The organism is Salinibaculum salinum (genome assembly GCF_037645885.1).
In the GTDB taxonomy this organism is placed as follows: Archaea; Halobacteriota; Halobacteria; order Halobacteriales; family Haloarculaceae; genus Salinibaculum; species Salinibaculum salinum.
Genome location: NZ_JBBENW010000002.1, coordinates 53,060 through 498,000, shown reverse-complemented (window position 1 = coordinate 498,000; position 444,941 = coordinate 53,060). Strand labels below are relative to the sequence as shown.

The window sequence follows — 444,941 nt, the reverse complement described above, 5'->3', positions numbered from 1 at the left end:
ACATTGCGCAGATGACAACGACTCAAACTCGTCGAACACGTGCGTGCACGACAAGAAGTCCGTAATCGGCATCATCCGTGTTCGCTACCGCCTACGTCACGCTCCTACTTCAACGTTCAAAGCTGAGCTAGGGACCCGCACTCATTCCAGACTATAGAGCTTCCACTCGTCGTTGTCTTTTCGAAGTGTGAGAGCGACCGTATTCGTTCGTTCCTGGCCGTCCCGTGAGAAGACGAGCGTCGCGTTTACGCTCGCCTGGCGGTCTGTCCGTTCAACAACGCTCGTGTCCTGTACGTCGACTGTCTGGCGTTCGAACACAGCCTGCTGTTCCTCTGTAATGGTCCCTTCTGGACTGTCCGGATGGATGAGACTGTTCGCTCGTTCGAAGTCTCCGTTGCTCGCAGCCGTGTAGAACTCTCGGACCAACTGCACCGCCCCATCCGCTGACGGTGTGTCGGTGACGGTCGGTGTTGCTGTCTGGGGTGTCTCTGTCGGCGTCGTCGTCTGGGTTGATGACGTCGCTTGATTCGGTGTCGCTTCCGCTGTAGGCGAGTCACTCGCTGTTGCTGGTGGTGTGTCTCCCTCATCGGGTACTTCCTCACTGCTCGAGGGACAGCCTGCAAGCGAGACTGTACCGACTGCACCGAGTGTGACGAGCAACGTTCGTCGTGTGAGTGATTCATCGTTCATTGTTAGAATTCCCGGTCAAAGGTGAGTGTCCGCGTTTCGTTTGCTGACTGCAACTCGACTGTGATTGTGACCGCGCCGTCGTTGTCCAGGATTGTCGTCGTCTGACTCCGGTCGAATTCGACCGTCTCTTCGAGCGTCACTGTCTCGCCTGCGTGCACATCGCCGATTGTCCGTTCGTTCTGCCAAACCGTCTCACTGCCAGTCGTGACTGTCATATCGGCAGTGAGGTCGTCGACCGATCTGTTCGTCGGGTTCTCGATCGCGTAGGAGACATCCCGACAGGTCAGGCCGCATTCGGTCACGTCAGTGATCCGCATTTCGACTGCCGACATCTCGACAGCGACAGTCTCCCCGGACTCTTCTTCGACTGAGATGGTTTTGCTGACGGTATCGCTCGCCCCGTCGTCGTCGGTGACCGTCAGTGCGACCGTGTGGTTCCCGGCAGTGTCGAAGTGGTGGTCGGTGAACCATCCGGAGCCGACGCCCCAGACCGTGTCAGCCGGCTGTTCCCCGTCGAAGGTCCACTGGTAGGACTGTATCTCCCCATCCGGATCTTCCGATTCGAACCCGTTGAACACCAGCCAGTCACCAGTCGTTGGGTTCTGTGGCACGTACGACAGCCGTGCAGTTGGCGCGGTGTTCTCCCCGGGTGTAACGGTCACGTTCACCGTATCGCTCACTGTGGCGCTCTCGGCGGAAACCTGTACTTCGATGGTAGTTGTTGTCTCTTCTGCGACGTTCGATGGGGCGTTGTAGGTTACTGACTGGCCGCTCCCGGACAGCGTTCCCTCACCGCTCGCGATCGACCACGAGTATGTCGGCTGCCTCTCATCGGTAGTGCGGACATCTCCAGTCAGCGACACGGACTCCCCTTCTGTCACAGTTTTATCCGGCCCTGCCACAACTGTCAGTGGCGGCGCTTTGGACTGGTCGGCCTGCCAGTCGAGGCGTGGATACTGCCCCGCTTGAGCGTCCCAGACGCCGTCGAATGTGAATCCGCTCAGATTCCCACGTGCGGCCGTCCCGGACAGCTGCCCGGTTGCTAGCCCAGTCCCACCAGCCGATGTCGATTGCCCAGTTGCATCTGTATCCCAGTAGGACTGCTCGGCCGTCGGCGTCGGCCAGCGCCCACTCTCAGGCTCGTTTCCGACGAGTCCACCGACCCGGCTTGAGCCAGTCACTGTCCCTGTCGCGTACGATTCACGGATCGAGCCACTGTTCACTCCAACGAGTCCACCAACACCGTAGCCGCCGTCGACGGTCGCCGTACTGTATGACTGCTCGACGCTACCCGTCATGTCGGTCGTGGCGCCAATATGTCCGACGAGACCGCCGAGATCGCTCCCGCCCTGTCCGTCGATAGCAGACACGGTACCGCTCACAGCAGACAGTCGGACGCTTCCACCGTATCCGACAAACCCGGCGAGGCCACCGACAGAGCTATCTCCCGTAACTGTGCCGGAGACCTCCGTTTTGTACACTTTGGCGTTACTGAAGCCGACAAGTCCACCGACGCTCTCGTCGCCGGTAACGGTCGTCTCTGTGAGCGTGACATTCTCGATCGTACTATCGCCCACCTGCTGGTAGCCGAATACCCCGACGTACTCCTCGTCCGGTCGGTCGATCGTCAGCCCTCGAATCGTGTGTCCGTTGCCGTCGAATGAGCCGCGGAATTGATTGCGGGTCGCCGACTCTCCGATGGGATCGAAGCCGGCACCGCCGTTCCACTCTTCGGTTTCGGTGGCGTCGATGTCGTCAGCGAGGACGTAGTGGGCTGTTGGATCGTCTTCCATCGCCTGCAACGCAGAGGCATTGGTGATGACGTACGGACTGGATGCGGTCCCGCTCCCGCTCAGATCCGTGGTGTCAATATCCTTCTCCGATGTAGCAAACACGTTTATCGGCACTGTCACCGACTCGTTCTCACTTGCCACCCGCGCGTCGTACGCACCGCGATCACTGTCATCCGTTGGGAGACTGAGGGTTACTCGTTTCGACTGGCGACTGTCGAGGCGAACCGTCGTCGATGTCTCGCCCAGACCGCTCACGTTCAGTGAAACGGGCTGAGTCGCAGCAGAGTACCCCTCGTTTTCGATGTCTGCGGTGACGTTGAGTTGCTCTCCGGGTTCGACCGGCCGATTCGTATCGTTGATTGCAACGGCGAACCGCGTCGAGTCCGGGAGGATGTATCCCTGTAATGTGGCCGCCTCATCCTGCTTTTCAGTACGCATCGTCGCCTGATACAGGTGTGCGTAGTCGGGATCGAACGACCCCGTCATAACCGGTAGAACCCGTTCAGTCGACTCACCGGCATCCAACTGTACCTGTGTTCGGGTCTGGCCGATCAGCTCTCCGTCTGTGCCTGCGCCGGCTCGAACCACAAGCGAGACGGTCTGATTGCCGGCGTAGGCATCAGTATTTGTGAGGGTAGTCACGACCCGCAGCGGTGCCCCCGACACGACGGAATGTTCCGGTTCGTCTTCCGTTGTGGAAGTCGTTGTCCCCTCAATCTCGACGGCGAAGTTTGGTGGATCCGAGGGTCTCACGCTGACCGGCACGGTTGTCGTCTCGTGCGCACTCGTCAGCGATGCCTCGTAGTCGCCGGTGTCTCCGGACTGGGTCTGTATCGAGAACGTCTCCCGAGTCCAGTCACCCGGTTGCAACTGGAGTGTCTTCGACTGGGTTCCCACTCCCGGTACAGTGAGTACAATATCATCTCTCGCCACCGTCTCGCCCGTGTTGTCAATACGAGCGGTGACATCCAGGCTGCCACCCGGTTTGACTGGTGTCTCCGCCTCGAGAATCTCGATTGCAAACTCGGGGTCCGTCGTGTCGGCGACAGTAACGGTTTCGACAGCTGTCCCGTTCGCGCCGTCTCCGTCAGTCACAGTTACTGTCACGGCCCGCTCCCCTGCGGTCTGATACGTATGGGTCACGCTCGGGCTGCTCGTCGTCTCTTCGACCTGTCCGTCTCCATCGAAGTCCCAGGCGTACTCCGCAATTGTTCCGTCTGGATCCTGCGAGGCACTGGCATCGAATGTGACTTCGTTCGTGGTTGCTGGGTTCTCGGGCTGATATTCGAAGGCCGCCGATGGTGCAGTACTGTCCCCGTCAACGGAGACGGTGTACTGTTTTACGTGCTCGGACTGCTGGTCCGTCGGTGCGTCCGAATTGAGCCGTGGCGCGGCGGTCCAGCCGCCATCCTGTGCGACGGATTTGACGTTAATCGTGAACTCACCGCTCCGTTTGGGCGTCACCTCTAGAGTCATCGTCTTCGTCTCCCCTTCAGCCCACCTGCCACCGACTTCGGCGAGCGGGTACGACGCGGTAACTTCGTCAGTACCATATACCGCACCAAGGTCCTCCCCCGGAGCGACCACTGTCGAGTATTCTTGATTCTCGAAATCAGTACTCTTGATCGAGACATCTCGGGCAGTGGCCGCATCCGGGAATGATACTGCAAGCGACTGGAACGGGGCGTCAACACCGTTGTTGGTCACTTCGACCGTCAGTTCCATGGGCTCACCGACCGTCGCTGACTCGGGCAGTGAAACGCTCGTAATTTCGGGCGTTGGAGACAGTTTCGGCGGGTCGCGGACTGCATCTGTGAGATTTGTGTACTCGTCCGCACCCGAATTGAGATACATCTGCGTCCAGTAGTAATCTGCAATCAGGTGCGTCTCGAACTCGTCAAACTCCGATTTGAACAGGTTGTAATCTCGCTCGTTTACTTCAAACGCCCCGGTATTCTCCTCTGCCAGGTCTTTGACGTTGGCACGATACGCCTGCTCCGTCTCGTAGAGCTCCCGCAACAGTTCCTCGCGGGTAGACACGTTCTCGCGCAGTTGGGCGTCTGTTTCTGCATTCCGAATATCCCTGGTATTTTGTTGTAGTTCACTCAGCTTGGTGTGGAATCTGTTGTAGCTCCCCTCTCCGTAACTGTTTGTGACGGTGAGCAGCCGACCCATCTTCCACTCAACAAAGGCGATGCCGCTCCAGACGCCAGTCTGTACGGCCGTCCAGGTCGTCGTCGCGGGTCCTCCTGCGATTCTACTCAACCCCTCGATTGCTGCCCCACGCTTCGTCGTCGGCACCGGATTCGCCGCCTCCGCTGCACGCCGCACGTTTTCGGCAGAATTACCCATCCAAAATTCCGCGTTGAAGAATCTCGTTTTGTACTCGGTGTAGGTCACGTCAAGCGACTCGATCCCTTGTCTCGCGAGTTCCTGTTCGGTGTAGTCCTCGGTCACTGGTTCGTATTGTACCGTTTTGGTCCATTTCGCCCGCAAGTCATCTTCAGTAAACACATCGCGATCAACCAATCTGACCGTGACTGTGACGGGGCCGCTCTCCTCTTCGATGTCCAGCCCATCGAGAGGGATCTCGTAGGTTCCCGAGGCCGTCCGCTCGACCACCTCGAGTGTTGTCTCGTTCCCGACAGTTACGTTGAACATCGGCTCGCCGCGTGTCTCAGCGTAGCCGAACTCGCTCACCCGCGTGTCGGCCTCGACCCTGATATCAAAGTTAGATGCTTTCCCGTCCCCGTCGTTGTCTGTCTCGTTGATAATCTCGGTATCGTCAATGCTGCCGTCTGCTGCAGCCACACCGACAGCTACCGACAGTCCCGTGAGAGCGATTGCAACAACGACAAGCAGAGAAGCGAGTGTTGATAGCGACCTCCTCTGTCGCCACGATACTTGCATGTTCCTGACAGATGGTGTGACTTACTTATCGCTTGTGCTCTGTTACGAACGATTTGCGTACCCAACTATCGGACAGTGGGCCGGTCAACCACCCACCCTACTTCGCTCACCCTGACGGGTTCGCTCGTTGAGGGTGGGGGTTGTCGGTAGAAAATATGATTATGTATCAAACGGGCTGAGTTACAAGAAGACCCGAGCCACGCGGAACGATCCGTTCAGGCGGAGTTTCTTGACGACGTGTCACCCAGAACCCCACTCCTCGTACTGGTTGCAGTGCTCGCATTCGACTTTGGTTTCCCACTCCTCACTGTGGTCGTGTTCCCACGGCGGCACGTTCTGAATAGATAGATCTTCGATACTGCCACATTCCGGGCACTGAGACCGGAGCATGCTGAGAGAAACCCGAGACAACGGCTTTGTTATGCACACTATACTGCCCGAAACGAACCACATTTTCAAATGACCGATGCCCACCCGACGAAGTACAAAACAACCACCAACCGACCACCTAGACCACATCCCGTTTCATTCACGAAACGCAGCATTACGTTCTCAGCAAACCAACGAGATACGCTGAAATGCACACGAAATTCCACGACAGAATCCGATGAAACCCACTCACACCGAATGCAACGAAACCCCTGGCAGCACCGAAAGCACACGCCGCAGTCCGGGCATCCCATCGCGCCACCAGACAACCACTGCCAACAGCGTAAGTCCGAGTTGCAACGCGAAAAACGGCGTCACCTCCATGGCCAGTATATGTGCCGCAAAGGACTGCTCAGTTCCGTAGGGAGGGGTCGTGAGCACCGGCCATAATAAAAAGTTCGCGTACGCAAAATCGCCACCGGCGAAGAGATGCACCATATCGCCGACAGTGTGGGATACCCACCCCACTCCAAGCGCTGCCAAGTAACGACGCCCACCGTACCCGACGACCCACCAGGCGACACCGAGGACCAGCGCCACAGTCAGCAGAGAATGGCCGAGCGATCGCCCGGTCGGAAGCACGGCGACCGACCACGCTAGCGGTTTATCAATCATGTCCGGCAGTTGCGTGCCGACCGCCAGCGCGAGCACGGCGAGTCCCTCCGGTGGACGACCACGAGAGCGGCGAACGAACATGGAGTACAGCAGATACCCGACAGCAGCGTGTCCCCAGGGCCACATTGCCCCATCGTTCGGTGCAGTGAGAGATAGGCCTTCGGTTGTCCGCTCGCACGCGACACCGGGCGCACGCTGCGACGCAATTCTTAACCCGGACCGCCGGCGACATGCACCCAATGGCCACCCGTCGTCGCCTCCAGTTCGTCCACGGACAGGTCGCCTGGATGCTAGCGACGCTCCTGCTGTTGGCACTGCTCGGTGCGTTCTCCCTGGAACTGTTTTTCGTCGTCTCCCTGATCGGCTTCCTCGTCGTGACCGAACTGACGGCCCCCTTCGCGGTCCGACCCCACTGGCGACGGCGGCTGAAGTGGTTCATTCTGCTTGGACTCGTTGGCTTTGCCTACATCGTCGTCAGGCGAATTCTGGCGATCCTCCCGCCGGGGGTGCTCTGACGGTGACCGACGAACGCGACCCCGATGACGTGATCCCCTGGTCGTATCCACGACTGCTGCTGTACGCGCTCGCCGGAACCCTCCTCATTTCACTGTTCGTTGCGGCCAGCACCTCCGGCGCGGCCTTCGGGACGTATAATCCGGGCTGGGACGGGGCCTCGCAACTCCGCGCCGAAGCCGACGCCGTCGACAGCGACACCACACTCGCTCGCAACGTGGACGCCTACGACAGCGTCCCCGCAAACGAGACGACGGCAGTCATCCTCTCGCCGGATAGCGCCTATGGGGACGACGCTGCGCGCGTCCGCGAGTTCGTCCGTGCGGGCGGCACGGCGGTTGTAGCAGAGGATTTCAACTCACACAGCAACGACCTGCTCGCGGCAGTCGGTGCGACTGCGCGAATCGATGGTCGCCTGCTCCGTGACGAACAGTCCAACTACCGCTCGCCGGCGATGCCCGTCGCGACGAACACCACCAATCACACGCTGGTTGACAGTGTTGACCGGTTGACGCTCAATCACGGAACGGTCATCGAGCCGAACAACGCTTCCGTGTTGGTCGCGTCGTCTGAGTTCGGCTATCTCGACGAGAACGGCAACGACGAACTTGACGACAACGAAACGCTAGCATCGTATCCGGTCGCGACGGTCGAATCCGTCGGCGAGGGACGCGTCGTCGTCGTCAGCGACCCGAGCCTCGCGATCAACGCCATGGTCGACCGGCCAGACAATCGAGCCTTTATCCAGTCGCTGTTTGCCGGACAGGAGCACGTCCTGCTTGATTACTCCCACGCCGAGCGATTGCCACCACTCGCGGTCGCCGCGTTGACAGTCAGAGATAGCCCTCTGTTGCAGGTGCTCGCAGGACTGGCTCTGATCACCGTTGCAGTGTCGTGGGTTCGTCGACCTGCTCTGCTGACGTGGCTTCGGTCGATTGTGAACGGGGATCGGAATCCAAACGGGCCACAACAGACTGGGACAACTGATATTGGCGAGCACGCCCTCGTCGACCATCTCCTCGACGACCATCCCGAGTGGTCCCGCGACCGCGCCGAGCGCGTGGTCCGTGCGACCCGACGGGAACCCGCCGACGAGTAGTGCCCCGACTGCGTTGCGGGGAACGAAAGTTAATTGTCAAGTGTGCTGGACTAGTGAGACAGGGAGCAGACGGACGAGCAGTTCGGTGACAGGAATCCGATCACCACACAACAGATGGAGCCAGACATTCCGCAACGCCCGCCGCTTGAAATCGTCGAACAGGGCCGCGTGTGGGTGCTCGAAGCGTACCAGCAAGGGACGCGGAAAGGGACGACGTATTCCACACACGACAGCCAGATCGACGCTGTGCGGGCTGCGAAGACGAAGATGGACGACGACCGACATCCGTGTACACTTCGGTGGGATTCGCCCCGTAGCGTCGGCAATCTGTACTGGAATCCCCTGTTCGAGCAACTCGTGGTCCGCTACGACGAGTTGCTCGATGCGTGGACTGTCGTCCCCGAGCGGGGGACGTGTGCCATCGAGATCGCGGACTCCCGGCGGGAGGCCTGCGAACGTGCCAGGCGGATTCAGCGCGAGTACAACTTCAAAAACCTGCACGCATACGACGCCACGGGTACCGAGTTTGAGGATCGAGACCATCGCTTCCTCCGGTATGATATCACGGCCTCCGGTGTCCGGTTCGACCACTCTGCCATCGAAGAACCAACAGGCACCTCCGACGAGGACACCGACAGTACGGCTGAGACCGACGAGGTTGCCGAGACGTACGTCGGCCCGACGAGTCCCGGCCAGCTCGGTGCCTCTATCCCCGATGTCACAAAAGTCGAGTTCGCAGATACCGACGGCATTCTCCACCAGTACGCGACGCCGTGGGGTGACGGAACGGACGCCGAGATTCTCGCAGTCTCGCGGAAATACGTCGATACCCCCGGTGTCGATGAATCGTTCGAGACGCGCCTCACACAGTGGCGCACCGCCGACGACCATCCCAACATTGCGACGATTCACGAGTCCGGACTCACCCCTGCGCAGTGGGTCGCGTACCGAGCCGGCGAATACACGCTCGCAGACACAGGCACCGATCTGCCGGTCGAAGCGCGCCTCTCGATACTCCGGCAGGTCGCCGACGCAGTCGACACCGTCGAAACTGTCAGCGCAGAATTGGTGTGCGGTCTCCACCCGGAGAAAATCCACGTCCAGAGTGCCGGAACCGGATCGGAATGGCGTGCGACCGTCACCAACTGGGGGCTCGAATGGGCGCTCCAGAACGCCGTTGGAACGCATCGTCCAACCCCGTTTACTGCGCCGGAACAGATCAACGGCCACCTCACTGCGACAACAGCAGTCTATCAGTTCGGAGCGCTGGCGTACTGGCTGCTCTGTGAGTCGCCACCGGTCAGTGACGACACCGATACTGCAACCGCCGTACAGGCGGGCGATATCCCACCAGCCAATCCGATCTCTGCCGTCGCTCGTGATACTGGTGCTGTCATCGACCGCGCTCTCGAGACTGACCCGGAAGACCGCTATCGCTCAGTCAGTGCCGTCTGTCGCAACCTTATCGGCCGTGCCTGACTCGATTGCAAACAGGACCACGTTTATATTCAGGAACCCGAAAGCTCAACCCATGACTACGCCCCAGGACGTCCACGATGCGCTGGTGGACGCCGTCGATCCCGTCTTGATTGGCAACCGGGATATCGTTGAGGAGTTGACGATAGCGTTACTGACGCGTGGACACGTCCTGCTGGAGGGGGTGCCGGGTGTCGCGAAGACGACCATCGCGGAGCTACTGGCAGCGGCGACGGGGTTGCAGTACAACCGCATTCAGATGACGCCCGACATCCTCCCTGCCGATATCACCGGAACGCACATCTACCGAGAGAAGACTGGCGAGTTCACACTCCAGAAGGGGCCGGTCTTCGCGAACCTGGTCGTCGCCGACGAAATCAACCGGGCAACGCCGAAGACGCAATCGGCACTGCTGGAAGCGATGCAGGAAAACGCAGTCACAATCGAGGGGGAAACCATCACACTGCCCGAACCGTTCATGGTCGTCGCCACGCAGAACCCCATCGAGATGGAGGGGACACACCCGCTTCCAGAAGCCCAACGGGACCGATTTGCATTCAAGCTCGTCGTGGACCTGCCGAACGAGTCCAACGAGCTGGAACTGCTCGACAGGTTCGATAGCGATCCAGAACTCGGTCCCGATCGCGTCTCGAACGCTGTCTCTCGGGGGGATATCGTCGACGCGCGCGAATCCGTCGCAACGGTCCACGTCGAACAACCAGTCAAGCAGTACATCCGCGATCTGGTCCAGGCAACCCGTGACCACGCCGATGTCGCATACGGAGCGTCGCCCCGGGCGTCGCTGACGCTGCTCAACGGCTCGAAGGCGCTGGCCGCGATTTCCGGCCGCGACTACGTCACTCCCGACGACGTGAAAGCGCTGGTCGAACCCACCCTCGTCCATCGACTCGTTCTCTCGACTGATGCAGAACTGGCAGACGTAACAGCCCGGGAGATCGTCGACGAAATTACAAGCGCGGTACCGACGCCGGGGAGCCCGGATGCTGAAACCGACGCCGAGACCGTCACCAGCGACGGCGGACTGCCAACAGAATAGCACGACCGTGGAACAATCGTCAATCTGGCCCCACAGCGAGTCACCGTAGGGCTCTGTAATTCGCTCACTGTCACGCTTCTGAAGGCGTCTTGTAGCGGTGAAGTAGGTTTTGCGGAGGCAACGAACGCAACGAACGGCGTTGCCGTCGTCGGCCCACATCGGCGTCCAAGTACGCTAGCGCGGTTCGCAACTCCTTTGCCGAGGTAGCAACCCCGTCGCTGGCCATTATTTCGGTGATGAGCCGCACTGATGTCGCGTAGTGGGAGCTTGGCCATTATCGCCGGATGTCTGCTCCGTATTCCCAATCGAAGGTGTATGAGTTTGGGTAGACCTTCTCGCTGGCCCACAAATCCCCGGCCCTGTCCTCGACAAACTGGAACGCAATGTCTACGACACCTTCGGGTGGGTTGTAATATTCCACGTCGACGGCTTTCTTCGACTCGACAATCGGGGGTATATGGAAATGTTCGTATGAATTGTGCGGATTGTCATGTCGTCCCCATCGACACTCCCAGGTCACCCCGCTCCACTCCTCAATGTAGTGGAGATTCATATCACCGTTAAGCCGGATCTTGAGTTCTAACCGAACAGCTGATATCCATTGTGGATATCCAGCCGGTTTCAAATGCACTACCACCCTATCTTCCTTTCCCGTTGGAAACGGCACCACTGATTCGATGAACTGGTCAAGATTCGCCCATCGTTCCGCAAACGACCGCATCAACGTTTCGTCGAGATCGCGACCGTCAGCCATGTCAGATGTTGTGGAGAGTCTCGAGAGCAGTGTCAGTAGAAAACGATCGGGATTCCTTGCCAGTATCCCTGGCACCCACTGCGTCAAACCGATGGAGGTCGGTTAAGCGGCGACGAATGGTCGTCCAGGTGGCGAATTCCTCTTTCATTTCAGCCAGCTTCTCAGGATCATCAAACTGGTCGAACCACTCGAGTGAGACGAAATCGGGCGAGTCGACTCCAAACATCTGCTTGTACTCCTCGTCACGGGATTGATAGTCTGCAATCGCTCGATCAATGTCACCGTCGTAATCCGATATCAATTTTTCAGTCCGCAGTCGTCGGAAGTGTGTTTCATTTCGGCGGTATGTGAGGGGGGTGTCCGAGACTTTCGTTACCAAGCCCACTTCTTCGAATGTGTGGAGCTTATTTCGGGCAAATCGCTCAGAGAACTCCTCCCCGTCAGCGACATCAGAAACTCGTGTTGGCTCGTGAAGTGATACCACTGTCTCGAGGAATTTGTCGAGTTTACTCCGCTCATCTCGGGTCTCACGAGCTGCCTCTGCGAGACCCGCCATCGGATTTTCGGGGGTATTGTGCTCGGACATGGCTTCTCTACCTTGCCATAACTCGCCCTAGCGAATAAATGTTCGTCTTTTCTGCGTATATATTCTACCTTTCTCGACCCGAAAGATGTCCTTGACTCTCTTAACAACTCAGCAGGTAAACTACCCCACCCTACTCCTTCGGCGCATACGCGCCTCAGTCCTTGAGGGTGGGGCTTTGATGTGGACTCCCGGCAATCAGTCGCCAGCAATAGGCTGGTGACTCTCGCCGTTCAACGTCCCACCATTTATACGCACGTCTACTGGTGCGTCTCCGCTCCCCGACTTGGGCGAGGACCGGAGTCTATGTGTTCGCTTCCGAGCGTACCGCATCCCAATATTCTTTGCGCCGTTGTAGTCGGCGTTCACTTCGTACCCGCACTTCTGGCAACAGAAGCGTTCCCCGTGGCGGTTGTCTTTATGCGTGAACCCACAGTCCGTTCGAGAACAGCGTTGTGACGTGTGGTTCGGTTCGACCTGTTCCACGGAGATGTCGCGTTCAGGTGCCTTGTAGGAGACGTACTCGTACAGGCGTCGGAACGCCCAAACGTGGTGCCACTCTGCCTGCGGAAGCCGCTCGCGTATATCGGTCAAGTCCTCGAACACGATTACGTCGCAGTCGTGTTCGACGGCTTCCGTGACAATCTCGTTAGCGGCCGTGTGGATGTACTGTTTGCGCCACGCTTCTTCGCGCTTCCCGAGGCGGAGGAGAGCATTGTGCGCGGCTTGCGTCCCACGCTCTTGCATCTCTCCCCGTCGTTTCTCGAACTCACGGCACCAGTGGTCGTAGTCGTCTCCGTGCCAGAACCGCCCTGTGGAGGAAACGGCGAGGCTGTTGACGCCGAGGTCGATACCAAGGACTGTTTGGTGCTCGGTATCTTCCGAAACCTCGGATGAATCGCCGTCTCGATCAGAGTCATACTTTCGAGTTGTGATGTGGAAGTAGAACTCGTCGTCCACTGCGTCGTACTGGAGCGTACTCGCCCGGAACTCAAACTCCTCGGACAGCACGTACCGCTCATATGGCGTAGGACTGTCTGAGGGAAGTTCAAAGTCGCACTCGACACGCCCGTTGATAGTCGAGAGCGAGACTTTGTTCCGGTAGAACGTGGCGCTTCGTTTGTCGTAGAGCATACTCCACGATGTAAACTCCGGTTGACTCACTCGCTTCCCCTGTTTCCACCGTTCGACACATCCGGTGACGGCTTGGACAGCGCGGCGGATGGCTTCTTGGACGAGGTTCGCGGTAAGTTCGGTTTCCTCACGGAGCTCGTCGTACAGAGCGTTTCGTGCGGTTGTGTTGGCCGTGACGCAGTCGGTGTAGGAGTGGTCGGACCAACAGAACTCAGCAGCACGGTTGGCACAGTGAAGGAACTGTCGCGCGGATTCGTGGAGGTCATCGCGGCGCTCGTCGGGAACGACGAGTTTGACAGGTGCGGTACGCCGGACCTCCATATTTCAGATTGGTATCTAACGGTTCTTAAAGTCTTGGGGGTCGGGGTGCCGTAGTATGCCGGTTGTATCGCACCATGTCGGTTTCCTCTCCGGCCTACTCGCTCACTGCGCTCGCTCCTTGAGGCCGGAGGCTCCACCTTGACAGTGCTGAGTTATTCGTCGGTCTCCCACCGACAGGTCACGAGTGCGTCGGCGCGGTCATCCGTTTCCTGCGTTATCTCGAGACTGACTGCTCGACCGAGCGTCGCGGCAACACCGACAGCGAGAAACGACGGGATCGGATGGTCGAAGCCATCGACTGCGCCGTAGACGGGACCGTCGAGAGCGACCGAGAGTCGCCCTGGTTCCGTGTCAGCTCGCGCTTCGTCGACGATCTCGAACCCGTCGACGAGTGCGTCGGTGAGCTGTTCGGAGAGCGCGCCCGGGTCGCTTGCCGGCGCGTCGGACAGATCGCGCTTGAACTCCTGGAACAGCCCGCTCCCGGTCGGTTCTAGCACGACCCCGCGTCGCTGGTCATCCGTGACGACAAACATGCCGTCAAGCGCGTCTTCGTCGGGAAGGTCGTAGCTCTGATACTGGGGGACGAACAGCCGTGCCGTCTCCTCAGCAGGAACGTACACGTGTTCGGTTGTCAGTCCCAGATCAGCGATCAGCTGCGTCCCGGTCGTCGCGTACGCCTCGTAGATGCGTTCACCGACCGAGGCAGCGATGAACCGCTCAGGCGTGAGCGTCCGGACGAGGACAGCGGCGAACAGCCCAGTTCCAGACAATGCGAGCAACACGTCTCGGACGCCGGAGAAAAGCACTGCACCGAGCAGTGCTGCGAGTCCAAGTCCAGCGAGTCCGAGTGCTGTCTCGCGATGACGTGTCTGGCGTGCACGACGATACTCGGTCCGGAGCCGACGGTTCTCCTCGGTCAACACCTCGATCTGCGCTGCGAGTGCTTCGCGGTCAGCAGTCGTCTCTACCGCCTGCTCTTCGTCGGTCACATCGCTACTACTCACCGTGGACCACTTCCAGTTGCACGTACTCGTAGCGGTGAAGGAGATACGCAATCAGTCCACCGGTTCCGAGAAGGACGAGCGCCACTGCCCACAGCCGGTCCCACGCGGCCAGTGCCCCCCAGCCGACGAGTCCGATGATACTCCCGAACAATCCTACCGCCAACGCGGTACTTCGACGGTACGGGCTGCGCACACTCGGCTCGAACAGGAGTGCGACCAGTGCACTCTCGGCGAGGACGACCGGTCCCACCGGAATCGGCTCGGCGAGCGCGGCCACGAGCGTGACTTGTCCGACAGCGAATGCATACGGCACGGCAAGACGGGTGCGCACCACGAGAAGCGCAACACTCCCGGTTAGAGCCGCCAGGAGTTCGACTGTGCCGCCGCCGATTCCGACGACGCCAAGCGCGAGACAGGCAAGTCCCGTGAGCAGCCACCCAGCCAGTCCAACATCGCGGACACTCATCGTTGCTGCCCTCCGCGTGGCGCGGCGAGTAATGCCTCGATTCGTGCTTCGGGCGCCACCTCGTAGGCCTCAGCACGGGGCAGACCGGCCAACTCTCGTCGAAACGTCTCAAAGGTTACGTACCTGTCGTAGGCGGCCGACAGATCAGTAAATCCACCTTGTTCGAACAGAACAGATGGTGCGAGAAACGTGGCAACGCGGTTCTCACCGCGGGTCGCCACGTCGATTGCCTCTCGGATCTCTGTTGGCTGGTCGTCGTCGGTGAGAAGCATCGTCACGACCGTGCCCTGCATCTGGGCAATCTCAGTGCGAATGGTCTCGTATAACGGTCGTTCTTCGATTCGCCGGACGTACGGGTCGATATCAGCAAAGAACGGACGGAGCGAGCGCGCGAATGCCGAGTTGTCATCAGCAAGGAGGGCCGTATTGTTGGTTGCTGTCGCCGGGCTGCGGCGCTGGACTGTTGCTCCGGTTGGTGTTTGCAGTCGAGCCTGTCGTGCATTTCCAGGCTCAAGCGAAAAAAGCGTCTGTCGGATGCGAGCGTAGTGGTTCTCACCGGTTGCTGGTCGAAACCGATTCGTGATACCGTCGTCGCCGACCGTTAGCAGTCCAGTGGCTTGATCGCGGCGGCTGGCGGCTGCAAGGAACGCAAGCGCCGCTTGCCGAAGGTAGTCGAACGCCCGTTCACCGACAGGGCCCGTATCTACCGACGACCGGTGATCGACGACGAGTACTGTCCGACGGTCAGTATCGACTTCGAATTCGAGGACGTGGGGATCGCCCAGTCGGGCTGTCGCGTTCCAATCGATGCGGTCTGCGGAGTCGCCGGGCACGTACTCTCTGAGCTCTGCTGGATCGACGCCTTCCCCGTGTTGATCGGCACGAAATGCGCCGAACGCGCCGAGCTGTTCGCCCCCTTCGCCAACATGGAGGTCATCGGGCTGTCGCGGTTCGGCCGTCAGTGTCGGCCCGTCTCCGACATTCAGACTCGTTTGGAAGAATCCTGCTTGATCTTCGATAGTCACGGCTGCCGGTTCGAACCGGTGTTGCCCTGCAGTCGGTGCAGTCACGGTGTATGAAGTTTCCCCACTCGTACTGTCTGGGTCGAGCGTGACGGTTCTACCCGATGCGGACGGACCTGTTGTTCCGAGAGGTGGCGTCGTCTGAACGGCCATCGACAGTGTCGTCGGCACGTCACACGCGACGACCACTGACACGCCGGTTGACTCCTCGACGGTGACGTTATCACGCGCTATCGTATAGTCGATCGTCAGTCCCGCTGTCGTCTGGGTCACCGCGCGGACGAACTGCCACTGCTTGGCCAGTAGCCAGACGATGAGCCCCGCTGTCCCACCAAGCAACAACTGACTAGAGAGCGTGACCGCTAACAGCGCCAGCCCTGCCGCGAGAATCACAATCCCGTAGCCCTGGCGCGTCAATTCCATACTGGGAGCGTCGATAGCCCGACAATTGAAGCTACTGGAGTTGTTCGAGTCTCCCGAAGTCGAGGCGAAAAGACATTTTACCCCCGGACCCTCGGTTCCGACCGTGATAGTCTCGGGCCGCTCATTTGCACTCGTTTTCGCGGCAGTCCTCCTGGCTAGCGCACCGGTTGCTGGAACCGCCGGAGCAACTGTTATGAGCGACGAGGCGGCCACAGATGGACCCTTTGCACAGATAGAGACGCCGAGTGACAATGAAACGATACAGCACGAGGACCCCGACAGTGCTAACGAGGACGGTGACACGGATAGCGTCCGCGGCTGGCTCGAAAACAACTTAGATAGCCGTCTCTCTGAAAGTGCGATTCAAATCGATCAGGGTGAGTACGAACAGGGACGTGAGCTACTGGGAGATTCCTACGACGATACACTCGGTAAGTACGTTGAGGTGGCCGGGGAAACCGACGGCGGTGGTGACGACGAGACCTCGGAGCAGTTCCAGCAGGCCAAGGAGAACCAGCGAGAGCTCGCCTCGGATACCGAGGAGTACCGGGAGACGGTACGGGAGTACCGCGAGGCACGACAGAACGGGAACGAGACGCGAGCGCGCCGTCTCGCCCGGGATGCGAACCGACTCGCGACCAGTATCAATCAGACGATAACCGGTCTCAATCGAACGTACGGTACCGTTAGCAACCAAACGGGAGTTGACGTGACCGACACAGTCCAGGTTCTCGAAGATATCGAGCGGAACGTTACAACACAGCAGGCCGACATCAACGAGGACCTGTTCGAAGAAACAAACCTGACGGTGAGTGTCCGGGAGTCTAGCGTTTCCTTCGTGAATCCGGCTCGAGTGACCGGGCAAATTACTCTCGAAAACGGGACCGCGCTCGCACAGCGAACCGTCACCTTACAGATCGGCGGCCGAACTGTGCTCGCACAGACTGATACGGAAGGGCGATTTTCGGCGCGTTACCGGCCGACGGTCGTTCCGCTCGGTCCACAAAACCTGACAGTCACGTATTTGCCGACAAACGACTCGGTCTATCTTGCGTCGAGTGCCACGATTGCCGTCGATATCTCACAGACCGACCCCGACATCAGTCTGGATGATCCGCCACAGACCGTCAGCTTCGGCGGCTCCGTGTCGATCGCTGGAGCGGTAGCTGCTAACGGCACAGGTGGTCAGAACGTTCCTGTTAGCATTACACTCGACGGCGTTCGCCTCGATACAGTTCAGACAGCCAGAGACGGGACGTTTACCACAACCGTTCGGGTTCCTGCTGAAGTGCGGAGTGGATCACGAACGCTTCGTGCACGCGTTCCACTCGAAGGTAGAGCGCTCGCACCGGCGAACGTGACTCGACAGGTCACCGTCGAGCCAACAGCAACGTCGCTGACACTGGCCGGGGAGACGCAAGACGATGACTCGGTACGCGTCTCGGGACGACTGACAACCCAGGGTGGCACGCCAGTTGCCAACCAGCAGATTACACTCGCCGTTGGTGACGAGCGTCTCGGAATCGTACAAACGGGGGCTTCGGGTCAGTTCAACGAAACCGTGTCGATCCCCCAAGCGATCCGGTCTAACACAGAAGCCGATACTGCCACACTTGTCGCTTCGTACGCGACTACGGAGACGAACCTCGAATCAGCACAAGCGACGACAGCGATTCGAATCGTTCCGCTCCAGACGGGGGGCGACAGCGGGAACAATGGACTCTCGGGACTGTGGGCTATACTGGCAAATCCCATTTCGTGGGCGGTCGGTCTTGTTGCACTCGCGATTGCTGGCGTCGCTCTCGTGCGCGCTCGCCGAGACAGCGACACTGACGACGGGCAGTCCAGCGGCGACGAACCCACCGTTGTCGAGGGTGGACAGGACGAACCTGCGCCAGCGCCCGGAACCACCGAACAGTTACTCTCGACAGCGCGAGACCGACTGGAGGCAGGCAACCTCGATACAGCTGTCGAGACAGCGTACGCAGCAGTCCGGAGCCAATCGTCAGCAGTGATTGATATTCCCCCCGGCCAGACCCACTGGGAGTGGTACGCCGCCTGGAACACTGCCGACCTGAACAGCGAGACGCTAGACGCACTCCGAGAACTCACCGAACTCTACGAGCAGGCAGCCTTTGCTCCGGATTCGATCGACGACGAACGTGCGCGCCGTGCGCTCGCGCATGCCAACGAATTTCTGTCGGCCGGGATGACTGGTGGGGACTGAATACCGACTGGTTTTTGTTCTGGAACAAGTACCCACGGTCAATGGCCGACGCTCCCGACTGGTGGCTGCTTCTCCCACGACCGGTCCGACAGCTTCCGGCCGATCTCGCTGCCACGCTCGCACTCGTCGGTCTGACCGTTCTCGCCGTGTTCGTACCGGTCGTCAGTGAGACGCCACTACGGGTCGTTATCGGTCTCCCGTTCGTACTGTTCGTTCCCGGATACGCATTCATTGCGGCACTCTTCCCTGAAGCAGGGACGAAAATCACCGATGACGAGGCCGAGGAACACGGAGACGGCGAAATACGCGAGAGCGGCGGGATGCTGGACCGGGGCATTGACGGGATCGAGCGCGTTGCCCTCTCGTTCGGGTTGAGCATCGCCATCGTACCGCTGATCGGACTCATATTGAATTTTACGCCGTGGGGAATCCGACTGGTTCCAACTATGGTCGCCGTCAGTGGGTTTACTGTCGGTTGCGTGGCCGTTGCAGCCCGCCGACGACGGGCACTCCCGGAGGACGAACAGTTCCACGTTCCGTACCGGCAGTGGCTGGCAGAAGCGCGGGCGGAACTGTTCGAACCCGATGACCGCGTCAGTGCCGTGTTGAATGTGGTACTCGTCCTCAGCATCCTCCTTGCGGCGGCAAGTGTCACGTATGCCGTCGCCGTGCCGAAAGACGGCGAGTCGTTCACGGAATTTTACCTCCTGACCGAAAACGAGAGCGGTGACCTCGTTGCTGATGACTATCCCACGAACTTCACTGCCGGCGAATCGCGTCCGCTCACTGTCGGCATCGGGAACCAGGAGCACGAACAGACCGACTACACAGTGGTGGTCCAGCTCCAGCGGGTCGATCGCGAGCGTGTCGACAACCAGACGAGGGTATCGGTCGAGGAACGGCAGGAACTCGACCGAATGCAGGCGCAACTGGCACACAACGAAACGTGGCACCAACCCTACGAGGTGACGCCGCGGCTGACCGGCCAGGACCTCAGGCTGGTGTTTCTTCTCTACCGGGGCTCACCACCGGGAGAGCCCACGATCGAAAACGCGTATCGCGAAACCCATCTCTGGGTGAATGTGACGGAAGCGTCGTAGTCAGAGCAACTCTAGCGCGTTCCTGTGACTGCTAAACGAAAATTTCAACTTTTATCGACTTCCAGATGCCTGTAATGAGGAGAGTTCTGGGGCTTGCTTTGTTGGTCATATTGACGTTGCTAGCAGGGTGCAGTATGTTCGAAGAAGATTTATCGACTACTCCTGACGATATTGAACAGTCCCCGACACCAGCTTCGACCGTGACACCGACCATTAATACAACAACGACTTCACCAACGCCAACCGCCGAGACACCAACTCCATCCCCACAAAACGATCAAGCCAGTACGCACCCTCGGTTCAACAGCTCGATCCCCTCTGATGAAATCGTGTTATCAGTGCCAGATTTACCGTCAGGGTACTTTTTCGATGGTGAGACGCGGCACCAACGCGCCGACACAAGTGGTGAACGACAGGCGTTGATGGAGGAGCAAAACATCCTACTGACACATAGTCGAGCATTCATCACTGAAAACGAAAGCTTGCCAGCCTACATTTTCTCTTCAGTTTCGGTTTATGATGATACAACAGCGAGCACGAACTGGCTTGCCGCTCATCTGGATGGCCTCCGCAACGAATACGATGCGAGTGTCGAACGACAAAATGTCTCGTCTACAGTGCAGGTAACGGTAATTCGATTTGAGAACGATCAGGGTCTTCGGACAACTGCGTTCTACCGGCAACGTGGAAATCTCGTCTACTATACGGCAGTCACAGGCGAAAGCTACAACGAGACACTGACAGCAGAACTCTTTGTGACGATGTTGGCCGCAGCGGAATCATAACCAGGCGTGTTCCTACCACGAATGAGGCTTATTCTACGAGAGTACGCTTGTCCTCCAGAAGGTGGCTGAGCGTCTGTATCTGGTGATCAGTCTGAAGGTCTGCATTTATTTCATGGACGGCATCGAGGAACTCTTCGGCCGAGGATAGTATCCCGCGAGAGACAGTTTCACAATCGAGAGTGATCGTTCGCAGTTCCGGTGCTTTTTCAGGATCGCGTTGAGTTCTTTCTTCAGAGACAGGGCGACCAATCACAACATCCCCACTGGATTGGGGCTCAAAAGAAAGAAAGTCCATACTTTCTTTCTCTCTGATACATGTTTTTGTCTGCCCCGCAATATCCTCTAGAGCGTGTAGAGACGATATGAAAAAGAGCGTAGCATAATCAACAAATGGGTCAAAGTCATGTCGTTCGTTCTCTTTTTTAACGGAGACATGAATGGGTGTATAAGGATTTGCTGTGGGATCTTCCCCCTGCATTTCGGCACGGGTTTGAGCATCAATCTCAGCCGTAATTTTGAATTGTCTCATATGAGTGGTTCATTCATCTGCGGGTATTGTCTTCACTGCTGATCCGCTTGTGGGATAGGTACTAATAACTTCTCCGTCAGCGGGATCTACGACAACACGAACCCTGTCCACCCCGTCAACATCTACATCCCTCTCAAATATGAGTGAGCCATCAAATTCGACGGTATCTGGTTCTCTAAGAGACTTCTGCACCGTTTGTAATACTTCGGCTTCGGTCATCTTCTCGGGGACATCGACACCGTTTACTCTGTCACCAGTGGGGAAGGCAGTTCGATCCTTTGGAATATCACGCTGCGACATATATTTGGGAATATGCTTCCCTTTGAGCGTATCCCATTTCGTAGAACCTATCGAGACGCTACTTGCGACATCGTCCAGGGACTCGATACGATCTTGTTTTAATAATCTACTTTTATCGGCATCAGAGAGTCGGTTTGTGGGATCAGGAAGTTCAACCCTGTTACCGAGGAGTTTATTGACTGTGACAGTATCAGCGGCCCGACTCACAGCACGCGTCTTGTCCGAATCAGGGAGATTTTTCGCTTGGTCGAGAAGTTTGTTGAACTTCGAGCTAGTGGAGACGGCTTTCGACCCAAAGCTTGCTGCGCCGCCAGAGGCGACGGTTGTGACCAATAGGAAGCCACCATAGCCAGCATACCAGCTTTCGGCGTAGGTTGCATTTTGATCTGTCCCAGTTGGATAGGGATTCTGCGACCGTTGTTCACTCCGTATTTGCGCTGGCATCGAGGCAACCATCTCTGTTACCAGCGCAGGATCCTTTGTGATCTCCTTTGCCAGAGAGATCATTTGATAATAGTATTGCGGAGTGAAGAGATCCCTGAACCCATTAACTGTCTCTTTGCCACCGTAGTACACGCCATCGGTCATCCCCTGCATGTAGACGTCGCCGCTCTTTTCGACCGTCGCACCACGTTCACACAGATCACCAGACCGGTATGACGCGCATGGCCCACTCGTATAATAACTCCCGTCTTGGACGTAGAACTGGTCGCTCTCTCCGAGTGTTACCCCACTAGTCACTAGATTAGACTCCTCCACGTCGCCGTACATTTCGCCGTAGACCTGACTGGCATCATCATCAGTAAGATCTTCGACAATACCGGTGACGTACTCGTCAGCGCCGCTGGCCGCTTGATACCGGTCCTCTGGAACCGTCAGTTCGAGTTGTTCGGAGCCGCGTTCGTACGAGACAACTTGCCGAAGCAGAACCTCGTTGTTCTTCAGGACGCGAGTGTAAGTGCTAGCCGGTGTGGTGGTTGCCTGGAAGTACCCATTTTCACCAGTCAGAACTGGTTTCTGATTCCCGATCACCACTGAAACGTCATCAAGTGGCTCACCACCTGCCACGACTCGCCCTCTGACTTGTGTTTGCCGCGGTAACGTGATTGTGACCGATTGCGTCTGCTCGTCGGTCACCCTGACATCCTTGACTCCTTGGACGTCGTAGGTTTGACTGTCATACGAATATTCGAGCGATATTTTTCCGCTGCCTTCACAGTCGAAACAGAGGACCGAAGATTCGCTCGGTGCAATAGTGACTGTACCGTCTGAACCGGTCGTGTAGTCCTCTCCAAGGAGTGGTGAAACAGTTGCGCCGTCGACTGCCTCACCGGCGAACGTCTCAACTCTAACAGTCAGTCTCGAGGGCGAATCAGTTTGTTCGCTGACGTGGAACGAATCAACGACCGTTTTCTGCCCGAGTGGCTGTTCTTGCTCGTCCAACGGCTGGTCACGCCAGACTGTTGCTGTGACGTCGTAGGAGCCACTAACCCCGTTTTTTAGTGGCACTGCAAAATCGGTGGTCGAGTCGCTATTTGGCTCAATAGATATCGAGCGCTCGTACTCTTCTAGTGTGGCGTAGGATCTCCCATCAGGGCCCTGTATCGTGAGGCCGACTCTAACGGTCTGTGGACTTGTCCCAGTATTCGTTACTGTCACACTGGGTTCCACGCCTTCATCGGGTCCAATTTCGGCAGATTGGGTGTTGATCTGCTCGATTTGGACAGTATCCGTAGCAGACTCTTCGACCGTTACTGTCCAGACCTGCGGTTCGCTGGCGTTTTGCACCGAATTTAGTCCGATTGCGGACACACGGTACGTCCCCGGGGTGTTGAACCTACGAGTCCACGTGTCTTGTCCCGCTGATTCACTGACCTCGTGTACCTCTCGTGTTTCATTATCGACAGCCCACCGAACATGTCTAAGTGTCCTTTCGTCAGTACTGGCGGCCACTCTAAACGACAGAGACTCGCCTGGTTGTACCGTTACTTCAGGTTGCGTTTTCTCCCTTGAGAGGACTGGAGTTGCGGGTTGAGAAGATGTTTCGACCGTGATCGAGTCTGCGCCAGTTTCTGAGTCATAGCGCTCAGTTTTCTCTTCGCTCTTGAATATGCCAGTGCCAACACTATAGGTGCCGCCGGCAGCATCGGTTGGGATCTCCACAGCTAACGTAATCGTTCGCTCTTCATCTGGAGTGAGAGAGACTGTGGTCGCCTCTCCAGTTACCCAGTCGCCGTTTTGTAACTGTACACTCGCATCAGTGTAGAACTCGTGCGTTATGTCGCCAGTATTCTCGACAGTGGCCCCCACAGGAACCGTATCTCCAGGAGCATAGGTGCCGCTGTCTGCTGATGTCTGGGTAATGCGAGCATCAGTGGTCGATTTAACAACCTCGAACGAATCCAGATCGCCGCCCGAATCGTACTGCTCGGCTTTTTCACTGCTCTGGAAGATAGCTGCACCAGCACTGTAAACCCCCTCAGGGGCGTCCGTTGGAAGTTGAACGTCCAGGGTCGTAGTCTGGTCTTCACCCGGTTCGAGGGACAGCGTAGTTGTCTCACCGGTCACCCAGTCACCGTTCGGTAATTGGACACTTGCATCAGCGTAGAACTCGTGTGTCGTGTCGCCGGTGTTCTCGACAGTGATGTCGACGGGCACTGATTTGCCGGGTGCGTACGTGCCACCGACGGCGTTCGTGTCACTGATTTGTGCGTCTGTGGTCGGTTCAGCAACCTCGAAGGAGTCTATATCATTTCCGGATCCGTACTGGTCAGTCTTGTCGCCACCGTGGAAGACGGCAGCCCCAGCACTATAGGTCCCGTCGGGAGCATCAGTTGGAATCTGTACACCTAATGTCATAGTGCGCTCCTCTCCTGGCGAAAGTGACAGCGTAATATCTTCACCGGTCACCCAGTCACCGTTTGGTAATTCGATACTCGCATCAACGTAGAAGTCGTGAGTCGTCTCTCCGGTGTTTTCGACAGCGAGTTCAACAGGAACCGTCTCTCCTGGCGTATACGTCCCCTCAGAAGCGTCTGTATAGCTGATTTGTGCGTCGGTCGTCGGTTCCGTAACCTCAAACGCATCTAAATCGTTCCCGGATCCGTACTGATCGGTCTTTTTACTACTGTGGAACAGGGCTGCGCCAGCGCTATAGGTTCCCTCGGAAGCGTCGGTCGGGATTTGGACATCCAAGGTTACGGTTTCGTCTTCACCCGGTTCGAGGGATGGCGTAGTCGCCTCCCCAGTCACCCAGTCACCGTTTGGTAACTGGATACTTGCATCAGCGTAGAACTCGTGCGTCGTGTCCCCGGTGTTCTCAATTACAACTTCGATGGGGACTGTCTCACCGGGAGTATACGTCCCGCTGGAGGCGGTGGTCTGAGTGATTCGCGCGTCAGTAGTCGGTTCGGAAACCTCGAACGAATCTAAGTCGTCTCCCGACCCGTACTTGTCGTTCTTTTCACTGCTATGGAAGACAGCCGCGCCGGCGCTGTAGGTCCCGTCGGGAGCATCGGTTGGAACCTCTACGTCCAAAGTTACTGACTGTTCTTCTCCTGGGGAGAGGTACACTGTGGTGGCGTCGCCAGTCACCCAGTCATCGTTTGGCAATTCAATACTCGCATCGACGTAGAATTCGTGCGTTGTGTCGCCAGTGTTCTCGACAACGAGATCAACGGGGACCGAATCTCCGGGCGCATACGTGCCACTGGATACATCTGTATAGCTAATGCGCGCATCAGTTGTCGGTTCAGAAACCTCGAACGAATCCAAATCATTTCCGGAACCGTACTGGTCAGCCTGATCGCTACTGTGGAAAACAGCTGCTCCGGCACCGTAGACCCCTTCGGGAGCGTCGGACGGGATCTGCACACCTAGTGTTACAGTTCGGTCTTCGCCAGGCGACAGCGACAGGGAGGTGGCTTCGCCAGTGACCCAGTCACCATCCGGTAATTGAATACTGGCATCGGTATAGAAGTCGTGTGTGGTATCACCCGTATTTTCTACCGCCACATCAACTGGAACCGATTCGCCGGGTGTGTACGTCCCTCCGGAAGCAGTTACTTGCGTTATTTGCGCGTTAGTCGTGGGCTCGGAAACTTCGAACGAATCCAGATCGTCCCCTGACCCGTACTTGTTGTTCTTTTCGTCGCTGTCGAATACAGCCGAACCAGCACTGTAGATTCCCTCTGACGCGTCAGACGGGATTTGGACAGCCAAGGTTACAGTTTTGTCTTCACCCGGTTCGAGGGATGGCGTAGTCGCCTCCCCAGTCACCCAGTCGCCGTTTGGTAACTGGATACTTGCATCAGCGTAGAACTCGTGGGTCGTGTCCCCGGTGTTTTCCACAGTGACATCGATAGGCACTGTCTCACCGGGAGTATACGTCCCACTGGAAGCGGTAGTCTGAGTGATACGCGCATCGGTGGTTGGCTCAGAAACTTCGAACGAATCCAAATCGTCTCCTGACCCGTACTTCTCGTTCTTTTCACTGCTGTCGAAAACAGCTGCGCCAGCACCGTAGGTTCCCTCAGAAGCATCAGTCGGGATCTGAACATACAAGGTCGAAGACTGCTCTTCTCCGGGGGAGAGGTACGGTGTGGTGGCTTCGCCAGTCACCCAGTCACCGTTTGGTAACTGAATACTCGCGTCGACGTAGAATTCGTGCGTTGTGTCGCCAGTGTTCTCGACAGCGATGTCAACAGGGGCCGATTCCCCGGGCGCGTACGTGCCACTGGGCGCATCTGTATGGCTAATGCGTGCATCAGTGGTCGGCTCAGTAACTTCGAAGGAGTCCAGATCTTGTCCGTAATCAAATTGTTCCTCTTTAGTACTGCTGTAGAAGACCCCAGAGCCAGCACTGTAGGTCCCCTCAGGAGCATCGGTTGGGATTTCGACCGCCAACGTGACAGACTGCTGTTCACCCGGGGAGAGATAAAGGGTCGTGCCTTCCCCGGTCACCCAGTTTCCGTTGGGCCGCTGAAGACTCGCATCGACGTAGAAGTCGTGGGTTGTGTCCCCTGTGTTCTCGACTGTGACATCGACAGAAACTATCTCACCTGGCGTATACGTTCCACTTTCGGCTGTTGTATCTGTAATCTGCGCCTCAGCAGTTTGTGGCTGAACACCCGTGCGTCCGATCCCAAATTCGGCACCCGGAGTCTCGATGCTGCTACTCAATACCGCCGTTTCCCCAGCAGTCGGTTGTTGTGGAGGGTGGTATCCGGTATTTGCGGACGCAGCCGTCCCAACCGGGGCAGTGACAAGTAGAATAACGAATAAGAGAGGGAGTAATCTGTTTTCTGAGATTCGCTCCGATAACATGTTACTGGAACGTATTGAATGATGCAGTAAAGTTATTTTTGACTATGCAATATGTTCTCCTTACTAACAGCGAGTGTTGAATTGGTATTTTTCTGATATACTTTTGACTCTGTTACAAATACGGCAAAATTGCGCACTTTCAGATTTGGTTCGATATGTATTCTTCGCGAAGTCTAGAAGCCGTTATATATTGTTTGGGGGAAGGGTCAGCCTGCCACAGTCGTGTGGTTCCGTAGTCGGGTGTCAGGGCCCGGAGGAGTGAAACGCTATCGGTTCGGCCCGCGACTGGGACTAGATATTCCTGCTCTCGTCCACCCAGACATCGTTGTCGAGGACAATAGAGATATCATCCAGAACCGGCGATCCACCTCGGTTTTTCGGAATCGATAGTTGGTACTCCATCGTGTTCGTCAGGGAGACGAGATTCAGTTCCCACACGATGTCTGCCAGTGCGAGCGTTACGTCCCGAAACGGGGGCGACTCATCGAGCGTGATACAGTGCAAGATGCCGATTCCGTCCGTTTCGAGCATCGTGGATTTGAGTTCGTTCAGGACTTCGCGATAGGCGTCCTTGTTGTTCGTCTCCTCCAGCGGGTTGACTGGGTCGAGGACGACGTTTGCCTGCTGGTCGAGGTCCTGAAGGATTTCGTAGACGGTATCCAGAAGCGTGTCCCTGTTCACGAACGACGGCGTGTAACTCCGGGTGCCGGTGATCTGTCTCAGCAGTTCGTGGTCCATCATCTGAGCTGCCCCCGCGTACTCGACGAACACGTCGTCGGTCGACAACCGGTCGAGGTCGTTCTCGACGGCACTTGCTTCTCGGAGCGTCGTCAGGTACAACGTCGACCGCATCTCGATGAGTTCGTGAAGAATCGCTTCACTCTGCATCGTCGGCCCGGCGACGAGCGCGATGAGACTCCCCGGTTCGATGCCGCCGGACATGTGCCTGTCAATCGCATCGATACCCGTCGAGAGTCGCGACGAAGAACGTGACATTTACATATCCATTCTATCTAATGTGTAATGTAGTTGCCGGCAACTCAGAAAGAGGCTGCAGGATACACACTCTCCCGTCGGACCGTCCAGGAGTCTGGAGTTTGGATAGAAAGTGCGAGCGACGTAGCAGAATCCGACAGATGGTAAAGCCGGTATTTGTCCCAACGACAGCAATAAATACAGTTCGAAACACATATCAGACCAATAGAACATGGGCGGCGTGGACGGAATCAGTGGGGTTGACCTCTCGAAGAGAACGTACAAAGTCGAACAGAGTCTGGTTCGAAATCACTACCAGGTGTACGATGGGAACGGGGAGTTACTGCTGCGGGCCGACCGTGCGTTTCGGCCCCACCGAACAGTTCCGTTCGTCAATACTGACGGGAACGAGGTGTTCAGTGTCGAAGCCAACACCGTCGACGACGACTTCCGTATCGTTCCCGCAGGCAGCGAGAGGCCGCTCGCGATCCTCGAACGGGACACCGCACTGCTGCGACCGGCGTGGAACGTCCGCCACGGCAGCAGCGAACGCTTACTCGCGTCCATCGAATCGCGGGAACCGGTCGTCGAGTTCTTCCGCTACTACGTCCCGCTGATGGGCGTGTTACCGCACACCTACGTTATCGAGGACGCCGACGGCAGAGAAATCGGAACGCTGTCGGGCCAGTTGACACTCAGCGAAACCTACGAACTCGATATCGAGACGACTGAGCACATCGACCAGAAGAGAGTCGTCGCGGCAGCACTCAGCGTCGATGCGCTCGACATAAATTGACGGCTCCTAGTCGGCCAGTTTCGTATCCAGCCAGTGTTCGAGGAAAGATGAGAAGATACATCACAAAGAGATGTGACCACTCGGGGTGATGTCGCCCTCCAGCCGAGAGCTTTCGACGATCGACCTGGACGGAAACGAGTACACGGTCGAACAGTCCCTCATTCGCAACAAGTACGCCGCCTACGACGAGACCGGCGACCTCGTTCTCCGCGCGAAACAAAAGATGTTCAAAATGAAAGAGGAGTTCCCCTTCGTCGACCCCGACGGCAACGAGGTGTTCACGGTCAAAGCCGGTGGCATCATCGACGTTGCCGGGAACTACGCCATCGTCGACGCGGAGACGGGTGCGGAAATCGCGATTCTGGACAACGACTACTCCATCTTTCAGGACACCTGGAAGATTCGCGACAGCGAGACGGAGGCGAAACTCGCCGAGATCAACTCCCGCGGGGCACTCGTCACGATGACCCGGAACCTGCTCCCCTTCGGCGAAATCATCCCACACAAATACGAGATTACCGACCGGCACGGTGAGCACATCGGCAACATCGACGGGCAACTGTCGCTGCGGGACCGCTACGAGATTACGATCGACGACGCAAGCGACGTTCCCACAGACGCCGTCGTCGCCGCGGCGATGGTCATCGACGCGATTCAGGGGAACTAATATTGGGTCAGACCCGCTCGGGCAACCACCCTCCGCTCACCTCCACGTTCTGCCCGCTGACGTAGTCGCTACTCGATTCGAGGAAGAAGCGGACGGCCTGTTGCATGTCCTCGAACGACGCCGGGCGGCCACGCGGGAGTTCGTCGGGGAACACGTCGGAGTTCTCGACGACGTAGGGTGAGACGGCGTTGGCCGTGATGGCGGTATCCTGCGTATCGGCGGCGAGCATCCGTGTGAACATCAGGACGCTCGCCTTGGCAGCGAAATAGGGGAAGTTCTTCGCGCTGACTAGTCCCTTCTCGCTGGAGGCGTAGCCAACGTTGACGATGCGGCCGTAGGACGCCGCTCGCATCGGTGCGAGCGCGCGCTTCGAACAGAGGTACGTCCCGTCGAGGTTGGTCTCCATCACCGTCTTCCAGGTGTCGTACTCGATCTCTTCCCAGTGGCGCGGCGCGAAGGCACCGACGTTGTTCACGAGGATATCGACAGTGCCGAGGTCAGCCTCGATGGCGTCGAAGAGCCCATCGACATCGTCAGGATCGGTCACGTCCGCCTGGACCGTTGTCGCGCTGACGCCGTGTTCACGGGCGCTGTCGGCCACCTCTTGGGCAGCCTCGTCGCTGGTTCGGTAGTGGACCGCAACGTCTGCACCGTCTGCAGCCAGCGCCAGCAGGAGTTCGCGACCCACGCCTTTTGCGCTCCCGGTCACAACGGCGACACGGCCAGAGAGGTCGGGGGAAATCACAGCACCGACTACGACCGGACGGGGCTTGAAATCACGGGCACACGGTCCAGGGACCTACTCTCCATCGCGGGCGCGTCGCTTCCACTCGCGTTCCTGTCGGCGCTCGGTAACGTGACGACGGCCGTCGCCGATATCGTTTCGAACGCGTTCCTCGAAGGTTGTCAGCTCCGAGAGAAACCCGTCCTGGTAGCTCTCCAGGACATCGTACGACCAGCGGTCCTCGTCGATGACCCCGCGGGGCAGGTACTCGTCGCGCAGGGCGTCGGCCACGGCGGTGTGTCCACACGCGCGCAGTTTCTCCTCGGCCTCCGCAAGGTGATCCATCGCGTGTCCCGTCTTGTGGTGGAACTCGACGAGGTCGCCGTGGGCGCGGTGTAACCACTCCACACCCAGTTCGACGCTGTGCAATGCCTCTCGCTCCTCGGCACTCAACTCCGTCCGGTCGCTGTGCTCTCCCCCCGACATGCTAGTAAATAGCACACCACTCCTAGAAAGAGTTGTCGCCCGTGAAGTACCACGGGCACGGTGGCCCGTGGCTTCGCCGTGGTCTCTGGCGTGGAGCCAGCGAAACGACCGGTGGCGAATTTAATTCCGCCCGCACTCGTCTCTGGAGAGACTTGCGTGGAACCGGTAACACCCGAACACACCGGAAGTGCCACCGCAACAGAGGTCGTCTGTTGCTGCCGTGGCGGGTGTGTCCGTGGACGTCCGCCCCCTCACGTGGGCGCGACACAGGCCCGGCGCACCGCGTCTTACCCCGAAGTGGGTGCGCGGGTTTTGCGAGGCCGATAACGTGGGTTCCAAACTGGTGTAGGGCGTCCCAGTCCTTAAAAACAGGGACGCAGCCGAGCGTACGCGCTTCACCCCCGCCCACGGTGGGGCGGGGAACTCGAGCTGCTTTCCATTTAGAGCGCGTTCTCGACGGCACTGGCGACGCTCCGGGCTTTTTCAGCAAGCGGTGTCGGAATCAGCCCGTCGGCTTCGGCTGCATCGAGTTCGTCATCGTCGACGCGTTCGACGGTGCCGTCGGCGTGTTTCACCACGTCGACGTGGAGGTCGACGTATCGGACCGCGTCGGGAAACACTTCGACCGGTGTACAGACGTTGACGTACGTTCCGCGTTTCGTCCCGTCTTCACCGCGATAGACCGTCGGATACCACCACCGGCCTTCCTCGAATTTCGTGATAGCGACGTCGCCGGCCTGCCGGTCGACGCCGAGCGCGTCGTAGGTGCCACCCGGCGTCATCTCGCGGCGCAGTGTCAGCGAGCCATCACTTCCGTGACTGGTGACCTCGCCCGTCCCGAGCGTGTAGCACCGCCCGTCGGGCTTGCCGTGGGCGATACCGAGTTGGTCGCCTTCGACTGGCCCGAACTGTCGGGTAACAGCTTCAAAGGGGAAGTGCTGCTCACCGTCGCCACTCGCCGAGTCAGCACACACCGCCTCCACGAAGTCGACGGCCGCACTCGCCTCGCGGGCTGCTGCCTTCGTTCGGTGGTGGCCCGCCATCGTCGCAGTCACCTCGCGACGAACCTCGTCAAGCGCAAAGCGCGATTCCCGGCCGAACCACGCCCACCACGTCGCCTCGCCACCCCAGTAGCGATGGGGTGTGGCGTCGGCCGGGTCCGGGGCATCGGCGAACGCATCGTCGAGAGATGTCGCACGGTCGGCAAGCGTCGCGAGGGCGTCATCCAGCGCGTCGAGACTGGCGTCGTCGCTGGCCTGCCCCCAGTCGATGCCCCATCCCTCGGGCGGGTCAGTCGGTACGAGGTCGGCCAGTTCGGGGCCGCTGACACCTGCGGTCTTTCCCCGGACGAGCGACGCCAGTCCGGACTGAACGCGAATCGTGGTATCCAGCACCGGCCGGCTGTCACTCCAGGGTGGTCTCGGCTCTGTGACCTGTACCCGGAGCCGATCTCCTGCGTCGATGCGTCGCGCACTCCCGGAGTAGGGCAAGAACCCTTCGCCGTCTCCGACCGCGACGACGGCGCCGCTCCCCAGTGTCTCGGTGACTTCGCCGGCGTAGACGGCACCGCGGGGCAGGTCGGCCGCCCACGTGAGCGTATCCCGTCCGACCCCCCGAAGCTGGTCGACAATCGTCTCGACGCGTGCGCGCTCACCGACGACACCCACACCCTGCCGGTCGTCGGTGGTGGTCACCGTCGCCGCGGCTGGTTCGACCGGTAGCTCGGTATCGAACCGATCCCGAATCGGCGGTGACGCCTGCACCACGTCGTCGAGTAGTTGGGTCAGCGCCGTCGTGTAGATACCGCGGATACGGACAGTCATTGGTGGCGTTGGGGCCCCGACGCTCAAAGCTCCCCGGGGTTCGGGGCAAAGCGCACCCGGTCGTGGACCGTCGGCCCGAGCGTGAGCTCGACGACGATCGGTTCGTCACCCACCGTCTTCAGTATCCGTCCACCAGCAACCCACACACCCCACGAATCAAATCGGAGATAGCCTCGAATGTCCTCGCTGTGGGTAAACAGATCCAGAAAGTCGACGGCGTGTTCCTGAATTTCGCTGCGACTGTGCGCACGGACCATATCAGAGTAGACCGTCTCGCGGTCGAAGAATTCACGGAGGCGGTCGGCATCGCGCTTGGCGGCCGCGGCGACAGCGTCCGATACCGCTTCGATATCGTCGGTCGAGAGGCCAACATCGCGGAGCGCGGCCTGTTCGCGCTGGTCGAAGTGCATACCGACCGTTTGGGCCGGACGGAAAAAACGAGTCCGCTCTCTAGACGAATGCGTTCAGGATGAGGATGAACGCACCGAAGAGGGCACCGAACGCGACGATACTTTTCGGGTCGATGCGGATTGCGTTGCTGTCCTCGGCGTCGAAGTACCGGACCAGGCCGGCACTGGACATCAGTCCGCCGCCGTCACTGCTGCTCATACATACACGTGCGCCATCACCCGGCCTAAGCCTTTCGACCGAGTGCGCGCCGCTCGCGAAGTGGAAAACCCTTATCTTCGCCGCCGGAGTAGTTGTGCGAGAACGCATGACAGTCACGCTCAAGGACTTCTACGCAGACTGGTGTGGCCCCTGCAAAACGCAGGACCCGATTCTCGATGAGCTCGAGGAGGAGTACGAAAACGTCGAGTTCGAGAAGGTGAACGTCGACGAAGAACAGGACGTGGCCAACGAATATCAGGTTCGCTCGCTCCCCACGCTCATCATCGAAAACGACGACGGCATCGTCGAGCGGTTCGTCGGTGTCACGCAGGCCGAGGATATCGAGGCCGCATTCCAGCAGGCAGGGGCCTAGGACGACTACTTTTTGCTTCGTCGGGTGTTGCACCGCGGCGGAGCCGCGGGCACACCCTCCTTGCAAAAACATTGTGAAAAAGGCTGCTCGGGCTCGGTAGAGCCCTCGCAGGTGCTATCGGAGTTGTCTACTGCACAGCGACTGCGACCGCACAGCGGCCCTGCCCTTCCCCGTTATCGTGCGGCCGCGGCGACGTGCCGCGGCACGCACTCCCGGCCACAGCCCGGTCAGTCAAAGCAACGTTTCACTCTCCACAAAGCCCGTGGTACACTGCCCAGATAGTACAACTATGCTCCCAAAGCCGACTCGCCGTCGCCTGCTCATCGCACTCGGCGGCGTCGCAACGGCTGGTTGTACGACCAGCAGAAACAGTGGAGCGGACCCCACAGAGACGACAACCACAGACGAGTCAGAACTCCCAGAGGAGTGTCCGACGACTCAGAATCTCGGTGTCGAGTGGCCCAGCGAACTCGATTCCGAAACCGTCGAGTCGTTCGTCGAATCCTACGAGGCAACCTACTACCGCGAGAAAGTCGTCGGGTACGAATCCGAATCGATGGTCAATTCCTACGAACTTGGCGGACGGATAGCTGAGGGACCGACCGAGGTCGGTGACGGCTACACAGTGGAGTATGCCGGCGGTGGCGGTATCTACAGACCAACCCTCCGACTCATGGGAACCGTCACAGACCAACCCGAAAACGTCGATATCGTGTCTGCGAGCGACATCGACGACGAGACGCTGTCGAACCTACTCGCCAACGCCGCCGAAACAGGAGACGCGACGAGGCATATCGACGACCCTGGCGAGTCGGTCGACGAGTACATCGAGCTGCTTGCGTCGCTCTCGGCAGATTTCGAGGAACTCACTGAACCGAGCGACAGCGACACGCTGTACGTCGATGTCGACGGAACAATTGTCAAACTCACGGCACAGACAACCAACTTCCACGGCGACTACTCGTGGAACGCGTGGTACTACGTCGACGAGAACGTCGTCCGGCGCACTACCGAAGAGGAGACCGAGCCACAGGACGGCAAACTACTCGAATGTCGGTCCGAGCAGTGATTATTCGGCCAACAACGCTCGAAACACCGTCGCCTCGGCTTTTCGAAGGTGTTCGGCAGCCGTCGCCGTCGCACAGTCGAGTTTCTCGGCCACCTTCTCGATTGTCGACTCTCGGGGCACAGCGTAGTATCCGACGGCAATGGCAGTCTCGACGGCCTCGCGCTGGCGAGCCGAGAGTCGTCCGATGGCGCTATCTGGAGTGACCCGCTCGCCGCCGACGCGCTCGACGGTCACGTCGACACCTGGTGGCACCCCCTCGACGGCACCCTGAATGTCACTGTCGGTACCGACGAGCGTGAACGTACTGCTGCCGTCGTCGTGACAGACGACCGGTGGCACCGTCAGGAGCGTGCCGCGGGTGAAGTTCTCGAACAGCGCCCGGGAGGCCGGCCCCACCTCGCCAGAGAGAAAGCAGTAACACTCCTCGTCGGTCCGCGGGAGGAGTGCGTACTCCTCGACGGCATCGTCGTTGGCCAGCACAGCATCGAACTGCTGATAATCGCCGTAAAACCACAGCAGGAAACCCGTTGGCGGTTCGGAGACGTTCCAGTTGACGATGTGAACCCGAGAGAGTGACTCGGCCCCGCGTGTCATCCGCTCGTAGATAGGCGGCAGCGGAATGTCGTGGGGGTCCATCGTAATCCGGACACGCTTCATTGCTCGGCAGTTGGTTCACACGACAAAAAGTGATTTCGGGGCTACGACCCCAACATGACGACCAACGACAATCCCCCGAGTGCAAACCCCGGAACCATCACAAAGAGACCAAAGGCGAGATTCCCAGAGATGCCAATCGTGGTGAGCAGTCCAAACTCGGTTTCTGCGAGAACCATCGCGGGAACGCCGACGAGTGACCAGAGCAACACCACGACGACGCCCCACATGCGAAGCTGTCTGTCTGTCGACCGCTGTGCCTGTCTGGCAGTGTCGTATGCCATCTTGTGTAAACTACCCCACCCTACTCCCTCGGCGCATACGCGCCTCGGTCCTTGAGGGTGGGGCTTTGATGTGGACTCCCGGCAATCAGTCACCAGCAATAGGCCGGTGACTCTCGCCGTTCAACGTCCCACCATTCACACGCAGGTCTACTTCTGCGTCTCCGCTCCCCGACTTGGGCGAGGAACGGAGTCTGTGTGTCCGCTTTCGGGCGTACCGTAGCCCGATATTCTTCGCACCGTTGTAATCCGCGTTCACCTCGTAGCCACACTTCTGGCAACAGAAGTGTTCTCCGTGGCGGTTGTCCTCGTGCGTGAACCCACAATCCGTCCGAGAACAGCGTTGAGACGTGTGGTTCGGTTCGACTTGCTCCACGGAGATGCCCTGTTCGGGCGCTTTGTAGGAGACGTACTCGTAGAGGCGTCGGAACGCCCAAACGTGGTGCCACTTCGCCTGCGGAAGCCGCTCTCGAATATCGGTCAACTCCTCGAACACAATAACGTCGCAGTCGTGTTCGACAGCTTCCGCGACAAGTTCGTTAGCGACCGTGTGGATGTACTGTTTCCGCCACGCTTCTTCGCGCTTCCCGAGGCGAAGCAAGGCGTTGTGCGCGGCTTGTGTGCCGCGCTGTTGCATCTCACCACGCCGCTTCTCAAACTCACGGCACCAGTGGTCGTAGTCGTCTCCCTGCCAGAACGTACCGGTCGAGGAGACTGCCAACGAGTTGACGCCGAGGTCGATACCGAGGACCGTTTGGTCGGGGTGCCCGGTATCTTCCGAAACCTCTGCGTCACCGTCTATCCGCCGCGTCGAGAGTTGGATGTAGAACTCGTCGTCCACCGCGTCGTATCGAACCGTACTTTCGCGGAACTCGTAGTCCTCGGAGAGAACGTACCGCTCGTAGGGCGTCGGGCTGTCTGCCGGGAGAACGAACGATGGTTCTACCCGCCCCTCGACGGTTGCCAGCGACACCTTGTTGCGGTAGAAGGTCGCGCTCCGTGCGTCGTAGTCCATCGTTTCAGCGGTAAACGTCGGGCAAGAGACACGCTGCCCTTTCTTCCACCGTTCGACACACGCTTTGACGGCTTCGACGGCGCGTTTGATGGCGGCTTGGACGAGTTGTGCCTGTAGGTCTGTCTCCTCACGAAGTTCGGAGTAGAGTACGTCACGAACCTGTCTCTTGTTGGTTCTGCACTCGGTGTAGGTGGTGTCGGACCAACAGTAGTCGGCGGTTCGGTTCGCGCAATACAGGTACTGCTCGGCAGTTCGGTGGAGTGCATCACGTTGCTCGTCGGAAAGGTCGAGTTTCACGACGGCAGTTCGACGCACGTCCATAACTTCAGAGAGTCCCTGACGGTACTTATACATTCGGGAGTCAGTCGGTCGCAGTATGCCGGTTGTGTCGTACCATGTCGGTTTCCTCTCCGGCCTACTCACTCCCTTTGCTACGCTTCGGTCGCTCCTTGAGGCCGGAGGCTCCACCTCGAAAAACGCTGAATCGACCAGTAGAAATTGCGGTGGCGCAGCGCGCCTTCCCGCAATAGCGAGCTACCCAACAGTGGGAACAGTCAGAGCTGCCGTGTGATGCGGTGGCCGTGCGGGGCCGTGCGGTTGCGGCAGCCATTCCGATAGCATCTGCGAGCGCGCTACCGCGCGCGAGCAGCCTTTTTCACTATGTTTTTTCGCCGAGTGGTCCGGTGCGCGCTCGAAGAGCGCGCCCGAGACCCGACGGCGAAAAAAGTAGTCAATGGAACTTGACGCCCAGGTCGTGCATCCCCTCGTTGTTCGCGGCGAGGTTGATGAGCAGCGGCGTCATGGATTCGACTTCACTGGCGTTGGCGAGGTCACCGGCATCGAGGGCGCGAATGCCGTCGATACCTTCCGCGAGAGCGGTGACGGTGTCTTTGGCGTCCGCATCGTCGGAAACGATGGGAACGTCCCAGTCGAGGTCCGCATCGAGGTTGGCGAGCTTGCCCGCCGCGAGGTTGTGGAACGCACCGACGATGGGTACCTCGTCGGGAGCGGCCTTCGCGGCGAGAGCGGTGACGCTGCCGACACCCGGCGGGTTGTAGTGGACGCCGGATTCGTCGCGCTGCATCCCGACTGCAGGCGAGACAAGCACGGCGTCGCCGATCTCGTCGGCAACGTCGTCGATAGTATCCGAGAGATAGTAGGCGGGCACCGAGAGGACGATAACGTCGGCTTCGGCCGCGGCTTCGGGGTTGGCCAGGCCAGCGATGTCGACGTCCTCGTCCCGGCTGGCCAGTTCCGTTTCGTACTCGTCGGCTTTCGTCTCGGCTTTCTCGGCCTCGCGAGAGCCGATGATGATGTCGTGGTTCGTGTCGCGCGCCCAGCGAAGCGCGAGTCCCTGTCCGATGTCTCCAGTACCGCCGAGGAGTGCAATCTGCATACACGTAGGTTGGCCGAACGCCGAATAAACGTTGGCGTTCCGGTCAGTCCAACAGTTCGGAGAGGTCGTTGACCGAGTCGATGACGGCCGACGCGCTGGCCTGTTCGTACTTTTTCCGTCCGTGCGCGCCGGTGAGTCCGCCGGTGAGGACACCGACGCCGTGGTAGGTTCGATCGTCGACCTCGCCCGCGTTGACCGCCGTCCGAACGTCGTCGAGCGTGTCACCGACGAACGCGATGCTGTCGACGGACTGCGTCCGACTACCCGAGGAGCGCTGCTCCTCGCTGTCGGCATCGAAGCGCTCTGCCAGCGTCACCAGCGCGGCGGGGTCTGGCTTCCCGTCCTCCCAGTCGTCCATCGTAAAACGGTGGTCGTCGGGGACATCCAGCCCGACGCGCTCCAGCGCGATGTCGGCCTCGGCAGCGGGGCGGCCAGTGAGCACGCCGACGTGGAACCGCTCCTGGAGCGCGTCGATCGTTTCGGGGTCGACGATAACCGGCTCGTCGTGGATGAATCCCGGCGTGTCGAGGCTGGGTTCTCCGCCCTCGATGTCCCGGTAGAGGTCACTGCCGAGGTAGAGCTGCTGGAACACGTCGCGAAGTCGGTCGGTGTCCCACTCGGCGAACACTCGCTCGCGGTCGGCGGGGGTCAGTTCCTCGCTGACGACGGCACGGGCGGCGTCGAGACCGCCGCCCATCCCCTGAACCGCGTCGGTGAACTGCGACAGCGACCGGTCCATTCCCTCGCGGCGGGCGAGGAGATAGAGCGCGGCGGCGTACGTGAGCTCCCAGTCGTTGTTGAACCCCCCCGCGTCTTTGAACTGCTGGATATCAGCGCGGGCGATGGTCTCGCCGTAGACTCGCTCGACGGACTCGACGATTGCGCGGCGGTAGGAGTCGGCCACGTCAACGAGCACGCCGTCGACGTCCAGTACCACAGCATCGACGTTCATTATGGGTGGAGAAGACCCCGACGTTCAACTAATTTGCGAGAACCGTTTCCGCCAGTCACTGCTGGGCGTCGCTTTCGGCCGACGACCCGGTCGGTGTGACCGCGTTTCCACGATACGTGACGCGACTCGCGCCGTCGTCGCGGTCCAGTTCCTCCGGGTCGTCGCGAATTCGCCTCTCGATAAACGCGGCAGCATCGGCCAGCAACGAATCCGGTGCGCTCCGTTCGACCCAGCAGTGGTACGCTTTCCGTGGCGTTCGCAATTCGAGTCGGTTAGACAGCAGTCCCGAATGCGGCGAAACGGACGCAACAGCACGGTGTGGGACCGAGATGACCTCGTCGTCTGCCTCCTGCCCGACCAGACAGAGCGTCCGACGACCGGTCACGAGCACGACAGTCCCTCGCTTCTTGTCGGGAGTCGTCGTCCGCCGCTTGGTTCCCAGTCCGATGCCCTTCTTCTGGTTCGTCAGCACGTACGCCGGCGCTTCGCTCTCTTCGAGGTGCGCGACCGGTGGCTGACCGGAGAGTCGCCCCGACTGGAACTGGCGCTCCGTCCCCGCGAGAACGTCCGTCGTAACCGAGGGATGAGATGCCATCTGCGCCAGCAGGTTCGCACGCGTCTGTCCGGGTTGCTCAGTCATGCACCATCACAGTCGGCTTTAACCACATCTCCGCCCGTTGAGGACACAATCCATCGCTGTCAACGAGTAGATTTACACGAGTGCCATAAAATACGTTGTTGTCGTGCCAATATCTGCGAGAGCGGTGGGTTCCGCATTCGTCGAAGATGACTACGGTGTTTCGGTGGGGCGACTGTCGAACACAAAGAGCGTCTCTCCCGGAAGCGTCTCTCGACGGACGGGAATCGTCGGTGGGTCAGCGCCGAGCGTCGTAAACAGGAACGCGGCGTCAATCGCGCGAGCGAGGTCAGCAATCGGACGATGGAGTTCCGGCGGACAATTGAGCGCATAGATGGCGTCGGCGTCGGCGTAGACCGAGTGGTCGGGGTCGGTCACGTCGTCACAGACGAACGTCACACCATCGGGGACCGACCGCTCGGTGATGTCCGTCGCCGTGACAGTTACGCCAGCATCGGCGAGTGTGCCAGCGACAGCCGGTTGGTGGCCAACACCGACCTCGACGACAGTATCGAACGCAGCCAGTCGAGCAGCGATCGCGTCGATAGTAGCGTCCCGCACGCGAGATTTTTATGTGAGTCCCCCACATATGCGTTGGCATGCACGTCGACATCGTGCCGGTCGGCGAGGTCAACGCCGTCGTCAAGCGGGAAGCCTCCAACGGCCTCCGGACGGTGTACGACTGTGACGTGACCGTTCACGATCCACAGTCGATACCCTCGGGGTCGTACGACACCAGTCGGGAGCAGTACCGCGCAGAGGAATTTATCGACCTCGCAAAGCGAATCGGGAGTGGTGATAAAAACATCGCCATCACCCCGAAAGACCTGTTCTATCACCGGCGCAACTACGTCTTTGGCCTGGCCTATCTCGGCGGGAGTGGGTCGGTCATCTCCACGTATCGCCTGCACACCTCCTCCGACGGCGGCTTCTCGAACCGCTCGCCCGAAGACATCTTCTCGGACCGCGTCCGCAAAGAAGTGGTCCACGAGATCGGCCACACGCTCGGACTGGAACACTGCGACAACAAACGCTGTGTGATGAACTTCTCCCCGACCGTCCGCGAAGTCGATGTCAAAGAAGAGACGCTCTGTGGCTCCTGCCAACGAAACGTTCTCTGAGAGTCGTTTCTGCCCGACTGCGACATCAACATCCGGCCGCACTATTGCGGTTTTTGAAGTTCCAAACTAGTTGGGTAGACTACCTATATCCAATCGCTCCAAAGGTGTATTTGCACATGAGTCAGAGCCAATCACGCAGAACAGAAGAGCTCGCAGACGTCTTCGTCGCCGTCACCGGTGACGAGGAAATCACCGAACCGCAGGACGATGAAGGGGACAACCGCGAACTGCGCGGCGAGAGTCGAATCGACGAGGCTGTGGCGGACGGCCTGGACGAAGCAATCGAGGGAATGGAAGCCGACACCGGCGACCCCGGTGACGTCAGCGGAGGCTAACCACCCCCTCTCTCGGCGTCTCCGTCGTCCCGTTCGTCCCTCCCTCAAACGACCCGCCTGTTCTCGACGACGAGACCGATACCCGGCCGGATGGAGAAGGCGATGCTGTCGTCGACCTGCTGACCCATGCCGACGAACCGCCTGACGTCGATACTACGTCGGACACTCCTGCCCCCGGGCGTGACGGTCAACTCCAGTAGGACGTCAGCAATAGCACGGAACGGCTCCAGTGTCTCTGCCGCGAGACCGCTTGGATCGACGGTGAGAATAACCGTTCGCTCGCCGCGAGCGACGCGCCGGAAAAACGAGATGACCTGCTGGGCCGCCCGACGGCGGTCAGTCTGTTCGGCCAGCACGTCGAAGGTCGGGTCGTAGCGAAGAATATCGCCGAACGTATCGAGAATCGCCACGTCCATCTCCCACATCCGCCGGGACGAGGTCAACCGCGAGAGCAGTTGTGGCGGCTCGCCGTCGCTATCGAATCCGGAAAGGTCGCCGAAGAGATAGAGCAGCCGACGGTCGAGTATCGCTCCGGTCACGTCGTACGACAGCGACTGCATCTGGTCGAGAAAGGCGCTGACGGGTCGTTCCGTCGAGAGATACGTTACCTCGTGGGACTGCTCGGTGAGGCCGTAGGCAATCCGCCCGGCGAGCGTGCTCTTGCCCGTGCCGTACGGTCCCTCGACGAGAACGACGCTGCCCTTCGGGAGCCCACCACCGAAGGCTCGGTTGAGCTGGTCGTGGTGGGCCAGGCCGAGCGAGTAGAGGCGGCGCTGCCACGGCGTGGAACTCATCGGTCGATACTCGACCGCAGGCGGCAAGAAAGCTTGGGGGTCATCCGGTGAGCTGTTCGAGACGGTCGGTCGTCATCGCGTAGCACGTCCGGATGGGCCCGTCGAGCATCGCCTCCGAAGCACGGAAATGAATCGACCGCCCGGGCTGGATGAGCGCCTCCTCGGGTACGTCGACCGCCTCGGGGTGGCCCCGAACCAGTCTGGCGGGGATCTCCCACTCGAACTCACCATCGGCAGTCTCGACCAGCGGCGTCGTCGCCACCGCACGGTAGTGTTCGCGGTCGAGGTCGTTGTTTGCCATCACCAGCACGCACGCATCTTCGCGGACGTACCAGTGGACCGCTTCGTCCTCGGCCAACTCACCCGCAAAGAGCGCGTCGGGGAGCCGCGGCGGTGTCGGCATCGCGTCGGTCGGTTCAGTGTCGATATCCGCCGACGTGACCGCTGGCCGGTCGATACGCTCGATATCCTCGGGGTCCGACACCTCAGGTGTCGGCGACGGATGTTCCCACTCGCCACTCTCCTCGGCGACCGATTCGGGGTCCTCGTCCATCGTCTGTACGTTAGCCGACTGCGTAATAAGGGTAAGCTCTCTGGCCAGTCACTCCCGAACCGAGGAGTCATCACGGCGATTGGGTTCGCTACCGCCGCACCGCGACCGCAGCGATGGTGTCGAACAGTCGCACCCAACTCTCGTCAAGGAACAAAACGACGGACTCACGTCGGAGGTTTATATTGTGCCCGACACAACATACTATCATGAAGATACAAGACCTCGTTCAGACGGACGTGGTGACAGTCTACCTCGACGACAGCCTCCTCGATGTCGCCACGGTGTTGCGAGAAGAAAACGTCGGCAGTGCCGTCGTCCTCGATTCGCACGACAAACCACTCGGACTCGTCACCGACCGCGACCTCGTGGTCTACGGACAACACTTTGCCGACGAACTCGAAGACACCGCGGTCAACGAGGTGCTGTCGCTGACTGCGTTCACTGTCGATCTGGATACGGAACTCGATGAGCTCACCGCACAGATGCGCGACGAGAGCGTCCGACGCGTGCCAGTCACCGACAATGGCGAACTGCTCGGTATCGTCACACTCGACGATATCATCGTCCACCTGGCCGACAGACTGGACAGCCCGGAGCTCGAAGATCTGGCGGCAGTTATCGAAGCAGAATCACCGTCCCAGGAGCCCGAGACGGACACGGATACGGTATAGAACACCACACGGGTGCTATTTATTACAATAGCGCAGGTGAACGGTTCTCAGCCAGGAGGCGGAACTGGAGGAGGACCAGTGTCAGCCACTCGAATGTGAGAGTCACAGCTCCCGAACTGTGAGACGGCTGTTCACGAGTTCTGGAGAGCGATGTCCAGTTTCTCGGCGGCGTCGTCGATGACAGCTTCCTGATGGGGTTGCAGCCCTTGATAACCGAGTTCTGCGAAAATCGGCATGAACGGGTCTTCGATATCACTCCGCTCTCCACGTAGTTCCTCGATTATAGCAAGACCAGAAAACGGAGCGTATGCGGACGAATATCCGCCTTCGTGGACAGCAACGAGGCGACCGTCGCAGTGCTCGTCTGCAGCAGCCAGCAGTTGGCGGGTTAGCGTTCGATACCCCTCAGAATGGAGCATCATCCGACCCAGCGGGTCGATTGCGCCGCTATCGACGCCGGCCGCGAGATAGATGAGATCGGGGTCGAACTTGTCCAGTGCTGGTAACACGACCCGCTCGAAGGCTGTTTCGTACGCGCCAACGCCCGAACCAGGGGGTAGTGGAACGTTGAGATTGTACCCTCGACCGTCGCCCTCGCCAACCTCGTCAACGGCCCCCTCACCCGGCGGGAAGAAGTTGTCCTGGTGCAGGGAGATAGGGAGGACAGTGGGGTCGTCCCAGAACGCTTTCTGGGTGCCGTTTCCGTGGTGGACGTCGAAATCGACGACAGCGACACGCTCTATATCACGCTCTGACCGAGCGTGCATCGCTGCAAGAGCGATATTCCCGAAGATACAGAATCCTCGTCCGATGTCGCTCTCGGCGTGGTGACCCGGCGGTCGGACGAGCGCATACGCGTTGTCGACGTCCCCGTCGAGAACGGCATCGGTCGCCTCGATGACGCCACCGGCCGCCAGCCGAGCGATGTCGTAGCTGTCCGGACCAAAGGGCGTTAGGTCACCGGCGTCGCCTCCGGACTCTGCGCTCTGTTCGGCGATCTCGTCGACGTACTCGGGCGTGTGAAAACGGAGCAACTCCTCGAGGGTCGCCTGTCGCGGCTCGATCTCCTGAAGCGTGTCGAGAACGCCGCTGAAATCGAGCAGGTTGTGCAGTCGCCGCTTCGGTTCCGGATTCTCGACGTGCGTGTCGGGCTGGATAGGGCCACCCGCGGGCAAGAATGCCGCGGCACTCCCCGTATCGTGCCACATGTACCACTCGTCCCAGACGAATCCGGTCCTCATCTTCGGACCCCTCCCTGGCTAATTCGACGGAGTGAGTGTCTTATCGCGTTTGTTTCCGCCGCCTGTTGTGTGGTTGTCATACACAACCACAGTTGTTTCACTATGGTATAATATTTTGGCCAATTAAAGAGTATATAATTTAGCTGAGAGCGACTTCAAAGTCATAGGCTACGACAGGTGTGCCGAAACACCGACCGTACCACAGTGGCTAATCGAGAGAGGAACGACTGAATGTACAAGTCGGATGGTTCTCCGGAGAATAGTCCAGCAGCAGTTTCTCACAACCCGTAGTACGATGTTCGCTTATGGCGCGTAGTAGTACTCGCCCTTGTTTTTCTGTTCGCGATCGAGTTGACTGTCGGGTTTGTTGATGCGCGGCCGGGAGGTCCGCTCGTCCCGGCGGAAGGTGATGTCGAGATTCGAGAGGAACTCGTTCATCCCCTCGCGCATTCCCTGTGGCGGCGCGGCGTGGCCGTGCTCGGCGGGTTCGCCGTCGAAGACCAGCAGTCGGTCGGCGAGCAGGTCGATCATGTAGATGTCGTGGTCGATGACCAGCGCCGTCGCGTCGTGGTTCTCCGCGTAGCGACGGATGGCGCTCGTCGCCAGCACCCGCTGTTCCACGTCGAGGTGGGCAGAGGGTTCGTCCAGCAAGTAGAGGTCGGCGTCCTCGGAGAGACAGGCCGCGATGGCGACCCGCTGGCGCTCACCACCGGAGAGGTCGGTGAGGTTCTGCTCCATCACCGCGTCGAGCTGGAGCGGCTGGGCGATTTCGGTCGTCCAGTACGACGAGCCAAAGTCGCTCGTAATCGAAGAGAGGAAGGCGTCGACCCGCATCGGCTGGTCGATGTCGATGTACTGCGGTTTGTACGCGATGTCGAGGTCCGAATCCAGACTGCCTTTGTCAGAGTCGAGTTTGCCAGCGAGCAACTTCGCGAACGTCGACTTCCCGATACCGTTCGGGCCGACGACGCCCAGGACCTCGCTCTCGCGGATAGTCCCGGCCTCGACTTCGAGTGAGAACTCACCCTCGCCGTAGCTCTTGGTGAGTTCGGGGTACTCGATAACCACGTCGCCCGTCGAGATAGAGCGCGGGGCGTGTTCCTCGAACTCGATGTTCGTCTCCCGGATGCGCATGTTCTCGTTGTCGAGATACCCCGAGAGGTACTCGTTGATGCCGCCTTTGACCGATTTCGGGTCAGTGATGACACCGAAGGCCCCGGGCTGGCCGTAGGCGACGTGGATGGCGTCGGCGAGCAAGTCCAGAATTGCGAGGTCGTGTTCGACGACGAGCATCGAGCGGTCCTCCTCCTCGGCGAGTTCGCGGACGAGGCGCGCGGCGGTCATCCGCTGGCCGATGTCCAGATACGGCGTAATCTCGTCGAGGAAGTAGAAGTCGGCGTCGCGGGCGAGCGTCGCGGCGAGTGCGACCCGCTGGAGTTCCCCGCCAGAGAGCGTGTCAATGTGCTGGTCGACGACCGGTGCGATACCCAGCCGTTCGACGAGCGAGTCGAGAACGCCCCGCTCGTCGGTCTGCTCGAGCAACTGACTCGTCGGGCCGTCGAACTGGTCGGGAATCTGGTCGACGTACTGCGGTTTGCGTGCGACAGTCACGTCGCCATCGCGCATCGACTCGAGATACTCCTGCAGGGCGGTCCCGCGATAGGTGTCGAGAATCTCGTCCCAGTCGGGTTCGGTCCCGATCTGGCCGAGGTTGGGTGCGAGTTCGTCCGCGAGGATGCGGACGGCGGTGGTCTTCCCGATACCGTTCGGCCCCAAGATTCCGGTGACGCGACCCTCCTGTGGGGCGGGCAAGCCGTAGAGTGCGAAGGCGTTCTCGCCGTAGCGGTGAACCGGGTCGTCGTCGAGTTCCTGTGGCAGGTTGATGATTTCGATAGCGTCGAAGGGACACTTCTCGACGCAGATACCACAGGTTTCGCCGAGACAGATTTCCTCGGAAATCCACACCTGGTCGTCGCTGCCCTGGTGTGGTTCGTCCTCCTCGTAGTGTTCGTCGCGGGTGACGATACACTCCTTTCCGGTTCGGTTGGGCGGACAGAAGTTCGCACACTCGTAGCTGCAGCGGTCCGGTTGACAGCGGTCCAGGTCGACGACTGCGATACTATCGTCCGCCATTGTTATTGGAGTCCGCCAGTGGTCAGCAGTATGCCCCAGGTGATGAACCAGAGGACGAAGGTCATGAACCCGATGTAGAGGTGGTCTTTCGTGGAGAAGTCCGAAACGTCGACGCCGAGGACGCGCAACAGCGGAAGCTGGACGAGGAACGCCGCGCCGAAGAACAGCAGCCCGACGGTGTCCTCCGGTCCGCTCGCGACGAGGGCCGCCCCCACGCCGGCGAGCATGCCGAGGACCGTCGCGACGGTCGTGACGGTCACCCCCCGGAGGTGCGGGCTGAGTCCGTTGCCCGTTTCAGTAGCCATGTGCAACTCTGGACGACGCGGCGTAAAAAGGAGTTCGTTCGGGAGCGACGAGCGATTTATGTCGCGGCCGCCAATCGATGACAGCAATGGGAGACGACGGGTCCGGTTCGGAAGTCGACGATACGCTCGACACCGCAGAGTCGGCCGACGGGACGACGAACGGGACCGCTCCGTTCCTGTTCCTGCTCGGGCTGGTCGGCTTTCTGGGCTCGGTCGTGGCCTTTTTCGGGGATCTGTTGACCGGCTACGATATCCTCCGAAGCCTCCTCATCAACGCGGCGAGTGCGGCTCTGCTGGTCTGGTGGGCGGCGACGGACACGCTGACCGACCCCGAATCGAGCGTCGACTCTCGGGGTGGAGCCGCCGGGACCGGACTGCTCTTGCTGGGGCTGTATCTCGCGCTTGGTGCGGCTGTCGTCGGCGTGACGAGCCCGGTCCACGACCGCTTCGACATCGTGCCGTGGGCAGCAGGGCTCGGCATCCTGCTCGTCGTGGCGGGCTTTGTCGTGCTTCCCCGAAAGACGATACTGACTGCTGACGGCGACGACGAGTCAGCGACCACCACCGGAGAGGAACCGGACAGTTGAGCGGCGTTCAGTCCAATCCCTCAATCTTTATACAGCCGGCGACCCCACCATGAGTCGATGACAGATTCCGACGGGGAGGAGATTGCAGACCTTCCGCCGAGCGCGAAGCTCGTCTACAAGGTTCTCGAATACAACGGCCCGCTCACCCAGAAGGGTATCGTCGAGGAGTCGATGCTCTCTGCCCGGACAGTCCGCTACGCTCTCGAACGTCTCGACGAAGTCGGCGTTATCGAAGAGGACGTGTATTTCGCCGACGCGCGCCAGAATCTCTACGAGATTACCGACGAGGCCGCCGAAGCCGAACCCGCCGTCTCTGACTGACTGTTCTCATGCACGTTCAGGGTGTCGTCGAGGCCCACGACGGCCAGTCCTGGCTCGGCTACACCGACCTTCCACATCTCCCGCTCACTGCCTGCCCACCGGTCTTCGGCCAGCCGACGCCACCAGCGGGCGACGCTATCGCACCCGACCGCGGCATTCCCGACGAGTACAGCGACCTGCTGGGCCAGCGTTATTTCAAGGATTCCTCCTCGGTCTACGGCGACACCGGCCCCTGGCGACACGCCATCGGCGAGACGTGGGTGCGCGCTGAGGAACTCTCCGACAGCATCCGCGCCGACGAGCGCTGGTCGAGTGTCTGTGACGCGCTCGCGCCCGCCGAGGACGAGTACGGTCCTGCGAACGTGCGACTCGTCGTCTGGTTCGAAGACTAGTCGGTGAGATCCAGACACACCGACCGCACGTCAGGGCGTGCGCTTCCGAGAACGCTCACTCCGGGTGATACCGCTCACGGTGGACGACCTGCGATTCGCCGTCGACCGTCGTGGTGACGACGATTTCGTCGCCCTTCGGATCGATGCCGACGAAGACCCAGCTGTCGTCTGCAGAGGTTTCCAGCGCGACTTCCTCGCCGTGGACCGTCGATCTCGCCGTGACCTCCCGGCTGCCCTGGTTGCCGGTAAAGGTCACCCGCGCTCGCATCTCGCGCGGTGAGTCGTCGGGCGCTTCTTCGTAGGTGATTTCGTCGACGATTCGTTCGGACGGGGGATACTGCTCGCGGTGGACGACGCCGGATTGGCCGTCCACCGTCGCTGTGACGACGATCTCGTCGCCCTCCGGGTCGGGGTACACGTCGACGTAGGTCAACGTATCCGGCGTGTCCGAAGAGCGCGAAGAAGTGGCGGTTTTCGTCTCCACGGCCACGCTATCAGCAACGAGGGAATCGACGAAGTGGACCCGAGCGCGGTCCTCCTCGGTATCGAACGTAACGTCGTCGACGACCCGAGCCTCGAAGTGGGTCGGCTCGTCGCTGGCCGGTTGAACGTCCTGGGCGAGGATGACCCACTCGTCGTCGTGGGTGACGGTCACGACCAGGAATTCGGTTTCCTCCCCATCGGTAGTAGTGAACGTCGTGTCGACGACTGCCGTCTGTTCGCCGTCGAGTGCGTCTTCGACGGCCTCGCGCTCGATTTCATCGCTCAACCGCAAGAGCGGCGCCGTAAGAACCAGCTCGGGCGTCACCTCCAGAGAGCGGGTCTCCGTCTTGACGGAGTCGAGTTCGCTGTCCTGTGACAGCAGTTCGTCCGCCTCCTCGTCGCTGAGATTATCCGGATGGAACGGGTGAATCGGGTGGAAGTACTCCCGCATCGCGGGTGGGTCCTCGACGCGGACTTCGATCGACTCGCGGACCATTTCGGTGGGTGAACCGAGTTCGTCTCCGTCGTCGCCAGGTGTCGACTGGCTGTCGGGCGTGGAGGTCGGTGTCCCGTCATCACCTACTTGCGAGTCGATACAGCCGGCAAGAGTCGCGAGACCGGCGAGTGAGAGACCGCTGAGATAGCGGCGGCGTGTCGTGCGGGGAACCATTGCACTCACTCCTTCCGACGAACGTACCGTTAAACCGAAACGTCAGTTTCCATCGAGGCAACTCGGAGAAAGCTTTTTAACGGCGTATCATAGAACCGTTGCCAATTCCGTGCTGCTCATCCGTGAGTCTTCAATACAGGGTACCTATTTAGCACGGTCAATTCAGCGATAAGCGAGGATACAGATTGGTCGATACGGTGGGTTTAGTGAGCGGCCGATACAGTACCTACGACCCCCAAGAATATGCATTTCACTCACCCCATATTCTCAAACCAGTTATATGCATTCAGACTAAATTCTCAGATATGACTGACTTCTCAAAAGGACCAACGCCTCCAGAGGGATTGCCTGACCAACTCATTGCGGACTTAGCGGAGTTGACCCCTGACGAACTCCGCAAAACGATTATTCACGCCCAAGAACTGCTCCAGTTCCACGAGGAAACCGAATTCCCCATCGAGCCAGAGCCCGGCGACGATATCCTCCGCGTCACCGAACACGATGGGTACACGGAAGTCGTGAAGCAGGTCTACTGTCACGAGGGCTGTGACAACTGCCCCCACGGCCCTTTTCTCTACCACGTCACCGAAGAACCACATCCAGACGGCGGGACACGAACCCATTGGTCATTTATTGGTGAGGCAAAAGTTAACCAGGACTGACTGCCACTTCGACCCCATCGCTCCTGATTCGTACCGGGTCATCATGGGTTCAGGCCGGACATCGCAGCCCGGATGAAAACGAGCACTGGAATGATCTCCAGGCGCCCGATCCACATGTTGAGGATGAACATCCCCTCGGCCAGGGGCGACATCGTTGGCCCGGTAATTCCCGAGGACAGGCCGACATTACCCTGCGCGCTGGCGACTTCGAACAGTGCGTCAGCGTAGCCGAAGTCGGGTCCGGCGACGTTGATGAGAACGATACTGCTGGTGACGAGAATGAGCAGCCACAGGAGCGTGACAATCGCGGCTTCACTGAATTCGCGTTCCATCGCCTCACGGTCGAGCGTGCGGTCGCCGATGCGGGCGGTGACGACAGCGTTTTTCGGGAGAAACACCCGAGAGAACTGCCAAATAATGCCGCGGACGATTGTGTACCCGCGGATGATCTTGATACCGCCCACAGTCGATCCGGCAGCACCGCCGAGTACCATCGCTCCGACGACCATCACCTTTCCACCGGCGAGCCAGCGCCCGATTGGAGCCGACTGGAAGCCGGTGCAACTCAGCGCGCTGATCCACTGAAATGTCGAATCCCGAATTGCATCGAGTTGTGCTCCATCGAGGGACGGTATCGAGAATGGCAGGAACGACTGCGTCGCAAACGCATCAGGAGCTGCCGAGACGGACAACACGTTCTGAACTGAAAGGACGACGACGCCCGCTGCGAGGAGAATCAACAGCCATCGCGTCTGAAGATCCGACGCGAGTTCGCTCACCTTTCGGTCTCGAAGAATAATGTAGTGGATGGGGAACGCGATAGCACCCAAGATCATAATCGGGAGGAGAACGGTTTCAACCAGCGGGGAATTATACGTCGCAATGGAATTGTCGGTGACGGAGAACCCGCCGGTCGTGAGGCCGGTCATCGCGTGGTTGAGTGCCTGCCAGGCGACCTCCCACAGCGAGAGTGACTCGGCGTAGGCGCTGTCACTTGCGGAGATTGCACCGAACAGCAGGACGAACGCCAGGAGCGTGTAGCCGACGACGAGTTTCCAGACCGTCCGGACCGTCGAGACGACGCTCGGGTGGATTTTTTCCTCGCGCGCTTCGCTCTGATAGAGCGCGTAACTCCCGCTGCCGGGGCGGGAGAGAATCGAGACCGTCAGGACGATGACGCCGACGCCACCGACCCACTGGATGAACGACCGCCACCACTGCATCGTTCGCGGCAGGGACGGTTCGTGGATAGCCATCGTCAGGCCGCTCCCCGTCCAGCCACTCATACTCTCGAAAAAGGCGTGCAGCGGATCACGAAAGTACGCGAGACTGGACAGTGTCGTGGTGCCACCAACTTTGATCGGTTCCCACGCGCTCGTGTCTGCACCGGTGGGGACGAACGTATCCATGACGGCTGGTGGTGTCAACCAGGCAGTCAGGAGGAAGGGAAATGCGCTGAACGTGGCCACCATCAACCAGCCGCCAGCGGCGATGACCATCCCGTGTTTCATCTGCGGGGGTGGGGAATCGGCAAACGAGCGGTTGGCGAGGCCACCAACACCGGCAGTCACGCCACCTGCAATAAAAAAAGCGAGTGCAGCGTGATACTCCCGGAAGCCGAGCGCGATAACGGTCGTGATGGTCATCAGCCCAGCTTCCATCAACAGCAGCGAGCCGATGTCTCGCGCAATAATCCGCAAATCGGTCGGGAGTAGACCGCCGTTCCGTCGAGACATATCAGCTGTGATCCTCGGCGTGACCAAAAATGTCCGTCACTTCGGGTGTCGCTCCTTCACCTGAGTAGACTGTGAGGAGATCACCTGCCTCGATGCGCGTGTTTCCGCGTGGGGTTATTGGCTCACCTTTGCCGTTGCGTTCGATGGCGACAATCAGTGTTTCGCTGCCGATGAGTCCCTCTTTGTTGGCCTCTTGCAACGTTTTGCCCTTGATGGGTGCATTTTCTTTGACGGTGATTTCGAACACTTCTGCCTGTTCGCCAATACGCATGAAATCGACAATAGAGGGGCGCTTAACGGCCCGATAGAGGTATTCCGCGATAAGATGCTGTGGGTTTTGCATCGTGTTGACGCCGATCTGCCGGAAGACGCTCATGTGCTCGGGGTTGTGGACGACCGAGACGATATCCGGAACGTCGAGTTCCTGTGCCAGCAAACAGACCATGATGTTCGTCGCATCTTGGTCGGTGGTCGAGATGACGGCATCTGCGCGGTCGACTCCGGCATCCTCCAGGGTCTCTTTCGAGGTAGCGTCATCGTGGATAACCAAGCAATCGTATTGTCTCGACGCCCGCTCGGCCCGGTTCTCGTCGCGTTCGATGACGACCACTTCGTTGCCGCCGGCTGTTGCAATATCGATAAGTGGTGTCCCGATGTCACCAGCCCCAACGATGACGATATACATGTTTCCCAATGTTCAGAACGGATGATTGAAAGGCTACCGTTCTTGTTCTCTATCAGTAGACAGGAGGACAAGATCTCGGATTCAGTCAGTCAGCACAGGCGACACGTCCCAAAGAGTACACATTGATCTCGGCGCTGGTTCGTCTACGAAAATTAATGAGTGTTGGCGAAGGAGGGATAGCATACATGGGGTTACTCGATCTCATCCGCCACGCAGGTGATGGAAATGACGGTACCCTGCATGAGTGTCGGGATTGTGGTCTGACAGTCGATCCAGACGACGATGTGTGCCCTGAGTGCGCTTCGACTGAGATTGCGTGCTACACGTTTCAGTAAGACAGACAGCGCAGTCGCACGGGTTACGTTTTTGTATCCGTGCGAGGCAATGCAATGACCGGACAGTCTGCTTGAGTGATGAGTTTGAGCGAGCGGTCGCCAGAGAGAAACTGCAGGATTCGGTTTCCGCTGCGAGAGCGGTATGCGATGGCACTGGCATCAACCTCAGCAGCCACATCAAAAATCGCTCCGACAATATCCCGTGCGTATGCAGTGTGATCGTCGGCGGTGGGGAAGACAGTACGAACAGCGGCGTATGACTCTTCGGCCACTGTTTCGGATTGCTCAACTGGCGTTTTATCGGGCACGCCATCCCCCTTTTCAACGACGTGGAGGGCTGTTACGTGGTTGGGGTCATACGGTTTGAGTCCCTCTGCCGTCGTTCGGGCATCCTCTTCGTTTGCGACCGGCAGAAGAACATGTGTGAGGAGGTCACGTTCACTCGTACCGTTGTCACTTTCCATATTCGAAACCAGGTGCGCGCATGTGTTAATGATTGTCCAACCTACACTCCATTCGCTCACTAAGCATGCTCAATGAGCAACCGTCCTGACCGGGTAATCCAATCGACTATCGATAGAACGATGTTTCTCTGACGCGCTCTCGTGAATTAAATCGGCAGGAAACGCGCTACGACGGGACGACAGTAATCGTCCGCCCGTGGTCGATGGCCGACTCCAGTTCTTCTGCGATGGCACTGCCGCGGGAAACCTGAATCTCGCCACCTCGCGAGACGGTCGCGGTAAAGAGGTATTCGCCGTCGGCCTGCACCTCGACGGTGTCGCCGGCGTGGCCATCCATGGGCACGATAACGTGGCGACTCGTAATCTCGGGGACAACCGTCTTGCCCGCCATTCCAGCGCTCTGGCCGCCGCCGTCACCGCTGTTGCCGCCGCCGTGACTCTTCCCGCCGGGTTTCTCGGCGAAGGTCCGCACGTCGATGTTGATACCCAGGCGACTCTCCACGTCGGAGATGCGGCCGCCGCCCTTGCCGATGACCCCGGAGATGTCGCGTTCCTCGACCCAGACGATAGCGGTTTCGGGGTCCCGGAGTTCGACTTCGACGTGACCCTGCGCGATAGAGCGGATCTCCCGCTCGATTTCCTGTTTCGCGATGCGGTCGACGCCGCTGTCCGTGCCGGGACCGCCCTCCTCCTCGCCGATAGGGACGGTGACGACCTGTCGGTTGAACGTATAGATCTCGTAGGCCGGCTGGTCCGTCTCGAAGTCGGTAATCATGATGACCGGACGGGCGAGGTCCTCCTCCATCAGCCCCTCGGGCACCTTGACCTCGGTGTGGACGTCGTAGACCGTCTCGACTTTCCCGTCTTCGATGTAGACGACGGTGTCGACGACCTGCGGAATCAGGCCGAGTTCGACGCGCCCGATGAGTCGCTGGAGCGCGTCGATTCCCCTGGTGGCGTGGACGACCCCGACCATCCCGACGCCCGCCAGCCGCATGTCGGCAAAGACCTCGAAGTCGTCGGTCTTTCGGACCTCGTCGTAGATGGTGTAGTCCGGCCGGACCATCAGCAGCGAGTCGGCCGTCTTGGACATCTCGCCGCCGAGTGCGGTGTACTGCGTGATGTTCGGGCCGACCTGGAGGTCCCGCGGTTTTTCCATGGTCTTGACGGCGTAATCCGAATCGGCGAGGAACTCGGCGACTGCCTGTGCGAACGTCGACTTCCCCGCCCCGGGCGACCCGGAGATGAGGACGCCGCGCTGGCGTTCGAGTAGCCGGTCGCGGAGTTCGTCAGCGTGTTCGTAGTCGTCGAGGTCCGTCTTGACGATTGGCCGGACGGCCGTGATCTCCAGTCCGTCCGAGAAGGGCGGGCTGGCGATAGCGATTCGGTCCGTGCGGAACTGGATAATAGTCATCCCCGGTTCCGAGAGTTCGACGAAGCCGTCGGGGCTGGACTGGGCGGCCTCCTCGATGTCGGCGATGTACTCGCGCATTTCGCCCTCTGTGAGTGGCTCCTCGGCGACGGTCTGGTAGTGCATCTCACCGATGGCGCCGCGTTTTGCCATCGGGGCCATTCCAGTCTTGAGGTGGACACTCATCGTCTCGTCGTCGAAGAACTCCTCGATAGCGAGGTGGTCGACGTCGCGGCTGCTGGGTTCGACCTCGATGACTCGGATGCCTTTCGCACGGGCGACCTCCGCCTGCACGTCGTCGCTGGTCAGCAGGGTCGCGCCGCGGTCCTGTGCGATGTCGCGGATGAGCGCGTCGATTTCGCCTTCACCGGCCTCGCGCTTTTCGAGTGCGTCCGGCCGGCGGCCGACGTACTCCACGTCGATGGTCCCGTCTTCGTCGAGAGCGACCAGCCGCTGGAGTTCTTCGAGTCCCTCCCAGCCGGTCTGGCGGCCGTCATTTGCCTGTGATTCGAGTTCACCGACGACTGCTTCCGGCACGACGATAGTCCCCCCGGCGAAGCCGGTGCCGACCGCCTCTGAATCGGGGTCGGCGTCAGCCTCAATTTGCTCGGACACGCGGCCGTCGATGACCACGCTCGTGTCCGGTACGATTTCCATACCATCTCTTGGCTATGTCCACAGATAAGCGCCCTGATGCAATCCGGGAGACAGAAGGCTTATCGGCCTGGTGTCGGCATGCCCGCATGCATGTCCCCGCAACAGTCACCTCCAACACCCCTCCCGATTGCAGCGTACATCGAAGACGGTGCCCGAATCGGCGCTATCCTCTTCATCTGGGGCATCATCAGCGCGTTTTTCACCTACGGTGTCAGCGAAATCGGTGGCACCGGCAGCCTCTTCGAGACTATCGGCCCCGGCATCGGTGGTATCGTCGCTATCACTGGGCTGTTGAACGCCATTCTCTACGTCTGTTATCGCGCAATCGACTACTGGCGGGTCTGACGGTTTCGACGGAATTATGCGAGACAGTCCAGTCCGGACAGACATGTCTCTGACCGCCGCAGCGGCCGTCGGTGGGGCAATCGGTATCACCCACGCGCTGGAGGCCGATCACCTGGCCGCGATGGCGACGCTCGTCGACGAGAAACGAGCGGGACACATCGGCGCATCCTGGGGCATCGGGCACACTGCCCCCATTCTCATTCTCGGCCTCTGTTTCGTCGCGCTGGGCATCCAGTTGCCTGACCAAGTGACCACAGCCTTCGAAGTCGTCGTCGGTGTCGTTCTCGTCTACTACGGTGCTCGGCTGGTTGCCGACGCCGCCGGCGTGAGGCGGGAAACACACAGCCACGACGGCCCACTCCACCGCCACCTCCAGGTCGCCGGCCTCTCCCTGGGCCTGACTCACGGCCACCTCGATAACGAATCTGCGTTCGTCGGCGTCCTCCACGGACTCGCCGGCAGCGGTGGACTCGTCGTGGCGATGGCAGCCACTGCCGGCAGCCCGGACGCCGCACTGGCCTTCCTGCTCGCGTTCGGCCTGCTGACGACGATCACGATGACCGTCGTCGCCGCCGTCTGGGGTCGCACGCTCGGCACCGGCCTGACCCGCGTCCTGAAAGGCATCGGCGGCGTTCTCGGTGCAGCCATCGGTGCCGCGCTGGTCGCCGAAGTGCTCCTCGGGATTGCGCTCCTCCCCTGACTCACACTCGAACGGTCCCGTGAGCTAAAACTATCTGGCCGCTCACCGACCGATATGGACACGCGCGAACTCACCCGCCAGCTCGTCGCGATTCCCAGCCACGACGACGAACGGCGGGCCGGCGACCACATCGAAAACTGGCTCCGGAACCAGACCGACGCCAGCGTCGAGCGAGACGAGCACGGCAACGTCATCGCCCGTCGAAACACCGGCGCGGACACCTCACTAGCTCTTGTCGGCCACCACGACGTGGTGCCGCCGGACGATTCGCAGATTGCGGACGGCGAATATGTCCTCGAGGAACGGGACGGCCGCCTCTACGGCCGCGGGAGCGCGGACATGAAGGGAGCCGTCGCCGCGGCGATGGTCGCCTTCCGCGACGCGACCGACCTCGACTGCGAACTCGTCTTCGTCTCCTTCGTGGGTGAAGAACAGGGCGGCGTCGGTGCGCAGGCGGCAATCGAAGCGGAGTTCGCGCCGGACTACGCCATCGTCGGCGAGGGGTCGACCGGCTACTCCGCACCAGGGACGACTGACGTGGCTGTCGCCCACAAGGGACGCCGGGGGTCGACCATCACTGCGACCGGCAAAGCCGCCCACGCGAGCGAAGTCGAGGCGGGAGAGAACGCCATCTACCACGCCAGCGACGCTATCGACGTCGTTCGAGGACTCGATTTTCCGACGACAGACGTGCTCGATCACGACCTGTCGGGGAGCGTTGCCGTCACGGAAATCGAGGGCGGGTCGGCCTGGAACGTCATCCCCGAGGCGTGTTCGGTGACCGTCGACGAGCGGACGGTGCCGGGCGAGCGTGCGCCGCTGGAACGAGTCGAAGAGGTTACCGGCGTCTCGTGGTCCGTCGACCAGGACCTCCCGCCGATGGCGTGTGACGACGCCGACTTCGCAGCGCTGGTGGTCAGTGCCGCAGACCAGGCACAGAACGGAGAACCAGAGCAAGTGGTCAAGCCACACGCGACCGACGCGGGCTGGCTCGCACAGGCGGGCACGACCTGCATCGTCTGTGGCGCGGCCGAACCCGGCGAGGCCCATACCGCCGACGAGAGCGTCTCCTGGGACGTTGTCGAGCGCTGTGAGCGCATCTACCGAGTCGTCGCCGAGCAGTTCTGAACGCCGGAATCGGGCGTTTCGAATCCGGGTCGACGGGTTTCGGAGGTGGAGAGACAGGGAAATAAACCAGCGACCGCGATATCAAACAGCAGCCAACCCGGAACAGAACTGAGGTTCGAACTCGAACCACACCGTTTTATTTTTGGCCGGCCTAAATGGGACCATGTCGGAGACAGATTCTGAGGAAGAGCGCACAGTCATCAAGACAGGTCGAGATTTCGAACAGGAGTATCGGCTCTCGGCAGCCGAAGCCGGCGAGTTTCTCGTCGCCATCGGTGAACAGTTACAGGAAGGCGATGAGCTCACCATCGTCGAGGACGAGTGGGAACTCCCCTTCTCCTTCGGCGAACCCGTCGAATTAGAAGTGGAGTTCGAGGGCGTCGGGGAGCCAGAACTCGAAATCGAAGTCGAAATCCCCGGAAAGACCGACGAATCGGCGCCAAGCGTCGAGTAATCGGCCCCATCGTCGCCGGCAAACCCCGCCGCGACCCGCCATAGCTTCGTGATTTGTCACCAAATGTCAATATTCGTGACTTTTTTATAGAACCGCGCACAATCATCAAATGGATTCAGAGGTGACCAGCCATGGCACTCCCGCGAACACCAGCCAACTCGTGGTTGCAGAGCCTCGACTTCCCGAGCCAACTCCTCGAAACAGGCAGCAACGACTACGAACTGTACGAGGAAGACGACGAGTTCGTTCTCAGCGTCGAGATGCCGGGATTCGACCCGGAAGAGATCGCGGTGACGTGGGACGACGGCGTTCTCAACATCGCCGGCGAGCACGAAGACGAACGGCGCGGTGAGCGGAAGACCTACCACCGACGGTTCCGCTTCCCCAAGCAAATTGACGACGACGGCATCGGTGCCGAGTACAACAACGGCATCCTCGAAGTCCGCCTCCCCGTCGAGACCGGTGCGACGACCCGTGGCAAGGAAATCGAAGTGCAGTGAGTTCTCTCACTGTCAGCCAGGAATTCGACCCCTGATTTAATTTTTCGTGCGCCTGTACGATGCAACGATGAGTGCAGACACCTACGACGCATTTCTCGCACACGTCCAGAAACTCACCCACGTCGGCGACGCTGCCGGCGTCCTCGACTGGGACCAGCAGGTGATGATGCCCGACGGTGCGACACCCGCCCGCGCCAAGCAGAAGTCCGCCCTCTCCTCGCTGCGTCACGAACTCCTGACCGACGACGACCTCGCAGAGTATCTCGATACCCTCGAGAGCAGCGATCTCGACGGCGAGCAAGAAGCGGTCGTCCGGGAGATTCGCCGCCAGCACGAGCGCGCCGTGCGCGTTCCTGAAGAACTCGTCCAGCAGATTTCCGAAGCCTCCTCAAACGCCCTGCCCGTCTGGGAGCAGGCAAAAGAAGAAGACGACTTCTCGCAGTTCGAGGACGCACTCAGAGAACTGGTCGAACTGAAACGGGAATACGCCGAGGCTATCGATCCCGACCGGGACCCCTACGAGGTGCTCTTCGAGGAGTACGAGCCGTATCTGGGTATCGACACCGCCGAGCGAGTGCTGGAGCGACTGGGCGAGGAACTGCCGCCGCTCGTCGACGCTGTCGGCGAGAGCGACGTGACCATGGCCGATCCCTTCGACGGGAGCTACGACGAGAGCGACCAGGAGGCGCTGGTCAGAGACGCACTCGACGTGCTGGGGTACGACTGGGACCACGGCCGACTCGACACCTCCTCGCATCCCTTCACCAGTGGGACGCAGTTCGACGCCCGCATCACAACTCGCTTTTCGCCCGAGGACCCCATGGACGCGCTCGGATCGACCATCCACGAGTTCGGCCACGCGACCTACGTGCTGGGACTGCCCCGGGAGGAGTACGGGACGCCGCTGGGCGAGGACCGCGACCTGACGGTTCACGAATCCCAGTCCCGGCTCTGGGAGAACCACGTCGGCCGCACCGAACCGTTCTGGGAGTTGCTCGCACCAGCAGTCGAGAAGCGCCTCGGCGTCGACGCCGCGCCACGGGAACTCTACGAGGCCGCAAACGAGGTGTACGACGACAATCTGATTCGCGTGGAGGCGGACGAACTCACCTACCACATGCACATCCTGGTCCGGTTCGAGATCGAGCGGGACCTGATTCGGGGCGATTTGGACGTGAGCGACGTGCCTCAGGTGTGGAACGACAAGTACGAGGAGTATCTTGGCGTGCGCCCCGACACCGATGCCGAGGGGTGTCTGCAGGACATCCACTGGTGTCACGGTGCCTTCGGCTACTTCCCGACGTACACGCTCGGATCGGTCCTAGCCGCCCAGCTCGACGCCGCCGTCCGCGAGGACCTGCCACTCGACGACCAGATTCGAAACGGCGAGTTCGACCCGCTCCGGGAGTGGCTCCGAGAGCACGTCCACCAACACGGCTGCCGGCACACGACGCCGGAATTGATTCGGGACGCGACCGGCGAACAGTTCACCGCAGACTACTTCCTCGACTACGTCGACGAGAAGTACGGCTCGCTGTACGATATCTGACGTCGACACCCGTTCCAGAACGGTGCGTTGCACTGGCGGATTGTCGTGCTTTCGTACAGTATTCGGTGCAGAATACCTTACAGATTTGCCAATGATTTTTAAATAGTTGGCATCGATGCTAATCGTAGAAATGGCCATGGACGATGTAACTGCGAACGTCGGGGGCGACATCGACGAAGATGTCGACGTAGACATCGACGACGAAATCGAGGCGGACATCGACCGGAACGCGGGCTACGACCACGAGGCCGCGAGCGAGATTCAGACATCGATTGCCGAACTCGAAGGCTCCTCCGTGGAAATTGCCGAGCGCATCGATACGGTTCGGGAAGAGGCTGCGGAACAACACGATGCAGTCTCGGAGGTTTCCAACGAAATCTCGAACCTCTCAGCGTCGGTCGAGGAAATCGCGTCCTCGTCCGAAGAGGTCTCTGCGGCCGGGCAGAAGGCAAAGGACCTCGCAGAGGAGGGACAGGCCTCGGCCGGCGAGGTGAGCCAGGCAATGCAGGAGATTCAGAAGGCCGCCGACGATGTCGCCCAGGACGTGCGGACGATTCAACAGAGCATGCAGGAGATCGACGAAATCGTCGAGGTCATCAACGACATCGCAGACCAGACGAACATGCTGGCGCTGAACGCCTCCATCGAAGCTGCACGCGCCGGCGAAGCCGGAGAAGGCTTCGCCGTCGTCGCCGACGAGGTGAAATCCCTCGCCGAGGAGTCCCAGTCACACGCCAGCGAAATCGAACAGATGGTCAACGAGATTCAGGACGACACCGCCAGCGCGGTCGACAGTCTCGACCGGAACAACGAGCGCATCGAGCACGGGATCGAATCCGTCGACGAGGCGATGGGAATCCTCGAAGAGATTCACGAGGCTGTCGCAGAAGTCTCCGACGGCATCGCCGAAGTCGCCAGCGCCACCGATCAGCAGGCCGCCTCCACCGAAGAGGTCGCCAGCATGATCGACCAGACTGTGATGAACGCCGAGCAGATCGCCGAGGAGACGACCGAAATCGTCGAGGAAGCCAACAATCAGACCGACCAGATTACCGACATCAACACCGCCGTCGACGACCTCGTCGCCGACCTCCAGCGAAACGCCGCTACCGCGGACGACTGACCAGTCGGCTGCGTCCCCGGCCGACCATCGGCACCGCACGACTTTTTATCACTCCCCGCAAACGGGGGGCAATGAGCGACCCGAATCTCGACGCCGAGCAACTCGACCGCTACTCCCGGCACGTCATCATGGACGATGTCGGCCCGGCGGGACAGGCGGCGCTCCTCGACGCCAGTGTTCTCGTCGTCGGCGCGGGTGGGCTCGGGTCGCCGGTGCTTCAGTATCTCGCTGCCGCCGGCGTCGGCCGACTCGGCATCGCCGACGCAGACCAGGTCGAGCGGAGCAATCTCCAGCGGCAGGTGATTCACGGCGACAGCGATGTCGGGCGGCCGAAAGTCGACAGCGCCGCCGAGTTCGTCACCAACCTCAACCCCGACGTATCCGTCGACCGTCACGAACTCCGAGTCAGTGCCGAAAACGTCAGGAGTCTCGTCGCGGACTACGACGTCGTCGTCGACGCCTCCGACAACTTCCCGACCCGGTTCTTGCTCAACGACGCCTGCGTTCTCTCGGAGACACCCCTCTCACACGGCGCGATCTACCGGTTCGAGGGGCAAGCGACCACCATCACCGGCGGCCAGCCCTGCTATCGGTGTCTGTTTCCCGAAGCACCCCCAGAAGGTGCTGTTCCTAACTGCGCGACGGCAGGTGTCCTCGGCGTTCTCCCCGGTACCGTCGGCGCATTCCAGGCGACGGAGGTCGTCAAACTCATCATCGGCGAGGGCGAGACGCTCGACGGTCGCCTGCTGGTCTACGACGCCGCCGACATGACCACCGAAGAGGTCCCGATTCGGGCGAATCCCGACTGTCCGGTCTGTGGTGAGGAGTCCATCGAGTCCGTGGCCGAGGTGTCCTACGCCGACGGCTGTGCAGTGCCGGAATAGGACCGCACTTCGGTCGAGCGAGTAGCCGACGTGACATCGGCAGCGCTACGCAGTTTCCAGCGTCGACAGCGGCCGCACCGCGTCTGAAGGCGGTGTATCGAACCGTTCTGGATGGAGTATCCAGGCGAGGAATTCGAGCGTCTCGATCAGTCGCGGCCCCGGCCGGTTGACGTAGTGGTGACCGTCGACGACATACACCTCCCCGTGCTGGACCGCCGTCAGATCGTCCCATCCCTCCCGCTCGGTCACGTCAGTGAGGTTCTCGGTCGTCTGGTCGATGTCGAACCCGCACGGCGAGAGCGCGAGAACCTCGGGGTCGTAGGATCGAATCGTCTCCCACTCCCGTGGTCGCGAGCGTGCCCCCCGTTCGGCCAGTCCGTAGCGCCCGCCCGCGAGGTCGACCATCCCCGGAATCCAGTGTCCGGCGACCATCACGGGGTCGAGCCAGTCAAGTACGGCCGTTCGGGGCCGGTCCTCGGTCGCGCCTGCCGAGCGCTCGACGGCGTCGATACGGCGTTCCAAGTCGGCAACCAGTTCGACAGCCCGCTCGCTGCGCCCGAGTGCGTCGCCGATGCGTTCGATGTCGGCGATGATGTCCGCGAGGCTGTGTGGGTCCGTGGTCAGCACGGCGGCACCGAGTCCGAGGTCGTCGACAGCCTCACGGACCTGCACTTCGTCGACGGCACACACGTCACAGATGCCCTGCGAGATGACGAGGTCGGGGTCCAGCCTCGCCAGCGTCTCGCGGTCGATTTGATAGACGCCGCCCTCCTGTTCGGCGCGAGCGACCTGCTCGTTGATTTCGACACTACTGGCATCGGGGTCGATAGACGAGCGGTTGACCACCGGTTTCTCGTTGGCAGCAGGCGGATAGTCACATTCGTGAGAGACGCCGACGGGTTCGACGCCAAGCGCGTAGACGATTTCTGTCGCTGAGGGCAGCAACGAGACGACGTTCATACACACAGTTGGGATCGGAGGCCCAAAAACACGGCTCTGTCGAAACCCTTGCTGGGACACGTGGCAAACGAGTCCGCTCAGTCGCGATGGACGAGCCCCAACGTCACACCTCCGGCCCGTTGGACGGACTACGATGTCGGCTCACCGTACTGTAGCACGGTTCTCGGGGCACTGGTCGGGGCGGCGGTTCGCGCTCCGGCAACACGGACGCAATTCCGCGAACTCGGTCTCAACTGCGTCGTTCACGACTGGGAAGGGACACCCGTTCACACGATGGGCGTCCGCATCTCTGAGCGGAACGGACTGCTAGCACGGCGACATGGTCAGAGAATCGGTCAGTACGGGTGAAGCTGGTGTTTTCGCCTGTGTTACTAGCCATTTTAAATTAATAGTATAATTATGGTACGAGTGCATATATTTCGCTATATCCGCAATTTATGGTCGAAATGGCCCAGTTAGAAGCAGTGGGTAAACATAAGTACTCCCACACTATCAGAGAATCATGAGACGAACGACCATTTCGCGACGCCAGTTCGTGACTGGAGCGACTGCAGCAGCGGCTGCCCTTGCCGGATGTACCGGTAGCGAGACGGCAGACGGTGATAATCCCGGCGGCAGCAATTCCGGGGATGGGTCCGATAGCGAGTCGACGGCCACCCCGAGTACAACACAGGAGACTGTCACCGGTGAGAGCGGTTCGACGCCAGGAAACAGCCCGGACCCGGACTGTAGCCGGCTTATAGGCAATCCGGTTCCCTACGATGCCAGTGACACGTTGTTCGTTTTCTCGTTCGACTACATCGACAGCTGGGAGTTGGCTGATCCGCTCACCGGATCCGGGGGGCGAACACAGGGCATCACCAGCCCGATAGTGACCGTCGACGGCGAGCAGGAGAGCGCCGGAATACAGGTCATTCAGTCTACCGACGTACTCTCGGCGAGCGAGGTCGATGCGGAGATTGCTTCGGGAACCGAAGGCCAGTACGCCCGCTTCGAGGTTGTCGGCGAACAGGAGTTCGACGGGGAGACAGTTCGGGTCGTCGGCATCTCGGACTCCGACCCGTCTTTCTATCAGATGTGGCTTCCATACGGGCCTGCTGACCAACGTCAGTACTACTCGCTGACAATAAACACGCTGACCAGTATCCTCCGACTGAACGAGGACAACGAGAGCGTGACACTGTGTAACGATCCGGTGTACACGGCCGCCGAGACGGTGCGCGAGAGCCTGCGACCGAACCAGGACACGATAATCGAGGAGGTCTGAGTCCCGAATGTCCAACAGAGACAACGCACTCACGCGGCGTCGGTTCGTCCTCGGAACAGTTGGAGCGACGACGGCCCTAGCAGGCTGTTCGGGGGGCGACACGCCCGCCGACGGGGACGATACCGACCGAGCTAACACAGAGCCAACACCGACGGCGACACCGACCAGTGACGCCACAGCCACACAGACCCGCACACAAACAGCCGGTGACGAGACGACGCCTGACGGGTCTGACTCGGTCTGTGCGCCCCTGGCTGGGAGTCCGACCGCCTACGATGTCTCGGGGACACCGTACATCTTCGCGTTCGACTATCCCGAGACGTGGACCGTCGGGGAACCGATCCCGGGACAGAATGGGCGCTTCCAGCAGATAACCAGCCCGGCAGTAACCGTCGACGGCAATCCCAGAACGGCCACCATCAGGATTGGCCAGTCCTTGCCCAGCCTCTCGGCGAGCGAAGTCGAGGCCGAGAAAGACGAACAGATGACACGTGATGTCGACCGTCTCGCCGTCGTCGACGAGCAGACCTTCGACGGCGAGACGGTCGAAGTGCTCGGGTTTCCCGACGTCTCCCCGTCGAACTACCCCCCTGCGTACATACTTTACCTTCCGTATGGGTCAGGCGATAGCGACGAGTATTACAGGACGAGTATCGTGACGTACGCCGATATCTATGGCCTCGAGGACGAGGAGACCGACGCGTGTAACGGGCTCATACGGACGGCGACAGAGACGGTTCGCAACAGTCTTCGGCCGAATCCCGAGACAACCGTCGACGACGCCTGAACGGGGGAGTCGAACAGCCACTAACAGCGCTATAATTCGGATGCAATGGCTGTCCCGGGGTTCGGCTCGACAGCGGGGAATATCAGATTGGCGAGGTCGTCGAACAGCGACTCACAGTAGATGTCCACGTCACTGTCTTCGACCCCCGCAATGAAGCTGCTGCTGTAGCTGAACTGGAAGACGGTCTGGAAGTAGCGAATACCGTCGGCAGTCTCGTGGGGGAGCCAGAAGACACTGGTCAACCCCTCCGGGTACTCCGGCGTGCTGTAGACGTCTATCTCCTCCCCGGCATACTCTAGTGTTCTGATAACTTCGAACTCCTCGCTTCCACTGCGTGCCTCGATTTCCGCCGAGACCTCTTGCTCCAACTCCGCCGGCGTAATGGGCTCGAACCACTGACCGACGGTGAGAAACGTCTGGTACCGATTGTCGACGATCTCGCTGCGAACGATGACTGTGTATCGGTCGCTGCGTCGGTCCGGGCTCGAACCGCTTTCCGTCCAGGTGTCCGGATAGTCGAAGTCGAACACCAGCGGGGTGTCGCCTGTCCCGTACGACTGGAGTTCGGTGGAACCGAACTCGGCACAGGAGATGTCGTCTATCTGTTCACCTGCACCTGGACCCGTCGCGCCGGTGTCGTCGCCCGACGCATCGTCGCCTGGGTCGTCATCGCCTGCTGAAGTGTCGTCGCCTTCCGGGCCATTCTCGTCGGAACCAAGACAGCCGGCGAGTCCGGCAGTTGCCCCTGCCCCGGCGAGTGCCGCCAGGACACGCCGACGGCGTACCGGACGGTCTGGTCCCGTCATGGCTCTGCCCTCTCGGTTACGACACCGTCGAATACCGCAGAGTTGTACAGCAAGCGTTTCCGAATTTCTCCGTGCATCGAGACCCCTTTGTTGTATGATAACTTAAAATATAGTATGTATAAGATAGAGTATCATTCCTCATATCGGTCTGTTCAGTGAACAGGACTGTGTGCGATTCGAGCTGCCAGGTGACAATGTCGGAGAGTTTAACAGATGCTCGGCCCGCCGGCGGCGCCGAGGATGTTCTCAATCCACGGGGTCATATCACCACCGAGTGTGCCGATTACGATATCTTTCGCGATGTTGCAGGCGAGTGAAGCTGCACCCATCGCAACGGCGCGGTTGATGTGGTCGGCGTTCATGATGGCGATAGCGAGGCTCACCTGACCGTAGAGGCGTGCAAGTTCCTGCCCGTACGCAGCGACAACACCAAGCGCAAATCCGCCGGCGCCGGTCAGGGCGCCGCCTTTGGTCGCGGCCAGTGCCATGAGATTGATCATCGAGATGACCTGGCTCAGTTCATCAAGTAGCTTCTCGGTACGCGCCTGCGAGTAGCCACCGCCGGAGCCATCGTCGAGGACGCCCGCGATCGTCCCGGTGTCGACGTTGACAGTCCAGAACGCGAACGGGCCGTCGTCATCCGCGACGAGCGCGACCTCGTTCCCGCTTCGGGCCTCAACGACCCGGGCGTCGGCCGCTCGCTGCTCGTCGTCTTCCCAGGCGGCCGCGACCTCCCAGAATGGGACGAGAACGCGCCCGTCGAGGATGGAGACGGCGCTGTCGTCGTACAGTGCATCCTCGACGACAGCGACCCTCGCGGTTCGTTCGGCAGTCAGTCGGAACGCACGCTCGGGGTCGTCTGCGACAGTCCGGTACTTCGTCAGGTCGAGTGCGTCCGTGTGCTGGAGAATTTGGTCGGTGCCAAACTGCGGGCGCTGCTGGTGGAGAACGACGCGCAGGGTGTCCTGATAGGTGTGTGAATCGTCGGTGATGGCGTCCGGCATCGGCCCCTGCAGGAGCATCAATTCTGCCGGCGTGACCGTGAATCCAGCGTCGAGTGCGTCGCGTACCGCCTCGGCGTCCCCACTGTCGGCCGCCTCGTGGAGGCCGCGCACGGAGAGTTTGCTCGTCAGGATATCGTCCAGCCAGACGGATTCGGCAGTCGCTGCGGCCTCGAACGAGAGGATGTGCTCACCGAACAGCGCACCGGCGACGGCGTCCATATCGGCCTCGGAAACGGGTCGGTCGGCGTCACGAACCGGATCCCAGCCGGCCAGCGTTCGGGTTACCTCGCGATGGCCGATGCGAACGGTAAGCTGGAGGCTCGCGAACTCGTCGGGCAACACAGTCGACTCGGGGACGACGTACTCGGTGTCAGTCGACGCACCACCTTCTGGAACGGAGACGGTTGCGACACGCTCGTCGCCAGCGGCCCAGTCAGTCGGTGCAGTGTAGTCCAGCAGGTACGAGGGGAGGTCAGCCGCGGTGGCATCCACGAACTCGGTGACAGTCGCGACGGCATCGTCGTGGCCGTCGACCATGCGGTAGGTGCCGCCGGAGAGGTCGGCCATCTCACGGAGTGCGGATCTGTCGAGCCTGTCGACGTTCATCATCATGGCCGGCGGGCCTGCGCGGAGCGCCTCCGCGATACCGGGGGTGAGTTCGTCGCCAACGTCGCCGTCGGTCGCGTACACGACGAGGTTCGCGCCGCTCTCTGCGGCTTCGGCCAGATTCGTGTAGATGTCCGAGTTCGTCCACGTCTGCTCGATGCGAGCCCCCTCGTGGCCAGTCGTTATCGCGTCCCGGAGTCGCCCGACGAGGTCTTCCATCGCCTGGCCGGCGTATGCGCTCGGCATACTCCCCGACCTGTCGACGAGGAGTTGGACGCGCGGCGCACTCGTCGTCGCGGCGACGGAGATGCCCGCAGGTTCGTCGTCGACGACTTCGAAGGCTGCGGCCGGGAGTCCCTCGACAGCGTCGCCGGTCGAATCGTACGCTGTGACTCCGAGACGGACGTTCGGGTAGCGGGCAGTGTCTACGGTCGCCTCGACGGAGTCGACTACCACGGGGTCGACGGCAGCCGAGGGGTCGACGACCGGTCGGCCGTCCCGGTAAACGACGCCGTCGTCGTCGACGGTCAGCGCTGCACCCGAGCGCGTGACTGGGCCGCCCTGTACCGACAGGTCCTGTACGGTCTCGGCATCGGCGTGGGGGTCTGAGACCGTGAGCGCCGGAATGAACGTGTCGACGTCGGAGAAACGGACGTCGGGATTCTGGAACGGGTCGATTCCGGAGAGCATATCGACCCGTACCTGTCGACCAGGGAGATCGGCAGCGGACCACTCGCCGGTGACGAGTTCGCGGGGATTCCATCGGTCGTTGGCTGTGGCGGCCGAGAGCGCCACGCGAACACTCGGGTACGCGCCGCCGCCGGTGTCCTCCCAGATCTTCGGTGTCTCCCCAAGGCCGGAATCGGCGAGCGTCGCGTCGGGCAAAAACGGGTTCGCGTACGTCGTCTCGCCGTCGATATCGACGCGGACGATTGGAAGTTTCGCGAACCGGTCCCACCCGAAGTCGAATTGCTCGTCCACCGCACCAGCACCCGGGTACGCGTCGAGGATAGATTCGGCGAGCGCGGAGCTTTCCTCGCCGCCGACATCCAGCGCCCTGGGCGTCGCATCACCGCCGACGACGTCGCGGTAGCGTGCCGCCTCGTCCTCCGAGAGGTCCGGGTCGAACGCGCGGGTGGGTGGCGTAAACAGCATTTCTCGAACCTGTTCGGCTGTAAATCGTGGCCGGACGTCGACCACATCAGCCTCGTATCCGGCATCGGTGAACAGGTTGGCGAGCGTCTCCGCGATGTCCAGTGGCGTCCCGGTACCGCCACGGAGCGTCCCGCGTGGCCCCCAGCGCCGAGTCCGATTCGCGTACTCCATTTCCTCGTCGTGGGATGGGTCGACAGCGAGTTCGTCGCGGACGAACGCAAAGATGGCGTCGGCGTCACCCTCGGCGACGAGCGCAGCGGCCCGCGCCGGAAGGTGGTCGGGACTTGCCCGCATCGCGTCACGGACAGCCTCGAACGCATCGAACGCATCGTCTTCGTTCGGGTCGCTGACAGAGGGTGTCTTCTCACTGCTGCCCCCGCCTAGCAGTGCAAATCCGCCGGCCGCCCCAACACCGCCGAGCCCCAGCGCGGCGAGAATCGTTCGACGACTAATCCCATCATCGGGAGTGGTGTCATCAGCCGTCGAACTCACTGCACTGGTCTTCGTTTGCCCCGTCGAACCGCTTGCATCCATGCACACCCTACGTAAAGCCCTATAATGACTGCTATGACATCTCACCGACACAATACGGAGAGGCAGTCTACTCCGGTCTGGACAGAGCACATGTCAGCCGACTCAGCACACAGTGGGGTCTTCAGTCTCTTGGAGACGAGTCATCTGCACAGTGCGATTGCGTATCAGTCGCTCCACCAATCTGTGTGAATTCTCAGAGAGGCGTACCGAACGTACAGCACGTATTCATCACACATATTGGGTCTGGTCGTCGATAGCTTTCTGTGATGGATACCACCGTTGTCGTTCCAGCGTACAACGAAGGGGGTCGCATCGGCCAGACCGTGCAGCGACTCGTCCGGGAGTATCCGGTGGTGGTAGTAGACGACGGGTCAAGTGACCGTACTGGACCGGAAGCACGGGCTGCTGGAGCAACAGTGATTCGCAACCCGGAGAACGACGGGTACATCACCGCACTCAAACGCGGGTTTCGAGAGGCGTCATCCGATATCGTCGTCACGTTCGATGCCGATGGGGAACACCGTCCCGAGGATATCGAGAGACTCGTTCGACCCATCAAAGATGACAGGGTAGACGTCGTTCTCGGAGCCCGAACTACCATTCCCCGACCGTCCGAACGAATTTTAAACAGATTGACACAGTTGAAAGTGCCCGTGACAGATTCGGGAACGGGACTCCGTGCTCTTCGACGCGACCTCGCTGTAGACCTCGAACTCGAGACAGCGTGTACCTGTGGGACGTTCGTGCTAGAAGCAGCGGCAAAGGACGCCAGAATCGGGGAAGTTCCAATCGAGACACGCTCGGTCCAGAAGCCCAGAGGAATTGCTTGGCAGCACGGAACGCAATTATACCACGTTGTCCGGCATCTGCTACCACACTGCTGAATCCCGTGTTCAGCGGGAGACCTCTCGCGATGGGGGCGCATCGCCGACCGGTGGCGGCCAGTCTCAACAGATCGGCTTCGGGTCGAATCCCATCGCGTCCAGTCGCTCGGCGTAGTCGTCGTAGGCGGCGTCGATAACTGCGTTCGCGCTCGTCTCGGCGCGGTCCCAGTCGTCCCCGGTACAGAGTTCGTCGAGCGCGTCTGTCCCCGTCGCAAGCATCGTATCTGCTTCGGCTCGGAGGTCACGGAACAGGTCTGCGCGGCCCGAGTCGGCCTCGTTGACGAAGAAGCTCACTGCCTGCAGGAACAGGCGGTCGAGCACCAGCGGGAGGCCGATCGTGCCGGCGGCGACCCGTTCGATATCACCCGTCGCCTCGAGCGAGAGGAAGGGGGCGTCGAGGGCGGCAATCTCGTCGCCGTCGCCTTCCATCTCGGCCGTGACAGTGGCAACGGCCTCGTCGAGTCGCTCTGTCGTCGTTCGGAGCGTCTCGGCGGCCGTCTCGTCGGTCGCGTCGTCGGCCCAGTCGGCGAGTCCGTCCCGGGCAGTCTGGAGCGTCGCCGCGGCAGTGACGAGCACGGGGTCGGGTTCGAGGCGTGCCTCGGTCGCAGCGAGCAGCGACTTCTCGGAGCCGAGTCGGTCTAGTTCCGTCTCCATGCCTGTGCGCACGCTGTCGAGAAGAGCCGCGCCGTCCATGCGTGCACTTCGGCGGCGAGCATCTTAGTAGTGCGGTTGCCCGTAGTCTGGCCGGCCCGCCAGGCTGTCGATTTATGCCCGTCCTTCTCCTACCGTCAGTCATGACCGAAGACGGGGAGTATCCAGACCCACCAGCAGCTGTCCCGTCAGTCTCACCAGCCACCCTGAAGCGACGACTCGACCGTGGGGAGCCAGTCCGATTGCTCGACGTCCGCAACCGCGACGAAATCGAACAGTGGCACATCGACAGCCCTTCTGTCACCCGAACGGACATCCCCTACGCGAAGTTCATGCAGGCGAAAGTCCGGGACACCGTCGACGGCCTTGCCAGCGATATCGCCGGTGACGGACCAATTACAGTTGTCTGTGGCCGCGGGGAAGCCAGCGCCTTCGTCGCCGGACTGCTTTCGGAAGCCGGCATCGACGCACAGAATCTCTCCGGCGGAATGGACGAGTGGGCGCGCGTCTACGACGCCCACGACATCGCCACCGACGGCCCGACGGTTGTCCAGTACCAGCGCCCCTCCAGCGGCTGTCTGGCCTACGTGATACAGGACGGTGGGGAAGCGCTCGTCGTTGACCCGCTAGCGGCGTTTACCGACCGGTACGTCACCGATGCCGCCGAACGCGGTGTCGACATCGTCGCCGTCGTCGACACGCACGTCCACGCCGACCACGTCAGCGGCCTCCACGACCTCGCCGCCGAGACCGGTGCTCGCGCGATCGTCACCGATGGCGCACGGGACCGTGGCATTACGTACGACGTGGAGACGGTCGCTGACGGCGACACGCTCTCGGTCGGTGACGCAAGCGTCGAGGTCGTCGGGCTGCCCGGCCACACGACGGGCATGGCCGGACTGGTCGTGGGTGACGTACTACTTAGTGGTGACTCGCTCTTTCTCGATAGCGTCGCCCGCCCGGACCTGCAAGAAGAGGGAGACGTCGCAGCGATGGCCAGCGAGTTGTATCGGACGCTGACCGAGCGGCTAGCGCGGTTTGCTGACGAGACGATTCTCGCACCGGGCCACATCGACAGTCGATCGAGCGTCGCCGCGGACGGAAGCTACACTGCACGGCTTGGCGAAGTCCGTCAGCGAGTCACGGCGTTCGAGCAGACAGAAGCCGAGTCCGTCGAGCGGATGACCGGCGAGTTGCCGCCGGAACCAGCCAACGCCGAGCGAATCGTCGCGCTCAACCTCGGACGGGAGACGGCAGACAGCGAGGAAGCGTTCGAACTGGAACTCGGGCCGAACAACTGCGCGGCGAGTGCCGACTAGCGCCGGACGGCCTGAAAAACTGACGACAGCACCGGTTGGTATTTTAGTTCTGATTCGAAAGCGAACGGCCGCCCCACCGGTCCCCTTCAGGGAATACACCGGAGGACGGCCGAGTCACCTACGGAAGCTGAGGGGTGACGGTCACGCTGCCACGTCCCCAACACGGTGGGAGCCGCGTTCGGTCCGCGGCAACTGTATGTTGCGCTTCATCGAGTATAATTGTTTGTTTTTGCGCTAAAAGCAGCCACAGATTTTTTATTAGATAGAATAGCTCTAAAGATTGCAAGAAATGAAAAGCAGTGACTGTCCGCTCGAGACGACGGTGTGGCTTCCGGACCGAAAGCTCCCGGAGAGGGGGCTCGTACTCAGTACTTTTCGAGGTAGCGGTCGATTTCCCACTGGGAGACGTCGACGAGGTAGTCCTGGAACTCCTGGCGCTTCGCCTCGACGAACTTCTCGCTGACGTGCGGGCCGAGCGCGTCCATGATGACTTCGTCGCTTTCGAGTTCGTCGATGGCCTGCCCGAGGTTGCTCGGCAGGGTGTCGATGCCGTACTCGTCTCGTTTGGCCTCGTCGAACTCGTAGATGTTCTCGCGAACCGGGTCCGGACAGTCGAGGTCGTTCTCGATACCGTCCAGGCCGGCGTGAATCATCGCCGCGAAGGCCAGATACGGGTTACACGACGGGTCCGGCGAGCGCAGTTCGATCCGGCTCGCCGCAGGCGTTCGCGCGGCGGGTTTGCGGACGAGCGCCGAGCGGTTGACGTCTGACCACGCGACGTAGACCGGTGCCTCGTAGCCAGGAATCAGTCGCTTGTAGGAGTTGACCGTCGGGTTGGCGACCGCCGTAATCGCGGGCGCGTGTTCGAGGATGCCCGCGAGGAACTGCTTTGCGGTCTCGGAGAGGTTGAACTCGTCGTCGTCGTCGTGGAACGCGTTCGCGCCGTCGTCGGTGAACAGTGACAGGTGCGTGTGCATGCCCGAGCCGTTGATGCGCGGAATCGGTTTGGGCATGAACGTCGCGTGTAGGTCGTGCTGACCCGCGATGGCCCGGACGACCGCGCGGAACGTCGCGACGTTGTCGGCCGTAGTCAGGATGTCGTCGTATTTGAAGTCGATTTCGTGCTGGCTCTCGGCGACCTCGTGGTGACTGGCCTCGACCTCGAAGCCCATCTCTTCGAGTCCGTAGATGATGTCGCCACGGACGTCCTGTGCGAGGTCTTTCGGCGCGAGGTCGAAGTAGCCGCCCTTGTCCGCAAACTCGGTCGTCGCGTTGCCGTCTTCATCTTCTTCGAACAGGAAGAACTCGGGTTCCGGACCGGCGTTGACCGTGTATCCGAGGTCGTTCGCACGGGCCAGCGCGTTTTTCAGCACACCGCGCGGGTCGCCGACGAACGGCTGGCCACTCGAAGTATCGTGGACGTTACAGATGAGTCGGGCGCTCGTGACCTTCTCGCTGTTGCGCCACGGGAGAATGGCAAACGTCGACGGGTCGGGTTCCAGCCGCATGTCCGATTCCTGGATCCGGACGAACCCGTCGATGGAGGAGCCGTCGAAGTAAATTCCCTCGGTGAACGCCTTCTCGGCCTGCTCGGCCGGGATTGAGACGTTCTTGACCGTTCCCAGAATGTCCGTAAACTGCAGTCTGAGGAAATCTACATCTTTTTCCTCAATTTCGTCAAGAACGCCCTGTGCTTCATCAGAGAGGTTTGCTTCCGTCATTTTCTACACAGAGTAATGTGCAATACAGATATAAATAAGCTAGTGTTTTAATTGAATGTGTGGTAAAAATCCTAAAGTTGATCATATATCCAATCAAAGTCACCAGGAGTGGTTTTGGATGAGAATTCGTCCAGAAGTAGATGTATTCTCCGGCATATTGAACTAATTTCTCTTTGTAACGGGACGGCTTTGAGAGGTTTTTGCGCCGCAAGGGAACTAGAATTGAATGTTCGTCAACTCGAAGCAGCCGGGTCTCCGCCTCAGAAGGGAAAGCGGCGGCGGATCTTGTCGACAAAGCCAGGTTCGTCGGCGGTGTCGGCAGGACCGATGACGTGGTCTTCGGGGACGATAACAGTACGATTCTCGTCGTCGTCGACGGTAATGAGGTCGTCCGATTTGAGGTCGGCGAGGGCGTCCTCGAGGCGGTCGATGTCGACGTCGACGTGCGAGCGGAGTTCGAAGACAGTCATCCCCTCTTCCGCCCGGTCGGCGAGGGCATCGAGCACCGCGACCTCCGCCTCGTCGCGGTCGCGGTACTCCGGCTTCGCTTCCATATACGCGAGTAATACTGCCGTGAAACTTATACTGTCGGTCCAACCAAGCAGTACGCTTATGTGTGGCAGGCGGCCAGACTGTGACAATGAGTTTCAAGTGTTCGGTGTTCGGCCACCGATATGGCGACCCCGACGTCGAGCGGGAACGCGAGGAACAGGGGAGCGAGGTCGTCATCACTATCAAGGAAATCGAAACGTGCAAGCGGTGCGGGGAGACACGCGTCGTCTCCGAGAACAAGGAGGTAACGACCCTGGAGACGCCTTCCGATATCGTCGGCGACGACATCGCAGATGAGGAAGACGAGGTGGACGACGTGGCGACCGAGAGCGAGCCAGTCACCGAAGCCGAGCCGGACCCACCAGCCGAGCCGGACGTCGCCACCGAGCAGGCGGGCGACGACGCCGAACTTATCGACGAGACCGACGAGACGACGCCGGCCAGCCCGGAGCCGACTGGGCTCGACCAGCCGGACCTGGGGTCCGAGGAGGTCACCGACGAGACACCAGATGCCGACGAGGACGACGGGGTCATCCTCGACGCGTCCGACGACGGAGACGGCGAGGACGACGCGCGCGAACCGGGGCAGTGGCCCGACGAGCTCGACGAGGACGAAGACGACGAAGACGACTGGACGCCGGCGGCCGGGAACGACCTCCGCCCGGTCGAGGAGGAACAGCCGGACATCGAGCCGACGAACAGCGCCGTCACGGTCCCTGAAGGAGAGTTTTACTGCCCCGAGTGTGAGTTTACGACCGACGTGGAGTCGTCGTCGCTCCGAGCAGGGGATTTTTGTCCAGAGTGTCACCGCGGGTCGTTGACCCACCGATCCGAAGAGGCGTAAGTCGCCGCCAGCGGCCGGATTCCGGGTTTCCCTTTTTCACTGCAAGGCGCACGAAAAACGTAAGACGCCCCCTCGCAAATGCCCGTCCATGCGTGAGTACAAGATGCGACGCGGCGAGCACCTGGAAGACCGCGTCGAGGACATGGAGGCATTCATCACCGACTACTTTGGTGCACCGACAGACACCGAGGAGTACAAAGGAAGCGACCTCTACGTCGTCGAAGAGCCGGACAACCCTGTATTCAGCCGGATCGTCGCCGGTGCCGTCGAATACAGCGGCAAAAAGAACAAGCTCATCCTCGACATCGAAGAGCGCCCCGCCGAAGAAGTCATCGCCGAAGGTCACATCGACGCCGCCGAGGAAGCCGTCAGTCTCAAAAACGACTTTCTCGAAGAAGCCACCGGCCGCGACGCCAAGGCCCGTCGCGACTCGATGAAACGCGACGTGGAAGACGACGCGGACAAACCTGACAGCGTCTGAAGCGGCCGTATTTCCAGAGTTCTCGGTGCCTCGATAGAGGTAAGTTTCTCCGTGCCATATAATAACACACGCCTCCCGGAGGCGGTTCGAAATATCCGGGTGACCGAGACAGTCCACGTGGTGTGGTGCTGTCTTCCGTCGCACTCCCCGTGAGTGCAACGCGGCGCGAGCCCCGCGGAAGTGGGGGTGTCCGGTCCTCTGGGCAGGAGGTGGGCGCCCTGCTTTTCGCGGGTTACTCTACTAACCCGTAGCCGCGCTTGAACAGCCAGACGTCGACGGCGATGACGACGACGGTCAGTCCCGCGAGTGCCCCGAGTGCGAGATTGACGGGAACGTCCGAGTAGCCGAGGAAGCCGTAGCGGACGCCGTTGACCATGTGAACCATCGGATTCAGCAGCGAGATGGTCCGGTACGGTTCCGGCAGGGCGTCCAGCGCGTAGAAGACGCCGCCGAAGAAGACCAGCGGCCGGATAATGAACTGGTTGAGGACGGTGAGATAGTCGAAGTCACGCGACCACAGCCCGCCGACGATACCGAAGGCCGCAAAGAGCACGGCGATGAGCACCAGGAACGCCCCCAGATACACCGGATGGGCGACAGGCAGTGTCGTCCCCGTCACGAAGAGGAATCCGAGCCCGATACCGGCGATGATACTGCCGACGAGGACGCCACGCAGTGCCGAGGAGAGCAGATAAGCCGCGACCATCGAGCGATGGGAAAGCGGCGACGTGAGCACCGCCTCGATGTAGTCGTTCCAGCGACCGTGGAAAATCGAAAAGGAAGCGTTCTCGAAGGCGTTCGAGATCGTGCCGAGCACGATGAGTCCCGGGAGGATGAAGACGATGTACTGAAAGCCCGCAATCTGGTCGATGCGCCCGCCCAGGATGACGCCGAAGACGGCGAAGTAGAGGACGTTCGTGATCATCGGCGGGATGAACGTGTTTCGCGGGCGGCGAATGAACCGCAAAATCTCCCGCCGAAGGAGCGTCCGGAACCCACCGAATCCGCCCGTCCCACGATGTTTTCCCGTCGCAGTGGTCACGTCAGTGTCGGCGGTCGTTTCGCCGCTCGCACCGGTTTCCGTGGCGATACCCCCGTCAGTTCGAGAGTCGCCGACGGTCCGCGCAGTGTCCCCCGTCCGTGACTCGTCGGAGGTGGACTCGTCGCTCATTGTGTCACCGCCTCTTCCTGGCGTGTCATGTCGACGAAGACCTCTTCGAGCGACGCACGACGGATGTCGAGGTCAGTCACCTCGTAGCCCAGCCTGTCGAGTTCCCGGAACAGGTCCGGAATGACTGTCCCGCTCCCGCGAGCGGTCACGACGAGTCGACCGTCCTCCATCCGCGCGTCGACAATCCCGTCGTGGGCGAACTCCGGCGCGGTCGCCGGCGGGTCCGCGAGCCCGACGTCGATGGTGTCGGTGCCGCGGGCGGTCAGGTCGTCCGGCGACGCGACTTCGACTTTCCGTCCCCGGTCGACGATTGCCACGCGGTCACAGAGGCGCTCGGCCTCCTCGATGTAGTGAGTCGTCAGCAGGATGGTCGTCCCGCCGGCGTTCATGCGCTCGATGACCGACCACAGGTCCCGGCGAAGTTGGACGTCGACGCCAGCCGTCGGTTCGTCGAGGATGAGCAGGTCGGGGTCCGAGACGAGCGCACGGGCGAGCATGAACCGCCGTTTCATCCCGCCGGAGAGCCAGTCGAAGCGGGTGTCTGCCTTCTCGGCGATACCGACTGTTTCCAGTGCGTTCATCGCGCGCTCGCTGGCTTGCTCGGAACTGAACCCGTGGTAGCCGGCCTTGTGTTCGAGCACTTCGCGGATGGGGAAGAAGCGGTCGACGTTGTACTCCTGTGGAGCGAGGCCGATGCGATCACGAACTTCGCGGTACTCCTCTGTCACGTCGAAGCCGAAAACTTCGGCGCGGCCGCCGTCGAGTCGGGCCAGCCCCACCAGCGTGTTGATGAAGGTGGTCTTGCCCGCACCGTTGGGGCCGAGCAGGCCGAAAAACTCGCCGGCATCAACAGTAAAGGAGAGTCCATCGAGCGCCTGCACGTCGCCGTAGGACTTGCGGAGGTTGTCGGCGTCGATTGCCGCTGTCATTACTCGCTAGCAGCAGTCTCACGTGCAAAAGCGCGTCGTACTGGCGCGAAGACTCCCGACGCGTCGACAGCTTATCGGCCGAGCCGCTCGCGGCTGATTGCGACCCCAGCCGGCGTGATGAGCAGTTGGTCGTCGTCCTTCTGGACGATATCGCCCCCGACTTCGCGGGCGACCTGCTTGAGTTCGTCCGTGATGTGTTCCATCGTACGGTCGTTCGTCGAGTGGCGCGTGATGTCCGCGACCACAATGTCGCCGTCGTAGACGGCGTCCTTGATGTCGATAACGTCCGATTTGTCGCTGATGTTGGCGATGCGAACCTGTCGGCTGGCCTCGGTGTCCGCGACTTCGAGGTTACCGGCCTCCAGTTCGACGTAGTCCTCGGTCGCTCGGTTGCCACCGGAGTCGCCGAGAATCTTGCTCATCAATCCCATACAGTCTCTCCCGAGTGGCAGCGCTTTCAACTTTACGTCAGACGCAGTTGCCGGGTCAGACGCTGGACTGTCGCCGGGCGAGCACGAGTCCGACGAGCGACGCCACACCGGCAAATCCAGCAAGCGTCAGGAACAGGCCCGCAACGCTGCCGAACTGGAGGATGGCCCCGGCGATACCACCGCCGAGCGCGCCGACGCCGAAGACGCCGAGGTACGTAAAGCCGTACGAGAGGCCGCGCGTCCCCGAGGGGGTGTACTCCGCGACCGTCGCCTGATACAGTGGCTGAACAACAAAGAGGCCAGCGCCGAGAACCGAGCCGAGAACCAGGAGCGGTCCCAGCCCCATCTCGGAGACGGGAACGAAGAGGAGCGCGAGCACGGCGAGTCCAGCGAACGAACCGGCAATGCCGTACTCGACTGGAACCCGGTCAGACAGTTTGCCGCCGGCGTACTGACCGAGTGCGCCAATCAGGAGAAGCCCCGAATAGAAGTACGTCGCCGGTTCCAGTGTCTGGCCGCCCTCGGCCGGCACCGACAGGACCGAGCGGAGCGGTTCGGGCAGCAGTGAGCCGACCGGAACCGGGTCGAATCCTGGTAGTTCGCTCACCAGTTCCGGCATGAAGGTCAGGATCCCCCGGTAGTACAGCCCCGAGCACATCACGACGACGAACACCAGCGCGAACGTCCCGGCGAAGAGCCGTCTGGACTGGTTGAGGAACTCGGCCAGCGACTCGACGCCGGCGTCGGCCTTCGAGTCGCTACCATCTGCGTTCTCGTCTCCGCCGTCGGTAACGGGTTCGACGGCGGCCGTCTCGTCGAAGTCCGCGCGGGCGGCGTAGACGGCCGCGAGCAGCGCGGGTGCGCCGAGCACGAGCGCGACGGTCCGCCAGTCGACGAAAAGCAGTAGTATTGCGGCGGTCAGCGGTCCGAGCCCGATGCCGAGGTTGCCGGCGATGCCGTGGTAGGCCAGCCCGGTTCCGCGTTCGTCGACGCCCTTGCTGATGAGCGAGAGGCCGGCGGGGTGATAGACGCTGGCGGCGACGCCCCAGAGGATGAGCGCGAACGCGACAACGAGCATGTTCGGGGCCATCCCGAGCAGGAGGTAGGAGAGTCCCATGCCGGCCAGGCAAAACGAGATGAGCCGGCGGGAGCCGATTCGGTCGACGAGGACGCCACCGGGGAGCGCGCCGACGCCAAACAGGCCGTAGCTGACGGTGACGACGAGTCCGATGGTCGCGCTGGTGACCGGGAGCGTGGTGACGCCGAGCGAGATAGTCTCGAACTCGACGAGCCAACTCAGGATGAAGATAGGCACGGCCATCTCGTAGGTGTGGACGGCCGCGTGAGCGAGCATCACCAGTGCCGTAATCGCCCGGTCGTTCGCGTTCACAGTTCCGTATTCCTCCGAGTACTCCCTTCAGTCCGTCGGTTACACCGTGAGCTCGAACAGGTCGTCACCGACGTGGTGAATCGATTCGACGACGCGTCCCTCGGAGCCAACCATGTCATCGCCGTCGGTCAGCGCACGGCCGATAGCGAGGAACTTCCCGTGCCCCTCCTCATTGATGACAACCAAATCGCCCTCGCTGATGTCGTTGTCGGCCTCGACGATGCCGGGACGCATCACGTCCGCACCATCGGAGACGAACTGGATGGCACCGGCGTCGACGGTGACGATGTGCTTCTCGGGCGGGTGAGCGTTTGCGCCCTGAACGGTCACGAACGGTTCCTTCTCCGCGGCTTCGCCGCTCCGATCCGAGGCGCTTTGCGCCTCGCTGCCAGTATAGAACACGAACGGGTCCCCGTCGACGAGGACGATGTCCCAGTCGGTGTCTTCGAGTTCGACCTTTTCGAAGGAGTCGGCGTCCAGTTCGACGCCGAGGTTCGCTTCGAGTGCGTCGCGTATCTCGTCGATAGCGTCCGAGCGAAGGTGGTGACGCGACTTGACTTCCATGTGGCCCATCTCGCGTGCCCGGGGCATAAACGCCTCGCACCACGAGCGCGGAGCCACGGAAGTCTGACAGGTTTCCAAACACCCATAGTGTGGGGTGCCGTACCATCGTCTATGTGGCGCTCCCGGTCCGATGGGGACGTGACCTGCATCGCCTGCGGCGACGAAGTCCCACGGTCGAAGGCCCGCGAGTACGACAGATACGGCGATCGCTGGGGCAGTCGCGACCGCGAGTTCGAGTACCTCTGCAAGCCCTGTCACCGGGAGTGCTGTCACCAGCCCCGGAAGGGACTAGAGGAGACGCTCATCAAAGCCGACGCCGGTCACGTTTCTCGAGACACGTTCGTCGCACAGTTTCACGACATCGTCAGTGACGGCGCCGCCGACAGCGACTCACAACAGGAACGCGAGACAGAACGAGAGTGACAGAGACTTCGTGAAGTCGGTCCGCGTTGTCTCACGGGTCGCGTCACTCACCGCTCGTTTTCACGAGGACTCACTTCGTTTGTCTTCGCCTCCCCTGCTCGCGGCTCCAGTCGTCGCCGCTCGCAATAACGAGGTTCTTCCCTCCGGTCAGAACCTCGCACCCGACACCACTAACTACCGCCTCACCGTAGCCGGGGACATGACTGATTCAGAGCAGGCCGCCGCCGGCACGGCGGAGGCCCAGGGCCCCGTCGAAATCGACGAAGAGATGGCCCGCCACATCGAGAACAAGCGCGACGAGTTATTAGAGAAGTTCGACATCCCTGACGAGTTCCCGCCGGAGGTGCTGGAGGAAGCCGAAGAGCGCACGGAGGGCATCGAACAGCAGATTGCCGACGAAGTCGACGAGCGCGAGGACCTGCGCGAGATGACGACGTGGACGACAGACCCCGTCGACGCCCAGGACTTCGACGACGCAATCTCCGTCGAGGAGCACGACGACGAGTACGTCCTCTGGGTCCACATTGCCGACGTGACTCACTATGTAAATCCGGACACTGCGATGTGGGACGAGGCCGTCCGCCGCGCAAACACCGTCTATCTGCCGGCCTACACCATCCACATGCTCCCGCCGGTGCTAGCCGAGACGGTCTGCTCGCTGGTCCCCAACGAGGACCGCCTGGCCCACACCGTCGAGATGCACCTCGACAAGGAGAACCTCTCCTACGAGACCATCGACATCTACAAATCCGTCATCCGGAGCGACGCTCGCTTGACCTACACCGAAGCCGAGACGCTGCTCGACGACCCCTCGGCGGCCGACGACTACCTCGAAGACCAGTCAGTCGACCTCGCGGAGAAGACGGAACTCGTCTGGGACCTCGCCAACCGGATGCACGAACAGCGAAAGGCGGACGGCTCGCTCGTCCTCAACCCGAGCCGCGACCGCGCCCACACCATCATCGAGGAGTGCATGCTGAAAGCGAACAAGGCTGTCACGCACGAACTGATGTGGGACCGCGGCGTCGAGGCGATGTACCGCGTCCACCCACAGCCATCTCCCGAGGAGTGGAACGAAGCCCTCCAGGAGATTCAGGACCTCGATGGCGTCTCGATTCCGGGCAGCGGGTGGGACGACCCGCGCCAGGCAGTCAACGCGACGCTCGAAGAGGCACCCGGCCGCCAACTGGACAAGATCCAGTGGGCGGTGATGAAGGTGATGCCGCGGGCGAAGTACATGAACGACCCCTTCGGCGGCCACCACGCGCTGAACTTCGAGATTTACGGCCATTTCACCAGCCCGATTCGACGCCTGTCGGACCTCATCAATCACTGGATCGTCTACACGAACGACGTGCCGGAGGACCTCATCAAGCTCTGTGACCGCGCCAGCGACCGGCAGAAAGACGCCGAACAGTGCGAGCGCGAGTACAAGAACTTCCTCGAAGAGGTCGGCCTGGACCCCAGTGCGGTCAACAACCGCGGGATAGAAGTCATCGAGGAGGAGGAGGAGTAGATCGCGACCCCAATCAGGCCGATTCGACCGCTTCCATCAGCGAGAGGATGTTCGATTCCTCGCGTTCGTTGCCCTGCGGATAGCTGCCAAACGTGACAACGAAGTCGCTCCCGAGTTCGACGGCCTCGCTGACGTGGAGATAGATTTCGATTGGATTCCCCGAGAGCGCAGCGTCAGATGCGAACTTGACCTGCGTCGTCGTGTTCCCGTTGATCGTGACCTCGCTCTCGTCTCGCTCTTCGATGTTCGAGAACTCCTCGTAGGTGTCCTGCACCCGCTGTGCGAGTTCTCGTGCGGACATGTCCTCGATGGGGTTGAACGTCTCACCGAGCACCTCGGCCTGGGGCGTCGTCAAGGAGGTGAACACCGCAGCGCGTTGCTCACCAAGCGGGCCCAGGTCGATAGATTTCTCGTAGTTGGCCTGGACGTTCGTCGCCACGACTTCCCGAGTCTGGCCGCCGGCCGAGAGCTCTCGCCTGACTTCCATCTCCTCGTTACCCGTGAACTCGTACCCCGTCTCCTCGAGCACCGAGTCGGACACCGCCGACGCGCTCGCGCTGAACGTCGCCGGTTCGTTTCCGAGAATGAACCCACAGCCAGCTGTCGCCGCTGCCAGCGCTGTCCCTGCACTGGCGAGATAAGTTCGTCTGTCGACCATCGTGCCACAGAACGACGGTCGAGCTATAAGTGCTCTCTGGCCCCGTACCCTGGTTGCGATTCGTAGACATACCGGCTAGCGCGAGTGACGACGTCAATTCCTTCGAAGGTATCGGCTATACCCTGGCTTACATAGGGGAGTGTGCAGTATCTCGTGGTATGTCGTGGCACCTCACGCTCGACGAGGACACCTACGAGGCCGCCCGCGAGAACTTCGCGTGGGAGTTCCCCGAGCAGTACAACATCGCGTGGGACTGCCTGCGGAAACACGAGGACACTGACCACCCGGCGCTCCACCAGGCGTTCCCAGACGGCCGGCGCGAGACGTACACCTTCGAGGAACTGGACGACCTGTCGAATCAGGTCGCACACGCACTCGAAGCCCGCGGCGTCGGGCGCGGCGACCGCGTGGCCGTCGTCGTCCCCCAGAAGCCGGCGAATCCGCTGACGCATCTCGCCTGCTGGAAACTCGGCGCGATCTCGCTGCCGCTCTCGGTGCTCTTCGGTCCCGAGGCGCTTCGCTATCGGCTGCAAGACAGCGGTGCCCACGTCGTCGTCGCCGACGAATCGATGCTCGACACGATAGCAGCGGTCCGCGACGACTGTCCGGAACTTGAACACGTCGTCGCTGTCGACGCCGACAATCCTGGTGCGGACATCGAGCGGTTCGACGAGGTACGGGCAGGCCGGCCGGCCGACCACGCGATTGCCGACACCGACGAGACGACCCCCGCAATCATCATGTACACCAGCGGGTCGACCGGGCCGCCGAAGGGTGTCCTCCACGGCCACGGCGTCTGGGTTGGACACTGCCCAGCCTTCGATATGTACTTCGAACGGGACGTGTTCGACGGCGTGTTCTGGACGCCGGCAGACTGGGCGTGGATCGGTGCACTCGGCGACCTGGTCTTTCCGGCGTGGCACTACGGTCGCCCGGTGGTGGGGTACCCGATGGAAGGGTTCGACGCCGAGACGGCCTTCGAACTGTGCGAAGAGTTCGATGTGACGGACACCTTCCTGCCGCCGACGGCCATCCGGATGATGATGAGCGTCGACGATCCCGAGGAGCGATACGACCTCTCGCTGGCCGCAATCTGTTCGGGCGGGGAGCCACTGACGCCGGAGATTCTCGACTGGGCCGCCGAGGAACTCGCGGGGGTGGCGGTCAACGAACTCTACGGCCAGACCGAGGCGAACCTCCTCGTCACGAACTGCAGACAGTGGTTCCCGGCACAGGCCGGGAGCATGGGCAAGCCAGTGCCGGGCCACAAGGTCGCTGTCGTCGACCAGGAGACCGGTGAACGGATGGCCGACGACGAGGTCGGGATGATTGCCGTCCGGCACGGGTCGGACCCGGTCATCTTCCAGGAGTACTGGAACGAACCCGAAAAGACGGCAGCAGCGAGCGTCGAAGCCGCGGATGGTGGTTCGGACTGGCACCTGACCGGGGACCTGGGGTATCGCGACGACGAGGGCTATTTCTGGTTCAAAGCCCGCGACGACGACGTCATCATCACGGCGGGCTACCGGGTCGGCCCCGGCGAGGTCGAAAGCGCCATCCTCGAACATCCGGACGTCGAGCAGGTCGGTGTGGTCGGCATTCCCGACGACACTCGCGGCGAGATCATCAAGGCCTTCGTCCAGCCAGTCGCGGGCGTCACGGGTGACGATGCCCTTCGGGACGCGATTCGAGACCTGGTACGCGACCGACTGGCACAGTACGAGTACCCCAGAGAAATCGCCTTCGTCGACGAACTGCCGACGACGACCACCGGGAAGATCCAACGCCGGAAGCTCCGTGAGCGGCATAAATAAACCGAAAACCAAACTGTTGAGGGAGTTCGTCGGCACTTTTAAGCGTCGCAGGACCGTGTGTGGGAGTGTCTACAGTCCTGCATGATACAGCGCGACTCACTCGCTCGGCACACGCTCGACACCCTCCCGTTCAACATCGCGGTCATCGACGACGACGGGACGATTCTGTTCACCAATCAGGCGTGGGACGAGTTTGCCGGCGTCGGCCCCAACGAGCGCGGCGAACTGGTCGGTGTGAACTACTTCGAATCGATGGACACCGAGGGGGACGAGTACGCTGCGCGGGCACTCGACGGACTCATCGCAGTGAGCGACGGCGACAGGGAGGTGTTCACGCTGGAGTACCCCTGTCACTCGCCCAGTCAAAAGCGGTGGTTCCTGATGCGTGCGGCCCCGCTCCCGGACCACGACGAGGGGAGCGTCGTCGTCGCGCACATCGATATCACACAGCGGAAACTGGCGGAACTGCGTGCCCGCGACCAGCGACGTGAACTCGAACACCTCGTCTCCCGCATCGACGGCCTCATCCAGGACGTGATGGAGGCGGTGTTGCAGGCGAACAGCCGCGACGAAATCGAACAGACAGTCTGCGACCGTCTTTTCAGTGTCGACCCGTACGTCTGTGCGTGGGTCGGACAGGTCGACTTGCGGACCGACAGGTTCGTCCCGACGACGACCGCCTGCGAAGCCTACCCCGAGGACGTATCGCTTCCGCTGGACAGCGATGACCCCGCAGTCCGGGCTGCAGAGACGGGTGAAGCACGGATTATCCAGGATACAACCGAAGTGGACCTCTCGGAGGTGCACCGGACGACGCTGCTCGACGACCCCGGGGCGCTCGCCTGCTTCCCGCTGGTCTACGGCGACACCAAGTACGGCGTGCTGACCGTCGCCGCCACCGAAACCGACGCGTTCGACGAGCGGGAACTCGCGGTGTTGAACGTCCTCGCGCGGGCGGCTTCGACGGCCATCAACGCCGTCGAGGGACGGCGCATCCTGACGACCGACAGCGTCGTCGAGATGGAGGTGACGCTCGGCGACGAAGGACTGTTCTTTTCGGAGTTCGCGCGGGAGTTCGACTGCACGATGACCTACGAGGGGTCGCTGTACGAGGACGACGGTTCCGTGACGATGCTGTTTGTCGTCGATGGAGCGGACAGCGAACAGATCGTTTCAGCAGCGTCAGATCGGGGCGACATCCGGTCGGTGACGAACGTCAGTCAGGGCGAAGACGGGGGCGTCGTCGAATTCACCGTCGACGAACCGCCGGTCGTGTCGGCGCTGGCCGAACGCGGCGTCGAGACGACCAGCATCACCGCAAGCGGTAACGGGGTCCGCATCACGCTGGAGATGCCGGCGAGTGCGGATCCGCGTGCGGTCATCGAGCAGCTTACCGACCGGTATCCGTCGACGAATCTCGTTGCCCGTCACGAGCGCGAGCGCCGCGAGCAGACCAAGCAGGAACTCGTCGCGGATATCGAGGAACGGCTCACGTCGCGCCAGGAACTCGCGCTCCAGAAGGCCTACCTCGGGGGCTTTTTCGACTGGCCGCGGAACATCTCCGGCGAGGACCTGGCCGAGTCGATGGATATCTCGCCGTCGACGTACCACCAGCATCTCCGGGCCGCCGAGCGGAAGGTGTTGGCGTCGCTGTTTGACAGCGAGGTTTGACCAGAGGAAAAACCTCGTAATAGCGAGCGGCGACCATCGGGAGCCGCGAGCAGCGAGGTTTGACTAGAGCGAGAGCTTTGCTCTCGTATCAATTATCCGTCTCTATTGATACGGTTCTGCCAGAACACTCATCACGTCGGCTCTCTCTACAGGGAGTGTGTTCGACGTATCGAGAACCGACCGGCTCACCGGGATGGAGCGATGAGCGACGAACCGACGGGCTCGGACGTGCGAGACCTGTCGCGACGAGACCTGATGAAACTCGCAGCAGGAGCCGGGGCTATCGGCGTGAGTGGCGCAGTCGGGTGGGAACTCCTGCAGAGTGGCCCGGATGCAGCGACAGAGACGCTACCGCCCGATGAGACCCGGGAGCTAGCGGAGCTGTACGCGCCAGAGGTGTACTTCGACAGTCACGAGAAGTGGTACCCGACGGACCCGCGGCCGTACGAGAGCGAGCGCGACGGGGAGACGATCGTCGACGGCTTCACCGCGCTCAACGACTACACGGAAGCCGCCGAGAGCAGCGAGCAACCGCCGAACCCGACAGTGTTCTACAACGCGGTCGCCTACGAGGACTCACCGCTTGCAGTCGTCCAGTTCTGGATGTACGCAGCGTTCGACCAGTTCACGACGAACTTCCACTGGCACGACTGGGAAGTGCTCCACGTGTTTCACGACCGAGAGACGGAACGACCACAGCTGTACGTCGCCAGCGCGCACGGGCGGTCAGTGCCGAACAACGAGTTTCTGGACCCGGACCCGGAGATGCAGCCGCGCATTCTCACGGAGTTGGCCTCACACTCCAGTGGCCTCTCGCTCAACGAGCGCGCCGACAGTTTCCAGCGAATCACGCTCGACGACACCATCGCCGACATCACCAACCTTACCGTCAACGGGCTCGAATCCATCGGCGAACTCCCGATTGCCTACGGCCTTCCCCGTGACGAGTCGGTCAAACTGCCCTACGCGATACCAGAGCTCGACGGGTCGCCGGTGTACGAGGACGACCGTCTGCCCGCCGTCGGGCCGGACTCGCTCGTCGACGAGTCGCTGACTGTCAGCGACTACAGCGGGCTGGTCTCACCCCCCACTGAGTTACCCGAACGAGAGACAGGACATCTATTTTCCTTCGAGGGCAGTGGAGACGTGACGTACGAGTTGCTGCCAACGACGAAACTGGAGCACATCAGCGATTTCACCGGGCCACAGTTGAGCTTCGAGTTTGCCATCCCGAAGTTCGCCGAGGACCAGATTTCGAACCACATCACGACCGCCGGGACGCCGTGGAAGGACGACCGCTACGAGAATCCGGCGGCGAACATCACGGAGCCAGTTCATAGAGCAGAACTGGCCGACCGATACGACGCCATCGCGGAGCCGAGCGGTGCCAGCCGCCTCATCGCGGCCGTCGGGCAGACCGTCCAGGACACCGACGCACCCGACGGCGAAGGAGTTACGACCGAGGAACCACCCGTCGAAACGGTGGCGCTGGTCGAGAGCGAACCGACGGCAGTCCCCTCGTTCAAAGGAATCGTCGTCGCCCAGGGGCTGCCAGACGGGGACCACCGGCTGACGGTCAACGGTCCCGGCTACGCCCCACACAGCGAGCAGGTCACCGTCGAGCAGGACGGACCGCCGACAGTCGCGGGAGCCGACGGGACGATTGCGCTGCCGGCCAAAGAGAACGCGGTAAAGCTCGGCGTCGACACCGAGGGAACCGACGCGGACCTGGACTCACTGGCCGTCGAAGACGACTTCGGCGGTCGTCTCTACGACGCGCCGCTCGACGGCCCGGACGCGGTGTACGTCGACCGGAACGGGGCCTACACGACGGAGGTCGTCGACAGGGACGGCGAGCGGGGAGCCTTCCGCGTCAACCCAGGCGAGGAAGAGTCACGAACTATCGAGCGCCCGGACACTGGGAAGGCCTCACTGGCATCGTTCGTCGCCGACGTGTCCAGCGAGACAGTCAGCAGCATTCGCGAGGCCGCCGATATAGAAGGCGACAGCGACGACGATGACGATGACCGGCAGGGCGGTCAGCCAGATGCACCCGGCGTCACGGGACTCGCACGGGCGCTGGAGGCCGCAAGCGACGCGGCCGCGCGGGCCGCAGAGCACGCACAGAAAGGCGACGGGCGCGGGACCGACCAGCGACTCGAAACAGCGCGTGCGCGACTCGCAGACGCCGCCGAGCGACTCGCCGAGGCGCGCGGTGACCTCCCAGAGACGGTCGGCAACGCCGTCGAGAAGCGTCTCGAACAGGGCACGCGCCGTGCAGACCAGGCACGCGAATCCGGGAAGCTCTGAGACGAGGGGTGCAGTCGAAGTCGTTTAGCCCGTCACTGTCCCACAGCCAGGTATGAGCGCACGAGAGGAGTTCGACACCTGGGCGGCGGACGGCCGCGACAAGGGAATGGAGGACCGGCACTGGCACACCGCAAAGCACGCGCTGGCCCGAATGCCGGTCGAGGCAGGCGACACCGTCCTCGACCTGGGCACCGGGTCGGGCTACGTACTCCGGGCACTGCGGGAAACCGCCGACATCGGCCGTGGCTACGGCCTCGACGCCTCCCCGGAGATGCTACAGAACGCCCGGTCGTACACCGACGACCCCCAGATTGGATTGTTTCGGGGAGATTTCGACGCGCTGCCGTTTGCCACCGACAGCGTCGACCACGTCTTCTCGATGGAAGCGTTCTACTACGCGACTGCCCCCGGTCGCACGCTCGAAGAGATTCGGCGGATTCTCCGGCCCGGCGGGACCTTCTACTGTGCGGTGAACTACTACGAGGAAAGCGAGCACACCCACGAGTGGCAGGAGATGATTGCTATCGAGATGACGCTGTGGAATCGTGCGGAGTACCGCCAGGCGTTCCGCGACGCCGGGCTGGTCGTCGCCGAACAGGACGAGATTCCCGACCGCGAGGTGGAGATTCCGCCCGAAGACGAGTTCCCAACCGAGGACTGGGAAAGTCGGGAGGCGATGGTCGACCGCTACCGGACCCACGGGACGCTTCTCACGGTCGGTGTCGCGCCGGCGTAGAGATTGAAGAGGCTACTACACCGTGCGGTGGCCGGGAGGCCGTTTTATCGGCCGATTTGGGGAAGGGCAGGGCTGCCGTTGCTGTGCAGTGCGGTTGCGGTAGAAGCTACGATAGCACTGCGAGCGGCCGACCGGCCGCGAGCAGCCTTTTTCCCCAAGTTTTTGTGAGGAGGGTGCGCCCGCGCCGAAGGTGCGGTGCGACACCCGACGAAACAAAAAGTGGGTTACTATTTGCCGCGACCCTGCCCGCCGTGAACGCTCGGGCGGGTGTGCTCGGTGCCCTTGCCCTTGGAACCGAGTCCGCGGTTCTGCTTACCGGCGCTGGTGAGACCACGCAGCGCGCGGTTCTTGTGGGTGTCATCGCAGATCCAGTTGAGGTCGTCGTCGTTCTCGATAGCCGGGTGTTCCGGGTCCACGAGAATCACTTCGTGCCACTTCTGGCGACCGTCTTCTCCGACCCAGTAGCTGTTGAGCACGCGGAGGTTGGGGTAGACGCGTGCGCAGCGCTCTTCGGCGACGCGCTTGATGTCCTTCCGGCGGGTGATGCGGGTGACACCCTGGCGCTTGGAGCGCCGGCCGGCTTTGTGGCGCTGTTTGCGTGCGCTGCCTTTGCGGACGCTCACGCGGGCGACCACGATGCCCTGTTTTGCTTTGTAGCCCAGCGAGCGGGCTCGGTCCAGACGCGTCGGGTGGTCGATGCGCTCAACCGCACCCTCGTCGCGCCAGTCTTGCATTCGTTGCCACTGCAGTTCCGCCAGTTTGCCGTCGTCCGGGTCCTTCCAGGCGTCCCGGATGTGTGAGTAGAAGCTTTCTGCCATGTGTATCACCACGGGCGTTGCGTGGTTCAACTCCGCGCGGCGGTCCGTTGGACCTCGCTCGAAAGTCACATCCCGACCTGCACAGGCAGGTGCCCGCTGGTGCCCGTCGTCCAGCGAGATACCGGTTGTTCCCTGTCGGCGGTAAAAAGGACTTCGAACCAGCGGCGCAACCGGCGCGCGCCATCCCATACCCCGAACGATATTGCAGCGGCGACCGAGAGCGAGAACGTGAGCGACGTCACAGACGGCGAACAGTCTGCGGGAGACTTGGCGGCGAGCGACTGGACCGAGTGGAACAGCGTGTGGGCGCTCGCGGTCGTGTTCGGACTCGCCTCCGTCCCGTGGACCTACGCCTTCGTCGCCGGACTACAGATACCGCTGTGGCCCTCGTTTATCGCATCGGCGACCTTCTACGCCACCGACGACGACGGGCTCGTCGGCCTGAAACGCGGTTACGCGAGCAACCTCGCCGGCATCGTCTACGCCGCGGCGACACTCGCCATCGTCGAGGGGGTTCTCGGTGGCGGTGTCGTCGCGCTCAGCGTCGTCGTCGGCGCGTTCATGTTTCTCGCCAGCCTCCACGAGTTCGTCCCGCTGCTCTCCTTCACGCCGGGTGGCTTTTTCGGGTACGCGACGATGTTTAGCGTGAATGCAGCCGGCGAGACCGCCGTCGGCGTGACTGGCTTGCCGGGCGAGACGCTTGCGGCCGTCCTCTCGATGCTCCTCGGTGCCTGCATCGGTCTTGGGACAAAGCAACTGAGTGAGTGCCTTACCTGACGACCACTCTTTCCCAGCGAACCAGCCGCGTCGTGGAGGTGCGCTCGCCGTCCGCAGCGCGGACAGACGGTGCCGAGCACCTTAGTCGTCCCCGACCGCATCGCAGTCGTCGTTGCGTTCGACCCGAAACGCTCCCCCACAATCGCCACAGCGGTACTGGGCGGGGTCGGTAACGAGTTTCGACTGGCGATATCTGGCGAGTCGAGCGCCACAGTCGGTGCAGACCACCCACCACTCCGGCGGGACGAAGCGGTCACAGTGGACGTGGGTGTGCAGACGCTCGGCCAGTCGGCAGAAGCGCTCACCGTGGCTCGCGTCGCCGTGTTCGTTGAGCAGGTGAACGTGAATCAGTTCGTGGCGGATCGTCGCGGCCGTCGCCGCCCACCCCCGATTCGCGAAGTGAGCCCAGGTGAGTGTGACCGATACCGGGTCGCCGTCGCGGTACTTGACCGCCCCCGCACGGCGCTTGGCGCGGGTGCTCACCTCCCATGTGAGGTCGCTCACGCTGGCCGAGAGGTCGTACTCAGCAACCACCTCCCGGGCGTAGACGCGCGCGACTGCTAGAAATTCCTCGTGAGAACAACTCTCGTCGAGGGAATACCAGTCGACGTCGACGCGCGTTGGACCGTCACTGTCACCGTGTGAAGAGGCTGGCATCGAACGAACAGACGGTACTCACCCAACCTACTTGCCCGCTTCGCTGTATCGAGGGAGACAACCGAGTTACGAGCGATAGCGGACCTGCAACTGACCGGCATGTACGCAACACGCAGCTAGTCGCAGGTTGGGTATTTCTTAAGTTCCAGGCGCATCATGTTGATTCAATGAGTATCGATTCATGACTACCATCACCGAGACGACTTCCGTGCTGTACGTCGACGGGAATTCGGACCGCGCTGACACGGCCGCGATGAGTCTCGAACGCGCCGACGAACGGCTAACCGTTCAGACCGCGGCAGATGCCGGCACCGGGTTAGAGGTGCTGGGCGACGCCGACATCGACTGTGTCGTCTCTGCGTACGAACTGCCGGGACAGGACGGAATCGAGTTTCTCGAAGCGGTCCGCGAGGAGTACCCGGACCTCCCGTTTCTTCTCCGGACGGACGCCGGCTCCGAACGCGTTGCCAGCGCGGCTATCTCGGCGGGCGTCACCGACTACATCCGAACAAAGAGTGGTACCGCCCAATCCGACTCACTGGCAGACCGTATCCGTGACGCCGTCTCGACCCGGCAGTCAGCGGGTGACAGCGAGCGGGAGTCGCGTCTCGAAGAGACCACCGCCCGACTCGAAGCGCTCTTCGAGAACTCGCCGGACATGATCAACGTCCACGACGCAGACGGGAATATCATCGACCCGAATCGGCAACTCTGCGAGACAACGGGCTACAGCCGGGAGGAACTCACCGAGATGAAAGTGTGGGACTTGGACCAGACGGTCGACCCAGCGGATAGCACTGATATCTGGGAGCGGATGGAAACCGGCGCTCGACACAAGTTCGAGGGCGTCTATCGGCATCGGGACGGCTCCACGTTCCCGGTCGAAGTCCACATCAGACGGCTCGATCTGGAAGAGGGCGACCGATTCGTGGTCATCAGCAGAGACATCTCGGAACGGGAAAAACGCGCAGAAGAACTGCAACAGGAGCGCGACCGCTTTCGGGCAGTCTTCGAGAAGTCATTCGATTCGATGGTCATCGCCGACGACAACGGGGAGTACGTCGAGGTAAACGAGAGCGCGACCGAGCTGTTCGGTCTCGAGAAAGAGGAGTTGCTCGGACGGTCCATCGAAGAGTTCGTACCCGCTGACTTCGATTACGAGCAAGCGTGGGGGAACTTCCAGAAGTCAGAACAGGAACGGGGGACGTTCCCGCTGATACGGGCCGACGGAACAGAGCGAACTGTCGAGTACGCTGCGACGATGAACGTCACCCCCGGACAGCATCTCTCGGTGCTCCGGGATATCACCGACCGAGAGAAACGCGAGCGGGAACTCGAACGCCAGAACGAACGGCTCGAGGAGTTCGCCAGCGTCGTCTCCCACGACCTCCGGAATCCGTTGAACGTCGCTGCCGCACGGCTGGAACTCGCACAGGAGGAGTGCAACAGCGAACACCACGCAGCTATCGAGCGTGCACACGACCGGATGGAGGGGTTGATAGACGACCTCCTCACGCTGGCGCGCCACGGAAAGACGCCAGCCGATGTCAGTTCGGTCGATCTCACGGGACTCGTCGAGAGCTGCTGGCAGACCGTCGAGACGAACGACGCGACGCTCGTCACCGATGTCGACCGAACGATTCGCGCCGACGAGAACCGGCTCCGACAATTGTTCGAGAACCTCGTGCGCAACGCAATCGAGCACGGGGGCGAGGGCGTAACGGTCACCGTCGGGACACTGGACGACGGGTTCTACGTCGAGGATGACGGCCCCGGTATCCCGCCCGACGACTTCGACGACGTATTCGATACCGGGTATTCGACGAGTCAGGACGGTACCGGCTTTGGCTTGAGCATCGTAAAACAGATCGTCGAAGCCCACGAGTGGGAGATTCGCGTGACCGAGGGCTCCGAGGGCGGCGCACGGTTCGAGATTGTCGGCGTCGAATTCGAAACGGCGTAGGTCGAAGAGTGTCGCCAGACCGTGTCAAAGGGACACAGGGCCCACTCAGAACGTGATAACTTCGTAATCGTCGGCGACCAGCGAGCGGATGCTCGGGTGACCGTCGTGGTCGTCCAGCGTCACGACGCCGGCGTCGTCGACAGCGTCTTCGACACCGAACGCACCGGCACAGAAGTCACAGACGGACGTGTCATCGCGGACGGTCTGGTAGAGGTCGTGGTAGTCGCTGTTCTCGTCTTCGAGTTCCGGAATCCACTGCGTTCCGGCGCCGTCGAAGACGAGTTCGACGCTGTCACCGTCGGTCTCTGCGAATTCCTTGGCTGTTTCGAGACCGTTGACGAGACGGCCCGTGTCTGCGTGCGATTCTGTTCCTGCGAGAATGACGACTGCTGCGTTTACCATTGCAAACGAGCGGAGGGATTTCACGAACAAAACCCCGAGCGAACGCTCGGGTAACACGGTGACACGGGTGTAACTTGCCGTCGGACGGTCAGTGCTGGTGGTGGTGGCCGTCACCGCCGCGAGTGAACTGCCCCGAAAATGCCCGCTGGACGACTTCCGAGAGTGCGGGATGGATGTGGACCGAATTCCGAATGTCCCGAACTGTTCCAGAGCCCGACTTCATCGCGACGACGACTTCCTGAATCAGCGTCGAGGCGTCGGGACCGACGATATGACAGCCGAGTATCTCCCCCTGCGGGTCGACGAGCACCTTAACGAAGCCGTCGGCGTTCATCGCGTCACCACGAGCGGTATCCTCGTAGCTGTACGTGTTCGTCGCGTACTCGCGGTCCGCAGCGCGGAGTTCTTCCTCCCGAGCACCGACCCCCGCGACCTCGGGCGAGGCGAAAACGGCAAACGGCATCGCGCTGTAGTCGACCGGTTCGAGGTCGTCGCCGAAGATGTTCCGCGCTGCCGTCCTGGCCTCGTGGTTGGCGCTGTGTTTCAGCAGGTACTCGCCGACGATATCGCCCAGTGCCCAGACGCCGTCGGCGTCAGTCCGAAGGTATTCGTCGGTCTCGATGAACCCGCGGTCGTCGGTCTCGACATCCGTTACGTCGAGATTCAGCGTATCGGCGTTCGACTCCCGACCGGCGGCGACGAGTAACTCGTCACCGGCTGCAGTGACGGTGTCGGCGCCCGCAACGATTCCCGAGTCGTCGCCATACTCGTAGGGCCGGGCCTCCACGCTAATCTCGCCGTCCGCTTCGGTAACGGACGTGGCCGCGTGGCCGGTGTGGACGGTAAATCGATTGCGGTATCTGTCGGTGAACGCTTCGGCGACTTCCTCGTCGGCCTCGGGGAGGAGGTTCGGTCGCCGACCGACGATAGTCACGTCGCTCCCGAACGTCCCGAAGAAGTGGCCCAGTTCCGCGGCGATGTACCCCCCGCCGATGATGACAAGGCGGTCCGGCGGTGTTTCCAACTGGAGCGCCTCCGTGCTCGTCAGGTAATCGACCGAGTCAATGTCGTCGATTGGTGGAATCGACGGGCGCGACCCGACAGCAATGAGAATCGTCTCGGCGCGAAGGCGAGCACCGTCGTCGTCCCCGCCGGAGATCTCGACGGTCCGCTCGTCGACGAAACTGGCCTCGCCCTCGAAGAGGTCGTGACGCGACGACGACCGCAGGCCGTTCCGTATCGATTCGGCATCCTCGGACACTTCCTCGTTGACCGTGCGAACGATGTCGGCAAAATCCACGCCGTCGACCGTCACATCGATGTTGAACTCGTCGGCGCGTTCGACCGTTTCGAGCACGTCAGCGTGATACAGGAGGTGTTTCGACGGGATACAACCGCGGTTGAGACAGGTCCCGCCCAGCGGTCCCTTCTCGACGACGGCGACGGACTGACCCTGGTTCGCCGCGACGTTCGCGACGTCGAGGCCGGAGCCCGAGCCGATGACCAGAAAGTCGAATTCTTGCATACTGCCCTTTCGGTGCCAAGTCTAAAGAACGGTCAGTTACTCAGGAGTAAGGTCACTCGCGCGACTGGCTCTCAGTCACCAGTTCGTCGAGTTCGTTCGCCTGGCTGATTGCGTCGATGACCTTGCTCGCCAGCACCTCGATGTCGTCGGCGTAGGTCTGTGTCGTGTCGGTCATCGCGTCGACGCTCTCGGAGGTCTCGATTGCACTCGTCGCGATATCGTCCAGGTCGCCCACAGTCTCGGTTATCGACTCCGTCGCACTCGCGGTCTTGTCGTCGACGGACTCGATATGGTCGATCGTGTCGGCGGTCTCCTCGCGTACGTCCGCGACGATGGTCTCGATGCTCGCCGCCTGGTTCTGGGCCTGCTCTGCGAGACTCTTGACTTCGTCGGCGACGACCGCGAAGCCGTCGCCGTCTTCGCCGACGCGGGCCGCCTCGATGGATGCGTTGAGCGCGAGCATGTTCGTCTGCTCGGCGATATCGTTGATTGCGGCCGTAATCTCGTCTATCTCGGTCATGGTCTCGCGCAGCGCCTCCAGCTCCTCGCAGGCGACCGACGCGGCCTCGCGGGCCTCCGTCACTTCGCCGTGGGCTTCGTGGGCCGAGGACTGGGCCGTTTCGGCCAGCCGTGCCGTCTCCGAACTCGATTCGTTAGCCGTGGCGGCGTTTCGCGACAGCGACGCAATCGCATCGCTGGATTCGCTGAGCTCCGAACCGATGACCGAGAGCAGCCGGGAGTGCTCGCTCACAAGCGTGTCGAAGCGGTCGGTCGTACTGTCAGCCATCTGTTCGTTTCTGTCTCCGTTTTCGACTGGTTCGGTATTCATCTCGTATCACCTCGTCTGATTGCGCTGGCTCTCGAGTCGGGACTAGCAGGGTCTGGCCCGGGTAACGCACACCTCAGTCGCTCTTTTTGATACCGGCTGTGTCTGTCTACCAGTAATGTCCGACGACGAACACGCGTGCAAGTGCGGTGCAACGTTCGACACCCTCGACGAGTTGAAAGACCACGCCGAGGCGAACCACCCAGACCTCTACGAGGAGAAGTTCGAGTAGCGCCCGAGCGTCCGCGACCGACGGTTTCTCGCCGCGAACGACAGGACTTGAGCCCCATCACTCACACCTGCGCGTCCTCGAAGGCGTACTGAACGGCCTTGTTCAGCGTCGGGTGTGCGTGGATGATACCGGTCACGTCGTCGACGGTCCCGCCGGCCGACCGCATCGCGACGACCACCTCGTGAATCATCGTCGACGCCTCGTAGCCGAGCATGTGACAGCCGAGTATCTCGCCGTCGGGCGCGGCCAGGACCTTCACGAACCCGTGTTCGAGTTTCTTCGCCCGGCCCATCGGTGTCTCCGGAAGTGACTGCCGGCCGACGACGTACTCCGTGTCGCTGTCCCGGAGCTCCTGTTCGGTCTTGCCGACGCCGGACATCTGCGGTTCGGTGAAGATGGCGTGTGGCATCGCGGTGAAATCGGCCTCGCTGTTCCCGCCGTGGACGACGTTGTCGATAGTGACCTGCGTCTCGTAGTCTCCGGAGTGTTTGAACATCGCGTTGTCCGCGATATCGCCCTGTGCCCAGACGCCCTCGGCGTTCGTCTCGAGGCGGTCGTTGGTGACGATGAAACCCCTGTCGTCGGTTTCGATGCCGGCAGCCGCGACGTCGAGCGTGTCGGTGTTGGGGCGGCGACCCAGCGCGACGAGCAGTTCGTCGCCGGTGACGACCGCCTCCTCGCCGTCTTCGGTCTCGGCGTGGACGGCTATCTCGCCGTCGCGCTCTTCGACGGCCGTCGCACGGTAGCCGGTGTACACGTCGTGGCGCTCGGTCGCGATTTCGGTGAACGCCTCCGAGAGGTCGTCGTCCTCGCGGGGAACCAGCGTGTCCATCATCTCGACGATGGTCACGTCCGTCCCGAGCGCCTCGAAGAAGTAACCCAGTTCGACTGCAATGTACCCGCCGCCCATGACGACGAGGCTGTCGGGTTGCTCGCGGAGGTAGAGCGCCTCCTGACTGGTGAGGTAGTCCATCTCGTCGAGGCCGTCGATCGGCGGCACGAGCGGACGCGAACCCGCGGCGACGACAACCTTCTCGGCGCTGATTTGCTCGCCGTCGACCTCCACGGTCCGCTCATCGACGAAGACCGCCTCGTCCTTGTAGAGCGTGAGGTTCTCCTTCTCGCGGTAGCGCTCCTCCATCCCTTCGGCGATTGGGCCGAGCGTCTCGGCCATGTCGTCGATGACGCCGGCAAAATCGACATCGTTCAGCGTGGCGTCGACGTGGAACCGCTCGGCGTTGCGGACGTTGTCGGCGGCCACCGCCGCCTGGATGACCATCTTCGATGGGTTACAGCCTCGGTTCAGACAGGTTCCGCCCAGCGGCCCCTTCTCGACGAGCGCGGTGTCGAGGCCGGCGTCTGCCGCGGCCGCCGCGACGTTGTTCCCGGTGCCGCCGCCGACGACAAGGACGTCGTAGTGCGTCATCGGCTGTCCTCCTCGAGACCCCAGTCGACCATCGCCTCGATGACCGGCCCGAGCGTTTCGCCCCGCTCCGAGATGGCGTACTCCACGCGAACCGGCTGGTCGTCCAGTAGCTCCCGGGTGACAAGCCCCGCATCTTCGAGGTCGGAGAGGCTCTCCGAGAGCATCTTCGAAGAGATGCCGTCGGTCCGCTCTTTGAGCGCGCTGAATCCGAGTGGTCCGTCCTGAAAGAGATAGAACAGCAACACCGGGTGCCACTTGCGGCCCACGATGTCGCGCGTCGCGTGCAGTGCCGTCTCGGCGTCTGCGAACAGCGGTATCTCGACTGCTCGTTGCTCGTCCGTCCACGCAATTGTCGTGTGTTGTTCAGAGCTCATTGGCTATCTGAACGAACACAGTACACCCCTCTTAACGTAGCTCTGACTGGCAACCCCGTTCCACGTCCCCGACAGGTATTTATATGCGAATCAGTCGCCGTCCGGTTTCGCACCCTCGAACTGTTCCCAGAACACTGAATCGAGGCGTTCGTCGTGGTCGGCGTCGAGATAGTCCTGTTTCGTGAGGTTTGCCTGCTCGATGAGCGCGGCGGCCTCGCCGGCCCAGACGTAAAATCCAGTCAGCGTCTCCTTTCGCATCTCCTCCAAGTCGACGGAATGGAACACGGTGACGAAGCCGCCACCCTCGCGGTTGAGTTCCGATTTCGTCAGCAGCCCCAGGTCGACGAGCTTGTTGAGATACGACCGAACCGTGCTCTCGTCGTAGTCGAGTTGCGCCGCCACTTCCCCCGCTGAGAGTGGACCCTCACCGATGACGCAGAGACAGATGTCCAGTCCCGCTTTCGGGAGTCCGAACGCTTCCAGCAACACCTCTCGGAGGTCCGGTGGCTGGACGTCCATCGCCGCGTCAGTGACCCGTTCCATCGGTTCGCCGTGGCAGGTCATCCCACCCTCACAGTCCTGCATCGAGAGCACGACGTTCCGGCAGTCCGTACAGCGGTAGATAGCGTAGGGACGGTCAGACAGGTCCTCACCCCCGTGGTCGCTAGAACGGAACGCCGTCGTGTTGTCGCTGTTTTCTTTACTCATAGTTCGCTGCGCGTAGTTTCTCTCCGGCCCGCCTGCCTAAAGAAACTTCGTGCTGATGGACTCACTCGTCGTCGGTATCGACGATGACCGGCCCACACTCGATGTCGAGTTCGAGGAACTCGCGGCCAGTCACTGTCGGTCGATAGCCGTCCCCGACTGGGGCAAGAAACTCACACGACTCCAGCTCTGTCAGTCGGCCACTGACCGCAGTCGTTGCGCGTCCGAGTGTGTCCGCGACTGTCGCCGCGCTGACTGGCTCTCCGGTACTGTCGTAGCGGTCGACGACCGCTGCGAGCACCCGGCAGTTGGCTTCGTCCATCGGCCTCCCGTGACCATTTGCTGGTGACACGATACTCTCCTGTTGTTTACACCACGCCTGCCCCGAGAACGCCCCCGAGGACGGCCCCGTAAATCAGGTGAAAGAGCAGGAAGGCTCCGACCTGTTTCGGTTCCGGGTCCAGTGCGAGCACGACGTTCATCCAGAAGATTGCAGCCCCGACGAACAGGACGAAGCCGAACGCCAGACCGATGCCCAGCGCAGTCACGAGCGTTACGTCTCCGAAGCCGACAGCAGGTAACGCTACCGCCAGGATGACGCCGGCGACGACGCCGTAGAACATGTGCAGCGCCATCCCCTGCATCATGTACGATTCCGGTCCCTCGTCGCCGACGGACTTCGACCAGAACAGCGCCGTCGGTGGCGGGGAGTCGTCCCCCAGCGCCATCATGAAGATGGTCATCACGCTTGTCGCAACCAGTCCACCGACGAGTCCGCCGAGCAGTGTTATTTCGACCATGTGTCTCACCAGAGTCTCCCGGTCGCCCGAGTCTCTCTACAGCGTCCGACGCGGTGGCACGGATAACCGTTTGCTGAGCCGAGAGAAACGCGGTAACGAACTGGTAACTATCGGGGAGAGGGTGAGAGACGGGTAACCCGGTTACCCGGCCGTTGGCCGAGATTGATACTCCCGCCCACACGTCTGTAGACTATGCTATCAGAAGGGGCAGATGCGCCAGCCTTTCGACTCCCCGGGACGGACGACGCGAGCGACGACTTCCGGGAGCACAGCCTCGGCGACGCGCTCGGGTCGGGACCAGTGCTGTTGAACTTCTATCTCTTCGATTTCAACCCGCAGTGCACCGGTCACCTCTGCTCGCTCCACGATGCGGGATGGTTCGAGTTCGACGAGCGACTGACCGTCTTCGGTATCTCGACGGACCGCTCGTTCAGTCACTCGGCGTTCGCCAAACAGGAAGGGTTGCAGTTCCCGCTGCTCTCGGACAGCGACGGCACCGTCGCAGAGCAGTACGGCGTCCTCTACGACGAGTTTCAGGGACACAAGCGAATCGCCAAGCGCGCCGTGTTTCTCGTCGACACCGACGGCGTCGTTCAGTACGCCTGGAGCACCGATGACCCGACGGACCAGCCGGACTGGCAGGCCGTCCGCGACGCTGTCGACGCGCTCGAAGCGCCCGTCTGATGTTACCGTTCAACCAGTTCGACCAGATAGTCCCCACCGAACACACCGTCATAGAGGATGTCGAGGCGGTCGTAGACCACGCTCGGAATCGCGATATCAGCGAGCAACAGCGAACAGTTCACTCCCACGAGCCCGGTCTTGGGGAGTGCGAGCGTGACCACACGGTCGGCGTCGACGGCACGACCGGGTTCCTCGCCGGTCGTCGCGTCTCTGCCCGTGGGCACGTCGAGCGAAACGACGGTGGTTCGGTCGGGAATCGCCTCGACCAGTTCCGCCGCGGTGCCGCGGAGTGGTCCACCGAGACCGTAGCCGACCAGCGCGTCGACGACGAGACCACCAGTAGGGGGTTTCACCAGCGAACTCGCCAGCGAGACAGACCCCGCTGGACTGTTTCCACTCGGATTCGGTCTCGCGGTCGTAGAGAACGAGGTCGTTGTCGGCGAGTTTGCCCGACACGCCGAGCGTCAGCGTTTGACCGTCGACGGTCCGGTCGTAGACGACGGCGCTGGCACACAGCGGGCACCAGGTGATGGCAACGGGGTCGCCGTCAACCGTGTCGTTGACGACTTCGTGGTTCTGGAGAATCCGCGTCGGATAGGCGCGGGCGCTGGTTCCGACCTCGACGACGATGACCTCCTCGTCCGTCCTTCCCTCGAAGGAATGAGTGAACGACTGGCCGTCGATGCTCTGAATCGCGTCTTTCGGGAGCAGGTCGACGACTGTGTGGTCGGTCATACGGCAGGTACGGTCGGGGGCTGTGTATACCTGACTGAGACACAGGTGACCGCCAGCGCCGCCATCGCGGGTATACTGGGTTAACGTGACGTGACCGCGTTACGTGGTACTCAATCACATTCAATAATGGATTGTGTGACGCTGTCTCTATGGGCCCAGACAGACACGGAACAGTCAGCAACGCACCCCAGAGAGACAGTGGTGGGTGCTGATGGGAGAGCGTCCGCCCCGAGTCGAAGTGTATCTCCGGTCGCTGGCTCCGACCGACATCCGGGACACACAGGAGCGAATCGTCGATAGACTCCGGACACTCGACGACGAGGGCCGAATCGAGGGTGTCGATTACACGGTCTGCGGAGAGTGTGTCTGCCCCTCGCTGCAAACCGCCGAAACGGACATCGCGAAGCTGCTGCTTCGGAGATACGAGTCCTTCGAGGAGTGGGCCGACAGCAGCGACCGCGAACTCGTCGGGTTCGAGCAGCGGGACACCGAGTCGCTGCTGACCGGGACGAGTGTGACCGGTATCGTCTTTCCCCGCCTGACGCTCGCGGAGTTCCGAAGCGGAGCGGTCACGTTCGTCGCGCCCTCGACGAACGGGACCGAACAGACGAGTGTCAGCGACAGACTCGACGTGTACTGACCACCGCTGTGGACAGCACCAGTTGGTTACGTTGGCGTGAGATGCAGATTTAATAGGTCCTTACCCAGTACCGACCATGACCCGACTCGACCTGCTCGACATCGACGACATCCCCGAGGCGTATCACTACCTGTTCACCGACGACTACCTGGGAGACCGCCACATCTTCCGGGTGTGGGCGCACAACCCGGAGTTGCTCGAAGCGACGCTGGAGTATCTGAACACGCTGTACGACCAGCTCACGGCGCGGACGAAGGAACTGGTCATTCTCACCGTCGCTCGCACCCGCGGTGCTCGCTACGAGTGGCACCAGCACGTCGACATCGCCCGCGACAAGGGCGTGACAACCGACGAGATGCGGGCCATCGGTGGTGACGACCTCTCCCCGTTCCCCGGCGAGGAGTACGTCCTCCTGCAGTACGCGCGAGCGGTGGCGACCGGCAACGTGACCGACCAGATTCACCAGGCGCTGTGTTCGGCATACGACCCCGGTGAGGTGGTCGCTGTCGGCCTGATCTGTGATTTCTACGTCGGTCTCTGTAACTACGTCGCCGCCGTCGAGTTGCCCTTCGAAGGCGGGGAGTTCTGTGGCTGGACGCCCGACGACGAGACCATCGACGCGCTCTTTGAATGAAACGCACGACGACACTCGCCGCCGCAGTCGGTCTGGTCGCGCTCGTCGGGACAGTGGCAGCCGCCGAGAGTGGTGGCGCCACCCCGCCGACAGCGTTCACGATGGAGCGGTTCGTCGCCCACTGGTGGGTGTTTCCCGCCGCGATCGTCTTCTCGACTATCGCGCTCGCGTCGGGCGTCTCGGGAGCGCTGTTTTTCAGTCCCTTCTTCATGCTCGGTGTTGGGCTGGCCCCCGCACAGGCGATCGGCGCCGGCCTCCTGACGGAGGTGTTCGGGATGGGGAACGGACTGCGCTCCTATGTCAAGCAGGGCGTTGTCGACTACCAGACCGCCAAGTGGCTGCTCGCGGGTGCGGTCCCAGCCGTCATCGTCGGAGCCTTCGCCGCACACTACGTCGACCCGACGCTCCTCAAACTCCTCTTTGGCGCCGGACTGATTCTGCTGGGTGCCTTCCTCGTCTACTACGACCCCGCCGAGGAGTGCGAACCGGGTGAGTGCGAAAACGACTTCCTGAAGGAGAAAAACACCGGCCGCGGCACGAAGACCATCACGGCGACTGACGGCGAAACGTTCACGTACGACGTCTGCTGGCGGCCGCCCGGTGTCGGACTGTCGACGGCTGGCGGGTTCATCACCGGCCTTATCAGTGCTGGCCTGCCCGAAATCGTCACCACACAGCTCATCGTCCGGTGTCGACTCCCGCCACGGGTTGCCGTCGCCACGAGCGTCTTCACGCTCGGTATCGCCGCCGGAGCGGGCGCGCTCGTCCACGCACTCACCGCGACGCCGGTCTGGTACGTCGTCGCCTGGTCGATTCCGGGTGTCCTCATCGGCGGAACTATCGGCACTCGCGCCGGCAAGTACGTCCCCAGTGACCTGATGGAAATCGGGCTGGGCATCGTCTTCGGACTCGTCGGCGCACTCGTGCTCGGCGTCGAACTGCTGGCCTGAGTCGTATTCGAGACGCTGTTTTCGTGCGGGTCGGTTGTGACTCGCTCACTCGACGGTAGCCACGTTACCCTGACGTGAGATGTAGTTATCCGGACGTGGCACCGTGTGAGATTGTATGACAGACGACGAGTTCGAACTGAGTGCACCGGAACTGACCCGCGAGGACCTTCTCGTGCTGGAAAACGCCCGTTTTACCGAGGACAACGTGGCGCTCGTGACGGGCGCCGCGTCGGGCATCGGCCAGGCGACTGCCGTCGCGCTCGCCGCGAACGGTCTCACGGTCGTCGGAGCCGACATCGACGGGAACGGTCTCGCAGAGACGGTCGCTCGCACCGAGGAGTTCGACGTCCCTGGCCGATTTCACCCGGTCGAGACGGACCTGACAGACGACGGTGACGTCGACGCAGTCGTCGAGGCCGCCGCCACCGAGGGTGACCTGCGATACGTCGCCAACATCGCGGGAATGCAACACATCGACCCGATTGCGGAGTTCCCCATGGAAAAATACGAGCTCTTGACGGACATCATGCTCCGGTCGCCGTTTTACACCGCGAAGAAGGCCATCCCCCACATCAAGTCGACCGACGACGGGGTCGGTGCGATTGCCAACATGTCGTCGGTCCACGGTCACTACGCGACCCAGGCCAAGCCCGCCTACATCACGGCCAAACACGGCATCACGGGATTGACGCGGGCCATTGCCGCTGAGGGCGAGGGAACCCTCCGTGGATTTTCGGTCTCTGTCGGCTACGTCATGACGCCGCTGATGGTCGACCAGATTCAGGACACCGCCGAAGAACGCGGCATCTCCGAACAGGCGGTCGTCGAGGACGTCATGCTGGGACAGGCCCGCACAAAAGAGATGATGACCCCTGCCGATGTCGCGAACCTCTTTGTCTTCGGTTTCTCCGGTCACGCCGACCACCTCAACGGTGCCGACCTGCTCTTCGACGGCGGCTACACGCACACCTACGAGTAACTCATGAGTGAAACAACCAACGTCGCCATCGCCTGTCAGGGTGGCGGCAGCCACACCGCGTTCACCGCGGGCGTTCTGGAGAAACTGCTGGAAGAGTGTGACTGGGAAAGCGAGTACGAACTCGTCGGCATCAGCGGTACCTCTGGGGGGGGCGTTCAACGCTCTCGCGACCTGGTACGGCCTGGTGACTGGCGATACAGCCACGGCCGCAAATCTCCTGAATGCGGTCTGGGACGACCTCTCGGCCACGGAGTACAGCGATCGGATGCTGAACTCCTGGCTGATGAGTATCAACAAACTGGAGTCGAACGGGATGCCACTCCCCCAGCTCAGCCCCTACCAGGTTCCCGGCAAGGAAATCGGGAAAGACCGGATCCGAGAAGTCCTGGAGACACACATCGACTTCGAAGCCATCCCCGACCACTGCCAGGCCGGCGCGCCGGAGCTGGTGGTCGGCACCGTCAATATCAACGCGGGCGTCTTCGAGACGTTCGTCAACGAGGACGTGACTGTTGACGCCGTCCTGGCCTCTGCAGCCGTTCCCAACGTCTTCGAGGCCGTCAAGATCAACGGCCACTACCACTGGGACGGCCTGTTCTCCCAGAACCCACCCGTCGGCGACCTGATGAGCCAGCCGTCAGAGCGAAAACCCGACGAGCTCTGGATTATCCAGATCAACCCGCAGGAACTCGACAACGAACCAAAAAGCATCGAGGAGATTGCCGACCGGCGAAACGAACTCTCGGGGAACATCTCGCTGAATCAGGAACTGGGATTCATCGAACGCATCAACGAGTGGGTCGCGGACGGCAAACTCCCTGCCGACGAGTTCACGCAGACCGAGATTCACCGCATCGAGATGGGCGAACGGTTCCACTGCTCGACGAAACTCGACCGCGACCCCGACTTTCTTGCCGAACTGATGGGCCTCGGTCGCGACCGAGCAGGCGCGTTTCTCGACGATCGCTGACGCACGGCCGATTGTATATCGCTATATGAAGTTTATCGCGGAGACGGAGCAGGTACCCCCAAAGTGTGCCAAAAGGACCGAAAAGCGGCGCTATTCGGCGAATTCGTCGACAGAGTCGAACTCGTCGGCTGCGACCGCAGCAGCGAGGGCGTCGGTGTCGACGCTCTCGACGTGGTGGGGGTATTTGCGCTGGAAGTAGCCGACGATGTTCGTCACGTCGCGCGCGAGCAGTTCGTCGCTGTTCTCGTGGTCGGTCGGCACGGCCTGTGGCCAGTCGAAGACAGTCACGCCCTCGCTGTTGATGAAGACGTTGTACTCGCTCATGTCCGCGTGGACGAAGCCGGCGTCGTAGGCGGTAGCCACCTCGTCGAGAACCAGGTCGAGAATCGGTACGACCTGGGCGTCTTCGAGTTTCGCCCGGCCGAGTTCGACGCCGTCGATGCGCTCCATCACGACGGCGTGGCGGTTGTGGTCGATCGGCTGGGGAACCGAAACGTCCGGATAGAGCGTTTCGAGGGCCTCGTATTCGCGTTCAGCCGCCTTTCGGGCGGTGTACATCCAGGAGACATGTTCCTTGTCAGACGTGTACTCCCGTTCGCGGTTGACCTCACGGAAGTCGGTGTATCCCTCGCGGTGGAACTTCAGGGCAAGCGGTTTGTACGACCGAACTTCGTACACGTCACTCTCTTTGCCGACACCCAGCGGTGCGCCGACGCCCTCTATCGTCTCGCGTTCGGCGAAGGTGTGCAACGCGAGTGCGTCGTACCCCTCGAAGGTGAGCCGGTACCCCTCGTACTGAATCGTCTTCCGTTCGAGGAGGCCGCGGCGCTCACACCGGTCCAGCCGGTACTCGACCTCCTCGGGTGTCAGGTCGGCGAAATCGGGTAGTTTCGCCCCGTCGACCCACTTCGAGAAGCGCATCCCCTGTTCTAACCCCGAGAGCAGATAGAAATCCTCGGCCTCGAGCTCGGCCATCTCACTGGCCACGTTTTCGACCATTACCAGCCCGTAGCCGGTCGATTCCCAAAAGGGTAGCGCGTCGAAGGACAACACGTGGTAAAGTGCATATTGCGATACAGAATTTCGATCTGCGAGGACAACAGCAGCAACTGGAGTGGTGTTTTAACATGGAGAGAGCGTTAGGTACGGTAACTGCATGAGAGAGGGAATTCGCGCGGCTCGCGCGGTGGCAGGCACGAACGGGACGGAGGATAGACGAATCGTCACAGACGGGGGGAGAGCAGCCACCGAAGGCGAACTACCGACGGGTGAACGCGCACTTCAGAATCTCCACGAGGTCGCGTCCAGCACTGAGTACACCCAGACGGAGAAAATCGTTCGAATGCTCGATATCGGGCGCGAGCGGCTGGATGTCGATCTGGCATTTCTGACGGCAATCGACGACGAGACACAGGAGATAGTCGAATCAGTCGGTGACCACCCAAAACTCCAGCCGGGTTCGACGGCACCGCTGGAGGAAGCCTATTGCCGAAAAACGCTGAACCAGGAGACGCCGCTGGCCGTCGACAACGCGGTCGAGGAAGGGTGGGAGGACGACCCGGCCTACGAACGGTTCAGTCTGGGCTGTTATCTCGGCGCAGCCATCTACGTCGACGGCGACCAGTACGGGACGGTCTGTTTTGCGGACCACGAGCCACGGGGGCGGGACTTTACGCTCTCGGAAAAGACGTTCGTGGACCTGCTGACCGACTGGGTCAGCTACATCCTCGAACAGCAGGCCTACGAACGGGAGCGCCAGTCCCACCACGACCGGCTCTCGGGCCTGCTCGACACCACCCAGCAGCTGATGCAGGCCCGCGACCGCGAGGAAGTCGCCGAACTCGCGGCGAAGGCTGCTGCCGACGTACTCGGCTTCGATATCAACATGGTGCGAGTGTACGACGCCGACGCCGGGACGCTAATCCCGGCAGGCGCGACAGCGGCCATCAAAGACTACCTCGGCGATCGGCCGGTCTACGACGTGGGCGAGGGACTTCCTGGCGAGGTGTTTGCGACCGGCGAATCCCGTATTATCGACGACCTCCGGACGGTCGACGCGGACGTGGACTCCGACGAGATTCGCTCGGCGATGTACTATCCGATCGGCGTCCACGGCACGATTAGTGTCGGTGCAGTCGAGCCGGCAGCGTTCGACGAGACCGACGAACAGGTGCTCGCGCTGTTGGCAACGGCGGCCGCTGCGGCCTTCACTCGGGCGAAGCGCGAACGCGAAGTCCGGGAGGCCCGGGAGCACGTCGAAACCGTCCTCGAACGGGTCAACGGCCTCATCGAGAACACCATCGAAGTCCTGGTCGAAGCGACCACCCGGGACGAACTGGAGGCGGGCGTCGTCGAGCAACTCGCAGCGGCGGACCCGTACACGTTCGCGTGGGTTGGTCGACCTGACGTCGCGACGGACACCATCACCCCGGCAGCGTGGGACGGGACGGCAGCGCTGCCATTCGGGGACGTAACTTTCGAACTCACCGAGGACAGCATCGTCGGCAAAGCGTACGCGGCCGAGACGGCGCAGGTCAGACAGGACGTGAGAACCGACGAGCAGTGGACCGAACTCGTCGCTGACGCTTCGGCCCGGTCGATGATGGTCGTCCCGCTGGTGTACAAAGACACCAGCTACGGCGTCCTCGCGGTTCTGAGCAACGAGTCCGACGCCTTCGACGAACGCGAACAGGTCGTCCTCAGCGCGCTCGGGCGTGCGGTCGCGAACGCTATCAACGCAGTCGAGCGGGGTCGTATCCTCGATGCCGACAAAATCATCGAACTGGAGTTCGCCATCGACGACTCGGGTCTGCTCTTTAGCAGACTCTCGCGGGCCGCAGAGTGTACGCTGACGGTCGCCGGAACCGACTACCGGTCCGACGGGACGCTCCAGGTGTATCTCACCGCAGAGGGAGTCGACGGCGAAGAGCTAGCACAACTCGCCCGCGAAGACGAGGCAGTCAGCGAAGCGACGTGTATTGTCAACCACGACGACAGCTGTCTGGTGGAACTCATCGTCGAAGAGTCACTGGTTGCGACACTGACCGAGTACGGGGCAGTCCCGCGACACGTCGTCGCCAGCGAAGGGCAGGCACGATTTACCGTCGAATTGCCATACGAAGCAGAAGCCCGGGAGCTGTACGACCTCGTCGAACAGCAGTATCCGGGAACGGACCTCGTGGGCTATCACGAGCGCGAGCGACCGGTCCAGACGAGACAGGAGTTCCGCGCAGCGCTGGCCGACCGCTTTACTGACCGCCAGGAGACGGCACTTCGGACGGCGTTCCTCGGTGGTTTCTTCGAGTGGCCCCGTCAGATCGACGGGAACGAACTCGCCGAGGCGATGGACATCTCCCGACCGACCTACCACCAGCACCTCCGGGCGGCCCAGCAGAAAGTTCTCGAAGAGCTGTTCGACCCGGAGATGTAGCTCGAGAGGCGGTGAGAACCCCCGAATGCAGCGAGCGGACGCTGTCGATAGCCTCAATGGGACGCCGGCCTGATGTGGAGAAAGCGAACACATGGCACGACTCGAACGCCTCACCGTGTACCCGGTGAAGGGACTGTCCGGCAGCGACATCGAGAGCGCGACCGTCCTCGACGGTGGCACGCTCGCTTCCGACCGCGAATACGCACTCTTCGACGCAGACGGCGACGTGATAAACGGAAAGCGAACGGCTCGCGTTCACGAACTGACGACGGCGTTCGACCGAGCGACCGACGAGTTACGCGTCGAGACGCCGGCCGGCGAGTGCCAGCGCTTCGACCTCGACAGCGAGCGCGACCGGGCCGAGGCGTGGTTCGAGGAGTTTTTCGACACGGACCTGACGCTCCGGCGGGACGAGACGCTGGGATTCGTCGACCGACGGGATATGGGTCCGTCGGTCATCAGCACCGGAACCCTCCGGACCGTCGCCTCGTGGTTCGACAGGATGACCGTCGAAAGCGCGCGCCGCCGCCTCCGTGCGAACGTCGAGATTTCGGGCGTCCCAGCGTTCTGGGAGGACCGCTTCGTCGGCGACGACGCACCTACCTTCGACGTTGGCGGCGTTCGCTTCGAGGGTGTCACGCCGTGTGGCCGGTGTGTCGTCCCACAACGGGACCCCGACACTGGCGAATCGATTGCCAGGTTCCGTGAAACCTTCATCGAGAAGCGCCAGGAGACGTTCCCCGACTGGACCGACGAAGCCGCCTTCGACCACTACTACACCACGATGATCATCACACAGATCCCAGCGCCAGACCGCGGCAAGACGCTCCGAGTCGGCGACACCGTGGAGAGTGAGACATGACGGCAGCCGAAGCGGGTGACAGTCACGTGGATATCAACAGGTCCGCGACGACCTGATCACCCCCCGCGGACGGCCCACGATGAACTCGTCGAGAGAACGACTCTCTCCGGTCAGACCAACCACCAAGCCTCCGGGTACCATCGCGGAGATCTGCACAGAGCTGTGCGGTCCCGAGACATAACGTGAAAAACTATAGTCACGCAGTTTCGATATGGAATAGATGGTCCACCGCTGGCGGTGTCGTCACTGTGAATTTACTGTCTGGTCGGCGACTCAGGGAACGATAGCCGACGCTATCAAGTCTCACCTTCTGGAGCACCACCGGAACCAGCTCTCGAAGCCCGATTTCCGGACGACGTGGGAGTGTCCGTACTGCACCCGATCCGGCGAGAGTCACGACGAACAGGACGGGCTCAACCGGTTCAGAGAACATCTGTTCGAACACGGGAAGCCACTCATCGAGACGGACGTACACGTCGCAGAGGAGGTCAACGGGACCGGGAGCGTACTCGTTCGCTCACCACTGAATTCGACCGGGGCGGACAACGCACGCATGCACTTTCTCACACCCGGCGACATCGTCGTGTTCGTGACGACGACGCCCGGCGAGCGGATTCGACTGCTGAAAGACAAACTCCAGAAATGGCCGGCGTGGACGGTCATCCTGACGACCAAAGAGACGCCACTCGCCGGCGTCGACAATGTCGACTTATCGAGCGCACCCCTGGAAGTCGTTCGACTGGACAGGCGTCTGGGACTGTCTGACCTCGGCGAGACAGCGTCGCGCGTCCTCGATGAGCAGAAGCGAAAAAACGGCAAAGTATCGTTCGAATTCGACATCCTCTCAGAGATTATCGAGAAGTTCGAGACCCAGACAGTGTTCAAATTCCTGCATCTGCTCACGCGGCGACTTGCTGATGTCGGCGCACTCTCTCATTTCTACGTCAACCCGAGTGCGCAGTCGGCCTCGACGATAAACATATTAGAACAGTTGTTCGACATCTCAATTACGGCAAACGAGCAGACGTTCGTGACAAGCGCTCACGACGGCAGCCGCTGACGTGCCCGAGAGGAGGGAGTTGCTCACTGCTCCTCGGCGTCGCCGTGCTGTGTGCGCTTGCGTTCGGTGTAGTCGGCCGGATTACGGACGTACGTGTAGTCGACGGAGTTTGTCACCAGTTCCTTCGACAGCGAGCTCCCGATCTCTTCGAGTACTTCCGACGCCAGGTCGACGGCCTCGTCTGAGCCCTGCTCGTCTTGCACGTAAATGTGGAGTCGGCGTTCGAGTTCGTCGCTGTCGAGGGCAGCGAGACTTGCAGCAGCGAGCTTCGCGGTCTGTTCGTCCTCGTCGTCGAGGGCATCGATGAGACAGTCGTACACGTCGTCCCGGGTGTCGCTATCGGGGTCGGCAACGGTCCCAAGGAGCCACGTCGCGTTGCGCCGAATCTCCCAGCGCTGGCTCTCGGACATGACATCGAGCAGCGGCGGGACAACCGCCGCAGTATCGATGCGCTGGAGTTGCTCGGCGACAGTTCCCCGGACTTCCTTGCTTCGGTCCGGTGGTGCGTCGACGAACAGTTGGATGAGCGAGACGAGCGCCGTTCGCTGAATTGACTCGGCGTCGTCTTCGAGGGCTTTCAACAGGACGACGATCGGTTTGAAGCTCCCGAACTGTCCGAGTTCGTCGACGGCGATACGCCGGAGTTCCTCGTTGTCTGCACGAGCCAGCGGGATGAGCGGTTCGAGTGCAGACTGGGAACCGATACTGCCGAGCGCGTTGGCAGCCGCCTGTTGGACGATCGGGTTGCGGTCGTCCAGTCGATCCGCGAGTGCCGGGATACACCGGGAGTCACCGATGAGGCCGCAGGACCGGGCAGCCCGCTCACGGACCCGCGGCGCGGAGTCGTCCAGCGCGTCGAGCAAGTGCGGGACTGCGTTCTCGTCGCCCATCCGCCCCAGCGCCGCAGCCGCAACCATGCGAAACTCCGGATAGTCGGCGTCGAGCCAGCCGATCAAGGTCCGAGAGGTCACCCAGTCGGGCGCCTCTTCGGTGTCGAAGTCGGCCATCTCGTCTATCAGGTGGTCGAGTGCGGGCTGTCCGTACCGGTAGAGTGCGTCGATGGCGCGAGCGCGGACGCTCTCGTCGTCGTCCTCGGTCACGGTGTAGACGAGTGCACGGACGGCGTCCTCGTCGTCATCGTGTGTCGAAACGTCGGCCAAGTCACCGAGAACCTCGGCTGTTCGGCGGCGAATCTCCGGCTTGTCGCTCTGTCGGAGATACGAGATGAGCTTCTGTGTCTCGGAGTCGCGCGCGAGTTCGTAGAGAAACGTCGTCTCTCGTGCTGGCTGGTCGTCGAACATGATTCGTCGTGAGCAGGGGATGCTGGCGGGCGTGGGAGCGGATCGAGAGTTCCCCGCTGTCGAACTGTAACTGGACAGCCAACGTACATAAGTATGACTGCTGGCGCGCGGGCGTCACAGGTAGGAACATTTGTACCGGACGACACCGAATACAGAACCGATGGACGGGCCACTGTGGACGGAGGAACACGCGCCGGCGCTGTCAGAGTTGCCCCAACCCGAGGTCCGGGACCGATTCGAGCGGGCAATCCAAGAACCGATGAATCTCGTCGTCCACGGACCGAAAGGCAGTGGCAAGACCGCAGCGGTGCGCGCGCTCACGCGCGAGACACACGAGAAACCCGACGCCGACCGCGTCGAAATCAACGTCGCGGACTTCTTCGGCATGTCGAAGAAGGAACTCGCCGACGACCCCCGATTTGCACGCTTTATCGACGCGAAGCGCCGCCGAAACTCCTCGAAGGCCGACCTCATCAACCACGTGCTCAAGGAATCGGCGAGCTACTCACCAGTTTCGGGTGACTACAAGACCGTCGTCCTCGACAACGCCGAGGGGATGCGCGAGGACTTCCAGCAGGCGCTCCGACGGGTGATGGAGCAGTACTACGAGGCGACGCAGTTCGTCATCGTCACCCGCCAGCCCTCCTCGCTGATTCCCGCCATTCGCTCGCGGTGTTTCCCCATCCCGGTTCGCTCGCCGAGGCCAGAGGAGATCGTCGGCGTCCTCGAGCCCATCGTCGAGGCCGAGGGCGTCGACTACGACGCAGAGGGACTGGAGTACGTCGCCGGCGCGGCCGACGGCGACATCCGGGCCGCAATTCTGGGGGCCCAGACCACCGCCGAGCAGGCGGGCGAGATTACGATGAACACCGCCTACGAGACGCTCTCTGCGGTGGGCGTCGACGAGCGCGTCGGGGAGATGCTGACCGACGCCGAGGCCGGGGCGTTCACCGACGCCCGGTCGACGCTGGACGAACTCCTCGTCGACGAGGGATACAGCGGCACCGAAGTGCTGGACGACGTGCTGACGGTGGCCCGCTCGCGGTACACCGGCGACGCGCTCGCTCGCCTGCACCGGCTGGCCGGCGAGATAGATATGGACCTGAAAGAGGGGACGAACGATCGGCTCCACCTGTCGCATCTGTTAGCCGAGATGGGACCACAGGGAGCCGGTCGTGAGTGAACGATCGGTTACACATCAGTCACCTGCTCGCAGAGCTGGGTGACGACGTAACTGGTCGTGAGTGAACGACCGGCTCCACCTGTCGCATCTGTTAGCCGAGATGGGTCAACGCGCGGAGTCAGGAGTGACAACGCGGCAGACTCATACTGTCGGACGTAAGCCTTTCAAGAATTTCGCCACCCCGGGGTGGCGAATATCTTTACGAAGTTACGTCCAACAGTATCAGTCGTACTGTAACCACGTACGCTTACAGACGACAGGAACAGTCGTCGTGTACTCTCGTTCGGGAAACAGCATCGTCACCGTTACCGCCCGCGGTGTCGCGGCAACCACCGTCTCGAAGGCGGCATCGGGTTCGGTGACGAGAGTTCCGTCGCGGTCGTAGAGATGTTCGTGGCTGATAATAGGCGCGCTCTCGACCGAACGGTACTCGATTGGCGTGGTTCCCGCTGGTGGCGTGGCGTCGACAATCGAATCGAGTGAGACCTCACCGACACCGGTACTGATTCCATCACCGAGCAGCGACTCTTGCTGAAGGAGTGTCCCGACGTGGTCAGCAGCCTGAAACTTCGCCCGCATCGTCCCCCATTCCTCGAATGGCATCAACTGGGAACGGCCGGAGCCGTATGTAATCCGCACGCGGTCCTCGTCTGGCAGATACGTGTACTCCCGTTCCGGTTCTGCCTCGATAGCTACCGGCTCGGCCCCGCCAAGTTGTTTCCGCCGTTCGATGGGGTCAAACGCCGAGTCGGGCGAGTCGTCCCTGAAACCGGCGCAGCCGCTGGCCAGCAGCGACACAGTTAGCCCAGTCTGTGCGAGATATGTCCGACGGGAGAGCACTGTACCCAACGCAGAGTTGTCCGGAATGAAGTGTTTTGTGTCGGACACGCCGCTGGCCTGTCGGAAAAGAACCAAGAGCGCGGCGGCCAAACTGCGTGTAGATGGTCCCCTCTCCGACACAGGTGGCACTCGGTGTCGCACTCGTCCTCGCACTCACCTTCGCGTGGTACGCGGGCGGCGGGCGCTGGCGAGCGCGTGTCTCCGACCGACTCCTCTACGGAGTCCCGTGGGGCACGCTCGTCATCGTCGGCATCAACGTCGTCTTTTATCTGCTGGCACAGGGCGGCCTCCAGAACTTCGAAGACCCCGTCTTCCTGCCGTTCGTCTCGTGGTCGTACTTCTACCCGCTCGGAATGGCGACCGCCGGTATCGCCCACGGCTCCGCGAGCCACATCATCGGGAACATGGCCGGGACGCTCGTGTTCGCCCCCATCGCCGAGTACGTCTGGGGGCATCACCCGCCGGACGCGTGGGGCAACCGACTCGGCGGTCTGGCCGGCCGGTTCGACGCCGGCCACCCGAAAGGGGTGCTCCAGCGACCGTGGGTCCGAGCCATCGTCATCTTCCCCGGCATCATGCTGGCAGGCGCGCTCTTCACCAGCCTCTTCTCGCTGGGGCCGGGTATCGGCTTTTCCGGGGTCGTCTTCGGCATCATCGGTTTCGCCATCGTGACCGCACCGCTTGCGGCCGTCGTCGCGGTCGTCACCACCAGCGCACTCGGCCAGCTAGTGACGGCGCTGCGCCAGCCAATCGTCCGGGCCGGCATCGAATCGGGTGCACCCGGACCGCCGACCTGGGCCGGTATTGGATTTCAGGCGCACATGCTGGGATTCCTGGTCGGCGTCCTCCTGGGCGTGGGATTGCTGGTCGCGCGGGAGCGCCGACCGGCTGTCGAGCGGGTGTTCTTCGCGACGGTGCTGGTGGGCCTGGTCCAGTCGCTGTGGCTCATCTCCCTGCCCGAGGATGCGAACACCTTCGTCCTCTATCGAGGCGCCGGAACAGTGCTGGTGTTGCTGCTGTCGGTGCTGGTCGCGGTGGCGGCCGGCGGGAGTACGAAAGGGCTGCCACGGCCCCTCTCGGTGTTGCCACGTGCACCGACCAGACGCCAGATTGCGACCATCTGGCTGCTCATTCTCGGCCTCTTCGGCGCACTCGGTATCGCCGGAGCTGCAGTCTCCGACGAGTCGTTCTGGCTCGTCACGATCACGACCGTCTTCGTCACGCTGCTGCTCGCGATACCCGCGCTCCCGCCGCTCCTGCCCGACCGCCTCCTCGCAAGCCCGATTTCGCGCCGGCAGGCCGCGGTCGGCACAATCGCCGTCTTCACCGCACTCGTCGGCCTCGTCGGTGTCCCCTACGGGTTCGTGCTCGTCGACGACGGCCGTGTCGAGAATTCGACGAGCGTCACAGTCGAGGACTATCAGATCGCCTACGTCGACAACGGGACAACCGGCCACTCGACCGTCGGCGATTTCATCGAGGAAGAAACCTTACAGAGCAACGTCAGCGGCGTCGTCGTCGTCAGCGACCAGCGGGAGATGTGGACGACTGCCGTCCAGTCGTCCCTGCTTGCCTACCAGGGCAACGCGAGCGTGTCGGTCGGCGGGGTCGGCTGGCGCGAGACCGTCTCTGTCGAGCGCAGTGGCTGGTCGGTCGTCGGCAACGGAAGTGCCTACGTCGTCGACCTGATCGTGGACGGCGAGCGCACGCGGTCGTACACGTCCTCGGCCGTCCGGGCCGACGTGCGCGTCGACGACCACAACAGCAGTGTCGTTCCCGCCGAAGACGGCTTCGACCTCCGGGTGACCCAGAACGGAAGCACGGTCGGAACGGCGGCGATACCTGAGGTCAACGGCACAGCGTCGGCCGGGCCGCTGGAGTTCGTAACCGAGAGAAAGAGCGGCGAGGTTGCAGTGTTCGCCGAATCTGACGGTACCCGAGTCCGAATTGGGACCCGAGAGAGCTAGAACGGCTGTTTGCCGCGCCGGAGGTCGAGAGCGGCAGCAAAGTCCGACCGGGAGACGACGCCGACGACGGCGCCGTCGCGTTCGGCGAGCGCGACCTCGCTCCGGCTTTGACTGAGTTCGACGAGCGCGTCGAAGGCATCCATGTCGGCGTCGAGACGCGAGAGGTCGGTCGTCACGAGATCGTCGACTCGGGTGGTTTCGTAGTCAGCGGTGTTAACGGACCGCATCGCGTCGGCGGTTACGGCCCCGACGACCCTCCCGCTGGCGTCGACAACCGGGAGGTCCGTCCGGCGGGCCGCGAGGAGTCGCGGGAAGAGGTCGGCGAGCGTCTCGTCGCCGTCGACGGGCTCGATTTCGGTGAGGAGGTCCGCGACAGTGAGGTCAGAGAGCAGTTCGGAGATGACGACCATCTTGGATTCGCTGGTTGCCGCGCCGTAAATGAAGAAGGCGAGCAATAGGAGGATCGGACTGAACGCGAGGACGCCCACGACAGCAAAGAGGACGGCAAAGATGGTCCCGATGCGGGCGGCGACCTGAGTAGCGCGCGTGTAGGAGAGCCACCGGGAGAGGAGCGCCCGGAGGACGCGGCCGCCGTCCATCGGGAAGGCGGGCAACAGATTGAACACGGCGAGGACGACGTTCGTGACGGCGAGCCAGCCGACGACGAAGACGACGACGGGCGCAGACACCGGAAACGCCGTGAGTGCGAGTAAGCAGACGCCGGCGACCAGAAAGCTGGTGATTGGACCGGCGATAGCAATCCAGAACTCGCGATTCCACTCCCGGGGCATCTCGGAGAAACTGGCCAGGCCGCCGAGAATCCAGAGTGTGATAGATTCAGTCTGGATACCGTAGCGCATCGCAGTCCAGGAGTGACCGAGTTCGTGAATTCCGACGCTGACGAAGAGCCCGACAGCAGCGAGGATACCGACCGTCCAGCGCTGACCGACGAGTTCGGCGGCGTCGATAGTGACCGGTGCGACCCCCTCGATGAGGTCCGCATAGACGGCAAGCTGTTCGCCGCTGCCGATGAGATAGGCGAGAATCGGTAAGAACACCAGCAGGGAAATATTGACCCGGATGGGAATCCCCCAGATGTTCCCCAGCGTAAAATTTCGCATTGGTATACTACCGTGTGTCGGACGGTTATAATTGCTGGCTGAAACGTTCAGACGAACTCGACGCCCGTAATGTCGAAGCGTGTACCACCAGCGTCGCTCTCGGTGACCTCGATGGACCAGCCGTGTGCCTCGACGATGTCGGCGACAATGTGAAGGCCGTAACCAGTCCCGCCCTCGTTTGTGGAGAATCCACTCTCGAAGGCACTCTCACGGTGTTCTTCGGGGATACCAGGTCCATCGTCAGCGACGTAGAATCCCTGGAGTCTCGTCCCAACTGAGACAGTCACGGCGGGCCCGGCGTGTTCGATTGCGTTTCGAAAGAGGTTCTCGAACAACTGCTGAAGGCGATTCGAGTCTGCTTCGACAGTCGCGTGGATGTCAGTTTGCAGGGTCGCCTCACCCGTCTCGACGAGGTTCCAGGCATCCTCGACGACCGACGATAGGTCGAACACCTGGATGTCATCGAGCGCCTCACCCTGTCGGGACAGCGAGAGCAGGTCCTCGATGAGTTCGTCCATCCGTCCGGCCGCGTTCCGGATTGCTGAGATGCTCTCGCTGTCCACGCTCTCGCGGTCTCTCTCCCGGAGCATTTCGGCTCGACTCTGGATGATCTGAATCGGGTTCCGGAGGTCGTGGGAGACGATGTTGGCGAACTCCTCGAGCTGTTCGTTCTGTCGTTCGAGTTCCCGCTCGCGCTCGTTGGTCTCGGTGATATCGTCCAACATGCCGACGACGCGTTCGACCGCACCTGCCTCGTCGCAAACTGGATAGGCATCGAGTTCTATCCAGCGAGTCCCATCGGGTGAGGAGAGTCGAAACTCCGTGTGGTAGGGGCCGTTCTCCCCGCCAGCAGCGATATCCGCGAGCGTTGTCGACAGCCACTCCTCGAACTGCGTTCTGTCGTCTTCCGGCATCCGCTCGGCGAAGGCGGACGCAGGGTCGTCCCGAATCTCGTCCGGCGTCTGTCCGATGAGGTCCTCGACGCTCGGGCTCATGTACAGCAGTTCACTGGCGTCCGGCGTCACCATCCAGATGACCTCGCGAACGTGGTTTGCAATCTCACGGAAGCGCTGTTCACTCTGGGCCAGTTCTCGCTGCATCTCGCGGCGTTCGGTCACGTCGCGCAGCGAAGAGAGATGCTCGCCGGGCCGGACGTTCGTCGTCGCGACAAACTCCGTGATGCGATGTTCGCCGTCGGGCCGAACAAGTTCGAACTCACCTTGCATGCTCCCCTGGTCGAGAAACGTCTCCCAGACGGCTTCGAAATCGTAGCCGGCTGGCGTAAACTCCTCGACAGAGCGGCCACGGAGTTCGTCGCGGTCGAGACCGAACAGATTCGTGGCTGCTTCGTTAGCCTGGACGTACCGACCATCGTCGTCAGCGAGCAGCAGAGCGTCTTTCGAGGACTGGAACAGCGAGCGAAAGCGACGTTCGCTCTCTTCGAGTTCGTACTCGCGTTCGACACGTTCGGTCACGTCGTGGAAGACGAGAACGGCGCCGCGTTTGTCGGCGACTGTCGTATCACGGACGGAGAGTTCCGCGTGGCGTACGTCATCATCTTCGGTCCCAAACACTATCGACAGGTCGTCGACCGTCTCCCCGGCCATCGCGCGGGCAGCGGCGTCCTGCAGTTGGCCAATCGTCGCGGCATCGAACGTAGACAGCGATTCTAGCGACTCCCCGAGAATCGCCTCACGTTCTAGCCCGACCGTCGCACAGAACGCGTCGTTGACGTAGTCCATCGTCGCGTCTTCGTCGAGCACGACGGCAGCGTCCGGCATCGCGTGAAAGAGTGAGGCGAACCGCTGTTCGGACCGTTCGTACTGTCTGGCGAGGCGGTCAGAGAGAAAGCGCCGCTCAAGTAAATTCTCCAGTCGCCGACCGAGCACCGACTTTTCTGTCGGCATCGACACGACCTCGTCGACGACGTACAGCCCGTCAATGTCCGCCCACGCCTCGGGTTCGAGGTCCTCAGAGAGCGGCTGTTCCGTGATGAGGACGACCGGTGCGAACCGCGGGTGTTCGGCCTCCTTCCAGTCCTGAATCGACTCCCGAGCGGTGAGAAACCCCTCGTCGTCGACGAGACAGAGGTCGGTCCCGTCGAAGTCCGGCCCGTCACCAGTCGAAATCTGATACGACGGGGCGAGCCAGTCGGCCAGCAGTTCCCTGTTTCGGTTGTGAGACAACAACAGCCGGAGAGAGGACTCACCGCTGACGCTCCCGTCAGCCAACGGAGGGTCGAACTCACCGGTCATTCACGGGTCTCAGAGTCTATCGATGGCGAACCGCTCAACAGGCCCTGGACGTTCGAGAGTGGGTCACCGACGACGACTCCTCCACCCGTGATTTCGAAGGGGCGGAGGGTCCGCTCGGAGGTACCGACGCGCTTTTTCAGCACGCCGACAACCTTTCCGATCTCGTCACCCATCTCTGCGTATCGGAGAAAGAGGATATTGTCCGCGAGATAGCTGATACCGGCCTCTGTTGGGCGAAATTCGCCCTGGACGGAGGCAACCTCGTCGAGGAAGACGACGGTCACGCCCATGTTTTTCAGGTACCGTCCGAGCGCGTGGAGCTTGCGAATGAGTTCCTTCTCGTCGCCCTGAATCGAGAGGGTGTAGCCTTTGATACCGTCGAGCATTACGACGCTGGTGTCGTGCTCTTCGACTTCCTCCCGGACCATGCTGGCGAACTCCTCGGGTGAAAAGTCGAGCGGCTCGATCTCCTCGATAGCGAGAGTTCCGTCGTCGACCATCTCACCGACGGGAACCCCGATAGACTCCGACCGGTGACGGAACGTCGACTCGTTCTCCTCGAACATGTAGATGACAGACCGTTCGCCACTCGCGGCCGCTTCGGTCAGGAACAGCGAGCCGGTGGTGGTCTTGCCGACCCCGGTCGGCCCGCTGACGACCGTGAGGGTGCCGCGTTCGAGACCACCGTTCAGCAACGAATCGAGGGTCTCGACACCCGAGGCGAGGGTGCCGGTTTCGAACGACGCAGTGTGATCGCCCGGCACGAGAACGGGGTACACGTCGATGCCATCCCGTGAAATCGTCAGCGAGTGAACGCCGCTCTGTTTGTCGGAGCCGCGGAGTTTCGGCACCTCGAGCGTACGGCCGTGCTCACTCTGACCCAGTTCGATGACGCCGTCGGCGAGAAACTGCAGGTCGTCGTCAGGCGTGGTCTCGCTCCACTGCGAAGTGAACAGAACAGTGGCGTCATGCTCCTTGAGATAGCGCATGAAGGAGATGACCTGCTTGCGGAACTGGTAGTCGTCGTTCGTCAGATACCGAAACTGCGTGACCGGGTCAAGGAAGACGCGGTCGGGTTCGAGTTTGCCGACGCGCTCGGTGATGCGCTCGGCCATCGGCGTCTGCTCGACTTCGCTGGACTCGAAGACGCTGTATGACTGGTCTTCAGCGAAGAAGTCGGAACTCGGTGAGAGGTCGAGAAACTCGACGTCAGAGAGGTCGAATCCAAGCGACCTGGCGTTGTCTCGGATCTGGTCAGTCGGCTCTTCGAGGTTGATGTACAGCACCGTCTCGTCGTCGGTGCCGGCAGTCAGGAAGTGCAACCCGAGAATCGATTTTCCCGTCCCTGGTTCGCCCCGGAGCAGATAACTCCGCCCGGCGACCAGTCCGCCGCGAAGAACCTCGTCGAGACCGGCGATACCCGTCGGTACTCGCGGAAGTTCAGCCACAGACAGTACCTCCAGCCTGAGTGAGATATTTGACGTGCATGAGAAAACAAGACACTGTGTGGTATCCGATTAGTCGTCACTCGGCAATAGAATTTTGTATAGGTAATTGACAGTATTGCGAACCGCGAGGCGGCTGGACGGTCGGAACGGCCTTCGAAATGCTTTTACGCGACTCAGAGTGAAGATACACCAACATGGATATCGATATCATCGAAGAAGACGAGAACCCTATGTTGCACCGGACGGACGTCCGGTTCGAGGTCACTCACGAGGAGGCGACGCCCTCCCGCCTCTCCGTGCGAGACTCGCTTGCGGCCATGCTGAACAAGGACAGCGAGGAAGTCGTCGTCCACAAACTGGACACGAAGTTCGGGATGCGAACGACCATCGGCTACGCGAAAGTCTACGAGACGCCCGAGCACGCACAGGACGTCGAGCAGGACCACATGCTCGACCGCAACAAGATTGTCGCCGACGGCGAGAGCGAGGAGGCCGAGGAGGCATAATGCCCCGACACGAACTCTACAACGACGACGGCGACGCCGAGCGCGAACTGTGTCCCCGATGCGGCGATTCGTTCCTCGCCCAGCACGACGACCGCCAGCACTGCGGGAAGTGCGGCTATACTGAGTGGGAGTAGTAGACTACTTTTTGCTGCGTCCGGTGTCGGGTGCGCCTGACGGCGCACACCGCACCGTCCTTGCAAAAACATAGTGAAAAAGGCCGCTCACGTTCGGTAGAGCGTTCGCGGGTGCTATCGGAGTGGCTACCGCAACCGCACAGCAACGGCAGACCTGCCTTTCCCCGTCTCGCGCGACCTCGCGCATCCGCGCTCGGGACGCGCTCCCGGCCGTCCGCAACATCGATTGATTGCCCATCGAGCAACAGCCATAGCCACAGTCGTCACCCGGTGACACGCACGTCAGCACGTATTCAAGACCTTCCAGTGCGTATACATCAGCGATGACTGACGTTCCGCCGACACCGGGCATTCACCACGTGACGTGCGTTGCGGGCGACCCGCAGCGAAACATCGACTTCTGGGTCGAAACGCTGGGTCTCCGACTGGTCAAGCGCTCTATCAACCAGGACGACCCCGGCACCTACCACTTCTTCTTCGCAGACGCCGAGGGAACGCCGGGGACGAGTATGACGTTCTTCCCCTGGGAAGACCTCTCTTCGGGCAAAGTCGGGTCCGGACAGGTCTCCCGGACCGCGTTTCGCGTGCCCGAGGGGAGCCTCGACTACTGGGAAGACCGCTTCGACGAGTACGACGTCGACTACGACGACCGCGTCGAGCGGTTCGGCGAGACTGTCCTCCCCTTCCGGGACCCGGACGGACTGCCGGTCGAACTGGTCGAAGTCGAGATTCCTGACGACGATCCGACTGTGCCGTGGACGGAGTTCGTCCCCGAAGACGCCGCCATCCGCGGCTTCCACTCGGTGACGCTCTGGCTGGCAGACCCCCAGCCGACGATGGACCTGCTCCGAACAATGGGACTGGAAGAACAGGGAACGGAGCAGGCACAGGGTGACACGCCCGGCGATGAGCGAACCCGCTTCGAAGCGGCCGGCCCCGTCGGCTCGTACGTCGATGTCCTCCCGACCGTCGAGGGTGGCCGTCAGGGTCACGGCACGGTCCACCACGTCGCGTTCCAGACGCCGACCGACGAGGACCAGGCGGCGATGCGCGACGCCGTCCGGTCCGAGGGGCTGAGCCCGACACAGCAGATCGACCGTCACTGGTTCCGGTCGGTCTACTTCCGCGAGCACGGCGGCGTGCTGTTCGAACTCGCGACGAGTGAGCCGGGCTACACCAGCGACGAACCGCTCGACGAACTCGGGGGACGGCTGGTCCTCCCCGGCAAGTTCGAAGCCCAGCGCGAGCAGATAGAGGCCGGCCTGCCAGACGTGACGATTCCGACGGCAGAGACGGTGGAAGCCGGCGACTGACACAGCACCGGCCACCGCAGACCGAAGTCGTCTTTTCGCTCGCTGTCCGACCACAGGCCATGACCGACACCAGTCCACGGCGCGTCCTGGGTATCGAGGGGACAGCGTGGGCTGCCAGCGCCGCCGTCTACGACGTTACGAGCGACGAGGTGACAATCGAAACCGAGGCCTATCAGCCCGACAGCGGCGGGCTGCATCCCAGGGAGGCCGCCGAACACATGGCCGACCACGTTCCCGAAGTCGTCGAGCGCGCGCTCGCTCACGCACGCGGGCGAACGGATGCCGACCCACCGGTCGACTGCGTGGCCTTCTCGCGTGGCCCTGGCCTCGGCCCCTGTCTTCGCATCGCGGGCACCGCTGCCCGTGCTGTTGCCCAGCGACTGGACGTGCCGCTGGTCGGCGTCAACCACATGGTGGCCCACCTCGAAATCGGCCGCCACCAGTCCGGCTTCGACTCGCCGGTCTGTCTGAACGCCAGCGGCGCGAATGCCCACGTTCTGGGCTATCGCAACGGCCGCTACCGCGTGCTGGGAGAGACGATGGACACCGGCGTCGGCAACGCAATCGACAAGTTCACCCGCCACCTTGGCTGGTCTCACCCCGGCGGCCCAAAAGTCGAAAAGAAAGCCAAGGAGGGCGAGTACATCGACATGCCCTACGTCGTCAAGGGGATGGACTTCTCGTTTTCGGGTATCATGAGCGCCGCCAAGGACGCCGCCGACAGCGTCTCCGCGAGCGACGCGAGCGGAGGCTCGTCGGAACAGAGTTCCGACGGCGGGGAAGCGGTCGAGGACATCTGCTTCTCGCTCCAGGAGAACATCTTCGCCATGCTGACCGAAGTCACCGAACGCGCACTCTCGCTGACCGGCAGCGACGAACTCGTTCTCGGCGGTGGCGTCGGGCAGAACGAGCGGTTACGGGAGATGCTGGCAACGATGTGCGAACAACGCGGTGCGAAGTTCTACGCGCCCGAGAACCGATTTCTCCGGGACAACGCCGGCATGATTGCGGTGCTGGGCGCGAAGATGTGCGCCGCCGGCGATACTCTGGACATCGAGGATTCTGGCATCGACGCAGATTTCCGGCCCGACCAGGTGGCCGTGAGCTGGCGCGGGAAAGAGCCGTTTACGGCGTCCGCCGAAGAGCGAGCGAACGAGAGCGACGGCGAACGGGTCCAGGGTGCCGAGGCGACTGTTTCCTTCGAGGGCAGTAGAGTCGTGAAGGAGCGCCTCCCACGGAGCTACCGCCATCCAGCGCTGGATGAGCAGTTGCGAAGCCAGCGGACCCGCAAAGAGGCGCGTCTGACTAGCGAAGCGCGGCGGGCCGGCGTGCCGACGCCGGTCATTCGTGACGTCGACACCCGGGAGACGACAATCGTCTTCCAGCACGTCGGCGACTGTGACCTCCGGGAAGCGCTGACAGCGTCGAACGTCCGCGCCGTCGCCGAGTCGCTGGCAGCCATCCACGAGGCTGGGTTCGTCCACGGCGACCCGACGACGCGGAACGTCCGGGTCAATCGAAATAGCAGCAAAGACGGCCCGGACGTATTTCTCATCGACTTCGGACTGGGCTACTACACCCAGCATCCGGAGGACCACGCGATGGACCTCCACGTCTTCGAGCAGAGTCTCGACGGGACGAGCGACGACGCCGACGAACTGCGCGCCGCTGCCGAGGAGGCGTATCGAGCAGTCGGTGATTCGGCCGTTCTGGACAGACTGCGAGATATCGAAGGGCGTGGCCGATACCAGTAATCAGCCCCCAGTAGTCGAAGATAGCGGCGGCCTACTCGTGAGAGTGACAGAAGGCTTATCCGGAACCGGAAACCGACAACTGAATGATGGAATGGCTGCTGGTGAGCAAGTGGCTCGTCGTCCTCGCAGTGCTCGCAGTCGTCGGCGCACCGCTGTCGGCGTGGCTCTTTCCGCGCCTGCCACGCCGCGGTGCTGCCTTCTCCCTCCCAGTGACACTGGTCGGACTGGCAACCGTGGTCTTTCTCGTAGGGCAGCTCACCTTCGGCGTCCACACCGTCGCCTTCGGCGTACTGACTGTCGCCGGAGCCAGCGCGATCGCGTACCGACAGGGTGCGAGACCTGACTGGCGAGCGGTCGCTGGCGCGTACGCCGTCTTTCTCGCCGGTTTTCTCCTGCTCGCGTTCTTCCGCGGTGCGTCGCCGGGCATCACGCCACGCGGCGGCGAGCAGTTTCTCCACTTCGGGCTGGTGAAGACGCTGACCCGAACCGAGGCGCTCCCCCCGGAGGACTTCTGGTACGCTGGCCGCGAATTGCGGTACTACTACGGAACGCAGTTGCAGGTCACCAGCCTCTCGCTGCTCACGGACACGCCGCTACGCTACGGCTTCAACCTCGGCGTCGCCACCTTCTACGGCGTGCTCGTCGTCAGCGCCTACGGGCTGGCCGGAGCGGTCACGTCGGCGGCCGGCCGCTCCTACCGACTCGGCGGGATGCTGGGCGTATTCTTCGTCGCACTCGGCGGCGCACTGACGACGACAGTCCGACTGATATTCGGACTGCTCCCGACTGAGACAGCACTGGCGTATGGGCGCGCAGTCTTCGGCTTTGCCGCCGAGCGGAGCGGGCAAACCTATCCCGAAATGTACCAGTCGATGAGCGACATCGACACGTGGTTCTGGTGGTACACCCGCTACGTCGTCCCCGACACGCTCCAGGAGTTCCCGATGTACTCCTTCGTCAAGTCGGACCTCCACGGCCACACGCTCTCGACGGGGTATATCGTCCTCGCTGGGGCGCTCGCCTTTAGCTACTACCGACTGGATGCCGACCAGCGCGGCCGGCGTCTCGCCGTGCTGTTCGGCGGGCTGGGCGTCGTCGCCGGCGTCTTCGGCTTTATGAACACATGGTCGCTCCCGACCGCCGTTGGGCTAACGTGGCTGGCCGTGGCAGCCGCCGACGCCCACCCGACGACGCTGCTACCCGACCGGGTCGGGAGCCGTCTGCGCGGACCGGACCCGACATTGAGCCGCCTTCACCGACTCGCGGCGGAGGCGTGGCGCGTCGCTCTCGCCGTCGTCCCGGCTGTCGTCGTCGGTGCCATCGGCTACGCCATCGCCTCACCGTTTCTCGTCTTCGGCTACGTTCCCGAAAACGAGGGTGTCGGCTTTCTCCCGCCCAGAACGGCGCTCGCGGAGTTTCTGGTCGTCTACGGCGCACTCTTGCTCCTCTTTGCGGGCTTCGTCTGGTACCGGGGCTGGCCGAGAGTACGCAAGTCTGACCTTCGCTGGCAACTGGCTACTGCCCTCGCGGGCGTCGTCGCGGTCGGCGCACTGCTTACCGTCCCGTCGTTCCCCGTCCTCGCCATCACCGGCCCGATACTGCTGGGAGCGTGGTGGCTCGTCCGGACGGACCGCGCCGGGTTCGAGGGGGTCCTGCTGGTCGCCGGCGTGGGCTTGATTCTCTCCCTGGAGTTGGTCTTTGCCAAGGTCGCACCCTGGCCGGAGGGCCCCGCCCGCTGGAACACATCACTGAAAGTCGCTGTACAGGGCTGGACGCTGGCCGGTGCGGCCGCCGGGGGCGTCGCCGCGCTGCTACTGGCTGACGCGTGGGACGCGCTCGCTGGCGTCCGAGCACGGGTCGAAACACGAACGACTGCAGCCACTGAGGGCAGTGGTGATAGGCGACACATAGGGAAACAGATAGTGACGGCAGTCCTCGCTGGCGTTCTCGTCGTCGCGGTCGTGCTCGCGAGCGCGCCGTTCCCGGTGCTCGCGGGGTACAACGAGATGGGTCCCGTCCTGGCCGATGACAGCGAGTTCAGTCTGGACGGACTGGAGACCCACGACCGGTGGCGCGGCGCACAGATGGACGCCATCTACTGGCTGGATGATCGCGATGGCCGGCCAGTCGTCCTCGAAGCCCCGGGCCAGCGCTACCAGTGGTCGAGTCCAGTCGCGACACTAACTGGACTGCCGACACTGGTCGGGTGGGCACACCACCAGCGCAACTACCGGCCCGACGAGTGGGTCGGCTACCGGGTCAACGCCACGACCGTCGTCTACGACGAGAACTGGCGGTGGTCCGATGCCGCCTCGGTGCTTCGTCGCCACAACGTCGCGTACGTCTACGACGGCGCAGTCGAAAACGAGACGTACGGCGATACCCTTCGAGATCTCGAGGAGCAGCCGGGACTGTCGGTAGCGTTCGAGAACAACGTGGTCACGATTTATCGGGTGAACCACTCGACGCTCCCCGAGGGGACATGGGTCGACGCCGAGCCGTGAGTCGTAGGGAAACCATCATTAAGCAGGGGGGCGTACGGCCTGACATGGCAGACAGACCGTCTTCCGGTGAGATTTTCGGCGTGCCGTACAACTTCGACAGGCCCAGTTTCCGCAACCTCCTCTCCTCGTACTGGCAGCCCGGCGAGGGGATGCTCGTCGAGAAGCCGTTCGGTATCGGCTACACCGTAAACCTCGCCAACTGGCGCTCGTGGATTGTCCTGGCCGTCGCCGGCGCGCTCGTCTGGCAGGAGACCAAAAGCGAATCCAAGGCCGACGCAGAGGCCGACGACGAGGACGAGCCGGTCGAAGTCATCGTCGATTAACTGCGCGAACCGACGGCTCTTTTTCCGCCCGCCGCGAGCGGCCAACACGATGGTTACGTTCGTCACGACCAACCCCGGGAAGATTCACGAGGCCCAAGAGTATCTCGACGAGCCGGTCGAGCAACTCGATTTCGACTATCCTGAAGTACAGGCCGACGACCTCGCGACCGTCGCCGCCAACGGCGCACGCGCGGCCTACGAGCACGTCGGCGAACCGGTCATCGTCGACGACTCCGGGCTGACTATCGACGCCCTCGATGGGTTTCCAGGTCCCTACTCCTCGTACGTCGAGGATACGCTCGGTATCAAGCGCGTCTGGCAACTCGCAAAGGAGGAAGACAACCGCAGCGCCGCATTCCGTGGGGTCGTCGCGTACTGTGACGGCGAGGCGTTCGAAGCGACACCGGAACCGGTCGACCGAGGGAGTGCAGAGAGCGCCGAGCGGCGCGGTCAGGACACCGCTGCCGACGAGCGTGCCAGCGCAACGACTGACCGACAGGTATCGGATGGTGAAAACGCCGTCCCGGTCAAGTTGTTCGAGGGCGTCGTCCCGGGTGAAATCGTCGCACCGAGGGGTGAGGGAGGGTTCGGCTTCGACCCGATATTCGAGTACAACGGGACGACGTTCGCAGAGATGGACACCGAGGAGAAGAACGCGATTTCGCACCGCGGGCGGGCGTTGGCGAAGTTTGGGGAATGGTATGCCGAACGATAGTGAGGCATACGTCGGGAGACGAGCACAGTGAGTCTCCCGGTAGTTTGCTGAGCGGTAGCGAAGCAAACGAGACCAGACGCAGTCCGCGTAGCGAGTGACACGAGCGAGCAGAACCGTCTGGGCGTGGTTTCAGTCACGAACAGCGTGAGTGACTGAAATATCGGCTGCTGGCAAGAGCGAGCGAAGCGACCAGTGAGTCGCGAAACAGAATCCCAGCCACTCAGTCAGTCTCAGTAAGTGCATCGAGCGGGGCCGGTTGCGTTGAGAGATGAGTCTGTTTGAATCCGGTTTCGTATTTGAGGCCGTAACCGCCCAGTCTGTCAGCACCGATATGGGCCACCCAAATTGCCGCGACGTGAAGTGTACCCGTCGACGCCAGCCAGACGGCCACGGCAGCGAGTGCAAGCGGGAGCGTGTAGGTGTGAAAGACGTTGTACGTGAGGCTACCGACGCGTGGGCCAGCGTTCCATACCAATGGTAGGCTTCGGAGGGAAAAACGATGAGTGGCTAACAGGTCTGGCAGCGCATCGGCGGAATCTACGCCCGCGGGTCCCGATCCGGCCCTGGGTAAGCGTCGTCGTGGGTCGCCTCGTAGAGCGATTCGGCGTCGAACAGGCGCGCGAAGGCGTCGGGAGTACGGATGCTCAGTTGCATATGCGACTGCAGGGAGAGGTTCGCGCCGGCACTCCCCAGCTGGTCGTCGAACGAGAGGAGGTGGGCGGCCCCACCCCGATAGGCCGAGGCGAGTCCAGAGTGATCGCCCGGGGGGTGGTCGACGGTCTCGCGGTCGCGCTCGATACAGTCGCGCCAGTCGGCGGCGAGTGAGCCATCGGCAAGCGCCGTGATAACGGCCTCGGCGTCGTTGAGCAAGCGGTCGCTGGCCACGAGAGTCAGCCACGAGTGGGCACGGACGTGATCGAGCGCGTCGCGGGCGACCCCACCGACGAGGAGGTCCGCCGCGAGTACGTCGGCGTCAGCGACGACGCGAGTGGGGTCGGCGTCAGTCATCCTCGCGTCGGTCTGCGAGTGTCTCACGGATATCGGCGACGGTCACGTCGTAGGCGGTCGCGCGGTCGAAACAGTCTGCCCAGGTCATAGTCGGGAATCGGCGGGAACGGACAAAAAACGCCCGCACGCATCGGTGTCGAACGCGCGTCTGACGTGTTTTTAAGTAGAGTGGCAGTCCCAACTCACACGGGCGCGCCAGTACCGGCCTCACAACTCCCATCCTTCCACAGCGCGCGCCCGGACCGTTTTCGAACCCGTCTCTCCCCCCCTTTTTGAGACACACCGGAGCGACAGCTACACCGTTGCGCCCTCGCCGCGAATTTGCGCTCGAACGGAGTCGAGTACGTCGGGGTCGGCCATGACAGCGATGCTGTCCCCCGCCTCGATGGTCGTCTGTGGGAGCGGAATCGTCATCGGCTCACTGTCCCGTCCGTGGGCGTAGATTCGGGCTTCGCCGGGTAGCTCCAGTTCGACGACGCGCTTGCCGACGACCGGCGAGTCCTCGGGAACGCCGACGCTGGCAATCGACAGCGACTCCGTGAGGTCCGCGAGCACGTTGAAATCCCCACCCAGTAGCGCGGTCTTGGCGCCGGCAGCTCCGACGCGTTCGGGGTAGATTATCTCGTCGACGTCGTCGGCGTACTTCTCGTAAAGTTCGTCGCTGACCTCCTTGCTAACTCGGAGGACGGTCCGACAGCCGTGGGCCTCGCCGACGACACAGACCGAGAAGTTCGTGTTGAGATCGCCGGTCACGCCGGCAACGGCATCGGCGGTGTCCAGTCCAGCCTGTTCGAGCGTCCCCTCGTCGCCGCCATCGCCCTCGATGACGCTGAATTCTTCCTCGCGTGCGCGATCAGCCTTCGCCGCGTCTCGCTCGACGATGACTACCTCGTGACCCTCGCTCTGGAGAATGCGTGCAGTCCGTTTGCCGACGCGACCGAAACCGACAATGACGAATTTCATACTGGTGTGATACGTCATCACACCCCATAATAGTAGCCCCCGAAGTCGGGAATCCGACACGCCTTTCGCCGTCGGTATCTGACAGCACGCCATGCGCGTGACGTTTCTCGGCACGAGCGGGGCCGTCCCGACGACCCAGCGCAATCCCAGCGCGATTCAGGTCGAGCGGGAGGGCGACCGCCTGCTTTTCGACTGCGGTGAGGGGACGCAGCGTCAGATGATGCGCTACCGGACTGGCTTCGACATCGACCACATCTTCGTCACGCACATGCACGGCGACCACGTACTCGGGCTTCCCGGTCTCATCCAGACGCTGGATTTCAACGGCCGCGACGAGCCACTGGCCATCCACGCGCCGTCGGGCACCCGCGAGCGCGTCGAGCGACTGGTCGCCGCCACCGGCGAACGCCCCTCGTTTCCGGTGCGCATCAACCAGGTCGCAGCCGGTGACGTCGCGCTGAGCAAAGCGGAGTACGATGTCCGGGCCATCGACGTGTCCCACCGGACGAACGCCGTCGGCTACGTCGTCGACGAAGAAGACAGAAAAGGACGGTTCGACCGTGAATACGCCGAGGAGGAACTCGGTCTCTCACCAGGCCCGGAGTACTCGAAACTCCACAACGGCGAGGCCGTCGAACACGACGGACGGACAATCCAACCTGAAGAGGTCGTCGGGCCACCACGGCCCGGCCGACTGCTGGTGTACACCGGCGATACTCGACCGTGTAACAACGTCATCGAGGCCGCCGAGAACGCCGACCTCCTGATTCACGACAGCATGTTCGACGACAGTTGCATCGACCGCGCACGAGAGACCGGCCACTCGACGGCACGCGAGGCCGCAGAGGTGGCAAACGAGGCCGGTGCAAAGCGGCTGGCGCTTACCCACATCTCCTCGCGCTACGCTGGCCACGGCTGGCACGACCTCGAGTCCGAAGGCGAAGATACCTTCGAGGGAGACACCGTATTCGTCGCCGAGGACGGAATGGAAGTGGAAATTCCGTACCCGGATGCCGAGCGCGAGTTTACGATCACGCGAGCGACCAGGTAGCGGGACAGCAGGGAATAGTAATTTTAATCTGATATATCTTCCAGATTTTTCTAATCTATATAGAGATAATTAGTTGTGGAATAGTCTCACCCATGAGAGAGTGGGACGTAGACAGGACCCCAAAATAGGACAGTAAAAGTCCTAAATCTCCGAATATTTGAATATAGATTATAATTATTTTGTGCCCATAATTATATGATTGTGTAACACTTATCCATTCAGAGCCCCAACTATATATTGAAATGAGTACGAAACGAAGCAGTTCGCAGACGGAGTTTAGTTTGAAGAGTACCCCCGCTAGGGAAGATCTCGACCGCGCCGAAAACGTAGTCGGAACGCTGGCCTCGTGGGTCCGCCAGAAGTTGGTGTAACGCACGACAACAGCAGTCGAACGACACTCGGCAGTTTACCACCCGCGAATCGTTCCCGGTCGAGCTGAACCCTGTTTTACCGACCGCAAGACGTTTTCTCGGGGCGAGCGACAACACGCTCGATGAGTGACCTCCACATCGTCGACGTGTTTGCCCGCGAGAAGTACGCCGGCAACCAGTTGGCAGTCGTCGAGAGCGACGGCAACATCTCCCGCGAGGAGATGCAGGCAATCGCTGCGGAGATGAATTTCTCGGAGACGACGTTCGTCGAGACGCGAAAATCGCCCTACCGGGTGCGCATCTTCACACCGGAGGCAGAGATTCCGTTCGCGGGCCATCCGACGCTCGGAACGGCACACATCATCCGCGAGCACGTCGCCGACGGACGACCGGATGAGGTAGTGGTAGACCTCGACGTGGGTGAGGTGCCGGTGGAAGTGCACGACAGGGACGGCGCGGAGACGCTGTGGATGACACAGCAGCCACCCGAGTTCGGTGAGCGACTGGACCACGACCGACTGGCAGCGGTCCTCGGACTCGACGAGACGGCACTTGACGAGGCGTGGCCGGTGCAGGTCGTCTCGACGGGATTGCCGACCATCGTCGTCCCGCTCGTCGACCGCGAAACACTGACGGCTATCGACGTGGACCGCGCAGCCTACGACGGCGTGACTGGCGACCGGGAGGCAAAGAACGTGCTGGCGTTCTGTCCCGACCCGCGGAGCGAGGACAACGATTTCGCAGTCCGAGTATTCGCACCCTTCTACGGCGTCCCGGAGGACCCCGCGACCGGTTCGTCGAACGGCTGTCTCGCGGGCTATCTCGCACGGCACGCCGACGGCGGTGGGACGGTCGAGGCACGCGTCGAGCAGGGCTACGAGATGGGGCGTCCGTCGCTGCTTCATCTCGCTGCGTCCGACGAAAGCGAGGCAGTTCACGTCGAAATCGGCGGAAGCGTGGTGCCGGTCGCTCGCGGCGAATTACTTTGAGTCGAGCCAGTTAGCGGGAATGAGCGTCTTTTCCGGGGTTATCGTTTCCTCGACCTGTGTCCAGACGAGCACGGCACCGATAGCGGCCAGCGCGGCGCCAAAGGCGAACGGCACGACGAAGCCGAAGGCGACGAGGAAGCCAGAGGCGAGTGGGCCGACGGCCACGCCGAAGCCAAACGCCATCGTCAGCACGGACAGCGTCGACCCCGACCGACCCTCAGGGGCAATGTCGCCGGCGAGCGTGAGCGCGGGGGCAAACACCATCGCGCCAGCGACGCCCTGCGCGAATCTGGCGGCAAACATCACCCACGGGTCGTAGATGAGGCCCTGTGCGAGCGTCGTCGGGACGAGCAGAACCATCCCGACGACGAGAAACGTCTTGCGTCCGTAGAAGTCCGTCGCGCGGCCGATAGGTGCCTGCAGGAATATCTGGGCCAGGACGAACGCGGCAAACTGCAGCCCGAAGAGTGTCGCGCCCTGGTCGAGTCGCGCGTTGATGATGTCACCCAGCGTGGCAAACAGGGCGATGCCGACAGCCATGAAAAACGACACCAGACCGAGCGTAAATATCGGGTCGAGGAACTGCTGGCCGGTGCGGTCGAACACCGCGAACCCGCGCGGGGAGTCTTCGGCGTCGGTCTCCGGCTGGTCGGGGTCACGGATGAGGACCGATATCAGGACGAAACTCAGCAGGGCTGTCGCCGTCGCGAAGTAAAACGCCGCGTCGAAGCCGCTGAGCGCGAGGTCGAACCCGGCAACGCCGAGCGTGTAGGGACCCGCCTCGACGACGCCGCCGGCCGCGATGGGACCGACGCCGAACCCGACCAGCCGGAAGGTGTTGTACGTCCCCATGTTGCCGCCGCGGTTGTTCTCGGTCGCGAGATCGTTGACCAGCGCGACCGTCGTCGGGATGATGAGTGCGCCAGCGATACCCTGAAGCACTCGAAAGAGGACGAGATGCCAGTAGGTCGTCGCAAGCGAGTAGGCGAAGCTCGCGGTGGCGATGAGCACCAGCCCGATCAGGACGAATATCTTGCGCCGGCCGGTCCGGTCGGAGAGCCGACCGGTAATCGGCTGGAGGGAACTGTTGACGAGGCCAAAGAGCGCGAGGACGATGCCGGTGATCGCGACCTCCGTCAACCCGAAGGTCGCCCCGCTGACCGCCTTGCTCCCGATGAAAAGCGGGAGGACGACGATGAGAAAGGAGTTGCCGACAGACTCGGTCATCCGAGCCAGCGCCAGGGCCAGCACCTGTCTATCGACACCCAGCAAGTTCGCCATTCAGGTGGCAGTTCACCCGCCCAAACAGTCAGGGTTTCGAAACGTGACCGGGACACGGGCTGTCCGACACTCGCTCTGCGATGTAGACAGGATCGCGTTGGTCGTGTTCGGACGGCTCTCGGACGGACCTGGAACTTGAAGAAAGTGCGCGTCATCCGGGACCACCAAATCGCGCGACCCGCCGTGGATTTATACTCGCTCACCGCCTACCGTTGTCTGTGAACGCCCGCACGGCTGCCCTCGACGCGGTCGTCTTCGGTGTCGATATTCAGAGCGGAGACGTCCGGGGCGACTCGCCTTCTTACGCACTCGCAGTCTTCGACGGCGAGTCCGTCGACCGCGACGTGGTCAGCTACCGCAAACTCCGGCGGCGCATCGACGACGAAGTGCCGGCCATCGTCGCGACCGACAACATGTACGAACTGGCCGAGAACAAGGACGCACTCGTCCACTTTCTCGGTTCGCTCCCCGACGAGACGAAACTCGTCCAGGTGACCGGCGCCGAACAGCCCGAGCCGCTCTCCCGGGTGGCCTCCCGTCACGGCGTCCCCTACGGCAAGGACCCGATGAAAGAGGCCGAGGCGGCCGCCCGCCTCGCCGCCGCCAACGTCGGCCAGGAAGTGACTGCCTTCACCGACCGAACGGAAGTGAAGGTCGCTCGCGGACGCTCGACCGGTGGCGGCGGGGGGTGGAGCGAGGACCGCTACACGCGGCGCATCCACGGCTCCGTCAAGCGCCGCGCTCGCGAGGTTGAATCCGAACTCGACGACGCCGGCCTGGCGTACGAGCGCGACGCCACGAAAAAGTACGGCGGGTTCTCGAACGCCATTTTCACTGTCGAAGCACGACCCTCGGACCTCCCCGTCTCGACAGAGCGGTCGGGCGACGTGCGCATCGAGATCGAGCGCATGCGGCGGGACGGTATCGAATTTCGTCCGCTGGCGAAGCGCCGTGACCACGTCCTGGTCGGCATCGACCCCGGAACCACCACTGCCGTCGCCGTCGTCGGACTCGACGGCGAGGTGCTGGACGTGCTCAGCACGCGTACCGCCGACACCGCTGCCGTCATCGAGTGGATAATCGAACGAGGGCGACCCATCATCGTCGCAGCGGACGTCGAGCCGATACCCGAGACAGTCGAGAAGATCCGGCGGAGTTTCGACGCCGCCGGCTGGGAACCCGACCGTGATCTGCCCGTCGACACGAAGAAACACCGGACCCGCGAGGCGGGGTACGACAACGACCACGAACGGGACGCACTCGCCGCGGCGCTGGCCGCCTACGACGACCATGAAGACCAGTTCGAACGCGTCGCACGCAAGGTCCCACCGCAGTTCGAAATCGGGGCCGTCCTCGCTCGCGTCGTCGCCGACGAGGAGTCCGTCGAGACGGTGCTCGCGGACCTCCAGGAGGACGACAGCGACGGTAGCGAGGACGAGAGCGAACACACCGAGCGAGAACTCACGGCAGAGGAAAAGCAGATCAAGCGGTTGAAAGCCCGCGTCGACCGTCTGGAAGGACACGTCGACGACCTGCAGGAGACGATTCGGCAGAAAGACGAGCAACTCGACGAGTACGAGACGGAGCTGTCGTCGGCGAAGCGCCAGGAGCGCAAGGAGGCCCGCCAGCGTCGCGAAGTCACCAGACTCGAACGGGAAAATAACCGACTCGAGCGGCAGGTCTCGGAGAAAGACGAGCGAATCGACGAACTCGAAGGGAAATTAGAGCGGCTGAAAGCCCTCTGGAAGCTCGACCACTCGAACTTCGCGGACGTCTCCGAGAAGAAAGCCGGACTGGTCCCGGTGAAAGTCATCGAGCAGTTCACGACCGACGACATCGAAGCCGCCCAGCAGAGCTTCGGCCTGGCCGAGGACGACGTGATCCTGCTGCGAGATGCCAGCGGCGCGGGCCGGTCGACGGCAGAACGACTGGCAGACGTAAACCCGAAGGTCGTGTTGCGAAACGGCGGCCTGTCGGACGTGGCCGACCGGGTGCTGTTCGAGGCCGACATTCCCGTCGCGCCAGCGGAGATGGTGACCGTACAGGAGGTCGACGAGCTAGCTGTCGCACGCGAGTCAGAGGTCGAGGAAGCCATCGATGACTGGGAAGAGCGGGCCATCGAACGGGAGCGCGAACGGACCGGTGAGATGGTGGATCAGTTGATTTCCGAGCATCGGGCGGGCGAGATCGAGTGAACGAATGCGAGGCGCGACCAGCGGGAGCGCCTCGGAAGGCGAGCGGTGAAACCGCGAGCCAGTGAACGAGACCTCGAAACCGCGAACGGGGAGGGACGACCCGTGAGCGGGCGGGCGAAGGCGACAGAGCGTAGCGATGGAGCCTTCGAATAGCGAGCGGTGGAACCGCGAGCAAGGCGAGATTGAGTGACTGAAAGGAACGAAATCTCGAAGTGTCGCAGTCGAGCGGATACAACACCGCAAGTGGTCGCCGCTCCAGCAGAGCTTTGCAGATCCGGCAGCTCTGGTATGGTACTCACGGAGCTGAGCCTAGTATGATACCCCCGTTCATCCGCCGCTGTCCGGAGTGTGGCTACGTCGGCTGGAGCGGCCGTTTTCGGGTCGTAAATGCTGAGGCGAACCCGAACACTGTTGTCTGCCCCTCCTGCAGTCACCGGTTCGAAACAATCGACAATCCCTGGCTCAACTGAGACGGAGACGCTGTGTATCAGTACGTACCGAGTCGCTGAGCAGGATATTTTGAGTTACCGAACGCAGAGTGACCGGAGAGCACAGCCGTGTCAGTGTGGGCTGAGTTTTCCATCCCGTTCACTACCCCAGTATCCATTCGTAATAATATATAGCACTATATTTAGAGAGATACAGTAGAGCCGGTGCAATTCCAAAACATTCATACATCAATACGACAAACTTCTGGATATGACGGACACCGTCAACGCGTTCGGCCGTCAGTCTGGAGAGAGTGATGACGTCGTGAGTGCTGTCGACACAATCGACGGCGGCCGACATCTCATCGTTGCGGATATCACGCGAGACGACGCGTGGCTGGCGATGGACAGCGCCAGGACGGTGTCGCTCGACGAGTGGCGGTAAGAGCGGTTCACGTCGTTACGGAAGCAGGACTCGGGAGACAGTATTTTGAGCGGTGCTTGCGACGGGAGCGGTATGGCAGTCAGCCAACTCTCGTTCGCTACCGCCGCACTCAGCGGCCATACCATTCTCGGCGTCGAGCCGACGTTGGCGGTGCTGGCGCTCGTCTTCGGGACCGTCCTCTACTGGGACGCGCGAAATCGGTCGATGGAAACCGCGGAGCTGTGGGGTGTGTTGATTGCGGGACTGTGGCTCACATCGATAGTCGCCGGACTGGTCGCAGTCGTGGGCTATCTCGGCTCTCGGCCGGCCAGAACGAGATAGCGGCGTTCAGACCATCCCGCCCATTCCGAACGACGAGAGGAGATTTTTCACGAGGCCGAAGACGACGAGACCGAGTCCGGCCACGAGCAGCGCGAGGCCGCCCGCGATGAGGAGACTTTCGAGTGCGACGACGACGATACCACCGAGCATGAAGAGGACGCCGGCGATACCGGGAAGTCCGAGTTTGTCGAACATATCCTGGCTGTCGCGGCACCGAACTTAAACACCGGTGATTCGGCCGAAAAGTGTGGCATTAAATGCCACGATTTCGTCGCAAACGTTGGAAACCTTAAACAGCCTCGCCGGTGAACTCGAAGGTATGAGCGACAACGAGGGACGGACGGACCTGCGGATGCCCGACGACGACGAGGTGTTCGCAGTCGTCACAGAGATGCTTGGTGCAAACCGTGTAAAAGTTCGATGTATGGATGGCGTCGAGCGAACCGCCCGGATACCGGGCAAGATGCAAAAGCGCATCTGGATCCGTGAGGACGACGTGGTGCTGGTCTCGCCGTGGGACTGGCAAGACGAGAAAGCCGATATCTCCTGGCGCTACGAGAAACAGGAAGCCGACCAGCTCCGCGAAGAAGGACACATTCAGGAGTAGCGAGGTAGCCGTGTCCGGCACCTGCCTTTTACACGTCCATCACGTACCCGGAGATAGATGACAGGGGACTTCGGACTCGTCGCACCGGCGGAAGCCGAGACGCCGGGCGACGAGTGGGAGGAGATCGACTACGCCGACACCGACGCCGACCGCATCGCACGCAAGCGCGACCGGGAGTTCAGCGAGTTTCGCGAGCGAATCAAAAACACCGAGCAGTTCAAAGTCGAGGCCAGCGTCTTCGACGACGCCACCTACGGCGCGCTCTACAAACTCGTCCAGGACGGCCAGATCGCAGCTTTTGGCGGCCCGCTCTCGACGGGCAAGGAGGCCAACGTCTACACCGCACTCGGCGGTGAGCAGGCGGGCGAGGTACTCGGTGACGCTCACGGCGATCAGCCAGAAGTCGCGGTGAAAGTCTACCGCATCAACGCCTCCGATTTCAAGGACATGCGCGAGTACCTGCAGGGCGATCCGCGCTTCGAGGGACTGGGCCACAACAAGAAGGACGTGGTGCTGGCGTGGGTCCGCAAGGAGTTTGCCAATCTCAAGCGTGCGAAGAAGGCAGGGCTGCGCGTGCCCGAACCCATCGCCGTCGAGCGAAACGTCCTCGTGATGGAGTATCTCGGCACCGAGGAAGGCCGCGCCAAGCGACTCTCGGAGGTCCACATCGAAAATCCCGAGACGGCCTACGAGGTGGTTCGAGAGTACATGTGTCGCCTGTTCAACGCAGGCCTCGTCCACGGTGACCTCTCGGAGTACAACATCATCTTCTACGAGGGGCAACTGGTCATTATCGACCTGGGCCAGGCAGTGACGATTCACCACCCCAACTACGACGAGTTCCTCCAGCGCGACTGCGAGAACGTCGCCAACTTCTTCGCCCGGCAGGGGGTCGACACCGACGGCGACCAGCTGCGCGCGTTCATCGAAGCGCAGGCGGAGACGACAGACGAAGCATGACCACGGTTGCCGACGCGGCGGCGAGCTGCACGTTCTACGCCCAGATTCTGTCGGCGGCTACGGCCAGCACAGTGAAAACGGCGTAGCCGACGACGACAGCGACGACGAACCACAGGACAGCATCAGTGGCTGTCGTGACCTGCGTATTGTAGTTGAATACGAGTGTGAGCAGTGCGAGCGCGACGGCACCAGCCAGACGCGACGGACTCGCGAGCGTCGTCTGTGTGGAGGGCATCAGTGAGTTACGGTCCGCAGGATTGTCAGGAAATACTGACGTTTGCCGTCAGTCCGTGGATCCTGACGACGAAGAACTTTAACAGTCGAGTCGCGTACTGGTAGATATAATTATGCAGCACGTGAAGGTTCCCGACGACCGTATCGGGGTTCTCATCGGAGCCGGTGGCGAGACGATGCGCGAGATCGAAGAGCGCGCGGAGGTTCGTCTCGACATCGACTCCGAGAGCGGCAACGTCCGCATCGAGAAGGTTGGTGACCCGATCACCGGCCTGAAGGGCCCGGACATCGTCAAGGCCATCGCTCGCGGATTCGCCCCAGAGGACGCCCTCCGACTACTCGAAGAGGACATGGTGATGTTCGATATCGTCGACATCGAGGCCGCTTGCCGGAACAAGAACGATGTCCGGCGGAAGAAAGGCCGACTCATCGGTGAGAGCGGGCGGACGCGCGAACTCATGCAGGAACTGACCGGCGCGTCCGTCACCATCTACGGGACGACGCTCGGCATCATCGGCGGGCCAGAGCAGGTCGAGGCCGTCCGGGAGGCCGCCGAGATGATTCTCGACGGCGCACCCCACGGGTCGGTCTACTCGTTCCTCGAACGCAAGCGCAACGAACTCAAACACAAGGGCATGGAGTACCACCAGTTCCACGGCTGACTCTGACTTCTGTGTCTCATTACGACTGTTCTCACCCTGTCGAAACGGGAATGGCGGTCTATCCCGGTAGCCGACCGGTGAGCGTCGAGACGGTGACGACCGTCGACTCGGACGGGGCCCACGTCACCGAACTAGACCTCGATACGCACGTCGGCACCCACATCGACGCGCCAGCGCACACGCTGGAGAATGGTAGCACGCTCGACGACTATCCGCTCTCGGCGTTCGAGTTCGAAGCGCGGGTCGTCGACTGCACCGGGGTGGCCGACCGCGAGCCAATCCGCCCGGAAGCGCTGGGGGAGCCGTCAGACCACGACATGCTCGTCATTCGGACCGGATGGGACGCCCACTGGGGAACCGGGCGGTCCCGGGACCACCCATACCTGACCGAAGCAGCGGCAGCGTGGTGTGCCGACCACAGCTACAGCGTCGGGCTTGACACCTTCGGTCCGGACCCGACGCCGAGTGCCGACTCCGACCGGGAGCGAGCAGCCGAATCCGAGGGACTTCCGGCTCACGACGCGCTTTTTGCGAACGAGTGTCTCATCGTCGAGAATCTGCGGGGACTAGAGCGGTTGCCGACTGAATTCGAGTTGACTGCGTATCCGCTCGCGCTGGCAGCGGAGGCGAGTCCGGTGCGGGCGGTCGCCCGGACACCGTAGTCAGTTTAGCGCCCAGAACTGGTAGTTGAGGACGGCAGCGAAGGTGACCCACAGCAGATACGGAACCAGCAGCGCTCCAGCGCGGCGGTCGACCGCCGCGAAGGCCGCAATCGTCGCGACGACGAGCGGCCAGAGTGAGACGATGACCGCGAGTCCGAGCAACAGGTCTTCGAGCGCGAAGAAGGCGGGCGTCCACGCGACGTTGAACACCATCTGCAGCGCGAACAGGCCGAGCGCGATGCGAACCGGTCGGCGATCGGTTCCGGCCAGCCAGACCAGCGCGAGCGCGATACCGAGCAGCGTGAACAGCGCCGTCCAGACGACGCCGAAGACCCACGACGGCGGGTAGATGTCCGGTTTTGCCAGTTGCTGGAACCACGGCGAGTTCGGGCCGGCGAGCAGCGCCGGAGCTGCGCCGACGACGTTCACGAGGAGGACGCTCGCGACGACTGTCGGGATATCACTTCTGTCGAGCGAGACGGGCGAGGAGGCAGTGGCCATGTTCGCTCATCGGGACCGATGGCCAAAAACGGGACTCCCGAAAGACACCAACTGGGGCCCAAACACCGGCCTGAACCGCTCACTATCCTATTTAAATCTAGTTGTCGCGGCGGGAAGTGGGGGCAACCGGGGGCCGTCCTGCGAAGGCCAGCAGCCCCGCATCCATTAGTTTTATATAGAATCACATTCAATCATTCCATGACTATGGCTCAGCAGATGGGTAATCAGCCCATGATCGTACTATCCGACGAGTCCCAGCGCACATCTGGGAAGGACGCACAGTCGATGAACATCACAGCCGGGAAGGCTGTCGCCGAATCCGTCCGGACGACGCTCGGCCCGAAGGGCATGGACAAGATGCTCGTCGACGACGCCGGCAGCGTCGTCGTCACCAACGACGGTGTTACCATCCTCGACGAGATGGACATCGAGCACCCTGCGGCGAACATGATCGTCGAAGTCGCCCAGACCCAGGAGGACGAAGTTGGTGACGGGACGACGACGGCAGTCGTCATCTCCGGCGAACTCCTCAGCAAGGCCGAGGACCTCCTCGACCAGGATATCCACGCCACCATCCTGGCACAGGGCTACCGCCAGGCCGCAGAGAAGGCAAAGGAGATCCTCGAAGAGGAAGCCATCGACGTCGACGCAGACGACGACGAAACCCTCGAGAACGTCGCCGCCACGGCGATGACGGGCAAGGGTGCCGAGTCCGCCAAGGACCACCTCGCCGAACTCGTCCGCCGTGCAGTCCAGTCGGTCGCCGACGAGGACAGCGTCGACACGGACAACATCAAAGTCGAGACGGTCGTCGGCGGCTCCATCGACGAGTCACAGCTCGTCGAGGGTGTCATCATCGACAAGGATCGCGTCCACGACAACATGCCGAAGTTCGCCGAGGACGCCAAAATCGCGCTCCTCGACTCGGCTATCGAGGTTCCCGAGACGGAACTCGACACGGAAGTCAACGTCTCGGACCCCGACCAGCTCCAGGAGTTCCTTGACCAGGAAGAGAAACAGCTCCGCGAGATGGTCGACGCACTCGCCGCGGCCGACGTCGACGTGGTCTTCTGTCAGAAGGGCATCGACGACATGGCCCAGCACTACCTCGCACAGGAGGGCATCCTCGCTGTCCGCCGCGCGAAGAAGTCCGACATCTCCGCGCTCGCTCGTGCGACCGGTGCGAGCATCGTCTCCAACGTCAAGGATATCTCCGAGGACGACCTCGGCTTCGCCGGCTCCGTCACCGAGAAGGAGCTCGCGGGCGACGAGCACATCTTCGTCGAGGAAGTCGACGACGCTCGCGCGGTCACGATGATTCTGCGCGGCGGCACCGACCACGTCGTCGACGAAGTCGAGCGCGCCATCGAGGACGCACTCGGCGTCGTCGCCGCCACGCTGGAGGACGGCAAGGTCCTCCCCGGCGGCGGTGCACCCGAAACCGAACTCTCGCTGCAGCTGCGTGACTACGCCGACTCCGTCGGTGGCCGCGAACAGCTCGCAGTCGAGTCCTTCGCTGACGCCATCGACGTGATTCCGCGCACGCTCGCCGAGAACGCCGGACTCGACCCGATCGACTCGCTGGTCGAACTCCGCAGCGCACACGACGGCGGCGACAACCTCGTCGGCCTCAACGCCTACACGGGCGACGTCGAGGACATGTCCGACGAAGTCGTCGAACCGCTCCGCGTCAAGACCCAGGCTATCGAGAGCGCCACCGAGGCCGCTGTCATGATCCTGCGCATCGACGACGTCATCGCCGCTGGCGACCTGAAAGGTGGCCAGGGTGACGACGACGAGGACGCTGGCGGACCCGGCGGACCTGGCGGCGCACCCGGCGGCATGGGCGGCGGCATGGGCGGTATGGGCGGCGGCATGGGCGGCATGATGTAAAACCACTTTTTGTGCCGTCGGGTCTCGCACACGCGGCGAAGCCGCGTGGCGGACCGCTCCGGCGCAAAAACTTGGGGAAAAAGGCCGCTCGCGTCCGGTAGGGCGCGAGCGGGTGCATTCCCTGTCGACCCACCGCCACCGCACCGCTCGCTAACTAATTTTCTCTCTCTTCTTTCGTTGGCTAGCTACTGCTCGACCGTTTCTCGATTTTATTGTGTGCATTCAATAGCCCCGAGCGAAACAGCAAAGCTGTGACAACACAGCCCAAAGCGGGCGAACTGCTGGTGGGAGCGTATCTCAAACTCGTCGAAGGGTGTGAGCTGGTGACGTACAACCAGCGGTCGACCGAACGGGGCGACCAGATCGAACTCGACGTCATCGGCATGAACCCCGGTGACGAAAACGAGGTGTTCGTCTGTGAGGTGACGACCCATCTCGGTGGGTTGAACTACTCCAGAAAGACTGATTCAGAACGGTGGGCAAAATACGGGTCCTATCAGGGGAGTCTGGCAACGCTCGAACGGAAGTTCGACGCGGACGGAGAGTACATCGCCGACCTGTTCGAGTCCGCAGAGCGCTACCGATTCCAGCTGTGGAGCCCAATCGTCCGCGGGCGGATGGTCGACGGCCTGCAGGAACTCGCCGGAGAGTTCGACAGCAGAACCGACCAGGAGCTAGAACTCGTCATAAACGAGCAGTACACCGCAAAAATCGATAGCTTGCGACAGGTGGCAGCGTCGACGACAAAACAGCACGGCGAACTCGGGTTTCGGCTGCTACAGATTCTGGAACATCTGCGATAATCCATTCAGGCGTGACTGTCGATCCAGTCGCAAAACGCATCGAAGTCCTGCGCGCCAGCACTGTCAGCAATGTCCCGTAGTGTCCCTGTTTGGAGTTCGTCGTGCAGCGGAACCGTCACCTGCCGCCGGTCATCCTCGTTAGTCGGATGAACGTAGTACAGTTGAGCGTGGTCACCTGTCGTTCGTCGTCACTCGAACCCACCGACGTTGACCAGCACTTTCACAATCTCCATCCCGGAGAATGTCCGCTGTGCCATACACTAGTCGAGAACGTCCGGTGGTTCCTGTTCACCAGTAGTGTTGTCGGCAGGATCGATACCGAGTTCCTGTAGTTCCTCGTCGGTTGGTTCACGTCCAGCCTCGCCGTCGTGAAGTGCAACTGCCTCGTCCAGATTTTCGAGCGCGTCTGCCCGGGAGTGCCCCTGTGTCGTAACCCCCGTCTCGACATCCCTTGCAATCCACCAGTCTTCATCTCGCCAGAGACGAATCTCGTCGTCGTGTCCATCCCCATCCTGCGTCGAACTGGCCATCGTGTCCGCTGTTACGAGACACACACTAAAAGAGTTCACCCCAGGCAACAGTCCTGCGTCTGCTCGGGTCTTACTCGTCGAGCAGCCACAGACAGAGGTCGTTCACGTCCTCGAACAGCGCCGCTGCGGACTGATAGCGATCGAACTTGTCCGTCGCGGTGGCGCGAGCGACGATGTCGTCGAGCGCCTGGGGGAGTTCGGTGATATCGGAGGGGGTCGAGAAGGGGTGGGTCAGGACCTGCTCGCGGATGTCGGCGGGTGTCCCATCGTAGGGGTCACGGCCGGTGAATATGCGATAGAGGAGCGCGCCCATCCCGTAGACATCGGTCGTCCGGTCGGCGACGCCGTAGCGGTCGTCGAAGTACTCCGGCGGGGCGTAGGGGAGGGCGAGCGCACTCGACGGGTCGGTGTGACGGCGATACACGTCGAAGAGGCCGACGCTATCGAGGAGCGGGCGGTCGGTGCCGGGCGCGTAGACGACGTGGTTCGGGTCGAGTCCAGTGTGGAGCGTGCCGCGGTCGTGGACAGTCGCGAGGGTGCGCGTGAGCGAGCGTGCGGCCCGAAGTGCGTCCGCGAGCGTCTTCGGCGGGCGCTCGGCCAGCGTCGCGGTTATCGGCGCTGTACAGCTCCACGGTCGGGGATCGCCGGCCGTGTCGAGCACGGGAACGACGCCCTCGCAGTCGCCGACGGCGGCCCAGCGGTCGAGCTGGTCCGCCAGCGTCGCCTCGAAGTCGCTGCCGGTCTCCTCCGCTGGACGGCGAAAGAGGCGCAACTGGAGGCGACAGGTTCGGCCGTCAGCGCGGGCGCGGGTGGGAACGACCCGGCCGTAGTGGTGGTCGGTGGGAGCGCCGTCGAGTCGGAGGTCGTCTACATCGGCGACGCGGCGGATGTCGGCGATAAGCGGCGACGCAGAATCGGCGTCGTCGGTAGTCGATGGGGCGACAGTATCGGGTGCGGGGACGCCGGTGTCGGTTTCAGTGGTGCGGCTGCTGGCGATGTCGCGCAGGCGGGAGGCCTCGGCCAGCGGCGAGGCAGTGTCGTCCGAGCGGTCACGGAGATCACGGTACCAGGTCCGGTCGGTGCCGGGCGTGGTCCGGTCGCGGTCCCCGCGGTCCCCAGTCATATCGCTCCGTACGCTGACCACGCTCAAGAAGGTGCGTCAGACGCGCGTCAGCGGTCGGTTGGCATCCGCTATCTCAGTCGTCGACAGCGGGGTCGTCCTCGACGACAGTCTCTGAGACGCCACCGCGCGGACTGTTGGTGAGGTCGGTCTTGCGCCAGGTACCCCGACGAAACCAGAGGAACGCGATGATACCGCCGACAATATTCGAGACGACGAAGGCCGCGAACAGGCCGTCGGTCCCGAACTGCTCGGCACCGACCCAGGCGAGCGGGAGGCGGACGACACCCTGCGTGAAGATGGCGATTGCGGCGGCGGTCAGCGTCTTGCCAGCGCCGCGGAACCCGCCGCTGTAGGCGCGCATCACGCCCGTGAAACCAAACGTCGGCGCGACAGTCTTGAGGAAGGCCGCACCGACGGGAATCACGGCGGGATCGTCGGTGAACACGGCGATGATATCCGCGGCGGTAAACCAGATGACGACGGCGGCAGCCGAGAGGACGACGAACATCGCGACGGCGGCGAAGTTGTTGGTCCGGGCCGCGCGGTCCTCGTTGCCCGCGCCGATGTTCTGCCCGGAGAGGGTTTCGACGCCACGGCCCACCGCAATCGCGGGCAGGAAGATGACCGAGAATACGCGGATACCGACGCCGAAGGCGGCGACGACGGCGTTGGGGAATCCCGCGACAATAAAGAGGAGGAGGTTGATCGAGAGCGCGCGACCGGTCCCCTCGACGGAGGCCGGGAGACCGATGCGGAGGAGTCTGCGCAGATAGGTGAAGTCGGGACGGAGGTCGGGAACGTTGATGGAGATACCGCGGGTGCTCCCGAGCATGATAGCCAGGCCGACGAACATCGCCAGACCGCGAGAGAAGACGGTGGCGTACGCGGCTCCCTCGATACCGAGTTCGGGGAACGGACCCCACCCGAAGATGAGGAACGGGTCGAGCACGATATTGAGAACGACGGTGCCGAGCATAACGAGCATCGGCGTGATGGTGTCGCCGTAGCCCCGCATCAGCGAGATGAACACGAAGAAGCCGAACATGAACATCAGACCCAGCGAGACGACCTGCATGTAACTGGCCGCCAGCGGGAGGATACTGGGGTCCGCACCGAGCAGTCTGAGGAAGTCGTCGACGAAGAAGTACCCGACACCACCCAACAAGAACGACCCGAGCAGCGCGAACGTCACCGTCTGGGAGGCGGCGTACTCGGCGTCGTCCGGCTGGTCTGCACCGGTGTGCTGGGCGACCAGCACGCTCCCGGCGACCGAGAGTCCCATCCCGAGTGAGATGAGGAGAAAGACCATCGGGAACGCGAAGGAAATCGCGGCCAGCGCCTCTGTGCTGTACTGGCCGAGCCAGAAGGTGTCGGCGAGATTGTACGCCGTCTGGAGCAGGTTCGTCACGACGATCGGCAGGGAGAGGTAGAACAGCGGCCATCCGATAGAGCCCTCGGTGAGGTCGAACTCCTCCTGACTCTTGAAGATGTCACTGAGCCGCAGCGAGACCAGGCGGTCGAGCAGTTCGCGGAGCGTCATTGCTCCTCCCGGTAGACCGAGCGGTCGAGATACACGTCGAGCCGACTGCGGCTGGTCGCACACGCTTCGCCGTGGGCCACCTGTCGGAGTTGGCCGCCGTCGAAGAAGGTGACGATGGTCTGGGCCGTCCGTTCGGGGTCGAGATCGGCCCGGAACGCACCCGACTCGACGCCGTCGGTCAGGATATCCGCGACAAGCGCCCGAAATTCCTTGTCGGCCGTGACGAGACGCTCCCGGAATGCGGGTTGGTGGGGTGCCTGTGCCTTCAGTTCGAGCAGCGCCGTCTGCATGTCTTCCAGGTCGTCGGTTTCGGGCGGCGAGAGGGCGGAATCGAGCACCGCAGACAGACGTACCTCGGGGTCGTCAGGAGCGTCCGCCTCGGCCTCGCGAAGGCGAGTGAGAAACCGGTCAGTAACGTGGTCGAGAAAGGCGACCAGCAGGTCCTGCTTGCTGTCGTAGTGGTAGTGCAGGGACGCCTTGCTCTTTTCGGACTCGTCGGCGATGGCCTGCATCGTCAGGTCTGCGTAGCCAGTGGTACAGAGCGCGCGCCACGTGGCCCGCATGATGTCGTCTGGGGCAGACATGGAGGGGACTTAGACAAAACTGACTGACTGGTCAGTCAAAAAGTTTCGGAAGTCGGGGCGCTTCGGCAGACAATATCACGGGATACGGGCTCAGACTAGCGGTTCGTCCGGCATCGGGCTGTCGTAGGTGTCCCGAATCGTGTCGGCGAAGAGGCCGCCCTTCTCCAGGGCGATGGTGACGACGACGAAGTCGCTGGTTTCGGCGGGCTGGCAGACGAACACCTCGCGGGGAGCGGGGCCGTCGTCGTCGCGGTCGTTGATGCGGTCGACCAGCGGTTCGAGCGGACGAGAGCCGTCGCGGAACTCCTCGAACCGGCTGGTCGGGCCGCTGTCGGCGAAGACGTACACCGCGCCGTTGACGACGCCGTCGGTGTTGCGCGTGACACAGCTACCCATCCCCTCGCCGGCGGTCTGGGCCTCCTGCCAGAGGTCGCGGGCCACCTCGAAGACGGGTTCGATGTCAGGCAGGTAGGTGTAGAGCGTCGGTCGGCGGACGGAGAGGGAGTCGACGGTCGGGGCATCCCCACTCCAGTCGATATCTGCGTCGACGAGATAGCCGGGCCGGAGGTCCGCGACGGGGGCGTCGTGGCCCGCCCGAGAGATGCGGACCGGTTCGTAGCTCTCCCGGCCGAGCAGTCGGAGTGAGTCAGTGTCGGGGCCGGGGAGCACGCGGTACTGGTCGTCGTCCATGGGGTCGCTACTGGGCGACAGCGAAAAAGCCCCTCGCATCGACCCGCCGGCCGTCAGTCGAGCACCGCATCGCAGATGCGGGTGATGTCCTGGTGGAAGCCGTGGACCGTCTCGTAGCGGGTGAGTTTCTGTTTGGCAGTGGCTTTTGCCACCACCTCGTCGACGGCGGCGGGCAGCGCGGGCGTACACTCACTCGGTGCCGTCGGGCGGTCGTCGAGGACGCTCGACCGGATCTCGCTGTAGCTCCCGTCGAAGGGGTGACGGCCGGCGAGCAGGCGGTAGACGACCATCCCGAGCTGGTAGATGTCGGTGGCGTGGTCGATGCGACCGTACTGGCTGTCGAAGTACTCCGGGGCGGCGTAGCGCGGGTCCAGATAGTCGCGGGGGTTGAAGGCGCGGCGGTAGGCGGTGAGCAGCCCGACGTTGTCCAGCATCGGACGCACCCGCTCGTCCAGTTGGCTGTCGGCGTAGACGACGTTCTGCGGGTCGATGCCAGCGTGGACCACGTCCTGCTGGTGGAGCACAACAAGTGCGGCGGTGAGATCGCGAGCCCAGGCCAGCGCTGCAGCCGGTCCGACCCGACCTCGGTCGGGGAGATGGCCCGCTACACACTCCGTCGCGACCCAGGGCTGTGGCGTCGTTCCCCAGTCGACGACCGTCACGACACCGCTGGATTCGACCAGACGCGCCCACGACGCCAGTTGGTCCCCGACAGTGGCGTCGATATCACTCTCGTCGGGCGTGTGCAGCAGTCGAACCGCGACGCCGCGTTCGGTATCGTCAGCGCGGGCGCGTGCGCGGAACACGTCTGCGTAGCGGTGTGTCCGCTTCGGCGTGACCACCTGCAGGTCATCGAAGCCGCTCCGGTGGACCAGCATGGCGAACGCCTCGGAGCCAGTGAGCCGGTCGATTCGCTCACGTTTCGTCGTGCCGACGGTGTCGTCGCTCGGCGGACCTGCGTCTCGTGGCTCGTCAGTCGTCTCGTCAGTGTCTTCGGCCTCTTCGGCACTGTCCTCGTCGCTCTCGATGACATCTGTGACCGACTGTCCCTGACTGTCGTCGGGTTCGTCGTCTTCGAACTCGACGAGCTGGCGAAATGCGGTCAGATACTCGGCGTGGTCGCCGTCGGAAAGCGGGGCTGGCGGGTTCCAGGGATTGGTTTCTCGCACACTCGCGTAGAGCCGTCGCGCCCGGTCGTCAGCAGTCGAATCGAGGAGTGCCTCGCGGACAGCCGCGTCATCGACAAGCCGGAGCGATGCGAGGGTCCGTCGAACCGCACGGTCTCGTTCGTCGACCACGAGTCGGCCCGCGAGTTCGGTCGCCAGCGGAGCTATCGCGGCGTCATGAGTGCGCGCGAGCAGGAAGAGACCGTAGCCGGCAGTGTGGGTCGTGCGGTCGTCGTCAGCTGCCAGACCATGTAACAACGTGGGAGAGAGAAGTGCCGGCAGTGGTTCGTCGTCGAAGCGGGTCTCATCCCGGTGTTCGACACGCGAGTTCCGGTACTCCCCCTCAGTCGCCATACCAGCAGGTGGCGACTACATCCTCAAGAACGTCAGTCAGACGTGTGGCAGACGCCTCGGCTATTCGAGGTCGAGGTCGAACTGTTCGTGCTCTTTCGCGGGATTGAGAACGACGCTGGTGTTCGACTCGGTGATTCCCGGGTCGTTCAGAAGTGTCTTGATTTCGTCGTTCATGTCGTCGGTATCCTCGAACTTTCCGATAGCGATGATGTCGTGGTCGCCGGTGACCTCGTAGACGCTGACCATCTGACGGTGTTCTTTCAGGTCTGCAGTCACGTCTTCGAGCGCCGTCCCTTCGACTTTCAACTGAAGAATGGCGGTCACGTCGTAGCCGAGCTTGTCGTAGTCGACTTTGGGTGTGTAGCCTCGGATGATTCCCTGGTCTTCGAGGTCGGAGAGATGGTTCGAGACGGTCGTGACCGACACGTCCAGTTCCTCTGCGAGACTCCGAAGACTGGCGCGCCCGTCACCTAAGAGTGAATTCACCAACTTTCGGTCGAGATTTTCGTACGTCATCACATCCACAAACGATACCCAGGTATTAGAATTTTACGAATATCCAATTCTGGCGGCTCAGGGTAATAATTGCGCAGAATAGAAGGGTTTTAGTGAGATCAGACCACCTTCACAGGTGACGAAAGATGACAAGCGAAAACATCTCTACGGAAGCTGAGAGTGTCCTCGAGGAGATCGAGGAAAAAGACGTAGATTTCCTCCGACTTCAGTTTACGGACATTCTAGGGACAGTCAAGAACGTCTCCATCCCGGCCGAACAGGCCGAGAAGGCGTTCACCGAGGGAATTTACTTCGACGGCTCCTCTATCGACGGGTTCGTCCGGATTCAGGAGTCGGACATGCGCCTGGAACCCGACCCGTCGACATTCGCCGTGCTCCCGTGGCGCAACAGCGAGAAGGTCACGAGCGCCCGACTCATCTGTGACGTCCACGACACTTCGAGTGGCCAGCCGTTCACCGGCGACCCTCGCCTGGTGTTGCAGGATGCAATCGACCGCGCAAACGACCTCGGCTACCAGGTCAACGCCGCGCCCGAACCCGAGTTCTTCCTGTTCGAAGAAGACGAAAACGGCAACGCCACGACGACGACGCACGACTCCGGTGGCTACTTCGACCTCGCACCGAAGGACCTCGCACAGGATGTTCGTGGCGACATCATCTACGGACTGCAGGAGATGGGCTTCGAAGTCGAAGCCAGTCACCACGAGGTCGCCGAAGGCCAGCACGAAATCAACTTCACCTACGACGACGCGCTCTCGACGGCCGACAACGTCGGAACGTTCCGGTCTGTCGTCCGCGCGATTGCCGCCGAACACGACCTGCACGCGACGTTCATGCCCAAGCCGATTCCGCGCATCAACGGATCGGGCATGCACACGCACATCTCGCTGTTCACCGAGGACGGCGAGAACGCGTTCCACGACGACGACGGCGAGTTCAACCTCTCCGAGACCGCCCGTCAGTTCACCGCCGGTATCCTCGAACACGCACCGGCCATCACCGCAGTCTGTAACCCGACGGTTAACTCCTACAAGCGACTCGTCCCCGGCTACGAAGCGCCAGTCTATATCGCGTGGTCGGACACGAACCGCTCGGCACTCATCCGCAAGCCGGCCGCGCGCGTCCCGGCAGCGAGCCGAGTCGAGCTACGCTCGCCGGATCCGTCGTGTAACCCCTACCTCGCCTTCGCAGCGATGATTCACGCCGGCCTGGACGGCATCGAGAACGACCTCGACTGCCCGGACCCGGTTCGCGAGAACATCTACGAGTTCGACGAGGAGAAACGCGAGGAGTACGGCATCGACACGCTGCCGAGCAACCTCGGGCAGGCCGTCGACGCGCTCGAAGAAGACGAAGTCATCGTCGATGCACTCGGTCCGCACGTCTCCGAGAAGTTCATCGAGGCAAAGCGCCAGGAGTTCCAGGACTACCTCGTCGACGTCTCCCAGTGGGAAATCGACCGCTACCTCGAGAAGTACTGAAAGGCGACACCGCGATTTTCTTTTGTCTCAGTGGCCAGCAGCGGCTATCGCAGCTCACGGAGTTTGTTGAACGCCCGAACGGGAAGGTTCGTGACGTTCAGTGTCACGCCGACCAGCACCATCAGCGTGTACAGTCCAAGCGTCGACAGCCAGACGACCAGCATCGCGAGGATTGCCCAGACGCCATCGAGGAAGTAGAATCCCCCGACAGTCATGACCGTGCCATAGAGCAGCACGATGTACGGCCCCCAGCCGCGGGCGTGGCCGCGGCGGACACGGCGGCGGACGTACTGCTGGAGGTCCGCTTCGAGTTCCTCTCGATGGACCGTCCGCTCGTCGATTTCCTCCTCGAATCGGTCGAGTTCGCGCCGGATCTCCGCCAGATCTCCGTGGTCGACCGGTTCGGATTCGACGGTGGAGACGCGGTCTGTATCCCCGCCGAACTCTCCGTCAGCGGTGTCGGCGGTGTCGTCCGGCGAGTCGTCGGAATCGCTCATCCGTTGTGTACTGTTGCGAAGCCCCCCCTGTTGTAGTTGCCGGTCTTTCTGGCCGGCCAGGACGGCGTTTAGCGCCGCACCAAGCAGGACGAGCAGTCCACCGAAGTAAAACCACGTCAGGATGAGCAACACTGCGCCGAGAATGCCGTACAGTTGGAACGTCGTCGCACGCGCCGCGTACACACTGAATCCGAGACTTAACACTGTCCAGCCGCCGCCGGCAAAAACCGCCCCGGGAATGGCCTCCCAGAGGTCGACATTGGAGTCTGGGAAGACGTAGTATACCGGCAAGAACACGACAGAGAGGACAGTAACCAGCCCGAACGGGCCGAGGTACTCCGCGAACGGGATATCCGACAGCGGGAGAATCGTTCCGAGCAGGACCGTTGCACCTAATCCAGCACCCATGACACCGAGCACGAGCAGGGCATCCCGAACCTGTTCGACGAGTCCGAGCGGAGCGTCGGCACCGTACACCCGTGAGAATGCGATATCCAGTCCACGGAACACGCGGAGTGAACTCCAGAGCAGAACGGCCAGACCGATAGCGGTTGCTCCGCTACGACCGGTGTCACTGACGAGTGCCACTTCGACGAGTGACGCTGCCTGTGGCGTCAGGAACTCCCCGACGAGAGTCAAGATCTCGTTGGCGATTGTCTCACCGGCGACGGCAGACGCGACAGCGAGTGTGACCAGCAACAGCGGGATGACCGAGACGAAAGCGTAGTAGGCGATAGCCGCAGCCAGAAAGGTGAGTTGCTCGTCGCGGATTACCGCAACCAGCGAGCGGGCAAACGCGGTGTAACTGGCAGTCCGGGTCATACCCTCGACTGGCGCGTGCACAACCCATCATACTGTCGCCTGATCAACCTCGAAAACCATTAGGGAATCGGGGCCGACCCCTCGATATGGATTGGTACGAGGAGGCGTTCCGACTGACAGTCGTGTTACTTGTCGCAAGCGTCCTCGTCATCGCTCCCGGTATCGCCGGTGTTGGCGGGTCGGTCCTGCTTGTCGGCGGGGCATTGCTCGTTGCCGGCGGCCTCTACAGCGTTCGGGGCCGACTGGAGATGGCACCAGAGCTGCTGCGACACGACTTCGGTCACTACGGGACCGCCCTCTGGCTGAGCGGGGTCGTCGCCGCAGTCGTGTTTCTGCTCGGCCTGTCGGCAACACCCGGTGAACTCCTCGCACTTGGCGGTCTCGTTGGTTTGCTCGGGATGGTCAACTACTTTCTGCGACCGGTCTATCGCCTGCTCGCAGTCGTCGTTCGGACGTTTTTTGGCTCGACTGTCTAGTCGGCAGTCGCCGCTCGAACCTCTGGAACTGACGCTGGCGTTTTGAACGTCGTTCCGCCGTAGTGGGTACGGGACGCCTCGTAGCCGGCCGCACGCAACTGGTCGAGGAACTCGTCCATTGCCGGTGCAGACCGGCCCCAGCGCTTGCACAGACGGTGCTGGTCGTAGTGTGTCGGCACCGGGAGTTCGGCTTCCAGTGTCTCCAGCAGATCGACCGCCTTCTCCGCGGTCCCCATCTCCGCAGTGACTGCGTCCCGGACCGCCGCCACAAACGCATCCTCGTGGGTCGGGCCGAGCCAGACCGGGCCGGCGGTCTGGATGCCGTGATCGCAGTCGGGACACCGCTCGGGCGGGTTGGCGATGAGACCCGTCTCGGTTTCACGCTGGAGGCAGTGCTCGCAGTGGTGGATGTAGCCGAGCTGGTCCATCGCTTCGTTGGCGACCGTCGCACCGCGGTCGAGTTCGAGATACGTCCGGACGTAGTGTTTCGTGGCGTGAGTCAGAATCGGGACGGCGGCGATGTCGTAGCGCGCTGCAGTCCGAACGAGTGCCGAAAGGAGGATTCGTACACCCATCTCGGCGTGGTACTCGGTGTTGCGCGGTATCGCGCTGTAGCTTCGGACGCCGCTGTGGAAGTGTGCCCCACACAGCGGTGCGGTGTCGGTCGCGGTGATACAGAGGAGGTTTCGCGTCCCCTGACAGGCGGCGTCGACGAACGGGATCGGTGTGCCGAACGGGTCAATGTCGACCACGTCGAAATAATCTTCGTGGAGCAACGGATTGGCGTCGCGGTGAAGGACGGTCCCGTCGAGGTCGTTACGTGCGAGGTTCTCCTCGCAGAGTGCGACCGCGTCCTCGTCGATGTCCGCACAGGTCACCTCCCAGCCGTCGGCCGCGGCACGGACCCCACGGATACCGCTGGCGGCGGTGGCATCGAGATACGACGCCGCACGTGACTCGCGCTCGCGATAGGCGCGCAACGCGGCGACGGTCACGTCACGGTTCAGTTCCTGGACGGGGTTGAAGAACACGTCGTCGCCGATGCTATCACCGTCCTGCTCGGGCACCGTGCACTCGACGTTGCCCTCGTCCACGCGCATACCACCGCTCCGACGGCGACGGCGAAAAGCGCCACGCCTTGGACGCGTCGCTGGCCAATGGCTAACAGCCGGCACGCAACAGTGACTGCGAAGCGGTGTGCCGGGCCACCGCTGACCGCTTCGCAGCAGTTCTCAGAGCACGGCCAGGGATGGTCGCGGTCTCGAATATAAATCTCAGTATCCGCGTTGGTCCGTGGTGTTCACCAGCCGAAAGAGCCGTCTGCTCGCACCGACGGGATTTAGTCGGCCACTCACAAACGGGAAGGCGTGACAGCGGTCGACGAGTGGACAGACGACCTCGCCGCAACTGGGGAACTCACCCCACCGATAGTCGACCGCATCGTCAGCATCCACGGTGACCGCGGCCAGCAAGCCATCGAGGCCGTCGCCGAGAAGCGGGTCAAGGCCTACCGTGATTTCACCGTCGTCGTCGGCCACGATGACGAGTACATCGTCGAGAACGACGGCTGCACCTGCAAGGACAGCGAGTACAACCTCGACCAGGCAGACCCCGACCAGTTGTGCTGGCACGCCATCGCCGTCCGCATCGCCGAGGCGATCGACGAAACTGACGACCACGACATGTGGTACTCTGACGTTCGGGACTTTCTATAGCTGGCGCCGCCACGTTTCGAGTCGAGCGTTTCCCCACGGACGAGGCAATACTGAATGGTTATCGACCGAGGAGGCTGCCGTCGGCAAACTTGCGTTCGTACTCGTCTTCGTCGGCGACGAGTATGAGAATCCCCTCGATGAGGCCGAGAATGGCGGGGATAGCGGTCCAGAAAAAGCACAGATACAGCACGCCGAGTTTGACGTTCCCCTGGTAGAACTTGTGTGCGCCGAGTCCACCCAGTAAGATAGCGAGAATTCCCGCGGCCACCTGCTCGGAGTTTCTCGACTCGGAGGCCGTACCAGTTTCTGGTTGTCGGACACCACACTCCGGACAGATCTCTGCCTGTTTGTTGATGAGTTCACCACAGGACGTGCAGTACTTCTCGTTTACACTCCGCTCTCCGTGTTCTGTCTTCAGTTCTGTGGTCTGATTAACGCCACAGTGCGTACAGATTTCGGCCCCGTCGTCGATTTCCTTGCCGCAGTTGATGCAGTGTTTCATTTGTACTCTCCCGAGACATGCAGGACGGTTAAAAGCTACACCGGTTACGTGCGGTGCCCGGCCGCGTACAGTGAGATTCCCGCCAGGAGTGCGTACGCGAATGCCACCGCCAGCGTCGGGAGTACGTGTCCACGCAGGAGGTACACAAGTCCGAGTCCGTAGCCGTAACCGAGCAACGCCCCCGTCGCTGTCCGGACCAGGTTCGACCCACGACGGCTCGTAAACGTGGTGAGGTGCCAATCGGCGAGAGCGGGCAGCGGGCAGATGGCGACGAATAGAAACGCCGTCAGCGGCGATAACTCCAGCAACTGAGCGGCCACGCCGAGAGCGATACCGGGATAGATGCCGGAACACCGGGCACACAGGTGGATCTGGTGGCCACGAACTCGCGGCGCGTAACAGCGGTAGCGCTCGGCCGGAACGTGGTGTGAGAGGAGATACTTCCGGGTCTCTCTCAGTCCGTGCCGGAGTTCCTGCCAGACGCCCATACTACAACACACAGTGCCAGCAAGATGAAACGACCGCTGTGAAAACAGGTGACGGGTTCTGTCGGACCGACCAACCACGATACTTTTGCCCGTCACCGGAGTACGGAGCGGATATGAACGTGCTCACGCTGGGGCCGTCGGGAACCTACTCCCACCGGGCGGCCGGCGCTATCGCCGACGACGAAGACATCGACTTCAGCGAATCGGTGACCGCTATCGTCGAGTCAGTCGCAAACGGCGACTACGACCGCGGGGTTGTTCCCGTCGAGAACAGTATCGAGGGCTCGGTCACCGAATCGCTGGACGCCTTTGCCAACTACGACGTGGCTGTCCTCCGGGAGATTATCACGCCAATCCGGCACGCGCTCCTGGCCCAGAACGAGGAGTTCGAAACCGTCGCCAGCCACGCACAGGCGCTCGCCCAGTGCCGGGAGTTCCTCGAAGACCACTACCCGGGGGCAGAGCTCGAAGCAGTCGCGTCCACCGCACGCGGCGTCCAGCGCGCCCGCGAGGACCCCTCGATTGCAGCCATCGGCCATCCCGCCAACGCCGAGAACGGCGCGCCGCTGTCGGTGCTCGCCGAGGATATCCAGGACCGCAGTTCCAACGCGACCCGCTTTCTGGTAGTCGCACCGGCCGAAGAGCGGACCGAGGCGGGGTCGAAAACCTCCTTCATCGTCTACCCGAGCGAGGACCGTCCCGGTCTCCTCCTGGAGATGCTCGAACCCTTCGCCGAGCGAGACATCAACCTCACGCGCGTCGAGTCCCGGCCGAGCGGCGAACGGCTGGGCGACTACGTCTTCCACATCGACATCGCCGCTGGCCTCTACGAGGACCGCACACAGGACGCACTGGCGGCGGTCGAAGACCTCACAGCAGATGGCTGGGTTCGCCGTCTCGGCTCGTACGACTCCGAGACAGTCGTTTAAGTTCGTTGACGTAGTAAAGGAAGATATGAGCGAACAAACCGACCCGTTCGACGACGTGGAGAAACTGTTCGACCAGTTGACGCAGTTCGGGACCGACACTGGCGGCGACGTTCCGGTCGATATCAAAGACGAGGGCGACACCTTCGTCGTCGTCGCGGACCTCCCCGGCTACGACACGGACGACATCGACGTGCAGCTAGAAGACGAATACAACCTCTCGATTGTGGCGACACGCGAGCACAGCGAGACGGTCGAGGAAGCCGACTACGTGCGACAGGAACGTCGCAGCGAACGCGTCGGCCGAACGGTCACACTCCCGGCAGCGGTCGACGCCAGGTCGGCGGAGGCCAGCCACGACAACGGCGTTTTGACAGTGCGACTCGACAAGGAGACGACCACTGACGAGGGAACGGATATCCCAGTGAACTAAAGGGCGTTGCGGGTGCAGACGAGGTATGGTACTCGATACGGGCGATCCGGTGCCAGAGGTAACTGCGACCAATCAGGACGGCGACCGGATTACCGTCGACTTCGTCGCACCGACAGTGCTCTTTTTCTATCCGCGTGACGGGACGCCAGGCTGTACGACCGAAGCCAGCCAGTTTCAGGCCGAACTGGAGTCATACCGCGAGGCCGGGATAGAGATGTACGGCGTTTCGACGGATGACGCCAATTCACACCGGGAGTTTGCAGACACCGAGGACCTCGATTTCGACCTGCTTGCGGACCCCGACGAGCACATTGCAGATGCGTTTGACGTGCCGGTGTCCGGCGGCGCAGCAGAACGGACGACCTTCGTCTGTGCCCGACGGCAAGTGTGTGGCCTCTACGAGGGCGTGCACCCAGACGGGCACGCGCGAAACGTTTTGAAAGACATCCTCGATATCGGGCTGGCGAGTCTGGAGTAGCTACCGCACGACGAGACCGCATCGGCGGCGTCGACCGGTCGAGTTCGGGGAGTATACACGTCTTCGTGTCGAACGCCTGCTGTGCTCCAGGTAGGCGTCCTCTCCTCGCTGGCCGCTGCGCTCATTTTCGGCGTCTATCTGTTCGTCTACAAGCGCTCGTTCGACAGCCTGCCGTCGACAGTGTACGTCGCGAGCGTCGAAGTCGCGGGCTTTTGCTGGTACGCCGTTATCGCGGCGCTGACCTGGCCAGGAGGGGAGCCACTGGTGCCGACCGACTTCGGGACCAGAACAGCGCTGCTTCTCGTCGGTGTCTGTGCGGCCATCGCTGCCGCCAACCTCGTCTCGATTCGAGCATTCAAGCTGGGCGACGTCTCCTACGTCGCACCGCTGAACAAACTCGTCCCGGCGTTCGTCCTCCCTATCGAAATCGTGGTGCTCGCGGCACAGCCGACGCCCATTCAGGTAGTCGGACTCGCGCTCGCCGTCGTCGCCATCTACGTCGCGAACTACGAAGGGGGCGCGCTACTGGTCCCCTTCCGGCGCGCGGCCAGCTACCGCCCGGCACAGCTCGCACTCGCCGGCGCAGTGCTGTTTGCCATCTCGGATGTCGGCACCCGTGGCCTCCTCTCGCGAACCGGGCTGACGCCGCAGGCGGTTGCACTCGCGACGTTCGCCGCAGTCGCGCTCGTTGCCCTCCCACTCGCCGCCCGACGCGTTGTGTGGGCGAATCTCCGCCCCGCAGTCCCGGGAATCGTCGCGCTGGCGGCGCTTTTTGCCGTGGGTGTCCATCTGACAATGACCGCTTTCGCGGTGGCTCCAGCGAGTGTTGTCTCGCCTATCGTCAACACGCAAGCGGTGGTTGCCGTCCTGCTCGGTGGCGTCCTCCTCCGCGAGAAAGGGTTGCCGCGGCGACTCGCCGCAGCGGTGTTAGCGGTCAGTGGTGTCGCACTGATAGCTGTCGGGTAGGCCCGCCGGCCGCCGTCAATCGCTCACTCTTCGATATTGATAGCGGGCCGGCCGGGTTCTGCGTTCGCGACGAGGTCTTTGGGGGCATTGTCGGCGTCGAACACCACGACCTCGGCGTCGAACTCCTGTTTGACGAGCCAGGCTGCCCGTGCCAGCGTCTCGCGCTCACGCTCTGGCGAGAGGTGTTCGTCGATGTGTCCCGCACCGGCGAGCTCTTTGGCGAAGTCGGCGGCGGCTTCACCTTGCTGGCGGAGTTGTTCGTCCTGCATGACGGTCCCGACGACGTCGCCGTCGGCGTCCCGAGCGATGTCGACGACGCGGTGTTTCCAGTCGGGTGCGACCGCAATCTCGATGCGTTCGGGGTCGGTGATGTCCGCTACGTCGATGATGTCGCGGATGTCCTCGCGCGTGTTCTCGACGAGGCGCTGTTCAAGGTCGTAGCCGGCAGGCGCGTCGGCCTCGGGCCAGTCGGCTTCGGCAATCAGCCCGTCGCGGTCGAGCAACTCCCAGAGTTCCTCTGCGACGTGTGGTGCGACGGGCGAGACGAGCCGTGCCGTCACCGCGAGGCCGCGCTCGACGGTCTCCTCGTCGGGCGTCGCCGAGTCCTGGTACTGGCGCAGCAACGAGACGCACTCCCGGACCGCCTGGAGTGCGTGGTTGAACCGGAAGTCCTCGAACTCCGCCGTTGCGGTCGCCGCTGTCGCTGCGATTTCGCGGTCGACGTAGTCGGCGATACCGTCGTCTGCCGCCCCCGCCACATCGAGGTCGCCGGCCGCGTAGTCGGCGACCAGCGAGTGAACGTTCTGGAGGAACTGGTGGGCGGACTGGACGCCCTCCTCGGTCCAGTCGAAGTCCTTCTCGGGCTGGGCGGCGCTCATCATGAAGAATCGGGCCGTATCTGCGCCGTACTCCTCGACGATGCGCTGTGGGGAGACGACGTTGCCCTTCGATTTCGACATCTTCTCGCCCTCCAGGAGCACCATCCCCTGGTTGGTGAGGTTCTTGAACGGCTCGCGCAGGTTGTCACCGCTCTGTGCCGACGAGTCGAGCAGGTCGATATCGTCGAGCACCTTCGTGAAGAAGCGGGCGTACAGCAGGTGCATCACGGCGTGTTCGATGCCGCCGACGTACTCGTCGACGGGCATCCACTCGCTGGCCTGCTCGGTGTCGAAGGGGGCATCCTCGAGGTCCGGCGAGATGTAGCGCAGGAAGTACCACGAGGAGTCGACGAAGGTGTCCATCGTGTCCGTCTCCCGCGTTGCCGGGCCGCCACAGTCGGGGCAGTCGACGGATTTCCACTCCTCGGCGGCGTCGAGCGGGTTGCCGGTGGTGTGGATAAAGTCGGGTAGTTCGACGGGCAACTCCTCCTCGGGGACGGAGACGAAGCCGCAGTCGGGACAGTCGACGACCGGAATCGGCGTCCCCCAGTAGCGCTGTCGGGAGATGAGCCAGTCGCGCAGGCGGAACTCGACGCGGTGCTCGCCGTCGAACACGTCGACGAACCGCTCGCGAGCTTCTTCGCTGGTCAGCCCGTCGTACTCGTCGCTGTTGACGAGCACGCCGTCTTCGGGATACGCTTCCGCCTGCACGTCGACGTCCTCGGGGTCGGCGTCTGCGTCGGGGCCCGGTTCGACGACCTGCTGGATGGGGATGTCGTGCGCTTCGGCGAAGGCGTGGTCGCGCTCGTCGTGTGCGGGCACGGCGTAGAGTGCGCCCGTCCCCACGTCTTCGAGGACGTAGTCGGCGACGTAGACGGGAATCTCCTCGCCGGTCGCGGGGTTGACCGCGTACTCGCCGGTGAAGACGCCGGAGGTCTCGTCCAGCTCCTCGTCGTCGTGTTCGGCGCGGTGGACGTACTCGGCCACGTCGTCGTTCTCCTCGGCAAGTTGCTGGGCGACGTCGTGACCCGGCGAGAGCGCGAAGAAGGTTGCCCCGTGGATGGTGTCGAGTCGGGTCGTGAAGATCTCCACGTCACCGTAGCCGGGGATTTCGAACTCGACGCTGTCACCCTCCTGGCGGCCGATCCAGTTGCGCTGCATCTCGCGGACGTTCGCCGGCCAGCCGTCGAGTTCGTCGAGTTCGTCGAGCAGTTCCTCGGCGTAATCGGTGATCGTCAGCACCCACTGGTCGAGTTCTCGCGGTTCGACCGGCGTCTCACACCGCCAGCACACCTCGTCGTCGCCCTCGACCTGCTCGTCGGCCAGCACCGTCTCGCAGGAGGGACACCAGTTGATTTCCTCGGCGCGGCGGTCGACGAGTCCTTCCTCCCGGAAGCGGGTGAACAGCCACTGGTTCCACTGGTAGTACTCGGGCGTGCAGGTCGTCACTTCGCGGTCCCAGTCGTAGCCAAAGCCCATCGCCTGCATCTGCTCGCGCATCGACTCGATACACTGCATCGTCCACTCACGGGGGTTGGTGTCGCGTTCCTCGGCGGCGTTCTCGGCGGGCAGCCCAAAGGAGTCCCACCCCATCGGGTGGAGCACGTCTTCACCGCGGAGTCGCTCGAAGCGGGCGTAGGCGTCCGTAATCGTATAGTTGCGGACGTGGCCCATGTGGAGATTTCCGGAGGTGTAGGGAAACATCGCCAGCACGTACGACGGGTCGGTGGCGTCGTCGTCGATGCGGAACACGTCTTCGTCGTCCCAGACGCGTTGCCACTTGGGTTCGATTTCACCGTGGTCGAACGCCTCCCGTTGTCGCTGGCCGGTCCCGGCAGTCATTGTTACCTGCTTGTGGTGGAGCGACGATGCTATACCTTTCCCTTCCGCGGTAGCGTGACCCGCCGGCCGCGCGACAACGAGACAACGGACACGGAAACGGACGGCCCGCGTGCTGGCGAAGCCAGCGGTCCACCCAGGTAAGCGGCCAATACCATTATCGCCGCCACACCACGTCACGGTATGTCGAGTGACACGACAGACCAACCGGCCCGCCGCGTCTACCGCACCGTCACGCCACCCTATCGCGGCCGCTCGGACGAGGAGATGAATCTCGTCGGCTATCTCCTCATCGCTGGACTGCTGATCCTGCTCATCCCGCTCGGTCCCGTCCTCCTCTTGCTGTGGCTGCTGGCACTCGTCCGCAGGGACCTCCGTCGGAGAGACGTGGTGTAAGCGCTACGTATCAGTCCCGACCAGCGGGAATTCCGTTCCGATGTCCTGCTCGCGGGCGTGCTCGTAGACGACGTGCGACGCGGCCACGTCCTGGATTGCCAGCCCCGTCGAATCGAAGACGGTGACGCCATCGCCGTCCTCGCGGCCCGGCTTCTGACCGGCGACGATCTCTCCGATTTCGGCGTAGATGTCGTCGTCATCGAGCGTTCCCTCGCTCCAGGGGACGTTGATTTCGCCGGAGTGGGTACACTGCTCGTAGTCGTCGATGACGATTTTGGCGTCAGCCAGCACGTCGTCTGCAATCTCGTGTTTGCCTGCGGCGTCGGCCCCCATTGCGTTGATGTGGGTTCTGGAGGCGACCGCATCGACGATGGGGTCCCGTACTGGCGTCGTCGTCGAGACGATGTCACAGGACGCCGCCTCGACAACGGGGCCTTCGTGGATGGCGAAGTCGTCGCCGTAGCGCTCGATGAGTTCCGCGATGGCATCACGGTCGACATCCGCGACGACGACCTGTTCGATATCCCGAACCTCGGCAATCGCCTCCAGTTGCGAGTACGCCTGAATCCCGGCACCGACCAGTCCCAGCGTCGTGGCATCCTCACGAGCGAGATATCGCGTGGCAACGGCGGCGGCTGCGCCCGTCCGCAGTCGAGTGAGCGTCGTCCCGTCGAGAATCGCCAGCGGCAGCGCCGTCTCGGGGTCCGAGTAGATCATCGTCCCCATCACGGTCGGGAGGTCGTGGTCGTCAGGGTTCGACGGGTGAGAGTTGACCCACTTGACCCCCGCCGCTTCCCAGCCGTCTTCGTCGTCGGTACGGTCGATGTAGGCGGGCATCGAGCGGAAGTCGCCGTCGTGCTGCGGGAGGTCGATGTAGGACTTGGCGGGCATCTGTACGTCGCCGGTGGCGTCCGCACCGAACGCCGCTTCGACGGCGTCGGTGACCGCCGCGATGTCGGCACTCGCGGCCACGTCGTCCGGTCCGAGAAGGAGCGTCTCCATACCCGACTGTCGGCGTGCCGTCTACTTATTGATGCGGGCTGGCTCACTGCCTGTCGACTGTGCGCTCGAACTCCTGAATGGCTCCGTCGCTCCCGGCGATAAACACCTCGTCGTCCGCTTCGACTGTCGTCCCCGCGTCGGTGTAGACGGTGCCGCTGCGGACGAGACCGACGACCGTCCAGTCGTTCGTGGCGTCGCGCCGGAGTTCGCCGAGTGTCTCGCCGACAAATGGGGTCGGCCCGGTGCGAACGAGGCGAATCTGGCTGACCGGGTCCATGACGCGCTCGCCGTGAACCTCGGAGGCAACCAGTCGGGCACATAGCCGCTGGACCGAGAGGACATAATCGGCACCGGCCCGGAACGCCGCAGTGGTCTTTTCCGTGTCGGTTGTCCGGGCTAGAATCTCCACATCGTCTGATAGCGCCCGAGCCATCGCCACAGTCAGCAGTGCCGTCGCGTCGTCGTCGACGGTCACGACCAGTGCCGTCGCCGAATCGATGCCCGCCGCCTGGAGCGTCTCGGGTTCGGTCACGTCGCCGAGCACGTCGGGGTCGGTGGCCGGGTCAGCGTCGACGGTCGTCACATCACAGCCCGCAGCAAAGGTTTCGACGGCCGCCAATCCGCCCTCACCGAGTCCCGCGACGATAGCTTTGGAGTGTGTCGACTGGCTGAATATTCGGACGCCGGCCACCTCCCGTGCGAGGTCGTCTATTTCTGACGCCGGGCCGGCGACGACCAGCACGGCGTTGGGCGTAAGTTGGTCGTCGGGCGACGGCGGGAGACGCAACTCGCCGTCGAACCAGCCGGCGACCAGCGTCAGGTTCGGATGCTCGACGATAGGTGAGTCACCGACGCGAACGCCGTGGAGTGTGCTGTCCCGACGAATGAGTACTTCTCGAATGGCCACCTCGTCGTCGTCAGGAGAGCCTTCGACTGCGACTGGCATCGTCGCTTTCTCGGCGAGGCGGCGGCCGATGAGCGCGTGCGGGGCGACACTCCGGTCGACACCAACTTCTGCGAGTGCCGCCGTCCGACGGGTCGATTCGGTGAAGCTGATAACGCGGAGGTCTTCGTTTGCCTCCAGTGCCGTCAGGACGATACTGGCCGTGCGGTCGCCAGCGTCGGTGATGAGTACCGATGCGCGGTCGATAGTCGCCCGCTCCAGGTCTTCACGTGTTTCGGCGTCACCGTGAATAATCTGATAGCCATCGTCAGAGAGCTGTTTCGCTTCCTCTTCGTCGGACTCTATCAGGACGTACCCAACGTCGAGCTGTTCGAGTTCGTCGAGTAGTACCTCCGAATCCCGTTCGTACTCCGCGACGACGACGTGGCCGCTTTTTACCGAGAGCCGGTCGTCGAGATTGAGCGGCGTTCGCTCGAACAGCGGGATGACCAGCACGCGGAGTGCGACGAATCCGATGAGGATGCCGGTCACCTGCATCGTCACCATGAACAGGTTCATCCACGGTGTCACCCACGGCGAGTCGGCGCCGTACCCGGTAGTGGTCATCGTCTCGGTGACAATCTGCAGTGAGTGAAAGAGGGTACGCGGTCGGCCCTCCAGATACCGCATTCCCGCACTGTAGAGGAGTGTGTACATCCCTACCACGGAGACGACGCCGACGACGTAGACAACCAACAGCCGTTGACGGCGGGTCAGCCCCCTGAGTGGGAGTCGGTCGAGATACTCGAACGTCCGCATTCGTCCATCGGACGGGCCGGAAGCGTATTAAAAGGTCGCTGCCGTCCCAACGAAGTTCACTCGGGATGGACCGCCGACTCACAGTCGGGGCACTCGGCGAGCATCCGGGGCCAGCCGTGGGCTGGTCGGTATGTCATCCCGAGATTGTCGACGGGAATCGTCTCCCCACAGAGCGGACACTGGCCCAACGGCGGAACATCGGTGGTGCCGGACATACCTCCACGTGGTACTGAACGACCATTGTTGCGAACTCGCTAATAGTCAGTAGCGAGACGCTATAGAACGAATGTGAAGTACCACGGGCACGGTGGCCCGTGGCTTCGCCGTGGTCTCTGGCGTGGAGCCAGCGAAACGACCGGTGGCGAATTTAATTCCGCCCGCACTCGTCTCTGGAGAGACTTGCGTGGAACCGGTAACACCCGAACACACCGGAAGTGCCACCGCAACAGAGGTCGTCTGTTGCTGCCGTGGCGGGTGTCTCCGTGGGCGTCCGCCCCCTCACGTGGGCGCGACACAGGCCCGGCGCACCGCGTCTTACCCCGAAGTGGGTGCGCGGGTTTTGCGAGGCCGATAACGTGGGTTCCAAACTGGTGTAGGGCGTCCCAGTCCTTAAAAACAGGGACGCAGCCGAGCGTACGCGCTTCACCCCTGCCCACGGTGGGGCGGGGAACTCGCGCTGCTTTCCATTTAGAAATTAAAACGCAGTGCGGTTGCGGTGGCCGGGAGCGCGCTCCGTCGCGCGACTCGGGGAAGGGCAGGTCTGCTGTGTGGTGGCGGCAGGTCTGCTGTGTGGTGGCGGCAGGTCTGCTGTGTGGTGGCGGCAGGTCGACAGGGAATGCACCCGCGAGCGCTCAACCGAGCGCGAGCGGCCTCCACGCGAGCAACGCGAGCGTGGGCTCGCGGGAGCGTGCTCCCGCGGTGTTTTTCACTATGTTTTTTCGCCGAGTGGTCCGGTGCGCGCTCGCAGAGCGCGCCCGAGACCCGACGTTCACGAGAGCGAAGCTCTCGTGCAACCCATCAGAAATCGAAGATTTCTGAGGACGGCGAAAAAAGTAGTTCCTACATCATGCCGCCCATGCCGCCGCCCATACCGCCCATGCCGCCGGGCGCGCCACCGGGTCCGCCGGGTCCGCCGGCGTCCTCTTCGCCCTCGGTGGAGAGGTCGCCAGCAGAGATGATATCGTCAATCTTCAGCACGAGGTTGGCAGCCTCAGTCGCAGAGGAGAGCGCCTGTCGCTTGGCGTGGGCCGGTTCGACGACGCCGGCCTCGTAGGTGTCGACGACGTCGCCGGAGAAGACGTTCAGGCCGGCGCGTGCGTCGCCGCCCTCGTGGGCGGCGCGGAGGTCGACGAGCGTGTCGATGGAGTCGATGCCGGCGTTGCCAGCGAGCACGCGCGGGACGACTTCCAGCGAGTCGGCGAAGGCCTCGATAGCGAGCTGTTCGCGACCGCTGATGCCGTCAGCGTAGTCACGCAGACGGGCAGCGAGTTCAACTTCGGGCGCACCGCCGCCGGGGAGGACAGTCCCCTGGCTGATGGTGTTGGCGACGACGTCGAGCGCGTCGGTGACGCCGCGCTCGATCTCGTCGACGACGTGTTCGGTCGAGCCACGGAGCAGTAGCGTAACACCGTGGGACTGGTCGCCAGCCCCTTCGATGTAGAACAGCTCTTCGTCCTCGTCGCGGGTGATGTTCCCGCTGCCGATGTCGTCTGCCGTCGCCGTCTCGAGGTCCGAGACGATGTTGGCGTCGACGACTTCGCGGAGGAACTGCATGTCCGATTTCTTGACGCGCTTCACGGCGAGGATACCCTCTTTGGCGAGGTAGTGCTCGGCCATGTCGTCGATGCCCTTCTGACAGAGGACGGCATCGACATCGAGGTCGGCAATCTGGTCGACCATCTCCTGGAGCTGGGCTTCCTCCTGGTCGAGGAAGTCCTGGAGCTGGTCGGGGTCGGTGACGCTGACGGAGGTGTCGACTTCCGTCTCGTCGACTTCCAGCGGCGAGTCGACGAGGAGGACGTTGGCATCGTCGATGTCGACGGGCATGTTCTCGTGGACGGGGTCCTTGCTGACGACAGCGCCTTCGAGGAGTTCCGAGTCGCCCGCGGAGCGACCGGACTGGGTTTCGACGTTGAGATAGGCCAGGTCGACGACGTAGGAGCCGTCGTCCGCTTCGACGGTGACTGCCTGTGCGCCGTCGACGACGAGCTGGGAGAGCGGTTCCATGTGCTGCTCGACGCCCTTGCCGGTCATCGAAGTCTGGGCGACCTTCTTGAGGGTGTCCTCGTCCTCGCGGTCGATATCGATTGCGATATTTTCGACTTCCTCGCGAGCCTTCTCGGAGGCCATGTTGAAGCCCTTGATGACGGCCGTCGGGTGGATGTCCTGGTCGAGGAGATCCTCGGCGTTTTTCAGCATTTCGCCGGCGATAGCGACGGCGGTGGTGGTGCCGTCACCGGCCTCGTTCTCCTGGGTCTGGGCGACCTCGACAATCATCTCTGCGGTCGGATTGTCGATGTCCATCGTTTCGAGGATAGTGACACCGTCGTTGGTGACGGTGATGTCGCCGAGCGAGTCGACGAGCATCTTGTCCATTCCTTTCGGCCCGAGTGTGGAGCGTACCGACTCTGCGACCGCACGCGCAGCGGCGATGTTGTGCTCCTGCGCGCTCTTGTCCTTCATTCGCTGGGCATCTTCGCCCAAGATAATCATGGGCTGGCCCTGCATCTGCTGCTGGCTCATAGTCAAGAGAAGGTTTGCATGTGGTTCTATATAAATCCCGTGGAAATTGCTCGCTCCTGATTTCGGGTTAGAATCTCCTAACCGATAGAAGACAGTCGGATTCGCTTCATTTCCCAGCTGGGGGCTACTCTCCCGACCTGGTTGTTTTTGTATATAATACTAGTGGCAGCGGCAGTTAGCTCACCAGTCGGGGGTCGTCGAGCGCGGCGTCGACGGCCCAGGTCACGAGACACGCAGTGAAGGCAACGGTGCCGAGTTTGCCACCGGAGCCGCCGAAGATTGGGGAGACCCCGACGTAGACGAGGCCGCTGAGGAGGCCAGCGACAGCGACGAGTCCGAGCGACGGCAAGCGCGTCTCCGAAACCATGCCGACGAAGGAGCCAGCGAAGGCCGCCGTTGCAACGACGCCGCCGAGTTCGGGACCGAACGCTGGCGGGGCAAGCAAGCCGGCAGTGAGGCCGACGACGGCGGAGCCGACGACCGCACCATGGTCGTAGCAGACACTGAGTAAGAATGCAGCGACAGCACCGACAGTCGCGGCGACGACGGCCGTCACGGCAGGCCCGGCTGCGAGCGCGCTCGCAGGTGCGTACGTGTACGACGAGGGAACAATAACAGCCGTACAGCCGACGAACGCTGTCGTTCCGAGTTTCCCACCGAAGCCGTTGAACACGCGCGTCGCGAGCACGTAGATACCCGCGGCGACGAGGCTCGCGAGGGCGACCGGACCAAGCGTCGGCAGAACCGCGGTTGAAACCATGCCGACGAAACTGCCGCAGTAGGCGGGCGCGGCCTGTTCGCCGACGGTGAGTGCGGCTATCAGTCCGACGAACGCCGAGGCGGCGACCGGGCCCTGGCCGAGCGTGGTGGAGATGAAAAATGTGAGTGGACCGGCAACAGCAACAGCGAGTGCGTCGGCGGCGTCACCGGACTCGAGACGTGCAGTATCGACAGTCGCACTGAAAAAGGCGTCACGGAACTCACGGCGGCCAGCATCGACGGTAACGGTTCCAAAGAGACCGGCAGTGCCAACGGCGACAGCCGTCGGGACCCGCCCGTTTCCGAGGTGGAACACCGCAAGCGCGACGAACAGCGTCGCTGCAGCGGCGTAGAGGCTCCCGGCGAGCAACTGGAGCGGCCGCGGCACGTACACGTTCGAGACCCGGCCACTCGCGGAAATATGTCCATCGGTCTGCGGTGGTGTCTACCGGTCGAGGGACTCGATGGCTGCGTTGAGCAGGATACCAGCAACGACGTAGGTTCCGGCTTCCCCGACAAGATTGACTTCCGGGTCACCGTACGGTGGGAGCAGGTCCACTTCGAACTGGTTGCCAGTCGGGCGAACGAGCGGCCGCACGTCGTCTATGCTCTGGTAGACGCTGCTTACTGGTCGAATCATAGCGAGACTGTGCATCGATTCCACGGACAGTGTAATAAATTGTATCCTAAAATAAATGAAAATTCTAGCCGGCAAAAACCAACAGAGGCCCGACGAGAGCGTAGTGGTTCTCGGTAAGCCAGTCCTATTTTTGTGATCCAACACGGTACAGCAATTGGCTCTCTATAACAAAACACGGTCCAGTCGTGGGTACAAATCCAATGGCGCAACAAGAGACGGAAGTAGCCAAGGAAGTCGGAAAGCGGACCGGCCGGGACCCAATTATTCTCGCGGCGATCGGATCGGTGCTCCTGTCGTGGTACCAGTTTTACGTCCGCGGAAACAAGGAGTATGGGCTGTTCATCGGTCTGTGGCCACCGACCATGCTGGCCTTTTCGAACGCGCTCCGTATCAACGAGATTAGCCGCAAGGTCGAGAGTTCTGCGAGCACGCTGTTCGACCGGTTGCTGCAGTAACAGACAGCGCGTCGCGTTCTGTTTTTGTGGTGCCCGGTCGCTGCGACTCGTCTGCGAATCGCGTGGGAGCGAGTTCCCACGGTGTTTGACTCCAGAGGAAAACGGTTACCTCGCTTCGCTCGGCACCGCGACTCGCGTGTTCAAATCCCATGATGGGCGTTGTCACTCACGGGTGGTTGCGAGCACACGCGAGGCGGTGCTCGCCGTATCGTTCGCGAGAAAAACGCCAGGACTGGGATTTGAACCCAGAATCCCGGAAGGGAACACGCTTTCCAGGCGTGCGCCTTACCGTTCGGCCATCCTGGCACGCATCAAACGTTCTGCGGGAGAGCGATTAAGACCTTTCGTTCTGGACCAGCCGTGGTCGGACAGTGTGGGCGAGTGCTGTTGTCGTCCCCAGCACGACGAGTGCACCGACGCCCATCGGCGCAATGCCGAGGAACTCGTCGGCGACGAGGTGATAGCCCTGAGCGAGCACGAGAAAGGCCATCGCACCGACGAGTCCCCACAGCAGACTGGATTTGACGCGAGGGTCCATCAGTTCGCGACGACGGCCGCAGGAAAGTAAAACTCACCGTATGGCCGTCACGTCAGCCAGCGTCTCCGCGATGGCAGCCTGGTACGATTCGGGTGAATGCCCAATCTGAGGAATCCACACATCCTGATAGGAGGGATGAAGGAGGGGGACGACGGTCACGTCGAGAGCGGGGCACGCGAGCGGGTCCAGAACGCTGTCGAGGAATCCATCGAGCGCGTGGTCGGTCAGTGCCAGCACCGATTTAGTGGCGTGTTTGCCGGTCGTGACGACAGCATCGGGGTCGACCTGCTCGATCTCCTTTTCGAGGTAGGGACGGCAGTTGGCCCGCTCTTGGGACGTCGGTTCGCGGTTCGACCCCTCTCCATCGGCGGGAAAGCATTTGACCGCGTTCGTAAAGTAGCAGTCCGGAAAGCCGGCATCGGTGAGCAGGTCACGGACTCGTCGGCCAGAATGGCGCGAGGTGTAGGCCATTCCGGTCCAGTTGCCACCCTGCCAGCGGTCGGCATCGGGGTCGCCCGCGCCCGGTGCCTCGCCGACGACGACGATGCTGGCGTCGCTGGGGCCGTTACCCCACGAGATGCACTCGCGGTGCTCGACGAGTTCGGGACAGCGCTGGCAGTCCTCGACGAGTGAGTTTGGCGAGTCGGGAAACCGAACCATCGGGTTCGACTTAGGAATCGGCGAGTTTGTCGGCGTGTTTGGCCTCCATCTTCTCCAGTTTCGGCGGAATCTGCATCTGGCAGTAGGGCTGGTTGGGGTGTTTCTCGAAGTAGTCCTGGTGTTTGTCCTCGGCGACATAGAACGTCTCCAGCGGTGCGACTTCGGTGACGATGCCACTGTACTCACCGGTTTCTTCGAGGTGGTCGATGTAGTCCTCGACAATCTGACGTTGCTCGTCGTCGTGGTAGTAGACGCCAGAGCGGTACTGCGAGCCGACGTCAGGACCCTGCCGGTCCTCAGTCGTCGGGTCGTGGATCGTAAAGAAAACCTCCAGCAGGTCTTCGTAACTGATTTTTTCGGGGTCGTAGGTTATCTGGACGGCCTCGGCATGGCCGGTGGTCCCAGCGCAGACTTCCTCGTAGGTAGGGTCATCGGCGTGGCCGCCGCAGTAGCCGGAGGTGACCGATTCGACGCCGCGGACACGCTCGAAAGCGGCTTCGACACACCAGAAACACCCGCCAGCGACCGTCGCCTGTGCTGTTGTCATGAGACGGTGTAGGCGCTCGGCCCCTAAAGCGACTGCGCCAACGTGGTGGGGTTACTCCTCGTCGCCGCTGTATCGCTCGTCCAAGAGGAGGAAAATCAGTAAGACGACAGCGGCGACGAGTGCCGCGAGACCGTTGTCCTCGGTAATCGTCGCAGTAACCGTCCCAGAAAGCAAGACGACGAGGCCGATAACCATCCCTCGAACGGGAATCTGATCCAGAGGGAGCGAAACCATACAGGCACTCCACGAGCACCCCAGATAAGCGTTGGTTTCACGAGCGCGGGGCGGATACCGATTGGCCTTTACCGACGGCACCGGATGGAGTGGATATGAGCAGCCACGACGACGCCGACGGCGAGGGGCCGTCGCGCTTTGGGTCCGTCGACGACCAGTACGACCCACACGCGGTCGAGGACCGCGTCTTCGACTACTGGGAGGCCGTCGATGCCTACGAGCAGACCGTCGAGCACCGCGCCGACGAGGAACCGTTCTTTTTCGTGGACGGGCCGCCGTACACCTCCGGAGCCGCCCACATGGGTACCGCCTGGAACAAGACACTCAAGGACGCCTACATCCGCTATCTCCGGATGCAGGGCTACGACGTGACCGATCGACCGGGCTACGACATGCACGGGCTGCCCATCGAGACGAAAGTCGAGGAGCGCCTGGATTTCGACTCGAAAAAGGACATCGAAGAGTACGGCGAGGAGAACTTCATCGAGGAGTGCAAGGACTTTGCCGACGAGCAACTCGAAGGACTGCAGGACGATTTCAAGTCCATCGGCGTCTGGATGGACTGGGACGACCCCTACAAGACCGTCTCACCCGAGTACATGGAAGCCGCCTGGTGGGGGTTCAAGCAGGCCCACGAGCGCGGTCTCGTCGAACAGGGCAAACGCGCAATCAACCAGTGCCCCCGGTGTGAGACTGCCATCGCGAACAACGAGGTCGAACGCGACGAAGTGGGCGCGCCGTCCATCTACGTCAAGTTTCCACTCAGCGAGGCGCAAAGCGCCTCGAATGCGAGCGGTGAAACCGCGAGCCGCGAAGGCAACCTCGTCATCTGGACGACGACGCCGTGGACAATCGTCGCCAACACGTTCGTCGCCGTCGACGAGGACCTGACGTACGTTGCCATCGATGGAACGAGCGGTGGCGAGACAGAGCGAATCTACGTCGCAGAGGCCGTCGCCGAGGACGTGGCCGAGTGGGCCGGGTACGAGGAGTGGAACATTGTCGAAGAGCTCTCCGGTGAGGACCTGGTCGGCTGGGAGTACGAACACCCGCTCCAGGACGAAGTGCCCGAATACCCCGACTTCGAGGGTGCAGGGCAGGTGTACACCGCCGACTACGTCGAAGCGGACCGAACAGGATTAGTCCACTCCGCACCCGGGCACGGTGAGGAGGACTTCGAGCGCGGGCAGGAACTCGGACTCGACGTCTTCTCGCCGGTCGGACCCGACGGCGTGTTCACCGAACAGGCTGGTGCCTTCGAGGGTCAGTACGTGCGGGACGCCGATGACGACGTGATTGCGACGCTGGACGAACACGGTCTCCTCCTGGCGAGCGAGGAGGGACACAGCATCAACGAGGGTCACTGCTGGCGTTGCGATAGCGAGATTGTCCGCATCGTCACCGACCAGTGGTTCATCACCGTCTCCGATATCAAAGACGAGCTATTGGAGAATATCGACGACAGCGAGTGGCACCCGCAGGAAGCCCGCGACGAGCGCTTCCGGAACTTCGTGGAGGACTCGCCCGACTGGAACGTCTCACGGCAGCGCTACTGGGGGATTCCGATTCCGATCTGGACGCCTGAAGACGCTGAGAATCCAGATGCAGACGAGTGGTTCGTCGTCGGCGACCGCGAGGAGCTGGCCGAACTGGTCGACCAGGACGTCGACCCCGACGAGGTCGACCTGCACAAGCCGACCGTCGACGACCTCACAATCACCGAGGACGGAACGACGTACACGCGCGTCGCGGACGTCTTCGACGTGTGGCTCGACTCCTCGGTGGCGACGTGGGGGACGCTGAACTACCCCAGCCAGGAGGAGGAGTTCGAAGAACTGTGGCCCGCCGACCTCATCATGGAAGCCCACGACCAGACCCGCGGGTGGTTCTGGTCCCAGCTGGGGATGGGCAGTGCCGCACTCGGTGAAGTGCCGTATCAGGAGGTGCTGATGCACGGCTGGGCGCTCGCCGAGGACGGCCGGAAGATGTCGAAATCCATCGGCAACGTCGTCACGCCCCAGGAAGTCATCGAGAAACACGGTGCGGACCCGATGCGCCTGTTCTTGCTCTCGGTGAATCCGCAGGGCGACGACATGCGCTTCTCGTGGGACGAAATCGAGAACATGCAGCGCGATTTGAACATCCTCTGGAACGTCTTCCGGTTCCCGCTGCCGTACATGCGACTGGACGACTTCGACCCCGGGGAAGTGACCGTTGACGATGCACAGTTGGAGACGGTCGACGAGTGGATTATCTCCCGACTCCAGGCCGTCAAAGCAGAGATGGGCGAACAATGGGACGACTACCGCCAGGACCGCGCGCTCGACGCGCTGCTTGAGTTCGTCGTCGAGGATGTCTCGCGCTTCTACATCCAGGTGGTCCGCGAGCGGATGTGGGAAGAAGAGGAAAGCGACTCCAAACAGGCCGCCTACGCCACGTTCTACCACGTGCTCACGGAGGTCATCGCGCTCTTTGCGCCGTACGCGCCGCTAGTCGCCGACGAGATCTACGGCACGCTCACCGGCGACGCCGGGCACGACACCGTCCATATGTGCGACTGGCCGGAAGCCGACCCGTCGCTGCGGGACGCGGCGCTCGAAGACGACATCGAAGTCGTGCAAGCGGTCGAGGAGGCGGGCTCGAACGCCCGCCAGCAGGCAGAGCGGAAGCTCCGCTGGCCCGTCCCGGAAGTCGTCGTCGACGTGCCGGACGACCGGGTGGCCGACGCCATCGAGCGCCGCGCCGACCTCATCGCCGACCGGCTGAACGCGCGCGAGGTGAGCATCGTCGGGCCGGACGAGGGCGGCTGGGGCGAACTCGCTTACTCCGCGCAGGCAGACATGAGCGTCCTCGGGCCGGCCTTCGGCGACGACGCCGGACGCATCATGGGTGCGCTCAACGAGGCCCGCATCGACGAGCCGACTCTCGCCACGCTGGAAACCGCCGTCGAGGACGCGACCGGCATGGACGTGGACCTCACCGACGAGATGGTCGAGTTCGTCACCGAGACCCCGGAGGGCGTCTCGGGTACCGAGTTCGAAGCACTCGACAGCGCGGGCGTCGTCTACGTTGACACCTCGCTGACCGAGGACATCGAAAGCGAGGGGTACGCCCGCGAAGTCATCCGCCGGGTCCAGGAGATGCGCAAAGACCTCGATCTGGACATCGAGGAGGAAATTCGAGTCGATCTCTCCATCGACGATTCGCGTGTTGAAGAGCTTGTCGAGGAGCACCAGTCTCTTATCAAAGACGAGGTCCGAGCAGTAGAGATCAGCGAGTTATCCGACGGCCACCGTCAAACATGGGACGTGGAGGGTGTCGAAATGAATATTGCCATCGAACCTGCCGCATCCGCTGAGGCTGCCGAGTAGAACGGACCTGAGCGAAGCGAAGGTCCGTCTTTTTCGCCCACGTTCGAAAGAGCGCAGCTCTTTCGCAGCCCGGCAGAACTCTATGAGTTCTGCGGACGTTTTTCGAGGAGTGGTTCCCGCAGCGAACACAGTGAGCGAGGAAACCCGACGAAAAAAAAGGTGGCAGCGAGATTCGCAAAGACCTCGATCTGGACATCGAGGAAGAAATTCGAGTCGCCCTTGACGTGGCCGACGAACGCGTCGCCGATCTTGTTCGAGAGCACGAGCGTCTCATCGCCGAAGAGGTCCGTGCCGAGTCGTTCGGTGCCGTCGACGACGGCCACCGCGAAACGTTTGACGTGGAAGGCATCGAGATGACGATTACAATCGAGCCAGTCGCGGAATCGACGACGTAGGAGGAGTCCGCGTCGACACCGTCCCGTGTTACCGACCGTATTGTCGGTCAGCTATTCTACTTCAGTCTGTGGACGGCAGCCTCCTGGTGGAAGAGACAGCAACCCAGCGAGTGGTCCCTCTGTGTGCCTTACGCCGTTCTGAATAGTTTCCCCAAATATAGGATTTACATATATAAGTTTATAGTTACTATTCTCTATTGATATATAGTGGGGCTTGAGAGATTGTATGACATTTCTGAGCCCATAAATGTGAGTTTTCAGCATATTACACCTCATAAAAAGTTGCACCCCTTCAAAATGAAGGAGTATAGTATTCCACACTTAGATCGCTTCATAGGTACTTTTAGTGCGTTATAACTCATCTTGAAATAATACGAGGTGAACATAAAGAACAGTCAAGTTTAATATATTTATATATACCATCCATTTTTTATACATTAAATAGAGTCAGTCAAAGGTGGGAAGCCACGAGCCAACATTACATCTATATGTGCGTAATCCACCTCAGTCAGTTACCGAACAGCTGTTCATCCATGCAGAACAGTCACGAGTACGTCGCCCGAATACCGATGACGCGGGCGGACTGGGCGACCATCTCGGGAACCTCCTCGTGATACCACGAGCCGTTCATTCGCGTGGTGGGTCCCGAGACACTGAGCGCCCCGAGAACGCGGTCATCGTCGTCGGCGAGAATCGGTGCGCCGACAGCACGCATGCCGACAGTCCGCTCTTCGTCGTTGAACGCATATCCCTGTTCGGCGATCTCGTCCAGTTCTGTCCGCAACGCCTCGGTGTCGGTGAGGGTGTTCGGGGTCTGTTCGGCGAAGTCGTCGCGGTCGAGAATCGCATCGAGACGCTCGTCGGAGAGGTGTGCGAGATAGGCCTTCCCGACGGCGGTCGCGTGCAGATCGACGACGGTTCCGATGTGCGAATCCGTCCGGACGGCCTGGTCGGCCAGCGACTGGTAGACGTAGATGCCCACACCGTCTTCCTCGACCATCACCTGTGCGCGTTCACCGACCGCCTCGACCAGACTATCGGTCTCCGGCTTGGCGACGTGATAGAGGTCGTGGCGCTGGCGCGCGCGGTCGCCGAGTCCGAGAAACTGAAGTCCGAGCCGATACTCGTCGCCGTTCTTGACGACGTATCCCAGCTTTCGGAGCGTCTGCAGATGGTTGTGCACCGTGCTCTTCGAGAGTGACAGCGTCTCGGCCAGCGCGGAGACGCCACTGCCCTGCTCTGCAGCCAGCTGTTCGAGTATGGCGAACGAGCGTTCAGTCGAACCGACTGATGCCCCGTTTGGTGTGTCTTCGGTTGGCATAGATACGGGTATGTGCGTGTAAGTGAAAAGAATGTCGCTCGCGTTCTGCTTTGCAGAACAGCTGTTCAGCTTTACTGAGTCAGCGCAGCCGTCGTCGTGCGGACTGGTCGGTCGACGACCGTTTCGAGTGCGTCGAGCGCGTCTGTGACACGGCGTTCGGGGAGTCCGTGCGCGAGCAGTGTGCGGTTGCGGTCACGGTACTCAGCTTCCGGCATCGGATCGCGGTAGTCGCCGCGCGGGTACTCTCGCTCGCCCGTCAGTGCAGTTCCGTCTGCGAGTTTGACCTCGACGCTTGCGCCCCACGAATCGGGGAACGCGGCCTCGTAGGCGTCGTCTTCTCGGAGTTCGACCAGCGAGGCAAGACCGAGAACCGTCTCGTCGGCGAGCGCCTCATCGGTGAAGTGGTCGAGGTCGACGCTGCCGTCGTGGAGATACCGCGCGAGCACGTACGGCGTGGAGAACTTCCCGCCGGTCATCGTCGTCGGTTCGTCGTGGTCCATGTCAGTCGCGTTGGCGAACGTCGAGACGGTGACTCGTTCGACGGCAGCCGAGTCGATATCGTGCCCGTCGACTGCGTCACGGAGTGCATCGAGCGGTGGATGAGTGTACCGACAGGACGGATACGGCTTGACGTAGTTCTCGGCGATGGCCCACTCCTCGCCGAGCGTCTCGAACTGGCTCGTGAACCCCTCGGGAAGCATCTCTTCGAAGGGGTCATAGACCGATTCGATAGCCGCGAGCGAGCCGCCCAGCCCGGCGACGCCGGTCAGTGCCGCCGTCACGCCGACCTGTGCCGAAAAGCCCGCCGTGAAATTACGCGACGGCGCACCTTCGGCGTACGGGTCGTGCATCGAGACGACCGCGAGGTTCGACGCGATGCGGAACGTCTCTCTGAGCTGGTCGGCGTCGGCCCCGAGACAGAGTGCACTCGTCACCGCCGGGCCGACCGTCGTCCACGTCGAGTGGGGGTTCCGGACGAGCCATGGGATGGCGTCGTTCATGCGGTCTTTCATCGCGAAGATAGCGCGTTCGAGACGCACACAGATTTCGTAGGCCCGCACGCACGCGTCGACGAACGTCTCGCCGTCGACGTGCTGAGTCTCCGCGATTGGCAGCCCACCGGCGACGATGCTCGCGCCGACGTGCCCGCCGGTGTTGTGGCCTTCCTCGATTTCCTGTGCGATGGCCGCTGCCGTGTTGACCAGCGCCGCCTGTGCTGGGGCGACCTGTCGGTTGGTTCCGAGAACGGACGCGGCGCCGTCGGCGAAGTCGGCCTCGCTAGCGACCTCGGCTATCGAGGGGACGGCAGAGCCTGCGACGGTCGCCGCGAGCACGTCTGCAACGGTCCGTCGGCCGTGTTCGCGCACGTCGTCGTCGAGCGGGTCGGTGAGAAAGTCGTTGACCAACCGTTCCCACTCGCGAGTGTACTGAGTTGCCATACGAGAGGCGAGGGGGGCAGTCGGCAAAAGCGTAGGGGGCTATCGCTGGGCCAGCGTGCAGAGCACGCGCGGGGGTTCGAGCGCTCGTGCGCTCTCCCAGAGCGTTCCTGCGCGGTCGGGGCCGATGACCGGCCCGACGAGAGTGTGGAACTTCTCTTCGAGCCTGGCCTCCGAGATGGGGTCGTGGTCGCCCCCTTTCGGTGCTACAATCTCCCTGCTGAGTGTGCCGTTGCCCGCCTCGACGGTGACGCGCGCACCGCGCTGGTCGGGCGCGCGGGCCGCGATGTCGTCGTCGACGGTGACCGTGACTCGCTCGGCCAGTGCCTTGGCCTCGGGCGTAATCGCGTCGGCCTCGAACGAGCTAGGGCTCGTCTCGCCCGTCAACAGGGCTGTCGCGATGGCAAACGGGATCGAGAACTTCGCCTGCAACTGGTTTCGCGGCCGCGTCTCGGTCAGCCGTGCGGCGGCGGGATAGGTCTCGACGAGCACCGACTCCACGTCCGCCGGGTCGATGTCCCCGTCGAGCGCGGTGAGCGCGTCCAGCACTGGGTGGGTGTACCGACACGCCGCGTGAATCTTGAAGTAGCCGTGTGCCAGCTCCCACCGCTCGCCAAGGTCCGCCGACAACGCCGCTGTATCCACCTCGTCTGCTGCTGCGAGGCCGAGGTGGCGAACGATGCCGTCGTCGAGCCCGGTGAAGCCGGCTTCGGCCTGGTCGACCGCGACGAGCGCGGAGAGGTTGCTCATCCCGGCGTAGGCGTTCCGGACGGTCGCACCCTCCGTCGCCGCCTCGAAGCGGGTGTGTTGGGCGTAGTTCGCGGCGATGGCCATGGCCGTCCGCGTCGTCTCCGGGTCGAGGTCGCGCGAGCGGGCGACTGCGGCCGCACCGCCCACCGCGCCCCAGACGCCGTGGGGGTGATAGCCCGATTCGAGCGTTCCGAGTGCGCGTGCGGTCCGGACAGCCACCTCGTAGCCCGCGACGAACGAGCGGACGAACGCCTCGCTGTTCCCGTACCCGACTTCCGCATCGGCCAGCAGTGCCGGTAACACGTGAACGGACGGGTGGCCGGCGGCAAAGCGATGGCCCTCGTCGAGTTCGAGGACGGTCCCGGCAGCGCCGTTACAGAAGGCCGCCAGCGGCGGTGCCGTCTCGGTGCCGTCGGTGCCGAGCACCGTCGCAGTGCCAGACATCGTCTCGGTCCAGCGCCTGGCGAGCGAGCGAGTCGCGTCATCGGTCGACCCGCCAACGATGGCGCCGAGGGTGTCGGCGACAGTCAATCCGGTCCGATCCCGAACGGCGTCGGGGATGTCCTCGTAAGTGAGTTCGGCAGCGAAAATCGCGAGGTCGTGTTCAGCTGTCATCGGAGTCGAGCAGGCCGGTGTGTTTTCGGAGTAGATCGCCGAGCCGCGACGGCCAGGAGACGACACCCTTCGGGCTGTACAGCACGATTGCGATGAGGACGATACCGTAGACAGCGTTGTTCAGTCCGGAGATGTCGAATGACTGACGGACGAACTCGCTGACCGGCGTGACGATGAACGCACCGACGATGGGACCGAGGACGGTCCCGACACCGCCGACGATGGCCGGCAGGAGTACCTCGACGTTGACGAGCAACTCGAAGACCGTGTCCGGCCGGATCGTGTTGAAGTACATCGCCCAGAACGCGCCGGGCCACGCCGTGAAGAAGGCACTCACGGAGATGCCAAGCAGCTTGTACCGGTAGGTCGGCACGCCGATAGCCGAGGCGGCCTGTTCGCGCTCGCGAATCGCGAACAGGTAGTAGCCGAGCTGTGACCGGTTGATGACCAGCGAGACGGCAGTCACGATGACCAGGAACCCGAGGATGACGTAGTAGTAGGGCAGGTCGGTCACGAACTGGAACGCCGCCAGCCCTGGCCCATCGGCGTACTCCCGGGCGAGTGGTCTGAAGTACCCGCTCGCACCGCCGAGTGTCGCGACGTTGTTGAACGTGTACCGAAGCAGTTCGGCGAAAGCCAGCGTCGCCAGCGCGAAGTAGTGGCCTTTCAACTCGTACCGGAACGTGAGCGCACCGATGAGCAGCCCGTAAACGGCTGCCAAGACGCTACCGATGAGCATCCCGACCCACGGCGAGATGCCGAAGTCGCTGGTCAGGATGATGGTCGTGTACGCCCCGAGACCGAAGAAGGCCGCGTGCCCGAAGGAGAACTGCCCGGTGTAGCCGGACATGATGTTCCACGCCTGGGCGGTCGTCGCCCAGATGAGCGTGATGATGAGCATGTTGAGGCTGAGCCAGCCCAGCGGCGCGTAGCCGAGGACGGCGACCCGCCGGAGGACCGGCAGGGCCGCGAGAATGACGAAGGTCACCGCCAGCAACACCGGCAGCGCGTACCACTGTCGCCGGAACTGGTCGTACCGGTCGATAGCGCGGGTGAAGAGGTTACTCATCGGCCGACCCCCCGAGCAGTCCTTCCGGTTTCACGAGTAACACCAGAATAAAGACCAGGAAGATGACGACCTGGTAGAGCGAGCCGTCCAGGTAGAACGACCCGAACACCTGGAGAAACCCGACGACGAGCCCGCCGAGGAACGCACCGGGGAACGAGCCGAGTCCACCGAGCACGACCACGACGAAGGCGTTGATCAGATATCGGTCCCCGAGGAACGGGGTAAACGACTGGAACAGGGGCACGACGGCCCCGGCCAGTCCGGCCAGTGCAGCACCGATACCGAACGTGAGCGCGTCGATTCGGGGGACGTTGATGCCGACGTACTGCGCGCCGTCGCGGTTGTCGGCAGTGCCCCGGATTGCGCGCCCGAGCATCGTCCGCTGAAGGAAGAGGTACGTCCCCACGAGCGCGACGAGTGCGATGATGAGCGCGTAGAGCTGTCCCTCCGGGATAAACACGCCGGCGACGTCGAACGAACCGAGGTCGAGGTCGAGACTCCGCGGATCCGACCCGAAGATTATCTCGATCGTACTCACCAGAATCAACAACACCCCGAAGGTGACGATGAGCTGGTTTTCCTGTGGGGCCTCGATAATCGGTGCGATAGTCACCCGGTAGATGCCTGCCCCGAGCAGGAACAGCAACAGGACGGCAAACGGGATGACGAGAAACGGCGAGACGCCGGTCGCCTCCGAGATGTACAACAGCGCGTACATCGCGACGACCATCAACGCACCGTGTGCGAAGTTGATGACGTCCATCACGCCGAAAATCATCGTCAAGCCGAGTGCAACGAGCCCGTAGATGCCGCCGAGCAGGACTGCGAACACGATCAACTGTGCGAGAATCGGAGCGTCCGGAACCGAGACGCCGACGACCGAAAACGGTCCGCCAGCGTCGAACAGGCCTGTCGCGGCGACAGCGGCCACTCCCTGAGTACAACCGCCAGACAGGAGACAGGAAAGCATATGAGCGATAGTTAGAATTGCGGCTCAGTCTCTGCGAATTCCTCGGGAGCGACGACGCGGTCTTCGAGGTCCTGAACCTGGAAGAGCGGGGCGAGTGCGTTTTCGTTTTCGCCGTTGTCTTGGAAGGTAATCGGCGGCATCGCAGCGACGTGATCCTCGACGGTGATTTCGCCGAGCGCGTCGTTGATGTCTTCGGGGTCTGCCGACCCTGCCTCCTCGATTGCCGCGAGGATGACTTCCGTGGATGCGTAGGTCATCGCCACGTTGGCGTCGAAGCCGGAGTCGTACTCTTCCTCGAAGCGCGAGCGAACGTCGCCGGCACGCGAAGAAGTCGGGTCGAGCGCGAAGTTCGTCGCAAATCCACCCTCGGCCGTCTGGCCCATCTCTTCGAGTGCGCTGACGTCGTTCATCGCCGCGTTCGAACAGCCGGCCAGAATCGGCGGTCGGTAGCCCTGGTTGTCCATCGCGCTCAGCAGTTCGATGGTCCCGGGGCGGTACGTCGTCGCGATGATGGCGTCGGGGTCCTCGTTCCGGAAGCTGGTAACCTGCGTGTCTGCGGTCTCGCCGAAGCCGATCGACTCCTCGGCGACGACTTCGACGCCGTTGTTCGGGAGTTCTTCCCGGAGCGTGTCGCGGATGGACTGCCCGAAGCTGATGTCGATATAAAAGAGCCCGGCGGTCTCGATCTCCTGTCCGCCGTCCCGAACCACCTGCGGCAGGAGGTTCGCACTGTCGACGCCCATCTGTCGGGCTGACGGCTGCGGTCGGTACGCGTAGTTGAGGTCGGTATCCTGCAGGATGGAGTTTGCGACCGACACCGAGATCACGAACGGAACGCGCTCGCTTTCGGCGGTCCGCGTCGCTGCACTGGTCACTGGCGAGGAGTAACACCCAGTCAGGACATCTGCGCCATCGTCGATGAGTTCCTGTGCGACCTCGCCACCCAGTTCCTGTGCGCCCTCGTTGTCACCGCTGACGACGCTGACCTCAGCACCGTCGAGTGATTCGATGCCGCCGTCCTCGTTTTTCATCATCGCGGCCAGCTTGACCGCCTGGTCCATCCGCTCGCCGGTGTTACTGAGGTCACCGCTGAGCGGGTGGTTCGACCCGATGACGACCTCGTCGGTCGAGCCACCGTCGGTCGACGTTCCGTCCTGAAGCCCACAGCCGGCGAGTGCGCCGGCGACGCCAACTGCACCACTGTATTTGATAAACGACCGTCTACTGACACCACTAGCGGGATTGCGTCCCATACAGAGCTATTGTGTGACCGGTACACATATAGTTTGTTGAGAAACGTCGTGATATTTGCCAGCGGGGATACGTCAGTCGAGACCGAGATACAGTTCGACCAGATCGTCCTCGTCGGTGAGGTCGTCCGGGGACCCTTCGAACTGGAGCTGGCCCTGTGCGAGAATGTAGACGTAGTCGGCGACCCGGAGCGCTTCCCGGACGTTCTGTTCGATGAGCATCACCTGTGCACCACTGTCGACGAGCCGTCGCGTCATCTCGAACACCTGGTCGATGAGCGACGGGGCGAGTCCGCTGGATGGCTCGTCCAGCAGGTACACCTCTGCGCCGGTCATCATCGCGCGACCGTAGCTGAGCATCATCTGCTGGCCGCCCGACAGCGAGCGCCCGCGTGCGTTCAACTTGTCTTCGAGTTCGGGAAACGCCGCGAGGACGTCGTCGAGTCGCTCCTCACGAACGGACTTCTCGTCGACAGTGTACCCGCCCAGCAGGAGGTTCTCCCGAACGGTGAGGTTCCCGAAGATACCCCCGTCCTGCGGGAGCATCGTAATGCCGCGTTCGACGTTGTCTGCCGGGGAGTTCCGGGTCACGTCCGTCCCGCGGTGGCGAACCTGTCCCTCCCAGGCGGGGACGACGCCGGCGAGCGTCTTCAGCAGCGTCGATTTCCCCGAGCCGTTGGGACCGAAGATACAGGTCACGCCGTCGCGACTCTCGACGGAGACACCGTCGACGATGGTGTGGTTTCCGTAGCCGCTGACGAGGTTTTCGCCGACAATCCACGGCTCGTCCTCGGCGTCGGCCGCAGTCCCGGTGGCGACGTTCGCGACGCTGCTCGCGGCCGCGACCGCGCCGCCGGAGCCACCGGCCGATGTCGCTTGCCCGTCGACAGCGGCAGTCGGCTGCTGTCCGGCACCGGACTCTCCGCCCGCTGGGGACTGCTCGTCGTCATCCCTCGCGATGAGCGTCTCCAGTGATGCGTCGTGTTCGGCACTGGCTCCGAGATACGCCTCCCGAACCCGGTCGTCGCTGGTCACCGATTCGAAATCACCCTCGACGATGACGTCACCCTGGTCGAAGACCGTCACACGGTCACAGATGTCCGCGATGACGCGCATGTCGTGCTCGATGATGACGAATGTCGTCCCGCGGTCGTTGAGCGTCTCGAGGTGTTCGAGCAAGCGATTTCGCAGCGATGGGTTGACGCCGGCCGTCGGTTCGTCCAGCAGGACACACGCCGGTTCGAGCATCAAGATTCGGCCCAGTTCGAGCAGTTTCTCCTGGCCGCCGGAGATGCCGCCGGCCTCGCTGTCCGCGATGTGGTCGATCTCGAGCAGGTCGAGCAGGTCGTCGGCCCGCTCGCGCTTCTCGGCGGGAATCCGGAGGCCAGACCCCAGTCCGTCGGTGAAGACGGCGAGCAGGTTCTCGTGGACGGTGAGGTCCTCGAAGGGCGATGGAATCTGGAACGTGCGGCCGAGGCCGCGGCGGGCGATACGGTCGGGGGTCCAGCCGGTCACGTCCTCACCGTCGAACCGGACGGTGCCGCCGTCGGGCTGGTAAAAGCCCGTGACGGTGTTGAAGAACGTCGACTTCCCCGACCCGTTCGGCCCCATAATCCCATGGATGGTTCCCTCGTCGACAGTCAGGGAGATCCCGTCGTTGGCGACGAGCGAGCCGAACGTCTTCGTCAGCTCCTCGGTCTCTAGGAGTGGGCGAGTCACAGTTGTACGTCTCCGTACAGGAGAATAAACGTTTTCCCGTTCGAGAGTGCCACCCACGGCACCGGTGAACGAGCACCCCGCGTTACTCGACGGTCGCCCGGCCGCCGTCGACGAGAATCGTCTCGCCGGTCACGAACGACGCGGCGTCGCTGGCGAGAAAGCCGACGACGCTTGCGACCTCGTCTGGGTCGCCGAGTCGGTCGAGCGCAGCCAGGTCTCGAAAGCGCTCACGGGCCGCGTCGTCATCGGCGTACGGCTCGGTCATCGGCGTCTCGATGAAGCCCGGCGCGACGGCGTTGGCACGGATGCCGTCTGGTCCCAGCTCCGCGGCGAGTGCGCGCGTCAATCCCTCGAGTCCGGCTTTCGTCGAGGCGTAGCCGGCGCGTTCGCTGGCGCCGATCTGACCGTAGATAGAGGACATGTTGACGATTGCGCCGGCGGTCTCACGGAGATGCGGGACGGCGGCGCGAGCAATTTCGAACGGCGCAGTGAGATTTATCGCGACCGAGCGGTCCCAGCTCACGTCGTCGTGAGCAGATATCGACCCACGCTCGACGATACCAGCGACGTTGCCGAGCACGTCGATGCGCCCGGTGTCGGCCGCGCGTTCGACCAGCGCCGCGACCGCCGCGCTGTCGGTCACGTCGGCGGTCAGGGGGTCGAACATCCCAGCCAGTTCGTCACAGGCCGCGGCAGTGCCGGACTGGTCGCGCATGTCGCCGCCGACGACGGTCGCGCCGCGCTCGGCGAAGTACGTCGCACACGCCCGTCCGATGCCGCGAGCCGTGCCGGTCAGCAGGACAGTTTTCCCTTCGAACGAGTCAGCGAGTGACATCGGTCACTCCCCGAGCGACTGGCGGGCGTGAATCCCAGCGAGTCGACCGAATCCCATCGCGGTAGTGAGGCCGTTGCCCGAGAGGTAGCCGTCCGCACCGTGGCCGCTGATGCCGGTCGCGCAGCCGCCGCCGGCGTAGAGGTTGCCCACAGTCGAGTCGTCCTCGCGGAGCACGCGGCCGTGTTCGTCGACGACGAGGCCGCCCTGTGTGTGAAAGAGCGAGCCGGTGACCTGCGTCCCGTAGAACGGCGGGGAGAGGGTGTTCCGGCCGTCCAGCCGGCCGACCTCGTCGGGTTCGTCGGCCTCGACGGCGGCGTTGTAGGCCTCGACGGCCTCGCGGGTCGCCTCAGGGGCACAGCCGAGTTCGTCGGCGAGGGCTTCGACGGAGTCGGCGCTGACGTACGAGCCGAGATCGACGGCGCGGTCGAAGTCGTCGAACTCGCCCTGGAGTTTCTCGAAGATGCGCTCGTCGAAGATCTCGTAGGCGACGCCGTCGGGCTGGCGGACTACGTCGAGTGCGAACTGCGAGTACCCCTTCGACTCGTTGCCGAAGCGCTCGCCGTCGACGTTGACGAGGATGCCGCCGTTCATCACGACGGCGTACGTCGAGAGCGCGCCGGTGCCGCGAACCACGGTGGCGTGGCCCTGATACGCGTCCATTGAGGCGAGTTCGCCGCCGAGTTCAGCTCCCCAGCGGATGCCGTCGCCGGTGTTGCCGTCCGAGCCGTAGTACAGCGCGTCGGCGATGTCCTCGTCGCAGAACGTGCGGACCATCTGCTTGTTGCCGGCGAAGCCGTCGGTCGCCAGGATGACCTTCTCCGCGCGGATGGCTTCCTCACGGACCGCGCCAGCGATGACGCCCTCGACGGCACCGTCTTTCGCGACCAGTTTCGTGACTGGCGTGTTCGTCAGCAGTTCCGTGTTCTCCTCGGCCTCGATGCGCTCTTTCATCTCCACAACCAGATTCTCACCGTTGCGGCCCGGCGGGGCGTGCATCCGGTACTCGGAGTGTTTCGGATATTTAAAATCATCCACGAGATGCAGCGAGAGGTCCCAGTCGTCGACCAGCCAGTGGACCAGGTCGACGCTGTTCTCACAGAGGTGCTGGACCATCTCCTCGTCGGCCTCGTAGCCGTTCTTCTCCAGGATGTCGCGGGCCATGTCCGCGGGTGTCTCCTCGATACCGACCTCTTTCTGGAGTCGGGTCCCGGCGGCGGGAATCATCCCAGTCGAGAGGGCGGCGTTACCGCCGACTTCGTCGCTTTTCTCCAGGAGGGTGACAGTCAGGTCGTCGTTCTCGCAGGCAGCGAGCGTCGCCGTGAGGCCACACCCGCCGCCGCCGGCAACCAGGACGTCGGTCTCCACGTCGAACTCGACCTCGTCGGCAGAGACGACTTCGGCACTCGCGTCGTCCAGCGTGCGCTGCTGGGGCTCCGGTTCGGGGGATGCCATACCACGGACAATGGAGTGGCTCTGCCTAAATGTACCGGTCACCCCCAGCAGCAGTGGTCATCGTTAGTAGCAGCGCGAGTCAGAACAGCAAGAAAGCCCCAACTGGCTCCACTCCCACGACTCGCTGCGCTCCTCGGCCGTTAGCCTGCGGTGCTTGCGTCGCCGGGGTTCGCGGAGCCAGTCGCCCCTTTCAGTCACACCCGCATAGACTGGTAAATCTAGCGACGGGGCGGGACTGAAAGGGGCAATCCGCTACGGGATGCACGACGACGCAAGCACTGGAGCGAACGAAGTGAGCGAAGCGCACAGCGAGGCGCGCGACCGTAGCGGATTGGGGCTTTCTGGCTGCCGTCATCCGCTTTCTTGCCAACGCAAACACCACCCCACGACCGACAACCCAATTTATGTTCGTCGCCACCAGAACAACTGGTATGTCACGAGCGCCACGTGAGACTGTCGAGGAGTTTTTCGACCGGATGAGCGAAGACGAGGAGCGCGACACCGTCGGCGAACTGTTCGCCGACGACGCAGTCATCACGCTCCCGGGCGAGCGGTTCGAGGGACCGGACGCTCCCGACGAGTTTCTGGCCTTTCTGGCCCCCCGCTACGAGTGGGCGGGCAAGGAGTTCGACCGCTGGATAACCGCCGGCCCACACGTCGTCAGCCTCGGGACCCTCTACGGCGTCGACAACGACGGCGCGGAGTTCGAAGACGTGCGGTACGTCGACGTCTACGAGGTTCGTGACGGACTGATTCAGCGACTGGACGTGTACAACGACCTCGCAGTCGAGGGAGTGGTCGAGTCGTGAGCGAGCGTGTCGACGGGACAGCGAGCGACGACGAACGGGTCGGTATCCTGTTTTCCCTCCGGGACGACCCCGGCCTGGTGGTTCGCGCCGAAGAACTGGGCTACGAGAGTGTCTGGGCCGCCGAAGGACAGGGGAAATCCGCCTTCGGCAAGCTAGAGCGGTGGGCGACCCACACCGACGACATCGGGCTGGCGACCGGCATCGTCAACGTGTTCTCGCGGACGCCCGCCGCGCTCGCGCAGGCGGCCGCGACGCTGGATGCACACTCGAACGGGCGAGCAATCCTCGGACTTGGCGTCGCTCACCCCGGCGTCGTCGAGGACTTTCATGGTGCTGCGTTCGAGCGACCGCTCGCGCGGATGGCCGAGTACATCGAACTCGTCCGCCGATATCTCCGCGGCGAGGCCGAGGGATTCGACGGTGAGTTCTTCTCGCCCGCACGAACGAGTTTCTGGGAGGCCTTCGAACCGGAACGAGCGGCGATTCCCATCTACAACGGCGCGCTCGGCCCGGGCAACGTCCGGCTAACCGGCGAGTACGCCGACGGCTGGCTTCCGAACCTCTACCCGGAATCGCAGTTCGCGGAGGCACAGGAGTGGCTCGCCGAGGGGGCACGGCGGGCCGACCGAGATCCCGCGAGCGTTGACGTGGCGATGTACGTGTTGACGGCAGTCCACGAGGACCGCGAGCGCGCCAAGCGGGCCGCAGCCGAACACATCGCCTACTATCTGCGGGACATTCCGGGGTACTACGCCCGTGCCGCCGAAGAAGCGGGCTTTTCTGACGACGTCGAGGTCGTCCGGGCAGCGCCGACGACGGAGGCTGGGGCCGAGCGCATCAGCGACGACCTGCTCGACCGACTCGCAGTGGTCGGCACGCCAGCGGAAGCGCGGTCGCAACTGGCCGAGTTGCGGGCGATGGGCGTGGACCTGCCGATCGTTCGGGCACCGGCGGGAACCGACAAAGAGTGGGTCGACCGGACGCTGCAGACGTTCGCGCCGACGAAGTGAGGTCACCCACAGAATTATACGACTGCTCGGCATACTGGCGGATGTTCACATGACAGAGCGCATCTGGGAGGACCTGCTTACCGAGCGTGACAAGCAGGTTATCTCCGCAGCCGGATACGACAAGGAGGGTGCATCGTCCTGGGAGTCCAGAGGGATGGGGACCAACCCCATGGTTCTGGTCATCGACATGCAGCGGCTCGTCGTCGGCGAGGACGAACCCATCTTGGACGCCGTCGAGGACTACCGGACCGCGATGGGCGAGATTGCGTGGGACGCAATCGACCACATCCAGCCGTTCCTCGACTTCGCCCGCGAGCAGGGACTGCCGGTCACGTACACGCGGGTCGTCCCGTCGAGTTACGACGACCCCGACCACGAGGACCTCACTATCGTCGACGCTGTCGCGCCCGAAGACGGCGAGACGGTCATCGACAAATCGTACGCGTCGGCCTTCTACGGGACGGACATCCTCTCGCGGCTGGTTCGCGGCGGCCACGACTCGGTCATCATCGTCGGCAACTCGACGAGTGGCTGCGTCCGCGCGACGGCCATCGACGCTCAGCAGAACGGCTTCAACGTCGTCCTCCCCCAGGAGTGTCTGTTCGACCGCATCGAGGCCAGCCACAAGATTGCCCTGATGGACCTCTGGATGAAGTACGCCGAAGTCCTCGAACGCGAGGAAGTCGAGGAGTGGGTCGAGGGGATTAGCGAATGAGACAACTGGAGAACCACCAATGACACACGACCTCGTCATCGCGAACGGCACCGTCGTCACACCTGAACTGGGAACATTCGAAGCGGATGTCGCAGCCGACGGCGACGAAATTTCGGCCATCGCCCGCTCGAAGAGTCTGGAGGGCGACCGGGTTATCGACGCCGAGGGCAAGTACGTCCTGCCGGGCGCTATCGACCCGCACACCCACCACGGCATCTACCGCGGGCTGGAGGCCGACGCCGAGACCGAATCGCGCTCCGACCTGGTCGGCGGGGTGACGACCATCGGCAACTACTTCCGCCGGGGTGGCTCCTACGAGGAGATTATGGACGGCTACTTCGCGGAAGCCGAACCCAACTACTACCACGATTACTTCTTCTCGCTGGGACTGCTCTCGTACGAGCACATCGAGGAGATTCCGTACATCGTCGAGGAACTCGGGATTACGTCGTTCAAGTGGTACAAGAACTACAAGGACGTCGCGCCGGAGAAGTTCGGCGTCGACAGCGAGATGCACGACGACTGGGCCGACGCGTTCATTCAGGCGCTCGCGAAACAGAACGCCCCGACGACGCTGGGGCATCACTCCGAGAACATGGAGATTACGAGCGCGCTCGGCGACAACCCGTATCTCGATTCGGGCGTCGACGAGGACCAGGAGTACCGCGACTACGACGTGCTCGTCGAGCAGTTCCCCGACTACGCCGAGACACAGAGTATGACCGCCAGCGGGTCGCTGGCCCGCCAGCACGACTACGACGACGACTTCTACGCGGTCCACATCTCCGCCGGCCGGACCGCCGACGAACTCGCCATGCTCCACGACGCCGGCTGGGAGATTGCCGGCGAGACCTGCACCCACTATCTCTGTCTGACGAGCGAGGAGTGCGACGAACGGCACAACGTCAACCCACCGGTGCGCTCGAAGGAAGACCAGGAAACGCTCTGGAAGCGCGTCGCCGACGGCACCATCTCCTGTATCGGCACGGACCACTGTGCCAACCTGCGCGAGGACAAGGTCGGCGAGGACGTGCCCGACAGCCTGCCGGGGTTCCCGTCGACGGCAACGCTGCTCCCGCTCATCCTCTCGGAGGGTGTCCACGAGGACCGCATCTCGCTGGAGCGGGCCGTCGAAGTCACGTCGACGGAGACGGCGAAAGCGTTCGACATATATCCGAAGAAGGGTTCGATTCAGGTAGGAACGGACGCGGACCTGACAGTCGTCGACCTAGAGGAGACGAAGACGGTGACGCCGGAACTGCTACAGAGCGGCGCGGACTACTCACCCTACGAGGGTCGCGAGGTGACCGGATGGCCGACACACACGGTTGTTCGCGGACAGGTCGCCTACGAGGACGGCGAAGTCGTCGGCGAACGGGGCCACGGCACCCACATCGACCGCCCCATCTGACGGCCGCGAACTGCGCACAGAGCTGACCATGACAGGATACAGACACGCAATGGAGACGAGGAGAACAGGCCACACCGCCAGCGGCGGTGCCGAAACACGCGGAGGCGACGTATGAGCGACGCCACGGACGAGGCTGCAGACGCCACGGGCGACACCGAGGACAAGCAACGAGGACCGCTCGACGGCCTGACGGTCGTCGAAGCCGGGTCGATGATTTCCGCGGGGACGGTCGGCCGCTTCCTCGCGGACTTCGGCGCGGAGGTCATCAAGGTCGAACACCCGAAGACCGGCGACCACCTCCGCCAGTTCGGCCCCCAGAAAGAGGGGACCGGTCTCTGGTGGAAGTACCTCGGCCGCAACAAAAAGTCGGTGACGCTGGACATCTCGACCGAGGAGGGACAGGTCGTCTTCGAGGACCTCGTCAGCGAGGCCGACGCGCTCATCGAGAACTTCCGACCAGGGACCTTAGAGCGGTGGAATCTCGGGTACGACCACCTCTCGGAGCTCAATCCCGACCTCGTGATGCTCCGTCTGACTGGCTTCGGTCAGACCGGGCCGTACAGCGAGCGCCCCGGCTTCGGAACGCTCGCGGAAGCAATGAGCGGCTTTGCCTACCTGAACGGCTATCCCGACAAGGAGCCGCTGCTCCCGCCGACGGGACTGGCCGACGGCATCGCGGCGATGTTCTCGACGTTCGCCATCATGTTCGCGCTGTACAACCGCGACGCCAACGGCGGCAGCGGCCAGTACATCGACACCAGCCTCATCGAGCCGATTTTCTCGCTCATCGGTCCCCAGCCGCTTCGCTACCAGCAACTCGACGAAATCGAGAAGCGGTCGGGTAACCGCTCGACCTCCTCGGCACCGCGGAACGTCTACCAGACGAGTGACGGTCGTGCGGTCGCCATCTCGGCGAGTGCCCAGCCCATCGCGATGCGCGTCTTCGACGCCATCGAGCGCCCGGAGCTGAAGGACGACCCGCGATTCGAGGACAACGAGAAGCGCCTGGAAAACGTCGAGGAGCTCGACGCTATCATCCAGGACTGGATGGACGACCACACCCGCGAGGAGGTCATCGACCGCTTCGAGGAGTACGAGGCGACCATCGCGCCCATCTACAACGTCGCGGACATCATGGAGGACGAACACTACCAGGCCCGCGACGCGCTCGTCGAAATCGAGGACGACCAGCTGGGCGAGGGACTGGTCCAGAACACGTTCCCGCGGTTCTCGGAGACGCCCGGTGAGATTACCCACCTCGGTCCGCAACTGGGCGCACACAACGAGGAGGTCTACGGTGAACACCTCTCCTACGACGAGGAGACGCTTGTGGATCTCCGGTCGGAGGGGGTCATATGATGGACCTACCAGACGACGTGACCGTCGTCGAGATGCTTCCCCGTGACGGCTTCCAGCGACTCGACGAGTTCGTCCCGACCGAGGAGAAAGTTGAGATTATCGACGCACTCTCGACGACGGGCGTCGACGAAATTGAGATCACCTCCTTTACCCACCCGAAGGCCGTCCCGACGCTGCGGGACGCCGACGAGGTCGCCCAGCGCATCGAGCGTCACGACGACGTGACCTGCCGGGCGCTGGTGCCCAACCCTGTCGGGATGGAGCGAGCAATCGACGCCGAGGTCGACAAGGTCAACGCGCTCGTGACGGTCAGCGAGACCTACAGCGAGCACAACCAGAACAGGACCGTCGAGGAGATTCTGGCCGGCGTCGAGGAGATCGTCGAGATGGCCGACGGCACCGACATCGAGGTCGAGGCCGGCATCGGGACGAGTTTCTACTGTCCCTACGAGGGACGGATTTCGATGGAAGAGACGCTCTCGGTCGTCGACCGCGTCGTCGACGCGGGCGTCGACGAGGTGACGCTGGCGACGACGATGGGACTGGCCAACCCGGTCGAAATCGACGAGATGTACACGGAAGTGTTCGAGCGCTATCCCGACCTCGACGTGGGGCTGCACCTCCACGACACGAACGGGATGAGCCTGGCGAACACGCTGACGGCAATGCAGTGTGGCGTCGACCGCTTCGACACCTCTCACTGCGGACTGGGCGGCGGAGTCGTCCTGCCCGAAGGGCTGGCCGGCGTCGGCAACACGCCGACTGAGGACATCGTCCAGATGCTGACCGGGATGGGCGTCGGAACGAACGCAGATTTCGAGCGCGTCGAGGAGGTCGCTCACGACGTGTCTGACCGACTCGACCTCGGTGCGACGAGTCACGTCCTGATGGGCGGGACCGTCGAGCGCGTGCTCGAAACGGTTGCGGAGGACAAATCATGACAGGAAAGACGATATCGGAGAAACTGCTTTCGGAGAAATCGGGCGAAGACGTTCGGGCTGGCGACTACGTGGAGGCCAGCATCGACGTGATGATGACCCACGACGTGACCGGCCCGCTCACCTTCGAGGTGTTCGAGGACGTGACCGGCGAGGACGCTGAACTGGTCGACCCCGACAACACCGTGATCACGATCGACCACCACGCGCCCGCGGACGGCGTCGAGGCCGCGAACAACCACAACATCGTCCGCGAGTTCGCCGAGGAGTACGGCGCACAGCAGTACGAGGTCGGCGACGGCATCTGTCACCAGGTGCTCGTCGAGGAGGGCTTCGTCGCGCCGGGTGATCTGGTTATCGGCGCAGACTCACACTCGACGACGTTCGGCGGCGTCGGCGGCTTCGGCACCGGCGTCGGCTCGACGGACCTCGGAACAACGCTCGCGACCGGCGACCTCTGGTTCCGCGTGCCCGAGACGCTGCGCTTCGAAGTCGAGGGCGACCTGCCCGACGGCGTCTACGCGAAGGACCTCATCCTGAAATTCATCGGCGACGTGGGCTTCGACGGCTGTACGTACAAAACGGCAGAGTACGGCGGCTCGGCAATCGAATCGCTCCCCATCCATGAGCGGCTCGTCCTCTCGAACATGGCAATCGAGATGGGCGGCAAGGCCGGCATCGTCGCACCCGACGAGCGCACCGTGGACTTCCTCGACGCACAGACCGGCGAACGTCCCGAGATTCCCGACTACACCCAACCTGACGAGGACGCTGAGTACGAAGAAATCCACACCTACCAGGCCGAAGACATCGCACCGCAGGTATCGACGCCGTCGAACCCCGAGAACGCCGTCGATGTCGACGAAGTCGTCGGGACGCCGATTGACCAGCTGTTCGTCGGGACCTGTACCAACGGCCGGTACGAGGACATCCGCATCGTCGCGGATATCATCGAGGGCGAGCAGCTCGCACCCGACACACGGATGGTCGTCGTCCCGGCCTCGCGGTCGGTCTACGAGAAGATGATGGACACCGGCGTCCTGAAGACGTTCGTCGACGCGGGCGCAATCGTCCAGAGCGCGGGCTGTGGCCCCTGCTTCGGGACCCACCAGGGCGTGCTGGGCGACGGCGACGTCTGTCTGGCGACGGCAAACCGGAACTTCCCCGGCCGCGAGGGGTCGATGGAGAGTGAAGTGTACCTCGCCAGTCCGGCGACGGTCGGCGTCTCGGCGCTGTACGGCGAGATCACCGACCCCCGCAGCGTGGAGTTGAATCGCTACGACGATTACATTCTCGAGGAGGCAGAGGCATGACCGAAGCCGACACAGAACGCGATATCGACACGACCGAACCCGGCCGAGCGTGGGTGTTCGGCAGCGACATCGACACGGACCAGATTATCCCCTCGCGATTCCTCGTCTCCAGCGACCCGGCGGAACTGGGCGAGCACGCGTTCAACGACCTCCGACCGGAGTTTTCGGAGCACGTCGAGTCCGGCGATTTCGTCGTCGGCGGCCACAACTTCGGCAGTGGCTCCTCCCGTGAGCACGCCCCGCTCTCGTTGCTCGGTGCGGGCGTCGACGGCGTCGTCGCACAGTCGTTTGCCCGTATCTTCTACCGGAACGGAATCAATCTCGGCCTCCCGGTGCTCATCTGTCCGGCGGCCGACCAGATAGACGACGGCGACGACATCAGCCTCCGTCTCGACGAGGGGGCGGTCATTAACCACACGGCCGACGAGCGTTACGACGCCGACCCACTTCCGGAGTTCCTCCAGACGCTCGTCGACAAGGGCGGTCTCAAACCCTACACGAAAGCGAAACTCGGCACTGAATAGTATAGAAAATCAGAATAGAACGTATTATACTAGCTTTTCCTACTATTGGAGGATATTCGAGTGGGGCTTTATTTGTAGTTTTATATTTTGATATTTATATTCTGAGTATTTTTTCTCAGTTTTATCTAATTATTGTCGCTATACAGTTTTATCCTCCATTGTAACTAACCAGACTATATTTTCTGACAGTAATAATATATACAAGTTTTTCTGATTATTTTGGGCGGTCGGACGGTCGAAAAACACGGTGGTCGATGGAGAGATGCCACGGTACTTCGAGAAAATCCGGTCTCAGCTACCTACCGGCGGTACTGGCGAGCGAGGATGACCGCCCCGGCGAGAAACGCGCCCACGAGCGCCCAGAACGCGAGCGCGTACGTGGCGACATCGGCGACGATGCCGACGAACCCGGGACCGACCGCGTTCGCACCCAGAAAGACGCCGCGGGCAGCACCGAGGTCACCACCGACGCTGTCGGCTGGTGCAGCCTCCATCACCACTGCATCGGCGATCGGGAACTGCGTCTTGTATCCCACGGACGTGAGGACGGTACCGAGAGCGACGAGTGGGAGCGAAGACGCGAGGATGATAAGCGCCAGCCCGGCGGCGGCGACGAGTAGACCGATGATGCTGACGAGCAGGCGCGGGAAGCGGTCGCTTACCTCTCCCGCGGTTGGTTTGACCAGGATGCCGACCGCGAAGATGAGCGCGAATGCGCCACTGGCAAGCGTCGCGGAAAAGCCGCTGTTCTCGACCAGCAACAGCGGATAGAAATTTGTGAGACCGCCGACCGCGAAATAGAAGAGAGCGTACGCGAGCAATCGCTCGCGCTGGATGCGGGTCGCGACGATGCGCCGCACCGTCTCACCGGGTTCGAGCGGGACGCGCTCGACGGTGTATCGCTCGCGGTTCCAGCCGACGAACAGCACCGTGACGAGCACGACCAGGACGACAATGGGAACGAACGCGACCCGCCAAACTGTCGTCGCGAGGACGACAGCAGCGAGTCCCGCTGCGATGAGGCCACCGAGGTCGGTCCCCGCCGAGAAGATGCCCAGCGCTCGACCGCGACTGCCAGCGAAGAGGTCCCCGAGCAGGACGCGCGCGGGGCTGGCAAACAGCCCCTTCCCGATGCCAAGCAAGAGGAGACCGATGACGAACGCGACCGTCGTCGGTCCGATTCCCACGAGGGCAAATCCAACCAGGAGGACGAGAAACCCGGGCAGGATGAGCGACGCCCGAGAGAGGCTATCGGAGTAGGTCCCACTGGGATACTGCGTGACGGCGTAGACGAGCCCGAAGGCCGTCAGCGCGAGGCCGGCCCCGCCAGAGGAGAGTGCAAATTCGGCAGTGATGGGCGGGAGCAGCGGCGGGAGGAGAAAGCGTCCGGCCTGCAGCGTCGCCCACCCCAGCGAGAGAACCAGCAACATCCGGTTGCGGTAGCTGGCGGCCGGCAGTGCGCCACGGAGCCGTTCAGCCTGCACGTCAGGGGGTAGCGCTGGGACGCATTTGAGCCTGCGGAAACGGGGTCGGCAAATCTACGACATCGAGGACAAACTGTTCGACCGACAGCGCGTCAGCGACATATCAACGGCGATCTCGACTCATAGTGCGTCGGCGATGGCGGGCGCGACGCTCACTTCACTGACTGACCGCTCGATTGTGTCAGTCCCGTAAATCGCCTCGACACCGGCACGCGAGAGTTTCAGAACGGCGTTGCTCGCTAACAGCGGGTGGACGCAGGTGACGTAGACGGCGCGCGCGGCGCGCTCGTTCAACACGGCGACGGATTCGCTCATCGTCGACCCGGTGGCGATGATATCGTCGACGAGGACGACATCGCGGTCGCCGACGGCGGCGTCACTGGGCGTGATTTCCACCTCCGTCCCGGAGAGACGCTTCTTTTCGAAGTAGTCAGTGTCACCGCGGCCGTAGGCGTTGGCGACGGTGGCTGCGAGGTCGATTGCGCCCTCGTCGGGGGAGAGAAAGAGTGGCTCCGTCAGGTCGGTGGGAAGCGGGTCTGCGAGGCAGCCAGCGGCGTCGACAGACTCGGCGGAAACAGTGAAGTACTCACAGACAGCGTCTTCATGTGGATTGACAGTCAGCACGCGGTCGGTACCAGTCGAGATGGCGCGCGCGACCGCGCGAGCGGAAACTGGTTCGCCAACCTCGAATGCGCGGTCCTGACGGGCGTAGCCCATATACGGGAGAACGGTCGTTATCTCGCCGGCACCGGCTTCGCGGGCGGCGTCCTGCAACTGGAGACACTCGACGTGGGCCTCGTCTGAGACCGTCGAGGCGACGACGATAGCGTGGTCGTCGACCTCGCCGACGCGTGCCATCCCCTCGCCATCGGGGAACCGCTCGAACTCGACAGGCGCGAGCGATTGGTCGGTCACCGCGGCGAGTTCGGCCGCGAGCGCCTGCGTTTTGGACCCGGAGACAATCATGTTGGAGGTGTCGCCATGCGCCCTAAACCACTTTTCGATACCCACCCACCGGGCTGCCTACTCCAGCAGCCCCATGTCCTCGGCGACGAGGTTCTGGACCTGCTCGGCGAGTGCCGGGTCGACCTGCGCGTGTTCCTCGCCGTCGTGTTGGTTCTCGTTGTGCGTTGCCAGCATCTCCCCGACTTCGGAGAGCGGAATCGTGGTCTCGGTCCCGCACTCCTCGCAGACGATTGGGACCTCGGGGTCGTCGGTGTCGGCAGTCATACCTGCCAGTAGACACGAGGGGGGCAAAACCGGTCCGGTTCTCCTCGCTCCCAATCTGAACTGTACCTGAATATCTCCTCGAATAGAAAGGGTGAGCAACCATCGTCTTTTTAATACTACCAGATGTGTATTTTTCACAGCCTTCAGATTCGAAGTCGCTGCTAAGATCAAAGACAGAGCATGAGTCTATTATTTGCCGGACACGTTGGCGCATTCGCTCTCGCTACGCTGGCGTGTTTCGGGAGCGTCCCGCGTGCCAGGAAGATTCAACACCCGGGAACCAGGGTGGGGCTGGTCGCGCTCCTGGTAACGAGTGGGCTCTGGGCGGGGTTTCAGATGAGCTATCTGGTCGCCCCAGTTCCCAGCGTCCAGAGCGGTCTGTACACGCTCGGACTGGTCGCGGGACTCGCCGCTGTCGGGGCCTGGCTGTACTTTACAGCCGCCTACACCGGCCGGCAACCACGACCCATCCTCTCGCGATGGTCTGTCATCGGTGTCTTTCTGTTCTTCGTCGTGCTGAAGGCGACGAACCCGCTGCATCACCTGTACTTTACAACAAGTCAGATGACGACCCCGTTCTCCCATCTGGCGATACAGTACGGCGTCGTCCACTGGGTCGCACTCGGTCTCGCCTACTCGGTTTCCTCGGTCGGCTTTTTCATGCTTCTCGAGCGGTTCTATTACGCCGGCACAGACACGCGCCCCCTGGTGTTTCTCGTTTCGCTCACCGCCCTGCCGGTCGGCTTCAACGTGCTGGGTATCGTTCGTCCGCAGTTGCTCTCGCTGACCTACGAGCCACTCGGTGTGGCCGTCTTCGCCGTCGGTGTCCTGTTCGTCTACTTCAACCAGTTTCAGGCTGTCCGGCTCGCGGGGGACGCCGACGACCCGGTCGTCTTTCTCGATCGCGGTGAGACGATTCGGGACTACTCCCGGAAAGCCAGTGACCTCTTCCCCGAACTCGGCGGGTCGAGGGGGAAGCCACTCGGAAGCGTGGCTCCGGAACTTGCCACACACATGGCCGCCGACGCCGGTCCGCTGGAACTGGAACGCGGTGGTGAACGACGGTTCTATCAGGTGTCGACGAACCCGTTTATTACCGGAGAGACGGCAACAGGAAAGTCACTCGTCATCGCCGACGTGACCAAAACAGAGCAGTATCGTCGGGATCTCGAACAAAAAAACGAGCAGTTGGAGGCACTGAATCGGGTCGTCCGGCACGACATCCGCAACGACATGAACATCGTTCTCCTGTGGAGCGAGATACTCGAAGACCACGTCGACGAGACAGGAGACGATGCCCTGGGTCGCGTCCGTAACGCCGCAGAACACACGGTCGAACTTACCAAGATAGCCAGAGAGTTCGTCGACTCGCTCGCAGGCGACGAGGCACTGGAGTTGAAACCAATCGACCTTCGAACCTATCTCAAAAATGAACTCGAACAGGCGAAAAACGCCTATCCGGACGCGGAGTGTCACGCTCCCAGCGAGATTCCGGCCGGCTCGGTCCAGGCAAACGAGCTCCTCTCGTCGGTCTTCCGGAATCTGCTGAACAACGCCGTCCAGCACAACGACAAAGAGACGCCCGTTATCACCGTCTCGACGGCGGAAACCGGTGAGACGGTCACCGTTCGCGTCGCCGACAACGGCCCGGGAATTCCAGCAGACCGGCGGGACGAAATCTTCGGGAAAGGTGAGAAGGGACTCGACAGCGAGGGGACTGGCATCGGGCTCTATCTCGTCGAGCAACTGGTCCAGCAGTTCGGGGGGAGTGTCTGGGTCGAACACAACGAACCGACTGGAGCGGTCTTCGTCGTCGAACTCCAGAAGATTCTCGACGAGCCTGACAGTCAACAGACAACCGCAATCGAAAACCGAGAGCAGACAGATATCGGCGTCTGACGAGGCGGTCAGGGAACAGCCAGGCCGACGACGTTTCGCACACCCAGCGCTCGCGAGCGCCAGCCGCCCTGTCCGTCGGGCGTGATCTCGGGCGCGGCGTCGACGAAGACGGTGCCGTCGGCGGTCACCGCGTAGAGACTCTCGCCGTAACCGATGTCAGCAACGGCCGTGTCGGTCGGCAGGTCGTGCACCTGCCAGTCGCCGTCACGACGAATCAGCAGTCCGTCCTCGCTGACGGCGTGAGCGCGTTCGTCGTCAGCAGCCACGAGCGTACAGTCTCCGCCAGCGACGCGCGTCCAGCCGTCGTCGTAGGCCAGTACGCCGTCGGCCGTCGCAGCGTACGGCCCGGCCGCAGCCACGTCGCGGACGGTCGGTCCCGCATCGAGGTCGAACAGTCCGGCGGCGACCCGGACGACGCTGTCACGCGTAGCCAGCAGGTTGCCGTCCATCCGGCGGGGTCCGGTGACGCTTCCGACGGTCACCCAGTCGTCACCCTCCAGTCGGGCGACGGTGCCGTCGGGGGCGACGGCGAGTGGCGTGCCGTCGTCGAGCCCGACCACGTCGGCCGGTCCGAAGTTCGCCTCGGCGAAGCCGTCGTCGGTCCCCACGAGCACGTCAGATTCGGTCCCGACGACGAGTTTGCCGTCCGCGCCGGCGATAGAGGTGGCGGGGTCGTCGTGGACCATGGAAAACCGCCCGATCTGGTCGCCGGCGACTTCGACGCGCGTGACGCCCATGTCGGAGGCGACGAAAGCAGTCGTCTCGTCGCGTGTCTCCCCGTAGACGCGCTTTTCGTCGAGCGTGATGTCGTCTTCGGCAGGCATCTACAGCGCCTCCTTGTACGCTTCCAGCGTCTCCTCGATGTCTTCCTCGGTGTGTGCCGCGCAGACGAACTGCGACTCAAACTGATTTGCCGGCAAGAGGACGCCCTCCTCTTGCATTTGCGAACGGAAGAGTCGGACCCACCGCTCGGTCTCGGCGGCTTTCACGTCGTGGCCGTTCTTCGGGCAGGCGTCGTAGCGCGGACAGGAGGGGCGCTGCCGGCAGCCCGCTTCGCAGTGGTCGGTGCGGTCGGTGCGCGCGTCGCCACCGTTGCGGGTGAAGATGACCTTGAACATCGAGTCGCTGCCGACGACGGTGTACTCCGGGGCCTCGTCGGCGAGGATATCGGTCAGCCCCGAGCGCAACTGGTCGGCCAGCCCGTTGACGTGGTCGTAGACATCGTTCTCGGCGGCGTATCGTAACGTCTCCAGTCCGGCGGCCATCGTTACCGGATGCCCGGAGAACGTTCCCGACTGGAACACGTCGCCCGCGGGCGTGAACTGCTCGATGAGTTCCGACCGGCCGCCGATCGCACCGACGGGGAAGCCGCCGCCAATTATCTTGGCGAAGGTCGTCAGGTCCGGTTCGATGTCGAACTTGCCCTGGGCACACTGGAGACCGCCGACGCGGAAGCCGGTGATGACCTCGTCGAAGACCAGCAGCGACCCGTACTCCTCGGTCACCTCCCGGAGGTGGTCGTGGTAGCCGTCTTCGGGGTAGACGATGCCGTAGTTGCCGAGAATCGGTTCGGTGAGGACGGCGGCGATGTCCTCGCCGTGGGCCTCGAAGACGCGGTCGATCGCCGCCTCGTCGTTGAACGGGACGGCGATGGTGTGTTCGGCAAACGAGTCGGGGATACCGGGCGAGGAGGGGACCGTGTGATCGCCCTCGCCGTCGACGAGCGTGGACTCCTGAGCACCGTGATAGCCGCCCTGCATGACGACGATCTTGTCACGGCCGGTGTAGGCGCGGGCGAGTCGGACCGCCGACACCGTCGCCTCGGTCCCGCTGTTGACGAAGCGGAGCATCTCGACGCTGGCGACGTGGCGGGTGATGAACTCGGCCAGTTCCACCTCGACTTCCGTCGGAACGCCGTACATCGGCCCCTCGGCGGCGTACTGCAGGACGACCGACTGGACCCGGTCGGGCATGTCGTGGCCCAGCAGGAGCGGGCCGTAGCCCATCACGTAGTCGATGTAGCGATTCCCGTCGGCGTCGATGACGTGGCCGCCGTCGCCGCGCTCGACGAAGATTGGATACGGTTGTGTGGCTCGGACAGAGGAGTTGACCCCGCCCGCCAGGACAGAGAGTGCGCGGTCGTACAGCGACCGGGACTGCTCGTGAGTCATAGCTGGCGGTTCGGGGGGCAGCAGAAAGAAGCTAACGCGTCACGCGTGCGGTGGCGCGCGGTCGCAGACGACGAGACGGGGCGGCTAGACCGCGTCGGGGCCGCGTTTGCCGGTCCGAATCTGGACCGCGCTGTCGACGGGCATCACGAAGATTTTCCCGTCACCGGGTTCGCCCGTGTGGGCGGCCTCTTCGATGGCGTCGACGACATCGTCCGATGGGATGTCCGCGACGACACATTCGAGTTTGACCTTCTGATGCAGGTCGACGACGTACTCCTCGCCGCGCCACTGCCCCTTCTTCGAGGGCTGTGAGCCGCGGCCGGAGACGTTCGTCACCGTCAGCGACGGCGCGCCGGCTTCTGCGAGACTTTGCTTGACATCGCCCAGTTTGTCTGGACGAATGTACGCGATGATCATTTCGATTTCGCTCATTCGTTGTCACCTTCAGTGATATCCGAACCGCCGTCCGTCTTGAAAGTTGGGCCACCGTCTGCAACGACGCTGTCCGAGCCACCGAACTCGGGGTAGGTCTCGACGCCGTGTTCGGAGACGTCCAGTCCCTCCTGTTCGTGCTCGGGAGTGACGCGTGCCTGTCCCGTCGCCTTGAGGACGTACCAGATGAGGCCGGTCGCGACGACCGTCCAGCCAAGGATAGCGGCGACGCCGACAACCTGTGCGAGGAACGCGTTCGCAACCGACGGGCCGAGGTCAGCAGCGACGAAGGGGAACGCGAGCGTGCCCAGCACGCCGGCGCTCCCGTGGACGGGGAAGACCGCACACACGTCGTCGATGCCCAGTTTCTCGGTCAGTTCGAAGACGAGTGGGAGCTGTGCGCCGGCGAGCAGACCGATGAGGAGGGCACCCCACCACGTCGCAGCGTCCGGAATCGCCGTGATACCGACGAGCCCGGCGAGCAGACCGTTGGCGACGTAGAGCGTGTCGACCTTGCCAGTCTTGGCCCAGGCGACGAGCGCGGCACCGATGGCACCCATGGCCATCGACACCGTGGTCGTCATGACGACGCGACCGAGGACTGCACCGTTGAAGGCTATCCCGCCCGTGATTGCGCCGTCCTCGACAGTCACCGCGGAGACGCTGAGTATGGACGCGGTCCCGACGTTGAAGCCGTACCAGCCGAAGGCCAGGAGGAGCGTCCCGAGTACTGCGAACGTCATCGAGTGACCGGGGATGACGTTCACCGAGCCGTCGTCGTTGAACCGTCCGATGCGGGGACCGAGCACGTACGCGGCCGTCAGGCCGGCGACACCGCCCATCGCGTGGACGATGGTTCCGCCAGCGAAGTCGTAGAAGACCGCATCACCGAACTGTATGTATCCACCAGCCCACGTGATGCCGGTGACGACCGGGTAGATGACCGCCGCCAGCAGGAACGTGTAGGTCACGTACGCGCGGAGTTTCGCGCGGCCGGCGACAGCACCGGAAACAATCGTCGCCGCCGTCATGGCGAAGACGGCGCCGTAGAACCAGCCGTTGCCCCAGCTTGCGGGGTCGTCAACGGGAACGAAGTTGAAGCCCCCCCCGCCGACGAGACTGCTTACCCCAGCACCGATGAGGAAAAACACCGTTACTCCGACGCTCCACGTCAGGAGGTTCTTCGTCAACTGGTTTGCCACGTTCTTCGACCGTACCTGCCCCGCCTCCAGCATGGCGAAGCCAGCGTGCATGAAGAAAATGAGGAAGGAGACGGTCAGTATCCACATGTAATTGATACTCGCTCCGAGCGCGTTGATGTTCTCTGCGAACGTCTCTGCCGTTACCTGTAATGGGATTGGATCTATCATTCTGAATTTCTCACCTGTATTGTGTCTTTGATCTTGCGTGTTCGTTTGTCCACCTTTCTTCGCGATACCTACGATATCGTTGTTCTTCTCACGAGATACCCTACCGGAAGACACATACATAAGCATTGGCTTTACAGAATTGCATAAATAGCGTTTGAGATGGACATTCAGCCATAATTCAAAAGAATATTAGCTGTATAAGGATGTAAACTGTCCAGAATTAGTGAGTTTGTCAGCTCGTTTTCGGACATTTGTCGACCGGCATGGAAGCCATCCCCCGCAAAAATCGGTGGTTTCGCGCCGCGCGCGCCGGTTCACGCCGCGATGACGAGTGAGCGAAATATTTGCCAGCCACAGAGCGGTTAAGTTCTTAAATATATTCATCATCACCGTGTGCGTATCCACTGTATTCGAGTTATAGAGATGATATTCATGGATTTTGACCATCGACATCTGAAAGAACGCGGTGAGAGATGATGCGTGGACAGACGAGTGAGCAGTCAGCAGACGAAGCGGGCCAACACGCCGATAGCCGAGCGATTGCGAACGCGACGGGCGCGGTCGGTGCCGTTCGAACGGCCTCGGAGACCGTCGACGAGCAGTTGGCCGCTATCGACGGGCTCGCGGGCGCGCAAGCGGACGAAATCGGGACCGTCGTCACCGAAGTGTCGGAGTTGAGCGCGACGATCGAAGAAGTCGCCGCGAGTTCCGAGCAGGTCGCCCAGCGCAGTGAAAACGCCGCGGACCGGGCTGCAGACGGCCGCGCTGCGGCCGCCGACGCGATGGCAGTCGTCGAATCAGTTCAGGAGACCAGCGAGGAACTGGCTGCCGAAATCAGACGGCTCAACGACCGAATCGACACTATCGAAAACGCGCTGGCTGGCATCGACGACATCGCCGAGCAGACGAACATGTTGGCGCTCAACGCCTCTATCGAGGCCGCACGCGCCGGCAACGGCGGTGGCGCAGACGGCTTTGCCGTCGTCGCCGACGAAATCAAGAGCCTCGCCGCCGAGTCACAGGCACAGGCCGACACCATCGAGTCCGCACTGGCGGACGTACAGGCGGCCGCCGACGAGACGGTCGCCCAGCTGGAGGCGACGACCGAGCAGATCGCGACGGGGACGGACCACGTCGCCGACGCGATGGACGAGTTCGACGCCGTCGCCGAAACCGTCGAGCGAACGGCCGACGACGTGCAGTCGGTGTCGGTCGCGACCGACGACCTCGCCGACTCCAGCGAGACGATTGCCGCCCAGTCGGAACAGGTCGCCGACCGGGCGGGTGACATCGAGGACAGTATCGCCGACATTCGGACCGCTCGGACCGAACAGACGGCGATGCTCCGGGAAGTCGAAGACGCCCTCTCGACGGCCGACCGGGGTCCCACAACGACGCAGTCGGTCCCGACCGGCATAGACGCCATCGACGACCGCTGTGGTGGGCTCGTCGAGGGCGGCCAGAGCGTTCTCGAATCCGACGGTGCCGCTCTCGACGACGTGGTCGGGCAGCTGGTCGTCGCGGCGCTGGCCGACGGCCGGGCGGTGTCGCTGACGCCGACGCCGACGCTGGACCGCGACACGCTCGCGGCAGCGTTCGAGGGGAGCGACGACTCGCTGGATGGCGCCATCCGCGAGGACCGCCTGTTCGTGCTCGACGCCTTCGACACCTGGGGACGCGGGTCGAACGTCTTCGACCTCCAGAGCCGGTCGCTGGGAGAAGTCAACCGTGAGACAGACCGCAAGCGTGACGCACCGCTGCTTATTGTCGGGAACATCGCCGGCGAGATTGCCGTCCTCGGCGAACAGCAGGCGCGGGCGGCCCGCTACGAGAACGACGGGAGCGTTTTCGAAGAGAGCGACACCGTCTTGAACGTCATCGATGGCGAGCGAGTCGGCGATTCGTTCGGGGCCTTCTACGTCGGGGCCGCAGACCAGGTGTTCAGCGTCGAGAGCGAGCGCGGCGACCGTCGCCTGACCGTCGTCGACTCGCCCGGTATCACGGGAGAACCGTCGACTCGGCTTGGATCCCCCCGGGCCACTGACAGATGAGCGAGAGTGACCCCTACGGCCGGCTCTTCGAGCTCAGCCGGGACGCCGTCGCCGAAATCGAACTCATCGACCAGATTCCCATCGTTCGGGCGGTCAATCCAGCGTTCGTCGAGGTGTTCGGCTACGACGAGACGGCCATCGTCGGGGAGTCGATAAACGACTTCATCGTCCCCAGCCCCCACGCTGGCGAGGCGTCGACGTTCGACAAACGGACCGCCGACGGCGAGAGTAACTGGGCGACGGTCTCCCGGCAGACCGCCGACGGCGTTCGGGAGTTTCTCTACCGCGGCGTCCCGTTCGAGCGCGACGGCGAACAGCGCGGGCTCGCGATCTACACCGATATCACGGACCAGCGCCGCCGCGAACAGCACCACCAGGTCCTCCACCGCGTCCTTCGGCACAATCTGCGCAACGACCTCACCCAGATTCTCGCGGCCGCCACCACACTGCTCGACGAGAGGGACGACGAGGTCGTACAGATGCAAGCCCGTCGAATCCGCGCGACCGTCGACGACCTGGAGGAACTGAGCAGCGCGGCCAGCACGGTCGAGGACCTCCTCGGTGCCGACAGCGTCGAGCGCCAATCCGTCGACATCACCGAGACACTGCAGCTGCTCGTCAGTCGGTACCGGGAGACATATCCGGATGCGACTATCGAGGCCAGCATCGGTGAGCCGCGAGAGGTAACCGGCGATCACCGCCTCGGCGCTGCGCTCGATGCGCTCCTCGAGAACGCCCTCGAACACAGCACCCCCGCCCCGAGACAGAACGGCGACACGGACGGTCCAGTCGTCCGGGTCAGCGTGACGACCACCGAGACCGAGGCGGTCGCGACAATCGCCGACAACGGTCCCGGCATCCCGGAATACGAGCGTGCAGCGGTCTTCGACGAGCGGCCGCTCTCACAGCTCTCCCACGGGAGCGGGCTGGGGCTGTGGCTGGCCAAGTGGGTTATCGAGGGTTACGGCGGCCGACTCACCTACGAGCGACGCGGCGGCGAGACAATCGTGGCCGCACGAGTCCCGCTCGCTTCAAACGGCCACGCTGTCCCCGGTCAGCCCCAGAGCTGAGACCGGGGGACAACCGGAGAGACGGGCGCTACAGTGTTTCGGCCACGTCCTCGGCGAAGTACGTGAGAATGAGGTCCGCGCCCGCCCGCTTGATAGACAGCAGCGACTCGTAAGCGACGGCATCGAGGTCCAGCCATCCCTTCTCGGCGGCGGCGTGGAGCATCGCGTACTCGCCGGAGACGTTGTACGCCGCGACTGGCTGGTCGACCTGGTCGCGCACGCCAGCGACGATATCGAGATAGGGAAGCGCCGGTTTGACCATCAACACGTCTGCGCCCTGTTCGACATCGAGCCTGACTTCACGGGTGGCTTCGCGTGCGTTCGCGGGATCCATCTGGTAGTGCCGGCGGTCGCCGAAGGCCGGCGCACCGTCGGCAGCGTCACGGAACGGCCCGTAGAAGGCCGACTCGTATTTCGCGGCGTAACTCATGATTGCCACGTCCTCGTAGCCGTCGGCGTCGAGGGCGTCCCGGATCGTCCCAACCATCCCATCCATCATCCCGGACGGGGCGACCATATCTGCACCTGCCTCGGCGTGAGAGGTAGCAATCTCACCAAGCAGGTCGAGCGTCTCGTCGTTCTCGACGGTGAGGTGGGGATCTTCCGCAGCACACTCCTCGACAATCCCGCAGTGACCGTGGCTGGTGTACTCACAGAGACAGACGTCGGTAATGACGTAGGCGTCCGTCTCGCCGGTGATGCGACGGGTGGCCTCCTGCACGACGCCGTCCTCGGCCCACGCGCGAGTGCCGCGCTCGTCTTTCGAGTCGGGAATGCCGAAGACGATGACCGCCTCGACGCCCGTCTCGCGGATTTCCTCGACGCGAGCGACGGCCTCGTCGACGGGCACGCGTTCGTGGCCGGGCATCGACTCGATCGGCTGGCGCTGGTCGGTCGTGGCATCGACGAAGACGGGTGCGATGAGGTCCGACGCCGAGAGGTCGGTTTCCCGCACCAGCGGCCGAATACCGTCGGTCCGCAGGCGGCGCGGTCGGCGTGAGAGGTCCATATCCGGCATTGTCGCGGCGACGGCAAAGCCGTGTCGCTCCCGCCTCCCGTAGTCCGCGTCGAATCAACCCGAAGACGTTTGACGGTTCTGCGATTACACCGCCACAGATGAGTAGCGATGACAGTACCCGCTCGCGCCTGTCTTCGCGTCAGATTGGCCTGGCACTACTCACGACTGCTGTCATCGCAGCCCTGGTCTGGACTGCAGCCAGGACGGGATATCTCACGATTCCAGCAGGGACGACCGACGTTGCCCGGTCGCTGCTCGAACGCTACGGTCTCCCCGCGCTCTTCGTCGTCTTCATCGTCGAGGGCGCGATGTTGCTCTACTTCGCCCCCAGCGAGAGTCTGGTCCCGGCAGCAGTCGTCCTGCTCGGTGAGACGACAGCAGATATCGCCACTATCGTCGGCGTGGCCGTCATCGGCGCGACGATCGGCCAGACCGGGCTGTTCTTGCTCGCAAAGCGAGGCGGTCGCGAAGTGCTCCGTGAGCGCCGCTGGGTTGCCGTCAGCGAAGCGAATCTCGACCGCTTCGAGGGGTGGTTCGACCGCTGGGGCGCGCTGGTCGTACCGGTCAGCAACACGCTGCTGTTCACCCGCGGCATGCTGACGATTCCCGCCGGTCTCGCGGAGATGGACACGCGCACGTTCGTCGTCCTCTCTGCGCTCGGCACGCTCTCGTTCGAACTCATCCTCGCGGCTGTCACGCTCGGCGTCGTTGGCTGGCTGTAACGAGCAGCCGACCTGCCGACACTTAGAGCGCGGTCGGGTCGACCTTGCCAGCGACGTACACCAGCGTCGACAGCAGGAGTGCGATACTCGCCGGAAGCAGCCAGACGAACGCCGTCAGGAGAATCCCGCTGGCCTGGATTCCGAAGACGAGCAGGATGACCGGTGCACAGCAGGTACTCCCCGCCAGCAGCCCCGGAATCGAGGCGAACACGCCGGCACTGGTGCTCAGCCCGCACGACCGCGGCTGCGTTACCGCCAGATACGAGAACGCGAGGTTCAGGCCAACGAGCGAGGCAATCGCCAGCCCCAGTAACGTGTTTATCGGCGAGAACTCCCAGACAAGCACCCCGAGTTCGAGAAGGGCGACCGGCTGGAACAGGAAGGCACCCGGTGCCGGCCGAAACGTTCGCGAAAGGGGATTGTCGGCGACGAACACTGAAAGCCCGGCTCCCGAGGAGACGACGATGTCGCCCAGTACCCAGAGGAAGGTTCCGAGATACGCGACTGTCACCGCCAGCAGGACGGCGAGCGGACCGGGCTGGCGAACGACACCGCGGGCGACCAGCCGCGTCGTGGCGATTCGTGTCCGTATTCGCGCCAGACTCGCAGTGAACCGGGTCGAGAGGGAGTGTGTCTCTGTCATGGTAGCGCTCAGGCCACAACCTCGGTGTCCGGATAGAAGCCCGCCCAGGCGAACCACATGGCGTCGAACGCGTTCACCGGCTCCAGCGGGAGACTGTCTGCCGCGTACTGGTTTCCGTCGGGCCCTTCGTACCCCTCCTCGACGGCCGCAATCGTCCGGTCCTCGGGGTTGCGGTAGACCCACGCCGAATCGAGCGCGTCGTGGGACGCGGCGAGATACGGCACGCCGCCAACGGTCGTTTCGAGCAGCGGTTCCTCCCGGAGGCGCTCCTTGCTGAACGCAACCTTTCCGTCGCTGGTGCGGGCACCGATGAACACCGATTTGGGGTGGTGGCGGTCGTCCGCTCGGAGCGGGCTGAACAGCAGATTCTCGTTTTTGTAATAGCCACTCCGAGGGTTGTACGTCCCGTAGGGGTCGCGGTTGTAGCCGACCGGTTCGCCCGTGTCCTCGGTCAGGACCTCGGTGTCTTCGTGGACGGTTCGCCAGCGCTCCCACGTCGTCCAGATCACGCGAAACTCACGCAGCGACCGTCCGAGAAACGCGTCGTTCTCGCCGCGGACGAGCGTCCCGAGGACCTGGGGCCACCACGACTCCGAAACGCGGTCGTACATAATCAGGTTGCTGTTGACGAGCATCCCGGAGACGCCGAATTCGTCGTCGCCGCGGTCGAATCCTATCGCAGTCCCGGTCAACGGACAGTACGTGACCGCGACGTTGTGCCCGGCCAGTTCGTCGTTGACGATTTCGTGTCGGACGAGAATGTACTGCGGGTACGCCCGCGCCTGCCCGTCGAGTTCGACCCCGAACACCGGGTCGCCAGGATCTAGTCGCTCGCCGACATCGCTCGCGTCTTCGAACTGCGGGTCGTCTATCGACGGGATGCCATCTTTCGGAACGCCGCCCGATACGGCGTTGTCCGCGAACCCGGCGTACTCGCGTGACAGTTCGACATCGTGAGAGAAGAACGGCCAGTCGTCGCCAGTGGTCGCGCTTGCACCGACAACCGGCTCCCCGGTCGGTTCGGGTGTGTCACCACCCGTAACCGCGTCGAGACAGCCGGCTAGACCGGCTATTCCGGCACCCGCCACCGTCTGCAAGAAGCGTCGCCGGGACGGAGTGGCACTCATATCAAGACAGGATATGTTCGGTCTGAGGATAAACCGCGCCCGGAAGTGTGACAGACAGACACGAACGCAGCCGTAGTTTTATATCCGAATCCGGGGCCAGCCCAGGCCATGACACGATGTCCAGCCTGCGATAGCGCCGTCGGAGACAGGACAGTCTGTCCGGCGTGTGGCACCGGAATCGAACGGGAACAGGCCCACCAGAAAGGAGGGCGCCAGTACCAGTCCGCCGACCACCGTCAGCGACAGTCAGCAGAGCAGCCACGGCAGCAACGCCCAGCGGCCAGCGACGAGGGGCGACAAGCCACCAACCGCCGGCGTTCCGCCGGTAGGCCACCGCTGCCGTCTGGTATCAAACTGCTCTGTGGGCTGCTCGTCCTGTCGGGAATCGGGTCGCTGTTTGTGGGACTCCAACTCCAGAGCATCGGACAGACGGCCGGCGCGTACGGCGCGAGCGCCGCCGGAAACTCGATGGGGACCACCGCGCTGGTCGTGCTGGCCTTTGGTGTCGGCGAACTCGTCGCTGCAGCCGGTCTGTGGACCAGAAAATCGTGGGGCTGGACAGCCGGGATGGCCGTTAGTGGCTCTGGCATCCTGACAAGCGGGCTGCTAATGACAAACTCCTTCACGAGCGGTATCGGACTCATGGGGTTGCTGCTGAACGCCGGTCTGGGCTGGTACATCTACAATCAGCGGTGGGTGTTTCGGGATCGGTCCAGGCGAGGGCAGCAACAAACTCAGCCACAGCAGCGGCGGCAGTACAAGCAATAAAAAGGGGTTACTGATCAGGCCTCGATAGCGTCGACGAGCAGTTCGGTGAGGTCGACGATCTCGAGGTCGTCCTCGAAGCCGCCAGTCTTGCGGCCGTCCTCGAACATCGTGACGCACATCGGGCAGGCGACGACGAACTGTTCGATGCCATCCGAGGAGCGTGGCTCCTCGCAGTCCTCGACAGCCTCTCGGAGACGCTCCTCGCTGGGTTTGTGGTCCTCGTCGTGGTCCATCCAGAGGCCACCGCCACCGCCGCCACAACAGAAGGAGTTGTTGCGGTTGCGCGGCATCTCGACCAGTTCCGCGCCGGTCGCGCGCACGAGTTCCCGCGGCGCTTCGTACTCGTCGTTGTACCGACCCAGGTGACAGGGGTCGTGATAGGTGACTGTCCTGTCAACGCTCCCCAGGTCGAGTTTCCCGGCGGTGACCAGTCGGTCGACGACTTGCGTGTAATGGGCCACTTCGATATCGCCGTCGGCGTTCCAGTAGCCCTCGACGGGAGCTTCGAGCATCGGGTCGTCGGCGAATTCGGCGAAGTCGATCTCCGAATACTCGTTTTCGATGGTGTTGTACGAGTGTGGGTCCGTACAGACGATGGTCTCGAACTCACACTCTTCGAGTGCGCCAATCAGCGTCGACGCCTGCTCGACGTACAGTAACTCTTCGCCGAGCCGGCGGATGTCGTTGCCGTCGTAGACCTCGTCCTCGTAGAGGATACCGTAGTCGACACCGGCATGTTCGAAGATGCGAGCGAGCGCGCGTGCGACGTTGCGATTACGCTCGTCGTAGCTGGGGTAGTCGCCGACGTACCAGAGATACTCGACGGACTGTTCGCGGGCGTCCGGAACCTCGAAATCCAGTTCGTCGGTCCAGTCAGGACGGGAGCGGGCCGAGTCCCCGAAGGTGTTGCCCTGTTGCATCAGGTTCTGGAAGACGTCCTGAATGTGGCCGTCGACGTCGCCCTGCTCGACGAGCTGTCGATTCATGTCCGTAAAGTGCGTGAGATGCTCGATGTCGACCGGGCAAGCGTCCATGCAGGCCATACAGGAGAGACACGACTCCATCGTGCTCGCATCGATGACGGACGTGCCCCCGTCGGCGACGATGGGCAGCTCCTCGCCGCCAGCGTCGTGCTGTTCGCGGTAGCTTTTGAGGTCGAGAATGACGTCACGGGGGTCCAGCGGCCGCCCCGCCTCGTTTGCCGGGCAGACGGACGAACACCGGCCACACTTCGTACAGGCGTCCTGGTCGAGGAGTTGCTTCCAGGTGAAATCGTCCACGTCGTCAAGTTCCGTATCCGCTTGCGGGTCCAGGGGGACGCCGGGGAGGCGACTGCCGGCCTTCTCGTCGCGGGTAACGAGGTTTGCGAACGACGAGAGCATGTGCAGTGGCTTCGCGTAGGGCACCCAGGCGACGAACCACAGCGCAAGCAGTGAGTGACTCCACCAGACGATAGGATAGGCGGCAACGGCCGCCTCCGGGGAGATGCCCGCGCCAGCGCCGACGGCGGCGAGGAAGTACCCGACGAAACTCACTGTTTCGAACGTGGGGAAGTTCTGCCCGAGGATACGAACAGCTTCAGTGAGGTAGCCGCCGACGCCGAGGAGAAAGAGCGACCAGAGAAAGAGGTCGTCCTCGCGGCCGGTGTGTTTGCCCCAGAGTCGGTCCGAGCGGGCGACGTAACGCCGGTAGATGGCGACAGCGATGCCGACGACGAAGAAAAGTCCCATCGCGTCCATTACCAGCGAGTAGGAGAGATAGAAATCACCGACGAAGAAAGAATCGCCGGTCAGCGGGCGGTAGAGGTCCATATCGATGCCGAGAATCGTCGTCCCGATGAGCAGGGTGAGAAAGCCCCAGAGAATCGCGGCGTGCATCAGCCCGGCGACGATGTCGCGGTCGAGTTGCTTCTCGTTAGAGAGCGCCAGCCGTGCACTCGACCGGATACGGCTTCCGAGGTCGTCGAGTCTGGGGAACGGGTCGTCTGTGCCCTGGGTATAGCGCGTGACTCGCTGGTAGATACCGACGAGAAACACCAGAATCGCCACGGCAGCCAGATAATAAAAGATCGCCTTCCCGACGTACCCGATCTGCCAGAATGTCGGCCGCGTAACCTGCTCGGCCTGCAAGAGTACCATACGCACATACGATTTCGCTGCGTGTATAAGTGTTACCACGGCCGCCTACCGGCTGGAAAGTAGACGGTCAGCTATCGGTTAGTCAGTGTGTTACCATAGTTCAGGGGATGGCTTTTTATGTTTCAACGAACTGGAAACATGGCACGATGGACGACAAAACAGCGGAACTCCGCGACATCTTCATCGACGTGGCCGACGGGGAGACGGTCACGGAGTCCCAGACGGAACAGCGGGGGTCACTACTCCGGGACGAGTCTGTCGACGAGCGCCTGGCAGACGTCATCGACCGGATGCGCGAGCGGTTCGACTTCCAGACGTCGCTCGCGACAGAGGAACTCTGTACCATCGTCACGGAGTTCTACGACGGGAAAAGCGACGACGGCATCGCGACAGTGTTGAAAGTCCCGCGCGACCTCGTCTTCGACGCCCGGATGGACCTGCATCTGGTTCGCGACGAGGATACGGGCGATATCGACACGACGACACTCCGGGCGCGACTCGCTGCCGACGAACCTGTCGGAGCAGTCGCGGCCGATCTCGATGCGAAATCGGGGGATATCGAGCAGGCGGTCCGTGCGGTGCGCGCCGAAAACCGGTCGAAACGCGTCAGTCAACGCTTCCGGACCGAGTTCGAAGAGATTCTGACCGACGCCGACATCGCCGACCACCTCACTGCTGACGTGCAGGACGACGGTCTCGACGAAGCCACAGAAGGACTCGAAGTCGACGTGGAATTTTAAGTCCGAGCGGGCGACCAGCCCGCCCCATGCACGCGTTCCGCGACGTTGCCACGGCCGCCTACTGCCCGCGCAAACTCTACTACCGTCGCCGCCAGCCCGACGACGTCAAGACACCGGATTCCGTCGAGCAGCGGCGCGCACTCGCCTTCCAGTACGAGCGACTGCTGACCGACGACGACGCGCTCCGGTCGGCGCCGATTGCCGTCTCGCCGACAACCTATCGCTCGCGGCTTGGCTGTCTGAAAGCGCGTCTCTCGGCGTGGGACGCGCTCGCGTCCCCGGACGAGCGTGACGTGGTGTTGACCGGGCGAGAGTGTCGTGGAGTCGTCCACAAACTACTCGACGACGAGCCGACGCTGTCGCTCGTCTTCGCCGGTGACCCACCAGAACAGGGCGTCTGGCAGCCCCAGAGTGTTCATCTCGTCGCGGCGGCGAAAGCGCTCTCGTGGGAGCGCGAGACGAGCGTCGAGCGCGTCTTCGCGGAGTATCCCGCACACGGCATCGTCCGCGAGATCTCGCTCGGGAGTAGACGACGGGCACAATACCGCGAGGCCGTCCGAACCGCCGACACTATCGACGGTCCGCCCGCACGCGCGGCAAGCGACGCGAAGTGCTCGCCGTGTGAGTTCAGCGGCGAGTGTGGGACACAGACACGGTCGTTGCGGTCGCTGCTGGGCGGTGATTAAACGGTGACTGCTGCGGGCGTCAGTGCTCGGCCAGCCACGCCTCGATGTCGTCGGCAAGCGGCCCGCGCCGGTGAATCTCGCCGGTCGACGGGTCGACGACGGTGGAGCCGCCCCCCGGCGTTTCTCCGCCGTCCAGCACGACGGCGGCAGCCTCGCGGATCGGTGCGTGAACGTCCGCGATACGGCGGGCACTCGGCTTACCGCTGACGTTCGCGCTGGTCGCCGTTACCGGCGTGTCGGCGGCATCGAGGAGGGTGAGCGCCAAGTCGTGGTCGGGCACGCGCACGCCGACGCGCTCGCGACCGGCCGTCAGTACGTCGGGGACGCGCTCGCCCCGCTGGACCAGGACCGTCACCGGACCGGGGAGGAACGCGTCCATGAACGCGCGCTCGCGGTCGGTCGGCTCGGTGTACGTCGCGGCGGCGGCGACGCTCTCGACGGCCAGGGAGACTGGCTTGTCGCGGTCACGTTCCTTCGCCTCGAAGACCCGTTCGACGGCGGCGGAATCGAGTGCGTCCGCGCCGAGTCCGTACACGGTCTCGGTTGGGTAGACGACGAATTCGCCGTTTGCGATGGCGGCCGCAGCGACATCCACGTCGGTCGTCTGCATCGTCAGAGCGCGTCGATGGCCGCTTCCAGTTCGTCGTAATCGGGGAAATCCGGCCACTCCTCGGCGACCCACGCGTACTGGACGGTTCGCTCCTCGTCCATGACGAAGACGGCAGGGCGGGGTTCGCTGATGCCGGCCATTCCGTCGAGGTCGTGGGCGATGCCGTACTGCTCTGCGACCCCATTGGCGGGGTCGGCAAAGAGGTCGAAGGACATCTCGCGCTCTTCGATGAGCGTCTTGTGTTCGTAGGGCGTCGAGATCGAAAGCCCGACCGTCGTGGCGTCGTACGCGTCGAAGTTGCGGTCCCGGAGTTCGTTCCAGATGTACGTTGCCGGAAAGGCCCCGTCCATCGGATAGAAGACGAGCACGACCGGCCCGTCGGCGGCCAGGTCGGAGAGCGACGCGTCCTCCCAGTACTCGTCGTTGACCAGCGGCCGGGTGAAATCAGGGGCCTGCTCGCCCTCGGTGACGTAGTCGGCGTCGGGGAGGTCGACCACCTCGAAGTCCAGTTCCATCTACGCCCCCTCCTCGGCCGTCGCGGCGTCGGTCGCGGCGGTCAGCGTTCCCTCGTCGCCGTACGTGGTTTCGAGATAGGAGACGATGTTCGCGCTCTCGGTGAGCGTCGCGCCGGTGTTGTCGTCGACCAGCGCGGGGACGGTACGCTTGCCGGAGAGTCGCTTGACGACGTTCCGGTCCGAGTGCATCGGTTCGACGAACCGCGACCGGTAGTCGATGTCGTACTCGTCGAGCAGTCGGACGACGCGTTCACAGAACGGACACGCCTGCAGTCGGTAGAGTGTCATTGCCGGGGCGCTCATGGAGGCCAGTTGGAGCGAGAGTGGGGTAAGCGTGTCGGCGCACGACAGTCGCGCGAAATCCGTGGAGCAAAACCTCGTCCATGACAACGTTTAATCCGGCTGACGGACAAATCCGGACGTTAATGTGGGCACACACTGTCGCCACGGCGGCGGTCGCGCCGCTGGCAGTCGATATCCTCGGTGTCTCCCTGAGTGACACCCTCTTCGTCGGCCTCGGCCTCGTCGCTATCTTCCTACTGTTGGTCCTCTCGGCGTTCTTTTCGTCCTCGGAGATAGCCATGTTTTCGCTGGCTGACCACCGCGTTGAGGCACTGGCCGAAGAGAGTACGACCGGAAAGCTGCTCAAGCACCTTCGCGAAGACCCACACCGGTTGCTCGTGACGATTCTGGTCGGCAACAATCTCGTCAACATCGCGATGTCCTCGATTGCGACTGGGCTGTTGAGTTTCTACCTCGGAAACGGCGGCCTGGCAGTCGTGCTGGCGACCGTTGGTATCACTGCACTCGTGTTGCTCTTCGGCGAGACTGCCCCCAAATCCTACGCCATCGAGAACACCGAGTCGTGGGCACTGCGCATCTCCCGTCCGCTGCAGTGGGCCGAACGACTGTTGATGCCGCTGATCGTACTCTTCGACTATCTCACCCGGATCATCAACAAGGTTACCGGTGGCCGCGGCGCTATCGAAACGTCCTACATCACCCGCCAGGAGATTCGCGACATCATCGAGACGGGCGAGCGCGAGGGCGTGCTCGACGAAGACGAGCGTGAGATGCTCCACCGGACGCTCCGCTTCAATCGGACCATCGCCAAGGAAGTGATGACACCCCGGCTGGACATGACCGCCATCTCGAAAGACGCCTCCATCGAGGAGGCTATCGAGACGTGCATCCACAGCGGACACGCTCGGACCCCAGTCTACGAGGGGAGTCTGGACAACGTCATCGGTGTTGTTCACATCCGCGATCTGGTTCGGGACCTGAACTACGGCGAACTCGAGACCGACGTCCACCTGGAAGACCTCATCCAGCCGACGCTACACGTCCCCGAGTCGAAAAACGTCGACGAGCTGCTCGCGGAGATGCGCGACGAGCGCATGCACATGGTCATCGTCATCGACGAGTTCGGGACCACCGAGGGGCTGGTGACGATGGAAGACTTGACCGAGGAAATCGTCGGCGAGATTCTGGAAGGCGAAGAAAAGGAGCCGATCGAGTTCATCGACGACGACACCGCGATCGTCAAAGGCGAGGTCAACGTCGACGAAGTCAACGAGCAGTTAGAGATCGACATCCCGGAGGGCGAGGAGTTCGAGACCATCGCCGGGTTCATCTTCAACCGCGCCGGTCGACTCGTCGAGGAAGGCGAAGTTATCGAGTACGACGGGGTGGAAATTCGGGTCGAGCAAGTCGAGAACACCCGCATCATGAAAGCGCGCATCAGCGGCTTCGCCGACGAGGAAGAAACCGAACTGGAACCCGAAGACGACACGGAAGCAGAGACAGACGCAGACGAAGCGGTGCAGGATTGAGAGCTACAGAACCATCGAGACGCCCGTGAACACACCGTAGCTGATTGCGAATGCACCGACCAGCGACCCGATCCAGGCCAGTACCGTATACCCCATTTTCGACCCGGAGACGCCGCCGCCCTCGCCGCTTGCCGCGTAGCCGCTGCCGATGATGGCCGAGACGATAATCTCGTTGAACGAGACCGGGATCCCGAAGAAAACCGCGGCCTGGGCGATGGCAAAGGAGGGGATGAGCGCCGCGATAGAGCGGCGCGGCCCCAGCGAGGAGTAGTCCTGACTGAGTGCCTTTATCATCCGCGGCGCACCGGTCCAGGAGCCGATCAGGAGCCCGAGCCCACCACCGAACAGGAGCGGAACCAGCGGAATCCCCACCGAATCGGTCAGCGGGAGCAGCGGGCCGAGTGCCAGCCCGACCTGACTCCCACCGGCCGAAAAGGCGACGAGACCGCCGAGAACGAGCAGGAAGTGGCGCTGGCCGCGGGCCTCGTCACCGACCATGTCGTAGCCGAGTGCGAGCGCGACGAGGAGTCCGACAGCGAGCGTGACAGCGACGTGGGTGAGAAGACCGCCACCGAACTGCGAAACGGCCGCCTCCGCGAGCGAGAGTTGCTCGCCGGCCGGGCCGAAGAAGACGAACCGGATGTTCGCGAGCAGGAAGCCGACGACGGCAGCGAGTGCCGGAACGAGTAGTAGTTCCGGCATCCGCTCGTTCCGGAGCAGGCGCGCGGTCCCGTAGGCGATGCCGCCGCCGACGAACGGCGTGGCGATCCAGAGCGTCCCGATCTGCTGGTATTTCGCCCACGCGGGGTCGCCGCCCAGCGCCAGTCCGACACCGATGACCGCCCCCGTGACGGTGAACGCGGTGGCTATCGGATAGCCGGCGAAGACGCCGATAGCGACGAGAGCAGCGGCCGTCGTCAGTCCGACAATCGCGGCGGGGGGTGTCAGCGCCTGGTTCAACACGAGCGAGTTCCCGACCGCCTCGGTGACGTTGGCACCCTGGAGCACGGCACCGAGCAGGCCCAGAATCCCGACGAAAAACCCGGCTCGCATGACAGAGATAGCGTTCGCACCGACCGCGGGTGCGAAGGGTGTCGATCCCGAGGAGCCGGCACCGATTGCCCACGCCATGAACAGACTCGCAGCGCCAGCGACGAGGAGTGTCGCGAGCGTCCCTCCGGTGACCATTACGCCGGCGTACAGGTGGGAACGATAAGAGCCTGCCGGGTGCGGTTACGCGACCCGACGGACGGCGTCATTCGGGATTCGAAGTCGTTTTCGCGTCGGCAGTCTGGTCGGGTTCGGGAGCCTCGACACCTTCGGCGGCCTCGACGACCTCGGTCTCTTTTTCGGTGTCGACGTGCCAGCGGTCGACGTCCTCCTCGAAGTCCGCGAGCTTGTTCGAGACGCGAATGCTCAGGTCGTCGTCGTTGATAGCGACCTCGAAGACGTAGTCAGGGCCATCGCCGCGGCCGACCCGCTTGAGGTTGGCGCTGACGAGTTCGTTGTCGAAGTAGTAGGGGGCGATCTGCGTCATCACGTTGCGGTAGACCGCACCCTCGACGGCGCGGAGCGCCTTCCGGCCGGCCGAGTCGGCGGCGCGAGCGACGTGGTCCAGACTGTCGCCCCACTTGTCGACGGCCTCGTCGGGCTCGTCGAGACTCTCGTAGGATTCGGCGAGTTTCTCGCCGGCGGTCTGGAGGTCCTCGTCGGGCTCGACGCCTTCCTGTTCGCCCTTCCCTTCCTCGACACTCGCCTTGTCTGCGGTCTTCTCGCTGACGTCTTCGTGGATGCGCTCGTGGCTCTTGGGTCGCCACTCGTCGAACTCGTCGAGTGCCTCCGAATCGACGGTGACATTTTCGTCCTCGCCGAGATCCCGAAGCGCGCTAACGATGCGCTCGCCGTGTTCGACAGCATCGACCCAGTCGCCGCGAACTTTGAAGCCTGAGACGCTCTCTTCGAATTCAGCCATGAGTAAATAGTGCAGGACGAGTGGCGGTCTGGTTGACACCCGAATCCATCGGTTGTCACGCTGTATGAAGTCGATGTGAATAAGTGTGCCGCCCAAGCGGCGAGATGCCACTGCTAGCACGTCACAGCTTCGAGCACCCGCGGTTTCGGTCTCGTCGGCTGCCACAGATCGCCAACAGGATGTGCCGTTTGTACCACTCACACGTCTGGTTATTATCGGATATCCGCCTCTTTCGCTACTATTAATTGTTCGTCTGTTGAGAAGCATAGTATGCGACGCCGGACGTATCTGACCGCAAGCCTCGCTGCTGCCGTCGGGCTGGCAGGCTGTGAGAACGTACTCGACGAGGCGAACCAATCGGACGAACCAGACGAGCAAACCACTGAGGACGAAAACGAGGGCGACCCGCGTCTCGAACTGGCCGAGGAGTTCGTCTTCGCTGCGATCAGCGGGGACGGCGAAACCGCGATAGAGCTGTTGCACCCGGAGTCACCGCTCCGTGAGATCGACTTCGAGAACCAGGAACCGGATGATCTCGAAGACCTCAGAATCGAAGAGAGCGAAGTCGTCGAGGAGAGTGACGACAGCGCGACGGTCCGCCTCGCCGTACAGATTGCCGTCGACGGCAACGAGCAGACCGAGGAACTCGGTCTCGAACTGCGACAGTCGGAGGGAGCGTGGACCGTCTGGGACACCGTCGAGTTACCTGCTGGCGACGATGGCACCAGCTCCGTGCCACAGGTTTCGTTCGCGATAGAGTACAATAGCGATGAAGGCACACTGTCGATAACACACGAGGCCGGCGACACGGTCGTCGCGAGCAACCTGTTCGTGTCCGGTGACGGCATCGCACAGACTGGAACCTGGGAAGAACTCGGCGGGTCAACCAGCGGGACGAGCGGTGGCGAGTCGGCGGTCACCGCTGGCGACCGCGTCACCGTCGACGTCTCGTCCGAGTACTCGGTGCGGGTGGGCTGGGACTCCGGTCAGGACTCTGCAACGCTGGCCAGTAAAACCGGGAGCGCAGACGAGGAAACCTCGGGCCTCCGAATCGGTGCGTTAGTGAACCTCTCTGGTTCGCTCTCGGAAGACGGAATACAGGTGGCGAACGGCTTTCTGTCCGGACTGTCGTACAAAGACGGGGCGACTCCCCCCGAGTGGAATGGGGCAGGCGAGTACGACCTGACGGTGGGCGAACAGCCCGTGAGCGTCCTGGTGCGCGACGCAGAGACCGATCCGGACCGGACGGCGTCGGTTGCATCCGAACTCGTCACCGACGAAGATGTCGACGTGTTGTTCGGGGGCGGGACTGCTGCGGGTGCGTTCCCGGTGAGCCGAATCGCCGAACAACAGGAAGTGCCGTACCTGGCGTGTCCGGTGACGGCGACTGAACTCACTGGCGAGTCGTGCAACGAGTTCGTCTTCCGGACGACAGCGACGTCGGCGATGATGGCCCGGACGGGGGGACGGTACATCGTCGAGGAGACGGATATCGAGCGGGTCGCGCTGGTCGCCAACGACTTTGCCATGGGTCAGGAGTGGGTCAGCAACTACCGGCAGATACTGGCGGACGGGGACGTCGACGTGGTCTACGAGGAGTTCGTCCCACTGGGGAACAACAGATGGGACGGCGTGCTCGAAGAGGTAGAGAGCGCCGGGGCAGACGCCATCGTCGGTGGGTTTATCCCCAACTCGCAGGCGACGTTCCTCCAGGCCTTTCTCGCGGCCAACTCCGACGTACAGTTCCTCAGCCACTTCTGGACGGCGGCGGGACTCAGGGGCCCAGGATCGATCCTCGAAGACGCCCTCGGCTCGAACTTCACGGCACGGGACGTGCGGGAGGCGAACGTCGGCCCGTTCGTCACGCGCTATCACTGGAACCAGTTCGACAACCCGGTCAACGACTGGTTCGTCAACGCACACACCGATGTCTACGGGACGGTTCCCGACACGTTCGCCAGCAGCGCCTTCACCGCGGCCTCGGCGATCGTTCAGGCCGCCAGGGAGCGGGGTGAGTGGACGAGCGACGCAGTCGTCAACGGATTGGAGGGGATGACCGTCGAGGACACTCCCAAGGGTTCCGGCGGCTACAGCTTCCAGGAGTTCAACAACCAGGCGCGCTCGGACGTGACCGTCGCGCCGATAGTCGCGGCTGACCGCGACGACTGGCGGGCACCCATCCAGCCGGGCAGCCCGCTGTTCCGCGTGGCCGGTTCGGAGGCGACACTCCCGTCATCGGCGGTCGACTGTACCCTCCGCTGATCCGCTTGCCTGGCCAGGGTATTCCGCGCATGCCGCCGTTTTTGCGTGTCCAGTTCGTAGGCCGCGTGATGCCATCTGCACTATTCGTCGTCAGCGAACACGGTTACTGGGGAGAGGAGTGTATCGAGCCGCTCCAGACGCTCGACGCGGCGGGGGTCGACATCACAGTCGCGACACCGAGTGGCGACCCGCCCGTCGTCGACAAGCGCTCTGCCGACCCCGAGGAAGTCGGCGAGGAGACCGCCGAACGCGTCAGGGAAGCCGACGAGACGGACGAGCGGCTGAACAACCCGGTGCCGCTCACCGAACCCGCGGCCGAGGAATTCGACGCCGTCGTCTTCCCCGGCGGCCACGGCGCCGAGTGGGACATCAACCAGGACCAGCACGCCCGCCGACTCCTCCGGAACGCCGTCGCGGACGAGGACGGCAAAGCGCTGGTCGTCTGTCACGCGGTCGGGATTCTGGCCTTTACTCGCGAGGAGAGTGGCGACTTCCTCGTCGCCGGCCGCGACGTGACCGGCTTCCCCAACGAGTGGGAGGAGGGGCTCCTCGACGAGGCCGAGCGGCTGACTGACGGCCGAAAGCTCCCCTACTGGGTCGAGGACGAAGTAATTGCAGCCGGCGGAAACTGGGACGCCGAACTCGGCGAGGAGACGAGCGTCACTGTCGACGGCGACCTCGTCACTGCTCGCGGTCCGCCATCCTCCGGGGTAGCCGCGCGGACGCTCCTGTCAGAACTCGGTGTCGAGACGCCGGAGCCCTGAGATATTTGGGCCGACCGGCCGAGTGGCCGGTATGGCAATCGAAGTGCGCGAGCACGCATCGGTCGTGACGCACGCGCTGGCACAGCACACGCTGACCGAACTGCGCAGCGTACAGACGCGACAGACGCAGTTTCGCAAGGGACTGGTCAAACTCGGTCGCATCTGCGGATACGAAATCGCCGACGCCCGACTGAACACCGAATCGGTCCCGGTCGAGACGCCACTGGCCGAAACCACCGGGGAGCGTATCACGAATCTCGACGACGTAGTCGTCGTGAACGTCCTCCGCGCGGCGACGCCGTTCGTCGAGGGGCTGTTGAAAGCGTTTCCCGAATCCCGCCAGGGCGTCATCTCGGCCAGTCGCGACGAGGACGCCGGAATGGACGACGGCGAGTTTCCCATCGAAGTACAGTACGTCAAGCTACCCGAGATCCGGCCGGAAGATACGGTGGTCGTCGCGGACCCGATGCTCGCCACCGGAAGCACGATGGTCGCCGTCCTCGAGGAACTGACCGACGGCGCACCGACGCCGGAGAACCTCTTCGTGCTCTCTGCGGTCAGCGCACCCCAGGGACTGGACCGAGTGAGCGAGGCGTGTCCCGAAGCGGAACTACTAACCGTCAGCGTAGACGAGACCCTCGACGAACACGGCTTCATCGTCCCCGGTCTGGGCGACGCCGGCGACCGCGCCTTCGGCACGGAGTGAGAGTGCCCGGTCGTCCATCCCCTCAACGAGGATTTCGACGTTTGTTGAACCCCTTTGCTTCGACTGGAAATTCGACAGACAGCGACAGGATTCAATCTGCACTGGAAGTCATGTGTCGTGCTGTCACGGACCAGGTTCGGGATACGTGCTAGTTAATTGTCGAATTCTCCAGCGAGCGTCGCGCGGCCGCTGGTCGCGCTACGGATGCGGTCGCGGAGGCCGGCGGCGCTGGCCTCGGGCGCACGCACGTCGAAGCGAACGTTCGCCTCGTAGGCGGCCTCGAACTCGCAGTCTGCGGATTCGAGGATGCCCCGAACCGAGCCCGAATCGTCGTACTCAACGGTGACCGAGAACTGTTCGTGGGGCACCTCCTCGACGACGCCGGCGTCGTCGAGGGCGTCTTTGACGCCGCGCGAGTACGCGCGAGCGAGACCGCCGACGCCCAGTTTCGTCCCGCCGTAGTAGCGGGTGACAACAGCGACGACGTTCTCCACGTCTTCCTGCTGGAGGACGTTCAGCGCGGGTTTGCCGGCCGACCCGCTGGGTTCGTCGGCGTCGCTTGCCCACTCCCGGAGCGGCTGGGCGCGGACGCGATACGCGGGAACGTTGTGGGTCGCGTCGGCGTACTCCTCGCTGACGGTCGCAATAAAGTCCTCTGCCTCGTCGACCGAGCGGGCGGGCGCGACGTGGCCGATGAACTCAGAACCCGAGATCTCGAAGCGGGCCTGCCCGCGTCCGGCGACGGTCCGGAAGGCGTCTGTCACGGTCGAGCGTTCGACATCGGTGGATTTGTGCGTTTCGTCACTTCCGCCGGATTCATTCCGTCGCTCACTCGCGGCCGCCCCACACGCGTTTCTCGGGAATCCGAATCTCCATCGGCCCGGTAACGCGAATCTGACAGGAGAGTCGAGGATAACCAAAGCGGTCGGCGAGGGTATCGTGCCAGTGTTCTGGAGCGGGCTCGTCGCCGAGAACCCGGACGCCACAGGTTGCACAGAGGCCACGGCCGCCGCAGTTGAGACGCCGACCGGCTTTGCTGTGCGGTGAGATGTCGGCCGCGCGAAGGGCGTCGCGGAGCACGGTGCCGCGCTCGACAGCAAGCGTGTCGGTCGCGTCGCCGCGGTGGACGACCACTCTGACGGTGTCGGTCACTCTAATTCGATTCGGTGGACAAAGTCCATCGACTTGATGTCGTTGAGGAGGTCGCCCGGCAGCGGATCGTCGGTGATGACGTACAGCCGCGGCTCGTCGGTGAACTCCGGGTCCTCGCTGATCGTCTGGCGGATCGAGATGCCGCGGTCGGCAATCGCCCCGGTGACGGTCGCGACGATGCCCGGTTCCTCGGCGTCCCGGACCGCCACTGTAAGCACGGTCAAATCCAGCACCGGCGCGAGGTCCATCAGACTCGGAATCGCAGAGATGTTCTGGAAGATCGGACGAAGTTCATCGTCGGAAAGGATGGCGTCGGTGGTGGCGTCGACGACCCGGCGGTCGACGTCGACTTCGCGGGCGATACCCGTGTTGGGTATCTCGATACCGCCGGAGACGACGCGACCCTCGTCGCTGACGGAGAAGCCCCGTTCGAGCAGCAGGCGGATCACCCGCTGTTGGCTGGGCGAATCCGAGAACTTCTCCATGATTTCGGCGAACATCTATAACTCGCCTTTGGTGCTCGGCGCGTCCGCGCGGCGCTCGTCGATGCGCGTCGCGTCGTCGAGCGCGCGAGCGAGTCCCTTGAACAGCGCCTCGATTTCGTGGTGGGCGTTCTCCCCGGTGACGCTGGCGTGAAGCGTCAACCCCGCGTTCGTCGCCAGCGATCGCAGGAAGTGCCGCGCCATGTAGCTGGTCATCTCGCCGACTGATTCCTGGGAGAACTCACCCTCGAACGCGAAGTACGGGCGGCCGGAGATATCCACGACGATTTCGGCGGCGGCCTCGTCCATCGGGACTGTGCGGTCGGCAAAGCGGGAGATGCCGCGCTTGTCGCCCAGTGCCTCGTCGAGCGCGTCGCCGATGGTGATTCCCACGTCCTCGACGGTGTGGTGGTCGTCGATGTCCAGGTCGCCGTCACACTGGACGGTGAGGTCGAACAGGCCGTGTGTGGCGAACGAATCGAGCATGTGGTCGAAAAAGCCGATGCCGGTGTCGACGGTGGTGTCGCCGTCGCCGTCGAGATCGAGCGTGACCTCGATGTCGGTTTCGGCCGTCTCGCGTGTGACTGCGGCGGTCCGGTCGGTCATATCCACACTCTTGCGGCCCGCCTATTTGGGGATTGTGCTGAGCCCGCTTTCGGGCCCGAATTGCCGTCTGACGACCGCGTGACGGCCGTCTGCTGGGACTATATGTCGGTTAGTCACACACTCACTCGCGTATGCAGCACAAAATCGAGGCAGTCGCCGTGATGGTCATCCTGACCGGCTTCCTGCTGTTCAACACGGCAGAGACCGCGCTGGTCGGCGCGCTCCTGGTCGCCGGCGGTGCCTACGCGCTCATCCTGCCGCAGTTCATCGAACCACAGGGGCCGGCGACGCGGTAGCCCCGCCAGAATCAGGCCTCGTCGACCGCACGCTGGGCCTCCGCGAGCGTGAACCGCCCCTCGTAGAGCGCGCTGCCGACGACGACCGCCGCCGCTCCTGCGTCTTTTAGCGCCTGGATATCCTCGATAGTCGCCACGCCGCCGCTGGCGACGACCGGAATGTCGACCGCCTCGACGATGCGACGGACCGGCTCGGTCCGGACGCCCTCCAGTTGCCCCTCCACATCAACGTCGGTGAACAAGATTGCGCCCGCGCCCAACTCCTCGTAGCGCGCGGCGGCCTCGGCGGGGTCCAATCCCGTGCCCTCGGTCCACCCCGAGACGACGACTTCGCCGTCTTTCGCGTCGAGACTGACCATCACCGTTCCGGGATACTCCTCGCTGATGGCAGCGACGATGTCGGGGTTCTCGACGGCTGCCGTCCCGAGAATGACGCGGTCCAGCCCGCGGGAGAGGAGGTCGGTTGCATCCGCGGCAGTTCGGATACCGCCGCCGAGTTGGGTCTCCACGTCGACCGCCTCGTGGATGGCGTCGATGGCATCAGCGTTAGCGCGCTCGCCCTCGAAGGCACCATCGAGGTCGACGAGGTGGAGCGTCTCGGCGCCGGCCTCGACCCACCGCTGGGCGGCCTCGACGGGGTCGCCGTAGGTCTTTTCGGTGCCGCGTTCGCCACCGACCAGCTGAACCACCTGCCCGTCCTGCATGTCGACTGCAGGGACGACCTCGAACTCGGGGAACATACGAGAGCATGGGCGTGACGCGGTAGAAAGAGTGTTGGTTCGCCCTGTGACTGCACCGAACGTGTTCCTCGACTAATAATCGGCTTTATATGCGCCCACCGGATGAACCTGCTGTATGGCGGACTATGCAGACAGGTTCGGGCAAGGCGGTCTGAACCACCTCGTTGACGCGGACGCTCTCCTCGCGGAGTGTGACATCGATTCCCAGGAAATCGAGTGGCGAAAGGACTTCATCGGCTTCGACGACGAAGACGCGCGGCGACTCGCCGGGCTATCAAACCTCTTCGAAGCACACGCAGACCACATCGCCGAGGACTTCTACGAGAACCTGACCAGTCACGAGCAGACCACAGAGGTCATCGGCCGCTCGGAGAAGGCCGTCGACCAGCTCAAAGAGACCCAGCGGGCGTATCTGGTCACCCTCGCCAGCGGCGAGTACGACCGGGAGTACTTCCGGAACCGGGCGCGAATCGGAAAGATTCACGACATGCTGGACATGCCGATGAAACACTACATCGGCCAGTACGGCGTCTACTACGACCTCATCTTCGAGTTGCTGTCCGAGCGTGTCGAGGAGAACGTCGTCGACGCCATCGCCGAGAAGGCGGGTGTCGCCGCGGACGGTGGTGCCGCTGCACGGCAAAACGAGAGTCTCACCATCGACCGTAGTGACCTCGAATCGGCCGTCCAGCAGGAACTCGACGACGGCTTTCGGGACGTACTGGCGATTCTGCGCATCATCAACCTCGACATGCAGGTGGTCGCTGACACCTACATCCACTCCTACAGCCAGGAACTCGAAGCGGCCGTCGAGGAACGGCAACGGCTCATGACCGAAGTCGAAGGCGATATCGAGGAGCCGATTGCAGAACTCAACGACTCCGCAAGCCGTGTCGCGCGAAGCGCCGAGCAAATCTCCGGGCTAGCCGACGAGCAGACCGACCGCATCCGCGAGGTGACCGGCGAGGTGTCGAACATGAGCGCCACCGTCGAGGAGATCGCTTCGACCGCTGACGAAGTCGAGGCCACTAGCAAGGAGGCCGAACGGCTCGCCGAGGATGGGCAAGAGTCGGCCGATGCCGCTGTCGAGGCAATCGACGGAGTCGGTGAGGCCGTCGAGAACGTGGCCGGCGACGTCGACAGTCTCCAGGCGCGCGTGGGCGAGATCGACGAGGTCGTCGAAGTCATCAACGACATCGCAGAACAGACCAACATGCTGGCACTCAACGCCTCTATCGAGGCGGCACGCGCCGGCGAGGCCGGCGACGGCTTCGCGGTCGTCGCCGACGAAGTGAAATCACTGGCCGAGGAGTCACAGGACCACGCCGGCGACATCGAACGGATGGTCGGCCAGATCCAGGACGAGACCGAAGAGACGGTGACGAACCTGGCGACTGCCACTGACCGAGTGACCGAGGGTATCGACCGCGTCGAAGCAGCGATGGAGAGTCTGGCCGACATCGTTCAAGCAGTCAGGGAGACGCGGCAGGGCATCGAGGAGGTCGCGGCCGCGACCGACGACCAGGCCGTCAGCACCGAGGAGGTCGCGAGCATGCTCGACGAACTGGTCGGCCAGGCCGAGGAAGTCGCAGAGGAGGTCCAGTCAGTCGCTGCTGCCAACGAGGAGCAGAAAGCGAAGATTCAGGAGATAGATGCGGCTATCGGTCGGCTGACCGAACAGTAAGCACGCACCGAGTGACCCGAGGAGAGTCCGTTCGTCCAGTTGTGCCGTGTTTCTGTCTCGAATAATCTAGTATTTCCGCTATATAGAACTATATCTTCTCAGATTCCGAGAATATTGTGCAGTTTTTGTACAACAGGTCGAGAATGTGCTCGCACAGCTGCAGCGCCAGGTGTTCGACGGGCGACAAGTCTGAATACCCAACCAATTAGGGACAACTCCTTGGCTGCTAGAGGCCGCCCAGAAGAGTACGCGTCTGAATGCGGGAGGCGATATGAATGTCATCTGATAACAAGAAAATTACGGCGGAAAAGAGACAGAGCGTCAGCGGGCCACAGTTAGTATCCGAAATCGGTATCGACTCGGCAGAGATTCAGTGGCGGAAGAATTTCACCTCCTTCGATAGCGATGACGAGCGTCAACTCGAATCGATGGCGGAGACATTCGAGCGGATCGCGCCGGATGTCGTCGACGACTTCTACGACAATCTCGAGCAGTATGACGAGACGATGGAGATTGTCGGCCACTCGACGAAGGGCGTCGAGCAACTCAAGCAGACCCAACAACAGTATCTCACCGACCTCGGTTCCGGGCAGTACGACCGGCAGTACTTCGAGCAGCGAGCCCGTATCGGGAAGATTCACGATATGCTCGATCTGGGTCCGAAAATCTATCTCGGCGCGTACGCCACCTACTACGAGGGTATCATCGAGGCTATCGCCGACGATGTCAAAGACCGAGTGACGGCGACCGGCGGCGAATCGACCCAGTCCGAAGCGGCAAGCGACTCCCTCGCCACCGAGGAAGCCATCGACGAGGTGGTCGACCGCTCGCTGGCGGCACTGAAACTGCTGAACGTCGACCAGCAGGTGGCGATGGACACCTACATCCACTCCTACAGTCAGGACCTCGAAGACGAACTCGACCGGCAGAACCAGGTCGTCGACGAGGTCAAACAGCGCGTCGACGAGTCCCAGCGGACGGCAGACGACATCGCAGCGAGTGCCGAGGAGGCAGCCAGCCTGGCAGACACCCAGGTCGACGCGATGACCGACGTGGCCGGCGAGGTGTCGAACATGAGCGCCACCGTCGAGGAGATCGCCTCCACCGCCGACGAAGTCGCACAGACCAGCGAGCGCGCCGAAACGATGGCCCAGCAGGGGCGCGAGGCCGCAGACGAAGCCATCGAGATGATGGACCAGGTCAACGACTCCGCACAGGCCGCTACGGGCGATATCGGCGACCTACAGGCTCGAATCGGCGAAATCGACGAGATCGTCGAGGTCATCAACGACATCGCAGAGCAGACCAACATGCTTGCGCTCAACGCCTCCATCGAGGCCGCACGCGCCGGCGAGGCCGGCGACGGCTTCGCGGTCGTCGCCAACGAGGTCAAGAGCCTCGCCGAGGAATCACAGGACCACGCCAGCGATATCGAGCGGATGGTCGACCAGGTGCAAGACGACACCGACGAGACGGTGGCGAGTCTGGAAGAGACGACCGAGCAGGTCGAACGCGGGACCGAGAAGGTCGAGGCCGCGATGGAGACCTTACAGGAGATCGTCGACGCAATCACGGAGACGTCCCGCGGCATTCAAGAAGTGTCGGAAGCGACTGACGACCAGGCCGCCAGCACCGAGGAAGTCGCGAGCATGGTCGACGACCTGGTCGACCAGGCCAACCGGATGGCCGACGAAATCGAAGACGTGGCGGCTGCAAACCAGGAGCAAGTCGAAAAGGTCCGTGCGATAGACCAGACGGTCCAGAAGCTTACGACCGAGTAACCCCCCACACCACGCGGTCACCGGGGTGCCGCCAGCTACATTGGTCCTTCTGCAGACGTGCGTGATATCGAAGACGAGGCCTGGCGCTCGGTGACTGTCGTCGAAAACAAACAGGGCGAGCCACACGTCCTCCAGCAGCGAGTCAAAATATATACGCAGGGACGCGACGAGGAGTCGGCAGGCTACACGAAGCCAGAGATGAAACACCGCCTCGTCCCGATGAAAGACGTCGTTGAACTGTCGGAGCCGAGTTGAGCCCACGGACTGGGAAACCATCACGATTGTATCAGCAGATACTCTCGGAACAGCAAAGTCTAACCGGGAGGGGACAGAATACCCGTGTGATGCCAACCGTAGAGTACCTAAATTACGAAGTCGTGGACGACCAAGACTGGGACCTGTACGCAGACGACCTCTTCGAGCAAGCGGCCGGCGCGGACCTCGGTGACGAAGATTACGGCGAGCTGGACGTCAACGAAGGCGAGTACATCCTCGAGGCCGCCGAGGCCCAGGGATACGACTGGCCCTTCTCGTGTCGCGCAGGCGCTTGCGCGAACTGTGCAGCCATCGTGCTCGAAGGCGAGATCGACATGGACATGCAGCAGATTCTCTCCGACGAGGAAGTCGAAGAGAAGAACGTCCGCCTGACCTGCATCGGGTCACCCGCCGGCGACACGGTCAAGATCGTCTACAACGCAAAGCACCTCGACTACCTGCAGAACCGCGTCATCTAACTAACGGCGTACAACGTGCGTTAAACAGATGAACCGTATCCCGGGATCTCGCGGTCATCGATCCTCGGGAACTATCCGCCATTAGACCATCTAATGGCCATTCTACGCTGAGGTTGAGACTGCAGACAGAACCAGGTGTCGCTTTCGGCCGCGATCTGCATGTCATCTAAGTGAACAGACACGGGCCTCTGGCGGGGTAACGACTGTTCAGATCACCCGTTTCCGGCCTGAAATACCTCTTTCCGACCGGGTTCTCTTTCAGCGTAGACGACGCTCACCTCCGCAGAGTCACTCTCGATAACGTAGTTCAGACTATCGTAGCAGAAGTTGGGGCCGGCGTTCTCAATGTATATGGAGCAACCTCCCTTCGATTGCCCCAATTAGAGTGTCTGCTCGACAAACTGCGACACAATGCGGTCCTCGGCAGTCCGAAGCCGATACTGGACCGTCGAACGGGGTTCGTCGAGTATTGACGCCAGATCGGCGACGGAGACTTTTCGGGGCCGCTCGTAGTAGCCATGATCGACTGCCGTTTTCAACACCTTCCAGTGTTCCGGCGAGAAGTCCGTGGCGATCCGCTCGGTCGCGCTCCAGTTGCGGGCACTGGTGATGTGCGACACTGAGAGTGACACCCCATCGCGAAGATGCGATTCCATCGTGTCGTATACATCGCCGATAGGGTAGTCACCGGGAAAGAGAACGCGCCAGCGGTACTCGTCGCCGACGCGGCGGGATTCGAACACCGTCCCCTTTCGGACGTGATCGAGGACGAAACGTGGGAGTGAGTGACATTTCTTGATCTCGCGACGGAGCGTGTAGATAGTCCGGCTTGTCTCTCGACGATCGAGGACCTGATACGACCGCTCCGTATCGCAATTATCGACGTCGAAACACTCGTTACAGCGGGTCTCGTCGAGGAACACCCCGTCGAATGCGTTCAGCGCTTCATCAGTCCCCTTCGCGTGATCGAGTCGCCACATGTGGTCGGCGTTTACAAAGATCGCAGACGACCACAGCGAGAGGCTCTCATACTGCCGGAAGACGTCCATCAACTCGTCGGCACCCGACTCGAACTGGAGGACGAACTCGAACTCACGAGTCTCGTCGACCCTCACAGCCTCTCCACTCATTTTCGCCTAAAGATAATCTCTACTAAGACAAAAGCACCGGCATTTTGCACTCTAATAACTAGTTGACACAGATAGTTGGTTATTGCTAAACCAACGCTGATTGCTACTCCCGGGGTACGTAGAAATGCGATGTCCGACGAGAAAGAACACGGAAGCGGTTCGGTGGAACCAGGTGACACGAGCAAACGAGTCGGGGCCGAAGTGATTCGCGAGCGTGGGGTCGACCCCGAGGAACTCCGCGAGAAGCTGATCGACGCCATCGGGGCGGAGTTCACGACGTACTACTACTACACGAACCTCCGGATGCACCTCGCTGGTGAGGAAGACTACAAGGAGATCACCGAGGACGCCCGCCTCGAGGATCGGGCGCACTTCGAACTGGTCGTGCCCCGGATCTACGAACTGGAGGGATCGCTCCCGAACGACATCCGTGACTTCGCGGATCGCGCGTCCTGTCCCGACGCCGAAGTGCCGACGCCGATGGACGACAGCGGGGGTTTCGACACGTCCGACCTAGAGGTCGAGGACATCCTGGAGGTGCTGCTGGAGGCAGAGCGGTGTGCCATCCGGACCTGGAGCGAGATCTGTGACATGACCCGCGGTGCCGACCCGCGCACTTACGATATGGCCCAGCGGATCCTCAACGAAGAGATTGATCACGAGGCCTGGTTCATCGAGCTACTGAGCAAGGAACGGGACGACGAGATCAACCCGGCCGGCCACTTCGCCCGCGGCGAACCGGGCGACGCACCCTACTCGACGAACAACCGGTTCAACGACTCGGCCTGATTCCAGTCGTCGGCACTCCCGACCCAACCTTCCCCTACTCCCCTGTCATGACACAATCGTCGAACGAAACGTGGACCGTCACGATCGTCGTTCCCGAGGACTCGTCGCTGGACGAGGCTGGTGAGACGCACGACCTCGAAGTCGGCGCAGACGAGACAATTCTCGCGGCCGCGCGTTCGGCGGGTGTGTGGCTGCCAGCCGACTGTCAGCAGGGCTGGTGTACCACTTGTGCCGCCCGTCTCGCCGATGGTGATGTCGACCACACGAACGCGCGCCGGTACTACGACGAAGATTGCGCGGCTGGCTACGTCCTGCCCTGCACTGCAAAGCCGCGAACTGACTCGACCGTCGTCGTCGATCAGTACGACGACTTCCTCGAATTCAGGGCTGCCAACGACAGACCGCCAGGCAACTCGAAACTGGACTCATAGAATGACTATGAATACAAATGATACACAGTCGACTGGAACTGCCGACGGGAATCATGCAGAGCCGGCATATGAGGCTGTCCTCATCTTCGATGGAGCGCGCTCGCTCAACGCCGCTGCAGCCGCCGAGTGCCCGACACTCGCGGCGAACGCTCGAAGTACGGACGGGACGGGGGAGGCCCACTACGCAGCGATGGAGGACCCAGCCTATGCCAGTCTGTGAAAATTGCGGCGAACACGTCTCTGAACAGTTCACGCGAGTATTCGGCGACGAGAATGGACGCGTGTATGCCTGTCCCAGTTGCTCCGCAAATGCAGGAATCGGTGAGGTCACGCGTGAGCGACGACCCGCAAGTGAGACGAGTCAATAGCAGTTTATTTCAACTTTTCCTGGAAATAACCCGTCCAGTAGGACCCACCGAGAGAGCGGCGTTTTTGACCAGGTCGTGTCCAAGCGTTCGCAGGTGTAGTAACAACTGAAACGAGTTACACATCGACCGCACCGCAGTCGTGCGGTCGTGTGTGCAATGGTTTTCAGTGGCTACTATAGTTGACCGTCGCTCGCTCAGTATTCTCGTCCGCGTGGATCCGATACGCCATCAGTCACGCACGTCGTCTGGATCGGTCGTCAGGTGGTCGTGCTTGCCGAGTCACAATTCCTCGCCCTGCCGCAGTCGGAACTGCTAACAGGGGGGCGTGCGCACGGATTGCCGTGTTCGCGTCGATTCCCGACTTACTCCGACTCGTCGCCATCCCATTCTTTGGATACGTCGCCTACCGTGACATCAAGACGCGACGGGTCTCCAATCGGACGTGGTATCCGATTGCCGCCCTGGCTATCCTGCTCCTCGTCGTCGACGCCTACACCGTCTTCGAGGCGGGGAACAGCTTCAGCGCGCAGTTCGAGCGTCAGCGCTTTCTCATCGGACTCGCTGTCAGCCTGCTGTTCGTCGTCCCGCTGGTCTACGGCTTCTGGCTCATCGGCGGCTTCGGCGGTGCCGACACCAAGGCCTTCTGGGTCGTCGCGCTCCTCTTTCCGGTCTTTCCCACCTACGACCTCCGGGAGCTGGGAATCGATTACCTCCTGCCGGTCATCGAGCCGAACATCCCCGCGTTCTCACTGACGATTCTCTCGAATACGGTCCTCGTCGGCATCGCCTACCCCTTCGTTCTCGCGGCGCGAAACGCCGCGACGGGCTATCTCTCGCCAGGGATGTTCGTCGCAAAGCCCGTTGCAGTCCATGAAATTACCGAAGAGTACGGGACAATTCTCTCCTTCCCCGACCGCTCGCTGACCGACGACCTCTCGCTGTCGGGGCTGCGCTCGTATTTCTCCTGGCGCGGGCTGGACATCGACGCCCTCCGGATGTACCTGCAGTACCGCGGACTGGACCTTGCCGACCTCCGAGAGAATCCCGACCGATTCCGGGACCCCGACACGCTCCCGGCCGAGCCAAACGACCCCGGTGACGGATCGATCCCCGAGGCGGCCGTCACCGACGGCGGTGAGTCGGTCGAGCGCGAACGTGAACCAGCCCAGTTCGACGACCCTTGGGGGGCCGAGGCGTTTCTCGACGACATCGAGGGCAGTGCCTACGGCACCAGCCCCGAAGCCCTCCGGGAGGGACTGGAGATGCTGGTTACCGAGGAGCGGGTGTGGATTTCGCCGGGGATTCCGTTCCTCGTCCCGCTGTTTTTCGGCCTGGTAGTCTCGCTGACCGCCGGCGACCTGCTCTTCGCCATCCTCCAGACTGTCGGGTTGGCCTAGGACAAGACCTACAACCCCGACCCACGACCTATCCGGTATGAGTGCCGACGCCCCCCAACTGGCTTTCGACGAACAGGAATTACTCCCCGCCGTCGCACAGGACGCCGACTCGGGCGACGTACTGATGCTCGCGTACGTCACCGAGGAAGCGCTCGAACGGACCCGCGAAACGGGTCTGGCCCACTACTACTCGCGCAGCCGCGACGAGCTCTGGCAGAAGGGCGGCTCCAGCGGTCACGTCCAGCACGTCGAGGAGATTCGCGTCGACTGCGACGGCGACGCGCTGCTCTATCTCATCGAACAGGAGGGCGGCGCCTGTCACACCGGCTACGAGTCGTGCTTCTACCGCACGGTCGACGGCGATATCGTCGGCGAGCGCGTTTTCGATCCCGACGATGTCTACGAGTAAGTCAGCCGCCGACGACCCCGTCGACCAACTCCGACGGGCCGCTGACGAACTCGAGACCGCCCAGCAGCGCGTCGCGGAGTTCGGCGAGGCCGACCTCCGGCAACTCGCCGACGCCTACGAGGAGTTTACCGGGATTCTCGGCCGCTATGAGGAGCCGGCGACCGGCGACGGCGACTTCCAGAAGTTCATCGAGTTCCAGGGTCGCGTCGAGACCTTCGTCGAGGAACTCCCAGAAGACATCCTCCTGCGAGAGGCCTTCGAAGAGAGTGACGACCACCTCCAGCAACGCCGCCTGAGCGAGTCGGACTTCGAGCACGTCCGCGAGCAACTGTCGCCGGTCGCGGACCTGGTCGCCCGGCTGACCGACCGCGAGGACGCGCGCGACGAGTACGAGCGGGCGCGCAAGCAAGTTCGCGACCGCCTCCGCGAGGTCCGCGAGTGCATCGACGACCTGGAGCGCCTCCAGCGACTCGGCGGGGCGGACCTCACGGCCCCGACCGAACGGCTTCGCGAGCCGGTCGAGCGATACGACGAGAGAGTCACCGACGCCTTCACCGAGTTCAAGCAGGAAGCGTCCGCGCGTGCGGTGCTCGACTTCCTCGACCGGACGGCGGTCTACCCGCTCGTCCCGTTCCAGCCGCCGCCAGCGGACCTCAAATCGTACGTCGATAGCCATCCACCGGGTACGAAGTCGATTCCCGAACTCCTGGAGATGGCCGACTACTCGCGGTCGAAACTCGACCACTACGTCGACGACCCGGCGGCGCTCACACAGTCGGTCGGGACCCAGCAGACGTACCTCCGACGACTCGACGGGGAACCGCTCACCGTCGGGTGGCCGCCGCCGGCCGCCGAAGAGCTTCGCTGGCGGTGTCAGGAGCTAACGGCCGTCGTCAACCGGTTCGCACCCGACGTTGTCGAATCGCTCCGGGCAGTCGAGCGGCTGCCACGGGAGACGGCGTACAACCGGCTGCGCGACAGTGCCGTCGCCGAGGCAGAACTGACCGACGAGGAACGCGACCGACTCACGAGCGGCGCAGTCGCTGACGAACTGGCGACGCGCCGCGAGGAGCGCGAACGACTTGCAGACGCCCTAGACGAGTTCTCCGAGCGGTAAGTCAGGCGTTTTCAATAGCGTCGACCATCGATTCGGCGAGCTCGCGAGCGCGATCTTTGTCGCGGGCCTCCGCGTAGACGCGCACGAGCGGTTCGGTCCCGCTGGGGCGGGCCAGCACCCACGCGTCGCCGTAGTCGAGCCGGTAGCCGTCGGTCGTATCGAGGTCGGCGTCGGCAGCCTCCGCCTGGAGCCCGATCGCTTCGAGCATCGCGGCGCGTTCGGCCTCGCTCTCGTAGGTGACGTTGTAGCGGACGTTGTGGTAGTCGTCGTAATCGGCCACGAGGTCACTCGCCGGCTGGTCGGCGAGCAGTTCACAGAAGCGCGCGGCGGTGTACGCGCCGTCGCGGGCGATGCGGTAGTTCGGAAAGAGGATGCCGCCGTTGCCCTCGCCGGCAATCGGGACGGACTGTCCCTCACGCTCGAGTTCGCGGATGGCCGTGATGAGATAGGTGCTCCCGATGGGAGTCAGGCGGAGGCTCGCGCCGGCAGCCTCGACCACGTCGACGAGGCGCTGGGAGGCGTTGACCGCCGACACCGCAACGTCGCCGGCGTCGAGTTCTGCGGCAGCGAGCGCGGCGAGTGCGGCGTCACCCTCGACGAACGTGCCGGTCTCGTCGACGAAGATAGCGCGGTCGGCGTCGCCGTCGTGGGCGATACCGAGGTCAGCGTCGCTGGTGCGGGTGAGTCTCGCGAGGTCGTCGAGGTGTTCGGCGATGGGTTCGGGATCACGGCCGGGGAAGCGGCCGTCGGGCTGGGCGTTGACAGTCAGCACCGAACAGCCCAGGTCGCGGAAGAAATCGGGGCTGGTCAGCGCGCCCGCACCGTGGCCGGGGTCGATTGCGACGGTGAGGTCTGCATCGGCAATCGTCTGGCTGTCGACGGCGTCGAACAACTGGTCGTGGTAATGCCGGCTGGCCGATTCGACACGGCGACTCTCCCCGGTCTCGTCCCAGTCGACGCGGGCTGGGTCGGCATCGAGGCGAACCTCCACGTCGTCCAGTCGGTCACGGGTGAGTTCCACGCCGCTCGCGCCGACGAGCTTGATACCATTGTACTCCGGGGGGTTGTGAGAGGCGGTAATCATCACGCCAGGCACCGATTCGCGCTCGCAGTACGCCTGGAGGGCGGGCGTGGGCACGACGCCGAGGCGGTCGACGGCACAGCCGACGCTGGCGAGGCCGCTGGCAGCGCTGTCGGCGAGCATCTCTCCCGTCAGTCGCGTGTCGCGAGCGAGCGCCACCCGGTCGGCGTCGAACACCGACCCCGCAGCCTGTGCCACGTCGAGGGCGAACCGGGGTGTCAGTTCCTCGTTTGCAACCCCGCGCACGCCGCTGGAACCGAAGACCTGCATTCGGATACCCATGCGTCCGGCGGGGGCATAGGGATTCCGCTCGATGGAGACTCAGACCCGGCGGTCGAGAAAGTCAGTCAACAGTCGGAACATCCGGAGCTTCTGCTCCTGGTCGGAGGAGGCGTGTCCCTCCTCTCCGAGTTCGGTGTACTCGACGTCGCCGTCGGGGCCCTCAGTGTATCCCAACTCTGCCAGTCGGTCGCGGAAGATGCGGGCCTGGGACACCGGGACGCGGCGGTCGTTGACGCCGTGGAGGATAAACAGAGGTGCGTCCAGATTTGCAGCGTGTGTGACCGGTGACCGCTGTTCGTAGAGTGTCGGATTCTCCTCGGGTGTCCCGAGGTACTTCTCCATCAGCTCGGTCCGGTAGTGGGGCATCGTGTTCTCGAACATGTCTTCGAGGTCTGTGAGCCCAATCCAGGCGATGCCCGCGTCGTAGAGGTCGGGATACTGGACGAGCTGCCAGTACGCCGAGTAGCCACCGTAGGAGCCGCCGAAGACGACGACGCGGTCCTGGTCGAGCCACTCGTGCTCGGCGAGCGCGGCCTCGGCAGCGGTGGCCACGTCGCCCTGCTCGGCACCGCCCCAGTCGTCGATGAGTCGTTCGACGAACGCCCGGCCGCGGCCGGTCGACCCCCGGTAGTTCACCTGGAGGACGGAGTACCCGCGCGCGGTGAGCACCTGCGTGTAGAGGTCGAACTGCTTGGCATCGCGGGCGCGGGGCCCGCCGTGGGGGTTGACAACCAGCGGCGACGGGCGCTCACCCGAATCGTACAGCAGCGCGCCGATGTCGAGTTCGTCGGCCGGGTCGTGGTCGACGGCCGCGGCGGGTGTCTCGGGGACGCCGTCGGACGCCACTGTAAAGTACTCGGCGTCGGCGAAGTCGTCGGGCTCGAAGGGACCATGGTCGGCCTCAACGAGCACCTCCGTCGAGTCAGTCGAACAGTCGTAGGCCAGCAGTTCCGGCCGGGTCGTCGGTGTCGTATGCGTGAGGACGACGCGGTCCTCGTCCAGTACTGGTGAGCCGGCCATCCCGAAGTCCGCGACGCCGTCCGGGAGATCGAACTCCCGCCCCTCCTCGGTCTCGATATCGTAGATCACCGGGACAGTCACGGCATCACGGTCCCGGGTGCCGACGACGCGCTCGCCGTCGGGGAGGAAGGCGGTCGGCGTCTCCTCGTACTCGCCGTCGCCGAGCCACGTCACCGCCTCGTCCCGGAGGTTGTAGACGCCGATGCGGCCGAGGTCGGTTGTGTTGTCGCCGACGAGGAGGCGGTCGCCGTCCGGCCCCCAGTCGGCCGGCGTCGCCTCGGCACCGACCTCGCCGATGTGAAGGTTGCGTGCGTTCGAGCCGTCGGCGGCCGAGACGTACACGTCGCGGTTGTCGTAGTCGTCGGTCTCGTTGGTGGCGTAGGCCATCCGCTCGCAGTCCGGTGAGAGGGTTGCCGTCCAGACCGCACGGTCGTAGTCGGTCACCTTCGTCGTCTCGGCAGTTGGGAGGTCGTGGCGGTAGACGTTCAGCTGGCCATCGCGGTTCGACCCGACCAGCAGCGTCTCGCCGTCCTCACCGACATCGAGGAGCGTCACCTGGCCGTCCATCTCGACGACTGGTTCGGCTCCACCGCCAGCATCGTTTTCGCCGGGTCTGTCGAGGGCGTAGATGTCGTTTTGTTCGTTGCCGGCGTCATCGAGGTGGAAGTACACCCGATCGCCGTCGGCGGCCCACTCGACGTACCAGCGGGCGTTTCGGGGGACCTCGCCGTCGCTCCACTGCGTACGGTCGCCGGTCGCCGTATCGAGCACGTGGAGTTCGTTCCGGCCGGTGGTGTCGTAGTAAAAGGCGACTGCTTCGCTGTTCGGTGCAACGGTGGGATGGGCCAGTGTCGGCAGGCGAGCCAGTTCCTCGACGATGTCGCGCTCGTCAGACGATGGCATGGCCCAGTGTACTGACGCGACCGTCTTAGTGGTTAGCGAGACAGCCGTCTGCCGCCCGGGACGCTCCATCCGCTACTCGGGACCGGCAACCCCTTAACCGACGCCCCCATCACCGGCGCACATGGATACGCAGGCGCTCATCGACGCGCTTCGGGAGACCGAAGCCGTCCGGTTCGGGGAGTTCGAGCTGTCTCACGGCGGCACCAGCGACTACTACGTCGACAAGTACGTCTTCGAAACGGACCCCGACTCCCTCAGTCTCATCGCCGAGGCGTTCGCAGAACGGGTTGGAGAGGCCACACTCGCCGGCGTCGCACTCGGCGCAGTCCCGCTCGCCGCGGTCACCAGCGTCGAGACCGGCAATCCCTACGTCATCGTCCGAAAACAGGCCAAGGAGTACGGCACCGGCAACCAGATAGAGGGTAATCTCGGCGACGGCGAGGAGGTCGTCGTCCTCGAGGACATCGCCACAACGGGCCAGAGCGCCATCGACGCCGTCGAAGCGCTCCGGGAGGTGGGTGTGACGGTCAACCGCGTGCTCGTCGTCGTCGACCGCGAGGAGGGTGCCCGTGAGAATCTCGCCGAACACGATATCGAACTGGAGTCGCTGGTGACGGCGTCGGAGCTGCTGGCAGACGACGCGGACGCCTGAGGTGTAGTGCCATCCTGTCACAGCGAGAGCCGGCGACCGGACTGTTTGGCGTGTGACAGCTCTCGCGGCATCTCGCCACGTTTAATCCGGTCTATCCGGAGAGTCGGACAATGGCGGGAACACTCGCAGAATTCTTCGAACTAGACGAACACGGGACAGACGTTCGGACCGAAATCGTCGCCGGCATCACGACGTTTCTGACGATGAGCTACATCGTCATCGTCAACCCGGCGATTCTGGGCGCGGCCATCTCGATACAGGGACGCACGCCTGGAGAGACAATACAGATGCTAGCCGTCGTGACGATTATCTCGGCGGCCATCGCGACGCTTATCATGGCGCTGTACGCCAACCGGCCCTTTGCACAGGCACCCGGGCTCGGCCTCAACGCCTTCTTTGCCTTTACCGTCGTGCTCGGTCTCGGGGTGCCCTGGCAGACCGCACTCGCAGCCGTCGTCGTCGAGGGGGTCATCTTCATCTTGCTTACTCTCGCAGGCGCCCGCGAGTACATCATCAAACTGTTCCCGGAGCCCGTGAAGTTCGCTGTGGGGAGCGGTATCGGCCTCTTTCTGGCCATCATCGGGCTGGAGGCGATGCACGTCGTCGCCTCCGACCCCGCAACCTTCGTGCAGTTCAATCCGGTCTTCGCGAACGACCCCATCGCGATTATCTCCGTCGTCGGCCTCTTCCTGACGCTGGCACTGTACGCCGCCCAGATACCCGGCTCGATCATCCTCGGTATCCTGCTCACGACGGTCGCCTCATACGTGATCGACGCCGCCGGCTACACCGCCATCGACCCCCAGGTCGCCGAGGGCGTCTCGCTGTACACCCCGGCGTCACTGACCGGCCAGACCGACGTGGCCTACTCGGCCGCCGGCTACGACATCACGCCGCTCGTGGGCGCGTTCCTCGAAGGGTTCTCGAATGTCGACGCGCTCGGGTTCAGTCTCATCGTCTTCACGTTCTTTTTCGTGGACTTTTTCGACACCGCGGGGACGCTCACCGGCGTCGCCCAGATTGCCGGCTTCCTCGACAAAGACGGGAACCTCCCGGACATCGACAGACCGCTGCTGGGTGACGCCGTCGGGACCACCATCGGTGGTATCATCGGCACCTCGACGGTGACGACCTATATCGAATCCTCGACCGGGGTCGAGGAGGGCGGCCGGACCGGTCTGACCGCACTCGTCGTCGCGGTGCTCTTTCTCGCGTCGCTGGCAGTAGTCCCTCTCGCGGCCGCGGTCCCGCTGCACGCCTCCCACATCGCGCTGGTTGTCGTCGCCGTGCTGATGTTGCGCAACATCGTCGACATCGAGTGGGACGACCTCTCGCACGCGGTTCCCGCCGGGCTGACGATGTTCATCATGCCGTTTACCTACTCGATTTCCTACGGTATCGCGGCGGGCATCATCTCCTACCCGATTATCAAAGCAGCACAGGGAGAACGTCGGGAGGTCCACCCCGGACAGTGGGTGCTCGCGGGGGCCTTCGTCCTGTACTTTTTCGTCCGGACGAGCGGCCTCATCGGCGGCGCACTCTGACAGACCGGTCGCACAGGGGCGATGCTCTTTTTTTCGTTGCGCGTCTACGTCGGGTGAATGCCGAACCTCGAACTGTACGAAGTCGAAGGGTGCCCGTACTGTGCGAAAGTCACGACGAAACTGGACGAACTGGGACTCGACTACGAGTCACACATGGTCCCGCGGAGCCACAGCGACCGCACGGAGGTCGAAGAAGTGAGCGGCCAGACGGGCGTTCCGGTGCTCGTCGACCCGGACAACGGCATCGAAGGGATGCCCGAGTCCGACGATATCGTCGAGTATCTGGACGAAACGTACGGCGCGTAAGCGTCAGGCAGTCCCCTCTTCTTCGCCGCGGTCCATAATGAGGTCCCGCAGGTCGATGCGGTCCTCGATGTCAGCCATCTCCGCTTCCTCGACGATGGCGGTCCCCTCGACCGAATCGGTCGGGGCCTCGTCGACGACGTAGACGCTGGTCGTCCGGGTGACCCGACCGACGGACGACATGATTCGGGCGCGCTTTTCCGCGGTCTGGGTGAACTGCGAGTGACCGGTGAGCACGCGGTCGTGGTCGCTCTCGTTCTCGCTGACGGTCTTGAAAGGCGCGCGCTCGGTCGGGTGAACCTCGTAACCCACGCGGGTGAACACCGCGACGATAGATTCGTCGTCGGGGTCGACGTCGGGGTCTGCCGGCGTCTCGGTGTCGTCGCGGACCCGCTCGGCCCCGTCGAGTACTTCGACCGGCGAGGTCAGCGGTGCCTCGAACAGTTCCTCCAACTGAGAGGCGACTTCGACACTGGCGTCCATGCCGTCCTCGTACTTCGAGACGGTGCGCCGGGAGACGCCGAGTTCCTGAGCGAGTCGGCCCAGCGACCAGTCGCGTTCCTGTCGGGCATCGGCGAGCACCTCGCTCTCGATGTTGACGTAGAGACCGCCGGGTGCCGCGTAGATGAGCGGCGGGACCTCTTCCACGAAGAGATCCATCGCGGTGTCGGGCGAGAGAACGGGCACGCCGTGTCGGAAGTAGACCACGCCGGGCTTGAGGTCCTCGTCGCGCGTCCGGAGACCGACCACCATCGGCGTGGCCTGCAGATACTCGCCGAGGCGGCGCATCTCCGCACCCGTTCGGGCGTCGAAGGCGTCGATGTTACCGAGAATCTTCAGCAGGATGGTGTCCTCACCCCGGCGGGCAGCGACGTCGAAGCTCTTTGGCCGAATCGCACAGCGTTCGCTGACGACGAAGCCTGCATCTTCGAGCATTGCGGTGACGTTACCCACCAGCGCAGAGCGGGACATACTGGTATCTATACATACATAGTCCGCTCCTCGTATTTATACGTTTTGGCGGTTGTACGGCCGATGTCCGGCGATTTCCGGAACGTAACCACAGACCTACACGTTCAGTTGGGCGACCCCGAAAGCGGTTAGTGGGTCTCGGAGCTAGCCCGGACAGTGACTGTCATCGCCGTCGACGACACCGACTCCCGCGACCGCGGGATGTGTACGACGTACGTCGCCGCACGCCTCGCCGAGCGGGTTCGTGAGGCCGGCGGAACCGTCGAGCGAACAGTACTGGTGCGGCTCAACCCCGCTGTCGAACACAAGACGCGGGGCAACGCCGCGCTTGCGGTCCACTGTGACCTCGCTGCCGACCGGGCGCTCGCGCTCGCCGACGACGCCCTCGACCGCGCGGAGACGGCCGACCCCCGGACCAATCCCGGCGGGGTCGTCGTCGACGCTGCACCCGAAACGGTGCCGGCCGCCCTGGCCGACGTTTCTCGTCGTGCCGTCCGCGAGTTCCTCGACCTCGACGCTGTCCGCGAGACGCTCGCTGCGGCCGGCGTCGAGACAGTCGAGCGCGGGATGGGCCGGGGACTGATTGGCGCAGCCGCCGCCGCCGGTGCACACCGCGCGTTCGACGAGTGGACCTACGAGTGTATCTCCTACCGCGAGCGCGAACGGTGGGGGACCGACCGGCAGGTCGACACCGACTCCGTGTTCGCCGCCGCAGACGACGCCTACCCCGAGGTGTGGGACACCGTCGACCGGGAGGAAGGTGTCGCCGTCTGTGTCCCCCGGACACCCTGCCCTATCCTCCACGGGATTCGTGGCGACGACCCCGCCGCCGTCCGCCGCGTCGCCCAGCGCATCGAGAGCGAACCCGTCGTCCGGCGGCACATGTTTGTCACGAATCAGGGAACGGACGCCCACCTCCGGGACGGAACCATCGACGGTGTCCGGGACGGCCGCGCGTACCGCCTCGATGGGGACGTCGCCACTCGCCCGGAAACGAAGGAAGGTGGTCACGTATTTTTCACCTTCGAAGGAAAAGAGAAGATTCGGTGTGCGGCGTTCGAACCGACCAAACACTTTCGCGACCGTGTGCGGGCGTTACGCATCGGTGACCAACTCACGGTCTGTGGCGAGGTTAGCGACGGCACGCTCAAACTGGAGAAGTTCGCGCTTCGGGACGCCGTTCGGACGGAACTGGTGACGCCGGACTGTCCCGAATGTGGCCGGTCGATGAAATCCGCAGGCTCGAACGCGGGGTATCGGTGTCGGGACTGCGGGACGGTGGCAGACGGGAAAGTCGAACAGAGACTCGACCGAGACATCGAGGAGGGATGGTACGAGGTGCCGCCGGTGGCGCGCCGGCACATCGCGAAGCCCTTGATTAGAGGGGGATTCGACGCGCCGACGCATCCGGAGCGATAGCGAACGCGACGCTGGCTTCAGGAAGAAACAGTTCTGCAACGCGCCTGGGCAGATATTTCTCTTGTTTACTGTAGTCCCTCCAGCTAATATGTGCTAACCTTTAACACACATCTCGAAGCATATTCAGATAGGGTTAACTCAATGGCAAGAAACGTCATCATCGTCGGGGCTGGCCGCGTCGGCCGCCGTGTCGCACAGCAACTCAGCGAGGAACAGAACAGGGTCACCGTCGTTGAGCGGGACGCCGAGAAGTGCGAGCAGGTGTCGCCGGCCGTCAGCAACGTTATCGAGGGCGATGGAACGGACACTGACAGCCTCGAGCAGGCTGACCTGGGTGCGACCGACATCGTCGCTGCCCTCACGAACGATACGGACGTGAACCTGACTGTCTGTGAGACAGCGTACGAGACAGCCACCGATGTCCGGACGCTCCTTCGAATCTCTCGGGACGGTGAAGAGGGATACGGGCATCGTCGCTTCGTCGACGACATCGTGTATCCCGCGGCAGCTGGTGCATCCGTCGCCGCAGAACGAATCGCACGGAAGTGATTCCGCACAGAAAGTACGAGCGAGTAGCTAGTTCGGGATAGATTCGACACGCCGACGCATCCAAAGTGAGAGAACGTTTCTGGCCCGTTCGATAGTGCGTCTCTCTGAAAGAACGCTGATAATTAAGGAAGTGGTATAACTGGGATAGATTGCCAGCCGTAAGAAGGAGAATCGGACATTTCCAGACCGAACCGGTCGACCTGTACTCCGAGTGAACCGATTGCGACGACACGACGCCGCTCGACAGCGGCACCGGTCTGTATGCCCGCCGTGGCATCAACCTCGTCGAGAAAAATGCGTTCGCGTACCGCGGTACTCGACGTTTCACACTTTTAGTCCGGTCCCAGTGAGCGCGACGACGACATCCTCGTCAGCGCCGATGTCGCCGCGCTGGCGGAGGATGTCGAGTGCGGCAGGCGCGACTGCACACGTTGGTTCCGTATCGATACCGCGTTCGCGAAGTCGCGCCAGCGACCGCGTGGTTGCCTCGGCATCGATGGCAACGGCGTCGCCATCCGTCGCCTCGATAGCCGCACGTATCTGGTCGTGACGAGCAGGGTCGGTGATCTGAATGCCGTCAGCGGCGTCGTTGTGTCCCGTCGCCGCGTCCGAACCGTGGAGTGACTCGACGATTGGCGCGACACCAGCGGCCTGTGCACCGACGAGTCGGGGAAGGCCGTCAGTCCAGCCCGCATCGGAGAGTGCCCGGAAGCCACGGTAGGCACCAAGAAAGAGCGTGCCATGGCCCAGCGGCGTCACGACCACGTCGGGGACGGACCACTCTCGCTGGGCGGCGAGTTCGAGCGCGAAGGTGGCCGTCCCGGCGAAGAAGGCGGGGTGCCAGGCGTGGCTGGCGTACCACCCCTCGCCCGACCGGACCGCGTCGAGACAGGCGTCGGTGATCGCCTGGCGGTCGCCCTCGATTCGGACGGCGGTCGCACCGGTTCGCTCGATGGCCTCGATTTTGGCCGGCTTGGCGTCTGCCGGGACGTAGATGTCTGCGTCGATGCCGGCGCGGGCGGCGTAGGTGGCGATGGCGTGGCCGGCGTTGCCCGAGGAGTCCTCAAGAACACGGTCGACGCCGAGTTGCTGGGCCAGCGAGAGGGTCACCGCTGCGCCGCGGTCTTTGAAACTCCCCGTCGGAAACAGCGACTCCAATTTGAACGTCGCATCCCAGTCGGTGGCCTCGACCAGCGGCGTCCATCCCTCCCCAAGCGTGACGTGCGAGTCGACCGGCAGGAACTCCGCGAACGCCCAGAGACCGCGGTCGCGGTCGAGGTCCGCGGGTGGTGAATCGCTCGCTGGTCGGGGCTGGTCAGCAAAGTCCAGCGCGTGGCCACAGGCGCAGCGCCAGGGCGCGTCGGCGGTCATGTCGTACTCGCGGCCGCAGTCGTCACAGCGGTACATGTTGACACAACAACACCGGAGAATAATCAGGTTGACCCGCGCTCAGGGTTCGAGAACCTCGATGAGATTGCCTTCGGGGTCCTGGACGAAGCAGATTCGCGTGCCGCTTTCGGTCGTCTGGGGCGGGGAGAGGGTCGTGACCTGTTCGGGGAGCGCACGGTAGAAATCGTCCAGATTCTCGACGTCGAGGCCGAGGTGTTTCGCGCCGGGTTGGTTGACGCGCTCGGCGTGGGCAGCCTCGCCCTCGGGGTCGTACTCGATAAGTTCCAGTCGGACGCCGTCGGCGTCCAGATGTGCGAACTGGCCGGTCGCATCGGGGACATCAACGCCGGTCGAAAACGCCTCGCCGGAGACGGAGAACTCGGCGAGCACAGGGAAGTCGAAGACATCCTGATAGAACTCGACGGCGCGGTCCAGATCGGAGACGGTGATACCGACGTGGTGAGCGGTGGGCATAGCCGAGAGACGAGCGGGCGCGGCAAAGTGGGTGACGGTTGCGGTGGCCGGGCGTGCGTTTCATCGCACGCCAGCGGGGAAGGGCAGGGCTGCCGGTAGCGGTGCAGTTGCGGTGAGCACTAAGCTAGCACCTGCGAGCGGACTACCGGCCGCGAGCAGCCTTTTTCACTATGTTTTTTCGCCGAGTGGTCCGGTGCGCGCTCTGCGAGCGCGCCCGAGACCCGACGTTCACGAGAGCGACGCTCTCGTGCAACCCATCAGAAATCAAATATTTCTGAGGACGGCGAAAAAAGTAGTTGCTAGTAGGTATCGATATCAGTCCCGACCGAACAGACGTACTCGCCGGCAGCGACGTGAGGGAGCCGGCGAGCGCGCCAGAAGACGCCCGCGGAGTCGGCAGTGACCGTCTCTTTCGTGAAGCCGAACACGTCGGTGACTTCGAACAGCGTCTGGCCGGCGGAGACGCGGCTCCCGAGTTCCACCTCGAAGGTGACGAGACCACCGGCGGGCGCGCCGTACTGGTCGAACCCACTGGCGCGGGTCTGGGGACGGGGAGCGACCCGGCCGTCGAGGAAGTCGTAGTACTGGAGCACATTGAAGACGCCGTCGACGCCGGCCTGAATCGAGTTTTCGTCCCAGCCGACACAGCCGCCGAGTTCGGGGTCGACGGTGGGAACGCCGTCGTCGGGAGCGGCGCGAGCAAGCTGGCCGTCGGGGCCTTTCTGGTCGAGGACGTAGCCACAGCCAAACACCTTGGCGAGTTCGAGACACTCGTCGTGGAGGCGGTGGCGGGTGCCACAGCGGACGCGGACCTCCTCTATCATCTGAGAGGTCGACCCCTGGTGGAGGTCGAGCGCGATATCGGCGCGACTGGCGGCGTCGAAGGTGGCAGCGGCGATGCGTTCGGAGGCGGTGCCGGTGTCGTCGCCGGGGTAGGCGCGGTTCAGTTTGGTGTCGTCGATCGGATTTCGGTGTTCGGCGACCTGAAAGGCGTAGTAGTTGGCGACGCCGACAATAAGGATGGAGCCGGCGATATCCGCGGGGTCGAGTTGGGGGACGACCCGCTGGACGACGCCGACGCCGTTGAGTTCGTCGCCGTCGCTTGCAGCCTGGATGTACAACGTCTTGCCGTCACGAGCGCCGTTGACGACCGCGACGGGGAGCGCAATCGTGCTCCCGTCACGGGCTTCTCCAACCTCGAGACGGCCGGTGTCGAGTTCACCGGGGGCGGCACTCGCCGTACCGAGACTCGTCATTATACGTACTGGACGGGTCCACCGTCTTTAGCGGTTCGATACCAGCCAGCGCGGTGAGCGCGGAGCCGAAACCGACGCGATTATCTGGCGCTCGACCCTACGGAACGGTGTGTCATCGACCGAGGACCAGCCCAGTGGTCGGGCCGCGCTCGTGGAGGCCCTGCACGTCCGGCAGAACCTCAAGCGGGGCGTCGTCCTCGGCATCGCCTTCACCGCGGCTATCTTCCTGTTTTTCGTCGTGCTCGCGCCCAATACTGTTCGCCCGCCGGTGTATTATGTGGCGCTGGCGTTCGTCCTCGCGATGACGTCGAGCGGGCTGGCCGCGGCGCTGCTCGTGATGCGGCGGGCCTACAAGCTCACCAGAGAGCTCTAGTCGGTCATCGCCTCGAGCCGTTCAGCACCAGCACGCGTCCCCTTCGCGAGAACAACGTCACCGGCAGCCAATGGCGTCTCCGGCCCGGGCGAGATGTCCCACTCCCCACCGTCATCATCGCCAGTGTGACGGACGGCGATGACGCGCATCCCGGTGTCAGTTTTGACCTCCTTGCTCCCGAGCGTCGTTCCATCGAGTTCGCTGTCCGAACCGACAGCCAGACGCACGATGACCTCGTCGCTCTCGTAGACCGCCTCGCGGACGACCGGGTGTGTCGAGAGTCCCCGGAGGACGCCCTCGCTAATCTCCAGGGCGGCGTCGGAGATAATCTCCGTGCTGGTAGCGAGCTGGACCAGCCCGCGCAGGGAGACTGGGTCGTCGACCCGGCTGGCAGCGCGGAGCGTCCACGCCTCGAAGCGGGATTTGAGTGCGTCGACCTCCGCCTCGAGTTCGAACACCTCCTCGGCGACATCTTCGGAGTCGAAGAGGATGGCACCGTAGGCCAGGTCGACAGCGAGTTCTCCCATGTCTTTCATCAGAACGATGGAGTCGACGGCGCGGTCGAGGTCGGTCGACTCGCTCTCGATGGGATCTGGCGGTTCGTAGGCCTCGCCGGTCGCGTCGGCGTACACCGAGGTGATTCCTTCCTCGGGACCACGGAAGAGGACGATATCGCCGGCCTGGAGCTGGGTGTTCGCGTCAGGATCGAGCAGCCAGTCGTCCGCTCGCCGGAGCGCGAGTGCGCGCACGCCGGTTTCGGTTTCAAGGTTCAACTCGCCGAGCGTCGTCTCGGTCAGCGACGAGCCGGGGCTGATTTCGGCACGAACGAGCGTCTCCATCGCCTCGGGGAGGGCGGCGCGCATCTCCGGCGGGAGTCCGATGTCTTCGAGGACGATCTTCGCGATGTCCCCGGCGGCGTCGCTGATCTTCTCTGCGGCACCGACGATACCGAGGACGGGAGCGAGCGCCTCGGCGTCGGCGGGACTTCGCGCAGCCATGAGGATACTCATGCGAGCGCGCAACTGGAGGACGTCCATCTTCTCTTCGAGGACGAGTACCTCCTGAGCAACGTCGTCGCTCCCCAGGAGCACGGCGGAGTACGAGAGGTCAATGAGCAACTCGGCGGTGTCTTTCATCTCCGCCAGTAGCTCCTTGACACTCTTTGGCTCGTACTCCACCTCGTCAGCGGCCATGCCTCCACCTCGGTCGCCCCCGTGCAAAAACGTTGCCCGGACGCACGGTCCACGGGACCGAGTGACGCGGACACGTCAACAAGACTGTGTTTTGGTTTACAAACGACCACTATTATCCAGATTAAGAGACATACTTGCAAAAATTGCGTCCGAGCATGCCCAGGCCGGACGGACCAAATGGTAATGTTTTTTCCTGCACGTGGAAAAGTCGGTGGTATGTCCGACGAACTCAAGAAGGGATTGCGGGGCGTTCTCGTCGCCGAGTCCACCATGAGCTACATCGACGGTGACGAGGGACGGCTCATTTACAACGGCTACGACATCGAGGACCTGGCCCAGAACGCGAGCTTCGAAGAAGTGCTGTATCTGCTCTGGGAGGGACAGCTCCCGACACAGGAGGAACTCGACGCGTTCGCCGACTCGATGGCGAGCGAGCGCGGCGTCGAGTCGGAGACACTGGAAACGCTGCGGATTCTCGCCGAGGAAGACGAGAGCGCGATGGCCGCGCTCCGCTCGGCCGTCTCGACGCTGTCGGCCAGCGAGCCGGAAGACGACGCCGATCCCGAAGACCTCGCAGCCGCCCGGCGCAAGGGCCGCCGCATCACTGCGAAGATTCCGACGATCCTGGCGAACTACGACCGCCTCCGCCGCGGCGAGGACCCAATCGAACCGCGCGAGGACCTCTCTCACGCCGGGAACTTCCTCTACATGCTGACCGGCGAAGAGCCGAGCGACGTGGCCGAGGAGACCTTCGACATGGCGCTCATCCTCCACGCCGACCACGGTTTTAATGCCTCGACGTTCACCACGCTGGTCATCTCCTCGACGCTCGCGGACATGTACTCCGCAATCACGGGCGGCATCGGCGCGCTCTCCGGGCCGCTCCACGGCGGCGCGAACCAGGACGTCATCGAGGCGCTCCTGGAACTCGACGACAGCGAGATGGAACCCCTCGAGTGGGTCACGGCCAAGACCGAGGCCGGCGAGCGACTCCCCGGCTGGGGTCACGGCGTCTACAACACGAAAGACCCCCGTGCGAAGATTCTCCAGCACAAGCTGGAAGACCTCACCGCAGAGGACGGCGAGACCAAGTGGCTCGACTACACGACGACCATCGAGGAGTATCTGACCGACGAAAAGGGGCTCCCGGAGAAGGGCATCGCCCCCAACGTCGACTTCTACTCGGGGTCGGTCTACTACAAGCTCGGCATCCCGGTGGACATGTACACGCCCATCTTCGCGATGTCCCGGGTCAGCGGCTGGGTCGGTCACATCCTCGAATACACCGCGGACAACAAGCTCATCCGCCCGCGCGGCCGCTATATCGGCCCGAAAGACCAGGAAGTCACCCCGATCGACGAGCGATAACACCTCGACTCCCCCGTCCCCGATTCCTCTCTCCCGACGTGAGTTCCGCGGCCGTTTTCGGCTGTCATCTTTTCCACAGCTGGCGCTATCTCCAGCGGAAACGAAGGGGTTTGTGAACGAATCCCAAAAGGAGGGCGGAACTTACTGCGGTGGCTCGTCGGACTGGCCCGGAATACCACGACCCTGGTAGAAGTCGCCGGCCCAGTTGCCGACCCAGATGTCCTGGTTGGCGAGATAGAGCGCGCCGGCAGTCTGGAAGCTATCGTCGGTGACCGACCACTCTCCGGACCCGGTGTCGTACCCGATTTCGGCGTTGTAGACGGCCGCCTGTCCGAACTCGCCGCCGGCCTCCGGCGGGAGCGGCGGTTCGTTATCACGGCCACCGACCGACGGCGGGCGCTGTGCCCGCTGGAGGCGGCCAGTGTTGAACGTCTCGTCGAAGAAGCGTGCGAACGTCTCCTTGGTTCCCGGCAGTTCGAGTACGGCGTCAGCCGCGTTGAGGCCACCGGTGATGTCACCGGCGTCGCGAGCCGTGATGGTGTACGTCGTGTCGCTCTCGCCCGATGCGAAGGTGCCAGCGTCGTCGTCCCACAGCGTGTCGGTCAGGTAGCCGAGCACCGCTTCGGCGGTGTCGGTGTGGTCGACGCCGTCCATCTGGGAGGCCCACAGCAGCCCCTGTGCGACGATGCCCTGCGTGGCGGCCTGGTTTTCGGCACCATTCTGGACCATCCCGTTCCCGTCGAGGTTGTCCTCGATGACGCCGGCGAGTCCGTTCGCGTAGTCGACGGCCGCACTCAGTTGCTCGTCGCTGCCGGCCTGTGGACCGTAGTAGCCGACGGCCGCGAGCATGAGCCCGACCGACCGGGTCGACTCCTGGGACGCCACGTCTTCCGGGCTGAACAGGTCCATCGTCGTCGATGCGACGCCATCAGCGATTTCCTGAATGCCAACCGGCGGGTCGAAGACGGCGTCTGCGCCAGCTTCTCTCGGAATGAGCGGCCGGGGGTTCTCGTAGCCGAACCAGCCGTTCTGCGCGAGGCTGTTCATGTCCGAGAGGAACCACAACATCGCGGCGTGGTGATGCAGGCGACGCGTCTCGTCTTCGATGCGGCCCTCGCTGGGGCGGTACTCGGAGAGGAACTCGAAGCTATCGCCGTGGGTCAGTGCGCCGTTCTCGCGGGAGCCACCGACGAGGATCGCGGCGTTGATGCCGACCTGTGCCAGCGTCGAGAGCAACTGGGCGCGGAATCTGGGGGCGATGTCGCCCGGCAGAATGTCGAAGTGCGCCTGGAAGTTCTTCGCCCAGGTGACGCCTTTCAGGTGGGTCCAGGCCAGCGACGAGGGGCTGACGACGCCCGAGGACTGTTCGGGGTCCCAGGCGAGCGTCGACGCGTCGGGACGGCCGGAGTCGTCTTCGAGCACTGGTTGTTGCGTGAAGTGCGGGTCGCCCTCGGTGAAGGCCGCAAACGAGAGGTTCGGGTTCGCGATTGGTGGCCGGTCGACGTTGGCGTTTTCCAGCATCGCGGGCAGTCGCTGGTCGCGGAGCTGTTCCATCTGCTCGTTCAGCGGGAAGGGGACGCCGTTGCCGCTCATCGCGATGTTGGTGCTCATGTTGTACAGCGAGTACCAGTACGAATCGAAGGTCGCGGCCTGCCAGTCGTAGTCCTGGGCCGCCTGCTCGCCACCGCCGTCGGGCTGGCCGACGACGACAGCGCCTTTCATCCCCAGTCCCTGATGGGGGTCACAGTAGTACGGAACCGTCCCTTCGGTCTCGAACGCGCGGTCGTAGGTTCCCGAGTCCGTCGGGTCACCGGACCGGAAGGAGTCGTCGTTCGCGACGACGTTGTGGCTGCCGCCGTTGCCGGTCCATTCCCAGGTGACTGTCGTCCCGGATTCGATCCAGATAGCGGGCGGGTCGAAGGCGAACGCGCCGCCGCCGTTGCCGTCCGCGCCGACGGCGACCGTGACACTGTCCTGGTTGCGCGCGTCGACTGTCGTCCCGTCGAAGTTGTCCGTCTCCTCGAACCAGCCGTCGTAATCGATTTCAGACGTGGTCTGCATCCCGGCGCTATCCTCGGGGGTGGCCGTCTCGGTCTCCACCGGCGTCGATGTCGCGGTATCCGATGGCGTATTCTCGTTGGTCGGCTCCGCGCCGGCACAGCCAGCCAGGGCACCGATGGCAGCCAGACCGCCGAGTCGGAGGAATCTGCGTCGTTGTGGGTCCATAGCATACAGCCCTACCCAGACGGAATGGTTAGTGGTAGCCCGCTATCGCACCGCACTCACACGAGAGGACAAACGTCTATTACTGGCTGTTTCGTGGTAATATAATCCTATCCGGGTCGGGCGCGTGTGCACCACAGACGAACACGCGGGTAGGGAGCGAACACTGAATAGCGTGGCAACAGTATCGGCAAGCGATGAGCGACCCACTCGTCGTCGACGCAGGCGAGTACGAGACAGAGGAACTGCTGACGACGTTAGAGCAGGGCCAGCGGGTCATTGTCCGAACGGAGTTTCTCGGTTCCGAACACGAAGTCACACTCCGTCACGACGGCGAGACGTACTACTGTGATACGCCCACACGCCTGCACAAACACGACTCCGCCGAAGAGATGCGTGAATGTCTCGAACAGCAGGGCTACAGCGAGCAGTAGACAGTGAGTGAAACGTTACTCGGGGGTTTATTCTCGCGGCAACAGTAGTGTGCGTATGGCCCAGACCGACCCCTCTCCGGACCGGTTTCGCGAGTTGATGCTCGACGGAGAACCGGAACTGCAGGACGTGTTGACCTGCGTCTTCGGCATCCAGCGCCACGAGGCGCGGACCTATCAGAGACTGCTCGACAGCCCAGGGAGTACCGTCGAAGAACTCGCCGCCGAGTTAGACCGCGACCGGAGCAACGTCAACCGGTCGTTATCGACGCTTCGAAAAAAGGGGCTTGCAGAGCGTCAACGACGGCTACTCGACAGCGGCGGACACGTCTACCAGTACTCAGCGACGCCGCTGACGGAGGCTCGCGAGTTGATGCACGAGACGCTCGACGAGTGGACCGCCTACGTGCATGACCGTATCGACGAGTTTGGAAGCGAGAACGAGTGACGGCAGGAGCGAGTTCTCGGAACAGCCAAGAGCAGCGAGTGACGACAGGAGCGGGCAAACGAACGTAGCGGACGAGTTTTCGGCCCGGACACCGACAGAAAGTATACACTACAGAGCCGCGACAGTAGCGTATCCGATGGACAGAGACTGGCGGCTCGTCGCGCTCGCCGTCGTCGGCCTGTTGTTCACCGCGAGTGGCATCTGGGTGGCCCCCGGCGAAGGCACGACCGAGTACACCTACGAGCGGGCCGAGGTGAGCGTTACGAGCGGGTCCCTCGTCTACGAACGGCCAGATTCGGCGAGTCTGGCCGGCTACAACGATCTCGCGGCCGTCGACTGTCAGTCCGAGGACGAGCACACGCGCGCCTGCGCGTTCGACAGCTATCTCCGCGAACGCGGACCGGTGTCAGTCTCGAACGACTCAGTCCAGATAGAGGGGTACACCGACCAGGAGTTCGTGGAGCTCGGTGGTGAGTACTACCGCCGAGTACGGCAGGGCAGCGAGAACGGAAACTACGTCTTCGACGTCGAGTCGACGGACCCGACAGCGATGCTCGACGACATCAGCCAGCGGGCGGACGAGGGGACCACAGGGACGTGGGTCGGCGTTCGGGCGGCCAGGGAGGGGGAGGTGACGAGTCCCGCGTCGCCGGAGTCGGTCAGCGGCGTGGGTGAAGTCTACCGGGTCGACGGCACCGATTACGTCGTCGTCGTGACCGACAGGACGACCGTCGACCGGGTGCCGGTGCCGATGCCGTCCGGCGATGTCCTGGTCGGACTCGGTGTGGTCTGTTTGTTCGTGGCCGCGCTCGGCGTCTCGCCGGACCGCCTCACCGGGGCCCGTGAACGACGCTAACCGCCCCACTTTTGCCTACCCGGTCCATCTGGCCCGATAATGAGCAATCTCGAACTCACGGGCGCAGAGCCGGCCTGCGCCGACGACGGGGTCTGGCTGTCCTGTATCGAGTGCGGGGAAGCGTTCGCCCCCTTCGACGATGTCCGCTACACCTGTGACGACTGTGACGGACTACTGGAAGCGCGCTACAGCGACCTGCCGACGTGGGAGGACTTCGACAACGACCAGTGGAGCGTCTGGCGCTACTCGGCCGCGCTCCCCTTCGAAGAGGGCGTCTCACTGCCCGAAGGCGGAACGCCGCTCCACGAGGTACCGCGACTGGAAGACGACCTCGGTCTCGATCGACTGCGCGTGAAACACGAAGGGATGAACCCGACGGGGAGTTTCAAAGACCGCGGGATGACCGTCGGCGTCCGCGTCGCGAAGGAGATCGGCGTCGGCCGCCTGGCGTGTGCGTCGACGGGCAACACCTCGGCAGCGCTCGCCGCCTACGGCGCTCGCGGCGGGATGGAGACGCTCGTGTTGCTGCCCGCCGGCAAAGTCGCCGCCGGCAAGGTCGCCCAGGCCAGCCTCCACGGCGCTCGCATCCTCGAAGTCGACGGTAACTTCGACACCTGTCTGGACATCGTCCAGGACCTCGCCGGGATGGGCGAGGCGTATCTGCTGAACTCGCTGAACCCCTTCCGACTGGAGGGCCAGAAGACCATCGGGCTGGAAATCTTAGAGCAGTTCCGCGACGAGGAGGGCGGCTATCCGGACCGCATCGCCCTGCCCGTCGGGAACGCCGGCAACACCGCCGCACTCTACAAGTGCTTCCGGGAGCTCGTCCAGGCCGGTGCGATGGACGAGTCGGAGATGCCGAAACTGACCGGCGTCCAGGCCGAACACTCCGCGCCGATGGTCGAGGCAATCGAGAAGGGCTGGGACCACATCGAGCGCTGGGACGACGTGGAGACCCGCGCGACGGCCATCCGCATCGGCAACCCCGTCAACGCGCCAAAAGCGCTTCCCGGTATCCGGGCGACCGGCGGGACCGCAGTGGCCGTCTCCGACGAGGAGATTACCGAGGCACAGCGCGACCTCGCCGGCGAGGGAGTGGGCGTCGAACCCGCCTCCGCCGCCTCGATTGCCGGCGTGCGTAAACTCCGCCACGAGGGCGAAATCGACGCCGACGAGCGGGTCGTCTGCCTGACGACGGGTCACCTCCTGAAAGACCCCGACGCCGCCGCCGAGGCCGGCGAAGACCCCGAACCCGTCCCCGGGGACACCGAGGGCGTCTTGGATCACCTCGGCTCCTGACGGGCCACACCCCTCGACAGTAATGTAGTCTGGTATCGGATGACATACGTCTGACTGACATCTTTGTGGTATCATCCCCAACGAGATGAGCGCCGCCGATGTCAGACTCACCCATCCAAACACACAGAACCAAACCCGAGACTATCGACGGGCCCAGACAGTCTCGCCCGGCCGGAGCGAGCGTCAACGTCCGACACACGTGGGGTCTTGCGACGTACTATCGCCTGCGGAGTATCGCGCTCGAAGCACGGGTTCGCACGCTCGAAGACGAACTGGAACAGAAAGAACAGCAACTGCAGTCGACAATCCGACGCTACGAGGATCTGCTCCAACAGCCGGACGAAGACTGGGTCGTCGTCACGAACCACCCACCTGAGATGGAATCGACGACCGACGACTGAACTCGGTTACACGTTGTTGTCGGCTCCGGTCGTCTCTGTTTCAGCCTCGGTCGCGTCCGTTTCATCCTCGCCATCTTTCTCACCGGTCATCCCCCCGCCAGCAGGATGGTCCATCGTCGGCGCGAACCAGCGCGCGACGGCGTCCAGAACGCGGTCTTTGAGACCCATAATTGGCTACACGGGCCAGGGCCACAAAAAGGAGTTCGAACGGGCTACCCTCTGCAGCCGGATATCCCCAGTGTCTGAGAATCGGCTCTGGCTTTTCCCGTCCGCAACGCTCACCACCGAACAATGGTCTCATCTGAACTGACCGCACACGCCGCCGAAACCGTCGCGATGGCGCAGGGACTGGCCTACTCCGTCGTCGCTGTCGGGTCGGCCGTCCTCCTGTACTACTTGCTGGTGTACGTCCGAGACGTCCTCGCCGAGCCGGACCAGCACAGTTGGCTGTTGCTCGGTATCGGTATCGCCGCCGGCGCTGTCTACGGTGTCGCTGGTGTGGCCGCGATGGCGACCGACATCTCGTGGCTCGCCACGTTCGCCGAAGGAGCGACGCTGTTTTTCATCCTCTTTGCGGCGCTCGGTATCCGGGAGATGTACTTTATGGGCTACGCCGACAGAGAGTCGCCCCGTGGGCTCCCGGTCTGGGTCGACTATCTCGTCATCGCGGGCTTTGTCACCTCGTGGTGGAGCGGGTTCCTAGTCGACGGGCAGTTCACCCGCCTCGTCGTCGTGGTCGGCTGGGTCGGCGCATCGCTGTGGGCGCTGTACTACAGCGTCCTCGCGGTCCGAAAACACGAAGGGACGAGCATCGCCGCGCTCGTCAGAAACCTGCTTCCCGCGATTATCGCCGTCGCCGCCGTCGTCTTCGCGGACGTGCTCGGGACTTACGCTGGCGTTCCGGCGGCCGTCGACGCGCTGTGGCTCGTCGGAACCGTGCTGGTCGGCACGTTCCTCTTTACGACGGCCGTCGCCATCCGGCAGCAAAGCGGTGAGGTCGAACGGATGTACGACTGGACGACCTGGCGCGAACAGTCACTCGACGAAACGGAGCCGACGTACACGGACGACTGAGACGGTCTACGGTCTCGTCTCTGACAGCCGACAGTACGACGCGGCCGCCACAGCGGCGGGTCACCGAATTTTCCAGAGTACCGACCGGAGTTTGTAGCCGAGCGAGCCGTTCTGATACCCGTTCCACCCGCTCATCCCGCCGAGCAACGTCGTTGCATCGTAGTCCTCCGCTCTGAGCAGGCTGGTCGCTCGTTTCGCGACCACCCCCATCTTGCACACGACTATCACGTCTCTGCCGGTCGGAATCTCGTCGAGTTGGCTCCGCAGCGCGGATTCGTCGCCGCCTCGCAACTCGTCGTAGACGGGAACGTTGTGACTGTTCTCGATAGCGTTCGACTGGAACGACGCCCGTGGACGGATATCTAGTAGAAACGGATCGTCCGCCGCCTCCGACTCGAGACGGTCGGCCAGTTCGTCTGGACGGATACCACTCATCGGTTAGATATTGGCGGGAAGGCACAAAACCACGGTGTTTCGCCCGGTTCGGAAATGACGGCCTCGTGTATCCGTCCCGACTATCACACCGTCAAAACGACCCGCAAAGAGACGACTTATTCCCCGTTGTCGAGCGAGATGTACTTCGTCTCGATGATGCGCTCGTCGGCGTGGAGCTGGTCGAGCACGTCCTTCGGAACGGGGTCGTCGAGGTTGTACACCGACAGCGCTTCGCCGCCGAACGTCTCGCGGCCGTTGTACATGCCCGCGATGTTGAGGTTGTTCTCGCCGAGCACCGAGCCGATGAAGCCGATGACGCCGGGCACGTCGTCGTTACGGGCGACGAGCATGTGCCCGTGTGGAACGGCGTCGACGCGGTAGCCGTCGATACGCACGATGCGCGGGTCGTCACCTGCGAACTGGGTGCCACAGACCGAGATAGTGTGGTCTTCGTTCGAGACGGTGACGGTGACAAGCGACTGGAAGTCCTCGGACTGGTGGGACTTGGACTCGACAACGTCGATACCGCGCTCCTCGGCGATCTGGGGGGCGTTGACGGCGTTGACCTGCCACTCCAGCGGTTCGAAGACGCCTTTCAGTGCGCTGGCGGTCACGAGGTCGACGTCCTCCTCGGCGATGTCGCCGGCGTACTCAACTTCGACGTTCTCGACGCGGTCGTCGAACAGCTGGACCGCGATCTTCCCGGCGGTGTCGGCCAGTTCGATGTAGGGCTGAATCTTCGGGAAGGCACTCTCGTCGACCGACGGCGCGTTCAGCGCGTTGATGACCGGTTCGCCCGCGAAGGCGGCGACGATCTGGGCGGCCGTGGATGTCGCGACGTTCTCCTGTGCGGCTTCCGTCGACGCCCCGAGGTGGGGCGTGACGATGACGTCGTCGACGTCGAGCAGCGGGTTGTCGGGGTCGACCGGCTCGTTCGCGAAGACGTCGACCGCGGCGCCCTTGAGCACGCCGTCGTCGACGGCCTTGGCGAGGGCCGGCTCGTCGACGATGCCACCGCGAGCACAGTTGATGACGTATCCGCCCTCGAGTTGGGCGAGCGCCTCCTCGTCTATCATGTTCTCCGTCTCGTCGGTCAGCGGCGTGTGGATCGTCAGGAAATCGGCCCGGTCGATACACTCGTCGATGTCGTCGACGAGTTCCGCGCCCAGTTGGGCAGCGCGGTCCTCGCTGATGTAGGGGTCAAAGGCGACCAGGTCCATCCCGACGTTGCCGAGGCGTTTGGCGACTTCCTGGCCGACGCGGCCGAAGCCGACGACACCGAGGGTCTTGTTGTTGACCTCGGTCCCGAGGAAGTCTCCCTTGGCCCACTCGCCGCCGGTGAGGCGGTTGTGTGCCTGGGGGATCGAGCGGGCCGTCGCGAAGGTCATCGCGACGGTGTGTTCGGCGGCCGCGCGAACGTTGCCCTCGGGGGCGTTCGCGACGATGACGCCGTGGTCGGTGGCGGCGTCGATGTCGATGTTGTCCACGCCGATACCGGCACGGCCGACGATGACGAGGTCTGGCGCGGCCTCGAAGACTTCTTCGGTGACTTCCGTCCCGGAGCGGACGATGAGTCCGTTGGCGTCGGCGACGGCGTCAAGGAGGTCCTGTCCCTCCACGTCGTAGGCTGTCTCTACCTCGTGGCCGGCATCGCGGAGTACCTGGATGCCAGCGTCGGCGATGGGGTCTGTGACGAGTACCTTCATGCACGAGGCAAGTCATGGGGTAGCCATAACGCTTGTTTTCTCGGCGCGGCCGCTCGCACCGCTGTGTCGTGAGTACTCCAGAGAAGTGCTGTGCGAAATGTTGACGTGGTCTCGACGGGCTACCGCCAGGCCGGAAGCGAGGCCGCCTCGTCGAGCGGCATTGTTACGAACGCGTTGTCCTGACTGATGTCGGCGAGAATGAAGGAGTCTGTCGGACCTTCCTCGACCGATGCCATGACTTCCGCGTCCGTTTCCACCGCCGTCGGGACAACCGTATCCGGCTCCATGTGTGAGAGTATGTAACATCCATACATAAAGCCACCGGAATGCATCGGCACTAATCGCACGAATGAGCCGAGACAGTGCATGACGGACGTCGGACACGTGTCATCAGACAGGAATTACCAACCGTGACGTCGGCTACGCAGCCGGGCAAAGTGTAAGGACTTAGTGGATGGGGCGAGGAGTACGGGGCAGTATGAACGTCGCAGACGTTATGACGCCCCGCGAGGATGTCGTCACGGTCGAAATCCCAGGAACGCGTGACGATGTCCTCGAATATCTGCAGGACCGCTCGTTCTCGTCCGTTCCAGTTATCAAGGAGACTGAGGACGGGGAGATCTACCGAGGTATCGTCTCCCGGGACGCCCTCATCGAACACCCCGACGAGGACCAGCTCGCCCTGCTGTCCGAAGACGTCCCCACCACCACGAGCGACACCTCCCTCGCGGCGGTCGCCGAGCTGATGCGGACCGAACACGCCCGACGTATCCCGGTCGTCGACGGTGATACCCTTGAGGGAATTGTCACAGTTACTGACCTCGTTCACGCCATCGCCAGCGGTGACCTCGACGGCGAGACAACCGTCGAGGGGCTGGCACACCGTGACATCAACACGACATACGAGGGAACGCCGCTGCCGGTCGCCGAGCAAGAACTCTACTACGCGCGGGTCCCCTACGCGGTCGTCCTCGACGAGGACGGCGATATGACCGGGATGCTCACCGAAGTGGACATCCTCGAAGAGGCCCGCGTCGTCGAAGGCGAGGCCGACACCGGCGAATCGATCGCCGACGACGACGACGACTGGAAGTGGGAGAGCGTCAAAGCCGTCGGGAACAGCTACATGCCCACGCGAAACGTCGAGATTCCCGCCGAGCCGGTCAGCGCGTTCATGACCAGCAGTCTCCTGACTGTCAGTACGAGCCGGACCGCCCAGGACGCCGCCCAGGTGATGATAGAACACGACATCGAACAGATTCCGATGGTCACCGGCGACCAGCTCGTGGGCATCGTCCAGGACATGGACCTCCTGGAGGCAGTATGAGCGACGAGGGCGAACGCCTCACCGAACTGGCGAAGCGCCGGGGCTTCTTCCTCCAGAGTGCCGGTGCCTACGGCGGCGTCAGCGGCTTCTACACCTACGGGCCACAGGGAGCCGCTCTCAAGGACAACGTCGAAGACGCCTGGCGCGACCGCTACGTCACCCGCGAGGGCCACATGGAGATCTCCGCGCCGGACGTGATGCCGGAGGCCGTCTTCGAAGCATCGGGCCACCTCGACGGGTTCGACGACATGATTATCGAGTGTCCCGAGTGCGGCGAGAGCCACCGCGCGGACCACCTCGTCGAGGACAACACCGACATCGAGGAGGCCGAATCGGTTTCCACCGAGGAAATCGCAGAACTCATCGCAGAGCACGACCTCGTCTGCCCGTCCTGTGGGACCGGACTCGCCGGCGAACCCGTCGACGATTTCAACCTCATGTTCGAGACGAACATCGGGCCCGGCAGCTCCTCGCCCGGCTATCTCCGCCCCGAGACGGCACAGGGCATCTTCGTCGAGTTCCCACAGCTGGCCGAGTACGCCCGCAACCAGCTCCCGTTCGGGGTCGCCCAGATCGGGAAAGCCTATCGCAACGAGATCAGTCCCCGGAAGAGCCTCATCCGCGTCCGGGAGTTCACACAGGCAGAGCTAGAGCACTTCATCGACCCCGAGACGGACGAGCCCCCACTGGAGCGGGTCGAAGACGTAACGGTGCCGCTCTACTCGGCCAAACAGCAGGAGAGCGAAGACGGCGACGTCCAGGAACTCACCATCCGAGAGGCCGTCGACGAGGGTATCATCGGCGACGAGTGGGTCGCATTCTACCTCGGCCTCTCGAAGGCGTGGTACGAGCGCATCGGCGTCGACATGGACCGGTTCCGGTACCGCCAGCACCTCTCGGGCGAACTCGCCCACTACGCCGCCGACTGCTGGGACGCCGAATCGGAACTCGGCGGGGACTGGGTCGAGATTACCGGCTTTGCCTACCGTGGGGACTACGACCTCAAGAAACACGCCGAACACTCCGGCGAGGACTACACCGTCTTCAAGCAGTACGACGAACCGGTCACCGTCGAGCGACCGACGGTCGACCCAGACATGAGCGTCCTCGGGCCGGAGTTCGGCGGCGCTGCCGGTGCTATCGGATCCGAACTCGAATCGCTCGTCGAGCGCAATCCCGATGCGTTCGACAGCGATGCGGTGACAGTCGAGGTCGACGGCGAGGAGTACACCGTCGACATCGAGGCGACAGGATACAGCGTCGAGGAGGTCACCGAATCCGGCGAGCACATTCGGCCACACGTCGTCGAACCCTCCTTCGGCGTGGGTCGGCTGGTCTATACGGTTCTCGCACACGCGCACACGACCGACGAGGTCGACGGCGAGGAGCGCTCGTATCTCTCCTTGCCGCCGGAAGTCGCCCCGACCACCGTCGGCGTCTTCCCGCTGATGGACAAGGACGGCCTCGGCGAGCGTGCCCGCGAGGTGGCGAGCGACCTCCGTGCGGCCGGGCTGGAAGTGACGTACGACGACTCCGGGGCCATCGGCCGACGCTACCGTCGACAGGACGAGGTCGGGACGCCGTTTTGCGTGACAATCGACTACGAGACGCAGGAAGACGGGACAGTGACGGTACGTGAGCGCGATACGACTGCCCAGCAGCGGGTTGCCGTCGACGACCTCGCGGAGACGCTGACCGCGCTCCGCGACGGCGACCTGACCTTCGACGAGCTCTGACGCCACGCCGATGGCTGACACGACCTCAGACAAGGACCCTCTCACCGCCGTCCGCCAGACGGTGTTGCGCGACGAGATCGCCCGCCGGCTCGTCCACGCCAGCGGCACCGCGCTGCCGCTGCTCTACCTGCTCGACCTCGCGACGTGGTACCAAGTCGCACTCCTCTTTACGTTGGGTGCAGTCGTCGCGCTCGTCTTAGAGGCGATTCGGCTGTACGTCGGGCTGGAGTGGGTCATCTACGACCACCTCACCCGCGAGTACGAACAGGACAACCTCGCGGGCTACGCCCTCTACTTCATTTCCAGCGCCGGCGTTGCACTCGCTTTTTCCTTCGAGTCCGCACTGGGGGTTCGACCCGAAATCGCGGTCCCCGCGATTCTCATGCTGACTATCGGGGACCCCATCAGTGGCGTTCTGGGGTCGGGCGAGCTCAAAAAGACCAAACAGACGTTCGTCCTCCTGGTGATGTTCGTCGTCTGTACGCTGCTCGCCGTCCCCTTCGTCCCGCTGTTTGCAGCAGTACTGGGTGGCCTCGCGGCGACGCTGGCCGACGGCGTCAAACCAGTCGTCGCCACCTACGTCATCGACGACAATCTCACCATCCCGCCGGCAGCCGCCGTCGCGATGGCGGTCGGTGTCGAAGTTCTCACCCTATTCTGAGGCGTCGCTGCGCCAGGCGACGACCCGACGTTCGACCACGTCGGAGTACTGCATGAACATCGTCCCGAGGATGCTCATCACGAGGACGTACCCGACCGCGAAGGCGTTGAGTTGTCGAGCGGTCTCTGCGGCGAGCGGTCCCGCAACGTCGGGTGCGGTGGCCGCGAGTGCGGTCGAGGCGATAATCAGCGTGAACTCGCCGCGAGTGATCATCCCGAGTCCGACCCGGGTCGACCGGCGGTCGTCGAGGCCGTATATTTTCCCCGACCAGAACCCGCTGAGGAACTTCGTCGGTGTCGTGACGACGACAGCGGCAGCAACCAGCCCAACGACGCCGGCGAACAGCGCGGGGTCGGTCACGAGTCCGATCCAGAAGAAGAAAACCGCCGCGAAGATGTCCCGGGCGGCTTCGAGCAGTCTCTCAATTTCGTGGACGTACTCGGTGCTGCTGAAGGCCATCCCGACGAAGAAGGCCGCGACCGCTTCGCTGACGCCGAGCGCGAGTGCCGTGCCGGCAACCAGGACCGTGACCCCCGTCGCCCGGAGGATGATGAACTCGTTCGTGTCGGTGTCGAGGAGGCGCTCGAACCAGCCAGTTCCGAACGACACCAGCACCAGCAACACGGCGATGAATCCGAGCGCAATACCGACGGAGGTCAGCGCCGAAGAGATGTCCCCGCCGCCGCCGACCAGCGCCAGCAAGATGGCGAGGTAGACGGCGATGAAGAGGTCCTCGTAGACCAGCGTCCCGAGCATCGGTCCGCTCTCGTCGTTAGCAATCCACCCGAGGTCGATGAGCGACTTCGTGATGATAGCCGACGAGGAGATGTACACCATGCCAGCGAAGACGAAGGCCGGAATCGGAGAACCAAACAGCAGGAAGCCGAGCAGGAACCCAGCGCCGAAGTTGACGACCAGGTCGACGGTCCCGGCTCTGCCGATGAGTGACTTGTTGGCGAGGAGTCGGTCGAGGTTGAACTCCAGCCCCAGAAAGAAGAGGAGGAAGACGATACCCAGTTCCGCACCGAGTTCGATGAAGTGGTCGGCTCCGGCTGACATCCCGACGGCGAGTTCGCGCCCGAGATACCGTTCGGTGAGCGAGCCAGCGACGAACGGACCGAGTACCATCCCGATCAAGATGTAGAAGGGGATGACCGACTGGTTGAGATATCTGGCAAGACCACCGACGGCGGCGACAGCCGCGAACAGCACACCGAGTTCGAGCAGTTCGGCGGCCATCGGCTACCACCACCGTTCTCGATAGTAGAGAGTACCGGGCATTCCGGCTACAGCAACTCCTCGACAAACGCCTCGTGGTTCGCGCGCGAACCGACGACGATGAGCTGGTCCTCGTCCTCGAAGACGAAGTCCGGACCGGGACTCTGGATGACTTCGCCCTCGCGCTCGATTGCGGCCACCGTCGCGCCGGTCCGCTGTCGGACGTCGACAGTCCCGATGGACATCCCGACGAGTGCAGCGTCCTCGTCGAGCGTGTACCACTCGAGCATGACGCCGTCCTCGCCGATTGTCGTCTCGGTGGTGTCGGTCGCGACCGGCTGAAAGTGAGCGCCTTCGAGCAACGACCCGATGGTCCGGGCCTCCCGGTCGCTGAGTTCGAGCAGTTTTTCGGCATCAGCACCGGGTTCCGACCGGTGGAACAGCTCCCGGCGGCCGTTGTTGTGAATCAACACGATTGCGGCCTCGTCACCCCCGAGAGCGACCTCGAATCGCTTGCCGACCCCGGGTAAATCCGTCTCGGTTACGTCCATACTGTCGGTGTTTGTGACCCAGCATATAAAACGTCGGCCGACGCCGCGTTCACTTTCACTCCGGCACGCGAACCCTTAACCCTAATCACGAGCAAAGAGAGGCAAATGGCGACGACAGAGGCCGACGCTATCGACTGGCCCTTCCTCACCGAGGGACTGCTGGAACGCCGGGAGTACCAGTTCCAGCTTGCCGAGGCTGCCCTGGGCGACCACACGCTCGTCTGTCTGCCCACTGGCCTCGGCAAGACCACCGTCAGCCTCCTCGTCACCGCCCAGCGACTCCACGACGTGGGCGGCAAATCACTGTTGCTCGCCCCGACCAAACCGCTCGTCTCCCAGCATGCCGACTTCTACCGGGAGGCACTCGACGAGGTGCCGAACGACGAAATCGTCGTCTTCACCGGCGAGGTCCGCCCCGCCAAACGCGCGGACCTCTGGGACGAAGCCCGGGTCGTCATCGCCACGCCGCAGGTCGTCGAAAACGACCTCGTCGGCAACCGCATCTCGCTGGCGCGAGTCACGCACTGTACGTTCGACGAGTGTCACCGCGCGACCGGTGACTACGCCTACAACTACATCGCAGAGCGCTACCACGAAGACGCCGAAGAGCCGCTCGTGACGGGGATGAGCGCCTCCCCCGGCGACGACGAGGAGGCCATCCTCCAGGTCTGTGAGAACCTCGGCATCCACGAGGTGGAGGTGATGACCGAGGCCGACGCCGACGTGGCCGAGCACACCCACGAGACGACCGTCGACTGGGAGCGCGTGGAGCTCCCGGAGACCGTCGAGGACATCCGGGACGGCATCAACGAGGTGATTCGGGAGCGCCTCACCCAACTGAAAAAACTCGGCGTGACGAACAAGACCAGCCCCGACGTATCCGAGCGGGAGATTCAGAAGATACAGGGCCAGCTCCGGGATCTGATGAACAACGACCAGTCGGAGGGGTACGAGGGGATGAGCATGCTCGCCGAGGTCCGGAAGCTCCGGACGGCGGTCACGTACGTCGAAACACAGAGCGTCGAGTCGTTCCGCCGGTATATGGAACGCCAGAAGGAAGCGGCCCGCTCCTCGGGGGCGTCGAAAGCCGACCAGCGGATGGTGTCGGAGCCGAGAGTCCGCGAGGCCGTGCGGAAGGCCGAGAAATACGACGATTTGCACCCGAAGTTTCGCCGGACGCGGATGCTCATCGCCGAAACGCTCGGCATCAACGACGGCGAGCGGGTCATCGTCTTCACCGAGTCGCGGGACACCGCCGAGACGCTGGTTGACTTCCTGGGCGGGCATTTCACGACCGAGAAGTTCGTCGGCCAGTCGGACACGGAGGGCAGCGAGGGGATGACCCAGACCCAGCAACAGGAGACGCTGGACCAATTTCGAGCTGGCGAGTTCGAAGTGCTGGTCTCGACCAGCGTCGCCGAGGAAGGACTGGACGTGCCTGAGGTGGATTTGGTGCTGTTCTACGAACCGGTGCCGACCGCCATCCGCTCGATCCAGCGGAAGGGACGAACCGGTCGCCAGACCGAGGGTGCGGTGACAGTGTTGCTGGCCGAGGACACCCGCGACGAGGCGTACTTCTGGAAAGCCCGCCGGGACGAAAAGCGGATGGAAAATCAGTTGCGCGGTCTGAAAGACGTGGCCGGCGAAATCGAGGGCGAACTCCACGACCAGCCGGGACTCGACGCCTACGACGACGAGGAATCAGCGAGCGACGACGGAACAGGGGCGTCGGACACTGCCGGCGATGGTGGTTCTGCGCCCACGGCTGACGGCAAGGACGAATCCGCCAGCGATGCGGACCAGGGTAACGGCGACGGACAGGCCGGACTCGACGCGTTCGCTGGCGGTGATGCCGAAACAGTCGACGACGGCGACATCGACGACAGTCCCAATGGCCCGAACAGCGACAGCGAAGAAGACGGCGTCGTCGCCGAGGCGGGGACCGACGACGGCGTGGAACTGGTCGTCGACCAGCGGGAACTCGACTCGACCATCGCACGCGACCTCTCGAAACGCGAGGGGATCGAGACGCGACTGGAGACGCTCGAGGTGGGCGACTACGTGCTCTCGGACCGGGTGGTCGTCGAGCGCAAGACCGTCGCGGACTTTCTGGACACGTTGACCGGCGGTGACCGCTCGCTGTTCGAGCAGGTGGGCGACGACGCCCGGCACTACGCTCGGCCGGTGGTCGTCATCGAAGGCGAGGACCTCTACGGCCAGCGGAACGTCCACCCAAAAGCCATCCACGGCGCGTTGGCCTCACTCGCGGTGGATTTCGGTGCCAGCATCCTGCGCACCAGCGACCAGTCCGAGACGGCGGACCTCCTGGAAGTCATCGCCGAGCGCGAACAGGAGGAGGACGACCGCGAGGTGAGCGTCCACGGCGAAAAACAGTCGAAGACGCTGACCGAACAACAGGAGTACGTCGTCGCCTCGATTGCGGAGGTCGGGCCGGTGACCGCTCGGTCGCTGCTCGAAGCGTTCGGAAGCGTCGAAGCGGTGATGACCGCTGACGAGGACGATCTCACGGAGGCCGACGGTGTGGGAGCAGTCACCGCCGAACGCATTCGGGAAGTGACCGGGAGTTCCTACCAGGGATGAGCCGGCGCGAGTGCTGAGAGTGAATAAAAAGCGGGGACAGGGGGAAGGGAGCGCCACTGGCGGACTCGGTCCGCCGGTCGAAGAAACGGGAGCTGTAGCTGAAATACTGTCGCGGGTATGCGACCCCGGCGGATATGCGATCATCGCGCACACCGCAGGTCAATCCCGTGGGTGGCGAGCCTGTCGTGGCCACAACACCGCCGCAAAAACAGCGGGACGACGAGTCCGAGAATCAATGCACGACGCATGCGGGAGGGTGCTTCCCCCTGATAGAAAAAGATCCGCGAGACTCGATTCGAATGGAGCTGAAATCGGGGTGGCAGTTACTGCCGGAGCGCCGCCAGCGTCTCCGCGGCTTCGCGTGCGGCCGCGAGATATTCACGAGCTCGCTGTGGGTCGTCGGTCGCTTCGGCCTGTTCGCTAAACCGGGTCAACGTCCGGACGAGCGACGCGCGCGCAGCCGAAACGTCGCTGGTCCCGCCGGGTTCGACGCTGGGGACTTCGCGCGTGCGCTCCGGTTGTCGGGACGGCTGCTGGGAGGTGACTGACGCGTCGGGCCGGCGCTGTTGGGGAGACTGCTGACTGGGCTGTTCCTGTTCAGCCGACCGCTGGCGAGGTTGTTCCTGCTCGTTTCCGGATTGCTGAGACTGCGTCGGGTCGATCGGCTGACTCGCCTGGGACGACGATTGCTGAGATGATTGCTGGTCGTCGGCAGCCGCCGGGTCGTCCTGTGCGTTCTCGCCGCCGAAGGCGACGCGTGCGTCGTCGGGGGTCGCAACTTCGATGTTCTCCCCGCCCTGCTGGTCGCTCTCGGACTCCTCGCCGTCCTCACTCTCACCGCCTTCGCCGGTATCTCGGTCAACAGCCTTCTCACAGGAGGCACAGAACTCCTGGCCGTCGTAGCGGAAGATGGGGTCACCGCAGTCCGAACAGTGGGCGTTGGTCATCGTCGCCCCCTGGAGGAGGAGTTCGCTCATCTTCTCGGTCGCTTCGCGCTCTTTTTGCTCCTGCTCGTACTTCTCCCGGAGCCGCTCGCGCTCGGCTTCCTTGTCGAAGTCGCTCATACACGGAAAGAAAACGGTCCGAGCGAATAGGAGTTGTGGGTCTTCCTGACTGGCTTGTTTGTGCGCGGTGGCGTACCAGTTCCGACAATCTTAACGTACGTCCGTCGGGATTCCCATGTGATATGGCAAAAGTAAGCATCATCGGTGCGGCGGGCACCGTCGGCGCGGCCGCTGGCTACAGCATCGCACTGCAGGACGTCGTCGATGAACTCGTCTTCGTCGACATTCCCGACCAGGAAGACGTCACCGTCGGCCAGGCTGCCGATGCCAACCACGGTATCGCGTACGATTCGAACACCCGCGTCCGACAGGGCACCTACGAGGAGACCGCCGGCTCGGACGTCGTCGTCATCACGGCCGGCATCCCGCGCCAGCCGGGCCAGACCCGCATCGACCTCGCCGGTGACAACGCACCCATCATGGAGGACATCCAGTCGTCGCTCGACGAGCACAACGACGACTACGTCTCGATTACCACGTCGAATCCTGTCGACCTTCTTAACCGTCACCTCTACGAGGCCGGCGACCGCTCGCGCGAGCAGGTCATCGGCTTCGGCGGGCGACTCGACTCCGCACGCTTCCGCTACGTCCTCTCCGAGCGCTTCGACGTGCCCGTCCAGAACGTCGACGCCACCATCCTCGGCGAACACGGCGACGCGCAAGTCCCGGTCTTCTCGAAGCTCCGCGTCGACGGCAAGGACCTCGAGTTCGACGACAACGAGAAAGAGGAGATTCTCGAAGACCTCCAGCAGTCCGCGATGAACGTCATCGAGCGCAAGGGCGCGACCGAGTGGGGGCCCGCACAGGGTGTCGCCCACATGGTCAACGCCGTCCTCAACGACACCGGCGAAGTGCTCCCCGGCTCGGTCAAACTCAACGGCGAGTACGGCCACGACGACGTTGCTTTCGGCGTTCCGGTCAAGCTCGGCGCGAACGGCGTCGAGGAAATCGTCGAGTGGGATATCGACGAGTTCGAACAAGAGCAGATGCAGGAAGCCGCCGACAAACTCGCCGAGCAGTACGAGAAGATTAGCTAAGCTGGCGTCTCGCTAACTCTGGATTTTTTCGCCTTGTTGAAACCCTCAATCAGTGACAACACTCAGCGGCCGTACTGAATACAGGATGCTCATTCATCAATACTCTAGTAGTTAAAAAATACGAGCAGTCTGTACGACTGCCTCCAATATCCACATTGGTCGAAAAACTGTCTCATGCAGAAACCCTTTTGAATTGATCGCCGACAAAAAATAAAATTACGGGCGTTAATTAGAGGTCTAGTTCGTCCGAAGACTCGGCGATCGGGTCGACATCCTCGGTCTGAACACCTTCGCCACCGTCACTCCCGAACACTTCGTTCACTTGGATGGTCTCAATCTTGTCTTCCGGTGCTTCGGGAAGGGGAGTATTCCAGTTGATGACAAACTCGTAGGACTGTTGGTCGGATGATTCAGTCGCTTTGAACAGCCCCTGCACGTCCTCTTCGAGGTAGTCGGTGCGGGTGCCGTCCACATTCCGACGTATGTATCCACCCGCTGTCCCATCACGTTGACCCGTATCTGCACCAGCGTACCCGATTCGGAAGTCGTCTGAGACGCCAGTCTCAGGGTCAACGATGCCGATATTGGCTTCCATCGCGTAGGATGTGGGATTAGAGGGCCATCGCCCATAGACGCTTTCGTCCAGTTCGATGCTGACGACGGTTCGCTGTTTGGGAGTTACTTCGGCAGTAATCCACGACGGGTCGTCACTGGTCGTCAAGGTCACAGAGTTGCCTCGCCCCTGTGCAGCAGTGGGTGTACTCCCGATTCCAGCGACTAACACACCTGCAGCGGTGTATTTGAGTACGTCACGGCGACCGTATCCCTTGTTATTACTTACTTCTCTCATAGGTTACCTCCCCCCATGAGTAACAGTGTCTTCTGCAGACCTGTCTGCCCCCATGAGGAATCGAAAGTTCAATACGATAACACATAACTGTTGTTGCCAAATGGCTGAGCTAGTGTCGAGAGAAGCTCCAATTTGGATTTTGACTTATTCAAAACAGGTAGCGAGAGAAGGCTAATGGGTAGTTAGACTCCTCAAAGAGTATAACAAAAACCACGGACGATATCCTCTCTGTCTAGTCCCCGTCCCTATCAAAACTGAGTAGATCCGATTTCAGAAGGTCACCTATTGAGCGACATTTTTCGACGAACGTATTACTTACAAATATTTCAACGAATCCGCTATTTTTACTCCCGGACAGCGACTGGTCAAACAGCTGTTTGAGTCTCCACGAGACACTTTATGTCGGGGTTCGACGTGTCGAACAGGCATGAATCACCGACCGGTCCCCCTCCCGCCCTGTCCAGAACTGCCGGGGCAGCGCCTCGTCGGCGTGCTCCGGCGCGTTGCCTTCTGGACGGCCGTCGTCCTCCCGCTGGCGTACCTCCCCCTGCTGTCCAGTCCCGTCGACGACACCGAGTTGCTCGTCTTCGTCGCACTCGTCGCTGTCAACGTCGTTTGCCTGCTCGTCGGTCACGACTACTCGCCGTAAGTCCACTTCATCACAAGACAATGTGTGCTCAGACTACCCCACAACGGACAGAACTGCCCGAGAAAGCCCGCCCGCTCGTCGAGTATCTCCGCACTCGCGTTCGCGAAGAGGGAGATATCTACATCAAGAGTCGCGTGATTGCAGCGGAGATAGCGCTCTCCTCGAAGGAAATAGGCTCGTTCATGAAACGACTCGAATCGGGCGCGACGGAGCTGTCAGTCGAAGCCTGGAGTTACACGAACGGGACGACGTGGTACGTCTCTACTGACCAGCTGACTCCCCCGAAATAGGTTCAGCTCGCGTCGCACAGTCATCCCACACGCTTTTATTCATAGGTAGTATTACCGGCATATGGGAGAAACAGCGACCGACGTAACTGCCGTCAACAGCGGGACTGTCCGGAAGTATCTGAGCGAGATGGGGCCATCGTGGATCGCAGGTGCTATCGCCGCCGGGCCGGCGACCATGGCCAGTCTGATCACCGCGGGGGCGCTTTTCGGCTACACCCTGTTGTGGGTCGTAATTCTCTCCGCTGTCGCCGGCACACTCGCACAGTATCTCGCCATGCGACTCGGGCTTCTCACTGAGCAGGGAATCGTCAGTGTCGTCCAGGAACACCTCGGAGAATGGTGGGCCTGGATTCTCGTCCTCGACGTGGTAATCGCTGCCGGCGTTGCACAGCTCGTGATTATGAACACGGTTGCCTCCGTCTCTGCGACGATAACGGGTCTCGATGCGCGAATCTGGGGCGTTATCTGGGCTGTCGTGCTCGCGCTGGGACTGGCTGGACGGGGCTATCGCTTCCTCGAACTCGCAGCAAAGGCACTCGTCACTGCAGTCGTCCTCACGTTCGTCGCATCGCTCTTCGTCGTCTCGGTCGACGCCGGCAACGTTGTCGACGGTCTCACACTATCAGTACCCACCGGAAGCGCCCTCGTGGCTGCCGGCATCCTCGGCGGCGCGGTACACATCACGCTGATTACGATGCACTCTTACACCATGCGTGCCCGTGGTTGGACCCAGCGAGAGTACGGGCTCGCGACGTTCGACGTCGGTGCGTCCATGTTCGTCGCCTTCGGGATTTACAGCGTCGCAATCTTTCTCGTCGCCGCCAGCGTCCTGTCCGACCCCAATCTGACGACTGTGGGTGCGGCACAGGCGCTCGGTCCGCTCGTCGGTGAGAGTGCCAAGTGGCTCTTCCTGCTTGGACTGGGTGGTGCCGCCGTCTCGACGCTCGGTGGGAACACCATCGTCCCGCCGTATCTGCTTGCAGACAAACTCGGCTGGGACACGACTGTCGACGATACTCGCTACCGCGGGTTGCTCACCGCCGTTGCACTCCTGTCCGCTCCTGGTGCCTTCATCGGCGGTGAGGTCATCGGCCAGCTCGTCCTCGTCCTGGCACTCGGGACGGTCGGGACGCCGTTTGCTATCGCTGTCGTGCTGTATCTCCTGAACTCCGAGGCAGTTCCAAAGTCAAATTCGACCCTGGCGAACGTCGGTGGACTCGCTCTCCTGTTCGTTTCGGGGGCGCTCGCAGCCAACTTCGTCCGTGAACTCGTTGCCGGCGGATTGACTGCTCTCTCCGGATTTGTCCTGGCATTCGCCGGTATCCTCGGCTTCGCAACCGTCATCCTGCTGGGGAAATACGGTCGCGAAGAACTGGTCGGCTGACTGCAGTTATTCATGCTATCGACGGACTGTCAGAACAGAAAAGACTGTGGCGACTGTGCAGTCGAAAAGAGTCAGCTATCTTCCCAGCGCTCGGGCACCTGAATCGTGTACTTGCCGTCTTCCTGGAGTGCGATGATGTACTCCTCGCGGTCGTACAGTTCCATCAGGTTGAGTTCGTACTTGCCGGGGTCAAGCACTTTGATAGACTCGAACTGGTCGTTGAGTTCGTCGCGCAGTTCCGAGAGGTCCGGCCGATCGCGGTCGTCCGACGTGGCAGCCTCGGCGGCTGCAGTCGTTCCGTCGCTGTCGTCGTCGATAACCGGCGTCGGTCGCTCCGTCGTCGTCGCCGTTTCGGGTGCAGGCGGGAGTTCGTCTTTCGAGACGATGTCGCTCCGTGCGCTCGCCTGCGCGGTGTCCTCCGACGAGGTAGCGTCTGCAGTCTCGGCGGCGACAGGTTCGGCCGGTGTGCCAGGTTCGGCAGACGAAGGGTCTTCAAGTGGAGGGGAGTTCTCGGTCGATGGCTCCTCGGTCGACGGTTCGCCGGCCGAGTCCGGTGGTGACGGGCTGGATCCGACGAAGTCACGGACTGCGGTGGCAGCGTTGCCGACGGTGCGCGCGACAGAGCTGTCGACCGGTGGCTCCGGGGGTTCCGGCGGTTCCTCGGACGGCGTCGCGCTCTGGTCAGCCCCCGGCGGCTGGTACTGAAACTTGTTGCCGCCGCAGTCGGGACAGCCCGAGAGCATCTCCTGGGAGCCGTCGTCGAACGTACGGCCACAGTCTGTACACTGGTGTGGCATCCTTACTTGCGAGAGACGAGCGTCTGTATGAGCGTTTCGTCCTTGTGGAGTGTCTCGATCTGGTTCGCCGGACCGATGACCGTGAGCTTCTTCGTCGACTCCTTGCCCATCAGCCGGTCGAGAAAACTCGCGTCGGCGGTTTCCGAGCGCGGGTGTGTCTCTATTTCGATGCCGTTGAACTCGTCCGGACTGATTTCGGTCATCGTCACTTCGATGAGGCGTGACTCTTCGTCGGGCGAGAGCCCCTCTTCTAAGATGACGATGTTGCCGTCGCGGACGCCGTCCAGAATCATGCGGATTTTCTCCATCGAGGTGAGCCCGTCCATACGCTCGGCGCTGATAAGGTCGATCTGAACGCCGTCGCCGGGGTCTTTCACTTCAGCCATTGTATCACCCGAAGTACTCCGCGATTTTGTCGTACACTTCGTCCATGTTGTCACCTTCGAGCGCCGAGAGCGGAATCGTCTCGTGCTGTGGGAACGCATTTCGGATGCGCTGGACGCTCGAATCTTCCTTGTCTATCTTGTTCGCGAGAATCAGTACGGGGAGATCCTGACTCTCGATGATGCCGATGAGCATCGTATTGACCTGCGTGAACGGGTCAGTCGACGAGTCCAGCACGTAGATGACGCCGTCGACGTCCTCCCGGAGCCAGTGCATGGCTTCGGCGACGCCCTCGGTGGCCTCACGAGACCGGCGGACAGCGTCGTCTTTCTCCATGTCGTGTTCCAGGAACTCGGTGTAATCGACTTTCGTCGTGACACCCGGCGTGTCGACGATGTCGATCGTGACCGTCGAGCCGTCACGCTCGATTTCGACGTTTTCCTTCCTGCGTGCGCGCCGTGTTTCGTGTGGAACGTGACTCTCTGGCCCGACAGCGTCGCCGTGTTCGGTCCAGTCACGCGCGATGCGGTTGGCGAGTGTCGTTTTGCCAGCGTTGGGCGGACCGTAGATACCGATCCGCTTCGACTCCTCTTCGGCGAACAGCGTCGATGCAGCCCGTGCGATGGATGATTTGAGGTTTGTAAGCAGTCCCATCCGTATCCTCCCGGCCCCAGAGATGGGGCTTGCACGAAAGAGTCGGCCGTACTCACTTAAGACTACGTCAGACATATATAATAAATCCGATATCTGCAGGAGAAGTCGTGGTGCGTGGAAAGACAGGCGATTCTCTCGTGTCGAAACTCAAGGAGGACGAGAAAACGCAGGACATGGCGGTCGCGATACTGGCATTGAGAATGTCGCTCCAGTGGAACCGGAGGGGTAAGCGAGAGGGAAGGGGTGCGAGAGAGGGCTAAAAGAAGAACAAGAGAACACTGACGGAGAAGAGAGGTCGACGAGGAAACTGTCACAGGGAGCCTGCCGAACGAACTGCGATTTGTGGAGGGTGCCCCCCACCCCTTCGTTTCAGGTGGAACCGAACACCCCCGGGGCCCGTGACGAGGGAGTGAGCATTGTGTTTCTGAGATGGGAAGAAAGAACCGCACGACAACGGCCGAACGAGATATTCCTAGGTATTCATTCACTAGATACTCTAGTTAATTAATGTCTCTAGTGGATATTATTTATTCTTCCCCACTACGGTTCTGGTTTTGGAGTATATGTATTAAATCTTTCCTAGACTAGCTGTGGTCCTTCCTCGTTCTCACCCCTCCCCTACTCTTTCGCCGTTCCACCTGAAACGAAGGGGTGGGGGGGTCTGGGACCCACCTTTCCGTCCCTCTCTGAATCCTCGCTCAGACAACACTGCCCCGATTGTTCACGGCACTTCCTAGTCTTCGTTCCGCTGGAGCGTTACCTCACCACTCCTGTTCTCCCATTGTTTCGGGTGTACGAGCTTGTGAAACCTCCAGTAATCGGGCACCATCCTTTCACCTCGAATACATGTCTACTCTTCTTCCTCGAGTGGGTTTTCGACGGAGTGAGGCACCCGTTACTCGTGCGAGTCGTGGCATTTTGTGCGCTCGATATCGTCTCTCTTACACGACTACTGTGACACTCGTTGACAATCGAAATCTTTAATACTTTCTCAACCACGGGTTCTGGTGGTTCAACTGCACACGCGCCCAACTCCAGAATGCGCGAAAACGGTCTCTCTGGTGTCCGAGCGGTATAATTCAGGGTGCGCGGTGCGAGTCTCCACTCGAAATGGAGGGGTCCACATTCGACAATGACAGACACAAATGACTCATCTGAATCGACTGAGGGCGTCGATTCACGACGGGTAAATACCGACGTCGATCTTGACGAATCGGAGTCTGATTCCGATTCGGACGGCGAAGACGACCGACGTTCCTCACCGGGTCCAGACCTCGACGAAGTACTTCTCGACGATGTCGAGAGCGATGACCCGGACGAAGCATCGCAGGGATTGTTCGACGACCTGCTGAGTGGGCAGCCCATCTTCGAGAACAAGGAAGTTCTTCGCCCGTCGTACACACCGCGGAAGCTCCCCCATCGCGAGGAGCAGATCAACAACATGGCGACGATTCTCGTCACGGCGCTCCGTGGCGATACGCCCTCGAACATCCTCATCTACGGAAAGACGGGGACGGGAAAGACAGCTAGCGCGAAGTTCGTCAGCGACGAACTCGAATCGACGTCCCAGAAGTACGAGGTACCCTGCGAAGTCGAGTACATCAACTGCGAGGTGACCGACACGCAGTACCGGGTACTCGCTCAACTCGCGAACAAGTTCATCGACGAGAACGAAGCGGCCATCTCCGAGGAAATCGAAGCGTTGCGCGACCTTCGTGATCGCGCACGCACGGACCCGGACGTGCTCGTAGACACCGAGTACACGAGCGTTCCCGACCTCGAAACTGAAATCGAGGACCTGGAAGCGGAACGCGACTCCTTCGACGACGTGCCGATGACCGGGTGGCCAACCGATCGCGTCTACAGCTCTTTTTTCGACGCCGTCGACCATCGCGAGCGGGTCGTCGTTATCATGCTCGACGAAATCGACAAACTCGTCGAGAAGTCGGGTGATGACACCCTCTACAACCTCTCCCGGATGAACTCCGAACTCGAAAACTCCCGGGTCTCTATCATGGGGATCTCGAACGACCTGAAGTTCACCGACTTCCTGGACCCGCGCGTCAAGTCGAGTCTCGGCGAGGAAGAAATCGTCTTCCCGCCCTACGACGCCAACCAGCTCCGGGATATCCTCGAACACCGCGCGGACGTGGCGTTCAAAGAGGAGGCGCTGACCGACGACGTGATTCCGCTGTGTGCGGCCTTCGCTGCACAGGAACACGGGGACGCCCGGCGGGCACTGGATTTGCTGCGGACCGCCGGCGAACTCGCCGAGCGCGACCAGACCGACGTGGTCGAGGAAGACCACGTCCGGCAGGCTCAGGAGAAAATCGAACTCGACCGCGTGGTCGAGGTGGTTCGGACGCTCCCCCAGCAGTCGAAAATCGTCCTCTTTGCCATCATCCTCCTGGAGAAACAGGGGGTCCACAACGTCAACACCGGCGAGGCATTCAACATCTACAAACGACTCTGTGAGGAAATCGACGCCGACGTCCTAACCCAGCGACGGGTCACCGACCTCATCAGTGAACTCGATATGCTCGGTATCGTCAACGCTGCCGTCGTCTCGAAGGGGCGGTACGGCCGGACAAAAGAGATCTCGCTGTCCGTCCCAATCGAAGAGACCGAAGCTGTCCTCCTCTCTGATTCCCGACTGGGGGATATCGAGGACGCTCAGCCGTTCGTCCAGGCGCGCTTTGATAACTGACACTATCGGCTTTGTGTACCTGCTGGAGCTTCCGGTTGCCCGGCAGCTGGCAACCTGAACGCACGACCCGAGTTTTTACCCCGGTCTCGATACGACTTCGAATATGACAGCCGAGCCCGACGACGAATCTTCGGAGGAGGACGAGCAGTCGAGCAAATTGGATAAGATAATCGACGCGGCGCTCGAACTTATCGACTTCGTGTAGTTCTCACTGCGTTGCGAGTCGAACCCAGCCGAGACCGGGAATCCGGACTTCGGCAGTGCCGACGACCCACGCCGGCTTGACGGGCCCGGTCTGTGCGCCGCCCCGCCCTGCCTGGTCGTAGAGGCCGTTGTTGTCGCCTTTCGTGATGAATCCGGAGTGTGGTGCGGGACAGTTCTGCAGTCCGGTATCGGTGGCGGGGTCGCCGTCAGTTTCACAGGCGTCTGCACCGCCGACGTAGGCAGGATCAGCGCGGTCGTACCAGTTCTCGCCTTCCTCGACCCAGAACATCGCTCGGTGTATTATCGGTGTCTGCTGTGTATTCCCGTTCGGTGCGAAGACGATGACATCTCCTGGCTGACCGAACTTCCGGTAGTCGGTGTCTCCCTGTGCGGTGACAACTCCGGTCTCTGCGTGTGCGTTCTCACCGGGGAACCGCTCTTCTTCCATCACGAACACGAGGTCGTTGACCTCCATGTTGGGAACCATACTCTCGCTTTCGACGGCGACGAGCGGGGGCCAGACGCCGCTGACTGCAAAGAGGTAGGCGCCGATAATCATCACTGCCATGACGCTGCTGAAGAGATCGTAGGCGAACAACCGCCACTCGCTCGTGTTGCGTTCGCGCGAACCCGTTTGCCGGGGCGCTGACTCTCGCGCTTCGTCGGAGCGCCACTGGTCCGGTTGTGAGGGCGTCTCGGTACCGGACTGCTGGTCTCTGTCTGTCGCGGCTGGGGGGCCAGAGGGGCGATCAACAGTGTCGTCAGCCGTCTCGCCAGCGCTGCCCAGGTTCGACCCGTCGTCTCGGTCGGTGTCGTCGATGCCGTCTCCGGGCGAACTCATCGTCTCTTCTTGTGCCAGACTGCGCTTGAATGTTCTGGGTGGCCTCGAGCTCTCTCTGGTCTCACTGTTCCCCGCTATTCCTCACTACCCCTCGAAGCCGTCTTCGAATCTAAAGGTCCCGTCCCGCTGAACGACTTCCCCGTCGACCTCGATGAACGAATCGTCGCCCATGTCCACGATCATGTCGACGTGGACCGCACTCTGGTTTTGCTCGTTGTCCTCGCCGACGGTGTCGCCGTAGGCGCGTCCGACCGCCATGTGAACGGTGTCCCCCATCTTCTCGTCGAACAGCATGTTGTAGGTGAAGCGGTCGATGTCGCGGTTCATCCCGATACCAAGTTCGCCGAGGCGTCGTGCGCCCTCGTCGGTGTTCAGGACTTCCGTCAGCACCTCCTCGTTTTTGTCGGCCGAGTGGTCGACGACCTCGCCATCCTCGAAGCGGAGGTACACGTCGGTGACCTCCCGACCCTGGTGGTAGAGCGGCTTGTCGAAGAGCACCTCGCCCTCGACGCTGTCGGAAACGGGTGCGGTGAACACTTCGCCGCCGGGGAGGTTCTTCTCGCCGTAGTCGTTCAGGGTTGGGTTGCCGGCAACAGATAGCGTTACGTCGGTGGTCTCACCCGAGACGATACGGACTTCGTCGGCCGGGTCCATGATATCGACCATCTGGGCCTGGTGCTCGCGGACGGCGTCCCAGTCCTTGTTGATGGCGTCCCAGACGAAGTTCTCGTACTCCTCTGTGCTCATCTCGGCGAGCTGGGCGTTGGCCTGTGCGGGGTACTGGGTGAGACACCAGCGCTTCGAGAGCCGCTCGTCGAGGATGGGCTGTTTCGCCTGTGAGTAGGCGGCGTTGGTCTCGGGGGAGACGTCGCTGGTCTCCGTGACGTTGCCGTTGGCGCGGATCGCGATGTACACATCGGTTTCCTCGATGAGCGCCTGTTCGTGGCTGGGCGTCTCGAAGTCGTCCTCGCGGGCGCGCAGGTACGCACGAGAGAACCGGTCGTTACTGTCGAGGGCAATCGGGTTCGCGCCGCGGTCGCCGACGACTTCGTGGAGTGCGGTGACGAGGTCGGCGGCCTCGGGTGGCGCGACGATGACCACGTTGTCACCGGCATCGAGGTCGACGGAGTGGTCAGCGACGATTTCGGCGTGTTCGCGGATACGCGGGTCCATACACGCCCGTGTGGGCGCATCGGGCAAACTGCTTTCGGGTCAGCGTCCGTCGCCGCGCTCCATCCCTTCTTTGAATCCCGTCACGGTCCGACGAATCATCAGGTAGGCGAAGAAGACAAAGAGGAGGATGACCGCGAGGATGCCGTACACGATCAGATCGGCCATACGAACAGAGAGAGCCGGCGGGCAGAAAGCCGTTTCGCCCTATGCAGACCGGTCTTTCTCGTGTTCCTTTGCCAGTTCCAGCGAGTACACGAAGCCGAAGTAGGCCGGGATACCGGACACCAGCAGTACGTATCTGGCCCACGTCGGGCCGTCGACGAGCGTGACGAACGCCGAGACGATGGTGACCCAGGCGAGTGCAAACACAAAGTCGAACAGCATCCCGTCCTTGTTTTCGTAGATGTGGTTGCCGATTCGAGCGAGCCAGCTCATACGCGGCGATAGCGCGGGAAGCCCCAAAGCACTGTCGGCGCGTCGAAAAGACTCATACCGGATGGTAGTATAACAACAGATAATGTCGCTGCTGCCCTCCAGCCCCGACACCACGGCCGCCGACGACGCAGACCCCCGGGTCGTGGATGTCGACAGCGAGGACGCCGACGACCTCCTCGCCGCGCTCTCGTCGGGGACCGCCAGAGCACTGCTCTCTGCGCTGCACGACCAGCCAGCGCCGCCCTCTGACCTCGCCGATCGGGTCGACACCTCCCTCCAGAACGCCCAGTACCACCTCGAGAAGCTCGAATCCGCCGGTGCCGTCGAGGTGGTCGACACCGCCTACTCCGCGAAGGGTCGCGAGATGGACGTGTACGCGCCCGCCGACCAGCCGCTCGTCATCTTCGCCGGCAAGGAAGAAAAGGAATCGACGCTCAAGGCCGCGCTCTCACGTCTCCTGGGCGCTGTCGGTATTCTCGCGCTCGCCAGCCTCGCTGTCCAGCAGTGGTTCGGCCAGCGGGGGTTGTTCGGCGGGCGCGACCCCGTGGCAGGCGGTGGGACAGGAGGCGATCCGGCCGGGGCGGGAACACCCACACCGGACCCGACGAGTGTCCCACAGGACACGCCCAGTCCGACCCCAGAATCCGCCGGTGATATCGGGATTCAGAGCGTAAACGAGTCGACATCCACCGTGAGTGCCGACACCGTGACGCCCACCCAAACGCCGACACCGCCGGACCCGGAGACGACCACTGCCGCTGCCGATACGGTCCGAGAGGCCGGAACGGGACTCCCCCCAGGATTGCTCTTTTTCTTGGGCGGACTGTTCGTACTCACGGTTCTCGTCGGTGTGCTGTACCTCCGGCAGTAACTCAAAGAGGGATTTGAGTCTTCGTCGGTTACTTTTCCCATCCAGATATAGTGTTAATCGCGTCGACCCGCTCGGCCCTCCGACAGCGAGCACCGTTCCAACAACTCGCCAGCCGGCGAACGCAGACGTGCCTCAACGTCACCCGAAGCCTGCCCAACTGTCGCGTACGCCGGCTGTGATCCACGCGGGTCGGCGTGGCTGCCCGGATTCAGGACTGTCACGCCACCGAGCTGCCCTCTCCCCGGCCGATGTGTGTGGCCCAGGACCACCACGTCGGCCCCTTCTTGACGCGCCAACAGCGAGAGACGCGTCTCGTCGTGTTCGTGTCCGTGGACCACCAGAAATCGCAGCCCCAGTGTCTCGACCGTCTCCGTCGCCGGCAACCGCTCCCGGACGGCGACACTGTCTGCGTTGCCGTGAACGGCGACCAGGCGGTCCGCGAGCGCCTCGAACCGGTTCAGTACCGCCGGCGTCGTAAAGTCCCCGGCGTGAATCACGAGGTCGGCGGCTGCAATCTGCTCGCGGAGGTGATCGGTGAGTGCGGGGTCGTCGGTGCCGTGTGTATCAGAGAGGACGACGAGCATAGCGACCGTAGCGTGTCGCTGGGGATAAGCCCCCAGAACCGGCCAGAATCCCCTGGCTACTTATGACAGGCCGGCAAGTGGTTGCCCAATGGCAAGCAGTAAGTCGGTGGTGATTGCGGCGCTCATCGCCAACGGGGCGATTGCGGTGCTGAAGTTCTTCGGATTTTTGTTGACCGGGAGTCCGTCGATGCTCTCGGAGACGTACCACTCCATCTCCGATACGGGCAATCAGGTGTTCCTCCTCGTCGGCATCCGGTACAGCGGACAGGCACCGGACGACCGCCATCCATTCGGCTACGGGAAAGCGCAGTTCTTCTATAGCTTTCTCGTCTCGGTTCTTCTCTTCGGTATTGCCGGCTGGGAGTCGGCCAAACACGGCTACCACAAGATACAGGAAGCGCTCGCCGGTGGCGGCGGCCACGGCGGGAGCGAGATGGTCACACTCGCCGGCCAGACGTTTCCCTCCGTCTACGTCAACTACGCCGTCCTCATCGGAGCCATCGTCTTCGAGACGTGGGCGCTCATCAAGGCCCGGGCGGCGATGAAAAAGCAAATCGAGCGAAACGACTGGAGCGGCTATCGCGAAGCGTTCCAGAAGACCGCAGACACGACGACGCTAACGGCCTTTACCGAGGACAGCATCGCGCTGGGCGGGGCCGGTATCGCGCTGTTCGGTATCTTTCTCACGCGCCAGACGGGCAACCCCATCTACGACGCCGCCGCCGCGTTGCTCATCGGGCTCCTGTTGATGGGCTTTGCGCTGGCGCTGGCCTGGGAGAACAAGCGCCTGCTCCTGGGTGAGAGTATGCCGGCCGACGCCGAGGCGGAACTCCGCGAGCTGGTAGCTGGCATCGAGGGCGTCGACCGTATCGTCGACTTCCGGACGGTCTACTTCGGCCCGAAACGTATCGTGGTGACCGCAGACGTGGACTTCGTCGACGGGATGAGCGGCCGAGAGATCGACGACGCCGTCGATGACATCGAGCGAGCGCTCAGAGACGCCGACGACGACATCAAATCGGTGTTCGTCGAAGTCGAGAAGGACGGTCGGCCGACGGTCACGAAAGGCGACGGGTCCGGGAGTGACAATTAAACTCAGAGACACTTGATTTGCACCCATCTAACCAACAGATAACGCCCTATCTGGGCTGCCGTACCGCCGAAATGACGCCGATTTTTATTATCGTTGGCCGTCAAGTATTTCGGAGTGGGAACCCTCCGCTCAACGACGGCCGGTCCAGCGTGGTGACGACAACCAACACGGGAAGCAGTACCCCGCGCACGGGAGAGAATTAGATGACAGCGGATCCGACGATAAACGATGGGCGCCCGACGATGGACGAGAAGCCGCGGCTGTTACTCTTCAGTGTGGAGAATCAGAACCAGCGCCTGCTTGCCGAGGCACTTGGTGACCGGTACCAGATCGAGACGGTCAGCGACCCGGCAGCGTTACACCGTGAGTTTGACTGTTGCCTGCTCACCGAACAGCGGCTTCCGGACGTGGCCGAGATAATCGAGCAACGTCAGGCCGAAACGCCGGCGTTTCTCCCCTTTCTGTTGTTGAGTGAGGACGGCGACGTCGATCCTGAAATCTGGGAGTACGTCGACGATATCGTAACACTCCCAGTCAAGAAAGCGTCATTGCACGCTCGCATCGAGAACCTGGTAAAACGGCGGCAAACCGCCAGACAACTCGCCGAGCGCGAGCGAGAACTGCAGGAAACCGTCGACGACCTCCGTCTGAAAGAGCGAACTATCGACAAAGCCCCGGTCGGGTTCAGCATCGCCGACTCCGAGCAGGACGACGAGCCGCTTGTGTACGTCAACGACCAGTTCCTGGAAATGAGCGGCTATACCGGTAAAGAAGTGCTGGGCCGGAACTGTCGGTTCCTTCAGGGCGACGAGACGGACGAGGAGACTGTCACACAGGTCCGAGACGCAATCGACACTGAACAGCCGATATCTGTCGACATTGTGAACTACCGGAAGAGTGGACAGAAGTTCTGGAACAACGTCGTTATCGCACCGGTTCGAAAAGACGGCGAGGTCACGCACTACGTCGGCTTTCAGGCAGATGTGACCGATCGGAAGGTCAGAGAACGCCGGCAAGAGGTTCTCAACCGCGTCCTGAGCCACAACTTCCGCAACAAAATGAACGTCATCAAAGCCTACACGGAGCTACTCCGCGACGGTATCGATGGCGACCCGCCGAAAGAACTGGCGAACATCGAAACAGCGGCCGAGGACCTGCTGAGACTCGCAGAGACCGCACGGAAAACCGATCAGATACTCTCCGAGACCGAATCCGACGAGCGACTCCTCGAACTCGACGAGCGACTCGAACGGCTCACCGACACGCTTCGTGATCAGTACCCTGACGTGACCATCGAACTCACGCTCCCCGAGGACGGTGCGTCACCGGTCGCTGCCGGCGGTTTACCCGACGCTCTCAGGGAGGCACTGGAAAACGCAGCGAAGCACAACGACGGCGACGATCCCCGGGTCTGTATCCGTGTCGAGAACCGCGACAGCAACTGGGTTGACATCGAAATCACGGACAATGGACCGGGGATTCCCGACCGGGAACTCGACGTACTCGACGATGGCGAGGACGCACTCCGGCACGCAGACCGGATGGGCATCTGGCTCATCTACTGGACGGTCACGCGGGCCGGTGGCACGATGACTGTCGACAGCCACGACGACGGCGGGACGACTGTCTCGCTGGCAGTACCGGCTGTCGACAGGGCGTGACGAACGGAGGCTACCGGGGCCGCCGAGTCGAACCTTCTAAACCCCGTCTTCCCGAACCCCGCGATAATGAAGCTCGCGCGTATCCGGACCGACGACGGCATCGTGACCGGCGAATACGACGACGGCACCGTAACTACAGAGGAGGGGACCTACGAAGTCGGCGAGGACGCCGACCTGCTCGCGCCCTGCGAACCGGGCACGTTCTACTGTGTCGGGCGCAACTTCGCGGAGAAAATCGACCAGATGGACTACGATATCCCGGACATCCCGGACTGGTTCATCAAACCGGCTGTCTCGCTGCACCACCCCAACGACCCCATCGTCCGCCCCGAGTGGACAGACGAACTCACGTACGCCGGCGAACTCGCGGCGGTCATCGACGAGGAGTGTACCGACCTCGCCGGCGAGGAAGAAGTCAAGGAGGTGCTTCGCGGCTGGTCGATTCTCAACGACCTCGACGCACTCGACCAGGAGCGGCGCACGGCCAGAAAGGCCTTCGACGGCTCCGGCCCGCTCGGCCCGGTCATCGAGACGGACCTAGATCCGCGAGGAATCGACATGGAGACGCACATCTCCGGGGAGAAACGCCAGGACGCCACGACCGACTGGATGATTTTCGACCCCTACGAGACCATCGCCTTCCTCTCGGAGCGATTCACCTTCCGCCCCGGCGACGTCATCTCTTTCGGCAGCCCCGCCAACCCCGGCCTCCTCGAACCCGGCGACGACATCGAAATCTGGTACGAGGGCATCGGCACGCTCGAAAACACGGTTATCGCGCCGGAAGACGCCGACTGAGCGGTTGGCCAGCGACTATTCTACCGTCAGTCGACGAGTCCGACATCGTGGACGTGGCGCTGTCTGGCTCGTTCGGAACTGAACCGTTCGCCACAGACCTCACAGACGTACTCCTCGGATTGATCGGCGTCCATACCGGACAGACGGGCCAGTTCACATTAAAACGTGTGTGACTCTGTTACGGTAGCACACAACCACTCAGCTGTCGAGCTCGGTGGCGGCTTCGCGGAACAGACTGTCGAGGATTTCCGGCGTCGTCGGGTGGTAGGCGCGGTCCGGCAGGTCCCGAACGTCCAGTCCCATCTCGACGATGACCTGCATCGTCTTTGCCATCACGTCGGCGTGATAGTGGAGCCCCTGCCAGCCCAGCACAGCCCCGTCGGTCCCGACGACGAGCCGACCACGGCCGTCAGCGACGTTTTTGGTCTTGAAGACGCCGTCACTGGCAGCCTCTCGCGTCACCGTGATGTGTTCGAGCCCCGCATCTCGGGCCGACTCCGCGGAGTGACCCACGCGGGCGTACGGGAGAACGCCCAGTCCGGAGAAGACGACGTGATGGTGGGTGTTCTCGTACTCGGTGAGTTGTCCACCCTCGCGGTGAGCGTGGATGTTCGACGCTGCGAGAAACCCCTGTTCTTTGGCGACGTGGAGAATCGGCTCCTTTCCGTTGGCGTCGCCGACGACGAACACCCGCTCGTCGTCGCGGGCCTGCATCGTGTCCCGGACCCATCCCGGTTCCGGGTCGAGTGGCGTCTCGTCGAGGCCTAACCCGTCGAGTGCCGGCCGTCGGCCGGTGAATGCAAAGAGCTGGTCGGCCTCGACAGTTTCTTCAGTTCCGTTCGTCTCGAGAACCATCTTGATACCGCCGTCGTCGGTCGGCTCGACCCGTTTCTCGTACGTATTGGTCAGGACGGTGATGTCGAACGCCTCCCGGTAGTACGAGAGGAGGTCGTCGCCGAAGGGCGAGTCGGCCTCGTCGAGCGGTCGATCGTCGTGTTCGATGACCGTGAGGTCCATCCCGCCCGCTTCGGCGAGATACGGAACCAGTTCCAGCCCGATGTAGCCAAAGCCCATGACGATACCCGAATCGCCGAGGTCGGTCGTGTCCAGCACGTCGGCACTCGTCTCGACCGGAACGTCCTCGATACCGGGGAGGTCGGGAACGGTGACCGTCGAGCCGGTGGCGACGACGACGTAGTCGGGTTCGAGCGTGCGGTCGCCGACCCGAAGCGTCCGGTCGTCGACGAATGTCGCCCGCTCGGTGAGAAAGCGTACGTCGTCGTGCTCGGCCAGCGACTCGACCGCAGCCCGCCTGTGAGCGGCGAAGTTCGCCGTGTGCTCGTTTTTCGTCTCGACGACCCGGTCGGTATCGACGGCTGGAAGCGGCCCGTCCAGTCTGTCGTCGTGTCGAGCGACAAATCGGTGTTCGGCCGCCGAGAGCACCTCTTTCGAGGGCATACACCCACGGAGGATGCAGAGTCCGCCACCGGGGTCGCCGTCGTCGACGAGAGTCAGTTCGATGTCGGGGATATCGGCCAATCGCTGTGCGACTGCGACCCCGGCGCTTCCGTATGCGCCGACGATCGCGACGTGTGTGCTCATACGTCGTTCCCGAGTGGCACAGAGTTAATGATTCGGTGACCCGTGCGAAACCCGGTTACGTCCCCTGAACAACTGGCAACTGCCGACCCGCCTGTACTTCGTCACTATGCGACACTGTCTTGCGAGTGACTCACTCTCAATTTAAGGTCCTAGACGTGGGGAAGGAATCAATATGGATTAAAGAATATTATCATTATAGTTCATAACATTTATCTACAGCGCACTATTCGGAGCGGAGTGCAATAGAAACCCCGCGTCCTGAACGCGGAACCCACACCAATCATGACATCTGACGACGACGGAATTGACGAAGTTGCGAGCCGAGTTAAGAGCACAGACCCGTACATCCGCGACGTCGACAACGACGCCGCCCGCGAGCTTCGGGACAAGCTGAACAACCAGGACTACGTCTTCGCGCCTGGTACCTACCACGCCCTGGACGCCCGCCTGGCCGAGATGGCCGGCCTGGACGCCGTCTACATGTCCGGCTACTCCACGGTGCTGGGCCAGTTCGGTTTCCCGGACCTCGAGATGGTCGACATGCGCGAGATGGTCGAGAACGCAAAGCGCCAGGTCGAAGCCACGAACCTGCCGATCATCGCCGACTGTGACACCGGCTACGGTGGCGTCCACAACGTCCGCCGCGCAGTCCGCGAGTACGAGAAGGCTGGCGTCGCTGCGGTCCACATCGAGGACCAGACGACGCCCAAGCGCTGTGGTCACATCGCCGGCAAGCAGATCGTCTCGCGAGAAGACGCCGTCGCCCGCTTCAGTGCGGCCGTCGACGCAAAGCAGGACGAGGACACCATCATCATCGCCCGAACGGACGCCTACGGCTCCGCCAACGGTGACTGGGAAGAGCACCTCGAACGCGGTCGCCTCTACGCCGACGCTGGCGTTGACCTGGTCTGGCCCGAGATGCCCGACCCGTCCCGCGAGGACGCAGTCGAGTACGCCGAGACCATCCACGAGACCCACCCGGACCTGAAGCTGGCCTTCAACTACTCCAGCTCCTTTGCGTGGAGCGAGGAAGACGACCCGCTCACGTTCCAGGAACTGGGCGACCTCGGTTACAAATACCAGTTCATCACGCTGTACGCCCTCCACTCGGGCGCACACGCCGTCTACGAGGACATGGTCAACATCGCCGAGAACGACGAAGAGGCGCAGTTCGACCTCGAAGAGCGCTACCTCGGCCACCCGACCGAGAGCCACCACGAGCTCTCCTTCGTGCCGCGCTTCCAGGACATCGAGGCGCAGTTCGACCCCGAAGCGGCCGAGCGCCAGGAGGCCTCCGCCGGTTTCACCGAGGACGGCGACACGGTCCTCACCAGCGAATCCAACGACGACGACTGATCGAGTCGTCCTCTGACTGCGTTCTTTCTTTTTCACGCCGCCTAGCCGCTGCAGACCGTGAAAATCATTCATTCGACTGGGGGGATTTGACCATCTTTAATAGTGACCGAGCGGACTCTAGAGACGACTATGGAACGCAAACACGACCGCAAGTTCGTGCGGACATTCTTCACCTCGCCAACCGCTGTCGAGGGCGAAGACGATTCGGCGAAGATGATGCGAAGCGCCTCCCAGCTGCGCGGGATGCAGGCACCCGACGTGTGGGTCCCCGACAACGAGGACGCCACTGCCCCCAACATGCGCGACGAGGGTGCACAGAACATCATCGAGGTTATCTCCGAGAACGGCGCCGACTTCCCCGGTGAGATTCACCCCCGCGTCGTCTGGCACCGAGACAGCCCGGAAACCCGCTACCAGGGCTTCCAGCACCTGCTCGAAATCGCCGACCCCGACAACGGCGCAATCCAGCACATCGACGGCTTCGTCATCCCGGAAGTCGGCGACATCGACGACTGGAAGAAGGCCGACGAGTTCCTCACCATCGTCGAGAACGAGCACGGCCTCGAAGAGGGCTCGATTGCCATGTCCGTCATCGTCGAGTGCGGTGCCTCCGAACTCGCGATGGAGGAACTGCGCACCGAAATCGGTCGCCCCTCGAACAACCTCGAGCGCCTGTTCATGCTCGTCAACGGTGAGGTCGACTACACCAAGAGCATGCGCGCAATCACGCCGACCGGCGAACTCCCGCCGTGGCCGGAACTGCGCCACAACACCTCCCGTGCCGCAGACGCCGCCGGTCTCATCGCTGTCGACGGTCCCTACGACGACATCCGCGACGTCGAGGGCTACCGCGAGCGCATGACCGACAACCAGGCCAAGGGCCAGCTCGGTATCTGGTCGCTGACCCCGGGCCAGGTCGTCGAAGCCAACAAGTCACCGCTCCCGACCCCCAAAGGCTACTGGCTCCTCGACGCCGACGGTGAGGACGTCGAACTCGCCGACGAAGATGGCGTCTGGGCGTACAAGGGCGACAGCGTCTCCATCGAGGAAGCCGACGACGGCTACGTCCTGACGGTCGGCACCGACGAAATCGAGGTCGCAGACGAGGACGAACTCGCCGAGGAAGTGCTCGACCTGGTCTCCTACGTCCCGAGCATGAACGACATCGTCGACTCCATGGAGGAGTTCGAGGCCGCCAAGGAAGCCGGCAAGGGCGCAATCGCGATGACCCAGGCCGCGACGGTCCGCATCGGCGACGTCGACGTCGACGTCAGCCGCGACCGCATGTGGGACGAGGCCACCTACCAGGCTCTGCAGACCCCGATCACGCTGTTCCAGGACGTCTACGAGAACCGTCCGGACCAGCACGAGGACCTCGCCGAACTCTACAGCGAGGACGTCGTCGAGCGGGCGATGGAAGTCGGTAACTGACGACGCGCTGGTCATTCCTTCGCTTTTTATCGGTGCGGTCAGTTTCGAAGACAGCACTGGGTACGCTGCACTGGATTCTAGGCGCACAGGAAACCTTCATTGCGTCACAGTCTGGAGAGAGGTGTATGAAGATCGGACTTTTGAGCGACGTCCATGCGAACAAGCCCGCACTCGAGGCGGTACTGGCAGATATGCCAGCGGTGGACGCGTGCATCCATGCAGGTGATGTCGTCGGCTACGGCCCGTATCCGAGCGACGTCATCGGTCTCTTTCAGACGCATGACATCGTCTCGATTCAGGGCAATCACGACCGAGGCGTCCTGGGAGAATTCACCGAGGATACTCACGAAATACCGAGAACAGCCGCACGGTGGACCGCGGAGCGTCTCGACGAAAGCGAGCTGGCGTATCTCGAGGCACTCCCCGTTGAACGTGACCTGTTCGAGGGGGCTGTCCACGTCGCTCACGGCGCGCCTGACGAACCCGACACGTACACGTACCCCGAGGATTTTGCTCCAGACTTGCTCTCCGAAGCGTCTGTTCTCGTGCTCGGACACACACACGTGCAGGCGAAAGCGACATTCGACGATGGCATCGTCGTCAATCCCGGAAGCGTTGGACTCCCGCGGGATGGAGATTGGCGTGCGGCGTATGCAGTTCTCGATTTAGACACGCCGTCTGTCGAACTCCATCGGGTGGCGTATCCCAAAGAGAAGGCACAAACTCGGATTACCGAGTCTGACTTACCGGGACAATTGAGTGAGGGCCTCGAACACGGCGAACTGGTCTTCGGCCGAGCAAAACGGTCCGAAGACAACGCTACCGAATAACCCACTCTCCATTCTACAGTTTCTGACAAGCCCGTTGTTTCGGAGAGCAGTTCGTATTCAAACACAGTAGACGGTGTGAGTAGACTATCCAACTCCACAGACCGCTCTGATTCGTTGGACTGGTGTCAAACACACCGGAATACGATACCGTCGGACTGGCCTGGCCAGAGCTGAAATAGTATATATTTAGTTACAATAAAAAGAGTAAAACAATTAAATTAAATGATAAAATCTAAGCTATATAATTGTAGGAAGTAGTAAACTTCGAAGCTAGGTGGATAGCTCTCCTGGAGTAGAGAATGATGTGTAGCAACCAGCCAATTGGGAAAATCCCGCTAAAAAACACTGTAAAACACAAAAATAGCTCGTCAAAAGGCCCAGCTCGACTGATTTCATCTCGCTTGCAGTGGGATATTACAATAATATGCTAAAATGCGAGAAAATTACCAATATTCAAAATACTATTTTATATCTAGTTAACCCATCTCGACAAAATAATCTTGGAAATAATTCTATTAATGTGCTTTCTCGAGAAATAAATAAAATATTCGGAAAAATATTGGGTACTAATACAAAATAAATGCAACTGATCAAAAATACTATGGTGGCGGATAAAACTACAAATCGTGAAAAAACTCAGAAATACTGCAGCCAGAAGACGATCTCACAAACATATTGGAAAACTGTATGTAATGAGATTATATAACTATCATTTTAAGTATACTATTGGCAATAAGTATATGATGGTGTACCGATAGTATCTCTTCAAGCCTGTATTTGCGAAATCCGCGTGTGACACAATTATTATCCGAAGTGAACCTGGTGGCCCTGGTTGTCGAACACACAATTACAATTACATGAATGTAACTGAAATCTCTTGCTCGTTGCGATACTGCCTCCTCTGACAAAACCACCACTCAAACAACAATTACAATCGTATAACCGTCATTGCCTGCCCAAAATCGTCACGAAAACCCCATTCAATCTCTAACACAACTAGCAATTACAACTATACGAACGTTATTGTAGTGCTGGTTGAGAAAATCGCTTCCGTCCCCACCAATCGTGCGGCGTCACGCGGACTGCGGGTGCTGACCGTCGAGAGCCGAACTGCAACACTCACTGCTAATACGACATCTTGATCTCCAATTCGTTGGCAAACCCGAGAAGCAAGTCAGGGACCTCTTCCTGAAACCATTCGCCTTTGATACGGTGGGCCGGACCAGAGATCCCAAGTGCACCACAGACCCGGTCGTTGACGTCGATAATCGGGACGCTCACAGAGTTCAATTGCTGGATGTACTCCTGCTGGGCGAACGCGACGTGGTCTTCTCTGATTTGCTCGAGTTCGTCCCTGAGAGTCTCTTCGTCAGTGATTGTATTTTCAGTGTAACTCTCGAGGCCTTTCTGCTCGATGATTTCTGACACTCGCTCATCAGGAAGGAACGCCATAATGGCTTTTCCCGCTGACGTCGCGTGAATCGGGAGTCGCTTGCCGATGTGTGAATCTGCCTGGACAGCATTATCTCCTACCTCTCTGTGAACGAAAACGATCTCACCGTACTCTTCGACGAGAAATTCACCACGTTCGTCGGTCTTTTCGGCCAGCTGGTTGACCTTATCCTCAGCCAGGCGGAACACCTCCCTGCGGTTACGAACGTAGTCGCCGATGTCGAGAAACCGCATCCCCAGATGGTAGACATCACCCTTTTTCACGACGTACTTGTTTTCGAGGAGGGACTGCAGATGTCGATGGACCGTGCTGTTTGCCATGTCCAGTTCACGTGCGAGCTCCGTCACTCGGGCTCCATCCATCTGTTTGAGCGATTCCACGATGCGGAAGGTCCTGTCAGTCGACTTGACCGCCCTCGGCGCCTCCGTGGTATCTTTTGACATGTTAATGTCGGTTATGAGATGAAGATATTTAAAATTACAGCCTGAGAACAGATAATCATCCAGTTATCTCGGGAGAGCATGTGTTTCCGGTTGGTGGTTTATATAATTCCACATTGTGGGATATCGCCAGTAGAATCGTGATATTTGGGGACAGATGGCGTCTCTGCAGCGAATAATGAGTATGGCAACCATGCTCATAGGGGACTCTATCACGATATATCATCAATTTCCGAATTACGGTAATACCTTCTATCGCGGCGTAGTCCTTCGGTTAGTGGGTGGATCTAATCGCGATATTTGCCTAAATTCCATAATACGGAAACTCCTATTCAGGTCAGTACTGGGCGGAGATGGCTGATTCCGCGACAGTTGTTGCTGCTTTGGTGGGAACGTCCGTACTATCGATGTGGATTCACAGCTACCGGCTATCTGTCGTGAGTTCGTGCGCTAATCTGGAATTGATTTGGGACAGTTGCCCACACACAACCTGGCTGCTGTTTGCATAATACGAAAATAGGGTGTATCTGGAAATCTGCGAAGTCGGGGAGGTCGGTCTCTCGTTCTGTTCAAGAGACAGCGTCAGTGACTGGCTACCGATGCAGGGGTAGTGAATCACAAACGCTACAAGCACTGGTTGTCTTTGTGGGGTTGTACACCGATGCAATCAGTCAATCCAGCTACTGAGGAGACGATCGCGTCGTACGACGCACTCACGTCGGACGAAGTGGACTCCGCACTTGCTGACGCAGAGACGGCGTACGAGGAGTGGCGTGACGTTGACATCACTGACAGGCAACAGCTCCTTGACAGGGCTGCAGATGTCCTCCGGGAGAACAAACGCGACTACGCGGAAATCATCACCCGTGAGATGGGGAAGCCAATCTCGGAAGCAGTCGCCGAGGTCGAGAAGTGTGCCTGGGGGTGTGAGTTCTACGCAGAACGGGCAAACGAATATCTGCAAGACGAGCGCATCGGGACGGTCCCACACGCGAAGACGTACGTACAATACGATCCGATTGGTCCAGTACTCGCGGTCATGCCCTGGAACTACCCGTTCTGGCAGGCGTTCCGGTTTGTCGCACCCAACCTTGCGGCTGGGAACGTCGGCCTCCTGAAACACGCCTCGAACGTGAGCGGGTGTGCACTCGCTATCCAAGAGGTGCTCGAAAAAGCCGGCTTCCCTGAAAATACGTTCCAGAGTCTCCTCGTCGGCTCGGACAAGGTCGACGAAATCATCGAAGATGACCGTGTGGCAGCGGTTACGCTGACCGGCAGCGAATATGCGGGCAAAGCTGTTGCTGAGACTGCCGGGCGGGAGTTGAAAAAGACCGTCCTCGAACTCGGCGGAAGCGATCCGTTCATTGTTCTCGATGATGCCGACATCGAGTACACCTGTGAAGTCGCGGCCAAGGCCCGTAACCAGAACTCCGGGCAGTCCTGTATCGCGGCGAAGCGATTTATCGTCCACGAAGACATCTACGAGGAGTTTGTCGATACGTTCACCGAGAAGATAGACAGCCTGACCATCGGTGACCCGATGGACGAGGAAACCGATATTGGTCCCCAGGCACGGGGAGATCTGATGGAGGAACTCCACGAACAGGTCGAGGCGAGCGTCGAGGCGGGCGCGGAGGTCGTGACTGGCGGCGAACCACTCGACCGTGACGGGTATTTCTACCCACCAACCGTACTGACGGATGTTCCACTCAGTTGTCCTGCTGCGGCCGAAGAGACGTTTGGGCCAGTCGCTGCTGTCATTCCGGTCGCAAACGAATCGGAGGCACTCGAAGTCGCGAACGACAGTCCGTACGGCCTAGGTGGTTCCGTGTGGACGACCGATTCCGAGCGCGGTGAACGGATTGCTGGCGAAGTCGAAGCCGGTTGTGTCTTCGTCAACGAACTCGTCAAGTCCGACCCGCGGCTTCCCTTCGGGGGCGTCAAAGATTCGGGATACGGGCGTGAACTCGGCAGTGACGGTATCCACGAGTTCGTGAACAAAAAAACTGTCTGGGTGCAAGACCCCGAATAATCGGCTGTCGTGGCCCGCCTGGTCACTCCTCGATTACCAGGACGCGCAGGTCGTTGACGTTTGTCCCCGTCGGCCCGGTAAAGAGGAGCGCGTTCTTTTCCTGGAGGAACGGGTACACGTCGTTTGTCCGCAGGGACGCGCGTGCCTCGGTCGTCGGTTGTGCGGTCTCCCAGTCGACGAGTGCCCCACAGGCATCGGTCGCGCCGTCGATTCCGTCAGTATCGACGCTACAGAGGACAATCCCATCTTCGGAGAGTTCGACGGAGCCACTGAGGGCGAATTCCTGGTTCGGTCCGCCTTCCCCGTCTCCCTGGACTGTGACGGTTGTTTCACCGCCCGAGAGCACGACAGCGGGTGGTTCGACCGGTGTTCCGGACGCTCGGATTTCTTCGGCGATGGCGACGTGTGTTTTTGCGGCCTCACGGGCCTCGCCCCTGACTCGTGAAGAGAGGACGAGCGGCTCGTACCCGTGTTCCGATGCGGTGTCAGCTGCCGCTCGCAACGCTGTGAGACTGTCTGCAACGATGTGAACGGTCACACGGTCGAAGATGTCATCGCCGGATTTCGGCGTTTCGGGAATTTTGCCGGACTTGCCGTCTTCGAGTCGAGTGCGGACACTGTCCGGGACTGACAATGAGTATTCGTCGAGGACCCTGAGTGCTGTTTCGAACGTCGATTCGTCGGGGACGACCGGTCCACTGGCGATCACATCGAGCTGATTTCCGATGACGTCACTCATCACGACACCGACGACCGTGGCTGGGGCTGCCGCTCGTGCGAGGTTCCCTCCTTTGATGGCCGAGATGTGTTTCCTGATGGCGTTGATCTCGTTGATCGTCGCACCACTTCGCAAGAGGGTATCCGTCACCTCTCTGAGCTCAGAGAGCGTAATATCTTCAGCTGGAGCCGGCAGCAGAGCGCTGCCGCCTCCAGAGATGAGTGTGATGATGAGCGTGTCCTCTTCGGCGGCTGAAACCTGGTCGAGGATACGTTGTGTCCCGCGAACTGCGGCCTCGTTCGGGACGGGATGTGACCCCTCGACCATCTCGATGTGGACTGTCTCGGTCGGCGCATCAGTGACGATAGTTCCCTCACTGATTCGGTCTCCGAGTAGCGATTCGAGTTCGGCCGCCAGCCGTCCGGACGCATTTCCGCCACCGACGACGAGGATATCCGAATACGCGTCGAGGTCATATTCTGTTTCCGCAATACGCAAACTCTCTCCAGTGACCGACATCGAGTCGCGAACGACGTGCTCCGGAAGTGATTCGCGAATACCGGCTTCGACGCAGTCGAGGGCGACGCTGTCTGCATCCGTTGTCTCTACCTCCGACCGATTTTGTATCATACTCACACCTCGCATGCCACTCGAATAAAAGTTCGCGGGGGGAAGACGGGCCTATTCGTCGACGAGCGTGTTCGTGAGAGTCCCGATACCTTCCGCTTCCAGTTCGATGGTGTCGCCTCGTTCGAGGTACTTGTCCATCTCGAGGCCACAGCCCATCCCAACGGTACCACTTCCGAGTACGTCACCCGGATAGAGGTACTGACTCTGGGAGGTGTGTTCGATCATGTCTGCAAACGAGTGTTGCATGGCACCGAGTGTTCCCGACGACCACTCTTCCCCGTTTACACGCGCTTTCATTTCCACTTCCTCGAGTTCGATTTCGTCAGGCGTCACGAGATACGGGCCGAACACGTTTGAACCGATGAAGTCCTTCCCCTTGGACGGGCCCAGGTTGACCTCCATCTCCTCGAACTGCATATCACGAGCACTGAGGTCGTTGTAGATGGTGTAGCCGGCAATATATTCGTCGGCCTCGTCGGCGCTGATATCTCGCCCCTTCTTCCCGAGGACGGCCGCGAGTTCGAGTTCGTAGTCCATCTTTTCGGAGTACGAGGGCCATTCGATGTCCTGACCGGGGTGACCGATACAGTCCGCGTCGCCCTTGTAGTAGACCGGGAGGTCGTACCACGGCTCCGGAATGTCGTCGAAGACGTTCTCGACGTGTTCAGCCATGACCATGTAATCTCGAATCGAGTTGGGCCGCGGAACCGGGCTGAGGAGAGTGACGTCGGCGGTGTCGTACCGGAGTGTCGTCTCGTCGAGTCCCGTCGTCGCGTTCGTCTCGTTGATGTACTCGAGCGCACGCTGTGCAGCGTCCATCGCGCGGTCGCTCCGAGAAAGGAAATCGACCATATCTGTCGGTGCGTGAGCGGCTGCGACTTCGCGTGGACTCCCCTCGCCCTCGTCTGCGAGCGCTTGAGCGTACGTTGCAGTCACGTCGATGAGCTCGTCTGTCTCCTTGTTGTAGACGCCTATTCGCCTCTCTGTACCCGTTTCTGCCGTAACGTCAAAACTTGCGAGCTTCATAGTTACTCTGTGAGCGCATCTAGTCGTCACCGGCGATATGGTCTTAAGTGTTGGTACTTCCGTAATTTCGAAACGTAATCTTCAGTATCGTCCCCTGGGTGTCTTGATTCGTGCCCGGACACCAACCACCGTCCCAACATCGCATCGCGCCCCGCTGGAGGAGACCGACCCAATGACTGGTCCGAGCGCAACAATCCCCCGGCGGTCGTATCTGTTCTTGCTCGTCGGAACAATTGGGTACGGGTGTTTCCTGTTCGTGTGGTTCTCCATTGCGGCGTTCCTGACACCGATTACGAACCAACTGGGACTCTCGAGTACGGCAGCAGGTCTTTTGAATGGGGCTGTCCCGCTGATGTACATCCCATTTGCCCTGCTGAGCGGGCTCATCATCGACCGCGTCGGGTCGTACAAAGCCATCGGCGTCGGTCTGCTTATCGTGGGTTTCGCCCAGTTCGGACGGGGGTTTGCCGCTGGCTTTCCGACGATGCTCACGCTGACGCTGCTGCTTGGCCTCGGCGGCACAGGGCTAACGTTCGGTCTCCCCAAGCTCGTCTCGGATCTATTCCCTCCCGAGCAGTCCGGGTCGATGTCGTCGGTTTACCTCATCGGCCTGTATGCGGGGACTGCCGGTGCCTTCGGACTCGGGCGCCCCGTACTTGGGCCAGCACTCGGTGGCTGGCGACCGCTGTTCGTTCTGAGTGGGGTCGTAACGATAGCGGTCGCTGTCGGCTGGATTTTGCTTGCACGGTTGTCTGACGATATTGCGACGCTCGCGCCCACTGTGCCAGAGGCTACTGACGGCGCAGGCGAACAGGCGTTCTCTCTGTCGTCGATTCTCTCTGATGTCCGGCGCGTCATGACTCACCGGGACCTGCAACTACTGGTCGTCGTCGGTGTCATGTACCTGTTCGTTACGCACGGGCTCCAGGGGTGGCTGACCGTCATTCTCGAAGGGCGTGGACTCACTTCGACAGTCGCTTCGTCGATTACGAGTGGCCTGATAATCGCCCAGCTTCTGGGGACTGTTGTCCTCCCGCCGCTAGCAGATTATTTCGGCAAACGGCGTGAAGTGATCGTCATTTGCGGATTACTCATCTTCGCAGGAACGGGCGGAATACTCCTGATCAATCGCTTAACGCTGGCCACTGTCCTGCCGACCGTCGGGAGCGTTGGAATCGGTATCGGCGGTCTGGCGACGCTCGTTCGCTCGTTACCGCTGAACATGGACGGAATCGAGTCACAATTAGCTGGTACTGCGGTCGGACTCATCTTCATGTTCGGGGAGGTTGGCGGATTTTCCGGGCCCTTCATCGTCGGCTTCCTCGAAGATTTGACCGGCTCGTTTACTCCTGGCCTCGTACTTCTGAGTGCAAGTGGGCTCGTCGTGGTGCTGGCGGCTATCCCGCTGCAAAACATCGATTAACTGCTCAGGATCCGTCTTCAGGATATGATATCTTGAGCTCGATCTCGTTTGTCATCCCGAGCAGCATATCCGGGATTTCCTCTTCGTACCACTCACCCTTGAGACGGTGTGTCGGTCCGGAGACGCTTATTGCACCGACGATGCTCTCGTCGACATCTTTTACGGGAACGCCGACAGCCCGCAGTCCGTTGATATACTCCTGGTCGTTGTATCCGACCCCCCGCTCTCGAATCGTCTCAAGTTCGGCAAACAGCGTTTCTTTGTCGGTGATCGTGTTGTCGGTAAACGCCTCTAGACCTCGCGTCTCGCAGATCTCATTGACGCGTTCCTCCGGAAGGAAGGCCAAAATGGACTTTCCCGCGGCCGTGGCGTGGAGTGGATGGAACTTGCCGATTCCAGAATCCGTCTGGACCGCATTGTCGCCCGTATCACGGTGGACGAATACGGATCGACCGTACTCTTCGACCATAAATTCTGCTCGTTCCTCGGTTTTTTCGGCCAGTTCCGTAATTTTTGGTTTCGCAAGCTGGTAGATCTGTTTCCGGTCTCGCACGTAGCGTCCAAACCGGAGAAACCGCATCCCTGGGTAGTATTCGTTATCCTCTTTGATCACGTATCCCTCCTCAGCCAGTGTCGTGAGATGTCTGTAGGCGGTACTGACTGCGAGATCAAGCTCTTCTGCGACTGTCGTAATCTGTGCGCCGTCTTGCTCCCGAAGTATTTCGAGAATGTCGAAAACGGTGCTGGTCGTTTTCACACCACCCGCCTTTTGATGAGTGTTTGCCATGTGGTAGTGTATTCTTCGCATGCGTACTTAACGCCTCCGCCGGTACTGAATCGCCGTCGGCGGATTCAGACACGCGCTGTCACACATTCTATGACTATCCGGATTCGGGTGGCTCAACGACAGTGCGGGCCAAGGCTGTCGCATATCGCCGGTTCACAACTGAGCACGAGCGACTGGCCGATCTCCACACTACGTATCGGTTGCACGTTCTCGAATATGGGGGCGCCATCGAGTCTCACCGCGTTGCTCTCGGGCGCAAAGCGCCCAAACGGCTCGAAGTCAACTGTAAAAGTTCGGATATGACTGGTTTTGTCTTCTCTGACTGAGGCGGTCTGAGCGGGACAACCAACGCCGTATCCCAGCAGATAGGATTCTACCAATCGCTGATACCAAAAGTATTAATAAGTGCCTCTCGTTATCGAGTCACATGCCGGAAAGGCACAGCTACAATATCGACCGACGGAGTGTACTGAAAGCAACGGGAGCAGCAGGCCTGACAGCGTTAGCGGGCTGCACCGGAGAGGGCGGCGGAGAACAAGAGGAAGGTGAGGTCATTGCCGCGGTGCCACCGACCGGCTGGTGGGCTGTGCTGCGAAAGCTCGCCCAGGACGAGGGATACTTCCAGCAGGCTGCTGACGAAGTCGGGGCGGATGTCACCTTTTCCTTCGAGAACACGTGGGACGACGTGCCGACGTGGATCGCTAACAACGCCGATATCGCACAGTTCGGTGCGCTCGAGGCATCTCGGATCGGTCCGCGACGAGATATCGAGATTACCGTCTTCGGGAAGAACACGCCGCTGAACTTCGCCCCGCTGGTACAGACTGGTGGGCCTTACGACCCGGACAACACCGGCGGTGTCCAGCAATCGATCGACAAGATCGTCGAAGACGGCGCGAACTTCGCTATCGGGAGTTGGGGCGGTGCCGACGCGACGTCGTACGACGTCGCCTTCGGTGGCACGACCGACTACCGGTTCGAGGAAGAGGGCGGCGACTTCAGCGTCGTGACGTCCGGGTACTTCACCATCGGCCAACAGGTCGCCCAGGGTGACGTCGAGGTTGGGTCCTCCGGTGAGGGAATGGGCGCGGCCCCGCAGATGATGTCGGGCGATATCAAACCCCTGTTCTGGCTGAAAGACTACATTCCGAACGAGGTCCTCGGTGAAGAGACCGAGTGGGGCTTCCCGACGATGCAGAACCTCGTGACCCGAACCGAGTTCTACGAGGAGAACGAGGGCGCCATCGAGACCTACTATCGCGCACAGGAGATGGCCCTGCAAGAGCTGCGTGAGAACCCGGTCGAGGTCATCACGCGGAGTGACGAGTACATCGAGACGATGGGTGCCGGAAGTGAGGAGGAAGCCAGGTTCATCGTCAACTACGGCATCAATCTCGAAGGGACCGACACTCTGGAGCCACCGGAGCACGCGTCCGTCTACGAATCGACGTCGATGTCTGACGAGTACGTTGAGAAGCAGTCGAACTTCTTCGACCGAGTTGCTGAACTGGGCCTCACCGAATCGAACTGGTCGGAATACGTCCAGCACGTTCAGTTCGACTGAGGCCATCGGTCTCAGTCGGCGATTACCGAACTGCCCCGAACGTAGCCGGGAATCCGCACAACTCCAATTTTTGCTGCGCGACTCTCACAGCCAATCCTATTATTACTTTGTGAGCCGTATTTGCCGTCTATGCAAACAGAGTCGCTCTCGTCGCTGTTGCTCGTCGGACTCGTTGTTCTCTCTGGCTGTAGTGGCTTTCCCGGTCCAGAGACCAGTGAAACCGAACAGACGACGGACGTATCGCCACCGTACGACGGGGCAGACTCGTCACAACCGAATTCACCGCCGGGTGTACGTGACGGGCGTCTCGTAAACCCCGAACAGCTTCTCGATCAGCACTGGTCGATACTCTCGTACAGCACATACAGCGCTGAGCGGCACTATACTGAACAACGAAACAGCAGCCAGTCGGTCCAGACAAACGTGACTGTCGAACACGCGAGTGATGGGCGGTACCGGGCGACCGTCGTCTCCACGCAGGGGCTGTCGGACAGAGACGAGTACTGGTTCGACGGGGAGCTCGGCTACCTCGCGACCACGATAGGCAACGAGACGCGATACACGCGGGCACAGACTGCTCGCGGTTCGACCCCGCTACCGGAGGATTTGCTGTACTTCGCGACGCCACCGTACCGGAGCGGCGTGGTCAACCAGCGCGGACTGTACCAGTATATCACCGCTGCACGGGGGAGCACGCTGGAGACCATTGAGAGGGACAATGAGTCAGACACGTTGTTCCGCCTGTCGACACAGTTGTCCGATCCCGATGACACCGGCTCAGCTGCGCGGTTCGATTCGATTAGAAACGGCTCGTTCACTGCGGTGGTCGACTCCTGGGGCGTTGTCCACTCGTATCAACTGTCCTACGAGGCCGTGGTCGGCGGACGAATCGTGAAGATAACCGAAAACGTCTCGTACGAACTGAATCCGGAAACGAACGTGACACCGCCAGCGTGGATTAATCACGTCGACGACGAAAACGAGAGCGAAAATTCAGTTCTCAGCCGAGCATCGTGAAGTCGGCATCCTGGCGGTACTCGAAGACACGCCGCTGGAGCGGTTTGAATATGCCGTACTCGATGAGAAGGATAACGACCATTGCGATCACAACCCACGCCCACGCACGCTCGAAGTAGATACTCTCGTAAGATTCGATGATCTTGTATCCGAGCCCGGAGGAGGCAGCGAACATCTCGGTGATAGTCACCGCTTTCCAGGACATCGCGAGTCCGAGCCGCGAACCCGAAAACAGCGATGGTGCAATGTTCGGGAGGATGATGCGACGCACCGTCCGGGAGAACGAGAGATCGAACGACTGACTCATCTTGAGGAGATCACCGTCGATGTTCTCGACGCCCTTCCAGACGTTGACCGCGACGAACGGGAACACGACCAGGATCGTCGCGACGATGGGTGCGAGGATGTCGTATCCGAAGATCAGCGTCGCCGTGATCCCCCAGGAGATGTGCGGGATCGAGAGACTCAACATGACGTGTGGCGTGAGGAACTTCCGCTGGTAATCGCTGATCCCCATCTGGACACCCATGAAGACACCCACGGCCATCCCGCCGAGGAAGCCCCAGAAGATGCGTGAGAGAGTTGCCGCCAAGTGTGGCCAGACCGAACCGCTCGCGGTGAACTCCCATGCCAACAGCAGCGTCTCTTGTGGGAACGGGAGCAGATCTTCGGGAAACACCGACGCCAGGGCGACCCAGCCGACGAAGAACAACAGGATCCCGAACGCACGAGCTGCCCATCCGCCGAGTGACCCGAGGACTGGAAGCCTGACTGTTTTATCTTTCGTTGCCATATTAATCGTCGATGCTGTAGAACGTATCGATTGCTTTCTGGCGGAATCGCAGGAATTCGTCGGAATCCGTGCGCCGCGGGCGGTCGAGTGGGACCTCCAGGTCGCCGTAGATCCGACCGTCACCGAGCATGAGCATCCGGTCGGACAACTCGATGGCCTCCGAGATGTCGTGCGTCACGAAAAAGACCGTCTTGTTGAGCTCTTGCCAGACGTTCATCAGCTCTTCACGAAGTTCCTCGGCGGTAATTTCGTCGAGGTTGCTGAACGGCTCGTCCATCAGCATTACTGGGGGATCGATGCTGAATGCCCGGGCGATGCCGACCCGCTGTTGCTGTCCGCCCGACAGCTGAGTCGGGTACTTATCATAGTGTTCCGAGAGTCCGACCAGGTCGAGGTACTTTTCGGCCAGTTCCCGGGTAAAGTCGGGGTTGTGCTCGTGGACGAGCTCGATGTTCTGCACCAGCGTATTCCAGGGGAGCAGCCGCGGCGACTGGAAGACGTGACCGAGCTTGACTTCCTCAGATGGGTCGTCGGTTTCGAACCGAACTTCCCCGGATGTTGGTTCGAGAACGTCGCTGATGATGTTGAGCATCGTCGACTTCCCGCTGCCAGACTTCCCGAGCAACGTCACGAAGCTCCCGGGTTCGATGTCGAAGCTGATATCCTCGAACACCAACTCGTGTCCCTGCTGCGTGTCGAACTCCTTTGTGAGGTTCTCGACGTGAATCGAGCCTGCAGTTCCAGTTTTGACGCCTATACTTTCACCGTCAGTCTGTTGATTTTGTGAACTCATGCACCAATCACTCCGCTAATGCTCTGCCGCCAGCTGAATACTCGTTTTTCGATCTGCTGAAGGATGCCATACTCGACAACCAGGACGACGAGGACGAACAGAATCGTCCATGCCATCGCACCTGTGAAATCGAGCGCCTCCAGTTCCTGCCTGATAATGTATCCGATGCCGCTATCGGCGGCGACCAGTTCAGCGAGGGTCACCGTCTTCCAGACAATCGCCAGCGCGTATCGAGTCCCCGAGAACCATTCGGGCATGACCGCTGGGAGGATAATTCGGCGAATCCCACGCCGGTTCGAGAGGTCGAACGCGCTTGCCATCTCAAGCAGATCGTTGTCAATGTCCCTGATGCCCTCGTAGACGTTCTGGGTGAGAAATGGGAACGAGATCACCGTCGCAGCAACGATCATCGTCATGTCGGTCGTCCCGAACCACATCCCGGCGAAGATGGCGATGAAAAGTCCCGGCATCGCCAGCCCGACGGTAACGTAATCCTGGAATACCTTCTCGATGCTCCCGCGCATTCCCATACCGACCCCCAGTATCGTCCCGATAATCAGGGTGTACCAGAGACCGAGGGCGGTCCGCCGGAGCGTCGGTATCATGTGCTCGAGGAATCGGTCACTCCTGGCGATCTCGTACATTGCGCCCCCGATTAACGAGGGTTTAGAGATCACATCGACGATGTTGAAGATGTGGGCTGCTAGTGTCCAGGTCAGAATTATGACGATCACCGATTCGACGAATATCACTCGTGAATCGTTGAATCTGATCTGGGTGAGTTTGTCTAGGAGCCCATCACCTGGTTGTATGCTCATCGCTATCATACTGGTCTTCGCTGAGGATTTTATATCTTTCCCTCCGCCCGCGATATTCCGTCCCAAGATGGGTGCATATTCCGGGTCGGGCGATAAGTTAATGTACGCGGTCCACAATGCGGCGTTTATGGCCGAGTTCATCGACCTCAGTCAGGAGATTTACCACCAGCACCCAGTGTATTTCGCCCATCCGGACACAATCGTCTGGACGGACACGACCTTCGAAGATTCCGAGTACATCTTCAAGAACCAGGCTGGCATCGACGAACCGACGTTCACCTACGAATCCCGGACCTTCCAGATCTCGGAGCACGGGCCGAGCCACGTCGACTCGATTCGGCATTTCAAGGAAGATGGGACACCAATCAACGAAATGGACCTCGAGCAGTTCCACACGCCCGGCAAAGCGATCGATGTCTCTCACTGTGATCCAGACGGGTATATCGAACTCGAAGACGTCCAGACCGCGCTCGAAGAGACGGGACAGACCGTTGAGGACGGCGATACGGTTTTGTTCCACACCGGTCACTACAACCGGACGTACCCATCACGCGCGTACAACGAACAACACACCGGTCTTACTGAGGAGGCGACCCGCTGGCTCATCGAACAGGGAGTTGCCAACTTCGGTATCGACCAGCCGAGTCCGGACAACCCCAGTGGAACCTATCCCTGTCATACCCTCTGTACCGAATACGAGGTTCCCCACATGGAAAACCTCTGTAGCATCGAGAAAGTCGTTGGCGAGACGTTCACCTTCATGGGCTTCCCACTCCGACTCCGGAATGGGACCGGCTCACCGATCCGAGCAGTAGCAAAAGTCGAAGAGTAAGCCCCGTTCCGTTCGCCGGTAGCCGTCTATTGCTGGACTCCGCAGGAGATGACTGGCATGGATGCGTTGAGCAGAATATCCTGTGCCGTACTCCCGAAGAGTGCTTTCCCCGTTGGTGACCGCTTTCGTCCACCGATGAGAACGAAATCGACATCCTGTTCTCGTGCCAGTTCGATTACCTCGGTCCCGGCATCGCCGATCGCTCCATAGGTTGTAAAATCGATGTCGCGAGCACGGAGTCCATCTATGAGGTTGCTAACTGCAGTGTTGTGTTTGGCAGCGTTCCCGAGCTGGTGTTTCTCTCGTGAACCGATATCGTACATCTCCTCGATCCGCTCGATGTCGTCTTCGGAGTAGACGTGGAGAATGTCCACAGAGAGGTCGTTTTCCCCTTTGAGGGTCTCGATGGTCTCGACGTACTTTTCGACGCGCGATTCATCGTCACCGGCGACTGCCACGAGTATGCTCACTGAACTCATACCTAGCAAACCTCAGCTAACGAATTTAATTGTTTGGGTAGACGGAAGCCTACGCCTGGGTGTCCACTCGCCTGTGGATCGGCCCTTCACGCTCTTTGAGCCGCCCACCCTCACGGTCGTTGTGGACGGCCAGTACTTCGCCGACGATGCTGAGCGCGATGTGGATGGGTTCACCGCCACCGACATCGAGACCGACAGGTGTCGCAATCCGTTCGAGTTCGGATTCGGTCAGCTCGCGCCCTTCGTCAGCGGCGACCGCTTCGCGGATTTCGTCGAAGCGCTCACGCGGCCCCATGAGTCCGATATACGGGACCTCCGTATCGAGCAGGGAGACAAGGGCGAGACGGTCTTCTAACAAGTTGTGCGACATGAGTACGGCGTAGGTCCGCTGCGGGTCGTCCAGTACCTCTTCGATGTCCATCGGTCGCGTCTTCCGAACCTCGTGTGCGTGTGGGAACTGGTCACTGCTGGCGCGCGCGCCGCGTGCGGAGGCGATGATTACGCGGAAACCCATGTTGCGTGCCATCCGGGACACTGGCTGCACATCGTTCTGGGTGCCGAACAAGAGCAAATCTGGCGCAGGGGTGAGCCAGTCGACGAAGGTCGTAACCGTTCCGTCGTCAGTTTCGGTGGAGACGGAAATTGACCCAGCTTCAGATTTGAGGTCGGCGACGACTCCCTGGACGTTCGCGACGACATCGTCGGGCAGTGACAACCGCCCGTCGCGGCGTTGCACGCTTCCGTCGTCGTCGACGACGATACGATCGCCGACACTCACTCGCTCGTCGGTGGCCTCAGTCGCTGTAACCATCGCGACAGGACGCTGAGAATCAAGTTCCGCCAGCGCGGGGTCCCAGCTGTCGTCGAGTGGCTCGAGGAGGATATCGATGATACCGTTACAGCCCAGTCCGAGTCCCCACTCGTCGTCGTCCATGAGGTCGAACGTCTCCACAGTCGGGGTACCAGTTTCGAGCACGTCGGCAGCTAAGTTTATCACCGGGTCTTCGAGGCAGCCGGCCGTGATGCCGCCGAGACTGTCGCTGCCAGGTTCGATTATCATCTTCGCACCGGGTCGTCTGTAGGCCGATCCTTCGACGTCGATAATCGTCGCGACGACTGCCTCGCGGTCGGTGTCACGGTACGTCATCAGGGCCTCGAGAAGGTCCTGGGTGGTTGCGCTCCAGGGGTCCTGTTCGTCCGTCACTGGTGAATCTGAGCTCGTCATCTGTTATCCAAACCGGACCCACTTCGTTTTCTCGCCCCGTTCGCGCTTTCGGATCCGACCGCTCTCGGCCAGCTCTTCTAGATACGGTCTCACTTCGTCGTCGGTCTTCCCGACTTTCCGCGCGAGCTGACTGGTCGTGTATTCTTTTGTCGTTGCCATGTTATCGAAAAGTTCGCCTTTGATTATCACCGCGTCGTCTTCCTCGCTCATGGTCGAATTTTACTTGTTCACAATGCTTAACAGTACCGGGTATCTCACCCCTTTCCGCCGACAGAACCAGATGCGTCTCTCGGTTCTTTTACTCGGGAAAAATTACGTGGGGACGGAACTCGTCGGATTATGCGAGGTGCCGACGCTGTCGAGTTACTCTTCGAGTGCGTTGTCGTATGCGGCCTGCAGTGCGCGCTTTGCAAAGACGCCGACCTGGTCTTCCTTGTACTCGGCGTCGGCCTGCATTTCGCCTGCGGGCTCCGATGCATCCATCGCGGCTTCGGCAGCAGCAGAGAGAGCGTCCTCATCGAGCGAGGTGCCTTCCACGGCGTCTTCGGCAGCCTCCGTCCGGAGCGGGACGTCCGCTGCGTTTCCGAATGCGAGACGGGCTTCTTCGACAACGGGTTCGTCAGCGTCGGGGTCGTCGACGACGACAGCTGCCGCCGCGCTGAGCTTCGGCCAGGTGTGCGGGACGCGTTTGATCTCTTGGAACGACATCCCCGTGCGACCAATCGGGAACGGACTGGTCGACACTGTCGCGCTAACGATGAGCTCCTCTTCCTCCCTCGCGGTCATCATGTACGCGATGTGGAAGTCCTGAACGTCGACATCACGCGTTCCATCGGGGCCCTGTAGTGTTATCGTCGCATCGAGGGCCGTCATGACGGTCGGGTAGTTCCCCGCTGGGTCGGCCTCACCGAGGCTCCCACCAAGCGTCCCCATGTTCCGGACAGACGGGCCAGCAATTTCGCCGGCCGCCTCCGCCAGAAGGGGTAGTTCGCGGTCCAGGTGGTCTGACTCCGCGATAGTTGTGTGTCGCGTCAGTGCCCCAATCTCGATGCCGTCTCCGGTTTCCGAGATGTATTTCAGGTCCTCTATCTCGTTGAGATCGATCAGGTGGTCGGGTGCAGCCAGCCGGTTGGCCATCTGCACGCCAAGTGATTGGTTCCCTGCGAGGAGTTCGGCATCTTCGTGCTCTTCCATGAGTGTGACTGCGTCCTCTGCTGAGGTCGGTGAGTGGTACTCAAATACTTCCGGTTTCATGGGTATACGGGTTGAACTGGAACTAGAAAATATATAAAGTTTTGCCCGGCTGACCGACGAGAGGCTATCAATTCGATCGCCTCCCCCCTGGTCCCGGGGGATATCCCGAGTGTTCGACCGAAGAGAGGTGTCTCCCTCCTCTCTCGTGACCTGTGTTCTTCTCCGTCTGTGGCTTACCACCACCGAAAGGTATTTTCCAGTCCCAGATGACGTACTGGGTGGAACTAGATGATTGGAACTGCCCATCACTACGGCGTTACAGTATCGGATATGGACGAGGTTCTTCCGTTCTACAGAGACACGCTTGGTCTCGAACTTCTCTCGGAGGGACACGTCGAAGAAGGAAGCGAGGACAGCGAGAAGTTCGAGAACTTCGTCGGCGTCGACGGCGCAGTCGACGTCGAGGTCGCGTTCCTCGATGCCGGCGGGTGCCAGGTCGAACTTCTCCAGTACAACAGTCCGGAGGGCGGCGACGCGCACGGCGCGTCCAACAACGACGCTGGGGCCTCGCATTTCTGTCTCGAAGTCGACGATATCGACACGTTGTACGAGGAACTGACCGACGACGGAATCGAGTTCATCCACGAACCGATTACCCTCTCGAAGGGTGTTCGCGTCGCCTACATGTACGACCCCGAGAACAACATCGTTGAACTCTCGGACCGGTCGCGGATGGATGAAGACTGATACGACGAATCGGACAGCTCGACAAATTCGACAAACAGCAAACTACCAATGACACTAGAATTCGACGGTGAGTTCGAAGCTGACCGTCCACCAGAAGAACTGTGGGAATACTTTACAGATACCGACCACCTCGCCGACTGCGCACCCGGGTTGGACGAAATGACACTCCAAAACCCCTCGGAATTCGAGGCAATCGTTACCGTTGGTGTCGGGAGCGTCAAACCGACATTCAGCGTCGACGGTCTAATCGTCGAAACGGACCAACCCGATAGACTCGTCATGTCTGTCGAGGGAAGTGCTGGCCGGAAGGGTGCGTTCGACGCAGTCGCGGAAATGAGCCTCGTCGATATCGAAGACGGGACGCGACTCGAATGGGAGGCCGAGGCGAACGTCTCTGGTCTGATTTCGTCGCTCGGACAACGTGCGCTCGGTAGCGTCACCTCCCGACTCGTCGGACAGTTCTTCGACTGCATGGAGGAGAAAATAAACAGCGGCGTCGATGCTAGCTCGGATCTCGCCGCGGCTGAAGACGCAGAAGCCACGCTCGAATAACGAACACAGGAACCGAAGACGCGTCCCAGCGTTGCCACGTTCGCCCGTCGGATGGCGCCCCGACGAGCGTTGCGTATTGCGATTTTGGGGATTTTCCCACCGAGCCTTTTATTATTGTATCGGGAGAACGCCAGCACAGCAATGGAGCAGTTGCAACAACAGTTGATCGAATCGGAGATGGTAGATCTCAGTATCGGCATCGAACCCGGCAGTCCGAGCGAACCCTGGACACCCGAAATGGAATATCGGGACCACAAACAGGTCGCACACCGACTCGCCGAGAAGATGCACGAAATCGGCATCGAGGAAGTCAGTGCTGATGACTTCCCGGACGGCATCGGTCTCGCCGAGGAGACGATTACGGCGATTATCCACACGGGGACCCACATGGACGCCCCGTGGCACTACGGTCCCGAATCCGAAGGCGAACCGTCGAAGACTATCGACGAAATTCCAGCCGAATGGTGCCGCGGGAACGCGGTCGTGCTCGATTTCACCTGGAAAGAACCCCGGACGGAAATTTCGGCCGCGGAAATCGACGAGCAACTCGAGGAACTCAACCACGACCTCTCGCCGGGCGAAATCGTTCTGATCGAGACGGGGGCGGACAAACTCTGGGGGACCGAGGAGTATCTCACCGAGTTCCCAGGGATGGGCGCAGAGGCGACCAAACATCTCGTCGATCAGGGAATCAAAGTCATCGGTATCGACGCTTACGGCTTCGACAAACCGTTCGTCGAGATGGGCGAACGCTTCGCCGAAACCGGCGACAACGCCGAGCTGTGGCCCGCACATCTCGCCGGCCGCGAGGCGGAGTACTGCCAGATAGAGAAAATGACGAACCTGGACAAACTCCCGCGACGGACGGATATTCCGATCGTCGCCTTCCCGATCAAAGTGAAAGACGCGAGTGCGGGCTGGACGCGACCCGTCGCCTTCATCGAAGAGTAGTTCGCGTACCGCTGTCGGATGCAGTCGGTTAGACACTGCGGTAGACGGGCAGAAACCCGCCTTTATCCGCAATCTTACACATAACAACTGATTTATTACCTACCTGCGTCATACGTTATCACGCGCGATGAGATCACCACTGACAGCAGCGGATGCAAAAATGATAGATCTGAGTATTCCTGTCGAGTCGAACAGTCCGAGTGAGCCGTGGACGCCCGAAATTGAGTACTGGGACCACGAGGTCGGCGGCGACAAACTCGCCGAGAACCTCCGTGAATCCGGATACGGAGAGAACCTCAGCCACGAGGATTTCCCGGACGGGAAAGGACTCGCCTGGGAAGAAATAACGGCGATTATCCACACGGGGACTCACATGGATGCCCCGTGGCACTACGGTCCCGAATCCGAGGGCGAGCCCTCGAAGACCATCGACGAGATTCCGGCCGAATGGTGCCGTGGGAACGCGGTCGTGCTCGATTTCACCTGGAAGGAACCCCGGACGGAAATTTCGGCCGCGGAAATCGACGAGCAACTCGAGGAACTCAACCACGACCTCTCACCGGGCGAAATCGTTCTGATCGAGACGGGGGCGGACAAACTCTGGGGGACCGAGGAGTATCTCACCGAGTTCCCGGGAATGGGCGCGGAAGCGACCAAGCACCTCGTCAATCAGGGAATCAAAGTCATCGGCATCGACGCCTACGGGTTCGACAAACCGTTCGTCGAGATGGGCGAACGCTTCGCCGAAACCGGCGACAACGCCGAGCTGTGGCCCGCGCACCTGGCTGGGCGCGAAGCCGAGTACTGCCAGATAGAGAAAATGGCGAACCTGGACAAACTCCCGCGACGGACGGACATTCCGCTCGTGGCCTTCCCGATCAAAGTGAAAGATGCGAGTGCGGGCTGGACGCGACCCGTCGCCTTCATCGAAGAGTAATGGCGCTCTCTCGACTGGGCCGGTAACCGCCAGCGACGCTGCCGCGAGCTACATCTCGGTTGTTCACTATTGATTTGGCTGAACAAAAGCTAAATATGAATGGTCATCAAAATAGGAATCATGGCTCAGAAGCAGCAGCAAGTACCAGATACGATGCGCGCGCTCGTCGTCGAGACGGCAGGGAACTGGTCGATAGAGACAATCGACACGCCTGAGATAGACGATGTCGACAACGTTCTGGTCGAGGTGGAGAAAGTTTCGATTTGCGGGACGGACCCGAAGATATTCCACGGACACGTCGACGGCTGGCCGCCGAGTTTCCCGTTCGTCCCCGGTCACGAATGGTCGGGACGCGTCGTCGAGGTCGGCGACGATGTCGAACGACTCGAACCGGGCGACCGGGTGTTCGCCGAAAGTCACAGCGGCTGTGGATTCTGTGAGCGCTGTCGGGAAGGCAGATACAACCTCTGTGAGAACTACGGCGATTTCGACGCCGGTCACCGGCAGATTGGCCACACCTCAAGCGGCGCATACGCTGAGTACGCAGCCGTTCCGGCTGATACGCTCTATCACCTCGACGAGGAACTCTCGTGGCGTGAGGGGGCACTGCTCGACGTCAACGCGATTGCACTCTATCTCGCAGAACGCGGGAATATCAGTGCCGGCGATTCGGTCGCAATCATCGGCACTGGAACGGTCGGACTGCTGGCGGTCCAGATTGCGAAGACGATGGGCGCGAGTGAGGTCATCGGCGTCGGCAACCCGCGTCGGAACGAACTGGCACAGGAACTGGGTGCTGACCACACTATCTCCTACAAGGACGACGATGTCGTCGAGCAGATTATGGATATCACCGACGGCGTCGGCATCGACGTGACACTCGAAGCGGCGGGCGCGGGCGAAGGATTCCGGCAGGCGGTCGCCGTCACGCGGAAGGGGGGGACTGTCAGCATGGACGGCATCCCCAACGAGAATCTGCAGGAGATTCCGATGGCCGACCTCGTCACAAACGAAATCGAGTTCCGTGGCTGTCGCGCGCACGCGAATCGGGCTGAGGCAAGCGCTCGACTCGTCAAGAACGGCCAGGTCGACGTCGACTCGCTGTTCACCCACGAGTTCGACTTCGAAGATTTCGACGAGGCATACGAGACGTTCACCGAACGCAAGGAGAACGCCATCAAAGTCGCGTTGAACATGAGCTAACGTCACGCGTTCGTCGCGGTGTTTTATCCGAACCACAGCAGTTATTCTGCCTCGCGTGAAAGCGGTTGTCATGACTGACAATGGGTATCATCTCGCGAATCCGGATGAAATAGAGACGACGCCGACACGGCCCGATATCGAGCCGAAACCGGACCCAATCGCAGACACGTTTTCGATTAGCGATATCGCGAACTTCGAGATTCTCGGTATTCGAAACAATATCGCCGAGCCAGGAGAGCAGATCCCGCTGGCGTATCACTACCACGAGAAACAGGAGGAGGCATTTCTCGTTCGGTCGGGGACGCTCCACGTGGAGACACCCCAGCGGGAGTACGTCGTCGAATCTGGCGAGATGTTCCTCGTCGAAGGCGGGAATCCACACCGCGCGTTCGTCCCGGCCGACGCGGACGAACCCGCGGTCGTACTGAGCTTTGGCGCACCGTCTGACGATACTGGACAGGTGTACGAACCGGACGATGAGTCGTAAACGAACAGCTACGTCCGCGGCGAACGGAGGCTACTCATGGGACGGATGATCGAGGGCGAGTGGTATCCGAATGCGGACAAGAACAGAAGTGACGACACCAGTGACGAATACGTCCGTGAAGAGACGTCGTTTCGGGACTGGATCGGCACGCTCGGAACCGACGACACATTCCCCGCTGAAGCAGGCCGATACCACCTCTATATCTCACAATCCTGTCCGTGGGCGCACCGGACGACGCTCGTCAGAGCGTTGCGGGGGTTGGAGGACGTCATCTCGATTGACATCGTTGACCCCGTACGCGGGGAAGACGGGTGGGAGTTTACACCGGAAAAAGAGGGGTGTACGCCGGATACGGTCAACGGCTGTTCCTACCTGCGAGATGTCTACCGAAAAGCCGACTCGGCGTACACGGGTGGCGTGACCGTTCCAGTCCTCTGGGATATCGAACGAGAGACGATAGTCAACAACGAGTCGGCGGAGATCATGCGGATGCTAGACGTCTCGTTTGCGGACTTCGGTCACGAGTTTACGCTCTACCCGGAGGGGTATCGTGAGAAAATCGACCAGGTTATCGACTCCATCTACGACTCGATCAACAACGGCGTCTATCAGGCGGGGTTTGCCGAGTCACAGGCTGCGTACGAACGCGCGGTTACCGACCTCTTCGACGCGCTCGACCGATACGAGGAGTTACTCGCCACCCAGCGGTATCTCTGTGGTGAAGTCCTCACGGAGGCCGACATCTGCCTGTTTACGACGCTCTTTCGATTCGACACCGTCTATTACACGCATTTCAAGTGTAACGTCAGGCGCCTCGTCGACTATCCGAACCTCTGGAACTACACGAAAGAGCTCGCCCAGTTCCCCGGAGTCGCTCGCACGCTCGATGTCGCGCACGTGAAGACACACTATTACCGCGGCCAACCGGAGCTGAATCCGACAGGATTCGTACCGGTCGGTCCCGAACTCGATCTGATGGAGTCACACGACCGCGACGACTTGCCTGGCGGACCACCGGCTGCACTCACTCAGTAACTGGCGGGCAACGACGCAGCAGCTATTCAGTCGTCGGTCGTGGAAAAATGAGGAAACCAGTGGTGAGCAGCGACGGTATCAGTCGTCAGCCGGACTCGGCGCTTCGGCTGTGTCTTTGACGCGGTCTCGGATGCGGTCCGGGGTCAGCGGCATCTCGTCCATCTTCACGTCGAGCGGCTGGAGTGCGTCGTTGACCGAGGTCGCGATGCTCGCCGGGATGTCCATGATACCCGTCTCGCCGAGACCCTTGGCACCGGACTTCGTGAAGACCGACCAGGTCTCCTGCTTGTCGATGTCCAGTTCCGGGATGTTCGTGATCGACGGCAGCATCATGTCGAAGAACGTCGTCGTCTGTGGCTGCCCGTCCTCAGTGTAGCCGAACTCCTCCTGGAGTGCGGCGCCGACACCCTGTGCGATGCCGCCGTGGAACTGTCCCTCGGCGATCTTGGGGTTGATGATGCGACCGGAGTCACGGACCGAGAGCACCTTCGGAACCTCGATTTCGCCGGTTTCGATGTCGACATCGACGATGACGACGTTGGCAGCGAACGAGACACTCGGGTAGGTCGGCCGCTTGCGGATCATCGCCTCCTCGAACCACTCGCGGTTGTCGTAGGCGACGTCGGGGTACTCGTAGTACGCGTAGGTCTTCAGCTCGGCTTCTGGCTTGAAGAACGAGTCACCCGTCTCCATGTACTTGTCAATCTCCACGAGCTCGGCCAGCGACAGGAAGTCATTTTCGAGGCGCTCTTCGTGGCGCGCGTCGACCGGGTCGATGCCTTCGGTCGATTTCAGCTCCACGCCGCCTTCGGTGTACTCGACGTTTTCGATATCACAGCCGGGGCCCCAGTGCTCGGCGCCCAGTTCTTCTAACTGGCCGCGGAACTTCTCGCCGAGGCCGATCGCTGCGCTGGACATGACCGTCGCCATCCGCGAGGAGGCGCTCCCGACGTCGCTCGCCACGTCGAGGTTGTCCTGCTGCGGGACGAGAACCTGTTCGGGCGTGATGCCCAGTTCGTCCGCGAGCAGCTGAGAGGCGATCGTCTGGTGACCCTGCCCCTGGTCGTCGGAGGAAATCTTGACGACGACCTTGCCGTCGCCGCGGATGTACGCCTCGAGCGGCTCGGGCATCGTCACGACGTCGCTGAAGTCCCGGTTCTCGGGCGTGTAGTACGTCTCGAGTTCGTCACGCGGGACGAACTGACGCGTGTGGTAGTCGTAACAACCCAGGCCTGGTTCGAGGACGAGAGCAGGCTTGGCACCGCGGTAGATACCCTCTTCGCGGAGTTCCTCGATTCGGTCCGGGTCGAGCATCCCGCCGTCCTGTTCTTCTTTGGCCTTCTCCCAGACTCTCTCGATGGTCGCGGAGTAGTCGCCCTCGCCGTAGGTGTTCGCCGACGGCGTCTTGTAGGGCATATCCTCCTCTTCGATGTAGTTTCGCAACCGCACTTCCATCGGGTCCATGTCGAGCGTATCGGCGACCTCGTCGACGAGCATCTCCCAGACGAAACTGTGTGCGGGCGTCCCGAACCCACGGTAGGATGTCTGGGGCATCTTGTTGGTCGTAACGATCTCGTACTCGTACTTTGCGTGCTCGACGTCGTACGGACCGTTGATGATTGCCAGTGGCTTCAGTACCTGGTTGGTACAGATGAACCGCGGGAAGGCACCGAAGTTGTCGGCGAGCCAGAAGTCGTTGGCCAGGAACTCCCCGTCGTCGTTAAACGCCAGTTTGGCTTTGTACGTGCGGTCCGTGGAGGCACTGTCTCCGCCCTGCAGGTCTTCGACGCGGTCTTCGACGTACTTGACCGGTTTGCCGTCGAGAATCTTCGAGGCAGCAGCGGTGAGCACGGCGTGACGGTAGACCGTCGCGTGTTTCGTCCCGTAGCTCCCACCGGCGGTCAGTGGGACCTCGACGCGGACCTCTTCGCGCGGTTCGTCGAGGGCGGCGTAGATCGCCACGTCGGCCCAGGTGTGAAGTTGCTGATTCGACCAGACGTGGAACTTCTCTTCACCGTCTTCGGGGTGCGGGTTGTACTCCGAGACTGCGCCCGGCGTCTCGAGCGGAACGCCGGACGCCCGACTGTTCCATTCGAACTCTTTTTCGATGACGTGGTCGGCCTCCTCGAACATCTTGTCCGGCTCGCCGAGGTCGAAGGTCTCGTCGAACGCGACGTTCGACGGTGCGTTCGGCCCCATCTCGGAGTGGATGACGGTCTCGTCTTCGCGTGCTTCCATCTCGTCGACGACGGGGTCGAGGCGCTCGTAGTCGACGTCGACGAGGTCGATGATGTCCTCGGCGGTGTAGCGGTCCTCCGCGACGACCATTGCAACACACTGGCCCACGTAGGAGACCTTGCCTTCGGCGAGCGGCGGTTCCGCCCACTCCTGAATCCCACAGATCATCGGGGCGAATCCGGCCTCGTAGTAGTCGTCGATCGTTATGACCGCGTGACAGTCCGGATGTTCTTCAGCTTCGCTCGTGTCGATATCGTTGATTCTGGCGTGCGGATGTGGGCTCCGGACGTACGCGGCGTGTCCGGCATTTGGCGGGGTCCGGTCGTGTGTGTACTCCCGGTGGCCCGTCATTATCTGCTGGTCTTCCTTCCGGTCGTACTCGGTACCGACGTACTGGTCGGGCGTCGCCTGCCCCTCCATGTCCGCCTGTACTTCTTCTTTCCTGGTGTCTTCTGCTTGACTCATAATCTAATCATCCCCCATTCCGTGTGCAACCTCTTCGAGTTCACCTGGGGAGTCGATACGCTCTGCAGCGTCTTTGACTGACTTCACGATGTTGACGTAGCCTGTACACCGACAGATGTTCCCCGAGAGCGCTTCTTCGATTTCCTCGTCGCTGGGGTCCGGGTTCTCATCGAGCAGTGACTTCGTTGCCATAATAAAACCGCTCGTACAGAAACCACACTGCAGCCCGTGATTCTCGTGGAATGCCTGCTGAATCGGACCGAGCTCTTCGTCGCTTTCGTTCAGGCCCGTCGACGTCAGAACTTCAGAGTCGTCCGCCTGGACCGCATAGAGCATACACGACTTGACCGTCTTTCCATCGAACTCCACGGTACAGGCACCGCAGGCACCGTGTTCGCAACCGACGCGAACGTCTGTCTTGTCTGCCTCGTAACGGAGGAAGTCCGACAGTTTGGTCCGCGGTTCGATGTCGCGGACGATTTCTTCACCGTTGACTGTTACTGATACTCGTCGTTCAGGTCTGTCCTGATTATTGGGATTACTTGCCATGCTTACAAGCCACACTGGAACAATCATAGCGCGTCGTTTTAGCTTTTTCCCTGTTTGGGCCCGGGCGCGGCGGGGGTATATTTAAGATATACGCCTAGTTTTAATTACCCCATCCCTCTCTGAGATCCCCAAAAAGGTTTTAACCGAATCCCTCCAGATTAGGTTATGCGCGAACTTCCTAGTGGAAACGTCATTATCACCTGTGCAGTGACGGGAGCGATTCATACACCGTCGATGTCACCATATCTCCCAGTAACCCCCGACGAGATTGTCGACGACGCAATCGCCGCCAGTGAGGCTGGCGCAGCAGTCATCCACCTTCACGTCAGAGACCCCGAAACGGGCGAACCGGTGACTGATCTCGACCTGTACGAGGATGTCGCTGCCCGTATCCATCGCGAAACCAATGTCATTATCCAGCCCACGACGGGTGGTGCGCCGACCATGGCTCCCGAGGAGCGCGTTCAGGTTGTCCCGCGACTCGACCCGGAGATGTGTTCCTGTAACATGGGGTCGATTAACTTCGGTCTGTATCCGATGGCGGAGAACATCGACGACTGGGAGTACGACTGGGAACCCGAGTATCTCGAAGGGACGACGACGCTTATTTTCCAGAACACCTTCGAGGACCTGAAGATCATGCTCGGGACGATGGAGGACCACGATGTCGTGCCGAGTCTGGAGTGTTACGACGTCGGCCACCTGTACAACCTTCAGCACTGCGTCGAGCAGGGCTGGATTGAACCGCCGCTTCACCTCGAGTTCGTTCTCGGCATCAACGGCGGTATCGGAGCTGACCCGGACAACCTCTCTCACCTCAAAAGCACCGCTGACTCTCTGTTTGGGGATTCGTACTCGTTTTCGACCATCGGAGCTGGTCGGTCACAGTTCGAGTTGACCACACAGTCGGTCAGCATGGGTGGCCACGCTCGCGTCGGCCTCGAAGACAATCTCTACCTCCGGCGAGGCGAACTGGCCGAGAGCAACGCCGAACAGGTCGAGAAAATAGTCGACCTCGCGTGGGAAGTGAGCGGTCGCGAGCCAGCGAGTCCCGGGGAAGTCCGCGAGTTCCTCGGTCTCAAAGGCGGCGAGGCAACTGCGTTCGATTGAAGCGGTGACAGTCGACCGTCAACTCGCTAGGGGACCAGTACTGCTCGAAATCGTGCTTCGTTGCGCATCATGTGGTCGTAGGCTGCAGCAGCGTCTTCGAGGGGGAACGTCTCGACCATCGGCGTGATATCCCGCAGTGAACTGAATTCGAGTGCGTCCTGTGATTCGCGTGCCGTTCCCGACGAGTGGCCTTTGATCGACCGCTGGTTCTCGATCAGATCGATCACGTCGACTCCGACATCCCCGTCCGGGACGCCCAGCGGAATCAACTGTCCGTGAATTGCCAGCCCCGAGACGACCGATTCGATTGCCTCGCTGTGTGGTGCGGTCGCGATGAGAACTGACGCGCCGCCGAGATGCATCAGTTCCTCGGCCGGATCGGTTACCGTCGAGTCGATGTAGTGGTCTGCTCCGAGCTCGAACGCCACGTCGCGTTTCTCTGTCCCGCGTGAAATCGCGACCGTCTCGAACCCGGCAGCCGCAGCGTACTGGAGACCGAGATGTCCAAGCCCGCCAATCCCCTGTACTGCGACGACATCGCCGGGTTGCACGTTGCTCTTGCGGAGCGCATTGAATGTGCTCACACCGGCACAGAGCAACGGAGCGGCGTCTATAGCATCGAGTTCGCCTGGGATGCGTGCCAGTGCGTGGGTCGGGGCAGTCACGTATTCGGCGTAGCCGCCATCCATGTCGATTCCGGTAACTCGCTCGTGGTCACAGTCGATAAACTCTCCGCGGCGACAGGGCTCACAGGTGAAACAGTGGTCACCGTGCCAGCCGACCCCCACCCGCTGTCCCTCGGACCAGTTCTCGACATCGGCGCCGACCGCGTCGATTCGGCCAGCGATTTCGTGTCCCGGCACTCGCGGATACTGGATTCCCTCCCACGACCCCTCCTTCGTGTACGAATCGCTGTGACAGACGCCACAGGCGTCTACCTCGACTCGAACTTCGGTCGGTCCGACCTCCGGGATTGCTCGGTCGACGACTTCGAATTCGCCCCCTGGTTCTGGTATCTGTACTGCGCGCATGCTATCACTACTCATCTCTACGCCGAGTTCTCTGTCCTCCTGTATAGGATTTGTGTCCGTTCTCTAGAGTAATCCCGGAGAATGCGCGTGGCTTCCGTTCGCGGCAAAAGCGCGTCTACGTGGTGTTACGGAGCCGTATTCTCGAAGTAAAGCCTCGCTTCCGAGGCGTCACCCGTCTGTTCGCGCTGTTCGGACCGTTTGACGATGTTCGTGACGATATCCCGGTCGAGGTCGTCGACGTCGGGATAGTTGACCTCGACGAGGTTCCCCGTTGGGTCGTTGATATAAAACTGGACTGCGCCCTCGGGAAGTTCGTAGACGACTGGTTCCTCGACGTCAGGGTCGAAGTCGGACGCAGCATCACGCTCGACCGCTTGCTGATAGACGCTCTCGAAGTCATCGACGTGCAATCCGACGTGGTAGTAGTCCGCCGCGTCGATGTCCCGCTTGAACAGATGCAGGGTCAGGTCACCACACCGGAGCCACTCGACGGGAACCGAAAACCGCGGTGATGGGACTCGTTCCATTCCGAACAGTTCCTCGTAGAAGGTGGCTGATTCTTCGAGGTCGTCAGCCAGGATGCTGGTGTGGGTAAAACGACTTGTTACCATGTTTCGGACATCGAGTGGGGCAATAAAAGGCTTTACGACGTGTGCGTTCGGCGTCAGGTCGGTCGGTTCACTGCTCTCGATGACTGGTAGATGAGAGCGTTCTCTAGGCGACGGGCAACGTTGTGACCGATACTATTATTATCAGTACTCTGTTTGTGTCTTTCAGACACGGTTGACAGTTGCCCAGCGCTGGGCTAGCTGTTGCCGTCCAGGAAAATACACCTATGATTCAACGAGAACAACTCACACAACTCGGATTAGCAGTCGTGATGTTTCTGATCGGAGCGCTCGTGTACGTCGTTCCAGACTCAAGCGTCGGTATCGCCATACTGGCGCTCGCGCTCGTCCAATTCGTCAGAGTCCAGCGGGCTGAGGGATGGGCCGTCATCGACACCAGCATTGGCGGCTGGTTGGTTATTCTCGGCGTGATGACGCTTATTGCACCCGAATGGGGGATTCCGCTCCTCCTCATTACAGGCGGCATTCAGATCGTTCGGGCCCTCGACGATCTGGGCATGGCAATCAACCTGGCGTTGGTCGCTGCCGTTGCCTACAGTCGCAGTGCTCCCCTCTGGTCGGTCGGTCTCCTGCTCGTGGTTGCGGTCGGGAAAGTCCTGTTCCTGCTTCGGGACTATCTCAACCAGGGGACCGGCGGTAGCCAGACACAGGCTGTGTAATACCGACTGCAGTCTCTCCTCTTGATCAATCTCTCTCGGGCCAGAGAGTCGGCCGACCGCATGAGCGGAATCTGGGACGAACGGCAGACTGCACTCGGCGAGTGAGCTGATTGCGGAACCCAACTCGTCTGTCCCACCCTAACTGTTTCCTTGTTGCAGAGAAGTCGCTATCCCTAAGTGGAACGGCATCATACCTACTACTGTGCCATTGTGTGATCGTTGCGACGACGAAATCCCCATCTCCGCTACCGACGTGTCTGAACTCTCCGATGACGCGAATCTCACCAAAGAACTTCTCCGGAAGATCCACCAGCCATCCGACGAGCCGTTTACGATAATCGAGGGGACGTTCGCGGTGTGGAACGAGGAGTTCGATATCGAACAGCGGGGGGCGTTCCCCCTGTTACTCTGTCGGGACTGCACGTCGGAGTTCGTCGACTGGGTACAGAATCCGGCTGTCACGCCGACCGAGCAGGAGACACACGACCACTCTATCACGTGGTCGTATACGGAAAACTAACAGACTGCGGCTGGGTCAGGGGGCGTCTGACTGGGTGCAGAAACGGGCCGTCTGCTCCACGCGGAGGCTGGCAGTTGGTTGCCAGAATGAGGCGAGAATGCCCTTTCCTCAAGGAGCGAGTATTGCGAGTGAGTAGGGAGGAGATGAATCGCCGCATTAGATACAAACCATTAAGTAAACATATCAACAATCAATAGACAGCGATGGAGTACAGTCACCGTTACCCTGCATACCCGACACAAGAGGTAGCGGCTGAACTGGAACATCATATCGACATTCATCGCCAAGCGTACAACTACACTCTGTACGAATACGAGAACGTGGATGCCGACGACATCGGCTCCGCGTACAAACACCACTACCGACTTCCCGATTGGAAAGACGAGTTCTCCGTCTTCTCGGAGGTCAACTCGAAGGCTTTGCAACGAACCGTCACGCGGTTCTACCAGAACCTCGACGGACTCTCCGAACAGAAAGAGAACGGTCGAACGGTCGGGAAACTCAATTGGAAGTCACCGAGAGAGTTCCAGAGTATGACGTTTTCGCAGTCCGGCTTCGAACTCAAAAACACGAGTGGCCGCAACGCGACACTCTGGCTCTCCAAAATCGGAGACATCCCTATTCGCTATCACCGGGAGATCCCTGACGAAGCGGATATCAAAGAAGTCACGGTCAAGAAGGAGACAACCGGTGACTGGTTCGTCTCCTTCGGCCTCGAAACCGACGAGGCTGACCTCCCCGAAAAGCCCGACGTGGATTCACTGGACATGAACAATAGTGTCGGGATTGACCTCGGCATCCTGAACTACATCCACACCTCGAACGGTAAAACCGTGGACTGGCTCGACCTCGAAGACGAATACGAGCGTCTGCGCCGTGAACAACGCAAGTTGTCGCACAAGGAGCAAGGGTCGAATAACTACGAGAAACAACGCCGGGAAGTGGCGAAGGTCAAGCGTCACATCCGGCGGAAGGTGCTGGACTACCAGCACAAGATTACGACATGGCTTGTCCGCGAATACGACGCCGTATTCGTCGAGGACTTGAACGTGAAGGGGATGCTGAAACAGTCGCATAATGCTCAGAACAAGCAGGATGCGGCGTGGCGACAGTTCATCACCCTTCTCGAATACAAGGCTGACCTGTATGGCTGTCACGTCAAGCAGGTTGAAGCACGAGGTACGACGACGGAATGTGCGTCGTGCGGTGTGGAGACTGCGAAGCCGATTTGGGTCAGGGAACACTCTTGCCCAAGTTGTGGGTTCGAGTGTGACCGGGATGCGAATGCGGTCGTCAGACTGCGTCTGACGGGCAGCAAAATCGCGTTCGATTTTGCGACGGCGATGAACGTACTGCAACGCGGTTTTTCTGAACTAGGGCTGGAATGGCCCGAATCCACGCCTGTGGAGACTGCGCTCCCTACGGACACCACTTCGGTGTCTGCAAAGCGCGTCATCGAAACAGGAAGCACCACCCTCAACGAAGCCACAACAGTGGCTGAGTAGGGTGGGGTAGTTCACTCCTCGCTTTCCGCCTCTGTTTCCTCGTCGTCGTCGAAGTAGTGATAGAACACTTCGAGAACCGGGGACATCATTCCGCCACCACTACTGCGCTCGACGGCCGCTTTGGTACAGATTCGGTCCCACTTGTCTTCATCAGCGGCCGAACAGAGTTCGTCGACTTCGATAGTCGCGTGTGGCCCGGGAATGGCATTGGGATGGGCCGATGGGTCGTCGGGACGTTCTCGTCGGACGTGTTCGATCGGGTCTCTGCAGATGGGACATCTACGTGCCATGGTTCAGTGACGAGTTTGACTGGCCCACATATATAATATAGGCTTCCCACGGCGGACAGTCCACGTTGCATAGAGGGCAAATGATAACTATCCCCGCATCGATGAGCCAATATGGCTCGATTAGTCGACCTCAGCCAGGAGATTTATCACAAGCATCCACTCCACAACTTGCACCCTCCGACGGCCATCTGGACACACCACACGTACGACGAGGCAGAGCAGATATTCCGGCGGGCGCTCGACGGCGAGGACCCGCCGTTCATCTACACTACCAAAACGATCCAGTTCTGTGACCACGGACCGACACACGCCGATTCGTTCGCCCACTACGGTCCGGGTGGAGCGACCATCGACGAGATGTCCCTCGAGTACTTTTACGGGCCGGGAAAGGCCATCGCAGTCACGAAGTACGACGGTAGTGAAGACACGTACATCGAACCAGAAGATCTCGAAGAAGCGTGCGAGGAGGCCAACGTCACCATCGAGGATGACGACATCGTACTCATTCACACCGGTCACTACAACGAAACGTACCCCGACACGGAGTACGTCACTGATTACGTCGGGCTGTCGGCCGAGGCGACCGAGTGGCTCATCGACCAGGGCGTCAAGACGTTCGGTGTCGACGCTCCCGGACCGGAAAATTCCGACGACGTAACTATGCCATGCCATCAGGTCTGTCGCGACCACGAGGTTCCACACATCGAGAACCTCAAGAATATCGAGAAACTCGTCGGGAAGGAGTACACCTTTTCCGGATTCCCACTGAACATCCGTGACGGGTCCGGTGGTCCGATGCGTGCGGTCGGGATACTCGACGAGTAGCGATTCACAGACCAAAAAACAAATACAGTTGGTAAGTGGGTACATGTCATGGACAGCAACGAGCAGTCAATCGTCAGTCTGGCGATGGTTGGACACGCACTCGTCCACACGTACGAACTCTCGATTCCGGTCCTGATTCCGCTCTGGCTCGACCAGTTCGGTATCACGCCGTCGACGATGGGCATCGTCGTCGGTGTTGGCTACGCGATGTTCGGGTTCGGTTCCATCCCAGCAGGGATACTCGCAGATTTTTACGAGTCAAAGAAGCTCATCGCACTCTGTCTCTTCGGAATGAGCGTCTCGTTTCTCGCCGTGAGCAGTGCCCCGACGATACTGGTTCTCGCACTTGCGCTCTTTGTCTGGGGCGTCACTGCCAGCATCTACCATCCCGCGGGTCTCTCGATTCTCAGCAGAGATGTTACCTCCCGCGGTCGCGCACTGGGGTATCACGGTATCGCCGGCAATATCGGCGTCGCAATCGGGCCCCTGGTGACCATTCTGCTGTTGTTAGTCTTCGACTGGCGAATCGCGACAGTCGGTCTCGCACTTCCCGGACTACTCATCGCCCCGCTCGTCTGGCGCATGGATATCACTGAATCGACGACCACTCCCGGTGGCACTGACGAGAGTACCGTCGCGACTGACGGCGGATTCTCGTGGCGGTCGTTCCTTGTGCTGACGCGGACGACGTTTAGCGGACTGTTCGTCGTCGTGTTCGCCATCGTCATCTTCGAGGGACTCTACTATCGTGGCGCACTGACGTTCCTGCCGGACATGCTCGGCGGGTTCGCGACGTTTGGTGCAATCGGTTTCTTCGGTCGGCCCATCGAACCATCGCGATATCTCTACGTCGGCTTACTCATCGTCGGCATCGGTGGGCAGTATTTCGGCGGGTGGCTGTCCGACCAGATGAAACCGGTCCTCGGCGTCGCGCTGGCGTTCGCTGCGCTCGGGCTTATCGCCCTGTTGTTTATTCCAGCAGCATCTGCGGGGCTCGTTCCACTCCTGCTCGTAAGCGCCTTGCTCGGCTTCGTCGTCTTCGGCGAACAACCGCTCCTGCAGGCCGCTGTTGCCGAACACTCGACGGCTGATACGCGCGGCATCTCGTATGGCTACATGTACGCTGGCGTGTTCGGCGTCGGTGCCGGTGGGGCAGCCATTACGGGATTCTTGCTGACCTACGCGTCCAGTGACGCACTGTTTGGTTTTCTCGCTCTCATCGCAACTCTCGCCACCGCCACGGCGATCGCTGTTCACCGCTACTCTTGAGAACCGACGGAAAAACGGACCGTTGCAAATCCTTTTTGAGACTACTGGTTCTTTGGTTTCGTATGGCTCACAACCACGACGATATGATGTGGCGAACTGACGCGGTCGAATCAGTTCTCGACCTCCGTCGGTCCGCTCTCGCAGAGCAACCGACCGAGTTAGTCACGCTGGACCGAGTGGCTGAACGAGTGCTCGCCGAGGACATCGTCGCTGACCGGGATGTCCCTGCGTACGACCACGCAACGATGGACGGGTACGCCTTCGACGCCACGGACGATTATCCGCTAACAGTCGTCGACGGCGAAGTGTACCCCGAAGACGAACCGCCGTCGATAGGCGACGGAGAGGCCGTCGAAATTGCCACCGGTGCCAGCTTGCCGCCCGAAGCCAACGCTGTTCTCAAACGCGAAGAGGCCGAGGTCGACGGTGGCCAGCTTTCCGGTGTGGATATCGATCCCGGCACCTACACGTACGAACGCGGCAGCAACGTCACTGCCGGCGAACGTCTGTTCGACCAGAGGACGCGTCTCTCCGCGAAAGACGCAATCCTGCTCGGCGACCTCGACAAAGAGGCCGTCGACGTCGTGGAGCAGTTTACCGTCGGGATCCTCGCAACGGGGACCGAGATTCACGAGGGGCGTCAGCAGGACCTCGATTCTGACATGCTCGCGAACCTCGTCCGCTCCTGGGGCCACGATGCGTCATACGAGGGGTCGGTTCCGGACGAATACGACCGGGTCAAATCGGCTATCGAGGACGTTGCCGAGCAGTACGATGTCGTTCTCACGACGGGTGGCACGAGCGTGGGACACAAAGACCACGTAATTCGTGCACTCGACGACCTGGGGCAGGTCCACTTCCATCGTATTCGGATTCGTCCCGGGAAGCCTATCGCGGCTGCCACTCTGGAAGATGCAGACGCGACTGTGTTCGCGATTCCGGGAAAGCCGCTCGGTGCGTACACTATCTCGACGTTCGTTATGCGCCCGTTCTTCACCGGCCGGACGGACCTTCCATCGGTCGACGCGACGCTTACCCACGACGTGGAACTGGGTCTCGACGGCTTCGAGTACATGATTCCGGTTACGCTCAGTGATGGGGAAGCAACCCCCATGGGACACGTCGCGTCCCCGCTCGAAATCTACGAGCGGAAATTCGACGCGAGTGTCATCTCCTCGAGTACACGCGCGACCCGCGCAGACGGAGCCGTGGTGACCCAGTCGGCGCTATCTGCTCAGGAGACAGTCAGTGTCGTTCCCTACGCTGCGCTCGAATAATCACGTCACGAAGATCGAAGATGGCCACAGAGAGAACGCCGGTCTGTCTCTCTTTGTCTGGCAAAAGTATTTACATCCCATGTGAGATATCGCCATACATGCTCTCTCCAGAGTTGCTTGCGAACTACCTTTCCACGGAAGCAGCGGACTCGTCGACAGAGTCGACGAAGAACAACCAGACTGCTGTGCAGAAGCTGACTGATGGGGGAGAAAGCCGTTCGATGGGCTCAGAATCGACAGCAGAGCCCCAGCCCCCGGACAGTATGACGGAGGCGTTCGACATTCACGTTCTGTTAGATCGGCTCCCGATGCCGGTGTTCGCCCTCGACGCCGACCACACAGTCGTTGCATGGAACAAAGGAATGGAGGCGCTGTACGGCCGCTCCCGGCAAGAGGAACTCGGGAGTGACGACTACGTGGGGCGCGACGAGAACGGGAACAAGGTGATGACGCTAGCCGACAAGGTTCTCGACGCGACCGACGAAACCAGCGATACGCAGGCCGCCGAGAATATCGATAACTTCGAGAAGCAAACGTCCAGATACTGCGACCACGACGTGTATACGGGGCGAGCGACGATCAAGACCGCCAGCGGTGAGCCCCGCCACTTCCAGTTGACTGCAGTTCCGGTGGTAAAGGACGGGGAGACGCTGGGGGCGATTCAGCATTTCGAGGACCGAACAGACATCGTGCGGAGCCAGGAGACCACCGAGAACGCCGTCGAAAAGGTGACGGCAACACTGGAAGCTATCGGAGAGGGTGACCTCGGTGCCAGGACCGAACTGGATAGAGACGAAAAGCGCCAGATGGACGACTACCTGCTCGAAGTCATCGAAGGCGTCAACGAAAACGCTGCAGCACTCGAATCGGTCGTAAACGAGGTGCGTGACGCGACCACGGAACTGGCCGAGGCGGCCGACGAGACTGCATCGTTTGCGGAACAGATCGAGGAGAATGTCATCGAACAGAACACCACGCTCGGAGAGGCTGTCGAGGAGATGAACGAGTTCAGCGCGACAATGGAAGAAGTCGCTGCGAACGCGGATTCAGTGGCAGACCAGGCGGAAAACGCCCAAGAGGCGGCCGAGACGGGGAAAGGGGCGAGCGAGCAGGCACGCGAAGCCATCGGCAAAGTCACCGAACAGGGTGACGAACTGTTCTCATCTATGCAGGCACTGGAAGCACAGATGAAAGAGGTCGACGAGGTCGTCGACGTCATCAACCAGATTGCCGAACAGACCAACATTCTCGCACTCAACGCGAACATCGAGGCCGCACGCGTTGGACAAGGGAGCGAGGGATTCGCTGTCGTCGCTGACGAGATCAAGACGCTCGCGGAAGAGACGAAGTCACGGACCGACGAGATCTCTGACCACATTTCGGACATTCAAGAACGGACCCAGGAGACGATGTCTGTCGTCGAGGAGACGAACCACCAGATCGACCAGAGCGTCGACCCCGTCGAAAACGCACTGAATGCGCTTGAAGAGAACGCGACTGCCGTCGAGGAAATCTCTACGAATATTCAGGAACTCGCCAAGGCGAACGATGACCAGGCGGCGACCGCCGAAGAAGTCGCTGCAGCGATCGACCAGGTCATGGAACAGGCCGAGTCTGTCGAATCTACGACCGATGAGATAACAGACATCGCCTACACACAACGGCAGACTGTCGATCATCTCACTGGTCAGGTCGATCGGATTAGCTCCGGAACAAAGACATAACAGGCCTGTTTTGATTGAACTGAGCGCTTCGTGTGTCCGCTCACGCGACAGCTAGTCACGCTCTCCTATCCGTCTCGTAGACGACACCACGTTCGGCATCTAGTGTGACTACGGTACCGGCGGGAATGTCCGATGGGAGGTCGGCGTCGGCAATCATTGGCACAGATAACTCGCGTGCGACAATAGCAGCGTACCCCGTCACGCTGCCGTGCGTATCGATGATGCCGCCGATACGTTCGAGGTCGCCCTCGAATCCCTCTTCAAACGCTTCGGGAACAACAAGGATGGCTCCGTCAGGGACGGCTGTGAAGTCGCCGTCGGTAATGTAGGCGAGTGGGCCCGAGACGAGTCCCTCGACGATGGACCTGCCGGAGGCGAGTGTTTCAGCCGCCACGTGAACTTTCAGCATGTTCGAGGTGTCTAAGTCCTCGAACTCAGTCATCATGCCCGCAAGAATGACCACTGTGTCTCCCGGCGAGACGACCCCGATATCGATTGCGGTCTGAACCGCAGTCTGAACGACGGTATCGGTATTCTCCGCGTCATACAGCACCGACTCCGCTGTGATTCCCCACGAGAGGCGTAGCTGGTTACGCGTCTGCTCGTTCGGTGTCACCGCGACGATTGGCATATCTGGCCGATATTTCGCCGCTTTCAGTGCTGTGTACCCAGATTCACTGACCGTGATGACGGCGCTGGCATCGATATCTCGCGCCAGATACCGGGCTGACCGCGCGAGCGCATCCGTCTTTGTCTCGCCAGCGGCCGGAACGCGCTGTTCGCGGCTTGTCGTGTACTCGCCGCTCCCCTCCACGTCTCGGATGATACTGTCCATCGTCTCGACGACCTGCGCGGGGTGGTCGCCGATAGCAGTTTCGCCAGAGAGCATCAGCGCGTCAGTGCCGTCGAGGACGGCGTTGGCCACGTCAGAGGCCTCAGCGCGTGTGGGTCGTCGCTCGTGAACCATCGAGTCGAGCATCTCGGTCGCGGTAATAACCGGGACACTGGCTTCGTGACACGACCGGATGATGCGTTTCTGCACGATTGGGACCTCCTCCATTGGACACTCGACACCGAGGTCTCCTCGGGCCACCATGACTCCATAGGCCGCATCGATGATCGAGTCGAGGTTCTGGACAGCATCCGCACGCTCGATTTTGGCGACAATCGGGATATCGCCGCCCAGTCTGTCGATATACTCGCTTATCTCGTAGATATCCTCACCGGAACGGATGAAGCTCGCGGCGACGAAATCGACACCCTTCGAGACGGCGACTTCGAGTTCGCGTCGGTCCCGTGCAGTGATGACAGGAAGGTCGAGGTCGACGCCCGGAACGTTGACGCCCTTTCGAGAGCCGAGGTCGCCTCCGCTTTCGACTCGTGCCCTGACAGTGGGCCCGTCGACTTCCTCGACGACCGTTTCGATGCGACCGTCGTCGAGGAGCACGCGATCACCCGGTTCGACAGCGGTAATGGATTCGGTGAGACCGATCTCGTCCGGTGACAGTGTCTCCTCCTGGACGAACCGGACACGTGACCCCGCCTCGAGTGCGACCGATTCATCTCCGTTCGCTGTTCGAATCTCCGGCCCCGGGAGGTCGTGTAGTATCGGTATCGACTTCGCCCGAACGCCACCGACTTCGCGGACGCGGTCGACGAGTGCCGCCCGGTCCGACGGTGTCCCGTGACTCCCGTTCATCCGGACGATGTCCATACCGCTTTCCGCGAGGGCTCGAAGTCTGTCGGGCGACCGAGAGCTCGGTCCGATTGTACAGACGATCTTTGCGTTTCGCATGGATAGTTTTCCGTTGTTGGTGGTCGATGACCTGCCAGCAATACGCTTCATCGGCGAGCCAGATGAATATAACGTTTCCACTAGTCAGGTAGAGCTGACGCTAAGACCGATTCGGTGATCGACCGGCCAGTACACACGTTCGACTGTGTGCACGTCTCTCGGGTCGGCGAAAAAGGAAGAGTAGGGACGGTACGTGAGGGAGAGTCGCTACGTCGGACTGACAACCGGTAATACAGGTGACTAATGCTATACCGTGCCAACGTAGCGACCAGATGTACTATATCCACGATAATAAATCTACTAGACGACTCCCCGGAGAGTACTGTTTCGAGAACGTTGCTGGGGCCAGCGAACAAGGCGCAGACTCCGTCCGAATCTCGCTCGGGAGATTACTGCGACCAGGACACTATCGCCGTCGACCGTCTCGGTTCGGTCAGCGCTCGCTATTCGAGTCGGTGGTCTCCGGTTGTCTCGGAACTGAAATCTGAGACATCGTGATTATCGGTCGCCCGAGAGACTGCCTGGGATACGTTTTTCCCCCACAATTGCGCCATCAGATACACGTCGGTGGTTCCCGTACGCCCCTGTATGGACGAGTCAGTCTGCTACTCCCCGATCGGAACGATTCACTCACCGTTTGAGTCGCCGGAGGACGTTCCAAAGTCCGCTGATAGTACCGTCGACGCCACGGGAACCGTTGAGGTCGACGAGGATTACGCCGAAGGCCTCGAACATATCGACGGGTTCTCGCATATCGTCCTCGTGACGCATCTCCACGAGGTCGACCAGTCGACAATGCGGTGTGACCCACCGTTTGCCGATATCAGTCCGGGCATCTTCGCCACCCGGGGACCGCGTCGGCCGAATCCTATCGGACTCTCTATCGTTCGACTGGCTGGGCGGGACGGAGCGACACTCTCGGTCGACGGCCTCGATCTCGTCGACGGGACGCCGGTCCTCGATATCAAGCCGTTTGCACCGAAAGCTGAGGAACTCGCCGACATCCGTGGCGGATGGATCGAAGCGGCCACCGACCAGGAATTTCCGCCGCTCTAACTTTCACTCGTGGCGAATCGACTCGAAATCATCGGTGTGTCACAATTGCGACTGTGCCGGTGACGCGACTGACCCACCTGCAGGGAGTGCTCAGGAAGTGTCCGTCTCGCTGTAGACGTCTGTCAAGTCCAGATAGATACTCTCCCGGAGTCGCGTCTCACCCTTTTCGAGGACGTAGAGGACCTTCCCGCCGATACGCTGTGAGGAGAAGACGCCGTCTTTGTACTCCTCGAACGTCTCGGCCTGAGAGAAGTGCCGGTCGACAATACTCTCTGCCTCCGAACGGGTGTACTCGGTCCGAAGTGCCGTCCAGAAGTCGTCTTCAGCAGAGGCCACGAGTGGGGCGAGATCCGATCCAACCTGCCGGAAGTGCGAGAGGAGGTGGTCGCGCAGTTCTGCCTCGCGGTCGCCGTCGTAGCGCTGGTAGACGGGGTTCGTACGCAAAAACCGATCTTCGTACGCAGTGTCGTCCTGCCCATCAGCCAGGGAATCGGCGTACTCGACGACAAGACGGCCCTGTTGTCGCATATCGTCCTGGATGTCTTTCGTGACGCGCTTTGCACCCGACTTGGCCGCCTTTCCGAGCAGTCCTCCGCCGAACTCCTCGGCGACGATGTCGAGCATCTCATCGGTCATCCGATCGAGAAACTCCTGATAGGTTCGCCACACTGCGCGTTTAGTCATTTGTCTGTCCTGACCGGATAGCTCGACTCGGTCGGCTTCTCCAGTGCATCTCACAACCGATTACGGCTGCGAACAAAATATACCCACTGCCCGATGCCTGTCTGACCGTGACGATCGGTGGTCGACAGGACACTCCATGCCTCGGTTCTCGTCAGTCGTCGGCCGTCGGGAGTGGCCGGTCGATGTAGTCGTCGTTGATGACCCACTCGCCGTCTTCTTTGACCATGTACTCGCCGTAGTAGGGGACGCGATTGGCGACGGTGTCGCGGAAGGTAGCGCGGATCTCCTCGCGGGTCATCTCGCCCATCGAGCGGTGGTCGTCGTGGCGGTTGAGACAGCCTTTGAATTTGCCGTCGTGGGTGACGCGGACGCGATGGCAGTTCGCACAGAAGTGTGGGTTCTCGACGGGGTCGACCACTTCGACCATCCCCTCGCCCGCTGCCGGGCCGTCACTGTCGCCGTCAGTCAGGTCGGCGGTCGGCTGTCCCTCGGGGTCAGAGACGAAGTAGCGTCTGCGGTCGTGCATTTCGCGGTGTTCGATGCGGTCGGCGCGTTCTGTGAGCCAGTTGTGAACGCGGTCAATATCGATAGCCCACTCGGGGTGACCCGCAATCTCGGGCATGTACTCGATGAGTTGCAACTGGAGCCCGTCATGGACGGCCACGTGGTCGACCATCTCCGGGACGTACCCGGCTGTCGGCTCGAAGACAACCATGTTCAGTTTGACCGGCGCGAGGCCGGCCGCGAGCGCCGCTTCGACACCCTCGATAACTCGCTCGTAGGCACCGCTCTGGGTGAGCTGGGCGAAGTCGTCCGGATCGAGTGCGTCCTGTGAGACGTTGACTCGGTCGAGCCCGGCGTCGGCTAATCCCGTGGCTCGGCCCGGCAGGAACGTGCCGTTGGTGGTCAGGGACACCTCCATCCCGTCTGGGACTCGGCGGATAATCTCTTCGAGGTCCTGGCGGAGCATCGGCTCGCCGCCTGTGAACTTGACCTTCTCGACGCCGAACTCGTGGACAACCTCGAGAATCCGGACGACTTCGTCAGTGGTCATCTCGTCGTCCTGCGGGTCCATCGGGCCGCGCGTATCACCGAGCCCCTCGTTGTGACAGTAGACGCAATCGAAGTTGCATCGGTCGGTCAGCGAGACACGGATACCCGTGACTTCCCGCTCGAACTCGTCTGCAAGAGGCATGGTACCCATTCGTGAGTCACCCGTATTAATCTTGGCACGGGACCGCTGGTGGGGCGAACCACCGGCAGGCCGTTCGTCACTCGTGGGCCCAGAACTCGTCATCGACGGTGACCTCCTTTTTGAACAGCGGGACCTCGTCTTTCAGTCGGTTGATACCGTCCTCGACGGCGGCAAAGGCTTCCTGGCGGTGACCGGCAAGCACGACGACGAAGACGATATCCTCGCCGTACTCGACGACCCCGGTGCGGTGGTGGAGCAACACCTCGAAGACGCCGTCGCGTGCTTCCAGTTCCTCCCGAATTGTTGCCATCCGTTCGGTTGCGACTTCGTCGTAGCGTTCGAATTCGAGAAATTCGGTCGGGGTATCGTCGTCGTGTTCTTTACCGCGGACGCGGCCGGTAAAGGTGGCAATAGCACCGGACTTCTCGGCGGCTGGAGAGGCTTTGGCCGTGGCAACGAGCGACGAGAGGGTCTCGAATGGGTCACGCGCCAGGAGGTCCTCGACGACGGCGTCGATATCGATGGCCGCTGCTGTCGGGGCGCTGGCGAGTGTCTCGCCCGCACTGTCGTCGTCCCCGAGGACCACCTGGGGGATAGTCGCGTCCGGGAAGTCATCGACGACGACGGCGTCGTACGTGGGGGCGAGTTGCTCGAGACGGTCGTCCAGTGTTCGCTGGTCGCCGCGTGCGTGCCAGCCGTCGTCGGTCCGGCTGTAGGTCGCGGTCGATCCGGCGTGCTGGTAGCGTGTGGTCGTCTCGTCTTCGGGAAGTGGTCGGGATGCGTCTCGGACCGTCGCGACGCGGCCGCGCTCGTCGAGACGAGCGAGGAGTTGCTCAACCAGTGACGGTCGGCCCGCATCGGCAGGCCCAGTAACGCCAACGATGTGCATACGCATGCTATTGTGGTGAACCGATGTATGTGTTACCTTCCCAGTGGCGCTGGAGTTAAGTTTGTACTCGTCTCTTTGCGAACATGGACATCGCCGACGTGACCGACCGACGGACGTTCGACGACGACTCGTTCCAGAAGAGCAACCTCTTCGAGACCGACCGGATGTTCTCGGACGTGTACTGTTTCGAACCCGGACAATCACAGACTCCCCACACCCACGAGAACGCCGACAAAGTGTACTACGTTCTCGATGGAGCGGGGACCTTCGTTATCGACGGAGCGGAGCATACCCTCGAGGAGGGTAACGCGATTATCGCGGCTGCCGGCGAGGAGCACGGCGTTCGAAACGACAGTGACGAACGCCTCCGGACGCTCGTGTTTATGGCGTGGACGACCGAGTAACACTGTGTTTGCCCGTCGACGGCCGCCAGCGAGGACCGTCGATAAGAGTCACGCTAGCATTCGCCGGTAGATTGAAGGGACCGGACTCCGACTCTCGCTCTATGAGCACCGAACCAGAGGTAGCTCCCGATACTGACGAGTCAGATGCACTGTCGCTTGCACACGACCTTGGCGGCGCTATCAGCGACCTGCCGGAGTACGAGCAGTTCCTCGAGACACAGCGCGCAGTGAAAGAGTCAGAGAAAGCACAGGAGAAAATCACGGAGTTCGAACAGGTCCGTGAGGAATTCATGCTCTCGCGGCAGTCTGGCGAGGCCACACAGGAGGAATTCCAGAAACTCCAGACGAAGCAGGCCGAATTGAACGAGATTCCGGTGATGGCCGAGCATCTCGAAGCGAAAAATCACCTCGAAGCACGACTGGCCGAACTCAACGACGCCATCTCTCAATCCCTTGCCATCGACTTTGGACAGAAAGCTGGCGGCTGTTGCGAGGACTGAACCGCGAGCGAGCACAGCACGACTCGAATTCGTTCGGACCATCCGTTCGACCGACAGTCTCAACTTTATATAATAAATGCTATGTGTACTATATCATTCTAATATTCTGCCATTCAACGAGGCTAGTATTGCCCTCTGACTTTGGCACAGATTCTATATCTTAAATTAGCAAAAAATAGTCAATATTGCTATGCTATTTCTATCTAAATCCTATAAAATATAAAATAGAGGTTAATAGTCGAACTATATTTTCGCATTTAAATCCATCCGCCTGCTACTTCAAGGGAATACGTTTCTCGACGATAGAAAACTAGTATGAACCACTCTACGTCCACTAAAATCGACTTTACGCCGCTAGTAACTTGCTGTAAGCTGGTTTATTCCACCCCAACTGCAGACCGTCTTCTGCCTCCCCTTTAAACTACATATAATATAAAAAGATATTATATATTTATGGTACTTAGGATTGACTATCGCATTTCGACTGTCACGCGGATGGTAGTGGGTGTGCGACACGTTCGGGTCGGTTCAATATCCGCCGAGACGGCGAATCCTGGCGCCAAATGCACAGTTACTAGAGAATCCTTCTGTTACTCCCAGATTTACGACCCGCCGAAAGCACGAGCATCGATTCCGTTGACGCCGCGGTACAGAGGCCAGTGAAGCGCGCGTTCGCGTGTCTAACTTCGGATTGGCAACGTGGACGGAGTCATCGACGTGAGCCGGGACCGGCCGTGGGACGAGATGACTTACTCGGTGTTGCAGACGCTGATTACGCTGTTCTAGAATAGCTCTGTGACCGGCTGGACCGGCTACGCTTCGCTTTTCGTTCAGTACGGTCGACATTGTGAGATGTGACCCGGGGATAGTATCATCTTACTTGGACAGTGACGATTGCGACAGTTTTCGCCGACGATACGGTCCGTTGGCGTCTATACTTGGAGATAGGGAACCGTTGTGCCGACGGTAAGACCAGCAGCAGGAAACTGTAGACAGACCTGAACTTTCGCCCAATCGGAAACGGTCGACGGCGTTTATTTACTATTGACACTTCGGAAGAATCCACGTTCCGAGCCAACAGTCACGGACGACGGGGGACAGCATGTTCACGCAGGCCACATCTCAGACAACGTGGAGGATCGGACGACAACCACAGCAGCGACGGGGGCAACGATGAGTCGCGTCGGTCCAGTCGTACTGGTGGTCGCGGTGGTACTCGCTGCGGGGGTCGGCGTTGGACTGGGAGCGGCAGCGACAGCCACCGGAACGACCGACGAGACCAGCGTGAGCGACGCCGGTGACGCCGAGGTCGTCAGACAGGTGGAGACTGATGACGAGCCGGTCGACTACGGCGAGTTCAGCGACCAGCTGGCGACACTCGCTGGCGCGAGCGCGGACGACCCGGTGCCCGACACCCTCTCGGCGGAGAAGCGCGAGGCCGCAAGCGAGGGTGCGCGTGAGGGCGTTCGGCTCGCCCAGGAGCAGGGCATCAACGTGACCCAACAGCAAGAAGCCGCCGCAGTCAACAGTTCCCTTCGGGCGGCCGCCGGAGTCGAGAACGCGCCCGTCGAGGACGTTCGCGCGGCGGCCAAGGGGGCGAGCCACGGTGTACTCCTCCAGAGTCAGCGCGTGAACATCACTCAGATGCAGGCGGCGGTCTACGGGAGCGCGGCCGGGTCGCTCTCACAGTACCAGCGTGCGAACGTCACACAGCTTCAGGCCGCAGCCTACGGGACCGGACACGGAGCGGTCGCACAGCACCAGCGCGCGAACGTCACACAGATTCAGTTCGCCGCCGTCGGGTCCGCCGCGGGGGCGGCCTACAGCGCTGGACAGTCCCAGCAGGCCAACGTCACCCAGATTCAGGAAGCCGGCCAGGGTAGCGCTTACGGAGCGCTCGAACAGCGCCAGGAAGTGACAGTCGTCCAAATACAGGCTGCCGCCTTCGGTGCTGGGGCCGGCGGCGCGGACAAATCGGGAGCGAGCAATCCCAAGAAGGTCCAGGAGGCTGCGATGGGTGCCGCGAAGGGCGTCCTCGTTCAGCGCCAGGACGCGAACGTCACCCAGATCCAGGCCGCCGCCAACGGGGCCTGTAAGGGCGCGCTCAGACAGAGCCAGCGCATCTCTGTCGTCCAGATTCAGCAGGCCTCCCTGGGTGCCGCGAAAGGAGCAATCAGTCAGCATCAGGTCGCGACCGTGCGACAGATTCAGGCCGCTGCGACCGGCGCGGCCGGCGGGTCGCTGACGCAAGTCCAGGAAGTCGACATCGTCCAGCGACAGTACGCTGCCGCTGGTGCGGCGAAAGGGGCCGCCAAATCCGCGGGGCAGCGCCAGATTGTGAACGTCGAACAGATACAGGCCGCCGCGAGGGGCGCTGGACAGGGCGGAATCGTCCAGATACAGCAGGTCAACGTCGTCCAGGTACAGGCGATAACCGAGGGCGCGGCCAGCGGCGCGCTCTCGCAGTACCAGCGCGCGTCGGTAGTCCAGATTCAGTCGGCCGCGCGCGGCGCCAGCGAGGGGACGCTCTCGGTGACCCAGATACAGATAGTCAACATCCAGCAGATACAGACGCTCAGCCAGCGCACGGCCGCCGACACCGCGAGAATCTCTGTCGACATCGACATCACGGACGAGACGACCATCTACAACTACGGCAAGGGGACGGCAAAAGATCCAGACAGGGAGGAAGACCCCGCGCTCAGGAGCCTCTTCTTCGGGGCTGAAGAAGAAGCGTTGTTCCTCGCCAATCCCAACGATGAGGCCGTGACCGTCACGGTGACCAGCGAGGCGGGAGACGTCCAGACGGTCACGCTCTCGCCCGGAGAGAGCCTGACGCGCGACGTCGACCCCGGCGTCTACACGCTGACCGCCGAGACTGCGGACGGGCGCACGGTCGAGATAACGGGCAGGGAGTCGCTCCGGGTCGCCGTCGGCGAGCAACTCCAGAGCCTGACCGCGACCATCGACGACGACCGTCTCGTCGTCTCGAACCCGAACGACGCGGCCGGGATGGTCGTCGTGCGGGAGGACGGCACCGTCGTCGAGCGAATCAGCGTCGGTCCGACTGGCGTCGAGTCGTGGGAGCTTCCGCCAGGAACGTACACGCTGACGGCTCAGGTCGACGGGCAGGCGGCGCCGGTCAACGGCGAAGACGAAGCCACGGTGACCGTCGAAGGGCCGATTAACCTGCGCACCGAGGTGAGCGGGCAAAACGTCACCGTCACCAACCCGAACGAGACCGGCGTCACGGTGACCGCGACAGACGGCGAGGGCAACGACACGGAAATAAACGTCCCCGCCGATTCGACCGTAAACGAGACGCTCGACCCCGGTAACTACACGTTGACTGGCGAGGCCGAGGACGGCCGGGATGTTCTCGTCAACGGCCAACAGGCGGCCGAAATCGAGATTGAATCGCCGCCTGACGAGCCGGCGGCGGCCAACTTCACGGTCGAAATCGCCTCCGTGAACGAATCTGTCGCAGCCGGCGAGACGCTCGACGTGACGGCCACCGTCACCAACGTCGGAAGTGGCGAGGGCGAAGCCAACGTCACGCTCGGCGTCGACGGCCGGGAAGTGGACTCCGAGACGGTCACGCTCGGTGCCGGCGAGAACGAGACGGTCGCGTTGACCTACGAGACCGATGAGAACGACACCGGTGAGCGTAACGTCACGGTGGCTACGCCCGACGATAGCGCGACGACCACCGTTGAGGTGACCGAGACGGCGACGACGGCAGAGCTGCAGGTCGACAACCAGACGGGTAACGGAACCACGCTTAACGTCTCGCGTGCGACCGCCAACGTGGCGTTTTCTCTCGAAGCACGGTACGGTGGGGAACTATCCCAGAGTGAGAATTTCTCGGCCGACGAGACCGCCGAAAACGAGACGCTCGTGCTGGACCCACCCATCGAGAACGACACCACCGTCGAAGTCGCCATCGTCGCTACCGAAGACGGCGAGGAGCTGGCGACCCAGGAAATAAACTACACCGCTGAGCCTGACGCCGAACCCGAACCGCAAGCCGAGTTGCAGGTCGACGACCAGACGGGTAACGGAACCGCGCTCGACGTCTCGCGTGCGACAGCTGACGTGGTGTTCTATCTCGAAGCACGGTACGACGAGGAACTATCGCAGAGCGAGAACTTCTCGGCCGACGAAACTGTCGAGAACGAGACGCTCGCGCTTGACCCACCTATCGAGAACGACACCGCCATCGAAGTCGCCATCGTCGCCGCCGAAGACGGCGAGGAGTTGGCAACTCAGGAGATAAACTACACCGTCGAACCCGACGCCGAACCCGAACCGGAAGCCGAGTTGCAGGTCGACGACCAGACGGGCGACGGAACCACGCTGAACGTTTCGCGAGCGAATGCGAGCGTAGGCTTCGCCCTGGAAGCGCGCTACGATGGGGAGACCGCTCCGAGTGAGAACTTCTCGGCGGGCACGGCTGTCGAGAACGAGACGCTCGAACTGGACCCGCCTATCGAGAACGACACCACCGTCGAAGTCGCCATCGTCGCCACCGAAGACGGCGAGGAGCTGGCAACTCAGGAGATAAACTACACCGTCGAGCGGGAGACCGTAGACCTGAACGTCTCCGTCGTCGGGCAGAACGTCACCGTCGACAACCCGAGTGACACCGCCGTCACCGTGACGGCAACCGAAAACGAAACCGGGACCGAGACCGAGCTAGCCGTCCCCGCTATCGCGAACGTCACCGAGACTTTCGACCCCGGCAACTACACGCTAACTAGCGAAGCCGAAGACGGCCGGGAGGTCACGCTCGACGGCCAGGCGGAACGCGCTATTATCGTCGAGAGTGATGAGTTCGACAGGCTCGTCGACACCTGTACGAACATCACCGAGTCTGGTAGTTACGAACTGGACGGGGACATCCAGGCTGATTCGGAAGAGACCTGTCTTCGGATAACGACCAGCGACGTCACGCTGGCGGGCAACGGATACGCAATCGACGGCGTTGGGCCAGCCGAAGGCGCGGACGGCGCGAGCGCGGGGATTCAGGTCGGCAGCGACGCGGCGAGCGTCGAGAACGTCACCGTCCGTGACGTGCAGGTGAGCGGATACGACACCGGGATTCGGACCGCCCTCGAAGACGGCGATGCGACCGTCGTCACCGTCGTGAATGCGACCGTCCGGAACAACGCGAACGGGACCGCCGTCGCCGGGGGGACTGCGACGCTGCGAAACGTCACGGCAACAGACAACGCCGTCCACGGACTGGTCGTCGGCGATGGTAGCGAGGCGACCGCTACCAACCTCACCAGCCGGGAGAACGGCGGTGACGCCGTCGCCGTCGTCGGGACTGCGACGCTGGACAACGCGACCGTCGCCGACAGCGATGGACTGGAACTAGAGGCCCGTAACGGGACTGCGACCGCCGGCGACCTCGGTGTCGGGCAGACCGCGACCGTCGCCTTCGAGGACCAGTCGGTCGGACTCGACACCGTCGCGCGGGCTGACCTGCCCGACCTGCCCGACGAGGCCGAAGCGGTTGACGCGGGACTGTCGGTGCTGAGCCTCGACGGGTCGGCCGACCTGCGTCTCGATGTCGCGACCACCGACGTCGACGACCCGGTCGAACTCTGGCGGTACAACGGCACCGCGTGGGTGCCGGTCGATGACGCGACGGTCACAGCGGAAGGTGTGAACGCGACGGTCACTGAGAGCGGGGTGTACGCAGCCGTCGCGGTCGCCGCGGAGGGCGTGAACGCGACCGTCGGCAACCGTGCTGTCTGGGCCGAGAACCCGACTGACCAGCCGCTCACGGTGACCGTCGAGAACGACACCGGCGTCGTGGAGACGCGCACCGTCGCCCCGGGCGCGAACGAGTCCATCGAGGGGCTCTCTCCCGGAGCGTACACGCTGACTGCCGAGACCGGGGACGGCGAGACCGTCCCGGTCGACGGTGAACCGACTCTGTCGTTCTCGCTGCCACCTGACCTCGCGAGCCTCGACCTGACAGTCGAAGTCGATACCGTCAGCGTCGCGAACCCCAACGATGAGGCGGTCGACCTGACGCTGGAATCGGAGACCAGCGAGACGACCTCGCGCTCGATAGACCCGGGGACGACCGAACAGTTTGGCAGTGATGAACTCGACTCCGGTAATTACACCGCCAGCGCGGAGACCGCAGACGGGAGAAGTGTCCCGGTGAACGGTGCATGGAACATCACCGTCGCGTTCGAAGGAATACTTGAACCGGTCGACGTGAGCGTCTCCGTCGACGAACAGGCGGTGACCGTCGACAACCCGGCAGAAACGGGAGTGACGGTGACCGCAACTGACGACGCCGGCGGGGAGACCCAGATACGAGTATCCGCCGGTGAGACGACGACAGAGACGCTCGAACCCGGAACCTACACGCTGACCGGCGAGGCCGACGATGGACGCCCCGTCACGCTCGACGGACAGGAGGCACTGACAATCACCATCGAGGAACAGCCCCCAGCGGTGACGACGACCGAGTCCACCGCGACGGAAACCGAGGCTGGACCACCGGAAACCGAGACGCAACAGCCGACGCCGACAGAGACCGAGACGCAACAGCCGACACCGACAGAGACAGTCACCACTGAAACCCAGACGGAAGAGACCGCGGAAACGCAAAACGAGACGACGGTCGAAGAGTGACCCGTGAGCCGAAGTTAGTCGGGTTCGGTCGCGAGGCTTTATATTAGAGAGCGGCCTACCCGCTCCTGTGTCACAGGCGTCGTATCTGCGTTTTTTCCCCTACGACCAGCCCTACGACCACCAGCAGGAGGCGATGGGGACGATTTACGACGCACTCGCGGACGGCTCCGACATCCTCTTCGAGGGTGCAACCGGGACAGGCAAGACGCTGGCCTCGCTCGCGCCCGCACTGGAGTACGCCCGCGAGACCAACAAGACCGTCGTTATCACGACAAACGTCCACCAGCAGATGCGGCAGTTCCGTCGGGACGCCTCCGCGATCAACGACCGGGAGTCGATTCGCGCCATCGTCTTCCGCGGGAAGGCGTCGATGTGCCACATCGACGTGGGCTTCGAGGAGTGTCAGGCGCTCCGGGATACGACCCGCGACCTGGTCGACACCGAACAGGACCTCGCGGATCTCGAACGCCAGCAGCGCGACCTGCTCGACGAGAGTCAGGCGGGCGACGGTGGGGCCGCCGAGGCACGCGGTGCGGTCATGGACGAACTCGACGCCGTTCAGGACGACCTCGCGGAGTTCGAGGACAAAGCTACTTGCGACCACTACTACCGGAACCTGACGGCCGACACCGACGACTTCTTCGCGTGGCTGTACGACGACGTGCGCACGCCCGACGACATCTACGAGCGGGCGGGCCAGTACGGCTTCTGTGGGTACGAACTCCTGAAGGAAGGCGTCGAGGGCGTCGACCTGGTCGTCTGTAACTACCACCACCTGCTGGACCCGATGATACGCCAGCAGTTCTTCCGGTGGCTCGGCCGCGATCCCGAGGACGTCATCGCCATCTTCGACGAGGCTCACAACGTCGAGGACGCCGCCCGCGACCACGCCCGGCGCACGCTCACCGAGAACACCCTCGAAAGCGCGCTGGACGAGTTGACGGAAAGCGACGACGCCCGCGCTGACCCCGCGTACAACGTTCTCGGAACGTTCCTGGCGGCGCTCCGCGAGGCCTACGATGACGCCTTCGCTTTCGGCGAGCGCGAGCAGGTCGACGAGAACTGGCACGACCTCTCGGTGGCCAACGATGACAGGCGAGACGACCTCACCCTCGCCTTCCTGCAGGGCTACACCGGCCCCGGATTCAGCGAGGAACTCGACCACGCCGTCGAACTCGGGCGTGACCTCGATGCCGAGTACGAGGAGGAGTACAAATCCGGCGACGCGACCGTCCGCAAGGAGTGCCAGACGCTGCAGGCTGCGACGTTCGTCCGATCCTGGCTCGACGAGGGCGACGAGATGGGGACCTACCCCGTCGTGAGCGTGCGGCGGGACGACGACGGCGCCGGCGACATCTACGGCCGCGCAGAGCTGTACACCTGCATCCCCGAACAGGTCACGCGGGACCTCTTTGCGGAACTGCATGCCAGCGTCCTGATGAGCGCCACGCTCCGGCCGTTCGAGGTGACCGAGGACGTGCTCGGGCTGGACAGTCCGGAGACGATGGCCTACGGCGCGCAGTTCCCCGAGGAGCGCCGGCGGACCTACGCTGTCGATGGCCCAGCTCTGTTCGCCAGCAAGCGCGACGACCGACAGGTTCAGGAGACCATCACCGACACCATCGAGGACGCCGTCCGCTTCACGCCGGGGAACACGCTCGTCTTCTTCCCCTCCTACAGTGAGGCCGAGCGGTATCACGAGCGGGTCCACGCTGGGACTGGCTATCTGGACGAACCCGGGACCGCCGCCAACGACCTCCGTGAGCAGTTCGCCGCCGCCGACGACGGCGTGCTCTTTACCTCACTGTGGGGGACGCTCGGTGAAGGGGTGAGCTTCGACGGCGACGACGCCCGTACCGTCATCGTCGTGGGCGTCCCGTACCCGCATCTGGATGACCGGATGGAAGCCGTCCAGGCCGCCTACGACGAGGTCTTCGAGGTCGGCGAGGAGGACGGCACCGGCCAGACCGTCCAGAACGAGGACGCCGGCTGGCACTACGCCGTCGAGATCCCCACGATTAGAAAGACTCGGCAGGCGATGGGGCGAGTCGTCCGCTCGCCCGAGGATTTCGGTGCGCGTATCCTTCTGGATGGGCGGTACACCGAGCGTGCAGAAATCGAGATGGGCCAGTATGCCGTCCGCGGGGCGTTCCCCACTGAGGAGCGGGCCGAGATGGTCGACGTCCAACCGGAGAAGCTGAAGTTCGGCCTGCTGAACTTCTATCAGGATGTCGACGCGTACGACGGCGACCCGCCGACTCCCTAGCAGACGATTCCGACACTGGCTGTGAAACGATGGATATCGAGGAACTCAGAGAGGCAGCACGGACGTACTTCGACACGAGCCCCGCCCACGACTGGCACCACGTCCAGCGCGTCGAGACGCTCGCCGAGCGACTGCTCGAAGCCGTCGACGCCGACGAGCGGACGGTTCGCCTCGCCGCCATCCTCCACGACATCGGCCGCACGCGCGAGGACCACGGCGACATCGACGACCACGCCGCGTGGGGGGCACGCGAGGCGCGCTCGCTGTTGGCAGCGCGCGGGGTCGACGAGGGGCGTATCGATGCCGTCTGTCACGCCATCCGCGTCCACCGCTACTCCAGCGATCGGGAACCCGAAACGCTGGAGGCGAAAGTCCTCTGTGACGCCGACAACCTCGACGCGCTCGGTGCGGTGGGCCTCGCCCGCTCGTTCACTTACGGCGGCGAACGGGGACAGGCGATATTCGACCCCGACCTGCCACCAGCGGAGGACGATACTCCAGGTGGGTCGACACAGTACAATCATCTCCACAAGAAGATACTCGACCTGCCCGAGCGGATGTACACCGACGCCGGCCGGGAGGTAGCGGAGAGTCGACGAGCCTTCGTCGAGACGTTTCTCGACCGCTTCGACAGGGAGATCGACGGCGACGCGTAGCGGTCGATTCGTGCGAGCGGGTCACCCTCTCCGCGCTTCGTACAGTTGCGCAGCGACGATACCCAGCAACAGTGCAATCCCGAACTGCACGAGGTCCGACCCGACGTTCAGCGCCGACAGCGTGGTGAGGGCGACGACGGCGACGATGCCGGCCAGCGCCGATCCGAGGAGCGTCTGTCTGAACGAGCGGTCGTTAGCGTCTGCCATGGGACGGCGTTCGACCGCCGCCGGAATATACTGTTCGCTGTCGTGTTCGAGTGGAAATCAAGGGGTTTGACTTGCCCGGCCGCAAATCGGCGGGCATGACAGTCGTTGCCTTCGACTTCGACGGGACGCTTTCCGATTCGGAGATGACCGTGTTGCTCGGCGACCAGTGCGGGGTTGCCGACCAGATGGACGAAATCACCGAGCGGGCGATGAACGACGAAATCGAGTACGCCGAGAGTCTCCGCCAGCGGTGTGCGCTGCTGGAGGGACTGGACGACGAGAAGGCGCAGGCGGCTTTCGACCAGGTGGTACTCCGCCCCGGCGCGGCCGACGTCATCGAGGCGCTCCGCGAGGCCGGCGTCTACGTCGCCATCCTCACCGGTGGGTTCGAACGCGGCGTCGCCGCTGCACTCGAAAAAGAGGGCGTCGAGGTCGACGCTATCGTCGCGAACCGCCTGCCCGTGGCCGACGGAGCATTGACGGGTGGGGTCGAGGGACCACTCATCGAGGGAACCAAAGACGACGCACTGGAGGTCCTGACCGCAGTCGTCGGCGAGGACCGCGAGAACACGATTGCCGTCGGCGACGGTGCCAACGACCTCCCGATGCTGGAAGTCGCGGGCCTCGCCGTCGGATTCGAGCCGAAACCGAACGTCGCACCCTCCTGTGAGGTCATCGTCGAGACGATGGCAGAACTGCAGGACGTGTTGTCCGGTGAGGACGTGCTGTAACGGCGGCCAGACGACTCACCGCGTCGATTCGAGGACGTTCAATTCTTCGTCGACCGTGAGCGACAGCGAGTCCCCGCCGACGGTGTACGTGACCTCGATTCGGAGCGGGTCTGTCGAGCGAATCGCCACGTCGTAGTCCTGTGTGATGCTGTTGACAGCCCGAATCGAATCGGGATCGATGGGATTGAGACCGTGGTCGGTGACGAAATCGAGTAGTTCCGTAGACGCGAGCAGGCCGATTCCGATTCCGCCGCCGCCCTCGTAGATGCAGTTCGAACACCGGAATCCCACCCGGACAGCGTACACGCTTTCACACGAGTCACAGAGACCGTCCCTGGTGTCGTGGTCCTTGCAGATATCGACGCTGCGTTCGACGGTCGCCGAACAGCGAGGGCAGATACCGGCCGCAAGCGAGTACACCTCGAGCGTGCCGGCTATCCAGGCGGCCTGTAACACCTCGGTCGGCGAACGGTCGCGAACTCCTGCAGGTGGGAGCGGAAGACGACCGAGATACCCCTCGTCGACGACAGTTCCTCTGCGTTCGTTCCCGAACGCCCGCCCGTACCGGCCTGAACACTCCGTACAGAACAGTCGGATACTACCTTCCTTCCACGTTACCTCGACCGGCGCGCCACAGTACTCACAGGATTCGTCGACGACCGTTCGCTCCAGGTCCGGCGTCTCCGTGACGGCCCCCGAGAGGACCGCTTCGACGACCCGCCGTCCCATCCTGCTGAGCGTGTAGCCGTCCCCGGTCTTCCTGACGAAGTGTCCGACCAACTTCTCCAGGTGGTAATTGAACTGGCCGGAGTCGCGCACGTCTATTCTGTCGTGAAGCTCCGAGAACGGCAGCGGGTCCCTTGCGTCCCCGAGCGTCCGAAGAATCGCGACCCGCGTCTCGTTGCCCAGCAGTGCGAACGCGTCGTCGGGAGAGAGGGCCGACTCGGTCTCAGTTCCGCCGTCTGTCATGGCACGACGTACGAACACCGGCCACGTAAAGCCATCAAATATTCAGATATTATACAGAAGTCGATTTCGGAAAACGAGCTTACAGAAATGTATTTCAGATTACTGTTATGGGGATGAGTCCCTTCTCGACAACTACAATGAGACATCCATCGAATATAAACAGCGAGCGGAGCAGGTCTCCCAAGTCACCTCCCGGTACGGGAGGGAGTCTCGTCCTGGGTCTGCTCCTTGTCGGGATACTGGTTGCCGTGAGCTACCCGGTCATCGTCGGGGCCGCGCTCCTCGGCGCACTCTCGTCGAGTCTCTATCAGCGGATTCGACAGGATAGTGATGAGAACGGGCAGACGAGTACCGACAGTGTGAGCGAGCAGCGACCGCAATCGAGCGCGGCGGCAGTCGGCGACCGGCAGGCGCGTCGGAACGGAAACGGCTGCTGCGAGCAGGTCTAAGCGGCTCTTTGTCTCTGGCGGAACGACTCCTCGATATACATCTACTGTTAAGTCCGGAGCACACAAACTGGCGCGTGTATGCGACCCTGCACACAGAGTCACTTGCCGAACGTTGGTCACAGATGAACGTCCGGCGAAATCGCCGGCTCAGTGGGATTATCGGTGCCTTTCTGATTCTCCTCGCTGGCGGCGTCATCGCACTCATCGGGACTGATCTCTTCTCCGAACCGGTGTTGCTCGCCCAGGCGACGCTGCTGGGACTGGCTGGCGTGTTCGACATCGTGGCGGCGACCGACAACGCACTGACCGACCGCTGGGGCTGGTACCAGTGGAGCGGGCTCGGAAACATCCTGCTGGGACTCTCCCTGCCCCTCGCGTTCGTCGGCAGCGGCGACCAGCTATTCATTCTCGCTGTGACTGCTATCGGCGGACTCTCGCTGGCCGCGATGGGACTGGACATGGCGGCGTTCCACGGGAAGTACACCCGTGGCGAGCGGCTCGACCAGGAGAGTTAAACGAACTTCCGAATCGTCAAATCCAGCGTATCGAGGTCGACGATGGGCGCAAAGCCCGAATCTGGGTCGATGTTGACGCTCTTCTGGAAATCCGTCTGCGCCTGCCAGCAGCCGGAGTTGATGGTGAGGACGTTGTGGTACTTGCCGTAGCCGAGTTTGTGGACGTGTCCGGAGTGGAAGATGTCGGGCACCTCGTCCATCACCAGGTAATCCTGGTCTTCGGGGGCCAGCCGGGTGTGGCCGCCGTACTGCGGTGCGACGTGGCGCTTCTTGAGGAGCTGGTACATCGCTTTGTGTGGCTCGTCGTAGTTGGCCTTCTCGTCGGGGAGTTCTGCGATGACCTCGTCCAGTGAGACGCCGTGGTACATCAGCACCGAGACGCCCTCGATAGTGACCATCGAGGGGTTCGAGACGATGCGGGCGTCGTGAGCCGACATCAGCTCCCGGAGCTCCTCGTCGAAGGCCGGCTGGGGTTCGGCGAGGCGGACGGCGTCGTGGTTGCCCGGAATCATCACGATCTCCATGTCGCCGGGCACTTCCTTCAGATACTCCGAGAACGCCTCGTACTGGTCGTAGATGTCGATGATGTCCAGTTCCTCGTCCTGGTTCGGGTAGACGCCGACACCTTCGACCATGTCGCCGGCGAGCAGGAGGTACTCGATTGCGTCTGCCTCCTCGGTGTGGAGCCAGTCGGTAAATCGGTGCCAGGCGTCGGCCATGAACTCCTCGCTGCCGACGTGAACGTCCGAGATGAGCGCCGCCTGAACGTGGCGGTCGGCGGTAGAGGGGCTGTACGTGCGGGGAACGTCCGGGAAGTGAATCGAGTCCGCAAAGAGGATACCACCATCGTCGGCGAGCGTCCCCTCGATGGCGATGACCTCGTCGTAGAGCAACTCCTGGACCTGGGAGGCGAAGGCCCGGTCTTTCATCACCAGACAGGGGAAGGTCCCGTTTGTGTCTTCGAGTTCGACCAGCCAGTGACCGCTGGCTGTCGAGCGGATGTCCGACACCATCCCGACGATAGCCGCGTCGCTGTTGGGTGCCATCGATTCGAGCGTGTCAGTCGGCCGGTGGTTGACCCGACCCCGGAGCTGTCCGGCGAGTCGCTCGTAGCGGTCGCGGAAGACGGCGACGAAATCACGGTACTCGCCGGTCCCCGTCGACTGGCCGGTCATGTCACCCTCGATGTCTATCGAGCGCGAGGTGTCGACATCCTGGTCTGCAGACCCCTCCGTTTCGACTGGAGTCACGCTACCACCGTTTGTGTGTTTCTCCGGCGCTGTTCCACCCGAAACAGAGGGGTCGTGTGGGTCGTTCTCGGGGCCCGTTTGTGAGCGATTGGCGGCGCCGCCATTCACGAGGGAACCGCCTGCCTCCGCGGCTGTATCGAGGGCCGTTCTGGCGTGGTCGGTGGAGATCTTGACCGCGTCGTCGGGGGTCGCTTCGACTGCACGCTCGACTGCGCTTTCGGGGTCAGGGGCGTTTGCCAGTAGCGTGACCGCCTCGCGCTCGGCGTTGTAGCCGCGACTCGCGAGTTCGCTGACGACGTGGGCCGGCGTCTCCAGAGGCACAGCGGAAACTGGCGTGGGACGAGCAAAAGCGTAGCGGACCAGTCTCACGAGATCTGTCCCTGCTGCAGTCCGCCGTCGTTGCCGGGGATGTAGAGCGGGGTGGTACCTGACCACACTATTCGACAACCCTTTCGGTGGCTATCCCGTCGAGAGGGTATGAACTACGACACCGCCCTCGACAGGGCGTACGACGATTTACCCGAACAGACCCACGACGAGGGCTCGCGTCTCTCGGTTCCGGACCCGGTCGGCGAGACGGACGGCGACTTCACGCGGCTCACGAACGTCGGCGCGATCGCCGACGCGCTCGGACGGGAGCCGGAGCACGTTCACAGCGCCATCCAGCGAGCGCTGGGGACCAGCGGCCAGTTCGACGGCGACCGCGCCCGCTACAACGGCTCGTTCGACCAGAGTGACTTCGACGCCGCACTCGACGACTACATCGCGGAGTTCGTCACCTGCTCGGAGTGTGGCCTCCCCGACACCATCCTCACCCGCGAGGACGGCATCGAGATGCTGCGCTGTCAGGCCTGTGGTGCCTTCCGTCCGGTCCAGAAGCGCACGAGCCCCAGCGCACAGACGCGCACGGCCGAACTCGAAGAGGGCGGTACCTACGAACTGAAGATTACCGGAACCGGCCGGAAAGGCGACGGCGTCGCCGAGAAAGGCAAGTACACGATTTTCGTCCCCGGCGCACAGGAGGGGCAGGTCGTCAACGCCTACATCAAGAACATCAACGGAAATCTCGCCTTCGCGCGGCTGGCCTGACGGTCACTGCACGGCCGAATCTCCACGCTCTCTGCGTCCAACTGTTCTGCGAGTCAGGCTTCGCTGACCTGATCTGCCTCGCTGATCACGACCATCACCGGCTCGCCGCCAGCGACGAATACCGGCCCGCTGGCTATCTGTGCCACGTCACAGCCGACGACGCTGGCCGCGTCTCCGGCTGTCTTCGTCCCCTCCGGGAACTCGTGAACTCCACCGCTCGTCGGTGCATGTGCGTCCCTAGACCGGTAGCCGACAAAAATACCGCGCACGCTGTCGGCTGCTCGCTACCGCTCGTGCACGCTACTCGGCGTGTGCGACGACCGACCCCAGCGAAGAAAACCGAGCGACGACCGTCTCGCCAGCAGCGACGGGAATCGGCTCGGTAATCGACCCCGTGCTGACGATATCCCCCGCCTGCAGCGCGTCGCCGTGGTCGGGGAGCCGCTCGGCGAGCCAGGCGACGGCGTCGGTGGGGTGGCCAAGCACCGCTGCGCCAGTGCCCGTTGCCCGCCGCTCGCCGTCGATGAGCACCTCGACGCCTTCGCGTGCGAGGTCGACGTCACCGGCGGTCGTCTGGTCGCCGACGAGCAGCCGGGCCGCGAGCGCGTTGTCGGCGATGGCCGTCGCTGCCGTCACGTCCCAGTCGCGGATTCTGCTGTCGACAACTTCGATGACGGGCACGACGAGTTCGGTGGCGGCGACGACCTCGTGACGACGCACCGGCGGGGACAGGTCTTCTCCGAGCAGGAAGGCGATCTCCGGCTCGATTCGCGGTTCGATGAGCGTCGCCGTCTCGAAGCGCCGATTCTCGCGGACGGTCTCGGCGAGAACGCGTCCGTACGCCGGCACGTCGACGCCGAGGTCCGACCGGACGGCCTCGCTGGTGAAGCCAACCTTGTACCCGACGGGCTCTCCCTCTGTCTGGGCTCGCCGCTCCAAAAATGCGTCCTGAGCTGTATATCCTTCCTCTACAGTCAAATCAGCAGGGAGTGACGCTGGGTCGAGTGGTTCTGCTTCCGTATACGCTCGATAGAGTTGCTCGCCCAGTGCGTCGGTATCGACGGACATGGCTCCTATTCGACCAGGAGTACCTTACCGATTTGGTCCGTGCTCTCACTCTTGTCGTTCCACTGGTGGCTCTTCTCGACCGCAAGAAACGGTCACCGCCAGAGGGAGATCGAGAGGTCAGGTGGCAATCTTGTCAGGGGGGCAATACAGGTCTCTCGATCTCGATTGGTGTCAGCTAGCGGTGAACAGGATGCGTCTACGATCCTGTTATGGGCCGCAGCGAAGCGGCAACTAATCCTGTGTTTGGAAGGGATATATATCCAGTAACGGGGTTGCTGTTACTGTAATTGGACGAAAGAATTATCTGTCTCCTCGAGACCGGCATCTCGCCGGCAGTAGCAGGACGGAATCTCGACGAGTGCAGTGTTTCGGCGATCCGCTCGGCGATTTTGCGGGCACGGTGGGATTTTCACCCGATGCCAGACCTCGCTTCGCCCGGTCTGCCGTGATTCAAATCCGGTGTCGTTACTGCCCACTATCGTTCAGCGGCTTCACGGGCACGGTGGAATATTGAACTACGCCCGAGAACCTGCGCTGCGCGCAGAACCTCGGTCTACTTCAAATCCCACGGAGCCGTTACTGCTCACTTTGTTCGCAGATAACGGGCACGGTGGGATTTGAACCCACGACCATCGGATTAGAAGTCCGATGCTCTGGTCCGGACTGAGCTACGTGCCCTCACGACTCCGTTATCCGACGAAGGGCAAAAGCAGTGGGGATTCACGCCGCCTCGGGGTCCCGACCCCACCGCGATTCCACGACGGCAAAGGAGAGCGTACTCGCCAACCCTAGCAGGGTCCCGCCGGTGAGCACCAGCGCCAGATAGCCAAGTTCCACGTACCCAAGGAAGAACGCGCTCAAGCCGTGGAGTACTGCGGCGATAGCCAGCACGTAAAAGGGCGCGTTCAGATACCGCCACTCGAAGGTTCCGGCGAGATACTCGTCGGTGACGCGACCGAGACTGCTCGTGATGCCGGCCGCGGCAATCCACTGGACAGAGCCGTAGACGACTGCCGAGAGGATGTCGACGACGCCGGGCGCGGCTGAACTTGCAGCCTGGATCTCCTCGAGCGTCTGGAGGCCGCTGGCAGCGCCGATGGTGACTAGCGCCGCCGCGGCGACGTAGGTAATGAGTGTCACGCGGCCGGTAAAAAGCGCCGACCGAGCGCGGGAGACGACACTGTCCAGGGTCTCCTCTAGGCCGAACCCGCGGGCCAGAATATAGAGCCCGAGCAACGCCGACGTGATGCCAAAGACCGGACCGGGAAAGCCCAGTGTCTCCGCGAGAATTGTCAGCGGATATATAAGTAGCAGGATACCAAGCGGGACGAGAATCGTCCCGCGGGTCTCGGGGTCGTCGAGCACCTGTTTGATGGTGTAGTACATCGATTCGAGGTCCTGGGCCTGGCGGACGACCACGCGTCGGACGCCGTCGATAGGGACCCGCGAGCGGATGACGGGGACGACCGACTCGTCCTGTGCGCCGTCGGTAACGACGAGCGCTGTCACGTCTTCACTGGTTGCCAGTCCGGCGAGTACGCGGTCGAGTTCCTCCCCAACGGCGCGGTTTGCCGCCACGTCCGACCCGTCGACGCCGGTGACTGCGGCGACCTCGACTTCCTCGTCAGTGAGACTATCGAAGAGGTGACACCCCTCGAAGAGGACGTTCACGTCGCTATCTTCGGGGTCTGCGGTTGCGAGTGCGACTGCTGCGTCCTCGACGGCCTCGCGGCCGACGACCGGCGTCTCCACGTCGGTCTTCCGGCCGAGGTCGTCGTCGAGATCGACACACAACACCAGCAGCATTGTGTATCGGTATGCTATCCCCGTTTATCTGCTTTCGGGCGAGCGTCAGTGCCCGTCGTCGTAGGCTTTCTCGCCGGCTTCGATGGGAACGTCGAGCCAGTTGTCCATCGGCGGGAGCGGACACTCGTAGCGGTCCGAGTACGCACAGGTCGGGTTGTACGCCTCGTTGAAATCGAGTATCCACGTGCCGTCGTCGGTTCGGTGGTGCTCCGGTTCGAGGTCGAGATAGCGGCCCGCACCGTAGGTTTCTTCGCCGCTGGTCGCGTCGCGGAAAGGGACCCACAGCCGGTCCTCGTCTGGGTCGGACTTGTACGCCTGCAGCGTGACCGTCTCGCCATCGACGGTGAACTCGAACTCGCCCCACGCCAGATACTCCTGTTCTCCGTCGGTACTCGTTCCGACGACGACTGGCTCGGGCTCGTCGTATCGGTTCAGCGGACGCTCGAACCGGTACTCGGGGTCGACCGGGTAGTACTCCAGCCCGTCGAACGACGCCCGCTCGTCCTCGGCCAGCGGTGACCGAGGATCCTCCCCGAAGTACCTGTCTTTCTGCTCGCGCTCGTGTTCGATTTGGGCTTGCCAGCTCATCTGTTGTGTGTATAACTTTGCACTCGAAACACAAAACTGCCGTGCTCGTCTCCGCTTTGCTCCCTCGGCGGCAACCGACGAAATCTAAATCCAGGTCTGGCCGCAAAAAGCAGTAGATGTGTCGAAGCCCTCTCCCCGCTTTCATCTGCTCTGTTCATTTTCCTCCGGTAGTATTGTGAACATAACAACATACTTTAGTCGGCTCTCGACGAAGATCTAGGTATGTCTGCTCCAGTAGTAGTCGTCGGAGGCGACGCCGCGGGGATGAGCGCAGCAAGCAAATTCAAGCGCGACGCACCAGACCGGGATGTCGTCGTCTTCGAGAAAGGCGAGTGGGTCTCCTACGGCGCCTGCGGACTGCCCTACTACGTCAAAGGCGACGTGGAAACACTGGAGGACCTCGTCTCTGTCCCGGCGGAGGCGTTCCGAGAGGAGCGCGGTATCGACCTCCGGACCGGCCACGAGGTGACTGCAATCGACCGCGAAGCACAGACGGTGACCGTCGCAGGACCGGAGGGCACGTTCGAGCAGGCGTACAGCGACCTCCTGATTGCGACCGGTGCCCGCGCTGTGGAACCGCCACTCGACGGGATGGACCTCGATGGCGTGTTCACACTCCACGACATGGAGGCGGCCGCGGATATCCGTCGGGCCCTCGGCATCGAGACGCCCGCAGCGCGCGAACCCGGTGAGTCGTCGGTTCCCGACGGTCTCGACTCGGTCGGAATCATCGGTGGCGGGTACGTCGGCATCGAGATGGCCGAGGCGTTCGCCCACCACGACCTCGACGTTCACATGTTCGAGATGCTGCCGCACACGCTCCAGCCGTTCGGTGCCGAGGCCGCTGCGACCGTCGAGGACCACCTCCGCGAACAGGGTGTCGACCTCCACCTCGAGACGGCTGTCGACGGGTTCCTCGGTGACGATGTCGTCGATTCCGTCGCCGCTGGCGACGCGGATGTGCCGGTCGACCTCGTTCTCGTCGGGGTCGGCGTTGCGCCGAACACCGAACTGGCCGAGGAGGCTGGCATCGAACTCGGGGACACCGGGGCTATCGCCACCGACGAGTACGGCCAGACCAACGACAAACACGTTTACGCCGCTGGCGACTGCGCCGAGGCGCGAAACGTCGTCACCGGTGAACCCGACCACGTCCCGCTCGCGCTGACGGCCAACCGCGCCGGCCGGGCTATCGGTGCGACGCTTGCTGGCGACCCGACCCCTGTCGGAGAAATCGCCGGCACGGCCGCGCTGAAGGCGTTCGACCTCGACGTCGCCCGGACCGGCATCACCGACGAAGAGCGTGCTCGCGAAGCCGGCTTCGACCCCGTTAGCGTCACCATCGACGCCCCGTCCCGTGCCCACTACTACCCCGGCGGCAGCGAGATTCAGGTGACGCTGTTCGGTGACCGCGAGACGGGCCGCGTCCTCGGTGCCAGTCTGGTCGGCCACGAGTCGACGGTCAAGCGCGTCGACACCGTCGCTGCTGCCCTCTACGCCGAGATGACCGTCCAGCAACTCTCCTATCTCGACCTGGCGTACGCGCCACCCTTCAGTCCCGTCTGGGACCCCGTGCTGACCGCGGCGAAGGTGCTCGCGGGCAAACTCGACTGAGGATTCGACACGAAACACACGTCTTTTGACGATTGGACCTGTACGTGTGGTACTGAATGATTTCGAAGGGCTGTGAACAGTGTGCGAAAGGCGGCAAGATGGTTCTGTTCGTCTACGGGTACTGCGACCAGCGCGACTGTTTCTACTGCCCGCTCGGTGAGAATCGCAAGAACGTCACCGACGTCTACGCCAACGAACGGAAAGTCGAGCGCGACCAGGATATCATCGACGAGGCAAAGCGGATGGACGCGCTGGGCTCTTCGATCACCGGCGGCGAACCGCAGGAAGTCCTCGAACGGACCTGTCGCTACCTCTCGCTTCTGAAAGACGAGTTCGGCGAGGACCACCACACTCACCTCTACACCGGGATTACAGGCGGCCGCGAGAACATGCGCCGCCTGTCCGAGGCCGGCCTCGACGAAATCCGTTTCCACCCACCACTCGAACAGTGGGGCGACCTCCACGGCACGGAGTGGGAGGATATCCTCTATATCGCCCGCGAAGAGGGGCTGACGCCGGCGTTCGAGATTCCGGGTATCCGCGCCGAAGCGGAATTTCTGGACTTTCTCGACGAGGGCGCAGCGGACTTCTGTAACATCAACGAGTTCGAGATGAGCGACGGGAACTTCCGTCGGATGCAGGAAGAAGGCTTCGACCGCAAGGAGGGCCATATGAGCGCCGTCGAGGGCAGCCACGAAATCTTAGAGACGATGGGCGACCACGAGAAGGTCTACTTCTGTACCTCTGTGTTCAAAGACGCCGCCCAGCACCGAAACCGCTTGAAGCGGATGGCCAAGCAGATTCGCCGTCCCTTCGACGAGGTGACCGACGACGGCACGCTCGTCTACGGGAAGACGTGGGTCGAACCAGAGCGCTTCGAACAACTCGGCGTCCCCGAGGAGTTCTACACCGAAAAGAGCGAACACGTCGAACTCGCGTGGTGGCTCCTAGAGGAGATGGTCGGCGAGGGTGACCTGCCGAAAGGCGAAATCGTCGAGCAGTATCCCACGGCAGACGGTACCGTCGTCGAACGAACGCCGGTCGCAGCGTCTGAGACGCCGGCAGAGGAGTCGGCGTCGGCGGACTAACGGTGTCTCCGCTGTGTTGCACACGCTCGCTCCAGCGCCGCGTGTAGTTCCTGTGGTTGTTGTGTTCCTACGACGAGCGGCCGACTGTCGGCGCGCTCGATGCGGGTGCCCTCCCCGCCGTCGGCGATGTACGCTTTCGGTTCTTCGAAAGAGACACCCCACCGGTAGAACGTGGGGTTGTGACGCACGCCGATGCCGCCGTACTCTCCCACCGGCGAGAACGAAGTGGGTTCGTGCGACCTCATTTCCGTGCAGGGAACGTGCCGAAAGGAGAGATGGAGGGGCCACAGCTTCAGGTACAGACCATCAGTTCGGACTTCGGTGACGAAGACAGCCTTGTAGAAGATGACGAGCGGTCCCCACAGCAGGACAGTGAGGGAAGCAAGCGTGGGGTAGACCTCGGGGGTGAGTCCGCCGGCGTCGTCGACGACAACCACGACAACGAGGATGAACGCGGGGAGCGTACTGACTATCAGGAGCGCCCACAGCCAGTCCTGGCGGAAGTGCTGGCGCTCCTCGAAGAGAATCGTGCTCACAGGAGATGCTGTGACTGTCGAGGAATTAGTCGTTTCGAGCGCGTGCCACAACGGTTGTATCGGTGGACCTGCTACCCGCAGTCGATGTATCTCTCCCATCCCGTCCGGCGCATCCGCGAAGACCCCGACGAGGACGAGACTGTCACGCTCCGGGTCACCGCCGTCGACGACGATGCGGCCGACGAACTTGTCGACCGAATCGACGACGTTGGTGTCGTCGAGGAGCGTCTCCGCTTTGCCGGTCTCCGCGTGACGCTCCCGCAGGAACGGCTCGACGACATTTGTGCCCTCGAAGGTATCGAATCTATCGAGACGGGAAACACGTTCTCTGTAGATTTCGACACGCCCGAAGATGCCGACTACGACAGTACGTGCCGGTAGCGGTGCGGTTGCGGTGCAGTGGCCGGGAGCGCGTGCCCGCGTTAGCGGGCCGCGCGCTGACGGGGAAGGGCAGGACTGCTGTGCGGTGCGGTTGCTGTTGCCGTGCAGGAGTCACTACGATAGCATCTGCGAGCGCTCTACCGAGCGCGAGCAGCCTTTTTCGCCCACGTTTTTCAAGGCGAGGTCCGCCGCGCGCCGGAGGCGCGCGTGCGAGACCCGACGCAGAAAAAGGTGGAGCGGAAACGTTTAATTCGCCCCCTGATTAGGACGTTCCATGGCCGACTGTCCAATCGCCGACGACTGCCCCAGTTTTTCCGAGCGCATCGAGGGTATGGGGTGTCAGCACTACGGCGACCGGGGTGGTGCGGAGTGGTGCAATCACTACAACCAGCCCATCGAGGATCTCAAGTCCCAGCCAGTCAAGGCCGGCCAGGAAGTCGTCATCGATGTCGAAGACATCCACGAGAGCGGTGCCGGCGTGGGTCGGACCGAGGACGGCTTCATCATCATGGTCGACGGCGTCTTGCCGCCGGCCCGGTCCCGCGTCGAAGTGTCGAAGGTCCACTCCAATCACGCACGTGCCGAGGAACTCGAACGCCTCGACATGGAGGGGGAAGACGACGAGACCGAGGAAACTGAAGCCGATACTGGTTCCACAGACACAGACGAGGAGGAAGACGAGGGACCGCGACTGGGCAGTCGCGACAACTTCTGGGGCAACTAGCGCCCCAATTGCTGACCACCGCCGTTTAGGGTTTCTCACCCGTAGGCCCGCTATGGACCTCGAACTCGCCGACTCGGCAGTGCTGTGTACCGCAGCCACCAGCGGCCTCGGCCTCGCCAGCGCAACGGCGTTCGCACGCGAGGGCGCAGATGTCGCCGTCTGTGGGCGCACCGCCGGTCACATCGACGACGCCCGCGAAACGCTCCGCGCGGCCGGGAATGGAGACGTCCTCGCCACCGAAGCCGACATCACGGACCCCGATCACGTCGCGGCGTTCGTCGAGCAAGCGGCTGAGAAGTTCGGTGGTATCGACCATGTTGTCACCAGCGCCGGCGGCCCGCCCAGTGGCCCCTTCGAGGAGATGGCCGACCGCGACTGGTACCAGGCCTACGACATGCTCGTGATGAGCGTCGTCTGGACGCTCAGAGAAACGGTCCCGTATCTCCGCGAATCAGAATCGGGGACGCTCGTCGCGATTACGTCCCGGACTGTCAGAGAGGTTCGAGAGGGACTCCTCCTGTCGAATGCCGTCCGGCGTGCGGTCGACGGCCTCGTCAAGACCGTCTCCCGCGAGATGGCTCCCGATATCCGTGCCAACGCCGTCCTGCCGGGTGCCCACGAGACGGCGCGCATCGAGGAACTCATCGAGGCGGCCGTCGAGCGCGGCGCGGTCGATGATTACGACGCCGGCTATCGAGACTGGGCCGACGACGTGCCACTCGACCGTATCGGCGACCCCCAGGAACTCGGTGACGTGGTGGCGTTCTTGTCGAGTCCGCGCGCTAGCTTCGTCAACGGTGCGTCGCTGGCCGTCGACGGCGGCTCGATGCGGAGCTAGGCCGTCCGGTCGACTTCGTGATGAAGCCACATCGCGCAGCCGACACCGAGCATGGCGACGACGACTGTCAGACCGAAGGCGACCTGGTAGCCCAGCTGTGTGTAGACGCGCGCGCCGGCGATCGTCTCACCGGTCCAGTAGGTGTCCAGTGCGATGCCCATCGCCGTCGGAACCAGCGCCGGGCCGATAAAGGCGATGGCGTTGACCGCACCGATTGCGACGCCGCTTTTCTCGGCACTGAATTGTTCTTTGACGACGGTGTATCCCAGCACGAACGCGCCGGTCAGAAAGCCCGCTAGGAAGAGCGCCCCGGCGACGAGCGCGAGGGGTGGCTGCTGGAGCGCTGCTAGCGAACCCAGCGCGAGGACGTAGACGAGGCTGCCGACGACCACGACCGCAGTCCGCTGTTCGAGACGGTCCGAGAGATAGCCGACGGCTGGCGTTCCGACCAGCAGTCCGACGCTCCCTAGCAGCGTGTACGTCGACGCTGCCGTCACGGAGAGGCCGTGGGTCTGGACGAGATACGGGACGCCCCAGAGGCCGAGCACGGAGAGGTTGATACCGTTCGAACAGAAGATGGTCAGCCCGGCAAGCCACGTCGTCCGGTCGCGCGCGACTTCGCGGAGATTGCCCCAGACCGTCGCCAGCGTCAGGTCGGTCGTCTTGGGGACGTTCTCTATCGGGTCGATACCGGCGTCGGCCGGCGAATCGCGGACGAAAAGCCAGATGGAGACCGTGATGGCGACAGCGACGACGGCGAGGCCGGCGACCGTCGAGCGCCAGCCGACGGCGGCGACGGCGATGGCAAACGGCGTGGCCGCGAGCACACCTCCCAGCCCGGAACCGGCGGTCGTCAGGCCGCTCATCGTCGCGAACTCTCGGGGTCGAAACCAGTTCGCACAGAACCGAAGCGTCGTGATGTACAGGAGGCTGCCACCGATTCCGATGACGACGCGAGCCAGCAAGGCGACGGGATAGCTCCCGGCCGCGGCAAAGAGGAAGCCACCACCGGCCAGCACGACGGTACCGAGCGTCGCGGTTCGACGGATACCAGCCCGGTCAGAGAGGACACCGGCGACCAACTGGAGAGGCGCGTAGACGTAGAAAAACGCGGCGTGAAGGGTTCCGAGTCCGCCGCCGTCGGTGTCGAATGCCCGCATCAGCGGTTCGGCGATGACAGCCGTCGAGAGTCGGTAGAGACTGAGGAGGACGAATCCAGCCATCAGCACACCCCAGCCGAGCCAGCGAATCTGCTTCGTCGTCAAACTGCGCACGCAGTGTACTGGGACGATGGGTCCCGAAAAACGTTCCGTGGTTCGATTCTCAGCAGACCGGCTTCGGGTTCACGCCCAGGTCTTCCAGCGTCTCGAAGTACTCGTCGTACGCCGCCTCGATAGCGCTGGTCGCGGCCGTCTCCGCGCGCTCCCAGTCGTCGTCGCTCTTGCAGGTCGCGTCGAGCGCGTCGAGCGCGCTCTCCCGAGTCGCCTCGTAGTCGTCACCGAAGCCGCGGAACAGACTCGCAGTCTGGGGATCTGCCTGCCCGGTAAAAAAGCCGGTACACTGACTGGATTTCTCCTCGGTGACGAGCGTCCAGCCGACGAGGCCACCGAGGCGCTCGACGCCCGCGGGCAGCCCGCGAAGAAACTCCACGACAGCCGGCGGCGTCCCCGGGTCGTGGTCGTCGAGCTTCCCCGCGATGCTGTCGTAGTGCTCGCGTTCGATCTCGACGGCGTCTGCGAACGCCCCTTCGATGTCGTCGTCGGCCCAGCCGTCGAACGTCTCGGCCGCGTGGTGTGCGTTGTCCGCCGCCGCCGCGAGTACGGTCTCGGGTTCCATCTCTCCTTCCGTGTCGGCGTAGAGCGACTTCGAAGAGCCGAGCCGCGAGAGCTCCGTCTTCGCTGCTGCCTGAACTGTTTCGACGAGTTCGCTGCCGTTCATATCCACTCTGTCGGCTGGGGCGTGCTTGTAACCATCGTCCTCGACTGGATACGCCGCGGTGTTTTATTGCTCGTGGGACCGTCGTTCGTACAGAACGATGCCTTCTGATGCCGTCACAGACATGTGGTTCTCCGACCACGTCCGTCCGCTCTCGGACTCCGATGCCGTGCTCTGGACTGTGGTCATCGTCGCCTCCGCCTTCGATATTGTCACCACCATCGTCGGCATCTCCCATGGTGCAAGCGAGGCCAACACCATCGCTGTGGCCTTCCTCGAAACCTACGGCACGCCCGGTATCGGCCTGCTGAAGTTCTCGGCACTCCTGCTCGTTGCGCTGCTGTGGTGGCGTTTGCCCGACCGCTATGCCAGCGTCGTCCTCCTCGCGTTCGCGCTCGTCTCGGTGCTGGTCGTTGCACTCAATGCGCTCACGCTCATCACGCTGTAAAAAAGCGAAAGAATCGACCGTTCAGTTTCCTTTTTCGATGGGCGCGCCAACGAGGTTACCCCACTCGGTCCAGGAGCCATCGTAGTTGATGGTGTCGTCGTAGCCGAGCAGTTCGTGCAGCGCGAACCACGCAACGGACGAGCGCTCGCCGATGCGGCAGTAAGCGACGGTCGTGCCTTCGCCGTCGATGCCTTCCTCGGCGTACAGCTCTTCGATTTCGTCAGCGGTCTTGAAGGTACCGTCGTCGTTGGTGACGGCGGCCCAGGAGATGTTCTTCGCGCCGGGGATGTGGCCGCCGCGCTGGGCGGTCTCCTGCAGGCCCGGGGGTGCGAGAATCTCGCCGGAGAACTCCTCGGGCGAGCGAACGTCCACGAGCGGCAGCCCGCGCTCGATTGCGTTCTCGACGTCGTCACGGTAGGCGCGGATGGACTCGCGCGGACCGGCGGCGTTGTACTCGACCTCGGAGAACTCGGGGACCTCGTCGGTGAGTGGGTAGTCGTTTTCGACCCAGTAGTCGCGGCCACCGTCGAGCAGCTTCACGTCGTCGTGGCCGTAGTACTTGAACTGCCAGTAGGTGTAGGCCGCGAACCAGTTGGCGTTGTCACCGTACAGGACGACGGTGGAGTCCTCGCTGATGCCGTGACTGCCCAGCAGCTCCTCGAAATCCTCCTTGGTGAGGATGTCTCGGGTGGTCTGGTCCTGCAGTTGTGTCTCCCAGTTGAAACCGATCGCACCGGGGGCGTGACTCTCGTCGTACAGCTCCGTGTCGACGTCGACCTCGACCAGTCGGTGGGCGGGGTCGTCGCTCTGGAACTCGTCGAGGTTGTCCTCGACCCAGTCCGCAGAGACGAGAACGTCGTTGGCGTAGTCGCTCATAGTTGCGTTACACTGTATGGCTCCCACCCATATAGCACTACGACTCTCGGCATGTTCCGCCACTCCTCGCCTCTTGCGGCAAATTCCACTCCTTTCTTCGCCGGAACTGTAGAAACCGGTGACTGCCAGCGACTGCGGTCCGCTGCGTCCCGTATAGCGTGTCAGCAATTCGTGCAGCTACCAGAAATAATTGCCACCATCTTCGATATCGCCAGAGAGACATCTTGAAACCGGTTCGTCCGTAACTGCGCTCTATGACTAACCTCGTCGTTTCGGCGTCGTGGCTCGCCGACAATCTCGACAGCGTTCGCGTCGTCGACGTGCGCGACGCGTGGGAGTACGACGGCATCGGCCACGTCCCTGGTGCCGTCAACATCCCCTTCGACTCGTTCCGTGCGACAGAACACGCAGCAGAAGCTGGAGAGGGCAGCGGCATGCTCCCCGGTGAGGACGCCTTCGCGACGCTCATGCGCGAGGCCGGCATCACGCGGGAAGACCACGTCGTCGCCTACGACGACGACCACGGCGTCTTCGCCGCGCGCTTTCTCGTCACTGCCTACCTCTACGGCCACTCGATCGACCGTTTGCATCTGCTCGACGGCGACTTCAGCGCGTGGCAACTCGAACACGAGACGACCAGCGAGACGCCTTCCCCCGCTTCGACCGACTACGAGGCGACACTGCGCGAGGAGACGCCGCTGGTCGACACCGACGCCGTCGCCGCGGCCACCGACGACCCCGAGACAGTCATCGTCGACACCCGCGAGAAGAGCGAGTACGACGAGGGACACATCCCCGGCGCAATCCGACTGGACTGGCGGGAACTCGTCGACGACGAGACCCGCGGTCTCAAACCCGAGTCGGCGATTCGGGATATCCTCGGCGATGCGGACATCGTCCCCGAGAAGCGAATCCTGCTGTACTGCAACACCGCCCGCCGAATCAGCCACACCTACGTCGTCCTCCGGCATCTCGGCTACGAGGATCTCGCGTTCTACGAGGGGAGTCTCACCGAGTGGGAGGCCGCTGGCCGACCGGTCGAATCGAACTAGTTGAGTTGTTTCTGGACTGTCGCCGACTCCGCGGTGAGCAGCGAGACTGCCTCTGCGAGTAACGCGACCACGACGGGGCCGGCGACCAGTCCGACCAGTCCCACCGAGAGCACGCCGCCGGTGAAGCCGACGAAGTAGAGACTGCCTGGCATGCCGGTGGTCAGGCGCGCGAGCCGCGGGCGGATGAGCGCGTCCGGCAGAAAGCCGATGACGACGAAGCCGAGCACGAGTATCGTTATCGCGCCGGTGATATCGCTAGCGAGTAGCTCGATGGCTGCGAGTACGACGACGAGAACGCTCGGCCCGAGTATCGGGATGAACTGCAGGATGCCGCCGATGACCGCCAGCGTAAACGCCGATTCGTATCCGAGCGCGAAAAAGACGGCGTACCCGATGAGGAAGGTCCCAAAGGAGACCGCCGCCTGCAGGACGTAGATGGCGTACAGAATCGACTGCGTCCGTTCGTGTAACGCGATGACGATATCCTGATACGCCGCCGGGACCGGTCGCAAAATCGCCCAGCGGACCTGCTGTGGACGGAGCAACAGCGCGTAGACGACGAGCGTGAAGATGAACACCTTCAGCGCCAGCGCCGGAGCCGCCTGGACGAGGCCCACCGCCACGTCCCCGGAGACCTCGCGAGCCGTCACGAACAGTGAGCCGAGTTTGATGGTGTAGCTAAACTCCCCGAACACGAGGGGGACCGTCTCGGGGAGACGCTGGAACGAGTCGAACAGTTGGCCGCGACGGAGATACAGCGCAGCAAACAGCGGCAGGACGAGCAACACGCCAGCGAGGAAGGCGCTCGCGGTACAGATTGCCGCCGCCAACCGCCCGCCTGCGCCGTGCGCGAACAGCCACTGTCGCAGCGGGTAGAGGACGTACGCGATGGTTATCGCGAAAAAGACCGTCGGCAGGACTTCCCAGAGCAACGCCGCCGCAACCAGCGACGCGACTCCGAGGAGCCCCACGAGCGCCGTCTGCCGACGGACCGTCACCACGAGCGGACTCTCACGGCCCAGCGAGTAAATTGTTGTGACACGATACCCTCCCCCATCTGTCTGCGGCCGCAACGAAACGCTTTACTCCGTGACGGTGACATAGTTGCATACGGGATCGTGGGTTAGCCTGGTATACTTCGGGCCTTGGGTGCCCGTAACCCCGGTTCAAATCCGGGCGATCCCATCGTATTTTACGGCGAGCGAGCCCGCGAGACGTAAATCCGAAACGAAGCCCGGATCTAAATCAGGGAGTGAAGTGGAGCGGAACGACCGTGGTTCAGAATCCGAGCGAGTACAGCTGTCGCCCCACGCTAGTCGCTATGTCGATCCTCGGCTGGCAACAGTAACCAAAGCACAGCCAGCGCCAGCACCGTTTCGAGCACGCCGATAAATATCATCCCGAGCGGTGTGAGCACGAACGCGAGCAATCTGACGTGTTCGTCCCACGTGTACCCGTCCGCCGGTTCGGCTGTCGCGTTATCGCTCATACCACTCCGTCTGTTGACTGCCCTCATTAATCGGAGACAGCGGTTGCTCACGCGGCGGTTCGGCGAATATTTTAAGTACGACTCCGGACCTCCCGGTTCGAACTGCCCGCTTGGTCAACCCCTTTCTTTCGTCAGCCAACCGGGTTCAGTCGTGTGGTTTTCCCTCCGGGATTTCACTTTCACTCTCCACTGACTCCGAGCCGTGAGTGGCCCGCTGTCCAGACCCGCGACTCGCGGGCAACGGCCCGCTGGACACGGCCTGCGGGGTTTACACACCCCTTCGTTTCCAGCCCCGAAACGGCCACAGTCTGCCGGTCAGTCGCCGCACCGATTCACTTTCACTCCCGTTTGCGAACCTTCTTGAACGAAGGGAATCTAAGCTGTGCTCACCAGATGGCTCGCGCGGACGACACCGAACTCATCGATACATTCGAGGAGTTCTACCGGAACTACTACCGCAACGCGATCGGGGAACTTGCCCAGAAGTACCCGACCGAACAGAAGTCTCTCTACGTCGACTGGGACGACCTCTACCGATTCGACCCGGACCTCGCCGACGACTTCCGAAACAAGCCCCAGCAGCTTCAGGAGTACGCCGAGGAAGCGCTCCGCCTCTACGACCTGCCTGTCGACGTCTCGCTCGGGCAGGCCCACGTTCGCGTCCAGAACCTCCCCGAATCGACGGGCATCCGTCAGATTCGCGCCGACCACCGCGGGTCGCTCATCTCCGTCAAAGGCATCGTCCGCAAGGCGACTGACGTGCGTCCGAAGATCACCAACGCCGCCTTCGAGTGTCAGCGCTGTGGGACGCTCAGTCGCATCCCGCAGACCGACGGCGACTTCCAGGAACCCCACGAGTGCCAGGGGTGTGAACGCCAGGGTCCCTTCCGCATCAACTTCGACCAGTCGGAGTTCATCGACGCACAGAAACTCCGCATCCAGGAGTCTCCCGAAGGACTCCGCGGCGGCGAGACGCCACAGAGCATCGACGTGAACATCGAGGACGATATAACGGGGGAAGTCACCGCCGGCGACCACGTCGAGGTGACCGGCATCCTCAAACTCGAACAGCAAGGTAACGACCGCGAGAAGTCGGCCATGTTCGACGTGTACATGACCGGTCTCTCGGTGACCATCGAGGACGAGCAGTTCGAGGACATGGACATCACCGACGAGGACAAGAAGGAAATCGTCGAACTCTCCAACGAGTCCGGCATCTACGAGAAGATGGTCGGCGCGATTGCGCCTTCCATCTACGGCTACGAGAAACAGAAGCTGGCGATGATTCTCCAGCTCTTCTCGGGCGTCACCAAACACCTCCCCGACGGCTCACGGATTCGTGGCGATTTGCATATGCTTCTGATCGGTGACCCCGGGACGGGGAAGTGCCTCAAAGGAGAGACGAAAGTCACACTTGGTGACGGGCGACGCAGAGAAATTCGGGATATCGTAGAGGAGAATCTCGATGACCCGAAGCCTGTTGACGACGGTGTGTACGATACGGTTGACATTCCACTTCCGTCGTTGACTGACAACGGCAGCATTTCCGAACGGCAGGCGACAAAAGTCTGGAAACGGGAAGCCCCCGACGAGATGCACCGAATTCGGACTGCGAGCGGTCGTGTGGTTGAGGTGACGCCGTCGCACCCGCTATTCGTTCAGTCCGATGGTGAGTTTGTGCCCCGGAAAGCGACAGAGTTGGAGGAGGGCGAGTTCGTTGCGCTGCCAAAACAGGTCGAGACGGAACCTACGTCGTCACTAGATGTGGATTATCGCCGGTCGAAAGCAAACAACGCCGTCCGGCTGTCGCTTCCCGATGAGTGGACGCCGTGGCTCGCCAGGCTGGTTGGCTATATTATCGCGGAAGGGTACGCGACGCTCAAAGACGACAACGCTGGCACGGTTACTGTCACGAACGAAGACGCAGAGATTCTGGATGACGTTGCAAATGCTCTCGAACGGTTGGGTTTGCCGTACTCGACGACTTCGGGAAGGGAAGGAAAGAGCGCCAAAGCGATACGATGCAATGCGAGCGAGTTTGTCAGCTTTCTCAAAAATCTCGAGGCATGTATCTTGGAGAAGTCCGCGTCCCAGCGCGTCCCAGAGCCGATTCTTCTGGCGGATAGGGATACACAGCGTGCGTTCCTCAGAGCGTACATAGACAGTGAGGGGCACGTTTCGACGAAACAGCGCAGTCTGACAGTCGCGTCCATGAGCCGCGAACTCCTTGACGACGTCCGAGCACTCCTTTTGGAGGTGGGCGTGCATGCCTCACTAGAGCCCCGACAAAACGGAAGCTACCGTCTCCGAATCAGTGGCTCGGATTTCGAAACGTACGTCGAGAGCGTCGGATTCGTTACCGAGCGAAAAGCGACCGCCGCAACAGCGTTCGATGATATTTCGCAGAACACGAACACGGATATCATCCCGCTGGACGGGGAGAGATTGCGTGAGATTCGGGACTCGCTGGCGCTCTCCCAGTCCGAGTGCGGGCTTCCCCGTTCGACGTATCAACACTACGAACGTGGCGACAGGAACCCCAGTCGGTCGAGTCTGTCTACTGTAACCGAGACGTTTGAGGAGCGCGTGGAGTGGCTCCATCGACAGCGCGCTCTCCTCTCCGACGGTGACTGGGACCGAATCGAGACGCTTCGCGCGGAACTGGGTATTTCACAGCGCGTGCTCGCTGACGGCATGGGTATCAGCCAGACAGCCATCAGCTACTATGAGCGCGAGGGCGTCGCACCAGACGGTGGTCGTACTGAGAACGCGAAATGGGTTGTACTCAATCGCATTAACGACGCACTTTCTGTCAGCGAGGATGTTCAACGACTTCGGATGCTTGTTGAGAGCGATGTCCAGTGGGATTGTATTGACTCAATACAATCGGTTTCTCCAGACTACGATTGGGTATACGACCTCGAAGTCGCTGGGACCCACAACTACATTTCTAACGGCGTAATTTCGCACAATTCTGCGATGCTTCAGTACATCCGACAAATCGCACCCCGGTCGGTGTACACCTCCGGGAAAGGCGCATCCTCGGCGGGACTTACTGCTGCCGCGGTCCGCGACGATTTCGGTGACGGCCAGCAGTGGACGCTCGAAGCCGGTGCGCTCGTGCTGGCTGACAAGGGAATCGCGGCCGTGGACGAACTCGACAAGATGGAGTGTGTCACGGGCGAGACGCTCGTCCACACGGGGGACGGTATCGTTCCCATCAGGGAGTTGACCCTCGATGCCGACCCCGACGGCGATGTCGAGTACCACGAAAAGGGACGCTCGCTTCGGGATGTCGACGCCACGGTCTGGACGATGACCGACGACGGGCAGTTGACGACTCGCGACGTGACGGCGGTTCACGAGTACGACGCACCGTCTGCACTTCGCGAAGTGACGCTCGAATCCGGCGAGTCGGTGACCGCGACCGCCGACCACCCGTTCTTCGTTCTCGACGAGGGGAGACGGACGGAGACGCCGGCAGCCGGACTTGAACCCGGGGACTGGGTGTACGTTCCCGATTCGATTCCCACCCCGGCGTCGGACGGCGGGGCCGTTGTCTCGTCCGCGGATGCTGTTGAGAGTTCAGTCTCCCAGAACCCGCCAGCACTCGGTGCGCTCATGGGGTACATCGCGGGTGACGGCAACGTCTACTACAACCGCGAGGAGGGGAGCTACGGGATGCGGTTCACGAACGCCGAAGAAGAACTGCTGGCCGATTTCGAACGCGCATGTCGCGAGGTGTTCGACGCGACACCGGTTCGTCATCCGAGCGAACAGCGCCCCGACGGCGTCGAAACGGTTCGACTCCACGGGAAAGCGTACGTCGACGAGCTGCTCGCGGCCGGGCTGAACCTCGAAACCTACGAGGGAAAACGCGTTCCAGCCGCAGTGCTACAGGGTGACGACGGCGTGAAAGCGGCGTTCATCCGTGCGCTGGCCGACGCCGAAGGCAACGTCGACGATAGGAAAGTAACCATCTTCTCGGCGAGTTACGAACTCCTGCTCGGCGCGAAGATGCTCCTTTCCGAATTTGACGTGACCAGCCAGATACAACAGAGAGAACGGGATGAAGGGCGTGACCTCTACGTTCTCGCGATTACCGCAGCGGACTCACTTTCGGCGTTCAACCGCCACGTTGGATTCACGCTGAACCGGAAGCAGGACGCACTCGACACCGTCTGCGAGAACGCCGCCGGTGACCGTACGATTCTCGATGTCCTGCCGGAGTGTGGTGACCTGTTTGTGCAGGCACGCGATTCGCTTCGACTGCACCAGGAAGAGTGTGGGCTGAAGGACGCGACTTACTGCAACTTCGAGAATGGCGACGCGAACTTCTCGATGCAGAAGGCAGACCGCGTCCTCGAACAGTTCGAAGTTCGCCGCGAACAGGCAGTGGCCGACCGTACGACGCTCTGCAACCCCTGCTCGTGGGAGACGCTCGCAACGCTCAAAGACAGGTATCACGTCGCCCAGCACGAACTCGCCGACGGGACGTCTTACTCCCAGCAGCAGGTGTCGATGGGATGGGGTAGCGACGAGACGCTCAGAACGACAGTTCGTCAGGCACTTCGAGACGTTGTCAGTACTGTGGCTGAGACGGACTTCAGCACGCTTCGCGACCTCGTTCGAGGTGACGTGAAGTGGCGACGGGTGGCTACTGTCGAGAGCGCCGATCCGTCTGTCGACGACGGTTGCATCGAAGTTCTTCGACAGCGCCTCGCTGACCTTCTCGGAACCGGTGAGGTCGATATCGAGTCTCGGGCGACCGACCTGCTCGCCGACGAACCCAGCGCTGACTCGTGGCGCTCTCTCCGTTCGGAACTCGACCGCCACGGAATCCCTCTTCAGCGTATTGCAGACCACATGGGTGTCGCCGGGTCGACCGTCTCGCGGTGGTTCAACGGTGTCGTCGACGGCGAGTCCTTCGGAACTGTCCGCGAGATTGCGCTCAACCGCATCGAGAGCAAGCGCAGACGGATCCGAACGCTCCTGTCCGAAATCGAGGAACGCCGCAATCCGAAGGTGTATGACCTCACTGTCGACGGCACCCACAACTTCCTCGCGAACGGGATGGTCGTCCACAACTCCGACGACCGCTCTGCGATGCACGAAGCACTAGAACAGCAAAGCATTAGTGTCAGTAAAGCTGGAATAAATGCCACGCTCAAATCTAGGTGCTCGCTACTGGGCGCAGCAAACCCGAAATACGGAAGATTCGATCAGTACGAACCTATCGGAGAGCAGATAAATCTTGAACCCGCACTCATCTCGCGCTTTGACCTCATCTTTACGGTCACCGACCAGCCTGACGAGGAGGAGGACGCGAACCTCGCCGAGCACATCATTCAGACGAACTACGCGGGCGAACTCCACACCCACCGGACGGAGACGAGCGCGTCGAACTACACTGCAGAGGAAGTCGAGACGGTCACCGAGGAGGTCGAGCCGACGATCGACCCCGACCTGTTGCGCAAGTACATCGCCTACGCCAAGCGAAACTGCTTCCCGACGATGACCGAGGAGGCCAAAGGCGAGATTCAGGACTTCTACGTGAACCTCCGCTCGCGCGGCTCCGACGAGGACGCCGCGGTGCCGGTCACGGCCCGGAAACTCGAAGCGCTGGTCCGTCTCGCGGAGGCCAGCGCCCGCATCCGTCTTTCCGATACTGTCGAAGCAGAGGACGCATCCCGCGCTGTCGACATCGTCCGGTACTGTCTGGAGGACATCGGGATGGACCCCGAGACGGGCGAACTGGACGCGGACATGGTCGAGACGGGGACCTCGAAGAGCCAGCGCGACCGCATCAAGGACCTGCTCTCGCTCATCCAGAACATCGAGGACGAGTACGACGAAGGCGCGCCGGTCGACGTCATCCTCGAACGCGCCGAGGAGGCCGGCATGGAGTCCTCGAAGGCCGAACACGAGATCGACCAACTCAAACAGAAAGGGGAGGTGTACGAACCGCAGACTGACCACCTGCGAACGACATAGATGGACCGCATCTCTGCACTCCGCAACATCGAGGAGGCGCTCTCCGCGTTCGAGCGCGAGGAGTGTACGCTCCCGGAACTGGAGCGGGAGGTCCGGGGAATCCTTCGGACGTACGCGACTGAGTTCGACGACGAGACGCGAGCGTACCGCGCCCGCGGTCCAGCGCGCGTCGATGGACTGGTCGTTCTCGCCACTTCCAGACAGGAAGCGCGGGACCGAATCGCGGACCTGCTCTCGGACCCGCCGGAGTTTTCGGTCGAACCGGCCGACGACCCTTGAGCGATCCGACAGGAACGCAAAGCTGTTTAACTGAAAGGGCCCTGTACCGGACAACAGCGACAGATGACAGCAGTTACCGACCAACTCGACGGGGCAACGAACATCCTACTGCAGGTGTCATCGATGGGGGGTGGCCGGGAGGTCTGTACGTCACTGCTGTCGGACGGTGTCGACAGTCCGAGCGTCCTCTACGTCTCCTTTACGCAACAGGCCGACGCCTGTATCGACCAGTGGGAGGCAAGCGGGGAGTCGGCTCGCAATCTGGGGGTAATCACCGTCGGTGACGGCTCCTCGGCCGTCGACCGCGACGATGTCGTCACGGAAACGGTCCCGACACCGAGTGACTTGACCGGGCTGGGCATCCAGATCGGGCAGTTCCTCTCGGAGTGGGACGCGCCCGTCGTCATCTGCTTCGACTCGCTCACCTCGATGCTGCAGTACGTGGACTTCGAGACGGCCTACGAGTTCTTGCACGCGATCACCGGACAGGTCCACGCCGCCGGTGCGCGCGCACACTTCCACATCGACCCGGAGGCCCACGACGAGACACAGGTTGCGGGTCTCACTTCGTTGGTCGACGCCAGCGTCTCGCTCGGCGAGGATACGCGCGTCCGGACGCGAGACGTAATCGAATGATTTAGGACCGACATCTTCGCAGACGGGGGTGTGCTGCTGGTCATCACCTACTCGCAAGCAGCGCGCCGGACGCTGCGCAACGTCGCTCGTGCTCACGAGGACTGTGTCGTCCGCCACTTCGGCCGGGCAACACTGTTCGAGGCGACGGAGTTCGCGGCGTTCCAGGCGCTTCGCCTCCGCGAGAAACACGGGACCGCAGTCCAGGTGGAGTGGACCGAACCGTTCAACGAGTTCGAGCGGGTGTCGGAGGGGGTTCGCGAGGCCGCGACGGCCTACGAGGCACGCGAGGAGTCGGCGACGCCGTACGAGCGCTTCGCTGCCGGTCGTGACCTCCCCGACCCCGACGGGATGCGGGGACGGGAGCTGTGATCTGCGAACTGGACGAGTCAGTTACCTGTGGCCGAGCGGTGACGCTGCCCGCGTCGGTCGATCCACGGACAGTCGCGCGTGCTGTCCGTGCGGGCGAGGCAACCGACGGGCAGACGACGATTCGCGTTCGCGCTTGGCGACCCCACCCCGTCCACGAACGGGTCGGCTGTCTCCATCCGGAGATGGGACTGCACGTTCGGACGGCGCTTGCCGAGGCTGCCCGCGCTCGCGGACTCTCGACGCGGTTCGACAGGGAGATACGAACACTTGCAGAGCAGCTGTCAAGCCTGGCTATCGAGGGCGTGGAAACCGAAGCCCAGCGGCGGGCCGTCGCCGCGGCCAGTACGGAGACCGAACGGTTACGAGAGGAAGTCGCACAGACGCGCGGCGAACTGATTGCACGTCGCGAGGGCGATGCCGAGACAGCGTCGGTGGCCCAGCAGTTCCGCGACGCAGCCCGGGACCTCTCGGAGGCCGAGACGACCGCGGCCGCGGCCCGACAGAATCTCGACCGTCGCCGCCGTGAGGCGCGGGCGGCACGCGACCGACTCGAAAAGCAACTCGCGCTCGAAGACGACATCGAAAATCTCCGACGGCAAGCCCGTGCGGCGCTCGTCGACCGCATCCGTGGCGCGTACGAGAGCGCCGTCGCCCGCGTCCCGGGTGCGCCGACACCGCCGTTCGACCCCTTTGACGCGGACGCGGTGACTGCGGCGCTGGCCGTCGGACGGATTGCCGCCTTCGACGCGCCGGTGGTGCTCGCGTGTGACCGATTTCCGTCGCCGCGGGCCGCGAGCGCGTGGCTCGGCGCGCCGGTCATTCGTGTCCCGTCGCAATAGTTTAAATCCGAAACCGAGCCAGACCCTCTATGGTCTCGCTCACCTGTGACACCACGGCTGCGGGGGCGGCGACGCTTGTCAGCCTCACGCTGTCGAGTGCCGAACCCATCCACGTCAGGGTCGAAAACTGCCTCGACGGGCCGGTCTGGCCGCCTCGTAAGCAGGGCGTTCCCGCCGCTGGCTGGGACGAGGAGGGCTTTTCCGGCGTCGTCGACGGCCGCCTCGCGCTGGGCTACGCCTGTCCGGCCGACCCCGCCGACCAACCGGCCCACATCGTCGAGGAACGGCCGCCGGCCGACGAGGCGGAACCCACCGCACGCAGTCTCGTTCGGGAACTCGGGGACGCGTCGCCACCGCGGGACGCTGTCGGACCTACTGTCGATGCTATCGATGCTGTCGGGCCAGACCCACGTGAACGCAACGCGGGAACCGATTCGCCGCCACCTGCCGTTTCGGCGTGGCTCGAGGAGGTCGAACAGCGCCTCGCCCACGCTGACCGCCTCGATGGAGCGACCTCCGTCTCCGAGGCCGCCGACGCGGTCGACGCCGTGGGTGGGCCAGACGAGGTTCGCACGCTTCGGGATCGGCTCGCGACCGACCGGGAGGCGCTGGTCGCTGTCGCCGAGCGGTGTGAGTCGATCGCCGACAGCGCGGAAACCGTCGAAATCCCTGTCGAGACGCTCGCCCATCTGGCATGATCGTGGCGGTCACCGCCGGCAAGGGCGGGGTCGGCAAGTCGACGGTCACGTTGAATCTCGCCGCCGAACTCGACGCCGTGGCCGTCGACGCGGACCTCTCGATGGCCGACCTGCCTGCCGGCCGCGGTCCGGACCTCCACGATGTCCTCGCCGGTCGCGCGGACCCGCTAGAGGCCGTCCACGACGGCGACCCAGTGTCACTACTCCCCTGTGGCCGGTCGCTGGCCGGCGCCCGCGCGACTGACCCGACTGCACTCGCCGACGCGCTCTCGCGGGTCGACGCGCGTTACGGCGGTGTCGTCGTCGACTGCCCCGCTGGACTCCGCAGCGACGCTGGCATCCCGTTGCTTGCTGCCGACGCCTGCGTGCTCGTCACCCAACCGACGGAAGCGGCGCTGGCCGACGCGATGCGCGTGCGCGAACTCGCTCGTACCGTCGAGACGCCACTCGTCCGGGTCGTGTTGAACCGCACGACGCTGACCGACACCGACGCGATAGCCGACGCGCTCGGTGCGCCAGTTCTCATCCTGCCAGAATCAGACGTTCTCGCCCACGCCCAGCGGAGCGGTCACCCTGTGGGGACGGTTCGGCCGGACTGTCCCGCAGCTGTCCAGTTCGAAGCACTTGCCGACGCCGTTCACTCCGTGAGGTCGTAGTACGTCGACCGGAGCGTCACTGGCGTCACGTCTGCGGCGTTTGCGGCCTCTTTCTGCGTGAGGTCCCGCCCAGTCTCGCGGGCGGCCGTGTAGAGACACGCCGCTGCGACGCCGCCGGGATTGCGGCCGTTGTCGATACCCTCTTCGCGCGCTCGCTCGGCGAGTGTGCGAGCCCGCTGTTCGACGCTCGTCGGCAGGTCGAGTCGGCTGGCAAAGCGAGCCAGATACTCCCGCGGGTGAATCGGTCCGGTCGGCAGCCCGAGTTCCTGATTCATCGCGTCGTAGGCGACGTCCAGTTCGTCCCGGCTCGCCCGCGCGGCGTCGACGACTTCAGAGAGTGTCCGCGAGACGGTGGCCGTCCGGCAGATGGCGTACACCGCTGCCGCGGCGAAGCCCTCGATGGAACGGCCCTGCAACAGCCCCTCTCCCTGGGCAGATTCGAAGAGCACGCACGCCTGTTCCTGGATGCTCTCGGGCAGGTCGAGCGCGTTCACGACGTGGTCGATTTCCGTGAACGCGTAGACGCGATTGCGCTCGGCCTTCGAGGCGATCTGCGTGCGCTTGTGCTGGCGGCGAAGTCGTGCCATTTGCCGGCGCTTGCGCCCCTTCAGCCGCGTCGACCGACCGATCTCCGTCGAGAGGCCCCTGTCGTGGCGCGAGCGCGTCAGCGGCGCACCGGTCCGTTCGGGATTGGTGTCGTCCTCGGCGAAGGAGCGCCACTCCGGGCCTGGGTCGATGTTGTGTTCCTCGACCACCAGCCCGCACTCCGTACAGACCGTCTCGCAGTCGTCGGCCTGCAGTCGTCCGCTACACTCCGGACAGCTCTGTCCTGTCGTCGCTGTCATTCTATGTTGATCTTGGCCCGGCTTGCACTTTTAAAACGGAGTCGTTCACCGGAAAATAGCGGTGGGAGACGGGGAAGTACCGACCGGTGACCGGTAGGTAGCATCGCTCTGGCGTACCCCAGCGTCGGTGTCGGCCGTCAATGGACATCTCGAAGTTTTAAATGACAAGCGGGAGCAGTCCCGCCCGATGGGGCTGTCTGACATCGCAGCGGGGGTAGAGGTGACGACGGAACAGCGCGACCGGGGGGTCGCCACCGTCGACAGAACTGAGCAGTCACTGGCGGAGCGACTCGACGCTGTCGCTGATGAGTTGCCCTGTACCGGTGAGGCGGCCGCGACGGTCGTCGAACGCTACACTGGCGGCGGCAGCGTCGGCGCGGCGGCCCGAACTGCCGCCGTTGCGCCGATGACCGCCGCGAAGGCGCTGCACTTGCTCGGCGAGTCCGTCAGTCCGGTCGGACCGACCGGTCGGGACGTCATCGACGACTATCTGGCCGGTGAACTCTCGCGGACCGATGCCCGCCAGCTCGCCCGCGTCTCTGAGACTGAGTTTGCACTCGCCGTCTACGTCGCGACCCACGACCCGCTCCCGGACGCGCGGGCAGCCGTCGAGGACGCACTCGCCGTCGATACCGAAACGGATCCGCTCGCGGAGACGAGAAGCGAGACGACTGATTTGCTCTAATTCGGCGCGACGAGCTCGATCGGGTGCTGGTTGGGTCGGTCGAGCAGCGCGTCGAGCTGGTCGAGACAGGACGTTCCGCTGGCAAGCACTGTTCGGTCGCGGCCGTCCGCGTCGGTGAACTGCTCGCGGATTGGCTCGCCGACGTCCATGCTCAACTCGTAGTAGTCCGTCTTGTAGCCGAAGGAACCGGCCATCCCACAGCACTCGGTGTCAGAGGTGCGCACGTCGTAACCCAGCTGTCGGAGGACCGTCTCGGTGTAGCTGTCGACGCCCAGTGTCCGTCCCTGGCAGTGGCCGTGGTAGGCGACGCGGTCGGTGCCGGTGTCGGTCGGACTGCTGAGTCGACTGGCGTCAGCCCCGTTTTCGAGACGGCCGTAGACGTATTCGAGCACTTCGTAGCTCGCATCGGCCAGCCGTTCCTGGGACTGCTCGGGCAGGAACTGCTCGTACTCGCGTTCGAACATCGCCAGCGCGCTGGGTTCGACGACGACGATGTCGCGGCCGGCGTCGATGTGCTCGGCGAGTGCGGCGTAGACGCCGTGGGCGTGCTTCTCGGCGGTGGCGACCATCCCCTGCGAGAGCGGTGCGCGCCCGCTCGACGGTGCCTCGGGAACGGTCACCTCGACACCGAGGGCCTCGAGCGCTCGCACGGTTGCTTTCCCGCGCTCCGGTGCGACGCGGTTGGTGTAGAGGTCGGGGTACACCACCGCTTCGCGGGCGGGGTCGTCGACGGTCGACTCGCGCTGGTCGGCCCACTCGCGGAACGTTGTTCGTGCAAAGGTCGGGAGGTCACGGCGACGGTCGACACCGAGGAACCGTTCCATCGCGGCCCGAGCGACGCTGGTGTCGGCGACCCAGTTCGACAGCGGCGCGGTTGCGCCCCCCACCTTCGCGATCGTCGAGAAATTCCCAAAGAATCGCTTGCGGAGGGAGAGCCCGCCGGGCTCCTCGTCGGGGGTCAGTCCCTCGACCAGCGAGTCGAAGCGGTCGGGGTCGGCTCCGCGGTTGATGCGGTCCCGGACGACGGTGTTTATCCAGGGGATGTCGATACCGACCGGACAGGCATCGACACAGCGCGAACAGCCGGTACAGAGGTCGTTGAACTCCGCGGCGGTGTCGAGCCCCTCGATGCCGGCCTCCCAGCCGGTGGCGATGCCGCCCGAATAGGTTTCGCCGCCGAAGGCGTGGCCGCCGACCGACTGGAAGTTCCCACAGGAGTTCGAGCAGGCAGAACACCGGATGCAGTACAGGGTCTCGCGCAGCTGGTCGTCGTCGCGCATCGCCAGCCGACCGTTGTCGATGAGCACGAGGTGGAAATCTCTGTCGTCGCTCTCGCCGAGTGGCTCCTCGTCGTCGTGGACTGTCGGGGCGCCGACCGGTGGTGTGAACAGCGAGAGGTAGGAGGTGATGTCCTGGCCGGTGCCCGAGCGGCCGATGAGTTCGACGAAGGGCGCGAGGTCCTCGACGCTCGGGACGACCTTCTCGACGCCCGCGACGGCGATGTGTGTGTCCGGGACGGCGACCGTCTTCCGGGCGTTGCCCTCGCTCGTGACCAGTGCCATCGTTCCCGAATCCGCCGTGAGAAAGTTCGCACCGGTCATCCCCACGTCGGCCTCGAGAATCTGCTCGCCGAGGCGCTCGCGGGCGAAGTGGGTCAGCTCCTTGGCGCTCTCTAACGGTTCGTCGAGATCGAACCGCTCGGCAAAGAGCTCGGCAATCTCTTCGCGAGACTTGTGGATCGCCGGCGCGACGATGTGTGAGGGTGCCTCCTCGGCTAGCTGGAGGACCCACTCTCCGAGGTCCGTCTCCACCACGTCGATGCCGCCGTCCTGGAGGTGTTCGTTGACCTCTATCTCCTCGCTGGTCATCGACTTCGATTTGATGACACGATCGGCGTCGACATCGTCGCAGATCTCTCGGATGTGGCGGTTGGCGTCGGCCTCGTCCTCGGCGATATACACCGTGCCGCCGTTGGCCTCGACGCTCGCTTCGAGCTTGTCGAGCAGTTCTGGCAGGCGCTCGATCGCGTCTTCCTTGATTTCGCGTGCCTCGGCTTTCAGTCCCTCGTAGTCGTCGAGCTTGGCGACGGAGTCGTACCGGCCCTGATTGAACCCGCGGGTGTTCTCGGCGACGGCGTCGCCCTCCGTCTCCAGCAGGTGTCGGATGCGTGCGGCCTTGACGCTCCGTGGCGGGGACTGACTGGCAGTCATCGGTCCTCCACCACCACGATGTGGACGGCACGCGGGCCGTGAGCACCTTTCACGAGCGCACCCATGTCAGCCGTCGCGCTCGGACCGGTGGCGATGACGGCGTCGGTCCCGTCGGTTCGCATCCACTCGCCGAACCGTTCGAAGGCCGTCGGCATGTCCGGGACGATGTCGCTGGCGGCGACGACGGCGACGTGCGTCTCGCCGAACAGGCTCACCGGCTCCTCGCCGGCCGACGTCTCGCGGATGACGACTGAACCGTAGTCGGCGATGCCCAGCGCGGCCTGCGTGATGCCGGTCGCTGCGTCGGTCACCGCCGCCCCTGTCGGGTCGAGCGTTACCGGGAGCTCCGAGAGCGAAACTCCCTCGATGTCGAGTTCAACGCCGGTAGCAGGCTCGTCGATGGCGTCGGCGAGTACGTCCTCGGCGTCGGCGGCTGTCGTGTGTGTCACCGTCGCATCGACGCGTTCGGCGGCCTCGGTGAACCGCGACAGGTCGTCGGCTGTCGTGTTGTCTGCGCTCATTACTCACTGCTATACGCTGCCATGGCCAAGGCTTTACCGCTGTTTCCCTCGGTGAGCGCCCCCCCATCCTATCTCAGCAGTCCGTCCAGCCGCCCGCTCGTCTCGAAGTCGAGTTCGACTGTGGTATCCAGAGCGGCTTCGACAGCGGCGGCGACAGCCGGTGCGAACGCCGTCTCGTCGTCGAGACAACTCGGACACTGACTGGGAGCGGTCGTCTCCGTCGCCGGAACTCGTGTGTCTGCATCCGCGACCTGCGGGGTACCATCCGCGAAGTTCGCGACGACGGCATCGATGGACTCGCCAACGTCTCGCACGCGGCCCGACAGCCGCGCGAGTGCGTCCGCGCCGCGTTCGCTATCGGGCGTGACTGCGACGATACGGTCGGCCATGTCGACCGCGGCGACGGCCTGATTGGTCGCCACCGGTGGCGTGTCCACGATGACCACGTCGTGTGAGAGCGCGATGGCAGCGATCTGCTTTTCGAGCGTTTCGGCCGCCCCCGCCGTCTTCGCGCGGGCGAGTCGCTCGAACGGTGCCCGTGCCGGACACAGCGAGAGCTGACCGGGCGTCTCCAGCGCTGCCGGCTGCACGACTGAATCCAGTGGTGCGCCGTCGGTGACCAGTTCCGTCACGTCCGCTTCGATGGTGTCGACGTAGTCGGCGAGCCCCTGCGTTTCGTACGCCGCGTCGACGACGGCCACGTCCCGCCCCGTTCGTGTCAGCGTTGCCCCTATCTCCACCGCGAGTCGCGTCGTCCCTGCGCCGCCAGCAGCGCCGACGAGCGCGAGCGTCTGCGTCATGGGCCTCTCTGCTGCCTTCCCCCTGATAAAGGTACGCGATTTGCTGGCTGCTCAGGATGATGTTACTACTAGTTCGACGCTGGCGCGCGCTGTCGCGGCGGCGCTGCCGCGACAGCAAGCGTGCAGATTAACCGCTCGCCGAACGGCTTATTACATTATACAACAGTATATTACACATGCCAATCAACATCGACCGATTCGAGGACGAGTCCGAAGATGTCCTGACTATTGAGGAGGGGACACAGCCCCACACGATTCTTACTTTTTTGGCGGCCAATGACGAGCAGGCGTTCACCCAGACCGAAATTCATGAAGCGACAGATATCCCCCGAGGGAGCGCCGGTGTCGTCCTGTCACGGTTAGAAGATCGCGGACTGGTTCGACACCGGGGACGCTACTGGGCTATCGCAGAGGACGAACGACTCGCCTCGTACGCGACACAGCAGGCTGCGAGTTCCGCGTCAACGACAGACGATTATTACGGTGACACAGAGGAATGACCGACCAATCATATGACCGGGGAGCCGTCGTGAAAGGTCCAGATCTCCTTGGTCCGCATACACATCGCCCATACATCTGTCTGAGTACGGTCGATCCTCCGTTTCGGGATGAAGAAGCCGTCTATGCGGTCGTCACGACGACACACCGCTCGGCTGCAATCCCGCTCGCGTCTGCAGATTTCACGAGTGGTGGACTACCCCGTGACAGTTACGTCAACCCGTGGGTTCTCGTCACTATCAAACACGACGATATTCAGGATATCGAGGGTCAACTAGCGGAAGATACCGTTGACAAGATTGCACGAGATGCAGCTGCCAATATCGGAGCGCTGGATTGATACCGTGACTTGGTTGCGCTTTCCCTACTGGACGACGCGCAGACACACACGCAGTACTCAGTGCGGGATACGCACCCTGTATTGACCACTTGCTCAAAACGCCACTCAGACAAACCACGCAATCGCGGCACCGAGCATGGCCGCTGCAACGTCTTCGACGTAGACGTACGCGGGGGTCTCTGTCAGGGCCGCCGTTTCTGTAACTCTGTAGAACCCGACCACTGGTACGTCGTACAGTGGAGTGAGGAGAGCGTTGTACGCCGCGAGTAGCACCAACCCGATGCCAGCAAGTCGAATGGCTGTTCGCGTCGTGGACCGGAGACGAATACCCACTACGTCGGACGAAAGCTTCCACTGTCGAAACCGAGACGAACTTGACGACTGCGGCGCTAGGTCTTGCGCATTGTCCTTCGTTTTGACTGCTGGTGACGTGTCAGATGGCGGCTCTCTATCACTGCTGCCCGGAGTTGGACGGTTCCCCGTCTCCATCGGGTTGGGTGCTTCGACCTCGTTGTTGCGGTCCGTGTGCTGTCCCGAGAGATGTGCTGTCGATTGTCCTCCCTGACCCGGTTCAGGAACGTGCAGTGGACACTCGTGCTTTTCAGGGAGACGGTGGTCTCCACAGAACTGCGAATTGCAGTGATTACACGTAAACGGGTGGTCGATGTCGGTCCCACAGTGAGCACACGTTACCATCTGTAACTCGCTACTGTTCGTCCCGAACTGCGTCGGCAATTTCGGCCATCTCGTCGTCAGAGAGGTCGGCCCCAGTAAACAGCGAGTGAATCGGCTTGCCACCGTCCTCGGCAAAGCGGGGGACGATGTGGCAGTGGACGTGTGGTACTTCCTGGCCGGCGTCCTCGCCGTTGTTGAACGCGACCGTCGAGGCGGGGGCGTCGACCGCTTGCTCGACGGCGGGCGTAATCTCGTTGACCAACTCGAAGAGTTCGCCGGCCGTGTCGGCGGGCATGTCGCCAACGCGCTCGTGATGGTCTTTGGGGACGACGAGCGTGTGCCCACGCGCGAGCGGGTTCACGTCGAGGAAGGCGTAGGCCTCGTCGGTCTCTGCGACCGTGTTGCTGGGAATTTCACCGGCGATAATCTGACAGAAGATGCAGTCCTCGCTCATACCCGATGGGTTGCCCGCTGTCGCTATCAAAGTTTGGCTGCCGCCGTCGGCGTCGAAACGCCGGACAGCATCCTGATGGTTCATGTGTGGCAATGTATCTTTTTAGGGCTGACCGAAGTAGCAGTATGCGGCACAATGGTATCTGACGCAACCGAACCGCCGGAAGTGACTGAAGACGAGATTCAGACGGTCGACGACGACCACTTCAACGAGGATTCCGTCGCTATCGTCACTGGTGGGGGATCCGGTATTGGGCGGGCGACAGCAATCGCGCTTGCCTACAATGGGCTCACGGTCGTCGCGACCGATATCGACGAGGACGGACTGGCCGAAACCGTCGAGAAGGCAGCCCAGTGTAACGCTGCCGACAACGTCGAGACGGTGACCGCAGATATCGTCAACGAGGACGAGATCGCCAGCATGGTCGAGGCCGCGGCTGAACTCGGTGACGTACGCTACGTGGCCAACATCGCGGGACTCCAGCACATCTCGCCCATCGACGAGTTCCCGACCGAGAAGTTCGATTTGATGCACGACGTGATGCTCCGGGGGGCGTTTCTCGTCGCCAAACACGCGATGCCACACATTCGCGCCACGGACGATGGCGTCGGTGCGATTGGAAACATGGCCTCGATTCACGGCCACACCGCCACGAAGGACAAGGTCGCGTACATCACCGCAAAATTCGGGCTCCGCGGGCTGACGCAGGCTATCGCGGCGGAAGGAGAAGGCACACTGCGCTCGTTTAGCATCTCGACGAGCTACGTGAAAACCCCGCTCGTGACCAACCAGATTCCCGACACTGCCGAGGAACGGGGGATTAGCGAAACGGAAGTCGTCGAAGACGTCATGCTGGGGAAATCTCGCGTCAAGGAGATGATGGAGCCAGTCGACGTAGCTAACCTCTTCACGTTCGGATTCTCCAAACGGGCTCGACACCTCAACGGTGGGGACCTCACGTTCGACGGTGGTCACACCTTCACCTACTGAATGACAGTCGTCCACTCTCCATCCAGATGACCACGAACGTCGCCATCGCGTGTCAGGGTGGGGGAAGTCACACCGCGTTTACGGGGGGCGTCCTGGAGACGGTCTTGCCGTATATCGACGCCAGAGAGGACTGCCGGCTGGTGGGGCTGAGCGGCACCTCGGGTGGGGCCGTTTCGGCGCTCGCTGGCTGGTATGGCTATCTCGTCGGTGGTGGCGAGCGTGCGGCCGAGACGCTCCGAGACCTGTGGGCAGACATCGCGACGACGGGTCCCTACGAGCGCCTGCTCAACGACTGGGCGGTCTGGGGAACGCGACTCCAGAACGGCCCCCTACCGACCCCGATGGTCAGTCCCTACGACCTCCCGTTCTCGGATATGGGCAAACGCGAGTTCGTCCGCCTCCTCGAACGCCACGTCGATTTTGACGCGCTCGATGACCTCGCGACGCCCGAGTGTCCACGACTGGTCGTCGGCACCGTCGATGTCAACGCCGGCGAGTTCGAGACCTTTACCGAGGCGAACGTCTCGCCGAACGCGATTCTGGCTTCTGCTGCCGTTCCGACACTGTTCGAAGCCGTCGAGATCGACGGCCACTACCACTGGGACGGCCTGTTCTCGCAGAACCCGCCGGTGTACGATTTGATGCATACCGACCCAGCGCGAAAGCCGGACGAACTCTGGATCGTCCAGATAAATCCACAGACGCGCGAGGACGAACCCACGCGCGTCGACGAGATTGCCGACCGCCGGAACGAACTCTCGGGGAACATCTCCCTGAACCAGGAACTGCGCTTCATCGAGACGGTCAACGAGTGGATTGACCGCGGCGATCTCGACTCAGACGCGTACAGCCACACCGAAATCCGCCGTCTCGTGCTGGACGACAAACTGGGCTACGCCTCCAAACTCGACCGGAGCACACAGTTTATCGAGCGCCTGCGAACGGACGGCATCACCGACGCTGAACGGTTCCTCGTGGATCTCGACCTCACCGACCACCAGCACGACGGTCGGACTCACTCGACTCACGAGTGACGGACTCGCCAACTCCCGCGAGTTGCCTACACCAGCACGTCGACCTTGTACCCTGCCGCTTCGAGGGCGGTAACGAGTTCCTCGACGTGGTCCGGCCCGCGCGTCTCTACATCGAGTTCGACCTCGGCGTCGTTCATCGCCACGTCGCGGGACGTGCGGTCGTGCTGGATGACGTAGATGTTCGCGCCGTGGTCGGCAATGATACCGACCAGTTCCTCGAGCGCACCGGGGCGGTCCTCCAGAATCGTCCGGAAGCGCAGATAGCGGCCGGTCTCGACGAGGCCGCGGACGATGACTGTCGTCAGCGTGTTCATGTCGATGTTGCCGCCACACAGCGCCGGGACGATTGTCTCCCCGTCGTCGTAGTCGAACTTCTCGAACATGAGCGCGGCCAGCGGGACCGCACCAGCACCCTCGACGAGGGTCTTGCCGCGCTCTAACAGCGTCGTCAGCGCGACGGCGATCTCGTCGTCAGAGACGGTCACCACCTCGTCGACGCGCTCCTGAATCACCTCGAAGGTCCTCTCGCCGACGGTTCTGGTGGCGATGCCGTCCGCGATGGTGTCGACGGCGTCCAGTTCGATGCGCTCGCCCTTCTGGAGCGACTGGGCGACGCTCGATGCGCCCTCGGCTTGCACGCCGACAACGCGTACGTCCGGGTCTTTGCCTTTCAGTGCGGTTGCGATGCCGCTGATGAGCCCGCCGCCGCCGATGGGGACGACGACTGTTTCGACGCTCGGGAGGTCCTCGATAATTTCCAGGCCGATAGTCCCCTGTCCCGCCATCACCATCTCGTCGTCGAACGCGTGCAGATAGTACCGGCCCTCTTCGGCTTCGAGCTGGTGGGCGTACTCGGCGGCGGCGGAGTAGTCGACACCCTCCAGTACGACCTCGGCGCCGTAGCTGCGGGTCGCCTTGACCTTCGAGATGGGTGCGTTCTCGGGCATCACGACCTTCGAGTCGACGCCCATGCGCGTGGCTGCGAGTGCGACACCCTGCGCGTGGTTGCCGGCGCTCGCGGTGATGACACCGGCCTCGCGCTCGGCCTCGGAGAGCGTCGCGATGCGGTTGGTTGCACCGCGAATCTTGAACGCGCCGGTTCGCTGGAATGTCTCCAGTTTCAGGTGGACGTCCGCACCGGTCATCGCCGAAATCGTGTGTGAGTAATCCAGCGGTGTATGCCGGGCAGTCTCTGCGACCCGGTCGCGGGCCGCCAGCACGGCCGACAAATCGAGCATAGCCACTATTACCCCAGCACGACGCATAAACGTCCGGTGATCGATCGGAAGCCGGCGCGCTCACCGCCAAAACATAGAGCGTGTGACGTGCAGTCGCGACTGCACCCAAATCGATGGAGTCTGATTACTTAAACCCTCGGGAGGAATTGTCGGCACAGAAACGCAATACGGAGGCGAGATATTGCGTCCGTCAGACGGGTGGCACACGACCGTCTCACTACTTAAATGAGGCTGTCCGCAGAGACACCAGAACGAACGGCTTCATTCGCCCTGTCCGCGCATGAGCGAGTCGACGAACGCGTCATGCTGTCGTTATCTCGTCCACGCTGCTGTGAGTGCAGCCATCTGTTCGGTCAGGTCTGCCATCGACTGTTCTATCCCGGCTGTAGCGGTGGGGGGCGATTCCGTGGCGAGTTCCTCGCTGTGATCCATTTTTGTCATGGTTTGACTGTTGTCCGCTCCCGAGTCAGTCGCTGGCGACGGGGCCGACACCGGTCGCGGATGCGTCACCGACTTCGACACTGCGCGACGCTGCTGCGTGCTCGCCCAGTGAGACGACGGCTGCGTCGAGTTCGTCGCGGGCCTGGTCGTACTCGTCGACGGCAGCGGTCATCTGTGCGATTGACTGCTGTAACTCGCTCATTGCGTCGTCGAGACTGTCGAAACTCGCTCGCTGGCCGTCTGCCGTCCGCTTGAGGTCATCCATCGCTTCCCTGTACGTTTCGACCTCGCGTTCGAACGCCGACTGAACCGTGGTGTCTTCCATATAAACACACAGACACTGCTCGGTCCTAACCATATAACCAAACTCGTTAGGTTTCCATCTTGCCACAAAACCAGACAAAGCGCCTCACTCCGTTCGGCGTTCTACTGCTCGGACAACCAGACAAGCAGTCCGTTCTGGGCGTGCAGCCGATTTTCTGCTTGGTCCGGCAGCCACCTTTTTCTCCTCGGGTGGCTCACTTCGTTCGCAACCGCTCGTCGAAAAACGTGGGCGAAAAAGCGCCTCACTTCGTTCGGCGCACTACTGTTCTGACAGCCACACCAGCAGCCCCTTCTGAGCGTGCAGCCGATTTTCTGCTTGGTCCCAGACGATGGCGTTGTCGCTTTCGAGGGTTTCGTCGGTAATCTCTTCGCCGCGGTGGGCGGGCAGACAGTGCATTACTGCCCGGTCGCCGACGCGGTCGGTAGTGAGCTGGAACCCCTCGAACTCGTCCAGTTTTTGCTCGCGTTTGTCCTCCTGACCCATGCTGACCCACACGTCCGTGTACACGACTTCGGCGTCGGCGATGGCCTCCTCGGGGTCGGTCGTCGTTTCGGGTGCGCTCCCGAGTTCGTCGGCCCGCGCCAGCACGTCGTCGTCGACTTCGTACCCTTCCGGTGTCGCGACGGTGAGGTCGAGGCCGACCATGGCCGCACCGAGGACGAAGGACTGACAGACGTTGTTGCCGTCGCCGACCCACGCGACGGAGGTGTCGAAGCCAAAGTGCTCGCGAATCGTCAGCAGGTCCGCGAGCGTCTGGCAGGGGTGAGCGTCGTCGGTGAGGCCGTTGACCACTGGTACCGTCGCGTATTCGGCGAGCTCGACGATATCGCTGTGGTCGAACACCCGCGCCATGATGAAGTCGACGTAGCGGGAGACGGCGCGGGCGGTGTCCTTGATCGGCTCGCCGTGGCCGAGATGGATGTCGTCCGGGCCGAGGAAGATAGCGTGGCCGCCCAGTTGTGTCATCCCCGTCTCGAAGGAGACTCGCGTCCGCGTCGAGGGTTTCTCGAAAATCATGCCCAGCGTCTGGTCTGTCAGTGGCTGGGCGGCCGTCCCATCTTCCTGGGCAGCCTTGATGTCGGCCGCCCGGTCCAGGACGGCGTGCAGTTCGTCAGTCGTGAGGTCGTCGACGTCAACGAGATCCATAGTTAGCAGAGCCGTTCCGTGGCGGTTTCAAGGACCGCCACTGCCTTATCGTATTCGTCCAGAACGAGGTGTTCGTTGGGCGCGTGGTCCAGGTCCGAATCGCCGGGGCCGTAGGTGATCATCGGACAGTCCCAGTGCTGTGCAAAGACGTTCATGTCGCTGGTACCGGTCTTCCGGAGCAGCCGCGGGTCGCCGCCTTCCTTGCGAATCGCCCCGCGGAACGCGCGTGCGACCTCGTTTCGCGGACTCTTCATCACCGGCTCGACGCGGTCGTCCCAGTTGACCCGGTCGGCCACGTCGAGATAGCCGTCGGTAATCTCGATGACCTCTTCGGTGGTCATCGACGGCGGCACACGCAGTTGGACGTCCATCGTCGCCTCGACAGAGAGTCCATCAATTGAGAGCCCACCGTCGATGTCGATGGGCTTTGGCGTTACGCGCTCGAAGACTGGCTGCCACTCGTCGTGGGCGAACTCTTCTTCGACGTTGGCCCACCACTGGATAGCGTCCTGAATCGCGTTGTTCTCCGGCCGGGAGGTATGCCCCGACTCGCTGGTCGCAACGTAGGTTCCGGCGACGAGTCCCCGGTAGCCCAGCGTGATACCGTCCCAGCCGGAGGGTTCGCCGTTGATGACGGCATCGGGTTCGCCCTCGCGGTCCTCGACGATGAACCGACTCCCGCGGGAGTCGACCTCTTCGCCGACGACACCGAGGAAACTCGTCCCGGTCCGGACTGCGGCGACAGCCATCGACGCCAGCGGTCCCTTCGCGTCGACGCTGCCCCGTCCCCAGAGCACGTCGCGCTCGCCGCCCCCGTCGACGGGGCCGTTCCCGCCCCAGTGGGCGTCGCTGTCTGGCAACCGCTCGACACGGACCGGAATGTCGCCGGGAACGGTGTCGATGTGGGAGGTCAGCAGGACGCTGTCGTCTGCAGGTGCGCGGAGATTCCCCACCTCGTCTATCCACACCTCACGGTCGTGTTTCTCGAAAAAGGTCTTCAACTGCTCGGCACAGGCCCGCTCGTTGCCGGTCACCGACGGGATGCCGACGAGCTTCTCGATGAGCTCGCGGGCTTCGCTACGCTGTGTCGTCCCGCTCATATGCTCACCTCACTCATTGATAACCTCCACCAGCGCGTCGACCACGCTGTCGGCGTGCTCCTCGGTGATGGTCAGCGGCGGGAGCAGACGCACCACAGTCCGACCGGCGGGTAGCGCCAGCAGCTGGTGGTTCAGCGCCAGTTCCTTCAGGATGCGATTCGCGCCGCGCTTGACCTCGATGCCGACCATCAGCCCCTCGCCGCGAACCTCGCGGGCGGCGTCGCCGAGCTCCGATTCGAGTTGCCCACGAAGGTACTGGCCGACATCGGCGGCGTGAGCGGGAATTTTCTCGTCGACGATGGTCGACACGGTGGCGTCGGCGGCCGCCGAGATGACGGGGCCACCGGAGAACGTCGAGGCGTGCGAGCCGTAGTTCTCGGCAATCCAGTCCCGACACAGCGTCGCGCCGACGGGCAGGCCGTTGCCGAGTCCCTTCGCGGCGGTAATCATGTCGGGGACAACGCCGGAGCCTTCCGCGGCCCACAGCGTTCCCGTCCGGCCCATGCCGGTCTGGACTTCGTCGAAAATCAGTGCTGCACCCGATTCCTCCGTTACCTCGCGCGTGCGCTGGAGGAACTCGTCGCTGGCGGGGTTGATGCCGCCCTCCCCCTGGACGGGTTCGACGATGACCGCCGCCGTCTCGTCGTCGACGGCCTCGGCCATCGCGTCTGGGTCGTCGTAGGGAACGAACTCCACGTCGCCGATGAGCGGCTCGTACGGTTTCTTGTACTTGTCCTTCCAGGTGGTCGCGAGTGCGCCCATCGTGCGGCCGTGAAAGCCCTGCATCGTGGCGATAATCTTCGAGTTCCCCGTCGCCGAGCGGGCGAACTTCAGGGCCGCCTCGTTGGCTTCCGTCCCGGAGTTACAGAGCCACACCTTTCCGATGGGGTCGGGTGCGGTCTCGGCCAGCCGTTCGTACAGTGCGGTGCGGGCGGCGTTGGGATAGGACGCCTGCACGTAGGTCAGCTTCGAGAGTTGCTCGCTGACGGCCGACTGCACTGCGTCGTGGTCGTGACCGAGCGGGACACAGGCGTAACTCGCGCCCATATCGAGGTACTCTGTGCCACTGTCATCGTAGAGGTAGGGTCCGTCGCCCTCCTCGATCTGGATCGGTTTCTCTGAAAAGACGAAGCCGCTCATTCCTCGTCACCTCCCTGTGGGAGTGCGCTCGGGTAGACGTGTGTGCCGTCACCCTCCAGTGCGGTGGCAATCGGCCGTTCCAGATTGGCGTCGGCGACGACGACCTCGTCTGCGCCGCCCTCCAGTGCTTCTCTGATTGCCATGACTTTCCGACCCATGAACCCTTCTGCGGCGTCTTCCATCCGCGCCCAGTCGTCGGGCGTCTCGACTTCCCGAATCAGCGTCTCGCGGTCGTCGGGGTCTTCGAGGATGCCGGGGACGTCCGTCAAGAGGACGAGCATCCCGTCGAGTTCCCCGGCGATAGCAGCAGCGGAACGGTCGGCGTCCGTGTTGACGGGCGTAACGTCTCCATCGTCAGCGCCAGCCATCGGTGGACTCACGACGGGCGTGTACCCGTCGTCGAGCAGCGATTCGAGCAGGTCGCCATTGACCTCCTTCAGGCTGCCCGAGTGGTCACCGCGACGAATCTTCTTCTTTCCATCTTCGACGACGCGAACGGCTGATTTCCGGGGGCCGTGGAGGAGCTTTCCGTCCACGCCCGAGAGACCGACGGCGTCGACGCCTTCGCTCTGGAGATTCGCGACCATCTCGGTGTTGAGGAGGCCGGGCATCACCATCTCGAAGACGTCCATCGTCTCCTCGTCGGTGAAGCGGCCGACGACACCGCTCGGCGTCTCGACGTACTCCGGTTCGATACCGAGTCGCTCGAGCGTGTCGTCGACGGCCGTCGAGCCGCCGTGGGTGACGACGACTTCGTGCGGCCCGGCCCCACTCTCGGGGTCTGCCTGCTGGTCTGATTCTCCCGAAACGAGCGATGCAACGTCGGCGATGGCACCTTCGGGGTCGACCGCGCGAGCGCCACCGATTTTGATAACTACAGTCATGAAAATATCCTCCAATTACGGCGCACCGACGGGGTGCAGCCCCTGGAACTCCAGCCCGGCCGTCTCCTCGATGCCGAGCGCGACGTTGGCGGCGTGGACCGCCTGGCCCGCCGAGCCCTTCATCATGTTGTCGATGGCCGAGAACACGACCAGCCGCTTGTTGCTGGCGTCGAGTTCGAACCCGACCTCCGCCCTGTTCGTGCCGACGACGGCCTTGGGTTCGGGGTAGCGGTAGACGCCACCGCCGCCCGCGACCAGTTCCACGAACGGCTCCGCTTCGTAGGCGCCGCGGTAGGCTCCCCAGAGGTCGCCTTTCGAGACGGGTTCGCCGGGGAAGACGTGACACGTCGCGCTCGCGCCGCGAATCATGTCGACGGCGTGCACGGTAAAGGACACGTCCAAGCCAAGGAACTGCTCGATTTCCGCCTCGTGGCGGTGGCCGGTCGGCGCGTAGGGGCGAACGACGCCCGAGCGCTCGGGGTGCGAGGAGGCCTCGCCGCCACCTGCGCCGCCCTCGCTGGAGCCGACTTTCACGTCGATGACTATCTGTTCGTCACCGGTGAGGATGCCCTCCTCGACGAGCGGGAGCAGCCCCATGATGGTTGCCGTGGCGTTACAGCCGCCGGAGGCGATGAGGTCCGCGCCCGGTAGTTCCTCGCGCGTGAGTTCGGGGAGTGCGTAGACGGCGTCCTCCAGCAGTTCGGGTCGTTCATGGCCGTCGTACCACTCCTCGTACTGCGCTTCGGTGTTCAGGCGGAAATCCGCCGAGAGGTCGACGACGGTGTCGGCGGCGTCCTGGAAGGCGTCGATGCGCTCCATCGAGACGCCGTGGGGGGTCGCCGCGAAGAGGACGTCGACCGATTCGAGTTCTTCGGGATGGGAGAAGCGAACGTCGGCGTGGCGGAGATTCGGATGTGCGTGCCCGATAGTCTTGTTCTCCTTCGAACGGCTGGTGGCCTGGACGAGTTCGAACTCGGGGTGGCCATCCAGCAGGCGGAGCAGTTCCCCGCCGGTAAAGCCGCTGGCACCGACGACACTCGCGGAATACGTCATGTCGATACCTCTGCATCCGTCTCGGATTCGACTTTCGTTTCGAGCCAGTCGACCACGCGAGCGGGCACGTCCACGTCGGTCACGCCGTCGAGCGCTTTGAACTCGACGTTGTGGTTGACTTCGTGAACTGTGTAGCCCGTCGGATTCCCATCCTCATCCACCCCGGTCTCCATCAAATCCACACCGAGGAGGCCGCCGCCGACGGCGTCGCTGGCCTCTTTGACCAGCCGGCGCGCTTCGTCGTCGAGTTCGAACTCGGCGGTGTCGGCACCCTTCGCGGCGTTGGTCAGCCAGTGATCCGAGGAACGGACCATCGCGGCGACCGGCTCGCCGTCCGTGGCCAGCACGCGAATGTCGCGGCCGGGCTTCTCGACGAACTCTTGGATGTAGAACACCTTGTGTTCGTAGTGCCCGAGTACCTCCTTGTGTTCGAGGACGGCTTCAGCCGCCGAGTCGCCCTCGAGTTTCGCCATCAGGCGACCCCACGAGCCGATGACCGGCTTGATGACACAGGGATAACCGAAGTCCTCGATAATCTCCATGGCGGCGTCTTTGGTGAACGCGACTTCCGTCGTCGGTGTCGGGACGCCGGCTCGTTCGAGCGCGAGGCTGTTTTTCACTTTGTCCGCACAGACTTCGGCGACTTCGGCGTCGTTGACGACTGGGACGCCGTATGCGTCGGCAAACTCCGTCGTGTAGAGACTCCGGGAAGTCGCCAGACACCGGTCGACGAGAATGTCGACGCCACCGAACGCTTCGGGCGGCTCCGAGAGGCCAAACCGCTGTTTGCGAACGTCTATCTTTGCAACGTCGTGGTCGCGCTCGCGTAACTCCGAGAGAAGCAGCTTCTCGTCCTTGCGGATGCGCGAGTAGAGGATTCCGACTTTCATGTGTGTCTCCAGGGGGTTGGCCGGTCGTACCCGGCCGGTGTCTCGCGGTTTGCGTTCCCGAGACGGCCGCATTGCTCACGTCTCGCGTCAGGCACCGCTCGACCGTGACGAGACCCGCGCTGCCTCGCAACGCTCGGCATCGCCGTGGTCAGTGGCTGCCCACGACGCTCGCGGGTCGCGTGCACCTCACTCACCCCAGTCTTCTTCGAGCTCGGGTGCCGTATCGAGTTCGACAGGGTCGTCGTCGATGACTTCGAGCTCGGCACCGCAGGTTGAACAGTCGACAATCTCTCCGACTTCGAGGTCGTCGTGCAGGGTCACGTCGCCCCCGCACTCGGGACAGTCTGCCATTGTACCTCTGAGTGGTCGGTCTATCGACTTAAAGCCTTCGAACCTGTCAGATGGAATTGGTAACGCACACCCAGAGCTAAGCGCGTGAGATGAGTGTTTTCGAGATTTACCGAATCGTATATTCAGAGTTCTGGTATGTTGTCCCCGGACGGGGATCGTCGTACTCGGGTGGGTCGCAGGCGGCCGCTGCCGGTGCTCGCAGTCGGTGGTGTCCGCTCGCCGTCTGCCGGCTGGTCAGACATAGCTGTCCACCTCCGACTGGAGTGTTGCTGCCGTGTCGTCGATGGTCGAGTGGCGCTCGTCGACAGTGTCGCGGTCCGCTGCCAGCGTCTCCGTGGCGCGGTCGAGGTGCTGGCGGACGGATTCGGGTGCCGGACCGCCCCGCGAGTCGCGCATGGCGACGCTCTCGGCGGGATCGAGCGCTTCCTCGATTTCCGTTTTCGGGACGTGTTCGGTCAGTGACTCTCCGAGGACTGCCTCGCTCGCCGCGTCCAGTTCCGCGAAACCGGGGTCGTCGCTCTGCTCCGCCGCGCTCGCGACCAGTTCGTGGGCGGTCCGGAACGGGACGCCCGACTGGGCGAGCAGGTCGGCGACGCCCGTCGCCGTCGCGAATCCCTCGCCGGCGGCTGTCGCGAGTTCGTCGGCCGGCCAGTCGGCGGTCGCGACCGCGCCGACGGCGACCTCGACGCTCTCGGTCACAGAGTCGATGGCCTCGTAGGCGTGCCCGCCCGCACGTTGCAAGTCGCGGTTGTACGCGCGTGGAAGCCCTTTCAGTGTCGTCAGCAACCCCTCCAGTCCCGCGGTGGCGTCGCCGGTCCGTCCCCGGACCAGTTCCAGCGTGTCCGGATTCTTCTTCTGGGGCATAATCGAGGACGTGGAGGCGTAGTCGTCGTCCAGTTCGACGAAGCCGCGGTTGGCGAAGACGACAACGTCCTCCGCGAGTCCCGATAGCGTCGTCGCCAGCGTCGCCGTCGTCGCAGTCGTCTCGACGAGGAAATCCCGCGCTGCTGCGGCGTCCATCGAGTTTTCGACCACGCTCTCGAAGCCCAGCAACTCGGCGGTGCGCTCGCGGTCGATGTCGAACGGCGTCCCCGCGAAGGCGGCGCCGCCGAGTGGTGACTGATTAATACGCTCGTAGGCATCGAGCAGCCGGGCCGTGTCGCGGGCGAGCGCCTGCTCGTAAGAGCAAATCCAGTGTGCGACCGTGGTGGGTTGGGCAGGCTGGAGGTGGGTGTAACCGGGCATCACCGTCTCGGTGTGCTCGTCGGCCACCGCAAGCAGTTGCTCGCGGGCTTCGACGACCGTTTCCAGTAGCATCAGCACGTCGGCACGAAGACGGTAGCGGATACACGCAGCCACCTCGTCGTTGCGCGAGCGGGCGGTGTGCATCCGGCCGCCCTCCGGGCCGACCCGTTCGATGACTGCGGTCTCGATTGCCTCGTGGACGTCCTCGCCGTCGGGCAGGCCGCCGTGGCCCGCCTCCTCGATGTCGTCGAGTGCGCGGAGAATCGCACTCGCGTCTTCGTCGTCGATAATGTCCTGTTCAGCCAGCATGACGACGTGGGCGCGGTCGACAGCGAGGTCAGCGTCGAAGATGCGCTCGTCGGCGGCCAGCGAGGAGAGAAACTCCCGGGCGGGGCCGCCGCTAAAGCGGTCGCGGCGAACCACGGCATCGTCAGTACTCTCCTCGCTCATCCCTCAGTCCTCCTGGCGCGCGTTCTCCATGGCCCGTTTGGCCAGGCGCGACTGGAAGCCGTGGTACTTGGCGACGCCGGTGGCGTCCTGCTGGGTGATGCCGCCCTGTACGTCCTCCTCGTCGAAGGAGGCGGCCGATTCGGAGTAGACGGCGTACTCGCTCTCGCGGGCGACGGGGCGGCAGTGGCCACCCTCCAACTTCACGGTGACGGAGCCGTTCACACGCTCGTTGGTGGTGTCGATGAAGCCTTCGAGGGCGTCGACGAACGGTGCGTCGATGAGTCCCTGGTACCCCTTGTGGGCCCACTGCTGGTCGATCTGCTGTTTGAACTGGCGCTCCTCCTGGGTGAGGACGAGCTGTTCGAGCGCCTCGTGGGCGGTCAGCAAAACGGTGGCGGCGGGATGTTCGTAGTTCTCGCGGACTTTCAGCCCGAGCATGCGGTCTTCCATCATGTCCGTCCGGCCGACGCCGTGGGCACCGGCCTGCTCGTTGAGTTGCTCGACGAGCGAGACGGGGTCGATCGGCTCGCCGTCGAGCGCGGTCGGGATGCCATCCTCGAACTCGATGTCGACGAGTTCGGCGTCCTTGCCGCTGGGATTCTGCGTCCAGTCGTAGATGTCGTCTTTGGGAATCGTCGCGGGGTCTTCGAGCTCGGAGCCCTCGATGGAGCGACTCCAGAGGTTGGTGTCGATGCTGTAACGGCCTTCGCTGCCACCCTCGACGGGGAGGTTGCGCTCGGCGGCGTACTCCATCTCCCACTCGCGGGTCAGGCCGAGTTCGCGGACGGGCGCGATGACCTCCAGGTCCGAGTCGCGCCAGACGGCCTCGAACCGGAGCTGGTCGTTGCCCTTGCCGGTACAGCCGTGGGCGACGGCGTCGCAGTCCTGTTCGATAGCGACTTCGAGGATTGCCTTGGCGATGACCGGGCGCGCGAGCGCGGTGCCAAGTGGGTAGCCCTGGTAGGTGGCGTTTGCCTTCACCGAGCGCAGACAGAGGTCGGCGAACTCCTCGCGGGCGTCGACGACGTGGTTCTCGACGCCGAGCGCGTCGGCGGTCTCCTCGGCTTCGACGAACTCCTTTTCGGGTTGCCCGACGTCGACAGTGACGCCGATGACTTCGTCGTAGCCGTACTCCTCTTCGAGCAGCGGAACGCAGACTGTGGTGTCGAGCCCACCCGAGAAGGCGAGCGCGACGCGGTTTTGTTCTGGCATGTGTTGTGAGTGTGCCGGGGGGTTGATATCCGTCCCGAAACCCGGCGGTGGACGGTAACTGAAATCCAATCAAAACAGGGGGGAGAGGTAGTGTCGGGCCTAACGGCCCGGTCGTCGTCGGGACCCACGGCTGACAGCGTCGGTGTCCGTGGTGGTGATCCCGGTCATGTACGAACATCTACCCGGAGAACTGTACAAATATCTTCCGAGAAGCGTCCGATGTGTGGGCTGCTGGCGTGGCCCAGTCCCGCCGAGTTCACTCCGTCACTCCGTTCAGGCGTTCCCTCGCCGACCTTCGCAAACCCAGGGGTGTTGCTCAGTCCTGCCGAGCCAGGACCAGGAGCCCCACCAGCGCGGCAATCACTGCGACGATACCGAAGCCGGGTCCGGAACTACCCGGCGTGTCCTCGGTGGTCGTCGCGTCACTGTCGGGTTCCGTGCCGTCCGCGTCCGGCGTCGGCGTGGCCGTCTCGGGGTCTTCTGGGGCCGTCGTCACGAGTTCGAATCCGTTCAGGTCCGTCCCGTCGGTCCACGTGAGGTGGCCGTCTGTCTGCTGGTCGGCCGACGGCGTCACCGACGAGACCGTGTAGTCGTCGGGGAGGACGACGTGGAACGTCCGCTCGGTGGTAAAGCCGCTCGCGAACGGTTCTGTGACGGTCAACTGGTCGCCGTCGACGGCCGCCAGCCCGTCCCACAGCGCTGTCGCGGTCACGACGCCGGTGTCACCCTCGGTTCGGAACTCGAGCGTGGCGTCGCGGACCGACATTTCCCGGTCGGTTTCGTTCGCTGTGTTGTTCGCGACGCTCCGGAACCGAGATTCGAAGCGGTCCCGGAAGTCGTCCCGTGCCTCTGTGGAGTTTCGGAGCTCCTCGAACGCCGCTTTCCGGTCGTCATCCGAGAGGTTGTAGGTGTAACTCACCGTCACCGTTGCAGAGCCGTTCTCCTGTACGTCGACGACGAACGCCGGCGGTTCGGCCGCTCCGTCGTGTGTCTGCTGTGTGTCAGTTGTTGCTGTCGCGGCTGCCCCGCCCGTGGCGGAGACGAGTAAAAGTGCGACGAACCAAAGCGCTATCCCACTCTGTCTGACTGTCTCTCCCATATATGTGGACTCAGAACTCTGTTGAGTAAGCGTTGTGGCCGTTAGCTATCCGACCGCGCCGTCTGGGTCTGCTCGTCGTCAGCGGTCTGTTGGCTGTCGTCGCTGGTTTCCCGATCTCCAGTCTGGTGGCCGTCGGTCCGGTTCCCGTCGGTCATATTGCCATCGGTCACGTTGTTGTCGGGCATGTCGCCGCCAGTCATGTTACCATCGGGCATCTGGTCGCCACCCGGTCCGGGGCGCTCGTCGGGACCGCCCTGTCTCGGTCGCTCGGGGAGTTCACCGGGGCCTCGGTCAGCCGGCGGGCCACCGACGTTCGGGCCGGCGATACTTCGGGCGATTTCGGCCACTTCGGGACCGGTGAGGTTGTTCGCGCGCTCCTGGAGCGTCTGGATGGCGGTCGCGTTGATGCCCTTCGATTCGAGCAGGTCAGCCGGCAGGCCCTGCGAGACGTTCTCGCTCTGGTTGGCCAGGCGCTTTGCCGTCTCGGTCTCGGCTACGACGCGGCTCATCTCTGCGCGGTAGCGCCCTTCGCTGATGTTCCCGTTCTCACGCGCTTCCGTGAGGTTCGCCTTGCGCTCGTCGAGTTCGGTCAGGCGCTGTTGGATGTCGTCGAGTTGGGTCTTCACGACATCTGCCTTGCTGTCGTTGGTGGCGGCCTTGGCGACCTTGATACCGTAGGAGCGCTCGTCAACATCGCCCTCTATCTCGGCTTCCTGGACGTCGACGACGCCGGCGAGCTGTTCACCCGGTGCGGTGGCGTTCGCGTCGGTCGTGTTCTGGTTCGTGCTGTTGTTCGTCTGCGCTGGCACGTCGCTCGTCGCCGCCATCCCCGCGATCGGGACTGCCGCGACGGCTGCGACGAGGAGTGCGGCCAGGACGATGGTGCTTCGCTGTCTCATTACACTCTCCTCTTGGGCGGTAGGGTGTATATAAATGGCCAGTACTAACGCTGATTCTCGCCCAGTTAACTCCAATTAAGTTGGATTAAAATCGGCCCGATTCGTGCGGTTCTGGGGCTGCCAACGAAAACAGACCCTCGAACGGTCGGTGGATTTATATACGCCTATTACTCGCCTTCGTCAGTCGGCTCCAGGTCCACGTCCGGGAGCGTCAGGACGTTCTCGCGACCCAGGCGGAACGATTCGAGTTTGTCGTCGTCGCGGAGACTGCCGACCACCTGGCTGGTCTTTGCCGCCGTCCAGTCTAGCTCGTCGGCTACTGCTTTCTGTTTGATCCGTCCGCCGTTCTCTTCGAGCAGGCGGAGCACCTGTTCTTCGTTGCTCAACAGATCCATCGGTGGGCTGTCGTCAGTTGCAGTGTCGGCGGCAGCGGCCGTCGCGCCCGCATCGGTTGCGCCGGGGGAGTCTGTTCCGTCACTCGCGGGTGTCGCATCGTCGTCCCGGCGACTGTACAGCCAGACACCGCCGCCGAGGACGACTGCGGCGACGGCGAGCAATCCGACGAGCGGGAGGCCACCCTCGTTCCCGTCGCCCGATGCCGGTTCAGTCGTCTCGTCGTCCGGTGGAACCGGCGTCTCACCCTGTGGGACGACGACCACGCGCGGCTGGCCGGCGTCGAAATCTAGCTCGCCCTGCCAGACGACGCTGTTCTCGCCGGAGGTCGTCGCGGTGGGTGTCACGGAGTCGCTGACGTACCCGTCGGGCCACTGTATCTCCAGTGCGGTCTGGGCGTCGAGGTAGAACTGGTCGATAGCGTCGCCCACACGGATGGTATCACCCTCGACGGCGGCGAAGTTCGTCCACTCGAACTCGTAGACGAGCAGTCCGTAGTTGGGCTGGGTCCGCGTCTCGACGGACATGTTCCGAATCGTCATCTTCCGGCCGGTCGCGTTCTCGGCGGTGGCTGCAATCCGTTCCATCCGCTGGCCGAAGCGGTCGGTGTACGGTGTCGAGTCGTTCTGTACGTCCTGACGGAGCGCCTCGAACGCCTCGGAGTCGTTCTCGTCGTCCAGTCGGATGCGGTAGACCACTTCCCACTGGGCGTCCCCATCTTCCTGGAGAGCGACGTTCAGTCGCGTCGAGTCGGTATCGACGTCCACTTGCTCGGTTCCTGCCTGTCCGAAGGCTCCGGCAGTTCCCGCAGTCACCAGCAGTACGGCGACCATCGTTACGACGGCGCGCCCGACACTCTTCGCCATTCTGTCGTGCGGATTTGCGCTACTCACTCAAACCGTTTGTTGCCGCGCCCGGGCCAGAAGGGATTTGGGGAGCGCGACCCATTTTTCTGCCATGCGCGCTGATATCGACGTTGACACGCTCCTGAAAGTCGTACTTCTACTGGCGGTCGTCTGGCTGGTGCTCGAAATCCTCGGTGAGATACTGGGGGCGCTCGCCTTTATTTTCGCGCCGCTTTCGGGGATTATCGGGCTCGTTCTCATCATTCTCATCATACTGTACCTGCTCGACCGCATCTAACGATGCGCTTTTTGCTGGCTCTCTCTTTCGTTTGTCTGTGTACAGTCTGAACGTTCCGCCACCCAGCGAGGTAACTGCGCTGGCACAGTCGCTGGCCCATGACTTGCCGATGGCTCGCGCCCGTGCGCGCGGAGAGCATACGCTCGTAGCCAAGCGACTGGGTGTCGACGATCGGACGGATTTCCATCCCGTCGCCGCTCGCGTCCGCGATGCCCTCGCCGGAACGCCCACGTTCGAAGTCAGAACCGACGGTATCGATTACTTCTCCGAAGACCCTATCGGTCCCTCGCCGGTTGTGTACCTCGCTATCGAGAGTCCGGAACTGTACCGGCTGCATCGCCGACTGTGCGAAATCATCGACCCCGTGGCCAACTTCGAGGGGGACGACTACACGCCGCACGTCACTATCGCTCGCGGCGGGGACATCGACGCTGCCGACCGGCTGGCAGAGCAGGGTGTGGACCCGGTTACGTGGACGGTGACGGAACTGCAGTTCTGGGATGCCAAACGTTCGCTTCCGGCCGGGACGGTCTCGCTCCCGGCTTGATACTGTCGGACCGCGCGGACAGACACGCTTTTGGGCTGGCCGTCCGTGATTGGCTAATATGGATTATCGAGAGGTCGAGGGCGCCCGCGAGTTCGTCGCGCGCCTCGAACACGGCAGGGACTGGCGCGGTCAAATCGAGGACTTCGCCGAATCGGAGGGCATCGACGCTGCGTTCTTCTTCGGTCTCGGCGCGGTGCAGGACGCCGTCCTCAGCTTCTACGATCAGGACGACAAGGAGTACCGCGACATCGAGTTCGACGAACCGCTGGAAGTGGTGCCCGCCGTCGGGAACATCTCGTGGCTGAACGACGAACGATTTGCGCACACGCATGTCGCTCTCTCGCGGGACGACGGCACCACCGTCGCCGGCCACCTCGACAGGGCCACCACGTTCGCGGGCGAGCTGTACGTCCGGGAGTTCGACACGGAACTCGTCCGGGAACACGACGACGTGACCGACCTGGACCTCTGGCCGCTGTGAGAATGGCAGGACGGGCGAACCGACGATGAGGCCGGACGACGAGCGCTACTTCGAGCGTCTCGAAGCCGAACTCGACGACGCCTTCGACGTGGCAAACGCCGCCCGCGAGCAGGGGGGCGACCCCGCGACCGAAGTGGAGATACCGGTCGCCAGAGACATGGCCGACCGCGTCGAGAACATCCTCGGCATCGACGGCGTCGCCGAACGCGTCCGCGAACTCGAAGGCCAGATGAGCCGCGAGGAGGCGGCCCTGGAACTCGTCGAGGACTTCGTCGAGGGGACCGTCGGCGATTACGACACCCGCGCGGGCAAAGTCGAGGGCGCGGTCCGGACCGCTGTTGCCCTCCTGACCGAGGGTGTTGTCGCCGCTCCCATCGAGGGTATCGACCGGGTCGAACTGCTCGAAAACGACGACGGCACGGAGTTCATCAACGTCTACTACGCCGGCCCGATTCGCTCCGCAGGCGGGACCGCACAGGCTCTGTCCGTGCTCGTCGCGGACTACGCCCGGACACTGCTGGACATTGACGAGTACAAACCCAGAGACGACGAGGTCGGGCGCTACGCCGAGGAAATCGCGCTGTACGACGCCGAGACCGGGCTCCAGTACTCGCCCAAAGAAAAAGAGACGGAGTTCATCGCCCAGCACATGCCCATCATGCTCGACGGCGAAGCCACCGGCGACGAGGAAGTCTCCGGCTTCCGTGACCTCGACCGCGTCGATACGAACTCCTCCCGTGGCGGGATGTGTCTCGTCCTCGCGGAGGGAATCGCGCTGAAAGCGCCGAAGATTCAGCGCTACACCGGCTCGCTGGAAGACGTCGAGTGGCCGTGGCTCCAGGACCTCATCGACGGCAACTACAAATCGGACGGCGGTGCCGACGACGGAAGCGAAGCGGACGACGCCGACGCTGGTGACGAAAGCGGTGCTGGCGACGGGGACGGGGGCGACACCGATGGAGACGACGAGGGGGCGGGACCACCGCGTGTCGACCCCTCGAAGAAGTTCCTCCGAGATCTCATCGCCGGTCGACCCGTCTTCTCTCACCCCAGCGAGTCGGGTGGCTTTCGACTGCGCTACGGCCGTGCGCGCAATCACGGATTCGCGACGGCCGGCGTCCACCCTGCGGCGATGCACCTCGTCGACGACTTTCTCGCGACGGGAACGCAAATAAAGACCGAACGGCCCGGCAAGGCCGCCGGCGTCGTCCCCGTCGACACCATCGAGGGGCCGACGGTCCGGATGGCAAACGGCGACGTGCGCCGCATCGACGACGCAGCGGAGGCGCTCGAACTCCGCAACGGCGTCGAGAAGATCATCGACCTGGGCGAGTATCTGGTCAACTACGGCGAGTTCGTCGAGAACAATCACCCGCTCGCACCCGCCTCCTACACCGTCGAGTGGTGGCGACAGGAGTTCGAGAAAGCAGGCGGTCCCGTCCAGGCGATGGGCGACTCTACGGACGTGGACCTCGCTGACCCCACGCCAGCGGAGGCAATCGAGTGGGCGACCGACTACGACGCACCGATTCATCCGAAGTACACCTACCTCTGGCACGACGTGAGCGTCGACGACGTGCTGGCACTCGCCGACGCTATCGACGAGGCCGAAATCGCTGCCGGCGACGGTGCACTCGCCGGACAGGCCAGCGACGCCACCGGCGACCTCGTCCTCCCGCGGACCGAGACCGTGACGACGGCACTGGAGCGGTTGCTCGTCACGCACACCCAGGACGAGGAGACGCTCCACGTTCCCGACTGGCGGCCGCTCGTCCGTACGCTCGGGTTCTCGTCGGATCTGGAGCGCTCGTGGACTGGCGCGGACCTCTCCGCGCACGCCCGGACGTACGACGACGGCCAGAATGCGATCGAGGCTGTCAACGAAATTTCGCCGTTCACCGTCCGCGAGCGTGCGCCCACCCGCATCGGCAACCGGATGGGTCGCCCGGAGAAATCCGAGGAGCGGGAACTCTCTCCGGCAGTCCACACCCTCTTTCCCATCGGTGAGGCCGGTGGCAACCAGCGCTCGGTCGGCGACGCCGCACAACACGGCGATGCCGTCGAAGGCACGAAAGGTGACGTGGAAGTCGAGGTGAGTCGCCGGGACTGCACCGACTGTGGCACCCGGACTTTCCGGGCGCGCTGCCCCGACTGTGGCGGGACGACCGAGGCAGTCTACGTCTGCCGGGACTGCGAACGCGAGGTCGAACCCGACGAGTCCGGCCGCGCGGAGTGTCCCAACTGCGAGACGCTCGCCTCGCCCACGCAGTACGAGACCATCGACATCAACACCGAGTTTCGCGAGGTGCTGGCAAACGTCGGCGAGCGCCCCGCCGCGTTTGACAAACTGAAAGCAGTCAAGGGACTCTCCTCCGAGGAGAAGATTCCCGAACCGATGGAGAAGGGGATTCTCCGGGCGAAACACGACGTGTCGGCGTTCAAAGACGGCACCGTCCGCTACGACATGACCGACCTCCCGGTCACGTCGGTCCGTCCCGAGGAACTCGACGTCACCGTCGACCACTTCCGGGAGTTGGGCTACGAGACCGACATCAACGGCGACCCGCTCCAGTTCGACGACCAGCTGGTCGAACTCAAAGTTCAGGACATCGTCCTCTCCGATGGCGCGGCCGAGCACATGCTCCAGACCGCGGATTTTGTCGACGACCTCCTCACGCAGTACTACGGACTCGACCCCTACTACGAACTGGAAGAGCGCGACGACCTCGTGGGCGAACTCGTCTTCGGGATGGCCCCCCACACGAGCGCGGCAGTTGTCGGGAGGGTGATTGGTTTCACGAGCGCCGCTGTCGGATATGCGCATCCGTACTTTCACGCCTCGAAACGGCGGAATTGTTTCCATCCAGAGACGAAGATTTGGTACGAGGACGAGACTGGAGGGTGGCACCACGAAGAGATCGAATCGGTTGTTGAGAATCGAATTGATGACCCGGATACCGACGACTTTGGAACACGTGTTCAAAAACTGGATGGAGAGGTTCGAGTACCTTCGCTGGCGGACGACGGAACACAGACAGTCCAGCAGGTCAATGCCGTATCGAGGCATCCAGCACCTGACCATCTCGTCCAAATCAAAACGCGCAGTGGACGCACACTAGAGGTAACTCCAGACCACGAACTCGTCCGCTCCGGTGATGGAATTGAGCGGGTTCCAGCGACAGAAATAACTGAGGGGGATGCAATTCCGTCACCGAAAGAAATCGACTACGAGGGACGTGAATACGCCATCGACCTTCTTGACGCCTTCGTGGAAACTGATGCAATCCCGAACGAGGACCTGATGGTCCGAGGAATTGGTTCGGAACTGATTAAGGACCTGTTTAGAGAGTATACGCCTGGAAACGAGTATACAGGACCAACGGCCGAGACGTTTGGCGTGAGCACTTCCACGGTGTACAATTGGGTCAGCCGAGACAGTATCCCGGTGGACAGACTGCTTACGCTACTTGGGAGGGAACGCCTCACGGAGGTAATTCCGGATAGTGTGACACTGGCTGTGCGACGAGATACGGCAGAGGTTGACCGTCAGTTCTCTCTGGACGAGTCGTTTGCATCGCTTCTCGGTTATTACGCGGCAGAAGGATTCACTCGTCGTAAACCGGGTTCCCTATACCAGACGACAATCTGCATCCCTGACGACCCGGTCCGCGAGACAATCATCGAGACGTTTGCGGAGACGCTTGGTATCGATGCATATGAAGAAAATGAGTGGAAGATTACTGCTTCTAGTCGCCTCGTTGCGACACTGTTCGCAGATATCTTCGAGGCTGGCTGTCGGGCTGAGGACAAGCGTATTCCAGATTGTCTATTTGGAACCTCCTCCGAGATACTCCGCTCGTTCCTCTCTGCATACTTCGCTGGCGACGGAAGTGCATCCTCTGACCGTGTTGAGATTCGCGCACACACTGTCAGCGACGAACTGAAAACTGATCTTCAAAGCGCACTCAAGCGATTCGATATTGCGTCGAAATCTTACGAGGAGACTCGAACACCGTCAACTGGTGCAGTTGCAGAGTTCTACGATGAACCCGTACCAACCTTCAACTCCTGGGTACTGAAGATCACCTCACAGAACGCTGCCAAATTCGCTGAGCGTATCGGTTTCGACTTATCTAGAAAGCAGACACAACTACAGGAGAGTATCTCATCGACTGGAACGCGCCCGCAACGACTTCTCGGTGACGGTGGCGAAGTCTGGCTGGATGAAGTTACTTCTGTGGAGTACATCGAAACTAACGTCGAACACACCTACTGTCTCACTGTTTCGGATACTCACACACTCGTCGCTAACGACCTTTTTACAGCCCAATGCGATGGGGATGAAGATTGTGTGATGCTCTTACTCGATGGGCTCCTCAATTTCAGCAAGAAGTTCCTCCCCAACCAGCGCGGCGGCCAGATGGACGCACCTCTGGTCATGTCGTCGCGCATCGACCCATCCGAAATCGACGACGAGGCCCACAACATGGACATCATGCGGGAGTACCCGCTGGAGTTCTACGAGGCCACCCGCGAGATGGCAGACCCCGGCAAGGTCGAGGACGTGATGACCATCGCGGAGGAGAATCTGGGAACTGACCGGGAGTACACCGGCTTCGACCACACCCACGACACGACCAACATCGCGGCGGGGCCGGCGCTGTCGGCCTACAAGACGCTGGGGTCGATGCAGGAGAAGATGGACGCACAGTTGCTGATTTCTCGCAAACTCCGAGCGGTCAACGAGACGGACGTGGCCGAGCGCATCATCGAGTACCACTTCCTGCCGGATCTGCTGGGGAATCTCAAAGCCTTCTCCAGCCAGGAGGTTCGGTGTCTGGGCTGTGGCGAGAAGTTCAGACGTGCACCACTGTCCGGAGACTGTCCGGAGTGTGGTGGCGACATCACGCTGACAGTCCATGAAGGGTCGGTCAACAAGTACATGGACACCGCGATTCGGGTTGCCGAGGAGTTCGGGACGCGAACCTACACGAAACAGCGCCTGAAGATTCTGGAAAAGCGAATCGAGCGCGTCTTCGAGAACGACAAAAATAAACAGAGCGGCATTGCCGATTTCATGTGAGTCGGTCGGCGCTCACGCTTCTCGCAGGACGATTCGGTGGCGGTGAACACTGCTGACGCGGACGGCAGTCTGTCGCTCGAACTCGAAGGCGTCGCGCAACACCTCTGCCCGTGTTCGCCCGCCGTTGACTGTCACCGAGAGCATCGGCGTCATCTCGGTGTCATCGTCGTAGTGAGACACCAACACGTCGTCGCCGTAGTTGGCGCTGAGGCGGTCACCAATCGCCGCGAGCGTCGGTGGGTTCGCGTCTGAGTGAGACGGTGACTCTGGTCCCATACCAGTCCATTCGACTGAACGACAATTAGACCAGCGGCTGTTCGCAACCGAGGGGTGGGCGAGTCTCAGTCCGTGACAGCGTGTGTGAGTCCGCGCTTCAGTCTCACTCACGTCGAAAACGGGTCGTTGGCTCACCTTCGAAACGGGGGCCACTGCCGATTTCGTCGAAGCCAGCCTCACGGGCGGCAGCACGCACGTCCGTTTCGCCGTCGGGGACGAGTAGTTCGACGGTCATTCCTTCCGAGTCGGCAAAGCCGAGTGGCTCGTCGAGCAGTCGCTCGAAGCTGTCTCTGTCCCCTTCCAGTTGTGTGATGTGAACGGTCCGCTCGCGGGCGTCGTAGCTGACGAAGCCGACGATCTCCTCGTCGCGTTCGGCAACGCGGACCGTCCGATCGTGGACGAGATTGCGCATCACGTCGCGAGGGGCGTCCGTCAGCGCCGCGAGTCGGCCGGCGTCGGCCTCGACGGCGTCCCGTACCTCCATGCCCGCCAGTTAGGACGGCACGCCAATTAAACCACAGGCCGGTAGAACCCCAGATGAACACAGTTATCCACAGCGACGACAAACCCCGGCCTAATGAGTTACGTCCACATGCGACGGGTGACGGTATGCGAATCGTAGCAAAGTTCGGCGGAACGAGCGTCGCCAACGGCGACCGAATCAACCGTGCCGCAGATTCGATTGCGGCGGCCGTCGAGGCCGGCCACGAAGTGGCTGTCGTCGTCTCCGCGATGGGCGGGACGACTGACGTCCTGCTCGACGAGATGAAATTCGACGCCAACGAGGCTGACCGAGCCGAAATTGTCTCGATGGGCGAACGGACCTCTGTCCGGATGTTGAAGGGGGCACTCGAAGCACGCGGTATCGACGCCGAGTTCCTCGAACCCGGTCGGCCCGAGTGGCCAATCATCACAGACGAGTACGGCGAAGTCGATGTCGAGGAGACGACCCGCCGTGCCAAGTCATGTGCCGAGGAGATGGCCGGTGGCATGGTTCCGGTCATCACCGGCTTCCTCGCAGAGGACTACGACGGCACCATCACGACGCTCGGTCGCGGCGGTAGCGACACCACCGCCGTCATGCTGGGCAACTACATGGACGCCGACGAAGTCGTCATCGTCACCGACGTGGAAGGCGTCATGACGGGCGACCCCAACGTCGTCGAAGGCGCACGCAACGTCGGCGAAATCACCGTCGACGAACTCCGAAACCTCTCGTTTCGCGGTGCGGAAGTCGTCGCTCCCTCTGCGCTCCGGTACAAGAGCGGAGACCTCTCTGTCAGGGTCGTCCACTACCAGCACGGCGACCTCCTGACCGGCGGCACCTCTATCGAGGGGCAGTTCGAGAACCTCATCGCACTCCACGAGCGCGAACTGGTCTGTCTGACTGCTGCCGGGCGCGCAATCCGGAACCAGCCCGGCATCCTCGCGCAGTTGTCTGGTGCACTCGCCGATGCGGACATCAACGTCGAGACGGTCGCAAGCGGGATGGACTCCATTTCCTTCTACGTCGACCACAAGCACGCGGCCGAAGCCGAGATGCTCCTGCACGACGAAGTCGTCGCCGACGAGACCCTCTCGAGTGTCACCGAAGAGGAAGGCATCGCGGCCATCCGCGTCACTGGCGGGGAACTCCAGAGCCAGGAGGCAGCGGTCAAGGACATCCTCGATCCGCTTGCCGACCAGCATATCTACCTCCACGACGTTATCACCAGCGCAACCTCCGTCTCACTGTTCGTGCCGTGGGAGAAACGGGAGGAGGCGCTCGAACTGATTCAGGACGTTATCTGACTACCGGCCCCGTCGGAGCCGCCTGCCGATCTCTGTTGGCAACCCGGCCTCGCTGACGGCGTCGACGACCCGGTCGATGTCGTACTGTGTGCGATACTCTTCGACTGACATCTCTGCCAGGTCCAGCACTGCGTAGGCCGCTCGCGGGTCGCCGTCGCGTGGCTGTCCGACGCTGCCAGGATTGACGACGATACCCTCCTCGAAAACCGCGCTGTGCTGGAGGTGGGTGTGTCCGAGGACGAGTACGTCTTCCTCGCCAAGCAGTCCCGGCGCGAAGTCCTCGGGGAACGTGTACCGGTTGGGGTCCTCGGGGTGGCCGTGGACGAGCTTCACCCGCTCATCACAGACGAGGCGCTCGTCGGGGAGGGTGCGGAGCCACTCTATCTGGGACTGACCGAGCGTTTCCCGGGCGTGGCGGACGCCCGCGCCAGCCTGGCTGTTGAAGCTGAAGTCGTCACCGCCGGCGACCGCGCGGTCGTGATTCCCCATCACCGTCGGAATCGAGCGCTCGCGGACCGCCTCGACGCAGTCGGCGTGCCAGGGGTTGTAGCCGACCACGTCGCCGGCACACACGAGGGTATCGACCGAGGGCATGTCTTCGAGGACGGCGTCGAGTGCGACTTTGTTGCCGTGGATGTCAGAGATGAGGCCGACGCGCATGGTCGATATGACTGCTGGGAGGGCCTTAATTTCGTGGTCGCTCGCCTCGCTGGGTTTTTGCTCCCCGCGGTGATGCATACGGGTAGATGGACCTGGAGTCGATACCCGGCGTCGGTGCGAAGACGGCCGACGCGCTGGGGGAACTGGACGACCCCGAACGGGCACTGGAAACCGGTGACGTTGCCGCACTCGCTCGTGCACCCGGCATCAGCGAGGGTCGGGCGGCCCGCATCGCACGGGGGGCAATCCGGGCAAGCCACGACGACCCCGGCGGGTTTGCGGCCACGCCGCGTGCCCGCGAGATTCACCAGCAGGCGCTCGACCTCCTCCAGTCCCGGACGGTTACCGACTACGCGGCCAAGCGACTGGAGACGCTGTATCCGAGCAGCGTCGAGTCGCGCATCGAGGAAGTGCGTGCACTCGCCAGCGACGCAATCGAGCGTAACCCCGACCCCTCGGTCATCGACGCGCTCGAAGACGTGGAGCCGCTTTCGGAGCCGAGCGGCGTTCGGGTTCGCGACCGGTGTCTCGCCACGCAGGACGCCGAAACGTACGCCGCCGCCCGCGAGGCGATTCCGGAGGTCAGCGTCGAAGTCGTCGACGACACACACCAACTCGCGGAACTCGCTCGCGGCTACGCCACTGTCGTCGCCCTCGACGAGACGTTCGCCGGCGTGGACGTGGAGGGCGACGTTCGCGTTCAACCGGATGCGCTCGACAATCCCGTCGAAGTCGTTCCCGAGCGCGCCCTCCAGTTTTTCGCGACGAACCGCGACCGCATCCGCGCGGCCGCCGCTGTTCACCGTGAGGCGGGAATCGACGCGCCCTGCGACCTGGCTGCGCTGGACGAGGCACTGGCGACGCTCGACACCGACGGGTCGGTCCGCGGTGACGAGGAACTCGACCGACTCACGACGGCCGTCGACGACATCGATGCGGCCGTCTCGACAGCAGAAAGCGTCGCCAACGACCACCTCCGGGAGGCAATCGAGGAGCGCGATGTGACCATCGAGGGGACCGACTTGCTCTCGCTGGTCGAGCGCGGCGCGGGCGTCGATTCGCTGCTCGACCGGGAACTGGCCGACGAGTACGACGACGCGGTCGAGGCCGCTCGCGACCACCTCGTCGACACGCTCCAGTTGCAGGATACGGAGTCGATTGCCCGCCGCGCCTTCGGCGACGACCCAACCTACCCCGTCGAACACGACGAGGGCGCAATCAGCCGACTGCGAGAGGAGCTGACCGCTGCACGCGACAGGCGGGCGGCCCAGCGCAAGCGCGAACTCGCGCGCACGCTCGCTGACCTCCGGGAACCGGCAGCGGACCTCGTCGACGCGGCACTCCAGCGGGACCTCGAACTCGCGATCGCGCGCTTCGCCGACGATTTCGACTGCACGATGCCCGAGTTCGGCGGGGCCGGCTTCGACATCGAGGGCGGGCAGTCACCGCTGCTGGACGTGCCCTTCGAGGATGCCGAGCCGATCGACTACCGCGTCGAGGGGGTTGCGCTGCTCTCGGGCGTCAACAGCGGGGGAAAGACGTCGACGCTGGACCTGGTGGCGCTCGTCGTCACGCTCGCGCATATGGGGCTGCCCGTGCCCGCCGACCGCGCGCGCATCGAGTGTATCGGCGAACTCCACTACCACGCCAAGACGCAGGGGACGCTCGACGCCGGCGCGTTCGAGTCGACGCTGCGGGAGTTCGGTACCCTTGTACAGGGCGTCGACAGCGACCGCCCGGTACTGGTGCTGGTCGACGAACTGGAGAGCATCACCGAACCGGGCGCGAGTGCGAACATCATGGCGGGCATTCTCGAATCGCTCTCGGAGCGGTCCGCGACAGCGGTGTTCGTTTCACACCTCGCCAGAGAGATACAGTCGGCCGCGGCGACCGAAATTACCGTCGACGGCATCGAAGCCGAGGGGCTGGAGAACGGGGAATTGAAAGTCAATCGTACCCCCGTCAAGGGTCGGCTCGCGCGGTCGACGCCGGAACTCATCGTCGAGAAACTGGCTGGGGACAGCGAGGACGACTTCTACGCGTCGCTGCTCGGGAAGTTCTCGTAACGGCCGCTGCCGGCGCGAGTATCCTGTTCTGCAATAGGATTAAGTGGCGGCGACGGCTCGGTGAAAGTGATGACCGACGACCCCGAGGAGGGGATGTTGTCCTGGGACGAATCCGTGTTCAGGGACGAGCACGTCTTCGAAATCGACTACGTTCCCGAGACGTTCATCCACCGCGGGACGCAGATGGAGAGTCTGAAGTACGCGCTCCGGCCGGCGGTGCGTGGCTCGCGTCCGCTGAACGTCATGGCCCAGGGACCGCCCGGCACCGGGAAGACGACGGCGGTCCAGATTCTGTTCGACGAACTCCACGCCCAGACGGATGTGAAGGCGGTGCGGGTCAACTGCCAGGTCAATTCCACCCGGTACTCCGTGTTCTCGCGTCTCTTTCAGGGCGTCTTCGATTACGAACCACCGTCCTCCGGTATCTCGTTCAAGAAGCTCTTCTCGCAGGTGACCGACCAGCTCGTCGAAGACGACGAAGTGCTGGTTGTCGCACTCGACGACGTGAACTACCTCTTTTACGAGTCTGAGGCCTCCGATACGCTGTACTCGCTGCTTCGTGCCCACGAGGAACAGGGCGGGGCGAAAATCGGCGTCATCGTCATCTCCTCGGACCTCGACCTCGATATGATCGAGGAACTTGACAGCCGCGTCCAGTCGGTGTTTCGACCGGAGGAGGTGTACTTTCCCAACTACGACGAGGGCGAAATTGTCGAGATTCTCCGCGAGCGTGCCGACAGAGGATTTCACGATGGCGTCATCGATGCGCCGGTACTGGACCGCGTCGCGGAACTCACTGCAGAGCAGGGTGGTGACCTCCGGGTTGGCATCGACCTGCTGCGTCGGGCCGGCCTCACCGCAGAGATGCGCGCCTCTCGGACCGTCGAACACCAGGACGTGGAGGAAGCCTACGACAAGTCGAAGTACGTCCACCTCTCCCGACGGTTGCAGGAGCTCTCGGATTCGGAAACCGCGCTCGTAGAGGTCATCGCCGAACACGACGGCGAGCGTGCCGGCGACATCTACGACGCCTTTTCCGACCGCACGGAGCTGGGGTACACCCGCTACTCCGAAATCATCAACAAGCTCGACCAGCTCGGCATCATCGACGCCGACTACACCGATGTCGACGGCCGCGGCCGCTCGCGCCAGCTCTCTCTGAACTACGACGCCGACGCCGTGCTCGACCGTCTCTAGGGATTTGCTTACCCGCTATGTGTCTGTTGTTGCCGCTCGCTTGCTCGGGTGTTTACATCTGAATACAACGCAAACGGAGTCGGTAAGCAGACCCTACCGACGTCAGTACGCCGGAGAATCAGTCAGGCGAGTGCCTCGAACGTCCGCTCGGCCCATTTGACGGCGTACGCGGGGCCGTGCTCGCGGTAGGCGTCGGCGTCGAGTGCGTCGAATGGGGTCGGAATCTCGGCGGCGTGTTTGACGGCGCTACAGGCCAACTCGGCAGCGTCGCCAAAGTCCGTCTCCCCGCGGGCCATCGCCGTCGAGAGACCGGACAGACGGGGTTCGAGTCGCTCGCCGGCGTCCAGCCAGGCATCGAACAGTGCCGGGTGTGTGTCGCCCCACTCGGCGAAGATGTCGCGGGTCTGTAACCCGAGATAGGCGTCGTAACAGGCCGCGGCGACCTGGTATATCTCGGCTGGCTCCAGATACGCTGCCGCGGCGGCGTGAAACGCCGGATACGACTCGCCGAAAAACTGCAGGAACTGCTCGGGCTCGTCCAGTCCGATTTCGACGAACGCGTCGGCGAGCAAGAAGTCGACGAACGGCTCGGGTGACCCCTCCAGCCGCGGCTTGACGAAGACGGCCGGCGGGTCGGTCTGACGAGTCCAGACGACGCTGCCGTCACCCGGCATACCGATGGTAAACTGCTCGCCGGCAAAGCGGTGGAGAATCTCCGGCGCGTCCGCGGGGACCCACTCGCTGGGAACGGTCGCGGGGTCGAGTGCGTCGACCAGCAGCCCAAGCTCTTCGGCCTGGGCGGGTGGAATCGTCTCGAAGTCCTGCTCGCAGTCGAAGACGAGCGCGTCGGGCGCGTACTCGTCACGGACCGAACTCACGTCGTCGCCGAGCGTGCGCTCGCTGAACATCAGGCCAGTGCGAGGTTGGCCACGAGAACCCCGACAAGCAGTGCCGAGAGGATGATTGTACCGATGGTAACCTTCGTTGCGTTGCTCATACCTGACCCTTCCACCAGCAGTATTAAAAAGGCACAGATTTCGAGCTATCCCAGGGACCAAAGTTAAGCCCTGGCCGCCGTACATCCCGAGTATGACTGACGAAACACCGGTCAGCGAAATCATGAGCAGTCCCGTCATCACAGTCTCACAGGATACGACAGTCGCGGAGGCTGCCGGAGTTCTCGCCGACGAACACGTCGGCTCGCTCGTCGTCGGCGACGACATCATCGAAGGCATCATCACCGAGACGGACATCGTCCGCGCGGTCGGCGACGGACTCGACCTCTCGGCGACGACTGTCGCGGACATCATGTCCGACCCCGTCGTCACGATCCGTCCACACGAGGCGGTCCGCACTGCCGGCGAACGGATGGGCCATAACGGCGTGAAGAAGCTACCGGTCACCGAGAACGGCGAGCCCGTCGGCATCGTCACCACGACCGACCTCGCTCACTTCTTCCCGCGCAACCGAATCAAGATGGCCTCCCAGACCGAACGCGACGTGAACGAAGGCGAGTTCGAGTAGTCAGTCCGACGCGCCGACGCCCGCTCGCCGGGCGACCGCCTTCCAGCGCCCGGTCCAGAATCGACCCGTATTTACTGCCGCTTTCGTGTAGAAATCGCCGATTATCGCGAGGAATATCGCCGGATAACCCAGCCCCATCCCCGGTGCGAGGGAGAGGCCGGCCACGCTGACGGTAAACGCCGTCGGGAGCGTCAGCGCTGCGAGTGGCAACCGGACGACGTACGACCCCAGAAACGTCCCGTAGAGCGGCCAGCGGGTGTCGCCAGCGCCACGCAGACTCCCTCGCATCGTCCGGGAGGCCGAGAACCCGGCCGTCGCGAGGCCGAACACGCGGATGAAATCGACGGTGAGAGCGACGTGTTCGGTCCCGAACGCGGTGGCAATGGGTCGGGCCGCGAGAACGAGTACGCCCGCGGCCAGCAGTTGGGTTGCCAGCCCCAACCGGAGCGTCTGCCAGCCGTACTCGTTCGCACCGTCCTCGTCGCCCGCACCCAGTGACTGCCCGACGAGCGTGCTGGCGGCCGTCGAGTAGCCCCACGCCGGCATCAGTGCGAGCAGCATCACTCGGCGACCGATTGCGTAGGCCGCAACCGCCGGCGTCCCGAGCACGCCGAGGATGAACAGGAACGGAAAACGGGCCGTCGACTGGAGCAGCCGCATCCCCGTCAGCGGCGTGGCAACGCGGACGATCTCTCGAAGGAGACCGCCGTCGAACTGCTGACCGCCGAGCGGGAGCGAGACCGCGAGCGAAAGCCACAGCGACTGCTTGACCGCGAGGTTCGCGCGGGCACGCTCGCCTGCCCCCTGCAGTCGGGAGACGACGCTAATCGTCCCTGAGGTCAGCGCAAGCGACAGCCCGAAGCCGATGAAGTAGTACTGAAAGCCGAGTTCGAGACCGGCGATGGCGGCGTCACCGAGCGCGATACCGACGAAGAGGAAGTCGGCCATCCGGAGGAGTACCCGCAGTCCGCCGGTGACCATCACCGGGACCGCGAGGTCGAACGCTTCGGTCGCCTTCACGCGTTCGACGAGGCCCAGCCGTGCGAGGACCGCCGGGAACCAGTCGAGCAGTCGCCGGACCGTCGCACGGACGCCCATCTACCCGGCTGTTCGTCGCCAGCGACACCTGTCTTTCGACTGCCGAAAGCCGACCGACACCGACGCTTTTCCGACGAGGGCGCGTACCTGTCCGCGATGAATGTCGGCGACACGTACACTCACGAGCGCACGTTCACCCACGAGGACGTTCTGCAGTTTGCGGAACTGACCGGGGACGACCAGTCACGGCACACCGACTCTGACGAGGAGGGACGCCTGCTCGTCCAGGGGCTCCTGACGGGGAGTTTACTGACGAAAATCGGGGGCGACCACGAAGTCCTCTCGCGGCGTATCGACCTGCACTTCTCGAAACCAGTGTACACTGGCCAGCCGCTGACCTGCCGGTGGACGACCGACCACCTCGACGACCGCGGCGAACACACGTATCTGGAGGCGTCCGTCGTGGTCGAACGACCCGGCGAGCGGGCTCCCGAGGTCGTGCTCGAGGCAACCGTCGAGGGGTACATCTGAGCGCTCACGGAATCAACTGTTCGCCGTCGTCGTCGTAGACGGCGATGGCGTCGACCGGACAGGCACGAGCGGCGAACTTCGCGTCGAGTTCCGCGTCGTCGGGCACTTCGCGGACGAACATCCCGTCCTCGGTCTCTTCGCTGTCTCGAAGCACCGCTTTTCCCGCGTCCTTGTCCTCCTCGAATGCGTCCCACTCTGCGACACACTGGAACATCCCGATACACGTGTCGCGGTCGTATTCGATTCGCATACACTGCCATGAGAAGCCGGTCGGTAAAAGCGTGTGGACTACTAGCAGGAGTGACCCGGGCAGACGGTTTCTGCCGAACGAATATTTAAACGGCGGCACGCCCCACCCATGCATAATGGACGTTGCGGACATCCCGGGCGTGCCCGACTGGTTGCCCGACCACCTGCGCGAGCAGGGCATCGAGTCGCTGTACCCACCACAGGCCGAGGCCGTCGAGGCCGGCGTCACCGAGGGAGGTAGTCTCGTCGCCTCGATACCCACCGCCAGTGGCAAGACGCTCATCGCGACACTGGCGATGCTCTCGTCTATCGAACGACAGGGAAAGGCCCTCTACATCGTCCCGCTGCGCGCACTCGCCAGCGAGAAACAGGCCGACTTCGAGGAGTACGAACAGTACGGCCTCGACATCGGCGTCTCGACGGGGAACTACGAATCAGAGGGTGGCTGGCTCGCGGACAAGGATATCGTCGTCGCGACCAGCGAGAAAGTCGATTCCCTCGTCCGAAACGATGCGCCGTGGCTCGACGATCTCTCCTGTGTCGTCGCCGACGAGGTCCACCTCGTCGACGACAGCGAGCGCGGCCCGACGCTGGAGGTCACGCTCGCGAAACTCCGCTCGCTGAACCCCTCGCTGCAGACCGTGGCGCTCTCGGCGACCATCGGCAATGCGGGTGAACTGGCCGACTGGCTGGACGCCGAACTGGTCGATTCGGACTGGCGACCCATCGAACTCCAGAAGGGCGTCCACTACGGTGACGCGCTCCACCTCGAAGACGGGAGCCAGTCCCGCGTCGCAGTAAAGAACAGCGAGGACCAGACCGCTGCCGTCGTCCGCGATACGCTCGAAGACGACGGCTCCTCGCTGGTGTTCGTCAACTCCCGGCGCAACGCCGAGGCTGCCGCGCGCCGACTGACCGGCACGACGGAGCCGTTTCTTTCCGGCGAGGAACGCGACAAACTCGCCGAGATTGCCGCCGAGATTCGGGACGTGAGCGACACCGAGACCAGCGAGGACCTCGCCGACGCCGTCACAAAGGGAGCGGCTTTTCACCATGCCGGCCTCGCCCGAAAGCACCGCTCGCTTGTCGAAGACGCATTCCGCGACCGGTTGTTGAAGGTGGTTTCCGCGACCCCCACCCTCGCCGCAGGGGTCAACACCCCTAGCCGGCGGGTCGTCGTCCGGGACTGGCGGCGCTACGACGGGACCGCTGGCGGGATGCAACCGCTCTCCGTGCTTGAGGTCCACCAGATGATGGGCCGGGCCGGGCGGCCGGGTCTTGACCCCTACGGCGAGGCGGTGCTCGTCGCGTCCAGCCACGACGAACTGGACGAACTGTTCGAGCGGTACGTCTGGGCCGACCCCGAGCCAGTCGAGTCGAAACTGGCCGCCGAACCAGCGCTGCGAACCCACATTCTCGCGACCGTCGCGTCGAACTTCGCGCGCTCCCGCGAGGGGTTGCTGGACTTCCTGGAGGGGACGCTGTACGCCGAACAGACTGCCGACCGCCAGCGACTCGAACAGGTCACCGATAACGTCATCGAGTATCTGGTGCGGAACGATTTTCTCACGCGCGAGGGCGAGGAACTCTCCCCGACGAGTCTCGGCCACACCGTCTCCCGCCTCTATCTCGACCCGATGAGTGCCGCCGAAATCATCGACGGCCTGCGGGCGGCCCAGCGCGACGCCGGACCGACAACCGCGGACGCGACAGACGAGGCCGGCAGCTTCCAGACCGCCAGCGAACTCCGCGAGCAGGGGGGCGATGGCGACGGAACCCCCGAAATAACCGCACTCGGTCTTTACCACCTCGTCGCACGGACGCCGGACATGTACGAACTCTACCTCCGGTCGGGCGACGAGGAGACGTACACAGAAATTGCCTACGAGCGAGAAAATGAGTTGCTGGGTCGCGCTCCCTCCGAGTACGAGGACCGCTTCGACGACTGGCTGTCGGCACTGAAGACCGCCCGCCTGCTCGAAGACTGGGCCAGCGAACTCGACGAGGACGAGATTACCGACCGCTACAGCATCGGGCCGGGCGACATCCGCGGGAAAGTCGAGACTGCACAGTGGTTGCTCGGGGCGGCGGAGTCGCTCGTCTCGGAACTCGACGTGGACGCCGCGCCCGCGATTCGGAAAGCCCGGACCCGCGCCGAACACGGCGTCCGGTCGGAACTGGTCGACCTCGCTGGGGTTCGTGGCGTGGGCCGCAAGCGCGCTCGGCGGCTGTTCGAGGCCGGCATCGAGACGCGTGCGGACCTCCGCGACGCCGACAAGTCCGTCGTCCTGGCGGCGCTCCGGGACCGGGAGAAGACAGCAGAGAACGTCCTCGAAAACGCCGGACACCGCAACCCGTCGATGGCTGACGTGGAACCGTCCGACGATGTTTCCTACGAAGGAACAGATGATGGTGTCTCGGCAGAGGCCAACGAGACTGCCGCCGAAGACCAGGCGAACCTGGGTGATTTCTGATGCGGGTCGTCGAAGGACGGGCGACAGTCGAGGACGTCGACGCCTTCGTCGCGGAGTTGGGTTCCATCGGTGCGGAGTACGGTGTCGCGGTCCAGGCGTTCGACGCCCGGTACGTCGTCGGGCGCGACCAGCTGGAGCGAGCGGTGGCGCTGGCCAACCGGGCAGCAGAGCGCGAGGAGATGATTGCCCGGAATCGCGCGGTCGAGATACTGCTGTACGCCGCCGGACGCCGCCAGATAAACCGCGCGCTCGAGATGGGCGTCGATGAGGGAACGACTCCGGCTGTCGTGGTCGTCGACGGTGGACCCGATGGCGGCGACGAAGCGGGTGCAGCGGCGGCGGTCGGTGACCGACTCGACCCCGCAGAGACGCTCGATGCGTACGACCGCGAGCGCGTCATGAACTTCTTCGGCATCTCCGAACGCGAACTGGCGGCCACCGACGGCACGCTCGCCGACGTGGTCTGTGAACGCGTGGCACTGTTGACTGTCGAACGATGAGCCGACTCACCGACCCAATCAGTATCGGCGGCGTCGAGATACCGAACAGACTCTATCGCGCCCCGCTGCTCGAGTGTGCCGGCAACGGTCCCGACGCCGTCGAGACACTCGTCGACGAACTCGAACCCGCGGCAGCGGCGGGTGCCGGGCTCATCTTTCAGGGGGCGAGCATCGTCACGCCGGAGGGGGGATGTGCCGCACCGAACATGACGCGGGTCCACGACCCCGACTTCGTCTCGGAGCTCTCGCGGTTGACCGACGCAATCCACGACCACGGCAGTCGCATCTTCTTGCAACTGTCCCACGGCGGACTGCGAAGCCTCGAGATGTGGCACGCAGAGCACCGTGCGAAGACAGACGGGGTGAGCCAGGCGGCAGTTTCGCGCCCGCCCTGGCAGCTCCGCCTCGCTGACCGCCTCGGTTTCGTTGACCTCCAGCCCGAAGTGCTCTCGACGGACGACGTGTACGACCTCGCTGAGGCGTTCGGGCGCGCGGCGGGTTATGCCGTCGACGCCGGCTACGACGGCATCCACCTCTCCGGGGCGAATATGGGCATCGTCCAGCAGTTCCTCTCGCCGTACTACAACCGCCGCGACGACGAGTTCGCCGACGGCGTACAGTTCCTGCTGGCCGTCGAGGAGTCGATTCGGGACCACGCCGGTGACGTGCCGCTGGTGACGAAGGTACCCGCCGAGACGGCTGCCCCACCCTTCGTCCGGCGCCACCTCACACGTGGAGACGGCGTCGATATCGCGAGTAGACTCGCCAGTGCGGGCTACGACGCGCTCGTTCCCGTCGAGGTCTCGGTGTACTGGGACATGAGTATCGTCCGCGGGGAGTATCCGGCCAGAGCGTGGGCCGCCTCGGAGTTACAGTCCGACTACGCTGCGGTCTTCGGGTCGCGTTGGCGGGCGCGCGTCGTTCGGGCGGCGAACCGTCTGGAGGGCCAGTGGTACCCGCGCGAACCCGGCTGGAACGCCGACTTCTGTCGAGCGGTCCGGGCGGCAGTCGACGTGCCGGTGCTCTGTGAGGGCGGCTTGCGCGAACGAGCCCACTGTGAGACGCTCCTCGGGGCGGGTGAACCGATGCCGGCCTGTGACTTCGTGGGAATGGGGCGACCGTTCTACGCCGAACCGCGACTCCCGGCGCGACTCCTCGCTGGCGAGGACCGAGTCCTCTGTGAGAGCTGTAACAACTGTACAGTCCCGCAAGCGGCCGGAGAGCCGGGTCGGTGTCGAACACCAAGCGTCGTCCGACGGCGCGGTCGTCTCGACGCTGCTGGGGCGTACGATGAGACTGGTCGAGACTAACTCACAGCCGCTGAAAATCAGTTGTAGAGAGAGAACGGGCGGCTGGGCCGACAGCGCCGTCAGTCTTCGACAGCGGCCTTTGCGGCCTCGGGAAGTTCGTCGACCATGATGACGGCCTCCCCGTCGATGGCGACGTCTTCACCGTTGAGGACGCGTGTGTTGAGCCGGTACTGGTTGTTGCCCAGGTCCTCGACGATCTCACACTCGGCGGTGATGCGGTCGTCGATGCGGACCGGGTTGTGGAATTCGAGGTCCTGCGAGAGGTAGATGACCATTCCGGGCACGCGCGCAAGCGCGGCGGAAATGAGCCCACCGACCAGCGTCCCGTGGGCGATGCGGCCCTTGAAACGCGTCTCCTCGGCGAACTCACCGTCGAGGTGGAGCGGGTTAGTGTCTCCGCTCGAGGCGGCGAAGCGCTTCACGTCGCCGTCGGTGATTGTCTTGGTGAACTCGAACCGGTCGCCGACGGACAGTTCGGTGGGGTCGTCGGCAGTCAGTTCGGTGTGCCACTCGGGCAGGTCTTCGTCGGGCGCGATGCGCTCGGTCGGTGTGGCGACGGAGCCGTCTTTCTCGCCTGGCTCGACACCGAATGCGGCAAAGGCAGCCCGGTTCGCGGCGACGACACTGTCGAATACGTGCGACGATGTCTCGGTCCACGTATCCAGCAGCGCGCTGCGTTCCGATTCAGAACTCATTGGCTCCACCTTTAGCCTTACGCCCTATTAAATTGTGAGGATTATTGACTAACATTGTTGTCCCGATACCACTGCTTACTCCCGCTTCGTTCGTCTGCTCACATGGGTGATGTTGTGCAGACACACGGCTGTCCAACTGATACGTCATACATATCTGTAGGTGTCTGTGTCACTTAATGGTATCGTATGGTATCAGATGGTATTCAACGCAAGGTTTATACCAAATGGCGGTGTACCTACAAATGACCGATGTCCGACGAGAGCGACGGGCCGATGTGGCCTCCCGCAATGTTCAAGGCGTTTCAGGAGACGGGTGAGCAGGCAGTTGAGAAACAACAGGAGTTGCTCAAACAGATGATGGGTGGCGGAATGTCCGGGATGGATATGAACCAGATTGGTGCGATGAGCCAGACGGCGACGTTCAAGACTCGCGTCCAGAGTGGCGGCCGCATCAGTATCCCCGATGCCGAGCGCGAGGCGCTCGACATCGAGGAGGGCGATATCGTCCAGACCGTCGTTATCCCGGTCAAACGCAACAGGAGTGACTAACAATGGTAGACTACACAACACCCGTTACGACGACCTTCGAACTGCAGCGACAGACAATCGAACAGAGCCAGCAGGCGCTTCACCGCACTGTCGAACTCCAGCAGCGCGTCAACAACGCTGTCGTCGACAGTATGGACAGTTCCGAATCGGCCCAGCGCCGACTCGTCGAACTTCAGCAAAACGCCCTGCACAACACCCTCGACGCCGTCGAGGCCAACGTCCCTGGCGTTGGAGAGCAGCTCACGGAACTTCGCGACACGGTCGACGAACAGTACGAGACGCTCCTCGAGAACCACGCGGAAGCCTTCGACACCCTCTCCGAGGAACTCGACGAGGGAATCGCCACCTACGACGACGTAAGCGGTGACTACCTGGAGGCGCTCGAAGAGCAGATCGACCTCCTCCTCGAGACCCACGAGGAACTGGAGACCCAGTCCGTCGAGGCAGTCGAGGAACTCGCAGCGCAGGTCGAAGAGCTGCAGGCGCAGGTCGAGGAGATGCAGAGCCAGATGCAGGACGTTTCCGAGCAGGCTGTCGAGGCAGTCGAGGCGTAAACCTTCGGAATCTTTTATTCTATACACGCTAGACCTATTCCCATGAGTGATTCAAATCAGATGCAAGACGACTGGAACGAGATGGTAGAACAGATGAACGACGCAGTTGCCGACTCTGTCGAGCAGAACATGCAGGCACAGGCCGCGCTGATCGACGCCTGGAGTGACGCCTTCGACAACTCCGTCCCCGAAGAGGATGTCGTCGAAGACGGCATCGAGGGCTACAACCGCGCCTACGAGGTGTGGATGGACGCCGCCGAAGAGATGTTCGAGAAGACGACAGATGCCGCCGAGGGCGAGGATATCGGACCGACGGAGTTCCGCGACATCTGGCTGCAGTCGGCAAACGACGCCTTCAAGGAAGTCATGTCGACGAGCGCGTTCGCGTCCGCGAACGGTCAGCTCGTCGAGACGATGATGGAGATGCAACAGGAAGTCGACGAGGTGACTCAGGACACCGTCTCGCAGATGGGTCTCCCGACTCGCGACGACGTCGAGGAAGTCGGTGACCGACTCATCGAACTGGAACGTCGCCAGCACGACGTCGAACAGAAGCTCGACCGTGTACTCGACGCACTAGAGGAGTAGAGTCATGCCATTCAATCCACTGGCGGCAGCGATGGACGCACAGACCGAGACGATGGAGTCTCTCGCCGACGCCACCCGCAAGGCCTCTATCGCGCCCGACCGCGCCGTCGAGATAGAGACGATCGAAGTCGGACAGACGCCCTCCGAGGTCGTCTACGAAGAGAACAAGCTGGAACTGCTCCACTACGAGTCTCGGACCGACGAACAGAACGAGGTTCCCATTCTCATCGTGTACGCGCTCATCAACAAGCCGTACATCCTGGACCTGCAGCCCGACCGGTCGGTCATCCGCCGACTGCTCGATGCGGGCCACGACGTGTACATGATCGACTGGAACGAGCCCTCGCGGCTCGACCAGAACCTCGGTCTGCACGACTACATCAACCGCTACATCGACAACTGCGTCGACGAAGTCGCCCGCCGTTCGGACCAGGACAAAATCAACCTCCTCGGCTACTGTATGGGCGGGACGATGACGGCCATCTACTCCGCGCTCTATCCCGAGAAGGTCAACGCGCTCGGCCTGATGGCTGCCGGCCTCTGTTTCGACCAGACCGGCGGCACCCTCGAAGACTGGGGAAGCGAGGAGTACTACGACCCGCAGGACGTCGTCGACACGTACGGCAACGTCCCGGCGGAGATGCTCGACGACGGGTTCGCGCTGATGGACCCCATCGACAACTACCTCCGGAAGTACATCACTCTCTACGAGAATCTGGAGAGTGACGGGTTCGTTCAGAACTTCTCCCGGATGGAGCGGTGGCTCGACGAGGGTATCGACCTCGCGGGGCAGGCCTACGTCGAGTTCCTCCAGAAGATCTACCAGAACAACGAACTCTACCGGAACGTCCTGGAAATCAACGGCCAGCAGGTCGACGTCGAGAACATCGACATGCCGATTATCCAGATTATCGGCGAGTACGACCACCTCATCCCGCCAGAAGCCTCCAAGCCGTTCAACGACATCGTCGGCAGCGACGACGTGACCACCATCGAGTACCCGACCGGCCACATCGGCATGTCGGTCTCCTCATCGTCGCACGAGGACGTCTGGCCGCAGGTGAGTGACTGGTTCTGGGAGAAATCCGAGGCCGCGGAGGACGAAGACGACGCCGGCGAGGAAGCGGATGACGCCGAAACGGCCGAGGCAAGCGTCTCCGAGATCCAGGAACAGGCCGCCCAACAGGTCACTGACGAAGCCGAAGACAGTGGCCCAGAGGAGGCCGATGGCGGCGAAGCGGTCGTCGAGGACGAACCCGACGCCGACCCAGTCGAGACCATCAGCGGTATCGGCCCGACCTACGCAGAGCGTCTCCACGACGCGGGCATCGAGACGGCGGCCGATCTCGCCGAGTACGACGCCGCGGAAATCGCCGAGATCGCTCAGACCAGCGAATCTCAGGCACGGAACTGGCTCGACCAGCTCTAACTCCTGACGACCGGATTCTCGTCGGTCACTCCGCTTTCGACGACTGCAGTACTGTTGTTTTTATCGGTGAGCGCCGTTGCCGTCGAGTATGCGCGTCAGTGTTATCGGCGGCAGCAGCGTCACCGACGAGGAGTACGACCGTGCGCTCGACGTCGGCCGACTGCTCGCCGAGCGCGGCCATACCGTCGTCTGTGGTGGTCGCGGCGGCGTCATGGAGGCGGCTTGTCGCGGCGCACGTGAAATGGAGGGGCACACCATCGGCATTCTGCCGGGCAGTCATCCAGCGGAGGCGAACGAATACGTCCAGACGACGATCGTGACTGGCATGGGCAACGCCCGAAACGCACTGGTCGTGTTGAACGGCGACGCCGTCATCGCTATCGACGGCGGACCGGGCACGCTCTCGGAACTCGGTCACGCACTCGACTTCGACCGGCCGGTCGCCGGCCTCGGGACCCACCGAATCGACGGCGTAGACGGCATCGAACACGTCGACACGCCGGCCGACGCTGTCGATCACGCCGAAAATACCCACGAGAGAAATTAAAACCAGTCGGCGAACGTCCCCTCGATGAGCGTCTCGGACTGGTGGTCGATGTACTCGGCCTGCATCCCCCAGATTGCTTCCGGGAGCGGGACACCGGCCTCGATACTCTCGTGGACTCGCTCGTGTTTCCAGCGGGCGGGCGTCATCCGGCGGTCCAGTCGTTCACGGAGCGGTCGGATGTACTCGCGTGCCTGTTCTGTCGAGAGGCCCCGTACTTCTAGCCCATCGCGGGCGAACTCGAACAGTTCGTGTCCGATTTCGTCTATCGCGGTCGTCTCCACACCGTCGCTGGTTATCCACTCGATGTCCGCCTGTAGGCCGTCGCGGGTGGCCGCATAGAAGTTCTCCTTCGCCGTCTCCCAGTCGAGTGCGCGGACCGGGTGTTCGCGGCGGCGCAGACTCTCCATGAGTCCGGCGAAGACCGCTTCGAAGGCGACGCTGTCCCGGATAGTCGGCTGTGCGGGAAGCGGCCGGAACTCGATTCTGGCGTTGGCTTCCGAGCGTGTCGCGCCGTCGAAGACTGGCCGGACCCAGCGCCAGTAGCTTCCGTGTTTGTGTCGGAAGTGTGCGAACTGGTCGTCGAACCGGTTACCAGTGGTCACGTTCGTCGGGACGATACACCGGTCGTCCGCGATGGCGTCGATGGCCTCCTCGACGGTCTCGAAATCCGGCGGGAAACACACTTTCGGGGCTTCCTCGTGGTCGACAGGCGGGTTCAGCACCGACTCGAAGACGCCGATGCGGTGCTCCATGTGCGCGTCGGCGACGATTTCGGCGTCCGGGTCGTCGTCGTAGAGGTCCGGGGGGAAAAAGGGAGCGTTGACCCCGAGCGCGAGCAGCGGCCCGGCGACGCGGAGCGCGTACCTGAAATACTCCGGGAGGTCTGGTGCGTGGGGCACCTGGTAGTGGGGTTGAATCGAGGTGATGAGGCTCTCGGGCATCACCGTCTCCGCAGAGAGCGAGACGTGGGGTGCGTCGAGTTCGAACCGCGACGGGTAGTCGGTGTTGGCCATCGTGTGGTACCTGACGGAATCGCTCATGTTGGTCGCGATGCGAATCCCGTCCTGTTCGACGAAGTCGGTCAGGTACTCCGTCGCCGTCTCGCCGGTCGGTGGCACCGTCCACATCCCGTCGGTCACCAGCGAGAGGTCCTCGGCGTTCGTTTTCTCCTGGGCCGGCGCGAAGTGGGCCTGTAGCTCTTTTTCCTGGGCGACGAGGCCGTACCGAGTCAGCGGTTCCGGGCTCGTCTGCATCTCGGCGTTGTGGAGGCCGAGTTCTTTCTCGAAGCCGATGAGACCAAGCAGACTTCGGGGCATCCGTCGGAGTCCGTCGGTCCGTGAGTCCGCACCGTACAGTTCCATCTCCAGCCCCACCAACGCCTGGGTGTTGTCGAAGGTCCCCGACCTGACCTCCTCTTTGAGCTGTTCTGCCTCCTCCTGTGCGCGGGCACGGAACGCCGCTGCGTCCACGTTGAGCATCTCCCGGACCTGCGTCGCCAGTTCCGAACCGGACATATAGACCCCGCTTTGACGCCCAGCGGTTTCAATGCGATGGGCTCGACTCAGGGCAGCGCTGTCTCCGGGAGGACGACTACTGGTCGCGTCGAGTTGGCCAGCAGCGCCCTGGTGGTGCTCCCCGGCGCGTCTCCACTCGTCTCCGGGTCACCCCGCCGCGGTCCCACGACGAGTACGTCCACATCTCGCTCGGTGGCTACCGCCGAGATCTCCTCGACTGGGTTGCCTTCCCGAGTCAGCGTTTCGACGTTCGGTGCGACCAGTCGCGTCCGCGCGACGTTCGCCGCATCGCCGAGGTCTCGGTTGTCGAGTGCTGGCTCCCGGACGGCGAGGACGAGCACCTCGTCGTCGGAATCGACGCGGGACTGGAGGTAATCACAGGCTGCTGCGGTGGTGTGGACCGACGCCGTCGCGACGAGATAGCGCGTCATCGTCGACAGTTCTGTCGGCCGGAAAGACACCTCTTTCGGAGCACTCTCTCGGCAGTCACAACAGATATGTGCGCGCCGACAAACCCACCCTGTGTGACTGACGACAGTGGCGTCGGCGGGACGTACACGCTCCTGGTCGACGTACTCGAAACGACCACGACGGAGGTCGGAGCACTGGGCACGCTCACCTTCGACCCCGGGTGGTACGCTTACACCGGCAGCGCGCTCGGCACTGGTGGCTTTTCCCGGGTCCAGCGCCACCGCGAACTCGCCGCCGGCGAGCGCGACACCCGCCACTGGCACGTCGACTACCTGCTCGGTCTCCCCACTGCCAGCGTCGACACCGTCGTCACGTCCGCCGGCGTCGACATCGAGTGTTCGACCGCGACGGCTCTCGACGGTGCTCCCGTTCCCGACTTCGGCTGTTCGGACTGTGGCTGTGACTCACATCTCCACTACGCGCCCCAGCGCGCTGGCCTGCTCGATTCGATTCGCCGCGCTCATCAGGCGTTCGGTGGCGAGTAGCTGGCTGATGCCAGGGAATTGAATTAGCAAGAACAGCAGGTGCTGACAGAGTTAGTTGCAGTAGTATAGTTCCGGAAGGATTCGAACCTTCGTCGTAGCCCCCAGAAGGCTACATGATTGGCCACTACACCACGGAACTTTGCAGTCAAGAATATACGGTGGTTGCACTTATGATTGTCGTAACGTCGTCGCGTTCAGCTAGTTCTGACTGGTGACTCGAAGTGTTCCTTCCGGTGACAATTCGCACAGAGGACGGTACACCGCTGGATTTCTTCTCGGATCGCTACATTTGTTGCCCCGTCTGCGACGAGGCTGGCGACTGTCGCCCGCTTTTCACCGCTGTGGTGAAACACCAGACAACGTGGGTCGGTCTCCGGACACCGGCGACACCCATCTATTTCTCGCTTGTACTCGTACAACCACTGTCTCTGTTTTTCTCGCTTCCCGCGTGGATTCTCCGGCAAATTGTAGTGCTCTTTCCGGTGGCAGTTCGCACACAGTATCTCGCACTTTGCTATCTCCTCTTGGAGACTTTGTTTCCCGTGTCCGTGTGTGATTAGCTCGCCGATTGCTTTCTCTTTTAACTCTGGATTGACGTGGTGGTACTCCAGACAGGCAGCGTCGGTCTGTCCACACCGGGAACACCCGTTCTCGGCTTTCCGCTCGTTGATCCACGAGCGGAGACAACTCCGACGGTCCAGCGTCCGTTCAGTGTTGTGCTCGACGTTTCGGTAGTGCCACCGCTGGTCCACCGAGAGTTCGTCCCACTCACTATCATCTGGAATTTCGACGTTGTCGGGTTTCGGCTCAACCCGACTCCCCGTTGAGGGTGCTGTTTCCAGTCCAGCCTGTTCTTTCGCCTCGTTCCAACTGCCGAAAACCCGGATAACCGTCGCTGATGCCGGCACTAACTCAAGCGCTTCGTACTCCACCTTCGTGGGTGACTTTTCGAGCCTGTCGGCCGCTTCCTGCAGCGCATCGAGACACTCCGCTTCGCTCGTCACCATGCGCGCAACTGTGGAGTAGCCGGCGGTTCAGTGCTCTCCTCACAGTGAAACTGAAATTTTATACGACAAGACGCACTGCCGCCCATCCGCTCGACGTTCACCGAGTCAGCAAAATGTACGGCTCGCCCGTGGCGTCACCGTCTGGCGAGTACGCTGCCAGCCCGCCAAACGCTTTTTCGCTCTCCGGCCAACGCTCCGGTATGAGTCTCGAGACGGCAGAGACACTCTCTCCGATCGACTGCAGCGCTGAGCTGCTCGCTGCCTACCGGACCGGCGGAGACCCGACGCCGTTCCTGACGAGACTCGGCGAGTACGACGACGAGGCGCTCGGACCGCTTCGGACCGACCGTAACGCCGCGCTCGCGTTCTGGTCGAACCTCTACAACGCCGGCACGCAGGGGCTGCTGGACACTCACCCGGGACTGTACGAGGGCGTACTCCGCTCGCTTCGCTTTTTTAGCATTCCGGCGGTTCGCGTCGCCGGCCACCGTCTGAGCCTCGACGACATCGAGCATGGGCTACTCCGTGGCCGCTCGAAATACGGACTGGGCTATCTCCCCCGCGTTCTGCCCGATACTTTCGAGATGCGCTACCGACTCGACAGTGTCGACCCACGAATCCACTTCGCGCTCAACTGCGGTGCCGAGAGCTGTCCGGCAATCCGGGCATACACTCTCGACGCTATCGACGACCAACTCGACATGGCGACGCGTGCGTATCTCGACGCCACCGTCCGGTACGACCCCGATACTGACCGCGTGCGCGTGCCTCGCGTCATGGGATGGTACCGCAGCGACTTCGGTGGCAAGCGCGGCATCCGTACCTTTCTCCAGGAGTACGACGCGATTCCAGTCGGAGCCAGCCCCGAAATCTCCTTTCTCTCGTGGGACTGGACGAAGGCGGCGCGGCGCTTTGCCGACGAGCACTGACGCCGCTGTTCAGGGTGACTTCACGGTAATCGAACGGAACTCCTCTCTCGTCCGGTAGTACTCCCGACAGAGCGCAGACTCGGTGTCGAACGACTCCTTGTCGACGGTTCGCGTGGGGACCTGCACCGTCAGCGGCGACGTCTCGAACGGGTACGGTACGACTGTGACCGTCGCGTCGTCGACTGCCTCGACGAGCACGTCCGCCGCCGGTGCCGTCGGTATCTCCGTCGTCGCTCCGGCTGTCGCGGTACAGAGCGCAATCGAGCAGATATCCCATGTTTCGAGGAGTCGGTACGCTCGCCACAGTCGGCTCTCGCTGTCGTCGACCGTCCCCGTCTCGTGGAGCGTCGAGAGCGCGTTCTCGTCTGCACTCGATAGTCGACCCGCTGGGAGCTCCGACGCGAGTTGTCGCTGTCTGCGTTCTTCCCGGTCGACGAACTCGTCGTACGCCGGGTGGTCGGACGGCGGGCCGTCAGTGAGTCCGTAGCGCTCGCGGCGCAGCCCCGACCCGTGCATCGACGCGAGCAGTCCCGCGTACGGGTCCAATTGGACGACGCTGTCGATGCCCGATTCGTAGAACTCGACCCAGGTTTCCGGCGGTACGTCGCCGACGCCGGCGGGCGTTCCGTCGTCGGTGAGATGCGGGCAGCGGTCGTGGGCCCACCAGCCGTTGTCGTGGTTGTACACCGCCATCGCGACTTCGGGGTCCGTCGTGTCGGCTTCACGGACCCACATCCTCGCGAGGCGGCCGGCCAGCGCTGCGTGTGCCGGTTGCGTGACGAACCGGTACGCCGTCTCTGTCTCCGCGACGAGCATGCCTCCCGTACGGACAGCGAACCCAAGTAGCTACTCCTGTCCGGGGTGACATCGAGCTACTCTCAAGGTGGCTTCGTCTTCGTCGGTGATTCACCTGTGTTGCGAAAAACGCGGGAGCCGAGCGGTTCCGCACATCCGTTCACCGCCTCGAAGCGACAGGCTCGACCACTTCATCGTCGCGCTGGTAGCCGACGAACCGACGCCGATGGTGACGAGGGTCACCGAGGCGGTTCTCGAAGGGCCGTCACCGCGATGGTCACGGCGCCGGTTCTGGCGGAGACAGAACGAGTGGTCTATTCGGGTGAAACACATACCTGCCACCAAGATGCTGTTCGACTCAACGTCGGTAGGAGAGTTGTCCCTCGACAATCGCGTCGGCCTGGCGCCGATGACTCGGGTAAGCGCGACGGCCGACGGACGTGCGACCGACGAGATGTCGCACTACTACGCGAAATTCGCTGACGGCGGCTTTGCGTTTCTCGTCACGGAGGGAGTCTACACTGACAACGCGTACAGCAAGGGCTACCTGAGACAGCCGGGACTCGTCACTGCCGACCACGTCGACGCGTGGACGACAGTGGTCGATGCCGTGCACGATGCCGGGTCACCGATCTTCGCACAGCTGATGCACTGTGGTGCACAGAACCAGGGGATTCCACCCTCCGAGACACAGGAGACAATCGCACCGTCGCCAGTCCAGCCGGCGGGCGAAAAGTCCGAAGCCTACGGTGGGAGCGGCCCGTATCCCGTGCCGGAGCAAGCCACCAGCGACGACCTCGAAACGGCGCGTGAGGGGTTCGTCTCGGCAGCCAGAAACGCGTCCGAGGCTGGCTTCGACGGCGTCGAGATACACGGCGCGAACGGTTACTTCCTCAACGAGTTCCTCTCGACGCGGATGAACCAGCGCGACGACGAGTACGGCGGCGGGCCGGAAGCACGCGTGCGGTATCCAGCAGAAGTCGTCTCTGCAGTCGCGGACGCCGTCTCCGAGGAGTTCGTCGTCGGGATTCGGGTTTCACAGACGATGGTGACCGACACCGACCACCAGTGGGAGGAAGGGGAAGACGCAGCGTCGGTGTTCTTCGAGGAACTCTCGGCTGCCGGGGCAGATTACGTCCACACGACCGAGCCCGACGCTACCGTGTCCTCCTTCGGTGAGGATGGCCCCACGCTCGCGGAGGCTGCTGTCGAATACGTGACCGACGACACGGTCGTCATCGCGAACGGGGGGCTGGGAACACCCGAGGCTGCACGCAGCGTGCTCGAAGACGGTGCGGACCTCCTGACACTCGCGACGAGCGCGCTCGCGAACCCGGACTGGCCGACACGGGTCGCCCAGGGCGACGAACTGACCGAGTTCGACTACCGGAAGTTCCTGCGACCGAGGGCCACTATCTCCGAGCACGAACTCTCGATCGATACTTCCGCCTCCAACGACTGAATACCAACAGGCCCGTTACCGACGGCGGGGACTTCGTTTGCTAGCAGATACCAGATGCCGCGTACGTCGAACGGGCCGCTACTGGAGCGGCGGTTTTTAGCAGCGTTGATGTCGTCTTCTCGTACAATCTTGACCATGTCCAAGCACACAGTCCTGCTCGCGGACGACAACAGCCATCTCCGAGAAATCTTTGTCCAGCAACTTCGGGAGCACTCCCGCGTCCGTGGTGTCGGCACGGGTGATGCGTTGCTCGAGGCTCTCGATCAGTCGGTCGATGCAGTGGTCTGTGATTGGAAACTCAATGGGACGCAAAAGACGGACCTCCTCAACGCCATCGGCCAGACCGCCGACGAACTCGGTATCGTCGTGATGTCGGGTTCTCTGCCGTCGAGAGACCTTCGTCCGCACGGCGTAGACGAATGTCTCGAAAAGCCGTTCAAGACCGACACGTTGCGTGATGCCATCAACAGTGCTATCGAAGAGGGAGAGGATGCAGCCGCAACTCACGTACAGCCACCTGTCCAGTAACTCGAGGACGATACTTCCTATTCACTATGGCAGGGGAGTTCGGTACGGAGAGCCGTCTAGCAACCTCGGAGCAGTTACGGTGGACTGAATCGATGACCCGCTGTACTGAGCGTTCCTCGGGTCGCTCTCCCAACCGTTCTCCGACGCTCTGAATCCTGTCGGCTCCCCGTGGGGCTTCGCGTATCGATACCTCCATGTACGCAGCCCCGCCAGCATCGAGTATGTACGTCGGACGCTTCGTCGTAATCGGTCCAACAGTCGGTGCCTACCGCGTCTCCTCGCGGTCGTTCCCGAACCGCCGCGCACTCGACCGCGACGGAACTATTACTGTTGGCCCGACCGAGGACGCACCGGAGACTGACAACCCCTACATTTCGTACAACTGCGTGCAGGTGACCGACAACGGCGTCGTGCTGGGCAACGGCTCGCACGTCGACCCCATCGCGGAGAAACTCGAACTGGGCTATCCCGCTCGTGACGCGCTCGCGGAGCCACTGCTCGCGCTGGACTTCGAGAAGGACGACTACGACACACCGCGCATCGCCGGCATCGTCGGGCTGGACGACGACGCGACGACCACCGGCGGGGACCCGAGTGCCGTCATCGGGACGGTCCGCCGGGACGCATTGCTCGTCGAGGAAGTGACCGAACCGACGCTGGTCGCGACCTACGAACGAGACAGCCCGGAACTGTTCTCGCTTGCGGCCGACGACGCCGCCGGCGCGGCCCGCGAGGTGTACGACCACGAGTTCGAACACGCCGTCTGTGCGGCCGGCGTCGCCGTCACCGACGACGGCGTCGAGACCGCTATCGTCAACGAATAGCGCTCCCGGAGTACCGACTCACCTCCGGTGCCGACAGCAGGCCTTTTCCTCGCGCGCCCGGTACGACCAGTATGGTAGAGGAAAAGCTGGCCGGGGCCCGCGCCGACCTGGCCGAGCGCGACGGTGTCCTCGTCGCCTTCTCGGGTGGTGTCGATTCCAGCGTCGTCGCCGCGCTCGCGTACGACGCACTCGGTGACGACGCAGTCGCATGCACGGCAAAGAGCGAGACGCTTCCCGCCGAGGAACTCGACGACGCCCGGCGCGTCGCCGAGGAAATCGGCATCCGCCACGAAATCGTGGAGTTCTCCGAACTCGACAGCGATGCCTTCGTGCAAAACGACGGTCAGCGCTGTTATCACTGTCGCTCGATGCGTCTCTCGGCGATGTTCGACCACGCCGAGGAACTCGGAATTCCAGTCGTCTGTGACGGGACCAACGCCTCGGACGTGGGCGAGGGTCACCGGCCCGGCCTGCGGGCCGTCGACGAACTCGACGCGTACTCCCCGCTGCTGGAACACGACATCAGCAAGGAAGAAGTCCGAGAGATTGCCCGCGAGTACGACATCTCCGTCGCCGAGAAGCCGTCGATGGCGTGTCTCTCCTCGCGGATTCCGACCGGTCTCGAAGTGACCGAGGACAGACTCTCCCGTATCGAGAAGGCCGAGCGACTCCTGCGGACGTGGGGATTCGAGCAGTTCCGCGTGCGCGACCACGACGGCCTCGCGCGAATCGAGGTCTCCGAGGCGGAGATGGACGTGGCGCTCGACCCGGATTTCGTGCGGGCGGCACGCGACCATATCGCCGACCTGGGATTCGACCACGTCACGCTCGACCTGCACGGCTATCAGACCGGGAGCGTCAGCCCCGATGGAAGCAGGGACGAGTCCGACCTCGCTGACGTTGCGCCGGACCCCCTCGATGCCGAGTATCCGTCCGACTAGACTGTCTCGTTGTGCCGAATTATCTCGACTGCCTCGCTGACGTGGAGTTCGTTTATTGCACAGTTGTGCTGTGAGTGGTCGGTGATGGCTCCGAAGATGTCGTCTCCACGGATGTCGCCCAGCAGGAGAGTGATCGGGCCGCCGTGGGTCACGACGAGGACTGTTTCACCGTCGGCATCTGCGAGCAACTGCTCCCAGCCTGCCAGCACGCGTTCGCGAACGTCGAGGAGACTCTCGCCGTTCTCGGGCGTCGCCCTGACTGCCGAGACGCCGGTCGTCGGGGCGAACTCGGGATGCCCCTCGAATATTTCTGTCTTCGTAAGTCCCTGGTAGACGCCGAAACACCGTTCGCGCCACGCACGGTCGAAATTCGGTTCCGGCTGTACTCCCTCGTCCCGGAGCAGCGCCGTCGTCTCGCGCGTTCGACGCAGGTCCGAGGCGACCAGGCGGTCGAACTCGTAGCTCTCGCGCAGGTGGGCGCCGAGTGTGCGTGCCTGCTCGCGCCCGCGGTTGGTGAGCGACGAGGGTGCCCATCCCTGGATGCGACTGTCCCGGTTCCAGTCGGTCTCGCCGTGGCGAACGAGGACGAGACGCGTCGTGTCGTGTCCGTCTGGCACACTGTTCCGTTCTGTATCGACCGTTAACTGCGTTCCGTCACCGAGTATCGATTCTGAGACTCTTCCAGAATAATTATAGTTTCACCCGTTGTATCCCGCTGCGTGTTGTCACCCACCGTTCTCGCGTACGTCGGTGACCCTGAACACTCGCTGGCGGTATCCAGGGTGTTACAGGGCCGTGCCGAGACGGACCTGCATCTCTTGACGGTCCCGCCCGACGCGGTGGAGACGACCGTCGCCGACGACCGCCTCGATGGTGTCATTTGCGGCGGGTCGCTGGACAGCGAAGAGTTGCAGGCTGTCCTCGATGCGGTCGACGCGGTGGGCGCTGACGTTCCCGTGTTCGACCTCACGAACGCGGTGGCTGCTGTCCCGTCCGCGGTCGATGTCCATCACCTCTATCCGACATCCGATGCGACCCGTGCCGCTGAGGAAATCCTCGCAACTGCCGAGCCGACAGCAGCGGCGACCGACGAGACTCCCGGCCGGGAGCGGGACGAGGACCCAGCCGAAAGCACCGCGTCTGGGGGGGCCGACGGTGGTCTGTCCGGGCGGACCGAACGCGGACTGGAGCCGACGATAACCACCGACAGGGAGTGGTGTGTCGTCGACTGGGACCCGCGCCTCGACGACCGACTGGCCGTCGATGAGTCCGAGGCGGTCGGCAGGTCGCTTGACGAGGTGTTTCCGGCCCTCGCGGGCCAGACGATTCGTACCCTCGGCGAGGGGGTCCTCGAATCGGGCGAACCGGAGACGGCCGAATTTACTGCTGGTGACGGGGAGTGGCTGGAAGTCCGGGCAGTCCCGGTCGATGCGGGACTGGTCTGGTTCGTCCGCGACGTGACCGAACGCAAACGGTACGAGCAGGAACTGGAGGAGGCACGCGAACGACTCGAGAACACGCTCGAACGAATCGATGACGCCTTCTTCGTGCTCGATTCCGACGAGAAGTTCGTGCTGCTGAACAGTCGTGCGGAGTTCGTTCTCGACCTCGACGGCGAGGAAGTCGTCGGCGAGTGCTTCTGGGACGTGTTCCCCGCGGCCGTCTCGACGACGTTCTACCACGAGTTCACCGAGGCAATCGAGACCCAGGAACCGACCAGTTTCGAGGAATATTACCGCCCACTGGATAGCTGGTTCGAGGTCAACGCCTACCCCTCCGAGGACGGTCTCTCGGTGTTTCTGCGGGACGTGACCGAGCAGGTCCAACTCCAGCGGAAACTGGAGTCGCTCCACGACACGACCCAGCAACTCATCGTCGCCGAGTCCGACCAGGAAATCGCCCGCGAGGCGGTTCAGGCCGCAGTCGGTGTGCTGGATTTCCCGCTGACGATCTGCTGGCGCTTCGACGAGACGCGTCACCAACTCCAGCCGCTGTCCTGGTCGGAAGCCGTCGCCGACCGGGTCGACGACGTGCAAGCTATCGATCCCGACAGCGGGATGGCCTGGGACGCCTACGACGAATCCACACTCCGAGTCATCGACTCGGTGACCATCGTCACACCGAACTCTCATCACCCCGGCGACGTGGGCTCTGCCCTGCTGGTGCCGCTGGGTGAGTACGGTTTGCTCGGAACCTACGCTATCGAGGAGGAGGCCTTCGACGAGACGGACATCGAACTACTCCGGATTCTTGCAACGTCCGTCGAGTCCGCGATGGCTCGATCGCTGCGCGAGCGCCAGCTTGCCCGACGCAACGAGCGGCTCGACGACTTCGCGTCGACGGTCTCGCACGACCTGCGGAACCCGCTGCACATCGCGTCGGCACGCACTGAACTCGCCCGTGACACCGGTGACACCGAGCACTTGGCAAAGGTCAGTGAGGCACTCGAACGAATGGAGACGCTCATCGAGGACTTGCTCGACCGCGCCCGCGGCGAACAGGACCTCGACCGCGAGCTCGTCTCGCTGGCCGCGGCCGCCGAGGACGCCTGGGCTGGCGTCGACACCGCGGGGCTGACCCTCGACGTGCAGCGTGACGCCACGTTCAGTGCCGACCCGACGCGGTTGAAACAGCTCTTCGAGAACCTCTATCGGAACGCCGCCGAGCACGCTGGCCAGGACGTGACAGTGACCGTCGGCGTCCACGAGGACGGTTTCTACGTCGGCGACGACGGCCGGGGGATTCCAGAGGGAGACCGCGACGACGTGTTCGAGCAGGGTGTCACCGACAACGAAGCGGGGACTGGGTACGGACTGGCAATCGTCTCGGAAATCGTCGAGGGCCACGGCTGGTCTATCGCGGCCACCGAGAGCGACGCCGGCGGTGCCTGTTTCGAGGTCCACCACATTCGGTCGCTGGAGACCGCCGAAAGTGAAGCGGCCTGAGAAAAACGGCGTGCGTCGACGGTTGTCAGTAGCCCAACTGCTCGCGAACGAGGACGACTGTCGTGCGCCCCTCTTCGAGTTCCTGTCGGAAGATGAGCTGTTTGGCAATCGCCGAATCGACCCCGTAGGCCTCCTGTGCGCGCTCGTTTTCGAGGGGATACGCGACGGATTCGAGTCGGTCGAGGGCGTCGTCGAGCGTCGGGACGATTTTGTTCACGCCGCTGACGACGACCACGTTGCCCGCGGCGAAGGGGTAGGCGCCGATGCGACTGCCCGAGCGGTCGGCGGCGACGAGTTCGCCGGTCGCTGCGATGGCGTTGATACCGCCCAGGAAGTAGTTGGCCGTCTGTGACTCGCGGCGGGCAGCCTGGCGTTTCTCGTCGTCGTCGATGCTCCAGATTTCGTCGGGGAGACTCTCCCACTCGTGGTCGCCGTCACTCAGGTACTCGACGAAGCCGATCTCTTCGAGGGTCGTCGAGTGGCCGTTCATCACCGACGCGCCGGCCGGGACGTGGGACTTGATGGTGTCGAGCGCTTCGTCGGCGGAATCGACGACAACAACGTCGAAGCCGTTGGCTTCGAGGTTTGCGACGGCCTCTTCGATAGTTTCGTCGTCGGGACGGCTGTCCAGTGTCTCGTCGATATCGGCCCGGTCTACGTAATCAGATTTTTGCTGTGACATGGTGGTCGGGGATACTCTCTTGCGACTGTCGGTAGTCTCGGCTTGACAATAAACGCTCGCGGACACCGGTGTCAGGCGGTTACGCTGATGTTACCGCCCGGTCCACCGCAGCAGCAACAGCGTCCCCTCGAACAGGACGACCATCGTCAGTGCGACGATGAAGGGAGCCATCCCGGTCGGGTCGGGACTGAAGAGGAAGGCGATGCCGGCGAAACCGAACCAGAAGTACAGCCGACGATCCTCCAGCCAGCGGCGACTGGTCACGCCCATCATGATAGCGAGCATGATAAAGAGCGGAATCTGGAAGATGGCCGCGAACATCCCGAGCATGAGAAGGATGAGCCCGAACGTCTCCGAGAGGCCGAAGGCCACGTCAGCGACGGGCTGTGAGTACCCCAGGAAGTACGTGAAGATGAGCGGGAGCACGAGCGCGTAGGCAAAGAGGACGCCAATGGCAGCGAGGATGAGACTGGTCGGCACCGACGCCAGGTAGTAGCGCCGCTCGTTGGGGTAGAGTCCGGGGCGCATGAACAGATACGTCTCGTAGACGAAGACGGGCAGGGCGATGATGAACCCCGACAGCGAGGCGACTTTCAGGCGTGCGAGTACGAGCGAGAGCGGGTGATACAGGCGCGGGCAGGCCGAATCGGAACTGGCAGCCCCACCTGTTCCCGAGCGGCCGATCGCGTCTGCCGCTGTCGCAGCCTGCTCGACGCACTCAGTGGGCTGGCCGGGCAAAAAGGAGTACCACAGGAAGTTGATAAGGCGGTCGGCGAAGGGGAAGACAACGGCACTGACCAGTGCCATGACGACGATGACGACCAGCAGCCGGCGAATCATCTCCTCAATGTGCTGGGTCAGCGGCATCTCCTGGTCGTCGGGTGCGCCAGTCTGGGCGACCGGTTCGGGCTCGTCCGGCTCTGGCGCGGCCGCCCCGCCGCTTATCGTCACGTCCTGGTGGTCTTCTTCGTTCGAATCCTCGTCATCGTCGATGGTCTCGTCGTCACCCGTCTCGTCGTCACCCGTCGTGTCATCGTCCGTGGTCTCGTCGGTCGATTCCTCCGAATCTGCTCCATCGTCGTCTCCGTCGTCGGTGAGAAAACTCTCACCGGGGTGGCTCTCGGATTCGTCTTCGGCGTCGGTCTGGTCTGCCGAGTCGTCGGTCTCCGTTTCCGAATCCAGTTCCGAGTCTATCTCTGCCTCCACCTCCGGCTCCGTTTCCGGTTCTGTCGCCGACGCCGATTCGTCGGCGTCGGGCTCGTCTGCTTCGTCGGGACCACTCTGGTCGTGACGCTCCTCGTCGTCACGTTCGTCGTCGGGGTCCCCCTCGCTCATTGGCCGGCGGTTAGCTGGCGGCTCTTGTAAGCCTTCTCTCTTTGCCGGCGGTTCGTGGGAGGACTGAACGAATAGATTGATAATCGCCAGTCAGCAAGGTCCGCCAGAGATGGCTAGCGCGCTCGACGAGGATGCAGCACGGACTGTCGCCAGCGGGCGTGAAACCGTCGGTGCCATGCTTTCCTCGGCCCAGAGTGACCTCAAAAAGGTCTTTCTGGTCTTCCTCGTCGGGATGCTCGCTGCCTTTTTTGCACTCCGCTATTACGTCTGGGACGCGCTCAAACAGGACATCCTCTACTCGCAGATGACGCCTGCGGTCCGCGAATCGACCCAGGTCGTCGCCGTCACTCCATTCGACGTCATCCTCCTGCAGGTGAAAGTCGGCATGATAACTGGCGTCCTGTTTGCGATTCCGGCGCTCGTGTGGGTCAGCCGGAGCGCGCTCAAAGACCGCGGCATCTGGCCGTCGGACGCGATTCCGCGCTGGAAACTGGCGCTCGTCGGCATCTTTACTGTCCTCTTGTTCGTCGGCGGTGTCAGCTACGCTTACGAGCTGTTCTTCCCAATCATGTTCGACTTCCTGGCGTCGAACGCCGTCAACGCCGGCTTCTCGCCGACGTACTCCATCGTCATGTGGACTGAGTTCGTCTTCTTCCTCACACTCTCCTTCGGACTGGCCGCCCAACTCCCGCTCGCGATGAGCGGCCTTTCCCTGACTGGTGTCATCCCCTACCAGACGTTCCGCGAGAAGTGGCGCTATGCGGTGCTGGGAATCTTTGGATTCGGTGCGGTGTTCTCGCCGCCGGACCCCTTCACGCAGATTATGTGGGCGATACCGCTCGTCGCGCTGTACGTCTTCAGCCTCGGCGTGACCAGACTCGCCGTCCTCTCGAAACGGGCGGGTGCCGAGGTGCCGATTCGGCTGGTCGTCCGCAAGCGCTGGAACATTCTCGCGGGCGTGGCACTGCTCGCGGGAGCCGCCGTCTACGGCTTCCTCGCCCGTGGCGGTCTGACGGCGTTCAACGACGGATTGGCTGCCGTCGGCTCCAGTTACAGGATTCCGACGGCTGGCGAACTCGGCCAGTTCGGACTCGGTCCGACACAGACCGCCGCCCTCTATGCCGGTATCGTCGCACTGGTCGCCACTCTCGCTGCACTCTTCTATCTGCGCATCCGCGAACTGGAGGCCGTCGCGACCGGACAGATTCCAGCTCCCGGGACGGCGCCGACCACGACTGACCAGAGCGAGGTCACCGCGCCAAAACGCTCGGCGAGTGCGGGACAGCCGGCCGAAATAGATATCGGTGCGCTGAGCGCCAACGCGGTCCACGCGGCCCCACGCGAGGCTTTCGAAGCGCTCTCCGAGGAGGAAGCACTCGACCTCGCACGGGGCGCGATCGCCGAGGAAGACGGCGACAAAGCCGAAGCCATCCTCGACCGATTCGAGGAAGTCAACGAACCAGACGAAGACGAGGAGGAAGAAGAAGACGACGCTAACCCTGTTACCTCGACGGCGGCTGGCATGGCTAACGCCTTCACTGACGACGAGACGACCGAAGACGATATCGGCGGCTACTACTACGACATCGCCTTCATCCTCGACTCGCTGACCTCGAAGGTCATCTGGATCGTCGGTACGTTCATGGCCGTCCTCGCTGCAACCTTCCTCTTTCTCTATCAGGGCGGTATCGGGACCATCCGGGACACGTTCTTGCGGAGCATGCCCGAAGCGCTCGCCGACCAGGTCAACATCGTCACGCTCCACCCGGTCGAGGCGCTCATCTTCGAAATCAAGTTCTCGACGCTGCTGGCTGCGCTCTCGGTGTTGCCCATCGTCCTGTACTTTGCGTGGCCGGCCATACAGGAACGTGGTTTCTCGACCGGCGGGAACCGCAACATCCTGCTGGTGTGGGGTGGCTCGCTGTTCGTCGCACTCATCGTCGGGACGTTGCTCGGTTTCTTCTACATCGCGCCGGGTATGATCGGCTGGCTGGCCGGCGACGCGCTGACATCGAACATGGTCATCGCCTACCGAATCAACAACTTCGGCTGGCTGGTCATCTTCACCACCGTCGGCATCGGCGTCCTCGCGATGATCCCGGTGACGATGTGGCTGTTCGTCCGCGGGAACATCGTCAGCTACCGGACGCTCCGGACCCGCTGGCGGGTGTTCGTCATCGGCGTCTTCGCCATCGCCGGCTTTGCCACCCCGAAGGGCGTGTTCACGATGTTTATCGTCGCGATTCCGGCCGCAATCGCCTACGGTATCGGACTGGCGCCGCTGGCTGTCCTCGACCGTCTCCGCAACTGATTGCCGTCTCGCTTTTTCCGTCTGGCACCCGAAGTGTGCCTGATGACAGACATCGGATTCGTCGGTGCAGGTGCAGCGACCGCCGCGGCCTCGTTCGTTCTCGACGAGGTGCTGCCCGGCGCGGACATCACGGTACTGGAGAAGTCTCGCGGCGTCTGCGGGCGTGCGGCCACGCGACGCCGAGACGGCGTCCGCTACGACTACGGCGCGAACTACGTGAAATCTGACGACGAGCGCGTCGTGGACCTGCTGACCGAGCAACTCGACAGCGAGGGACTGGTCAACGTGACAGAGCCCATCTACACCTTCGATTCGAGTGGCACGGTCTCGGAGGGACGTGACGCAGACGAGCACAAGTGGAGCTACGAGCGAGGGCTGACCCAGATTGCCAAACGACTCTTCGCCCGGAGCGACGCGACCGTCGAACGCGAGACGCGCGTCGAGACGCTCACCAGAGCAGACGACGCCTGGACCGTGACCGACACCGACGGCCAGCAGTGGGGCCCGTTCGATATTCTCGTGCTCAACCCGCCAGCCCCACAGACCGCAGCGCTACTCGCCGATGCCGAGTGGGACGACCCGCTCCGAACGGACCTCATTGACGCCGTCGGCGGTGTCGACTACCGAACTATCTACACCGCTGTGCTTCACTATCCGTTCGAACTCGACGTGCCCTACTACGCGCTGGTCAACACCGACAAGGAACACGACGTGGGCTGGATATCCCGCGAGGAATGCAAAGGCGGCCACGTCCCCGACGGTGAGTCGCTCCTGATTGTCCAGGCCAACCACGAGTGGTCAGTCGCTCACTACGACGACTCGCCCGCGGACAACGTCAGCGCACTCGCCGAGATGACTGCAGGAATCGTCGACGATGCTCGACTCACAGCGCCCGACTGGACCGACCACCAGGGCTGGCGCTACGCACAGCCGGAGACCGGCGCACCGACCGGCCCCCTCCAGTCTGCCGAAAGCGAGGACCTCTACTTCCTGGGTGACTGGGTGGCTGGTGAGGCACGTCTGCACGCTGCGCTCCGGAACGGACTGGACACCGGCGAGCGAATCGCACACGCCCACTGAAGTCGAGGGTGCGGGTAACGCGTGAACCGAGTTATTAAAGAGTATTCTCGCAGTGTGATTCAGGTATGCCCAAGATCAGCGTGGAAGTACCAGAAGAACTGCTGACTGACCTGGACGGCCACGTCGGTGAGGACGGCAAGTTCGTCAACCGAAGCGAGGCTATCCGGGCGTCCATCCGGAAGACGCTCGACATGCTCGACGACATCGACGCCCGACAGGGCCGACTCGACGATGAGCAGTAACGATCCACTCGGGGGACTCCAGATTGCACTGGTCGCCCTCTTCGTCACTGCTCTCGTCACGGCGCAGGTGACCGCCTCGAAGGTCCTGGCATTCGGCCTCCCGTTCTCGTTGCCGCTGACTGGCGATGCCATCATCCTGCCTGGCGCAGCCGTCGCGTACGCACTGACTTTCTTCGCGACGGACTGTTACGCCGAACTGTACGGTCGCCGTCCGGCACAGGTACTTGTCAACGTCGGCTTCGCCGCCAACTTCGTCTTTCTCGGGCTGGCGTGGCTCGCCATCGGCCTGCCAATCGCCGCCAACTCCCCGGTGCCACAGGATCAGTTCAGTAGCGTCATCGGTGCGAGTACCGGCATCGTTGCCGGCAGTCTCGTCGCCTATCTGGTCAGCCAGAACTGGGACGTCATCGTCTTTCACCGCATCCGCGAGTACACCGACGGTGACGCCCTCTGGCTCCGAAACATCGGGTCGACGGCGTCGAGCCAGCTCATCGACACTGTCATCTTCATCACGATTGCCTTCGTCATCTTCCAGGGGATGCCCCTGAACGTCGCTCTCGGGCTGATGGTCGGACAGTACATCTTCAAACTGGCTATCGCACTGCTCGATACGCCCTTTGTCTACGCCATCGTCAGAGTCGCGCGCGGGAAGCAAAAGCCCCGGGCCGTCACCGCCGACTAGTTCTTCTCGACCGGTTTCGCGAACCCGTACCGCGGTTTCACGTCCGTCACTTCGACAGTGAGCTCGTCGCCCGTCTCGCCTTGCCTGACGAAGAGCGTGAAGTCCTCGACTTTGGCGACGCCGTCGCCTTCCTCACCCACGTCGACGATCTCCACGTCGACGGTGTCGCCGACGCGGACGGGCGCGGTCAGGAAGTGCTTCGCGACGAGATAGAGCTCCGAGGAGGAGTCCCGAGAGGCGTCCGGGCGGACCTGCCGGACGTACTCGAACTCTTCTTCGATATCTGCCTGCAGGTCGTCGAGGTCGCGGCCGTCGAAGACCTTCACCGCGAGGTCGCCGCCCGTATCGAGGAGGTCTGTCGCTACCTCGAAGGCCTGGCGGGCGAGGTGGACCGAGCGGGCGTGGTCGAGGTCGTAGTCACCGCTCATGTTGGGTGCCATATCGGAGATGACGGCATTTACTGGTCGTTCTTCAATGTCTTGGCCGGTGGTTTCGGCGACCGTCTCCCGAATGTCGTCTTTCGTCGACTCCTCGGTGATGTCGCCACGAACGAAGGCGACGGTTGCCTCGGGGTCCTCGAGCTCTTGGATGCGCTGGCGGTCGACGCCGACGACGGTCCCGTCTTCGCCGACGCGCTCGGCCGCAACCTGAAGCCAGCCACCGGGAGCCGCTCCGAGGTCGACGACGGTTCGCCCCTCGCCGAGTATTCCGGTTGTCTCATCCAGTTGCTTGAGTTTGTAGGCCGAGCGGGCGCGATACCCCTCCTGTTTGGCCTTGTTGTAGTACTTATCTTTCCCAGACATGATTCACTCGCAAAACGCCGTGATACGTTTCCGACCGGCAGCCGCGGTCGGAGGGCGGTTGATGCATGCGTGTTCGGAGGGGGTCGACGCTGATAGGCGTGACGCACCAGCCTGATTACGCCGGGCGCTCGGGCTCGATACGCGACAGCCGCATCGCGTTGCCGGTCACGCCGAGACTCATCCCCATGTCGCCGACGACGACTGCGACTGCGACACTGACCAGCCCGACCGGGACGCCGACCGCCAGCAGGGCCTTCACCCCGAGGCTCGCCCAGATGTTCTGTCGGATGACGCCGTTGGCCGTGTGCGACAGCGCGTACAGGTACGGGAGCTTCCCGATATCGTCGCCCATCAGCGCGATGTCGGCTGTTTCGAGGGCGGTGTCCGTTCCGGCTGCGCCCATCGCGACGCCGACCTCGGCGGTCGCGAGCGCGGGCGCGTCGTTGATACCGTCGCCGACCATCGCCACGTCGCCGTACTTTCGCTGGAGTTCCTCGACGGCTGCGACCTTCTCGTCTGGCAGGAGTTCGGCGCGGTACTCGTCGACTCCGACTTCCGTGGCGATGGCTCGCGCAGTCCCCTCGTTGTCGCCAGTCAACATCACGACGTGCTCGACGCCCAGTTCCTGCAGTCGCCCGACGGCCCACTTGGAGGCAGGTCGCACTTCGTCGGCGATGGCGATGGCACCGAGAATCTCCCGTTCCGTCCCCACGAGGACGACCGTCTTGCCCTCTCGTTCCAGCGCGGCGAGCGTGTCACCCGTGAACGCTCTGTCTTTGCGTTCGGTCGCGTCTTCGGGGACAGCAGTGCCGCCGTCGGTCATCCCATCTGTGCGAGAGAACTCAAAGCCAAGTTCCTCGAACAGCGTGGGTTTGCCAGCGTAGTAGGTCTCGCCGTTGATATCGCCGCGGATGCCTTTGCCGGTCAGACTCTCGAACTCGGACGGCTCCGGCAGCTCAGTCGTGCCAGTCGCCTCAGTGCGTGCGAGAACTGCCTTGGCGATTGGGTGCTCGCTGCGCCGTTCCAGCCCCGCGGCGTATCGGAGCACCGTCGTTTCGTCAGTGTCGCCCGCGGGGACGACGTCGGTGACTGCGAGCTCGCCTTTCGTGAGCGTCCCGGTCTTGTCGAGTGCGATGGCGTCGACGTCGCCCATCGCTTCGAGGTGGTTGCCGCCCTTGACGAGGACACCGTTTTTCGCGGCGCTGGTGATGCCCGAAACCACCGAGACAGGCGTCGAGATGACGAACGCGCAGGGGCAGGCGATTACCAGCAACGTGAGGCCGCGGATGAACCACGTCTGCCAGTCGGCGGCGAAGGTGAGCGCGTACCCGGCGACGTCGACGGAAACGGGGTCGGCGATGAAAAGCGGCGGAATCGCCGCAGTCAGGAGTGCTAACACGACCACGACCGGCGTGTAGTACCCCGCAAACCGGTCGACGAACTGCTCCTTCTCGGTCTTTTTTTCCTGTGCACCCTGGACCATCTCGATGATGCGCGACAGTGTCGAGTCGCCCGCTGGCGAGGTAACTTCCACTTCGAGATACCCCTCCTCGTTGATTGCGCCGGCGTACACGTCGTCCCCCGCTGACTTGTCGGCTGGGACGCTCTCGCCAGTGATTGGCGACTCGTCGACGGCACTCGTTCCGTCGAGGACTCTGCCGTCGAGCGGAATCTTGTCGCCGGGGCGGACGACGACAGTCTCGCCGACTGCCACGTCGTCGGTCGGGACGGTCACTTCACGACCGTCGCGGCGGACGGTGGCCTCGTCGGGTGACAGCTCCATCAACTCGCGCAGCGAGTCGCGGGCTCTGTCCATCGCGTAGTCCTCCAGCAGTTCGGCGATGCTAAACAGGACGGCAAGCGTGGCGGCTTCGACGAAGTAGCCGATACCGGTGGCGGCGATGATTGCTGTTCCCATCAGCAGGTCGATATCGAGACTCCGATTCTTCGCCGAGTAGTAGCCACTCCGGACGACCGGATAGCCGCTGGCGGCGACCGCGCCGAGAAAGAGCACGTCGGCGAGGTGGAGCGGGTAGTCGAGAACGCTCGCAACCGCGACGTTCTGGCCCGTGAGAACGAACTCGACGAGGAGACCGAGCGTGACGAACACCGCCCCGACCCACGTCTTGAGCGCCCGCGGACTCGTCCACACGTCTGACGGTGGTGCGATGTCGACGCCGGCGGCGTGCTCGTCGCGCTCTGAGTCAGAGTCGTCAGCTCCGACGACCTCGTAGCCGGCGCTCTCTATCGCGTCGACCACGCTGGCCTCGCTCATGCGGTCGGCGTCGTACGTGACAGTTGCCGTGCCGGTCGTCGGCTGGAGCGTCGTGTCGACGACGCCGTCGACGCGTTCGAGACTCTTGTCGACTTTGCCCGCACAGGACGGACAGTCCATCTCGGGGACGACGAGACGGACAGTCACCTCCTGGCGCGTGCTTTCCTCGCCCGCTGGTCCCGGCGGCTCGGTCTCGTCGGTCATCACTTCGAAGTACGGCCGACACCTCGATAAGCGTTAGTTGGAATATTCCAATCTCGTCGAGCGGGCCGCTAGAGTGTGGTCTGCGGCTGTTCTGCTTGCTGTGTGCCGGCAACGTGACGCTTTGCCAGTTGTTCTTCAGCCCGTCGAAGCCGATAGGTAAGCGTCGACCGCGGCACGTCGAGGTGGGCGGCGAGGTCGCTCACGTCGATTTCCCGCGGTGACTCGTAGTAGCCGTGTTCGACGGCCGCCCGGAGCGCGGCCTCCTGCTCGGGTGAGAGCGCACTCCCTTCGCGGCCCGTGTGGCCCGTCGGTGCCGACGCGTCTGTCGTCCGGAGCAGTTCCGTCCGTGCACAGTCGCCGACTGCCGCTTCGAGAGACGTAAAGAACGCTGCGACATCGCCGTCACCGGAGTGAATGATTCGCCACGTGTAGTGGTGACCACTGTGGCGTGTTTCGAACAACACGCCGTCGCCGAGGTGGTCGCGAGCGATGTGCGGGACAGATGCACAGGTGGGAGTGCGTTCCCAGTTGGAGTAGAGGACGAGCGTGTCGTCGGTGTGGTCGAGAACCTCGGTGGTCTGTGTCGCGCCACAGTCCTCGGTCGCCAGACAGTCTGCGTAGTAGTCGCTGTCGAGAAAGGCGGCCTCGATATCGTCGAGCGCGTCCGGCGTTCCGGTCGCGTGGTCGACGCGCCAGAGGTGCTCGTCGGTGGCGTGCAGCGAGAGCGAGCGGACCCGAGCGTCGGGGTGGTCGGCGAGTGTGTCCGCCACCCTGTTACACCCGGGCTCGTATTCCAGAGCGAAGACGAGTTCGCGCATACGCTCTCTTGGGGCTGACCCGACATAACGACCGTCCTGACTCTGTTGGCTCCTCCGTGACGGTCGATTCGCCACCAGTATTTTGACGTGCCAACACGTACTATGACCGATGGCCTACTGCGAGCACTGCGGCTTCCGAATTTCGCGTGGCGAGGAGACCTGCGAGCGGTGTGGCCACCTCGACTTCCGCTACGTCAGCGACGACGCCAGACCCATCGACCCCGACGAGATTCGGTGGGCCGACAAGAAGGGGTACGTCGTCGAGACGACCTGCTCGTGGTCGACGACGAAATACATCGTCGTGCAAGATCCCGACGACATCGACAACGTCCTGGCGCACGAACCCGATACCGAGAAACCGGCCGGCTTCTTCGGCATCATCCCGCTGCTCCGCCGTCGGGGCGGGAAGTGACTCTCTCTGTCGCGGTGTTACGATTTCTCACTCTCGTCAGCTTCTTCTCCCTGCGGGGACGGCCACGTCACGCCGCCGAGGAAGGGAACGCCGGTCTTCTGGGCGGCCCGCGAAATCATGTGCGCGCCGGTCGGGACCGTCAGAAAGAGGAAGACGATGCCGACCAGTGAGGCCAGCCCTGCGCCGCCGGGGCCGAAGTCGACGAATCCCGCGAGGAAGATGGCTGCCGTCCCGAGCGTCGTCGGCTTGCTGGTGGCGTGCATCCGGTTGTAGACGTTGGGCAGGCGCAACAGGCCGAGCGTCCCCACGGCGAGGAAGAAGACTCCGACGACGACCAGCGCGACGACGGTCAGGTCCGCGACCGTCGCTGTAGTGGAGGTGGCAATCACAGTTCGTCCCCCCGCGTGATGATGTCGCCTTCCGTGACGTACTTCGCGACGGTGACCGTCGAGAGGAAGCCGATGATAGCCAGCACGAGGCTGACCGATACGAACAGGCCGCGGTCGGTCTTCAGCGCGAACAGCACTGCGACAGCGACGACGTTCGTTGCGATGGCGTCGAGCGCGACGACGCGGTCGGGGACGGTCGGCCCGCTGATGACGCGGTAGCCACAGAGGAGACAGAGGCCAGCGACCACGACCAGTGCGGCGTCGATGACCGTTGCGGCCAGTCCCGTCTCAGCGACCATCTTCGGCACCTCCCTCGGTCTCTTCGTCGGTGGCTGTCCGTCCGTCGCTGTCTCTCTCCGTGTCCTCCGGGGTGTCGTTGCTCATCTGTGTCTCCTGGGTGGTGACGGTCTTCGGTTCCGGCGGGTAGTCGGGCGGGTGGACCCGAATTTCCGGTGGCGGGTCGTCGGGTGAGCGCTCCTCGTCGAAGATGGTCAGCGCGTAGTTCTCCCACTGCCGAATCGGTTCGACGACTGCGTGTGGGTCACGGCCGTCGATAATGTGGACGTACAGCGCGTTCTCGTCGGGGTCGTGGTCGAGCGCGAGCGTCCCTGGGGTGATGGTGATGCTGTTAGCGATGGTCGTCACGCCGAGGTCAGTCTGTACGCGCAGCGGGATGTAGATGACCTGTGGCTCGATCGGCATTCGCAGCGCGAGCACGCGGTAGGTCACGTCGAGGTTGGCGACGATGATCTCCCTGACGAACAGGAGCGCGTAGGCGACGATCGACGGCGCGGCGGTCACCGGCCGCGTGATGTCGAACTCCTCCTCGTAGAGCCGTCGGAAGACGAACGCGACCGGCAACCCGACCGCCAGCCCGATGAGGAACGTACCGAGCAGTGACGTTGGGGTAAGACTCGTCCCGTTGACGAACACCCACAGCACAGCGAAGGCGACGCCCGCGACCAGCCAGCGTTTCGCGTTCATGGCTCACCCCCCATTCTGACGATATCGACGTACGCGTCGGTGTCGATGGCCGCCGTCGCCGCGGCTTCGGCGAACCGGTAGAGCGGGTCGAAGCCGATGCCGACGAGGACGACGAGCGCCGCCAGCGTCGCCAGCAGTCCGACCTGGCGCGGGTCGACCGTCGCGGTCTCGACGCGCGCGGTCTGACTCCCCCAGAACCCGCCCACCCAGACCCGCGTCATGTAAACGATGGTCAGGACGGCACCCGCCAGCAACACACCGATGAGAGCGGCGCTGCCGGCCGTCGGCGTCTCAGCGTACTGGGCGGCACCGACCTCGAAGACGAGGAGCTTTCCGAAAAAGCCGGTCAGTGGCGGGATGCCGACCAGGGAGAGGCTTCCGACGAGTACCGTGACCGAAAACAGCTGCGAGCGCTCGCCGAGACCGCCCAGTTCGGCCATCGCAGTCGTCCCTGCGGCGTCTCGGATGGCCCCCGCAGCCAGAAAGAGCAGTCCCTTGGCGAGTGCGTGGTGGAACGCGTAAATCAGCGCCGCGAGGATGCCGAGATGCCGAAGCGACGCCGAAGAGGTTCCGGCAGCGATGGCGATTGGGATGGCGATAAAGCCCACCTGGCCGAGGCTGGAGTAGGCGAGCACGCCCTCGATTCGGTCGCGGCTCACCGCGCCGAGACCGCCGAGGAGGGTGCTCGCGATTCCCATCACGAGCAACACCGGTGCGAGGTAGGCGAGCGGCGATTCGACTGGGACGAACGGAACGGTCGTCGTCACACTTGCTCCGCTGAAGACGGTGAAGTACACCCGGACGATGGCGTAGATGCCGACTTTCTTGGCCGCGCCGGCGAGCACCGCCGAGACGGGCAGCGGTGCGGCCTGGTAGGCCGAGGGGACCCAG

At 62.4% G+C, this 444,941-nt stretch carries 438 protein-coding genes, 4 tRNA genes and 7 pseudogenes (1 of these 449 cut by a window edge); 219 read left to right on the top strand and 230 right to left on the bottom strand.

Going from position 1 to position 444,941, the window contains the following annotated elements; all coding sequences use genetic code 11:
• Positions 1 to 141: 141 nt before the first annotated feature.
• The 3 genes from WDJ60_RS05400 to WDJ60_RS05390 form a co-directional block, all read right to left on the bottom strand.
• Complete coding sequence (locus WDJ60_RS05400) at positions 142 to 690, bottom strand: nuclear transport factor 2 family protein (RefSeq protein WP_340099037.1); 549 nt, start codon at positions 688 to 690, stop codon at positions 142 to 144.
• A gap of 2 nt (positions 691 to 692) precedes the next feature.
• Positions 693 to 5,294, bottom strand: a complete 4,602-nt coding sequence (locus WDJ60_RS05395; RefSeq protein WP_340099035.1) for a PKD domain-containing protein — start codon at positions 5,292 to 5,294, stop codon at positions 693 to 695.
• A gap of 717 nt (positions 5,295 to 6,011) precedes the next feature.
• Positions 6,012 to 6,563, bottom strand: a complete 552-nt coding sequence (locus WDJ60_RS05390) for a metal-dependent hydrolase (RefSeq protein WP_340099033.1) — start codon at positions 6,561 to 6,563, stop codon at positions 6,012 to 6,014.
• A 113-nt stretch (positions 6,564 to 6,676) separates the two neighbouring features.
• Here WDJ60_RS05390 and WDJ60_RS05385 point away from each other — a divergent pair, with 113 nt between their 5' ends.
• From WDJ60_RS05385 to WDJ60_RS05370, 4 genes are all read left to right on the top strand, one after another.
• On the top strand, positions 6,677 to 6,952 hold the full coding sequence (locus WDJ60_RS05385; RefSeq protein WP_340099031.1) for a DUF8044 family membrane protein: 276 nt from the start codon (positions 6,677 to 6,679) through the stop codon (positions 6,950 to 6,952).
• Positions 6,953 to 6,954: 2 nt separating this feature from the next.
• Positions 6,955 to 8,049: a DUF4350 domain-containing protein gene (locus WDJ60_RS05380; RefSeq protein ID WP_340099029.1), complete on the top strand. Its 1,095-nt coding sequence runs from the start codon at positions 6,955 to 6,957 to the stop codon at positions 8,047 to 8,049.
• Positions 8,050 to 8,163: 114 nt separating this feature from the next.
• The gene (locus WDJ60_RS05375) at positions 8,164 to 9,528 is read left to right on the top strand and encodes a protein kinase family protein (RefSeq protein ID WP_340099027.1); all 1,365 of its coding nucleotides are present in this window, start codon (positions 8,164 to 8,166) and stop codon (positions 9,526 to 9,528) included.
• 52 nt (positions 9,529 to 9,580) lie between these two features.
• Positions 9,581 to 10,582: an AAA family ATPase gene (locus WDJ60_RS05370; RefSeq protein WP_340099025.1), complete on the top strand. Its 1,002-nt coding sequence runs from the start codon at positions 9,581 to 9,583 to the stop codon at positions 10,580 to 10,582.
• 15 nt (positions 10,583 to 10,597) lie between these two features.
• Here the strand turns inward: WDJ60_RS05370 and WDJ60_RS05365 are convergent.
• The 7 genes and pseudogenes from WDJ60_RS05365 to WDJ60_RS05335 all read right to left on the bottom strand — a co-directional run.
• Positions 10,598 to 10,741 (bottom strand): annotated as a pseudogene (locus WDJ60_RS05365) (RNA-guided endonuclease TnpB family protein); the annotation flags it as partial.
• A 115-nt stretch (positions 10,742 to 10,856) separates the two neighbouring features.
• Positions 10,857 to 11,336 (bottom strand): toxin-antitoxin system TumE family protein, encoded by a 480-nt coding sequence (locus WDJ60_RS05360; RefSeq protein WP_340099023.1) that lies wholly within the window; start codon positions 11,334 to 11,336, stop codon positions 10,857 to 10,859.
• Position 11,337: 1 nt separating this feature from the next.
• Positions 11,338 to 11,922: a DUF7342 family protein gene (locus tag WDJ60_RS05355; protein ID WP_340099021.1), complete on the bottom strand. Its 585-nt coding sequence runs from the start codon at positions 11,920 to 11,922 to the stop codon at positions 11,338 to 11,340.
• Positions 11,923 to 12,117: 195 nt separating this feature from the next.
• A complete protein-coding gene (locus tag WDJ60_RS05350; RefSeq protein ID WP_340099019.1) occupies positions 12,118 to 13,374 on the bottom strand; it encodes an RNA-guided endonuclease InsQ/TnpB family protein in 1,257 nt (418 codons plus the stop codon).
• 152 nt (positions 13,375 to 13,526) lie between these two features.
• Positions 13,527 to 14,378, bottom strand: coding sequence for a DUF7982 domain-containing protein (locus WDJ60_RS05345; protein ID WP_340099017.1), 852 nt, complete (start codon positions 14,376 to 14,378; stop codon positions 13,527 to 13,529).
• Complete coding sequence (locus tag WDJ60_RS05340; RefSeq protein WP_340099015.1) at positions 14,371 to 14,844, bottom strand: DUF8163 family membrane protein; 474 nt, start codon at positions 14,842 to 14,844, stop codon at positions 14,371 to 14,373. The genes WDJ60_RS05345 and WDJ60_RS05340 overlap by 8 nt, the downstream gene beginning before the upstream one ends.
• On the bottom strand, positions 14,841 to 16,289 hold the full coding sequence (locus WDJ60_RS05335; protein ID WP_340099013.1) for a DUF58 domain-containing protein: 1,449 nt from the start codon (positions 16,287 to 16,289) through the stop codon (positions 14,841 to 14,843). Before WDJ60_RS05335 ends, WDJ60_RS05340 begins: the two co-directional genes overlap by 4 nt.
• 193 nt (positions 16,290 to 16,482) lie before the next feature.
• Here WDJ60_RS05335 and WDJ60_RS05330 point away from each other — a divergent pair, with 193 nt between their 5' ends.
• The 3 genes from WDJ60_RS05330 to WDJ60_RS05320 all read left to right on the top strand — a co-directional run bounded on the left by WDJ60_RS05330 (position 16,483) and on the right by WDJ60_RS05320 (position 20,401).
• Positions 16,483 to 18,516: a DUF4129 domain-containing protein gene (locus WDJ60_RS05330; RefSeq protein ID WP_340099011.1), complete on the top strand. Its 2,034-nt coding sequence runs from the start codon at positions 16,483 to 16,485 to the stop codon at positions 18,514 to 18,516.
• Positions 18,517 to 18,557: 41 nt separating this feature from the next.
• Complete coding sequence (locus tag WDJ60_RS05325; RefSeq protein ID WP_340099009.1) at positions 18,558 to 19,616, top strand: DUF1616 domain-containing protein; 1,059 nt, start codon at positions 18,558 to 18,560, stop codon at positions 19,614 to 19,616.
• Between the two features lie 134 nt (positions 19,617 to 19,750).
• On the top strand, positions 19,751 to 20,401 hold the full coding sequence (locus WDJ60_RS05320) for a hypothetical protein (protein ID WP_340099007.1): 651 nt from the start codon (positions 19,751 to 19,753) through the stop codon (positions 20,399 to 20,401).
• Positions 20,402 to 20,429: 28 nt separating this feature from the next.
• Here the strand turns inward: WDJ60_RS05320 and WDJ60_RS05315 are convergent, their stop codons facing one another.
• From WDJ60_RS05315 to WDJ60_RS05305, 3 genes are all read right to left on the bottom strand, one after another.
• The gene (locus WDJ60_RS05315) at positions 20,430 to 20,930 is read right to left on the bottom strand and encodes a hypothetical protein (RefSeq protein WP_340099005.1); all 501 of its coding nucleotides are present in this window, start codon (positions 20,928 to 20,930) and stop codon (positions 20,430 to 20,432) included.
• A gap of 9 nt (positions 20,931 to 20,939) precedes the next feature.
• On the bottom strand, positions 20,940 to 26,411 hold the full coding sequence (locus tag WDJ60_RS05310; protein WP_340099003.1) for a COG1361 S-layer family protein: 5,472 nt from the start codon (positions 26,409 to 26,411) through the stop codon (positions 20,940 to 20,942).
• Between the two features lie 435 nt (positions 26,412 to 26,846).
• Positions 26,847 to 27,551: an RAD55 family ATPase gene (locus WDJ60_RS05305; RefSeq protein WP_340099001.1), complete on the bottom strand. Its 705-nt coding sequence runs from the start codon at positions 27,549 to 27,551 to the stop codon at positions 26,847 to 26,849.
• Between the two features lie 220 nt (positions 27,552 to 27,771).
• Here WDJ60_RS05305 and WDJ60_RS05300 point away from each other — a divergent pair, with 220 nt between their 5' ends.
• Together WDJ60_RS05300 and WDJ60_RS05295 are read left to right on the top strand one after the other, a co-directional pair.
• Positions 27,772 to 28,326 (top strand): LURP-one-related family protein, encoded by a 555-nt coding sequence (locus WDJ60_RS05300; protein ID WP_340098999.1) that lies wholly within the window; start codon positions 27,772 to 27,774, stop codon positions 28,324 to 28,326.
• Between the two features lie 88 nt (positions 28,327 to 28,414).
• Complete coding sequence (locus WDJ60_RS05295) at positions 28,415 to 28,993, top strand: LURP-one-related/scramblase family protein (RefSeq protein WP_340098997.1); 579 nt, start codon at positions 28,415 to 28,417, stop codon at positions 28,991 to 28,993.
• Positions 28,994 to 29,000: 7 nt separating this feature from the next.
• Here WDJ60_RS05295 and WDJ60_RS05290 read toward each other — a convergent pair whose 3' ends face one another.
• The 5 genes from WDJ60_RS05290 to WDJ60_RS05270 form a co-directional block, all read right to left on the bottom strand.
• Positions 29,001 to 29,738, bottom strand: coding sequence for an SDR family NAD(P)-dependent oxidoreductase (locus WDJ60_RS05290; RefSeq protein ID WP_340098995.1), 738 nt, complete (start codon positions 29,736 to 29,738; stop codon positions 29,001 to 29,003).
• Between the two features lie 54 nt (positions 29,739 to 29,792).
• Entirely contained in the window at positions 29,793 to 30,203 is a 411-nt protein-coding gene (locus WDJ60_RS05285; protein ID WP_340098993.1) for a hypothetical protein, read from the bottom strand.
• A gap of 440 nt (positions 30,204 to 30,643) precedes the next feature.
• Positions 30,644 to 32,026: a ribonuclease FAU-1 family protein gene (locus WDJ60_RS05280; protein WP_340098991.1), complete on the bottom strand. Its 1,383-nt coding sequence runs from the start codon at positions 32,024 to 32,026 to the stop codon at positions 30,644 to 30,646.
• 23 nt (positions 32,027 to 32,049) lie between these two features.
• Positions 32,050 to 32,436: a DUF7532 family protein gene (locus WDJ60_RS05275; RefSeq protein ID WP_340098989.1), complete on the bottom strand. Its 387-nt coding sequence runs from the start codon at positions 32,434 to 32,436 to the stop codon at positions 32,050 to 32,052.
• 40 nt (positions 32,437 to 32,476) lie between these two features.
• Positions 32,477 to 32,635: a preprotein translocase subunit Sec61beta gene (locus tag WDJ60_RS05270; protein ID WP_340098987.1), complete on the bottom strand. Its 159-nt coding sequence runs from the start codon at positions 32,633 to 32,635 to the stop codon at positions 32,477 to 32,479.
• Between the two features lie 106 nt (positions 32,636 to 32,741).
• On the opposite strand from WDJ60_RS05270, the gene trxA reads away from it, so the two are divergent.
• A complete protein-coding gene (trxA, locus tag WDJ60_RS05265) occupies positions 32,742 to 33,008 on the top strand; it encodes a thioredoxin (RefSeq protein WP_340098985.1) in 267 nt (88 codons plus the stop codon).
• Positions 33,009 to 33,297: 289 nt separating this feature from the next.
• Positions 33,298 to 34,077, top strand: coding sequence for a hypothetical protein (locus WDJ60_RS05260; protein ID WP_340098983.1), 780 nt, complete (start codon positions 33,298 to 33,300; stop codon positions 34,075 to 34,077).
• Here the strand turns inward: WDJ60_RS05260 and WDJ60_RS05255 are convergent, their stop codons facing one another.
• The 7 genes from WDJ60_RS05255 to WDJ60_RS05225 all read right to left on the bottom strand — a co-directional run bounded on the left by WDJ60_RS05255 (position 34,078) and on the right by WDJ60_RS05225 (position 39,573).
• Positions 34,078 to 34,734 (bottom strand): helix-turn-helix domain-containing protein, encoded by a 657-nt coding sequence (locus WDJ60_RS05255; RefSeq protein WP_340098981.1) that lies wholly within the window; start codon positions 34,732 to 34,734, stop codon positions 34,078 to 34,080.
• A gap of 41 nt (positions 34,735 to 34,775) precedes the next feature.
• Complete coding sequence (locus tag WDJ60_RS05250; protein WP_340098979.1) at positions 34,776 to 35,015, bottom strand: hypothetical protein; 240 nt, start codon at positions 35,013 to 35,015, stop codon at positions 34,776 to 34,778.
• Positions 35,016 to 35,100: 85 nt separating this feature from the next.
• Entirely contained in the window at positions 35,101 to 36,348 is a 1,248-nt protein-coding gene (locus tag WDJ60_RS05245; RefSeq protein ID WP_340098977.1) for an RNA-guided endonuclease InsQ/TnpB family protein, read from the bottom strand.
• Positions 36,349 to 36,757: 409 nt separating this feature from the next.
• On the bottom strand, positions 36,758 to 37,423 hold the full coding sequence (gene npdG, locus WDJ60_RS05240) for an NADPH-dependent F420 reductase (RefSeq protein ID WP_340098975.1): 666 nt from the start codon (positions 37,421 to 37,423) through the stop codon (positions 36,758 to 36,760).
• A gap of 43 nt (positions 37,424 to 37,466) precedes the next feature.
• Complete coding sequence (locus WDJ60_RS05235; protein ID WP_340098973.1) at positions 37,467 to 38,375, bottom strand: TIGR01548 family HAD-type hydrolase; 909 nt, start codon at positions 38,373 to 38,375, stop codon at positions 37,467 to 37,469.
• A 55-nt stretch (positions 38,376 to 38,430) separates the two neighbouring features.
• Entirely contained in the window at positions 38,431 to 39,015 is a 585-nt protein-coding gene (locus WDJ60_RS05230; RefSeq protein WP_340098971.1) for a hypothetical protein, read from the bottom strand.
• A 150-nt stretch (positions 39,016 to 39,165) separates the two neighbouring features.
• A complete protein-coding gene (locus WDJ60_RS05225; RefSeq protein ID WP_340098969.1) occupies positions 39,166 to 39,573 on the bottom strand; it encodes a UPF0146 family protein in 408 nt (135 codons plus the stop codon).
• Positions 39,574 to 39,611: 38 nt separating this feature from the next.
• Between WDJ60_RS05225 and WDJ60_RS05220 the strand changes: the two genes are divergently transcribed.
• Both WDJ60_RS05220 and WDJ60_RS05215 read left to right on the top strand, forming a co-directional pair.
• Positions 39,612 to 40,133: an archaemetzincin family Zn-dependent metalloprotease gene (locus WDJ60_RS05220; RefSeq protein ID WP_340098967.1), complete on the top strand. Its 522-nt coding sequence runs from the start codon at positions 39,612 to 39,614 to the stop codon at positions 40,131 to 40,133.
• 116 nt (positions 40,134 to 40,249) lie between these two features.
• On the top strand, positions 40,250 to 40,468 hold the full coding sequence (locus WDJ60_RS05215) for a hypothetical protein (protein ID WP_340098965.1): 219 nt from the start codon (positions 40,250 to 40,252) through the stop codon (positions 40,466 to 40,468).
• A gap of 44 nt (positions 40,469 to 40,512) precedes the next feature.
• On the opposite strand, the gene arlH is transcribed toward WDJ60_RS05215, so the two are convergent.
• Complete coding sequence (gene arlH, locus WDJ60_RS05210) at positions 40,513 to 41,262, bottom strand: archaellum protein ArlH (protein WP_340098963.1); 750 nt, start codon at positions 41,260 to 41,262, stop codon at positions 40,513 to 40,515.
• A gap of 40 nt (positions 41,263 to 41,302) precedes the next feature.
• Positions 41,303 to 41,815 carry a hypothetical protein gene (locus WDJ60_RS05205; RefSeq protein WP_340098961.1) on the bottom strand — a complete coding sequence of 171 codons (513 nt, stop codon included), beginning with the start codon at positions 41,813 to 41,815 and terminating at the stop codon, positions 41,303 to 41,305.
• A gap of 206 nt (positions 41,816 to 42,021) precedes the next feature.
• On the opposite strand from WDJ60_RS05205, the gene WDJ60_RS05200 reads away from it, so the two are divergent.
• Positions 42,022 to 42,486: a CBS domain-containing protein gene (locus tag WDJ60_RS05200; RefSeq protein ID WP_340098958.1), complete on the top strand. Its 465-nt coding sequence runs from the start codon at positions 42,022 to 42,024 to the stop codon at positions 42,484 to 42,486.
• 131 nt (positions 42,487 to 42,617) lie between these two features.
• Here WDJ60_RS05200 and WDJ60_RS05195 read toward each other — a convergent pair whose 3' ends face one another.
• From WDJ60_RS05195 to WDJ60_RS05185, 3 genes are all read right to left on the bottom strand, one after another.
• Positions 42,618 to 43,727: a class II histone deacetylase gene (locus tag WDJ60_RS05195; RefSeq protein WP_340098956.1), complete on the bottom strand. Its 1,110-nt coding sequence runs from the start codon at positions 43,725 to 43,727 to the stop codon at positions 42,618 to 42,620.
• Positions 43,728 to 44,030: 303 nt separating this feature from the next.
• On the bottom strand, positions 44,031 to 45,860 hold the full coding sequence (locus WDJ60_RS05190; RefSeq protein WP_340098954.1) for a ribosome biogenesis/translation initiation ATPase RLI: 1,830 nt from the start codon (positions 45,858 to 45,860) through the stop codon (positions 44,031 to 44,033).
• 2 nt (positions 45,861 to 45,862) lie between these two features.
• Positions 45,863 to 46,165, bottom strand: a complete 303-nt coding sequence (locus tag WDJ60_RS05185) for an EMC6-like membrane protein (protein ID WP_340098952.1) — start codon at positions 46,163 to 46,165, stop codon at positions 45,863 to 45,865.
• An 86-nt stretch (positions 46,166 to 46,251) separates the two neighbouring features.
• On the opposite strand from WDJ60_RS05185, the gene WDJ60_RS05180 reads away from it, so the two are divergent.
• Genes WDJ60_RS05180 through WDJ60_RS05170 form a run of 3 tightly spaced genes read left to right on the top strand, consistent with a single transcriptional unit; the run spans position 46,252 to position 47,465 of the window.
• Positions 46,252 to 46,752, top strand: coding sequence for a hypothetical protein (locus WDJ60_RS05180; RefSeq protein WP_340098950.1), 501 nt, complete (start codon positions 46,252 to 46,254; stop codon positions 46,750 to 46,752).
• Between the two features lie 57 nt (positions 46,753 to 46,809).
• A complete protein-coding gene (locus tag WDJ60_RS05175; RefSeq protein WP_340098948.1) occupies positions 46,810 to 47,073 on the top strand; it encodes a helix-turn-helix domain-containing protein in 264 nt (87 codons plus the stop codon).
• 8 nt (positions 47,074 to 47,081) lie between these two features.
• On the top strand, positions 47,082 to 47,465 hold the full coding sequence (locus WDJ60_RS05170) for a hypothetical protein (protein ID WP_340098946.1): 384 nt from the start codon (positions 47,082 to 47,084) through the stop codon (positions 47,463 to 47,465).
• A gap of 55 nt (positions 47,466 to 47,520) precedes the next feature.
• On the opposite strand, the gene WDJ60_RS05165 is transcribed toward WDJ60_RS05170, so the two are convergent.
• Positions 47,521 to 48,618 carry a hypothetical protein gene (locus tag WDJ60_RS05165; RefSeq protein ID WP_340098944.1) on the bottom strand — a complete coding sequence of 366 codons (1,098 nt, stop codon included), beginning with the start codon at positions 48,616 to 48,618 and terminating at the stop codon, positions 47,521 to 47,523.
• 305 nt (positions 48,619 to 48,923) lie between these two features.
• On the opposite strand from WDJ60_RS05165, the gene WDJ60_RS05160 reads away from it, so the two are divergent.
• Positions 48,924 to 49,280, top strand: coding sequence for a hypothetical protein (locus WDJ60_RS05160; protein ID WP_340098942.1), 357 nt, complete (start codon positions 48,924 to 48,926; stop codon positions 49,278 to 49,280).
• Positions 49,281 to 49,321: 41 nt separating this feature from the next.
• On the opposite strand, the gene WDJ60_RS05155 is transcribed toward WDJ60_RS05160, so the two are convergent.
• The 4 genes from WDJ60_RS05155 to WDJ60_RS05140 all read right to left on the bottom strand — a co-directional run bounded on the left by WDJ60_RS05155 (position 49,322) and on the right by WDJ60_RS05140 (position 54,568).
• The gene (locus WDJ60_RS05155; RefSeq protein WP_340098940.1) at positions 49,322 to 51,016 is read right to left on the bottom strand and encodes a potassium transporter TrkG; all 1,695 of its coding nucleotides are present in this window, start codon (positions 51,014 to 51,016) and stop codon (positions 49,322 to 49,324) included.
• A 1-nt stretch (position 51,017) separates the two neighbouring features.
• Positions 51,018 to 51,701 carry a potassium channel family protein gene (locus tag WDJ60_RS05150; RefSeq protein ID WP_340098938.1) on the bottom strand — a complete coding sequence of 228 codons (684 nt, stop codon included), beginning with the start codon at positions 51,699 to 51,701 and terminating at the stop codon, positions 51,018 to 51,020.
• A 358-nt stretch (positions 51,702 to 52,059) separates the two neighbouring features.
• A complete protein-coding gene (locus WDJ60_RS05145) occupies positions 52,060 to 52,500 on the bottom strand; it encodes a universal stress protein (protein WP_340098936.1) in 441 nt (146 codons plus the stop codon).
• 166 nt (positions 52,501 to 52,666) lie between these two features.
• Positions 52,667 to 54,568 carry a PINc/VapC family ATPase gene (locus tag WDJ60_RS05140; protein WP_340098934.1) on the bottom strand — a complete coding sequence of 634 codons (1,902 nt, stop codon included), beginning with the start codon at positions 54,566 to 54,568 and terminating at the stop codon, positions 52,667 to 52,669.
• 90 nt (positions 54,569 to 54,658) lie between these two features.
• On the opposite strand from WDJ60_RS05140, the gene WDJ60_RS05135 reads away from it, so the two are divergent.
• The 8 genes from WDJ60_RS05135 (at position 54,659) to ubaA (ending at position 61,251) form a co-directional block, all read left to right on the top strand.
• Positions 54,659 to 54,913 carry a hypothetical protein gene (locus tag WDJ60_RS05135; protein ID WP_340098932.1) on the top strand — a complete coding sequence of 85 codons (255 nt, stop codon included), beginning with the start codon at positions 54,659 to 54,661 and terminating at the stop codon, positions 54,911 to 54,913.
• Between the two features lie 43 nt (positions 54,914 to 54,956).
• Positions 54,957 to 55,613: an urease accessory protein UreH domain-containing protein gene (locus tag WDJ60_RS05130; protein ID WP_340098930.1), complete on the top strand. Its 657-nt coding sequence runs from the start codon at positions 54,957 to 54,959 to the stop codon at positions 55,611 to 55,613.
• 54 nt (positions 55,614 to 55,667) lie between these two features.
• Positions 55,668 to 56,741, top strand: a complete 1,074-nt coding sequence (locus WDJ60_RS05125; RefSeq protein WP_340098928.1) for a M20 family metallopeptidase — start codon at positions 55,668 to 55,670, stop codon at positions 56,739 to 56,741.
• Positions 56,742 to 56,904: 163 nt separating this feature from the next.
• Positions 56,905 to 57,195, top strand: a complete 291-nt coding sequence (locus tag WDJ60_RS05120) for an amphi-Trp domain-containing protein (RefSeq protein WP_340098926.1) — start codon at positions 56,905 to 56,907, stop codon at positions 57,193 to 57,195.
• 131 nt (positions 57,196 to 57,326) lie between these two features.
• The gene (locus WDJ60_RS05115) at positions 57,327 to 57,695 is read left to right on the top strand and encodes an Hsp20/alpha crystallin family protein (protein ID WP_340098924.1); all 369 of its coding nucleotides are present in this window, start codon (positions 57,327 to 57,329) and stop codon (positions 57,693 to 57,695) included.
• A 67-nt stretch (positions 57,696 to 57,762) separates the two neighbouring features.
• Positions 57,763 to 59,244 carry a carboxypeptidase M32 gene (locus WDJ60_RS05110; protein ID WP_340098922.1) on the top strand — a complete coding sequence of 494 codons (1,482 nt, stop codon included), beginning with the start codon at positions 57,763 to 57,765 and terminating at the stop codon, positions 59,242 to 59,244.
• A 121-nt stretch (positions 59,245 to 59,365) separates the two neighbouring features.
• Positions 59,366 to 60,367: a methyl-accepting chemotaxis protein gene (locus WDJ60_RS05105; protein ID WP_417750433.1), complete on the top strand. Its 1,002-nt coding sequence runs from the start codon at positions 59,366 to 59,368 to the stop codon at positions 60,365 to 60,367.
• 71 nt (positions 60,368 to 60,438) lie between these two features.
• Entirely contained in the window at positions 60,439 to 61,251 is an 813-nt protein-coding gene (gene ubaA / locus WDJ60_RS05100) for an SAMP-activating enzyme E1 (protein ID WP_340098920.1), read from the top strand.
• A 45-nt stretch (positions 61,252 to 61,296) separates the two neighbouring features.
• On the opposite strand, the gene WDJ60_RS05095 is transcribed toward ubaA, so the two are convergent.
• Positions 61,297 to 62,211: a cobalamin-binding protein gene (locus tag WDJ60_RS05095; protein ID WP_340098919.1), complete on the bottom strand. Its 915-nt coding sequence runs from the start codon at positions 62,209 to 62,211 to the stop codon at positions 61,297 to 61,299.
• Positions 62,212 to 62,713: 502 nt separating this feature from the next.
• On the opposite strand from WDJ60_RS05095, the gene WDJ60_RS05090 reads away from it, so the two are divergent.
• Both WDJ60_RS05090 and WDJ60_RS05085 read left to right on the top strand, forming a co-directional pair.
• Positions 62,714 to 63,478 carry a twin-arginine translocation signal domain-containing protein gene (locus WDJ60_RS05090; protein ID WP_340098918.1) on the top strand — a complete coding sequence of 255 codons (765 nt, stop codon included), beginning with the start codon at positions 62,714 to 62,716 and terminating at the stop codon, positions 63,476 to 63,478.
• Between the two features lie 7 nt (positions 63,479 to 63,485).
• The gene (locus WDJ60_RS05085) at positions 63,486 to 64,265 is read left to right on the top strand and encodes a hypothetical protein (RefSeq protein ID WP_340098917.1); all 780 of its coding nucleotides are present in this window, start codon (positions 63,486 to 63,488) and stop codon (positions 64,263 to 64,265) included.
• Between the two features lie 29 nt (positions 64,266 to 64,294).
• Here WDJ60_RS05085 and WDJ60_RS05080 read toward each other — a convergent pair whose 3' ends face one another.
• Positions 64,295 to 65,071: a hypothetical protein gene (locus tag WDJ60_RS05080; protein WP_340098916.1), complete on the bottom strand. Its 777-nt coding sequence runs from the start codon at positions 65,069 to 65,071 to the stop codon at positions 64,295 to 64,297.
• Between the two features lie 206 nt (positions 65,072 to 65,277).
• Entirely contained in the window at positions 65,278 to 68,370 is a 3,093-nt protein-coding gene (locus WDJ60_RS05075; protein WP_340098915.1) for a hypothetical protein, read from the bottom strand.
• A gap of 266 nt (positions 68,371 to 68,636) precedes the next feature.
• Here WDJ60_RS05075 and WDJ60_RS05070 point away from each other — a divergent pair, with 266 nt between their 5' ends.
• Positions 68,637 to 69,254, top strand: a complete 618-nt coding sequence (locus WDJ60_RS05070; protein WP_340098914.1) for a glycosyltransferase family 2 protein — start codon at positions 68,637 to 68,639, stop codon at positions 69,252 to 69,254.
• A 63-nt stretch (positions 69,255 to 69,317) separates the two neighbouring features.
• Here the strand turns inward: WDJ60_RS05070 and WDJ60_RS05065 are convergent, their stop codons facing one another.
• On the bottom strand, positions 69,318 to 69,947 hold the full coding sequence (locus WDJ60_RS05065) for a hypothetical protein (protein WP_340098913.1): 630 nt from the start codon (positions 69,945 to 69,947) through the stop codon (positions 69,318 to 69,320).
• A gap of 101 nt (positions 69,948 to 70,048) precedes the next feature.
• Between WDJ60_RS05065 and WDJ60_RS05060 the strand changes: the two genes are divergently transcribed.
• Complete coding sequence (locus tag WDJ60_RS05060; RefSeq protein ID WP_340098912.1) at positions 70,049 to 71,224, top strand: MBL fold metallo-hydrolase; 1,176 nt, start codon at positions 70,049 to 70,051, stop codon at positions 71,222 to 71,224.
• Between the two features lie 365 nt (positions 71,225 to 71,589).
• Here the strand turns inward: WDJ60_RS05060 and glnA (WDJ60_RS05055) are convergent, their stop codons facing one another.
• Both glnA (WDJ60_RS05055) and WDJ60_RS05050 read right to left on the bottom strand, forming a co-directional pair.
• On the bottom strand, positions 71,590 to 72,945 hold the full coding sequence (gene glnA, locus WDJ60_RS05055; protein WP_340098911.1) for a type I glutamate--ammonia ligase: 1,356 nt from the start codon (positions 72,943 to 72,945) through the stop codon (positions 71,590 to 71,592).
• Between the two features lie 260 nt (positions 72,946 to 73,205).
• Positions 73,206 to 73,499 carry a DUF6432 family protein gene (locus WDJ60_RS05050; RefSeq protein WP_340098910.1) on the bottom strand — a complete coding sequence of 98 codons (294 nt, stop codon included), beginning with the start codon at positions 73,497 to 73,499 and terminating at the stop codon, positions 73,206 to 73,208.
• Between the two features lie 86 nt (positions 73,500 to 73,585).
• Between WDJ60_RS05050 and WDJ60_RS05045 the strand changes: the two genes are divergently transcribed.
• Both WDJ60_RS05045 and WDJ60_RS05040 read left to right on the top strand, forming a co-directional pair.
• Entirely contained in the window at positions 73,586 to 74,341 is a 756-nt protein-coding gene (locus WDJ60_RS05045; protein ID WP_340098909.1) for a DUF7093 family protein, read from the top strand.
• Between the two features lie 88 nt (positions 74,342 to 74,429).
• Complete coding sequence (locus tag WDJ60_RS05040; RefSeq protein ID WP_340098908.1) at positions 74,430 to 74,822, top strand: DUF5611 family protein; 393 nt, start codon at positions 74,430 to 74,432, stop codon at positions 74,820 to 74,822.
• A gap of 232 nt (positions 74,823 to 75,054) precedes the next feature.
• Here WDJ60_RS05040 and WDJ60_RS05035 read toward each other — a convergent pair whose 3' ends face one another.
• From WDJ60_RS05035 to WDJ60_RS05015, 5 genes are all read right to left on the bottom strand, one after another.
• The gene (locus WDJ60_RS05035) at positions 75,055 to 75,993 is read right to left on the bottom strand and encodes an ABC transporter permease (protein WP_340098907.1); all 939 of its coding nucleotides are present in this window, start codon (positions 75,991 to 75,993) and stop codon (positions 75,055 to 75,057) included.
• Positions 75,990 to 76,922 (bottom strand): ABC transporter ATP-binding protein, encoded by a 933-nt coding sequence (locus tag WDJ60_RS05030; RefSeq protein WP_340098906.1) that lies wholly within the window; start codon positions 76,920 to 76,922, stop codon positions 75,990 to 75,992. Before WDJ60_RS05030 ends, WDJ60_RS05035 begins: the two co-directional genes overlap by 4 nt.
• A gap of 71 nt (positions 76,923 to 76,993) precedes the next feature.
• Positions 76,994 to 77,353 (bottom strand): cell division protein SepF, encoded by a 360-nt coding sequence (locus WDJ60_RS05025; RefSeq protein WP_340098905.1) that lies wholly within the window; start codon positions 77,351 to 77,353, stop codon positions 76,994 to 76,996.
• 55 nt (positions 77,354 to 77,408) lie between these two features.
• Positions 77,409 to 78,707, bottom strand: a complete 1,299-nt coding sequence (locus WDJ60_RS05020; protein WP_340099057.1) for an MFS transporter — start codon at positions 78,705 to 78,707, stop codon at positions 77,409 to 77,411.
• Positions 78,708 to 78,782: 75 nt separating this feature from the next.
• Positions 78,783 to 79,307: an RNA-binding protein gene (locus WDJ60_RS05015; RefSeq protein ID WP_340098904.1), complete on the bottom strand. Its 525-nt coding sequence runs from the start codon at positions 79,305 to 79,307 to the stop codon at positions 78,783 to 78,785.
• Positions 79,308 to 79,418: 111 nt separating this feature from the next.
• On the opposite strand from WDJ60_RS05015, the gene WDJ60_RS05010 reads away from it, so the two are divergent.
• Together WDJ60_RS05010 and WDJ60_RS05005 are read left to right on the top strand one after the other, a co-directional pair.
• Positions 79,419 to 79,730, top strand: a complete 312-nt coding sequence (locus WDJ60_RS05010) for a DUF7562 family protein (RefSeq protein ID WP_340098903.1) — start codon at positions 79,419 to 79,421, stop codon at positions 79,728 to 79,730.
• A gap of 199 nt (positions 79,731 to 79,929) precedes the next feature.
• Complete coding sequence (locus tag WDJ60_RS05005; RefSeq protein WP_340098902.1) at positions 79,930 to 81,246, top strand: ribonuclease R family protein; 1,317 nt, start codon at positions 79,930 to 79,932, stop codon at positions 81,244 to 81,246.
• A gap of 13 nt (positions 81,247 to 81,259) precedes the next feature.
• Here the strand turns inward: WDJ60_RS05005 and WDJ60_RS05000 are convergent, their stop codons facing one another.
• Positions 81,260 to 81,904, bottom strand: a complete 645-nt coding sequence (locus tag WDJ60_RS05000; RefSeq protein ID WP_340098901.1) for a DUF6517 family protein — start codon at positions 81,902 to 81,904, stop codon at positions 81,260 to 81,262.
• 158 nt (positions 81,905 to 82,062) lie between these two features.
• Between WDJ60_RS05000 and WDJ60_RS04995 the strand changes: the two genes are divergently transcribed.
• The 4 genes from WDJ60_RS04995 to WDJ60_RS04980 all read left to right on the top strand — a co-directional run bounded on the left by WDJ60_RS04995 (position 82,063) and on the right by WDJ60_RS04980 (position 88,435).
• On the top strand, positions 82,063 to 83,718 hold the full coding sequence (locus WDJ60_RS04995; protein ID WP_340098900.1) for an acyl-CoA synthetase: 1,656 nt from the start codon (positions 82,063 to 82,065) through the stop codon (positions 83,716 to 83,718).
• An 81-nt stretch (positions 83,719 to 83,799) separates the two neighbouring features.
• Positions 83,800 to 85,389: a bacterio-opsin activator domain-containing protein gene (locus WDJ60_RS04990; protein ID WP_340098899.1), complete on the top strand. Its 1,590-nt coding sequence runs from the start codon at positions 83,800 to 83,802 to the stop codon at positions 85,387 to 85,389.
• A 201-nt stretch (positions 85,390 to 85,590) separates the two neighbouring features.
• The gene (locus tag WDJ60_RS04985; RefSeq protein ID WP_340098898.1) at positions 85,591 to 87,699 is read left to right on the top strand and encodes a hypothetical protein; all 2,109 of its coding nucleotides are present in this window, start codon (positions 85,591 to 85,593) and stop codon (positions 87,697 to 87,699) included.
• A gap of 52 nt (positions 87,700 to 87,751) precedes the next feature.
• The gene (locus WDJ60_RS04980; protein WP_340098897.1) at positions 87,752 to 88,435 is read left to right on the top strand and encodes a class I SAM-dependent methyltransferase; all 684 of its coding nucleotides are present in this window, start codon (positions 87,752 to 87,754) and stop codon (positions 88,433 to 88,435) included.
• Between the two features lie 227 nt (positions 88,436 to 88,662).
• Here WDJ60_RS04980 and WDJ60_RS04975 read toward each other — a convergent pair whose 3' ends face one another.
• Positions 88,663 to 89,253: a 50S ribosomal protein L15e gene (locus tag WDJ60_RS04975; protein ID WP_340098896.1), complete on the bottom strand. Its 591-nt coding sequence runs from the start codon at positions 89,251 to 89,253 to the stop codon at positions 88,663 to 88,665.
• Between the two features lie 228 nt (positions 89,254 to 89,481).
• On the opposite strand from WDJ60_RS04975, the gene WDJ60_RS04970 reads away from it, so the two are divergent.
• Complete coding sequence (locus WDJ60_RS04970) at positions 89,482 to 90,030, top strand: DUF1097 domain-containing protein (protein WP_340098895.1); 549 nt, start codon at positions 89,482 to 89,484, stop codon at positions 90,028 to 90,030.
• Positions 90,031 to 90,111: 81 nt separating this feature from the next.
• On the opposite strand, the gene WDJ60_RS04965 is transcribed toward WDJ60_RS04970, so the two are convergent.
• Positions 90,112 to 90,687 carry a SprT-like domain-containing protein gene (locus WDJ60_RS04965; protein ID WP_340098894.1) on the bottom strand — a complete coding sequence of 192 codons (576 nt, stop codon included), beginning with the start codon at positions 90,685 to 90,687 and terminating at the stop codon, positions 90,112 to 90,114.
• A 181-nt stretch (positions 90,688 to 90,868) separates the two neighbouring features.
• Between WDJ60_RS04965 and WDJ60_RS04960 the strand changes: the two genes are divergently transcribed.
• Positions 90,869 to 92,650 carry a PAS domain S-box protein gene (locus WDJ60_RS04960; protein ID WP_340098893.1) on the top strand — a complete coding sequence of 594 codons (1,782 nt, stop codon included), beginning with the start codon at positions 90,869 to 90,871 and terminating at the stop codon, positions 92,648 to 92,650.
• 45 nt (positions 92,651 to 92,695) lie between these two features.
• Here WDJ60_RS04960 and WDJ60_RS04955 read toward each other — a convergent pair whose 3' ends face one another.
• From WDJ60_RS04955 to WDJ60_RS04920, 8 genes are all read right to left on the bottom strand, one after another.
• Complete coding sequence (locus WDJ60_RS04955) at positions 92,696 to 93,052, bottom strand: hypothetical protein (protein ID WP_340098892.1); 357 nt, start codon at positions 93,050 to 93,052, stop codon at positions 92,696 to 92,698.
• A gap of 88 nt (positions 93,053 to 93,140) precedes the next feature.
• The gene (locus WDJ60_RS04950; protein WP_340098891.1) at positions 93,141 to 94,577 is read right to left on the bottom strand and encodes a dihydrolipoyl dehydrogenase; all 1,437 of its coding nucleotides are present in this window, start codon (positions 94,575 to 94,577) and stop codon (positions 93,141 to 93,143) included.
• Between the two features lie 52 nt (positions 94,578 to 94,629).
• Positions 94,630 to 95,406, bottom strand: a complete 777-nt coding sequence (locus tag WDJ60_RS04945) for a methyl-accepting chemotaxis protein (protein WP_340098890.1) — start codon at positions 95,404 to 95,406, stop codon at positions 94,630 to 94,632.
• A gap of 290 nt (positions 95,407 to 95,696) precedes the next feature.
• Complete coding sequence (locus WDJ60_RS04940) at positions 95,697 to 97,061, bottom strand: dihydrolipoyl dehydrogenase family protein (protein WP_340098889.1); 1,365 nt, start codon at positions 97,059 to 97,061, stop codon at positions 95,697 to 95,699.
• Positions 97,058 to 97,435 (bottom strand): winged helix-turn-helix transcriptional regulator, encoded by a 378-nt coding sequence (locus WDJ60_RS04935; protein WP_340098888.1) that lies wholly within the window; start codon positions 97,433 to 97,435, stop codon positions 97,058 to 97,060. Before WDJ60_RS04935 ends, WDJ60_RS04940 begins: the two co-directional genes overlap by 4 nt.
• Before the next feature lie 90 nt (positions 97,436 to 97,525).
• Entirely contained in the window at positions 97,526 to 98,143 is a 618-nt protein-coding gene (locus WDJ60_RS04930) for a helix-turn-helix domain-containing protein (RefSeq protein WP_340098887.1), read from the bottom strand.
• Positions 98,144 to 98,204: 61 nt separating this feature from the next.
• On the bottom strand, positions 98,205 to 98,462 hold the full coding sequence (locus WDJ60_RS04925) for a hypothetical protein (RefSeq protein ID WP_340098886.1): 258 nt from the start codon (positions 98,460 to 98,462) through the stop codon (positions 98,205 to 98,207).
• A gap of 46 nt (positions 98,463 to 98,508) precedes the next feature.
• Positions 98,509 to 98,940, bottom strand: coding sequence for a hypothetical protein (locus WDJ60_RS04920; protein WP_340098885.1), 432 nt, complete (start codon positions 98,938 to 98,940; stop codon positions 98,509 to 98,511).
• Positions 98,941 to 99,132: 192 nt separating this feature from the next.
• On the opposite strand from WDJ60_RS04920, the gene WDJ60_RS04915 reads away from it, so the two are divergent.
• The gene (locus tag WDJ60_RS04915) at positions 99,133 to 99,624 is read left to right on the top strand and encodes a redoxin domain-containing protein (RefSeq protein ID WP_340098884.1); all 492 of its coding nucleotides are present in this window, start codon (positions 99,133 to 99,135) and stop codon (positions 99,622 to 99,624) included.
• A gap of 2 nt (positions 99,625 to 99,626) precedes the next feature.
• Here WDJ60_RS04915 and WDJ60_RS04910 read toward each other — a convergent pair whose 3' ends face one another.
• Together WDJ60_RS04910 and WDJ60_RS04905 are read right to left on the bottom strand one after the other, a co-directional pair.
• Positions 99,627 to 99,977, bottom strand: a complete 351-nt coding sequence (locus tag WDJ60_RS04910) for an NAD(P)H-hydrate epimerase (protein ID WP_340098883.1) — start codon at positions 99,975 to 99,977, stop codon at positions 99,627 to 99,629.
• Positions 99,978 to 100,029: 52 nt separating this feature from the next.
• Positions 100,030 to 100,359 (bottom strand): annotated as a pseudogene (locus WDJ60_RS04905) (DUF3179 domain-containing (seleno)protein); the annotation flags it as partial.
• Positions 100,360 to 100,570: 211 nt separating this feature from the next.
• Here WDJ60_RS04905 and WDJ60_RS04900 point away from each other — a divergent pair.
• The 5 genes and pseudogenes from WDJ60_RS04900 to WDJ60_RS04880 all read left to right on the top strand — a co-directional run bounded on the left by WDJ60_RS04900 (position 100,571) and on the right by WDJ60_RS04880 (position 104,532).
• The gene (locus tag WDJ60_RS04900) at positions 100,571 to 100,999 is read left to right on the top strand and encodes an HTH domain-containing protein (RefSeq protein WP_340098882.1); all 429 of its coding nucleotides are present in this window, start codon (positions 100,571 to 100,573) and stop codon (positions 100,997 to 100,999) included.
• Positions 101,000 to 101,075: 76 nt separating this feature from the next.
• On the top strand, positions 101,076 to 101,633 hold the full coding sequence (locus WDJ60_RS04895; protein ID WP_340098881.1) for a carboxymuconolactone decarboxylase family protein: 558 nt from the start codon (positions 101,076 to 101,078) through the stop codon (positions 101,631 to 101,633).
• Positions 101,630 to 102,583 carry a sulfite exporter TauE/SafE family protein gene (locus WDJ60_RS04890; RefSeq protein WP_340098880.1) on the top strand — a complete coding sequence of 318 codons (954 nt, stop codon included), beginning with the start codon at positions 101,630 to 101,632 and terminating at the stop codon, positions 102,581 to 102,583. Before WDJ60_RS04895 ends, WDJ60_RS04890 begins: the two co-directional genes overlap by 4 nt.
• 115 nt (positions 102,584 to 102,698) lie before the next feature.
• On the top strand, positions 102,699 to 103,562 hold the full coding sequence (locus tag WDJ60_RS04885) for an SDR family oxidoreductase (RefSeq protein WP_340098879.1): 864 nt from the start codon (positions 102,699 to 102,701) through the stop codon (positions 103,560 to 103,562).
• A 3-nt stretch (positions 103,563 to 103,565) separates the two neighbouring features.
• Positions 103,566 to 104,532: pseudogene (locus WDJ60_RS04880) on the top strand (patatin-like phospholipase family protein).
• 90 nt (positions 104,533 to 104,622) lie between these two features.
• Here the strand turns inward: WDJ60_RS04880 and WDJ60_RS04875 are convergent.
• Positions 104,623 to 105,531, bottom strand: a complete 909-nt coding sequence (locus WDJ60_RS04875; RefSeq protein ID WP_340098876.1) for a serine/threonine-protein kinase RIO2 — start codon at positions 105,529 to 105,531, stop codon at positions 104,623 to 104,625.
• Positions 105,532 to 105,688: 157 nt separating this feature from the next.
• On the opposite strand from WDJ60_RS04875, the gene WDJ60_RS04870 reads away from it, so the two are divergent.
• The 3 genes from WDJ60_RS04870 (at position 105,689) to WDJ60_RS04860 (ending at position 109,884) form a co-directional block, all read left to right on the top strand.
• Positions 105,689 to 107,962, top strand: coding sequence for a bacterio-opsin activator domain-containing protein (locus WDJ60_RS04870; RefSeq protein WP_340098875.1), 2,274 nt, complete (start codon positions 105,689 to 105,691; stop codon positions 107,960 to 107,962).
• A 91-nt stretch (positions 107,963 to 108,053) separates the two neighbouring features.
• A complete protein-coding gene (locus WDJ60_RS04865) occupies positions 108,054 to 108,824 on the top strand; it encodes an MOSC domain-containing protein (protein ID WP_340098874.1) in 771 nt (256 codons plus the stop codon).
• Positions 108,825 to 109,044: 220 nt separating this feature from the next.
• A complete protein-coding gene (locus WDJ60_RS04860; protein WP_340098873.1) occupies positions 109,045 to 109,884 on the top strand; it encodes a DUF7504 family protein in 840 nt (279 codons plus the stop codon).
• A 23-nt stretch (positions 109,885 to 109,907) separates the two neighbouring features.
• Here WDJ60_RS04860 and WDJ60_RS04855 read toward each other — a convergent pair whose 3' ends face one another.
• A complete protein-coding gene (locus tag WDJ60_RS04855) occupies positions 109,908 to 111,185 on the bottom strand; it encodes a HEAT repeat domain-containing protein (protein ID WP_340098872.1) in 1,278 nt (425 codons plus the stop codon).
• Positions 111,186 to 111,345: 160 nt separating this feature from the next.
• Between WDJ60_RS04855 and WDJ60_RS04850 the strand changes: the two genes are divergently transcribed.
• Positions 111,346 to 112,368 (top strand): AAA family ATPase, encoded by a 1,023-nt coding sequence (locus WDJ60_RS04850; RefSeq protein ID WP_340098871.1) that lies wholly within the window; start codon positions 111,346 to 111,348, stop codon positions 112,366 to 112,368.
• A 222-nt stretch (positions 112,369 to 112,590) separates the two neighbouring features.
• Here WDJ60_RS04850 and WDJ60_RS04845 read toward each other — a convergent pair whose 3' ends face one another.
• Entirely contained in the window at positions 112,591 to 113,256 is a 666-nt protein-coding gene (locus WDJ60_RS04845) for a hypothetical protein (protein ID WP_340098870.1), read from the bottom strand.
• A gap of 53 nt (positions 113,257 to 113,309) precedes the next feature.
• On the opposite strand from WDJ60_RS04845, the gene WDJ60_RS04840 reads away from it, so the two are divergent.
• Complete coding sequence (locus WDJ60_RS04840; protein ID WP_340098869.1) at positions 113,310 to 115,175, top strand: rhomboid family intramembrane serine protease; 1,866 nt, start codon at positions 113,310 to 113,312, stop codon at positions 115,173 to 115,175.
• On the opposite strand, the gene WDJ60_RS04835 is transcribed toward WDJ60_RS04840, so the two are convergent.
• The 3 genes from WDJ60_RS04835 to WDJ60_RS04825 are packed head-to-tail and all read right to left on the bottom strand — an operon-like array spanning position 115,172 to position 119,999.
• Complete coding sequence (locus WDJ60_RS04835) at positions 115,172 to 116,296, bottom strand: site-2 protease family protein (RefSeq protein WP_340098868.1); 1,125 nt, start codon at positions 116,294 to 116,296, stop codon at positions 115,172 to 115,174. The two genes, WDJ60_RS04840 and WDJ60_RS04835, sit on opposite strands and share 4 nt — an antisense overlap.
• Before the next feature lie 47 nt (positions 116,297 to 116,343).
• On the bottom strand, positions 116,344 to 118,551 hold the full coding sequence (locus tag WDJ60_RS04830) for a PAS domain-containing protein (RefSeq protein WP_340098867.1): 2,208 nt from the start codon (positions 118,549 to 118,551) through the stop codon (positions 116,344 to 116,346).
• A complete protein-coding gene (locus WDJ60_RS04825) occupies positions 118,548 to 119,999 on the bottom strand; it encodes a DUF7125 family protein (protein ID WP_340098866.1) in 1,452 nt (483 codons plus the stop codon). The genes WDJ60_RS04830 and WDJ60_RS04825 overlap by 4 nt, the downstream gene beginning before the upstream one ends.
• 194 nt (positions 120,000 to 120,193) lie before the next feature.
• Here WDJ60_RS04825 and WDJ60_RS04820 point away from each other — a divergent pair, with 194 nt between their 5' ends.
• The 7 genes from WDJ60_RS04820 (at position 120,194) to WDJ60_RS04790 (ending at position 127,248) form a co-directional block, all read left to right on the top strand.
• The gene (locus WDJ60_RS04820; RefSeq protein ID WP_340098865.1) at positions 120,194 to 120,505 is read left to right on the top strand and encodes a 30S ribosomal protein S24e; all 312 of its coding nucleotides are present in this window, start codon (positions 120,194 to 120,196) and stop codon (positions 120,503 to 120,505) included.
• Positions 120,505 to 120,639, top strand: a complete 135-nt coding sequence (locus WDJ60_RS04815; protein WP_302082255.1) for a 30S ribosomal protein S27ae — start codon at positions 120,505 to 120,507, stop codon at positions 120,637 to 120,639. The genes WDJ60_RS04820 and WDJ60_RS04815 overlap by 1 nt, the downstream gene beginning before the upstream one ends.
• 323 nt (positions 120,640 to 120,962) lie before the next feature.
• The gene (locus tag WDJ60_RS04810) at positions 120,963 to 121,952 is read left to right on the top strand and encodes a ring-cleaving dioxygenase (RefSeq protein WP_340098864.1); all 990 of its coding nucleotides are present in this window, start codon (positions 120,963 to 120,965) and stop codon (positions 121,950 to 121,952) included.
• Positions 121,953 to 122,011: 59 nt separating this feature from the next.
• Positions 122,012 to 123,706 carry a bifunctional N(6)-L-threonylcarbamoyladenine synthase/serine/threonine protein kinase gene (locus WDJ60_RS04805; protein WP_340098863.1) on the top strand — a complete coding sequence of 565 codons (1,695 nt, stop codon included), beginning with the start codon at positions 122,012 to 122,014 and terminating at the stop codon, positions 123,704 to 123,706.
• An 83-nt stretch (positions 123,707 to 123,789) separates the two neighbouring features.
• A complete protein-coding gene (locus WDJ60_RS04800; protein ID WP_340098862.1) occupies positions 123,790 to 126,210 on the top strand; it encodes a DUF2298 domain-containing protein in 2,421 nt (806 codons plus the stop codon).
• Between the two features lie 44 nt (positions 126,211 to 126,254).
• A complete protein-coding gene (locus tag WDJ60_RS04795; RefSeq protein WP_340098861.1) occupies positions 126,255 to 126,533 on the top strand; it encodes a DUF5808 domain-containing protein in 279 nt (92 codons plus the stop codon).
• A gap of 49 nt (positions 126,534 to 126,582) precedes the next feature.
• The gene (locus tag WDJ60_RS04790) at positions 126,583 to 127,248 is read left to right on the top strand and encodes a non-canonical purine NTP pyrophosphatase (RefSeq protein ID WP_340098860.1); all 666 of its coding nucleotides are present in this window, start codon (positions 126,583 to 126,585) and stop codon (positions 127,246 to 127,248) included.
• Positions 127,249 to 127,468: 220 nt separating this feature from the next.
• On the opposite strand, the gene WDJ60_RS04785 is transcribed toward WDJ60_RS04790, so the two are convergent.
• From WDJ60_RS04785 to WDJ60_RS04775, 3 genes are all read right to left on the bottom strand, one after another.
• Positions 127,469 to 127,723 (bottom strand): DUF4260 family protein, encoded by a 255-nt coding sequence (locus WDJ60_RS04785; RefSeq protein WP_340098859.1) that lies wholly within the window; start codon positions 127,721 to 127,723, stop codon positions 127,469 to 127,471.
• A gap of 62 nt (positions 127,724 to 127,785) precedes the next feature.
• Positions 127,786 to 128,256, bottom strand: coding sequence for a DUF7384 family protein (locus WDJ60_RS04780; RefSeq protein ID WP_340098858.1), 471 nt, complete (start codon positions 128,254 to 128,256; stop codon positions 127,786 to 127,788).
• A gap of 294 nt (positions 128,257 to 128,550) precedes the next feature.
• Positions 128,551 to 129,219, bottom strand: a complete 669-nt coding sequence (locus WDJ60_RS04775; protein ID WP_340098857.1) for a potassium channel family protein — start codon at positions 129,217 to 129,219, stop codon at positions 128,551 to 128,553.
• A 91-nt stretch (positions 129,220 to 129,310) separates the two neighbouring features.
• On the opposite strand from WDJ60_RS04775, the gene rnz reads away from it, so the two are divergent.
• Positions 129,311 to 130,270 carry a ribonuclease Z gene (gene rnz, locus WDJ60_RS04770; RefSeq protein WP_340098856.1) on the top strand — a complete coding sequence of 320 codons (960 nt, stop codon included), beginning with the start codon at positions 129,311 to 129,313 and terminating at the stop codon, positions 130,268 to 130,270.
• 493 nt (positions 130,271 to 130,763) lie between these two features.
• On the top strand, positions 130,764 to 131,630 hold the full coding sequence (locus tag WDJ60_RS04765) for a PhzF family phenazine biosynthesis protein (protein WP_340098855.1): 867 nt from the start codon (positions 130,764 to 130,766) through the stop codon (positions 131,628 to 131,630).
• Here WDJ60_RS04765 and WDJ60_RS04760 read toward each other — a convergent pair.
• Positions 131,622 to 132,911, bottom strand: coding sequence for an MFS transporter (locus tag WDJ60_RS04760; protein WP_340098854.1), 1,290 nt, complete (start codon positions 132,909 to 132,911; stop codon positions 131,622 to 131,624). The genes WDJ60_RS04765 and WDJ60_RS04760 overlap by 9 nt on opposite strands.
• Positions 132,912 to 133,129: 218 nt before the next feature.
• On the opposite strand from WDJ60_RS04760, the gene WDJ60_RS04755 reads away from it, so the two are divergent.
• From WDJ60_RS04755 to WDJ60_RS04745, 3 genes are all read left to right on the top strand, one after another.
• Positions 133,130 to 135,106, top strand: coding sequence for a DUF460 domain-containing protein (locus WDJ60_RS04755; RefSeq protein WP_340098853.1), 1,977 nt, complete (start codon positions 133,130 to 133,132; stop codon positions 135,104 to 135,106).
• Between the two features lie 699 nt (positions 135,107 to 135,805).
• Positions 135,806 to 135,979 carry a DUF7556 family protein gene (locus WDJ60_RS04750; RefSeq protein ID WP_340098852.1) on the top strand — a complete coding sequence of 58 codons (174 nt, stop codon included), beginning with the start codon at positions 135,806 to 135,808 and terminating at the stop codon, positions 135,977 to 135,979.
• 72 nt (positions 135,980 to 136,051) lie between these two features.
• A complete protein-coding gene (locus WDJ60_RS04745) occupies positions 136,052 to 136,300 on the top strand; it encodes a hypothetical protein (protein ID WP_340098851.1) in 249 nt (82 codons plus the stop codon).
• Positions 136,301 to 136,306: 6 nt separating this feature from the next.
• On the opposite strand, the gene WDJ60_RS04740 is transcribed toward WDJ60_RS04745, so the two are convergent.
• Entirely contained in the window at positions 136,307 to 136,495 is a 189-nt protein-coding gene (locus WDJ60_RS04740; protein WP_340098850.1) for a DUF7470 family protein, read from the bottom strand.
• A 124-nt stretch (positions 136,496 to 136,619) separates the two neighbouring features.
• Here WDJ60_RS04740 and eif1A point away from each other — a divergent pair, with 124 nt between their 5' ends.
• Together eif1A and rio1 are read left to right on the top strand one after the other, a co-directional pair.
• Positions 136,620 to 136,907, top strand: coding sequence for a translation initiation factor eIF-1A (gene eif1A / locus WDJ60_RS04735; protein WP_302082241.1), 288 nt, complete (start codon positions 136,620 to 136,622; stop codon positions 136,905 to 136,907).
• Between the two features lie 57 nt (positions 136,908 to 136,964).
• Positions 136,965 to 137,867 (top strand): serine/threonine-protein kinase Rio1, encoded by a 903-nt coding sequence (gene rio1, locus WDJ60_RS04730; protein ID WP_340098848.1) that lies wholly within the window; start codon positions 136,965 to 136,967, stop codon positions 137,865 to 137,867.
• Positions 137,868 to 137,901: 34 nt separating this feature from the next.
• On the opposite strand, the gene WDJ60_RS04725 is transcribed toward rio1, so the two are convergent.
• Positions 137,902 to 138,102 (bottom strand): hypothetical protein, encoded by a 201-nt coding sequence (locus WDJ60_RS04725; RefSeq protein WP_340098847.1) that lies wholly within the window; start codon positions 138,100 to 138,102, stop codon positions 137,902 to 137,904.
• Between the two features lie 112 nt (positions 138,103 to 138,214).
• Here WDJ60_RS04725 and WDJ60_RS04720 point away from each other — a divergent pair, with 112 nt between their 5' ends.
• Positions 138,215 to 138,763 (top strand): KH domain-containing protein, encoded by a 549-nt coding sequence (locus WDJ60_RS04720; protein WP_340098846.1) that lies wholly within the window; start codon positions 138,215 to 138,217, stop codon positions 138,761 to 138,763.
• A gap of 11 nt (positions 138,764 to 138,774) precedes the next feature.
• Positions 138,775 to 139,425, top strand: a complete 651-nt coding sequence (locus WDJ60_RS04715) for a cyclase family protein (protein ID WP_340098845.1) — start codon at positions 138,775 to 138,777, stop codon at positions 139,423 to 139,425.
• On the opposite strand, the gene WDJ60_RS04710 is transcribed toward WDJ60_RS04715, so the two are convergent.
• Positions 139,426 to 139,926: a TspO/MBR family protein gene (locus tag WDJ60_RS04710; protein WP_340098844.1), complete on the bottom strand. Its 501-nt coding sequence runs from the start codon at positions 139,924 to 139,926 to the stop codon at positions 139,426 to 139,428.
• 216 nt (positions 139,927 to 140,142) lie between these two features.
• Between WDJ60_RS04710 and thsA the strand changes: the two genes are divergently transcribed.
• Together thsA and WDJ60_RS04700 are read left to right on the top strand one after the other, a co-directional pair.
• The gene (gene thsA / locus WDJ60_RS04705) at positions 140,143 to 141,819 is read left to right on the top strand and encodes a thermosome subunit alpha (RefSeq protein ID WP_340099055.1); all 1,677 of its coding nucleotides are present in this window, start codon (positions 140,143 to 140,145) and stop codon (positions 141,817 to 141,819) included.
• 251 nt (positions 141,820 to 142,070) lie between these two features.
• Positions 142,071 to 142,622 carry a hypothetical protein gene (locus tag WDJ60_RS04700; RefSeq protein WP_340098842.1) on the top strand — a complete coding sequence of 184 codons (552 nt, stop codon included), beginning with the start codon at positions 142,071 to 142,073 and terminating at the stop codon, positions 142,620 to 142,622.
• Between the two features lie 5 nt (positions 142,623 to 142,627).
• Here WDJ60_RS04700 and WDJ60_RS04695 read toward each other — a convergent pair.
• The 8 genes and pseudogenes from WDJ60_RS04695 to lrp all read right to left on the bottom strand — a co-directional run bounded on the left by WDJ60_RS04695 (position 142,628) and on the right by lrp (position 149,125).
• Positions 142,628 to 142,879 (bottom strand): annotated as a pseudogene (locus WDJ60_RS04695) (type II toxin-antitoxin system HicA family toxin).
• A 3-nt stretch (positions 142,880 to 142,882) separates the two neighbouring features.
• Positions 142,883 to 143,152, bottom strand: a complete 270-nt coding sequence (locus WDJ60_RS04690) for a type II toxin-antitoxin system HicB family antitoxin (protein ID WP_340098841.1) — start codon at positions 143,150 to 143,152, stop codon at positions 142,883 to 142,885.
• Positions 143,153 to 143,222: 70 nt separating this feature from the next.
• Positions 143,223 to 144,275, bottom strand: a complete 1,053-nt coding sequence (locus WDJ60_RS04685) for a protein kinase family protein (RefSeq protein WP_340098840.1) — start codon at positions 144,273 to 144,275, stop codon at positions 143,223 to 143,225.
• A gap of 73 nt (positions 144,276 to 144,348) precedes the next feature.
• On the bottom strand, positions 144,349 to 145,815 hold the full coding sequence (locus WDJ60_RS04680; protein WP_340098839.1) for an MATE family efflux transporter: 1,467 nt from the start codon (positions 145,813 to 145,815) through the stop codon (positions 144,349 to 144,351).
• Complete coding sequence (locus WDJ60_RS04675; RefSeq protein WP_340098838.1) at positions 145,812 to 146,399, bottom strand: TetR/AcrR family transcriptional regulator; 588 nt, start codon at positions 146,397 to 146,399, stop codon at positions 145,812 to 145,814. The genes WDJ60_RS04680 and WDJ60_RS04675 overlap by 4 nt, the downstream gene beginning before the upstream one ends.
• Positions 146,400 to 146,489: 90 nt before the next feature.
• Positions 146,490 to 147,089 carry a DUF6663 family protein gene (locus WDJ60_RS04670; protein ID WP_340098837.1) on the bottom strand — a complete coding sequence of 200 codons (600 nt, stop codon included), beginning with the start codon at positions 147,087 to 147,089 and terminating at the stop codon, positions 146,490 to 146,492.
• Positions 147,090 to 147,142: 53 nt separating this feature from the next.
• Positions 147,143 to 148,609 (bottom strand): serine/threonine protein kinase, encoded by a 1,467-nt coding sequence (locus tag WDJ60_RS04665; protein WP_340098836.1) that lies wholly within the window; start codon positions 148,607 to 148,609, stop codon positions 147,143 to 147,145.
• A 60-nt stretch (positions 148,610 to 148,669) separates the two neighbouring features.
• On the bottom strand, positions 148,670 to 149,125 hold the full coding sequence (gene lrp / locus WDJ60_RS04660; RefSeq protein WP_340098834.1) for an HTH-type transcriptional regulator Lrp: 456 nt from the start codon (positions 149,123 to 149,125) through the stop codon (positions 148,670 to 148,672).
• A gap of 125 nt (positions 149,126 to 149,250) precedes the next feature.
• On the opposite strand from lrp, the gene glnA (WDJ60_RS04655) reads away from it, so the two are divergent.
• Positions 149,251 to 150,606: a type I glutamate--ammonia ligase gene (gene glnA / locus WDJ60_RS04655; RefSeq protein ID WP_340098833.1), complete on the top strand. Its 1,356-nt coding sequence runs from the start codon at positions 149,251 to 149,253 to the stop codon at positions 150,604 to 150,606.
• 44 nt (positions 150,607 to 150,650) lie between these two features.
• Here the strand turns inward: glnA (WDJ60_RS04655) and WDJ60_RS04650 are convergent, their stop codons facing one another.
• The gene (locus tag WDJ60_RS04650; RefSeq protein ID WP_340098832.1) at positions 150,651 to 151,925 is read right to left on the bottom strand and encodes a YihY/virulence factor BrkB family protein; all 1,275 of its coding nucleotides are present in this window, start codon (positions 151,923 to 151,925) and stop codon (positions 150,651 to 150,653) included.
• A gap of 86 nt (positions 151,926 to 152,011) precedes the next feature.
• On the opposite strand from WDJ60_RS04650, the gene WDJ60_RS04645 reads away from it, so the two are divergent.
• Complete coding sequence (locus WDJ60_RS04645; RefSeq protein ID WP_340098831.1) at positions 152,012 to 152,401, top strand: hypothetical protein; 390 nt, start codon at positions 152,012 to 152,014, stop codon at positions 152,399 to 152,401.
• Here WDJ60_RS04645 and WDJ60_RS04640 read toward each other — a convergent pair.
• Positions 152,398 to 153,501: a tRNA (guanine(26)-N(2))-dimethyltransferase gene (locus WDJ60_RS04640; RefSeq protein ID WP_340098830.1), complete on the bottom strand. Its 1,104-nt coding sequence runs from the start codon at positions 153,499 to 153,501 to the stop codon at positions 152,398 to 152,400. The two genes, WDJ60_RS04645 and WDJ60_RS04640, sit on opposite strands and share 4 nt — an antisense overlap.
• A 267-nt stretch (positions 153,502 to 153,768) precedes the next feature.
• Here WDJ60_RS04640 and WDJ60_RS04635 point away from each other — a divergent pair, with 267 nt between their 5' ends.
• Positions 153,769 to 154,116, top strand: a complete 348-nt coding sequence (locus WDJ60_RS04635) for a hypothetical protein (protein WP_340098829.1) — start codon at positions 153,769 to 153,771, stop codon at positions 154,114 to 154,116.
• 58 nt (positions 154,117 to 154,174) lie between these two features.
• On the opposite strand, the gene WDJ60_RS04630 is transcribed toward WDJ60_RS04635, so the two are convergent.
• Both WDJ60_RS04630 and WDJ60_RS04625 read right to left on the bottom strand, forming a co-directional pair.
• Complete coding sequence (locus WDJ60_RS04630; RefSeq protein WP_340098828.1) at positions 154,175 to 154,618, bottom strand: TM2 domain-containing protein; 444 nt, start codon at positions 154,616 to 154,618, stop codon at positions 154,175 to 154,177.
• Positions 154,619 to 154,662: 44 nt separating this feature from the next.
• Positions 154,663 to 155,106, bottom strand: coding sequence for a DUF2085 domain-containing protein (locus tag WDJ60_RS04625; protein ID WP_340098827.1), 444 nt, complete (start codon positions 155,104 to 155,106; stop codon positions 154,663 to 154,665).
• 113 nt (positions 155,107 to 155,219) lie between these two features.
• Between WDJ60_RS04625 and pheA the strand changes: the two genes are divergently transcribed.
• From pheA to WDJ60_RS04605, 4 genes are all read left to right on the top strand, one after another.
• Positions 155,220 to 156,035 (top strand): prephenate dehydratase, encoded by an 816-nt coding sequence (gene pheA, locus WDJ60_RS04620; RefSeq protein ID WP_340098826.1) that lies wholly within the window; start codon positions 155,220 to 155,222, stop codon positions 156,033 to 156,035.
• Positions 156,036 to 156,060: 25 nt separating this feature from the next.
• Positions 156,061 to 156,465, top strand: coding sequence for an Hsp20/alpha crystallin family protein (locus WDJ60_RS04615; protein ID WP_340098825.1), 405 nt, complete (start codon positions 156,061 to 156,063; stop codon positions 156,463 to 156,465).
• A 25-nt stretch (positions 156,466 to 156,490) separates the two neighbouring features.
• Positions 156,491 to 156,943 carry a peroxiredoxin gene (locus tag WDJ60_RS04610; protein WP_340098824.1) on the top strand — a complete coding sequence of 151 codons (453 nt, stop codon included), beginning with the start codon at positions 156,491 to 156,493 and terminating at the stop codon, positions 156,941 to 156,943.
• An 81-nt stretch (positions 156,944 to 157,024) separates the two neighbouring features.
• Positions 157,025 to 157,909, top strand: a complete 885-nt coding sequence (locus WDJ60_RS04605) for a DMT family transporter (protein ID WP_340098823.1) — start codon at positions 157,025 to 157,027, stop codon at positions 157,907 to 157,909.
• A gap of 23 nt (positions 157,910 to 157,932) precedes the next feature.
• On the opposite strand, the gene leuS is transcribed toward WDJ60_RS04605, so the two are convergent.
• Positions 157,933 to 160,629 (bottom strand): leucine--tRNA ligase, encoded by a 2,697-nt coding sequence (gene leuS, locus WDJ60_RS04600; RefSeq protein WP_340098822.1) that lies wholly within the window; start codon positions 160,627 to 160,629, stop codon positions 157,933 to 157,935.
• 180 nt (positions 160,630 to 160,809) lie between these two features.
• On the opposite strand from leuS, the gene WDJ60_RS04595 reads away from it, so the two are divergent.
• Complete coding sequence (locus WDJ60_RS04595; RefSeq protein WP_340098821.1) at positions 160,810 to 161,022, top strand: DUF7535 family protein; 213 nt, start codon at positions 160,810 to 160,812, stop codon at positions 161,020 to 161,022.
• A gap of 3 nt (positions 161,023 to 161,025) precedes the next feature.
• On the opposite strand, the gene WDJ60_RS04590 is transcribed toward WDJ60_RS04595, so the two are convergent.
• The 6 genes from WDJ60_RS04590 to WDJ60_RS04565 all read right to left on the bottom strand — a co-directional run bounded on the left by WDJ60_RS04590 (position 161,026) and on the right by WDJ60_RS04565 (position 167,882).
• Complete coding sequence (locus tag WDJ60_RS04590) at positions 161,026 to 162,024, bottom strand: ornithine cyclodeaminase family protein (RefSeq protein ID WP_340098820.1); 999 nt, start codon at positions 162,022 to 162,024, stop codon at positions 161,026 to 161,028.
• Positions 162,025 to 162,067: 43 nt separating this feature from the next.
• Positions 162,068 to 163,726 (bottom strand): potassium channel family protein, encoded by a 1,659-nt coding sequence (locus WDJ60_RS04585; RefSeq protein WP_340098819.1) that lies wholly within the window; start codon positions 163,724 to 163,726, stop codon positions 162,068 to 162,070.
• Between the two features lie 56 nt (positions 163,727 to 163,782).
• Positions 163,783 to 163,941 carry a DUF7837 family putative zinc-binding protein gene (locus tag WDJ60_RS04580; RefSeq protein ID WP_340098818.1) on the bottom strand — a complete coding sequence of 53 codons (159 nt, stop codon included), beginning with the start codon at positions 163,939 to 163,941 and terminating at the stop codon, positions 163,783 to 163,785.
• Between the two features lie 844 nt (positions 163,942 to 164,785).
• Positions 164,786 to 166,468, bottom strand: coding sequence for a thermosome subunit beta (gene thsB / locus WDJ60_RS04575; RefSeq protein ID WP_417750431.1), 1,683 nt, complete (start codon positions 166,466 to 166,468; stop codon positions 164,786 to 164,788).
• Between the two features lie 175 nt (positions 166,469 to 166,643).
• The gene (locus tag WDJ60_RS04570; RefSeq protein WP_340098817.1) at positions 166,644 to 167,621 is read right to left on the bottom strand and encodes a hypothetical protein; all 978 of its coding nucleotides are present in this window, start codon (positions 167,619 to 167,621) and stop codon (positions 166,644 to 166,646) included.
• A gap of 51 nt (positions 167,622 to 167,672) precedes the next feature.
• Positions 167,673 to 167,882: a hypothetical protein gene (locus tag WDJ60_RS04565; protein WP_340098816.1), complete on the bottom strand. Its 210-nt coding sequence runs from the start codon at positions 167,880 to 167,882 to the stop codon at positions 167,673 to 167,675.
• 185 nt (positions 167,883 to 168,067) lie between these two features.
• Between WDJ60_RS04565 and WDJ60_RS04560 the strand changes: the two genes are divergently transcribed.
• Entirely contained in the window at positions 168,068 to 168,322 is a 255-nt protein-coding gene (locus WDJ60_RS04560; RefSeq protein ID WP_340098815.1) for a hypothetical protein, read from the top strand.
• A gap of 224 nt (positions 168,323 to 168,546) precedes the next feature.
• On the opposite strand, the gene WDJ60_RS04555 is transcribed toward WDJ60_RS04560, so the two are convergent.
• The 5 genes from WDJ60_RS04555 to WDJ60_RS04535 form a co-directional block, all read right to left on the bottom strand.
• Positions 168,547 to 168,628: transfer RNA gene (locus tag WDJ60_RS04555), tRNA-Ser, on the bottom strand.
• Positions 168,629 to 168,656: 28 nt separating this feature from the next.
• Positions 168,657 to 168,860 carry a DUF7981 family protein gene (locus tag WDJ60_RS04550; protein WP_340098814.1) on the bottom strand — a complete coding sequence of 68 codons (204 nt, stop codon included), beginning with the start codon at positions 168,858 to 168,860 and terminating at the stop codon, positions 168,657 to 168,659.
• A gap of 33 nt (positions 168,861 to 168,893) precedes the next feature.
• The gene (locus WDJ60_RS04545; protein ID WP_340098813.1) at positions 168,894 to 169,520 is read right to left on the bottom strand and encodes a uracil-DNA glycosylase; all 627 of its coding nucleotides are present in this window, start codon (positions 169,518 to 169,520) and stop codon (positions 168,894 to 168,896) included.
• A 10-nt stretch (positions 169,521 to 169,530) separates the two neighbouring features.
• On the bottom strand, positions 169,531 to 170,067 hold the full coding sequence (gene msrA / locus WDJ60_RS04540; protein WP_340098812.1) for a peptide-methionine (S)-S-oxide reductase MsrA: 537 nt from the start codon (positions 170,065 to 170,067) through the stop codon (positions 169,531 to 169,533).
• 51 nt (positions 170,068 to 170,118) lie between these two features.
• Positions 170,119 to 170,301, bottom strand: a complete 183-nt coding sequence (locus WDJ60_RS04535; protein ID WP_340098811.1) for a hypothetical protein — start codon at positions 170,299 to 170,301, stop codon at positions 170,119 to 170,121.
• Between the two features lie 95 nt (positions 170,302 to 170,396).
• On the opposite strand from WDJ60_RS04535, the gene ileS reads away from it, so the two are divergent.
• Positions 170,397 to 173,672, top strand: coding sequence for an isoleucine--tRNA ligase (gene ileS, locus WDJ60_RS04530; RefSeq protein ID WP_340098809.1), 3,276 nt, complete (start codon positions 170,397 to 170,399; stop codon positions 173,670 to 173,672).
• A gap of 224 nt (positions 173,673 to 173,896) precedes the next feature.
• Positions 173,897 to 174,067, top strand: a complete 171-nt coding sequence (locus tag WDJ60_RS04525) for a hypothetical protein (protein ID WP_340098808.1) — start codon at positions 173,897 to 173,899, stop codon at positions 174,065 to 174,067.
• Positions 174,068 to 174,611: 544 nt separating this feature from the next.
• Here WDJ60_RS04525 and WDJ60_RS04520 read toward each other — a convergent pair.
• From WDJ60_RS04520 to WDJ60_RS04480, 9 genes are all read right to left on the bottom strand, one after another.
• Complete coding sequence (locus WDJ60_RS04520; protein ID WP_340098807.1) at positions 174,612 to 175,388, bottom strand: IclR family transcriptional regulator; 777 nt, start codon at positions 175,386 to 175,388, stop codon at positions 174,612 to 174,614.
• A 71-nt stretch (positions 175,389 to 175,459) separates the two neighbouring features.
• Positions 175,460 to 176,827 (bottom strand): MmgE/PrpD family protein, encoded by a 1,368-nt coding sequence (locus WDJ60_RS04515; protein WP_340098806.1) that lies wholly within the window; start codon positions 176,825 to 176,827, stop codon positions 175,460 to 175,462.
• Positions 176,828 to 176,866: 39 nt separating this feature from the next.
• Entirely contained in the window at positions 176,867 to 178,189 is a 1,323-nt protein-coding gene (locus WDJ60_RS04510; RefSeq protein WP_340098805.1) for an MmgE/PrpD family protein, read from the bottom strand.
• Complete coding sequence (locus WDJ60_RS04505; RefSeq protein WP_340098804.1) at positions 178,179 to 179,258, bottom strand: branched-chain amino acid ABC transporter permease; 1,080 nt, start codon at positions 179,256 to 179,258, stop codon at positions 178,179 to 178,181. The genes WDJ60_RS04510 and WDJ60_RS04505 overlap by 11 nt, the downstream gene beginning before the upstream one ends.
• Complete coding sequence (locus WDJ60_RS04500; RefSeq protein WP_417750430.1) at positions 179,251 to 180,228, bottom strand: branched-chain amino acid ABC transporter permease; 978 nt, start codon at positions 180,226 to 180,228, stop codon at positions 179,251 to 179,253. The genes WDJ60_RS04505 and WDJ60_RS04500 overlap by 8 nt, the downstream gene beginning before the upstream one ends.
• Before the next feature lie 11 nt (positions 180,229 to 180,239).
• Positions 180,240 to 181,481, bottom strand: coding sequence for a substrate-binding domain-containing protein (locus tag WDJ60_RS04495; protein ID WP_340098802.1), 1,242 nt, complete (start codon positions 181,479 to 181,481; stop codon positions 180,240 to 180,242).
• A gap of 72 nt (positions 181,482 to 181,553) precedes the next feature.
• On the bottom strand, positions 181,554 to 183,197 hold the full coding sequence (locus tag WDJ60_RS04490; protein ID WP_340098801.1) for an ATP-binding cassette domain-containing protein: 1,644 nt from the start codon (positions 183,195 to 183,197) through the stop codon (positions 181,554 to 181,556).
• 82 nt (positions 183,198 to 183,279) lie between these two features.
• Complete coding sequence (locus WDJ60_RS04485) at positions 183,280 to 184,032, bottom strand: SDR family NAD(P)-dependent oxidoreductase (RefSeq protein WP_340098800.1); 753 nt, start codon at positions 184,030 to 184,032, stop codon at positions 183,280 to 183,282.
• Between the two features lie 3 nt (positions 184,033 to 184,035).
• The gene (locus tag WDJ60_RS04480) at positions 184,036 to 185,484 is read right to left on the bottom strand and encodes an FAD-dependent oxidoreductase (RefSeq protein WP_340098799.1); all 1,449 of its coding nucleotides are present in this window, start codon (positions 185,482 to 185,484) and stop codon (positions 184,036 to 184,038) included.
• 431 nt (positions 185,485 to 185,915) lie between these two features.
• Here WDJ60_RS04480 and WDJ60_RS04475 point away from each other — a divergent pair, with 431 nt between their 5' ends.
• From WDJ60_RS04475 to WDJ60_RS04440, 8 genes are all read left to right on the top strand, one after another.
• Positions 185,916 to 186,293 carry a nuclear transport factor 2 family protein gene (locus tag WDJ60_RS04475; protein ID WP_340098798.1) on the top strand — a complete coding sequence of 126 codons (378 nt, stop codon included), beginning with the start codon at positions 185,916 to 185,918 and terminating at the stop codon, positions 186,291 to 186,293.
• A complete protein-coding gene (locus WDJ60_RS04470; protein WP_340098797.1) occupies positions 186,290 to 187,303 on the top strand; it encodes an LLM class flavin-dependent oxidoreductase in 1,014 nt (337 codons plus the stop codon). The genes WDJ60_RS04475 and WDJ60_RS04470 overlap by 4 nt, the downstream gene beginning before the upstream one ends.
• A 49-nt stretch (positions 187,304 to 187,352) precedes the next feature.
• Positions 187,353 to 188,018, top strand: a complete 666-nt coding sequence (locus WDJ60_RS04465) for an isochorismatase family protein (RefSeq protein WP_340098796.1) — start codon at positions 187,353 to 187,355, stop codon at positions 188,016 to 188,018.
• A 19-nt stretch (positions 188,019 to 188,037) separates the two neighbouring features.
• On the top strand, positions 188,038 to 189,429 hold the full coding sequence (locus WDJ60_RS04460; protein WP_340098795.1) for a dihydroorotase: 1,392 nt from the start codon (positions 188,038 to 188,040) through the stop codon (positions 189,427 to 189,429).
• 111 nt (positions 189,430 to 189,540) lie between these two features.
• Complete coding sequence (locus tag WDJ60_RS04455; protein ID WP_340098794.1) at positions 189,541 to 190,788, top strand: CaiB/BaiF CoA transferase family protein; 1,248 nt, start codon at positions 189,541 to 189,543, stop codon at positions 190,786 to 190,788.
• Entirely contained in the window at positions 190,785 to 191,729 is a 945-nt protein-coding gene (locus WDJ60_RS04450; RefSeq protein ID WP_340098793.1) for a hydroxymethylglutaryl-CoA lyase, read from the top strand. Before WDJ60_RS04455 ends, WDJ60_RS04450 begins: the two co-directional genes overlap by 4 nt.
• Positions 191,726 to 193,039 (top strand): 3-isopropylmalate dehydratase large subunit, encoded by a 1,314-nt coding sequence (locus WDJ60_RS04445; protein ID WP_340098792.1) that lies wholly within the window; start codon positions 191,726 to 191,728, stop codon positions 193,037 to 193,039. Before WDJ60_RS04450 ends, WDJ60_RS04445 begins: the two co-directional genes overlap by 4 nt.
• Positions 193,036 to 193,563 (top strand): 3-isopropylmalate dehydratase small subunit, encoded by a 528-nt coding sequence (locus tag WDJ60_RS04440; RefSeq protein ID WP_340098791.1) that lies wholly within the window; start codon positions 193,036 to 193,038, stop codon positions 193,561 to 193,563. Before WDJ60_RS04445 ends, WDJ60_RS04440 begins: the two co-directional genes overlap by 4 nt.
• Before the next feature lie 299 nt (positions 193,564 to 193,862).
• Here the strand turns inward: WDJ60_RS04440 and WDJ60_RS04435 are convergent, their stop codons facing one another.
• The 3 genes from WDJ60_RS04435 to WDJ60_RS04425 form a co-directional block, all read right to left on the bottom strand.
• Positions 193,863 to 195,047, bottom strand: coding sequence for an MFS transporter (locus WDJ60_RS04435; protein ID WP_340098790.1), 1,185 nt, complete (start codon positions 195,045 to 195,047; stop codon positions 193,863 to 193,865).
• Positions 195,048 to 195,167: 120 nt separating this feature from the next.
• Positions 195,168 to 196,013 carry a ribose-phosphate diphosphokinase gene (locus WDJ60_RS04430; protein ID WP_340098789.1) on the bottom strand — a complete coding sequence of 282 codons (846 nt, stop codon included), beginning with the start codon at positions 196,011 to 196,013 and terminating at the stop codon, positions 195,168 to 195,170.
• Between the two features lie 57 nt (positions 196,014 to 196,070).
• The gene (locus tag WDJ60_RS04425) at positions 196,071 to 196,277 is read right to left on the bottom strand and encodes a DUF8149 family protein (RefSeq protein WP_340098788.1); all 207 of its coding nucleotides are present in this window, start codon (positions 196,275 to 196,277) and stop codon (positions 196,071 to 196,073) included.
• Positions 196,278 to 196,457: 180 nt separating this feature from the next.
• On the opposite strand from WDJ60_RS04425, the gene WDJ60_RS04420 reads away from it, so the two are divergent.
• A complete protein-coding gene (locus WDJ60_RS04420; protein ID WP_340098787.1) occupies positions 196,458 to 198,176 on the top strand; it encodes a sensor histidine kinase in 1,719 nt (572 codons plus the stop codon).
• Positions 198,177 to 198,184: 8 nt separating this feature from the next.
• Here the strand turns inward: WDJ60_RS04420 and WDJ60_RS04415 are convergent, their stop codons facing one another.
• The 4 genes from WDJ60_RS04415 to WDJ60_RS04400 form a co-directional block, all read right to left on the bottom strand.
• Positions 198,185 to 199,000, bottom strand: coding sequence for an HVO_0234 family beta-propeller protein (locus WDJ60_RS04415; RefSeq protein ID WP_340098786.1), 816 nt, complete (start codon positions 198,998 to 199,000; stop codon positions 198,185 to 198,187).
• Positions 199,001 to 200,347: a glutamate-1-semialdehyde 2,1-aminomutase gene (gene hemL, locus WDJ60_RS04410; protein ID WP_340098785.1), complete on the bottom strand. Its 1,347-nt coding sequence runs from the start codon at positions 200,345 to 200,347 to the stop codon at positions 199,001 to 199,003.
• An 84-nt stretch (positions 200,348 to 200,431) separates the two neighbouring features.
• Positions 200,432 to 200,779: a P-II family nitrogen regulator gene (locus tag WDJ60_RS04405; protein ID WP_340098784.1), complete on the bottom strand. Its 348-nt coding sequence runs from the start codon at positions 200,777 to 200,779 to the stop codon at positions 200,432 to 200,434.
• On the bottom strand, positions 200,776 to 202,149 hold the full coding sequence (locus tag WDJ60_RS04400; protein WP_417750429.1) for an ammonium transporter: 1,374 nt from the start codon (positions 202,147 to 202,149) through the stop codon (positions 200,776 to 200,778). Before WDJ60_RS04400 ends, WDJ60_RS04405 begins: the two co-directional genes overlap by 4 nt.
• A 476-nt stretch (positions 202,150 to 202,625) precedes the next feature.
• Between WDJ60_RS04400 and WDJ60_RS04395 the strand changes: the two genes are divergently transcribed.
• Together WDJ60_RS04395 and WDJ60_RS04390 are read left to right on the top strand one after the other, a co-directional pair.
• The gene (locus WDJ60_RS04395) at positions 202,626 to 204,200 is read left to right on the top strand and encodes a methyl-accepting chemotaxis protein (RefSeq protein WP_340098783.1); all 1,575 of its coding nucleotides are present in this window, start codon (positions 202,626 to 202,628) and stop codon (positions 204,198 to 204,200) included.
• Positions 204,197 to 205,270 (top strand): PAS domain-containing sensor histidine kinase, encoded by a 1,074-nt coding sequence (locus WDJ60_RS04390; protein WP_340098782.1) that lies wholly within the window; start codon positions 204,197 to 204,199, stop codon positions 205,268 to 205,270. The genes WDJ60_RS04395 and WDJ60_RS04390 overlap by 4 nt, the downstream gene beginning before the upstream one ends.
• A 28-nt stretch (positions 205,271 to 205,298) precedes the next feature.
• Here the strand turns inward: WDJ60_RS04390 and hemB are convergent, their stop codons facing one another.
• The gene (gene hemB / locus WDJ60_RS04385; protein WP_340098781.1) at positions 205,299 to 206,279 is read right to left on the bottom strand and encodes a porphobilinogen synthase; all 981 of its coding nucleotides are present in this window, start codon (positions 206,277 to 206,279) and stop codon (positions 205,299 to 205,301) included.
• A gap of 107 nt (positions 206,280 to 206,386) precedes the next feature.
• Between hemB and WDJ60_RS04380 the strand changes: the two genes are divergently transcribed.
• Positions 206,387 to 207,010, top strand: coding sequence for a DedA family protein (locus tag WDJ60_RS04380; protein WP_340098780.1), 624 nt, complete (start codon positions 206,387 to 206,389; stop codon positions 207,008 to 207,010).
• Positions 207,011 to 207,032: 22 nt separating this feature from the next.
• Here WDJ60_RS04380 and WDJ60_RS04375 read toward each other — a convergent pair whose 3' ends face one another.
• On the bottom strand, positions 207,033 to 207,653 hold the full coding sequence (locus tag WDJ60_RS04375; protein WP_340098779.1) for a hypothetical protein: 621 nt from the start codon (positions 207,651 to 207,653) through the stop codon (positions 207,033 to 207,035).
• Between the two features lie 8 nt (positions 207,654 to 207,661).
• Positions 207,662 to 208,780, bottom strand: a complete 1,119-nt coding sequence (locus WDJ60_RS04370) for a DUF3179 domain-containing protein (protein ID WP_340098778.1) — start codon at positions 208,778 to 208,780, stop codon at positions 207,662 to 207,664.
• A 108-nt stretch (positions 208,781 to 208,888) separates the two neighbouring features.
• Between WDJ60_RS04370 and WDJ60_RS04365 the strand changes: the two genes are divergently transcribed.
• Positions 208,889 to 209,548, top strand: coding sequence for a zinc ribbon domain-containing protein (locus WDJ60_RS04365; protein ID WP_340098777.1), 660 nt, complete (start codon positions 208,889 to 208,891; stop codon positions 209,546 to 209,548).
• Positions 209,549 to 209,562: 14 nt separating this feature from the next.
• Here WDJ60_RS04365 and WDJ60_RS04360 read toward each other — a convergent pair whose 3' ends face one another.
• Positions 209,563 to 211,686, bottom strand: coding sequence for a (Fe-S)-binding protein (locus WDJ60_RS04360; RefSeq protein WP_340098776.1), 2,124 nt, complete (start codon positions 211,684 to 211,686; stop codon positions 209,563 to 209,565).
• A gap of 146 nt (positions 211,687 to 211,832) precedes the next feature.
• Between WDJ60_RS04360 and WDJ60_RS04355 the strand changes: the two genes are divergently transcribed.
• Both WDJ60_RS04355 and WDJ60_RS04350 read left to right on the top strand, forming a co-directional pair.
• Complete coding sequence (locus WDJ60_RS04355; protein WP_340098775.1) at positions 211,833 to 212,426, top strand: conditioned medium-induced protein 4; 594 nt, start codon at positions 211,833 to 211,835, stop codon at positions 212,424 to 212,426.
• Positions 212,427 to 212,452: 26 nt separating this feature from the next.
• Positions 212,453 to 213,112 (top strand): CRISPR-associated protein Cas4, encoded by a 660-nt coding sequence (locus tag WDJ60_RS04350; RefSeq protein WP_340098774.1) that lies wholly within the window; start codon positions 212,453 to 212,455, stop codon positions 213,110 to 213,112.
• Positions 213,113 to 213,131: 19 nt separating this feature from the next.
• Here the strand turns inward: WDJ60_RS04350 and WDJ60_RS04345 are convergent, their stop codons facing one another.
• Genes WDJ60_RS04345 through WDJ60_RS04335 form a run of 3 tightly spaced genes read right to left on the bottom strand, consistent with a single transcriptional unit; the run spans position 213,132 to position 214,540 of the window.
• Positions 213,132 to 213,722, bottom strand: a complete 591-nt coding sequence (locus WDJ60_RS04345) for an L-threonylcarbamoyladenylate synthase (protein ID WP_340098773.1) — start codon at positions 213,720 to 213,722, stop codon at positions 213,132 to 213,134.
• A 2-nt stretch (positions 213,723 to 213,724) separates the two neighbouring features.
• The gene (locus tag WDJ60_RS04340; protein WP_340098772.1) at positions 213,725 to 214,237 is read right to left on the bottom strand and encodes a redoxin domain-containing protein; all 513 of its coding nucleotides are present in this window, start codon (positions 214,235 to 214,237) and stop codon (positions 213,725 to 213,727) included.
• Positions 214,238 to 214,540, bottom strand: a complete 303-nt coding sequence (locus WDJ60_RS04335; protein WP_340098771.1) for a glutathione S-transferase N-terminal domain-containing protein — start codon at positions 214,538 to 214,540, stop codon at positions 214,238 to 214,240. It abuts the gene before it with no gap.
• A gap of 122 nt (positions 214,541 to 214,662) precedes the next feature.
• Between WDJ60_RS04335 and WDJ60_RS04330 the strand changes: the two genes are divergently transcribed.
• Entirely contained in the window at positions 214,663 to 216,069 is a 1,407-nt protein-coding gene (locus WDJ60_RS04330; RefSeq protein WP_340098770.1) for a hemolysin family protein, read from the top strand.
• 3 nt (positions 216,070 to 216,072) lie between these two features.
• Here the strand turns inward: WDJ60_RS04330 and WDJ60_RS04325 are convergent, their stop codons facing one another.
• Both WDJ60_RS04325 and WDJ60_RS04320 read right to left on the bottom strand, forming a co-directional pair.
• Complete coding sequence (locus WDJ60_RS04325) at positions 216,073 to 217,257, bottom strand: inorganic phosphate transporter (protein WP_340098769.1); 1,185 nt, start codon at positions 217,255 to 217,257, stop codon at positions 216,073 to 216,075.
• A 67-nt stretch (positions 217,258 to 217,324) separates the two neighbouring features.
• Complete coding sequence (locus WDJ60_RS04320) at positions 217,325 to 218,041, bottom strand: DUF5828 family protein (protein ID WP_340098768.1); 717 nt, start codon at positions 218,039 to 218,041, stop codon at positions 217,325 to 217,327.
• A 270-nt stretch (positions 218,042 to 218,311) separates the two neighbouring features.
• Between WDJ60_RS04320 and WDJ60_RS04315 the strand changes: the two genes are divergently transcribed.
• From WDJ60_RS04315 to upp, 3 genes are all read left to right on the top strand, one after another.
• Entirely contained in the window at positions 218,312 to 220,303 is a 1,992-nt protein-coding gene (locus WDJ60_RS04315) for an ABC transporter substrate-binding protein (protein ID WP_340098767.1), read from the top strand.
• A 68-nt stretch (positions 220,304 to 220,371) separates the two neighbouring features.
• Complete coding sequence (locus tag WDJ60_RS04310; RefSeq protein WP_340098766.1) at positions 220,372 to 221,067, top strand: type 1 glutamine amidotransferase domain-containing protein; 696 nt, start codon at positions 220,372 to 220,374, stop codon at positions 221,065 to 221,067.
• A gap of 31 nt (positions 221,068 to 221,098) precedes the next feature.
• Entirely contained in the window at positions 221,099 to 221,773 is a 675-nt protein-coding gene (gene upp, locus WDJ60_RS04305) for a uracil phosphoribosyltransferase (protein ID WP_340098765.1), read from the top strand.
• A 152-nt stretch (positions 221,774 to 221,925) separates the two neighbouring features.
• Here the strand turns inward: upp and WDJ60_RS04300 are convergent, their stop codons facing one another.
• From WDJ60_RS04300 to hisB, 4 genes are all read right to left on the bottom strand, one after another.
• The gene (locus WDJ60_RS04300) at positions 221,926 to 222,537 is read right to left on the bottom strand and encodes an IMPACT family protein (RefSeq protein WP_340098764.1); all 612 of its coding nucleotides are present in this window, start codon (positions 222,535 to 222,537) and stop codon (positions 221,926 to 221,928) included.
• A gap of 64 nt (positions 222,538 to 222,601) precedes the next feature.
• Entirely contained in the window at positions 222,602 to 222,925 is a 324-nt protein-coding gene (locus WDJ60_RS04295; RefSeq protein ID WP_340098763.1) for a 2Fe-2S iron-sulfur cluster-binding protein, read from the bottom strand.
• Positions 222,922 to 223,425 (bottom strand): amino acid-binding protein, encoded by a 504-nt coding sequence (locus WDJ60_RS04290; protein WP_340098762.1) that lies wholly within the window; start codon positions 223,423 to 223,425, stop codon positions 222,922 to 222,924. The genes WDJ60_RS04295 and WDJ60_RS04290 overlap by 4 nt, the downstream gene beginning before the upstream one ends.
• Positions 223,426 to 224,013 (bottom strand): imidazoleglycerol-phosphate dehydratase HisB, encoded by a 588-nt coding sequence (gene hisB, locus WDJ60_RS04285; protein WP_340098761.1) that lies wholly within the window; start codon positions 224,011 to 224,013, stop codon positions 223,426 to 223,428.
• 131 nt (positions 224,014 to 224,144) lie between these two features.
• On the opposite strand from hisB, the gene WDJ60_RS04280 reads away from it, so the two are divergent.
• A complete protein-coding gene (locus WDJ60_RS04280) occupies positions 224,145 to 224,309 on the top strand; it encodes a hypothetical protein (protein ID WP_340098760.1) in 165 nt (54 codons plus the stop codon).
• Between the two features lie 11 nt (positions 224,310 to 224,320).
• Here the strand turns inward: WDJ60_RS04280 and hisA are convergent, their stop codons facing one another.
• Positions 224,321 to 225,049: a 1-(5-phosphoribosyl)-5-[(5-phosphoribosylamino)methylideneamino]imidazole-4-carboxamide isomerase gene (gene hisA / locus WDJ60_RS04275; RefSeq protein ID WP_340098759.1), complete on the bottom strand. Its 729-nt coding sequence runs from the start codon at positions 225,047 to 225,049 to the stop codon at positions 224,321 to 224,323.
• Positions 225,050 to 225,164: 115 nt separating this feature from the next.
• On the opposite strand from hisA, the gene WDJ60_RS04270 reads away from it, so the two are divergent.
• The 4 genes from WDJ60_RS04270 (at position 225,165) to fer (ending at position 229,248) form a co-directional block, all read left to right on the top strand.
• The gene (locus WDJ60_RS04270) at positions 225,165 to 226,733 is read left to right on the top strand and encodes a globin-coupled sensor protein (protein ID WP_340098758.1); all 1,569 of its coding nucleotides are present in this window, start codon (positions 225,165 to 225,167) and stop codon (positions 226,731 to 226,733) included.
• Positions 226,734 to 227,008: 275 nt separating this feature from the next.
• Positions 227,009 to 228,514: a globin-coupled sensor protein gene (locus tag WDJ60_RS04265; protein ID WP_340098757.1), complete on the top strand. Its 1,506-nt coding sequence runs from the start codon at positions 227,009 to 227,011 to the stop codon at positions 228,512 to 228,514.
• Between the two features lie 66 nt (positions 228,515 to 228,580).
• Positions 228,581 to 228,769: a hypothetical protein gene (locus WDJ60_RS04260; protein WP_340099049.1), complete on the top strand. Its 189-nt coding sequence runs from the start codon at positions 228,581 to 228,583 to the stop codon at positions 228,767 to 228,769.
• A gap of 89 nt (positions 228,770 to 228,858) precedes the next feature.
• Positions 228,859 to 229,248, top strand: a complete 390-nt coding sequence (fer, locus tag WDJ60_RS04255) for a ferredoxin Fer (RefSeq protein WP_340098756.1) — start codon at positions 228,859 to 228,861, stop codon at positions 229,246 to 229,248.
• A 380-nt stretch (positions 229,249 to 229,628) separates the two neighbouring features.
• Here the strand turns inward: fer and WDJ60_RS04250 are convergent, their stop codons facing one another.
• Positions 229,629 to 230,378, bottom strand: a complete 750-nt coding sequence (locus WDJ60_RS04250) for a helix-turn-helix domain-containing protein (RefSeq protein WP_340098755.1) — start codon at positions 230,376 to 230,378, stop codon at positions 229,629 to 229,631.
• Between the two features lie 129 nt (positions 230,379 to 230,507).
• Here WDJ60_RS04250 and dps point away from each other — a divergent pair, with 129 nt between their 5' ends.
• The 7 genes from dps (at position 230,508) to WDJ60_RS04220 (ending at position 234,889) form a co-directional block, all read left to right on the top strand.
• On the top strand, positions 230,508 to 231,167 hold the full coding sequence (gene dps / locus WDJ60_RS04245; RefSeq protein WP_340098754.1) for a DNA protection during starvation protein: 660 nt from the start codon (positions 230,508 to 230,510) through the stop codon (positions 231,165 to 231,167).
• Between the two features lie 47 nt (positions 231,168 to 231,214).
• Positions 231,215 to 231,598 (top strand): 2Fe-2S iron-sulfur cluster-binding protein, encoded by a 384-nt coding sequence (locus WDJ60_RS04240; protein ID WP_340098753.1) that lies wholly within the window; start codon positions 231,215 to 231,217, stop codon positions 231,596 to 231,598.
• Between the two features lies 1 nt (position 231,599).
• Positions 231,600 to 231,818: a hypothetical protein gene (locus WDJ60_RS04235; protein ID WP_340098752.1), complete on the top strand. Its 219-nt coding sequence runs from the start codon at positions 231,600 to 231,602 to the stop codon at positions 231,816 to 231,818.
• A complete protein-coding gene (locus WDJ60_RS18880) occupies positions 231,805 to 231,966 on the top strand; it encodes a DUF7563 family protein (RefSeq protein ID WP_465269239.1) in 162 nt (53 codons plus the stop codon). The genes WDJ60_RS04235 and WDJ60_RS18880 overlap by 14 nt, the downstream gene beginning before the upstream one ends.
• Positions 231,967 to 232,307: 341 nt before the next feature.
• Positions 232,308 to 233,363 (top strand): A24 family peptidase, encoded by a 1,056-nt coding sequence (locus WDJ60_RS04230; protein ID WP_340098751.1) that lies wholly within the window; start codon positions 232,308 to 232,310, stop codon positions 233,361 to 233,363.
• Positions 233,364 to 233,400: 37 nt separating this feature from the next.
• Positions 233,401 to 233,772, top strand: coding sequence for a phosphoribosyl-AMP cyclohydrolase (gene hisI, locus WDJ60_RS04225; RefSeq protein ID WP_340098750.1), 372 nt, complete (start codon positions 233,401 to 233,403; stop codon positions 233,770 to 233,772).
• Positions 233,759 to 234,889 carry a DUF7118 family protein gene (locus WDJ60_RS04220; protein ID WP_340098749.1) on the top strand — a complete coding sequence of 377 codons (1,131 nt, stop codon included), beginning with the start codon at positions 233,759 to 233,761 and terminating at the stop codon, positions 234,887 to 234,889. Before hisI ends, WDJ60_RS04220 begins: the two co-directional genes overlap by 14 nt.
• Position 234,890: 1 nt before the next feature.
• Here the strand turns inward: WDJ60_RS04220 and glmM are convergent, their stop codons facing one another.
• On the bottom strand, positions 234,891 to 236,240 hold the full coding sequence (glmM, locus tag WDJ60_RS04215) for a phosphoglucosamine mutase (RefSeq protein WP_340098748.1): 1,350 nt from the start codon (positions 236,238 to 236,240) through the stop codon (positions 234,891 to 234,893).
• 51 nt (positions 236,241 to 236,291) lie between these two features.
• Positions 236,292 to 238,175, bottom strand: coding sequence for a S9 family peptidase (locus WDJ60_RS04210; RefSeq protein WP_340098747.1), 1,884 nt, complete (start codon positions 238,173 to 238,175; stop codon positions 236,292 to 236,294).
• 121 nt (positions 238,176 to 238,296) lie between these two features.
• Here WDJ60_RS04210 and pyrE point away from each other — a divergent pair, with 121 nt between their 5' ends.
• From pyrE to WDJ60_RS04195, 3 genes are all read left to right on the top strand, one after another.
• Complete coding sequence (pyrE, locus tag WDJ60_RS04205) at positions 238,297 to 238,827, top strand: orotate phosphoribosyltransferase (protein WP_340098746.1); 531 nt, start codon at positions 238,297 to 238,299, stop codon at positions 238,825 to 238,827.
• 110 nt (positions 238,828 to 238,937) lie between these two features.
• Positions 238,938 to 240,371, top strand: a complete 1,434-nt coding sequence (locus tag WDJ60_RS04200; RefSeq protein ID WP_340098745.1) for an NCS2 family permease — start codon at positions 238,938 to 238,940, stop codon at positions 240,369 to 240,371.
• A 57-nt stretch (positions 240,372 to 240,428) separates the two neighbouring features.
• A complete protein-coding gene (locus WDJ60_RS04195) occupies positions 240,429 to 240,677 on the top strand; it encodes a glutathione S-transferase N-terminal domain-containing protein (RefSeq protein ID WP_340098744.1) in 249 nt (82 codons plus the stop codon).
• A gap of 3 nt (positions 240,678 to 240,680) precedes the next feature.
• Here WDJ60_RS04195 and WDJ60_RS04190 read toward each other — a convergent pair whose 3' ends face one another.
• On the bottom strand, positions 240,681 to 241,646 hold the full coding sequence (locus tag WDJ60_RS04190; RefSeq protein WP_340098743.1) for a transcriptional regulator: 966 nt from the start codon (positions 241,644 to 241,646) through the stop codon (positions 240,681 to 240,683).
• Between the two features lie 156 nt (positions 241,647 to 241,802).
• Between WDJ60_RS04190 and WDJ60_RS04185 the strand changes: the two genes are divergently transcribed.
• Entirely contained in the window at positions 241,803 to 243,065 is a 1,263-nt protein-coding gene (locus tag WDJ60_RS04185; RefSeq protein WP_340098742.1) for a tRNA(Ile)(2)-agmatinylcytidine synthase, read from the top strand.
• A 141-nt stretch (positions 243,066 to 243,206) separates the two neighbouring features.
• On the top strand, positions 243,207 to 243,614 hold the full coding sequence (locus WDJ60_RS04180; protein WP_340098741.1) for a potassium channel family protein: 408 nt from the start codon (positions 243,207 to 243,209) through the stop codon (positions 243,612 to 243,614).
• 324 nt (positions 243,615 to 243,938) lie between these two features.
• Here WDJ60_RS04180 and WDJ60_RS04175 read toward each other — a convergent pair whose 3' ends face one another.
• The 3 genes from WDJ60_RS04175 to WDJ60_RS04165 form a co-directional block, all read right to left on the bottom strand.
• Entirely contained in the window at positions 243,939 to 245,021 is a 1,083-nt protein-coding gene (locus WDJ60_RS04175; RefSeq protein WP_340098740.1) for a pyridoxal-phosphate dependent enzyme, read from the bottom strand.
• A 42-nt stretch (positions 245,022 to 245,063) separates the two neighbouring features.
• Entirely contained in the window at positions 245,064 to 245,477 is a 414-nt protein-coding gene (locus tag WDJ60_RS04170; protein WP_340098739.1) for a VOC family protein, read from the bottom strand.
• A 299-nt stretch (positions 245,478 to 245,776) separates the two neighbouring features.
• Positions 245,777 to 246,733, bottom strand: a complete 957-nt coding sequence (locus WDJ60_RS04165; RefSeq protein ID WP_340098738.1) for a succinylglutamate desuccinylase/aspartoacylase family protein — start codon at positions 246,731 to 246,733, stop codon at positions 245,777 to 245,779.
• A 109-nt stretch (positions 246,734 to 246,842) separates the two neighbouring features.
• On the opposite strand from WDJ60_RS04165, the gene WDJ60_RS04160 reads away from it, so the two are divergent.
• Positions 246,843 to 247,106: a DUF7536 family protein gene (locus WDJ60_RS04160; RefSeq protein WP_340098737.1), complete on the top strand. Its 264-nt coding sequence runs from the start codon at positions 246,843 to 246,845 to the stop codon at positions 247,104 to 247,106.
• Here the strand turns inward: WDJ60_RS04160 and WDJ60_RS04155 are convergent.
• Positions 247,103 to 248,299 (bottom strand): potassium channel family protein, encoded by a 1,197-nt coding sequence (locus WDJ60_RS04155; protein ID WP_340098736.1) that lies wholly within the window; start codon positions 248,297 to 248,299, stop codon positions 247,103 to 247,105. The two genes, WDJ60_RS04160 and WDJ60_RS04155, sit on opposite strands and share 4 nt — an antisense overlap.
• A 216-nt stretch (positions 248,300 to 248,515) precedes the next feature.
• Here WDJ60_RS04155 and citZ point away from each other — a divergent pair, with 216 nt between their 5' ends.
• The gene (gene citZ, locus WDJ60_RS04150) at positions 248,516 to 249,667 is read left to right on the top strand and encodes a citrate synthase (protein WP_340098735.1); all 1,152 of its coding nucleotides are present in this window, start codon (positions 248,516 to 248,518) and stop codon (positions 249,665 to 249,667) included.
• A 141-nt stretch (positions 249,668 to 249,808) separates the two neighbouring features.
• Here citZ and WDJ60_RS04145 read toward each other — a convergent pair whose 3' ends face one another.
• The gene (locus WDJ60_RS04145; RefSeq protein ID WP_340098734.1) at positions 249,809 to 251,893 is read right to left on the bottom strand and encodes a halocyanin domain-containing protein; all 2,085 of its coding nucleotides are present in this window, start codon (positions 251,891 to 251,893) and stop codon (positions 249,809 to 249,811) included.
• A gap of 194 nt (positions 251,894 to 252,087) precedes the next feature.
• Here WDJ60_RS04145 and WDJ60_RS04140 point away from each other — a divergent pair, with 194 nt between their 5' ends.
• The 5 genes from WDJ60_RS04140 to WDJ60_RS04120 all read left to right on the top strand — a co-directional run bounded on the left by WDJ60_RS04140 (position 252,088) and on the right by WDJ60_RS04120 (position 255,325).
• Entirely contained in the window at positions 252,088 to 252,324 is a 237-nt protein-coding gene (locus WDJ60_RS04140) for a DUF8001 family protein (RefSeq protein WP_340098733.1), read from the top strand.
• A 55-nt stretch (positions 252,325 to 252,379) separates the two neighbouring features.
• Complete coding sequence (locus WDJ60_RS04135) at positions 252,380 to 252,769, top strand: helix-turn-helix domain-containing protein (RefSeq protein ID WP_340098732.1); 390 nt, start codon at positions 252,380 to 252,382, stop codon at positions 252,767 to 252,769.
• A 136-nt stretch (positions 252,770 to 252,905) separates the two neighbouring features.
• Positions 252,906 to 253,625, top strand: coding sequence for a hypothetical protein (locus WDJ60_RS04130; protein WP_340098731.1), 720 nt, complete (start codon positions 252,906 to 252,908; stop codon positions 253,623 to 253,625).
• A 39-nt stretch (positions 253,626 to 253,664) separates the two neighbouring features.
• The gene (gene thrC / locus WDJ60_RS04125; RefSeq protein WP_340098730.1) at positions 253,665 to 254,924 is read left to right on the top strand and encodes a threonine synthase; all 1,260 of its coding nucleotides are present in this window, start codon (positions 253,665 to 253,667) and stop codon (positions 254,922 to 254,924) included.
• 98 nt (positions 254,925 to 255,022) lie between these two features.
• Complete coding sequence (locus WDJ60_RS04120) at positions 255,023 to 255,325, top strand: hypothetical protein (protein WP_340098729.1); 303 nt, start codon at positions 255,023 to 255,025, stop codon at positions 255,323 to 255,325.
• A gap of 6 nt (positions 255,326 to 255,331) precedes the next feature.
• On the opposite strand, the gene WDJ60_RS04115 is transcribed toward WDJ60_RS04120, so the two are convergent.
• On the bottom strand, positions 255,332 to 255,493 hold the full coding sequence (locus WDJ60_RS04115) for a hypothetical protein (RefSeq protein ID WP_340098728.1): 162 nt from the start codon (positions 255,491 to 255,493) through the stop codon (positions 255,332 to 255,334).
• A 123-nt stretch (positions 255,494 to 255,616) separates the two neighbouring features.
• On the opposite strand from WDJ60_RS04115, the gene WDJ60_RS04110 reads away from it, so the two are divergent.
• Positions 255,617 to 256,399 (top strand): hypothetical protein, encoded by a 783-nt coding sequence (locus WDJ60_RS04110; protein WP_340098727.1) that lies wholly within the window; start codon positions 255,617 to 255,619, stop codon positions 256,397 to 256,399.
• A 60-nt stretch (positions 256,400 to 256,459) separates the two neighbouring features.
• On the opposite strand, the gene WDJ60_RS04105 is transcribed toward WDJ60_RS04110, so the two are convergent.
• The 3 genes from WDJ60_RS04105 to WDJ60_RS04095 all read right to left on the bottom strand — a co-directional run bounded on the left by WDJ60_RS04105 (position 256,460) and on the right by WDJ60_RS04095 (position 258,827).
• Positions 256,460 to 256,834: a rhodanese-like domain-containing protein gene (locus WDJ60_RS04105; protein ID WP_340098726.1), complete on the bottom strand. Its 375-nt coding sequence runs from the start codon at positions 256,832 to 256,834 to the stop codon at positions 256,460 to 256,462.
• 116 nt (positions 256,835 to 256,950) lie between these two features.
• The gene (gene serA, locus WDJ60_RS04100; protein WP_340098725.1) at positions 256,951 to 258,540 is read right to left on the bottom strand and encodes a phosphoglycerate dehydrogenase; all 1,590 of its coding nucleotides are present in this window, start codon (positions 258,538 to 258,540) and stop codon (positions 256,951 to 256,953) included.
• Between the two features lie 119 nt (positions 258,541 to 258,659).
• Positions 258,660 to 258,827 carry a DUF7556 family protein gene (locus tag WDJ60_RS04095; RefSeq protein ID WP_340098724.1) on the bottom strand — a complete coding sequence of 56 codons (168 nt, stop codon included), beginning with the start codon at positions 258,825 to 258,827 and terminating at the stop codon, positions 258,660 to 258,662.
• A 191-nt stretch (positions 258,828 to 259,018) separates the two neighbouring features.
• Here WDJ60_RS04095 and WDJ60_RS04090 point away from each other — a divergent pair, with 191 nt between their 5' ends.
• The 3 genes from WDJ60_RS04090 (at position 259,019) to WDJ60_RS04080 (ending at position 262,264) form a co-directional block, all read left to right on the top strand.
• Positions 259,019 to 259,867, top strand: a complete 849-nt coding sequence (locus WDJ60_RS04090; RefSeq protein ID WP_340098723.1) for a CBS domain-containing protein — start codon at positions 259,019 to 259,021, stop codon at positions 259,865 to 259,867.
• Positions 259,864 to 261,603 carry a glycine--tRNA ligase gene (gene glyS, locus WDJ60_RS04085; RefSeq protein ID WP_340098722.1) on the top strand — a complete coding sequence of 580 codons (1,740 nt, stop codon included), beginning with the start codon at positions 259,864 to 259,866 and terminating at the stop codon, positions 261,601 to 261,603. The genes WDJ60_RS04090 and glyS overlap by 4 nt, the downstream gene beginning before the upstream one ends.
• 64 nt (positions 261,604 to 261,667) lie before the next feature.
• Positions 261,668 to 262,264 carry a dolichol kinase gene (locus WDJ60_RS04080; protein ID WP_340099047.1) on the top strand — a complete coding sequence of 199 codons (597 nt, stop codon included), beginning with the start codon at positions 261,668 to 261,670 and terminating at the stop codon, positions 262,262 to 262,264.
• Here the strand turns inward: WDJ60_RS04080 and WDJ60_RS04075 are convergent.
• Entirely contained in the window at positions 262,256 to 263,503 is a 1,248-nt protein-coding gene (locus WDJ60_RS04075) for a cation:proton antiporter (protein WP_340098721.1), read from the bottom strand. The genes WDJ60_RS04080 and WDJ60_RS04075 overlap by 9 nt on opposite strands.
• 47 nt (positions 263,504 to 263,550) lie before the next feature.
• Entirely contained in the window at positions 263,551 to 264,033 is a 483-nt protein-coding gene (locus WDJ60_RS04070; protein WP_340098720.1) for a cation:proton antiporter regulatory subunit, read from the bottom strand.
• Positions 264,034 to 264,138: 105 nt separating this feature from the next.
• Here WDJ60_RS04070 and WDJ60_RS04065 point away from each other — a divergent pair, with 105 nt between their 5' ends.
• On the top strand, positions 264,139 to 266,634 hold the full coding sequence (locus WDJ60_RS04065; RefSeq protein WP_340098719.1) for a DEAD/DEAH box helicase: 2,496 nt from the start codon (positions 264,139 to 264,141) through the stop codon (positions 266,632 to 266,634).
• A 323-nt stretch (positions 266,635 to 266,957) separates the two neighbouring features.
• Here WDJ60_RS04065 and WDJ60_RS04060 read toward each other — a convergent pair whose 3' ends face one another.
• A complete protein-coding gene (locus WDJ60_RS04060) occupies positions 266,958 to 267,698 on the bottom strand; it encodes an Sjogren's syndrome/scleroderma autoantigen 1 family protein (protein WP_340098718.1) in 741 nt (246 codons plus the stop codon).
• A gap of 122 nt (positions 267,699 to 267,820) precedes the next feature.
• Between WDJ60_RS04060 and mdh the strand changes: the two genes are divergently transcribed.
• Positions 267,821 to 268,735, top strand: coding sequence for a malate dehydrogenase (mdh, locus tag WDJ60_RS04055; RefSeq protein WP_340098717.1), 915 nt, complete (start codon positions 267,821 to 267,823; stop codon positions 268,733 to 268,735).
• Positions 268,736 to 268,964: 229 nt separating this feature from the next.
• On the opposite strand, the gene WDJ60_RS04050 is transcribed toward mdh, so the two are convergent.
• Entirely contained in the window at positions 268,965 to 269,585 is a 621-nt protein-coding gene (locus tag WDJ60_RS04050) for a twin-arginine translocation signal domain-containing protein (RefSeq protein WP_340098716.1), read from the bottom strand.
• 427 nt (positions 269,586 to 270,012) lie between these two features.
• Here WDJ60_RS04050 and WDJ60_RS04045 point away from each other — a divergent pair, with 427 nt between their 5' ends.
• The 3 genes from WDJ60_RS04045 to WDJ60_RS04035 all read left to right on the top strand — a co-directional run bounded on the left by WDJ60_RS04045 (position 270,013) and on the right by WDJ60_RS04035 (position 271,908).
• Positions 270,013 to 270,234 carry a DUF8028 family protein gene (locus tag WDJ60_RS04045; RefSeq protein WP_340098715.1) on the top strand — a complete coding sequence of 74 codons (222 nt, stop codon included), beginning with the start codon at positions 270,013 to 270,015 and terminating at the stop codon, positions 270,232 to 270,234.
• Positions 270,235 to 270,254: 20 nt separating this feature from the next.
• Positions 270,255 to 270,524 (top strand): DUF7123 family protein, encoded by a 270-nt coding sequence (locus WDJ60_RS04040; protein ID WP_340098714.1) that lies wholly within the window; start codon positions 270,255 to 270,257, stop codon positions 270,522 to 270,524.
• 61 nt (positions 270,525 to 270,585) lie between these two features.
• A complete protein-coding gene (locus tag WDJ60_RS04035) occupies positions 270,586 to 271,908 on the top strand; it encodes a divalent metal cation transporter (protein ID WP_340098713.1) in 1,323 nt (440 codons plus the stop codon).
• Between the two features lie 71 nt (positions 271,909 to 271,979).
• On the opposite strand, the gene WDJ60_RS04030 is transcribed toward WDJ60_RS04035, so the two are convergent.
• From WDJ60_RS04030 to WDJ60_RS04020, 3 genes are read right to left on the bottom strand one after another with little or no spacing between them, the layout of a single operon-like run.
• Positions 271,980 to 272,705, bottom strand: a complete 726-nt coding sequence (locus WDJ60_RS04030; RefSeq protein ID WP_340098711.1) for an OapC/ArvC family zinc-ribbon domain-containing protein — start codon at positions 272,703 to 272,705, stop codon at positions 271,980 to 271,982.
• A 2-nt stretch (positions 272,706 to 272,707) separates the two neighbouring features.
• Positions 272,708 to 273,091: a DUF2073 domain-containing protein gene (locus WDJ60_RS04025; RefSeq protein WP_340098710.1), complete on the bottom strand. Its 384-nt coding sequence runs from the start codon at positions 273,089 to 273,091 to the stop codon at positions 272,708 to 272,710.
• A 4-nt stretch (positions 273,092 to 273,095) separates the two neighbouring features.
• The gene (locus tag WDJ60_RS04020) at positions 273,096 to 273,743 is read right to left on the bottom strand and encodes an Era-like GTP-binding protein (RefSeq protein ID WP_340098709.1); all 648 of its coding nucleotides are present in this window, start codon (positions 273,741 to 273,743) and stop codon (positions 273,096 to 273,098) included.
• Positions 273,744 to 274,875: 1,132 nt separating this feature from the next.
• Between WDJ60_RS04020 and WDJ60_RS04015 the strand changes: the two genes are divergently transcribed.
• Entirely contained in the window at positions 274,876 to 276,450 is a 1,575-nt protein-coding gene (locus WDJ60_RS04015) for a Cdc6/Cdc18 family protein (RefSeq protein WP_340098708.1), read from the top strand.
• A gap of 208 nt (positions 276,451 to 276,658) precedes the next feature.
• Here WDJ60_RS04015 and WDJ60_RS04010 read toward each other — a convergent pair whose 3' ends face one another.
• From WDJ60_RS04010 to WDJ60_RS03995, 4 genes are all read right to left on the bottom strand, one after another.
• Entirely contained in the window at positions 276,659 to 277,495 is an 837-nt protein-coding gene (locus WDJ60_RS04010; protein WP_340098707.1) for a S26 family signal peptidase, read from the bottom strand.
• A gap of 84 nt (positions 277,496 to 277,579) precedes the next feature.
• Positions 277,580 to 278,668 carry an aminopeptidase gene (locus WDJ60_RS04005; protein WP_340098706.1) on the bottom strand — a complete coding sequence of 363 codons (1,089 nt, stop codon included), beginning with the start codon at positions 278,666 to 278,668 and terminating at the stop codon, positions 277,580 to 277,582.
• A gap of 39 nt (positions 278,669 to 278,707) precedes the next feature.
• Entirely contained in the window at positions 278,708 to 278,833 is a 126-nt protein-coding gene (locus WDJ60_RS04000) for a DUF7859 family protein (RefSeq protein WP_340098705.1), read from the bottom strand.
• A gap of 39 nt (positions 278,834 to 278,872) precedes the next feature.
• Entirely contained in the window at positions 278,873 to 279,103 is a 231-nt protein-coding gene (locus WDJ60_RS03995) for a DUF8119 family protein (protein WP_340098704.1), read from the bottom strand.
• A gap of 82 nt (positions 279,104 to 279,185) precedes the next feature.
• Between WDJ60_RS03995 and WDJ60_RS03990 the strand changes: the two genes are divergently transcribed.
• Positions 279,186 to 279,974 (top strand): ArsR/SmtB family transcription factor, encoded by a 789-nt coding sequence (locus WDJ60_RS03990; protein WP_340098703.1) that lies wholly within the window; start codon positions 279,186 to 279,188, stop codon positions 279,972 to 279,974.
• Positions 279,975 to 280,027: 53 nt separating this feature from the next.
• Here the strand turns inward: WDJ60_RS03990 and WDJ60_RS03985 are convergent, their stop codons facing one another.
• Entirely contained in the window at positions 280,028 to 280,558 is a 531-nt protein-coding gene (locus WDJ60_RS03985; protein WP_340098702.1) for a metallophosphoesterase, read from the bottom strand.
• Between the two features lie 88 nt (positions 280,559 to 280,646).
• On the opposite strand from WDJ60_RS03985, the gene WDJ60_RS03980 reads away from it, so the two are divergent.
• From WDJ60_RS03980 to WDJ60_RS03970, 3 genes are all read left to right on the top strand, one after another.
• On the top strand, positions 280,647 to 281,651 hold the full coding sequence (locus tag WDJ60_RS03980; protein WP_340098701.1) for a cation diffusion facilitator family transporter: 1,005 nt from the start codon (positions 280,647 to 280,649) through the stop codon (positions 281,649 to 281,651).
• A gap of 203 nt (positions 281,652 to 281,854) precedes the next feature.
• Entirely contained in the window at positions 281,855 to 283,312 is a 1,458-nt protein-coding gene (locus WDJ60_RS03975) for a PAS domain-containing protein (RefSeq protein ID WP_340098700.1), read from the top strand.
• 66 nt (positions 283,313 to 283,378) lie between these two features.
• Positions 283,379 to 284,110 carry a fumarylacetoacetate hydrolase family protein gene (locus tag WDJ60_RS03970; RefSeq protein ID WP_340098699.1) on the top strand — a complete coding sequence of 244 codons (732 nt, stop codon included), beginning with the start codon at positions 283,379 to 283,381 and terminating at the stop codon, positions 284,108 to 284,110.
• Between the two features lie 198 nt (positions 284,111 to 284,308).
• Here the strand turns inward: WDJ60_RS03970 and WDJ60_RS03965 are convergent, their stop codons facing one another.
• Positions 284,309 to 285,712, bottom strand: coding sequence for an NAD(P)/FAD-dependent oxidoreductase (locus WDJ60_RS03965; RefSeq protein ID WP_340098698.1), 1,404 nt, complete (start codon positions 285,710 to 285,712; stop codon positions 284,309 to 284,311).
• Between the two features lie 282 nt (positions 285,713 to 285,994).
• On the opposite strand from WDJ60_RS03965, the gene aceA reads away from it, so the two are divergent.
• The 3 genes from aceA (at position 285,995) to WDJ60_RS03950 (ending at position 289,329) form a co-directional block, all read left to right on the top strand.
• Entirely contained in the window at positions 285,995 to 287,068 is a 1,074-nt protein-coding gene (aceA, locus tag WDJ60_RS03960; protein WP_340098697.1) for an isocitrate lyase, read from the top strand.
• A 129-nt stretch (positions 287,069 to 287,197) separates the two neighbouring features.
• Positions 287,198 to 288,499: a malate synthase AceB gene (gene aceB, locus WDJ60_RS03955; protein ID WP_340098696.1), complete on the top strand. Its 1,302-nt coding sequence runs from the start codon at positions 287,198 to 287,200 to the stop codon at positions 288,497 to 288,499.
• 125 nt (positions 288,500 to 288,624) lie between these two features.
• Positions 288,625 to 289,329 (top strand): metallophosphoesterase family protein, encoded by a 705-nt coding sequence (locus WDJ60_RS03950; protein WP_340098695.1) that lies wholly within the window; start codon positions 288,625 to 288,627, stop codon positions 289,327 to 289,329.
• A 1,125-nt stretch (positions 289,330 to 290,454) separates the two neighbouring features.
• Here WDJ60_RS03950 and WDJ60_RS03945 read toward each other — a convergent pair.
• Positions 290,455 to 291,225: an IclR family transcriptional regulator gene (locus WDJ60_RS03945; RefSeq protein ID WP_340098694.1), complete on the bottom strand. Its 771-nt coding sequence runs from the start codon at positions 291,223 to 291,225 to the stop codon at positions 290,455 to 290,457.
• Between the two features lie 658 nt (positions 291,226 to 291,883).
• Here WDJ60_RS03945 and WDJ60_RS03940 point away from each other — a divergent pair.
• Positions 291,884 to 293,254 (top strand): NAD-dependent succinate-semialdehyde dehydrogenase, encoded by a 1,371-nt coding sequence (locus WDJ60_RS03940; RefSeq protein WP_340098693.1) that lies wholly within the window; start codon positions 291,884 to 291,886, stop codon positions 293,252 to 293,254.
• A gap of 22 nt (positions 293,255 to 293,276) precedes the next feature.
• On the opposite strand, the gene WDJ60_RS03935 is transcribed toward WDJ60_RS03940, so the two are convergent.
• The gene (locus WDJ60_RS03935) at positions 293,277 to 294,602 is read right to left on the bottom strand and encodes a glycerate kinase type-2 family protein (protein WP_340098692.1); all 1,326 of its coding nucleotides are present in this window, start codon (positions 294,600 to 294,602) and stop codon (positions 293,277 to 293,279) included.
• 51 nt (positions 294,603 to 294,653) lie between these two features.
• A complete protein-coding gene (locus tag WDJ60_RS03930) occupies positions 294,654 to 295,628 on the bottom strand; it encodes a fumarylacetoacetate hydrolase family protein (RefSeq protein WP_340098691.1) in 975 nt (324 codons plus the stop codon).
• Positions 295,629 to 295,800: 172 nt separating this feature from the next.
• Here WDJ60_RS03930 and WDJ60_RS03925 point away from each other — a divergent pair, with 172 nt between their 5' ends.
• Positions 295,801 to 297,051, top strand: coding sequence for an MFS transporter (locus WDJ60_RS03925; RefSeq protein ID WP_340098690.1), 1,251 nt, complete (start codon positions 295,801 to 295,803; stop codon positions 297,049 to 297,051).
• A 4-nt stretch (positions 297,052 to 297,055) separates the two neighbouring features.
• Here the strand turns inward: WDJ60_RS03925 and WDJ60_RS03920 are convergent, their stop codons facing one another.
• A complete protein-coding gene (locus WDJ60_RS03920) occupies positions 297,056 to 297,808 on the bottom strand; it encodes an IclR family transcriptional regulator (protein ID WP_340098689.1) in 753 nt (250 codons plus the stop codon).
• A 457-nt stretch (positions 297,809 to 298,265) separates the two neighbouring features.
• On the opposite strand from WDJ60_RS03920, the gene WDJ60_RS03915 reads away from it, so the two are divergent.
• Positions 298,266 to 299,402, top strand: coding sequence for a substrate-binding domain-containing protein (locus tag WDJ60_RS03915; RefSeq protein ID WP_340098688.1), 1,137 nt, complete (start codon positions 298,266 to 298,268; stop codon positions 299,400 to 299,402).
• Between the two features lie 129 nt (positions 299,403 to 299,531).
• Entirely contained in the window at positions 299,532 to 300,419 is an 888-nt protein-coding gene (locus WDJ60_RS03910; protein WP_340098687.1) for a hypothetical protein, read from the top strand.
• On the opposite strand, the gene WDJ60_RS03905 is transcribed toward WDJ60_RS03910, so the two are convergent.
• Genes WDJ60_RS03905 through WDJ60_RS03895 form a run of 3 tightly spaced genes read right to left on the bottom strand, consistent with a single transcriptional unit; the run spans position 300,403 to position 302,823 of the window.
• The gene (locus WDJ60_RS03905; protein WP_340098686.1) at positions 300,403 to 301,212 is read right to left on the bottom strand and encodes an ABC transporter permease; all 810 of its coding nucleotides are present in this window, start codon (positions 301,210 to 301,212) and stop codon (positions 300,403 to 300,405) included. The two genes, WDJ60_RS03910 and WDJ60_RS03905, sit on opposite strands and share 17 nt — an antisense overlap.
• A gap of 1 nt (position 301,213) precedes the next feature.
• Positions 301,214 to 302,005, bottom strand: a complete 792-nt coding sequence (locus WDJ60_RS03900) for an ABC transporter ATP-binding protein (protein WP_340098685.1) — start codon at positions 302,003 to 302,005, stop codon at positions 301,214 to 301,216.
• On the bottom strand, positions 302,002 to 302,823 hold the full coding sequence (locus WDJ60_RS03895; RefSeq protein WP_340098684.1) for an ABC transporter permease: 822 nt from the start codon (positions 302,821 to 302,823) through the stop codon (positions 302,002 to 302,004). Before WDJ60_RS03895 ends, WDJ60_RS03900 begins: the two co-directional genes overlap by 4 nt.
• A 127-nt stretch (positions 302,824 to 302,950) precedes the next feature.
• Here WDJ60_RS03895 and WDJ60_RS03890 point away from each other — a divergent pair, with 127 nt between their 5' ends.
• A complete protein-coding gene (locus WDJ60_RS03890) occupies positions 302,951 to 303,655 on the top strand; it encodes a cyclase family protein (protein ID WP_340098683.1) in 705 nt (234 codons plus the stop codon).
• 26 nt (positions 303,656 to 303,681) lie between these two features.
• Here WDJ60_RS03890 and WDJ60_RS03885 read toward each other — a convergent pair whose 3' ends face one another.
• The 4 genes from WDJ60_RS03885 to WDJ60_RS03870 form a co-directional block, all read right to left on the bottom strand.
• On the bottom strand, positions 303,682 to 304,134 hold the full coding sequence (locus tag WDJ60_RS03885; RefSeq protein WP_340098682.1) for a universal stress protein: 453 nt from the start codon (positions 304,132 to 304,134) through the stop codon (positions 303,682 to 303,684).
• A gap of 49 nt (positions 304,135 to 304,183) precedes the next feature.
• The gene (locus WDJ60_RS03880; protein WP_340098681.1) at positions 304,184 to 305,359 is read right to left on the bottom strand and encodes an XdhC family protein; all 1,176 of its coding nucleotides are present in this window, start codon (positions 305,357 to 305,359) and stop codon (positions 304,184 to 304,186) included.
• Between the two features lie 3 nt (positions 305,360 to 305,362).
• Positions 305,363 to 305,569: a hypothetical protein gene (locus tag WDJ60_RS03875; RefSeq protein ID WP_340098680.1), complete on the bottom strand. Its 207-nt coding sequence runs from the start codon at positions 305,567 to 305,569 to the stop codon at positions 305,363 to 305,365.
• Positions 305,570 to 305,722: 153 nt separating this feature from the next.
• On the bottom strand, positions 305,723 to 306,613 hold the full coding sequence (locus WDJ60_RS03870; RefSeq protein WP_340098679.1) for an FAD binding domain-containing protein: 891 nt from the start codon (positions 306,611 to 306,613) through the stop codon (positions 305,723 to 305,725).
• A 228-nt stretch (positions 306,614 to 306,841) separates the two neighbouring features.
• Between WDJ60_RS03870 and WDJ60_RS03865 the strand changes: the two genes are divergently transcribed.
• The 7 genes from WDJ60_RS03865 to WDJ60_RS03835 all read left to right on the top strand — a co-directional run bounded on the left by WDJ60_RS03865 (position 306,842) and on the right by WDJ60_RS03835 (position 312,465).
• Positions 306,842 to 307,300 carry a VOC family protein gene (locus WDJ60_RS03865; RefSeq protein ID WP_340098678.1) on the top strand — a complete coding sequence of 153 codons (459 nt, stop codon included), beginning with the start codon at positions 306,842 to 306,844 and terminating at the stop codon, positions 307,298 to 307,300.
• A 48-nt stretch (positions 307,301 to 307,348) separates the two neighbouring features.
• On the top strand, positions 307,349 to 307,852 hold the full coding sequence (locus tag WDJ60_RS03860; RefSeq protein ID WP_340098677.1) for a CoxG family protein: 504 nt from the start codon (positions 307,349 to 307,351) through the stop codon (positions 307,850 to 307,852).
• 141 nt (positions 307,853 to 307,993) lie between these two features.
• Complete coding sequence (locus WDJ60_RS03855; protein WP_340098676.1) at positions 307,994 to 308,803, top strand: cyclase family protein; 810 nt, start codon at positions 307,994 to 307,996, stop codon at positions 308,801 to 308,803.
• 127 nt (positions 308,804 to 308,930) lie between these two features.
• Complete coding sequence (locus WDJ60_RS03850) at positions 308,931 to 309,740, top strand: cyclase family protein (protein ID WP_417750428.1); 810 nt, start codon at positions 308,931 to 308,933, stop codon at positions 309,738 to 309,740.
• A gap of 120 nt (positions 309,741 to 309,860) precedes the next feature.
• Entirely contained in the window at positions 309,861 to 310,943 is a 1,083-nt protein-coding gene (locus tag WDJ60_RS03845; protein WP_340098674.1) for a zinc-dependent alcohol dehydrogenase, read from the top strand.
• A gap of 70 nt (positions 310,944 to 311,013) precedes the next feature.
• The gene (locus WDJ60_RS03840; protein WP_340098672.1) at positions 311,014 to 311,430 is read left to right on the top strand and encodes a cupin domain-containing protein; all 417 of its coding nucleotides are present in this window, start codon (positions 311,014 to 311,016) and stop codon (positions 311,428 to 311,430) included.
• A 36-nt stretch (positions 311,431 to 311,466) separates the two neighbouring features.
• Positions 311,467 to 312,465: a glutathione S-transferase family protein gene (locus WDJ60_RS03835; RefSeq protein ID WP_340098671.1), complete on the top strand. Its 999-nt coding sequence runs from the start codon at positions 311,467 to 311,469 to the stop codon at positions 312,463 to 312,465.
• 78 nt (positions 312,466 to 312,543) lie between these two features.
• Here the strand turns inward: WDJ60_RS03835 and WDJ60_RS03830 are convergent, their stop codons facing one another.
• Together WDJ60_RS03830 and WDJ60_RS03825 are read right to left on the bottom strand one after the other, a co-directional pair.
• Positions 312,544 to 315,168 carry a xanthine dehydrogenase family protein molybdopterin-binding subunit gene (locus tag WDJ60_RS03830; RefSeq protein WP_340098670.1) on the bottom strand — a complete coding sequence of 875 codons (2,625 nt, stop codon included), beginning with the start codon at positions 315,166 to 315,168 and terminating at the stop codon, positions 312,544 to 312,546.
• Between the two features lie 3 nt (positions 315,169 to 315,171).
• Positions 315,172 to 315,717 (bottom strand): (2Fe-2S)-binding protein, encoded by a 546-nt coding sequence (locus tag WDJ60_RS03825; protein WP_340098669.1) that lies wholly within the window; start codon positions 315,715 to 315,717, stop codon positions 315,172 to 315,174.
• 165 nt (positions 315,718 to 315,882) lie between these two features.
• Here WDJ60_RS03825 and kce point away from each other — a divergent pair, with 165 nt between their 5' ends.
• Complete coding sequence (gene kce, locus WDJ60_RS03820; protein WP_340098668.1) at positions 315,883 to 316,827, top strand: 3,5-dioxohexanoate:acetyl-CoA acetone transferase; 945 nt, start codon at positions 315,883 to 315,885, stop codon at positions 316,825 to 316,827.
• A gap of 26 nt (positions 316,828 to 316,853) precedes the next feature.
• Here the strand turns inward: kce and WDJ60_RS03815 are convergent, their stop codons facing one another.
• Positions 316,854 to 317,858, bottom strand: a complete 1,005-nt coding sequence (locus WDJ60_RS03815) for an alcohol dehydrogenase (RefSeq protein WP_340099045.1) — start codon at positions 317,856 to 317,858, stop codon at positions 316,854 to 316,856.
• 125 nt (positions 317,859 to 317,983) lie between these two features.
• Positions 317,984 to 318,469 (bottom strand): VOC family protein, encoded by a 486-nt coding sequence (locus tag WDJ60_RS03810; protein WP_340098667.1) that lies wholly within the window; start codon positions 318,467 to 318,469, stop codon positions 317,984 to 317,986.
• Between the two features lie 224 nt (positions 318,470 to 318,693).
• Between WDJ60_RS03810 and WDJ60_RS03805 the strand changes: the two genes are divergently transcribed.
• The 3 genes from WDJ60_RS03805 to WDJ60_RS03795 all read left to right on the top strand — a co-directional run bounded on the left by WDJ60_RS03805 (position 318,694) and on the right by WDJ60_RS03795 (position 321,171).
• Complete coding sequence (locus WDJ60_RS03805; protein ID WP_340098666.1) at positions 318,694 to 319,146, top strand: hypothetical protein; 453 nt, start codon at positions 318,694 to 318,696, stop codon at positions 319,144 to 319,146.
• Positions 319,147 to 319,348: 202 nt separating this feature from the next.
• Complete coding sequence (locus WDJ60_RS03800) at positions 319,349 to 319,666, top strand: hypothetical protein (protein WP_340098665.1); 318 nt, start codon at positions 319,349 to 319,351, stop codon at positions 319,664 to 319,666.
• 203 nt (positions 319,667 to 319,869) lie between these two features.
• Entirely contained in the window at positions 319,870 to 321,171 is a 1,302-nt protein-coding gene (locus tag WDJ60_RS03795) for an RNA-guided endonuclease InsQ/TnpB family protein (RefSeq protein ID WP_340098664.1), read from the top strand.
• Between the two features lie 11 nt (positions 321,172 to 321,182).
• Here WDJ60_RS03795 and WDJ60_RS03790 read toward each other — a convergent pair whose 3' ends face one another.
• Positions 321,183 to 321,461: a hypothetical protein gene (locus WDJ60_RS03790; protein WP_340098663.1), complete on the bottom strand. Its 279-nt coding sequence runs from the start codon at positions 321,459 to 321,461 to the stop codon at positions 321,183 to 321,185.
• 111 nt (positions 321,462 to 321,572) lie between these two features.
• On the opposite strand from WDJ60_RS03790, the gene WDJ60_RS03785 reads away from it, so the two are divergent.
• The 4 genes from WDJ60_RS03785 (at position 321,573) to WDJ60_RS03770 (ending at position 326,556) form a co-directional block, all read left to right on the top strand.
• Positions 321,573 to 322,286, top strand: coding sequence for a cyclase family protein (locus WDJ60_RS03785; protein ID WP_340098661.1), 714 nt, complete (start codon positions 321,573 to 321,575; stop codon positions 322,284 to 322,286).
• Between the two features lie 48 nt (positions 322,287 to 322,334).
• Positions 322,335 to 323,555: an MFS transporter gene (locus WDJ60_RS03780; protein ID WP_340098659.1), complete on the top strand. Its 1,221-nt coding sequence runs from the start codon at positions 322,335 to 322,337 to the stop codon at positions 323,553 to 323,555.
• 62 nt (positions 323,556 to 323,617) lie between these two features.
• Positions 323,618 to 324,832: a molybdopterin molybdotransferase MoeA gene (locus tag WDJ60_RS03775; RefSeq protein ID WP_340098657.1), complete on the top strand. Its 1,215-nt coding sequence runs from the start codon at positions 323,618 to 323,620 to the stop codon at positions 324,830 to 324,832.
• Between the two features lie 98 nt (positions 324,833 to 324,930).
• Entirely contained in the window at positions 324,931 to 326,556 is a 1,626-nt protein-coding gene (locus WDJ60_RS03770; RefSeq protein ID WP_340098655.1) for a methyl-accepting chemotaxis protein, read from the top strand.
• Between the two features lie 55 nt (positions 326,557 to 326,611).
• Here WDJ60_RS03770 and pyk read toward each other — a convergent pair whose 3' ends face one another.
• On the bottom strand, positions 326,612 to 328,351 hold the full coding sequence (gene pyk, locus WDJ60_RS03765; RefSeq protein ID WP_340098653.1) for a pyruvate kinase: 1,740 nt from the start codon (positions 328,349 to 328,351) through the stop codon (positions 326,612 to 326,614).
• Positions 328,352 to 328,939: 588 nt separating this feature from the next.
• Here pyk and tsaA point away from each other — a divergent pair.
• Entirely contained in the window at positions 328,940 to 329,407 is a 468-nt protein-coding gene (tsaA, locus tag WDJ60_RS03760) for a tRNA (N6-threonylcarbamoyladenosine(37)-N6)-methyltransferase TrmO (protein ID WP_340098651.1), read from the top strand.
• Between the two features lie 90 nt (positions 329,408 to 329,497).
• Here the strand turns inward: tsaA and WDJ60_RS03755 are convergent, their stop codons facing one another.
• From WDJ60_RS03755 to WDJ60_RS03745, 3 genes are all read right to left on the bottom strand, one after another.
• Positions 329,498 to 330,091 (bottom strand): hypothetical protein, encoded by a 594-nt coding sequence (locus tag WDJ60_RS03755; protein WP_340098649.1) that lies wholly within the window; start codon positions 330,089 to 330,091, stop codon positions 329,498 to 329,500.
• 151 nt (positions 330,092 to 330,242) lie between these two features.
• Positions 330,243 to 331,286, bottom strand: coding sequence for a GTP 3',8-cyclase MoaA (gene moaA / locus WDJ60_RS03750; RefSeq protein WP_340098647.1), 1,044 nt, complete (start codon positions 331,284 to 331,286; stop codon positions 330,243 to 330,245).
• 76 nt (positions 331,287 to 331,362) lie between these two features.
• Positions 331,363 to 332,175, bottom strand: coding sequence for a molybdopterin synthase (locus WDJ60_RS03745; protein WP_340098645.1), 813 nt, complete (start codon positions 332,173 to 332,175; stop codon positions 331,363 to 331,365).
• An 83-nt stretch (positions 332,176 to 332,258) separates the two neighbouring features.
• Between WDJ60_RS03745 and WDJ60_RS03740 the strand changes: the two genes are divergently transcribed.
• From WDJ60_RS03740 to WDJ60_RS03720, 5 genes are all read left to right on the top strand, one after another.
• On the top strand, positions 332,259 to 332,579 hold the full coding sequence (locus WDJ60_RS03740; protein WP_340098643.1) for a cupin domain-containing protein: 321 nt from the start codon (positions 332,259 to 332,261) through the stop codon (positions 332,577 to 332,579).
• A 101-nt stretch (positions 332,580 to 332,680) separates the two neighbouring features.
• Positions 332,681 to 333,079, top strand: a complete 399-nt coding sequence (locus WDJ60_RS03735; RefSeq protein ID WP_340098641.1) for a YlbF/YmcA family competence regulator — start codon at positions 332,681 to 332,683, stop codon at positions 333,077 to 333,079.
• A 1,173-nt stretch (positions 333,080 to 334,252) separates the two neighbouring features.
• Positions 334,253 to 339,736: a hypothetical protein gene (locus WDJ60_RS03730; RefSeq protein WP_340098639.1), complete on the top strand. Its 5,484-nt coding sequence runs from the start codon at positions 334,253 to 334,255 to the stop codon at positions 339,734 to 339,736.
• A 67-nt stretch (positions 339,737 to 339,803) separates the two neighbouring features.
• On the top strand, positions 339,804 to 342,002 hold the full coding sequence (locus WDJ60_RS03725) for an ATP-dependent DNA helicase (protein ID WP_340098637.1): 2,199 nt from the start codon (positions 339,804 to 339,806) through the stop codon (positions 342,000 to 342,002).
• Between the two features lie 29 nt (positions 342,003 to 342,031).
• Entirely contained in the window at positions 342,032 to 342,658 is a 627-nt protein-coding gene (locus WDJ60_RS03720) for an HD domain-containing protein (protein ID WP_340098635.1), read from the top strand.
• A 21-nt stretch (positions 342,659 to 342,679) separates the two neighbouring features.
• Here WDJ60_RS03720 and WDJ60_RS03715 read toward each other — a convergent pair whose 3' ends face one another.
• On the bottom strand, positions 342,680 to 342,865 hold the full coding sequence (locus tag WDJ60_RS03715) for a hypothetical protein (protein ID WP_340098633.1): 186 nt from the start codon (positions 342,863 to 342,865) through the stop codon (positions 342,680 to 342,682).
• A gap of 95 nt (positions 342,866 to 342,960) precedes the next feature.
• On the opposite strand from WDJ60_RS03715, the gene serB reads away from it, so the two are divergent.
• Complete coding sequence (serB, locus tag WDJ60_RS03710; protein WP_340098631.1) at positions 342,961 to 343,596, top strand: phosphoserine phosphatase SerB; 636 nt, start codon at positions 342,961 to 342,963, stop codon at positions 343,594 to 343,596.
• A 15-nt stretch (positions 343,597 to 343,611) separates the two neighbouring features.
• Here serB and WDJ60_RS03705 read toward each other — a convergent pair whose 3' ends face one another.
• Positions 343,612 to 344,565: a winged helix-turn-helix domain-containing protein gene (locus tag WDJ60_RS03705; protein ID WP_340098629.1), complete on the bottom strand. Its 954-nt coding sequence runs from the start codon at positions 344,563 to 344,565 to the stop codon at positions 343,612 to 343,614.
• A gap of 137 nt (positions 344,566 to 344,702) precedes the next feature.
• On the opposite strand from WDJ60_RS03705, the gene WDJ60_RS03700 reads away from it, so the two are divergent.
• Positions 344,703 to 345,014, top strand: coding sequence for a hypothetical protein (locus WDJ60_RS03700; protein WP_340098627.1), 312 nt, complete (start codon positions 344,703 to 344,705; stop codon positions 345,012 to 345,014).
• A 122-nt stretch (positions 345,015 to 345,136) separates the two neighbouring features.
• Positions 345,137 to 345,529: a DUF7994 family protein gene (locus WDJ60_RS03695; protein ID WP_340098625.1), complete on the top strand. Its 393-nt coding sequence runs from the start codon at positions 345,137 to 345,139 to the stop codon at positions 345,527 to 345,529.
• Here the strand turns inward: WDJ60_RS03695 and WDJ60_RS03690 are convergent.
• Positions 345,526 to 347,100, bottom strand: coding sequence for a DNA-directed DNA polymerase II small subunit (locus tag WDJ60_RS03690; RefSeq protein ID WP_340098623.1), 1,575 nt, complete (start codon positions 347,098 to 347,100; stop codon positions 345,526 to 345,528). The genes WDJ60_RS03695 and WDJ60_RS03690 overlap by 4 nt on opposite strands.
• A 156-nt stretch (positions 347,101 to 347,256) precedes the next feature.
• On the opposite strand from WDJ60_RS03690, the gene WDJ60_RS03685 reads away from it, so the two are divergent.
• Positions 347,257 to 347,868: a translation initiation factor IF-2 subunit beta gene (locus WDJ60_RS03685; protein ID WP_340098622.1), complete on the top strand. Its 612-nt coding sequence runs from the start codon at positions 347,257 to 347,259 to the stop codon at positions 347,866 to 347,868.
• Positions 347,869 to 347,927: 59 nt separating this feature from the next.
• Here WDJ60_RS03685 and WDJ60_RS03680 read toward each other — a convergent pair.
• The 5 genes and pseudogenes from WDJ60_RS03680 to WDJ60_RS03660 form a co-directional block, all read right to left on the bottom strand.
• Positions 347,928 to 348,077, bottom strand: a pseudogene (locus WDJ60_RS03680) (YbaK/EbsC family protein); the annotation flags it as partial.
• A 91-nt stretch (positions 348,078 to 348,168) separates the two neighbouring features.
• Positions 348,169 to 348,936 (bottom strand): 2-keto-4-pentenoate hydratase, encoded by a 768-nt coding sequence (locus WDJ60_RS03675; RefSeq protein WP_340098620.1) that lies wholly within the window; start codon positions 348,934 to 348,936, stop codon positions 348,169 to 348,171.
• Between the two features lie 602 nt (positions 348,937 to 349,538).
• A tRNA-Arg gene (locus WDJ60_RS03670) sits at positions 349,539 to 349,614 on the bottom strand.
• Between the two features lie 42 nt (positions 349,615 to 349,656).
• The gene (locus WDJ60_RS03665) at positions 349,657 to 350,742 is read right to left on the bottom strand and encodes a DUF373 family protein (protein ID WP_340098619.1); all 1,086 of its coding nucleotides are present in this window, start codon (positions 350,740 to 350,742) and stop codon (positions 349,657 to 349,659) included.
• 45 nt (positions 350,743 to 350,787) lie between these two features.
• Positions 350,788 to 351,330 (bottom strand): DUF1684 domain-containing protein, encoded by a 543-nt coding sequence (locus WDJ60_RS03660; RefSeq protein WP_340098618.1) that lies wholly within the window; start codon positions 351,328 to 351,330, stop codon positions 350,788 to 350,790.
• 222 nt (positions 351,331 to 351,552) lie between these two features.
• On the opposite strand from WDJ60_RS03660, the gene WDJ60_RS03655 reads away from it, so the two are divergent.
• Positions 351,553 to 352,944 carry an FAD-dependent oxidoreductase gene (locus WDJ60_RS03655; protein WP_340098617.1) on the top strand — a complete coding sequence of 464 codons (1,392 nt, stop codon included), beginning with the start codon at positions 351,553 to 351,555 and terminating at the stop codon, positions 352,942 to 352,944.
• A 56-nt stretch (positions 352,945 to 353,000) separates the two neighbouring features.
• On the top strand, positions 353,001 to 354,032 hold the full coding sequence (locus WDJ60_RS03650; protein WP_340098616.1) for a radical SAM protein: 1,032 nt from the start codon (positions 353,001 to 353,003) through the stop codon (positions 354,030 to 354,032).
• Here the strand turns inward: WDJ60_RS03650 and WDJ60_RS03645 are convergent.
• Positions 354,029 to 354,568 (bottom strand): hypothetical protein, encoded by a 540-nt coding sequence (locus WDJ60_RS03645; RefSeq protein WP_340098615.1) that lies wholly within the window; start codon positions 354,566 to 354,568, stop codon positions 354,029 to 354,031. The two genes, WDJ60_RS03650 and WDJ60_RS03645, sit on opposite strands and share 4 nt — an antisense overlap.
• A gap of 84 nt (positions 354,569 to 354,652) precedes the next feature.
• Between WDJ60_RS03645 and WDJ60_RS03640 the strand changes: the two genes are divergently transcribed.
• From WDJ60_RS03640 to WDJ60_RS03630, 3 genes are all read left to right on the top strand, one after another.
• Entirely contained in the window at positions 354,653 to 354,949 is a 297-nt protein-coding gene (locus WDJ60_RS03640) for a hypothetical protein (RefSeq protein WP_340098614.1), read from the top strand.
• A 274-nt stretch (positions 354,950 to 355,223) separates the two neighbouring features.
• The gene (locus WDJ60_RS03635) at positions 355,224 to 355,673 is read left to right on the top strand and encodes a TRAM domain-containing protein (RefSeq protein ID WP_340098613.1); all 450 of its coding nucleotides are present in this window, start codon (positions 355,224 to 355,226) and stop codon (positions 355,671 to 355,673) included.
• 52 nt (positions 355,674 to 355,725) lie between these two features.
• Positions 355,726 to 356,511 carry an SDR family oxidoreductase gene (locus WDJ60_RS03630; RefSeq protein WP_340098612.1) on the top strand — a complete coding sequence of 262 codons (786 nt, stop codon included), beginning with the start codon at positions 355,726 to 355,728 and terminating at the stop codon, positions 356,509 to 356,511.
• Here WDJ60_RS03630 and WDJ60_RS03625 read toward each other — a convergent pair.
• Positions 356,508 to 357,785 (bottom strand): MFS transporter, encoded by a 1,278-nt coding sequence (locus tag WDJ60_RS03625; RefSeq protein WP_340098611.1) that lies wholly within the window; start codon positions 357,783 to 357,785, stop codon positions 356,508 to 356,510. The genes WDJ60_RS03630 and WDJ60_RS03625 overlap by 4 nt on opposite strands.
• A gap of 49 nt (positions 357,786 to 357,834) precedes the next feature.
• Positions 357,835 to 358,449 (bottom strand): rubrerythrin family protein, encoded by a 615-nt coding sequence (locus WDJ60_RS03620; RefSeq protein WP_340098610.1) that lies wholly within the window; start codon positions 358,447 to 358,449, stop codon positions 357,835 to 357,837.
• 97 nt (positions 358,450 to 358,546) lie between these two features.
• On the opposite strand from WDJ60_RS03620, the gene WDJ60_RS03615 reads away from it, so the two are divergent.
• Entirely contained in the window at positions 358,547 to 358,894 is a 348-nt protein-coding gene (locus WDJ60_RS03615) for a DUF5658 family protein (protein WP_340098608.1), read from the top strand.
• A 21-nt stretch (positions 358,895 to 358,915) separates the two neighbouring features.
• On the opposite strand, the gene WDJ60_RS03610 is transcribed toward WDJ60_RS03615, so the two are convergent.
• The gene (locus tag WDJ60_RS03610) at positions 358,916 to 359,770 is read right to left on the bottom strand and encodes a sulfurtransferase (RefSeq protein WP_340098606.1); all 855 of its coding nucleotides are present in this window, start codon (positions 359,768 to 359,770) and stop codon (positions 358,916 to 358,918) included.
• 254 nt (positions 359,771 to 360,024) lie between these two features.
• Here WDJ60_RS03610 and WDJ60_RS03605 point away from each other — a divergent pair, with 254 nt between their 5' ends.
• A complete protein-coding gene (locus WDJ60_RS03605) occupies positions 360,025 to 360,822 on the top strand; it encodes a sulfurtransferase (protein WP_340098604.1) in 798 nt (265 codons plus the stop codon).
• Here WDJ60_RS03605 and WDJ60_RS03600 read toward each other — a convergent pair.
• Positions 360,819 to 361,823 (bottom strand): AI-2E family transporter, encoded by a 1,005-nt coding sequence (locus tag WDJ60_RS03600; protein WP_340098602.1) that lies wholly within the window; start codon positions 361,821 to 361,823, stop codon positions 360,819 to 360,821. The two genes, WDJ60_RS03605 and WDJ60_RS03600, sit on opposite strands and share 4 nt — an antisense overlap.
• A gap of 111 nt (positions 361,824 to 361,934) precedes the next feature.
• Here WDJ60_RS03600 and WDJ60_RS03595 point away from each other — a divergent pair.
• Positions 361,935 to 362,007, top strand: a tRNA-Pro gene (locus WDJ60_RS03595).
• A gap of 127 nt (positions 362,008 to 362,134) precedes the next feature.
• Here the strand turns inward: WDJ60_RS03595 and WDJ60_RS03590 are convergent.
• Positions 362,135 to 362,311, bottom strand: coding sequence for a hypothetical protein (locus WDJ60_RS03590; protein WP_340098600.1), 177 nt, complete (start codon positions 362,309 to 362,311; stop codon positions 362,135 to 362,137).
• Positions 362,312 to 362,704: 393 nt separating this feature from the next.
• Between WDJ60_RS03590 and WDJ60_RS03585 the strand changes: the two genes are divergently transcribed.
• The 7 genes from WDJ60_RS03585 (at position 362,705) to WDJ60_RS03555 (ending at position 371,782) form a co-directional block, all read left to right on the top strand.
• On the top strand, positions 362,705 to 368,305 hold the full coding sequence (locus WDJ60_RS03585; protein WP_340098598.1) for an LAGLIDADG family homing endonuclease: 5,601 nt from the start codon (positions 362,705 to 362,707) through the stop codon (positions 368,303 to 368,305).
• Positions 368,306 to 368,584 carry a DUF7854 family protein gene (locus WDJ60_RS03580; protein WP_340098596.1) on the top strand — a complete coding sequence of 93 codons (279 nt, stop codon included), beginning with the start codon at positions 368,306 to 368,308 and terminating at the stop codon, positions 368,582 to 368,584. It begins immediately after the preceding gene.
• Between the two features lie 63 nt (positions 368,585 to 368,647).
• Complete coding sequence (locus WDJ60_RS03575; RefSeq protein WP_340098594.1) at positions 368,648 to 369,220, top strand: DUF7504 family protein; 573 nt, start codon at positions 368,648 to 368,650, stop codon at positions 369,218 to 369,220.
• Between the two features lie 30 nt (positions 369,221 to 369,250).
• On the top strand, positions 369,251 to 369,589 hold the full coding sequence (locus WDJ60_RS03570) for a DUF7855 family protein (RefSeq protein ID WP_340098592.1): 339 nt from the start codon (positions 369,251 to 369,253) through the stop codon (positions 369,587 to 369,589).
• Positions 369,586 to 370,428 (top strand): DUF7856 family protein, encoded by an 843-nt coding sequence (locus tag WDJ60_RS03565; RefSeq protein WP_340098590.1) that lies wholly within the window; start codon positions 369,586 to 369,588, stop codon positions 370,426 to 370,428. The genes WDJ60_RS03570 and WDJ60_RS03565 overlap by 4 nt, the downstream gene beginning before the upstream one ends.
• Before the next feature lie 29 nt (positions 370,429 to 370,457).
• Positions 370,458 to 371,126, top strand: a complete 669-nt coding sequence (locus WDJ60_RS03560; protein ID WP_340098588.1) for a DUF7857 domain-containing protein — start codon at positions 370,458 to 370,460, stop codon at positions 371,124 to 371,126.
• On the top strand, positions 371,123 to 371,782 hold the full coding sequence (locus WDJ60_RS03555; RefSeq protein ID WP_340098586.1) for a P-loop NTPase: 660 nt from the start codon (positions 371,123 to 371,125) through the stop codon (positions 371,780 to 371,782). Before WDJ60_RS03560 ends, WDJ60_RS03555 begins: the two co-directional genes overlap by 4 nt.
• Here WDJ60_RS03555 and WDJ60_RS03550 read toward each other — a convergent pair.
• Positions 371,764 to 372,627 (bottom strand): transcription initiation factor IIB, encoded by an 864-nt coding sequence (locus WDJ60_RS03550; RefSeq protein ID WP_340098584.1) that lies wholly within the window; start codon positions 372,625 to 372,627, stop codon positions 371,764 to 371,766. The two genes, WDJ60_RS03555 and WDJ60_RS03550, sit on opposite strands and share 19 nt — an antisense overlap.
• Positions 372,628 to 372,814: 187 nt before the next feature.
• Here WDJ60_RS03550 and WDJ60_RS03545 point away from each other — a divergent pair, with 187 nt between their 5' ends.
• Positions 372,815 to 373,312, top strand: coding sequence for a DUF7858 family protein (locus WDJ60_RS03545; protein WP_340098582.1), 498 nt, complete (start codon positions 372,815 to 372,817; stop codon positions 373,310 to 373,312).
• Here WDJ60_RS03545 and WDJ60_RS03540 read toward each other — a convergent pair.
• The 3 genes from WDJ60_RS03540 to WDJ60_RS03530 form a co-directional block, all read right to left on the bottom strand.
• A complete protein-coding gene (locus WDJ60_RS03540; protein ID WP_340098579.1) occupies positions 373,309 to 375,522 on the bottom strand; it encodes an LUD domain-containing protein in 2,214 nt (737 codons plus the stop codon). The genes WDJ60_RS03545 and WDJ60_RS03540 overlap by 4 nt on opposite strands.
• Positions 375,519 to 376,043, bottom strand: a complete 525-nt coding sequence (locus WDJ60_RS03535) for an LUD domain-containing protein (protein WP_340098577.1) — start codon at positions 376,041 to 376,043, stop codon at positions 375,519 to 375,521. Before WDJ60_RS03535 ends, WDJ60_RS03540 begins: the two co-directional genes overlap by 4 nt.
• Before the next feature lie 68 nt (positions 376,044 to 376,111).
• The gene (locus tag WDJ60_RS03530) at positions 376,112 to 376,843 is read right to left on the bottom strand and encodes a ParA family protein (protein ID WP_340098575.1); all 732 of its coding nucleotides are present in this window, start codon (positions 376,841 to 376,843) and stop codon (positions 376,112 to 376,114) included.
• Positions 376,844 to 377,019: 176 nt separating this feature from the next.
• Here WDJ60_RS03530 and WDJ60_RS03525 point away from each other — a divergent pair, with 176 nt between their 5' ends.
• On the top strand, positions 377,020 to 377,343 hold the full coding sequence (locus WDJ60_RS03525; protein WP_340098573.1) for a helix-turn-helix domain-containing protein: 324 nt from the start codon (positions 377,020 to 377,022) through the stop codon (positions 377,341 to 377,343).
• Positions 377,340 to 377,681 (top strand): hypothetical protein, encoded by a 342-nt coding sequence (locus WDJ60_RS03520; protein WP_340098571.1) that lies wholly within the window; start codon positions 377,340 to 377,342, stop codon positions 377,679 to 377,681. The genes WDJ60_RS03525 and WDJ60_RS03520 overlap by 4 nt, the downstream gene beginning before the upstream one ends.
• A gap of 105 nt (positions 377,682 to 377,786) precedes the next feature.
• Here WDJ60_RS03520 and WDJ60_RS03515 read toward each other — a convergent pair whose 3' ends face one another.
• The 3 genes and pseudogenes from WDJ60_RS03515 to WDJ60_RS03510 all read right to left on the bottom strand — a co-directional run bounded on the left by WDJ60_RS03515 (position 377,787) and on the right by WDJ60_RS03510 (position 378,810).
• Positions 377,787 to 378,014 carry a hypothetical protein gene (locus WDJ60_RS03515; protein ID WP_340098569.1) on the bottom strand — a complete coding sequence of 76 codons (228 nt, stop codon included), beginning with the start codon at positions 378,012 to 378,014 and terminating at the stop codon, positions 377,787 to 377,789.
• Between the two features lie 264 nt (positions 378,015 to 378,278).
• Positions 378,279 to 378,377, bottom strand: a pseudogene (locus tag WDJ60_RS18810) (AN1-type zinc finger domain-containing protein); the annotation flags it as partial.
• 10 nt (positions 378,378 to 378,387) lie between these two features.
• Positions 378,388 to 378,810, bottom strand: coding sequence for an HIT family protein (locus WDJ60_RS03510; protein ID WP_340098567.1), 423 nt, complete (start codon positions 378,808 to 378,810; stop codon positions 378,388 to 378,390).
• Positions 378,811 to 378,945: 135 nt separating this feature from the next.
• On the opposite strand from WDJ60_RS03510, the gene WDJ60_RS03505 reads away from it, so the two are divergent.
• Both WDJ60_RS03505 and WDJ60_RS03500 read left to right on the top strand, forming a co-directional pair.
• The gene (locus WDJ60_RS03505; protein ID WP_340098565.1) at positions 378,946 to 379,800 is read left to right on the top strand and encodes an SDR family oxidoreductase; all 855 of its coding nucleotides are present in this window, start codon (positions 378,946 to 378,948) and stop codon (positions 379,798 to 379,800) included.
• Positions 379,801 to 379,826: 26 nt separating this feature from the next.
• Positions 379,827 to 380,834 carry a patatin-like phospholipase family protein gene (locus WDJ60_RS03500; protein WP_340098563.1) on the top strand — a complete coding sequence of 336 codons (1,008 nt, stop codon included), beginning with the start codon at positions 379,827 to 379,829 and terminating at the stop codon, positions 380,832 to 380,834.
• Positions 380,835 to 380,860: 26 nt separating this feature from the next.
• Here WDJ60_RS03500 and ilvA read toward each other — a convergent pair whose 3' ends face one another.
• The 15 genes from ilvA to WDJ60_RS03425 all read right to left on the bottom strand — a co-directional run bounded on the left by ilvA (position 380,861) and on the right by WDJ60_RS03425 (position 395,566).
• A complete protein-coding gene (ilvA, locus tag WDJ60_RS03495; RefSeq protein ID WP_340098561.1) occupies positions 380,861 to 382,072 on the bottom strand; it encodes a threonine ammonia-lyase in 1,212 nt (403 codons plus the stop codon).
• Positions 382,073 to 382,384: 312 nt separating this feature from the next.
• Complete coding sequence (locus tag WDJ60_RS03490) at positions 382,385 to 382,513, bottom strand: hypothetical protein (RefSeq protein ID WP_340098559.1); 129 nt, start codon at positions 382,511 to 382,513, stop codon at positions 382,385 to 382,387.
• Positions 382,514 to 382,538: 25 nt separating this feature from the next.
• Positions 382,539 to 382,838, bottom strand: coding sequence for a hypothetical protein (locus WDJ60_RS03485; RefSeq protein ID WP_340098557.1), 300 nt, complete (start codon positions 382,836 to 382,838; stop codon positions 382,539 to 382,541).
• 258 nt (positions 382,839 to 383,096) lie between these two features.
• On the bottom strand, positions 383,097 to 383,984 hold the full coding sequence (argF, locus tag WDJ60_RS03480) for an ornithine carbamoyltransferase (RefSeq protein WP_340098555.1): 888 nt from the start codon (positions 383,982 to 383,984) through the stop codon (positions 383,097 to 383,099).
• A 2-nt stretch (positions 383,985 to 383,986) separates the two neighbouring features.
• Positions 383,987 to 385,084: a [LysW]-lysine hydrolase gene (locus WDJ60_RS03475; RefSeq protein WP_340098553.1), complete on the bottom strand. Its 1,098-nt coding sequence runs from the start codon at positions 385,082 to 385,084 to the stop codon at positions 383,987 to 383,989.
• Between the two features lie 9 nt (positions 385,085 to 385,093).
• Positions 385,094 to 386,224, bottom strand: coding sequence for an aspartate aminotransferase family protein (locus tag WDJ60_RS03470; protein ID WP_340098550.1), 1,131 nt, complete (start codon positions 386,222 to 386,224; stop codon positions 385,094 to 385,096).
• Positions 386,221 to 387,108, bottom strand: a complete 888-nt coding sequence (locus WDJ60_RS03465) for an acetylglutamate/acetylaminoadipate kinase (protein WP_340098548.1) — start codon at positions 387,106 to 387,108, stop codon at positions 386,221 to 386,223. The genes WDJ60_RS03470 and WDJ60_RS03465 overlap by 4 nt, the downstream gene beginning before the upstream one ends.
• Positions 387,109 to 387,123: 15 nt before the next feature.
• Positions 387,124 to 388,161 (bottom strand): N-acetyl-gamma-glutamyl-phosphate reductase, encoded by a 1,038-nt coding sequence (gene argC, locus WDJ60_RS03460; RefSeq protein ID WP_340098546.1) that lies wholly within the window; start codon positions 388,159 to 388,161, stop codon positions 387,124 to 387,126.
• Entirely contained in the window at positions 388,158 to 389,051 is an 894-nt protein-coding gene (gene lysX, locus WDJ60_RS03455; protein ID WP_340098544.1) for a lysine biosynthesis protein LysX, read from the bottom strand. Before lysX ends, argC begins: the two co-directional genes overlap by 4 nt.
• A 186-nt stretch (positions 389,052 to 389,237) precedes the next feature.
• Positions 389,238 to 389,402: a lysine biosynthesis protein LysW gene (gene lysW, locus WDJ60_RS03450; protein ID WP_302082084.1), complete on the bottom strand. Its 165-nt coding sequence runs from the start codon at positions 389,400 to 389,402 to the stop codon at positions 389,238 to 389,240.
• Positions 389,403 to 389,636: 234 nt separating this feature from the next.
• Positions 389,637 to 391,097 carry an argininosuccinate lyase gene (argH, locus tag WDJ60_RS03445; protein WP_340098541.1) on the bottom strand — a complete coding sequence of 487 codons (1,461 nt, stop codon included), beginning with the start codon at positions 391,095 to 391,097 and terminating at the stop codon, positions 389,637 to 389,639.
• A 3-nt stretch (positions 391,098 to 391,100) separates the two neighbouring features.
• On the bottom strand, positions 391,101 to 392,309 hold the full coding sequence (locus WDJ60_RS03440) for an argininosuccinate synthase (RefSeq protein ID WP_340098539.1): 1,209 nt from the start codon (positions 392,307 to 392,309) through the stop codon (positions 391,101 to 391,103).
• A gap of 316 nt (positions 392,310 to 392,625) precedes the next feature.
• Positions 392,626 to 393,408: a DUF4897 domain-containing protein gene (locus WDJ60_RS03435; RefSeq protein WP_340098537.1), complete on the bottom strand. Its 783-nt coding sequence runs from the start codon at positions 393,406 to 393,408 to the stop codon at positions 392,626 to 392,628.
• 41 nt (positions 393,409 to 393,449) lie between these two features.
• On the bottom strand, positions 393,450 to 394,307 hold the full coding sequence (locus WDJ60_RS03430) for a hypothetical protein (protein ID WP_340098535.1): 858 nt from the start codon (positions 394,305 to 394,307) through the stop codon (positions 393,450 to 393,452).
• Positions 394,308 to 394,474: 167 nt separating this feature from the next.
• Entirely contained in the window at positions 394,475 to 395,566 is a 1,092-nt protein-coding gene (locus WDJ60_RS03425; protein WP_340098533.1) for a helix-turn-helix transcriptional regulator, read from the bottom strand.
• 91 nt (positions 395,567 to 395,657) lie between these two features.
• On the opposite strand from WDJ60_RS03425, the gene WDJ60_RS03420 reads away from it, so the two are divergent.
• From WDJ60_RS03420 to WDJ60_RS03405, 4 genes are read left to right on the top strand one after another with little or no spacing between them, the layout of a single operon-like run.
• Entirely contained in the window at positions 395,658 to 395,843 is a 186-nt protein-coding gene (locus WDJ60_RS03420; protein ID WP_340098531.1) for a DUF7554 family protein, read from the top strand.
• A 37-nt stretch (positions 395,844 to 395,880) separates the two neighbouring features.
• Positions 395,881 to 396,390 carry a 2'-5' RNA ligase family protein gene (locus WDJ60_RS03415; protein WP_340098529.1) on the top strand — a complete coding sequence of 170 codons (510 nt, stop codon included), beginning with the start codon at positions 395,881 to 395,883 and terminating at the stop codon, positions 396,388 to 396,390.
• A gap of 58 nt (positions 396,391 to 396,448) precedes the next feature.
• Positions 396,449 to 396,871 carry a PPC domain-containing DNA-binding protein gene (locus WDJ60_RS03410; protein ID WP_340098527.1) on the top strand — a complete coding sequence of 141 codons (423 nt, stop codon included), beginning with the start codon at positions 396,449 to 396,451 and terminating at the stop codon, positions 396,869 to 396,871.
• 25 nt (positions 396,872 to 396,896) lie between these two features.
• On the top strand, positions 396,897 to 401,954 hold the full coding sequence (locus WDJ60_RS03405) for a DNA polymerase II large subunit (RefSeq protein ID WP_340098525.1): 5,058 nt from the start codon (positions 396,897 to 396,899) through the stop codon (positions 401,952 to 401,954).
• Between the two features lie 12 nt (positions 401,955 to 401,966).
• Here the strand turns inward: WDJ60_RS03405 and WDJ60_RS03400 are convergent, their stop codons facing one another.
• Together WDJ60_RS03400 and WDJ60_RS03395 are read right to left on the bottom strand one after the other, a co-directional pair.
• Positions 401,967 to 402,230, bottom strand: a complete 264-nt coding sequence (locus tag WDJ60_RS03400) for a hypothetical protein (protein WP_340098523.1) — start codon at positions 402,228 to 402,230, stop codon at positions 401,967 to 401,969.
• 103 nt (positions 402,231 to 402,333) lie between these two features.
• Positions 402,334 to 402,714 (bottom strand): hypothetical protein, encoded by a 381-nt coding sequence (locus WDJ60_RS03395; protein ID WP_340098521.1) that lies wholly within the window; start codon positions 402,712 to 402,714, stop codon positions 402,334 to 402,336.
• Positions 402,715 to 402,839: 125 nt separating this feature from the next.
• On the opposite strand from WDJ60_RS03395, the gene WDJ60_RS03390 reads away from it, so the two are divergent.
• Complete coding sequence (locus tag WDJ60_RS03390; RefSeq protein WP_340098519.1) at positions 402,840 to 404,021, top strand: aspartate kinase; 1,182 nt, start codon at positions 402,840 to 402,842, stop codon at positions 404,019 to 404,021.
• Here the strand turns inward: WDJ60_RS03390 and WDJ60_RS03385 are convergent, their stop codons facing one another.
• Positions 404,022 to 404,681 (bottom strand): metallophosphoesterase family protein, encoded by a 660-nt coding sequence (locus WDJ60_RS03385; protein ID WP_340099043.1) that lies wholly within the window; start codon positions 404,679 to 404,681, stop codon positions 404,022 to 404,024.
• Between the two features lie 86 nt (positions 404,682 to 404,767).
• Here WDJ60_RS03385 and WDJ60_RS03380 point away from each other — a divergent pair, with 86 nt between their 5' ends.
• Complete coding sequence (locus tag WDJ60_RS03380) at positions 404,768 to 406,747, top strand: MutS-related protein (RefSeq protein ID WP_340098517.1); 1,980 nt, start codon at positions 404,768 to 404,770, stop codon at positions 406,745 to 406,747.
• 69 nt (positions 406,748 to 406,816) lie between these two features.
• A complete protein-coding gene (locus WDJ60_RS03375) occupies positions 406,817 to 407,944 on the top strand; it encodes an ORC1-type DNA replication protein (RefSeq protein ID WP_340098515.1) in 1,128 nt (375 codons plus the stop codon).
• Between the two features lie 122 nt (positions 407,945 to 408,066).
• Here WDJ60_RS03375 and WDJ60_RS03370 read toward each other — a convergent pair whose 3' ends face one another.
• Positions 408,067 to 408,852, bottom strand: coding sequence for a DUF7089 family protein (locus WDJ60_RS03370; RefSeq protein ID WP_340098513.1), 786 nt, complete (start codon positions 408,850 to 408,852; stop codon positions 408,067 to 408,069).
• A gap of 181 nt (positions 408,853 to 409,033) precedes the next feature.
• On the opposite strand from WDJ60_RS03370, the gene WDJ60_RS03365 reads away from it, so the two are divergent.
• Complete coding sequence (locus tag WDJ60_RS03365; protein WP_340098511.1) at positions 409,034 to 409,468, top strand: CBS domain-containing protein; 435 nt, start codon at positions 409,034 to 409,036, stop codon at positions 409,466 to 409,468.
• On the opposite strand, the gene WDJ60_RS03360 is transcribed toward WDJ60_RS03365, so the two are convergent.
• A complete protein-coding gene (locus WDJ60_RS03360) occupies positions 409,469 to 410,566 on the bottom strand; it encodes an MATE family efflux transporter (protein ID WP_340098509.1) in 1,098 nt (365 codons plus the stop codon).
• A gap of 96 nt (positions 410,567 to 410,662) precedes the next feature.
• Between WDJ60_RS03360 and WDJ60_RS03355 the strand changes: the two genes are divergently transcribed.
• Entirely contained in the window at positions 410,663 to 411,037 is a 375-nt protein-coding gene (locus WDJ60_RS03355; protein ID WP_340098507.1) for a hotdog family protein, read from the top strand.
• A 4-nt stretch (positions 411,038 to 411,041) separates the two neighbouring features.
• Here WDJ60_RS03355 and WDJ60_RS03350 read toward each other — a convergent pair whose 3' ends face one another.
• Positions 411,042 to 411,287: a ferredoxin gene (locus tag WDJ60_RS03350; RefSeq protein ID WP_340098505.1), complete on the bottom strand. Its 246-nt coding sequence runs from the start codon at positions 411,285 to 411,287 to the stop codon at positions 411,042 to 411,044.
• A gap of 115 nt (positions 411,288 to 411,402) precedes the next feature.
• On the opposite strand from WDJ60_RS03350, the gene WDJ60_RS03345 reads away from it, so the two are divergent.
• From WDJ60_RS03345 to WDJ60_RS03335, 3 genes are read left to right on the top strand one after another with little or no spacing between them, the layout of a single operon-like run.
• Positions 411,403 to 413,760, top strand: a complete 2,358-nt coding sequence (locus WDJ60_RS03345; protein ID WP_340098503.1) for an ATP-dependent DNA helicase — start codon at positions 411,403 to 411,405, stop codon at positions 413,758 to 413,760.
• Complete coding sequence (gene cgi121, locus WDJ60_RS03340; RefSeq protein WP_340098501.1) at positions 413,760 to 414,260, top strand: KEOPS complex subunit Cgi121; 501 nt, start codon at positions 413,760 to 413,762, stop codon at positions 414,258 to 414,260. Before WDJ60_RS03345 ends, cgi121 begins: the two co-directional genes overlap by 1 nt.
• Entirely contained in the window at positions 414,257 to 415,570 is a 1,314-nt protein-coding gene (locus WDJ60_RS03335; RefSeq protein WP_340098499.1) for an oxidoreductase, read from the top strand. The genes cgi121 and WDJ60_RS03335 overlap by 4 nt, the downstream gene beginning before the upstream one ends.
• 59 nt (positions 415,571 to 415,629) lie before the next feature.
• Here the strand turns inward: WDJ60_RS03335 and WDJ60_RS03330 are convergent, their stop codons facing one another.
• Positions 415,630 to 416,265 (bottom strand): MaoC family dehydratase, encoded by a 636-nt coding sequence (locus tag WDJ60_RS03330; protein ID WP_340098497.1) that lies wholly within the window; start codon positions 416,263 to 416,265, stop codon positions 415,630 to 415,632.
• 249 nt (positions 416,266 to 416,514) lie between these two features.
• Here WDJ60_RS03330 and WDJ60_RS03325 point away from each other — a divergent pair, with 249 nt between their 5' ends.
• From WDJ60_RS03325 to WDJ60_RS03305, 5 genes are all read left to right on the top strand, one after another.
• The gene (locus tag WDJ60_RS03325) at positions 416,515 to 416,814 is read left to right on the top strand and encodes an AbrB/MazE/SpoVT family DNA-binding domain-containing protein (protein ID WP_340098495.1); all 300 of its coding nucleotides are present in this window, start codon (positions 416,515 to 416,517) and stop codon (positions 416,812 to 416,814) included.
• A gap of 2 nt (positions 416,815 to 416,816) precedes the next feature.
• Entirely contained in the window at positions 416,817 to 417,368 is a 552-nt protein-coding gene (locus WDJ60_RS03320; RefSeq protein WP_340098493.1) for a hypothetical protein, read from the top strand.
• A 42-nt stretch (positions 417,369 to 417,410) separates the two neighbouring features.
• Positions 417,411 to 417,956, top strand: a complete 546-nt coding sequence (locus tag WDJ60_RS03315; protein WP_340098490.1) for a poly(R)-hydroxyalkanoic acid synthase subunit PhaE — start codon at positions 417,411 to 417,413, stop codon at positions 417,954 to 417,956.
• A gap of 4 nt (positions 417,957 to 417,960) precedes the next feature.
• Positions 417,961 to 419,385, top strand: a complete 1,425-nt coding sequence (phaC, locus tag WDJ60_RS03310; RefSeq protein ID WP_340098488.1) for a class III poly(R)-hydroxyalkanoic acid synthase subunit PhaC — start codon at positions 417,961 to 417,963, stop codon at positions 419,383 to 419,385.
• Between the two features lie 88 nt (positions 419,386 to 419,473).
• Entirely contained in the window at positions 419,474 to 419,932 is a 459-nt protein-coding gene (locus WDJ60_RS03305) for a TIGR00725 family protein (protein ID WP_340098486.1), read from the top strand.
• On the opposite strand, the gene WDJ60_RS03300 is transcribed toward WDJ60_RS03305, so the two are convergent.
• Both WDJ60_RS03300 and WDJ60_RS03295 read right to left on the bottom strand, forming a co-directional pair.
• Positions 419,929 to 421,446 carry a glutamate-cysteine ligase family protein gene (locus WDJ60_RS03300; protein WP_340098484.1) on the bottom strand — a complete coding sequence of 506 codons (1,518 nt, stop codon included), beginning with the start codon at positions 421,444 to 421,446 and terminating at the stop codon, positions 419,929 to 419,931. The genes WDJ60_RS03305 and WDJ60_RS03300 overlap by 4 nt on opposite strands.
• Before the next feature lie 47 nt (positions 421,447 to 421,493).
• Entirely contained in the window at positions 421,494 to 421,877 is a 384-nt protein-coding gene (locus WDJ60_RS03295; protein ID WP_340098482.1) for a universal stress protein, read from the bottom strand.
• Positions 421,878 to 421,970: 93 nt separating this feature from the next.
• On the opposite strand from WDJ60_RS03295, the gene WDJ60_RS03290 reads away from it, so the two are divergent.
• Positions 421,971 to 422,402, top strand: coding sequence for a GIY-YIG nuclease family protein (locus tag WDJ60_RS03290; protein ID WP_340098479.1), 432 nt, complete (start codon positions 421,971 to 421,973; stop codon positions 422,400 to 422,402).
• A 66-nt stretch (positions 422,403 to 422,468) separates the two neighbouring features.
• On the opposite strand, the gene WDJ60_RS03285 is transcribed toward WDJ60_RS03290, so the two are convergent.
• Together WDJ60_RS03285 and WDJ60_RS03280 are read right to left on the bottom strand one after the other, a co-directional pair.
• Positions 422,469 to 422,541, bottom strand: a tRNA-Gln gene (locus tag WDJ60_RS03285).
• Between the two features lie 55 nt (positions 422,542 to 422,596).
• The gene (locus WDJ60_RS03280; protein WP_417750432.1) at positions 422,597 to 423,406 is read right to left on the bottom strand and encodes a homing endonuclease associated repeat-containing protein; all 810 of its coding nucleotides are present in this window, start codon (positions 423,404 to 423,406) and stop codon (positions 422,597 to 422,599) included.
• 203 nt (positions 423,407 to 423,609) lie between these two features.
• Between WDJ60_RS03280 and WDJ60_RS03275 the strand changes: the two genes are divergently transcribed.
• Complete coding sequence (locus WDJ60_RS03275; RefSeq protein ID WP_340098475.1) at positions 423,610 to 424,338, top strand: DUF547 domain-containing protein; 729 nt, start codon at positions 423,610 to 423,612, stop codon at positions 424,336 to 424,338.
• A 9-nt stretch (positions 424,339 to 424,347) separates the two neighbouring features.
• Here the strand turns inward: WDJ60_RS03275 and WDJ60_RS03270 are convergent, their stop codons facing one another.
• Complete coding sequence (locus WDJ60_RS03270) at positions 424,348 to 425,154, bottom strand: DUF3891 family protein (RefSeq protein ID WP_340098473.1); 807 nt, start codon at positions 425,152 to 425,154, stop codon at positions 424,348 to 424,350.
• A gap of 325 nt (positions 425,155 to 425,479) precedes the next feature.
• Between WDJ60_RS03270 and WDJ60_RS03265 the strand changes: the two genes are divergently transcribed.
• From WDJ60_RS03265 to larE, 4 genes are all read left to right on the top strand, one after another.
• The gene (locus tag WDJ60_RS03265; RefSeq protein ID WP_340098471.1) at positions 425,480 to 426,595 is read left to right on the top strand and encodes an NADH:flavin oxidoreductase; all 1,116 of its coding nucleotides are present in this window, start codon (positions 425,480 to 425,482) and stop codon (positions 426,593 to 426,595) included.
• Positions 426,596 to 426,730: 135 nt separating this feature from the next.
• Positions 426,731 to 427,123, top strand: a complete 393-nt coding sequence (locus tag WDJ60_RS03260; RefSeq protein WP_340098469.1) for a response regulator — start codon at positions 426,731 to 426,733, stop codon at positions 427,121 to 427,123.
• A 221-nt stretch (positions 427,124 to 427,344) separates the two neighbouring features.
• Entirely contained in the window at positions 427,345 to 427,947 is a 603-nt protein-coding gene (locus WDJ60_RS03255) for an IMP cyclohydrolase (RefSeq protein WP_340098467.1), read from the top strand.
• A gap of 71 nt (positions 427,948 to 428,018) precedes the next feature.
• Positions 428,019 to 428,888 carry an ATP-dependent sacrificial sulfur transferase LarE gene (larE, locus tag WDJ60_RS03250; protein WP_340098465.1) on the top strand — a complete coding sequence of 290 codons (870 nt, stop codon included), beginning with the start codon at positions 428,019 to 428,021 and terminating at the stop codon, positions 428,886 to 428,888.
• Here the strand turns inward: larE and WDJ60_RS03245 are convergent.
• Complete coding sequence (locus WDJ60_RS03245; protein WP_340098463.1) at positions 428,885 to 429,505, bottom strand: histidine phosphatase family protein; 621 nt, start codon at positions 429,503 to 429,505, stop codon at positions 428,885 to 428,887. The two genes, larE and WDJ60_RS03245, sit on opposite strands and share 4 nt — an antisense overlap.
• Positions 429,506 to 429,610: 105 nt before the next feature.
• On the opposite strand from WDJ60_RS03245, the gene WDJ60_RS03240 reads away from it, so the two are divergent.
• A complete protein-coding gene (locus tag WDJ60_RS03240; RefSeq protein ID WP_340098461.1) occupies positions 429,611 to 431,833 on the top strand; it encodes a sensor histidine kinase in 2,223 nt (740 codons plus the stop codon).
• Positions 431,834 to 431,858: 25 nt separating this feature from the next.
• Here the strand turns inward: WDJ60_RS03240 and WDJ60_RS03235 are convergent, their stop codons facing one another.
• Positions 431,859 to 432,515: a lactate utilization protein gene (locus tag WDJ60_RS03235; RefSeq protein ID WP_340098459.1), complete on the bottom strand. Its 657-nt coding sequence runs from the start codon at positions 432,513 to 432,515 to the stop codon at positions 431,859 to 431,861.
• Positions 432,516 to 432,611: 96 nt separating this feature from the next.
• Positions 432,612 to 433,697: pseudogene (gene tatC / locus WDJ60_RS03230) on the bottom strand (twin-arginine translocase subunit TatC); the annotation flags it as partial.
• Between the two features lie 262 nt (positions 433,698 to 433,959).
• Here tatC and WDJ60_RS03225 point away from each other — a divergent pair.
• The 4 genes from WDJ60_RS03225 to WDJ60_RS03210 all read left to right on the top strand — a co-directional run bounded on the left by WDJ60_RS03225 (position 433,960) and on the right by WDJ60_RS03210 (position 438,165).
• Positions 433,960 to 436,161 (top strand): twin-arginine translocase subunit TatC, encoded by a 2,202-nt coding sequence (locus WDJ60_RS03225; RefSeq protein WP_340098454.1) that lies wholly within the window; start codon positions 433,960 to 433,962, stop codon positions 436,159 to 436,161.
• A 42-nt stretch (positions 436,162 to 436,203) separates the two neighbouring features.
• On the top strand, positions 436,204 to 437,241 hold the full coding sequence (locus WDJ60_RS03220) for an NAD(P)/FAD-dependent oxidoreductase (protein WP_340098452.1): 1,038 nt from the start codon (positions 436,204 to 436,206) through the stop codon (positions 437,239 to 437,241).
• Positions 437,242 to 437,306: 65 nt separating this feature from the next.
• Positions 437,307 to 437,483 (top strand): ribbon-helix-helix domain-containing protein, encoded by a 177-nt coding sequence (locus tag WDJ60_RS03215; protein ID WP_340098450.1) that lies wholly within the window; start codon positions 437,307 to 437,309, stop codon positions 437,481 to 437,483.
• The gene (locus tag WDJ60_RS03210; RefSeq protein ID WP_340098448.1) at positions 437,473 to 438,165 is read left to right on the top strand and encodes a queuosine precursor transporter; all 693 of its coding nucleotides are present in this window, start codon (positions 437,473 to 437,475) and stop codon (positions 438,163 to 438,165) included. Before WDJ60_RS03215 ends, WDJ60_RS03210 begins: the two co-directional genes overlap by 11 nt.
• On the opposite strand, the gene WDJ60_RS03205 is transcribed toward WDJ60_RS03210, so the two are convergent.
• From WDJ60_RS03205 to WDJ60_RS03195, 3 genes are all read right to left on the bottom strand, one after another.
• The gene (locus WDJ60_RS03205; protein ID WP_340098446.1) at positions 438,162 to 438,968 is read right to left on the bottom strand and encodes a 23S rRNA (uridine(2552)-2'-O)-methyltransferase; all 807 of its coding nucleotides are present in this window, start codon (positions 438,966 to 438,968) and stop codon (positions 438,162 to 438,164) included. The genes WDJ60_RS03210 and WDJ60_RS03205 overlap by 4 nt on opposite strands.
• A gap of 115 nt (positions 438,969 to 439,083) precedes the next feature.
• Positions 439,084 to 441,447, bottom strand: a complete 2,364-nt coding sequence (locus WDJ60_RS03200; RefSeq protein WP_417750427.1) for a heavy metal translocating P-type ATPase — start codon at positions 441,445 to 441,447, stop codon at positions 439,084 to 439,086.
• A 68-nt stretch (positions 441,448 to 441,515) separates the two neighbouring features.
• Positions 441,516 to 442,265: a helix-turn-helix domain-containing protein gene (locus tag WDJ60_RS03195; protein ID WP_340098444.1), complete on the bottom strand. Its 750-nt coding sequence runs from the start codon at positions 442,263 to 442,265 to the stop codon at positions 441,516 to 441,518.
• A 109-nt stretch (positions 442,266 to 442,374) separates the two neighbouring features.
• Here WDJ60_RS03195 and WDJ60_RS03190 point away from each other — a divergent pair, with 109 nt between their 5' ends.
• Positions 442,375 to 442,677, top strand: a complete 303-nt coding sequence (locus WDJ60_RS03190) for a hypothetical protein (protein WP_340098442.1) — start codon at positions 442,375 to 442,377, stop codon at positions 442,675 to 442,677.
• Positions 442,678 to 442,694: 17 nt separating this feature from the next.
• Here WDJ60_RS03190 and mnhG read toward each other — a convergent pair whose 3' ends face one another.
• The 4 genes in view from mnhG to WDJ60_RS03170 are tightly spaced (each overlapping or abutting the next) and all read right to left on the bottom strand, a layout consistent with a single transcriptional unit that may run on beyond the window.
• Positions 442,695 to 443,066, bottom strand: coding sequence for a monovalent cation/H(+) antiporter subunit G (mnhG, locus tag WDJ60_RS03185; RefSeq protein ID WP_340098440.1), 372 nt, complete (start codon positions 443,064 to 443,066; stop codon positions 442,695 to 442,697).
• Positions 443,063 to 443,365 carry an MrpF/PhaF family protein gene (locus WDJ60_RS03180; protein ID WP_340098438.1) on the bottom strand — a complete coding sequence of 101 codons (303 nt, stop codon included), beginning with the start codon at positions 443,363 to 443,365 and terminating at the stop codon, positions 443,063 to 443,065. The genes mnhG and WDJ60_RS03180 overlap by 4 nt, the downstream gene beginning before the upstream one ends.
• A complete protein-coding gene (locus WDJ60_RS03175; protein WP_340098436.1) occupies positions 443,355 to 444,050 on the bottom strand; it encodes a Na+/H+ antiporter subunit E in 696 nt (231 codons plus the stop codon). Before WDJ60_RS03175 ends, WDJ60_RS03180 begins: the two co-directional genes overlap by 11 nt.
• Positions 444,047 to 444,941: the 3' portion of a complex I subunit 5 family protein gene (locus WDJ60_RS03170; protein ID WP_340098434.1), read on the bottom strand. It continues 695 nt past the right edge of the window; the window shows 895 of its 1,590 coding nt (coding positions 696–1,590); its start codon lies beyond the right edge, outside the window; it ends in the stop codon at positions 444,047 to 444,049. The genes WDJ60_RS03175 and WDJ60_RS03170 overlap by 4 nt, the downstream gene beginning before the upstream one ends.

What these genes read in the sequence shown, in the direction of transcription:
- WDJ60_RS05400 (WP_340099037.1), bottom strand. Translation starts at nt 690, where the DNA reads ATGAACGATGAATCACTCACACGACGAACGTTGCTCGTCACACTCGGT.
- WDJ60_RS05390 (WP_340099033.1), bottom strand. Translation starts at nt 6,563, where the DNA reads ATGTGGCCCTGGGGACACGCTGCTGTCGGGTATCTGCTGTACTCCATG.
- WDJ60_RS05385 (WP_340099031.1), top strand. Translation starts at nt 6,677, where the DNA reads ATGGCCACCCGTCGTCGCCTCCAGTTCGTCCACGGACAGGTCGCCTGG.
- WDJ60_RS05375 (WP_340099027.1), top strand. Translation starts at nt 8,164, where the DNA reads ATGGAGCCAGACATTCCGCAACGCCCGCCGCTTGAAATCGTCGAACAG.
- WDJ60_RS05370 (WP_340099025.1), top strand. Translation starts at nt 9,581, where the DNA reads ATGACTACGCCCCAGGACGTCCACGATGCGCTGGTGGACGCCGTCGAT.
- WDJ60_RS05360 (WP_340099023.1), bottom strand. Translation starts at nt 11,336, where the DNA reads ATGGCTGACGGTCGCGATCTCGACGAAACGTTGATGCGGTCGTTTGCG.
- WDJ60_RS05355 (WP_340099021.1), bottom strand. Translation starts at nt 11,922, where the DNA reads ATGTCCGAGCACAATACCCCCGAAAATCCGATGGCGGGTCTCGCAGAG.
- WDJ60_RS05350 (WP_340099019.1), bottom strand. Translation starts at nt 13,374, where the DNA reads ATGGAGGTCCGGCGTACCGCACCTGTCAAACTCGTCGTTCCCGACGAG.
- WDJ60_RS05340 (WP_340099015.1), bottom strand. Translation starts at nt 14,844, where the DNA reads ATGAGTGTCCGCGATGTTGGACTGGCTGGGTGGCTGCTCACGGGACTT.
- WDJ60_RS05335 (WP_340099013.1), bottom strand. Translation starts at nt 16,289, where the DNA reads ATGGAATTGACGCGCCAGGGCTACGGGATTGTGATTCTCGCGGCAGGG.
- WDJ60_RS05330 (WP_340099011.1), top strand. Translation starts at nt 16,483, where the DNA reads ATGAGCGACGAGGCGGCCACAGATGGACCCTTTGCACAGATAGAGACG.
- WDJ60_RS05325 (WP_340099009.1), top strand. Translation starts at nt 18,558, where the DNA reads ATGGCCGACGCTCCCGACTGGTGGCTGCTTCTCCCACGACCGGTCCGA.
- WDJ60_RS05320 (WP_340099007.1), top strand. Translation starts at nt 19,751, where the DNA reads ATGTTCGAAGAAGATTTATCGACTACTCCTGACGATATTGAACAGTCC.
- WDJ60_RS05315 (WP_340099005.1), bottom strand. Translation starts at nt 20,930, where the DNA reads ATGAGACAATTCAAAATTACGGCTGAGATTGATGCTCAAACCCGTGCC.
- WDJ60_RS05305 (WP_340099001.1), bottom strand. Translation starts at nt 27,551, where the DNA reads ATGTCACGTTCTTCGTCGCGACTCTCGACGGGTATCGATGCGATTGAC.
- WDJ60_RS05295 (WP_340098997.1), top strand. Translation starts at nt 28,415, where the DNA reads ATGTCGCCCTCCAGCCGAGAGCTTTCGACGATCGACCTGGACGGAAAC.
- WDJ60_RS05285 (WP_340098993.1), bottom strand. Translation starts at nt 30,203, where the DNA reads ATGTCGGGGGGAGAGCACAGCGACCGGACGGAGTTGAGTGCCGAGGAG.
- WDJ60_RS05280 (WP_340098991.1), bottom strand. Translation starts at nt 32,026, where the DNA reads ATGACTGTCCGTATCCGCGGTATCTACACGACGGCGCTGACCCAACTA.
- WDJ60_RS05275 (WP_340098989.1), bottom strand. Translation starts at nt 32,436, where the DNA reads ATGCACTTCGACCAGCGCGAACAGGCCGCGCTCCGCGATGTTGGCCTC.
- WDJ60_RS05270 (WP_340098987.1), bottom strand. Translation starts at nt 32,635, where the DNA reads ATGAGCAGCAGTGACGGCGGCGGACTGATGTCCAGTGCCGGCCTGGTC.
- trxA (WP_340098985.1), top strand. Translation starts at nt 32,742, where the DNA reads ATGACAGTCACGCTCAAGGACTTCTACGCAGACTGGTGTGGCCCCTGC.
- WDJ60_RS05260 (WP_340098983.1), top strand. Translation starts at nt 33,298, where the DNA reads ATGCTCCCAAAGCCGACTCGCCGTCGCCTGCTCATCGCACTCGGCGGC.
- WDJ60_RS05255 (WP_340098981.1), bottom strand. Translation starts at nt 34,734, where the DNA reads ATGAAGCGTGTCCGGATTACGATGGACCCCCACGACATTCCGCTGCCG.
- WDJ60_RS05250 (WP_340098979.1), bottom strand. Translation starts at nt 35,015, where the DNA reads ATGGCATACGACACTGCCAGACAGGCACAGCGGTCGACAGACAGACAG.
- WDJ60_RS05245 (WP_340098977.1), bottom strand. Translation starts at nt 36,348, where the DNA reads ATGGACGTGCGTCGAACTGCCGTCGTGAAACTCGACCTTTCCGACGAG.
- npdG (WP_340098975.1), bottom strand. Translation starts at nt 37,423, where the DNA reads ATGCAGATTGCACTCCTCGGCGGTACTGGAGACATCGGACAGGGACTC.
- WDJ60_RS05235 (WP_340098973.1), bottom strand. Translation starts at nt 38,375, where the DNA reads ATGAACGTCGATGCTGTGGTACTGGACGTCGACGGCGTGCTCGTTGAC.
- WDJ60_RS05230 (WP_340098971.1), bottom strand. Translation starts at nt 39,015, where the DNA reads ATGACTGAGCAACCCGGACAGACGCGTGCGAACCTGCTGGCGCAGATG.
- WDJ60_RS05220 (WP_340098967.1), top strand. Translation starts at nt 39,612, where the DNA reads ATGCACGTCGACATCGTGCCGGTCGGCGAGGTCAACGCCGTCGTCAAG.
- WDJ60_RS05215 (WP_340098965.1), top strand. Translation starts at nt 40,250, where the DNA reads ATGAGTCAGAGCCAATCACGCAGAACAGAAGAGCTCGCAGACGTCTTC.
- arlH (WP_340098963.1), bottom strand. Translation starts at nt 41,262, where the DNA reads ATGAGTTCCACGCCGTGGCAGCGCCGCCTCTACTCGCTCGGCCTGGCC.
- WDJ60_RS05205 (WP_340098961.1), bottom strand. Translation starts at nt 41,815, where the DNA reads ATGGACGAGGACCCCGAATCGGTCGCCGAGGAGAGTGGCGAGTGGGAA.
- WDJ60_RS05200 (WP_340098958.1), top strand. Translation starts at nt 42,022, where the DNA reads ATGAAGATACAAGACCTCGTTCAGACGGACGTGGTGACAGTCTACCTC.
- WDJ60_RS05195 (WP_340098956.1), bottom strand. Translation starts at nt 43,727, where the DNA reads ATGAGGACCGGATTCGTCTGGGACGAGTGGTACATGTGGCACGATACG.
- WDJ60_RS05190 (WP_340098954.1), bottom strand. Translation starts at nt 45,860, where the DNA reads ATGGCGGACGATAGTATCGCAGTCGTCGACCTGGACCGCTGTCAACCG.
- WDJ60_RS05185 (WP_340098952.1), bottom strand. Translation starts at nt 46,165, where the DNA reads ATGGCTACTGAAACGGGCAACGGACTCAGCCCGCACCTCCGGGGGGTG.
- WDJ60_RS05180 (WP_340098950.1), top strand. Translation starts at nt 46,252, where the DNA reads ATGGGAGACGACGGGTCCGGTTCGGAAGTCGACGATACGCTCGACACC.
- WDJ60_RS05175 (WP_340098948.1), top strand. Translation starts at nt 46,810, where the DNA reads ATGACAGATTCCGACGGGGAGGAGATTGCAGACCTTCCGCCGAGCGCG.
- WDJ60_RS05170 (WP_340098946.1), top strand. Translation starts at nt 47,082, where the DNA reads ATGCACGTTCAGGGTGTCGTCGAGGCCCACGACGGCCAGTCCTGGCTC.
- WDJ60_RS05165 (WP_340098944.1), bottom strand. Translation starts at nt 48,618, where the DNA reads ATGGTTCCCCGCACGACACGCCGCCGCTATCTCAGCGGTCTCTCACTC.
- WDJ60_RS05160 (WP_340098942.1), top strand. Translation starts at nt 48,924, where the DNA reads ATGACTGACTTCTCAAAAGGACCAACGCCTCCAGAGGGATTGCCTGAC.
- WDJ60_RS05155 (WP_340098940.1), bottom strand. Translation starts at nt 51,016, where the DNA reads ATGTCTCGACGGAACGGCGGTCTACTCCCGACCGATTTGCGGATTATT.
- WDJ60_RS05150 (WP_340098938.1), bottom strand. Translation starts at nt 51,701, where the DNA reads ATGTATATCGTCATCGTTGGGGCTGGTGACATCGGGACACCACTTATC.
- WDJ60_RS05145 (WP_340098936.1), bottom strand. Translation starts at nt 52,500, where the DNA reads ATGGAAAGTGACAACGGTACGAGTGAACGTGACCTCCTCACACATGTT.
- WDJ60_RS05140 (WP_340098934.1), bottom strand. Translation starts at nt 54,568, where the DNA reads ATGGAAATCGTACCGGACACGAGCGTGGTCATCGACGGCCGCGTGTCC.
- WDJ60_RS05135 (WP_340098932.1), top strand. Translation starts at nt 54,659, where the DNA reads ATGTCCCCGCAACAGTCACCTCCAACACCCCTCCCGATTGCAGCGTAC.
- WDJ60_RS05130 (WP_340098930.1), top strand. Translation starts at nt 54,957, where the DNA reads ATGTCTCTGACCGCCGCAGCGGCCGTCGGTGGGGCAATCGGTATCACC.
- WDJ60_RS05125 (WP_340098928.1), top strand. Translation starts at nt 55,668, where the DNA reads ATGGACACGCGCGAACTCACCCGCCAGCTCGTCGCGATTCCCAGCCAC.
- WDJ60_RS05120 (WP_340098926.1), top strand. Translation starts at nt 56,905, where the DNA reads ATGTCGGAGACAGATTCTGAGGAAGAGCGCACAGTCATCAAGACAGGT.
- WDJ60_RS05115 (WP_340098924.1), top strand. Translation starts at nt 57,327, where the DNA reads ATGGCACTCCCGCGAACACCAGCCAACTCGTGGTTGCAGAGCCTCGAC.
- WDJ60_RS05110 (WP_340098922.1), top strand. Translation starts at nt 57,763, where the DNA reads ATGAGTGCAGACACCTACGACGCATTTCTCGCACACGTCCAGAAACTC.
- ubaA (WP_340098920.1), top strand. Translation starts at nt 60,439, where the DNA reads ATGAGCGACCCGAATCTCGACGCCGAGCAACTCGACCGCTACTCCCGG.
- WDJ60_RS05095 (WP_340098919.1), bottom strand. Translation starts at nt 62,211, where the DNA reads ATGAACGTCGTCTCGTTGCTGCCCTCAGCGACAGAAATCGTCTACGCG.
- WDJ60_RS05090 (WP_340098918.1), top strand. Translation starts at nt 62,714, where the DNA reads ATGAGACGAACGACCATTTCGCGACGCCAGTTCGTGACTGGAGCGACT.
- WDJ60_RS05085 (WP_340098917.1), top strand. Translation starts at nt 63,486, where the DNA reads ATGTCCAACAGAGACAACGCACTCACGCGGCGTCGGTTCGTCCTCGGA.
- WDJ60_RS05080 (WP_340098916.1), bottom strand. Translation starts at nt 65,071, where the DNA reads ATGACGGGACCAGACCGTCCGGTACGCCGTCGGCGTGTCCTGGCGGCA.
- WDJ60_RS05075 (WP_340098915.1), bottom strand. Translation starts at nt 68,370, where the DNA reads ATGGATGCAAGCGGTTCGACGGGGCAAACGAAGACCAGTGCAGTGAGT.
- WDJ60_RS05070 (WP_340098914.1), top strand. Translation starts at nt 68,637, where the DNA reads ATGGATACCACCGTTGTCGTTCCAGCGTACAACGAAGGGGGTCGCATC.
- WDJ60_RS05065 (WP_340098913.1), bottom strand. Translation starts at nt 69,947, where the DNA reads ATGGACGGCGCGGCTCTTCTCGACAGCGTGCGCACAGGCATGGAGACG.
- WDJ60_RS05060 (WP_340098912.1), top strand. Translation starts at nt 70,049, where the DNA reads ATGACCGAAGACGGGGAGTATCCAGACCCACCAGCAGCTGTCCCGTCA.
- glnA (WP_340098911.1), bottom strand. Translation starts at nt 72,945, where the DNA reads ATGACGGAAGCAAACCTCTCTGATGAAGCACAGGGCGTTCTTGACGAA.
- WDJ60_RS05050 (WP_340098910.1), bottom strand. Translation starts at nt 73,499, where the DNA reads ATGGAAGCGAAGCCGGAGTACCGCGACCGCGACGAGGCGGAGGTCGCG.
- WDJ60_RS05045 (WP_340098909.1), top strand. Translation starts at nt 73,586, where the DNA reads ATGAGTTTCAAGTGTTCGGTGTTCGGCCACCGATATGGCGACCCCGAC.
- WDJ60_RS05040 (WP_340098908.1), top strand. Translation starts at nt 74,430, where the DNA reads ATGCGTGAGTACAAGATGCGACGCGGCGAGCACCTGGAAGACCGCGTC.
- WDJ60_RS05035 (WP_340098907.1), bottom strand. Translation starts at nt 75,993, where the DNA reads ATGAGCGACGAGTCCACCTCCGACGAGTCACGGACGGGGGACACTGCG.
- WDJ60_RS05030 (WP_340098906.1), bottom strand. Translation starts at nt 76,922, where the DNA reads ATGACAGCGGCAATCGACGCCGACAACCTCCGCAAGTCCTACGGCGAC.
- WDJ60_RS05025 (WP_340098905.1), bottom strand. Translation starts at nt 77,353, where the DNA reads ATGGGATTGATGAGCAAGATTCTCGGCGACTCCGGTGGCAACCGAGCG.
- WDJ60_RS05020 (WP_340099057.1), bottom strand. Translation starts at nt 78,707, where the DNA reads ATGCTCGCTCACGCGGCCGTCCACACCTACGAGATGGCCGTGCCTATC.
- WDJ60_RS05015 (WP_340098904.1), bottom strand. Translation starts at nt 79,307, where the DNA reads ATGGAAGTCAAGTCGCGTCACCACCTTCGCTCGGACGCTATCGACGAG.
- WDJ60_RS05010 (WP_340098903.1), top strand. Translation starts at nt 79,419, where the DNA reads ATGTGGCGCTCCCGGTCCGATGGGGACGTGACCTGCATCGCCTGCGGC.
- WDJ60_RS05005 (WP_340098902.1), top strand. Translation starts at nt 79,930, where the DNA reads ATGACTGATTCAGAGCAGGCCGCCGCCGGCACGGCGGAGGCCCAGGGC.
- WDJ60_RS05000 (WP_340098901.1), bottom strand. Translation starts at nt 81,904, where the DNA reads ATGGTCGACAGACGAACTTATCTCGCCAGTGCAGGGACAGCGCTGGCA.
- WDJ60_RS04995 (WP_340098900.1), top strand. Translation starts at nt 82,063, where the DNA reads ATGTCGTGGCACCTCACGCTCGACGAGGACACCTACGAGGCCGCCCGC.
- WDJ60_RS04990 (WP_340098899.1), top strand. Translation starts at nt 83,800, where the DNA reads ATGATACAGCGCGACTCACTCGCTCGGCACACGCTCGACACCCTCCCG.
- WDJ60_RS04985 (WP_340098898.1), top strand. Translation starts at nt 85,591, where the DNA reads ATGAGCGACGAACCGACGGGCTCGGACGTGCGAGACCTGTCGCGACGA.
- WDJ60_RS04980 (WP_340098897.1), top strand. Translation starts at nt 87,752, where the DNA reads ATGAGCGCACGAGAGGAGTTCGACACCTGGGCGGCGGACGGCCGCGAC.
- WDJ60_RS04975 (WP_340098896.1), bottom strand. Translation starts at nt 89,253, where the DNA reads ATGGCAGAAAGCTTCTACTCACACATCCGGGACGCCTGGAAGGACCCG.
- WDJ60_RS04965 (WP_340098894.1), bottom strand. Translation starts at nt 90,687, where the DNA reads ATGCCAGCCTCTTCACACGGTGACAGTGACGGTCCAACGCGCGTCGAC.
- WDJ60_RS04960 (WP_340098893.1), top strand. Translation starts at nt 90,869, where the DNA reads ATGACTACCATCACCGAGACGACTTCCGTGCTGTACGTCGACGGGAAT.
- WDJ60_RS04955 (WP_340098892.1), bottom strand. Translation starts at nt 93,052, where the DNA reads ATGGTAAACGCAGCAGTCGTCATTCTCGCAGGAACAGAATCGCACGCA.
- WDJ60_RS04950 (WP_340098891.1), bottom strand. Translation starts at nt 94,577, where the DNA reads ATGCAAGAATTCGACTTTCTGGTCATCGGCTCGGGCTCCGGCCTCGAC.
- WDJ60_RS04945 (WP_340098890.1), bottom strand. Translation starts at nt 95,406, where the DNA reads ATGAATACCGAACCAGTCGAAAACGGAGACAGAAACGAACAGATGGCT.
- WDJ60_RS04940 (WP_340098889.1), bottom strand. Translation starts at nt 97,061, where the DNA reads ATGACGCACTACGACGTCCTTGTCGTCGGCGGCGGCACCGGGAACAAC.
- WDJ60_RS04935 (WP_340098888.1), bottom strand. Translation starts at nt 97,435, where the DNA reads ATGAGCTCTGAACAACACACGACAATTGCGTGGACGGACGAGCAACGA.
- WDJ60_RS04930 (WP_340098887.1), bottom strand. Translation starts at nt 98,143, where the DNA reads ATGAGTAAAGAAAACAGCGACAACACGACGGCGTTCCGTTCTAGCGAC.
- WDJ60_RS04925 (WP_340098886.1), bottom strand. Translation starts at nt 98,462, where the DNA reads ATGGACGAAGCCAACTGCCGGGTGCTCGCAGCGGTCGTCGACCGCTAC.
- WDJ60_RS04920 (WP_340098885.1), bottom strand. Translation starts at nt 98,940, where the DNA reads ATGGTCGAAATAACACTGCTCGGCGGACTCGTCGGTGGACTGGTTGCG.
- WDJ60_RS04915 (WP_340098884.1), top strand. Translation starts at nt 99,133, where the DNA reads ATGCTATCAGAAGGGGCAGATGCGCCAGCCTTTCGACTCCCCGGGACG.
- WDJ60_RS04900 (WP_340098882.1), top strand. Translation starts at nt 100,571, where the DNA reads ATGGGAGAGCGTCCGCCCCGAGTCGAAGTGTATCTCCGGTCGCTGGCT.
- WDJ60_RS04895 (WP_340098881.1), top strand. Translation starts at nt 101,076, where the DNA reads ATGACCCGACTCGACCTGCTCGACATCGACGACATCCCCGAGGCGTAT.
- WDJ60_RS04890 (WP_340098880.1), top strand. Translation starts at nt 101,630, where the DNA reads ATGAAACGCACGACGACACTCGCCGCCGCAGTCGGTCTGGTCGCGCTC.
- WDJ60_RS04885 (WP_340098879.1), top strand. Translation starts at nt 102,699, where the DNA reads ATGACAGACGACGAGTTCGAACTGAGTGCACCGGAACTGACCCGCGAG.
- WDJ60_RS04875 (WP_340098876.1), bottom strand. Translation starts at nt 105,531, where the DNA reads ATGGTCGAAAACGTGGCCAGTGAGATGGCCGAGCTCGAGGCCGAGGAT.
- WDJ60_RS04870 (WP_340098875.1), top strand. Translation starts at nt 105,689, where the DNA reads ATGAGAGAGGGAATTCGCGCGGCTCGCGCGGTGGCAGGCACGAACGGG.
- WDJ60_RS04865 (WP_340098874.1), top strand. Translation starts at nt 108,054, where the DNA reads ATGGCACGACTCGAACGCCTCACCGTGTACCCGGTGAAGGGACTGTCC.
- WDJ60_RS04860 (WP_340098873.1), top strand. Translation starts at nt 109,045, where the DNA reads ATGGTCCACCGCTGGCGGTGTCGTCACTGTGAATTTACTGTCTGGTCG.
- WDJ60_RS04855 (WP_340098872.1), bottom strand. Translation starts at nt 111,185, where the DNA reads ATGTTCGACGACCAGCCAGCACGAGAGACGACGTTTCTCTACGAACTC.
- WDJ60_RS04850 (WP_340098871.1), top strand. Translation starts at nt 111,346, where the DNA reads ATGGACGGGCCACTGTGGACGGAGGAACACGCGCCGGCGCTGTCAGAG.
- WDJ60_RS04840 (WP_340098869.1), top strand. Translation starts at nt 113,310, where the DNA reads ATGGTCCCCTCTCCGACACAGGTGGCACTCGGTGTCGCACTCGTCCTC.
- WDJ60_RS04835 (WP_340098868.1), bottom strand. Translation starts at nt 116,296, where the DNA reads ATGCGAAATTTTACGCTGGGGAACATCTGGGGGATTCCCATCCGGGTC.
- WDJ60_RS04830 (WP_340098867.1), bottom strand. Translation starts at nt 118,551, where the DNA reads ATGACCGGTGAGTTCGACCCTCCGTTGGCTGACGGGAGCGTCAGCGGT.
- WDJ60_RS04820 (WP_340098865.1), top strand. Translation starts at nt 120,194, where the DNA reads ATGGATATCGATATCATCGAAGAAGACGAGAACCCTATGTTGCACCGG.
- WDJ60_RS04815 (WP_302082255.1), top strand. Translation starts at nt 120,505, where the DNA reads ATGCCCCGACACGAACTCTACAACGACGACGGCGACGCCGAGCGCGAA.
- WDJ60_RS04810 (WP_340098864.1), top strand. Translation starts at nt 120,963, where the DNA reads ATGACTGACGTTCCGCCGACACCGGGCATTCACCACGTGACGTGCGTT.
- WDJ60_RS04805 (WP_340098863.1), top strand. Translation starts at nt 122,012, where the DNA reads ATGACCGACACCAGTCCACGGCGCGTCCTGGGTATCGAGGGGACAGCG.
- WDJ60_RS04800 (WP_340098862.1), top strand. Translation starts at nt 123,790, where the DNA reads ATGATGGAATGGCTGCTGGTGAGCAAGTGGCTCGTCGTCCTCGCAGTG.
- WDJ60_RS04795 (WP_340098861.1), top strand. Translation starts at nt 126,255, where the DNA reads ATGGCAGACAGACCGTCTTCCGGTGAGATTTTCGGCGTGCCGTACAAC.
- WDJ60_RS04790 (WP_340098860.1), top strand. Translation starts at nt 126,583, where the DNA reads ATGGTTACGTTCGTCACGACCAACCCCGGGAAGATTCACGAGGCCCAA.
- WDJ60_RS04780 (WP_340098858.1), bottom strand. Translation starts at nt 128,256, where the DNA reads ATGACTGACGCCGACCCCACTCGCGTCGTCGCTGACGCCGACGTACTC.
- WDJ60_RS04775 (WP_340098857.1), bottom strand. Translation starts at nt 129,219, where the DNA reads ATGAAATTCGTCATTGTCGGTTTCGGTCGCGTCGGCAAACGGACTGCA.
- rnz (WP_340098856.1), top strand. Translation starts at nt 129,311, where the DNA reads ATGCGCGTGACGTTTCTCGGCACGAGCGGGGCCGTCCCGACGACCCAG.
- WDJ60_RS04765 (WP_340098855.1), top strand. Translation starts at nt 130,764, where the DNA reads ATGAGTGACCTCCACATCGTCGACGTGTTTGCCCGCGAGAAGTACGCC.
- WDJ60_RS04760 (WP_340098854.1), bottom strand. Translation starts at nt 132,911, where the DNA reads ATGGCGAACTTGCTGGGTGTCGATAGACAGGTGCTGGCCCTGGCGCTG.
- WDJ60_RS04750 (WP_340098852.1), top strand. Translation starts at nt 135,806, where the DNA reads ATGACGGACACCGTCAACGCGTTCGGCCGTCAGTCTGGAGAGAGTGAT.
- WDJ60_RS04745 (WP_340098851.1), top strand. Translation starts at nt 136,052, where the DNA reads ATGGCAGTCAGCCAACTCTCGTTCGCTACCGCCGCACTCAGCGGCCAT.
- WDJ60_RS04740 (WP_340098850.1), bottom strand. Translation starts at nt 136,495, where the DNA reads ATGTTCGACAAACTCGGACTTCCCGGTATCGCCGGCGTCCTCTTCATG.
- eif1A (WP_302082241.1), top strand. Translation starts at nt 136,620, where the DNA reads ATGAGCGACAACGAGGGACGGACGGACCTGCGGATGCCCGACGACGAC.
- rio1 (WP_340098848.1), top strand. Translation starts at nt 136,965, where the DNA reads ATGACAGGGGACTTCGGACTCGTCGCACCGGCGGAAGCCGAGACGCCG.
- WDJ60_RS04725 (WP_340098847.1), bottom strand. Translation starts at nt 138,102, where the DNA reads ATGCCCTCCACACAGACGACGCTCGCGAGTCCGTCGCGTCTGGCTGGT.
- WDJ60_RS04720 (WP_340098846.1), top strand. Translation starts at nt 138,215, where the DNA reads ATGCAGCACGTGAAGGTTCCCGACGACCGTATCGGGGTTCTCATCGGA.
- WDJ60_RS04710 (WP_340098844.1), bottom strand. Translation starts at nt 139,926, where the DNA reads ATGGCCACTGCCTCCTCGCCCGTCTCGCTCGACAGAAGTGATATCCCG.
- thsA (WP_340099055.1), top strand. Translation starts at nt 140,143, where the DNA reads ATGGGTAATCAGCCCATGATCGTACTATCCGACGAGTCCCAGCGCACA.
- WDJ60_RS04690 (WP_340098841.1), bottom strand. Translation starts at nt 143,152, where the DNA reads ATGGCCAGTTCGACGCAGGATGGGGATGGACACGACGACGAGATTCGT.
- WDJ60_RS04685 (WP_340098840.1), bottom strand. Translation starts at nt 144,275, where the DNA reads ATGACTGGGGACCGCGGGGACCGCGACCGGACCACGCCCGGCACCGAC.
- WDJ60_RS04680 (WP_340098839.1), bottom strand. Translation starts at nt 145,815, where the DNA reads ATGACGCTCCGCGAACTGCTCGACCGCCTGGTCTCGCTGCGGCTCAGT.
- WDJ60_RS04675 (WP_340098838.1), bottom strand. Translation starts at nt 146,399, where the DNA reads ATGTCTGCCCCAGACGACATCATGCGGGCCACGTGGCGCGCGCTCTGT.
- WDJ60_RS04670 (WP_340098837.1), bottom strand. Translation starts at nt 147,089, where the DNA reads ATGGACGACGACCAGTACCGCGTGCTCCCCGGCCCCGACACTGACTCA.
- WDJ60_RS04665 (WP_340098836.1), bottom strand. Translation starts at nt 148,609, where the DNA reads ATGGCGACTGAGGGGGAGTACCGGAACTCGCGTGTCGAACACCGGGAT.
- lrp (WP_340098834.1), bottom strand. Translation starts at nt 149,125, where the DNA reads ATGACGTACGAAAATCTCGACCGAAAGTTGGTGAATTCACTCTTAGGT.
- glnA (WP_340098833.1), top strand. Translation starts at nt 149,251, where the DNA reads ATGACAAGCGAAAACATCTCTACGGAAGCTGAGAGTGTCCTCGAGGAG.
- WDJ60_RS04650 (WP_340098832.1), bottom strand. Translation starts at nt 151,925, where the DNA reads ATGACCCGGACTGCCAGTTACACCGCGTTTGCCCGCTCGCTGGTTGCG.
- WDJ60_RS04645 (WP_340098831.1), top strand. Translation starts at nt 152,012, where the DNA reads ATGGATTGGTACGAGGAGGCGTTCCGACTGACAGTCGTGTTACTTGTC.
- WDJ60_RS04640 (WP_340098830.1), bottom strand. Translation starts at nt 153,501, where the DNA reads ATGCGCGTGGACGAGGGCAACGTCGAGTGCACGGTGCCCGAGCAGGAC.
- WDJ60_RS04630 (WP_340098828.1), bottom strand. Translation starts at nt 154,618, where the DNA reads ATGAAACACTGCATCAACTGCGGCAAGGAAATCGACGACGGGGCCGAA.
- WDJ60_RS04625 (WP_340098827.1), bottom strand. Translation starts at nt 155,106, where the DNA reads ATGGGCGTCTGGCAGGAACTCCGGCACGGACTGAGAGAGACCCGGAAG.
- pheA (WP_340098826.1), top strand. Translation starts at nt 155,220, where the DNA reads ATGAACGTGCTCACGCTGGGGCCGTCGGGAACCTACTCCCACCGGGCG.
- WDJ60_RS04615 (WP_340098825.1), top strand. Translation starts at nt 156,061, where the DNA reads ATGAGCGAACAAACCGACCCGTTCGACGACGTGGAGAAACTGTTCGAC.
- WDJ60_RS04610 (WP_340098824.1), top strand. Translation starts at nt 156,491, where the DNA reads ATGGTACTCGATACGGGCGATCCGGTGCCAGAGGTAACTGCGACCAAT.
- leuS (WP_340098822.1), bottom strand. Translation starts at nt 160,629, where the DNA reads ATGACTGCCGGGACCGGCCAGCGACAACGGGAGGCGTTCGACCACGGT.
- WDJ60_RS04595 (WP_340098821.1), top strand. Translation starts at nt 160,810, where the DNA reads ATGTCGAGTGACACGACAGACCAACCGGCCCGCCGCGTCTACCGCACC.
- WDJ60_RS04590 (WP_340098820.1), bottom strand. Translation starts at nt 162,024, where the DNA reads ATGGAGACGCTCCTTCTCGGACCGGACGACGTGGCCGCGAGTGCCGAC.
- WDJ60_RS04585 (WP_340098819.1), bottom strand. Translation starts at nt 163,726, where the DNA reads ATGCGGACGTTCGAGTATCTCGACCGACTCCCACTCAGGGGGCTGACC.
- WDJ60_RS04580 (WP_340098818.1), bottom strand. Translation starts at nt 163,941, where the DNA reads ATGTCCGGCACCACCGATGTTCCGCCGTTGGGCCAGTGTCCGCTCTGT.
- thsB (WP_417750431.1), bottom strand. Translation starts at nt 166,468, where the DNA reads ATGAGCCAGCAGCAGATGCAGGGCCAGCCCATGATTATCTTGGGCGAA.
- WDJ60_RS04565 (WP_340098816.1), bottom strand. Translation starts at nt 167,882, where the DNA reads ATGCACAGTCTCGCTATGATTCGACCAGTAAGCAGCGTCTACCAGAGC.
- WDJ60_RS04560 (WP_340098815.1), top strand. Translation starts at nt 168,068, where the DNA reads ATGGCGCAACAAGAGACGGAAGTAGCCAAGGAAGTCGGAAAGCGGACC.
- WDJ60_RS04550 (WP_340098814.1), bottom strand. Translation starts at nt 168,860, where the DNA reads ATGGACCCTCGCGTCAAATCCAGTCTGCTGTGGGGACTCGTCGGTGCG.
- WDJ60_RS04545 (WP_340098813.1), bottom strand. Translation starts at nt 169,520, where the DNA reads ATGGTTCGGTTTCCCGACTCGCCAAACTCACTCGTCGAGGACTGCCAG.
- msrA (WP_340098812.1), bottom strand. Translation starts at nt 170,067, where the DNA reads ATGACAACAGCACAGGCGACGGTCGCTGGCGGGTGTTTCTGGTGTGTC.
- WDJ60_RS04535 (WP_340098811.1), bottom strand. Translation starts at nt 170,301, where the DNA reads ATGGTTTCGCTCCCTCTGGATCAGATTCCCGTTCGAGGGATGGTTATC.
- ileS (WP_340098809.1), top strand. Translation starts at nt 170,397, where the DNA reads ATGAGCAGCCACGACGACGCCGACGGCGAGGGGCCGTCGCGCTTTGGG.
- WDJ60_RS04520 (WP_340098807.1), bottom strand. Translation starts at nt 175,388, where the DNA reads ATGCCAACCGAAGACACACCAAACGGGGCATCAGTCGGTTCGACTGAA.
- WDJ60_RS04515 (WP_340098806.1), bottom strand. Translation starts at nt 176,827, where the DNA reads ATGGCAACTCAGTACACTCGCGAGTGGGAACGGTTGGTCAACGACTTT.
- WDJ60_RS04510 (WP_340098805.1), bottom strand. Translation starts at nt 178,189, where the DNA reads ATGACAGCTGAACACGACCTCGCGATTTTCGCTGCCGAACTCACTTAC.
- WDJ60_RS04505 (WP_340098804.1), bottom strand. Translation starts at nt 179,258, where the DNA reads ATGAGTAACCTCTTCACCCGCGCTATCGACCGGTACGACCAGTTCCGG.
- WDJ60_RS04500 (WP_417750430.1), bottom strand. Translation starts at nt 180,228, where the DNA reads ATGCTTTCCTGTCTCCTGTCTGGCGGTTGTACTCAGGGAGTGGCCGCT.
- WDJ60_RS04495 (WP_340098802.1), bottom strand. Translation starts at nt 181,481, where the DNA reads ATGGGACGCAATCCCGCTAGTGGTGTCAGTAGACGGTCGTTTATCAAA.
- WDJ60_RS04485 (WP_340098800.1), bottom strand. Translation starts at nt 184,032, where the DNA reads ATGTCACTCGCTGACTCGTTCGAAGGGAAAACTGTCCTGCTGACCGGC.
- WDJ60_RS04480 (WP_340098799.1), bottom strand. Translation starts at nt 185,484, where the DNA reads ATGGCATCCCCCGAACCGGAGCCCCAGCAGCGCACGCTGGACGACGCG.
- WDJ60_RS04475 (WP_340098798.1), top strand. Translation starts at nt 185,916, where the DNA reads ATGTCACGAGCGCCACGTGAGACTGTCGAGGAGTTTTTCGACCGGATG.
- WDJ60_RS04465 (WP_340098796.1), top strand. Translation starts at nt 187,353, where the DNA reads ATGACAGAGCGCATCTGGGAGGACCTGCTTACCGAGCGTGACAAGCAG.
- WDJ60_RS04460 (WP_340098795.1), top strand. Translation starts at nt 188,038, where the DNA reads ATGACACACGACCTCGTCATCGCGAACGGCACCGTCGTCACACCTGAA.
- WDJ60_RS04455 (WP_340098794.1), top strand. Translation starts at nt 189,541, where the DNA reads ATGAGCGACGCCACGGACGAGGCTGCAGACGCCACGGGCGACACCGAG.
- WDJ60_RS04450 (WP_340098793.1), top strand. Translation starts at nt 190,785, where the DNA reads ATGATGGACCTACCAGACGACGTGACCGTCGTCGAGATGCTTCCCCGT.
- WDJ60_RS04445 (WP_340098792.1), top strand. Translation starts at nt 191,726, where the DNA reads ATGACAGGAAAGACGATATCGGAGAAACTGCTTTCGGAGAAATCGGGC.
- WDJ60_RS04440 (WP_340098791.1), top strand. Translation starts at nt 193,036, where the DNA reads ATGACCGAAGCCGACACAGAACGCGATATCGACACGACCGAACCCGGC.
- WDJ60_RS04430 (WP_340098789.1), bottom strand. Translation starts at nt 196,013, where the DNA reads ATGATTGTCTCCGGGTCCAAAACGCAGGCGCTCGCGGCCGAACTCGCC.
- WDJ60_RS04425 (WP_340098788.1), bottom strand. Translation starts at nt 196,277, where the DNA reads ATGACTGCCGACACCGACGACCCCGAGGTCCCAATCGTCTGCGAGGAG.
- WDJ60_RS04420 (WP_340098787.1), top strand. Translation starts at nt 196,458, where the DNA reads ATGAGTCTATTATTTGCCGGACACGTTGGCGCATTCGCTCTCGCTACG.
- WDJ60_RS04415 (WP_340098786.1), bottom strand. Translation starts at nt 199,000, where the DNA reads ATGCCTGCCGAAGACGACATCACGCTCGACGAAAAGCGCGTCTACGGG.
- hemL (WP_340098785.1), bottom strand. Translation starts at nt 200,347, where the DNA reads ATGACTCACGAGCAGTCCCGGTCGCTGTACGACCGCGCACTCTCTGTC.
- WDJ60_RS04405 (WP_340098784.1), bottom strand. Translation starts at nt 200,779, where the DNA reads ATGAGCGAAATCGAAATGATCATCGCGTACATTCGTCCAGACAAACTG.
- WDJ60_RS04400 (WP_417750429.1), bottom strand. Translation starts at nt 202,149, where the DNA reads ATGATAGATCCAATCCCATTACAGGTAACGGCAGAGACGTTCGCAGAG.
- WDJ60_RS04395 (WP_340098783.1), top strand. Translation starts at nt 202,626, where the DNA reads ATGCGTGGACAGACGAGTGAGCAGTCAGCAGACGAAGCGGGCCAACAC.
- WDJ60_RS04390 (WP_340098782.1), top strand. Translation starts at nt 204,197, where the DNA reads ATGAGCGAGAGTGACCCCTACGGCCGGCTCTTCGAGCTCAGCCGGGAC.
- hemB (WP_340098781.1), bottom strand. Translation starts at nt 206,279, where the DNA reads ATGGACCTCTCACGCCGACCGCGCCGCCTGCGGACCGACGGTATTCGG.
- WDJ60_RS04380 (WP_340098780.1), top strand. Translation starts at nt 206,387, where the DNA reads ATGAGTAGCGATGACAGTACCCGCTCGCGCCTGTCTTCGCGTCAGATT.
- WDJ60_RS04375 (WP_340098779.1), bottom strand. Translation starts at nt 207,653, where the DNA reads ATGACAGAGACACACTCCCTCTCGACCCGGTTCACTGCGAGTCTGGCG.
- WDJ60_RS04370 (WP_340098778.1), bottom strand. Translation starts at nt 208,780, where the DNA reads ATGAGTGCCACTCCGTCCCGGCGACGCTTCTTGCAGACGGTGGCGGGT.
- WDJ60_RS04365 (WP_340098777.1), top strand. Translation starts at nt 208,889, where the DNA reads ATGACACGATGTCCAGCCTGCGATAGCGCCGTCGGAGACAGGACAGTC.
- WDJ60_RS04360 (WP_340098776.1), bottom strand. Translation starts at nt 211,686, where the DNA reads ATGGTACTCTTGCAGGCCGAGCAGGTTACGCGGCCGACATTCTGGCAG.
- WDJ60_RS04355 (WP_340098775.1), top strand. Translation starts at nt 211,833, where the DNA reads ATGGACGACAAAACAGCGGAACTCCGCGACATCTTCATCGACGTGGCC.
- WDJ60_RS04350 (WP_340098774.1), top strand. Translation starts at nt 212,453, where the DNA reads ATGCACGCGTTCCGCGACGTTGCCACGGCCGCCTACTGCCCGCGCAAA.
- WDJ60_RS04345 (WP_340098773.1), bottom strand. Translation starts at nt 213,722, where the DNA reads ATGCAGACGACCGACGTGGATGTCGCTGCGGCCGCCATCGCAAACGGC.
- WDJ60_RS04340 (WP_340098772.1), bottom strand. Translation starts at nt 214,237, where the DNA reads ATGGAACTGGACTTCGAGGTGGTCGACCTCCCCGACGCCGACTACGTC.
- WDJ60_RS04335 (WP_340098771.1), bottom strand. Translation starts at nt 214,540, where the DNA reads ATGAGCGCCCCGGCAATGACACTCTACCGACTGCAGGCGTGTCCGTTC.
- WDJ60_RS04330 (WP_340098770.1), top strand. Translation starts at nt 214,663, where the DNA reads ATGTGGGCACACACTGTCGCCACGGCGGCGGTCGCGCCGCTGGCAGTC.
- WDJ60_RS04325 (WP_340098769.1), bottom strand. Translation starts at nt 217,257, where the DNA reads ATGGTCACCGGAGGGACGCTCGCGACACTCCTCGTCGCTGGCGCTGCG.
- WDJ60_RS04320 (WP_340098768.1), bottom strand. Translation starts at nt 218,041, where the DNA reads ATGGCTGAATTCGAAGAGAGCGTCTCAGGCTTCAAAGTTCGCGGCGAC.
- WDJ60_RS04315 (WP_340098767.1), top strand. Translation starts at nt 218,312, where the DNA reads ATGCGACGCCGGACGTATCTGACCGCAAGCCTCGCTGCTGCCGTCGGG.
- WDJ60_RS04310 (WP_340098766.1), top strand. Translation starts at nt 220,372, where the DNA reads ATGCCATCTGCACTATTCGTCGTCAGCGAACACGGTTACTGGGGAGAG.
- upp (WP_340098765.1), top strand. Translation starts at nt 221,099, where the DNA reads ATGGCAATCGAAGTGCGCGAGCACGCATCGGTCGTGACGCACGCGCTG.
- WDJ60_RS04290 (WP_340098762.1), bottom strand. Translation starts at nt 223,425, where the DNA reads ATGTTCGCCGAAATCATGGAGAAGTTCTCGGATTCGCCCAGCCAACAG.
- hisB (WP_340098761.1), bottom strand. Translation starts at nt 224,013, where the DNA reads ATGACCGACCGGACCGCCGCAGTCACACGCGAGACGGCCGAAACCGAC.
- WDJ60_RS04280 (WP_340098760.1), top strand. Translation starts at nt 224,145, where the DNA reads ATGCAGCACAAAATCGAGGCAGTCGCCGTGATGGTCATCCTGACCGGC.
- hisA (WP_340098759.1), bottom strand. Translation starts at nt 225,049, where the DNA reads ATGTTCCCCGAGTTCGAGGTCGTCCCTGCAGTCGACATGCAGGACGGG.
- WDJ60_RS04270 (WP_340098758.1), top strand. Translation starts at nt 225,165, where the DNA reads ATGGCGGACTATGCAGACAGGTTCGGGCAAGGCGGTCTGAACCACCTC.
- WDJ60_RS04265 (WP_340098757.1), top strand. Translation starts at nt 227,009, where the DNA reads ATGTCATCTGATAACAAGAAAATTACGGCGGAAAAGAGACAGAGCGTC.
- fer (WP_340098756.1), top strand. Translation starts at nt 228,859, where the DNA reads ATGCCAACCGTAGAGTACCTAAATTACGAAGTCGTGGACGACCAAGAC.
- WDJ60_RS04250 (WP_340098755.1), bottom strand. Translation starts at nt 230,378, where the DNA reads ATGAGTGGAGAGGCTGTGAGGGTCGACGAGACTCGTGAGTTCGAGTTC.
- dps (WP_340098754.1), top strand. Translation starts at nt 230,508, where the DNA reads ATGTCCGACGAGAAAGAACACGGAAGCGGTTCGGTGGAACCAGGTGAC.
- WDJ60_RS04240 (WP_340098753.1), top strand. Translation starts at nt 231,215, where the DNA reads ATGACACAATCGTCGAACGAAACGTGGACCGTCACGATCGTCGTTCCC.
- WDJ60_RS04235 (WP_340098752.1), top strand. Translation starts at nt 231,600, where the DNA reads ATGACTATGAATACAAATGATACACAGTCGACTGGAACTGCCGACGGG.
- WDJ60_RS18880 (WP_465269239.1), top strand. Translation starts at nt 231,805, where the DNA reads ATGCCAGTCTGTGAAAATTGCGGCGAACACGTCTCTGAACAGTTCACG.
- hisI (WP_340098750.1), top strand. Translation starts at nt 233,401, where the DNA reads ATGAGTGCCGACGCCCCCCAACTGGCTTTCGACGAACAGGAATTACTC.
- WDJ60_RS04220 (WP_340098749.1), top strand. Translation starts at nt 233,759, where the DNA reads ATGTCTACGAGTAAGTCAGCCGCCGACGACCCCGTCGACCAACTCCGA.
- glmM (WP_340098748.1), bottom strand. Translation starts at nt 236,240, where the DNA reads ATGCAGGTCTTCGGTTCCAGCGGCGTGCGCGGGGTTGCAAACGAGGAA.
- WDJ60_RS04210 (WP_340098747.1), bottom strand. Translation starts at nt 238,175, where the DNA reads ATGCCATCGTCTGACGAGCGCGACATCGTCGAGGAACTGGCTCGCCTG.
- pyrE (WP_340098746.1), top strand. Translation starts at nt 238,297, where the DNA reads ATGGATACGCAGGCGCTCATCGACGCGCTTCGGGAGACCGAAGCCGTC.
- WDJ60_RS04200 (WP_340098745.1), top strand. Translation starts at nt 238,938, where the DNA reads ATGGCGGGAACACTCGCAGAATTCTTCGAACTAGACGAACACGGGACA.
- WDJ60_RS04195 (WP_340098744.1), top strand. Translation starts at nt 240,429, where the DNA reads ATGCCGAACCTCGAACTGTACGAAGTCGAAGGGTGCCCGTACTGTGCG.
- WDJ60_RS04190 (WP_340098743.1), bottom strand. Translation starts at nt 241,646, where the DNA reads ATGTCCCGCTCTGCGCTGGTGGGTAACGTCACCGCAATGCTCGAAGAT.
- WDJ60_RS04180 (WP_340098741.1), top strand. Translation starts at nt 243,207, where the DNA reads ATGGCAAGAAACGTCATCATCGTCGGGGCTGGCCGCGTCGGCCGCCGT.
- WDJ60_RS04175 (WP_340098740.1), bottom strand. Translation starts at nt 245,021, where the DNA reads ATGTACCGCTGTGACGACTGCGGCCGCGAGTACGACATGACCGCCGAC.
- WDJ60_RS04170 (WP_340098739.1), bottom strand. Translation starts at nt 245,477, where the DNA reads ATGCCCACCGCTCACCACGTCGGTATCACCGTCTCCGATCTGGACCGC.
- WDJ60_RS04165 (WP_340098738.1), bottom strand. Translation starts at nt 246,733, where the DNA reads ATGACGAGTCTCGGTACGGCGAGTGCCGCCCCCGGTGAACTCGACACC.
- WDJ60_RS04155 (WP_340098736.1), bottom strand. Translation starts at nt 248,299, where the DNA reads ATGGCCGCTGACGAGGTGGAGTACGAGCCAAAGAGTGTCAAGGAGCTA.
- citZ (WP_340098735.1), top strand. Translation starts at nt 248,516, where the DNA reads ATGTCCGACGAACTCAAGAAGGGATTGCGGGGCGTTCTCGTCGCCGAG.
- WDJ60_RS04145 (WP_340098734.1), bottom strand. Translation starts at nt 251,893, where the DNA reads ATGGACCCACAACGACGCAGATTCCTCCGACTCGGCGGTCTGGCTGCC.
- WDJ60_RS04140 (WP_340098733.1), top strand. Translation starts at nt 252,088, where the DNA reads ATGAGCGACCCACTCGTCGTCGACGCAGGCGAGTACGAGACAGAGGAA.
- WDJ60_RS04135 (WP_340098732.1), top strand. Translation starts at nt 252,380, where the DNA reads ATGGCCCAGACCGACCCCTCTCCGGACCGGTTTCGCGAGTTGATGCTC.
- WDJ60_RS04130 (WP_340098731.1), top strand. Translation starts at nt 252,906, where the DNA reads ATGGACAGAGACTGGCGGCTCGTCGCGCTCGCCGTCGTCGGCCTGTTG.
- thrC (WP_340098730.1), top strand. Translation starts at nt 253,665, where the DNA reads ATGAGCAATCTCGAACTCACGGGCGCAGAGCCGGCCTGCGCCGACGAC.
- WDJ60_RS04120 (WP_340098729.1), top strand. Translation starts at nt 255,023, where the DNA reads ATGTCAGACTCACCCATCCAAACACACAGAACCAAACCCGAGACTATC.
- WDJ60_RS04115 (WP_340098728.1), bottom strand. Translation starts at nt 255,493, where the DNA reads ATGGGTCTCAAAGACCGCGTTCTGGACGCCGTCGCGCGCTGGTTCGCG.
- WDJ60_RS04110 (WP_340098727.1), top strand. Translation starts at nt 255,617, where the DNA reads ATGGTCTCATCTGAACTGACCGCACACGCCGCCGAAACCGTCGCGATG.
- WDJ60_RS04105 (WP_340098726.1), bottom strand. Translation starts at nt 256,834, where the DNA reads ATGAGTGGTATCCGTCCAGACGAACTGGCCGACCGTCTCGAGTCGGAG.
- serA (WP_340098725.1), bottom strand. Translation starts at nt 258,540, where the DNA reads ATGAAGGTACTCGTCACAGACCCCATCGCCGACGCTGGCATCCAGGTA.
- WDJ60_RS04095 (WP_340098724.1), bottom strand. Translation starts at nt 258,827, where the DNA reads ATGGAGCCGGATACGGTTGTCCCGACGGCGGTGGAAACGGACGCGGAA.
- WDJ60_RS04090 (WP_340098723.1), top strand. Translation starts at nt 259,019, where the DNA reads ATGAACGTCGCAGACGTTATGACGCCCCGCGAGGATGTCGTCACGGTC.
- glyS (WP_340098722.1), top strand. Translation starts at nt 259,864, where the DNA reads ATGAGCGACGAGGGCGAACGCCTCACCGAACTGGCGAAGCGCCGGGGC.
- WDJ60_RS04075 (WP_340098721.1), bottom strand. Translation starts at nt 263,503, where the DNA reads ATGGCCGCCGAACTGCTCGAACTCGGTGTGCTGTTCGCGGCTGTCGCC.
- WDJ60_RS04070 (WP_340098720.1), bottom strand. Translation starts at nt 264,033, where the DNA reads ATGGACGTAACCGAGACGGATTTACCCGGGGTCGGCAAGCGATTCGAG.
- WDJ60_RS04065 (WP_340098719.1), top strand. Translation starts at nt 264,139, where the DNA reads ATGGCGACGACAGAGGCCGACGCTATCGACTGGCCCTTCCTCACCGAG.
- WDJ60_RS04060 (WP_340098718.1), bottom strand. Translation starts at nt 267,698, where the DNA reads ATGAGCGACTTCGACAAGGAAGCCGAGCGCGAGCGGCTCCGGGAGAAG.
- mdh (WP_340098717.1), top strand. Translation starts at nt 267,821, where the DNA reads ATGGCAAAAGTAAGCATCATCGGTGCGGCGGGCACCGTCGGCGCGGCC.
- WDJ60_RS04050 (WP_340098716.1), bottom strand. Translation starts at nt 269,585, where the DNA reads ATGAGAGAAGTAAGTAATAACAAGGGATACGGTCGCCGTGACGTACTC.
- WDJ60_RS04045 (WP_340098715.1), top strand. Translation starts at nt 270,013, where the DNA reads ATGAATCACCGACCGGTCCCCCTCCCGCCCTGTCCAGAACTGCCGGGG.
- WDJ60_RS04040 (WP_340098714.1), top strand. Translation starts at nt 270,255, where the DNA reads ATGTGTGCTCAGACTACCCCACAACGGACAGAACTGCCCGAGAAAGCC.
- WDJ60_RS04035 (WP_340098713.1), top strand. Translation starts at nt 270,586, where the DNA reads ATGGGAGAAACAGCGACCGACGTAACTGCCGTCAACAGCGGGACTGTC.
- WDJ60_RS04030 (WP_340098711.1), bottom strand. Translation starts at nt 272,705, where the DNA reads ATGCCACACCAGTGTACAGACTGTGGCCGTACGTTCGACGACGGCTCC.
- WDJ60_RS04025 (WP_340098710.1), bottom strand. Translation starts at nt 273,091, where the DNA reads ATGGCTGAAGTGAAAGACCCCGGCGACGGCGTTCAGATCGACCTTATC.
- WDJ60_RS04020 (WP_340098709.1), bottom strand. Translation starts at nt 273,743, where the DNA reads ATGGGACTGCTTACAAACCTCAAATCATCCATCGCACGGGCTGCATCG.
- WDJ60_RS04015 (WP_340098708.1), top strand. Translation starts at nt 274,876, where the DNA reads ATGACAGACACAAATGACTCATCTGAATCGACTGAGGGCGTCGATTCA.
- WDJ60_RS04010 (WP_340098707.1), bottom strand. Translation starts at nt 277,495, where the DNA reads ATGAGTTCGCCCGGAGACGGCATCGACGACACCGACCGAGACGACGGG.
- WDJ60_RS04005 (WP_340098706.1), bottom strand. Translation starts at nt 278,668, where the DNA reads ATGGACCCGCGTATCCGCGAACACGCCGAAATCGTCGCTGACCACTCC.
- WDJ60_RS04000 (WP_340098705.1), bottom strand. Translation starts at nt 278,833, where the DNA reads ATGGCCGATCTGATCGTGTACGGCATCCTCGCGGTCATCCTCCTCTTT.
- WDJ60_RS03995 (WP_340098704.1), bottom strand. Translation starts at nt 279,103, where the DNA reads ATGAGCTGGCTCGCTCGAATCGGCAACCACATCTACGAAAACAAGGAC.
- WDJ60_RS03990 (WP_340098703.1), top strand. Translation starts at nt 279,186, where the DNA reads ATGTCGCTGCTGCCCTCCAGCCCCGACACCACGGCCGCCGACGACGCA.
- WDJ60_RS03985 (WP_340098702.1), bottom strand. Translation starts at nt 280,558, where the DNA reads ATGCTCGTCGTCCTCTCTGATACACACGGCACCGACGACCCCGCACTC.
- WDJ60_RS03980 (WP_340098701.1), top strand. Translation starts at nt 280,647, where the DNA reads ATGGCAAGCAGTAAGTCGGTGGTGATTGCGGCGCTCATCGCCAACGGG.
- WDJ60_RS03975 (WP_340098700.1), top strand. Translation starts at nt 281,855, where the DNA reads ATGACAGCGGATCCGACGATAAACGATGGGCGCCCGACGATGGACGAG.
- WDJ60_RS03970 (WP_340098699.1), top strand. Translation starts at nt 283,379, where the DNA reads ATGAAGCTCGCGCGTATCCGGACCGACGACGGCATCGTGACCGGCGAA.
- WDJ60_RS03965 (WP_340098698.1), bottom strand. Translation starts at nt 285,712, where the DNA reads ATGAGCACACACGTCGCGATCGTCGGCGCATACGGAAGCGCCGGGGTC.
- aceA (WP_340098697.1), top strand. Translation starts at nt 285,995, where the DNA reads ATGACATCTGACGACGACGGAATTGACGAAGTTGCGAGCCGAGTTAAG.
- aceB (WP_340098696.1), top strand. Translation starts at nt 287,198, where the DNA reads ATGGAACGCAAACACGACCGCAAGTTCGTGCGGACATTCTTCACCTCG.
- WDJ60_RS03950 (WP_340098695.1), top strand. Translation starts at nt 288,625, where the DNA reads ATGAAGATCGGACTTTTGAGCGACGTCCATGCGAACAAGCCCGCACTC.
- WDJ60_RS03945 (WP_340098694.1), bottom strand. Translation starts at nt 291,225, where the DNA reads ATGTCAAAAGATACCACGGAGGCGCCGAGGGCGGTCAAGTCGACTGAC.
- WDJ60_RS03940 (WP_340098693.1), top strand. Translation starts at nt 291,884, where the DNA reads ATGCAATCAGTCAATCCAGCTACTGAGGAGACGATCGCGTCGTACGAC.
- WDJ60_RS03935 (WP_340098692.1), bottom strand. Translation starts at nt 294,602, where the DNA reads ATGATACAAAATCGGTCGGAGGTAGAGACAACGGATGCAGACAGCGTC.
- WDJ60_RS03930 (WP_340098691.1), bottom strand. Translation starts at nt 295,628, where the DNA reads ATGAAGCTCGCAAGTTTTGACGTTACGGCAGAAACGGGTACAGAGAGG.
- WDJ60_RS03925 (WP_340098690.1), top strand. Translation starts at nt 295,801, where the DNA reads ATGACTGGTCCGAGCGCAACAATCCCCCGGCGGTCGTATCTGTTCTTG.
- WDJ60_RS03915 (WP_340098688.1), top strand. Translation starts at nt 298,266, where the DNA reads ATGCCGGAAAGGCACAGCTACAATATCGACCGACGGAGTGTACTGAAA.
- WDJ60_RS03910 (WP_340098687.1), top strand. Translation starts at nt 299,532, where the DNA reads ATGCAAACAGAGTCGCTCTCGTCGCTGTTGCTCGTCGGACTCGTTGTT.
- WDJ60_RS03905 (WP_340098686.1), bottom strand. Translation starts at nt 301,212, where the DNA reads ATGGCAACGAAAGATAAAACAGTCAGGCTTCCAGTCCTCGGGTCACTC.
- WDJ60_RS03900 (WP_340098685.1), bottom strand. Translation starts at nt 302,005, where the DNA reads ATGAGTTCACAAAATCAACAGACTGACGGTGAAAGTATAGGCGTCAAA.
- WDJ60_RS03895 (WP_340098684.1), bottom strand. Translation starts at nt 302,823, where the DNA reads ATGAGCATACAACCAGGTGATGGGCTCCTAGACAAACTCACCCAGATC.
- WDJ60_RS03890 (WP_340098683.1), top strand. Translation starts at nt 302,951, where the DNA reads ATGGCCGAGTTCATCGACCTCAGTCAGGAGATTTACCACCAGCACCCA.
- WDJ60_RS03885 (WP_340098682.1), bottom strand. Translation starts at nt 304,134, where the DNA reads ATGAGTTCAGTGAGCATACTCGTGGCAGTCGCCGGTGACGATGAATCG.
- WDJ60_RS03880 (WP_340098681.1), bottom strand. Translation starts at nt 305,359, where the DNA reads ATGACGAGCTCAGATTCACCAGTGACGGACGAACAGGACCCCTGGAGC.
- WDJ60_RS03875 (WP_340098680.1), bottom strand. Translation starts at nt 305,569, where the DNA reads ATGAGCGAGGAAGACGACGCGGTGATAATCAAAGGCGAACTTTTCGAT.
- WDJ60_RS03870 (WP_340098679.1), bottom strand. Translation starts at nt 306,613, where the DNA reads ATGAAACCGGAAGTATTTGAGTACCACTCACCGACCTCAGCAGAGGAC.
- WDJ60_RS03865 (WP_340098678.1), top strand. Translation starts at nt 306,842, where the DNA reads ATGATTGGAACTGCCCATCACTACGGCGTTACAGTATCGGATATGGAC.
- WDJ60_RS03860 (WP_340098677.1), top strand. Translation starts at nt 307,349, where the DNA reads ATGACACTAGAATTCGACGGTGAGTTCGAAGCTGACCGTCCACCAGAA.
- WDJ60_RS03855 (WP_340098676.1), top strand. Translation starts at nt 307,994, where the DNA reads ATGGAGCAGTTGCAACAACAGTTGATCGAATCGGAGATGGTAGATCTC.
- WDJ60_RS03850 (WP_417750428.1), top strand. Translation starts at nt 308,931, where the DNA reads ATGAGATCACCACTGACAGCAGCGGATGCAAAAATGATAGATCTGAGT.
- WDJ60_RS03845 (WP_340098674.1), top strand. Translation starts at nt 309,861, where the DNA reads ATGGCTCAGAAGCAGCAGCAAGTACCAGATACGATGCGCGCGCTCGTC.
- WDJ60_RS03840 (WP_340098672.1), top strand. Translation starts at nt 311,014, where the DNA reads ATGACTGACAATGGGTATCATCTCGCGAATCCGGATGAAATAGAGACG.
- WDJ60_RS03835 (WP_340098671.1), top strand. Translation starts at nt 311,467, where the DNA reads ATGGGACGGATGATCGAGGGCGAGTGGTATCCGAATGCGGACAAGAAC.
- WDJ60_RS03830 (WP_340098670.1), bottom strand. Translation starts at nt 315,168, where the DNA reads ATGAGTCAAGCAGAAGACACCAGGAAAGAAGAAGTACAGGCGGACATG.
- WDJ60_RS03825 (WP_340098669.1), bottom strand. Translation starts at nt 315,717, where the DNA reads ATGGCAAGTAATCCCAATAATCAGGACAGACCTGAACGACGAGTATCA.
- kce (WP_340098668.1), top strand. Translation starts at nt 315,883, where the DNA reads ATGCGCGAACTTCCTAGTGGAAACGTCATTATCACCTGTGCAGTGACG.
- WDJ60_RS03815 (WP_340099045.1), bottom strand. Translation starts at nt 317,858, where the DNA reads ATGCGCGCAGTACAGATACCAGAACCAGGGGGCGAATTCGAAGTCGTC.
- WDJ60_RS03810 (WP_340098667.1), bottom strand. Translation starts at nt 318,469, where the DNA reads ATGGTAACAAGTCGTTTTACCCACACCAGCATCCTGGCTGACGACCTC.
- WDJ60_RS03805 (WP_340098666.1), top strand. Translation starts at nt 318,694, where the DNA reads ATGATTCAACGAGAACAACTCACACAACTCGGATTAGCAGTCGTGATG.
- WDJ60_RS03795 (WP_340098664.1), top strand. Translation starts at nt 319,870, where the DNA reads ATGGAGTACAGTCACCGTTACCCTGCATACCCGACACAAGAGGTAGCG.
- WDJ60_RS03790 (WP_340098663.1), bottom strand. Translation starts at nt 321,461, where the DNA reads ATGGCACGTAGATGTCCCATCTGCAGAGACCCGATCGAACACGTCCGA.
- WDJ60_RS03785 (WP_340098661.1), top strand. Translation starts at nt 321,573, where the DNA reads ATGGCTCGATTAGTCGACCTCAGCCAGGAGATTTATCACAAGCATCCA.
- WDJ60_RS03780 (WP_340098659.1), top strand. Translation starts at nt 322,335, where the DNA reads ATGGACAGCAACGAGCAGTCAATCGTCAGTCTGGCGATGGTTGGACAC.
- WDJ60_RS03775 (WP_340098657.1), top strand. Translation starts at nt 323,618, where the DNA reads ATGGCTCACAACCACGACGATATGATGTGGCGAACTGACGCGGTCGAA.
- WDJ60_RS03770 (WP_340098655.1), top strand. Translation starts at nt 324,931, where the DNA reads ATGCTCTCTCCAGAGTTGCTTGCGAACTACCTTTCCACGGAAGCAGCG.
- pyk (WP_340098653.1), bottom strand. Translation starts at nt 328,351, where the DNA reads ATGCGAAACGCAAAGATCGTCTGTACAATCGGACCGAGCTCTCGGTCG.
- tsaA (WP_340098651.1), top strand. Translation starts at nt 328,940, where the DNA reads ATGGACGAGTCAGTCTGCTACTCCCCGATCGGAACGATTCACTCACCG.
- WDJ60_RS03755 (WP_340098649.1), bottom strand. Translation starts at nt 330,091, where the DNA reads ATGACTAAACGCGCAGTGTGGCGAACCTATCAGGAGTTTCTCGATCGG.
- moaA (WP_340098647.1), bottom strand. Translation starts at nt 331,286, where the DNA reads ATGCCTCTTGCAGACGAGTTCGAGCGGGAAGTCACGGGTATCCGTGTC.
- WDJ60_RS03745 (WP_340098645.1), bottom strand. Translation starts at nt 332,175, where the DNA reads ATGCACATCGTTGGCGTTACTGGGCCTGCCGATGCGGGCCGACCGTCA.
- WDJ60_RS03740 (WP_340098643.1), top strand. Translation starts at nt 332,259, where the DNA reads ATGGACATCGCCGACGTGACCGACCGACGGACGTTCGACGACGACTCG.
- WDJ60_RS03735 (WP_340098641.1), top strand. Translation starts at nt 332,681, where the DNA reads ATGAGCACCGAACCAGAGGTAGCTCCCGATACTGACGAGTCAGATGCA.
- WDJ60_RS03730 (WP_340098639.1), top strand. Translation starts at nt 334,253, where the DNA reads ATGAGTCGCGTCGGTCCAGTCGTACTGGTGGTCGCGGTGGTACTCGCT.
- WDJ60_RS03720 (WP_340098635.1), top strand. Translation starts at nt 342,032, where the DNA reads ATGGATATCGAGGAACTCAGAGAGGCAGCACGGACGTACTTCGACACG.
- WDJ60_RS03715 (WP_340098633.1), bottom strand. Translation starts at nt 342,865, where the DNA reads ATGGCAGACGCTAACGACCGCTCGTTCAGACAGACGCTCCTCGGATCG.
- serB (WP_340098631.1), top strand. Translation starts at nt 342,961, where the DNA reads ATGACAGTCGTTGCCTTCGACTTCGACGGGACGCTTTCCGATTCGGAG.
- WDJ60_RS03705 (WP_340098629.1), bottom strand. Translation starts at nt 344,565, where the DNA reads ATGACAGACGGCGGAACTGAGACCGAGTCGGCCCTCTCTCCCGACGAC.
- WDJ60_RS03700 (WP_340098627.1), top strand. Translation starts at nt 344,703, where the DNA reads ATGAGACATCCATCGAATATAAACAGCGAGCGGAGCAGGTCTCCCAAG.
- WDJ60_RS03695 (WP_340098625.1), top strand. Translation starts at nt 345,137, where the DNA reads ATGAACGTCCGGCGAAATCGCCGGCTCAGTGGGATTATCGGTGCCTTT.
- WDJ60_RS03685 (WP_340098622.1), top strand. Translation starts at nt 347,257, where the DNA reads ATGAACTACGACACCGCCCTCGACAGGGCGTACGACGATTTACCCGAA.
- WDJ60_RS03675 (WP_340098620.1), bottom strand. Translation starts at nt 348,936, where the DNA reads ATGTCCGTCGATACCGACGCACTGGGCGAGCAACTCTATCGAGCGTAT.
- WDJ60_RS03665 (WP_340098619.1), bottom strand. Translation starts at nt 350,742, where the DNA reads ATGCTGCTGGTGTTGTGTGTCGATCTCGACGACGACCTCGGCCGGAAG.
- WDJ60_RS03660 (WP_340098618.1), bottom strand. Translation starts at nt 351,330, where the DNA reads ATGAGCTGGCAAGCCCAAATCGAACACGAGCGCGAGCAGAAAGACAGG.
- WDJ60_RS03655 (WP_340098617.1), top strand. Translation starts at nt 351,553, where the DNA reads ATGTCTGCTCCAGTAGTAGTCGTCGGAGGCGACGCCGCGGGGATGAGC.
- WDJ60_RS03650 (WP_340098616.1), top strand. Translation starts at nt 353,001, where the DNA reads ATGATTTCGAAGGGCTGTGAACAGTGTGCGAAAGGCGGCAAGATGGTT.
- WDJ60_RS03640 (WP_340098614.1), top strand. Translation starts at nt 354,653, where the DNA reads ATGTATCTCTCCCATCCCGTCCGGCGCATCCGCGAAGACCCCGACGAG.
- WDJ60_RS03635 (WP_340098613.1), top strand. Translation starts at nt 355,224, where the DNA reads ATGGCCGACTGTCCAATCGCCGACGACTGCCCCAGTTTTTCCGAGCGC.
- WDJ60_RS03630 (WP_340098612.1), top strand. Translation starts at nt 355,726, where the DNA reads ATGGACCTCGAACTCGCCGACTCGGCAGTGCTGTGTACCGCAGCCACC.
- WDJ60_RS03620 (WP_340098610.1), bottom strand. Translation starts at nt 358,449, where the DNA reads ATGAACGGCAGCGAACTCGTCGAAACAGTTCAGGCAGCAGCGAAGACG.
- WDJ60_RS03615 (WP_340098608.1), top strand. Translation starts at nt 358,547, where the DNA reads ATGCCTTCTGATGCCGTCACAGACATGTGGTTCTCCGACCACGTCCGT.
- WDJ60_RS03610 (WP_340098606.1), bottom strand. Translation starts at nt 359,770, where the DNA reads ATGAGCGACTACGCCAACGACGTTCTCGTCTCTGCGGACTGGGTCGAG.
- WDJ60_RS03605 (WP_340098604.1), top strand. Translation starts at nt 360,025, where the DNA reads ATGACTAACCTCGTCGTTTCGGCGTCGTGGCTCGCCGACAATCTCGAC.
- WDJ60_RS03590 (WP_340098600.1), bottom strand. Translation starts at nt 362,311, where the DNA reads ATGAGCGATAACGCGACAGCCGAACCGGCGGACGGGTACACGTGGGAC.
- WDJ60_RS03585 (WP_340098598.1), top strand. Translation starts at nt 362,705, where the DNA reads ATGGCTCGCGCGGACGACACCGAACTCATCGATACATTCGAGGAGTTC.
- WDJ60_RS03580 (WP_340098596.1), top strand. Translation starts at nt 368,306, where the DNA reads ATGGACCGCATCTCTGCACTCCGCAACATCGAGGAGGCGCTCTCCGCG.
- WDJ60_RS03575 (WP_340098594.1), top strand. Translation starts at nt 368,648, where the DNA reads ATGACAGCAGTTACCGACCAACTCGACGGGGCAACGAACATCCTACTG.
- WDJ60_RS03560 (WP_340098588.1), top strand. Translation starts at nt 370,458, where the DNA reads ATGGTCTCGCTCACCTGTGACACCACGGCTGCGGGGGCGGCGACGCTT.
- WDJ60_RS03555 (WP_340098586.1), top strand. Translation starts at nt 371,123, where the DNA reads ATGATCGTGGCGGTCACCGCCGGCAAGGGCGGGGTCGGCAAGTCGACG.
- WDJ60_RS03550 (WP_340098584.1), bottom strand. Translation starts at nt 372,627, where the DNA reads ATGACAGCGACGACAGGACAGAGCTGTCCGGAGTGTAGCGGACGACTG.
- WDJ60_RS03545 (WP_340098582.1), top strand. Translation starts at nt 372,815, where the DNA reads ATGGGGCTGTCTGACATCGCAGCGGGGGTAGAGGTGACGACGGAACAG.
- WDJ60_RS03540 (WP_340098579.1), bottom strand. Translation starts at nt 375,522, where the DNA reads ATGACTGCCAGTCAGTCCCCGCCACGGAGCGTCAAGGCCGCACGCATC.
- WDJ60_RS03535 (WP_340098577.1), bottom strand. Translation starts at nt 376,043, where the DNA reads ATGAGCGCAGACAACACGACAGCCGACGACCTGTCGCGGTTCACCGAG.
- WDJ60_RS03530 (WP_340098575.1), bottom strand. Translation starts at nt 376,843, where the DNA reads ATGACGCAGACGCTCGCGCTCGTCGGCGCTGCTGGCGGCGCAGGGACG.
- WDJ60_RS03525 (WP_340098573.1), top strand. Translation starts at nt 377,020, where the DNA reads ATGCCAATCAACATCGACCGATTCGAGGACGAGTCCGAAGATGTCCTG.
- WDJ60_RS03520 (WP_340098571.1), top strand. Translation starts at nt 377,340, where the DNA reads ATGACCGACCAATCATATGACCGGGGAGCCGTCGTGAAAGGTCCAGAT.
- WDJ60_RS03510 (WP_340098567.1), bottom strand. Translation starts at nt 378,810, where the DNA reads ATGAGCGAGGACTGCATCTTCTGTCAGATTATCGCCGGTGAAATTCCC.
- WDJ60_RS03505 (WP_340098565.1), top strand. Translation starts at nt 378,946, where the DNA reads ATGGTATCTGACGCAACCGAACCGCCGGAAGTGACTGAAGACGAGATT.
- WDJ60_RS03500 (WP_340098563.1), top strand. Translation starts at nt 379,827, where the DNA reads ATGACCACGAACGTCGCCATCGCGTGTCAGGGTGGGGGAAGTCACACC.
- ilvA (WP_340098561.1), bottom strand. Translation starts at nt 382,072, where the DNA reads ATGCTCGATTTGTCGGCCGTGCTGGCGGCCCGCGACCGGGTCGCAGAG.
- WDJ60_RS03490 (WP_340098559.1), bottom strand. Translation starts at nt 382,513, where the DNA reads ATGACAAAAATGGATCACAGCGAGGAACTCGCCACGGAATCGCCCCCC.
- WDJ60_RS03485 (WP_340098557.1), bottom strand. Translation starts at nt 382,838, where the DNA reads ATGGAAGACACCACGGTTCAGTCGGCGTTCGAACGCGAGGTCGAAACG.
- argF (WP_340098555.1), bottom strand. Translation starts at nt 383,984, where the DNA reads ATGGATCTCGTTGACGTCGACGACCTCACGACTGACGAACTGCACGCC.
- WDJ60_RS03475 (WP_340098553.1), bottom strand. Translation starts at nt 385,084, where the DNA reads ATGAGCGGGACGACACAGCGTAGCGAAGCCCGCGAGCTCATCGAGAAG.
- WDJ60_RS03470 (WP_340098550.1), bottom strand. Translation starts at nt 386,224, where the DNA reads ATGAGCGGCTTCGTCTTTTCAGAGAAACCGATCCAGATCGAGGAGGGC.
- WDJ60_RS03465 (WP_340098548.1), bottom strand. Translation starts at nt 387,108, where the DNA reads ATGACTGTAGTTATCAAAATCGGTGGCGCTCGCGCGGTCGACCCCGAA.
- argC (WP_340098546.1), bottom strand. Translation starts at nt 388,161, where the DNA reads ATGACGTATTCCGCGAGTGTCGTCGGTGCCAGCGGCTTTACCGGCGGG.
- lysX (WP_340098544.1), bottom strand. Translation starts at nt 389,051, where the DNA reads ATGAAAGTCGGAATCCTCTACTCGCGCATCCGCAAGGACGAGAAGCTG.
- lysW (WP_302082084.1), bottom strand. Translation starts at nt 389,402, where the DNA reads ATGGCAGACTGTCCCGAGTGCGGGGGCGACGTGACCCTGCACGACGAC.
- argH (WP_340098541.1), bottom strand. Translation starts at nt 391,097, where the DNA reads ATGAGCGAGGAGAGTACTGACGATGCCGTGGTTCGCCGCGACCGCTTT.
- WDJ60_RS03440 (WP_340098539.1), bottom strand. Translation starts at nt 392,309, where the DNA reads ATGCCAGAACAAAACCGCGTCGCGCTCGCCTTCTCGGGTGGGCTCGAC.
- WDJ60_RS03435 (WP_340098537.1), bottom strand. Translation starts at nt 393,408, where the DNA reads ATGGGAGAGACAGTCAGACAGAGTGGGATAGCGCTTTGGTTCGTCGCA.
- WDJ60_RS03430 (WP_340098535.1), bottom strand. Translation starts at nt 394,307, where the DNA reads ATGAGACAGCGAAGCACCATCGTCCTGGCCGCACTCCTCGTCGCAGCC.
- WDJ60_RS03425 (WP_340098533.1), bottom strand. Translation starts at nt 395,566, where the DNA reads ATGGCGAAGAGTGTCGGGCGCGCCGTCGTAACGATGGTCGCCGTACTG.
- WDJ60_RS03420 (WP_340098531.1), top strand. Translation starts at nt 395,658, where the DNA reads ATGCGCGCTGATATCGACGTTGACACGCTCCTGAAAGTCGTACTTCTA.
- WDJ60_RS03410 (WP_340098527.1), top strand. Translation starts at nt 396,449, where the DNA reads ATGGATTATCGAGAGGTCGAGGGCGCCCGCGAGTTCGTCGCGCGCCTC.
- WDJ60_RS03405 (WP_340098525.1), top strand. Translation starts at nt 396,897, where the DNA reads ATGAGGCCGGACGACGAGCGCTACTTCGAGCGTCTCGAAGCCGAACTC.
- WDJ60_RS03400 (WP_340098523.1), bottom strand. Translation starts at nt 402,230, where the DNA reads ATGGGACCAGAGTCACCGTCTCACTCAGACGCGAACCCACCGACGCTC.
- WDJ60_RS03395 (WP_340098521.1), bottom strand. Translation starts at nt 402,714, where the DNA reads ATGGAGGTACGGGACGCCGTCGAGGCCGACGCCGGCCGACTCGCGGCG.
- WDJ60_RS03390 (WP_340098519.1), top strand. Translation starts at nt 402,840, where the DNA reads ATGCGAATCGTAGCAAAGTTCGGCGGAACGAGCGTCGCCAACGGCGAC.
- WDJ60_RS03385 (WP_340099043.1), bottom strand. Translation starts at nt 404,681, where the DNA reads ATGCGCGTCGGCCTCATCTCTGACATCCACGGCAACAAAGTCGCACTC.
- WDJ60_RS03380 (WP_340098517.1), top strand. Translation starts at nt 404,768, where the DNA reads ATGGACCTGGAGTCGATACCCGGCGTCGGTGCGAAGACGGCCGACGCG.
- WDJ60_RS03375 (WP_340098515.1), top strand. Translation starts at nt 406,817, where the DNA reads ATGACCGACGACCCCGAGGAGGGGATGTTGTCCTGGGACGAATCCGTG.
- WDJ60_RS03370 (WP_340098513.1), bottom strand. Translation starts at nt 408,852, where the DNA reads ATGTTCAGCGAGCGCACGCTCGGCGACGACGTGAGTTCGGTCCGTGAC.
- WDJ60_RS03365 (WP_340098511.1), top strand. Translation starts at nt 409,034, where the DNA reads ATGACTGACGAAACACCGGTCAGCGAAATCATGAGCAGTCCCGTCATC.
- WDJ60_RS03360 (WP_340098509.1), bottom strand. Translation starts at nt 410,566, where the DNA reads ATGGGCGTCCGTGCGACGGTCCGGCGACTGCTCGACTGGTTCCCGGCG.
- WDJ60_RS03355 (WP_340098507.1), top strand. Translation starts at nt 410,663, where the DNA reads ATGAATGTCGGCGACACGTACACTCACGAGCGCACGTTCACCCACGAG.
- WDJ60_RS03350 (WP_340098505.1), bottom strand. Translation starts at nt 411,287, where the DNA reads ATGCGAATCGAATACGACCGCGACACGTGTATCGGGATGTTCCAGTGT.
- WDJ60_RS03345 (WP_340098503.1), top strand. Translation starts at nt 411,403, where the DNA reads ATGGACGTTGCGGACATCCCGGGCGTGCCCGACTGGTTGCCCGACCAC.
- cgi121 (WP_340098501.1), top strand. Translation starts at nt 413,760, where the DNA reads ATGCGGGTCGTCGAAGGACGGGCGACAGTCGAGGACGTCGACGCCTTC.
- WDJ60_RS03335 (WP_340098499.1), top strand. Translation starts at nt 414,257, where the DNA reads ATGAGCCGACTCACCGACCCAATCAGTATCGGCGGCGTCGAGATACCG.
- WDJ60_RS03330 (WP_340098497.1), bottom strand. Translation starts at nt 416,265, where the DNA reads ATGAGTTCTGAATCGGAACGCAGCGCGCTGCTGGATACGTGGACCGAG.
- WDJ60_RS03325 (WP_340098495.1), top strand. Translation starts at nt 416,515, where the DNA reads ATGTCCGACGAGAGCGACGGGCCGATGTGGCCTCCCGCAATGTTCAAG.
- WDJ60_RS03320 (WP_340098493.1), top strand. Translation starts at nt 416,817, where the DNA reads ATGGTAGACTACACAACACCCGTTACGACGACCTTCGAACTGCAGCGA.
- WDJ60_RS03315 (WP_340098490.1), top strand. Translation starts at nt 417,411, where the DNA reads ATGAGTGATTCAAATCAGATGCAAGACGACTGGAACGAGATGGTAGAA.
- phaC (WP_340098488.1), top strand. Translation starts at nt 417,961, where the DNA reads ATGCCATTCAATCCACTGGCGGCAGCGATGGACGCACAGACCGAGACG.
- WDJ60_RS03305 (WP_340098486.1), top strand. Translation starts at nt 419,474, where the DNA reads ATGCGCGTCAGTGTTATCGGCGGCAGCAGCGTCACCGACGAGGAGTAC.
- WDJ60_RS03300 (WP_340098484.1), bottom strand. Translation starts at nt 421,446, where the DNA reads ATGTCCGGTTCGGAACTGGCGACGCAGGTCCGGGAGATGCTCAACGTG.
- WDJ60_RS03295 (WP_340098482.1), bottom strand. Translation starts at nt 421,877, where the DNA reads ATGACGCGCTATCTCGTCGCGACGGCGTCGGTCCACACCACCGCAGCA.
- WDJ60_RS03275 (WP_340098475.1), top strand. Translation starts at nt 423,610, where the DNA reads ATGAGTCTCGAGACGGCAGAGACACTCTCTCCGATCGACTGCAGCGCT.
- WDJ60_RS03270 (WP_340098473.1), bottom strand. Translation starts at nt 425,154, where the DNA reads ATGCTCGTCGCGGAGACAGAGACGGCGTACCGGTTCGTCACGCAACCG.
- WDJ60_RS03265 (WP_340098471.1), top strand. Translation starts at nt 425,480, where the DNA reads ATGCTGTTCGACTCAACGTCGGTAGGAGAGTTGTCCCTCGACAATCGC.
- WDJ60_RS03260 (WP_340098469.1), top strand. Translation starts at nt 426,731, where the DNA reads ATGTCCAAGCACACAGTCCTGCTCGCGGACGACAACAGCCATCTCCGA.
- WDJ60_RS03255 (WP_340098467.1), top strand. Translation starts at nt 427,345, where the DNA reads ATGTACGTCGGACGCTTCGTCGTAATCGGTCCAACAGTCGGTGCCTAC.
- larE (WP_340098465.1), top strand. Translation starts at nt 428,019, where the DNA reads ATGGTAGAGGAAAAGCTGGCCGGGGCCCGCGCCGACCTGGCCGAGCGC.
- WDJ60_RS03235 (WP_340098459.1), bottom strand. Translation starts at nt 432,515, where the DNA reads ATGTCACAGCAAAAATCTGATTACGTAGACCGGGCCGATATCGACGAG.
- WDJ60_RS03225 (WP_340098454.1), top strand. Translation starts at nt 433,960, where the DNA reads ATGGCTAGCGCGCTCGACGAGGATGCAGCACGGACTGTCGCCAGCGGG.
- WDJ60_RS03220 (WP_340098452.1), top strand. Translation starts at nt 436,204, where the DNA reads ATGACAGACATCGGATTCGTCGGTGCAGGTGCAGCGACCGCCGCGGCC.
- WDJ60_RS03215 (WP_340098450.1), top strand. Translation starts at nt 437,307, where the DNA reads ATGCCCAAGATCAGCGTGGAAGTACCAGAAGAACTGCTGACTGACCTG.
- WDJ60_RS03210 (WP_340098448.1), top strand. Translation starts at nt 437,473, where the DNA reads ATGAGCAGTAACGATCCACTCGGGGGACTCCAGATTGCACTGGTCGCC.
- WDJ60_RS03205 (WP_340098446.1), bottom strand. Translation starts at nt 438,968, where the DNA reads ATGTCTGGGAAAGATAAGTACTACAACAAGGCCAAACAGGAGGGGTAT.
- WDJ60_RS03200 (WP_417750427.1), bottom strand. Translation starts at nt 441,447, where the DNA reads ATGACCGACGAGACCGAGCCGCCGGGACCAGCGGGCGAGGAAAGCACG.
- WDJ60_RS03195 (WP_340098444.1), bottom strand. Translation starts at nt 442,265, where the DNA reads ATGCGCGAACTCGTCTTCGCTCTGGAATACGAGCCCGGGTGTAACAGG.
- WDJ60_RS03190 (WP_340098442.1), top strand. Translation starts at nt 442,375, where the DNA reads ATGGCCTACTGCGAGCACTGCGGCTTCCGAATTTCGCGTGGCGAGGAG.
- WDJ60_RS03180 (WP_340098438.1), bottom strand. Translation starts at nt 443,365, where the DNA reads ATGGTCGCTGAGACGGGACTGGCCGCAACGGTCATCGACGCCGCACTG.
- WDJ60_RS03175 (WP_340098436.1), bottom strand. Translation starts at nt 444,050, where the DNA reads ATGAACGCGAAACGCTGGCTGGTCGCGGGCGTCGCCTTCGCTGTGCTG.